We start from the raw sequence: 461373 nt of genomic DNA on the forward strand, positions 1-461373 counted from the left end.
ACGTAGTTCAATGCACGTGAACTAAATACATACCTATCCACCTTGGCATACCGCTGCGTTAACAGGAGAGCACTCCGCTGGTAAATCGGGAATGTGATTTTTTTTATTCATTTTATTTTTAAACCAATTAAAAGATAAAACTTTATCTTTTTTTCTTTATTAAAAGCTAAATTTTTTTTCGGTTTACTTGATTGAGTTATCTGCTTTGTGTTAATTATTGACTTTAGATTAGGTCCTTCATCAAAAGGACTTACAACAGATGACGTTATTTTTGCTATTATTTTTTGTTCAATGATTGGCTTTAAGTCACCTTCCTCATCAAAAGGATTTATACCTGCTGACAGTGTAAGCTTTTCTTTTATTTTTCTATCCTGATTTTCTTGTTGAGATGAGTGTTCTTTATTCTTATCAAATAAAGCGTTTTCAACACTTACTCTAAACGAATTTGACCTATCCCAATCACTCGGTTCTGATGAATGATTTACATTGAAACTTAGCTCAAATTGTTCTTCTTCTTTGGGTTTACACTCACAGAATAATCGTTTTTTATTTTTAGACGGTGTCTTATCAGTAGATAACTGTTTGCTTGGTTTATCATTACTGAAAATATGCTTACTTAAGTTAGAAAGTTTTTTTGAGAAAAGAGCTGAAAAGTGGCTTGACTCTAACTTCGTTAACGTCACCTCTCCAAATTCTTTGGTGGGTTTGGTTTCTTTTATAAGTTGATTCATCGCTTTACAAGAATAGTAAGCCAACATAGCTAATCCAGCGACAAAAGCAAGAGAGCCCCATGCAAATAACATCGAAAAAGGAAAAAAAATACTGAAAATGAAAATAACTCCTGAAATGATAAATAAGGGGAGCGCACGCAAAAAATTAAAAAGAGAATTTTTAAACAGTCCAATAATAAGTCTTTTTAAATGGTAGTTAGTCGATACTTTTGTTTCAACCAACAGCTCGGTCATTTCTTCGCTCGCCAATAAAGCCACGTCAATTGGATCACAAGTGTTTCTTTTCGCTGTATAATTAATAACAGTATCTTCTTGTTCATCAATAAGGTAAAAATGACAGGAGAGAAGATCTGGCGTTTTATTTACGATTTCTTGGAGTTTATATATTGCACTTCCCAAGTTAATTTTTACGGGTACATTACTAATAGAATTACGGTTTATTTTTTAGTTTCTTGTATTAACTCATTTAATGCCGCATAAATATTTTGCCCGACAGACGAACCCTCTTTTTTTTCATAAACAACTAACACTCCTTTTCGATCGCCCCAAATAATTTTATTTTCTTTAATATCGATAAGACGCGGTGCACGTAATTGCTTTGAACTTGAGAAAATATTTTTAAGAGAGTGAGTTACAGTATAAATAAATCTACCGTTTTTCTTAAATTGATTCTCAGCACCAATAATCCGAATGTTTTCATTAACTTTTGCATTAAGCCCATTGGAGTTTAGGTTAGGTTTTAATGCACGTACAAATTGACCCTCCTTATAAAAAACTAACGTAGAGGATCCTTGATATAATAAGTCGTGTCCTTTTGCATACAACTCTACGATACAATCATCGACAAATCGTTCATAAAAAGAATCTGGCCATACTCTCTTACCCTTATTGAACCGCTTAAGCGTATTATTAAAAAAGCGTCGTGAAGTATTCAATGATTCAAACTGAGCAACCTCCCGTGTAAAACACGTTTCGACTATTTGCTTAGCTTGATCATTAAAATATTCCGGTAATTTTGTTTGCAAAAAATTTTTATCTATGCCGTTAACTGGCTGCGGAGCAAGGCTCTGTTGAACACTTTCTTGCTGTTTTTCTGGTTTGTTTTGTTTTACCCAGTCGATGAGTACTTTCTTCAAGTGAGTTTTTAATGAGCACGTAACCGCTAACCGCGCAGAAACTTCATCCTCATAAACTTTCATAGAGACCACCGAGGTCCCTGCAATAAATTGGCACGGCGGGTTAAATTTAGGCATAAAATTATTTTTATTATTTTCGAAAATAAAAACCTTATAGAAAAATAATCAACAAATCAATTTATAATTCATATAAATTTATTATTCAGATAACCCTTAGATCAAAAATATATTTAATAATAATAATTAACGATCGATGTGAATCTATTTATGTTTTATAGGATATATTGACCATCAACATTATCTAAAAAAATAAATTAAAAGTACTTTATTACTCTTTTTCAAATCGAATATTGCCCAATTTATAGGTGAGTAAATAAAATAGCTCTATCGTCACTTAGGTTAAATTTATTTTTTTTAAAAGAATTTTTTTTGCTAAAAAGGCGAGGTAATCTGCTAGTTTTTAGTTTGACCGATAAACTAAAACTAGCAGAAGAAAAGTGATACCTGCATTTTTTACAGGTCAATCGTTATACTTATGAAAAATATTCGCTATCTGATTCAAAATTAACTCATATTACAGGACTGAAATTCAGTCTGCGATTCAATCTCCAGCATCTGCTACCCACTCGTCCAATCAAGCTCTTGGGTAGCATTTACATAACTCTTAGTGTGATGTGTTTGTTTCCACTTCACTCATCAACGCATACCTATCGCAGATTTTTCAATCTTTGCTTTGCTTATAATATTTTTCTTGTCTTATCGATAAAAAAATTATTTATGGTGGGATAAAGATGGGCCATATGAACAATCATGCTCATTATTCACAGTCACAGAGCGTTGATCTTTATCAGAAACCTCAGATTGGACATGACCCATTTCTTTAAATGGTTTTACAATTCGTTTTATCACATCTAACCCTGTAGAGCCTTCCTTAAACAAACTAGAGAAAATGTTTTTTATTCTAAATGAGTGTAGCCTTTTTAACGTTGGATCACTATATTCTTCAGTATTTTTTGTTAAACGTTCAAGCTGGTCTATTTTTTTCCATGCATAAAATGATGGAACAGTTAACGCCACACAAAAAGCAGGGATTGCTACCCAAAGTGGCGCACAAGATAACAGTACGCCAGCAATCAAGAACAAGATAGCTGCCAAACAAAGTGTTTTCACAAAAATACTGATATAACCTTTGCACTTCTCCCAATAATGATGATTTATACTCACCTTAGCATTGACTTTAATCGGCTGCAGCAACTTGTTTTTTATCTCGTAATCTGTTATCGCCGCATCGACTGGATCGAGTGTATTTTTTTTGACTGTATAACGGTATACCTTAATTATTTCTTCTTCATTCTCTCCCGGCGTTTTTTCAATATCATAAAGATCGCACGATAATAGTCCATGCAACTTACACACCGCTTTGTAAAGATCATCCATGAGCATCTTTATATTCACTTTAGTTTCTGGACTATTAGCCTGAGCCACTTTTCTTTTTTCGAGCATATCGGCGATGGCTTTGTCTAACATAGAATAAAATTCTGCACCGATTTTTGCTCCAGGCTCTTTTTCATAAACAATTAAGATACCTTGACGATCATCAAACATAATCTGATCCTCAACGATATCGGTTAGGTGCGGCGCCTTGATTTTATTATCGCTAGAAAGCCAACGAATTAAGGAAAAACCATGTTTCTTAATTTTATTTGTCGAACCGATAAGTCGCAGATTTTCATTATTTTTATGACGTAAGCCGGATTGATTTATTTTGGGTTTTAATGCTCGCACAAAATGACCGTCGTTATAAAAAACAAGACTAGAGGATCCTTGATATAATAAAATTTTGTTTTTTCTGTGAGCTTCTTTATGCATTCATCTGCAAAAATAGTTAGAGATTGTGATAAACATAGATCCTTATCATTGTATTGTATATTAAATAAACCCTTTATAATTTTTAAGACATCAGAATCAAAATAAGATCGCGAAAGTTTAATAAAATTGTCGCTATTTAATTCATTGGCTGACTGTTTACGAAAATCGACTTGTTGCTTTGCCCAATCAATTAATTCTTTTTTCATCCATCCTTGCAACGCTTGATCAACTGCTTCCCATGCCTTTTGCTCATTTTCATAGATAGGAAGCTGATCAACTTCATCATTAGGGATACAGTAATTAAGTGGTTCAGAATTTGGCATTATATTTCTTATTTTTATTTTTACGATTAGAAAGTTTTATTATAAATATAAAATACTCTTTAGTTTAAAAAAAATAAACTAATATTTTTTAATGATTATTTCGATTCCAATGTAATTTACTACGTAATGTTTCAAAATAATTATAATCAAGCGGGTGAATTAAACGCAGTGTTTTCGCATATTTCTGAATATGAATATCCGCGCCCATCGGAACAATCATTCGATCTTTCCCATCGCAGCTTAATGAGGGGGGAGACTGATTATCAGCGTGAATATGAATCCGAATCCGACTGGCCGAATTAATCACAATCGGCCGAGCACTGAGCGTATGCGGAAACATCGGCACGAGTACGACTGCATCCAGTTGCGGATGCAAAATAGGTCCTCCCCCAGAAAGTGCATAAGCCGTTGATCCAGTGGGTGTGGCCACAATTAAGCCATCGGCTTGTTGGACACAGACAAACTGTTCATCCACACTGATAGCAAATTCAATCATTCGTGCCACATTACCGGGCATCAAAACCACTTCATTGAGTGCAATCCCTGCATTAATGTGCGCAGGAGGATGCGTGTCAGTGATGGTTGCACTTAATAAAAATCGTTGTTCTTCTTGATAAAAGCCAGCTAATACCTTAGCTATTTTTGTTCAAGATCTTGTGGCCGAATATCCGTTAAAAAACCTAAGCGGCCACGGTTAATTCCTAACACAGCGATATCATCCTCTACCGCATACGGGGCGGCATTCAGCAGGCTCCCGTCACCTCCAACGACAATTAACAGATCTACTTTTTTACCCAACTGATCATTGGTAAAACAAGGGAACTTACGCTGTGATAAAACTTTTGCCGTTTCTTGTTCGACCCATACTTCAAAACCGGCAGCTTGTAAGTAATCCACTACCGCGATTAACGTATCGCTGACGTCTTTCATTCCTGGTCGACCAACCAAGCCAATACGTGTAAATTTTTTAGCCATGCTGACCCCACCCTCTTTGCGTTGCGCTGGTTACCGTTTAGGTTATAACTGTTAACACAGAGTACCAAATTAAACCCTTGATTGCGCTCCTTACTTGAATTAGGGCGAAATCGACCTCACTATTGAGTCAACCACTGAACATAATAGGCCTTTGGGTCATTAAGCGCGGAAGGTTATTTATTACCTAAATAAAAAATAACCAAGCGGTTTCACCGCAGCGTACACGACTCGGATTGACTTTGCGAAGTCGGTCACACTCCTTTACAATTCGATCCGAGGTAAATGAGACAATTTGATTTTCACTGGCAATGGGAGTACCAATAAATGAGCGAGAAAAAAAATACGAAAAAGGATACCTGGAAAAAAATGCATGAAAGCGTAAAAAAAGAAGAAGCGGTGATACAAAGCACCGTGACTCAAGAAAAATCAGCGTCTGCCCCCTTGCATGAGGATACGTTTGAACCTTCTTATCAAAGCTTAAAAGAGCAATTAGCGGCCACTCAAGATCAACTTGAAAAATGCCTCGCTGAGTCACGTCGTTATCAAGAGCAAATTACCTATTTGAAAAAGAAAATGCCTATAAATTCTCACTTGAGAAACTCATAAAAGAACTTTTACCGATTAAGGACTGTCTCGAATCTGCGCTTAGCAGTTTATTGGAAGAGAATCAAGGCAAACAAGAAACTCAGGCGATCCTCAAGGGGATTCAGCTGACCGATCAAGCCCTGCACAAAGTCCTTGAAAAACAAGGCGTCAAAGTCATCGCACCCCTCCCCGGTGAAAACTTTGATGCACATTATCATCAGGCAATGCTCACCGAACCCCATGCTCAATATACCGCCAATACAATCGTTAAAATCTTACAAAAAGGCTATCTACTCCAAGAACGTCTGATCCGTCCGGCGCTCGTGGTCGTCGCACAGGCCGACAATAAACAAACACCTTAAATGTGGAGCCTACCTTGAAAACTGAAAAAACTAACCCAACTTTAGGGGTAGTTAGCTATGAAGCTGATTAATGCGTTTTAATGAGCATTATACAACAACAGATCATCGTGATAGCAGTGTACTCAAGGTTTTTTAGCGCGTGGTGGCTGCACGCTTGTCTGAGACTTAAACCTTAGACGGTATTTTGTACATTGTTTATTGAAAAAGAAACAAGCTATTTATTGCGGAGAACACTATGGCAAGTGCAAAAATTATTGGTATTGATTTGGGTACCACCAACTCTTGTGTCGCAATCATGGAAGGAGGTAAACCTAAAGTGATTGAAAATAAAGAGGGTCGTAGAACCACCCCTTCTGTGGTGAGCTATGATAGTAGTGAAATCAAAGTCGGTGAAGTGGCCAAACGTCAATCGGTCACAAAACCCAATGACACCCTCTATGCGGTTAAACGTCTTATTGGGCGGCGCTTTAAAGATGAAGCGGTTCAAAAAGACATCAAAATGGTTCCCTACAAAATTATTGAAGCGGAAAATGGCGACGCTTGGTTGGAAGTGGGGGGTAAAAAATTTCTCGCCGCAACAAGTTTCGCAGATCTTAATGAAATTAAAAGCGGATGCCGAAGCCTATTTAGGGCATGAAGTAACTGAAGCCGTTATCACCGTTCCGGCCTATTTCAATGACTCACAACGTCAAGCGACGAAAGATGCAGGACGTATTGCCGGTCTTGATGTAAAACGAATTATCAATGAACCCACTGCAGCAGCGCTTGCGTATGGTTTAGATAAAAAACGAGGTGACTCGGTCGTTGCCGTCTATGACTTAGGGGGGGGTACTTTTGATATTTCCATCATTGAGATCGCTGAAGTGGATGGCGAACATCAATTTGAAGTGTTAGCAACCAACGGTGATACCTTTTTAGGGGGTGAAGATTTCGATTTACGCGTCATCAACTATCTAGCAGATGAATTTAAAAAAGATCAAGCCATTGATTTGCACAAAGACCCATTGGCCTTACAACGTCTAAAAGAAGCGGCAGAGAAAGCGAAAATTGAATTATCTTCTGCGCAAGAAACCGAAATTAACTTGCCCTATATTACTGCTGATAGCAGCGGGCCAAAACATTTACACATTAAATTAACTCGTGCCAAACTCGAATCGTTGGTTGAAGATTTAATCGAGAAAACCTTGGCGCCGTGTAAAATTGCGCTTAAAGACGCCGCGATTACGGCGGATAAAGTTTCTCAAGTAATTCTGGTCGGTGGGCAAACACGGATGCCTAAAGTACAAGAGCAAGTGAAAGCCTTTTTTGGAAAAGATGCCCGTCACGACGTCAATCCCGATGAAGCGGTTGCAATCGGTGCGGCGATTCAAGGCGGTGTGCTTTCGGGTGATGTAAAAGATGTCTTATTATTAGACGTAACGCCTCTTTCTTTAGGGATTGAAACCTTAGGCGGCGTCATGACGCGTTTAATTGAGAAGAACACTACGATTCCAACAAAAGCCAGTCAAACTTTTTCTACGGCTGAGGATAATCAAACGGCTGTGACAATTCATGTCCTCCAAGGTGAACGTGAAATGGCTTCGGCAAATAAATCTTTAGGTCGTTTTGACTTATCGGATATTCCTCCTGCACGACGCGGGATGCCGCAAATTGAAGTGACCTTTGACATTGATGCCAATGGTATCTTAAATGTTTCTGCAAAAGACAAAGCCACAGGGAAAGAACAAAAGATTAAAATCAAAGCTGCCAGTGGTTTATCGGAAGCAGAAATTCAAGAAATGATTAAAAATGCGGAGTTACACAAAAATGAGGATCAAAAGTTCCGTGAACTGATTCAAGTCCGAAACCAAGCAGACAGTTTGATTCATGGCGTCACGAAAGCACTGAAAGAAGCCGGGGATAAAATTGGCCAAGATGAAAAAACCAGTTTAGAGGAAGCGATCGAATCTCTCAAAAGCGTGCTTAAAGAGAATGATAAAGAGGCGATTGACGCTAAACTTAAAGCGCTCAACGATCTTTCTGAAAAAATGGCGGAACGTCTTTATGCGCCCTCTAGCAGTAATGAAGATACGACATCTGGCGGTACGGAAAGTACCGATGCGGCTTCAGCGGACAAAGAAAAAAGCGATATTGAAGATGCTGTTTTTGAAGAAGTGAAAGATAAGGATAAAAAGGACGGCGATAAAAACTAAACGAAAAGTTTGGCTAACTCCCTTTTAACAGAGATAAGCTGATTTCTCAGTCACTTATGGCAAATAAGTCACTGAGAAGTTAGCGCCCTCAGTTAAACCGTTACTTTTCAAAAAAGAATTGTTTTTAAAGCTCACTCACTTCATTATCCATACGGAGTGTAACGATTGCAGTATGCGGCTCGGTTACTCCGTATTCAATAAAAAAGGGCTTTTACTCATATTTACTTTATCTTTGGTCGCATAAATTATGGCAAAAAAAGACTGTTATGACGTGCTGGGCATTTCTAAAAATGCTAGCGAGGATGAAATCAAAAAAGCCTATCGTAAACTGGCGATGAAATACCATCCTGATCGTAATCAATCCGACAAGATGGCGGCAGAAAAATTTAAAGAAGCGAAAGAAGCTTACGAAATTTTATCCGACCAGAAAAAGCGGAGCGCTTACGATAAATTTGGTCATGCCGGAGTCGATCCAAATCTAGGCGGTGCGGGCGGTGCGCATGGTGGCTTTAATTTCAGTGATGTATTTGGCGATATTGGCGATGTATTCGGTGATATTTTTGGTCGGGGTAGTGGTGGTTCTCGCCAGCAACGCGGTTCCGATCTGGGTTACGCTTTAGAAATTGACCTAGAAACCGCTTCGCAAAGGAACAAAACCGGTCAAGTGTGATACTTGTCGTGGTGAAGGTCAAGTTCGCACCCAACAAGGATACTTTACCATTCAACAAACCTGCCCAGATTGTCATGGTTCTGGGAAAAAAATTAAGGATCCCTGTCCAGATTGCCGTGGTCAAGGTCAAGTTCAAGAAACCAAAACCTTAGCTGTTAAAATTCCAGCAGGCATTGATGATGGCAATCGTATTCGTTTAACTGGCGAAGGTGAAGCAGGCGCGCACGGGGCTTCACCCGGCGATTTGTATGTGGAAATTCATCTAAAACCTCACCCTTTGTTTAAACGAGAAGGAAAGAATCTTTATTGTGATGTGCCAATTAGTTTATCTCAAGCTATTTTAGGCGGGGAAGTTGAAATCCCAACTTTATCAGGTACCGTAAAATTGCATATTCCAACGGAAACACAGAGTGGAAAAATCTTGCGCTTACGTGGAAAAGGCGTCCCTGGCCGTCCTGGTGCGGGAGGTGATTTACTCTGTCGCGTTTTTGTGGAAACGCCAGTAAATTTGAATGCGCAACAAAAGCAAGTCGTGTTAGAGCTAGAAAAAGCATTACAAAATGAGGATCATTATCCTAAAGCACGTCAGTGGTTTGAACATGTTAAACGTTTTTTCAGTAAACAACACTGATTTTTTGTGTTAAAACAAATGTCTGCGCGTCCTTCTGTGGCGCGTATGAAAAAATAGCAGTAGACACATACGTACGGTAGTTTTTAAAAACATAAATTACTTATTTCGCTCGTACTGGTTGCAAAATAAGTGGATGATAATCGCTCGAAAAAATGATTCAAAGCAGGTATGATTTGTTAAACAAGCCACATCGATAACTTAATAGAAATTTGAGATCTGTCGTAGAGAAAATATATCATGAAAAAAGTCCCCATGACCCTAGTTGGCGCACAAGCTCTAGAAAAAGAACTCAATGAGCTCAAAATGATAAAACGTCCACAAATTATTGAAGCGATTTCAGAAGCACGCGCACACGGTGATCTTAAAGAGAATGCGGAATATCATGCGGACAAAAGAAACCCAAAGTTTTATCGAAGGACGCATCGCCGAAATTGAAAACAAACTGGCGACTGCACAAATTATTGATATCCGTAAAATGCCAAATAATGGAAAAGTAATTTTTGGCGCGACCGTTCACTTACTCAATACAGAAACAGAAAAAAAGGATGTTTATTCAAATTAGTCGGTGAAGATGAAGCCGACATTAAAAGTAGTAAAATTTCAGTCGCTTCACCGATTGCGCGCGCTTTAATTGGCAAAGAAGAAGGCGATACAGTGGATGTAAAAACCCCATCTGGTTTATTAACCTTAGAAATTGATAAAGTAGAATACCTTTAAATAGGGAATAAAATAGCGGAATCAATACTGTCTCGAAAATTACAGTGCTGTCTCTAAACCACAGTACGCTTAGTTTACTGATTTCGCCTAATAAAGAACAATGAAACATATTGCCTTATTATTGTTTTATCTAAAAATCGCTTATTTTTTTTCAGGTAAAGGCGCTTCTGTTAAAAAATAAGTCCAACCATTTTTAATGGAACTGCAGATAATATCTAGTTTAGATCGGCATTGTAGTTTTATTTTTAAGCTTTTAATAATCGAACGAATACTTGTCACTGAAATATTTAAATAACTTGCCATTTGTGGATCAGTAAAGCCATGTAAAATAAATTTAAAAATTTGCAGTTCTCTTCTACTAAGTCTTTTTATGCCCAGTGTATCCAAATAAAGTTTTTGTTCTTTCGTACTAAAATAACCTTTTTTTGAATCACTACATAATCATCGATATACATGGCTGATCCAACAATACCAATTAATTCATCTTGACTATTTCTAAGCGCCGTTTTTGTGATAAGCATTGAATGAACGCCATCTCTTAGCTTTACTTTTTCTAAATAATTTATTTTTGACTGTCCCAAAAGGATTTTAATATCCGTTTCACGAAAAATATTTGCGCTACAATCTTTCCAAATGAGATCGTAATCACTTTTCCCAATCATTTCTTGAGGTGAATTTAATCCTGCTCCTTTTGCATTACATTCATTGACATTTACATATTTAAAATTTTTATTTTTTTCAAAATAAACTAAATTAACATCGCTTAATTTACTTAAAATATCCTTTTTATTATCACTCATTATTTTTACTCTCTGTGATATGGCAATTAAATTGCTGGATTATGGACAAGAAAAACATCTATATTTCTAGAAAATGTTTAGGTAGTTTACGTGTAAAAAACTCTAATGATAAGCCCCTCTTATATAAAAAAAATAATATAAGAAAATCATATATAAGTTACGCTTTTTTAATAAAATAAAATTAATAAGAAAATATTTTTTTATTAATTGTTTATGTTTGTTTTACTTTTAATTAAATTTCATTAACTAACTTAGTTAACTTATTTTTTATTTTCAGTTTTAAGCTAAAAATTAATCTAAATGAGATGATTATTTAAAAAACGTCTCTGTGAGATCATAATAAATATCTAAAATTCCTATGAAAAGTAAAAATATTCATTTATGATGCGTGTAATAAATTTTATTTTATCCTAAAATTTTTATGGGATTGCTTAAATTTAACTAAGAATTAATAATTTTAATAAGATATCTATCTTGTTTTTTGCCTTAACACAAAATATTTCTCTGCTTAAAAAATATCTCTTTCTACCTTTTTTAAATAACTTTCATTTAGTATGAATTACTTTCACTTTACTTAAGGTAAATGACTATTTTTACTTTGTTTTATCGGTGGAATACTGAATAAAAAATAATTAAAACCTAATTTGTTTTAGATAGCTTGTCAGCAAATAACAATACAGGGGGTAAAAAATAACTGAACTCATCTTTTTTATTTTAAAAACAGTCTTTTCTTTTAACAAATTTCTTTTTTATGAGCACATTCTCTTTTTTAAGTTAACTTTGTTTTTACAATTATTCCTCCTTCATTTTCTATTTATAGCTTCTATCTTTTGGAGATTAAGCTGTGTATTCTTTATCGAACAATTTCAGCGGAATATATTTGCTTCACTTCCTATGAAGTTAACAGGTTTATAAAAATTGTGTCCATAAAAGGAACGAAAAATGGGAAATTTTAAGAATGATAAAAACGAGTTTATGAATCTATTTCTCACTTCTTCTTTATTTCGATATAGACTAAGGCAATCTACCTCCTCTCCTCTACTTTACTCATCAAGAAATGATACACCCTGACGCTAAATGACTGCAATACAAACCAAAGTACTCATTTACATCAAGCAGTGCAAAATAATGAATACTCTTTGGCTCAGTCACTTTTAATAAAAAAATTATACGTCGATACAACAGATAAAGAAGGAAAAACACCCCTGCATCTTGCCGCTCGATTTGGGTATTACTCATTATCTAAATTATTGCTTGCGTATCATGCGAACATATATCATGTCGATAAAGCGGGTCGAACCGTATTGCATGAAGCTTTTTTTGATTTTGGTAAAAAAAATCCTGTGGTGCCACTTCTTATCGCTCACGGAGCACCTATTAATCGAATTGATTATTATGAGAAAGCCTCTGTCCTGCACCACGCCGCTTGGTTCGGCGATGAAGAAGCGGTCACAGCCTTACTCGCACATCAAGATGCAGTAAATCTAATCGATCTTCCTAGTGTTTATGGCGAGACGCCTTTACATCGCGCAGCACGCTCAGGTAATCCTAACGTTGTCGCACTTCTATTAAAAGCTGGTAGTCACTACACGGCTATTAACTTGAAAGGTGAAACGCCTTTACAGTCGGCACTATTTCTTGGCAAGCGCGTGATACCTTCTCTTATACCCTTATTAAAAATCCTATTTTTAGAAAATCCCGCCGTACCCAAACCACACTTTATAATAGAACATTCTATGTTTTCATCATTATGGGATCGTTGGTTAGAGAGTTATCATAATTTTCATAAACAATTAAATTTATCAACTGAATTAATCTATCCTTTTAATAAGACAGATTTAACAATGATTCAGGAAAGAACATCCTCCACCAGTGTTCTGTTTTCTTTAGAATCGTCAACAAAACAATTAACAAATACTGAAACAGTGAGTAATTCATCTACTGAAAAATAAGCATTTTGTTTAGTGAGCAAATAAATTCTTTTTTATTCAACCCGGTTGATTCTAATTACTTTTGGATAATAAGCCGGGTAACTCAAAGGGGATTCTATTATTGCGGGGCTAATCGGTTTAAAAAATAATTGTGGCGTATTCTGGGGATTATTGATATGAAAAAGTACAGGTACTTTAGCTAACTGACACAGTACCTGTGCCGCAATCCTTTTTTCTTTTTCTGTTACGTTCCAACTTTTATTTTCCTTGTGCTTAAATGAATCGAATGTGGTAAGTCTTTTCAACATCGCGGTTTAAACATCCCTCTTAATAACAAAAAAAGATTCAGCCCACCCTTAGCTATTAAAGGTTTATGCTAATTTTAATAATTTTTAATTTAAGCGTAGCTAAAAAACATAGTTTCAGACCGTGATTGCATACCACGTCTTAAATCACTCACCTGATATGATTCAAATAAATCCGTCCATTGCTGATATTCATCTATCATAAATAAAAGTTTCTCGATCACTTCATAAACGGGCTGAGAGTGAGACATCAAATCAACTTCATTATTTTGGATAGGATTCTCTGGCTGAATCACTTGCGTTAACTGTTTTTTTATTTCTTTAATCTGATAATAAAATTTTCGCCGATAAGCGGGCCGAATCGCACATTTATAAATCGCTTCCTCAAGTATTTTTTTAGAGTACGGTTTTGATAATACAACATCCGCACCTAAAGCAAGATACTCTGCATAATCTTCCTGTGAAAGCACCGTACTGGCTAGAATCAATGGCGTTCCTTGATTTAACTCACAGTGCCGAATAGCTTGAACGACTGCGCGCCCAGACTGGTCAGGCAAGTATAAATCCGTAACGATAAAATGATAACTTTTTTTATTTATTTTACAGATGGCGGTCTGTGCATCTTCTGCGGTATCTAATTGATAACCTAAACTCGATAGTTGCGCACATAAAATTTTTCGACAAATCATCTGATCTTCAACAACAAGCACCTCTGGATATTGATTTTTATTAGTCATTACCCCTTTTTTTTTCATTATCCTCTCCTTTTTTAAAATTACGAATATTTTAGGTATTTTTTAATGTCAAAAAAACCTACATTTGTATCAAAATATCAAATTTTGTTATTTGATATTCAATAAAAAAGGATGACTAAATAGAAAGTTTATTAGGAATAAAGCTACTTTTTATTTTAATAATCAATTAAAAGTTTTAATGAGTTATTAAAAATCATTAAACACTCATTATTTAGATTGAAAAGTCATTCGATACCCACCCAAGCTAAGAATAACGTGCTCAAAATACCCAGTATTAAGGTCACAGGTTGCCAGGTATGAGGAATCATCGTCCAAAAGGCGGATTGCCCAGTGATAGAAATGGGGATAGCCAGAAAAACATCCATTAAAGTCGCTCCAGCAACTAAACCACAGGCCAGCAACAAAGCGCGCTGTTGTATTTTTTCAATGACTAGCGGGGCAGATGCCGTTTCTCCTTTTCTTGGAAGAGCGCGGTTTGCCGCCTGTTTTGTAATAAAATAGGCGAAAAGACTGCCCAGGAATAATGGAACGGATGTGCTCAGTGGCAGATAAATGCCCATAGCCAGACCTAAAAGAGAACTTTTTCTAAAGAAAAAATAACGTATTCCTTGCAAAACCACTATCAGGCCGGCGCCCACCCCCATAAACAGCCAAGGCAAATTATGATTAAAAAATCCCTGCACTAAAGCCGCCATCATCGCAGCAGGAGGCGCAGGCAGTGTTTCCGCGCTACTCATCTGTGGATGGGGCACAATCGTTGTCAAACCATAAACGTTAAATAAAACTTCCATTACAAAGGGAATCACGAATGAAGCAATGATTACCCCAAACGCTAACATCAGCTCCAAGGTGGCGTGCCAATCAGTGCGCCCACTTTTAAATCTTGAATATTATCATTGGCTATACAGGACGCGCCGGCAATAATTCCACCTAAAATCAAGGTCATGCCTCCGATATCTAAAAAAAAGGTCGTTGATTCTTTGAAAAGATCGGACACGAAAACCAGACGCAGCAATAACGCGGTAAGTAACATCCCGGTGATGATAATCGCGGAACCTGGACTGGCCGTGACGCCCACTAATCCAGAAAAATAACCACAGATAGCGGCAAAAATAAAGCTCAGCGCTGTCAACCCTAAAATAATTCCACCCAGAAAAGAAAAAGAAGTACTTTTAGGTAAAGATTGGCTCGGAAATAAGCTAACAAACAAAAAATAAAGAATCACCCACAATATAAATAAGGTGATGAATAAGTAGAATGTTGGAATATCACGCTCAGTTTTGACGTATTGCGTTACAGGCATCTTTATCAAAGGGTTTTTTGTCTTCACTAACCCTCTGATAGACAGGAGGAGGCTTTGATAAAAAGGTTTTAATAACTGCGCTAATGTAAACAATCCCGCTGTTAACATCGCCCCTAAACCGATGTAATGGATACTGTTTTTCAACACACTCACCTGAGTGGTCAGATCATAAACAGAAGAGTCAATCACCCATGGGGTTAACAAAGGAGGGAGCCCCCCCCACGCAATGAGCGCGCCTAAGAATAAACTTAGACCAAGATCCAAATAAGGTCGTAGAATGACCGATCCAAATCCATTTTTCGGCGGCGCTCGCTATCAGTTTAATTCCCGTTTGTAAAAACTCAAACAAAGCACCTAATCCCGCCCCCGTGAGCATTTCACGAATAGGAAACGACTGCTGATGAGAAGCCTGTAATACGGCGGTAATCGCTCTGGCTTCTGGAAAACGCAGTTGCGGTGTAGTAAGCAAAATTTTACGAAGCGGGATCGAAAATAAAATACCTAACACACCACTGCTTAATGCGATCACAACATTTATCCAGTAAGGAAAGTGATGCCAATAACCAATAATCACAAGTGCCGGAATAGTAAAGACAATCCCTCCGGCCACTGCTTCTCCGGCAGAAGCCGCTGTTTGAATGAGATTGGTTTCATGGATACTTTTAGAGTGAAAAAGACGAAGTAAGGCCATCGCTAAAATCGCCGCTGGAATCGAAGCGGAAGGCAAAATACCAATTTTTAATGCCAAGTAAGTACTCGAGGCAGCTAATAAAATGGTTAAAAAAATAGACAGCGCTAAAATACGAAATAACACAAAAAATAGTTTTTGTTTAGCGTGTGAAGACATTCGTTACTCACATTCGATAAAATCTTGCCGCATATACGATTTGAGCGCTTCAGGAATACGAATTCGTCCATCGGCCATTTGATAGTTTTCCATGATGGCAACCAAAGTACGTCCTACGGCTAAACCCGATCCATTGAGCGTATGAATGAATTCAATCGTATTATTCTTATCTGGATTACGCCAACGCGCTTGGAGACGACGTGCTTGAAAATCTTCAAAATTACTGCATGAAGAAATCTCACGATAGGTTTGCTGACTCGGTAACCATACTTCGAGATCATAAGTCTTCGCCGCACTAAAACCGAGATCACCGCTACATAACGACATGACACGATAGGGTAAATCTAATTTTTGCAGAATCGATTCGGCTTCTTGGGTCAATTCTTCTAACGCTGAATAACTCTCTTCTGGTTTAACGAAGCGAATCAATTCTACTTTCTCAAATTGATGCTGCCGAATCATCCCACGGGTATCTTTACCATAAGAACCGGCCTCACTACGAAAACAAGGCGTATGGGTGACGTATTTTTTTGGTAATTCTTGTGCTGAAAAAATAACATCGCGTGCTAAATTGGTCACTGGAACTTCTGCGGTCGGAATCAAATAAAAATTTTGTTCCCCGCGGAGGGCAAATTGCTCTTCAGCAAATTTAGGGAGCTGCCCGGTACCCTGCAAGCTCTTAGCGTTGACGATATATGGAACATAGAGCTCTTGATAGTGATGCGTTTGGACATGCACAAAATTGAGTCAAGGCGCGCTGTAATTTTGCTAATTGTCCATAAAGGACAACAAAACGCGCACCGGAAATTTTACTCGCCATTTCAAAATCAAGAACATGGTCTTTTGGCGTAAAATCAAAGCTCGGTGGAGTTCCCCACTGCCGAATCACTTGATTTTGGCTTTCATTTTGCCCTTCGGGGACACTGGCATGAGGTAAATTGGGTATCGCAAGATAAAGCGCTTCGAGCTGTTGTTGAATCGCTTTGAGCTGAATTTCCGCCTGCTCACACTCGATTTTGACTCGTTTCGCCTCCTCTGCAAACTGCGTTCCCTCCTCACCCTTGGCCTTCGCAAGACCCATTGCTTTAGCCAGTTGATTACGCTGCGCCTGTAATTGCTGCGCACTGACTTGCTCTAATTTACGTTGCGCTTCTAAGCTTTGTAAGCGTTCACTATCTAGGACGTAACCACGGGTTTGCAGCTTTTTAGCAATTTCTTGAAGATGGTTACGTAAATATTTCGAATCTAACATATACTATGGCCTGTATTTTTTTCTTAAAGCAGTACGCTAACGAATAATTATGACCGCAAAAATCATTGATGGCAAAACTCTCGCACAAAAAATCCGTGCCGAGCTCAAAGAAACCGTACAACATTTTATGAAAAAAGCCCATTTTGTACCCAGCTTGGCGGTCATACTAATTGGAGAAGATCCCGCTTCACAAGTGTATGTCAAAAATAAACGACGTGCCTGTGCGGCGTGTGGCATTCGGTCGGTTGCCTACGATTTACCTCTATCTACCTCACAAACGCAGTTACTCGAATTGATTGATCAACTGAATGCTGATCCAACCATTCACGGTACTTTAGTACAACTACCATTACCCAAATCGATTGATACGGCCTTAATTTTAGAAAAAATTGATCCTAAAAAAGATGTCGATGGCTTTCATCCTCTAAATTTGGGTTTATTAGCACAAGGTCGACCCTTTTTACGACCTTGTACACCGTATGGAGTGATTCGTCTCCTTGCACAAGAAGGAATTGCCTTACGCGGTCTTGAAGCAGTGGTCGTCGGAACGTCAACGATTGTCGGTAAGCCGATGGCGTTAGAATTATTGAATGTAAAAAGTACCGTCACCTTGTGTCACAGTGCAACACGTTCTTTAGCCGAAGCCATTCAGCGTGCTGATTTACTGGTCAGTGCTATGGGTCAACCAGGTATCATCCAAAGCGCGTGGATCAAAAAAGGTGCGATCGTGATTGATGTCGGCATTACTCGATCAGCACAAGGCACCTTACAAGGTGATATTGAATTTGCCACAGCACAACAGCGCGCGGCTTACCTCACTCCCGTTCCAGGTGGTGTTGGGCCGATGACTGTCACCATGTTATTAGAAAATACACTCCTTGCCGCACAACACTGCGCTGGGTTGACTTCCTCAGGTTGACAGTCAATCACTCTACCCTCTTGACTGTGTTCTTTGGGTAAACTGGTGTTTTGTGGCTCGTTTTTTTATCGAGATATGACCGGTGTCTTATTCTTTTAGAGAATGCACTGAGCGCGAGTACTTACTAGTTCTTCTGAAAACGCTTCTTGATTTGCTACCGTATTCGGTTTGACCAACGTACTCCTTTGGCTGGTTAATTGATCAGCGCTTGTTGCATGATAATCAATCAGCACACTTTCTTTAGGTATTAATGCTTTTCTTTCATCAGGGGTACTGATATAGATACCGCTCGCTTGGAAAAACTTTTTTTTAGAACCAAATTTTTTAGAAGTTTTACTATCCGTCTTTTTTAGCTTAGGAAGTGTCAATCCTTGCAGGATAAGCGCTGATTTTGCTTTAAGTAGCTGTCGTTGAGATGAAGGCAAGAAAAATGATTCCAACGAGAGTGCTTTCTCCGTCGACTGTAAACTCGACGAGAGTTTAGTTAATCCTGATTGTGGAACATAAAACGCAGGTGACGATTTTATAGATAATGTTGAATCCGCTGAAGATATTGAGGATTTCGAAGACGAAGAGGATGACCCAATTGATAACGAATTTTCCGCATCCGGTTCGAGTACATTTGAAGGTCCTGGAACGGCTGTTGACAAATTAACTTCGCCAGACATTCGCTCATCTCTTGGCTCTGCGGAAGGGGTCAACAAATTGGATTCTTCGGATCCCATGATATTTTCAATTTTTTTTAACCAATTTACTACATGAGCCTCGAAGGTAGTAATCCATTCTTTTAGGTGAGATTCAACATGAGAAGAATGATAAATATGTATAATGATACAAGTCACACTGGCCACTTCAAGAAAAAAATGGACGGCATCGAAGACGAGATTTGCATAATGAAAGTTTCTTAAACTAATGTATTCGGGGAAAGGGTTCTCCTCTTCGATAAGCTTCCTCATAACACGCATTTCGGCCAAGACTTGCTTACAGTAACCTTCAGCAGGCAACGGATCCACCTTAGGGTAGAGTATGGTGGGCAACTCTCGTTTATAACGCGATAATGAGTTAAGAGTCCCTTGTCTATTTTGAGACAAAGAAGTTTTCATTTCTGTAGGCTGATCGCCTAAATCCAGTTGTTTATGCAACACTTCTGCTAAACTCAGTTTTGTACTTTCCTTCCAATCTACAATTGAAGCCGCCATTTCTTGAAGCCAATCAAAACGTTGATTATGCGGAAGACCCACCGCAATAAATTCGCTAATTTGATTGATATTTTTTTCTAATTCACGAATATGTGTCAGTACAATTTTACTGAATTTTTTTGCAGAAAAATCAATAATATGTGCGTCATTTTCTAAATAAGAATCAATTATTTTCTCTTGTTGTAATTTTTTAAAAATCGCCAGCTGATTTTTTAAAGGTTTTGTAATATAAATAAAACTTGGATCGTCGATATATGTTTTCAACTCAGCTAAAAGATTCAAATTTAAAAAATATGGCGCATTAAATGCTTGCAAAACATGAATATCTACAGCAATAATTTTCTTCATGTTATTTTACCCCGTTTGAAAACTATGTTAAAGTTTTATGAAGTGTAAAGTACCCGGCTATCGATAACAATCTATTTTTTTATCTAAATAACATTTAATTTTTATATATTAGCAGTTAAAAAATTATTAAATTAATTTAATAATTTTTATTTTCAATGGAAAATGCGCTAAACTCACCTCATTAAAAAAGTAACTAAGTTTTATTTTAAAATCATTTAGTATTTTGGTATTTTAAATACTCCATTTTCTAAGAAATAGGCTGCCAAATAATCTATTTTTCATGAAAAGCAGAATAAATAAACACCTTCTTTTCTACTTACCATGACCTTTAACGTTAGCTGAATGAAAAATAAATCCACTTGAGCGCGGCTTAAATTTTTTATCCCTAACCGTCTTGAGTTGATTTGGATAAGTTTCTCGTCGATCCGATCGACGGAAAAATTAACGCTGATGTATTTTATACGGCCCTATCTAGTCAAATAAAAGCTTTGGCTTTACTTACTTTGTTTAAACAGAGTAAGTAAAGCGGCTCCTTAGCGGAAGAAAAGGGCAAAAACTTGACTTTGATTTGATTGTTTATCAATAGATTGTCCTTTTTTATAAAACCTGTTAAGTTACCCCACATTTAATGAGGATGAAGTTTTTTATGGCAGAACGCGGCATCATTATTGGTATCGCCGGTGCGTCGGCCTCGGGAAAGAGCTTACTAGCAAACACAATTGTCAAAGAATTAGGCTCGAAGCAGGTCGCTGTGATTTCTGAAGATTCCTATTATCGAGACAATAGCGCACTCCCTGCCGCCGCACGCTCACAAATTAACTATGATCATCCGGATGCGTTTGATCACGCATTACTCATTGAGCATCTCCGTCAATTGCAGGCTGGCGAAGGCGTCAACATTCCAATTTACAATCACACGTTACATATTCGGGAAACGCAAACCCGTTATGTCGGTCCGCATTCGATTATTGTCCTGGAGGGGATTCTCCTCTTTGCTGAATTGCTCCTGCGTGAATGCATGGATATCCGGATTTATATGGATACCCCGTTAGATATCTGCTTGATTCGCCGGATAAGACGCGATGTCATTGAGCGAGGACGTGAAATGGAATCGGTGCTGATACAATATCAAGAAACGGTGCGCCCTATGTATTCACAATTCATCGAGCCTTCTAAGCATTATGCTGATATCATTGTACCGCGTGGCGGTGAAAACCGAATTGCAATCGATATGATTAAAGCAAAAATACGCGAATTATTAACTAATTTCAGTCCTAACGAATGATAGGAGAACGTCATGGGGTTTTTAAAAAATAAACGGGCTTTAATTGTCGGCTTAGCCAGTGATCGCTCAATCGCTTACGGAATTGCCGAAGCGATGCATCGTGAAGGTGCTGAATTAGCCTTTGCTTATCAAGGTGAAAAATTGCGTGAGCGCGTCACCCGGATGGCTAAAGAAAAATTTTCTTCCGATTTAGTTTTCCCCTGTGACGTCACCCATGATAACGAAATCGAGCAACTTTTTGTACAGCTTGGCAAGCATTGGGACAGCCTAGATGCATTCATTCATTCGATTGCCTATGCGCCGGCCGATCAATTACAAGGCGATTACTTTAGTAGTGTTCATCGCGAAGGTTTTCGGATTGCGCATGATATCAGTAGTTACAGTCTCGCAGGTTTAGCAAAAGCGGCGTACCCACTTATGGAGAAGGCAACACATGGTGCGGCGATCGTTTCATTGAGTTACTTGGGTGCGGAAAAAGCGCTCCAAAACTACAATGTGATGGGTTTAGCGAAAGCCAGTTTAGAAGCGAATGTTCGTTATCTTGCGCAAAGCCTAGGTCCTAAAAAAATTCGGGTCAATGCGATTTCAGCGGGTCCGATTCGAACCTTAGCGGCATCGGGAATTGCTGGCTTTCGCAAAATTTTATCTTATCATGCCTCTATGGCGCCGTTACGTGAGAATACAGGTATCGAACAAGTGGGTAATACGGCCGCTTTTCTTTGCTCAGAGTTAGCCTCGGGTATTACAGGCGAAGTGATTCATGTCGATGGTGGATTTCATTCCATCGTCTCGATGGGTGAAATGCCTACGGGTTAATTGATTGAGTTTCCCTCTTCATCGGGATGGTTAAACGTGTTTCGTCCTTTTTCTTTGTATATTGGCCTGCGTTATACGCGGGCTAAAAAACGAAATCATTTTATTTCGTTTATTTCATTAACGTCCATGATCGGCATTGCGTTAGGCGTAATGGTACTGATCACGGTGTTATCTGTTATGAATGGGTTCGATGAGGTCATTCGACAACGTATTTTTAGTGTCGCCACGCAAGTGGCGATTACAGGGCCAAAAGGGCCGCTTAACGAAACGCAGGTCAAACAAATCCAACAAAGCGTTTTACAGCAACCCGGTGTCCTAGCCATGGCGCCTTATGTCGCTGGGCAAGGCTTACTCCTTTACGCGGGACAAACTCACCCTATTATGCTGACGGGCGTTCTTCCGAGTGCTGAAAAAATCGTTTCAGAAATTCCACATAAATTGATTGAAGGTCATTTTAATTTAATTCCCGGACACTATGGGATTGTCTTAGGAGAAGAACTCGCCGATCATTTAAATGTCACGCTAGGCGATAAAATCAATGTCCTCACGCCTGCTGTAGCGATTACACCCGCTGGATTCATGCCAAGATTTAAAACCTTTACTGTTGATGGAATTTTTCAAGTAGGCCATAGTTTTGGCTTTGAAAGCGCTATGGCGTATATCGCATTGCAAGATGCCCAAACTCTCTTTCAATTGGGTCATTCCATTTCAGGTCTACGCCTTAAGTTGGCAGATCTTTATCAAGCACCTGCAATTAGCCAACAACTCACTGAAAAATTATCGGGCAAGTATCAATTAACCAATTGGACGCAAACGTATGGCAGCTTAATGTATGCAATTGCTTTAGAAAAAAATATGATGTTTTTTATTCTATTGTTACTGATTGCCATTTCTGCTTTTAATTTAGTTTCTTCTTTAATGATGGTGGTCACTGATAAACAAGCCGACATTGCCATTTTACGCACCTTAGGTGCGACCCCGCGCACTATTTTAGGTATTTTTATGGTTCAGGGTTGCATCATTGGTTTCATTGGCACATTATTTGGTTTGATCCGGGCTACTTTTAGCCCATTATGCCAGTGATGTCGTCAGCTTTTTGGAACATTCTGTTCTGCACACTGATATTTTAGCTTCGAACGTTTATTTTTTTGTAGATAAGCTTCCCTCGAAAAATTATGGCCAGTGATGTTCTGCGCATTACCCTCGCGGCACTTGGAATGAGTCTCATTGCAACGTTATACCCCGCATTCAAAGCGGCACGCACCCAACCTGCAGAGGCACTGCGTTATGAGTAACTTAGCCGAAAACAATCCACCCATTTTAGCCTGTCAAAATTTATCGAAGACCTTCCACGAAGGATCGCTGTATGTTGAAGTATTAAAGTCGATTTCTTTTTCGGTTCAAACCCGTGAACGAATTGCCATTGTCGGCCCTTCCGGGACAGGTAAAAGCACGCTGCTTCATCTATTAGGTGGCCTCGATCATCCCACCCGTGGTCAAGTTTTCTTGGCCGGTCAAGATATTGCACAAGTGAATGAAACCCAACGTTGTGCACTGCGTAATCGTTATTTAGGTTTTGTATATCAATTTCACCATTTGTTACCTGAATTTACCGTTCTTGAAAATACCTGTATTCCACTCTTGTTAGCCGGCGTCCATGTAAAAGAAGCGAAAGCACGTGCGTTAACATTAATAAAAAAAGTGGGTCTTCTGGCCAGCCACTTTGTTTGCTCGCAGATGAACCAACCGGTAATTTAGATACCGTTACAGCCGAACAAGTTTATCAAACCTTACTAGAACTCAATGATTCATTGAACACAAGTCTAGTCATCGTTACACATGACCCTCATTTTGCACAACGGATGGATAAAGTGTTTACGTTGGAAAATAAGGGCTTAGTTTTGTCTTCGCAATCCACACCCACTACTAATGAATAAAAGCAATGAGTCGACTTATTTTTAGCGCGTGCAATATGATTTTTCGGATGCACAAATTGAAAGCCCGAACTGAAGAGTGCTTGGAAACCTTCAACAGCTTTTATGGGTCTAATTATAATAGATTAAAAACTATATTTTTCTTCACGTAGGGTGTTTCGGAAAACATTTTTTCATTTAAATGCCGTATAAATTCCGCTTTTTTACTTTTTCTTTGGTCACTTTGTTGTACAAAGCGGTATTAATAAAGAATTATCCGTTTTTCAGATTTAATTCTATCTTCGAAGATGTTATTTGTCAAATTTGGTAAAAGTGATGACTAAAAAATTAATGAGCGTTAGGAACGACGCTACGCCTTCTCGTCTCAAAAAGTCCTTGGAAATTGAAGACCGTCGACAACGACTGAAATTTTTACGTACCCTGACTGGATTGTCCATGAAGGAATTTGCACAACATTGTCATTTAGGATTAACCACAGTCAATTACTGGGAACAAGGTTATAGCAGTATTACTGAACGCGGAGCAAAATTAATTAGTAATGCGATGCAACAAGAAGGCATTGCTTGCACACCTATCTGGTTACTCTATGTGATCCACCCAAAATTGTTGAGCCGAATAAGCTCTCCAAATTACATTTTATTCCTATTCAGAAAACAGTACAGTCTCTTCAAGAAGAAATGCTTTTTTTATGGCTGTGAGAAAACAAAAAGTGAGTTAGAGTTTTTTCAAAGTCACTACCCGGATCATTGGGTTTATTTCTTACAAGATGAAAGCATGAGTCCACTTTACCATAGCGGTGATATCGTGGCCGGTAAAAAAATCACCGGTAAAAATATGGAACTGGCCCATCGAGCGGATTGTATTGTAGAAATGCCTAACAACCAACTTCTTATTCGTCGGATTCAAATTGCTTCGATCAAGGATCGATTTAATTTATATGTGATTAATCCTGAGTACTCGGTTGAGCTTCCCCCTTTGCGGCACGTCGAAATTCGTTCATTGGCGCCGATTATCCGCATCTTCAAACCGGCTAAGTTTTAGTGCTTAGCCGTTCTACTTTTCTCTTTTTCCACAATAAAATAAAAAAGCTCATCTGGCTTGATCATATTAAGATCTTGGCGAGCATGATTTTCCAACGCGGCGCACCCAACTTTTAGATCCTGGATTTCTTTACTCAGTTGTTCATTTTGCAAACTTAAGTGTTCATTCTCCATTTGTTGTTGCGTAATATCTTGCTTAAGGTGCCGTAAACGCCATAGCCCTTCCGGAGCTAACCAGAGTTTATATTGGAGTATAAAAAAAGTGCGGCCAGAATGGTAATTAAAAATTTCATTTGTGTGACAAAAATCGACTAAAAACAGCCCGACCATCATACAGGGAACCTTGCTCTTTCAGATCATGTTCAATCCGCAGTAAACGATTATATTTTGCTATCCTATCTGTTCGACACGCCGAACCGGTTTTAATTTGGCCAACACCCGTCCCAACCGCTAAATCGGCAATGGTTGTGTCTTCCGTTTCACCGGATCGATGAGAGATAATCGCTCCATACCCGGCTTGCTTGGCAAGCGTGATCGCTAAAAGTGCCGTTAACGTGCCAATTTGATTAAATTTAATTAAAATAGCATTCGCTTGTTGCTCATTAATCCCGTGCTGTAAACGTTGAGAGTTGGTCACAAATAAATCATCACCCACTAATTGAAGTTTATCTCCCAAGCGAGCAGTCAATTGCCGCCAACCTAAGTCATCATTTTCGGCCATACCATCTTCAATACTCAGAAGAGGATAGTCCTTCGTCCAACTCTCTAGGCGCGCAACCCAATCCTGTGAAGATAAGGCTTGATTTTCGAGCGTATAAGTCCCATTTGCATAAAATTCAGTACTGGCTGCATCTAAACCTAAATAAATCTCTTTGCCTGGCTGATAACCGGCTTTAAGAATCGCTTCGGTAAATTCGGTGCGAATCCTCCTTCATCCCCGACATTGGTATTCAATCCTTTCTGTTTTAATAACCGTTTGAGTGTATGAAACACTTCCACCCCGCTACGCAGTGCTTCACTAAATGAAGGTGCCGTCACAGGCAGAATCATAAATTCTTGCACATCCAGGTTATTATCCGCATGGGTCCCGCCATTAATCACATTCATCATGGGCACGGGCATTAAGAAGCGCTGATTCACGGGTTGATAGTCAATCAAGTCTGCCAAATAGCGGAAAAGAGGTTGTTGTTTATCCGCCGCAGCGGCCTTTGCTATCGCTAAAGATACCGACAAAATGGCGTTCGCACCCAAATGAGATTTATTTAGTGTCCCATCTTTTGCAATCATTAAGGCATCCCATTCGGCTTGATGGGTAACTTCTTTACCCACCAGTGCTTGACGTAAAACGTCATTGACATTCTGAACCGCCTGCAAAACACCACGACCTTGATAACGATCGGCTTGCTTGTCGACTAACTCTAGCGCTTCAAATGAACCGGTCGAGGCCCCCGAAGGGACACAAGCCATGGCAGAAACCCCGGACTCTAACGTAACCTCAGTGGCTAAGGTTGGATTACCTCGTGAATCTAAGATTTCATACGCTTCGATGGTCGTAATGTTTGACATAAATGGTGATACCTATTCAGTGGTTATCGATAAAGTTGTTTCCAGTAACTCGTTTTGTTTGGTGATCGCGTCCAATTGTTTAAGCGTGATCAATAATTGGGCCATTTTATCTAATGGCCAAGCATTCGGGCCATCACTTAACGCTTGATCTGGATTCGGGTGTGTTTCCATAAAAAGTCCGGCAATCCCCACCGCGACGGCGGCCCTGGCTAAAACCGGGACAAACTCACGCTGACCGCCTGAACAGTCGCCTTGTTTTCCCGGTAATTGCACCGAGTGTGTCGCATCGAATACCACAGGACATCGTGTCGCACGCATCACCGCTAACGCACGCATATCTGAAACAAGGTTATTATACCCAAAAGAAACGCCTCGTTCACAAACCATAATCTGCTGATTACCCACTTGTCGTGCTTTCTCAACCACTTGGTCCATTTCCCATGGGGATAAGAACTGTCCTTTTTTTATATTGATTGGCAAGCCTTGTTGCGCGACACGCTGAATAAAATTCGTTTGTCGACATAAAAAAGCCGGCGTCTGCAGCACATCGACGACTTTGGCCACTTCGTCCAAGGGTGTATCTTCGTGTACATCGGTTAAAATAGGCACTGAAAATGTTTTTTTGACTTTCTCTAAAATACGCAAACCTTTTTCAAGGCCTAACCCCCTAAAGCCTTTTGATGAAGAGCGATTTGCCTTATCAAAGGACGATTTATAAATAAAAGAAATCTCTAAATCGGTGGTGATGATTTTCAGTCTTTCAGCCGTGTCCATTGCCAGGGCCCGCAATTAAAAATAACGGTTGCGTTAAACCCACTTCAAAATCCAATAATTTCATAAACTTTCATTTTTGATCAGATCAAAAGCCATTGTACCGAGAATCTTTGCACACGCCTACTACTAGTAAAATAAGAAGAAATAATTTATGATTATTTATATAATAAAATGAAGTTATTTTTAAAATTTTAATAAAAAAATGAATATACTTTTTAAAAAAAAAATCAGTTCTGAAAAATTTCATCCGGCTACCCTGAACGAAGTTACTAAAACACTACGGGCGATTTTTAGCCACGAATCTTACTATGACACCGAACATAAAAGAGAAAAACTTTTAAACATTCATCTTTCTGATGAATTTTCTAATGACCAATTAGATGAAATAAAAAAGGCTCATATTTTTGTAACCGACTATTTTAAAACTAAAAGTATGATTTATCATATTGTCCAAATTGATCGCGGAAAAAATTTTGAATTAGCCGCAGATTCTAAAACAGCTATCCTCTCTCCTCTTGCTAATACAGCAATACTGATACCTGTTCCTATCGTTGGTCACGCCGTCGCCGGGGGCATAAAAAAAGCGTTGAAACGCAATAGCGATAAAAAAAGGATCAAACGAGCAAAAAAAAATCAGGTTACATGCCCCCTCATAATGGAATGATTGCTCTTATAACGCTTCTTTTTGTAAAAGTTCATCTTGCTAAAATTAAATATGACACAATCACCACATTCTATGAAAACTTAAATGAAGAATTAGATATCTTTTTTTCTGTAGCAAAAAAACAGATGGAAAATAACCCTGACTCTAAAAATTTAAAAGATTTTTGGGCCGATGTTTTTTCAACTTACTTACAAAACACCGTCTTGAATCACGCTTCCTCAGAGGAGTTCTTTTCAATTAATGTTTCTTTAACCGACATTCTTAATAAAGATTTAAAACCCCTATTCAATACAATCGAAAATAGCTGTGCCACTCTTTATCCAGAAAATAAAAAGAAAATCTCTTCGGACCCTCTCTGCTCTACGGCAAACAATGCTCAAAACGTAGCAGTTGCGTCCGATGATCCGCGGCCACCTACCCTTGATCCGCAACCGGGACCTGAAATAACTTGTACACTCAATCCCACCTTATCGCCACAGTACCTCCCCACAAACAATAATCACCCCAACTCTTTAATCATGAATCTCGTTATTCCTGATCATCAAGGGAATAATCCAATTACTCTCTACATACCGAGCTCAAATCAACCTATGTTGATCAATCTTTTACCTGCCACGAAGCCAGCGGTGTATACGCCTCACGCTTCCGCTTCTATCACCTATCCCTCTGTTTTATCGAATCCCTCTCCACAGGCAACGACCCCTTCTCTGAGTCCATATACAAACATAACTATCTCGGATCGCGCAGAAGAAAACCTAATCACCATACCGGTTCCTATGGTTTCCTCCTCGATGAATAAGACCGAAACGCCGCAGCTTTTCTCTAAAGAATCCATCCACCCACCGGTTTATTTGAATCAATTACGAGCCCTTGTTGAAATCATGGCCTATATTGGTTCTGTACTGTTAGCAAAAAAAGATCAAGTGTTGTACACAAAGCAAGATTTATTGGATAAAAAAATACCCCAAAATATCAGCGTAAAGTCAAACTATTCTTCTTTTTTTTCTTGTGGTGCTGTAACACAACAAATAAATACTGGCGTTTCTCCTTACTTAAGTCCAGCCGCAACTTAGCCTATTATTATGTTATTGAATCAAACGCACACGTAAGGTGAGAAAAATAGTTAGAAGATAATATAAAATAAAAACCAAAATCATCGTCAACAAAGGATATAACATCGGTCGGGCAATCAATGGCGGCTTTAAAAAACGTAACGTAGTACCTTGATGTAAGGTGTGCCACCAATAAACAGAATAGTGAATAATCGGTAAATTCACTAAACCTAGCAAAAGGAGTAATGAACTGGTTTGCAAAGCAACCTGTGGTTCTCGAATCGTTTTATCGTTTTTTTGAGCGCCATCACTCCCAAATAAAGAAAAAGCAAGATGAGCTCCGAAGTCAAGCGTGCATCCCATACCCACCATGTTCTCCACATCGGCTTCCCCCAAATCGCACCGGTTAACAGTGCAAGCACGGTAAACCAAGCACCTAATCTTAAACTGACTTCCACCCATAGCTCACACAACTTGATACGAAAAATTAAACTCAGACCCGCCATCATCGCGGCAATCAAATAAACGAGCAGGGATAAAAAAGCACTCGGGACATGAATATAAATAATACGAAACGCTTCTCCTTGTTGATAATCACTCGGGGCAAGATAAAGTGCGCCAATCACACTGTAGATCAATAAAGGGATAAGCAATAAAAACAGATAAGGGATTATTTTATTTATCCAAGGCACAAAATATTTTGCCGTAAATAAACGAGGCAATTTCATGTGAATCCCTTCTTTTTTTCAGCACATTGATACAAAAGCGTCTTATTCCAGCAAGCCGCTTAAATGATCATCTATTTTAGATTTATTTTTTTATAGGTATTGATTGTAGACCAAATTTACACTGAATAAAATGGGGATGATTGGTCAGCCTCGTCACTGGTTTCTAAACAAACCATCTGATATTCAAACTACAACAAGTATTGAAAAATTTTACAAATGACTCACGGAGAAAAACTGATACTGAGAATCAACAATAACCCTAACCAAGCAACAGGATCTTTTACTGAAAGACTCTGTGCGGCCAAGATCACGGTAGTACTTGCAAAAATAAGCACGGGAACGTAAAACGGAAATAAAATCAGCATGACTAAAAAATACTTTGTGGCAAGGCAATGGTCAACGCACGGCCAATCACACGTTGAGGATCATTACCCCCCAGATACTGGCCGGTAAATACAGCGCAAACATTAAACATGACATCATAAGTGTCGTCAAAATCAAAATTTGTAAACAAAATAAAATTACTGTATATAAATAACGGTAATAAAAAAATCAGGTGTCAATAAGTATTGACACTAAACCGGCCTGCCATGCTTCTTGAAAGAGTTCTTCAAAACTTAAGGTCACTAAAAACAACTGTAATATCCAGAAAACAGGTACTGCGATCTGCCCTATCTGTACAGCATCGGCACCTAAACTGATCGGAAATAAGCTTACTGCCAGCATTAAAAAACAAAAAGGATACAAACTTTTCAAGGGTGCTTGACAAAGCAACGACCATTCGGCACGAAACTGTAAAGCGATGAATGAACATAACGAGGAATACCACATCCGGTTAAGATAAAAAAAATTTTTTGAAAAAAATGATAAATCATCAATAAGTTGATGACTACTCATCAATAAATAACCTTGCCGCTGAAGATGGATCCTCATTAAACGTATTATCAATTGCATACCCGATTGATCAAGTGCTGTAAATGGCTCGTCTAACAACCAAAATGGTGCGGGCGTCAACAAAAGTGTTGATAAAACCAGCCGGCGCTGCTGACCAGCGGAAAGCGTTCCGGTTATCGTGTCACATTGATTGATTAGAGAAAAAGTAGTGAGTGCTTGCTGTATCCGTTGGCGCCACATTGATTTCCGCCGTTTCATTGTTATCTTCTTTGCAGAAAATAAATCACGTCGCGCCAAGAATAGCTGCAGATTGTCAAAGACCGTCAAATGCAGTTGCATGGCTAAAAAATGGCCTAAATACAAAATGTGGGTTTTAAAATGCGGTATTTGCGTCATACAATGGCCTTCCCACTGGATTTGGCCACCTTGATGAGGCAGCAAATCCGCTCAAGTTCGCAATAAACTTGTTTTTCCAGAACCATTTTTACCGACAATATGGAGTGCTTCGCCACGCTGCAGAACAAAAGAACAGGAAGGTGTAATCCTGTTTGTAGATCGGAAGCAATCAATTCCTTTTACAGCTAAAGTCATCGCTTAGGATATCTTAATCCTTAATAAAATATCGAACGTGGCAAACTGTTTTTAAAAAGCTACGCCTAAATCGAACCATCCGGTTAATCAGAATAACATGACAAAAAAGACTTTTCATTAGATAATCATCGTCTTCTTTTTCAACCGACGGGCCTTATTTTATGTCTCCTTGGGTTCAGTATCTCATTTTTTTATTAAAATCGGTTACGGCTGCCGTAGTGATTTTATTCGTTGTAGCCGGATTTTTCACCTTACTGCGTAAAGCAAAAGAACATCCTAAACAAAAACTAAACATCCGCCCACTCAACAAAACCTACGATGCATTTTCCGAAGTATTAAATAAAGAATTAATGAATCAGGCAGAATACAAAAAATATCGAAAGTCTGAAAAAAAACGTCGGAAAGAAGCGCCTAGCCAATCAACAAAACGATTGTTTGTCATTGATTTTCAAGGGGATATACGTTGTTCTGCTGTCAACAATCTACGCGAAATCATCACCGCCCTCCTTCAAGTGGCACAGCCACAAGACGAAGTCTTACTCAAGCTAGAAAGTGGTGGCGGAATGATTGCCCCTTATGGTTTGGCGGCTTCACAGCTAGAACGTCTGAAACAACAATCTAAAGGTCGCCGCCAGCGGTGGTTATCTGATGGCGTGCGTCGCCGATCAAATCTTAGCAGCACCGTTTGCGATTATTGGCTCGATTGGTGTCGTCGCGCAATTACCGAACTTTCATCGCTTTCTCAAAAAACGTGATATTGACTTTGAACTGGTCACAGCCGGGCCCTATAAACGAACACTGACTCTTTTTGGTGAAAATACAGCAAAAGCCCGAGAAAAGATGCAAGCCGATCTTGAAGAAGTACATTGTATCTTTAAAACATTTATTACTAAACACCGCCAACAAGTCGATATTGAACAGGTTGCAACGGGAGAGCATTGGCTGGCAAGCGAAGCGTTAGCCAAGCAATTAGTCGATAAATTGATAACCAGTGATGATTATCTACTAAGCTGTGCCAAAGAATCGGTTGCTATTTATGAAGTCAGTTATATCAGTAAAAAATCATTGGGCGATCAGTGAAAAACTCAGTCATTTATCGAGTCATGCGCAGAATCTTTATTAAGTTATTTGAAAGGCCGTCGACTGTTCACTGAAAAAAAGGATAGATTTATGAAACATGGGTTCGTGATTGCTTCCCCACGACGACTTGGGCAAGCCGTGCTTGCCCTACTCTCTGGCAGTTTGCTCGCTTTAGCTTTTGCACCGGTCGCCTTTTCTTGGTTGGCGATTCTTAGCCCCGCTTGCTTACTCTTTTTGTGGCGTGATACCTCTCCCAAACAAGCTTTCGTACTGGGAACCTTATTTGGTGTTGGCTTTTTTCGGTCGGGATGTCTTGGGTTTTTATTAGTATTCATGTTTTTGGTCAAGCTTCTCTTTTATTATCGTTGGCCATCACCATACTTTTTGTGATCTGCCTTGCTTTATTTATTGCGCTTGCCGGCTATTTGTTAAACCGATTATTTCCTAAGCCGACTGCACTCAAATCGTATCTATTGTTTCCTAGTTTTTGGGCATTCAGCGAATGGTTACGAAGTTGGGCGTTTACAGGATGTCCTTGGCTATTACTTGGAACCAGTCAAGTCGATGCACCGCTTCGTGGCTATGCACCGATTGTGGGTATATTTGGTCTCGCTTTTTTGATTCCCGTCTGCAGCGCACTTTTACTCGATGTTTTGGACCCACTTTTAAGACGTTACGTTCCGTCAGCGAATCCACTGCCGCCGCTTCTTAAGCCAAAACGAAGATTCATTTCGTTGCTAACTCTGTTATTCATCTATTTGCTAGGTCAAGGATTGAGTGTCATTCACTGGACAAAACCCCTTGGCCCACCGGTATCCGTGAGTCTTATCCAAGCGAATATTCCGCAAGCAATAAAATGGGATCCACACTCGTTAATGGTTTCATTAGATAGTTACCAACAATTAACTGAGCCCCACTGGAAGAGTCGATTAATTATTTGGCCAGAAGCAGCAGTCCCTTTATTACAAGAGCAAGCACAATCTTGGTTGTTGTCGTTCGATAAAAAAGCAAAACGTGCAAATAATACCCTCATTTTAGGGATTCCCATAAAAAAAGAGACCCATTATTATAATGGGATGATCGCGCTTGGCGTGGATCACGGGACTTATTATAAAAGGCGACTGGTTATTTTTGGAGAATATCTTCCTTGGTGGATTCAATGGGCGCGAGGATTACTGACTTTCCTGGATATTCCGATGTCGAGTTTTAGCGCCGGCCCAGTTCAGCCAACACCTTTTCGCGTCGCCGGTTTTGATTTAGGAACATTCATTTGTTATGAAATTGCTTATCCTTCTTTAGTCCGACGTGCTTTACCACAGGCTGAATTATTATTGACGATTAATGATGATGCGTGGTTTGGCCACTCGTTCGCTTCGGGGCAACATTTGCAAATCGGTCGCTTTCAAGCGTTAGCCACCGGTCGCTCGCTTCTTTTTTTAAGCAACACGGGATTAACCGCGATGGTAACTCCACAAGGCGTCATACAATCAGAACTACCCCCTTTTGAAGTCGCTGTCCTGACCGATCACGTTCATCGGTTTGTCGGCTCAACCCCTTGGGTTCGATGGGGCGATTGTCCCATCCTGCTCTTTTTAGTAGGATTAGTGCTCTTGTGTTACGCTTACCTTCAGTACAATGAGAAAACACGTGACGTATCACGCTAAAATACGCCCCTTAGAGGCGACGTTTATCACGCTCCGAGGAAGCTACCCACGCACCACGATGATGAGTTTGTTTCAATGAGCAAATCAACTACCAAGACGCTAAAAACAAATTATGCTCGAACGTCAGTATGTTTAACGCCACTGTGTTGTCCGCGGTCAAGGATAACGAAAACGACTTTCTCTATTTTTTGTCTTCATTACGATCTCATTCCCAATCATGGATGGGTCGTCTCCCTAAATGATAAGGTAACTTAATTACATGCAAGAAGAATATCAACCCAAACTCATTGAACCAGAAATCCAAAAATTTTGGCAAGAGCATACTTCCTTTAAAGTGACAGAAGACTTAAACAAGGAGAAATTTTATTGTCTTTCGATGTTTCCCTACCCAAGTGGCTCCCTACACGTTGGCCATGTTCGAAATTATGTTTTAGGGGATGTGATTGCACGTTATCAACGGATGTTAGGTAAAAATGTGCTGCACCCGATTGGTTGGGATGCCTTTGGTTTACCCGCTGAGAATGCAGCAATTAAACAGGGCATTGCACCAGCAAAGTGGACTTATGCCAACATTGATCACATGCGTGCGCAACTTAAAAAACTGGGATTAAGTTTTGATTGGAGCCGTGAAATCGCGACCTGTCAACCGGAATATTATCGTTGGGAACAATGGTTATTTGTACAACTTTATAAAAAAGGGCTGGTTTATAAAAAAAATGCGTTGGTCAACTGGGATCCGGTCGATCAAACTGTTCTTGCAAATGAACAAGTGATTCAAGGTCGCGGTTGGCGTTCGGGTGCCCTGATTGAACGAAAAGAAATTCCACAGTGGTTTTTCAAAATAACCGCTTATGCAGAAGAATTACTGACTGATTTAGGAAATTTAGTCCATTGGCCAGACGAAGTAAAAACGATGCAACGCAATTGGATCGGCCGTTCTTCCGGTTGCACTATCCAATTTTCACTCGATCATCCACACTTCCCCTCACTAGAAGTGTTTACAACCCGCCCGGACACCTTGTATGGGGTCAGCTTTCTCGCTGTTTCACCACAGCATCCGCTGGCTCAAACAGCCGCAAATCAACACCTAGCCATTGCACAATTTATTGAATCGTTCCAAGCCACACCGGTTGCCGAGGCGGCGACTGCAACCCTGGAAAAACAAGGTGTCGCCAGTGGTTTCACCGCGCGACATCCGCTCACCGAGCAACCCATTCCGATCTGGATTGCAAATTATGTCCGCAGTGATTATGGTTGTGGTGCGGTCATGGGTGTCCCCGCCCACGATGAACGAGACTTTGAATTTGCCCAGCAATATCAACTGCCCATCCAGCCGGTGCTTGAACCGCTTACCGATCAAACTTCGGAACACCCTACTTATCCCTTTACCGAATCAGGACGTTTAATTCATTCTGGGCCCTTTACCGGTTTAACTTCGGCGCAAGCGCATTCCGCCATTGAAGCCGCGCTGGTTGAAAAAGGTTTGGGGGAACCGAAGATACAATATCGTCTCCGCGATTGGGGGGTCTCTCGACAACGTTATTGGGGAACGCCGATCCCCATGATTTACTGCGAAGACTGTGGTGCGGTACCCGTACCTGAAAAAGACTTACCCGTGGTGTTGCCGGAAGAAATGATTATCACCGGCCAGGGTTCTCCACTGAAAAACTGCCCTGAATTTTATACTGTGGCGTGTCCACAGTGTCAAAAAAGTGCGCGGCGTGAAACCGATACATTCGATACGTTTGTTGAATCTTCTTGGTACTACGCGCGTTTTGCTTGTCCGTCGCAACAAAATAGTATGTTAGATGATCGTGCAAAATACTGGACGCCGGTCGATCAATACATTGGTGGCATTGAACATGCCGTTTTACATTTGTTATATGCCCGGTTTTTCCATAAAGTATTACGTGATCTGGGCTTGGTTAATTCGAATGAGCCGTTTACGCGCGGTGCTAAAATGTCTAAATCCAAAGGCAACACCGTTGATCCGGAAGCACTGATTCAAACTTACGGGAGTGATACGTTACGTTTATTTGTTTTATTTGCCGCGCCACCTGAACAATCTTTGGAGTGGTCAGAAAGTGGTGTAGAAGGTGCTCATCGCTTTTTAAAGCGACTTTGGAGTTTTGCTTATCATCATCCTTGGTTACGAGAACTCAATGAAACGGGTACCAAAAACTTAAATCCGATTGATTGGTCTCAACTTTCGACCACACAACGTCAATTACGCCGTCAAGTCTACGAAATATTACAATCGGCGAAAAACGATTATGAACGACAACAATTTAATACCGTCGTCGCCAGCTGCATGAAGCTGCTTAATTTATTACAAAGTGCCTCGCAAACGCTCGCTACAGAACCCGAGTCCGATAAAATCTCCTTAAAATGGATTATGCAACAAGGTTTGAGTATTTTGCTGCGCTTATTAGCTCCGATCGTGCCGCATATCACCCAAGTTTTATGGCAAGAATTGGGATTTGCCGGTTTGATTTTGAAAGCCACTTGGCCTAAAGTGGCAGCGGATGCATTAACTGTGGAAAAAATTGACTGGGTCATTCAAGTAAACGGCAAACTTCGTGGGCATTTATCGCTTGATCCCGATCTGGAAGACGCCGTGATCAAATCATCGGTACTCAATCATGTCCAAGTTAAACGTTATACGGAAAACCAGTCTATAAAAAAAGTCATTATTGTGCCAAAAAAACTGGTTAATGTTGTTATCTAAAACGAGTGACTATGTCTCTTCGCGGTATTACATTTCTTTGCCTAACTTTAGGATTGTTCCTCTTAAATGGCTGTGGCTTTGCCTTGCGCGGGACAACCGCCGATACACAATTGCCATTGCCTTTTAAATGCTTGACGGTTGTTTCGCTTGCGAGTTGGAATGCCAATCATGTTTATCGTCGCTTACAACGAGCGTTAACGCGCCAAGGCGTTAACATTGATTACACCCCCCACTGCACCTTTGACACTCCGCCTCCTCAATCAAACATTCAACCAAATGGCGACGAGCCTTGGCAACTCTGGACAAACCACCACGTATTTATTAACGTTGACAGTTTCCTTTGATTTAGTGAACACACATTCTGGAACCGTAATCCCGGCACAACAAGTTCGGATTACACGTAATTTTTCGATCAGTACGACACAATTAGTCGGTGATTTAAATACCCAAATAATGTTACGCCAAGTCATGGAAGAAGAGGCGGCTCAACAAATCATTACACGGTTACGTGCACCTTGGGTGCAACAACGTTTACAGTCTATTCAAAGCAAGGCTTAGGCGGCGATGCAATTACGTTATGAACAACTCACTGCCCATCTCACTCGATCGTTGGCGCCGATTTATTGGGTGCATGGAGACGATGCATTCTTCGTACAAAAAATAAGTGCAACGGTTCGTCAACAAGCGCAAGTACGTGGTTTTACCGAACGAGAAATTTTTTATGTTGAATCGGGTTTTGATTGGCAAACGCTCCAGATTCATAGTCAAAACTATGGCCTGTTTGCTGAAAAACGGTTAATTGAACTGCGCCTTGAAGCAACGCTCTCTGAGGCCGCGACACAATGGCTAAAAAATTATGCGCAAACTCCTCCCCCAGAAAATCTCCTCCTGATTACGAGTGGCAAACTGGATCGCCGAAATCAACAAAGTGCTTGGTTTAAAATACTTGATAAAATCGGTGTTTTCATTCCATTATGGCCACTGGTGGGTGGAAAACTCACGGCTTGGGCCAAACAAGAACTGCATCACTGCGGACTCACCGCAGAAGATGAGGCGCTACAATGTCTGATCCTCGCCACAGAAGGCCATCTTTGTGCCACCCAACAAGCGATTGAAAAAGTCGCTTTGTATTTAGGCACTCCCACTCAGGGGATCGTCACCCGTGCGACGATGTTACAAGCGCTCGCGGACAATGCACGCTTTGATCCCTTTAAATTAACCGATGCTGCGTTACAAGGTGAAACAGAACGTTGTCTGCGGATTTTATTACGCCTGAAGGAAGAAGGCATTGAACCTTTATTTATTTTATGGGCGCTCAGTCGTGAGTGTCGGTTATTAGCCACCCTCGCCTTTAAATTAGCACGCGGTGAATCGCTCACAACGCTGTTTCAGCAATATGCGATTTGGGAACCGCGGCAATCCGCTATCCAACGTGCCCTAAAACGCGCTACGCTGCCCGATTGGTACCGGTTACTTCACTACGCAGCAGAAGTAGATAAACAGATCAAAGGCGTAACACCCGGCCCCTTTTGGCATGGTTTGCAACGCTTGAGCCTCGGTCTCGCTGGAGATATGAACGAATGATTGGTTTATTGGGAGGCAGTTTTGATCCGATCCACTATGGACATCTGCATATTGCACAATCACTTTTACAACAACTGAATCTTCAACAAGTCCGGTTTATCCCTTGTAAAGACCCGCTCCTCAAGAAAAAAACAGTGGCCAATGTCACACAGCGGTTGGCCATGCTTTCTCGTGCCTTACAGCCTTACCCGTCGTTTTGTATCGATACGCGCGAACTGGATCGCGCTTCGCCTTCTTATACTTTAGAAACGCTGAGCGGACTGCGCCGTGAACTGGGTCAACAAATACCGTTAATCTTAATTTTAGGCAATGATCAATTTGCCCAACTCAACCATTGGTATGAATGGACTTCATTGGTTGACTATGCACATTTGGTCGTGGTCCCACGCTTAGAGACCCCGCAAACGTATCCGCAAGCGCTTGAAGACTTCATTTTACGCTTTAAAACGGACCGCGTAAAAAATTTATCGCAACAGGCCTCTGGACTTTTATTGTTCGCTAAGATAAAACCTTTAGCAATTTCAATTTCATCGACGCTGATTCGAGCACAACTCAAAGCCGGTGTATCACCGGTGGGTCTGTTGCCCGCCTCCGTCTTAGACTATATTTCGGAACATCATTTATATTTATGACAACAAACGCTTCAGTCTCTTTTCCACTGCATCAAGCGCTGACGACACTTTTAGAGGACCACAAAGCTAAAAACGTGATCCTGCTCGATGTCCGTCAATTAACCAGCTTAACGGATACGTTAGTTATTTGTACGGGGAATTCGCATCGTCACACAAAAACACTATTAAAACATGTTCTAGCTTTTGCCAAAGAACACCGTCTTGAAGTCTTAGGCTACGAGGGTGAACAAGATGGTGAATGGATCTTAGTGGATTGTATTGATGTGGTCATACACATCATGCTGCCACCAATTCGTGAGTTTTATAACCTTGAAAAACTCTGGGGATCGTTTTCTTAACATGAAAAATCGCGATCATTGCGGTCGGAACCCATATGCCCAGCTGGGTTGAAACCGGTTTTGCGGTGTATCAAAAGCGTTTGCTGTCTACATGTACGTTGCAGTTAATTGAAGTTCGAGCCGGTCAGCGCTATAAAAATCAGCCTAAAAGCACATGGATTACCCAAGAAGAAGAAAACTTATTGGCTGCGCTCCCTAAACATACGCGTCTGGTTGCCTTGGATGAACGTGGTCAAAGTTGGACAACGGCACAACTTGCACAACAGCTCCAAGATTGGCGATTAGAGGGTCGCCCCGTTAGTTTCTTGATAGGCGGTGCAGACGGTTTGGGCACACAATGTTTAAAACAAGCCGAGCACATCTGGTCACTTTCGGCGTTGACCCTTCCTCATCCTCTAGTACGTGTCGTATTGATTGAACAAATTTATCGCGCTTTTAGCTTGTTAAACGGTCATCCTTACCACCGTGAATAATCGAAGTTTGAATCTTAAAAGAAAAAATGGCCTAAGAGATGGAGCGCTATCCAAGCATAGACTGCAGCCATTAAATCATCGACCATCACCCCGAACCCTCTCGGTAAATGACGATCCATCCAAGCAATGGGCCAAGGTTTGACGATATCAAAAAAACGAAATAGAAAAAACCCACACACCACCCACCCAACGCCGCTGGGGGCCGCCCACATCGTTAAACCAAACCCACAAATCTCGTCCCACACAATACCCGAATAATCATGGACGCCTAAATCACGCTCGGTGAAATCACAGATCCAAATGCCAAGTAATATCGCGGCAATCAGAATTAAACTATAATTTAGTAACGAAAATGATTGTAAAAGATAATATAAAGGGACAGCGACCAATGTACCGCAAGTCCCTGGCGCAAAAGGAGATAATCCTGAACCAAAACCAAATGCTAAAAAAATAAACGGGATGGGTAAATACTTTACGCACGAGATCATCTGGTCATTGCTTTTTTCTCTTTACAAAAAGATTTCCGGAAGTATAGCGTTTTCCTTTTCACTTATAAACTGATTCACCCACTGGATATACCTTACTATAAAACAATGCATATCTTCTTCTAAACGCGCGCGCCTAAGAATATATAACAGTCGACTCATCCAATAAAGTGCATCATGCTAAACGATGTCTCAGCAATCGTTTGATTAATTGGATGATAAAACATATTGGCAGGAAGAGAAAATAGCCTATGACTTTTTATATTAGGCTTTAAGCGATAAACATCCATTCCTTTTTTAAGCGAAGGTAGAGAAGATTTTTTATCCCAAAAAAATAATCGTGAATTGGCTGAGAAAGTACGTAACAATGATCTTTTTTTCGGCAACTTGGCAAACATCCACTTTTTTCACCAATTAAAGAATGAATTAAGCGATCTTCTAAATTCATTGCACGATTGGCCTCGAGCTGATACGTTAACAAACGTTTTGTCGCAGTGGACTTTTTTCTGTTGCCAACGCATAAACCAATTGCCTTTCATAGACAAATTGGGCCTCCTGTAAAACTTTATCTGTGAAGAATACGACTGCACCGCGATTGCGTAATGCGACATCAGAAGCTGGCTCAGGCAATCCAGTTAACAGTTGTATCATTTCAAGAGTTAACTGTCGTATTTTATCCACAGGAGTCAACCCTTTCGGTGATAAATACTCTGTTCCATCATCAAAAATGTATATTGTTTTTGTCAAATCATTAAGACAATGTACTTTTTTTTCTTGTGGTAATTCAGCCAATGCACTTGTTATTCAACTCAAATTCCAGGAACTTTTGCATCGCTTAGATAAAGAAACCAATGATTAAAGAGTGCTGCAAAAGAGAAACTCTTTGTATAAAGTTTTTCGTAAAACTTCATAATTTCTAAATATTCACTCGGTTGGTTTACTTTAAAAAATCGTTCAAATTTCTGGTAAAAATTGAGAGGAATTGCATCGAGACCGATGATATCTTCAGTTAGTTTTTTGTTTAACATCAAAGTTTCACCAACAGTAAATCGATCGGTTAAACTTTCACCAAAAACACTCTGATACTGTGAAAGGGGAACAAGTGCATCAATAAAATGGTCTAAGTAGTCATTCTCCTGTAACGCTAAGTAACGTGCCTGTTTACGATGTTGATTCCAATGTAGACGCTCTGCAAACGCTTTATGTGCAAAACTATCTAAGAAACGCCGATACATAATACGTTGCTGGAAAAGATAACCGGCTTCACTTAAAATCTTATCTCCTAAATAAACAATCGGACCACGATGCCGTAAACTATGGCTTTTAATGGGATCATTTTCTCCAGTGATTGCGTGTAATAACTCGTGTAAATACACTTGCTCTGGATGAGACGCAACGAGATCATTCTCCTCACTCACATAATAGTGTTTAGAAATTTCAGGATTAGACGACAAGTAAATGATCTTTGTCACAAAATCAGTTCGAGGCACGACTTCATTTCGAATAATAATCGTCCATTTCGCTACAGCCTGATAAGAAACTTCTTGAAAATACTCATTAAATAAACGTCTAAATGTGGGACTTTTCTGGTAAACATTTTCATAAAAGGGGGGGGCATTAGTCCATTGCACGACGTCTTTATCAACCTTAAAAGTAAATTCATCAAAAAAATGTTTAGAAAAATCTTTAATTCGATAATCATTGGCTGAACGAAATACCTTTTCAACAGTTTTCACGGTCAAACGTTCCTTTATTTCGATAAAGCTCAGTTTTTCTAATTCATCTCCTCCACCTTTTAAAAAACCACCTGCATAATATTTTTTTGATTGAATATCTTTAAAAATAAGATGTTTTTTAGGGTCCGCCTCGCCGGTATGCCAACTCACTTCACGATAATAACTCCCTTGTGACTGAATCGGTACTACCCGACCCTCATCGGCCAAATGAATTAAAGGGTAATTTTGCCAGTTCAGTTCTTCACCCTCCAGAATACGTTCTACCAGTCTAGGATAATCCTTAGGTAAATAAATAGGATCGCTAATGAGAAACGGGTCATCATGAGCCTGAATCTCCGCGTTAGAAAAAAACCGTTCGCTTGAGCAACACGCTTTTTGTACAGAATAATGAATAGTTTTAACCGTTACTCGCTCTCTTAATGATAATCCGGTTTGTGATAGCGTTTCTTCAAATTCAACCGGGTTCTTCTGTTCACCTATTGATAATAAATCCAAAGCATCCAATGAAAGAGAAACTGTTCCAATCGCAATCTCGGTGAAACTTTTATCTTCTATCCCTTCACGCAGCATATTTAATGATCCAATGACCGGAATAGTACTAATCCAGGTTTCAATACCATGCATCCAGACACGATGTTGTTCTGTTTCAACCTTGTAATTTTGTACAATACGTTGAGCTTCTTGTACAATCGACTGAGTTGATACTGTTTTTCTTTGTTCGTACAAATTATCGCGTGCTTTTTTTAAAACCCATGATGAAGTAAGTAAATTCTGATTAAACATTTCTTCAGCAGCTTGTAAGGCTTGGCGCGGATAAATTTTTTTTCTTTGATAAGACATAAATTGACCGGTTGCACCGATCCAGTCAACTAATTTTAAAAACTCTTCAATCGGCGTACCAAAATAGGTAGGCGATAAGTTCATAATATTTGCATTAATCACATAGTAACGTTTTTGATAAATTTTATTAATAGGCATACCCAGCTGTTCATGAAGTATCGAAACCACTGTCTGTGTTCGATTAAAATACGGAGGATCAACCAAAATTTTTTTCCAGCATTCATCAAGATAACTAAATATTTTTTGTAGTTTCAAATGATTATCTTCAGGAAAAACTAAATTATTTGATTCAGCTAAGTGCAAAGCCAGTAAAAAACGCGGATTGAGTGGATAGTCTTTTTTACGAAGCCATTGCAACTCGATTGCTCGAAATTGATCAATAAGCTCTTTTTCAGAGTAATGATGATTCGTAACCGTTGCAATCTGATAATAGAAAATACGCTGTAAAACGGATGCAAGCGAATGTCCTAACGAACCAATCGCATAATCTGTACTCTCACCTAAAAGAAAAAATTTTTTACGCATTAATTCTTTTTTTTTGCAAAACTTAAAACATGATATTCTGAAATAGATTCAACCTCTGTACGATTAAGTAGATCCGAAAAATAAAAATCTTTAGCATTCTTAAAACTGATTCCATTAAAATAAACCGATGTACTTATCTGACTCACTGGAAAAACGGGTTTAAATAATTTATCAAGTAATTGCTTTTGATAAATCGCCTCTGATAAATGAACAAAGTAGGTGTGTTCAAATTTGGCCTGTACAAACGTATCATTACCGTTTGCATTATACAATGCACTACCTTGTGTGAGCTTGCGATCAATCAATGCGGCTTCATGGATATGCGTCATCGGTAAAAATCTTCCAATATCAAATACATCCTGTAGTAAACGAAAAGGAAAAGATTGTTGGTAGCGATTTAAGATAGCCTTAAATATTTCTAACGCATCATAAAGCTGTGCGTCGGCCCTTGGCCAATTTATCCAGCGGTTGAGTGTGGTCATTAAACGATCAAGTCGTATTTTAGCAATTACTTCTGGATTGATCTCAATTTCTTGTTCTTCATCTAAATGAAGTAAACAGGCATTGGCCAGCATAAGGTAAGATATGTTTTTTTGTTCATTGAGTGTTTTCGATATAAAAGTACGTGTTAATAATCGCCTTTGTCGACTTTTAAAAAGTCCTTGCCAAGCTACTTGCAACGGTTTTTCACCATAAATGCTTAATAACCGATTCAATGTTTTTTTGTCGGTCACCATCTGACTAAGTATATTTTTAAGGGGAACTTCCTCTTTAAGCTGCAAGCAAGTCATTATGACCGTATCCACTTGAATATCGGGTGTTAAACTCGCCCAATCTTTTGGGCTTAAGTCAATAAATATAGGAGGATGATAAAGCGTCTGAGGCTCAAAACTATGAGTTCCATTCCATGGAGTAGCTAATGTAACGTTTTCGGAAAAAACGGATGGGGTCGTCATTTTAAGTAAGTTGGCTTCCTGCATAACTGTACCTGTATTAAAAAAGAAATGTTTAACTAAAATTAACTTATAATTTAAAATAGATAATATAATCTATTATAGATTATTTTTAAATTAATTACTTCTTTTTAAAATGCTCAAAACCCCTTGAAGGGAAAGAAAAACTATTTTTTTCTGGCGTCAAAACTTGCAGTGAATCACCTTGCGTTATTTCACCAATAAGATGATAAGAACAACCACTATCTTCCAATGCTTCTGCTAAGAAGGATTGTTTCTCTCGAGGCACAGTAAAACACAATTCATAATCATCCCCCGCACTTAATGCCCAAGACCAAGCGCTCGCAGCAGGAAACGTTTTTAAAATAGGGGATAATGGTAATTGCGCCGTTTGGATGATTGCGCCCACTTGACTGGCTTGTAACAAATGCGTTAAATCTGCAGCAAGTCCATCTGAAATATCAATTGCCGCACTGGCCAGGCCGCTTAGAGCAAGCCCACTGGCAACCCGTGGTTCTGGGCGGTTTAATCTTTGCAAAAGAGTCTGTTGTTGTCCGGACGTCAAAGAAAACAAATGGGGATTCTCTAAGCAGGCTAAGGCTAAACCGGCATCACCTAAATGGCCCGTGACATAAATTAAATCACCGGGTTGCGCACCTTGACGCCGTAACACGTTTTGTGGACTGACAAAACCAATGGCTTGAATCGTAATGCTTAAAGGACCTTGCGTTAAATCACCACCGACGAGTTGACAAGCAAAGCGATCCATTAACTGAAAAAAACTTTTGGTAAATCCATCCAGCCAAATGTCTGATAATTCTGGTAAGGTTAATGCCAATAAAATCCAGGCGGGTGTTGCGCCCATCGCCGCCAAATCACTCAAGTTTACCGCAAGCGCTTTGTGAGCGATGTCGGCTGCGCACGTTTGTTCTGGAAAATGTCGCCCACTCACCAACGTATCGGTTGTCATCGCCAAAAGTTGGCCGGGAGGTGGTTGGAGTAAGGCGGCGTCATCCCCTATTCCAAGCTTCACATCCGAGCGTAAGGAATGGGAAGATCGTGTAAAAAAGTGTTGAATCGCTGAAAATTCATTCATGGATTGATTTGGTCGGAATTAGGACCCATTCACTTCTAACGGACGCAATTTTTTTGCTAATGCATGTAAAGTACCATTGACATACTTATAACCTTCTATTGCACCAAACTCTTTGGCAAGTTCAATGGCTTCATTTAAAACGATTTTATAAGGGAGTTCTGGGCACTGTAACAGTTCATACACCGCTAAACGGAGAATGGCACATTCTACTAAGTTCAATTCTTTTAAAGGCCGATCTAAGGCGCTAACTAACTGTTGATCCAAAACAGATTGTTGCGTAATGACTCCTTGAACTAACGCTTCAAAATAAGCCGTATCGACACTCACCATTTCTTCTTGTGCAAGAAACTGTTTTCTTAACTCCACAAAAGAATGCGCGGTTAATTGCCACTGATACAAGGCTTGCATCGCAAAGCGCCGTGCCCGTTGACGTGATTTGAAGGATTTACTTTTTATTTTCGGTTTCATGCGTCGATTTCTTATCAGAAAAATGATGTTGTTTGAGTTGTTCTACCGTTTGGTTAAACGCCTGAATATCTTCAAAGCTTCGATAAACCGATGCAAAGCGTACATAAGCAACCGGATCTAACTCACTGAGCTCCTCCATGACCCACTCGCCCAATTGTCGCGAACTGATCTCACGCTCACCCGAAGAACGTAATCTCTTCACTAGGCGGAGCATGACGCTATCCACCTGCTCGCTACTGATCGGTCGTTTTTCGAGTGCTTTGAGCATCCCAGCACGCAGTTTTTCTTGATCAAACGTACTGCGTGTATTATCGCGTTTAATTACCCGCGGCAACCCTAAATCAGCGGTTTCAAAGCTACTAAATCGTTCATTACAACGTGGGCATTCGCGACGGCGACGGACTTGATGACCATCACTGCTTAGGCGTGAATCAATCACCCGCGTGTCTGCTTCATTACAAAAAGGACAATACATACGGCGGCTATCCTAAAAAAGCGAAACCCAATATCCAACATGACTCGTTTATTTTTGGTTCCACGAACTGAACGCTTTTTGCTAAATAATATCCTTGACTAACATACACGGTTTTTACGCTACGGTGCTTCATGCAGTCAAGAGTATAGAACGCTCCCTCAGTCTAAAAAATGGCTTACGTTCAGGAGTATACTGGAAACTGTCGGCATAAGGCTATGACTTGTTGACGAATTTCCTCAATTTTTTGAGCGATTCTCGATATCATCCAAAATATCGGCGATCCAAGTGGCGACCTGTTTGGCTTCTTTTTCTTGAAGTCCACGTGTCGTCAATGCCGGCGTGCCGACACGCAAGCCGCTGGTGACAAAAGGCGATCGCGGGTCATTCGGTAACATATTTTTATTTAACGTAATGTGGGCTTGTTCTAAGACCTGTTCCGCCTGTTTACCCGTGAACGTTTTTTCCCTTAAATCAACTAAAAACAGATGATTTTGTGTCCCACCGGCCACAATGTTATAACTACGGCCAATTAATACTTCCACCATCGCTTGGGCATTTAGCAACACTTGTTCCTGATAAGAACGAAACTCAGGCGCTAACGCTTCTTGAAAGGCGACGGCTTTCGCGGCAATCACCTGCATCAAAGGTCCCCCTTGTAGCCCGGGGAAAATAGCTGAATTTAATCTTTTCTCAATTTCCGGATTGGCTCTGGCTAAAATCAATCCCCCCCGAGGACCACGGAGCGTTTTATGTGTGGTCGACGTGACAACATCCGCTATCGCAATCGGTGAAGGGTATAAACCCACCGCGACTAACCCTGCAACATGCGCCATATCTACCATTAAATACGCACCTACTTCATCGGCAATCTCGCGAAAACGTGACCAATCGACAAAATGGGAATAGGCCGAAAATCCAGCAATAATCAGCTTCGGGCGATGCGTTCTGGCCAAAGCCGCCACCTGTTCATAATCGATCTGTTGTGTGCACGAATCCACGCCATAGTGAACCGCTTGATAATTTTTGCCGGAAAAACTCACTTTTGATCCATGAGTTAAGTGACCACCGTGTGCTAAATCCATACCTAATAAGGTATCACCGGGATTCAATAACGCCATAAACGCCGCAGCATTGGCTTGCGATCCAGAATGCGGTTGCACGTTGGCATAGTCTGCCTTAAATAATTGTTTAGCGCGGGCGATCGCTAATTGTTCTATCTGATCGACATATTGACAGCCCCCATAGTAACGTTTTCCAGGATAACCTTCTGCATATTTGTTTGTTAATACCGAGCCTTGTGCTTGTAATACACGTGGGCTTGCATAATTCTCTGAAGCAATCAGCTCCAGATGGATTTCTTGACGTTCCACTTCGGCTTGCAGTGCTTGCCAAAGTTCTGGGTCAAATTCTGCAATAGTTTGTGATAATGAATAGGACATAGAAAAACTCTCGCTTAAAATCGAGTCACTGCTTTGAACAGCGCTGAGAGGGTTCAAAATGGAAGTATCCATTTGCATAGCGAAACCTTAACATTCTAAGAGAACGTAGTGTACTGTTTTTAAGAGTCTCGCGCAAAAAAGCCAATTTTATCTAATCATTCATTTAAATCGAATCGAAAGTAAATTAAATTTTTTATTTGGTCACTTACTTTTTTACGATTAAATGCATTTTACTCTATTATCCCTGATTGTTCGCGTATAAAAAATAGCGCTCAATTTGCTTGAGACTATGTCAACAACTTATCCTTTTTCTCTCCTCTCAAAATACCTAAAATCAGGTAGTGAATTGAAAAGAAGTTCAGACAAATTATTACGGATCTCTAACTTTTATTGAGCGATCGCATAAAAAATAAAGCGTTGCAACGCTTGATAGAGCGAAGTAGTTTTCACCTGAACTAAACCAATTTACTAAAAATAAATCACTGATTTTTTAATAGAATTTATTTTTTTCTCTACCTATCGATGCTAAAAGTACACTGCTTGACTGTTTTGGTCTAGAAAAGGGTGTGTAAAAGAGAGATAAAATCTAGTCAGCATCCTGAATTATTGGTAGTATGCGGCCTCAAGTCACTTCATTCGATCAAACTTTTTCATGTCACAACAATATATTTATACCATGCAAGCCGTCAGCAAGATTGTCCCACCACAACGACAAATCTTGAAAGACATTTGGCTTTCTTTCTTTCCTGGCGCCAAAATTGGCGTCTTAGGACTCAATGGTTCAGGAAAGTCGAGCTTATTACGCATTATGGCGGGAATCGACTCTGAATTTACCGGGGAAGCCCGGCCCATGAGCGGTATCAAAATTGGTTATCTACCACAAGAACCGCAATTAGATCCCTCTAAAGATGTGCGTGGCAATGTCGAAGAAGCGATTGCACAAACCAAACAATTATTAGATCAGTACAACGCAATCAGTATGCGGTTTGCAGAACCCTTAAGTGATGCGGAAATGAACCGTTTGATTGAAGAACAAGGCGAATTGCAAACGCAAATTGAAACGCAAGGGGCTTGGGATATTGAGCGCAAACTGGCGATTGCCGCCGATGCCTTGCGTTTACCCCCATGGGAAGCCGATGTCACGCAACTCTCGGGGGGAGAACGTCGACGTGTCGCTTTATGCCGTCTACTTTTGTCTAACCCGGATATGTTGCTTTTAGATGAACCCACCAACCATTTGGATGCAGAAAGGGTACGGTTGTGGCCGTCACCCACGATCGCTACTTTTTAGACAATGTTGCTGGTTGGATTTTAGAGGGATCCCTTACCAAGGCAATTATACCGCTTGGTTAGAACAAAAAGAAAAACGTTTAGCGCTTGAAGAAAAACAACAAGCGGCCCATGAGAAAGCCTTAAAAACTGAACTTGAGTGGGTACGCAGTAACCCGAAAGGCCGCCAAGCGAAAAGCAAAGCGCGTTTGGCACGTTATGAAGAATTAAGCTCACACGATTTCCAAAAACGTGCCGAAACTCAATCCTTGTATATTCCTCCCGGACCTCGTTTAGGTGAAGTTGTATTGGAAGTCACACAGTTAAGCAAAGGCTTTGGATCGCGCAAAATACTTGACCAACTGAGCTTTAGTGTTCCTAAAGGGGCGATTGTCGGAATTATTGGCCCCAATGGAGCCGGAAAATCGACTTTATTTAAGTTTGTTGATGGGTACGGAACAACCGGATACGGGAACAATTCGTCTTGGTGACACCGTAAAAATCGCTTATATTGATCAAAGTCGAGATACCTTGAATCCTGAAAACACGATCTGGCAAGAAATTTCCGAAGGACAAGATATTCTCGCGATTAATCAATTTCAAATTCCTTCCCGCGTTTATGTCGGTCGTTTTAACTTCAAAGGTAGCGAACAACAAAAATTTATTAAAGATCTTTCCGGTGGGGAGCGAAATCGTGTCCACCTAGCAAAACTATTACGCGCCGGTGCGAATGTGTTGCTTTTAGATGAACCGACCAATGATTTAGACGTTGAAACTTTACGCGCACTAGAAGAAGCTTTATTGAGTTTTGCTGGTTGTGCATTGGTGATTTCACATGATCGTTGGTTTTTAGACCGTATTGCGACGCATATTTTAGCGTTTGAAGAAGACGATCAGATACGCCCGGGAAAAGAAGGCACCTCTAAAGAAAAACGCGTAAAATACAAGAAGTTAGAGCAATAATGCGTTGAAGCCGTGGGTATCTTTAACACGCGGCACGCACGAGGTTACTTTTGGAAAGATGAAGGTTTTATATGTCGATCCAGATACTCAAAACGGAAGAAGAAACAAAAAAGCTCGCGCAAACATTAGCGGACTGTTGCTTACTGACAGACAAAATCGTTATTTTTCTGTGTGGTCCGTTGGGCGCGGGGAAAACCACGTTTGCACGTCATTTTATTCAGCATTTAGGTTATAGCGGTGTTGTTCGCAGCCCCACTTACACACTGGTTGAAGAATACCCGCTATCGAAACGACCTCTGTATCATCTTGATCTCTATCGACTGGAACATCCTGGTTAATTGAATGGCCTGAGCGGGCCTCTTCAGTACTGCTCCCACCGGATATACAACTCACTTTCCTAAGTATTGACGAGCAACAACGCCACGTCCAACTCGACGCTTATACGCCATCCGGACAACAAGTACTCGCTCTCCGCACTGCTTGATAACGAATCGGCTCTTCAATGTTTAGATTAACCCGATATTGATGACAAGAAGCTAGCCTCTTGTCATCGTTTTCCTTATACTCAGGAGATTATGTTAATGGATGACACACTCCCCACCCTCTTGATTCCCGCTTACCAGCCGGATGAAAAATTGCTTAGTTTATTGCATGCACTTCGCCAAACCTCTTCTCAACAACGGATTATTGTTGTCGATGATGGTTCGGATCACGATTATGCACCGATCTTTGCAAAAGCACAGAACTATCAGATAGAGCTGTTAAGACATACGTCTAACCAAGGAAAAGGTGAAGCATTAAAAACCGGCTTTAGGCACTGGCTACGTATTGCCACCCCAGATGAACCAGGAATCATCACCGCCGATGCCGATGGGCAACATGCGCCTGAAGATATTCAACATCTGAGTGCAAAATTTTCAAATAATCCACAATCCCTTTATCTTGGAGTGAGGCAGTTTGATCAACAACCGGTACCGTGGCGCAGTCGTTTCGGCAATCAAATCACTCGCTGGACACTTCGTCTTCTGACTAAAACGACTTGGCAAGACACCCAAACGGGTTTAAGAGCAATTCCACGTCATTTAATCCCTGATTTATTAAGCTCTAAAACATCCGCTTATGGAAATGCTCTTAATTGCGAAAAAAAAGAGTACCTCTATTCAACAAATTCCGATCCAGACCATTTACTTAGAAAATAATCGTACCTCGCATTTCAATCCTTTGATTGATTCGATAAAAATCTATTTTGTATTTATTCGTTTTGCGGCGATTTCATTTTTTTCCGCGCTCGTTGATTTTACGCTTTTCTCGTTGATGTACACCCTAAAAAAGAATATTTTTCTCGCGGTATTACTTGGTCGAGCGTTATCCGCCACATTAAACTTTAAATTAAATCAACAATTAGCCTTTCGTAGTCAAAATGCATTATTTCCAGCGATGCTGAAATATACCGGTTTAGCCAGTGTACTTGGACTAATTGCCTATAGCTTCATTCGAATAATCCACGGAATGGGGATGAATATCTATAACAGTAAAATTATTGCTGAGATTGCGTTATTTCTTCTTTCTTTCACGATTCAACGTTTATTTATCTTTAATAAAATGTAAACCACCTTATTTTTTCAGATTTTTTATTGTTACTTGGCTCATTTACCCCAAAACCATCCTCCTCTCTTCTAATGGTTAAGCATTCACATCGATCCTCTCACCCTCTCCCTTTAAAAGAAATAGCGAATATCCAGCAGATGACTGTTATTTTGCCCAGCGGTACCCGTATTAGCAAATAAAAATAGACTCAGTCTAACAAAAATAACTTATAAACTCCGTGAATATTGATGTTTTCCACGAATAGGGTAAAAAACGGTGCGGAGTGATGATTCTTTCTACGGTAAAATTTTGTTAGAATTAAATGCCAATTGAAGTTCACCCATGCCTTCACGTATCCAGCGTTTAGCCCCCCAGCTTGCTAATCAAATTGCAGCCGGAGAAGTTGTGGAACGACCAGCGTCTATCGTTAAAGAATTGATTGAAAACAGTCTTGACGCACAGTGTACAAAAATTAGAGTCGAAGTTGATAAAGGGGGCGTACAACGCATCCGCGTGCGCGACGATGGCCAGGGAATCTATAAAGAAGCGCCATACAACCAGTAAAATTCACTGTTTAACCGACTTAGAAGCGATTCAAACCTTAGGTTTTCGTGGGGAAGCCTTAGCCAGTATCAGCTCTGTCGCGCGACTATACCTGCGTTCGTCGATCGATGATAGTCAACAAGGCTGGCAACTGGCGGCAGATTATCAGCAAAATACGGCGTTAACCCCAATCTCTCATCCCAAAGGCACAACGGTTGAAGTCTGTGATCTCTTTTTTAATACCCCTGCGCGGCGTAAATTTTTACGTAAAGAACAAACCGAGTTTTCGCATATTGAGGAATGGGTCCGTCGTTTAGCTTTAAGCCATTTTTCGACGGCGTTTACCTTACAACATAATAAACGCTCAATTTTTACACTTCCTGTCGCGCACAGCCAAACAGAAAAAGAAAGCCGTATTTCAGTGGTCTGTCACCGTCCTTTTATTGAAAATGCACTCTATTTTGAAGAAGAAAGCCAAACCATGCGCCTATGCGGCTGGATTTCGTTACCGACCTTTTCTCGTTCACAAATGGATCTCCAATACTTTTATGTGAACAATCGGATTGTCAAAGATCGTTTAGTCAACCTATGCAGTAAAACAAGCGTATCAAGATGTCCTGTATCAGGGACGACACCCGGCGTTCATTTTATTTTTAACCTTAAATCCTGAATTAGTCGATGTTAACGCTCATCCCGCTAAGCATGAGGTACGCTTTCGTGAAAATCGCATCGTATATGAGTTTATTAAACAATGCTTACAACGATCCCTGGCTCAAACAAAACCACAAGGGAGTGAACCCTCCTTTCATTCATCGCAATCACCGACGCAAAAGATCGCATTGCACTCTGAACCTGAAACAAAACCCAGCCCTGAATTCACACCCACTCAGTGTTCAGCGCCAGAACCGACTTCTTTTGAGGTAGAGACCACTTCTCATCACGAACCACACGCTTACCCCCTCCCGAGCAAGACAAACGAACACAGTCGATTTTTAGCGCAACCCACACAAACGACGCGTATCGCAAGTCCACAGCGGGCCAGTTATACGTTTGATTTAGCGACCCCACACAATGTACCCACTGAAACGGTTCCACCTTTAGGCTTTGCGTTAGCGCAACTCCATGGGCTGTATATTCTGGCACAAAATCGTTCTGGTCTAGTGTTAGTCGATATCCATGCCGCCCACGAACGGATTGTCTATGAACAACTGAAAAAGGCACTCAAACAAAATCAACTCAAGGCACAACTATTACTGCTCCCAATGACATTAACGCTCACTGAGCACGAAATGAAACTGGTTGAAGAAAATCAAGCTTTATTTGAACAATGTGCGTTTGGTCTCGAATTACTCGGTCCACAAACCATCCGTGTCCGTCGTATTCCGGCCCTGTTATCGACAACAGAGATTGAATCATTAATTCGCGAAGTCATTCATGATTTAAGCGAATATGAAACCAGTGATCGCCTAACCGCTAAAATAGAAGCGTTGTTGGCCAGCCTGGCTTGTCGGAATGCGGTCCGTGCTAACCGAACACTCACTTTATTAGAAATGAATCAGTTACTCCGTGATATGGAAAGCACTGAACGCAGTAATCAATGTAATCACGGTCGTCCAACCTGGAAGCAATTTTCACTCCAAGAATTAGATCGGTTTTTTTACGTGGACGCTAAACCGCTTGTTTTTTGTTTGTTAGGGCCGACGGCCACTGGGAAAACGGATCTCGCTATTGAGTTAACGCAACATTTTCCTTTGGAAATTATCAGCGTTGATTCGGCTATGATTTACCGTGGACTCGATATCGGTACTGCCAAACCGCCCTTGAATCTACGTCAAAAAATCCCTCACCATTTAATTGATATTCGTGACCCTAACGAACCCTACTCCGCCGGTGATTTTAGAGAGGACGCTTTAAACCAGATTCACACGATCGTCGCACAAAAACGTGTCCCGCTGTTAGTCGGTGGCACGATGCTCTATTTTCACGTCCTCCAACATGGCTTAGCCTCGCTCCCCAAAGCCAATGCGCCATTACGCCAACAGTTACAGCACGCTTTACTCGAACAGGGTGCGCTCGCATTACATCAACAATTAGCGATCTTAGATCCAGAAGCAGCGCAACGGATTCATCCCAATGATCCTCAACGCTTACTCCGTGCTTTAGAAGTCATACAACTCACCGGTAAAACGCTTTCCGAACTGCAACAACACACTGTTTCTAAGCCACTTCCTTACCAGTTTGTTAATCTCCTCTTACTGCCGATGGATCGAGCACGCCATCAACAGCAAATTGCGCAGCGTTTTTTAACGATGTTAACGCAAGGTTTTATGGAAGAAGTCGAACAACTCTGGCAACGAGGTGATTTAAATGAAAAACTTACCGTCTATACGCAGCGTTGGCTATCGGCAAGCGTGGCAGTACCGACAAGGAAAATTAACTTACGCCGCTATGCAAGAACACACCATCATCGCCACACGGCAATTAGCCAAACGGCAAATGACTTGGCTGCGCGCTTGGAAAACACCCGATCATCTAATTCCACTGGAAACGACCGAGCCATACCCAGTGCTACAAAGCATTATAGCATCGTACTTAAACTAACTTTACGCACTTTTTTCACAGTCAATTTAAATAAGCTAAACGTTGCAATCATCGCCCCGAACGCTAAATAAGCACCCGGAATTGCTTTATTACCGGTTTTATTAATCAAGGATAATGCCAAAATGGGCGCGGTCCCGCCAAAAAAGGAATAGGCTAAATTATAAGATAATGAACCGAGAGTATAGCGCACAGACACCGGGACCAAATCAATAGTCAATGCTAAAAGTGGGCCTTGAAATGCGCCCGCTAAGCCAGTATTTGATCCGAGTAACAATAAATAATACAGTGGATACGCCAGGACACTCAAACTGATCGCCGACGTAAACATCAAACCTTTTCGACCGATTTTATCGGACAACGTACCAAAGAAAATATCCATAACAATAAGCAGCAACAACATCACGGTGTTAATCGTATGCGCTTGAGTTCGCGAATAATTGAGAATATCCGTTAAGTAAATCGGCATAAAAATAAAGGCTAAATAGGTCACCAGCGCGGAGAATAGATAGAGTCCAATCAGCTGGATCATTAATAACTTATGTGACGCAACAATCAGTTTCAATGGATACTGTTCAACGGCACATTGCTCATGCAAACTCTGAAAGTCACTAGTTTCCATGGTTTTTGCACGAATATAAAACCCAATAAACCCACTGAATGCTGCAAATAAGAAAGCAATACGCCAGCCCCACTGATATAAGCTTTCCCCTTGAAACCACCAAAAAATAAGACTCACCATCAAGGAAGCACAAAGCATACCAATGACAGAGCTCGCCCAAATTAAAGAAGAAAATAAGCCTCGCCGATGCGAGGAAATCGACTCAATAATAAAACAAGCTGAACCAAACGATTCGCCCCTGTAAGAGGCGTAAACTAATTAATAAAATCGGGGCGATAATCCCTATCGACTGGTAAGTCGGTTGAGCAGTAACGCCAAAGAAGGTGCGGCTTGAAAAAATAGTTTTGCCAAAATAGCCGCTAAATAAGCATAAATACTAAAATCGTACCATTCCAAAATCGTGCCACAACACGCTGAAAGAATCGTGCGACGTAACAATCCATTGTCACTTTTTGCTTTTAACATTTTTCCATTGTGTACCAAGTTATAAATTTTTGAAGCGCTTGCTGACGAAAAGAATACTGACTAAATTCCGGAGTATAACGTAATTGAGCCAGGGTTTTATCGGACCCATTGGGCTTGAAAATAGCGGTAAACGGTAATTGTGGATGGCCTGGCTCCGTTTGCGGAGGATGCACCAATGTACCCTGGCAAATCCCTTCAAATAATTGAATTTGTGTGGCATCGATGTAAGCAAGCTGTAAAATAAACTCTGCTTTTGCGTTTTCTTCGACTAACTTAAAAATTCCCTTAAACCCCAAACTACGAAAAATAAATTTGGTTAAGGTGCCTGGGAAATACGGATACGCTTCAAAGAAAATACCGCCATCATCCAACAGAAGCGGTTGTTTAATTTGCGCAAATGCTTTTTTTACTTTATCGGTAACGACGACTTTTTGATCTAAACTTTGTATTTCTTCGATATCCAACGCACAATGCTTAACCTGAAAATTAAGATGTTGCTTCGTAAAAAAATCATCGACCTCTTCAAATTTACCTTGATTCCCGGTGACGTAATATAATTCTTTTACCATTGAATCAGCCTAGTTTTGACAAAAAAGAATAAACTTATTTTTTAATAATAAAAAATTTATCTTGATCCTCAATCATCGCCATTTATATCCTAAAGGATCATGCTTGATTTTAAATAAAATAACAATAGCAAAAAATAACTATTTTTTGCTAATTAAGTAGGCATTTATTTTTTTAATGTTAACGATTCTACAACATAATTGGCTTGTTTTGCGATAAAATCAGTAAAATATGCAGACCACAGCAAGGATTTATCTTCATTGTTTTTTTTAGGATAACGCCATACAAATTCAATAAAACGATCGGCTAATTGACTGGGGCCATCGGCTAAGCGGACATTTTTTTTGATTGCGGCCGTAGAGCTTTGTGCAATCTCTTGCTGTGCACCGCCTTTTATCAGCCCACCCTCTTGATTCAATGGAATCGCCAACGTCGCTTGAATCCATTCATTAAAGACCTGTAGCGACGAAAAATGTTCGATCAGATGAATCGCTAACCCAAAGTGATTGACTTGTCGCCCCATCACTAAGACCCAGGCTAATAATTCATTGTGTTGTTTCACGAATGTAAATTCTTCGACCGTAGGGAGCGGCCAATCCCGTCCTTTAAGATAATCAATCATAAATGTGACCCATTCTTCTGCACACTCTTTATTTTCTAAGGCACGTTTTTTTAAGGCATAGAGTTTTTGTCGATCAAGCGGTCGTGCAAACGCCGCATAATAATCAACGATAGCACGTACTTTGGGAGCTAGCGCCGCACGATAAAAATCCGCAACAACCACTTGTGGCCAAGCTTGTTTCGCCAGTCGTTGTGCTTGGTTTTTTTCGGCTAACCAAACAAACGGATTTTGTTTTTCAGCGAGATAACCTTGTCCACGCACTTCATAATCTATGCTTTGCCAGAGTTCGATTAAAGGTATTCTGCCGGTGTGTGGCCCAGGTAAATCGATAAACGCCACGTGATCCCAAGGGATTACTGTATTATATTGCGTCTGTATGGTTTCATAAATTAAAGAAGCCAAAGGATAATCCAGACAATAATTCTGCCACAGTGCAGAAAACACGCGATCCGCAAATAGATTTGACATAACGCAAACTTACTCAACTAAAAAAATTTGTTATACTGCCAACATGTATAAAATTATGGTTTATATCCCTGTCGAACATCTTGAACCTGTCAAACAGGCGATGTTTGCCCAAGGTGCTGGACAAATAGGGAATTATAAATGCTGTTGTTGGCAAGTTCTAGGACAAGGGCAGTTTTTGCCATTAGCAAACAGCCAACCTACCTTAGGTCAACCCGGCACGTTAGAAACGGTGGCTGAGTATTTAGTGGAAATGGTCTGCGAGGATTTCTGTCTTAAAGCCGTCATACGCGCCTTAATTGAAGCGCATCCTTATGAAGAACCGGCGTATAGTGTTTACCGCTTAGAAACCGTCCCCCTCGCAGATTAATTTCGTTTGTTCAGTTTTCTTTTCTATGAACCGGTTATTTTGATTTTAATGCGTAGCAATTTTAACTCGTTACGATTCAAATAAAACAAGCAAGCAATGTGTTCGCTACGCGAGCCAAAGGAACATAATTTATGAGAAGACTCATCCGTATTGTATTTACTTTGATCCTGGCTGGAGTGACCGGTCGAGAATTACAAATTAAACAAGGGATTTCTTGGTCGATATTTCCTTGGCTCGGCTTGCAGATCCATGACGCAAAATTAGGTAATTTACCTGGTTTTGGCTCAGAACCGTTTGCTGAAGTAAAAAAATTAGCGATTCAAGTCCGCCTACTACCTCTATTACACAAACAACTTGAAATCGGTCGTCTACAAATACAAGACTTCACTGTTCATTTAGTCCGTAATCGGCAAGGCCAAGTGAATTGGCAATGGAATGAAAAATCTCATTCTACACCTCACCAAGTGCAATCATCATCTACCGAAACTCGTGCTACACAGAAACTGAAACCGTTAGGATTTGTTATCGCGGGCGTTGATATGGATGAGGGGCATGTGTTTTTTAATGATCAAATCAAACAACAACATTATGAATTTTCTAATCTATCGCTTAAAAGTGCTAACTTAGCAGCAAACAAAAACACATTTTTTGCCTTACAGTTTGCTTTGCGAATGAATCAAGCGCCGCGCGCTACGAATGTTAAATTAACCAGCCAAATCAACGTCGCCGCCGATGGACAAACTGTCGATTTGCATCCCTTTCGTTTAGAAATTCGCTTGCCGAGCACCGAAAAAGGACCCAAATCACCGCCTATTGTGGTTGCAGCCAACGCTCGGGTCAACTTAGCACAGGCACAACTCAATGCGCCAGAATTAAGTTTAGCTATGGGCCAAAATCAGTTTACTGGCAACTTAACCGGCGAAAATTTATTAAAGAATCCTTCCTGGTCCGGAGTTTTACATACTCAACAGCTACACTGGAATACCCTGACCATACAAAATATTCAGCTTCCTTTTTCCTTTCAAAATAAAACGTTAAGCATCAATCCAATGCAAGCAGATTTCTGTCAAGGGCATTACCAAGGTGATCTCACTCTTTATCTCAATACACAACCCGAACGCTTTATTTCGCATCACCAATTAATGGGCCTGAATCTAGGGCTAGTGTACCAAACCCTGGGTGATGGACGAGCCGTCTATCTGAGCGGCAATGTCAATACGGCCTTTAATTTAGCGAGTCAAGGTAATAACACGCAAACGTTATTAAAAAATTTACAAGGGCAAGGTCAATTTGATTTACAAAATGGAACCTTGCACGGCATTAACTTCTCCTATTGGCTTGCTGTAGGAAAATCGCTTTTACAAAAAAAACCTTTGCCTCCTGCGCAAGGTAACGATACACCTTTTGATGAGTTCAGTGGGCATTTCATCATACGGGATAGTGTTTTCAGTAATAACGATTTGCTCATTCGTAGCGGGCGTTTGCATATTCTTGGAAAAGGCATCATCCATCTTACACAACAACAAGTTAATTATCGACTGCGTGTCCAAACGGTACACAGTGACGGGAGCCCCGATGGTTTGGCCATTCCGCTCAAACTCACCGGTTCATTTGATACGCTGCGTGTTGCACCCACACTCGATGAAAGCGGTGTTGACTTTATTAAAGATCAAATAAAAAATAAGTTGCAAAAACAATTAAAAGAATGGAATCTTAAGAAATTATTTGAATAGAAGAATCGGCTCTGTTCGCTCAGTGCAGGAAAGTAAATTACTTGCGGATAGTTAAATGTAACGCACCAAGACGGTGCGTTACGATTTCTCTTTGTCTAGGCTAACGAGACCATGAATATTACTCCACTTTCTCCTGCTGCCTTTCAACACAGTCTTTTACGCTGGTTTAAGCAACACGGTCGTAAACAATTGCCCTGGAAAACTGATCGCTCACCTTATCGAATCTGGCTTTCAGAAATTATGTTACAACAAACTCAAGTCAAAACGGTGATTCCTTATTTCGGCCGTTTTGTTGAGCGATTCCCGACGATTTGTGCCTTAGCTGCGGCGCCCATCGATGACGTGTTACAGTATTGGGCCGGTTTAGGCTATTATGCACGCGCACGCCATTTACATACGTGCGCACAGCGTATCGTTGCAGACTATCAGGGTGAGTTCCCACGGACACTCGAAGCACTGCAAACGTTACCTGGCATTGGTCGTTCCACCGCGGGTGCGATTTTAGCGTTTGCTTTTGGTGAATCTGCGCCCATTTTAGATGGTAATGTCAAACGCGTCTTGTGTCGTGTCCATGCGCAGACGGGTTGGCCGGGTTTACGTCCGATTGAAGAGGCTTTATGGAAAATCGCCGCGCAATATACCCCACGCCACCAAGTCGCTGAATATACGCAAGCGATCATGGATTTAGGCGCATTAATTTGTAAACGATCCAAACCCGACTGTCTGATTTGTCCGATACAGAAACACTGTTTGGCCTATCAACAATTTGATCCACAGCAATTTCCCACACCCAAACCCAAAACAAGCAAACCGACTCGTTCTATCCGGATGTTATTGTTAATCAATGATCGAAAAGAAATTTTACTCGAAAAACGCCCTGCCTCGGGGATTTGGGGCGGTTTATGGAGCTTACCCGAGTGTAGTTTAACGGAAGATATTCCATACTTCGCCCAAACACACTATGGCTGTCAGCCGAACACCAAACCTTTGCTTTCTTATCCTGTAATTGCACATTCATTTTCTCATTTTCAATTGAAAATTCATCCCATCCAGTTATGGATCAAAAAATGGTCTACCCCAGCCGTGGATTCTCGCGCACTAATCTGGTATAACACTGAGCAACTGACGCCGATTGCCCTGGCTGCTCCGGTTAAAAAGTTATTATCAACCTTACCGTTGCAAAAGATGTAGGCTTAAACGATATTATTTTATCAATACGAAAAAATAGCGCTTTAAAATGCGTCGAATTTTCTATTCTTTTTAGCTTGATTGGTTTTCCTATGAGTCGAATGATTTATTGTGTGAAGTCTAAACAATCTGCAGTGGGCCTGGATGCTCCGCCTTATCCAGGCGAAGTTGGGCAACGTATCTATGATTCGATTAGCCAAACGGTCTGGCAACAATGGATTCAACGACAAACTATGTTACTCAATGAGTATCGTTTAAGTACGCTCGATGACCAAGCACGTCATTTTTTGAAAAAAGAAATGGAGCAATTTCTATTTAGCGATACGAACGCAACCGTTCCAGATGACTTTACTCCACTTCCCAACTCAAATGATATGCACGAGGAGAACAAATCATGACCCACTCCCCCGAAAAAGTCCGTGACTATATCCGTGCACAACGACCTCATTTTTTACCTAAAATAGCGCTTGTTTTAGGCTCTGGTTTAGCAAACTTCGCAAAACAGCTCACCGATCCACTTTCCATTGAGTATAGTGATGTTCCTGGATTTCCAGTGAGTCAAGTATCCGGGCATCCGGGTCGTTGGATTTTAGGTTATTTATGTAATATGCCCGTCCTCTGTTGTCAGGGTCGTGTTCATTCGTATGAAGGCATGCAAGCCCAAGACTTCAAATTATTTGTACGCACCCTCAAAGCATTGGGTTGTGAAACAGTCGTCATGACCAATGCGGTCGGTTCGTTACGTCCTGAATGGTTACCCGGTCAGTTGGTTTTAATTTCTGATCATATTCATTTGCAACCCGGTAACCCTCTCGCTGGCCGAAATGATGATGAATGGGGACCACGTTTTTTTCCGATGGATAATGCCTATGACGCCACACTACGCCGTCTTTTTCAACAAACCGCACAAGAAATTGGCATAACTTTACCAGAAGGTGTTTATATTAGTGTTTTAGGCCCCAGCTTTGAAACCCCCGCAGAAATTCGCGCTTTTCGCCAACTTGGCGCGGATGTCGTTGGCATGTCGACAGTTCCTGAAGTAATCGTTGCGCAACATTGCGGCTTAAAAGTAGCGGTATTATCCGTAGTCACCAATTTAGCGTCGGGCTTAAGCTCAGAACAAAATCACACACGAAGGAACGCTTCACTTTGCAGCAAAAGCCAGTGACGGGTTAGCGGCTCTACTCTGCGGCACATTACCTAAGTTGGCTTCAGAAACCGGATCATTTTCTACAGAAGAAAAATAATCCATTCGATAAACGTCTTTTGATGCCTGATGATATGGCTCAACCATAGCTAAGATCCTTGTTCATTTCTCAGGATTGGCGAGTAAGCTCAACGGTGCGGGTAAAAAATCTCGCGCCAAGGGTGTATTATCATCTAAGTCTATCGCCAACAATAAATGCTGATCGATTTCAGAGAGTGAATTAAAAATAGTTTGTATTATAAAATGCTGGGTTTGATAAAAAAGATTGGCCTTTGAATGACAAGATGATCGATTTTTTGAAGCATATTTCTCAGTGAATAATCTTCTAAGTTACATAAACTGTTTAAGTAGTAAGATTTGTTTGTTACTCGAAAGTCGTTCAGGAAGCTTTTGCCAATAGTGTTGAATACGCGCTAAACCTTCTGGTTGTTTTTCGCCAAAAACAATAAAACGACTCCGAGCTTTCTGAAAAGCCCCGTACTCTGTGCTACCCGACGAATCTCAAATAAGCATCCATGTAACTTAACCAAGGCATCCTGCGTTGCACGACACTGACTTAGCCAATGACCATTTAATCTCACTAATTACGAATTCAATTGCCCTTCCTGCACCCAAATAGAAAGGGGTTCTAAATCTCTTGTTAAATAACGGAGTTTGATACGCCCTTCTATCATCGTTTTAACCTGTACTAAGATTTCGAGCAACTGTGCTTCGTTCGCTACGGGCAGACGATCTAAAGAACGAGCCAACATTTGAATCCCGGTCGGAACTGGCCAGGCATTTTTTCGTGCAATATAGTCAACAGCATACCGCAGACTCAAGAGCCTATCCCTGAGTAATGAGGGCGCAAAAGTGGTCGTGTTATCGACGGTGTTCGTGAGCGCTCGGTTTGCCCAGCGGGTTGATTTTTTTGCGGTCTCAATACACTTCTTGTGAGCAGCGAAAGCCTTTCCTCCGAATTAAAATCGAAACAACATTTCTGCAGTAATTGAATCAATATTGGCATTGTCATGTCCTTTTATTTATTATATTTACGTATTCATGTCTTTTGGAGATTGGCTCCTTCCCTGTTCACACGACCCTACTAACGGATACAACAAAATTTTATCTTTTTTGTAAAAGGGAGTGATCCAGTTGCTGGTGAGCGGAAATAAAAAAGAGGATAAAAAAGGCGTATTATGTAATACCGTTTTAAGTGCGAGTAATCCTCTCAATAGTGATTCGTTTTTTAGGGTTAATTTCAATCATCCCTGTCAGTAAATGGATCAACTGTTCTTTTATTTTTGGATCAAGATCATCCAACCTTATTTTATCGATACCTAGCGTAGATTTCCAAATCAAATCTTCTCGTTGAACGACTCTATCATTTATTATTTTATCAAATAATTGTCTTCCTTTCGATTGAGCGCACTTTTTTCGGCAAATATGCGTATTAAAATACAGCCTAATGAATAGATATCACTTGCTATTTGACTGCCTTGACCCGCCAATACCTCAGGAGCCATATAATCAAAAGAACCGACGCATTTTTTCGTATCAGAATCTTTTTGCTGCTTAGCTAACCCAAAATCAATAATATTCACCTCTGGCGGGTTATTCTGATGAGAAAGATCAACCATTATATTTTCAGGCTTTAAATTGTTGTTGATAGGCTTGTACTATTTGTATACTCAGCTGTATTTTTGATCGATCGTCAGTTTATTCTTTTTTAAGATCGTCTGGAGATTCTCACCCGGCATTTTTTTGAAAACGAGAAAAGACTCTTGTTTTTCATCATCGATAACCATTGGCTTCATGTGCAAATGAGGGACCTGTCGACTCAAATAGGCTTCATCTTGTCCCGGCGTTTTTTCTTGTATTTTTATAACACGCGATTTTCCATTAGTAATAGAAAATAGTTTCCCTTGCTCAAAACCGAGTGTCGCTATACTCGGATAAACGCTACCAAAATTACCTGATCCTAAAGGATAATGATTCATTACCTCATAGCGATATCCTGCTTTTTGTGGACTATGTTCAATCCTCGGTCGACAAATTAAGGTATGAGTTAATTTAAAGGATACTTTTTTTCCATCTAGATTCACTTTCCATTTCTTATTACGAATCACAAAATGCGGTGATTTATTCAAAAACTGACCTAAAATTTTGGATTTTTGCTCAGTTAGGTTACAAGGATTAATTTTTATAGTCATTAAATAAACCTATAAATACATTTAAAAAACATAAATAAAAAATTGATTTATATTTAAATTTACTTTTAATAGAATTAAATGAATAATAGAAGAAATTCAGTAAAATTTTATATTGTACAACAATACAACTATTAAAAAAAGTTAATCATATGTCTCAAAAAATAGCTCTGGTCACAGGGGGCAGCTCCGGGATTGGCAGAGCAACGGCTATTGAACTCGTTAATCAAGGATATCAGGTATTTATTACAGCACGAAAAGAAGTTGAACTTTTAAATACTAAAAATAGCGCTAAAAATCCTGAAAATATCATCTCGATTGTTGTTGATTTTAATAAATCTGGATTTGAAAAAGAAATACCTTCATTTATAAAAAAATCCGTCGGAGAATATGTAAAAATTGATAGGCTAATTCATTGTGCAGCAATCATAGGACCTATCGATAAGCTCAAGAACTTAGAATCAAGACTTGCAGAAAGCATGCACGTTAATGCCTACGCACCATTGATACTCACTCATGAATTACTACCCTTATGCAATCCGAATACAAGGGGATCATTTATGAGCTCTAATTTTATGAAACCAGCTAAAATTACTCCATTTATAGATATATTTGGCGCCTATATTTCATCAAAAATTGTTTTATTAACTTGTATTATTTTGTCATATCCTTTTTTTAAAGGAAAAATATCAATTGAAATCCCTACCCTCGCCCCAGTAAAAGATACAATAATTTATAATTATTTTTTGATAAAAAGATTACAAATTCTTGTTAACAATAGCCAGAAAATAAAATCTTCGCTCGATCAAGAGAAATCAACTAAATTAAAAGATGAAACTTTAAAGCAAGCTCCTGTAAACAAAAAATCTACAGAAGTTGTAACATTTATAAAAAATTAGTTAAAACCTGATGATAATTTATCTCAACTCATCAATGCTAAAGTAGAAAAAATTCTAAAACTAGCTATCGTTCCTAAAGGTTACACTCAAGATTATTTACTCAACAGACAATATCCGATAGAAAATCTATTCGAGCAAATGAACCAAGAAAAAGAATTTAAAATTTTATCTGACTTCTTGAAAGAAAATGATTCTTATTCGGGTGAACCACTACAAATAAAATGAAATTATCTGAATTCGTTGCAGATGGGATTGAAGAAGTATCGAAAGAATTATCAGGAATCTTACCAGCAGAAATAGTGGCGATGTTAACAAAAAACTCTACATGCGAGTCTCTTTTCAATAAAATTAACAGTATTCTTGAAAAAGAAACACAAACAAAAAATACACCTATCTCAAAAATTACGGGTAACCCCCATGCTACTTTTCAACTGCAAACCCATTCCGACAGATCTATAGCGCCACCTGCCTCTAATTTAAACCATTTTTCACTAAACTAATTACCATTAGCTATATACTTTTCTACCTAAACTCGTTTACTTGAGCTTAGGTAGAATATTTATGCAGTAATTGAATACTCATATGTTGTACTATTTTAAGTGCCATGCACAAAACTACTGAATCGTATAGCCACCATCTACATTGACTAACGCACCGGTCATAAAAGAAGCGGCGTCACTACACAGAAAGCGAACAACCTGCGCAACTTCTTCTGCCTTTCCGAGACACCGGCTTTTTTTCGAATTGTTGAATCACGCGCTGGTACATTGGCGTATCAATTGTACCCGGACAAACACAATTGACGCGAATCCCGTAAGCCGCATAATCCAATGCCGTACTTTTAGCTAATTGGGCAATGGCGGCTTTACTCGCACCATAAACCGCACACTGTTCCTTAGCAATAAAAGCTTGATCAGACGCCATTAAGACAATTGAGCCGGCGTGTTGTTGCTTCATATAAGGTAATACTTGCTGCAAACAGTAGATCGTCCCTAACAAATTGGTTGACAACACCTGCTGAATCGCCATGACACTACTTTCCTCAATATTTGCAAATAAGTGCACGCCGGCATTACAAAATAGATAATCGATAACAGGATGTTGTGCATGGACTTGCGCAACCGCTTGTTGCACTTGCTCCGCATTCGAAACATCGGTTTGCAAGTAATGAATGGTCGCGGGTAATGTCGATGGCGCTTGCTTTTTATCCAGAATATACACGTGCGCACCTTCTTGGCTAAAAAGCTGCGCCGTTGCGGCACCAATCCCGGAGGCGCCACCGGTAATTATTATTATTTTATTTTTAAATTTCATTTAATACTCACGGTAATAGCTGAAAAAGGTGTTTCTTGCCAAAGTTCAATCGCAGATTGGCGCGATAATTCTAAAAGTGCAATAAATGTGACGACAACACCCTTTTTTCCTTCATGCGCCTGAAATAAAGTCGTAAATTCCACTTGGCGTGCTGTCGCCAGTTTTTGTAAAATTTGCGTCATCCGTTCACGAATCGAAAGCGGCTCGGGTGTAATCGCATGATGGGTTCTCAATGCTGCTCGTTGTAGAACCGATTGTAACGCCGCAAGCAAGGACGATAAGTCCAACGTCGGCGCAATCGTATGACTGAGCGCTATGGCTTCACGATCAACCGGGATCATCGCTAAAAATAAATCTCGCTCTTGACGTGGTAATTGGTCTACGGTCTGCGCGGCTTGTTTTATTTGTTCATATTCTTGGAGCCGGCGAATTAATTCAACGCGTGGATCCGCTTCATCGGGCGTTGCCGCTCCGACGGGCCTGGGCAATAACCCTCGTGATTTAATTTCTGTTAGTAGTGCTGCCATCACTAAATATTCCGCCGCAAGCTCGATCTCCAACACTTGCATCAGCTCGATATATTGCATGTATTGGCGTGTCACTTCCGCGACGGGAATCGCTAAAATATCAAAATTTTGTTTCTTAATAAGATAAAGCAAAAGATCCAGCGGCCCGGTAAAACTTTCTAACAATATTTCTAAGGCTTGTGGCGGAATATAGAGATCAGCGGGTATTTGGACAAAGGGTTGGCCACGCACCATCGCAATGGGTCGGTTCAAAACGGCTTCTTCGGTCGTTACAGGTTTTACAGTCATGTAGAGTAGTGTACTGCCTATAAGCCAAAAATACTAAGAAAAAGGCTCTGTAATTGAGATAGGACGGGGCCAATTAAGCGACTGAACGCACCCGAAGCTAAGAAAAGCACCAAAATGAAGAAGCCATAGATTTCCATCTGATTTAAACGATAGGCCATCACTGGAGAAAGTAAGCTAGCAAGAATACGACTGCCATCCAGTGGGGGAATGGGCAATAAGTTAAGCAGCATCAGCACTAAATTAATCGACACTCCGATTTGAGCCATATAAGCAAACGGTGCATTGTGGACACTCACCGCTAGTTTTAGTATAGCCACCCAAAAAAAAGCCATCACAAAATTAGAAAAAGGCCCAGCCGCCGCCACCAGCGCCATATCACGGCGTGGATTACGCAAGTTACGCCAAGTCACCGGTACAGGCTTTGCCCAACCAAAAACAAAACCACCTAACCAGAGCAATAACCCAGGAACCACCAACGTGCCCAATGGATCAATATGTTTGATCGGATTCAGCGTTAATCTGCCTAGCAATTTGGCCGTCGGATCACCACAACGGTAAGCGACCCACCCATGGGCCGTTTCATGGACGGTAATCGCAAAAATGAGCGGTACCAACCATAAAATAATTTTTTGCCCCAGGGAAAAGTCAATCATCTGCTTATCTCATCAATCTTAACTATCCTGCATTCTACAAAAATGCAGGTAAATTGTACAATCAAATACTGGTTAATGGATTGTTTTTTAACTATTTTTAGCTAATCTTATCTGTCTGAGCGCGCCCTAGTGCTTAGTCACACGAGCCTTAATCTTTGAGCTTCGTGTTTAATCTTTAGAATCTGATTATGCTTTTTATAGATAGATTAGACTAATTCTTAGCTAAGTCGCACCCAGAAAATCAATGTAAATTAAATTTTACAATAAAAAAAATATTATTAAAAATAATAATAATTTAATTACGAAAAATTATCGAAGCTCGCTTTCTTGAAAAAATCTTGCAGAATGCAAAACTTCTTGATACATCGTTTAAAAATAAAGTATTTTACTAAGGTTTTACATGGGGCGCTGCTTATCGCGTTTTAACGTTCAGATTTCTGTTCTTTTTTATCTATATTCAACGGAGAAATTAATTTGCCTAAAGAAATTAAGGTAGCAGATGAATCGTGTCAATCTGCTCAAACCATATCATGTGTTTCTAAAAAAAATATTATTTTTTTCAATTCATTCTCTTCTCTGACGAGAACGGAGAACACTTACCTCGATCGACAGGGTTTAGACAGACCAAACAAAACATTAAATCTGATTTTCCCAACAAAATACCTCACCGATGTATTGGTAAAACAAAAGCATCCTCTGAATTTAAGCACTCAACAAATACAAATACTACAAAAATTATTTGATTCTACGCTGTTTAACACTATTTTACGACAACACAATTTATTAGAATTTTTAACTCAGCTCATCCTGATTGATTTATTATCTCATCCTGATCCATTTAGTTTCATTTGGATACTGCATGAACTTAAAAAAAATAATCTTTTAACTGAAACAAATGTAGCTCATTTTTTAATCGCGTCTAAATTACCGATGTACGCAACCCGACTTTACTTACTAGGGCAGCAAACAACGATCTCACAAACACAAATCGATCAACTATTAAATATAGCACCTTCCCATTTCACAGAAATTTTACAAAAAAATACAATCGAATTTACGTTACTTGAAATGAAACTGCCCGCCGAAAAATTTGATGCATTGGGTGTTATCTTGGTTTATGGCTTTGAAGAGGCACGGGACTTAACTGCTGAAAAGGGTATTGCAAAATTTACCCTCAATCAAATCAATGATGCGTTAGGCATTGATTATGGGACAATTAACCATACATTAATTACTTCCATTGCACAAGGTATCGTGATTGATAAAACCAAAATTGATTTCTTTTCTCAAGCCGCGAATCTTGATAAATGGACTGCAGAAAAACTGCTGATTTCTTATGCGCATTTTTTACGTGATCATTATGATTATCTTTCGGTATCGGCTTGTCTTAAACGTAAAGTACAAAAATATCTTGAATCTTTTTTCATCTATACATTAATCAAAAAATAATCATAGTCACTCGGCAAGAACCTCGCCCGAATATCCTAATAATGTTTTCAAACTATTTTTAGCTTTCTTATATGGCGGCGATCAACAAGGATATTCACAAAAAGAAGCCTTCTATTGTGATCAAGACAAAACAGAAGATCAGGGCTGTGTAGCCAAAGCCTTAGATAACTTAATGTTTAGAAGACTTTCCAAATTAGGCTTAATATGGAGTGCTCACGCTCATCTTCCCGTTAATTTTTATAGAACCTTTACCCCAGAGGACGCCAAAAATAAAACTTCCATTGAGTCTTATGAACCCATTACTTTCTCGGAATACCGATTACTGTCCCGACACCGAACCTTCTTTACTCACATTAAAGAAATTGATCGAACTTCTGCTCAAGATCAAGACGTAACACTTACACCCTCTGTTTAGCCACTTCATAATCAAACAAGGATGTTTTCAATCCGCTATCTGCATTGAGATTGTGTCGATTACTCACTATCTTTGATTAAAAATACTGATGTTTTTTTCTGTGTATTGCCTGAAAAATGAAGCCTCATTACTTGGGACTTGCGTAAAATCTCTAAAAAAATTAGTTGAATCTATTTTTTTATCTTGTAATGAACTTGCATTACTTTTTCGAAGGTAATACAAAATTATTTGTGTCCAAGGTATTAAGCCCTGAATATCTAGGAAGTGATTCGTCGGAAAAAAAGAGAGATTCGCTGACTTTGGCGTAAAATGTGTGTCAATCATCCTAATATTTAAATCAATTGGCTTTAAATAGTTTCTTTGATTTTCTAGCCTAAAATGGGATTGATTTGAAAGCAAGTATGTATTGATATCGGCTGTAAAAGGTATCGCGTCTATCTTCAGTACAAACGCTTCGTTTTGTGAAAGAACCCGTTGTCTTAAATAACGAAACGAATACATACCGTATTGTAAATAGCCATACAATTTCTGTATCAGTCCTTTTGGCTTGCTTGCCTCCGGGGTAGGCGATGAAAAAAATATATTCGTTTCTTCATCAAACTGTCTAGTCTGTTGAGTAAAGTTTAACGATTGCTGTGGTTTTGGTAACATAATGGGCCTTTCTTTCCTTGATTTAAGTGAATAAGGTAATGGTCGGTTAACAGCCAGAAATATCCTGTGCGTCATACAACCCTGTTTCCAAGTCTGTTATACATAAAGAAAAAATTAATTAAACAGACGATAGTTTGGTAACAAGGTTTTGCAAAAAATATTCTAGGTTATTAACTAAATATTCATGGTGCTCAGCAAAATCAGCACACAGTAATTCTAAAACAAGCCGCTTATTTTTTAAGGTAAAATAATTTTTAAGAAAAATTTTTTTCTTATTTTTTAACTTGTCATTATTAAGGATTTAAAAATAATTATTTATTATAAATTACTTTATCATTAAAGCAAAACAAAAAATTCTAAAAAATACGGTATAATTTATCGGTTTTACATATCGAGTGGATAGCTATAAAACGTTTACTCTTTTCTGTACAATCACACATTAATTTACTTTTATGAATCCGTCCTATTCAGTTTACTTATAGTTAAAATCAGTCCTTGCAACGATCAAATTCTCTAGCCAGCGACAGGGTCGGAACCATACCTTTTCCTCCATTTATTACGAAACAGCGCCGATTATTTTAGGCATCCAGGCGGATGAAGTCGCACCTAGTTATAAAATCCTGTAAAATGCTGCGCAACTGATTTTAGCGCGCCCACACATCGAATAATGAGGAACCTCTTATGCCCTATCAAAAAATTAAAATACCATCCCAAGGTGGGAAAATTACTCTGCAGGCAGATCAAACATTGCAAGTACCTAATCAACCGATTATTCCCTTTATTGAAGGCGATGGTATTGGTGTAGACGTCACCCCCGTTATGCAACAAGTTGTCGATGCGGCGGTTCAAAAAGCATATGGGTCCACTCGCAGTATTGCCTGGATGGAAGTGTATGCAGGCGAAAAAGCCACCCAAGTCTATGGAAAAGACGCTTGGCTGCCGGCAGAAACATTAACTGCTTTACGTGAGTACGTTGTTTCGATTAAAGGACCTTTGACCACTCCGGTTGGTGGCGGTATCCGCTCGTTAAATGTAGCCTTACGTCAAGAACTGGATTTATACGTCTGTTTGCGACCGATACGCTATTTTTCTGGCGTTCCTAGCCCGGTACGTGAGCCAGAAAAAACCAATATGGTTATTTTTCGTGAAAACTCAGAAGATATCTATGCGGGAATTGAATGGGCGGCCGGCAGTGCAGAAGCGGATAAAGTGATTGCGTTTCTCCAAAACGAAATGGGCGTCAAAAAAATTCGTTTTCCCTCGCATTGTGGAATTGGTATCAAACCGGTCTCTCAAGCGGGTTCAGAACGTTTGGTGCGACGCGCCATTCAATATGCGATTGACCAAGATTTACCTTCGGTGACACTCGTGCATAAAGGTAACATTATGAAGTTTACAGAAGGTGCCTTCAAAGAATGGGGTTATGCCGTAGCCAAAAACGAATTTGGTGGGAAAATCATCGGTGAAGGTCCCTGGATATCGTTGATCAACCCTAAAACTCAAAAAGAAATCGTGATTAAAGACGTTATCGCCGATGCATTTTTACAGCAAATTTTATTACGTCCGGCTGAATACAGTGTCGTCGCAACATTGAATCTGAACGGGGATTATTTATCTGATGCCTTGGCGGCGCAAGTAGGAGGAATTGGTATCGCGCCGGGTGCTAATTTGAGTGATGAAGTGGCTTTGTTTGAAGCGACCCACGGCACAGCACCCAAATATGCCGGTCAAAATAAAGTCAATCCCGGTTCGATCATTCTTTCAGCAGAAATGATGCTCCGTCATCTTGGTTGGAATGAAGCCGCTGATCGACTCCTGGCCGGGATAGCCGGTGCCATTCGCGCCAAAACCGTTACCTACGATTTTGCCCGACTCATGACGGGCGCTCAAGAAGTGAGCTGTTCTGATTTTGGCCAAGCCATTATTGATCACATGGATTAATTTTGGTGTACTCGGCAACACGTGGTCAAATCGCTTGGGCTGATTATCCAACTCCCTCAATAATCGTTCTCACCACTCTAAAATAAGCACTTGCTTGTTTTTCTCGTTTTGTTGTAATCCAATGATCAACTTTAAAATTGATTTAAAAAATACCTTAAAATTCGCAAATCTTTAAAATTCGGCTAGGCTGAAAAGGAAGGGGACAATTATTTTTTTAACATGGAAACCTAGCTTAAGAAAAACAGTGGTACCCGTTTTTTATACCGGAAAACACGGAGTTAACACTAATGACGGAGGTCTGACCATGTTTAGTAAAGAACTTGAGTTAAGTTTAAATGCGATTTTTAAACAAGCTCGTGAAAAACGTTATGAATATTTAACTGTTGAACATTTATTATTAGCGCTTTTGGATGAAAACTCATCTGTCACTGCGCTAAAAACCTGCGGTGCAAATATTGAGCGACTTAAAAATGAGCTCAATAACTTTATTGCCGCTACGACTCCCCTGTTTCCAGAGACCGATCCAAATCTAGACATTCAACCGACTTTAGGTTTTCAGCGAGTATTACAGCGCGCAATTTTTCAAGTTCAATCCAGTGGCAAAGCAGAAGTCAATGGCGTGAATATCTTGGCCGCTATTTTTGGAGAACAGGATAGTCAAGCGATTTACTTTTTACGCCGTGAAAATATTACGCGCCTCAGATTTACTCAATTATATAGCGCAAGATTTTCCAAGGTTAAACAACACAGCGGCCACGCCACCCCCCCCGACGCAAAACTCAGTCAATTCATCTTAGAAGAAGAAGTCCCGGTTGAAGGTCCAGGCAATACTCCACTTGAACTCTATGCGATCAACTTAAATAGTAAGGCGCACGCTGAAAAAATTGATCCGCTGATTGGCCGTCAAGAAGAGTTAGCCCGGATGATTCAAATCTTATGCCGCCGTCGAAAAAATAATCCGCTTTTAGTCGGAGAAGCCGGAGTTGGAAAAACCGCAATTGTAGAAGGACTCGCACAAGCGATTGTTAACAAACAAGTGCCCGCTTCTTTACGAAAAAGTACCGTCTATTCTTTAGATTTGGGAAGCTTATTGGCTGGAACGAAATATCGAGGTGATTTTGAGAAACGTTTTAAAGCCTTGTTAGCACAATTAAAACAAGAACCACAATCGATTTTGTTTATTGATGAAATTCACATTGTGATCGGTGCCGGCGCCGCCTCCGGGGGGGTGATGGATGCATCGAACTTGATTAAACCCTTACTCACCACGGGTGAACTCAAGTGTATTGGGGCAACCACTTATCAAGAATATCGCAGTATTTTTGAAAAAGATCGGGCTTTAGCACGACGTTTCCAAAAGATTGATGTCCCGGAACCGAATGTCGAAGAAACCATTGAAATTTTACAAGGCTTACCCATCAAGTAAAGTATCGACTCAATGCATTACGTGCCAGCGTCGAGTTAGCCGCGCGTTATCTGCCTGATCGTTTTCTTCCCGATAAAGCAATTGATATTGTCGATGAAGCAGGTGCTTACCAAGCGCTTAGACCCTTTCATAAACGTAAAACAATCATTGGTGCTCGAGAAATTGAAGCCATTGTTGCACGGATGGTTCGTATTCCCACACGCAATATTTCTAACTCGGATAAAAATCGCCTGCGTCATCTTGAGCGTAAACTTAAAGATCGCGTTTTTGGCCAAGACTTAGCGATTGAAAATCTTTGTACCGCCATGAAACTCACGCGATCCGGTTATTGGTTCCTTTTTATTCTCTGGACCCACTGGTGTCGGTAAAACTGAAGTCACTCGTCAATTAGCAGAATTAATGGGCATCGAACTGTTACGCTTTGACATGTCAGAATACATGGAGCGACATAGTGTCTCGCGTTTAATCGGTGCCCCACCCGGCTATGTTGGCTATGATCAAGGCGGGCTGCTTACTGAAGCGGTCAAAAAACATCCGCATGCCGTTTTATTATTAGACGAAATTGAAAAAGCACATCCGGATATTTTTAATCTTCTTCTCCAAGTCATGGATCACGGAAGTTTAACCGATACCAATGGCCGTAAAACGGATTTTAGCCATATTATTTTAATTATGACGAGTAACATTGGCGCCGAACAATGGAGCCGACAAAGTATTGGCTTTACCCAAAATGCCGCACACAGCCACAACGCCGAAGCTATTCAACGGGTCTTTTCACCGGAATTTCGTAACCGCTTAGACGCTACGATTTATTTTAATTATCTCAATCCACAAATTGTCGCCCAAGTGGTCGACAAATATTTAAACGAGTTAGCGAAACAACTTGAGAAAAAACACGTTCAGTTAAATGTAGAAGCCTCTGCACGCCAATGGCTCACCGAACACGGTTATGATAAAGCAATGGGCGCACGACCGATGGCACGCTTGATCCAAGAACATATCAAAAAACCCATTGCCGATGAACTGTTATTTGGCCGTTTAGTCCACGGCGGTAAGCTGACCTTAACAAGCACAAGTTGCGATCTACAGTTGCTTATTCAAGAGAAAAAACCCCTTATACCTAACGCTCGCCGTTCTCAATATTCACAAGCATCGATTAGCCAGACTTAGCTTTATCTTTATCCAGGTCCGCCCCTTTTCCTCGGAAAACAATGCGCCCCTTGCTGAGATCGTAAGGGGTCATTTCCACTTTAACGCGATCCCCGGTTAACACCCGAATATAACTTTTTCGCATCCGTCCTGAAATATGTGCATTAATCATATGCCCATTATCTAAACGGACTCGAAATAAAGTATTGGGTAAGGTCTCGGTGACCGTCCCTTCCATAATAATCTGATCTTCTTTCGCCATAAGGTACCTAATCTTTATTCACTTGAGTATAAGATGGGGCTATGTTGCCGTAAATAAGGTTAGTTTACAATCATCTGTTTATCCAAAATGTCTCATTGTTTGTCAAAATGGCGTTGTTGCCTACGCTGCAACACGTGATTTTGCTAAGAAAACGATATTCGCGTATCGTTAACAAAAAAAACCTTTTGCATTTTTACCTAGATAAAAAAGGACTATGTATCCAACACTCTATCGTTTAGCAGACCAATTAGGCCGTTTAGTTAAATCACGGCATCAATATTTAGCCACTGCAGAATCTTGCACGGGCGGACAACTCGCGACTTTACTGACAAGCGTTCCCGGTGCTTCACAGTGGTTTACAGGTGGTGTCATATTAGCACTCTCCCCCTCACAACTGACGCATGATGGTGTGGCTAGTCAAGAAACGGCGCTGGCCATGGCGGAAGGTGTTTTAACAAAACTGGAGGCAAACATCGCCATGGCTATTACAGGCATTGCCGGACCAAGCGGTGCGACCGTAACACCTGGGTTCAACCACCTATTTTTCGTCAAGTAAAACGTTGTCTTTTTCCGGGTGATCGGGCAACCGTTCGTACCGCAGCGGTGCGATTTGCCCTCACCAAATTGCTCGCTTTTCTGGATACTTCTTCAAGTAAAAAATAATGCGCCCTCATAAACGATACGCTATTTACACCAAAAACTAAAAAAATACTTTTACTATTTTTCTAAATATTGATTGTTGTGATTTAAACTAGGTGGCTGGAGCGCGTAATCAATTAATAAGGGGGCATGATCAGAAAAACGCTGTGCTTTATAAATCGATACGTCTTTAATTTTTGATGCAAGCCCCGGCGTGACAATCTGATAATCGATGCGCCAACCCACATTATTTGCCCAAGCACGGCCTCGATTGGACCACCATGTATATTGATCAGGCGCTGAATTGACTTGGCGAAAGGCATCAACATACCCCAGTTCATCGAATACATAATCTAACCATGCACGCTCTTCTGGCAAAAAACCGGAATGTTTTTGATTGGCCCGCCAATTTTTTTAAATCAATCGGTCGATGCGCAATATTCCAATCTCCACAAAGAATAAACTCACGTGCTTGTTGACGTTGCATTTTAAGAACGTTGCCATAGTATTCTAAAAACTGAAACTTACATTGCTGACGTGCATGGCCCGATGTTCCAGAGGGCAAATAGAGCGACACCACACTCCAATTCGGAAAATCGAGCTGAATATAGCGTCCTTCTTGATCGGCCACCGCCCAATCTAAGCGATTCACAATCCGCTCAGGCGTGTATCGACTATAAATCGCCACACCACTGTACCCTTTTTTTTCTGCCTCACTAAAATAAGCCTGATAACCAGTTAATTGTTGAAAAGGAGCTAACTGTGCCGATTGCGCGCGCACTTCTTGTAAACACAAGATATCAATGTGCTGTGTGTGCACCCAATCAAAAAACCCTTTTCTCGCGGCAGCACGAATCCCATTTAAATTAAGCGTTAAAATTCGCATTTTTGTTTTTTAAACTGAAAAAGGTAGTGAAAAATCTGGTTTTATCGCCAATAAAACTTCCGCAAAACGACGTTGAATACGGATCAATGCCGTTTGTGTTTCGGCTTCAAAACGCAAAATAAGATAAGGGCTCGTATTCGAAGCACGGATCAAACCCCACCCTTCTTTATATTCAACACGCAAACCATCTAAAGTATGCAATTGCTCGGCATCCGGAAAACAATTCAGTTTGAGTAAGTTCTCCATGAAAGAAAATTTTTCTTCTTCAGCAATCTACTGGTCTGCGTGGTCTGCGCCAGAATTTCCAGTAAACGCGCCGCCGTATACAAACCATCATCAAAACCGTACCAACGTTCTTTGAAAAAAACATGGCCGCTCATTTCTCCAGCCAATAAAGCGCCGCTTTCTTCGAGTTTAGATTTCATAATGGAGTGTCCGGTTTTCCACATTAACGATCGACCACCTTGTTGAGTAATCACCGCTTCTAAATAACGTGAAGATTTGACATCATAAATAATCAACGCGCCGGGATTACGGGAAACAACGTCCATCGTGTATAACATCAGTTGCCGGTCCGGCCAAATAATTTCACCCTGATTGGTGACGACGCCGAGTCGATCGCCATCACCATCGAGCGCTAACCCTACATCCGCATGATGATGGCGAACAGCTTGAATTAAATCTTGTAAATTTTCGGGAATACTGGGATCTGGATGATGATTTGGAAAACGACCATCTACTTCACAAAATAATTCACAATCTAAAACAATACGAAGCGGCCTGGCGAGCTGGATATCTCCGCAAATTCGTTGAAGATACGCTTCGTTCACATCCATGGTTTGCAGTGATCCATTCCCTGACCGAAAAGAACCGCTTTGTATCCGCGTATATAAAGCAGTAATCGTTGCTTCAGATAAGCTCTTGCCCCCTAACATAATTTTTAAACCATTATAATCGGCTGGATTATGGCTCGCCGTTAACACAACTCCGGCCGGAATCTGGAGGTGATGCGTGGCAAAATACAGCACCGGACTTGGGACTTGACCAATATTAATAATCGAGCAACCACTTTCACGCAAACCTTGTTGCAGGGCTTCCAACAAAATAGGCCCGGATACACGACCATCACGTCCCACAAGAATTCGTTCATCACCTTGCTCTTGCGCCACGCTGCCAATCGCTCGCCCCAACCAATAAATGATTTCTGGTGTAATCGTTTCCCCGACCACGCCGCGAATATCATAAGCACGAAAAATTGTTTTTGGGAGATGTGGAATTACCGTATGTGTCATTAGGAATACACTCCTCTTTGGCTTAATCGTTAAAATAGGTCTATTAATGTAGTAGGTGCCTCGTCACCGGCATGGTGGCCGAAGAACAACATACCGCGCTTTTGTAAAATAGCAATCCTTTGCAAGCAGTTTTCAGACTTTTCTGTCTACAAGTTAATCTCGCCTTATCCACTATATATAGATACATGATATTGTGTTTTAGTTTGTCTTGGCGTATCCTTAGCAAATCGTTGCGGTTACTATAATGACTGATAACTTAGGCGATCAACAACGAGCCTTTTCCAATCTAAACAATCGCAAAATCCGTATACTTTTTTATTTTTACAGAGGAGCACTCATGAGCGGACCTTCCTCCGAATCAATGACCCCAATCGACTCGTCAACTCAACCGGCTCGCGAATCTTTGTCAAAGACAAGTCGCCCGCTGAAGGATAAGGGTCGTCGGACGAATATCACCTTACAAGTGATTAAGCGTAATGGCAAAGCGGTCAGTTATGATCCCAATAAAATTCGGGTTGCGATTATGAAAGCGTTCATCGCCGTTGAGGGTGGACACGCAGCAGCTTCCACACGTATTCATGAACAGGTCACCCAATTAACGGAACAAGTGACTCACGTGCTGCAAGAACGCTTTACAAAAAACGGTGCTTTACCGATTGAAACCATTCAAGACCAGGTTGAATTAGCGCTGATGCGTGCGGAAGCACACCGCGTGGCCCGTTCTTATGTCGTGAAGAACGACGCAAAATGCGTGCGCAAACCCAAGCGGCGGCAGGTCCATTACTCCACGTTTCCCATCCGGATGGAACACAAACGCCGCTGGAGATTGAGCATCTCAGTAAATTAATTATGGAAATCTGCCAAGATTTAGCCGCCGTTGATCCCACACAAATTTTACAAGCGACCTTACGCAATTTATACGATGGTATTCCCAGCGCAGACATTGATAAAGCATTGATTATCAGTACACGTGCTTTGGTTGAACATGATCCCGATTACAGTTATGCGACCGCCCGTTTTCTATTAAGCACATTATATAAAGAAACTGCCGCGTTTCTTACCTTACCGGAAGCAACACATCCTCTCTCGTTGCATGAACTCTATCCCCTGTATTTTGAACACTATTTAAAAAAGGTATCGCCCTCGAATTATTGGATCCCGCGCTCCGTACGTTTGATCTCAGTAAAATCACCGCGGCTTTACGACCGGAACGTGATCGCCAATTCACTTATTTAGGCCTACAAACGTTATATGATCGCTATTTACTTCATAGTCAGGAAGTGCGTTTCGAATTACCACAAGCCTTTTTTATGCGTGTGGCGATGGGGTTAGCGGTAGGTGAAGAACAAAAAGAAGCACGTGCGATTGAATTTTATCAACTGCTTTCTTCTTTTGATTATATGGCTTCAACCCCAACTCTCAACTATCGAGTTGTTTTTTAACAACCATTGCGGATGATTTAGATCAAATCTATAGTGCAATCAAAGATAATGCCTTACTTTCCAAATTTGCGGGGGGGTTAGGTAATGACTGGACCTCTGTCCGGGCATTAGGTGCGCGCATTAAAGGAACAAATGGTAAATCGTTAGGTGTCGTGCCATTTTTGAACGTTGCGAATGCGTCAGCGGTCGCGGTGAATCAGGGCGGCAAACGAAAAGGCGCTGTATGCGCTTATTTAGAAACGTGGCATTTAGATATTGAAGAATTTTTAGAACTTCGTAAAAACACGGGAGATGACCGTCGCCGTACCCATGATATGAATACCGCGAACTGGATCCCCGATTTATTTATGAAGCGATTAATGCAAGGAGAGTACTGGACACTCTTCTCCCCCGATGAAACACCCGATTTACACGACGCATACGGCACAGAATTCCGCACGCGGTGAAATTCAAAACTTTAAAACCTTACCGGCGCTCAATTTATGGCGCAAAATGTTAGGGTTGTTATTTGAAACGGGTCACCCATGGATTACCTTTAAAGATCCTTGTAACTTACGCTCACCCCAACAACATGTTGGCGTGATCCATAGCTCAAATCTTTGTACAGAAATTACTTTAAATACTTCGCAAGATGAAATTGCGGTTTGCAATTTAGGTAGTATTAATTTACCACAGCACTTAACCGAAATTGGAGAAATTGATCAAGTCAAATTGCAGGCTACGGTCCGTACTGCGATTCGGATGTTAGACAATGTGATTGATATTAATTACTACACGGTTCCGCAAGCGCGACAATCTAATCTCCAGCATCGTCCGATTGGTTTAGGGTTAATGGGTTTTTCAGGATGCACTCTATCAATTACGGATTCCGTATGCTTCAGAAAAAGCCATGACGTTTGCCGATCGGTCGATGGAGCTGATCAGCTACTATGCCATCGAAGCGTCGAGTGATTTAGCTCAAGAGCGCGGCGCTTACGCAAGTTTTCCGGGTTCATTGTGGAGCCAAGGTATATTACCGAACTCGATTGCACGTTTGCGCGCGACCCGCGGCCAATGGTTAGAACAAGATCAAACGACGACTTTAGATTGGGCGCCGTTACGGGAAAAGGTCCAACGTCAAGGCATGCGTAACTCGAACTGTTTAGCGATTGCACCAACGGCAACGATATCCAATATTTGTGGAGTTTCCCAATCGATTGAACCGACCTATCAAAATATTTTTGTCAAATCAAATATGTCGGGCGAATTTACCGTCATCAACCCTTATTTAATTCGTGAACTCAAAGCCTTGAAGCGCTGGGATCCGGTGATGCTCAATGATTTAAAATACTACGATGGCAGTCTACAAAAAATCGATAGTATTCCTGAGGAGCTCAAACAGCTTTACGCCACCGCCTTTGAAGTCCCCGCTCATTGGCTGGTAGAAGCGGGATCACGACGTCAAAAATGGATTGATCAAAGTCAGTCTTTAAATCTGTATATGGCGCAGGCTTCAGGCAAAAAACTGGATGAACTGTATAAACTGGTTTGGCTCAAAGGATTAAAAACCAGTTACTATCTGCGAACATTGGGCGTCACCCATGCGGAAAAAGCGACGTTAGAAAAAGGTCGTTTAAATGCGGTCGCGTCCGGTCCAACGCCGACGGCCGTGTGCTCAATCTTGGATCCAGGTTGTGAGTCCTGTCAGTAACTTATGAACAATCTATTTTGATGTGGAGAACTATTTGAATGAATTTAAGTGATATTCAACACGCTGCAGACACCACCGCCGTGGTGCCTGAGACAGCCGGTTATACCGGCCTTGAAACCATAGAGCTCGGCGCAGCACGTATTCAAGTTGACGATAAAAAAATTATCAATTGTCGTGCAGACTTGAATCAACTCGTTCCGTTTAAATATCGTTGGGCTTGGGAAAAATATTTAGCTGCTTGTGCTAATCATTGGATGCCCCAAGAAATCAATATGTCGGCCGATGTTGCCTTATGGCGCGATCCCAAAGGATTGACTGAGGATGAACGCTTAATCATTGAACGCAGCCTTCGGTTTTTTTTCGACTGCCGATTCCTTGGTGGCAAATAATTTAGTGTTAGCGGTGTATCGACACATTACTAACCCAGAGTGTCGTCAATACTTATTACGCCAAGCATTCGAGGAAGCATTACATGCCTATCAATATGTGATTGAAAGTTTAGGGATGGATGAAGCACGACTCTTTAACATGTACCGCGAATTACCCGCTGTGGCGAAAAAAGCCGAGTGGGCAATTCCTTTTACAAAAAGTTTAGGTGATCCCAATTTTCGAACTGGCACATCGGAAAATGATCAACGTTTACTACGTGATTTAATTGCATTTTATGTCGTGTTTGAAGGGATTTTCTTTTACGTTGGGTTTTCGCAAATTTTAAGCATGGGGCGGCGCAATAAAATGACGGGAACCGCTGAGCAGTTTCAGTATATTTTACGCGATGAATCGATGCATTTGAATTTTGGAATCGATGTCATCAATCAAATTAAACAGGAAAATCCACATCTTTGGACGCCTGAATTTCAACAAACGATTATTACATTGATTCGCGAAGGAGTTGAACTTGAATATCAATATGCGCAAGATACCATGCCACGCGGTATTCTGGGCCTCAATGCCAATATGATGTGGGATTATCTGCGTTTTATTGGTAATCGTCGTCTCGCGCAAATCGGTTTAAGTGAACAATATCCAAACATCAGTAATCCACTGCCCTGGATGAGTGAAATGATCGATTTAAAAAGGAAAAGAATTTCTTTGAAACGCGGGTCACGGAATATCAAACCGGTGGCACATTAAACTGGGACGATTAATCTATCGTCCTCTTAGTTGATGGCGTCAAGACTGAGTCCTTTACGCCATCTATTTTCTTGATATAAAATACATTGTCCTTTTTCATGAGACTGTACTGTTTCACACAATAAAAAATCCATGCTTGAAGATTTTTTTTGGCGTGATTCAACGCATGATAGTTATGTGTTTTTTAATTTAGTGAGGACACTTAAAAAATAAACTATCGCGACCAAGAAACTGATCCAAAAAGGAATCGGCCAGTCGGTGATAAACGCCATTAAAATACCGCTCCAAACAATGAAAAGGCTCAATAGAACCGTGATCACAAGACCACTGAGTAAGTAACGCGACCAATTCAACGCGGCCGCGGCGGGCCCAATTAATAAAGTAAACACCAATAAAACACCAATTACTTGACTGACTACACTCACCGCGACGGCAACACTGACCATAAATAAAGTGTTCACTAAAGGAATACAGACCCCTTTCGCTTCGGCTAACTCAGGCTCTAAACTTGCAAAAAATAAAGGTCGTGCGATAAACGCGATCAACACTAAGCTGAGTCCGCCCATCCATAACATATTATTAAACGCCCGCTGCGAAACCCCAAGTAAATTACCAAATAAAACGGACATTGCCTGAGAGGCGTAATACGTATAAAAATGTAAAAATAACACGCCAAAACCTAAGGCTAACGCTAAGATAATACCGATAGCGAGATCACTTTTGTTAACACGATGCCCTAACACACCCATGCCGATCCCCGCCAATACAGTTAAGCCGAGTTGACCGGTAAACGGCGTAAGATTCAATAAACCGGCACCCGTTGCGCCTGCAAAACCAATATGGCCGAGCGCATGTCCGGCAAACGCTAAGCGACGTAGCACCATAAAATAACCGACAGTCCCAGCGACCAGCGCAGCAAAGGTTCCGGTAATTAATGCTTGGCGAAGCAAATCCCATTCAATAAAATTAATCATAATCTGTCGATTTACAGTGATGCATTGCGAGTGAGATACCTGTTTCTTTATTCACAACAAAACGTTTTTTTCGTGCTCGATGACTTGAATGTCGCGATTATACAATTCACTGAGTTTCTGACTCGTAATCACCTCCGCAACCGAACCTAATGCCGCGTTGCCTTTGGCTAAATAGAGGACACGACTCACACTACTGAGTAAGGGATTGATGTCATGCGAAGTCAATAAAATTGTGATTCCTAATTCTAAACGAATCCGATTCACTAACGTCACTAAGGTTTCTTGATAATACGGATCCAAATTCATCAAAGGTTCATCGAGTAATAATAATTGGGGTCGATTTAATAAGGCTTGTGCCAACAGTAAGCGTTGACGTTCCCCTCCGGATAATAACGCATACGCCTTATGCAGAATCGGCTCAGCATTCACTAACGCCACGACCCGATCGATTTCTTGTTTTTGTGCGCGATCAAGCCAAGGAATACCCCACTTAAACCCATTGAGTTGTGCACTCAACCAGGCGTAGGCACTCAACGCACTGTCCATCCAAGGCTGACGGGTTTGTGGCATATAACCGACCAGTGATGAACCTTTGCGCACCGGTTTTTTTCCGAACACCCGAATTTGACCGGACTGACTCGGGACCAAGCCAAGAATTGCGCGCAATAACGTACTCTTCCCGGCACCGTTGGCGCCTAAAATCGCAATAAATTCACCTTGGCAAATGGTTGCATTAAAATTAGAAAAAATAACTCGTGAGCCATACGCTAAGCTCAGCGCAACAAAACGCAATGCCTCGCCGTTCTTTATCGGGGCAGTTTGACTATCCGTCATCTTTTTTTGACTCACTTGAATTTCCTAATGAAAGAGATTTACTTCGTCAAGTCACACGATACGTTATTGAAAAAAAAACCAATCTACTTAGTAGAAGAATGCGCCGCAGAAAGTAACTTGTCTTTTTCAGAAAAATTTAGTAGTTGCTCAAGGATACTACGCATCCAGGTTTGATAAGTCTGATTTTGAGGCTGCGTTTCAGTGACGCCAATGATTTGGATAGAATGTTGCTTAGCCAAAGTTAACAACTGACTCACTAAAGGACTACTGACTTGCATATTGTAGAATAAAATAGCGATTTGCCCTTGACTGAGTTGTGTTCGAAAATCAGCGACCTGGCGCGGAGTAGGATCGATACCATTCATCACACTAATTTGAAAATCCTGGCCATGCATGATTAAACCCAATGCTTTGGCCATTTCACCAAAAACCGGCTCGGTTGCGATCACATTCACCCCAGACAAACGTTTTTTCAATTGCTGGATTTTTTCTTCGAGCTGCTGTTGTCCTTGCATAAACACACGGTAGTTAGCTTGATAACTCGATTGATGCACCGGATCCTGTTTACTTAGAACATCTTTCAACACGGTCGCATAAACGCTCATTGTGTTCACATCATACCAAATATGTGGATTATCCCCTTCTTTTTTCCCAAGTAACGTGCCCATACAAACTACCGTTGTCGATCGTCGATGATCACGGGCTTCTAACAGGCGTTTCATCCACGTATCATAACCCAAACCATTATAGACAATCAGATCCGCTTGGTTTAAACCTTGTACGGTTCGAGGCGTCACTTCAAATAAATGCGGATCTTGGTCTGGCCGACTTAGAATACTTTTGACTTCGACGTTATCTCCACCGATCGCTTTCGCTACGGCTCCATAGAAATTTTCAGCTGCGATAATTTGCACAGAGCGCGCAAAACTGGGCACGCTGAATACGAGACCCAAGAAAAGTACTAACATAGTACGTAGTTTTCGTGACGGAGTTTGTTGATTTAATCGCATATTATGAACTCAAAAAAAGATAACCAAGGAAATTGATCATCTAAGCTTAGCAAGTTGCTGTTAAATGATTATACTATACCAAACTTGTCAAGACAGAAAATGAGGGCTTATGGGCAAAGTGCTGGCGATCGTCAACCAAAAAGGGGGGGTAGGTAAAACCACCACAAGTATTAACCTCGCCGCTTCCATTGCTTCGTTTGGGCTCAAAACGCTTTTAGTGGATTTAGACCCGCAAGCCAATGCCACCACCGGCTGCCTAGTTAATAAAAATAGTTTACAAGGGACGATGGCGGAAGTGTTTCTCGGAGAGAAAACCGTATCACAAAACCTCCTATCGACCTCAGGCCATTTTGATTTGCTGCCCGGGTCAGGAGAATTGATTCAAGCTGAAATTCAACTCCTAAAAACACCACAACGCGAGTACACGCTAAAAAAACTGCTCGATCCCGTTCTAGCTCATTACGACTATATTTTTTTTGACTGCCCACCTTCACTCAATATTTTAACCGTCAATGCGTTAGTCGCCGCCCATGCCGTGATTATTCCTGTACAGTGTGAATACTTTGCTTTGGAAGGATTAAGTAATCTACTTAATACGATTCAAAGTTTACGCGCGAGTGTCAATTCGACATTAGCTATCCATGGGATTGTGCGAACGCTCTATGACGGACGTAATACGTTAACCAAGCAAGTATCTGAACAGTTATTAATCTATTTTAAAGATAAACTGTATCAAACCGTGATCCCACGAAATATTCGTTTAGCCGAAGCACCAAGTCATGGTCAACCGGCTTTGCTCTATGATCCTCATTCGACGGGGAGTCAAGCGTATGTTAATTTGGCAAAAGAAATATTAACCCGTGAAGGACTTCCTGGCTTTGGTGAGCCGCTTGCGACCGCCTTGCCACCGCGGCTCTGCTTAAAAAGCGTGACCAATCCGGCTTAGTTTCTTCTCCTGATGTGGCTATGGAACAGGTGTCTTAATGAAAAAGAAATTGCGTTTGGGTCGTAATTTGGATGTTCTTCTCAGTGGTCAATCTTTAGAAACGTTGGTCGCCGAAGCCCCTGAAAAGGAAACATTACGTTATTTACCAATCGAATATTTACAACCGGGTCGTTATCAACCGCGACGTAAATTTGATCAAGAAGCGTTAAGCGAGCTAGCCGACTCGATTCGAACACAAGGGATTATTACTCCATTAATTGTCCGTCCGCTAGAAAGCAATCGCTATGAACTGATTGCCGGTGAACGCCGTTGGCGTGCGGCACAGTTAGCTGAACTCAGTGAAGTCCCGGTGCTCATTAAAGCACTCACCGATGAAACCGCATTAGCCATTGCGTTAATTGAAAATATACAACGCCAAGATCTCAACTCGATTGAAGAAGCTGAAGCGATTCGCCGTCTTATCGATGAGTTTAATATGACTCACCAACAAGTGGCCGAAACATTAGGTCGCTCACGAACAACGATCACGAACTTACTCCGTTTGTTAGAGCTAGAACCTTCCGTAAAAACCTTATTACTTTGCGGGCAAATTGAAATGGGTCATGCTCGTGCTTTATTAAGCTTAGAGCCGCTTCTACAAAAACAATTAGCTGAGAAAATAGTTAGCGATCAATTATCTGTCCGCGCCACCGAACGCTCGGTACACACCTATCTGCAACCGACAAAAAAATAGCGCGCAACCCTCTCGATGCAGATGTCCAGCAATTACAAAAAACGTTATCTGAAAAACTCGGTGCCAAAGTCATTTTTCAACAACAGGGGTCGAGCAAGGGAAAAATGGTGATTTGTTATAATAATTTGGATGAATTAGAAGGCATTCTTAAACATATTCAATAAACCACAAACCACACTAAGAAAGAAGAAAGAGTCAAAAAATATCTTTTAACCCAACTCACTCACCACACATGTTTATCCTGGATAGGTGCAAATCCGCAGCGATAAAGAAAACGTACTGTTGATAGATGAAGAGATGACGTTTCAATCATTACGCCTTGAAACCGTCATTCTTTCTTTTTTTATTTTTAATTGTTTTTATTGAGTTGTCTAAATAAAAGACCTGGCGGAGAGAGAGGGATTCGAACCCTCGATGGGGTATCAAGCCCCATACTCCCTTAGCAGGGGAGCGCCTTCAGCCTCTCGGCCATCTCTCCGACGTTGAGGCAGGCGAGTATAGCATTACCTACTGTTTTATAAAATAGGTACGCGTTCGTTTCTTACTCATTTACGTCTGGTACAGAACTCGCATCCGGGCCTTGTTGTTTTTCTTGTTGGATACGCTGATAAATCTCTTCGCGGTGAACCGAAACTTCCTTCGGTGCATTAATTCCGAGTCGAACTTGATGGCCTTTTATACCGAGCACGGTAACGGTAACATCGTCTCCAATAATCAGTGTTTCGCCAATACGTCGTGTTAAAATAAGCATCGTTATGATTCTCCTTTGGTTGACCCATTTTATAGATCTATATGTATTACCTGATCTCCGTTATTTATCTCGCCAACAAAATAAGACACAAATCTACATATAGATATTTTCGGACTTAGTCTACCCACCCAACCTTAAGGAAAACTTAATGCATGGAAAAAAATTCCGTGCTTCTTCGATCGTTTCAGCTTATTTTTCTCCTCCACTTAACCGTCACTTAAACCAAATGCCTCGTGCAATACTTGAATCGCTCGTGCCACGTGTTCTTTATTCATAACCAGCGAAATTCTCAACGCAGAAGAAAAAAGAAGCTGAATAGGAATATCTTCTGCCTGCAACACTTGAAACAACGTATGAATAATCTCTGCGTGAGAATGTAATCCGGTTCCAATCACTGACAATTTCGCGATCGCTGTGTCACTGAGCACCGATTCTGCATCACCACGATGGACCAGGCTCTGAAAAATTTCTGTCGCTGGTTGCAACTCAGTTTTTGCTAAAGTGAACGTAATATCCATGTGTGTTTTTGAGGTGAGCTGTTGAGTCAGCATATCAATTTCTATACCTGTAGTTTTTAACAGCGCAAAAAACTCGGTTAATGTTTTTTTATCGCTCTTTAAACCTTGAATAGTGATTTTTGCTTCTTGTTGGCTCGCGCTAACACCCAATACTTTGGCGCATTCTAAACCAGATTGATTCGCTTGAATCAAAGTCCCAACGGCCTTGTTTTCAAAACTGGAAAGCACGCGCAACGGCATGGCAAACTTGCTTGCCAACTCAACGGCTCGATGTTGTACTACTTTCGCTCCCGCTCGTGCAAACTCAGTCATTTCGCTAAATCCAATTTCATTTAGACGCTTCGCTTGGGCAACGACCCGGGGATCGGCGGTGTAAATGCCATCCACATCAGTATAAATTTGGCATTCTTTAGCTTCTAGTATAGCGGCTAATGCGGCAGCAGTCGTATCGGACCCACCGCGGCCGAGTGTCGTCAAATGACCCTCTTCTGAAATTCCTTGAAATCCGGCAATAATCGGAATACGACCCGCTTCCAGATCTTGGCGAATCAGTGTGGTTTCGATGTTCAAAATACGTGCTTTTTTATGGCAACTGTCTGTATAAAAAGGGATATGCAAACTATCGTAGGAGCGTGCTGAATAATTTTTAGCCAGTAGGGCGATGGCTAACAACGCCGTAGCCACTTGTTCGCCGGTGGCCAACAACGCATCGTATTCTCTTGGATCGGGCTGATCAGTTAACGCCTTGGCGAGTGAAATGAGTCGATTCGTTTCACCACTCATCGCAGAAACCACGACCACTACGTCGTGCCCTTGACGCTTAGTTTCAATAATTTTATCCGCTATTTTCTGAATTCTCTCTGTGCTCCCAACGGAAGTCCCCCCATATTTTTGAACAATCAACGCCATAAACCACTCCTAAATTAAAAAAATAGTTGTTATATTTCCTCTCAAGCATAGTTGCGATTTAACTGGGTCTCTACCCACTGTTTCGCATTTTTTAAGGCTTGGTCTAATCCTTCTACGCCCATACAGCCAGCTTGTGCAAAATCAGGACGGCCACCCCCTTGCCCGCCTAAAGATTGCGCCAACATTTTTGCTAAATCATTTGCTTTCATTTTGGCAGTTAATTCTCGACTCACACCGACTAATAATTGGATACGTCCTTGATCGGTACTCGCCAAAACAATCACCGCTTGCGAAAGTTTATTTTTTAGTTGATCCAATAATTCACGCAAACCGGAGGCATTAATTCCATGGATTTCACTGACAAGAACCTGAATGCCTTTTATCTCGATGGCTTGAGCAATCAGTTCATCGCGCATCATTGTCACAATAGAGTGCTGTAGTTCATCCATCCGCTTCTGCAAATTGTGTTTTAAAGTCAATTCATTGTGTGCTTTTTCAAGTAGCCTCTCTGGCGCTACTTTAAAAAGCTTAGCTAACTGTTGAAATTGATCTTGCAAAGCCATGACCCAATCTAAAGCCGCCTGCCCGGTTACCGCCTGAATACGGCGGACTCCTGCAGCAACTCCCGCTTCTTCCGTAATTTTGAATAAACCAATCTCACCGGTTTGCTGAACATGTGTTCCACCACAGAGTTCTTTAGAAAAATCACCCATCGTTAACACACGAACGTTTTCCCCATATTTTTCACCAAAAATAGCGATAGCCCCGGTCTTTTTTGCTTCCTCAGCACTCATAATCGTGGTTTGCACGCAATAATTATCGCTTGATTGACCACCACTTCAATTTCACATAAATTTTCGGCACTTAATGGCTGAGCATGTGAGAAATCAAAGCGTAAACGGCTCGCTTCCACTAAAGAACCTTTTTGTTGGATATGCTCACCGAGTACCTGACGCAACGCAGCGTGAAGAAGATGGGTCGCTGAGTGATTCGCACGAATCGCCTGGCGTGACACCGGATCAACGTGGGCGTGTACCGAATCACCGCTATTCAACTGGCCTTTTGTGACTCGTCCACAATGAAAGATCACATCACCTTTTTTAAAGGTCTTTTCTACAGAAAAAACACCCGAAGGTCCTAGTAATTGCCCTACATCACCCACTTGCCCACCGCTTTCCGCGTAAAAAGGAGTTTTATTTAAGACAATCTGCCCTGACTCACCCGTAATCAGCTGCGTGACCAATGCACTGTCTTTAAATAAATGCATAATCGACAACTGTTTATCAATTAAGGTGTCATAACCTGTAAATTCTGTGGGTACGGTTTGGGTGAATGCGGGCATTGAATCGAGCCCCGTAAATTGGCTGGCTGCTTTCGATTTATTGCGTTGAATATGCATTTCCGATTCAAAGCCGGCACGATCAATTTGAAAACCACGTTCTCTGGCGACATCCGCCGTCAAATCCACGGGAAAACCATAGGTATCATATAAATGAAATAAAACCGAACCACTGAGCTGTTTTTCTTCCGCGGCTTGTATCAATTCCGCTTCAAGCAATTTCATCCCCTGTGTTAAGGTTTTCGCAAATTGTTGTTCTTCGCGCCGCAAAATATGTTCAATAAACCCTTGTTTCTTTATTAAGTCCGGATAAGGCGCTTGCATTTGTTCGGCCAACACCTTCACTAAACGATAGAAAAATGGGCGACCTAAGCCTAATTTATGACCATGTCGCAAGGCCCGCCGAATAATACGTCGTAACACATAAGCGCGGCCTTCATTGCCAGGTAATACGCCATCAAAAATGAGAAACGTCGCGGAACGAATATGATCAGCAATCACCCGTAACGAAGTATGTTGTGTATCACTTAATCCTGCTTCCTTCGCGGCGGCCTGAATCAGTGGTTGAAATAAATCGGTATCATAGTTATTGGTGACACCTTGCATCACCGCGGCTAAACGCTCTAAACCCATCCCCGTATCAATGGACGGCTTCGGCAAAGCCAGTAGTTCGCCTTCTGACGTCCGCTGGTATTGCATAAACACTAAATTCCAAATTTCGACGTAGCGATCACCCTCGGCGTCCGGGCTTCCGGGTGGGCCACCCGCTACGTGTAGGCCGTGATCATAAAAGATCTCTGAGCACGGTCCACACGGGCCCGTATCCCCCATCGACCAAAAATTATCTTTTTCACCACAGCGTGAAAAGCGCGCCGGATCGATTTTCAGTTCATTTAACCAAATCGCTGCCGCCTCATCATCGTCTTCAAACACGGTCACCCAGAGTTTCTCGGGCGAAAGACGAAGTTGTTCCGTTAAAAAGCGCCAAGCGTAGATGATCGCCTCGCGTTTAAAGTAATCCCCGAAACTAAAATTACCCAACATTTCAAAAAAGGTATGGTGCCGCGCCGTGTAGCCGACATTTTCAAGATCGTTGTGTTTACCGCCCGCGCGGATACAACGCTGCGCGCTGGCTGCACGTGTATAGGGTCGGTGCGCTGTCCCTAAAAAGACCTGTTTAAAGGGGACCATTCCCGCATTGGTAAATAGTAAACTCGGATCCGCTTCTGGAATCAATGAGGCAGAGGGCACTACCACATGTTGCTGGGTTGCGAAATAATCGAGAAAGAGTACACGTAACGTACTAGCATTCATAACCAACTCTGCAGACAAAACCCAAGAGTATCGCCTTAACGGTTTTTTCTGTCAATAATCGATCTTTTTTTACTTTTCTTATTTTAAAAAATAAGCCGCTTGGAAGCTTACTTTTATTCTTGGTAAAAATTTTAAATGATACTTCATTTTGTAACCCAAAAATAAGCTTGTCATCAAAGAAAACCACTCACTCTGGAAATCCAATTTGTATTATTTAGTGTGTGATTCAATGCGGGCATAGCGTACACTGGCCATGAGATGGGCTGTTTTTTAGATGCAAATGGGGGCAACACATTTGAAAAAAAGTATATACTGAAGAGAAAGAAGCGAATCATTCCCCGCTTCCTGCATGACCCAATCTATAAAAGGCGGTTGAGAAAATTCTTCATTGGGAGACGGTATATTATACAATACAATACAATACAGCACCGACCCATCCTTCTTGCTGAGCAGTTTCTTTTTTCGTTTTTTTTGCTTAAAATTATTCCCTGGTAAATAAAACCCAGCTGTATTATTCGAAATCTCGACCGTTTTAGGTATGTTGCGTTGCTCACTATTTGTAAAATAGGCGGGAGAAGACTTAGATTGAGGCAGTACATCCAAAACAACCTTTCGTTTTTGACGTCTTATAGCCAAGGCTTCTTGTTCTGCAAATTGTAAAGCCTGCGCTTCTAAACCCTGGCAATTACCACGTAAAAACTCATCACCTAAAACACACTGAATAAAATAAGCTTGTTTGAGCAAATTGATAATCGATTCCGGATTGGATGTGGTTGCTAATACCACATTGGTCCAAGGCTTGCCATAAATTATATACTAAGCCGGCTAATTCTTCTGCCGAAAAAGAGGGCTATCTAGATGCGGAGTCTATCCTAACTCAAAAAAACAAACTCAATTCTACGTATAATCTCAACAAGAATAGGATGTTCAGACCAATCATAAATTCTCCGTAATTCGTCCATATCAGAAGAAAAAGATGGCGTTGATCGTGAATAAGCTGAAAAATAATCAAACTCAATCGCTTTACGCAAACTTTGTTGGCGGTGAGATTTTGAATCACCACCTGACTATCAAAAGCTTCAAAAAAAATAGGCGCCTGGCGAGTTTAACAAAGGTTGAGAAGCCTGTGTTCTACGTAAAAAGTCAGGGTGAAATAAAGATGGCGCGGGTCGCCAGTTCAGCACAGTCAAACGATCTTCAGACATTGTCTCAACATTAAAAGGTTTAAGTTGTTTAAAGAAATTTTTTACTCTTTCAAACTGGGCACTGAAATACTTACCACTTTCTCTAAAAAAATTTTTTAATTTTTTCGACAATATCTCATTTCCTTGTACAATATCTGGCTTGAAATTACTTAATGTATCGATGATGTCAGCATGTAACAATTAGTCATTAAAACACTCACCCCGTTCAATACACTGCACCGCCACGGTTGTCGTAATTTGGCGTTGATAATCACTTACGCCTCGTTTATCTGCTTCCTGGTTAACCAACGTATAGGCTTGTTGTTTTAATCTTTCTTTACTTTGTTCGTCTAATACCCGAGGAGCCACACGGTTAACGTAAATAATCGCCGTATTTAAAAAATGCATAAAAGAAAACACTAAATCATAATGTGCGCTACGATTTATACCTGAATGTAGCCCATTTAACACTACTTTTCGAATATGAGTTGCCATTCGAAATGGTTTACCTTTATTTTTTTGAGGAGGAATTAAATACATAATTGAACTATCCAATTTTGGCTTAGGCATTTTTTTAAAATACTATGTTCTCGTATATAAGCAAATCGATTAATCACTCGTATAAATTGCATTAAATCATTATTCTGTGTGGAAAGCGCTACTAAGTTAGCTTTATCAAGACGTGAGGCAAAAGAAGGCGCTATGGATAAAAGTGTATTCAAATCCTCTATATGAGCAATAAACTTTGGATCAGTGATAATTTTTTCACATAATTCTTGTTTATCCTCTCGACTCAATGTATAAATATATTCTAGGCGAAGTAAACTCGTCAGAAGATAACGATCTATTACTTTTTCTTTTTCATTAAAAAACTCCACCCAAGATAATTGAAGGTTTCTCGGAAAATAATAATAAAAGTAAGAGTGCTTCGATACCTCGACATCGTCCCACCGAGTCGGTCGTTATAAGCCAATTTTTTGAATTAAACGTTCTGTTATCGTGATACGAAAAGATTTTTCTGCCTTCACTAAGGTTGTTTCATCTTGAAAATATAAAATTTTATGCCAATTAAAATTTTCATCTACCCCGAGCTCATCTAATGTAGCACTTAACTTACATTGGATTACCGGATAGGTATTTTGTGTATCTGCTGCAATTTGTAAAAATATTTTATGGTATTACTCACTTAAGTAGGTAACCCGATGGTCGGCCGTAAGACTTGTAGAGAGCTCATGAATATAACTACGCTGTAACCTGAAATCCGGGAAAACTTTTCCCATATTCTAGGACATTCACTGGAAAACGATAGTCTTTGGCATAGATTAAGAAGTAATTTCGCGCATGCAGTTCATGGGATAAAGTTGACACGCTATTTAAATCACAAAGAATTTCTTGGTAGGTTCTGGGCAAAGCAAAAGGACGACGAGCTGCGACTTCGTACGCGACATTGGTGATATAATCGCGTAATAAGTAATAAATTTTTGTTTTAGCGTTTTTTTAAAGACTTCAGACATAAATTGATTTCATTCACTAAGAAATAACAATTATCTATACACTGCTCAAGACCATCATTGACTAAAAATTCTTGCATAATTTTTTTCCGCTGTAAAATATCTAAATTTTTATCATTCAAAAGAACAGCAATCTCCTCTAATTTTTTTACCTACTTCTTTATAAAAAATAGTTACATAATCGGATTGAGGTTGCGTAATTCTTTCAAAAAATTTTAATAGACCTAAAGAAGGAATCTCAGGCTGGATTGTCACGCCTGAAAAAAACTTTGAATATGGTTACTAATAATATAGAGCTGGTTTTGTAATTCGCTATAGTTGGGATTGCCCTGCAATTGGGTTAAATTATTATTTAAACCTGTATAGTAAATCGGGTCTAATTCAGAAAGGTCATAAATTTGTTTTTTAATTGATCGTCTAATGCTTTTTTTCTTCCACTGTAATTATTTTTTCTGAGTCTGTATTGAGATAAGCAAGAAATGCTTCTGTAAACAAAGCATCTTCATCTATATCAGTTTCCTTTTATTTATTTAAAATAATCAAATATTAATAAAAAGCGACAGAAGCTATTTTCATTCTATTTACACTTTAATATTTATTCATTTTTAAATGAAAAAAACGACTTATTATTCAATATAATTGATTAAACAATAAATAAAAAATTAATTTTAATGAAAAATATTCTCATAAAAAAATAACTTTCTATAAATAAAATTGATCATATGTGAAAAAATATTTTTTACAACTCACTTATTCAGATTGATCATGTAAGCCATTCGATATTTTTCATCCATTGAGGTTAACCCTCCTCTGCCTTTTATCACAGAAAAGAAACTCATCATGGATGTGAGACAAATATCTGCATCACTCAAGCTGACTCTTTTTAACTTCCTGATTATTTTTTATTTAGCTCCCCAAGCTTATCTTTTTTAAGACTTTTATTAATCATTAAAGATAAAAATAAAAAAGAAACTCCCTTTTTACAAGTCCAAAGTAAATACCCCCATAGCCCCCCTTTTTTCATCCGCAACCGCTCTGAACTCATTTCTATACAAAATCTGCCAATAAGCTCCTTTAAAAAAGAAGAGGTTAAACCCTATTTTTAAGTTTTGAGTTACCACTTAAACAGGTTTTACCCGTCAACTTGTGGTATAATTGGCCTTTTTCAGCTTGCCGTGCGTATGTCGACTAAAAACCAAATCCGAGAAGATACTACTGATTTATCTACCGCCACACTTGAAACGGCGGCCAACACCGAATCGATTCTTGAGCCGATGGTTTATCCTGGAGAGGAGGAGAATTTGCGTCCAGACAACAATGCAAAAGAGGCCCCAGCCGATTATGACTCTTCAAGCATCAAAGTCCTCAAAGGCTTAGATGCGGTCCGAAAACGTCCCGGCATGTACATTGGTGATACAGATGATGGGACCGGATTACATCACATGGTCTTTGAAGTCGTTGATAACTCAATCGATGAGTCATTAGCTGGCTACTGTACGCAAATTGAAGTCATTTTGCATACTGACGACTCGGTCACGGTTAAGGATAATGGACGTGGGATCCCCGTCGATATCCACACTGAAGAAGGCCGTTCCGCCGCGGAGGTCATTATGACGGTCCTCCATGCCGGCGGGAAATTTGATAATAACTCCTACAAAGTCTCCGGCGGACTCCATGGCGTCGGGGTTTCTGTCGTCAACGCGTTATCTGAAAAGCTAAAACTGACGATTCGCCGAAATCAGCAGGTCTATGAACAAACCTATTTATTAGGTGTCCCCACCTCGCCTCTGCGCATTACCGGTGAAACGCAAGAGCGAGGCACGGAAATCCGTTTTTATCCAAGTAAAACGATTTTTCAACATAATAATACCTTTCATTATGATATTTTACTGAAACGTTTACGCGAGCTCTCGTTTCTCAACTCAGGCGTTGCCATTCATTTAATCGATGAACGCAGCAATGAAGAGATCATATTAAAATATGAAGGTGGTATTAAAGCCTTTGTTGAATATCTAAATCAAAATAAAACGTTGATTCATAAACAACCCTTTTATTTTACCGCTGAAAAAGACGATATTACGCTAGAAGTGGCTTTGCAATGGAATGACACGTTCCAAGAAACTATTTTGTGCTTTACGAATAATATTTCACAACGCGACGGGGAACCCACCTTGCCGGTTTTCGTGCAGCATTAACGCGAACCCTCAATACCTATATTGATCGTGAAGTCGCGAGCAAAAAATTAAAAGTTTCAACCAGTGGTGAGGATACCCGTGAAGGGTTAACCGCGGTGGTTTCGGTTAAAGTACCAGACCCCAAATTTTCCTCGCAAACAAAAGATAAACTGGTTTCATCGGAAGTAAAAGGAGTCGTCGAGGCGCTGACAGCCGAAAAATTAGAAGCGTTTCTTCTGGAAACTCCGCAGGATGCCAAAGCCATTGCAATGAAATTATCGATGCGGCGCGCGCTCGAGAAGCGGCACGAAAGCGCGTGAAATGACACGTCGCAAAACGGCATTGGATATTGCGGATTTACCAGGAAAACTCGCTGACTGTCAGGAAACGGATCCCGCTTTATGTGAATTGTTTATTGTGGAAGGTGACTCCGCCGGCGGTTCAGCCAAACAAGGACGTAATCGCCGTTATCAAGCTATTTTGCCGCTAAAAGGTAAAATCTTAAATGTCGAAAAAGCGCGGTTTGATAAAATGATTGCTTCAGAAGAAGTGGGTACACTCATTACCGCGTTAGGCTGTGGAATTGGCCGTGATGAATATAAACCGGATAAATTACGCTATCATCGCATCATCATCATGACCGACGCCGATGTCGATGGATCGCATATTCGTACATTACTGCTGACGCTATTTTATCGACAAATGCCTGAACTTTTGCAGCGCGGAAATGTTTATATTGCACAACCACCGCTTTATAAAATAAAAAAAGGGAAACAGGAGCAATATTTAAAAGATGATGATGCGCTGCAACATTATCTCACCCATACCGCACTCCACGAAGCGGCACTGTATCCTCATTCTGATGAGTTGCCGATTCATGGCATTCCCTTAGAGAAGCGCGTCATGGCTTATCGTAAAGCACAAACGGTCATTAATCATTTGTCGCGTCGTTATCCGAGTGAATTATTACAGGCGGTGCTTGATCTACCCCCACTTTTTAAAGACAGAAGAAGCCCATGTTGCCGAATGGGCGAAACAGTGGGAACAACAACTACGTCAACAAACCAATTGTGAAGCGGTTATTTATCGCGTGCATTATACGAAAAATACGGAACGTCATGTATTTTTGCCGTTTGTCACCGCGTTATCGCATGGCACCGAAACCACTTATAAATTTAGCTACGAGTTTTTCGACAGTCCCGAATACCAATGTTTATTCGCTCTGGCCAGTGAAATCCACGGTTTAATTCGTCCTGGCGCTTATATTCAGCGTGACGAGAAAAAACAATCCATTAAAAATTTTCAAGAAGCCTACGATTGGTTACTCACGGAAGCGCGCCGTGGGCAGGCTATCCAGCGTTATAAAGGTTTAGGTGAAATGAACCCGGATCAATTATGGGAAACCACAATGGACCCGAATACACGGCGTCTACTGCGCGTGACGATTGAAGATGCCATTACCGCCGATCAAATTTTTACCACGCTGATGGGCGATCAAGTCGAGCCACGTCGTGATTTTATTCAACAAAACGCTATCGACGCGAACTACTTGGATATTTAAACGTGGAAGTCGAACTTCCCATCAGTGCTTCCATTGTATATGAACAACGACTCGTTAAACGCGGTGAAATATCACCGCGTTTAACGAACAAGGTGAGCGAACCACGTTCTCGGAAAACCTGCCCTTTTTTAAAGTTTTGACAGAACTATGAAAGAAAGAAGCTACCAGGCTTGGAAACCACTTCAACCGGGCGCCATCATTGATTTGATTGCTCCAGCGGGACGTTGTCCGGCCGAAGCACTTCAAAAAGTCGATACATTACTCCATCATTGGCAATTAATTCCACGCCGTGATCCAAAACTATTAGGCGATGATTTACTGTGTGCGAACAGCGATGAAGAACGTTTCAGCCAATTAAAACAAGCCTTATACAATACGGATTCGAGTGCAGTGTGGTGTTTACGTGGTGGTTATGGGTGTACTCGCCTGATTCCTAACTTATTACCGGTTGCACCACCTACTTTAAATAAGCTATTTATTGGTTTTAGTGATATTACGACCCTCCATCTTTTTTACAACAACAATGGCATTGGCAAACCTTGCATGGGCCTTCCGCCCATCAAGTTGCGCAGGGTCATATTGATGATCAGAGTATTAATGAACTCAAGCAAATTATTTTTGGCCAACTGCCTCAACTGACGTTTACTCTAAACCCCTTAAACACAGTGATTCGTCGTTGCTCTCCTTCCAAACATGACGCAAACAAGCGATTTGAATCAACGCTAATAGGAGGAACGTTAACGTTAGTTCAGGCGAGTTTAGGGACTTCATGGCAAATTACCGCCAAAAATAAAATTCTTTTTCTTGAAGAGGTCAATGAAGCGCCTTATCGAGTTGATAGAATGCTCCAACATTTACAACAAGCGATTTGTCTAACAGAATTAACGGCTTTAGTATTTGGTGATTTCATCACCACACTGAACCAACGCGCGTTGATGGGCGCTGTGTTACAGCGCTTTGCCGAATCCCTGCCCATTCCTGTTTTTTCTTGCCCAGGAATTGGCCATGGAAAAACAAATCGTAGCTTAGTTTTTGGTGCACCGACCCACTTAGAATATGATAAACATCAACTAACAATTCAAATAACAGGTTAATATTATGTTCAATACGTTACATGACGGAAGTCTTTTTCTGATTCAACTGCTTTTTGATTTGGCTTTATTCCTTTTTTTAGCACGCATCATTTTACAATGGATCGATACGAACCGGTATAATCCTTTATTTTTATCGATTGCTAAATGGACGGATCCACTTCTCAAACCACTCTACCGCTTATTACCTCCTGTGCGAGGTATGGATTTTTCAGCGATTCTCTTATTAATTACATTAGCGACCGTCAAAATCGCATGCTTGTTTAAAGGGCAAACTGGGGTTTTACCTCATTTTCCAGGTTTATTGGTTCTCGCTTTTGCCGATTTACTCCATCAACTACTCAACCTATTTTTCTATGCCACGATGATCTTAACGCTGTTGAGCTGGATTAGCACGCCGGTTTCTCACACTCCATTGATTGAAGTTTTAGTGCGGATGACAGAACCGTTGTTAAGGCCCCTGCGTCGTTTTCTTCCCAGTGTATCCGGTTTAGATTTTTCACCACTTGCGTTAATGATTGGTCTGAAACTATTAACCCTCGTCATCGTACAACCTTTAATGCAAATTGGTCAGCAACTTAGCTAAAAGTTAGCGGTGAATTTGTCAGTCGTTTTTTCATTTCTTGTTTGTTGTCGGTCATGGCGGTTTCGTTACGCGTTTACGCATCGAAATCGCCGCCTATCCCTGAGAATGAAGTCACTTCTCGATGTGGCAACTTTAATTAATTCTTATTAGTGAGCCGATGGGCTGGAATTCTCTTTCCTTTGAAAATTAAAAAGTACAGCTATCTGTGATGATTTTCCAGATATCGGGCTCTCCCAATATATAAGTAAATCCATATTGAATCGCCTTTGCTCGGACTTCTTCGATAGAGTGACATTGAAATTTTATTTTCAACGCTTGCGTATACCACTGTACGGTTGCATGAGAAATTTGCAGAATAAATGCTATTTTTTTAAACGAGCAGCCATAGAGAAGATACCGGAAAATCTGTAATTGGCGGCGCGTTAAATACGCGTTATAAAACGCTTCACCCAAATAAAATCGTTGTTTTTCTGCATCAAACCGACCTCCCCGTTTAATACAAAGCGTATCAGTGATATCAAAACAAGAACCTAAAACACCAATACAGCGATTATTTTTATTCATTAATTGCGTTTTTGTCACTAAAATGTTGGCAACTTTATTCACTTGGGTTTGAATTTCAGGAATATTCACCCATGATTTGCCATTGATCACTAAAAAATCACCTTTATGATAGTAATCTGCATGCTCTTTCCAAGAAAGATCGTTATCTGTTTTCCCCACAATCTGACTCGGCGAATCAAGACCCGCCGATTCGGCATAATCTTCATTACAAAAAAGATATTTTAAATTTTTATATTTAGCAAAAATATAGAGCGGTTGCTTGGTTAATACATTTTCAAACATAATTTTACTCTTACACGTTTATTTGAAGGTTTTATATTATCTAAATAAAATAAGAATTAACCCCTACAAAATGAGGATCAGCTGTCGGTCAATGTTGATAAAACTCGTAAGAATTTAGCGAATCATTTTTTACTTAAAAACAAATAATAAAGCAAGTTGCTTTGATATGATCCGATAAATCATTTCGTTTAGATACAATATAAATTGCGTGACTTTCACACATCCTCAGGAAACCCTGTTATCAAGTGGCTCAAACTAATTCTGTTCAGTTTAGATACTTATATTACTTAAAAATATTAACCAGATACTTTCATTTTTTAAAAAATTTTTTATTTAAAATCAATTACAAGAAAAAAATTTCAATTTTTTTATCTAAGCACTTAATTTTAAAATAAAATAAAAAAACTGAATTCACTTAAAAATTTCTAAATGTTTATTTTGAGAGGCTGATCATTATTAAAAAGTTTAGGGGAACTTGATTTGCAAATTTTCAATAAAAAAATAAATATGCAAAAATATGTTTATTTTCATTACTTCATCAATTTATCTAAAAACAGAAAACATTTTGAATGGCATAACGTGTAGTAGTAAGATGAACGGATTTAACAAGCAGAAAATATAAAACAGAATCCTAACATTATCGTATCAGTTAAGGGTTAAATGAATGTCATGCAATCCCCATAAATTGCAAGTCACGAATTACATGACCTAAATTTAAAGCACGTTGTTCAAATTTAGTGAGATGACGCTGTGCCAAGCGTGGCGAGAAATGACCGGGTCCGGCAAGATTTTTGAATCCCGCGGTCGCTTCCAGGACACCAAGCATTTGTTGTGCGTAATCTTCCCAATCCGTAGCCAATTGTAAATGAGCACCTAACTTCAATTTTTTACGCAATAATTGACAAAATGCCGGTTGGATCAGCCTTCTTTTATGATGTCGGCGCTTCGGCCACGGATCAGGAAAAAAAATCTGAATTCGATCAATACTGTTATCTGGCAGAGAGGTCTTAAACACATCGACGGCATCGGCTACGATCAGTCGAATGTTGTGCAATTTTTTACGCTCAATTTCAAGCAAAACCGCTGCAATGCCTGGACGATGCACCTCTAAGCCGACAAAGTTTTCTTCCGGGAACGCTTGTGCTTGTTTAAGAAAATGATGGCCCATACCAAAACCAATTTCGAGAGTCAGTGGTGCAGACCGTTGAAAAATACGCGCCCAATTTAATTGCCCTTGATCAAGCGGTAATTGATACTGATCAAGCCAACGTGTTAATGCATCGCGCCGTGGCGGAGTTAAGCCGCTCTGCCGATGAACAAAGCTCCGAACCGGCTTATGCCTATAAACCGCTTGTGTTTCCATAGTGTATTTTCTTATTTGATTATAGTAATTGTATTAATTCTTCGACTAACCGCTCAATCCCTTTTGCAACCTCGTGAATCGACTTAGCTAACATATACGCAGGAGTCGTAATAATTTTATGTTGTTTATCGACCACACAATCCGTAGCAGAACACTCGATATGTTCGACACCCTGTTGCGCTAAACGCTGTGCAAGAGACGGATCACGGCCAATTGTTAGGCGAATACGCTGGTTATCATATAATTGGGTCGCCAAAACTGGGGCGATACAAATAAATCCCAGTGGTTTTTGCGCAATAACAAACGGCTGCGCAAAAGCCAGCACATCTGGGTAGAGGGTGTACGTTTCACTTTGCTCAGCAAAATTAGACAGATTCAATGCCGCACCGTAACCACCTGGAAAAATCAACGCCGAATAATTCTCGGGGTTCGCTTGAGCTAAGTCCAGAATCTGACCGCGGGCAATACGTGCGGACTCTTCCAGTATATTCCGTGCTTGTGTGACGGGAGTTCCGGTCAACATATTACAGACACGAGTTTGTGGACGGTTAGGCGCTAAACACTGATAAGGTTGCCCCGCTCTATCCAAAGCTAATAAAGTCAGCGTGGCCTCTTGTATTTCACTGCCATCGAGTGCCCCACAACCCGACAAGAGCACCGCGATCGGTTTTTGCATTGCTTTTCCCCTAGAAACCAGTTAACATTTTCCGCGATTATAACAGCAAACTCTTCTTATTTGCTTTTTTTACACGCGAAATTCTACTTTGCTTCCTTTTTTTAACAAACAATCACCGCGCAAAACTTGGGTAACGGATCTGTCGTTACTGAGTTTGCTTATTATCATTCTATTTGGCCTTTTTTTAGGATCACGTCCATTAAGTGTGCCCGATGAAGCACGGTATGCTGAAATCCCACGAGAAATGCTCGCCTCACAGGATTTTGTGACCCCTCATTTAAACGGGATCAAATACTTTGAAAAACCACCCTTATTTTATTGGTTACAAGCCACTTCGTTAAAGATTTTTTCACCGAATCTCACACAACCTACCCTACATGAAGATCAACGCCCGATTCCCTCTACGGCGACTTACTCACGCTTAGAATGGGCAACACGCATCCCCAACGCGCTCCTTGCGGTTTGGGGATGTGTAGTCATTTATATTGCTGGGCGCCTGTTATTTAATCGATCAACGGGTTGGTACAGTGCGCTGTGTCTTGCAAGCAGTCTCTTGTATTTTGGGCTCGCGCATATGGTGACCCTAGATATGGGTTTATCGGTATTCCTAGCGAGTAGTTTATTATCCTTTATTATTGGCATACGTTACCCCAAGGGCGAATGGCGGCGCAATTGGCTCTATGCCGCTTATGCTTTCTCTGCCTTAGCGGTGTTAACGAAAGGGTTAGTTGGCATTGTCTTTCCTACATTGATTATCGGAACTTGGATTTTAGCGACGCAACAGTGGCGACTAGTAAAAGAAATCTACCTTCCTTCCGGTCTTTTACTCTTTTTTGCAATTGTTTTACCTTGGCACATTCTGGTCCAAATGCGTAATCCAGAATTTTTCCATTTTTACTTTATCGAACAACAATTTTTACGTTATTCGACATTAATTGCCCATCGCTATCAACCGAATTGGTTTTTTATTCCGATTGTTCTCGTTGGGTTTTTACCGTGGACTCTTTTTTTAGGGCAAGCACTCTATGCCAGTTTGCCGAAAAAATCCCATCCCTTACCAGAACGTCACTTACTTCTTTTTTTATGGTTATGGATCGGCCTCATATTTGTTTTCTTTTCGCTGTCTCATTCTAAGTTGATTCCTTATATCTTACCTATTTTCCCAGCTTTAGCTTTATTAACGGGACGTTACTTCATATCGTACTCTGCGAGTCGCGGATTTCGCTATGCGCTGTTACTTCTTCCTTGGATTTGGCTAGGTATCGGTTTTATCACATTGTTCTGGATCTGGATGTATCCCACTAGTTTTTCTCACTCGAGCCTTCTATTTATTGTTTCGGGGTTTAGCCTTTTTTTGATTAGTAGTATTTATGCGCTATTTTATTGTCTTTGTCATCGCAAAAGAATGACTTTTCTCGTCTTAGTCGTTGGCAGTTCTATGAGCTTTCTTCTTTTTTTAATGGCTTTCCCGCGCATCGATACGCGCTCAGTCAAACCTCTGGTTGAAATACTCCATCCTTTATTACAACCGGGTGATAAAATTGTTGCTTATGAAACTTATTATCAAGATTTACCTTTCTATTTGAATCATCGTATCTTGTTAGTCGGTTTTCGTGGCGAACTTGATTTTGGTCTACGACATCAGGCCTCTAAAAATTGGGTTCTCAATGAAGCCCAATTCTGGAAGCTATGGCACAGCGGAGAACCTATGTTTATGATTACTCCACAGTCTATTTATCAGCGCCTTAAATTACAAGGAGAACCCGTACATTGTATCGCTGCAACGTCGCGAAATGTATTACTCAGTAATTTTGTCTCGGCCTGTGCACGCAGAACGTTACCATTAAAAGAAGAGATCGGTTGCTCGCCAGAACGCGTCGCTCCCAATAAGAGGATATTTTAATGTCAAACCCTTATTTAAGTTTAGTGATTCCGGTTTACAATGAAGCGGAAAATCTAGAAACACTTTACCAACGCTTAACCACAACTTTAAATACCTTTGGTCAGAGTTATGAAATTTTACTCGTTAACGACGGTAGTCAAGATGATTCATATCGTCTATTAAACGCGTTACAAAAAAAGTGTCCAGAACACCTACGTATTATTCATTTTAACGGTAACTTTGGTCAACACATGGCCATCATGGCTGGGTTTGAACGAGTTCGTGGCGAGATTATTATTACGCTAGATGCCGATTTACAAAACCCGCCCGAAGAAATTCCGAAGTTGGTTGCGTTAATTGAATCCGGTTACGACTATGTTGGCGGGATTCGTAAAGATCGCCAAGATACATTCTTTCGTCGTTACGCCTCAAAGTTAAATAATTGGCTACGCTATAAAATGACGAAGATTCATTTGAGTGATCAAGGTTGTATGCTCCGTGCGTACCGTCGTTCGTTGATTGATTTAGTCGTGACCAGTAAAGAAAGTACGCTGTATATTCCAATTCAAGCCTATAATCTGGCCACAAACCCAACCGAATTGGTTGTTCGACACGAAGAACGAGAAGCTGGTAAATCAAAGTATAATTTATATCGTTTACTTCGTCTTAACTTCGATTTGATGACGGGCTTTTCACTTTTACCGCTCCAAATTTTTACGATGTTCGGTATCGTGATTTCGTTATTCAGTGGTTTTTTTGTGGTCTTTATGTTAGTGCGTCGTGTGCTGGTAGGGCCCGAGGCAGAAGGTTTATTTACCCTCTTTGCACTCCTATTTTTCCTAATTGGTATGGTATTGATGGGCTTAGGGATTATGGGAGAATATATCGGCCGTATTTATCAAGAAGTACGCAAACGTCCTCGTTACGTCATCAAAGAAATTGTAGAACAAAACCCGCCGGCTTAAGTGATACAGTAGATATAATCAAAACGAACCGGTGATATGCCTAAAAATTCACCGGTTCGTTTTATTTAACTCAATACTACATCGAGCTCCCGGGCAGCTTTCACATCATCTAAGCGTTGTACGGAAAGATGATGGGGCGCATTTTGTAATAAATCCGGGTTCGCTTCACATTCCTGACGGATGGTTTCCATGACAGCAATAAAGTGATCAAGCGTTTGTTTGGTTTCCGTTTCTGTCGGCTCAATTAACAAATATGTTGTCGGAGCATGGATCGCATCGTCAAGCAGACGTTTCGCCACATGCATCGCATTGACACCGTACTGTTTGACTAAGTCCGCTAACGTTAAAATAAATTCATGACTCGCACGACGTTGCGGAAAAGCGGCTGTATAACCGATGGCTTGAAAACGTGCAAAAAGATAATTCGCATTGAGCGTGGCAAATTCAGCGACACGACGCAACCCTTCGCGACCCAATAACCGAGCATAAAAATAAGCGCGCAACAAGATGCCCTGATTACCCATAAACGTCGATAAGCGTCCAATACTGTCGGGATAATCGGCTTGAGCCGCCACCGCCACCGGGCCAGCGCCGGGTCCACCTCCGCCATGGGGTGTCGCAAAGGTTTTATGCAGATTCAAATGCATCACATCAAATCCCATATCTCCAGGCCGTACTTTCCCTAAAATCGCATTTAAATTGGCGCCATCGTAATACAGTAACCCACCCGCCTCATGAATTGTTTGGGCAATCATTTCAATTTGACGCTCAAAAATACCTAAGGTTGAAGGATTCGTGAGCATGATCCCCGCTGTTTGAAGACCCACAGCGATTTTCAGTGCCTCTAAATCGATATCACCAGTTTTTTTATTCGTTGGAATTTCGCGTAACGTATAACCACACATGGCGGCCGACGCTGGATTCGTGCCATGCGCCGCATCCGGTACTAAAAATTCAGTTCGTTGTTGATCGCCACGTGCTTGATGATAGGCTTTAATCATCGCAACGCCGGCAAATTCACCTTGCGCGCCCGCCATGGGTGTCAAAGACACACCCACCATCCCCGTCACCGTTTTTAATAACTCCTGAAATTCAAACAGCGACTGTAATGTTCCTTGATTCGTTTCAGCCGTGGCCAACGGATGTTGGTTAAGAAAACCCGGTAAAGACGCTAAACGATGCATCCCACGGGGGTTATATTTCATCGTACAGGAACCTAAAGGATAAAAATGGGTATCAATTGAAAAATTTTTTTGTGAAAGGCGCGTAAAATGACGCACCACTTGTAACTCAGACAACTCAGGCAAAGCTGGCTTTTGAGTACGCAAAAGATTTTCCGGTAAATCAAGCGCATCCACCGTGATTGGGGATTGAGGAATCTGCGCCGAAGCGGTCCGGCCAGGTTGGCTTAAATCAAAAATCAGCATAGTGAGTTAGGTTGCGAGTAAAGAAAAAAGTTGTTGTTGATAATCATCCAAATCTGCCTGTGTTTTAGTTTCTGTAGTACAGACCAATAAAGCGTGTCCCAATACCGGATAGTAAGGCGCCAAATCAAAGCCGCCTTGTATCCCGCGCTCTGCTAAGGCAGGCAGTATTTCCGCCGCAGGCCGCGGGAGACGAATCACAAATTCATGAAAGAACGGCTGAAATAAACAATCCACACCAGAAATGGTACTCAGTTGTTTAGCCAATTGTTGTGCGTGATGATACGAAGCCAACGCGACATTTTGTAATCCAGTTGGGCCAAGCAAACTTAGATAAAGCGTCGCCGCCGTCACTAACCACCCTTGATTCGTACAAATATTCGAAGTAGCTTTTCCACGTCGAATGTGTTGTTCACGCGCTTGTAACGTTAAGGTAAAACCGGTTTTTCCATTTTTATCTAACGTTCGCCCAACAATTCGACCCCCTCTTTTTTACACGCCATAAAACCAAAGTAAGGCCCCCCTCCCGCCAGAGGAATACCGAGAGGTTGTCCTTCCCCACACGTAATATCCGCGCCACGTGTTCCCCATTGTCCTGGTTCTTTAAGCACTCCCAACGTCGTTGGATTAACCACCGCAATCACAAAACTCGCTTGCGCATGTGCCCAATCGGTCAGCGCATCAATTGACTCCAGTCCGCCAAAGAAATTCGGTTGCTGAATAATCAGCCCACAAATATCGATATTCTCCCAAGAAGCGAGTGCTGCCGTCGCCATCACACCGTGTTCATTAAAAGGCACTTCAATTAATTCAATCCCTTGCTGAGTCACGATCGTCTGTAGGGTTTGACGATAAAAGGATGCAAAGTTTGTGGAATTAAAAAACGCTTTGATTGACTTTTCTTATTTGCGCGAACCGCCATCAAGAGCGCTTCAGCCAGCGCGGAAGCGCCATCATACAAAGACGCATTGGCACAATCCATACCGGTTAAGCGGCACATCATGGTTTGATATTCGTAAATAAGTTGGAGCGTTCCTTGACTAGCTTCTGCTTGATAGGGGGTATACGCCGTCATAAATTCACCGCGACTCGCAATCTCCCATACCGCTGCCGGAATATGGTGTTCATAGGCACCGGCACCAATAAAACAACACCCAAGTTGATTTTGTTGGGCGCGTGTTTGGATGAGACGATTCAATTCCATCTCGTTCAAACCAGACGGTATCGCCGACCAATCCACATTTTTAAGGGTTTGCGGAATTTCAGCAAAGAGTTCCTCGATCGTCGCAACACCGGTGGTGGCGAGCATCGTTTGTATTTCAACTTCGGTGTGTGGAATAAACGGCATATCCTTATTCCGCCTCAACAGTCATTTGTTGTTGATATTCGGCTGGACTTAACAAACTTTCCAACTGACTGGGATCACTGAGTTGGATACGAACCAGCCAACCCTGGTGATAAGCCTCTTGATTGATCGATTCGGGTGCTTGTTCAAGTTGTGTATTCACTTCAATAATCTCTCCCGAAACCGGAGCATACACATCGGCCGCGGCTTTGACCGACTCCAGAACAGCGATCTCTTCTTTTTGGGCCACGGTTCGATTCAACGTGGGCAACTCCACAAAAACAATATCACCCAATAACGCTTGGGCATGATCGGTAATTCCCACACGAACAATCTGGTCAGTCTCACATTCTACCCATTCATGCGAAGGGGTATATTTTAGATGCGTTAAAATGGTGCTCATAAAATCAATTTCTCTTAAAAATACGTTAGCTAAAAGCCTTTTTTCCTTTACGAATAAAAGGTAATTGAATAATTCGGGTGCGTAATGTTTTATTTCTCATCAATACTTCGCAATAAGGATCGTGATAGTCCATGGGGATCCGTGCAAAAGCGACTGAGCGCTCCAGCGTCGGAGAATAGCTACCGCTCGTAATCGTCCCATATGTGGTTTCGGAAAGCCGTACTTTTTGTCCGCCGCGGAGAATACGTCCCTTTTCCTCCAACAATAAACCAACAAGTTTTTGTTGAGGTACAGCTTGCGCTAACGCTTGGCGACCAATAAAATCACGCTCTGATGGTGCCCAGGCAACCGTCCACGCTAAATTTGATTCCAATGGGGTGGTCGTTGTATCCATATCCGTGCCATACAGATTGAAACCCGCCTCTAAGCGCAGTGTATCCCGCGCACCCAACCCACACGGAGTCACTCCTTGCGCAAGCAGTGATTTCCACATGGCACCGGCTTGAGCAAGAGGTAACATCATTTCTACGCCGTCTTCGCCTGTATAACCGGTTCGAGCAATAAAAAGATCATCATATTCCAAACAATGAAACGGTTTGAGTGCGAGTACTTGAGCTTGTTGATGTTCACTTAACCGTAGCCGCTGCGTTCGTGCAGTCGGTCCTTGCAAAGCTAAAATTGCTAAGTCTTCACGTGGCATCACTTCGACTTCGTTAAACGCTTGCGCATGTTGATAAAACCAGGGCACATCGATCTCACGATTACCTGCGTTCACTACGACACGATACCGTTGTTCATCCAGTTGATAAACGATTAAATCATCGATAATGCCGCCCTGTTCATTGAGCAAACAACTGTATAATGCCTTCCCAGGCGTCAGTTTTTGCGGATTATTCGCTAAAATCCGGCTTAAAAACGCCAAAGTCTCTTTTCCTAATAAATCAACCGCCAGCATATGTGAAACATCGAACAAACCCGCTGCTTGTCTAACCGCGTGATGTTCATGCAGCTGCGATTGATAATATAAAGGCATGTCCCAGCCAGAAAATGGAACGAATTTTGCGCCGGCAGATTGATGCTCAGAATAAAGAACAGTTCGCTGACTCATCTTTTTCTCAATCATATTATATGGTACCGATCATTATACTGTGCTCTCTTGGCTTGCAACAGAGTAAATCTCACTAACTATTATCAACATGTTAAATATTTAACATGGATGCCAGGCTGAAACGCTTATTTACGAGACTGGGCCCATGACCATGGGTTTAAGACTTCAATAATCTGCTGACGCACGTGATCCACTGACGCACTCCCATCGACTTGTACATACGCGGGCGCATGGGCATCCCCAGTACGTTGCCAATCACGATAATAAGCAATCAAGGGTTTAGTTTGTTGATGATAAACGCGTAAACGTTCACGAATCGTGACTTCTTGATCATCCTCACGCTGAACTAATACTTCGCCTGTTTGATCATCTCGATTAGGAATACGTGGTGGATGATAATGCAGATGATAAACACGACCCGATGCCGGATGAATGCGCCGCCCACTTAAACGACGAACAATCTCTTCATCTTCGGTGGCGATTTCGATCACTAAATCGATGGGCACTTTCTGACGACGTAACGCCTCAGCCTGCGGCAAAGTTCGTGGAAAACCATCCAATAAGAACCCTGCCTCACAATCAGGTGCACGAATACGTTCTTCTACTAATTGGATCATCAGCTCATCAGGCAGTAATTGTCCGCTTTCCATTAATGTTTTGGCATGCTGTCCAAGTGGCGTACCTTGACTGACGGCGGCACGCAACATATCTCCGGTTGAAATAATCGGTAACGCATAATGCTCGGCAATAAATTTTGCTTGTGTCCCTTTCCCCGCACCCGGGCTACCTAACAAAATAATTCTCATGGGATGGCCTTTGTTCTTGACGATAAAAGGGATGATTCTACGTTAATCTAGCCCCACACAGGTAGATTTTACCCACAGATCGACCTGAGATGACGGACCCGGGTTACACGCATAGTAAATTGATTTATTATTTTTTTAAAGTGATTTCTTGAAAACAAACGCATCGATAGTCTAAAAATGAATGGGGTTGGCGCTAGCCAAGTCTATGAAAGTATGTTTTTATACTAAGCTTGTGTCACGTTATCTTTAGGGAACCAATCTTCTTTTGTTGAGAGAGTGATCACAAGACGGAATCAATTAAGTAGTCGATTGGTATGTTGAACCCTTCTCAGGGTGAGAAAAGCGTTTATTTATGGGTTACACCCGCATCACTATGAATATTCTTGTGTTTGATATTGAGACCGTTCCTGATGTGGAAAGTGGTCGTCGCCTTTATCAATTAGAACATGAAAGCGATCAAGTCATTGCCGACATCATGCGCCAAAAACGCCTAGAAAAAGGTCATAGTGATTTCTTACCGCCTCACTTACAACGTGTTGGCGTTACGGACCCCCGATGGGTTTAAAATTGCCTCGCTAGGAAATGTGCACTCCCGTGAAAAAAATCTCATCGATGCGTTTTTTAAATGTTTAGAAAAATATTTGCCTAGCTTAGTCTCGTGGAATGGCAGTGGTTTTGATTTACCGGTTTTACACTATCGCGCGCTATTACATGGTATTAGTAGCCCAAGTTATTGGAATACCGGTGAACAAGGCGATACCCGTTTTCGCTGGAATAACTATTTAAACCGTTATCACACTCGACATACCGATTTAATGGATATATTGGTCCGCTTATCAAGGACGTGCCAATGCACCGCTTACCGAAATTGCAGTCATGCTCGGCTTTCCAGGAAAACTTGGGATGGATGGCGCTCAAGTTTGGGAAACTTTTCTCGAAGGTCATCCAGACAGAATTCGTCATTACTGTGAAACCGATGTTTTGAATACCTATCTTATTTATCTACGTTTTGAATTAATGAGAGGGAATTTAACCGAATCAGATTATGAGCAAGAATGTGATAAAGTACGGCAAACGCTCATTCAGGAAAATAAACCTCATTTTAGCGAGTTTTTAAACGCATGGTCTCATTAACCGATTCTTCAACCCAAACCCCACCTCGCCTGACCATTGATCAACTATCTCATGAAGGTCGCGGTATTGGTGCACAACAAGGTAAAAAAGTATTTGTTGAAAACGCCCTGCCGGGTGAGGAAGTACTGATTCGTTATACGAAACGACATCGCCAATACGATGAAGCACAAACCATTGAAATCTTGACACTGGCCCCCCAGCGAACGGTCCCACACTGTGAACATTTTTCGATTTGTGGGGGATGTAGCTTACAACATCTCCACTCTGACGCACAATTACGTTATAAGGAAGAAATCCTCCGCGAACAACTGACCCACTTTGCTGGCCGACAAGCCGAGCAATGGCTTGCTCCACTCAGCGGACCGGTTTGGGGCTCGTCGTCGTGCTCGTTTGGGGGTGAAATATGTCGCGAAAAAGCAACGAGTGTTAGTCGGCTTTCGTGAAAAAAATGGTCGTTACCTGGCACAACTGAATCACTGTGCGACACTGGAAGCAGCGATTGCGCGACTCATTACCCCTTTACAAACATTAATCGCTTCATTAGAGGCCTATCAACAGATTCCACAAATTGAAGCGGCATTAGGTGATGACACCTTAGCGTTGGTTATTCGCCATCTTGTGGCCTTATCGAAGACCGATCAATTAACCTTGCAACAATTTGCGCAAGATTATAACGTACAACTATATCTCCAACCTGGAAATGAACAAACCACACATTGCATTTGGCCAGAGCAGAACCCAATGCCGTTAAGTTATCGCTTAAAAGGTCTGGGCTTACGTGCACAAGACTTAGTCTTAACCTTTGAGCCACAGGATTTTATCCAGATTAATGCCGTAATAAATCAAAAAATGATCAAGCAAGCGATTGCATTACTTGATTTAACTTCCCAAGATCAGGTATTAGATTTATTTTGTGGTCTCGGTAATTTTAGTTTGCCGATGGCGGTACGTGCCCAGACAGTGGTCGGTGTAGAAGGCTGTGCAAACTTAGTCACTCGTGCGCAACACAATGCACTCGCAAACCAGCTATCTAACGTGACATTTTATACTGCTGATTTATTCCAGCCCGTTCGTCAGAGCGCTTGGTGGTCAACGCCTTTTAATAAATTATTACTCGATCCACCGCGTTCGGGTGCCTGCGAAATTATTCAACAACTTAAAACGCAGCCAACATTAGAACGAATTGTGTATGTTTCTTGTAATTCAGCCAGTCTTGCACGCGATGCCGGTCTATTGGCCAAACAAGGGTACCGTTTACGTCAAGCTGGCATTATGGATATGTTCCCACATACACCACATAGTGAAGCCATTTGTTTATTTACGCGATAGGTTTTATGACTTTATTAAAAACTTGGGTTCGAATGATCACTCGCTTTGTTTTGTACGCGGGGGGAATCCTTGGTGCATTATGTGCCACCTCATCAATCACCGCGGCGTATGCGGATACTTCATATCGCACTTTGTCCCGAGTCCAAACGAATTTAGATTATATTGTCCGACAGTTTAAAGGAGTTTCCGTCGGAATTATGGTGGAGTCATTGTCCACCGGGAAAATACTTTACCAATATCATCCCGATCGACAATTAATTCCGGCGAGCACCTTAAAGTTATTTACTGGTATCGCTGCCTTGGACTACCTTGGACCCAACTTTCAATTTAAAACGCGTTTACTGAAAGAGAGTCAGGCAAAAATTATCCATGGCACCCTACAGGGAGATCTTTACATTCAATTTAGTGGTGATCCAAACCTAACGTTAACGGATCTAAAAGAAATGTTAGCCACTTTGCGTGAACAAAAAATTCATTCCATCCAAGGAAATGTCGTGATTGATGATACTGCGCTCGATCGCAGTACTTGGCCACCCGGGCGCGTGGTAGACGATAAGATCTTCTGCTATGCGGCACCGGTCACCGCGACGATTCATCGAAACACCCGACGGTCGTAAAAAGTAACCGTCATCTTGGGATCAAGATTGATAATCAGGCCACCACACAACGTTTAAAAAAGAAAGCGCATTATTTTTTAGATTTTAAACCGAATCCACAAAACAAAGATAATCATTACACTCTGCGTGGTTATCTCTCGCCAAAAGTTGGACCCCTTTCTTTTGCGGTGGCACTGCAAAATCCCAATTTAGCGACGTATAATATTTTATCGGGTTTATTACGTAGTCAATCGATTCATTACAATAAGATGGTTTATGGTCGTACGACACCGACCGCAAAAACCTTAGCAGAAAATAGTTCACCTGAGCTGGCTTTTTTAGTCAAAAATATGCTTAAAAAGTCAGATAATTTAATCGCCGATAGCTTATTGAAAAAGTTAGGTGGACTTTATTTTTCAACGCAAGGTAGCTGGAAAACAGGAAGAAATGCGATTCAAGCCATTCTTGCGACGCGTGCGCACGTGAATTTTAACGATGTCGTGATGGTCGATGGTTCTGGGCTATCTCGAAATAACTTAGTCTCTGCCCGGGTGTTCATTCAGTTACTTAAATATGCTTATCACCAATTACCAGAAAGTGATTTATTCTTTGAATCCTTACCCAACTCAGGCCAAGATGGGACGTTGAAGAATCGCTTAGGGGGCCCGGTGCTCGGACGTATTCACGCAAAAACAGGCAGCATGCATGGTATTAGTAGTTTGGCGGGGTATATTCGAACGGTGAATCATCAAACACTTGCTTTTGCCATTTTAGTCAACGATGTCATCCCTGGGAGAAATAATCAGGGTGGATATCGTTTATTAGAAAATCGGATTTGTGAATTTTTAGCAAAAAATACACTTTAATCAAGATTTGTGAATATGCATCAACAATAAGGGTCAAACGAGATGGTTAAAATAAAAGACTCGCTTTATTTAAATGCTGACGGCAGTGTTAATCTGGAAAGTTGGTTACATTATGCCGCCATGCAGCGGAGTCCAGAAGATTTTGCTTTTATCCGTAAAGCCTGCGTTTTAAGTCAAATTATTGGCGAAAATCGACCGACACCGACTGAAACTTCGTGTCTTGTTGGACTTACATCTTGATAAAGAAACGATTGCTGCGGCACTTATTTACAGTGCAGTCAATTATGCGGAACTCTGCCCAGAAACGATTAATGAGCATTTAGGCATTCAAGTCACCCGGTTAATTGAAGGTACCAAACAAATGGACGCAATCCGGATTGTCCCGATGTCCAATCCAATTTATCAGACCCAATTGGAAAACGTCCGGAAAATGTTATTAGCGATGGTCAAGGATATGCGCGTCGTCTTAGTCAAACTCGCCGAACGGGTCGCCATGATGCGTACTCTGCATACTTTAGATGAAACGATTCAGCGATCTTATGCACGCGAAACACTCGATATTTATGCGCCGCTCGCCAATCGGCTCGGTGTTGGGCAATTACAATGGGAACTCGAAGATTTATCGCTACACTACTTAGACCCAGAGGTCTACAACAAAATTGCACGGTTACTCCAATCTCGTTTAGTGGATAGAGAAGCCTATGTCGAAACATTAATTAATCAATTGCATGTTGTCCTCCAAAAATCACGGGTCAATGATTTTCAATTATATGGTCGTGTCAAACATATCCATAGCATTTACCGAAAAATGCAACAGAAAAAATTACAGTTTGAAGAACTCTATGATTTAAATGCGATTCGTATTTTGGTGAACAATATTGATGACTGCTACGCCGTGTTAAGTATTATTCATGAGTTATGGACACCGATTAGTGGACAATTTGACGATTATATTGCCACCCCCAAAGCCAATGGTTATCGCTCCATTCATACAGCGGTGCTGACACCGGATAAAAAAATTCTGGAAATTCAAATCCGTACTCAAAAAATGCATCATGAATCAGAACATGGTTTAGCCGCGCATTGGCAATATAAAGAAACCGCACAACAAAAAGCCGATTATCAAATTAAAATTGCCTGGTTACGTCAGGTATTAGCGTGGCAAAAAGAATTGGTGAAGCAAGGGAAAAGTGCTGTCCCGGGATTAACAACGGTTTTAGATGATCGCATCTATGTGTTTACACCCAATGGCGATATTTTAGATTTACCAAAAGGCGCCACTCCTTTAGATTTTGCCTATCATATTCATAGTTCTATCGGTCATCGTTGCCGAGGGGCGAAAGTCAATAATGGCATTGTGCCACTGGTTTACCAATTAAAAATCGGCGATGTCAAAGAAGGCGGTCCGAGTCGTGATTGGTTAAATCCAAATTTAGGTTACCTGACATCATTGGTTTAAGAGCCAAGGTTATGATAAACATGTGGCCGACGGTCAAATTTTGTTAGAAAAAGAATGTCAACGTCTGGGTTTAAATTCGATTGATCAGGAAAAAATCGCGCAAAGATTACATTTCAAAAATAAGAAAGACTTATTAGCCGCATTAGGCAGTGGGGATCTACGAATCACTCAACTGTTAAATGCCCTGCAAAAACCGGATCCAATCCCTGAAACGCAAACAGAAGAAACCACGGCTATCTTACTTTCCAAACCCAGCCGAACGATTGCCGAAGGAATCACCGTTGAGGGGTTAACCCATCTGCTCACACAAACCGCCGGCTGTTGTAAACCCGTTCCGGGGGATTCGATTCGTGGCTTTGTCACGCAAGGCCGTGGAATTGTGTTACATCGTGAAGATTGTCTACAATTATTAAATTTAGAAGACGGAAAACACGATCGTCTTGTCGGTGCAGACTGGGCTAAAGTCGAAAAACAACAATATCCAGTCGATATTTGTGTGGAAGCTTACGAACGCTCTGGCTTAACACGGGATATTTCGACATTAATCACCAATGAAAAACTCAATTTATTAGCGCTGACATGCTCGAATAATAAAATCGATAATAAAATCTATATTAAATTAACAATTGAAATACCGAGCCTGAGCGCCTTAAGTAAACTATTTGATCGAATTAAACAGATAGAAAATGTCGTTGAGGTGGGCCGTCAAAAAGCGGTCAGTTAAATTCCAGGACTTTACCTGAGCATAGGGCTCTTAATCTAACGATGAGTAAAAATACGCTTCCCATGTCGTCTGTAACCGCTGAAAAACAACCGTGATTTATACGGTTTCTGCACTCAATCACATGGTCCAAGATTTACTAGATGATGTCTTTTTGCCACTCTGGATTGAAGGTGAAATATCAAATTTTGCTTGCCCGAGCTCAGGACATTGGTACTTTTCGTTAAAAGACAAACAAGCTCAAGTCCGCTGTGCCCTGTTTAATGGAAAACAGCGTTTTAAAGGTATCCTGCAACCTAAAGAAGGTTTACAAGTTTTAGTACGTGCTAAAGTCAGCTTGTATCCAATACGCGGTGAATTTCAACTGATTGTTGAGCATCTCGAATTAGCAGGTGAAGGTGCTTTACGCCAAGCATTTGAACAACTTAAACAACGTCTTGCTCAAGAAGGCTTATTTTCGGAGCAATCTAAAAAAGCATTACCCACTTTTCCAAAAACAGTGGGCGTGATTACTTCAGCAACGGGTGCGGTCCTCCGTGATATTAGCGTGATCATGAAAAAACGTTTTGCCGTTTGATTATTTATCCTTGCCGCGTTCAAGGAAACAGCGCTGCAGCGAAATTGCTGCGCAAATTAAACAAGCGAATGAACGCCGAGAATGCGAGGTATTAATTTTAGCGCGCGGAGGCGGCTCACTCGAAGACCTGTGGCCTTTTAATGAAGAAATCGTAGCACGAGCTATTTTTGCCAGTGAATTACCGTTAATTAGTGCGATAGGCCATGAAACGGATTTTACCATTGCCGATTTTGTTGCAGATTGTCGTGCAGCAACGCCTTCTATGGCGGCACAGTTGGCGACACCCAATGGCGAAGAATATGCTATGATGCTTAACAAACTCCCACAACGTTTACGCCAAGCAATCCGCAATCAAACTCAGCATTACCAGCAAACTTTGGCACATCTGAGTCGACGCCTCCGTCATCCTCAGCAACGTCTCCACGATCAAGCACAACGTTGTGATGAATTAACCCAACGCTTAACCCGAGCGATCAACACACAACTCAACACCCATCAACAAACGCTGACTGGACTTGCACGGATGATTCAGGCAATCAGCCCCTTAGCCAGCTTAGATCGTGGTTATGCCTTACTCAAACGCGTCACTACGGATGAATTAATTCGGCATAGCCAAGAAGTCGCTATCGGGGAGCAGGTATTTGTGCAATTAGCGCAAGGCCATCTCATCTGCCGTGTTGAAACGAAGCAACCGTAGCTCAATAACGATTGACTGAAACACTCGCCTCCTTCTGATTTAATGCAGTCGCTGTTCGCGTCTCCTCAAGAAAAATTTTACCCTTTTCTGATTCATCTGTTTTATAAAAAAGGCGGCCTAAGATCGTCTCCCCAAGATTCATCGACTGTTTTATTAAAAAGACGGCTCAATATCGTATCCCCAAGAAAAAACTTCGTCATTCCCAGATTCATCGACGGTATTAAAAAAACAACCGGAGGTAGCGTGCCTAACTTTTCCAGCGCTGCTATAAACAGCTTGTTTTGGAACTTGGTTGGTTTTTTGGAAAAGTGAATCCGTCATAACTATCGTCGTCTCTACCCCTTTCATTAAGTATGGTATACCAAGAAAAGTTAAAAATAACGGAATCATCAGCTCAATATAAATAAACGCTGAATTCTGTGCTACATCCGGATTACAACTAAAAAAAGTAAGTAATAATCCAAACATAATCAGTGGATAGATTCGTTTTTTTCTTATCGCCTGATTTAAAGTGTCTCCAGAGAAATAAACCACTCCAAAGTCGAATCACAAGCCGGTTTTTTGATTAAAAATTCCTGATATTGCCTATCGTATTGGTTACGGGGCTGTTTTTGCAAACTCAAAAAAGAGACTGGCGCTAATTCTTCTGCATGCATGGAAAAAATTCGCATCGCTGGAGAACAAGGAATCAAAATACTACCTAACACTGGCCACATCATCATAGCGGAATAATATCCATCTAACTCAGAAAACGAGTCCATCATACTCTGTAAAAAAATGGCTGCTTTACTTTTTTGAGATTCATACGCTTATTGTGACTTTATTTTCTCTTCTATCCACTCAAGCCTAAGAAAAAAATCTCTTAACGAACACGTAGGCAAATGTCTTTTATTTTTTATTACTTGCCAATACTGCCAAAAAAGCAAGTTAAACACGCGTAGCCGCTCAACTGTTTTATGCTTTGTTTTCCAAAACTCCCAAGAGAGATAAACTAACAACGCTCTTAGTTGACCTACCCATAAAGAAGGAAGCGATTTTTGATGTTGGGAAATCCACTCACTCAGTATTGAGGAGTCGACACTCCCGAAAGCATAATCTTTTTGCGGATGGACTTCTAAATAAATAGCACACCTCTTCGCTTCAGAGAATGGCTGTTGAGTGGTTAACGAGAATGGACTGTCTGAATAATGAATACGTGCTTGTGTTGCACTGGAGGTGATCACTATTTCACGATTGAGTTCCATCGCTAAGGCTTTGATATCTCCTTCATTAGGAAAACGTCCCGAAATTGAAATACTTTTTAAAAAGCGCGCGTAACGATCTGAAAAAAAATTAGAAAAAAACACTGGATTTTCCTGAAAGTAATCTTCTGCCTTTTTACGGAGAAAACTCATCCCCTGTTGAAAAATTTGATTACGGACAATAAAAGTTAACTCACTCGATCAATTTTTTTATTTGTTGCTCTTCTAAAGCACTCATGTGCGCAAAACATTTTTTACAAACTTCTGTAAAAGCACGATCTCTAAAGACTTGATCTTGATTAAATAAATCAAAGGGTACCGAAGAATATAGTTCAGGTTGAGTCAATAGCGCTAACATCACGGCCCAGAAAAAACTATTATGCTTATCGAGTACTTCAACACAACAATATTTTTTTACCGGAGAAAAAAGAGCAGATTCATTTATTTTTATACTATTTTGCGGCATAGGGAATCCTTTTCATTGTTTAAAACGATCTTATTTCAAGAAGAATGATTTTTTTAAAAAAATTATTCATTTTTTCTAAAAAATCTGCAAAAAGATAACTTACTTTTTTATTATTTTCAATCGACAATAGCCTCTGTGTATGTAATCATTCTTCCTGAATTGGCGCAGGTTCCGCATAAGCGCATTCTTTACGAGGACAAACCCGTTCTGTCCCACGACGTTTTGTTGTTTTGATTGTCATTAAAGGTCCAAGCACAACGTGGGCAAGGTTCCGCAATCGGTTCGTTCCAAACGGCATAATTACAGGTGGGATACGTCGCACAAGAATAGAAAATTTTTCCAAAACGTGATTTACGCTTCAACAAATGTCCTTTATGACACTCTGGACATTCTATTCCTGTATCTGCAGGTTTTTCTAATGGTTCAATGTGTTTACATTTGGGATAATGACTACAACCAATAAATTTGCCATAACGCCCCAATTTAATATGCAACGCATGACCACAGTCGGGACAAAGACGTCCTTGTACCACTTCGGGTTCACTTGCCGTCGTGACTTCACCTTCCATGTTGCGAGTATAATCGCAATCAGGATATCCGGAACATCCCACAAAACGGCCTCGTTTCCCTAAACGAATAGACAGTGTTTTGCCACACTTCGGACAACTTTCATCAAGCGCCTCTTGCGTAACATCTTTACGCTGAACCGTTTCTTCTGTGGTATCAATTAAGGCCTTAAAGGGTCGCCAAAAATCATCTAGTAAGGGTGTCCATTCTTGTTCGCCACGTGAAACTTGATCCAATTGATCTTCCAATCGTGCGGTAAAGTCGTAATCGACATATTGTGCAAAGTGGCTAGTTAAAAATTTATTGACAATGCGACCGACATCGGTCGGTTTAAATCGTTTTTGATCGAGTATCACATATTCACGTTGCTGCAAAGTCGAAATAATGGGGACATAGGTCGAAGGCCGGCCAATATCCCTTTCTTCCAACGCTTTCACTAAATTAGCTTCACTATACCGTGGTGGTGGCTCTGTGAAATGCTGCTCGGCTTTAATTTCATGCAGCTTAACGTTATCCCCTACTTTAAGCGGTGGTAAATATCCGACGCCTTCTTCTTCATTTTTTTCATTTTTCGCTTTACTATCATCCTGACTTTCCAAATACACACTCATAAAGCCAGGATGAACAATCGTCGAACCATTGGCTCGAAAACAATGATCCGCGGCCTGATGTGCTTTTAAATCGACCGCAACCGTATCAATCGTCGCGTGAATCATTTGTGAAGCCACTGCACGCTTCCAAATCAATTCGTAAAGTTTTAATTGTTCAGGTGTCAGATACGTTTTGAGTTGTTCGGGAACGTAATCCGCATGCGTTGGACGAATCGCTTCGTGGGCTTCTTGTGCGTTCCGACTCTTCGTTTTAAATTGGCGCGGTGTTTCCGGGATTTCCGTTTCTCCATAACGCTGAACGATCAACGCTCGAATTGCTTCAATTGCCTCGGCGGCTAAATTCACCGAGTCAGTACGCATATAGCTGATCAAACCCACCGGACCTTCCCCAACATCAATCCCTTCATACAGTTGTTGTGCCAAACGCATCGTCCGCTGCGCAGTGAATCCTAATTTACGACCCGCTTCTTGTTGCAATGTTGAAGTGGTAAAAGGCGCTGCGGGATTACGTTTGCGTTGTTTTCTTTCAACATGACTCACAATAAGCTGGCCTTGTGTTGCCTGTAACAACGCTTGCTTAATTTGTTCAGCCTGCTCTTGATGGGTGATACTAAACTGGGTTAATTTTTCACGATCATACTCAATCAGACGCGCCGTAAACGGTTGCTGTTTAATTTCATTCTCTGCGGTAATCGTCCAATATTCCTGGGGTTTAAATACTTCAATTTCTTGTTCACGCTCGACAATCAAACGTAACGCGGGGCTTTGTACTCGTCCGGCCGATAAACCGCGACTTCCAAAGTAATGGCGAGAGGGTAAAACCGACGAGATAATCCAAAGCACGGCGTGCTTGCTGTGCATTGACCAAATCCATCGAGACTTCACGAGGATACGCGATGGCCGCTTGCACGGCTTGTTTAGTAATTTCATGAAACACGACACGGTAAACCGATTTTCCTTTAAGCGCTTTTTTTGCTTTTAAAATTTCATAAATGTGCCACGCAATCGCTTCTCCTTCTCGATCCGGGTCGGTGGCCAGATAAAGTTGATCCGCGGCTTTGAGTGCATTAACGATGTTATCGACATGCTTTTTATTTTTTTCGATCACCGCATATTTCATTTGAAAATCATGCTCTGGATCGACCGCACCTTCTTTCGGAAGCAAATCACGAACGTGCCCATAAGAAGCCAGCACCTCAAAGTCTTTGCCTAAGTATTTTTTAATCGTTTTTGCTTTCGCTGGAGATTCAACGATTAATAAATTTTTTGCCATCGTTATTTCCTCACATAGCCGCCCGGGACTACGTTAATATGACCTTGTAACTCAAGTAAGGCCAGTCGAGCCAATATTCGATCCGTCGGCCAGCCCAGTTGCTGAATCAACGAATCAACCGTTGTCGTTTCAAATCCAAGGCACTCTACAAGCTTTTTATCCTCCGAATCAAGTTTATATTCTTGTATCTCTTCGTGCACCGATTGCCCCGTACTTCCGATCACCGAGGAATAGGGTTGATAAAAAGAGAGTTCCAATAAAATATCTTTGCACGCTTCCACTAAAATAGCACCTTGTTTGATTAATGCATGACAGCCCTGACTTAATAAATTACGAATTGAACCGGGCATTGCAAACACATCGCGCCCTTGCTCGAGTGCATACTGGGCAGTAATTAACGAACCACTCTGTCGTGCGGCTTCGATGACCACAACACCACGTGCCAATCCACTAATAATACGATTCCGTTGTGGAAAATGCGCTGCTCGAGGCGGCGTATCTGGAAAAAACTCAGAAAGCAACGCGCCACCATGCTGAACAATTTTTTGTGCCAGCGACGTATGACACTTTGGATAAATTCGATTCAAACCCGAACCCAGTACAGATCGTTTGACCCACTCCATTGAGACAGCCTTGGTGACTCGCGCCATCGATGCCCTGTGCTAAGCCGCTGGTCACGACCCATTGCTGTTGCGCAAGCTCACCACTCCATTGATAAGCGACCTCTAAACCGGAATGTGTCGGTTTACGTGCCCCCACCATCGCCAATTGTCGTTGTTGCAGTAATAGTGGATCACCACAGACAAATAACACTAACGGTGGCGCATAAATTTGGCGTAGTAATTGTGGGTAACGCCAATCATGCCAATGCAAAATATGCCGTTGCGTTGCCGCCGCTTGCCACACTAAACAACGCTCAACCACCGACCAATCCGGTGTTTTTAATCTTCGAATGCAAGATTGACTGGCTCCTGCAGCGCACAATGCGGTTTCTGAAGCCATCAATAACGCTTCGGGGGTTAAAAACACGTTAAGTAACTTAAGTAAAGTCATCGATCCACAACCAGGCAACGTACTCAACGCCAACCAGTGGCGTACGGTTTCATCCATGCTTTTATTCCTTTTTTATTCTTATTTTGCTTGTTTTTTAGGGACTACGCTTGATTACGGTACCGTTGAAGACTGGACTGCAATTCTGCTTTTGCGGCTTCAACACCTTGCCAGGCTTTGACTTTCACCCACTTTCCTTTTTCCAAATCTTTATAGTGCTCAAAGAAATGGCGAATGGTTTGAGTGAGTGTTTCCGGTAAGTCTTGCCAAGTGGCCACCTGATGATAAAGTGGCGACAATTTATCCACTGGGACCGCTAAAATTTTTGAATCAATGCCCGATTCATCTTCCATCTGCAACATACCACATCCACTGGATCGCCATCCTCAGAGAGCGTTTGCGGTACATAACCGTAGTTACACGGATAATACATCGCCGTTCCTAAAAAGCGATCGACACGTAATGCACCGGTTTCTTTATCGACTTCGTATTTGATTGGATCACTATGACTGGGAATTTCAATCACGACATTGACTTCATCGGGTAATTTTTCGCCAGGACCGATCTTAATTAATGCACTCATTATTACTTTTTCCTACTGATTTAATTCATAAAAGACTCATGATAAACAAACTCGCTCCTTTAGGCTACCTTCCCCGAATATTTAACAAAAAGACCTGTTTATCGTGAATCTATTGAATTATAAACCACTTAAGCCTAGGATAGTCAGGGCACCTATATAAATCATTTTTTTCAGTTTCACATGGTTTGGCAGTCAATTTAAAATTCACCCTATTTGTGCTCGTGAGACCGGCGCACTTTCAATAAAATACATATTTTATTGCATACATTAAGGAATAAAATCATGACTTGTATTTTCTGTGACATTATTAAAAATAAACCGACAGAGACGGTGATTCGCTATGAAACCGATGAGTTAATCGCCATTGCGGATCGTTACCCGCAAGCGCCGGTTCATCAACTGATTATTCCTAAAAAACATATCACCACGCTCAATGACTTAACCGAAGCCGATATCCCCTTAATCGGTACACTGCTTAAAACAGCTACTTTTTTAGCTGAAGAAGCAGGCATTGCTCAAACTGGCTATCGAACTCTTTTTTAACTGTAATCAAGATGGCGGGCAAGCCGTTTTTCATATTCATCTTCATTTGCTCGGTGGACGCTCACTACTCTGGCCACCGGGTTAAGTGATTTATTGATCTCTTATACACATTGCACTGTGCGGCAAAAAATTGCACTCCTTATGTTTTCAAAATCAGTTCGAATAATACGACTCACGTGATTCGTTTAACGTCCAGCACGGGCTCGACCCCACTGGAGATGGATGTCCGTGCCTTCTTCATGACTGGATCACAGGCATAATATGCCTTTTTGCGTTCTTCGCCCATCGATCAATATACGTCTTTCTTAGATGCTGCGACTCGGTATTGCTTTCGGACTACCTCCTTATTTCCTCGAAGAATTTTGGTTTTGTCGTTGTTCTGTATCAAACTTATCCAGCGAGTCTTTTAGCATTTTTTCAGACACTCTTAATTTTTCTTCTAACAAGCGTTTCTCAGGAGAAAATTCAGCAAAAAACTGATGTTTTACTTTGGAAAAACTTCTAACTAGCAAATCAGCAAAAACCATCGTCTGATTTACAAAATCATGATGTATTGTCAAATTAGGCGCTCGATGCTGATTTTTAGCTTGATTATCTATCATAGGGATAGAACGGTCGGCTATTAAACTTTTTGAAAAAAAAACTAGAGTTAAGGGGGGATGGTAAGTGAGATCTTCCTAGAAAAGCTTCGGAACCAATACTACGATGAAAACGCTGACTCGACCTGGTGAAATCAGCAGCTACTATTTCTCTATCTTTTTCCTGTAACTGTCTAACGACTGCCAAATCGCTGTTTTCAGCTGCCGAATGGAGTGGTGTTCTACCATACATATCAACAATCGATGGATGATCTATATCTTCTGTTATGCTAGCACCTGTATCATAACCATTCCCGGCAAGCAACGGATCAATTATCGAGCTTTTAAGAGAGTCGCCTGTTCTCAATAAACTTTCCGAACGAATATTACGGCGATGGCGATTACTAATTGATTGAAGATATCTAACTATTCCTAGGCGGCCATTATCAATGGCTCTTTGCAACGGTGTTCTACCAAAATGATCTTGGGTATCAATTTTTGCACCTTTTCCAGTAACTTTTTAACGACGGTCAAATGACCATTTTCAGCGGCCAAATGTAGTGATGTTTGATCGTCTTTATCTCTATTATTAACATCTAATACCCTTCTGCTAATAAGACAATCAAGCATTTCTAAATAACCAGGTTCTGCTGCTAAATATAAAAGGATTTTGTAGTCACGGCATTGCGTAGTAAAGTCAATTTTATTGATATCTATTAAATACTTGAGTATATCTAGTCGTTTATTACAAACCAAAAAATGAAGCGTGTCTTGTGTAATGTTAGCGTTTTTTTCAGTGAAAAATTTAACTATATCGAGATAATCCATACGCGCTGCGATGTCTATGGGATATAAATTCGTGTCATCCTTAAGATTGATACTCGCTTCTTCTTGCACAAGAGAAATCACTATCTTTAAGCTGCCTGTTTTAACAGCAAGAAGCAGAGGTGTTAACTTATCTACATTTTCAACATTAATAACGAGCGTTGACATTTATTTCTTGCTTTTCTAAAAGCCGCTCAGTAATTGCTTTATTCCCTGTGATAGCAGCTAAATGAAGAGCGGTTAAATTTCCTTGCGCAGCTAAATTAATATCTATTTCAGGATTATTAAGTAGTTCTATCACAGTCGGAACATGTTCACTGAATAACGCCAAATGTAATGGAGTCAGTCCTTCGGTAGATTATATATTTATATTAACTGTCGAGTTAGAAGAAACCGCTAAATGCAGTGGTGTAAAACCACCTACCGTTTCCTCCAATGACCCTAACTTTAAATGATCACACATTGCTTTTTTATCTTGATTCGCATCCCTTTTTTGACGAATAGGTATTGCAATACTATTATTTCCTAACCTATCACTAAAAAATTTTAGTGCAGTCGTTTTACTCACCCCTCGATTCTGAACTTCATGTTTTTGCTGTTTCGCTGAATATACGCTGTTTTCAGATGGATTTATTTTCACAAAAATATCCTTATATTTTATAAAAAAATAAATAGTTATGTTCTTAACTTTTCAGAAGGGCTGTTCATATCATTTAAAATGATTCTAAACAAACATGAATCTCCTATTTTTGATTTCTAAATACACGTGATTTATCTTATTTGTTATCAATAAGAATATTGTTTGTTTAAATTAAAACAAAAAAATAGCGCGCCATAAATATCAATATAATTGATATTTATGGCGCTAATTAACAAGATATAGATACATACTAATTAAAAATAGATAAAATTATTTTTATCTTATATTATAAATACTAAGCTTATTTTTATGAAAATAGCTGCGCAAACAAAAGCGCATCATCCTTTCTAAAAGAGTATCCTCTCCTGTCGACTCAAATGAGTCAGCCTGCTCATAAAAAGAGAGGTATTGTATTTCCTATGTTTTCGCATCCTACACCTTGCGCTAGGTGTTTCGTTGACCCAACATCGCTGATGTAATACTTTTTAATGTTACGCTCAAACATGATGCGCTCACTAAAAGACTTGCCAAGGCGAGAAAGCCCTGGGTATAGTCTCTGTGAACTACGATTTATTGAGGAATGGTTACGCTGATTCTGGCTTGCAGCCTTTATCCAAATAATGCACTGCCTTACGCGATGATCCAAACGGGTAGCGCCGGAAATCCTTTGACGGTCCGGACCCTACACGCTCAAAAATCCTTTAAACAGGTCAGTGAAGCCATTACTTATACGCAGCACGCTCTCGATCGTGGCGAACCGGTTTGGGTGGGGGTCATGCAATTATCGAGCCGTTGGTTTACCCAGCAACAACCCAAAGTGGGCTTAGCTGAGTTATTTGAACCTTGCAAAAATGTGGTGATCGCCACCTCAGTACTCAACCAACTTACCCTACGCTGCCAAACCGAAATCAAAAAAACACCCCAATTAAATCTAACTGAATGTCTCTTATCCCAATATGAAACGGGTCATTCCGCCGTGGGGACCGCTTACGCCGCACGGGTTGTAGCTTATACAGAAAGTCATTCTTTTACACAATTGGTTAAAAAAGCGCGTGATCCAGGCATGGTTGCCGCGGTTGCCTACATCAAGCCTGAGGCGATTGCTCCAGAAACACGCGTCGCAACGGCGGCTCAGAAAAATATACGGAAATCGGCTGTGAGTTAATAAATAGGTTAAAGGTATGCGCCCTACCATTGATTTTTATGTCTTAAACACCATACAACGCGATACAATGTATCGTTTTTTATGTCGACTCGTTGACAAAGCCTGGCAACAACCGCATTCCGTGCACATTCATGTGTCCTCGAATGAAGAAGCTCAGCGCTTAGATGATCTCTTGTGGACATTCCGCGATATTAGTTTTATTCCTCATCAATGGATGCAAACCACCGACAGACTCGAGCATTGGGTTCCGGGCAGTTTAATCTTCATCCAGAGATCCCCTGATTTTTTTACGCTTTGTTCACGGGTCATTGAAATCGTTTCCGACGAACCTACGGAAAAAGCACAAGGCCGTGAAAAATATAAATACTATAAAACACAAGATTATCCTATTACCACTCATACCATAGCGACACCATGATTCATAAAAACTATAACTCACACGATATCGAAGCCACTTGGCGACAACGCTGGGAACAAAATGGCGACTTCAAACCCCGTCAACAAGGCGAACCCTACTGTATCGTTTTGCCACCCCCCAATGTAACAGGCAGTTTACATATGGGGCATGGTTTTCAAGTCACCTTGATGGATGCCTTGATTCGCTATCAACGCATGTGCGGTAAAAATGTATTATGGCAAGGCGGGACCGATCACGCCGGAATTGCGACACAAATGGTTGTAGAACGACAATTAAAGCGACTTCAGGACAGACGATTACACAACAATTACGCCGTTTGGGCGCCTCGATCGACTGGTCACGAGAACGCTTTACCTGTGATACGGAATTATCGATTTATATGAAAAAGGATTGATTTATCGCGGTCAACGCCTCGTTAATTGGGATCCACAATTATTAACAGCCGTTTCAGATCTGGAAGTGATCAATCAAGAAGAACAAGGTCATTTTATCCACTTATCGGTCATTCTGAAACATTTTTACAGGTGGCAACGACTCGCCCAGAAACACTTTTTGGTGATGTGGCCATCGCGGTCCATCCGGAAGACACGCGTTACCAACACTTAATCGATACACAGGTTCAAATTCCGTTGACCGATCGTTGTATCCCAATTATTGCGGATGAAAGTGTTGATCCGAACTTTGGGAGTGGTTGCGTCAAAATCACTCCTGCACATGATTTTAATGATTATACGGTTGCACAACGCCATCAATTACCTTGTTTAACGATTTTTACGCCCGCTGCACACCTCAATGAGCAGGTACCCAGCACTTATCAAGGATTAGAACGCTTCACGGCCCGAAAAAAAGTCCTTGAGGACTTAGAACGCCTCCATCTTATTGAAAAAACCGAAGCACATACCTTAAATATTCCACGTGGTGATCGTTCTGGTGTCGTGATTGAGCCCTACTTAACGGATCAATGGTTTATGTCGATGAAACCGTTAGCGGCACCGGCATTACAGGCGATCGCTGAAGGAAAATTAGATTTTATTCCTGAGACCTGGCGTAAAGTGTGTGTCCAGTGGTTAGAAAATATTGAAGACTGGTGTGTCAGTCGGCAACTCTGGTGGGGACATCGTATTCCAGCTTGGCACGATCACCAAGGTCACGTTTATGTCGGGGAAACGGAAGCGGCGGTACGAACACGCTATGCACTGCAACCGTCTATCGTCTTAACCCAAGATGAAGATGTCCTCGATACTTGGTTTTCTTCGGCGTTATGGCCGTTTGCCAGTTTAGGTTGGCCAGAATCTACCTATGAATTCACCACCTTCTACCCGACGAATGTATTGGTTACGGGTTTTGATATTATCTTTTTCTGGGTCGCACGAATGTTGATGCTCGGTTTGCATTACACCGGTCAAGTTCCGTTTTCACAAGTGTATGTCACCGGATTAATTCGTGATCACGAAGGCCAGAAAATGTCAAAATCTAAAGGCAATGTGCTCGATCCTCTAGATGTAATTCAAGGTATTTCGCTTGACGCGTTGACGGAAAAACGTTGCCAAGGATTAATGCAACCACAGATGGCGAAAAAAATTGCGCAGGCGACTCGTAAACAATTCCCGAAAGGCATTCAGGCGCTCGGCACTGATGCGTTACGTTTTACCTATTGCGCACTGGCTTCACCTACCCGGGATATTCGCTTTGATTTAAGTCGTACAGAAGGTTACCGTAATTTCTGCAATAAGCTGTGGAATGCGGCCCGCTTTGTTCTTATGCAAGTTACAGAACAACCGATCCCCCTTCCTGAAGTCACTTCCCTCACCTTAACGATCAATCGTGCATTTCGCTCACGTTTGGCCGCCACCATCAACGCCATGCATCAACACTTTGCACAATATCGTTTTGATTGGCTGGCGCAAACGATTTATGAATTCATTTGGAATGAATACTGCGATTGGTATTTAGAACTCGCCAAACCGATGTTAAATGAAACCACACCGGCCAGCGAACGTGCCGAAACACGTTACCACTTAGTCTTGGTGTTAGAATGTTGTTTACGTCTGTTACATCCACCGATGCCGTTTATTACCGAAGAAATTTGGCAATCGATCGCACCGCTTCTTGGCAAACAAGGCCAGTCTATCTTATCGCAAGCTTATCCCACCGTTAGCACGTGCGATCACGATACCGAAGCGGAAACGGCGCTCGCTTGGATTAAAGCCGTGGTCGGAAACGTACGAACCCTGCGTAGTGAAATGAATTTAGCGCCAGGTCGACCAATTCCACTCCGACTCGCCAAAGGAACGGCTTTGGATCGCCAGCGATTCACACAATTTACCGAAATACTCAAACCGGTTGCGCGGCTCAGTACGTTTGATTATGTCGACCAAACTGACGCAGAACCTTGTACCATCAGTTTAGTCGGTGAACTAGAACTACGTGTCCCGATGGCCGGCTTAATCGACACAACCTTAGAAATTCCCCGTCTTCAAAAAGAAATTGCGCAGCTTGACCATGAAATCGCGCGCGCCACCCAACAACTGGCCAACACCGACTTTGTGCAAAAAGCACCGCCCGCTGTCGTCGCACAACTGGAACAGCGGCTGGCCGAACGATCTAGCAGTTAAGTGGGCGGTACTGAAATACTCTGTATCCAATAACCCAATTCGTCTGCTTGGGCAGCGAATTGGGTGTCGATGCCGTAATTCGGTACCGCAACCAATGTTTCTTTATGAAAAATCAGCGGAACCCGATCACGCTCCCAGGGTGGGACACCCCACTCTTGAAATAATTTTTTTAAAGGATGTGAACCCACCCGCCCCTGCGGATGAAAACGCTCACCACCACGGCGCAAACGAACCGTAATCGCCGAAGTATCGATCCGTTGACACACCAAACCTTGCCCCATTCTGCGTTCAACGTTCAATTGACCGTGTGGCAACGTCAGCACGCGTTGTAAATTCCACTGAATAGGCGAAGAAAACACAATCGGCTCAAAAGAGCGCGCAAAACAATAGAGCCTATCACGATAACGACGGACATGTGCCGATCCCCAACTCACGTACGGCCTTGCGTCAGATTTGCTGTGTAATAATGCTAAGATCTGTTGTAACTGCGGTTGACTCGGCAATAACAGGGCTTGCTGCGTAAACCAGTAGCGTAAACAATTGCGTTGACGTGCTGGACTTAACTTCAGGAGTGCCGAAATACGCAATTGATGTATCCACTCGCTGTTTGATAATCCTCTTGGCCACGTTCATCAAGCAACTGTTGGGCTTCAGCACTATGTGCAGCAACGCGAGCTAAGGTTTTATGAAGCGCAGGCCAACGTTGTTTTAATAAGGGCATGACTTGATGACGAATAAAGTTGCGATTAAAACGCAAATCAAAATTGCTATGATCCTCAATCCAAGACAAAGAATGCTGTTGCGCATAAACAAGCAAATCCGCACGCGTTAAATTTAAAAAAGGACGCAATAACAACCCTTCTGCAAAAGGCATCACTTCCGACATCGCGGCTAAGCCTTTTAATCCTGAGCCACGCAGCAATTGTAATAACACCGTCTCAGCTTGATCATCTTGATGGTGCGCCATAATCAAGCCATCACCTAGAGGCAAGCGCGTCGCGAAGGCGTGATAACGTGATTGACGAGCAGCCGCTTCCGGACTTTCGCCGGGTTGAGGTTGGGCATTGACCGCAATGACTTCGCAGGCAATAGCTTGTTTGACACAATAGTCCTGACAGGCTTTTGCCCAAACTTTTGCTTCTTCATGCCACCCATGGTCAATATGCAACGCACGTAACCGTGTCCGCGGCACGACCTGAGATAAAGCATGTAAAAGCACTTGCGAATCGAGCCCACCACTAAAAGCCACCCAGAAAGAAGTGGTTTGTGGAAACGCGGCGAGGAAAGTCCGAAGTTTTTGTTGATTCACCATTTTTGCACAATACAAAAATTAGTAGGACTTTGTAAAGTGCTGAGTTCAAACACGGTTTTTCAAAAATCAACGGTGTCAAGCCCCGTCACGGCGACTAGGTCCATCCTTGAACTTTGTTTTAACCTTCACTTTTTTCTTTAAACGACTCTTCTTCTACAATGTGCCCACTTATGAAAAGATACTTTAGGCAAATCACTCTCACAAAAATTGAGTGTCTCTACACTCTGTTATATTTCTTGATTGTCAGAAACCGTCTACGAGTACTCATATTCCAAGAATCAACTTTCAATTTCGTCTAAGATTTAAGTTAAGGCAACAACTCTTTCTGATGGTTAACTCAAGCCAGAATTATTATAAAATTTATTTTTGAGAATTCAGATCAATTCCTTTGATCAAAAAAATATGTAATTATTCGACAAGCTATTTTTTGATAAAGTAAGCAAAAAATAGCTTTTTGGAAATAAGCATTTAAGAATTCTTCATGAAAAAAACTACGCATTCTCTTCCTAGACAATGCGTAGCTCATTTTAGGCCAAACAAAAAGAAGAATCAGAAACAATCATTTCGATCATCAAACATTAAAATTACTTCTTTCTCTTCACTTTTCTTTTATTCATTACAGACATCGTTCATCCTGCGATGTAACTGAATTAAAGTTAATCATTTCATTGTGTCAATGTTTGCACTTTACTTTGTGTAGGTGTATCACTTTTATGATGCCCTGATTCTACAGGAAACATTCCACTCAGTAAGTTATAAGATTTTTTACCACTCAACTGTTTAGATACAAATTTAGAATCATATACCTCTTGGACAATACGCTGCACATATCCTGGAATCGTTGCATCCCGTTCCTTTTTTATTATTTCGTTATTCTGATTTTTGTTTGGTACCTCTCGAAATAGTTCCAATACAAATTCACTCTTTCTATCTATATTTACTGCCTTTTTCATCGTTCGATCAAATTTGGAAGTTAGAATAGAAGACTCATTTTGTTGTCCATTAACCGAAGAATGGGTAGTGGAATTTTCTACAAAGTCATTACTCTTATTTAATAATGCATGACTCTGAATTTTTTTTGAGTCACCTAAGCTATCTACAGATTTTAATCTATCGTCATCCTTATTAAATACTTTTTTAGCCATACCACATACATAGCCATCTGTTCCCAAGCTACGTGCAGGGACTTTCAATCCAAGTCTATCTTCATTTAATTCTTTATCCCGCTCTTGATGTTGTTTCTCTCCCTGTTTATAGCATATATAACCTTGCGCTTCATTCTGACAACAAGTATCTAGAACTTCTTCTTCATTAATTTTTAATAGCCTGGCAGGCGCGATGATTTCTATTCCGATCTTTACTTCTTCTGCCGATTTCATCTCTTCTTCCTGCTCTATAGTAGCTGAAGAATCTAGATAAAAAGACTTAATTGATTGTTCGCTCTGAACAGAATTCGTAGTAGGATTTTCTACACGGTTATTTTCCTTTTCAGAGGTAACCTTGATTTCAGTGATAGATTTTTCTTGTTTGCGACTCTTAGTGTTTTTATTTATTAATTTTTTAAATTTTTAAATTTTTTAGTATAGATGAGATTACACGGTTAGGCATAAAATAATAACCTTATATTTATAAAATAAATGAAATCTTTTTTACAACAAAATAGATTGAAACAAATTTTAATTCTATTTTATTAAGATAATATTAAATCTTTTATATGTTTTATAAATTAAAGATTTACTCAATATCTCTCTTAATAAATAAAAGATAAAATAAAGAAAATTTATATGAAGTTTATATTTTTACTGATTAACTCCACTCATTATTGGAATAGCAATTCTCTTAATCAAGAAACATCATTCCTCATTTAATCATTTATTTTTTTGATTAAGCAAACGAAAAAATAGAATTATAGAAATAGGTTTGTTAAGTTTTTTTATAAGAAATGCCACGTACTCTCTTCCTAGACAATGCGTGATCTATTATTCAAAATAATAAAAAAGTAAATGAAAAACAAAGTCTCTATATCAAAAGATTAGCATTATTTCTGCTTGCTTGTTCTTCTGTTACTCATTATAGAAACCTATCTTATTTACAGGAAAAACTAGATTGTTTAACAGATGAACAGGTATTACTTTCGGCATCATTAGTTAATTGCGCTGGTTCTGCACGAAATATTCCATTTCTATCATTAGATCGTTGTTTTGATATCGACAAATAACGCCTACCAAATTTACTTAAACGTGATTTTACCTCTCCAAATAGATTTACTTTATCAGAAAAACTTTTTACTGATTTCTCTACAATTTTAAGCTCATTCTGATCGTTTTTTGAAGCGTTATCCTTCATTCTTTCTCTAGTTTCCTGTTTAATTACTGAATCAGAATTTTTAGGAGATAAATTAATTTGATATTTTTTCTGATTGATTATGAATATTTTTTTGCGCATTCGCATTTAACAAAAATTTAGCGGTCGTGTTCGCGGGCTTAAAAAAACTTTGATTTTAGATATTTTCTCTTTCGATGTTGCTAAATTTATCAATATTATATTTTACAATAACAGCACTGGATTTGTTATTTTTAACCTTAACTTTAGAATCATTTTCAATATTGCTAAATGTCTTAGCACGATTTTTTACATTAACACCACTCAATTTTTTATCATTAAAATTAGTTTTAGGTTTACAATTTTCTCCCTTCGCTAACCTCTCAAATAGATTGGCTTTTTTAACCACGTCTTTTAATTGATGTACCTTATAACCTGTTGAATCTTTACAAATGAAAAAACACCTTATCTTTATAAAATAAATTAAATAAAATCTTGTTGTTCAACAAGATAAATCGAGGATAAGATTAATAATATTTTTTTAATAAAAAATTTAACGATAAGATTAACTAATCAGTTGGGAGGAATAAAAATAAATAATTATTTGATATTCGCCATTAAAAATAATGGATAAATTTATCAGATAAAAAAATCACCCTCCAAAATTTATTTTTCTATTGATTAACAACGACACACCACCTTCGCATAGGATATACAATATGGAGTCAAAAAATAAAAAGGCGCTGTTTTGATTTGATCTCGAGACAGCGCCTTAAAAACAACATACTATTTAAGTTAAATTATCTGTATTTATGTAGATAAAAAACTTATCGGTTTGGCTTACCAGAAAATGGTAGTCTGATGTATTGTTTACATTACAAAAATGTTTCCTTACCTTTTCATTTTACAAGAAACACCCTCTAAATTCTCTTGACCTTTTGAATCTTTAGGTTTTTTCGATCTTAGCGAAACTCCCCATTTTTTAAAAATACCTTTTTGACACTGTATGCCCTCTAAAGAATTGCCAGATGTGTTAACTTTTTCCTGAGATAGATGAGATGAGGTTTCATTCATTTTCTTAGGTTTAGGTAAAAGTTTGGGGACAGGGTTCTCACCTTTAACCTCGCTCACTACTGAGACTGAACTTCTTATCCTAGCAGGTAATGTGTTCCGACCACTCCCACCCCTACTGAAAAATATTTCTTCAGGAGTTGCAATTGCCTGGTTATTATTTGCGAATATTCTGTTTGATCGGCTTGGATTAGAAAGTATAGGCGATGATATTTCCTGCTGAGGAGATATATCATTTTTTCGAATTGAATCTTGTTTTTTATTCTTCATTTCTTGACAATGAATAATAATTTCTTCAGCACGTGAAAAATTAACTTCCTGCAAGTGTTTGATAAAACATTTCGTGATTTCTAATAATGTAAGATCCCAAAGATTTTTATTCTGTTTTTCTTTTATTTCACTTAATAGTGCTTGAACGTTTGTTTGGATATCTTCTGAAATTTTTATCAGTTTTTCATTTTTATTTTCTGTGTTTCTCTGCTTATTGATTAAATCTCCTAATGAACTAATTATACTTTCAAAATAAACAATAATAAATTTATCTTTTTCTTTAAGTTGTTCGCTAAATATACCGGAGTTAATGTCATGTTTTAATTGTAGCTCCATAGAAAGTTGTTTTGAGAAAATAGTATATAATTCTTTTAATATTTCTTCTTCCCGACTCTCTAAATCAATCTTTTTTATATCTGCTAAACTATCTACCAAATCAGTCAAAATACTTTCTAATTTTTTATAATTTTCTTCCTCTATGCAAGGTTCTATTTTTCCTTTAAGAAAAATCTTAAAATTAACTATTTTATCGATATAATTTTCCATCTTCTTTCGAAAAGGAATCGGTTTTCCATTATTTTTCATTTTTTTAAGTAAAGCTAATGGATCTGGTAGTAATTTGCCTAATAGTGATGGCGGTGGTGGCGGCGGTGGTGGCGGTGGCGGCAGTGTTTGCTCTTCTAGCGTTTGTTTTTTCGGTGATGAAAGCGATTGTATTGATTGTTGAGGTGTATTTAATGCTTCTAATTCTTTCTTAAGAATTTCATTTTTTTCCAATAACTGCTTCCTAAAATCATCAAAGAGTAATCTATTCGCCTTTATATAAGGAGAATCTTCATTTTTAAAGGAAGAAATTTGAGTCTCTAATGAATTGATCAGCTCTTGATTTTTTTCTATGCATAATTTTATCTCTTCTTGTTTCGAGATAGAAAGTGGAAAACTTGAAAGGGATCCACAGCCAGAATCAGAATCAGATTGTTCTTCTATAGCCATATAATTAAACCTTATTATTATTATTATAAATTAAAAGAATATTTAATTAACATTAAAAGCTAATGATATCCTTAAGAGGATATCATATTAATAAATATTATATTAATAAATATAAGATTAATAGTCTATACTTTTATCTTAATGATATACTCTTGTTCTGAGTTAAATATTCAGTATAATTTTTTTAAGATATTCGTTTAAGAATAAAATATCTTGTCTCACTCTGTAATTATAAATACAAAAAATCGAATTAAAATCTGAGATCAAACCCTTTGCTACGGTTCTATATGTATTGACAATGATTTAGGATCTTTTGAACCTAGTATTACATTTTTGTTAAAAATATCCTTATTGATAAAGGAAGATTTTTATCTTCTCTTTTTTGCTAAAGAGTTTCTTTTTATTTTTTGTCCAGCAATTCCGTGTTGGGATGATTTTTTTTGTATCGCTTCCTGTATCGTTTAGACCTTTAAATGACTTTAGTTTTTGTTTGGGTTATGAACCGCACCTTTAATCACTAAATAAATTGTTAAATAAATTTAAAATAAGAATTAATTATATCTTAATAATCAACAGATAGAATATCTAAAAATAATAATAAAGGTTTTAAATCACCATGCCCAAATCTACATTGATTCAATCCGCTTTACGTAAAAGTATTAATCAATCCTTAAATAAGATTAAAAGTCAAAAATCCTTCTTTAAGGATGCCAAAAAAATTCTTGGTATCTTTAATTTAGAAAAATTCAATGCCCAATATTTTTCGATAATAAATTCCAATGAACTCGGTTCGAATCAAGAAAAGAAACTAGTCGATATATTCAAAGAGAATACTCAAGACAACTTCCAATTAGAAGAAATCGCTAAATGGCTCATAAAAAAAATGGGTGGAGTCTTTCAATTTCAAAACCATTACACGATTGATGATGAATCAATTTTTGTTAAAATGTTAACTAGAGATTTCATGACTGTTTTGAAAAAAAGCCATGAAACCTCACAACAATATGAAAACTTATATAAGCGGTTAGAAAACCAAAATAAGCCGATCACACACCAGGATTATTATCATTTAATTTTAATAGGCCTCTCCCTCTATATTTTTGAAAATAAAGCCCTTTTTATCAAGCAAGAACAAGATCGATTCGATAATGCACGGGTCGTCACAAACGCTACCTCATCTGATCACGTAGCGTTACCTATAAAACTGATGTTACAAAGTTATCAACTATAAATGAAGAACCAGAGACCGAAAAATCCAATTCTTTAGAATTTTCTGATTCAGAATGGGAGGAGATAGAATTAGGTTATGCGAATCATCTAAAGTCCTCTCTCTGTGAAAATGAAGAATCAGAGACCAAACAAGCCATAGATTCTGCTGACTTAGAATGGGATCATATGGAATTGCTTTATGCGAATAATATAAATTCCCACCCTAATTCAGAATTTGATCAGAAAGCAACTCTTACTTGGATCAAGCAACCTGACTTTAAAACAAATAATTGCGTATTGATTTTACCAAAATCCTCTAACTCCGAAAATGAAGAACTAGAGACTAAACAATCCGTAGAATCTTCAGAATTCGTCGAAGATTCTATGGATTTAGAATGGCATCCTATAAAATTAGATCTTGCGACACCTCTAGAGGCCCCTACTTCTCAAAACAAAATAAGCGGTGATTTAAATCAAAAAAATAAATATACTTTTTTTCCACCTGCTCATGTTCATAAAGACGAAGGCGGTCATGGCGAGTCATTACAGAAGGTTATGCAAGCTACAATCAAAACGATGGCCTAGATAGATGTCATCGATGGAATAACGATAGAAATAGTTACTAGGCAAAATTGATACAGAATGAGCATTCCATGGATGGGAGCCACCTCTGCGCTCATCACATGTAAAAGGCTTCCAATTTATACACCGATATGAATGGAAATCTGATCAATTTTGAAATCACTGGAGCTGAACTTCATAACAGTCCCGCTGCGGCAGAGCGAATTGAAAGAATTGCAGAAGCGGATTGTTGGCTGGCGGGGAAAGAATATGACTTCGGAGAAATTTGTGAGTACGCGAGAAAAAATCCTCAAACCCATCATTTCTCGATATTTCAATCGTCATCGCTCTCATCCAGCATTCGATAAATATCGACAAGACCGGATGTTACGTTGAAAATTGATTGGTAAAGATTTTAAAAACCAGCTCGAAGTTAACTTTTATCGTGGCATTTTTATTGGGCTTAAATTAAAATTAGGGCACACGCTATGATTAAATTTCTTGTCTTCTAGACAAAAAACTTTATATATTCTGTTGAGAAGTATAACCGTACCAAAGTCACCCCGCTGACTCCTCTCTCGTGATGACACGGTTTGCATAACAAAGCGCTCAATCACATATTACCTAGACCTAAAAATTTACACAGCGACGACGGCTTTAATCGGCGAATGCGATTGATAATTGCGTAAACCTACATCTTCAAACTGATAATCAAATAAAGAATCTGGTTTGCGATGCAAAATAAGTTGTGGCAAAGGATACGGTTGTCGTGTTAATTGCAAGCGCACCTGTTCAAGATGATTACTATAAATATGACAATCACCATTGCTGCGCAATCATATGAGTTAATAACGCATAAGAAGCAATGTTAAACGGGACCCCTAAAAATGCATCCGCACTGCGTTGATAAAGTTGACAAGAAAGTTGGTTGTTACGAACATAAAATTGAAACAAAAGATGGCAAGGGGGTAATGCCATTTTCGGCAAATCTCCCACGTTCCAGGCACTGACAATTAAACGTCGTGAATCTGGGTTACGTTTAATTTGCGCCACCACTTCACTCATCTGATCAATCACCTGTCCTTCGGCGGCAGTCCAAGCGCGCCACTGCTTGCCATAAATCGGGCCTAAATGACCATCACGATCGGCCCACTCATTCCAAATCGTCACGCCCTGCTGATTGAGCGACTGAATCGATGTCTCGCCCCGCAGAAACCAAAGTAATTCGTGAACAATACTTTTTAGATGCAATTTTTTGGTCGTCACCACAGGAAACCCTTGATTTAAATCAAAACGCATTTGATGACCAAAGTAACTGATTGTCCCCGTTTGGGTACGATCGGCTTTGGCTTGGCCATGAGTGAGAATCGTTTCTAAAAAATGAAGATAAGTTTGCATAATCAAGCTAGGAAAACAGGGACAATCAATTGAAGGCTAGCATTTTATAGGTTACCATTCCACCCTTTATTTCGTCTTGTATAAAAGTATTCATCATGCGCATTACTCTTTTTGGTGCCGGTTATGTTGGGCTCGTCACCGCCGCTTGCTTAGCCGAACATGGCAATCAAGTACTCTGTGTGGATGTCGACTCGGAAAAAATTAAGCGCCTTAACCAAGGTGAATCGCCTATTTATGAGCCCGGACTTCCGAATTTATTAAAAAAACATCTTTCCTCCGAACGCTTACAATTTAGTGATGAAGCCGAAGCAGGGGTCGCTCATGGTTTTTATCAATTCATCGCCGTGGGGACACCTCAAGACAAAGATGGTTCAGCGGATTTACGTTATGTTTTAGCGGTGGGTGAATTAATTGGTCGCTTAATGACCGAATCTCGCTTAATCATTACCAAATCCACAGTCCCCGTTGGCACGGCGGACCAGCTCAAAACGGTCATTGCCAAAGCCCTTGCGCAACGCGGCTTGAACTTACCGTTTGAGATAGCCGCCAATCCGGAGTTTTTACGCGAAGGCAGTGCAATTAATGATTTTATGCATTCTGATCGGATCATTATTGGTACCGAAACGACCGAGGCTGAAAATCATTTACGGCAATTATATCGTCCGTTTAGCCGAAATGATAATCGCTTAGTATCGATGTGCATTCGTTCCGCCGAATTGACGAAATATGCTGCCAATGCCCTGTTAGCGACCAAGATCAGTTTTATGAATGAAATGAGTCGCTTAGCAGAACGCTTAGGTGCCGATATCGAAGAAGTCCGTCTCGGCGTAGGCTCGGATCCCCGGATTGGCTATCAGTTTATTAATCCAGGCTGTGGTTATGGGGGTTCGTGTTTTCCCAAAGATATTTTAGCCCTGGTCGCGACAGCGAAAAGTGTCGATTATCAGCCGACTTTTATCCAAGCGATTCATCAAGTGAATGAACAGCAAAAACAAGTGCTTTTTACAAAAATCACGGCACATTTTCAAGGCCAACTTTCTGGAAAAACCATGGCGCTCTGGGGTTTAGCATTTAAACCCAATACCGATGATATGCGTGAAGCACCGAGCCAGACACTGATTCAGTCTGCCCTAAAAGCCGGAATGCGTATTCAAGCCTACGATCCAGCTGCGATGCAAGAAGCGCAACGTATTTATCAGAATGTAGACGGGTTTTCCTGTGTAGACAGTCCGGAAGCCGCACTCAATGGTGCCGATATGCTGGTCGTCGTCACAGAATGGAGTTTATTTTTTAATCCTGATTTTGATCTAATTAAAAATTTTTGATGGACGGAACTTGTATGACCCACATTATTTAAAACAACTCGGTTTTATTTATTACGCCATCGGACGTGGAGAAAAAAACGTTTCATGAAAAACATTACTAAGGCTATTTTCCCCGTCGCCGGATTAGGGACTCGTTTTTTACCGGCGACCAAAGCCAGTCCAAAAGAAATGCTACCGATCGTTGATAAACCGTTAATTCAATATGCGGTTGAAGAAGCGATTGCCGCGGGCATCCAAGAATTAATTTTTATCACCAGCAGTAATAAACGTGCCATCGAAGATCATTTTGATTCTAATTATGAATTAGAATCAAAGCTGGCCGCCGCAGAAAAAAAAGAATTATTAGCGATTGTCAAAAATATTTTACCGAAAGGAATCACCTGTTTATATTTACGTCAACCCGATACGTTAGGACTTGGTCATGCAATTTTATGTGCGCAACCGCTGATTAACCAGGAAGCCTTCGCTGTCTTACTCGCGGATGATCTCATTGATGCGCATCGACCTTGTTTAAAACAAATGATTGAGATCTACGAACAAACCAACTATTCGGTGATTGCCGTGCAATCGATTGCCCCGCAACAAAGCCATCAGTATGGGATCATTGGTTACCAAACCCAAGAAGGACGACTCAGCCAAGTAAATCGAATCGTTGAAAAGCCGGCAATGGCCGACGCACCTTCCCAATTAGCCGTCGTCGGCCGCTATGTGTTAACTCCGGCGATATTCCCTTACTTAGAAAAAACGTTACCTGGGAAAGGCGGTGAAATTCAGTTAACCGACGCCATTGCCCTTTTACTGAAAACTGAACCAGTTTATGCGTGGGAGTTTATGGGTCATCGCTATGATTGTGGCGATAAATTTGGCTATCTACAAGCGATGTTGGCTTATGGATTAAAACATCCCGAGATTGGGGCGTCTTTAAAAGACTACTTAAAACAGTGGGCAGAAACATCACTTTAAATAAACCGGTTGTTACCTGAAACTTTAGTTTACTTTTTAAAGATAAGGATAATTTAGTTTACAACTACTCGCCAAATTAACGATTACTCGCTACTTTTCTACTAAAAATATCGATTTTTGTTGTATTCTTTCACTTAGTTTGATTTTCAGAAAGAAAACTTTTCCCCTCACTTATCTGAAAAAACTTTATTAAGTATGCTTATTTCACACAAGATGCTTTGTTCATGACAAATGATTCAGAATTCATGGTGTTTATCGCTGCTTGTTGGGTCTGCGCAACCACTTGCAATAACTATTGATAATGCGCACAACCCACTATCCCCGTTAACGGGGTTCGAATATCATGGCGCATATTTTCCAGAAACGCGGTCTTAGCTCGACTGGCAACCTCTGCTTTTTCTTTGGCGTCCCTTATTATTACTTGTATTTAATTTATCCATGTAGCGAATACAATTCCTTATCCTAAGCTAATTTTTATTTTTAATAAAAACCAGAGTGAACAGTCCCTCAAAGCTATCAACTCATCTTTTATAAAGAAACTTTTGTTGTACGCAATAATTAACATTTTTAGTTAAAAAAAATTATACATTTTGTTTTTAATCCTTGAGGCAGATAAAAAAATAAAAAGAAAGTTAAATTTTTTTATATTTAACGATGGATTCAATAAGCGGACAAATACTCACTGCTCCTGCTTCTCATTGTTAATGTAGCTGTCCCTCTTTTTAAAGTACTCATAATCTATTTACTTAGTTTATCGCTAAAAAATCTAGAAAAGCTCATAAACATTTTTATTGTTTTTATAAAAATGCCACACATTAATATATATTTCAAATATTAGCTATAAAAGATAAATAAAAATAGTACAATTCTTGTCAGTTTAATGTATGTAACGATTTGCTTACGCATTATTAATTTATTATTTAAGCTACTTTACAGTGATTTATGAAACATTTCATCTATGTCGACGAAGCGTGCGCGCATTGGGATAATTTTTTTTAGAAAAAGAAGAGAAGATTCTTAAAATTGAGCCTTTTACGAATCTAGCTAAGGAAAAAATAGAAGCACTTTTTCAAAGTTATCAAACACAATTAAATACACATATTATTTTTGCTCAAGACGCTAACGGTTATATGCAAAAATATTAAAACAACGTTTACAGAGCATGCAACAGTATGTCGATGTTTTAAAAAATTATTTTTTGAACACTAATCTAATCCATTCTGAGGAAAAAAAAGAGCACGCATTCAATGTATTGGTCCAGCAGGCACTGACTGAATTATATCAAAGTCCATTAGAAAAAAGTGTTTATAGTAAGTTAGCTCAGCTCCTTTGTCTTTGTATCGATCCTAATCAATATCCAAGAACGAGCATAAGATTAAAAAAAGAAATTGAAGCTGTTTTATCCGATCCTCATCTACAAACTAAACAAGCTTTGGAACAATTCGCGCAGATTATTTCTATGATAGATCAACAAATGAAGCGGGTAGAACATTTCGTTGAACCGACTTTCAAAAATAAATTATCTTTTATTTGGCGAGAACTGGCTACTGCTGAAGTTGAATACCAGTTGCTTCAGCGTAACATTAGCATACTTGAACAAATCTATGAGGGGTTTGTTCAACAAGAAAACGAGCTACAAGAAAAAATGGTCGGGATTCAACATTTTAAACACCCTTTTCTTTCTCTAATTGGTGAAGCACAACGACGCTTAGCAATTACTCGTTGGAATAATATGATCAGCCAAGTAGAGAATATTTTTCTAGCGTTGAATTTAAAAGAAAATACAGGATCCTTAGATTACCAACACTGGCCAAACCCGACAAAATATCTCTTGATTTCTGCAATCATACCGATTTTAAGTAATTATCGGGAGAGTTTTAACCGCATTGAAAGCCTTATTGAATTAAGCCCCAAGGAAAAACCTCGCTCTTTATTACAAGAATCGATAAATCAGCGCCTGAAAGAAAGTCTCTCAGAAATAGAAAGTACGGTTCGTGTTTTACAATCACTTGTGCCCTTTATTAAACAGACCCGACCTCAAAATCAACAGATTGAGTTATTAATTAAAAAGTTTGAGTTATGGATAGAGAAAAAACAACTTGTTACCAGTCGTTACTCACATTTACCCCCAGCAAAACAACCATTTGATCAAAATACTTTTAATCTTGAAGTATTTTTATTCAAAAATGATTTTTTTGACCCAGAAATTCTTGCTTTAGAAAAAGAAATCTTGAATCGACAAAAACCTTTATTAGAAGTCAAATATCGATTGATTCGTTATCAAGAACAGATGCATAAACATATTGCGTTTGTAGAGGATCCCAACTTAGTCAGTGGCTGCTTATTAAAAACGATTTTAATACAACGCCTTAATAAAGTGGAAGTATATGTTAAATTACTTGAGGCCCTAACTTGCGAACAATCGAGTGATCCCATACGCTCTCTTAGTGATCAAGCATGGAATGAAATTCAGTCTATTCTCGCCAGGGATGTACAGACTAAAACACCCTCTGCCTTAGAAGAAGGAAAATTTGTCCTGATAAAAATTAGAAAAATTGACAAGTGGGGACTTGATATCAAAGAAGGCTTATCTGCTTTACAGGCTGTAAAAGCATTAAGTTTAAGCCAAGGGATTGATTGTGTAGCCATCGCACAATTTATCGACGTTTTCGAGAAAATCATGGTCGATGCGAAACCATTTGAGTTAAAAACACTCTCGGCGATGGATAAGCATGCCGTACAAAAGAAATATCTTCAGCTTCATATTCAACAAAAACAATTATTTGATCTCTGCCAGACGATTGACCCTTCTAACCAAAATGAAAACGACCCAATAAAACACAGAAGCGAACAACTTTTTGGTCAAACCCTCGCTCTATCTTTCAATGAATTGCGCAAACAGGCTCATGAAAAGGAAAACGAATTAAGATCACAATTTATCATCGATTTTTCAAAAATCTTGTTAGACCAAGCACTCAATGCCAAAACCTTAAGGACAACACCATTTCTATCAAAACTAGAGGAAAAGACACAAATAGTCAGGAGCTCTTCAGGGCCGGATCATTATTTGCACCTGTGCATCCTCATCGAGCAACTAGCTCATTTAAAACCGATTGTACACAACGAACTATTTAAAACACTCGACATCGCTTTAAACAATTTATGCGTCGCTTATACGGATGATCCGTTGTATTCCAATCACTTTTTCATTCAGGCGAACACGTCACCTAAAAAATTCAGCAACAAAAGATACGAATAAACGAACTCCTTGCCAAGTTAGCACCCAATATGGCAAATGATCGCTACTTTGTTGCTCCTCACCAAACCATTCAGCAGTTAAGCCGCGGACTGTTTAACGCTACCCTTGCTTCTAAAAAACGAAAACAGGCCGAAAAAGAGGTTCAATCTCCGTCTAAAGAAGTGCTTTTTAATACTAAAAAGCTAAAGCTAAATTATTAATCCACATATTTTTCAGAGATCCCACGGAAAAAAGTAAACGCTGCGGACACGCTCTAAAATAACGTTTTAGGCGTGTCTATCGCGATTAAACTAGCGGACATATTGAAATATCATTCATTTTCCGCTAGTTCAATGCCCTGCCCGACTTTTTTTTCACGGAAACCGGAATGGCCAAAACCACCATCTCCACGTTGGGTCTGCGTAAACTCCGCAACAACTTTGAACTGAGGATGCATCACCGGCACAAAAATTAATTGCGCCAAGCGATCACCCGGTTCAATCATAAAGGGATGAGCCCCTCGGTTCCAACAAGAGATCAAAATTTGGCCTTGATAGTCGGAGTCGATCAAGCCCACTAAATTACCGAGCACAATGCCATGTTTATGGCCCAGCCCAGGAACGCGGTAAAAGCAATCCTGCCCAATCCGTGCGTTCAATATAAACAGCCAAACCCGTAGGAATAAGCTCAGCCTGTCCGGGCAATAATTGAATACTTTCCTGCGTACAGGCTCGTAAATCAAGCCCTGCCGAACCCAGTGTTGCCGGCTCAGGCATCGGGAACAAGGTACCGATGCGTGCATCTAAAATCTTCAGTTGTACTGTTTGCATACAGATTTCCTTTTAATAAAAAATTGAGTTCATTTTAAGTACAGGTTGTTTGTTTTTTGATCATTTTTTCTATTTTTGACATGAGACCCACCTCAGTGATTCGGCGATTAAAACAAAGAAGCGTGCAAAGTACTAGAAAAAACCTCTAATCTGCATAAAAAATGCACAATTTTAGCCTATCTGGTAATTAAGTAACACGCTACCTATACTTTATTTATAAAGAAAATGAATAAAAATACCGCAAAACTTTTCCTTCATGGAGACGTATCATGAAAAAATTTAATTCTTTGCTTTTAATCAGCACGGTATTAATGGGGTTAACCGCATGTGATTCAATGTCACCGGATACACAACGTGTCGCCGGTGGTTTAGGGGGCGCTGCCGTCGGTGGCATACTCGGCAACACTATCGGTGGTGGATCAGGTCGTACCGTCGCGACGATTGCCGGAGCGGGACTCGGTGCCGTCGCAGGCAGTCAATTGGCTGGCCGTAATGCTAATAATAATAATGTACAACGCTATCATCGTGCGAACGATGGCCGCGTCTATCGTGTCCGCTAATCCCACTTTCTTTTTCTATTATTTTCGCTATCATCTAGCTTATTTTCCGCACGGATTGGTTATGCAAAAGCTTGTTATCTCCGACTCCTCGACCCCTTTGAGTGGCCTGTTTAACGTTTTTTACAACCCCTGCTTCATGGAACCCCTAAGCAAGCCGAGTTGCTTATTCTAAGCAAGCGTCTATAGTTTTACATTCATCCTTTTAGAGTTGTGTATGCGTCTTGATAGTATTCGATTGATTGGGTTTAAATCGTTTGTTGATCCAACCACTTTAGCGTTCCCTAGTAATCTAACCGCCGTCGTAGGTCCCAATGGTTGTGGGAAGTCGAATATTATTGATGCCATTCGTTGGGTAATGGGTGAGAGCTCTGCGAAACAATTACGCGGTCAATCCTTAGATGACGTCATTTTCAACGGATGCAGTACACGTAAATCACTCGGTCAAGCGGCGATTGAACTTAATTTTGATAATTCAGATGCGAGCCTCGGCGGACAATATAGTAGCTATGCACAACTCTCGATTCGTCGTGAAATCACCCGTGATGGTCAATCTACTTACTTTCTTAATGGCACACGTTGTCGAAGACGTGATATCCGTGACATCTTTTTAGGGACCGGCCTTGGCCCGAGAAGCTATGCTATTATTGAACAAGGAATGATTTCACGACTCATTGAAGCGAAACCAGATGAATTACGCGCCTATATCGAAGAGGCGGCTGGAATTTCTAAATATAAAGAACGTCGTCGGGAAACCGAAAATCGTCTGACACACACTGAAGAAAACCTCAATCGCCTCAATGATGTGCGCGAGGAATTAGAGAAACAAGGACGCCACTTACAACGCCAAGCCAAAGCGGCGGAAGATTACAAGCGCTACAAACAAGAAGAACGTCAGTGCAAAGCCCAATTACATGCCTTACGCTATCGCGATTTACATAAACAAATCGCCGTTGACACCGCAGCGATCGTCGACATCCAAGCTCATCTCGATACATTACAACAAGAACAGGCGGCTCTCACGCAAGCCCGCAATGAATCGCTGGCCCAACAGGAGCAATCTCGAGCCGCCTATGAGGGTTTACAAAATCGTTATTATGCGCTGGGTACAGAATTAAGCCGCTTAGAAGAAAAGGTCCAACACCAAAGGAACGCTTTTTACAACAACAAATCGCTGAAAATCAAACGTTACAAACCCAGTTACAAGCGTCTCTTGCGCAACTCAAAAACGAATCTGACACTCTTGAAGCCGAACAAAAGTACTCCAAGCAAAAGTCGAAGCCTGCACTCTTGCGTTAAATACGTGGCAAGCGGGATGGGATACCTTTCAAGAGAAATTTGCACACAGTTCCCAACAAGTGCATGTTGCGCAAACGCAAGTACAACATTATCAGCAGCAGCAACAGCGCCTGGCACAACAGCTTGCACGCCTGACTCAAGAACAAACCACACAAGAAACCTTAATTGCGCAAGAAAGTGATGTGGCCTCTTTGGAGGCAGAGCTGCAAACCATGCACCATCATCAGCAACAAGCCGAAGCCGTACAAACCCAATTACGTCAACAGATTAATGAACAGCATGCTTTAGCACAACAACTTACCCAGGAATTGGATACCCAAAAAAGTCAGTTGCAAACCACGCAAGGCCAACTTGCTTCTAGGATAGCGCTCCAAGAAGAAGCCTTAGGCAAACACAATAAAACGTTAAATCAATGGCTTAAACAACACGAATTACTTGATAATCCACGCCTTGCGCAACAAATTCAAGTCGAAACCGGCTGGGAACGTGCCGTTGAAGTGGCTTTAGGTTCGCAATTGCAAGCGATTTGCTTTAATAATCCGAATGCGTTGTGGTCTTTTCTCCAACAAGAACGGCCTCAACAAGCCTTATGGTTAATGGCTCCTCGCCCACAAGTCTCCAGCACCGTCAAAACTGCACATCAGGCTGAACGGGTTCCTTTAACCGATAAACTCACCGCGCCTTGGTCCATTGATTCATTATTGACCGGTATTTACGTAGTCAATCGTTTAGAGGAAGCATATCAACAACTTGATACCTTAGCGGATCATGAATCGATCTTAACCCAAGACGGAGTGCAGATCGGAAAATATTGGATTCGTTTCAGTGATACGTCTACTCAAAAAAGCGGTCTATTACAACGTGAACGTGAAATTCAGGCTCTCCAAAAAACGGAGCAATCTCTACGCCAAGCGATTGAAACACAACAAGCCCGCCTCACTGAAATACGAGCGCATAGCCAACAACTCGAAGAACAGTACTCCTTTCAGCAGAAGCAACTCAATGAAGGGATCACCCGACAAGCTGAACTAAAAACGCGTTATCAGGTCAAAACCGTACGCTTAACCCAGGCTCAACAACGTTTACGCACGATTACTCAAGAATGTACCGAACATCAGCAACAGCAAGCAAAGCTTGCCGTACAACAACAATTGGTGGAACAAACTCAGCAAACAGCCCAGGCCGAATTAGCACAATTGGAAGTACAACGACAAGGCTTACTTGAAGATAAAACACGCGTACAAACCGAATATCAGCAAGCCACCCAAGCGTTGAATACCTGCGCACAACAAAAACACCAACTTGAATTACGTGATCAATCTACGCAACACCAATCGAAAACTGCGCAAGAAACAGCAGAACGACTGAAACAACAACAAGAACAAACCGAAAAGCGACGCCAAACAGTGGAAACCTCCCTCCAAGCCAATCAAGACCCCTTACACGCCTTGGAACAACAACTCACTTTACAACGAGCTGAGCGTGAAGAACTGGATACACAATTAGCGGCGAGCCAAGCCCATCGCCAAACGATCGAACAACAATTAAAAGATCAAGAAAAACGGCTTGAGCACTGTGTCCAACAACATCAGAAGCAACAGGAAATATTGCAACAAAAACGTTTAACTTGCCAAGAATGGCAAGTCCGTGCGCAAACGCAGACTGAGCAATTGCGCGAACAAGAGCAAGATCTCGACTCGCTATTACAGGCCTTGCCCGAGGAAGCGGAAATCAATCATTACGAGGCACAATTGGAGATCCTCACTCGACGGATTGAAAAATTAGGTGCGGTGAATTTAGCGGCACTCGAAGAACACCAAACGCTTTTAGAGCGTAAAAGTTATTTAGATACCCAACTTCAAGACTTAAATGAAGCCCTAGAAATACTCCGTACGGCCATTCAGAAAATGGATAAAGAAACACGTCACTGTTTTAAAGAAACCTTTGATCACATCAATGAAAATTTTAAAGCGCTATTCCCGCGTTTATTTTCTGGAGGAGAAGCTTATCTTGAGCTTCAAGAAGCTGACCTATTAAATAGTGGTGTCTGTGTGATGGCTCGCCCTCCGGGTAAACGCAATAGTAGTATTCATTTGCTCTCAGGGGGTGAAAAAGCATTAACGGCCACGGCATTGGTTTTTTCGTTTTTCCAACTCAATCCTGCTCCTTTTTGCATCCTCGATGAAGTCGATGCCCCGTTAGACGATAGTAATGTGTTACGCTTTTGTCACCTCGTTAAAGAAATGTCAAAAGAAGTCCAATTCATTTTCATCAGCCATAATAAAGTGGCGATTGAAATGGCCCAACACTTAGCGGGGGTCACGATGCACGAACCGGGTGTTTCGCGTCTGGTTGCAGTCGATGTTGAAAAAGCCATAGCGATTGCACAAGCTTAAGTTTACAATAGGGCGAATTCTCCCCTTTTATCAGTTTTTATGAGCTAAATTTGATTAACGTTGAGACTTTTTTACGATGGATATCGATTATTTACTGATTATTTTACCGATTATTGTCTGTCTTGGTCTTTTTGGACTGATCTTATTTATTTGGCAATATCGTGGTGACCACACAAAAAAAACCGCGAAAAAGCCGCCGCCAGCGTAAAGGTTGAACCACTTACCGAAAGTTTACCGGAAAAAACTGAGGAACTTGATCGTCGCGAACCGATACTCAATACGCTCGAAACCGAGAAATATCGATGGAGCCGGAAGTCCCCCTGCTGACAGATTTAAATGAACATACTACCGAATCCACGCGACAAACCATTGAAAACCAGAAAGAGTTGACCAATGAAACGTTGTTTGTCTTTCATTTACTGGCTCATCCGGATAGACCGTATACAGGCTATGAATTATTACAGTCGATCAGCAGTGCCGGCTTTCACTACGGGGCCATGAATATTTTTTCACTATCATGTCGATAACGATAAAGAGAAACCTCGTCTGTTTAGCCTCGCTCAGTCGGTCGAACCCGGTACTTTTGATTTAGACCATGTTGCAGAAATGCAGTGTCCCGGCCTCTGTTTATTTATGTCGGTCAATACTGCTGAGCAACACACTGCTGAGCGCTTTGAACAACTTCTCGATACGGCACAAACGCTTTTACAAGAGTTAGGTGGCACACTTTGTGATCAACAACGTCGCCCTTTCACTTCCCAACAACTGGAAACGTATCGTTCTCAATTTGCAAGTTATGCCTAATTCCGTACCGGCCTCGATAAAACGCCGTTTGACGCAACTTAAACAAGAAATTTCGGCACACCGAGATCGCTATTATCTCCTAGATGATCCGATTCTCAGCGATACGGAATTTGATCAACTTTTTGCCGAACTCTTACGTTTGGAAAACCAATACCCACAACTGGTCACCGCGGACTCTCCTTCACAGCGCGTCGGCGCGACCCCGTTAAGTCAATTTCAATTGTTGACGCATGTATCGCCAATGCTTTCTTTAGACAATGCGTTTACTAAAGAAGAGGTCCTGGCCTTTAATCGGCGTATTCAAGAGCGCCTAAAAAGCCAAGAAACCATTGAATACGCTTGTGAGCCAAAGTTAGATGGCGTTGCGGTGAATTTAAGTTATGTCCAAGGAACACTGCAACGCGCCGCCACTCGAGGAGATGGCCAAGTGGGTGAAGATATCACTCTAAATATTCGGACTATTCAACAGATTCCGTTACAACTCCACGGGAAAAATATCCCGAAATATCTTGAAGTTCGTGGCGAAGTCTATCTCCCGAAAAAAGCCTTCCAACGATTGAACCGACGTCTCAGTGCAGCGGGTGAAAAGCCTTTTGTCAATCCGCGGAATGCCGCGGCCGGAAGTTTACGTCAACTCGACCCCAAAATTACGGCGCAGCGCCCCCTCGCTTTTTTTGCACATAGTCTCGGCGCCATAAAAGAAGAAAATTTGCCACCGCAACATACTTTAATTTTGCAGCAATTTGCGAAGTGGGGGCTCCCTGTCTGCCCCCAAACTCAAGTCGCACACACGATTGAAGCGTGCTTACACTATTACCAAGCCTTAGCGCAAGAACGTCCCAACCTACCTTATGAAATCGATGGAGTAGTGTATAAAGTTAACTCTCTGGCACAACAACAGCGCTTAGGTTTTATCTCGCGTGCGCCGCGCTGGGCAATTGCCCATAAGTTTCCTGCCGAAGAAGCAACGACTCGATTGTTGGCGATTCACTTCCAAGTGGGACGAACGGGTGCACTCACCCCTGTTGCACGCTTAGAACCCGTTTTGTGGGGGGGGTTACCGTCAGTAATTCCGCCGTGCGGGGGATGTCATTCCTGAGCTGGTCCGTATCATTCCTGAAAAACGTATTCCGGGATCACCACCCTTAAAATTACCTAAGCATTGCCCCGTTTGTGGTGCACATATTGTCAAACCCGAAGGCGAATCGGTTGCACGCCGCCCAACTTAAAGAAGCGGTTAAACATTTTTGTTCCCGTAAGGCAATGAATATTCAAGGCTTAGGCGACAAACTGGTTGAACAATTCGTCGAACAAGCCCATATACGTGACGTGGCCGATCTCTATACGCTTCAAGTCAAGGACCTCATTTCATTAGACCGCTTTGGTGAAAAATCGGCGCAAAAAATCATCGCTGCGATCGAAGCCAGTAAAAAAACAACCCTCGCCCGCTTTCTTTATGCGTTGGGAATTCGTGATGTAGGGTTAACCACGGCTCAACAATTAGCTACGCATTTTCAGGACTTAGCACCGTTAATGGCGGCTGATGAGGCTTACCTACAAACGCTTAATGAAGTCGGCCCAATTGTCGCTCGCCATATTTATCAGTTTTTTGCTCAAAAAAATCATCAAAAAATGATCTACCGGCTTTTAGATCTTGGTGTCCATTGGACAAAACCAAAGAAAGCCGCCGCACAAGCACCGGGGCCTTTACGAGGTCAAACCTTTGTCCTGACCGGCACACTTACCGCACTTACGCGAGACACTGCGACGGCCTTATTAGAAGAACAAGGCGCAACGGTTACCGCAACACTCTCTAAAAAAACCGATTATTTAGTTGTCGGACAAAATCCAGGGTCCAAACTGGTTAAGGCGCAAAAACAAGGCACGCCGTGTTTAAATGAAAAACAATTCTTAATGTTATTAAAAAAGGTCTCTTGAGCCAAAAAATCACTTTTTCGCTTCCGATCCATCAATGCTCAATATTTAGTATTAATAGAATAAAATTTGATCAAGTTTGGCGATTAATGTTATACTTTTGGGCAAACCAAATCAGTCAACTCTACGTGGATTATAAACCCTGTTTTGATCAGCGTTTTATATTAAAAGCTCCCTAAACCATTTTTTGGGGGTCCTGTGTAATAATAATAATGAGTCCATATCATGCGTATTCTTTTAGTAGAAGATGATGAATCATTAGGCGAAGGCATTTGCAAAGGCCTAAAACATTATGGCTATACGGTTGATTGGCTCACTGAGGGTAAAACGGCGCTGAGTTTTATCAAGCTTGAATCCTTTGACGTCATTTTACTTGATCTCAATTTACCGGGATTACCCGGGCTAACCGTGCTCAATGAAATGCGTGCGGCGGGCGTTTTAATACCTGTCTTAATTTTAACTGCGCGCCATACCGTCGAAGATAAAATCAAAGGGTTAGATAGCGGCGCAGATGACTATCTGGCGAAACCATTTGACTTAGCTGAACTCTCAGCACGAATCCGTGCATTACAACGTCGTTTTTCCAGTAATCGTGCAGTTTCTGTTTTAACTTATCGAGATATTGAACTTGATTCGAGCGCCTTTACTGTCACTGTGCAAGGCCGACTGGTTAATTTATCACGGCGTGAATTTAGTTTGCTACAAAAACTACTTGAAAATCCAGGCCATGTGATTTCTCGTGACTCACTCAACCAATGTCTTTATGGTTGGGATGATGAAATCGATAGTAATACTTTAGAAGTGCATGTTCATAATCTACGCAAGAAATTAGCCGGTACGAATTTTATTCGAACTATTCGTGGCGTCGGATATATGGCTGAAAAAGAAACGTTGTAAGGCGATTGTCTGTGTATACTATTTTATCCATTCGACGTTTTTTATTATTTAACTTACTGACTACCGTGATCGCCACGGTTATTTTTACAGCGATTGGCAATTATTATTTAGATAAAAAAACTTTTCAGACGGTTTTTGACGACTCGCTAATTGAAACCGCGCTACTTATTAAAAAACTGGCTAAAGCTTGTGATCGTTCTAATCAATTACCCAGCCGACGCCTACAATCAATATTTAATACGTCTAAAGTCGATCGAACCTATTTTGATATTGGTTCAGAAGCAAGTAATAAAGCACTTGAGAGAAAAGAAAGTCGTTATGAGTTTCAATTATGGAACGGCAACGGACAACTTTTACTGCATTCTCACAATGCGCCAATGACCCCTTTCATTGGCAAAGCCGGTTTTAGTAATCGGGAAATTAATGGGAAGCTGTGGCGTATTTTTACTTTATATGATTTAAAACAAGGAACTATTTTAGCGGTTGTTGAACCTTATATGACACGCAATCTGATAACTCGTTATATGGTGATCGATGATCTGTATTTAACCCTGCTAATTTACCCACTCTCAGGCTTATTCATTTGGATGATCATCGGTAGTGGACTAAAAAGTATTCGTTTTTTTGCGAATGAAGTCGCTAACCGTGCCGCACACAATCTTTGACCCGGTTGACCTAAATAAGGTTCCTGTTTGAAATTGGTCCGTTAGTCGATGAACTCAATAAACTTTTTTTACGTTTACAACAAGCCTTTGAACGAGAACAACGCTTTGCCGCCGATGCAGCGCATGAACTCCATACCCCCTTAGCAGCTTTGAAAACACAAACACAAATCGCGTTGCTCAATACAACCAATCCGCAACTTTGTTCTGAACACCCTACAGAAAGTCATTTACTGGTTGTAGATCGGTCGTTCGCCGAACACTTTACACACGTGAATTTAGAACAAATTAGTGCTGAGGTGATTGCCGATTTAGTACCTCAAGCCCTCGCTAAACAGATTGATATTGAATTAATCGCTAAAGAGAAAGATTATACCCTAGAAGGCAATACCACCGGACTTCATGTATTAATTCGCAATCTCGTCGAAGGTTAATTTTGGACAGTCAAGCTGATTTTACGCGTCATCGATACTGGGCCAGGAATCCCTCCTGTTTTAGCCGCTCGTGTTTTTGAACGTTTTTTCCGCGTATTAGGCAATACGGCACAAGGTAGTGGTTTAGGTCTTGCGATTGTTGAGCAAATTACTAAACTGCACCAAGGGGCTATTTATCTAAATCAGCCTAAAAATAAAAAAGGGCTTGAAGTCGAAGTTCATCTTCCTAAAAAAAGAATACTCATGTGAACCCATTCGTCTATTTTTATAAAAAAACTCAATCAATTCACTAAGTTAGTGCGTTGATTGATATTGATTGTCTACTCTCCAATTTTTGCTCTGCACGCCTTAATTTTTCTGTTCTGTCAAATTCCTCAAAAAAAGAAGCAAGGCGTCACCTTCGATATCAACCCTCGGATATGCTATTTCAAAACAATTTCCTTCAAACATAAAAAAACATGATAAATTAATATTTACATTGGATTCATTTTCATCGATCAAGCTGTCTAAAGAAACAATGCAATTTGCCTGGCTTCAATAGCTCCAAAAGACAAAGGTAAGCCATATAAAAATTTTTCATAATTGGTTTATTCCCAACATATTTTACAATGACTAAAGTATTTTCAAGCTGATGAGTACCTGCTTCTAAAACACTGTTTAGCTAATATTCCTTTACGCCAATGTCAGGAGATATTTTCAGTAAGGCTGCGGTCACTTTTTTGATGAGAAGAAACGCTTTCCGTTGCTTTTCTTTGATAACCCTTTCTTTAAAAGATTCATTTTTTCTTGCAGAAAATGCTAAATTCACTTGTCCTTTGTTTAGTTCCCTCTGTTTCTTTTCATTACTACTCCATCACGATAAAGCTTTAGATAATATCTAGGTTTCGACTGGTTATACCACAGATCCATAAAATCTCCACGATACAGAGATAGAAAAAATAATTTTTATCGTATTTAGTAAGTATTATTTAAACTATAAAGGTAAATTACAAGTCTACTCTAATGGGGTTAGTGTTAACTTTTCACTAAATCGAAAAAAATAAAAATTAGAATAGAAATAAAGACTCGCTGAATGCACATAAAATCAGCGAGCCCAGGAGATCGTGAGTATTTTATTTACGTACTGTGAAAAGAGATGCTGGATTAACGTTTGACTGCGTTGTACTTTCTTGCAAAGAAACTTCAGCAACTTTAGAAACTTCATCTTTTAGCTGAGCTATTTGCTTTTTAAGGCAAGCATTTTCTTGAATAAGATGCTTGTGTTTATCAGAAACTTTAGAAACTTCATCTTTTAGCTGAGCTACTTGCTTTTTAAAGCAAACATTTTCTTGGATAAGAAGCCTGTGTTTATTAGCAAGCTCTAGAACTACAGCCACCAGATCGTTATTAACATCTGAAGATAAAGTTTCGCCAAATGGTAAACCAGCAATCTCGGCTAAATAATGATGACTCTCTTTTAAACCCGCTTTTTGTGTCAAAATAAATAAATCTTTAACCAAACACCAATATTCAGTTTTATCACTACCATTCAACTGATTTAAACGAAATAAAGTTAACTCAAACAGAAGAATACACGTTTTTTTTGCTCAGTACTTTGCAAATGAACCTTGTTGACGCAATCCTTACGAAATTTTTCTATAATTTCGAGCATATTTTCCTGAGCTTCGCCTCGTAAAGTGTTGACAGCATGATCGTGCAAACTCATAAGTAACGCAGTATAATCTACCTTCACTTCTGGATTCAAATTAACTAAAAGTCTTAGTTCTGTATTTAGCTTATCCCACATTTGATGATTAGTATAATAAGTTAATTGATGCAATCTTTCCTCTAAACATGGGGACCCTTCGATTTCTTTTAGTGCAAGTAATACTCGTATATAATTTTCCTTGTTATAAATGTAATAATGACTTCGTTCAGCTCCCACCGTGGGTATATAGGAAGATAATTCTTTTATGCCGTATTTTTTCTCTAAAATATCTATGATATTAGGGTGATATCCTAAATCGATTTCATAATTATATTCACTATTAATAATAAAATTACGGTTATTTTTTCTTTAACAAAGTTTCTTATTCCAGCTGGAAGAATAAATTCTTGTTCTTTAGTTTTCATATCTAATAAATTATTATTAAAACTAAGGTTTTCTAGTGTGGCAACTATTTTATCACGAGTAAAGCTTATCTCCTTTTCTTCTCCATTTTCTTCATAAATTAAATTAATTTTTGGAAAATTATTAATATCAGTCAATACTTGTTTTTTCAAAAACTTTATTTTTCCACTTTCTTGGATAATAAAACTCCACACATCCTTATAGTCTAAGCAAAGATATTGTAATAATCTTTTACGGATTAAATTTTCGATTCGGACAATAGTTAAATCAGCACCATGATGTTTTTTTGCGTAGATATCCCAATAGCAATAAAAATTTAGTTTATCTGGATCCTTTAATATTATATCAATAATACTGAATATTTTTTTAATATTTTCTTCTATTAGTGAATAAGGAACAATTAAATGAACACAAAACTTACCCGAATTCAAATCGGGATTGATTTCATAAACGCTAATACCTGAAAACTCGCCTGTAGTACAAATTTGTAAATCATCAAGAAATTTTCTAATACTTACCTCATAAGGAGGTCTTAAATAAATAGATAAGTTGTCCTCGGCTCGAGATTGATCATCAAATTGACATTTTTCAGGAACAAATTGATAACCTAACATACGAAGAAAAGCATGTTCAAAAATATCTGTAGCAAGAGTAATACCAGGATATTTTTCATTCAGAAAAATTTTAATTGTTTAATTAAAGTTTCATAATTAGATGACATAGTATAATACCTTATTAAAGTTGATATATTATAGGTGAATTTCATTAAAAATTAATTAAAAATAAAACCTTCGATGAAATAAAGAGAACCTTAGGAAAGCAATGCGCAGTCGAACAAAAAGAAAAGCCATTTCCACAAGATTCAAAAAATAAAAAGGATCTTCAAAAGATTATCGGGCTGATATAGTGAATTATAAAGTTATTTATCGTGTCGATTTAAAAAAAGATGTTTTAATTATTTCTCTTATCGAAAAACGTAATGATAACAAAGTGTATAAAACGAAGAAAAAATTAATAAGGACTCTCTCAGTACACTAACGTTTAGAGATATTTAACAAAGCAACTACTCAGAAGTTGATTCTGACCGCGTCTCTTGGCTTAGCTCAGTCTAAGCAGTTGAATCAATTATTAAGTGATCAATCACTTAACAAGTTTACTACTTCCAGGCATGTTAACATTTTGGATAATCGTGGCAAAACGTATAGGCAACCTGAAACTACACTATTTCTAACGAAGCGAATCATTAAAGAGCAGGGATTAGCCACCGTGTTTTATGAGCGCTGAAGCGCTCACCTTACTACGACACATAAAAGTATAAAAGCTTGATTAGATCCCTAAAGCCCCGACCCCTACTCAAATTTTGACTCATGCGTGACATACAGTCACTTTAGAGCCTGGGAGTTTTGGAGAACCGTTCAGTTTTTTAACTAAAATAGATCAATAAATCAAAGCTAGGGCTGAAAAATATAAATATATGATTGTTTTCTTTAAAAAGAGGATAATTTTATGGAGCGATGTTTTGATCGAATAAAAAAACGTTCGCTGTCTTGTCACTAAATAAGATCAAACTACCATAATATTTATGGACGCACTGATTTTAATTGGTATTTTAACTGAGTTAAAACTTTAGGAATAAGACTTAGGCAAAGTTGGTAGCAAGGGAAATACTATTTAATCTAGCCGCGTCTTGCACTTTGAGAAAATAATCAACACTTATTAATCAAAACAACCCGTTACAGATTCATCGAACTCTTAGCGGAAACTCGCTAAATTATAATGACATGAGAATTTTTTTAAAAAAAGATATTAATACCCTAACAATAAAAATACTATAGTATCCTTTAACTATGTACTTTTATGAAAAAAAACATACTACTAATAGTCACTTTGATTAATTTTACTATATCTTGAGATTGTAAATTCAATCGTTTTCAACAAAAATTAGACTATACAAAATAAAAAGAAATTATTATCTTAAACTAATAATTTTTCATAAACACTAAATATTTAAAAAAAAATAATTTATCGGTAACGCTTAGTAATTTTTTAAAATCTAAATACACATTTCATAAAATCACCTCTCACTTATGCCAAAAGACCCTACTTTATCAGAACTTTTTTTTTCCTCTTCTTATTATATCAATGATGATAAAAGGGTTGACCTACAAAAAACAATAGATTTATTAATAAAAAAGCGTCTGTATCCATATTTGGATCCTGATATCGAACCAAGCTATGGAAACAATTTAGCTTTAATTAAAGATCAAGAAAAATTACAAACTGAACTTCGTATTATTATAGGAAAAATAAAACAATGGGGAGAAATACATCACTTACCTGATACCGCAACTTTAATAGATTTTCATGAAAAATTATCTATACCGAATGATAGTATCGTGATCATGTATGGTCCTGGAAAAAAACATCTAGAAACCGTAGCAACATTCCTAGAAGAACCAGCAATTAAATTAGAACAGCGTAAAGTCATTTATATTAATTTATTAGCGGATAAAGAGTTAACAAAATGTATTGCCGGATGTTATTCACGTATTTCTAGTGCCGCCGAACAATTAATAGAAAGTTTTGAAGGACCGCATCAAGTTCGTCGCTGGATACAATCTTATATCAATACAGAAGCACGCAAAGTGGCCACACAACGTCCTTTTCCAATGCCTGCTTCGTATCAAAAGTTGATATGTAAAGCTTCAGATAATTGTTCTGAAACACAAAATATGTTACATGCAAACAATTATTTGTTGACTCAGGCTAAAGAAAAAGGGTTTCCGATTACCTTAGCGCGGGACACAGGCGCTTTGGCCTTAAATGGAAGAATGAGTGCCAATGATAAACATATTATTGTCAACGCCTATTTAAAACATTTAGAAAAAACTATATCAGCTGAAAGTTTAATTAATTCATTGAGTGAAAAGTTTTATGAAGATATCCAGTCTATATTGGGTCGAGATATCAATTTTTCAGACCAAATAGATCTGATCAAAAATAAACTTAATTTATTAGGAGATGATGATTTTTTCTATTTATGAAATTTTAAATGAAAATTCTCAGTTAAAAAGTGTTAATGATCTAAAAATAACGATAACAGAACGATTAGTAAATAGTGGAATATTGAAAAATTCCCAAATGCAGATCATACAAAGCTCAGTAGATAATAAACGCTTAGAGTGTCATTTATTTCCAGGTATAACACTCAGCTGGATCCGCATCAATGAGGAACGCAAACCCTTGCTTTTATTTATAAAAGAACATGGATTAGCCCCTTTTATGCATTGGAAAACCGATGAACTTGATGAAAATAGAGATTGGATTTTACATGATTTTTTAATAAAAAACCCAGAAAATTTATTACATGTTGTCAATCAATTCTCTAAAGATAGGAATAAGTTTTTTTTAGAATGGCCACAAAGCGATATCAATTATAAAAGAAAATGCTTCACCCAATCAGTTTCTGTCATTATTAAAAATGATTCCTGATGAAAATATAGAAAAAAATTTTTTTCAATCTTTTAATAGCGCATTCAATTCGAAATCTACTAAGAGAAGGTATTTATCAATCCGGAATTGATACGCAATTTCCTGGCCTATCTCTTCGTTTTCAAGCTGCCGATTATGATGCAAATGCAAAAAAATTAAGCTTAAACATAACTCAAGAATTACTGAAGCGTATATTAAAAAACAAATTTATAAATTTTGAAAACTTTATTTTTTATAAAGTTGATTATATCGATTATCTTAAAGATATTTATTTTTTAAATGTTAATTTAAGAGACGCACAGTTTTTTCAGCCAATCATTAATTGTAGATTTGATTCCTCAGATCTACGCGGCACACAATTTAAAAACCATTTATCTATGATTTCATTTCAAAATACTGATTTGAGAACTGTATCATTTCAGTTGTTAAATACGCAAATTTCAGAAATCGATTTCTATGATGCTAAATTATCTACTTTTATCTTTGCGCAGCTTAGAGATTTAGCGATCACTAATTTTTCTGGCGCGGATCTATCTCAAGTCAACTTTCAAGATACTCTGGTTAAATCCAACTTACGATATTTAAATTTTCATGAAGCCAAGTTAGAATCAGTTAATTTAAATGAACTCAATTTAGAAGGAACATGGTTTACTAAATCTAATTTGAATAAAGCAACATTAATAAATAGCCAGTTTAATCTTGACAACAAGTTTGATCACGAAACTAAGTTAGAAAATAGTGAATTTACTTTATCAACTATACGTTATTTACACCAAAAATTAGGTGTTCATTACTTCAAAGGCTGCAGAATATCAGTAGATTGGGGAATTGAAAATGCACCCGATAATATCTATTTTGAAGAAGTCAGCTTTAATGGGGCTAAGTTTACTGGAAAGATACTAAGAGGAACTTTTATCAATTCGGATCTTACAGATACTCAGTTTCATGGTACTCCTGAGACTTCTCAAAACCACTATTCTACTTTTCATTTACGACTCAATCTTAAGGATTCTCGATTCGACGGGGCCTCCTTTAATTATGTTTCTTTTATAAGAGGAAGCAAATTTTCTGATTCGTCATTGAAGGATATTGTTTTCAATAATGTAGAAATGGATCCTGATCTATTATTTAAATTTTATGAGCAAGGGCATCGTAATTTTTTAGGTGTCACCGAGTTACGAGGGAATTTAGTCAATAAATTATTTCCTTTACCAACATTAGATGCCATTCTCAATAAAAAAATTTTCTTACACCTCTATCAACAAGGATTACGAGATTTTAGAGGCAGTAATTTAAATAGCTTTTATTTAGGGGAATTACTCGAAGAAAAAAATATAGCTGAAATTAATTTAAAATTAGATGGTGCCCACTATAAACCTTTTTCATTACCCTGCCTCAGTCGTTCGCAGCGATCGACTCAAGATATGTCTACAACAGTAAGCCCTGGTTGTACAGCACATATTTTATTTCAAAGTCAGTCAAAAAAAAATTTACCATTAACCTCAATAGAAAAAATTAATCAGCACTTTACATTACCCCAAAAACCACACCTAGTGAAAACACTTACACTCCGCACAAAACCAATTTTTACTTTGGAATATGTGAATGAATTAATTATTCATTGGGACTATCAACCTCAAGATATTGATTTTAGTAAATTACTAAAGTTTATAAATAATGCCTTGCCTTCCACTACCCGTTCTACCTTAAAACTACAATCTTATATTTATCAACCTGAAGTCAATTCGCATGTATTAAAAGAATTTATTCAAAGTTTTGAGTACCTAGGAATAAAACAGGTCAGTATCGAATACCTTGACGGACATAAACGACTTTCTATCATACAACTGGAAGGTAGCGTTTTGGTTACATCGACAGTTGAAAAAAATGTACCCACTACGCTATACGCAAAAATACACGCGCAATATAGAACGGTCACATCAATCGGCACGATTCCGAAGAGTTTACCAGTGCCCAGTTTAGCGCCGAAAGAAAAAAATTCACGAGAACGTCTACAGCGTATGATGTTACGAGTTAAAACAAACTTAAAAAGCACCCTGCGTACCGCAGGTCGCCAAGGTGCGCTTTATACTATTGCTGCCGCTATCATGCAGATATTACATCAATGGTACATTAATAGAGCGCCAGAAGCTAAAGTCATTGATGCGAAGACCAAGGCGGATTTAAAAATATTAGCCCGAGATATCGCACGTGAAATCGGTCAACAACGGTCAGCAAATGAACGTCAAATAGAGCTTGCCGAAAGAGTAACTTGCCAATGTATTGATCGTGGAGAATGTTCCAGTGAAGAAAAGGTTATTAACGATGTGGTGGATTCTTTATACCAAATGCGTCCCGATCTCGTGGTTGGAAATGAAGTTTTATTTAATAAAATAAAAGATTTTTTAATTACCATTGGCTCTTTTTTATCAACCCAATTTGATAAGATTGGGCAATTTTTTGACAAGAATGAATATAAAAAACAAAAAAGAGCGATTATTAATTGGGATGAATCACCTTTTTTAATGGAGTTTATCAAAGCTATTGAAGGTGGCTTTGATGTGCTGGGCCTCGATTTGCAACAAGAGGATGTCTTTTCTTCGGAAGATCTGGTTAGCTTTTTAGTTAGTCTTTGGCAAGCATTAGAAAAACAAGGGATCACAAAAAATTCAACAACAGAGTTTATCTTAGAGAGATTAGAAAATAAAACGTTTATTGAGCAATATTTACAACTACCTAGCCAAAAATCTATTTTTACGGAATTGCAATCACTTTCTTCACGCCCAAAACGTGCTGTTTATTCATCTGAATCCAACTCATCTAACTTGAATGAGAAAATATTGGAAAAAAGCGAGGCTTACCTAGCTAAGTATGATCGACAAACATTAAAAAACGACGTTAAGATCTCTCGAATAAAACCTAAAATAAATCTACTATTTCAAATCCATCCAAACCTAAATCACTCAAAATTTTATCTCTCCATTAGAAAAAAAGATCGTTCTCAAAAAAATAAAGTCGCTTTATCTTTTCTCCAAAAAGAAACTAAAAAACCAAAAACGTTTACTCCATGCAACCATTTATCAAATAAACAAAAAAGAGATATTCCTACAAATCATTTTTTCAAACCCAGTCCATCTATTAACAAAACGGTGTTGTTATCGCATACAAAAGAAACGATACTCTCACAGCCAAGTATCACAGCGACAACAAAATTAATAGGTAGAAAAAACGCTTACTCTTATAATAAAACTACTAGCGCAGACATTTCGCGCGTAACGACTAAAAGCGATGTCATTGGCACACTTTTTTTACTGGATACCGCTGTGCGCTATTGGACAAGAAATCCACATTGCCCAACCAATCAAACATTTCAATCTTTTGATAAACAGGCAGAAAGACAAATTCAACGATTGATGGAGAGAAAACCATTTAACCGCCCTCACCCTTAAAAAACTCTAGCGCAATGGAGCACACCCTTATATTCAGTAAATGCGTTTAAACAAAATCAGTAGTTTATAAATTATAAAAAAATAGTAATAAATCCTCCCTAATTCAACTGACCTCGTAAAGCCATAACCAAAAACCTTTAAGCTAAAGGCTTCTCTCCTCAAACGGCCTAAAAGTTAAGCATTTTATCTAAAAAAAATTAAGAGGCTCACTTGAAACTTTTATTTATAAAATAACAAACTGCTTCGACATGTGATTCCCTATCTACTTTTCTCGATACACTGAGTAAAGTAAATTTCAGTTAATTCAATAGAATTAATATTTACTTAATTTATTATAAGTTTAATATAAAAATATAAAATAAATTGATTATATTTTTATATAAAAAAAATAGAGGAACTCTATGTTCAAACTCGTAAAAACGCATGTCAATGTGCCTGGTTTGTGGGGAGAAATTACTCTACATCAAGCGACTGAAGGAAACTACATTAACACGGTCGAGCGGCATTTAAAAAACGGAGCGGGGGTTAATTCCCGTAATCAGTGGGGAGAAACCCCTCTTCATCTAGCCGCTACAGAGGGCCGCACAAAAATAGTCGAACTGCTTTTAAAAAAAGAGGCTGAAGTTGATTTTCGTTGTTATCACAATAAAGACACCGCCCTCCATCGAGCGGCTGCAAATGGCCACACGGAGACGGTTAAGCTTCTTTTAGAAAACGGAGCGGGAGTTAATTCGTGTAATAAATGGCGAGAAACGGCCCTAGACTTAGCTGTTAAGCGTCTTTTTTCACCCCACCGCTGACTCCATCCAGCGCATCTACAGGAAAATCATCAAGTTCACCTGAACGCCCACAAGTAAGTAATTGATCATTGTTTGGTTCGGCAACAGGGACGTTTGCTTTCTTTTTCGTCCTCCGCTTTAGCCTTTTCTTTAGAAGTGCTAATATCGACTTGATTCTGTAATGAAACTATTTAATAGACTCATTCAAATGAAACCCTCCTTTTAAAAACTTCCTTCATTTTTTTGAATTGTATAAAAGACGATTTTGCAAGCTGCAAAGACTACGAGATTAGAAATAATTAAAATATAACTGACACAACGTAATAAACATGCCTGGATGTCCATAATCAAAAAAATTTAAAAGAAGAAAGATAAAAAGTTTATCAAATAAATCCATGTGTCAAAAAAAATATATTTCTACAGATTATTTTTTCAAATCCAGTCTATCTATTAACACAATCGATTTATTATCACATAGAAAAAAAACGATACTCTCCGCACAGCAACCAAGTATCGCAACTAACATAAAATAAATAGTTCAAAAATAATTACGTTTATAATAAGTAACAAACCATAGTACATTTCGCTCGTAATGGCTAAAGGCGATGTAATTGGTATATTTTTTACTTGATACCGCTGTACGCTATTGAACACGAAATTCACATCGTCCAACCAATCAAACATTTCGATCTTTCGATAAACAGAAAAAAATAAATTCAACGATTGCCTATTTTATTTGTCTCAACACACTTAGCGAAATAGATTGAGAATGAATATTCAAATGATTTACTATCATAATAATAAATTAAAATAAAATAAATTTATTATAATTTTATATAAAATAACAATGGAGAAACTCTATGTTCAATTTTGAAAAAACTCATGTCAATGAGTCTAGTTTGTGGGGAGAGGTTACCCTGCATCAAGCAGCTGCAAATGGCGACACGGAGACGGTCCAGCGACGTTTAGAACACGGAGCGGACGTTAATTTGCGTAATCGGTGGGGAGAAACCCCTCTCCATCTAGCTGCTACATCGGGCCATACTAAAACCGTCCAGCTGCTTTTAAAAAATGGAGCTAAAGTTAATGTTTTTAACCTGAAGCGAGAAACTGCCCTCTATAACGCGGCTATACATGGCCACACGGAGACGGTCGAGCGGCTTTTAAAAAACGGAGCGGCAGTTAATTTTCGTAATCAGTGGGGAGAAACCGTGCTCCATCAAGTAGCTAAATGGGATTACACGGATATCGTGGAGCGGCTTTTAGAAAAGGGGGCTAAAGTTAATTTGCGTGATCAGAATGGAGAAACCGCTCTCCATCGAGCCGCTGAAGAGGGCTACACGGAGACGGTTCAGCGGCTTTTAGAAAAGGGGGCTAAAGTTAATTTGCGTGATCAGAATGGAGAAACCGCCCTCCATCGAGCCGCTGCATCCGCTCACAATCAAACTGCATGGAATCATACGGAGACGATCCAGCTGCTTTTAGAAAACAAAGCGGGGGTTAATTTGTGTAATTGGAAAGGAGAAACGTCTCTGCATCAAGCGGCTGCCAATGGTCACACAAAGACGATCGAGCGGCTTTTAAAAAATGGAGCGGAGGTTAATTTGTATAACCAGCGTGGGTATACCCCACTGTATTTAGCGACGGTATGGAATCATACGAAGGCGGTCCAGCGGCTTTTAGAACACGGAGCAGAGGTTAATTTTTTTTACCCGAATCGAGAAACCGTCCTCCATCGAGCCGCTGCATCGGGCACTACTAAGATAGTGCAGCGGCTTTTAAAACACGGAGCGGACGTTAATTTAGTTGACGAGAATCACAATACGGCCCTGTATTTAGCAGTTACATGGGGTTACACGGAAACAGTCGAGCGACTTTTAGAACACGGGGCAGAGGTTAATTTTCGTAATCAGTGGGGAGAAACCGCCCTCCATGCAGCGGCGGGATTGGGTCACACTGAAATAGTCCAGCGGCTTTTAGAAAACAAAACGAAGGTTAATGTTTGTAATCTGTGGGGGCAAACCGCCCTCCATCGAGCCGCGGAAGAGGGCCACACTGGGGCGGTCTTGTTTCTTTTAAAAAATGGCGCGGAGGTTAATTTAGTTGACCAGGATAACAATACGGCCCTGTATTTTATGGCTACATGGGGCCACACGAAGACCGTCCAGTGGCTTTTAGAACACGGAGCAGAAGTTAATTTTCGTAACCAGATGAAAAAAACCGCCCTCCATCAAGCAGCAGCAGAGGGCCACACTGAGACAGTCCAGCGGCTTTTAGAAAAAGGGGCTAAAGTTAATTTTCGTAACCAGATGAAAGAAACCGCCCTCCATAAAGCGGCTACAGCGGGTCACACAAAGATAGTCCAGCTTCTTTTAGAACACGGCGCGGGAGTTAATTCGTGTAATAAATGGCGAGAAACGGCCCTGGACTTAGCTGTTCAACGCAACCATTTTGAGGTAGCAAAAGAATTAATTAACGCTCATTTATTGAAAAATCCACAAACAGCAATACCCAACTCGATTCAAACTCATCGGGATTTATTATCTTATTGGAACCAATTTTCAGAAGAAATTAACCGCTGGGTATTGCTGTTTGTAGATTTTTCAATAAATGAGCGTCAATCAATTCTTTTGCTACATCAAAATGATTGAATTGAGCGGCTAAATCGAGGGCCGTATTGTTATCCTCGTTAACTAAATTAACTTCCGCTCCGTGTTCTAAAAGAAGCTTAACCGTCTCCGTGTGGTCCATTACTGCCGCTGCATGGAGAGCGGTTTCTCCACACTGATTACGAAAATTAACCTCTGCTCCGTGTTCTAAAAGTCGCTCGACCGTTTCCGTGTAACCCCATGTAACTGCTAAATTCAGGGCTGTATTGTGATTCTCGTCAACTAAATTAACGTCCGCTCCGTGTTCTAACAGAAGCTTAACCGTCTCCGTGTGACCCGCTGTAGCCGCTTGATGGAGGGCCGTTTCTCGCAATTTATTACACGAATTAACCTCCGCTCCGTGTTCTAAAAGAAGCTTAACCGTCTCCGTGTAACCCAATGCAGCCGCTTGATGCAGGGCGGATCTCTTGTTTTGATTACATAAATTAACTTCAGCTCTGTTTTTTAAAAGAAGCTGGACCGTTTCAGTATGATCCCAGGAAGCGGCTCGATGGAGAGGGGTTTCTTCCCACTGATTACGCGAATTAACCTCCGCTCCGTGTTCTAAAAGAAGCTTAACCGTCTCCGTGTGGCCATTTGCAGCCGCTCGATGGAGGGCGGTGTCCTTATTGTGATGACAACGAAAATCAACTTCAGCCTGCTTTTTTAAAAGCAGTTCGACTATTTTTGTGCAGCCCTCTGTAGCGGCTAGATGAAGAGGGGTTTCTCCCCACTGATTACGCGAATTAACCTCCGCTCCGTTTTTTAAACGTCGCTCGACTATTTTAGTATCGCCTTTTTCAGCGGCTCGATGGAGGTCCGTTTCTTCCCATAAATCACACATATTGATCTTATTTTTTTTGGAATCCAACATATCGTTTCTTTATTATTTTTATATAAAAAACTAATAATACTATATTATTAATATTAATTAATTATATAATAAATAAATTAAATAAATATTAACTCTTTTGAAAAAGATAAAATTTACTTTGCAAAACATATCGAGGAAATAAGATAAGAAAACTTTATAAATATAAAACAACAAAGTATTGGCTGGTAAATAAAGATAAATTGAGTGTTAAAGAAATAGATTAAACACTTAGGTAAACTTACTGGGTATTTACCATTAAAATCTATAAACATAAGTATTTTACAAATCTCACTGCTAATCGTGAAGCGAATGGTGTTAATAAAGAAAACGATCCATCCAAAATTAGAAGGAAGTTCTAAAATTTTAAACCATGCAGTAATTAATAGGTGAATGAGCGTGAGATGATATAGCTTGCAGCAGCACCTAAAATTAAATTACTCTCGGAAAACCTAAACCTAGGCCTTCCCAATCACACGAATTCCTAATTTAACTTGGAATAAAGTACAAGTACGTACAGAAATCACCTCATATGAGAGCGCATGATCTGAAGTAAACCCTTGCATCTGATTTAACTGGGACGCCAGAGAAATTCAAACTTATGGTCACTCCATTCGTGGCTAAGTACTTACATGGTAAGTCATTGAAAAAAAATTATTAATGGTGACAGTCATTATCCGACACACGAAGATATTCAGTGCCGACCCAGTAGATTGTGCTGAGCTTCGATCGTATCTGTGATACGTTAGCCGCATTTTGGTATTGTAAAGTCACTTCAGTATCAAATAATTGACAGACGGCCGCTGAACGATTCACTTCAAAAATAATAAAATCTGATAAATAACAGTTACATCAATTTAGCTATTATTTATCAGGTTACCTATATTTTAGAGCTAATAATACGATCAGTTAATCTAAAAAGGTAACCAAACGGAATTTTTAAATTGATCGCCTTATTCTATTTTCTACTAAAAAATCAAAAAGTATTTCTTATGTTATAATTATGCTAATCTAGAATTAGAAAAATTAATTAAACTATTAAAAATAATAAAAAATAAATTTCAAATTTGTTAATAATCATGTTTAAAAAAAAATATCGCACTGAAAGTTTTTATGATCTAAGATTTTTAGCCTCTACTCTAAGACTAGGGAAGGATGAAAATTTAAAAAAACTATGCGAGGAATTAGAAGATCTAAAGCAAGATTCCTCTCTTAATAGTAAGGATACTTTACTGTGCAAAACTAAATTTGAAAACTATATTATTCCTAAAACAAAAGAATTTTTAGCAAAAAATTTAATTTTACCTAATCAAACAGGTGATAAGTTTCTTGAAATTGTGCAAAAAAATCACTTCTTTAAAATAAGAAAACTACTTGAAGTGTATAAAATTTATTCAAAAGAAAAAACTTTTAGTACTCATCAATCTTTCTTTTCGAACTCTCAAAAAAATACAAATGAACTATTAACGCAGATCATTAAAAAAGGGAATTTAAATGAAATTAAAGATTTTATGGAAACGAGAATTGAGACGAATGATAAATGGGTCAACGCATTCCATGCAGCGGTTCTTTATGAGCAGATAAGCACTATAAAATGGCTTTTAAAACGAGGAGCGATTGGCGTAACAAAAAGTGCTGAAACAACATTATTAAATATGGCGACCCGTTTAGAAAATATAAAAATTATAGCATTACTTTTAATGTATGGATTTGATGTTAATGGGATGAGTAAAAATAGAATTACGCCATTAGAGATCGCTATCGAGCAAAAAAACATCAAAATCATTAAATTACTTTTAGCTTACGACGCAAAAGTTAACCTATTAGGAAAAGAAACACTCAAAGTACTCTATCTAGACTCAGAAAATAATATCAAGGAATTAATTAAAAATGCTAGAACTTATTATATAAAAGAGGATGAAGATATACGGAATCTAAATGAAGTTAAACCGTCAAATCAATATAGATGTATAAAATATAGAAGTTAATTTTTTATTTTTTTGACCTTCGTTTTGTAATTTCATTAATAATGATACTAGTATAAAGTTTTCTTCTATTTAGTCGTTCTATTGCTGCGCTTGAATTTTAGAAAACTGTCTTTGTAAACTGACCGGTTTGGCAGTAGTAACTCAACCTTATCTTTGCGCTCGGATAATGAAATAGATTTAGGTACTTGATCATTTTCTGGCCCGAAAAAGATTGTTAGTTTTTCTTGTAAAATTTTATTTTTATTAAATAACGTTGATCTCTTTTTATAGACTTTTTCTAACGCTTACACGAGTTTATATATTTACCGGCATAGAATTTGGATGGTGTATCCGTTGCTTAGGCCAATAATTTTGTTCCCTTTCCTTTTGAGGGTGTGTTTGAATCAGGATTTAGAGAAAACGACGCATTATTCTAATACTGAACTAATGAATTTAACTGAAGCAGGGAATAAGGTACGTAACATCAATCAAAAATATCATTTAACCCTGTTAAGGAGGCCTTTTACTAGGATGAAGATCAAAGCCCCACAGCCCCACATACAGATAATTTTAGGAAAATTTAATTGAAGTTAACTTATTCTAATTATATTAATATGTAGATTCTACCTTAGACTTTTTTCGCTTTGTTTCAATGATTTCAATATATTTTAATCATAATTCTATTGTCTGCTCCCCTCCTCAACACCGACTATGAAGAACTCTTCTTTGACGTCGCATGAATTTTATCTCATCGTTTAGGCGAGCAGGTTGATTTCAAATGAAGATCGTTTTTCGGTTTTAATGAATTTAAAAAAAACCAAAATTTTTTCATGATAGCGCTAACGTGAATTGTTTCTCGCTGTAGTTTTAAAGCAAGGGAGTAAGCATTATATACGTGTTCATATTGCCGAATGTGATATAGTTGTTCACCAATATCCACGACTATTTTTTTAGCGCCTACGGCGCTAATCAAAGATTTATGGCAATTTGGATGTAAATCATTAAAAACTACCCTAAAGCTATAATCAGAGAATTGAACCTTAGATAACTCTGGAGACAGTTTAGTGATTAAAAATTAATAAAATCGTCTGGGTGATTTTTAGAAAAGTGAGTTAAAGGAAGATCGTTACTGCCAATAATAATTTTGGCTAGAGTTTCATGTAGTTCACTCTTATCTAATAACTCAACTAAATTAATAACACCCACAGAGGATAGTTTACTCAAAATTCGAGGATTTATTATTTCTTTTTTAAGTATCTTCTCTAATCCACCAAATAAATCAATAGACGCCTGATAATAGACTTCAGGTAAGCAATCTATTAAGGTATTAAAAAGCCTTTTTTCGCCAACAGAAGTTTTAAGCACTTCTATAATTTCTTTTTCTTTTAAGAGCGCCACTAATTGTGGCAAAGCATTGTAACCTGAAAAAAATTCAAATAGTTTAGTTAAACTATAGTCACTTTTAATTAACTCTATAAACGTTTTTTCCTTTAATAAGAAATTTATAAAGCGATCACGATAGGAGTTATCTTCAATTAAACTTAAGAATGTTTCAAAAGAGTCAAAATAGGTGAATTGTTCAGAAATCTTTACATTTGAGTTAATCATATATTGACTAAGAAGATCTACTACGCTAGGTAAGTAATTCATTAAATATTTGATATTATACTTACATAAACTCAATACTTTTTTGCAACTAAACTTATTAAAAAAAGTGATACGATCTTCAGTATTCAAATCGGATAATATCTCTATAATATCTTCATCGTTCAATGCTTCTAATTGTTGGTCACTTTTATAGATAAAGGTCAAAATAAATTTAAGTCGCAATGTGTGAGGAATACAGTACAATATATTTCTAAATTCAAAATAATTTTTTTGTTCTAACTTATCGATTAGTTTGTCAGATAAGTCATTTATAAAACTCCATTGCACTTCTTCTGAAAAAAGCTTAGCTATAGACTTTATTACATACAAGTTATCCTTTATCACGTCGATAATTTGACTTTTATATTTACAATAAAATTCCAAGCGTTTATCGCTCGGAAGGAATACATAAAAATTTCTATTAGTTTACTATCACATTCTGGAAATTTTAAATTCATTAAAAAATCATAACGTTCTTTTTCGGGTAAAAGAATAAGCAGCACCGCTAATTGATAACTATTGCTCAGTTTATGATACGCTTTTTCTATAATTGGCTTTCGTTTGTCTTCGGGCACGTATAAAAGCTTATAAGCAAACTGATAAAAAGAAAACTTCTCCTCCTTTAATTGAGAATAAAAAACGTCTTGGTCAAAAATTTGGTTTGGGTTATTTTCAACTATGACTATTTTCTTAAAGAAAAGTAATAAATAGAAATCTAATTTTATATTAAAATCTAAATACTTAGCTAAATAAGTCTTAATGTTTTTCCATGTGAACTTCATGGAGTGCGTTAAAAACGCTTCCAGGTTTTTGGGGTCGATGTTAGGCTCAAACTTTACACTAAAGGGGTATCTTTTATAACTAGGAGAAGCACGTAGTAGCCAGGATATATATGATCTTATGCTCTCTATTGTCTCCTTCCCTTCAAATATATTGGGTACGATATAACGATTGAAGGCCTCAAACGTTAGAACCTTCGAATATTGAACCTCAACAATAGGAATGATATTGGGATTTGACACCATTAACTCCAGTGTTTTATCCCCTCGACCCACAGCTACTTCCTGTGCGATCCAAAATAAGCTTTCATAGTCACTGGAAGGTAACGGATAATTTAAAGCTACTTTTATCTTTTTATACTTCGCATGAGTTGAAAATTTATCTTCAGTAACCGTACCCTCGTTGTCAAGGAACTGAAGCTCGGAACAATAATTTTTAAGTAGCGCAATCAATGCTTTTTTTTCAGAGAGTTCAAGGTTAGTATGAAAAATAATATTTTGATACTTATCAGCCAGCTCACTAACTAGAATAGATGTTATTATATATGGGAACGATCAAAGTTTCTTGAAGAAATTGTGAATATTTTTCTCTTGAGTTTGTTGCTAACAAAAAATTATGATACTTAATGTCTTCCAGTGAAGCTAATAATGCTTCAGACGAAACGGAACGAGGAGACTTCAAAAGAAAACCGTGACTGGCCTCGTGTAACCCCATACTAAAGATTAATTTATTAAAATCTATAGAGCTTATTTCTCGATAATCTTTAAAAAATGATGCGGCTTCATGCTCCGGAAAATGTAAAATTGGCAATGAGTTGATAAATTGATTATCAGTAACATAAAAAGGAGTGGATACAACAATAATTCCCATTATATCTTTAAAAGAAAGTAGGCAATCGTCTATATCTTTAAAAGATATTAAACGAGCGTCTTCTTTTTCTTTAGTTGGGTTATCTAAGAGTCTCCAACTAAAATGAGGCAAGGAATTATATCCCTGTAGATCTTGTTTTAAGAGTTCACAATTATGTACACTCGAATCATAAATCACTACACCAAAGAGTTTGATTGAAGAACCGTAGCTTTCTAACAATCGATTGACTACATCTTTAAAATGGCCAAAATCGCCTAACCCATCCTGCCATATATTACAATAGACTACAATATTCAATTAATTCACTCTTTTTTTATCAAAAAAAAATATAATTAATGAATTATATTTAACAAATATTAAATAAGCCTTAAGATCGGCATTGGCTCATGGAGAAAGGGTATCAGGTAGGTTTTTATATAGAATAAACTTGGGGCTGATGAAGAAAAAATTGTAGCCAACTTAGCTAAGTTATTGAAAAATAATTTTAATTTGACACGCCCAGAGAAACTCAAACTCTCGACCCCCAGTTGGGGGTGGCGAATTTTAATAGAAAAAACAATTAATAATGAATATCTTAATTTTATTGCGGGAAAAGTCTAAACAGTACCGATTATCCCGGGCTCAATGAAGAAAAGTACGCCTTAGCGATTGCTTCTCTCGAAAACCAAGACATGGATGTGCATAATCTTGAAGTATGGACTTGAACACTGCCCATTGTTAAAACTTTCATTGTATAATGACCAACAGATTTCTAATTTTTTCTACAATGAGGTTAAACCGTTAATGAATCATAAAGTCCAGGTCTATTTGGATATTGGTTTTCGTTTTTTAGGTGAAAATGGCATTAAAAATATTCCACCATACACTAGGATGCCTGGGTACAATGGCTGTAACCGCATATTACACCAGCATTACTTGCCCTTCATAACCAATAACCGCTGGAATTGTTAATCACCCGAACAACGGGTGTCAAAATCATTCAATCCCATGGTACGGCCTTGATCACCGTCAATTAAAAATTGGCAAAGAACTCTTTTAAGAGAACCCTATGCCAAGTAAACCCAACATCTCTCATTTTATTATCTTAACACCTGTAACTGAAAGTCTTCTGGTACAGCAACCGCTTTATTTTTAGCCAACACAAAAGATAAAGAAAAGGTTATTCCCTAAGCGATTAGGTCAATGATCTGTATATCCGAAAAAAAATTAAAGACTTCGATGTCATGATCATTAAGTATAAGTCTGGCAAACACGATCGCTGAGAAGCTTTTTTCTCTCTTCTATTTACGTATAGCCAGCAATTGCAAGAAGCTGCTGAACGTATAGCATTGATCTTAATGAAATCGTTCACGCGCGCAGCGGATTTGGCATGGGTTTTAGAGTGATCGAGAATGTTATCAAAGTGATACAGCGTTTTTTCACCACCACCCATCACGGTTTTAAGATGGTAATTATAGGTTGGTACTTGCACATTGGTTTCGTTCAGCGGGGTAACACGAATATCGGTCGGTGCAAAACCACTGTGACTCATTTCGAGTAAATCAGACACCGGCACATTTAAATGTGTACCGCGTAAACCATGGCGTGCTTCGATCGTAGCTTTGAGTTTAGATAAATTTTGATATTGTTGCGTGACTTCCGTATTAAATAGCTGACACGCGGCTTCGTAACTGATTTCGGACATAAATAACCTGATAAATAAAAATTAATTCATTAATTTCATTTATCAGGTTACCTAACAGAACGTAGGGCTGATAATGCGTTCGACCTCTCTAAAAAGGTGACCGAATGGGCTTTTTAGATGGATAGGTTTATTATAGTTCCTGCCTATAGAACTTACAGGTACTTTATCTAGGCTGTTTTACTATCGTAGTGGGTTGGTAAACTGCTGAAGGGTCTATAGGTTTTTCTTCTGGGTTATTCCAAAAACACATCCAATTACTGAATCTAGCCAAACAATTTGGGTATTTATTTTCAACAAGAGGTAAATCTACTATTTCGCTTGAAAGTACTTCAATCTCATCTTTTGAGACTGTTTTGTTAGGTGCTTTTGTAATTACGTTGGTTTCATTTTGATTGAGTTTAAAGTAATTTGGTTCTTTATCTTTCTTTTTTGGAGTATTCATTAGCATCATTTCTGATTACTTATAGTGGAACCAATATCATACCTTAGTTTTACAAGTTAATAATACCTTAAGCGTTGATTAATATACTTAATAAAAATTTAGGCTACTATGAGATTATTTATGAAATATAATAATAAACCTAACAAGCTAATCCCTGCTGAGGAAGTTGAAATAGAAATCGATCCCTCTTTTGTTGAAGGAGTTAAAAATTTTGCTTTTAAATAAAGCAAAAAATTATTTTTTCCTCGCCTCAGCCACTTCATTAGCGAAGTTAATATACCATTTCCGATTTTTCTCCGTTGAATTTTGGTGATACTCGTTTGAGATTTTAGCTAAGGCTTCTTTGGCATCTTCCGGGGCAGAAAAGCTAGCCCGTTGGTTAATTGAGACCAGGCACTTGCTGATCGTTATACAATAAGGGTTTTAACAGCGCTGGTGTCCAGCTCGATACTTCTAGATTATGCACATCCATACCCTGACTTTTATTTCTCTTCATTCAATCCGGTGTTAATACCTACATTCACCGGTACGGTATAGATTTTTCCAGCAATAAAGTCAGGATCACTGAAGATCGCATTGATCTTAATGAAATCGTTCAATCGCGCGGCAGCTTTAGCATGGGTTTTAGAGTGATCAAGGATCTTGTCAAAGTTATACAGTGTTTTTTCACTACCGCCGATCACAGTTTTAAGATGGTAATTATAGGTCGGTACTTGCACATTGGTTTCGTTAAGTGGGGTAACACGAATATCGGTCGGTGCAAAACCACTTTGACTCATTTCGAGTAAATCAGACACTGGCACATTTAAATGTGTACCACGTAAACCATGGCGTTCTTCGATGGTATCTTTGAGTTTAGATAAATTTTGGTATTGCTGCGTAACTTCGGTGTTAAACATCTGACACGCGGCTTCATAACTAATTTCGGACATAAAGAAACCTGATAAATAAATTAATTCAATAATTTTATCTATCAGGTTGCCTAACAGAACTCAGGGCTGATAATGTACTCGACCTCTCTAAAAAGGTAGCCTTACGGGCTTTTTAGATTGATAGCTCCAGTTTATTATGGGTACTAAAAAAGACAAGTACTTTACTTAGTATTTTTTATTTATAAAAAAACTTATAGCTATCCTAGTTTGTATACACTAGTGCTTGTTTTTTCTACTTGGTCATTTGTAACTTCAGGTTTAATTTCATGCCAGCTATGTTCATATTGTATATCAACATTTCCACCATTAGTTTGAAAGCCAAATGTTTTAATTTGAAGTTGTTCATTTAGTTTCATTCTATCTTCGAACGATAATCTGAAAAACTGAGAACGGCCACCTTCTTTGCTTTGTAATGGTGTGTTTGTGATTACATCGCATATTATTGTATAAATATAATGTGGTGCCTTTTTAAGCAAAGGGTAGGAGCCTTCAAACCGGTCTTTTGAAAGCGTATGAATTTCTAGTAATTTATTTATTCCTGCTTGACTAACCGCCATAATAGCATTTTCAAACGGTACTATACCGGAGTAATCATAAGATTTTTTATCATTTTCTCCAAGTAAAAAACCTTGTTCCGCACTGACTTTCCCCAGTTTTCTTCCATTTTTAGGAAAGACGTCAAGATCAAGATAAATTAAAGCCTCGTTTAAGCTTAATAAAGCTAATAAGAAAGCATTACGCATGCTATCTATTTCTACCGCAAAAGATACTCTTTCTTCAATAGGGATTGAATATAACGTTCTAAAATAATTAGAAAAAGTATATTTATTTAATGGAGTTTTCCAATCTAGTCGTGAATCAAAAGAAAAATCATAATCAGATAGATTTAATTCATTAAAATCTATAATTTGGATATTTTGGTTAGGATTAAATTTTTTGTCAGATATTTTTTTGTCTAATTCTTCGCGTTGCGTAGACTTAAACCCACTTCCATTAATTACAAGGGTAGATTAATCTGGTATCTTCGAGCTTTGCCCAGGTAAATATTCTATTCAGCTTTTCTTCGGGTATCATATCCCCACGATTTCTGGGAAGCCATTGAAAAACCAAAGGTGTCGTTTCGGTAAAGGTGTGTTGAGAACCAGGTTTTATCTTTACCCCATTATAATTATTATAGTTATTCATAAGATACCCATTTTAAAATCGATATCTTAAATGAATAAAATTAAGGTTTTATTAAAGTAGAAACTATTTTTTACGTTACTTTTTAACCCTCGCTTCCGCCACTTCATTCGCAAACTTAATATACCGCTGTCGATTTTTCTCAGTCGGATTTTGGTGATATTCATCTGAGATTTTAGCTAATGCTTCTTTGGCCTCTTCGGGGTCAGAGAAACTGGCTCGTTGGTTATTGAGACCGGGCACTTGTGCATTGAGTAACTGGTTTCAATGTTTTAAAGCGTCATTCATCGCGTTTTCGTCTCCTAAAAGTGTAGTTAGCACGGGGTGACGTAAAGTAAAGGGATAGTTTTTTCTAAAATAATCTGTTATAGATAATTTTATAGGGGATTTGCCTTTAGATAATGCCCATATAGGCACATTACAAATGTATATTGATTCGCGGAAGAAAGATAAAGTAAAAAAGAAAACTATTAACCAGGAATTGGAAATATTACACCGCATTTTAAATCGTGCAGCGAGTGAATGGCTAGATAAGAAGGGTATGACATGGCTTGCGACAGGACCTAAAATTAAGCTTTTGCCTGAAACGGACAAACATAAACCTTTTCCAATTAATTTGCTGAGTTGCCTCTTCATTTGCGAAGAATGGCACTTTTTGCGGTTAATACGGATTGTCGGGATAAAGAAATTTGTCGACGCCAAGGGGATTAGGAAATAAAAATACCGGAGTTAAATACCAGTGTTTTTATTATTCCTGGAGAGAAAGTGAAAAATGGACAAGACCGGCTCGTGGTGTTAAATCACATAGCTGCCCAAGTAGTCCAAGAAGTGAGGGGATTGCACCCTATCTACGTGTTTACGTATCAAGGAAATTGTCTCACTCGGATGTTAAATTCTGCTTGGGTCAAAGCACGCAAAAGAGCAGGATTGTCTCAAGTACGAGTACATGATTTAAAGCACACATTTGGGAGGCGGTTACGTTCGGCGGGTGTAGGCTTTGAGGATCGGCAGGATTTGTTATGCCATAAAAGTGGACGCATCACAACCCACTATTCACAAGTTGAATTGGTTAACTTTTGATCCAAGCAGCAAATAAAGTGTTCGATATGAAACAAGAACCGCACTTGACGTTGCTTAGAATGAACCCAAACAATGAATGTCGCGTAAAAGTCGCGCCCAAAATTTTATTGGTTTAAAAAAAGAATTGAAGATAAGTCATAGAAGAAAATACTTTTCTCTTTTATAAAGAATTAGCATCTTCAAGTTCAGTTAAAACTAGATCAGGCAATTTAGTAACTTTTTTTACTAGCTCTAAAGATACACCTTCCGCTAGAAGATTTTTAGCCATTTCATACCGCTCCTCTTGGCGACCTTGTTGTTTCAGTTGTTGTGGTGCTGTATTCATGGCCTCAAGATTCTTCGAGCTCAAGTAATTCTTGTTCAGAAATACCACTTGCTGATTTAATAGTTACCAAGGGAACATTCCGTTTTAATAAATTTCTTACAAACGCTAAAACCTCTTGACGGCCTAGGCTCTAGGCCTTGCTGGAGACCTTCTTGTTTTAGCTGATATGCCAAAGTCACAATATCCTCTCTGAAGTTAGGTAGCGCTTCTGCTAAGTTTGAATAAAATTTTTTAAAATTCTTAGATTCGCTCTCTTGACTAATATAATATAGCAAACTTTTAAATTGTTCATATATTATGAATTGCTTAGCCACCTGTAAAGCTATATCTTGTATAAATTCTAATGCATCCCTATTATAGATATTCTTTTGAGTTAGCTCTAATATGACCATTCCCCTGTGGGTACGTAATTCTTCATCAGGAATCACGGTAATATCAATGAGTGGATATGGTTTTAAGAATGTTTCTTGAGCTAGCTCTTTATTTTTAAAGCAAGCCAGGATATTTTTGTATTGTAAGGATAAGGACTTTTTTTGCCTCTATAAAAATAACTATGGGTAAGGTTTTGTTCCTTGGTCTAAATCCTGCTTCATGATGGCTATTTTATATCACAACAGTTTAAATGGCGTGAGCTTATTGGGAATGGTTTCATGCTCAATGAGAGTATAAATGTAGCTTTCCGATTCTGTTTCTCGGATAATAATTAGTTTACTTTGTATTCAATTGTTCTATTTCAGCTGAATTTTAGTGGTATATTTAAGAATTATTTAATATTTCTGTGTTATCTTCGCCCTACGATATTCAAAATACTAATAAATGATATGGGCACCATGCGCGCGGATAAAGATATTATATATATTTGGGTAAATAAAACAGAGTTTATCTATAACACAAAAGACTTTCCTTTTTTACAAAACATTATTTCTCATGCTGTTTCTGGGAGAAACATCCATATTATTATTTATCAATCATCTAATTTAGATCAACTTGATAAAAACATTCAAGGGCTGCAAACAAACTTATTGTCTGCCAACTTGAAAAACATTTATATATATAAATTAGAAGCATTATTTTCTAATCAACCTGAGCTCGTACAACTTGTTTCTAATTTATTAGAAAATTGTAAATCATTAGCTAACCCAATTGATTTGGTTAAAGTAATGATAGGGGCAAATTTGGAAAAACTTAAACTAAATCAAGGTTTGTTAGCGGATATGGATTGTATCATTCCAGAGAACATAATATTAGACACCCCCTCTTTAAGTATTTTTCCTTTAATTGATGAGAAGCTAGAATTTGAGAGAGATTATGCTGGTATTATAAATTGCTATATAGAAAATGGTTTTTCATTAGTTTTTCATAGAAAAAATAAAGTATTTAATGAAATATTAAACGAAATTATCGCTAAAAATTTAGATTATTTTTATGAAAAACCTAACGATGCAGTCTATTCTATTTATGTTGAAAAATTGATCCAATACTTTACGAAAAGTGAAGAAATCAACGACCAATTAATGAAAAAATATAGACAATTTTCTGATTTACCAGAATCAGTTAAAATCGAATTGGCTAATCCATTACAAGATATAATCTACATGAGAGGAGGCAGCTGGGGTGAAAAGACAAAAAATGCTGCAAAACAAAATATACCACTAGTCTTCATGGCAGGATCTCAACCAGTTTATCCTTTTGAATTAGATAATTTAAGTACAAATGTACTTTTTCATAGATTAGATAATGCACTCCTGTTATTAAAAAAATTGGTAAAAAAAGGATGGGATGTTAATGAAAAATTAGAATGGATTAATGATCTACAAGAAAAAGAAAGTATTGTATATCATTTACTAGAGCGTAATTCAAAAGTGCAAGGAGACAAACTAAAAACCGCATGCAATATTGTTATGTTTCTTATGCAAAACGGATTAAAAGCGGATGATAAACTTTTAAGCTTTTTTAAGAAAATTTATGAGCCAAAAGAACTAAGTAAATCTAAGGAATTAAGAGAAGCCTTTAAAGAATATGCTCGAGTATTTGCTAATACATACAGATTAAATTACGGCCAGATGTTGTTTAATACTAATATTGATAAAGCTACGAATGATGACAAAAGTCAGTCTCTCTTTGTTGCTCCAAAATGCTCATTTTTTAAGCAAGATGGTCAAGAAAGTAGTAAATTATCTGCAACAGTCAGTATCCCTGCCAACTATCAAATGTAATAGAATCTTGCATATTAGTTAGATATTTTAACGAACAATAACTCTAAAGGTTGGCTCATAAGAATATGAAAAGTAAGCAATTACTTTATCCAGTAAAAGAAGTAAATTTTTAAGGTGCTTTTACGAGTGAAAACGCCTTACTTAAATTAATTTACTGTGCCGGTCAAAAAATACTATAAAAATAATGGTATCAACCTATTCATAATTGCTCTTTAATCGCCTCTCAGCTACAAATATTTTTTGATGGCCAATTAAAGTTACAGCTACGCTAATTTATGCCTGACACAGTTTAATGAATGCTCTCTTAAATTTCAGATAATTCGAATCTATTTCTTATTGAACTTGATGTTTAGTTGAAAACAAAGAGAGTTACACATGTGAAACCCTCTTTGTCATTTTGAATAATTTAGTGTTTTTTTGACCAAATCCATTACTTCATTTTCAGGTAGGCCGGTTAGCTTTTGGATAGCTTTCATAGAGTGCTAGAATACCCTACCACTTTCTGGCCACAATCAAACCTGGAGCTTTGATCATGGTTGCTCAAAGAATAAATCGATCTGACTTTGAATACAAATTAAGAGAAGAAGACATTCAACACTATCTTAGCTTAGGGGCAGATGCAGTTTTAATTAAGCCCTATTATTATGAAAAAATCATAAATAAATATTACTCACCAAAGAGCGAGGAATTAATTTTTAAAAAAAAGTAAATTATATTTAGGATAACAAGGGCTATTTTAAATATAAGAGCTATCGTTAATCAATGGCTGATCATTTCTAACTCATTCAACTAAATACTTTATTTGGTATAAAAACTAACAACTAATAAGATACTTTTGGTGTTCCTTTAGGTCTATTGTCGTCGATCTAGCCAATTATTAAAGTTTTTCAAAATATATTTATTATATATTCTTCAAAAAGGCGTATATATTAGTTTTCTAGATTAACTAAATCTTGGTCAGATAAGCCAGTCATTTCTTTAATAAATTCATGGTCAAGTCTTTTAGCTAGCATATTTTTAGCAATTTCTAGAGCTTCTTCATGTCGACCCTGCTGTTTTAATTGTTCTGAAAAAGTCCCCATAAATTCTTGCTTGTACTCTTCTTTTAGCTGTTGGGCAAAAGTCATAATCGTTCTCCTAGCTGGCTCTTCTGGGAAAGCCTGTATTAATTCTTTAATCAGATGTTGAGCGGCCTGTGGCTCGTTCTCATCCTGAGTAGTATTTACTATATAGTTTAACATATCCGTAAGATAGGAAATATTAAGCTGTTTAACTACAGTTTGAACAAGCTGGTTTTGCAGCATTTTTCTCATAATCGACATGAAGTTCTTAGCTCGATGGTGTTTAAACAGCATTTCCATTAAAGCTGCTAAGCCATGACGGGCAATATCCTTATCTAAAAGGACTGTAAGGTCTATAAGCTTAAAGGGTTTAAAAGCTACCGTACGGGCAAATTCCGGGTCCTCAAAGTTATTGTAAATGTCAGTCGAATGGGGATAGGGTGATATTTCTCCATGATAAATACAAAGCGGCAAAATAATAGGCAATTTTTTATTGCCTTGTTGGAGATGTTCATAACTAAGGGAAACAATGTAGTGCAGCAGTAGTGCAGCAAGCGAAAGGCCATTAATTCATCTTTAGCCGTTGATTCATGCTCCACTAAGAAAAATAGATAGCCTGGTTTTTGATTGATTTGGCATTTATAAATGATGTCACTATGAATTTCACGAAGTTCAGGAACAATAAAGCTTTTCTCAGTTAGCTGGAGAGTATTGATATTTAAGGCTTTATAAATCTCTTTTTCTAAGTGTGCTTTTAGAAAATCTATAGCTACTTTTTTTCTTTTAGGTTTCGTTTGAAAAATTTGTCATGAGGTTGATGAATAGTAATAGTCACTTTGTTTTCCTTGTTATTAGTCTGGGGAAAGTGAAGTTTAGTTAAGATTGCAAATAAAAAATGTCCTTCATTATTAGGATAATTATAACTGGAAAAGAACGATATTATTTAAGCTTAAATTTTCCATCTACATATCCTTGTATTAACTCATGTAGAGCTTCTTTCATTTCCTTATCATCGTGAGCTGCTTTTAACTTCAAAGCTTTTCTAAGAGATACTGGTGTATCAAAACATAGTCTAACAATTTTATCTTCAGCATCATTACCTTTAAAAGCCTGCTTGTTCATAAATGGTGTCCACAAGAGTCTAAAAGAGCATTATAACGTGTATTTAAAGTATTGACTATACGAGCAATTAGAGCTATATTGCTCGTATGAGTTAAGAAGAACAGTAAGCGTCCCCCAAGGTCTCGAACACCTTAGGGACAAACACAACCAACTACGTAGGAGTTAGCTATGACCGCAAACGTCAGTCTAGATCAATTTGTCTATCTAAAACAACCTGCTTGTGACTATCTGTCGCAAGGTTACCAAATTTCTTACCATTTAACCGACAAGAGTTGCGCTCATCTAATAAAGTATAATTTAGATAAATAGGACCTATAAGTAGTATCTGCAATAACTTTAATTAAACTAACTTTTACTGTAGATTAGAAACCCCTCGGATTAATAATTTTTATTAGATCAAAATAAATATAATAATTATTTCTTCTTCACAAGATATATTATTGTGTTTTTTATGAGAGCGGGTTTCTTTTCTGGCTATAAAAACATTAGAAATGGGTTTTGAGTTTTTTTGAAAAAACAACCTAAAAATAGGAGTTAAGTATGTTAACTGCAGTTTTAAAGAAGTTTTCTTTAACCGATGAGCAAATAAGTGCTTTTGAAGAATTACTAGAAATGACAAATTGTTCTGAAAAATTACCACAAAATCCAGAAAGCACTTTGGTTACGCTAGAGGGCTTAATGGAAATAATACGCACGTTTTGGATGCGAAAAGATGGGGTTGAGCGGTGGGAGTTAGTAGATAGTGACAAAATGCTTTCGGATCGTGACCATTTTTTAGCATTGTTTGATAAACTTGGTTTTCTTTCTGAAAAATCACCTAAACTTAAAAAGTATGACTTACTTTTTGTTTTTGGGTGCATTACAAGAACGGGTTGAAAATCGGCTGGATTATTTAACTTCTTTATGGGAAAAAGGAATTCGTTTTAATCAGATAATTTTGTTGGGAGGAGAGCGCCTGTTAGTAAAAGATAAAGAATCTTTTGCTAATACTTTAAAAGAAGGAGCTACAGAACTTGATATGATGGAGGCTGCTTTTAAAGCACGTCGTTTAAAATGGCCACTTGAATTAGCAGAAATGGAATTAATTTCTGTCAATACGCCAAAGATAGCTGGGAAAAGACCGAATACTGGTGATACAATTAATGCTTGGTTAGCAAAGCGTCCGCATTCCGGCAGTGTATTGGCCATTTCAAATCAGCCTTATGTTAATTATCAAAATAACGTTATAAGAAGTTTTTTACCCTCAGATTTCAAACTAGATACAGTCGGTTCTTCAGCTAACCAAGAAGAAAAAATTAGTGTCTTATTAGATGCAGTAGGTGATTTTATTTCTGCGGATTATTCCCGTGTTAAAGCATTATTGCAAGAACCTGATCTCCAGCCGTTCTATCGAATGCAGCCCTAATAACCTGTTTCCAGTAGGCCTCCTGAAACAACTATTTAAAGAAGGTTAATTTTATCAAAATAGTTACTTTTTAAAAAGCTCTGTTTTTTAGGAGGTTTAGGGTTACAGGCTCAAAAAACTGTAGAATTTAGCTTCAAACATTAACATAAATTAAACCTTGCCTTAGCAACTTCATTGGCGAGGTTAATATAGCGTTTTCTATTTTTATCAGAAGGGTCACGTTCATATTCTTTGGCCACTTTAAGTAACTCATTTTTCCCTTCATAGGGATCGGATAAATTGGCCCGTTGACTACTTAAACCAGGGACTTGGCTATTTAATAATTGATCACGGTGTTTTAAGGCATTTGACATGGCACTTTCATCTCCAATAAGGGTATTCAAAATAGAGGTATGCAAAGAAGAGGGATAGGTTTTAGTTATATAATCTTCAACAATAGCAAGCTTATCGCCGAGAATCTTTTTTCTTTCCTCTAGCTGATTTTGATAGTGCTGTTGCTGTTCCGCCATCGCAATAAGTGTTTTGTTAAATTGATCTTGATTTAAACCTACTGTTTTGGCTATGTTTTGCAGTCCTTGTATCTCTTGCTCAGGCAAACAGATTGATTCAGGTAAGCTATAGTTTTCGGGAGCTTCAAAGCTTTTTAGTTTTTCTTTGAGCGCTTTATTTTCATTGAATACAAATGATTTCAGCTTGTTTTTCTCCAGGAGTGAGACTAAATCTAAGATGTGACGTTCTCAAAATATTTGCTGCCTTCTTTACAGTTCCACAGCGTGGAATCAATCTCTCAAAAGTATTTTTCGCCATAGTTATCTACTCCATTTTTTTTCTTATAAAGAGAAACCAATCCAGTCTATCTAGATTTCTCGCAACACGTGTTGCGAATATGTTTAGTAATATAAAAAATAAAGTCTTATAAGAAGAAGGAGTGAGAACATGCAGCCAAGACGGATACGTTTGCGTGACACACCGAATTATTTAGGGATGGATAAAAATCGATTTAATAGAGAAGTCAAACCTCTTTTATCTATCATTCAAATCATTAATAAAGTTTTTACATAATTTAATCTATTAATAATTACTTAATAATATTTTGATATATTATATCAAAAATTGATATTCTTTAACCTTAATATATAAAATTAAATTATGCCACATTCTATGATTTTTGATTGTAATATTGACGATATATTAGAAATAATTAAAAGAAATAACTTTTTAACTCAAGAAGTTGAAGACTTAATCAGAAAACATAATGATTTTAATCTAATAAATCAAATATTTAATAGATTTATTGATAAAAATATCTTCGATCTAGAAAATATAAAATGGTTTCTAGAGTATCCTGATATTAATCAGATCGCAGAGACAATCAATATTCTATATGAAAACCAACTTTTAACCAAAGAAAATATAGAATGGATAAAAGAAAAATCTGGTCATTACTCCAAACACCCTACAGGAAAACTTGAAAAATTTATTAAGGATTTATCTAATAGTATTTGTCATTCATTCAATATAACCAATCCTTTTGCCTCAGAAGATTATGATCGTTCGTCGATACACTTTTTACTCAAAATACTCAATAACGATAAGATATTAAATGAAGAAATTATAAAATTGGTCAAAGAACGCGATGATCAATACATCCATCTCATCAGCAATCATCCTTACTCTAAAGGTGGTATGGCCTCAGCACTTCTGTTACTCAAAGATGCCAAGTTATTAGTTACTCAAAAATGCTAATTTATTAGATGATCAATACATCCATCTCATCAGAAATCACCATTACCCTAAGGACATGGCCTCAGCACTTCTGTTACTCAAAGAGGCTAATTTATTAGATGATCAATACATCCATCTCATCAGAAATCATCCTTACGCTAAGGATCGTATGGCCTCAGCACTTCTATTACTCAAAAATGCCAATTCATTAGATGATCAATACATCCATCTCATCAGAAATCACCATTACCCTAAGGACATGGTCTCAGCACTTCTGTTACTCAAAGAGGCCAATTTATTAAATGATCAATACATCACCCTCATCAGCAATCACTATTCCCATAAGTACATGGCCTCAGCACTTCTATTACTCAAAGAGGCCAATTTATTAGATGATCAATACATCCATCTCATCAGAAATCACAATTACCCTAAGGACATGGCCTCAGCACTTCTGTTACTCAAAGATGCCAATTTATTAGATAATCAATACGTCAATCTCATCAGAAAGCATCCTCATCCTAAGATAATGGCCCGAACACTTGTGTTACTTAAAAATAATGGAATATCAAATCAAAAAAACATAAACTTGATCAAAAATAGTTTTCATAAAAATATGATACATATTCTTATATGTCTTAATAATTCTAATCTTTTAAACAAAGATAATTTTGAAAAGTTATTTAATCCAAGATATGAATTTTTATTCAGAATGAAAAAATATGTAAATTGCTTTATCAATTATCTAATTTTTATTTACACAAGACGTTTTTAATGAACTTATTGAATATTCGACACGTCCAAACGCAGAGCAAATAATTATACGATATATTTCTAGACTGCAAAGAAGAGAGCCTATTAATCACCCTCAAAGTACCCATACAGCAAGTATTAATTATTCTGCATCAGCCTCAGCAAGAAAACTTTATGAACGTTATGGGAAAGCAATATCAGATGATAAATTAGATTCAATTATTCTTAAAATTCAAAAATATATTTCTTCATTACCTGACAAGTCTCAAATTAATTTAGCTGCAAAAAGATGTATTAATCGCGTTACGCAAGTAGATTATTCTTTTGAAGACCCAACTTCTAAAATATCAATACAACAGTTATTGGCACTCACTTATCTTGCGCTAATAGATTCTGACCTATGTACAGCAACTCTAGAAGATGCTTTGCAACTGTTCGTCCAAGGATTATATGAAACTCAGCGCGACGGGAATCTATCGGAGGACGGGTTTGATAATTCAGATAAAATAGATAAAGTCATTTGTCCCGCTGGTACCTTTAATAAATTATTAGAAAAAGTAAATGGAGTTCATCCAGACGTTGAATTAACTTTTATTAATCGATCAGTTGCTTCACATAAACTACCTGTAGTTGTATGTGAAGAAGTCGATAAATACCTTCAGGAGCGATCTTCTCCTTACGTGTTTCTAATAGAATCTCTAAAAATTGAAGGTGTTGAAGTGATCTGGAGTGAAATTGAATCTAAAATAAACAAGCGTTTATTTGATGAGTTTGGAGTACTCTTCAAAGGTGAAAACGATCCAGATTTTAAGATGTTCATTGACGCTGGAAAATATACACCAATAGATGATCTATTAAGTAGTTATGAAAAAGACTTGGTTCATCCATCCAGCAGTAGCCAAACGGTTCGAGCTTCATTTTTTACTCCTAAAGACAAAGATCAGAAAGTGGAGCGCAGAACAGAAAACAGTAACAGTATGGCTACAGAAAATAATATAACACTTAACTAAAAATAATTTTTGGCAGTAGTCATCATATTAACTGTGAATGTTATCCTAAGATTGATAACAATTAGAGTATATCAATTCTAGTCATGACACTCACAGTTAAATTAATATTCTCGAGTATATTTAATAGTCAATTCACGTGCCCTTGCTTCTTGGATATCATCCATATCCAAGTTAAGATTAAATTCCTTCTCAGGGACATAATGACCTTTGATTTTATTGATTTCAGTCAACGCACGTAAAGCATCTTTAACAGCTTTTGCCTTAATCGTCCCATCGTCAGCAACCCCGGCACAGACTACACGTACCAGCTTTTCCATCACCCAATCTATGGTCGCTCTAGCAGAATGAGTAGAATGTTCTTGGATAGACGTTAAATACGCTTGGCCTTCTGGTTTCTTCAAAAGACGAGTTGCTTTCGATATCTTATCGACACTTCCAAAATAATGAATGATTTCTAAGACAGCTTTTTCTTGATTTACGTACATAAATAAAATCCTTATTTTTTAAAACCGTCAAAAAATTTTATGCAAGAAATTTGTTCACAGATGAACATTTTGATCCGGTAATCTAGATATAGACTTAGTAAATATTTAATCCAATATTTTATATAAAAAATAGATATATGAAGAGAATGCAGGGGGCTTTAGATTTAAGGAGCAGTGATAGTGAAAACCTTCAATCTTGAAGAGGCCCGCTCAGTTTTTGAAAATGAACCCTCAAGGATTGAGAAGACTTGTGGCAAGCAGAAAAATACCTAGAACAAAACCAGGTAAATGTTGGTGTTTCTTGGAAGAAGACCTTGTTAACTATTTACATTCGCTTTACGATACCCCCTGCAAAGTATCGCAGGGTGTCTCTAACAATAGGAGAGAACAATTATGGCACTCTGTAAACGAAACAATATCTGGTGGATCAGACTTTCTCACAACGGAAAGAGAATACAACAATCTACTGGGACTTCAAACAATGTAGCGGCGCAGGAATTACATGATCGCTTAAAAGCGGATTTGTGGCGCCAAGGTAAGTTAGGGGAAAAACCAGAACGATTATGGCAAGAAGCGGTAGTCAAATGGTTCGATGTTTGTAAACGTAAAAGCAAACGTAGCTTAGAAGAAGCAGGTTTTCATTTAAAATGGGCCGATCCTTTCTTGAGAAATAAAAAACTAACTGAAATAGATGTTGATCTAATAGATGAGCTTATTGAAGCAAGGAGAAAAGATAAAGTATCGTATGCAACTATTAATCGTATGTTAGAAGTAATAAGAGCTATTTTAAATAATGCTTTTAAAAAAGGATGGCTAGAAAAAATGCCTATTATTTCATTGTTTGATGAGATAGAACGTGATCGTTGGCTCACCAAAGAGGTAGTAAAGCGCTTATATGGCGGCTTTTTCTTCGTTAACGGGATTACGAAAAGCCAATGTGCTTGGATTAAGATGGAAACTAATTGATTTAGTGAGGTCAGCGCTTGTCAATCTAAAACGAGAAAAGCCATCCCAGTCCCTTTAAATGAAGAAGCAGTTGAAATTATCCGTAAGCAAATAGGGAAGCATTTTGAGTTTGTTTTCACTTATCAAGGAAGTCCTGTTAAGCAGTGTACAACAAAAGCATGGAGAAGTGCTTTAAAACGAGCAGGCATCAAGGATTTTCATTGGCATTTACGCCATACCTGGACTTCATAGCAGGTTCAAAATGGAACGTCATTATATGAACTGCAAAGGTTGGGTGGTTGGTCTTCTTACAATACGGTACAACGTTACGCACATCTAAATAGTCAGCAACTGCAAGAAGCAGCTGAACGTGTAGCATGTACAAATTTGGTACACGCTACATTTAAGTGATAGTTCGGATTGTAACTAAACTAGCTAACGTATTGAAAAATAATGTGAATTTGGCGCGCCCGGACAGATTCGAACTCCGATAGGTACTTATATTCTAAGTTATTGAAAAAAAACATTATTATAAACCGGACGATCCTTACAACTCTATAATAATGACTATGAGCATCATGTTCAGTCGCGCATGGATTTTTAAAGATAAATCAGAAAGAAAGGATGACTGCTGATTAAATTTTAACTGATATAATGTACCGTTTTATTTATATAAAACATTAATACTTATTAGAATAAAGGATTTGTACATTATGCCTAATATTGGTGAATCATTTTTGGTATCTCAATCAGAAAAAGGGCTCCCCGCCCATTGTAAATTAGCACTTGTTGGCGACGCACTATCTATCTTAGCGAAAGATCAAACTAATTTGGATTTGAAATTTTCACTAGAAAAATATTGCGAATTTTCTCCTTCAGAAATAGAAGCACGTCAAAAAGCAATCGATATGGCGGTTTCTATTTTTGCTGGTTCATTTTTTATGATTACTCTTAGTTTCGGAACAGCCGGCCTTTTAATTGAACAGAGTATTCCTCAATGTAGTACAGGATGTAAAGAATGTGATGTTAAAAGTAAAACTGATAGCGAACATAACAAATGTCTTGAAGATAATAAGTGTGATGAATGTCATAGTCCTATCATATGGATACCCATTCTTCTTGGCATGCTTATAACAACTTATATTGTTTATTTAGATGCTGATATTAGGTTTACTGCTTTGATTTGGTTAAAAAATAAAGTTCATGCATTACAACGAAAACTAGAAGATCGACTTAATAGTGCTCCCAGATCAGAAGAAGAAATTCAACAATTAGAAAGGAATCTTTGTGAAGCAATAAGGCAGGGGCAAGAGCAATCATTAGATAATCAACAGGATACTCGGAGCAATGAAGAATTGGATGAATTTACCCCGATACTTCAACAACGACCATCCTTCTTTAATTGGCAACGTTTGCCCTTACAGCAAAACGAAAGCAGTGAAAATCAACAACCAGGATGTTCGTATTACTAGACCATTAAAATCAAATATAACACTTCTTGAAAGTTACTTCATCGAGTAAGAGGCATAACTTCTTACCATAGAAATGTTGAAGAAGTTCTTTTATAGATAGGAAAATTCAGTGCTTTTTAGCGAAGTCTACTATTTCTTTTCCGATAAGACGGTTAGCGTTTGTACAACTTTTGGGAAACATGCCCTCGGGTAGAATGTTTTTGGCAACAGTTATAGCTTCTTATGCCGCCCTTCTTCTCGGCCTGGCATCTAGAGTTGCTGTACTGCGTTCACAACATCTTCTTCATAATTTTCGAGGTATATCAGTCTTCAAGGCTGAGTAAATCTTGATCAGATAAGCCAGTTATTTCCTTAATGAGTTCAGGATCTAGTCTTTTAGATAACATCTTTTTAGCAATAATGAAGTCTTCTTCTCTTCGGCCCTGCTGTAGACCTTGCTGTAGGCCTTCTTCACGGCTTAATCGTTCAAAACTTGTTACATAACTCATATTTTTCTCCTTCTCCAATTTATGGAGTTTCTCTTTATATTCTAGCTCGAGTTTTTCAGGAATAATTAAGGCCCAGTCTATCACTTTGAGCAAATTTATTACATCATCACGTCTCCACCCTCTATCATATAACCGTCGGGTCAACTGGAGCTTCATGTAAAATCGGGCTTGCGGGTCTTTCTTAGTTTCTAAAAAAGTTATATGAACTAAAGTCGTTATAGAAAAAATTAGATACTTGCTGATCGTTATATAGTGAGGGTTTTAACAAAGCCGGTACCCAGGTCGACACCTCCAGGTTATGCACATCCATGCCTTGGCTTTCAAGATAGGCAATCGCTAGAGCATACTTTTCTTCATTGAGTCCAGTGTTAACACCGACATCAACCGGCACGGTATAAATTTTCCCCGCAATAAAATCTGGATCACTAAAGATCGCATTGATCTTAATGAAATCATTCAACCGTGCTGCGGCTTTGGCATGGGTTTTGGAGTGATCGATAATCTTATCAAAGTTATAAAGTGTTTTTTCACCACCACCAATCACAGTTTTAAGGTGATAATTATAGGTCGGTACTTGCACATTGGTTTCATTAAGTGGGGTAACGCGAATATCGGTGGCTGCAAAACCACTGTGACTCATTTCAAGTAAATCAGAAACGGGAACATTTAAATGCGTACCACGTAAACCATGACGTTCTTCAATCGTACCTTTGAGTTTGGATAAATTTTGGTATTGCTGCGTGACTTCCGTGTTAAACATCTGACACGTAGCTTCGTAACTAATTTCGGACATAAATAACCTGATAAATAAAAATTAATTCATTAATTTCATCTATCAGGTTGCCTAAACATCGCTCAGGGCTGATAATGATTCTGCTTGCGGGCTTTTTAGATTGATCTATAAGTTTTATGAATAAATCAACAAGTACTAGATACAGTATTTTTAATTTACAAAAAGAAAAAAGTATTATGAAAATAGAAGAGTCAATACAAAAAATAGAAAGCTTAATAGTTCTTATTCCAACGTCAGAAGAAAAGGAAAAGCTAAAACAAAAACTATCTAACTTAAAATTAATTTCTATTCTAATGGATGATATAAAAGAAGTAAAAAAATATCTAAAAAATGAAGATTTTTATTGTTATTTTAAAGATTTCCAGGATTTACGGACTTTGCTTTTTTACTCTGAAAAAATCTATCCAAAAAATGTAGAATGGTTTTTGAATTCAGATTTGTTTTACTTTATGTTATTGGCTCCAGAAAAGTTTAAAATAAATTTAAAAGACGTTTACCAAAAATTAATAAATAGCGTTAAATTTACTAAAAAAATATTCTTGAATATAAACTTATGTTAGTTAAAAAAGCAAATAAATATATTCAATATACGGACATGGGAGCTTTTGCTCTAAGTGAACTTTTTTTGTTTTAGAAAAAACAATACATGATTTTAAATTGCTTCATTCTAATCCAAATGCTTTTTATCAAATTAGTAAATCTCCAATTGTATCTTCTTTATCACTAGAATCTAACAACCATGGCTTAAAAGTTTAATTTCTAGATCTTTCTTTAGTCACTTCACTAGCCAGATTAATATAGCGTTTCCGATTTTTCTCAGTCGGATTTTGGTGATATTCGTCTGAAATTTTAGCTAAGGCTTCTTTAGCATCTTCCGGGTCAGAATAACTGGCCCGTTGATTGTTAAGACCTGGTACTTGTGAATTGAGTAATTGGTCTCGATGTTTTAAAGCGTCTTTCATCGCGTTTTCATCTCCTAAGAGTGTAGCTAATACGGTGTGATGTAAAGCGGAGGGATAGGTTTTTGCTACATAATCTTCCACCACTTTAAATTGTTCACCGAGTTGTTTTTTGCGTTCAGCTAATTGCGTTTGGTAGCTCTGTTGCTGTTCTTGCATGGTAGAGAGGATCTTTTCAAACTGAGCTTGATTTAACCCCCCCTGTTTGGCGGCATTAGCCAGACCTTGTAGTTCTTGCTCGGATAATGAAACTGATTCCGGTAATTGATAATTCTCAGGCACGGCAAAACTTTTTAGTTTTTCTTGCAAGGCTTTATTCTCGTTAAACACCGTCGAGGTGTTTTTATAGGCCTTTTCTAATTCTTCTACCGATTTATATTTGCCCGCATAGAGCTTAGTAGCTTCTGTTATAGCGGGTGTTTCATTGGATTCTGAAATAATAATATCTACTTCTTATCCATCTTGTTTATGTTTGATTTCTGTCATTGTTCAAATACCTCGCTAAAAATTGTCTTTTAGGACATCGTGCACTCGATCGATATGTGTTTGAATCATTCTCCAAACGGAGCGACGACCATCTTGCCAAGCAAAAGCAGCACCCGTAAAGTCACGTGCTTGTTCCATAATGCAAATAAGGTTTGTGAAGAGAGAAATCGAAAGCCAGTGTTAACCGTATTGCGGAGAGTTGCGTAGCTAGCTTCCGCAAAAGTCCCGCAAGGGATTTTTTAAGTTTGTTTGAAAATGATGTAAGTCCTTGATTTTATTGGCGCGCCCGGAGAGATTCGAACTCCCGACCACCAAGTTCGTAGCCAGATATATAATATAAAAAATCATTAATAATCAACAACTTGCGATACTTTGCCAACTTAATAAGCTATCTAAAACTACGGAGATTTTAGTACATTCTATTTCAGCCTGGTACAATTTTGGTACAGTCATTAAAGTAATTTTCTAGAGCGGTAGGCATCATAGGTTTTATTAATTAAAAGTTTCCTAGCTGCCGATAAAATTCTTATCGTTAGTTATCTGTTAATGGTAGAAGGCCGATCCAAATCATAAGTGCAACGTCTTTTCCTAATTATCTATTGGTATGAGTTAGCATAAAATACCTTCTTTGGTGTAGCAAAATCCAATAATTTTCTTAGGCGGTTATTCAATCGATCCATAATAGCCCCAAGTTCATTTTCTGTTAAGCTGGGTGTTACGTTTAAATTCCCGACTAATTGTTGATTTATGGACCCCTATTTCTTTGGCTATTTCTGTTTGATTGTAACCTGCTTTCCATAAGCCATAAATTTGACATCGTTTTCTAAAGTCAAGTTGTTTATACTTCTTCATGCTGCAATCTTTTATTATTTAAATAAACAATATTTATTATATAATTTTATTGTGTATTATTTGTGCAAAAATTGCTCTTATAAGTTGAATTCAAGTCAATAGGTTATAGTCATGGATGACAAAGAAATAGAACTATTAGAACGGCCTAAACTTCAAGAAGCTAAAGAAACAAAACAATCAAAATGGTCTATACTTCAACAACCAGTCGATACACCAGTAGATGTATCTGGTTGGGATGGCCCTACTAATCCAGTTGGAACACGGGTAAATAGAAATTTATTTAGCCCTGAAGATTTACAAGGCTCAAGTTTTTTACAAAAAAATCATTATTACTGTTTTAAACAATCTATTAAACGCTACCCAGAAGAATTTTGGATGGAAATATTCGCTTATCTTTTAGGAAAAGATATAGGAATTAAAGTTCCTCCTACATTTGTTGCCTTTAATAGGCTATCTGGAAAATGTGGCGCTCTTAGTGAATTTTTTTATAAAGAAGGTTCTGAAGATTTTCACAAAGGCGGCGATTACTTTAATAATCACTTAGAAAAATTTGATAGAAAGAAAGGAACTCAACATAACATTAATACACTTTTTGAAATATTTGATAATCTTGTAAAAAATGAAAAGTTAGAAGATAGAAACTGGAAAGAATATTGGTCTGAGGTTTTCTTATTTGATGCTTTAATTGGAAATACAGATCGCCACCAAGATAATTGGGGAATTATCGAAAATAAAGAAAGTTTTAAAAAAACTATAGCCCCTGTTTTTGATAATGGAACCAGTATGGGTAGAGAAATTTATAAAAAAAAATTTCAGACTTGGAAGCAACAAGATTATGATAAATATATATCTAAGGGCTTTCACCATATTCGAGTAGATATTGAAAGCAAGAATCCTGGACACTATGAATTACTTCATGAAATGATGAGAAAATACAATGTAAAAAAAACAATGCTAAATTTATTAAACAAAGTTAATATAAAAAATATTACAAAAATTTTAGAATACCTTACTAAATTTGACATACCTGTAAAGTTGACGACTGAAAGAGCAAACTTTATGCTAAAATTAATAGAAAACAGGTACGATAAATTGAAAAAAGGAGTTACATCTAATGAATTTAATTGAACACGTTATAGAGCCACAAAAATTATTATTAGCTTGGCAGTCTTTAGAACCAGAATATCGTGATCGACATATTGTAGCTGAACTCATTCGTACTAGTAGTGAAGATGCAAACCTCATTTATTTAGTTAACACAACTAGTTTTGAAAAAGCGAAGAATAGAGGTTTTAAAGGTTATCCAGCATTTTCATATTTGAAGAACATTTATTATGATAATGTCCTTGATACTTTTAGAGTTCGTTTAATTAGTAAGAATAGAGATGATTATAAGAATTATTTAGATGAATTACGTTTAAAGCCTGATGTTCCAATAAGTGATTTCGGCTTGTTAGGATATTCAAATGGTAGATTATTGTCCGATGGATTTTCATTTATACATCCTTTTGAAAACGTCAGTGGACCGTGTGAATTATTTATAGAGGCCGCTGGGTTTAGACACATTTATGAAGGAACAAATCCTGTTAATATCCAAATAGGTGATAAGGTTTATTTTAAAATTACAAAATATGAAAACGAAGATGCAATTGAAATTTTAGACCAATCTAATAAACTTTTAGGGTACATAAATAGAGGTTTGATAAATACATTTATTGATTGGATTAATAACAAAAGAATAGTAACTGCCTCAATTGAAAAAATTAATTTATCTTTTGAAAATAGACGTTCTCTTTATATTTTTGTAAAAATAAAGAGTAAGACTATTTCTTAAAATAAATTATTAATAAACTGCTACTTAATCTAATGCCTAGTTAGATTTTTTCCTTTTATAATAAAGCTATCACGCCTCATACTAGCCCTATTCGCATTATCGAGTATTTTCAATACTTGCTTTTCTATAAGTCTAATTTTAGTTATTAACATTTTTTTCTAATAGCCGATAGTCAAATTCTTGTTTAATTATTAAATTCTCTCCCTTATAGTTAATCTTCAAGACTGCGCAAATCTTTATTAGATAAACCTGTAACGTCCTTAATAAATTCACAATCAGCCTCTCTAGCGAGCATTCTTTTAGCAATAACAAAGTCGTCTTCTCTTTTGCCTTGTTCTAGGCCCTGCTGTAGGCCTTTTTGTAGCCCTTTTTGTTCAAGTTGTTGTGCAAATGTCATGATGGTTTGCTTATGATATTAATCCTCTAGGCTTAGTAAATCTTGATCAGAAAGCTGGGTTGCTTTTTTAATAATCTCATGATCGATGCCCATATTCAGCATTCTCTTTGCAATAACAAAGTCTTCTTCTCTTTTGCCTTGCTGTAGGCCTTGTTGTAATCCTTCTTGTTTTAGTTGTTGTGCAAATGTCATGATAACCTCGCGGTAGTTGCGAGAATATTAGTCTTCGAGGTTAAGTAAATCTTGATCAGATAAGCCTGTTACTTCCTTGATAAGTTCAGAATCTAACCTTTTAGCTAACATTCTTTTGGCAATAACAAAGTCCTCTTCTCTTCGGCCCTGCTGTAGACCTTGCTGTAGGCCTTGCTGTAGGCCTTGCTGCTTTAATTGTTCTGCAAATGTCATGATAATATCTTTATCCTCTGGTAGATGGTGAGAATGTGAATAAGTTCATCAACTGCTTCTGGTTTACTCTCATCCTGGGTCTCGTTTATTACAAATTTTACCATATAACGGCGCGGTTCTCTGCTTAATTGCTTAAATAGGGCTTTGATAGACTCTCGCCTTTCTTTAAGAATAGCTAAAAAGTTCTTGGCCCGAGCATGTTTGAGAAGCATCTCCATCAGAAAAGCTGGCCCTTCTGCAAGCTCATCATCTGATAAAACTGTTAAATCTATTAAGGTAAAAGGCTTAAACACAATTTGTTTAGCTAAATCAGGGTTATCAAAGCATTGATAAACATCAACAGGATGTGGGTATGGAGATTCCAAGCCGTGATACAAGCAAATTGGTAAAACAATCGGCAATTTTTTATGGCCTTGTCGGATATGCTGATCCATGGCAGCAATACTATATTGTAATTGCCGAAAGGCCATCAGTTCTTCATTGGCTGTCGATTCTGCCTCTAGGATGAAGAAAATATAGCCGTCTTGATTATCAAACTGGCAACGGTAGACAATATCCGAATGAATTTCTCGGAATTTGGGTAGAATAAAACTTTTATCAGTTAATTCTAAGGTATCAAGGTTAATCCGTTGAAAAATTTCAGCAGGTAGATGTGTTTTTAGGTAAGATATAGCTACTTTTTTCTCAGAAAGGGATACCTTAAAAAGTTTGTCAAAAGGCTGATGAATAGTAATTGTCACTTTTATTGTCCTTATTTATAACTAACTAAGCGATTTCAACTCCAAGATAGGTTGAAAATTAATTATAGGTAATGTAATGAGCACTAAAAAGCAGATAAGGAAGAGAGATCAACAATAATTGTAAGAGTACCTAAAGAAATGGCAGAACAATTGAAATGGCTTTCTTTTAAGATGAAGGTAAGTATAGCAGAGCTTTGCCGTCGAGGTGCAGAAAAAATAATAAAGGAAAACTATAAAAAATTTCCTCCTCCTTGACTTTAATCTTTATCATGATATCATGATAAAGATTATCAGAAAATAATATGCAGCGTGACACGTAGATGCTACCAACATCTACATGCCACTAACCACAATCTACTTTGGAGGAGTAAACTATGGCTAACGTCAGTTTAAATCAATTCGTTTGTCTAAGACAACCTGCCAGCGACTATCTATCGCAGTGCTACCAAACATCCTCTCTCTTAAAGAGTTTAATTGAAGAATTAAAGGCCTTTCTAAATTCTAAACCAGGTCTTCTGTTTGATGATTTAACTAAAAGCTTAGAGATGCTTTTAGAATCATTCCAAATAGGTGTTGAAGAAGCGCATAGTGCTATAGACGTTGATGTTAATCCTTATCCTAGCTTCCTCTCACTGAATGTAAGTCAAACACAAGGACAAAACTTACTTAGAGAAGTAGCTGATGACCTTACGCAATTAAAGCACATGCTACTGGAAGCTGCTGATGAGCTTGATACCTATAACGGCTTTGAACCTTATGCCAAGGAATTTACGAAAATACTGAGCAATAAAAATCAAGGAGGAAGCTATGCGTAAACTCCACCGATTATTTAAAAAGATCAAAAAATGTTTCTTAGCTTTCATCGGATTAAAGGAGGTGGCTCATGGCTAATCCCATACCATATATAGAACTTGGCAAACCTGGAGATTCTAGTCATGTTAAATGGGTTATGCCGGACCCTAAAAAAGAACCCGTCTTTGATGATTTTGGTGGCCTTATTCAACAAGCCGTATCTGATCAAGGTGTCTCTTGTTACGACGAACTCAATGAATCCATGCGTTGGGCATTAGGTATTGCTGCACTTCGTGAAAATAAAACCTTAGCAATTGATGCAGACTATAACGGATTCAATCAAGTATTAGCCAATGTCTTTGAGAAGAGAGGATCGCTCGATAGTTTACAAAATCTTTATCAATACCTTGTTCGGATTGTGATTGAAGGAAGTAGACAATATGACGCACAAGTTGCCTATTGCATCGATAACGCCTTAGAAAAAGAAGAAGACAAGCAGGCGTTTAATGCGAAGTATTTTTCTCATGAGGAAGAAGCCGACTATTGGCACGACGAGGTGGACCATGGTTAATATATTACCGTCTCCACTCGTTTCTATTGATCAAACTACAATTAAACCTGGAATTTACGACATTTCCAATGAAATTTACCACCAAGGATCGGGTATCAGCCGCAGTGCATTAATGGAGTTTAAAAAATCTCCTTATCACTATTGGTACAAGTATCTAAATCCTTATTATGTTCCAGAATCTGCTACACCGGCTCAAATCTTTGGTAATGCTTTGCATACCTTTATTTTAGAGCCAAAGGAATTTGAAAAACAGTTTTTTACGCTAGACAAATTCGATAAGCGAACTAAAGCCGGTGCGGAACGCTGGAAACAAATCCAAGCAGAACAAGGTATTAAAACCTTTCTAAAGGAAGCGCAATACCAAGAGTTGCAACAAATGGCAGATAGTTTGCAAAAGAATAAGCTGGCTTTGCAATTGATTGAGAGCGCACAAATAGAGCAATCTCTTTACTGGAATGATCCTGAAACTGGCATTTTATGTAAATGTCGGCCTGATATTTTGCAGCGCAACTTTGTTTGTGATCTCAAAAGCGCACAAGATGGTAGTGCATGGGCCTTTTCAAAGGCCGTGTTGGACTATGGCTACCATATTCAAGCGGCGATGATTCGAGAGGCCTTGCTTCATATTCAAAAAATCAAAATAGATGATTTTTTCTTTATTGTTGTTGAGAAAGCAGAACCTTTCGTTACCGTTGTTTATCAATTGGATAAGAAATCCATTGATAAAGGTCGTGATGAATTTAAAAGTCTATTACAAGCCTACAAACAATGTTTAGAAACAGATAACTGGCCCAGCTATCGAGCCCAAGAAATTTCACTACCCCGCTATGCATTTAATTAAATTGGAGAATAATGATGTCAAATGAATTAATTTGTGATCAAGGTAAATTAGTCCGTGCTGAATTAGATATGCAAATTACCACCGCTAAAGCTTATCCACGAAACCCCAATGAATTTATTAATTTAGCAACACAACTTGCTACACAAGACGAAGAAACCGCACAAGCTTGCTTTTATTGTCTACCTCCCCGTAAAGATAGTTATGGAAAACTTACAGAAATAAAAGGTCCTTCGATTCGTTTAGCTGAAATTGCTGCGGCAAGTTGGGGAAATCTCCATGCTGGCAGTCGAATTGTTGAGAACGATGGCCAATCGATTACTGCAGAAGGTGTCGCTTGGGATTTGGAAAGAAACGTTAAGATCAGCAGCCAAGTTAAACGTAGTATTACAAAGAGCAATGGTGCTCGCTATAGCCACGATATGCAAACACTCACAGGCAATGCGGCTAGTGCTATCGCGCTTAGAAATGCGATATTTAAAGTGATCCCCAAAGCATTGATCGACAGAGTGTATGAAAAAGCAATGCAATTTGCAGTAGGCGATCAAAAGGATTTAAGCGCACGTAGAAAAGCAATTTTTGATCGATTTGCACAATGGAATATTGACCCTAAACAAATTCTACAATTTTTCAAAAAGAATACAATCGATGAATTAACTCAAACCGATTTAGTAAAACTCATCGGTATAGGAACCGCGATCAAGGAAGAACATATTACACCCGACAAAGCCTTTGTCTTAGAGGAGGAAGAATCAACAACCTCTCCCAATATTGAGGAGCGTGTTAAAAATTTACTTAATCCAAATAAATAACTAAATACTAAACCGCCAACCCCCCGTAAGGGGGACAGCGACAAAGGTGCTATCAACACCCTGCCACTGTCTGGCCACAATACAATTCTCGGGAGAATTGAATCATGGTTACGCCAAGCTTACCGCTATCGTTTGAGCGAAGCAAATACTATGCACCATTTGGTGCATCACCTCATGGTTATTCACGTATTGATGAGTTACTCTGCGCTGAATTTCTTTATATTTATTATCTTTTTAAAATACCTCTACTACTAATAAAAAAGGGTACGTTAAAAAACGTACCCCCACGCTATCAAAGTACTGAAGATACTTTAGTAGCGCTAACCAACATCAACCTAAGGAGTTGATATGGCTATTAATAGAGTAGCCTTAGAGGGCGCGTGGTGCAAATTAATTGCACAAGAAAATCAATATTTTCGTGCAACAGCGGAATATCTTTTACTTGAAAATGGAGTCGATCGTCCAAGTGAAAGTCAAATTCAAGAGAAAATAAGCCATTTATTTCATATTTATCTTAGTTTTTCTCTTAGATTTGGAAAACGTTTATCAAATCGTGAAATTGAAAGTCTTTTTCAAGCTTCTTGTGGAGAAGAATTAAAAGAATCTGCAGTTTCCTTAAAAAGAACACCGGATGTTATCAAAAGACATCGAATGTCAGCTTTTAAAAAGCTTCAGTCTTCTAATATTGGCCAAGCTATTTATCGTGCCACACAACTCGGTTATCTCCCTTTAAAAGCTAAGCACCCACAATCGCTTATAGACGTTGAGGAAACTGAAAATGCCTCTGCTTAACTTCATTTGCTTTCATTTTCATAACAATAAAAAAAGAGGGGTTTAACGATGCCAACTAAAGAAACTAAAAATAATCTTTTAGAGAAGCAACTGTCGCATATTTTGAAAGGGTTACATGAGGCTAAACGAAAGGGAGCTTTATCATTTACTTCTTCATTCGAATGTATAGAAATGCTGAATGATGGGATTAAAGCACTGGAAAATACTCAATTTGCTTCGGTAGATGATTTTGATTCAGTGAAAGAATTACTTGAGCTGGAACAATTTTTCTCAGTGAGATTACGATTAAGAGACTTTTCTTTTCCAGAGTATCAATCTTGCATTTCTCCAACACTGCTATTTTACGCTGGAATTGAAGTTCAGTTAGATACGTTAGAGATGAAAGCCTATGATTTAGATTATCGAGGTCATCATTGCGCAGCAATTGAAGCAAAAGGCCTGGTTTTTAATCTACATAATTTAAATCGTTGGTATTTCAGCGAAGGAAAAATTGATTACGTTGATTATAAAACCAGAGCATTACAAGCCATTAATGAAAGCCGGCCTATTTTAGAACAACATCGTGGTTATAAACAAATTCTTGGTAATTTAGTTTTATTTATTTTTATTTATTTTAACAGCAGGAACAGCTTTTCTTATTCATAAGGCTTGTACTGGACATTTTCTATTTTTCAAGCAAACCGAGAGTGCAAAACAGCTTGATGCACTAACTCAAACGTTTAACACACTTTCCCTATCTCAAAAATCATACTAAAGGAGTTTTTGTGAATTATTAATAAAAAACAACCAACAAGTAATTATAACAATAACAAGAGGAAAAAAATGCTACCCACTATAAAATTATGTGGCCATTTGCATCGCTCGAATGGTCAAAGCGCCTCTGCGGTGACAATCATTAGTATCGACCAAAGTCACCAACAAGGTATTGAGTTTGAGGCTTTTTGTCTAAAAATCAATGAAGAATATGCCGAGAAAAACATAACACAGTTCACCATTATTGAAACAGGTTATTTAAAACGCCATTATCAACGTTTAGATCCCGCTTTCTCATCGATTGAAGCAGCTGATTTGTCCGCTATTCAATTAGGGGAAGACTGGATCAAACAGCAACAAGCTTCTATCGATAAGCTTAAATTAACGCCTAAAATCATCTCTTGGAAAGAAATACTTGAAACACAACAAGACATAGAAGATAAACCATTTTCTGAATATTTATCCAAAATTGAAGAGGATTATAAAAACAGATAAAGTTTTTAGAAATCATGTTAATACGATTTCACAAAAATATGCTGAAAAATTAGCTATTAAATACAATCCTACTGAAGAAAAACACTTAAATGAAGCCTGTTTAAAAGCAGCACGAGAGTATTTGTTAGAAGAATCCAGCATTATTTTTAAATTAGTGCATCACGGATTTACAAGCTTACTCTATCCAGGAAATGGCAATGCGGCATTACGCTATGTTCATCGTAAATACTTTGGTGAAACGAATCCCATGCCTTGGTTACGGTATGACATTCAATATCCTAAACAAGAAAAAAGAGTAGCTTTGAAAGAATCAGAAAGTAGTTTTTTTCAAGCTTCTTCTGCGAGTAATACAACAAAAACAAAGAGACATATTAAAAAATTATTGACTGAACTACCCGAGCTTGAACGATTAAGTCTTCTACAAGAATTAAACCAAGAAATAACAAAAACAAAGGAGTTAGGCTATGAAAAGGCTTAAAAAGGAACGTTTACTTGAATTATCGTTTCCTATTATCAATCGAAGTCTTCATTCTGATTTACCCGTCAATATTTTTGTAGCAGATTATGAAGGCTATCTAGCCTGGGTAAATACGCGCATGTTGAAAGCCATTAAGGAAACTGAAAAGAGTTTTTTTGGCAAACATCTTAGAACATGGGGAGAAGAAAAATGGGAAGCCTGCCAGCGTGTGATTGAAAGCAATTGTGAAGAGGGTATGGAGGAAAAAGGGCCTGATAACCGCTACTATTTTACTAACCGTATACCTGTTTGGCGTAGAGATAGGAGTAGCATCGCCGGCATTATTGGTGTTTCGCTTGATATAACCGAACAAAAACAAGCTGAAATCGCCAAGCGAGAATTTATCCTAAATATGGAGCATGATCTACGAACGCCATTTACTGGTGTTTATAGCTGTGCTGAACTAGCGCATAGCATTGCAAAGGAAGAAAAGGTAAAAGAATATCTTGGTTATATTATTACTAGCGCAAAACAATGGATAGAGGTTGTAAACAATATTTTTTCAATATTTGATTCTAAAACTATTGAGGATAAATCAAACTATTTTCATATCCAAGACTTAATAGATGAAATTCAATTACTCTATAGAGCGGCTGTACAAGCTAAAAACATAACGTTACATATTGTCTGTGACAATTATTTGGTTTGGGTACAACGCTTATGTTTAAAGCAAATACTGATTTCGCTTGTGAGTAATGCTATAAAATTTACTGACCAAGGTAGTGTAATTATTTCCGCTTATGTTATAGAAGGATTGTTAACTATACAGGTAAAAGATACGGGTATAGGAATTGCCAAAGATAAACAAGATTATGTATTTGAAAAATACACTAAAATAAAACCTTCAAATCAAAGTGGTGACTTTGTAGGTAGTGGTTTGGGCTTATATATTACTAAACAATGTGTTGAAAAACTTAATGGTAAAATAGAATTGATAAGTGAACCCGGGAAAGGTTCTAGCTTTCAGGTAGAAATTCCTTTAAAAAATAAACCACAGCTGTAATAACTTCTAAATATGAAAGATATCAATGAGCTTCTTTATGATGCAAAATTAGAGAAGCTCAAGTGGGAATTGAAAAATTATTTTAGTGGGTGGTTACTCGCTATTTTGATTGGAGAAAATCTAATTATAGCTATCCTGCTTTTAAAGGCAGTGCTAACACATTCATCATGATAAATTAAATTTATTTAGGTTTTTGCTTAATAAGTAAAAATAATGTTTTCTTTATTAAAGATAGCTTTATGGATGGACATAAATATACTAAAAAAATAATAAAAGATAACAATTATTATAAATTGATAGAGGAATTAGGTTTTTAATGGAGATGCCTGTTATATAGGAGAGAATTATACTGCTTTTTATTGTATTATAAATAAGTTGGCTTTTCCTCAAACTTTACTTTTTTCAACTAGCTCACCCAATGAGATTAAACTAGAAGGCACTTCCTCACTAGGAAAACAGGAGGAAAGAAGGTTGCAAATACAGTTTAATCCGACAAGCTTAGGAAAAAAGCAATTCCAGCTTGATATAAAACCTCCTCGTATTGGAAAGCAGCGCTTATTAGGTAAAAAGTTTATGTGTTCAGGAGCGGCCTATTATAAAGGTAGAAGGCTACATTAAAAATCAGTTACCAGAAACAATGAAATTAGGAAAAAAAGGTGAAGTGGTGTTTGTATTTAAAAATACGGGTAACCGTCCCATCACAGGGATAACTATACACGTAGAAAAAATCAAGACTTAGACTTTCCTTTCTTTTTTGTTTTCCTTGCTTGCGTATAGGCTATTGCCACGGCTTGCTTTTGGGGCTTGCCCGTTTTGATCTCACGTTTGATGTTTTCTGAAGCCTTTTTTAGTTTGGGCTTTCTTTCCTTTGATAAGTGGCATATTTTCTCCCTTATTTAGGACCGTAAACAAATTTAAAATAGGTTATAATGAGACTGAAAGCCAGTCACTGCGTAGCGGGAAAAATCTCATTAAAATATAAGTAAATAAAACTGAGGATAAGTACGAATGTCACTTACATGGCCTGGAACAGAAGAAGAATTAGAAAATAAGTTAAAGATGAATTTTAAACGAGGGAATATACAAAAAAATAAAGGAAACATATCCTTGTGCTACACTACCGAAGATGGTATAAAAATAAACTATTTTGGTCCAAAAACAAAAACAGTATCTATCCAACCGAATAATAGTAAAGTTCAAGCCATATTGGAGGCACTGCTAACAAGCGAAACTTATATAGATGAAATTGGTAATAAAATTTTCATAGTACATGGACATGATATGAAAGTGAAAGAATCGCTTGAGAATATTCTTTACAAATGGGGTTTAAAACCATATACAATCATAGACGACAGTGGAAATGGACAAACTATTATAGAAAAACTGGAAGAAGAGACAAAATCTTGTGCTTTCGGCATTGTTATTTTGACACCTGATGACGCTGGATACGCTATAAAAGATGGTGAGGGGGCAATTCACAAAAGAGCTAGACAAAACGTTATTCTTGAAATGGGTATGTTATTAGCTTTTATGGGAAGAGAAAAAGTTAGCATTTTAAGACACGAAGATGTAGAAATGCCATCTGATATTTCTGGTGTTATTTACATTCCTTTTCGCAATTCTTTAGATGAAGCAAAAGAAAAACTAAGAAAAAATCTTAAAAATGCTAATGTAAAAATAGACGACTAAACAATATGTGGCCAACCTATAGGTGTAATTACGTTTAATTATAATAAATAATCTCCGGCATAACATCCCGAATCATTTGATGTTCAATGGCTAGGGTAAGTGTTTGATAGGCATCAACAGCATGCGAAGTCCAATCGTGTAAGGGTGAGTCTTTGTAGATGTTATTTTTTTCATCAAAGACCTTGGAATAGTTGGATAAGCAATCAATGAGTCTTTCCGTGTTTTCCTTATTAAATTTGGTGCGATAGAGCATTCTGCGCATAAGATTAATGGCATCGATTTTGCGTTGCGGTTTGGGTACACAAAAGGCAGCTTCGCCGAGTTCTTGTAGAATATCTTGCGTACTTTTGGTTGTCGCTTTATCTCGATTTTTACCATCATGCGGTAAAAAATGACTGTGTAATCTGAGATGACGTTTATTGCAGAAGCGGTGTACTTCGTTCACGTAATACTGTATCGGATGGTTATTGGCTTCCATGAAGTGAATGATATTCGGGTTATTGAGGTGATCAAATTGCGCTAAGATAACGGCAGTGGAATCGTTAACGCCCAGATCATAGAAAGCATAGACAGGAACATTGGGTAGCACTAATTCAGGAATGAGGCGCTTATTTTCTTCAAGATGTTGTATCTCTTTGGAGAAATAGAGTCGTTCATGCTGAACGGTAATAACGGAATAATACTCTTGCTGAATCAGAAATTCCGGCATACCGGCTTTGCGGTCTTCGTCGATGAGTTCATCGGTAATGTAACGGTTGCCGGCTTCATCCCTTAAGCTCTCTACGCTGTCTACGCGCCAAATCCAAGCCGGATTGGTTTTGATCGATTGCCAGTAACGATAGGCATGATTCATCCCGTTAAAGGTGGTTTGTAGAATAAACCAGCCGTTGTTCTGTCTAAACCTCTTAGCTTATCGGGGTCGATATCCGACCCTAGTCGACACGAATGACTGATCTGTTAATGAGTTGTAGGGTCATATCTTGGTTGTTGATGTGCTTGAGACAACGTTTGGGGATCATATCTAAGAAACGCAGACTTTTTCCTTCGTTATTATCGTTCAATAATACCGCACCTTCCCAAAGGACAAGACGTGCCCGTACATTGGTCGGGTAAATCATCAAATATAAACCAGGCTGAGTGAGTGCGCCTTGGATTAACAGATTCCACGATTCGATCTCTTTGCCAGAACGTCTGGGTCTCACTAAAAAGAAACGTTTATAATTTTCATTAAATAATTTGTGTTGTATTTCTTGTTGGTAGGGTCTTAGTCTCAAAAAAGGTAAGGTGATGGTTTCACTTTTTCCAAAAAATAAGACTAAGTTATTTTCATTATCCCGTCCCCAAGTAAATTGATCCTGCGTTCGTTTTTGCAAGCTTATTTTTAAGTGATTGATTTCTTTTTTAAGACTCGCGAGTTGCATAACTTAAGTTTTAATAAATCCATTGACGACTAAAGAAGGCTGCATGACATTAAAGGGTTGACTACCCCCTGTAGAGCCCGTTTGAACCGTATCGGGATGTTCGCCAGACCAATCGTTAGGTCCATTTTGAAATTGATGCTGTACCACAAAAGCGCTCATGCTGTGTGTATGCGCAATGAGTTCATCAATCGTCATTTTTATGGGTTTCTTCGCCACCGGCACTACCGACCGTGTTATTCAAAATAGGGGTAGCTGTTCCACCAGAACCGACCAATGCGCGTCGACAAAAGTTAGGAATATTAAAGGTGGTCTTACTATCGCCTGCACCAAATTGCGTGCCAATCGCTGCAAAAAGCGCCGCATAGTCTGTTCGGCTAATGGCACTTCCATTCATGAGTAAAAATCCTTTACGTTCAGTGATGTGCACGCCGGTTAAGATAAAATCACCGGTTTGTATGGAAGCTTCAGAAAGCGTAGCTATTTTTTGTTCGAGCTGATTTAAATACGCATGTAGGGTGCTTCCTTGTTTTTCTAAAGTCTTGTAATAACCAATTAATGCGGTGCCATCACCACCATTGGGTGCTTGACTGGCCAATTCGGAACGTAAGGTACTGACATCAGTATTTTCAATTTGTGCCGCGATAATATTGCCACCTTGACTGACCCAAACTTGATTATCTTGTGCTGTTAAAATAGGTAATTTATTGGCTAAATTAGAGGTTAAATAACTATTAATAATATATTGCAGATTATTTTTGTTTATCTGCGTATTGAACTCCTGCATGATCAACAATATGCGTTCAAAGGCCGCATCGAGGGTATGACCATTAAAGGATTGGGCATTGCCAAATTCGGTTTCAATGCCGACTTGCATGCTGCGAACTAAAGTAACAATACTACCGGCAATAGGAACTTTCCCTTTAACGAAAGTAATCGTGCCACCCGTCATGGTTCCTGCGTTCTGTACGGTGTAATCTTGATTCAATACTTGTAAGTCTTTATCAGGATTGGCTTCATCACCAGGATTTGTTACGTAGACAGCCATATCATTATCAACGAGAATCAAATAAGTATAGTTAAAAATAGCTGTCTTTCCGTCAGCGATATATTGGTCAATCGTATTTTGTTGGGGTAAATTGCTTTTTGGCATATTATTTTCCGTAAATCATTTTTTGTCCGGGTGCTAAATAAGATTTATCGCCGAGGAGCTGATTGAGGTAAGGGCCGATAACGGGCATGGTGTCGATGGGTAGGATATTTTTAGCAATATTTTTTATTTCTTTTCCCGATTTTTTTGGATTAGCTGTCACAATAGCCCCGCCTAATGAAATAGTATCAAGCAGTAGCTTGAAGCTAGGCGACGTAAATAATTTCATTAATTCACCAGAGCCCTTATAGGTAGGGTCAAGGATTTGCATGAAAACCCCAAAATTAGGATTCACTAAATCCGCTAAATAATTTATTTTTTCAGGGACATTCATTTTGGAAAACAACGGCATGCTTTTGCCATGCGATAAATTATTGAATAGATTTGACATATAACTTAAGGGCAGTGTGGCAGCAAACATGGCTAATCCCCACCGTAAGCGCATTTGGGTATTCATTGCATCTTGAAAGCCTTGCCAGAGCACTTTATCGGCATAGGTGAAGGCAAAGCCTTTGAACTGCATGACCATGCGAAAGAGTTCGCCTTTAACCGTGCCAGGGCGTGTACCGAAGTACATAAAGGCTTTCATAAAGCTATCAGGGGCTAATACGGCGTTATCAGAAGCGACGGAAAATATTGTGTAGACCTTACGGTACAAATCATTACGCATTTCATAGCGAGGTTTGGTATCGCCATATAACGTTTTTAACTCGTCGTCAGTTACCACATCCACATTAGCTGTTGTAAATAGGCCTTCTTGATTTTTCGTTCTCAATAAATCCCATTCTTTTTCACCTAAATCATATTTTTGTAACTGCCAGCGAGTTTCTGGCAATAATTGATTCCAGGATTTATTTCTTTGTTTATACAAGCCTTTCGAAATAAGGTGCATTAAAGAATGGCGATTGCCTTTATCGAAAGCCTCCAGCAAATTGGCCCGAAAAAATCCAGTGGTTACTTTCTGAATGAGTTCCGTGCCATTGGTTAAATCCGCAAAGCGAGCGATATAACCCAAATGGCTATCGGCTAGAAGCTTAAATTGCTTGGCGATAAATTTTCGCTCATCGTCGGCAAATGAATCGAAAGTATGGCTTATCGTCGAAGCAAAACTTTGGAAATACTGATTTCCCCAGCGCTGCGCAAAGGAAGCGATATAGACAGAATCAGGTAAACTCTGTAATACGATAGTCGATAATCTTGCTGCTGCGCTTAAAGCCCGTGTATTAGAACCAAACGCCGCGATGCTGGGGCTTACCACCGCCTTGTTTTGCTGCATCACTTCCTTATATAACATGTCAGTATTATCGTTCCAAGCTTGACTCTTAGGTGATTTTTTTCGTTGAATTTTTTTTAGATCAAGATAAACGGATGCTGGGTTATCACCCATGAGTTCCGCCGTTCCAATACGATTCCCCGAACTGTTGAGATCACCATTGATGGCTTTAAACAAATTCCCTTGACCATATTCTCGGCTATAATTCAAAAAAGACTCATGGTCCTTCCAGTAAAAGAATAGATGAGCTTTTCTTTTAACGGCTTCTCTGTCATTGACAATTGTTGAACGCGTGAAGATTTCACTTTTACCTGTCGTGATATTGTCATAAATCGTCTGTAATCGTTTATCCACTTCCGATTCAATAAGATTACCTTCCGTATCAATGGCTTTACTACCAGCAAAGGTTTTCTCTAAGTTGAGATGCGTTTTTATGAATGAAACCCATCGTTTTTCTGCATTTTTAATGGATTCAGAACGCATTTCGGCCGATAAATTATGGAGGCTTAACCGCTTTGCCATACTGCGCCCACCTTGCATCACTAATCGTTGATCATGGACGGCTCGAATAAAGCGATCGGTATTGACTTCACGTAGACGTAAGGCATTAGAAATAATTAATTCGGGATTACGGACATCAATATAATTTTCTATTTTTTTAGCCAGTTGTTTTGCCAATTCCGGTGCAGTCTTCCCATCTAAGGCACGGGCAACGGAAATATCATTATCTTTATTTTGTAAATAACTTAATTCCTCATCAGACATGCCTTGATATAATGCTTTAAATAAACGTTGCTGTGCGGCTTTCTGATAAGCCTCAACATTCGACGATAAATTTGTATAGCGTTGCACCAGTAAGGAGCGCAAATTAATCGGTTTTTCTTTTAATGTTTTCGCTAAATTGTCAAACTTTCTCACATTATTAGCGGTAACTTGGATATCTTCAAGGTGATTTTGTAAATTTTCTTGGTTAACTTCATCAATCGCTTTGTTAATAGCACCTCTATTTCCTAATTTGTCATACTCTCTGGCTTTGGATAACACATTATTGACATACTCATGCAAATCATTTTCGGTAAATTGCGATAAATTAGCGAGGGCATTCGCAAGACAGTTCTTTTTTCGTTCGGCTTCGTCTAGCTTAGCTTGTTTCTTAGCGGCTATCCGTGCTTTTCTGCGTGCTTCTTTGTCTTGGTATTTTTTAGTGACCCTGCCAACCGCTTCGCGCCTTTCTTGGGTTAAACGTTTCTGTTGTTCAACACGTTTGGCTATTTCTTTTCCTTCTGTTTCTTGTTTCTCTTTTTTTAAGCGTTTTGTCTGCTCAAGCCGTTTGACAATTTCCTTCCCCACCGCCTTTTCTTGTCGGGCGGAAGCATTGATTTTTTGGCTAGCTAAACTTGCTTTTGTTTTTTCTAATGCTTTCCCTTTTTGAGCGGCCTCGGTTGAGAGTGACCTTAATTTTTTGTTGACGCCTTTTTGCTTTATTTTTGAAATAGCTTTATCTAAAACCGTGCCAGCCTCAGGCAAGGTTCTTTTTTGTCGAGATTCCTTTTTAGCTTTATTAATTACTTTTTTTTAGCAATTTATCGTCTGACATCAGATTTTCCCTAAAATACAATGTATCGCATTACGAAATACCTGGTTTTTTTCTTTAAATTCTTGAAATTTTTTGACCGCAGGTGATACTTCTTTTTCGATTGCACTGTCCTCTAAATGTTTTGAAGGGAGTTCGATAGGCGTTGACTCCTCTTTAACGCCGGCTTTTAGATTATCCTCGTACTGTTTTAAGCGTTCTTTCGCTTCAAAAGCTTGTTTTTCAGACAGTTTTGCATCAGGAATATTATTTTATATGGTCAATGACATTGGATAAAAAATGGCTTCCAATCTTCTGCTCCTTTATTTTCTAGTTCCGTGAGAATGCCTTTTAAGCCGTCACTTAATGCAGGATTTTGCTTGAGACGATCTAAGGCATTTTTTTGGATAAAATCAGATAGTACATTGGGGTTATCGATACCTTCACGAGCTAATAATTCTTCCGGTAATAACCCACTGTAAGGCTTTAATATCATTCGGTGTTAATAACGATACATTCACTTTCTTATCGATACGGTTAACCGCGATATCAGGATGATTTTTTGTAGTAGTTCAGCTGCACGTTGTTCGAGTTCTGGGTTATCTGGATTTTTTTATAATCCTGGAACCAAACTTTTCTTCAGGTGTAATGGTCTTGTTCTTTTTTTTTCTGTTAGATCGCTTACTCCGGAACGGTTAAAAAGTTTAGAGCGAATTATACTTCCGACAAAAGGAACAGCACCTAAGGCTAATCCAATCCCACCAGCAATAGCAGTCGTTTTAATAAAATGTGAAACATCTACTTTATTATCAGGCGTTATAGATTCCGCTAGAGTTTGAGGAATCAATGGCGCCGTACCAATACCAGAAACAGTTAACGCTTTTTCACCCAGTGATCCTACGGTTTCCGTCGATAATTTTGTGATTGTTTTACCCGCAAGATTGCTTAAGAACTCAGGTGCTAAGGCCGAAACACCTTTAACCGCTCCTTTAGCTAATAAACCGCCGGCGCCCCCTAAGGCAATATTGATCGGGTTTAATCCAAAACCTAATACAGCAGCAATTCCATCGCCCACTTTTTGTGTTAATGGTAAGACAGGTACTTCCGTTACATTTTGTATGGAATGATAAAGAGCATTCAGTGATGAAAAATGGGGATGTAATCCTGCTAACGATCCTATTTTATCTAAAGCCATCTCAGGTGCTATCAACTGTTCTAAGAAATTACCTGATAGTGCACTATAACTGGGTGGACTAAATTCAGCTTGCTGTTGGTATTGTTCTTTAAAATCTGGTTTTACTATCGCATTACTGAGTAACATTTATTTCTTCCTATGCGCATAATGTAATAAGCTATCGGTATAGGGCTGCGAATAAACCACTGTTCCGGCTTGATCAACGGCTATGATTAAACCATCCGGTGTATTGGTGATAGTTAACGGATTGCGATCTAAATTAAAAAACTCAGCTAGAGGATTTTTGATGTGTTGCCAGACTTCTTTAGCGATAACAGTTCCTGTCGATGTCATGGGAAAAAGTCCCTGACTTTCTTCAACCACTGTTTTAAATGGTTTGATCGGACTGATGTTAAATCCTAGAGCTTCATACGCTTCCTCTTTCACATGCTGAGCTAAGTAAGCGGCTTCACTATCGGTAATGCCTAGCGCTTTGGTGTTAAAGGTATAACCGTCACCTTTTGAAATTTGATAGGCTCTAGTGAAATTGTCGTTAAACGTTTGCATGTATTTATTAATGTCTTTGAGTGCTAAATCGTTATGGATTAAACCTTGATACTTCACATAGTTCATCGCCATGTTGACCACGCTTAAAGTACGGGAAGGATCACCCGATTGACCTAAATAATCTAAAACATCTGAACTATCGTGTTTAGGATTATCTCGCAACGCATTCCAATGGCTGCTAAACCAGCCTGATTGACTGTATAACTGCGCAATGAGATTATTTTTTAATGATTTATCATCGACACCAGAATCGCTTTTATTAATAACCCCAACTTTAGAAAAATCCTGTCCCGTTTGATTCGCTAAAATCAATTGTCGTAAAAAAGCGGGATCAGTATTGCCCTGTAATAATCCCGCGGTATAAGCGACTTCTTGTTGCAAGGGCTTTTGTAAACTGGCAGCCAGATAAACTTTATTGTTGGGATCGTGATGGGAAAGCACTTGCAGTAAGGTATCGGGGTCGGCGCCTTGGATAAAAGCGGATTGTGCTTGTAGTTTCAGGTCATTTGGAATCGGTTGAATAAAATGATTATCGATCTGCATCGCATGACCGAGTTGCACGGATCGCGAAATGTAGTCGTTATAGGCTGCACGCGGATCCACACTATTATAATTTTGTGCATAACCCTTTAGAATAGCTTGTCCTTGCGGTGTTTGTTGAATGACTTGAGCATATTCTCCCGAGGTAAAACCATTCAGCAGATGCTGCAAGGCGGCTCGTTCGCCTTTTTCGGCTTGGGTTAGTAAACCATTTTTGGTATCGAGTTCACTTAAGCGCTGTTTGAGTAACTGCCAATTCTCACCGTTATTGAAAAGACCTTGTGCTTTTTGTACACCTTGACCAAATAAAACCACCTCGTTTAAATGATCCGGCGTAAGCTTCATCCAGGCTAAAGGATTAATCGGCTGACCTTTCACTAAATCGGACTTAACACCCTGCATCGTTAAATCCATATCGTAATGATTTTGCAGATGTAAGATGTCTTGTGAAATCGGTGTATTGGCTTTATCGATGTTTTGGGCAAACGGTGAGGCTAAAACTTTCTGCAAGTCGGCCGAGCGCGCGTTGGGGTTTTGATAAAGCTGGTGTAGCGCCTGCACTCTATCGAGGCTATGGGACAGCGTTTTAAATAATACGCCGCCCTGTTTCGGCGTAATAAGTCGCCCCAACATCGCCTTTTCTACTGTCTGATGTGCTAAATCTAATTTTTGCTGAAAGAGTTTGTCATCATTAACAGAGCTATAGAGGTCTTTTAAGACATTCGGCCATTCGGTATAAAACTGACTGGTTAATTTCAGTTGGTTGGTTTGAAAATCAGTGAGTTGCGCTTGGCTATTAACTTGATTACGACTGGATTGTAATAAAACGTCTAATTGCCCTTTGGTTTTATTATTAACAGGTGTGGTATTTTTAATATTATCCAGTTGCTGCTGCGTATCTTGTGCAATTTGATTGGTTTGAGTTTAACCAAGGCGTCAGATTTAATTTGATCCGCACTGCTGGTGGCTTGGAGTAATAGCGCATTACTTTTTTCTTGCTCTAAACGCAAATCGGTTTGTATCAACCCTTGAGACACATTGCCAAGGGCCTGTCCTATTGATTCAAAACCTTTAGCGCCACTGGCTATTTTGGTATCGCGCAAAATGGGCACTTCATCTTTAAATTGTGCAAAAGATTCAGCCATTACTTTGGACTCATACTTTTTAATTGCGCAAAGGACATCAGTGTGTTGGCCAATGTTTTCGGTATTACGCTGTGTTGCATTAAAGCTGGGTGAAGAGAAGGCAACACCCCGTGTGGTCATCTGTGCCGCTTGGCGTTGAATAACCTTATCTAAACTGTCTAAGTTACTTAACGTGGATTGCTGGTACTGCAATTCATTTTGTTTGGCTTGTAAGTCAAGTTGATTTTCTTGTGCTTTGGCTGCTTGTACTTCCATAACACCTTTGCCGACTTCCATTGCCGCGGCTGTCGCTAAAATAAGTAAACTGGCTTGTGGCATAATTCTCCTAGATCATTGATGCCGTCACTTGATAGGCAATGGCGGTTATTTGTAAATCGAACGGTGCATTTTGGGTAATCGTAAAGGTTTTATCGCGATTCCAGCCTGATACGGGGCCAACAATCGCTGTTCCACTAGGAGGAAATAAAAAGGTCGTTTTATCCGCAATTTTATTAAAAAATTGATAATTGACTAACTTATCATCAATGTAAAAGTTTAACGATTCAAAATATTCGACATAAATCTTAGTCGTTTGTTTCATTAAGTCAGCGTGCGAAGGGCCTGTATAAAAATACATGGGTATGATTTCAACCGGATAAAGCAAACCGACAATTGCTGTTCCACTAAATCTTTGCGGATTGGCAACATGAATAACACCATTTTTTACGCGATAGATACCCATGTCATCAACAACAAGTACAACTTGTACATCTAAGCCTTCAAAACGTTCTAGGCCTTCAATGGTGCCGTCGGAGGACATTTCTTTTTCTTCGTAGCCATCGATTTTGATGTGTTCAGCTAGCATTTTTTCTAAAACGACCTGATCACTGTTGACATACTTTTTTAACAAATAAATGAGGTTGTTGATAGAGACTATATTGAGTATTTCCATAAGGTGGGTTAAACGTCATGGGTGTTAAGGCGGCTAAATTGACTTCGTGTGCAAATTGAAAGGTGGTAATGGTATGATCAGGATTTAAAAAATAAATAAAATTATCTTGTGAAGTATCAGTACCACGCAATAGCACGGCTTTAACGGGATTTTTGACTAAGTGGCTCGCGGCCTGGCTAATATTACTGGCTAAATAACTCTGGCCTAGTCCTTGAAACCGAAAGTTAATGATCGCATTACCAGTTTTATTGAGATAATAACTGTCATTGAGATAGCTAATGGGTTTTAACTTTTCTGAGACACCGTAGGCCGCTTGTTGACGTACTGAGAATGTGCCAGGGGTTAAGCCCGTGTTTTGTTCTTGCGGGGCTACAAACTCGTAATTGGCCGTATAAATTTCTAATTGCTTACCGCCATTCATCCAAACAATACCGCCAGAGTCACTTTGCCCTAAGGTATAAATAATCGCATCGGTATCTTGTCCTACACCGACATCAAAATTGACCGGTGCATTTATTTTTGAGCCAAAGATCGTATTATTAAGTGTTTTAGTATTCGCAAACCACAATCGATTTTGAAAAAAGATAACTTTACTGGGATAACCCATATTTTGAGAAAAAGCGGCTTTTCTTACAGAGTATTGCGTCGCTGATGTTGATGCGCCGTTAATTAAAAAAGGAATTTGTACTTTTCCTGTAAAAATGACCTTATCGGCTTGATAAGCAACTTTTGTAATGATCGCATAACCTAATGGCGAAACCTCAGTCGTTCCACCACCAATAATTTGTCCGCCAATCCAATCATCCGTAAACCCAGGTGCATTGGTTAATGTCAGGGTAATGGTATGCGCGTCACCTGAAATAGAAGCATCGCCTTTGTTATAAATGACATCCCCAAAATCATAGGCTGGTAAAGGATAGAGATTTAATACTTCATAGATAAACAACGATTTATCGTAATCTTTGATTGTAATTCGCGCCGGTGGATACTCTTTATGAACGAGAATCAGCGAATCGTTGTCATTGGTATAATCTAAGTCAGCCAAATCGACAGAAAGATACGGTGTTATTAAGGTTTGTAAGAAAGTAATGTGATCTTCATCATCACTTATTTGGTAAATATCAAAGGATTTATCTAAACTGACGAGAATATAAAATTGACCATTTTTATCCTGAAAAACTATACAATTTCGCGTTAGGATCGCTATTTTTAGTTTGAGTGAGAAATTTCGTCCCTTTTCTTTTTTTAGCTAGACCTGTGGTTCCAACTTCAATATTTAACAATGACTGTGCAGCGGTGAGATAATCTTTAAAGTCTGTTCGATGGTAATTAATCGAATCCACTTCGCCACTACTGAACATGGTTTGCCGGATAAGCTCGGTTGCCATTCTATATCCACATCACCCGATCAAAATCGTTAAATGGCGCTGCTTTAATATCGCGCTCCATGTTATTGAGTAATAACGCATTCATTTTTTCTTTTTCGTATTTAGCTTCCAGGTAATTCGCTAAGTTGACGTTCTGCGTCAATGAAACGGCTGAATCAGAAGCCGCATATAATGCTAAAGTTCGAGCAAAGATCGGTGGTAAGATGCTGTAATCCATCGTATTGACGAGATAATAATAGATGAATGGGTTCGTGTTAGTGAGGATGTACCCGTCTACAAGCTCAAAATCTAAAATAAAACGGTTAGCGCCCAACTTAATAAAACGCCCATAATCAAACGGTAATTGATAGGTATAACGATAATCCGGCGAGAAATTTTGTGTAATGGGTGTATTATCTTCACGATACTTCACTGCAAAGCGCCAGGTTTCGCTCAATAATAAGATGGGTAATAAGCTATCTAGTTTCTCTGAAATAAATTGTGCGGCCTCACTTTCTTTTTCATTGGCAATCGGTGACAAACCTAAGGCTAATAAGGCTTGATTGATCACCGTTAGTTTGGAAAAAGGTAAGGCCATACACGCCAGTCTTATTTGGGAGGTGGTGGTGGAGTCGGTGCGGCCACTTTAATGAGTTGTGCTTGCGGCGGATCACCGCTTTTTGCGGTATTTTTAACAGAGAATAAGCCACTGTTTTTGCTAGACTCATAGTTGATGATCATTACGTCGAAATCTTTAACTTGTTTTCGGATATACAGATCATTAATATAACCGGCTTTGGTAATAACATCTTCTTTATCTGGCGTACTAGCTGAAAATAAAGCGGCCGCTGTACCAGGAAGACCTCCGGTTACGGGAGTTAGGGTAATAAAATTGGAGGTGTTAGGTATACTTGGCATAGGATCCTCTTAAGGGTTCTTGGCAAATTTTTGATTAGCCGTGATTAAGGCAACACCACGGGATTGAATGATCTTGGCACCCGTTGTTAGGGTGGTTAATAATTCCCAACGGTCTTGATGAGGTAACCAGGTAATGCTGGTCGTGATATCGCGGTTATAGCCTTGTATAATCGCATCGCGATGTACTACAGGCACCGTATATTTAAACAAACCTTTATCATCGGGTACGCGTGGAATACTGTTAATGCCGTTTTCACCTAAGAATCTAAAGTCAATATCTAAGTAGACTTTGACTTTGTTATTGGTTAAGGGTTTGACATCATTATAGAAAAAATTAGAAACCTGTTGATCGTTATACAAAGAAGGCTTTAATAATGCAGGTGCCCAGGTTGATACTTCGAGATCATGTACATCCATACCTTGGCTTTCGAGATAGGCAATTGCTAAAGCATATTTCTCTTCATTAAGTCCCGTATTAACACCCACATCGATAGGCACAGTATAGATTTTTCCAGCAATAAAATCCGGATCACTAAAGATCGCATTGATCTTAATATAATCAGTCAAACGCGCTGCCGCCAAACCATGCAATTTCGAATGGTCAACGATCTTATCAAAGTTATAGAGTGTTTTTTCACCACCACCAATAACTGTTTTTAGATGATAATCGTTAGTGGGAACTTGGACGTTCGTTTCATTAACGGGTGTCACAAAAATATCGGTCGGTGCAAAATTAGTTTGTGCCATTTCTACCAAATCAGACACAGGTACATTTAGTGCTGTACCTCGTAGGCCCTCTTCAATGGTATCTTGCAGCTTTAAACGATTTTGATATTGCAGCGTGACTTGCGTATCAAAGAGCTGACACGCCGCATCATAATTAATTTCGGACATAAACAACCTAATAAATAAAAAATAAATTTCCATCTATCAGGTTACCCAAAAGAAGGGGCTGATAATGCCGTGATTGACTTAAAAAGGGGACCGAATGGGCTTTTCAAATCAATTATAATTCCTCAATAAAAAGGTACAAGCTACTTTATCTAGTCTACTTTATAGACGTAGTGGTCGGTTGATATACTTCTGAAGGATGAACAAATTTATCTGCTAATGGACTACTCCAAAAGCACATCCAATTATTGAATCTAGAAAAACAATTTGCATATCTATTTTCAACAAGTGGCAAATTCACTATTTCGCTTGAAAGTACTTCTATCTTATCCATTGAAACTGTTCTATTAGGTTCCTTTGTAACTACGTTGCTTGCTTCCTCTTGATTAAGTTTAGAGTAACTTGGTTCTTTTACTTCAGTTTTCATAATGAATTCTTGTTGTTTAGTTAGAGATGTTTATCATAGCAAATCTTTTAAACATTTTTAGCAGATAGATATCAAAACAATACTTTTAGATATCTTAATAGCGTATTTAATTTTTAACAGTTAAAATAAAGTTAAATTTACTATTTAAGGCTATTATGTATCACGATTTGGACCACAAAAAATTAATTTCGTATATATTACTTGGAAATACATTAGCAGCAAAAGAATTTATAAAAAGATCTCAAGAAAGAGGCTATAAGCTAAACCCAATTGTTGGGAATGCAAATAACCCGCTATTTCAACTTGTTGTTCGATATCGTCAAACGGCTATTGCGCTCGATTTTATAGCGCAAGGAGTTGAAGTAAATACACAAGACAAATGGGGTATAACTCCATTACATGAAGCTGCTGAAACTGGAAATATAATCTTAGTAGAAAAATTATTAGCAAAAGGGGCTAATCCTTTTACTTGCAATGTGCATGGAATTACGGCTGGAATTTTAGCAGCAAGGAATGGTCATGCAGAATTAGCATATCGTTTGTCCCCTAGTTTTCTTTCAAACTATCCAAATTTAATTTATTTATCTAATGCTCCATCTCAAAGCAGTGAAAACCAAGATGAGCCTCTTGACTTGAGTAAAACGGGTCCTAATGCAATAAATGTTAAACTTTCCTTTTTTAAGCCTAATAAACCTAGTAGATTAGTTCCTGTTGAAAAGGTCATGGTCGAAATAGATCCTGAATATGTTTTTGAAGTTAAAAGACTCACTTTTTAAATCGTGCTTCAGCCACTTCGCTAGCTAGATTAATATAACGTTTTCTATTTTTGTCGGAAGGATCGCGTTCATACTCTTTGGCTACTTTAAGTAACTCATTTTTTCCTTCATAGGGATCGGATAAATTAGCCCGTTGACTACTTAAACCAGGTACTTGGCTATTTAATAATTGATCACGGTGTTTTAAGGCGTCTGACATGGCGTTTTCATCTCCAATAAGGGTATTTAAAATAGTGGACTGTAAAGAAGCGGGATATGTTTTAGTCACATAATCTTCAATAATAGTGAGCTTATCGCCGAGAAACTTTTTTCTATCCTCTCGCTGACTTTGATAGTGTTGCTGCTGTTCTGTCATAGAGTTAAGTGTTTTATTGAATTGTTCTTGATTTAAACCAGCCATTTTTGGCTATCTTTTGTAACCCTTGTATCTCTTGTTCAGGCAAACAGATTGATTCAGGTAAGTTATAATTTTCAGGAGCTTCAAAGTTTTTTAGTTTTCTTTGAGAATTTTATTTTCATTGAATACACCGGCACTGTTTTTATAAGCCTTTTCTAATTCTTCTACAGACTTGTATTTGCCAGCATAGAGTTTAGTAGATTCCGTTATAGTTGCTTCATTGGATTCTGAAATAATAGCATCTAATTCTTGTCCATCCTGTGTATTTTTTATTTCTGTCATTATTCAAATACCTCGCTAAAAATTGTCTCTCAGGAGATCGTGCACTTGGTCAATATGTGTTTGAATCATTCGCCAAACGGAGCGACGACCATCTTGCCAAGCAAAAGCAGCGCCAGTAAAGGCACGTGCTTGCTCCATAAAACTGTTAGCTATCATGTCGTTTAAATAAGCTTTGCCCTTTGGATCAAGCTCAAATAACACATACGTGTCATACAAAAATTTATCGATGATTTGATCTTCAGTTAATTGATTTTAGTTTATTTAACATTAAAACTGCACCTGTGAAGGAGGAGGAATCGAAATCGGACTCGCACTCGTGGCTGGTATGGGTAATTGAGGCGTAGGTGTTTGCAATTGCTGAATCTGCTGTGCCATATGTTGCAAGAAGCTAGCAAACTCTTCTTTGGATTTCATCAGTTTACTGGGAAGATTCAATTTATCTGCTAGGAAGGGTAAAACTTCTTCCATCTTAGTGGCCGTTAACACTGCACCTTCACCACCAAACTGCTGAAGAATCTGTGCCATCATCGTAAAATGACTAAGATCATCTTGTTTTTGTAGATCGTATAGCGGACTTTGAAAATCAAAACGTAGTAAATGCGTATTTAGTTTACTAACACTGCGATCTTGCGAAAGTAAACGTCGTTTCGCTAAAATCTGGGCACTGATAGTAAAAATTTGTTTAGGCAATTCGTTAATTAAGCGTGAAATATCCGTCGCACTGGTACGCTGTGCTCTGTTTTCTCTGATCGATACTTCCGTAGCAGATTGATTTAACTGGTGTATTCACTTCACCAATCGGATCCACTTGAAAACCATCTCGAATAATTTGTCTTAAATCTTTAATGTGTTCTAAGACTTCGGGATATTCAGGTAACTGCAACGCTTCTAAAGGATTTCTGCCTTGTGGGTTTCTCGCAATTAACGCGCCTGACCACTGTCTTACCATATGCGGATTAAAATATTTATCAGCATCGTAGAACAAAGGAGGATTGGCTTTATAAGCGAGGTTTTTACGACTGTATTCGATTACACGATTCAGATCACGAATGGTTGGTAGGAGATCAATACCAATACCTCGGCCTTCACACTCGCCAGGTCTAACTCTGTCACGATAAATAATGATTTGGTTATGATCGCGTTCCGTTTCCCATAATGGAACAAAAGGATCATCCTCTAAAATCGCATAAAGATAAAATTTATTTTCTTTTAATTTAATTTGTCCATAAATAACCACAAATAAATCATTCGGTTGCTCAAGTAGTCTTCTTTTATTGTTATATTTCGGAAAATCTTCAACAATCTTCCGTCCGCTCATACGACACTGATACCAGCAGGTGTTTAACACATCGTCAGTGCTATACTCAATTGTTAACGCAATTGCAGGAATCGATCGAAAATATAACGGTGTTACATCATCGATAGATTCAACCCATAAAGCGGCTGTACCACCGACTAGATCTAAATTACTCGATGCGACCATACGGGCTAAATTCGATTGATTTAAATAAAAGAATAAACGATCATTAACTTCATCTAATAAAGGTTGTTGTTCACTGATCTGATTGGGATTAATGAGATGCGGATCCAGGCTTAATTTGCCCCACACACGGTCTTGCGGAAGTAGCAGACCATGTAAGATCATTGGCACGTTGATAGGCGCTGAGAAGCGCTGTATTGTCCCACATCTGCAACCCTGTGGGTTTACCTTCATCACGAGAATTGAATTTAATATTAAACGCATCACGATCAGGGATAACGTAAGTATATAAATCTTTGTATAAGGCTAACCAACGATCCTTGTAACGTTTGCTTTCTTCATAGCGGGCATAGAGATCAGTAAAACTCATTGGAGGATCTGCGCCGGTGGATTAGGATTATCAGGATTAGTAAACTGCTGTGCGCCTTGCCCCTTAATGATAGCCATGCGCTGTTGTGCGACGGCCAAGCGCTTTTGCTCTACTTCTTCCTTCTGTTGACGTATTTGTTCTTCTAACATTCGATTAGCTTCATCGTCACCGCCACCACTCATGCACGTCTCCAGCAAGCTAACAGTTCGTAATTACGTTTATCCTTAAATTTGAGTAGTTTTTTAAACAAATGTTTAGGATTAAACGTCCAACCGATATCAATCCCGCTAAAATAACGACACACCTCGTTACAGGTATACCATTTTAGGAAAAACTCTTTAATCCTTTTAGGTTCTTTAATCTTCACAGCAATAAAGGCACTTAAAGCGGACAATTTCTTCACAGCATTTAAATTTTTATTCACATCGTTTGATCTCAAAATACGGTAAATAAATCCAAAGGGTGCTATCTCAAATAAAATACAATGATCCCCTTGATAACAAAGCAATGCACAGTGCACGAATTTTTTGCTAAAGCTAAAACAGTTATATTTACCTATGCCACGGTTATAAAATAAAAAAACTGCAATCAAACTACTTTTTATTTCGTAATTTAGATAAGGTTTCAGCTAATTGGGCTCGTTTGGCTAATAACGGATTTTTTGAATGCACCGCTTTTTCTAATTTCTTCTTAGGAATCTTTTTGCCTTTTTTTATTTTTAAGGCCTTGCGTAAAGCACCGCCATGTTTAATTGCTTTTTGAATAAAATCTTTAGCCATCTTTTAATGCCTTTTTGATATCTTCTAACTCTTGCTTTAATTGCGCTAATTCCTGTGAACCTATTGCAAACTCCATTGGAAAACGTCTTTCTAATAGCCACGCACGGGATTGCCAGCTTTTGACACCGAGTTTAATATCATCTAATAAACTTGTGATGGCTTCACATTCACGCTTTTTCAAGGTGTAGGAAAACTTAGCAAAAGCGGTTCTATGTCCGTTTTTAAGATCGTCAAAACCTTTGTTAATCCAATCGTATAAGGTACTACGATCAATTTGATTGGCTTCCGCTACGACAGAATAAGGAACTAAATTGCCAATGGCTTCAATAATATTATCAGATCGTTTTTTATTGAATTTCGTAGGGCGACCGCCAGCCATTACGAACCTCGATCAACGTAAATAGGTTTCCCATCTCCGGTATAGCGTTGCTGTACGACGGCATGTGACGTTTTAGCAAAACTATGCGCCAATTGCACACAAAGAGGTACCGAGTCCGAAGACTCGGTATTAGGGCAAGGAGAGTTATTTAAAGGGAGTTTGTTTTTATCCATACTTAACAAGGAAAGAAAAATAGAATGAACTTCGCTAGTATGGAATATATTTTTTCAAAATAATAGTTACTTTATACGGTAATTTTTATAAATTAACGCTTTTTAACTTTCTTTTACGACAGAATAAAATTAAACTCAATCTTCTTTATTTTTCGGGATTTTTTATGGCACGTGGCATTAACAAAGTTATTTTAATTGGCCATTTAGGAGCGGATCCTGAAGTATGCTCGATGCCTAATGGTACGGCTGTAGCAACGATTAACGTTGCAACTGGCGAAACCTGGAAAGATAAGCAAACAGGCGAAAAGCAAGAACGTACAGAATGGCATCGTGTCGTTTTCTTTCAACGACTCGCTGAAATTGTCCGTGACTTTCTAAAAAAAGGTTCTCAAGTTTATATTGAAGGCCGTCTTCAAACGCGAAAATGGCAAGATAAAAATGGCCAAGATCGATTTACTACCGAGATCATTGCTAATGATCTGCAAATGTTAGGTGGCAATAATAACACGACACAGTCTGTACCTACATACAATCCCTCTGAAGGAATAGCGAAACAAGAAGCAATGGATGAGTGTGATATCCCTTTTTAAGGTTTGTTTTCTTCTGCTGAATTAAACCAATGTAACAGGTTATCTTCTTCATCCTCTAAAATCGTTTCATAGGTTCTGTAGGATGTTCCGCATTTATGACAGGTATGTTTACGGCGACGCGCTTTGCCCTCATAGGCAACACGCGAATCCGTAATATAGGTTTTAAAGTAGTTACAGCTTGGATTCTTACATCTCATGGCTTCTCCGGTATTACTGTAAAGCCTCGATACTCAAAATGACCCTTTTTTTCTGCTTGTAGCCTCTGAAAATACGATAATGACTTGACGGCTAATTTATAATCGTCTGATCTTAATCGAATGTATTTATTTTGACGGCCTCGTTGATAATTTTTTATAAATCGATCCATGGCCTCAAAAATCTGTTTTAGGTGTTGTTTCATTGTTATTGAATAGTTTGGTTTGATTTAAATAATGCCGCTAACTTCTTCATTTTTTCTTTTTCTACTTTTGAGTAAATCGCTTTTTTCTTTCGTTGTACTTTTAGTTTTAATCGATTTTCTCGCCATTGAATGGGATAGCGTATGATCTTGTAAAATACACGTGTCATAAACATACTGTTTTTCTCCTTAGTTATTAGATATTAAACGCTCAATGCACTCGGGACAGCCTAAAAATTTCTTCAGGATAGACAAATTTAGCCATGTGATGACAATGTGCTGTTAAATTAAGTTCATTAAAAATGATTTCTGACACATCGACTACTTTACGGCCTGCTGAATTTTTATAATTATTTTCCATTAACATTTTTGTACTTCCTTTGTATGGACTGAGAAGAGGATCGCTTTTGGAATATATTTTTCATAGCCATTTACCTTGCGCTATACGGCCTGTTAATTGATGAGGCATTACCTTGGGTCGTTTTCGGCAATACACTTGATAACGGCGCTCAAAATCGCGTTGTGCAAATGTCAGTTCTTTTTCCGTGCATTGGCACAAATGAATCCAACCACCCATATCACGAATGACGGCATGAATTAATTCATCAGGAAAAATGACACTGTCATAATGGCCAATTTCACTGATGGCTTTTTTTACTTCAGTCCATGCGAATAAGCTTTTTTCCTCCACGTTACCTTGAATAATCGCAATGACATCGGTGGGTGCAGGAAAATAAGGATGTTTTTTGACATCCGGATTTTTTAATAACTCACTCAGTGCGTGTTGTACGTCCGAAAAATCGTAATTCTTCAAACAGGCCCAATACGTTTTCATCAATGCCGGCGATATTTTTTTATTCACGGTTTCGGCTATCACAAGAAGGCTGGCCGTAAAGGTTTTTTTTTCATTCGCTTTCATCATCTTCCTCCAAGAAAGCTTTCATCACAGCTATGTTATGATCCCAAGTGCTAAGCGATTGATGAGGACTATCACGTCCCTTGCTTTGATTCTGTTGCGTGTGTGCTAGCCAGCCCTGAATATGGCGGTTAATTCCACGTTCGGTTTTTTGTCGATCGGGATTGGCTTGATTCCAAGCCACAAGATGGCGAATTTCTTGTCGGACATCGATGGCAGGATAGTTTTTTTGCCAATCAGTTAATTCATCCTCAGTGATAGAACGTGTTTTGCCTTGTCGTAACGGGACTGTGAAAACAACTGGATCAGTTTTTTTAACAACAAGAGAACTTGCATTGTTTTCTTCGTCGTCTTTGCTAATTTGAATGGCTACAGCTGTACTTTTTTGTGCTCCCCACCTAAGATAATAGGGATCTTCCTTTTCTCTAATCTCTCATTTCTAATATCTAATCTCCTATCTCTAATCTCTAATGCTTCAAAGGGGGTTACTAAGACGCTTGCCTTTGCAGTGGAAAAATCGCGTGGAACTAAGTGTAATAAATCACAATATTTCTCGTAAAAAACCGATAAAAAGGGGAGATTCGGCAAATCTTTGAAAACGCGGTTAACGTGTTTGACACGATTATCATTTTTATTAAGCGTACCCAGTTGTGATGCCGCTGTTCCATGAACCCAAACGTATTCGCTGTCTTCGTCATACGAGCAGAAACCAACTTTGATTAGGACTTCAATACTCCTTCTAACACCCTCTAAATCTATTCCAGTTTCATGCGATGCCAATGCTAAGGGTAAATAATAAATACCCAGCATATTGGTATGACGGCAAGTCAATAAATAAAAAACTAAAACCTTAGATTCGGCTTCATAGCCCCTCATTTGTTTACCTAAGGGGCTTGTCCAAAATTCAACAGATATTTTGGCAAACTCACGCATTGTTATTGCCTCCACATTGGCAGCATTGAGGTGCTGTTTTTTGTTTATGAGCTCTATTTTTCTTGGACAGGATCATAGGCATCAACTTCTTTTTCTAATGTTTTTTTCCAGCAACTAATTAAACGTTGACGGAAAATCTTATCTAAATAAGAAATTTGTAATAGATGACCGACTACTATTTTAAAGATAATGGCTGTTTCGGGTATTTCCTCAAAAACGTGTTCAATGTATTTGCCTTGGTAACTATTTTTAATCGGAAACCAATTTAAAAAATCGGTTAAATAACTCCATTCAGTTATTGGATCCCAGATTAAAAAATTGAAACGAATCAGTTTGTTAAAACAAGCCGTTGTATATTGTTCAGACCATTCCAAATCGTAAGCCATGTAACGCAGTGGTAGGCGGAAACATCCCAAACGATTAGTAACAGGATGGCTGATTAAATAAATAAGTAACAATTTTTCATGTGTCTCTAAATAACCCGTTTTACTTTCTGCCCAGAAACAGGCTGGGATTTCTTTTAGTACTTTCATTTGATTTCTCCTTGTTATTAGTATGTGGATTAGTTATTTTTTGCCTGTAGATTTTTTAATTGTTCTTCATAGGTAAGTTTGGCTAGGCTAGCGCCTTTGGATATGGATATTCTTTCTTGATCAACGGCTTTGATTAATTCAGAACAGCCTTGTTGAACTTTTATTGCCTGCTCGTATGTTTTTGAATTTCTAAAACCTAAGCGGTTGGATATGAAATCTCTCGTTTTGAGTCCGATTCCTTTTTGACTCGTTTCGTTGAAGGTCATTTCTTTGTCCTTGGCGATTTCCAATAAAAATCCCAAGTGCCATGCCAGTAGCTACTCGTTCACTGATTAGAAAGGCTTTCGTCAAATCCTCTGTTACATATTTACCTTCATATAAGCTTGCAAGAGAAATTTTCCAGCAGGGAATCGTCCTTTTGTTATTATTTTGATATTTATAGAAAGTCTCATAACCAAAAATAAGCGTATAATTTTCATCTATACAAGGTGGTCTGTGTAGGTAAACAGGTTGATTCTGCTGGTTTTTTAAGGTATCAGGAGAGATAATACGATTCATAAGCACATGTGTTAGTTCGCATGGATAACTACCTGCCTCCTTAAGTGATAAACAGAAATTTCTTAGACGATATACAACTTCAAAAGGAACTAAATCCTTCCAAGTCACTTCACCGCACATTAACAATTCGATGTGTAAAGCAATTTCTAGCGGCACATTACTGCGGCCATAACACCAACCACTGACACTTTGTTGTTTAATCCCTAAAACTTTGGCTACTTGCGTCGTTGAGCCAAAGTAATTGATTACTTTTTCCAGTGCATTGACTTCCATGCTTAGCTTTCCTTTTGAATTATTTTTGGGTAAAGAAAGTCTATAAAAATTACTTACAACATTTGTGGTAGAGAAATTCGGTAAGCTAATTAACGATCGAAGGAATAAAAAAACTTCTTCAGATAAAAATTTAATAAAAAGATAAAAAATGGAGTTGCTATTAAGGACTAAAAATGAAAACTTTTAATCTTGAAGAGGCTGCGAAGTTTTTGAAGATGAACCCTGAGGGCCTAAGAAGGTTAGCGGCTACTAGAAAGATACCTGCTGCCAAACCTGGGCGTTGTTGGTGCTTCCTAGAGGAGGATCTTGTTAATTATGTTCGTTCGCTTTACGATAATCCCTGCAAAGTATCGCAGGGTGTCTCTAACACGAGGAGAGAAAAAATATGGCACTCTGTAAACGAAACAAGATCTGGTGGATTAGACTATCTCACAATGGAAAGAGAGTACAAAAATCGACTGAAACAACTAACAAAGCAGCCGCGCAAGAACTGCATGATCGACTAAAAGCCGATTTATGGCGACTCGGCAAGTTAAACGAAAAGCCAGAAAAACTGTGGCAAGAAGCTGTCGTTAAATGGCTGGATGTGTGTAAACGTAAAAGTAAACGTAGCCTAGAGGAGGTTGGGTTTCATCTGATGTGGGTTGAGCCTTATTTGAGAAATAAAAAATTAGTAGAAATAGATATTGACCTTATCGATGAAATCGTTGAGGCCAGAAAAAGGAAAAAACAGTGTCGAATGCTACTATCAACCGTTTACTAGAAGTGATCAGAGCCATACTCAATAATGCTGTTCGCAAAGGATGGCTAGATAAGCTTCCCTTGATCTCGCTATTTGATGAAATTGAACGTGATCGCTGGTTAAGCAAAGAAGAAGCGGAGCGCTTACTTAAAGAGTTACCGCCCCATTTATCGGATATGGCTGCTTTTTCGTTATTGACGGGATTACGTAAAGCCAATGTAACAGGATTGAAATGGAGAAATGTTGACTTAGTTAGGCGACATGCTTTTGTGAGTGCATCTCAATCTAAAACGAATAGAGCAATACCAGTACCACTCAGTACAGAGGCAGTTGCTATCATTCGAAAACAGATGGGTAAACACATTGAATTTGTTTTTACCTATCAAGGAAAGCCGATTAAGCAATGTAGTACAAGAGCGTGGCGTAATGCTTTGAAACGAGCAAGGATAGAAGATTTCCGTTGGCATGATTTGCGCCATACGTGGGCATCGTGGCATGTACAAAATGGAACGTCATTATATGAGCTGCAACGACTAGGCGGTTGGTCTTCTTATAATACGGTACAACGCTACGCACATTTAAATAGCCAGCAACTTCAAGAAGCCGCTGAGCGTGTCGTGTGTACAAATTTGGTACACGGTACGTTTAAGTGATATTTCAGGTTGTAACTAGACCAGCTAAAGTATTGAAAAATAAGGGGATTCTGGCGCGCCCGGAGAGATTCGAACTCCCGACCACCAAGTTCGTAGCCTGGTACTCTATCCAACTGAGCTACGGGCGCCTACACTGGAAAGGCCGCAATTGTAACAGGTTCATACCTATTCAGCTAGCCCTCAAAGTCATATCTTGTATCAAAAGTCCCCCAAAGCTTAGCCCCCCTTTTTTTACTTTTCTCTTCAACAAATATTGATTTACACGAAGATACACAGGTCTCAATCACTGATAGATAAGACTAATTTCTTTCACAAAGCACAAGAGAGGAATGAAATCACTTTCGATACTTATGTTTTACTTATATAAAAATGACTCGCTCATCAACGGCACATTGATATCGATTAGCGAATGAATTTATGATAGATTCAACTCAATTCATATAATCAGAAAATCTGATATCTAATCAAAAATTTATTACTAAATCACTTTTCTAAAAAAATAGCCTTTCATTACTTGATTCGTAGTCATTTTATAAAATTAATTAAAAATTTATTTTTTGATAACGATTGACTAATTCTCTTTGAAAATAATCTAATGCAATCGGTTCATTTACCGCGACAGATTCGAAAAAACCATCATAATTCCAAGACTCAGGAAGAAACACTAAAACTGGATAACCATAAATAATTCTATATTCGGTTACCCAATGCGATGGAATTTTCTGACAAATAAACTCAAAACCTTCTGCATGAGTAAAAAAACCTTTCTCATGGTTCGCTTCAGTTAAATACAGTTGAGTTCCTTTTTCTAAATTCAAAGCTAAGGTTAGAATAAAATATTCTTGACCTAGTTTAAAACTAGAACCTAAAGGACCTAAATTTTTTTCAGCACAACGTACAATACGGTTACATTTTACTTTCATTGCATGTCCTAACTATTATAGATGTATAATGTTAATTATTGGTTATTTGTGACTGAGTTCTCGTTCGGCCAGCACCATTCTTTCCATTTTATCGTAACCTAACTCTTGATAAATCAATTCGACTTCTTTATAAAAAAGGATACTCGCTTTAGACTCTCCCTCAGCTAAGGCTTCTTCAAAATCAGGATAATCCCAACTCCGTGGTAATAACATCATTACTTTCCGATTTGCTAATTCACGAATAGTTGCTATCCACGTAGAAGGTATTTTTTGTTCAACAAATTCAAATCCTTCTATTCCAGGATAAGTTATTCCCGCTTGATCATCGCCTTGTATACAAATACTCAGTCCATAACGTGGCCCAAGAATAACTGAAAAAACAGTATATTCTTTTCCAATTGTCAACCAAAAAGAAGAATCCATTTCTTCTCCTGTTGCATAGTGAATAAATTTTCTACAAACAACTCTCATTCAATACTCCTTGATTAGTTAATAACTATTTTATTAATTCATCTTACTTAAGATACATTTTTTACGTTTATTCAAAAATAAAAAACACTTACAGTTCTAATAATTAGGTGATTTTATGATGAATTACTACACTCTAAAAACTTCAATTTTATTTTTGAATAAATAAATAGGATTACAAAAAATTTTTCAAAAAAGACTAAATATTTTTTATTTAATTTTGCAGCGTGCTTTTATATTTAAATTAAATATAGGTCTGCTCTCATATCAAAAAATATACTTTTTATTCTCGACAACTTAAGAGATTACGGTGACTTAAATTATTAGAATAGACTAAGAACATATGACGCTTATTACTCAGTCAACATCAATTGACTAAATTAAGCGGTTAAGCTAGATCAAATAGGTACGGACTCTATTTTTAACTAAGCTATCCGAGGAAAAATAAGAATTGATAGAACATGTCGATTACGTTAGAAAAAGCGTTAATTGACTTGATTTACTACTGATTTTATCTCTTGTCAAATTAAGGTCTTTTTTGTTTGTTCAAAACGAGAACCTGATTTTTCTATATCCATTCCCGAAATAAAATGTACACGTAAAGATCGTGTAGGTGAAACTATATTTATAAGAGAATCCACCACTAACTCGCACCCAACCTATCTACTTCTTTGCGTTGTAGCTTGAGCTTCACGAATGCGTTAACCCAAAGTGCCGCAGTGACAATACACCCTAAAAAAGTAACCTGTGACAAACTGACTACTCCTAATAAAATCGGTAAATGTATAGGACAAAGAAACATTACAGCAAGAAAAAATAACAAAAACAGAGTGAAACTCACTCCTAAACCTTGAGATCGTAGACAAAGCCGATCCACTAGTTTTTGCGCTTTGTCGATTAATTTATTTTTATTTAACCATTGAATGAGAAGTGGAAAATTTTTTTGAACGTTTCTTCATCTTGAACAATAATTGTTAAGACCTTATCTATTAATTTTTTATCACATGCAGGTGGCAACCTTTCAAATTGAACCGCGATTGCGGCCTGCATCGTATCTTCTCCAGGTTCACAATCAAACTGTAGCCCAGGTACACAAGCTTGCTCACTGTAAAATCTTATAAAACACTCGAAATCAAAAGTAATGAAATTGAGTTATAGATATAAATAGGCTTCAACACATCAAACACTACTTAGTTGAGCCGCACAACTCGATCCCGAATAGGATCGCTCAGAGAGTAAATAAAATGGCTTAAAATAAAGCTTCACTCACATTCAAATCTCTTTTTTGGAAAATGAATAATCTATCTATTTTATTTTTCTCTAAACTCAATCCGAACAGGACTACCCACAATTCGTAAGGCGTCACGATAAAAATTTTCTAAATAACGTCGATAAGATTTCGCTAAATAGTGCGTATGCTGCCCATGAATCAAAATAAGCGGTGGATTATAACCCCCAGGATGGGCGTAACGTAATTTAACCGTACGTCCACGACTCAGTGGCGGTTGATGCGCACGCACGGCTTGTTCAAGTAAGCGGGTTAAGCGAGGCGTAGACATGGGGCGCGTCGCTGAGCGATAGGCTTGTTGTATCAATGCAAATAAATTACCGACGCCGGTTCCATGACGCGCCGAAATAAAAATCGGTTTAGCGTAGTCAATAAATTGTAATCGACGATCCAATCCCTTCTTTACTTGACTGCGTTGTGCTTCCTCAAGACCATCCCATTTATTGACAGCGATAACCAGTGCTTTACCCGACTCAATAATAAAACCTAACAAATGCAGATCTTGTTCACTCACTCCCTCTTGCGCATCCAACAGAAAAAGTACTACATTAGATTGTTCAATCGCCTGTAAACTTTTAATGACTGAAAATTTTTCAATCATTTCCTGGGTTATCCCTGCGGTATCTATCAACGTATAGTCTTTACCACGATAGGTGAAATCATGTGCGGCCGCTCTTTACCTAACATTCGATTAATTAACGTTGATTTACCGACATTCGGCTTACCAATTAACGCCACACGAATACGAGCTGACGCCTGGGGATCGGTTGTGGGCTCAAGAACCGCTTCCGAAGACGTCTCTGGAAAATGATGCCATACCTGTTGCATGAGTCCTGCGGTTCCTTCTCCATGGACCACAGAAATGAATGCGATATTGGAAAAGCCAAGCGAAGAAAACTCACTGATAAGCGTTTCGGGTGCCAACCCTTCACTTTTATTCACCACTAAACTCATCGGTTTATTGAGTTTACGTAAATTCTGAGCCAAGGTTTGATCTAACGATGTTACTCCAGCTTGGGCATCGACCATAAATAAAATATAGTCTGCTTCGCTTATCGCTTGTTGCGTTTGCTGGGCCATCAAGGCATCAATACCTTCTTGCTTGCCATCGGTCAGTCCTCCGGTATCAATAATGAGGAATGATCGATGACCGAATATCCCATGACCATACAGTCGATCGCGGGTTAATCCCGGCCAATCCGCCACTAAAGCTTGCCGTGTTTGCGTCAAACGATTAAATAAACTGGACTTACCGACATTCGGTCGGCCAACCAATACAATACTGGGCTGCGCAGAACTCATAACGGTTTCACCGTAGCATGTAATAGCCAAGCAGATAGTTTTCCTTGTTGTGTCACCACATAGGTGAGCGGATAAGCCACTTCAGGCGACGAAAAAATAGCACCCCGCTTTTGTACTAACACACGCGCTAAAGGACGACCATCCTGTTGTGCAAACCAATGTAAGTAACCTTCGCGATCACCGACGATCACACTGTCACCACATGGAACCGGTGCCGTTAAGCCACGATCATGTAACAGGGATTGTTGCCACAGAACAGCGCCCGTCAAGCAATTGAATGCCCAAATAACACCACGACTATCGGTGGCATATAAACGACTTTTACTGACTGCGAGGCCAGAATCACTCGAAAAAGGGCGTTGCCATTGAATACGACCATTCGTTAAGGACACGGCGGCTAAATGTCCGCGGTAGGTTGTGATATAAGCGGTTCGAGCATCAATGACTGGGTTGGCCGCAATATCAATCAGTTGTTCGCTTGCTGTCAAACCTTGTGGAAACGTTAAATGGCGCTGCCAAAGCAACTTACCCGTTTGGGCATTTAATGCAACTAAAACCCCATCCGAAAAACCAACCAACAACTGGCGCACTGCTTGGCCGCAGGACCAAGAGCGGCGCACCGTGATGATAGGTCCACAAAAGTTGTCCTGTTTTTAATAAAAATGCTTGCACTTGACCGTCTACGGTCTTCACAAAAACCCGTCCTTGATAGATAGTCGGTGGGGCAAACACTTGATTGGCCAACGGCGTTTGCCATACCTCCTTACCATTTGCGGCATTTAACGCCACAAGTTGTGGTGCCAGACTGGGAAGCACTAATAAACCCTCACTGACCGCCGGCGGGCTACTTAATATTTTTTTTAGGTGCACTTGCCAAATTTTACGTCCGTTTTCTCGGTGAACCGCCGTCACATAACCGGCTTTATTACTCACAAAAATACGTTGTCCGGCAATAACTGGATGCAAACGTAAACTCTCTTGATGATCCATCGAAGACCCGGTTGACGTCGACCAGAGCTGATTCACCTGGCGAGTCAACGGCACATCACTGAGCTTCGCCGGAGGGGGGGTGTTATCATCCCCTAAGCCTGAACAAGCCGTTAAAAATACGCTGGAAGCCACAGAAGAAGTAGACGAATTTTGGCATGACTATAATCTCATTAGCATTATTGAATTCAATTCAATGCGTTCATTTTTATGAGTGTTGGTGAACGAATCGCTTGCGCCATGAATTGTCTTTGAGCACTTAAATAGCGCGCGCGCGCTTGTTCTGGTTTTCCTAATTGGGTAAACACATCCCCCTTTGTTTCATCCACTAACGCTTGGTAAGCCTTATTTTTATTATTATTGAGTGCTAACAACGCTTCTTGTGGTGCGTGTAACGCACAGAGTACTCGCGCCAATCGAATACGCGCTATCGCGGCTAATTGTGGATGTTCCGTTGCCCAAAACAAATGATCTTCGTCAATTGTCCTGTATCAACCGCCTGTTTAGCCAGTTGTAACGCCGCAAGCTGCGCATAAGGTCCCTTCCCTGGCCGCTGGAAAAGGGGTTCTGCCAAAGCATTTACTTCCGACATGGTGACAGTCGGTGATTGTAATGCGATCGTTATTTTTTGATAATAGGTTGCGTTTTCGATGAGTTTTGCCGCTTGCTTCTGATAAAAAAAGTAAACGATAGCACTGATAAATAAGACGACCCCTAAACCTATCAGCACAGGTAACCCGTACTGCCGAAATCGGGCTTTAATGCGTTCAACTTGTTCGAAGTCGTTTAATTCATGCATCGTGAAAAACCTCAGCAATCGTTTTTAATAACGCAGATTGTGCAATCACCGATTGTTCTTTCTTTTCCTGTAAATTTTTTAACGCGATCGTCTGTGACTCTATTTCACTCTCCCCTAAAATTAAAGCATAGCGTGCCTGACGTTTATCCGCTTGTTTAAATTGTGACTTGATTGACGCACCACTCAAATCTAATAGTAAACTTCTGCGCGGATACGCGTGACGAATTTGCTCGGCTAAAAGGAGCGCCTTGGCTCGGGCTTGTTCACCTAACACAATAAAATACAAATCGGGTCCATTTTGGGTCGGGAAAGATAATAAATCGATTAAACGCTCAAGCGCTAACCCAACAGCGGGCGTCGATTGCCCACCGAGTTGTTCGACTAACTTATCATAACGCCCACCGGCACAAACCGTGTTTTGTGCGCTGTGCGTGGTCCGAATCACCCATTCAAAGACGGTATCGTTATTTAAGGGTAAACGAAACGCCCGCTTTTTTTAAGATATTCTTGCACAGTGTTAAAATGCTGTTGCGCGGTTTCATCTAAGTAATCCGTCAAACGCGGGGCCTGCTGAATAAGCTCATGTAATGCCGGATTCTTACTATCTAAAATTCGCAAGGGATTGGTGTGTAATCGTCGCTGTGAATCCGCATCGAGTTGCCTAAAATGTGCTTGAAAATAGGTAATCAGCGCCTGTTTATACACAGCTCGTGTTTCTGCCGAGCCCAAAGAATTTATTTCGAGTTGGAGTGCATCTTGCAAACCCAGCTCTTGCCAAAGACGAGCACTCATCAGAATGAGTTCGGCATCACTCGCCGGATGGGCCAGCCCAAACGCTTCTAAACCAAATTGATGAAATTGACGATAACGTCCTTTTTGCGGACGTTCTCGACGAAACATCGGACCGACATACCACCAGCGTTGAGTTTGATTATAAAACAAACCGTGACATTTCTTTTTCAACAATATCCGTTACATCACCAATACAGCGTTTGAAGAGTTCGGTTTTTTCAAGAATCGGCAAGCGAATCTCTTGATAACCATAACGACGCGCTAATTCGCGAAGTATCGCTTCAATACGTTGCCAAACCGCGGTTTGTTCTGGCAATTGATCATTCATCCCACGAATCGCTTGGATTTTATTCACTTTCATCTTTAATAATACAGTTGTTTATTTGGGTTATTCGTTTTGGTTTCGGCATCCGAATCAGTGATTTGTAAGCGCTTGAATTGGGGAACCGGGTTTGCAGCATCAACGTATAGCGACCAGCCGCCATTTCATCGCCGAGGGCACGCGCCAACATCGCCGCAAGCCATAAAGCATTAGCAGAAGGTTCACGTGTCAACTGAAAATATTGTTGTAAATAGCGTTGTGCTTCCGTGTAATTTTTTTGTTCGTAACGGATGCGTCCTAACTCCAACCACGATAATGCCCGATTTGCGTCTTCTGTGACTGCTTTCGTAAAATAATCCGCTGCTTTTTGGGTGTTAGGTATTTGCATCGCGCATAAGCCGGCATTTTCATACACCTGCGCTGCATTTAAGTAAGTCGGATCGTCTAAAGCCAATAAAAAATGTTGATTCAGCTTCCATGTAACGGCCACGGCGACAAAGAAACGTTCCATAGTTATTTTGCGCAATACCTGATTTTGGATTTTGATGAACCGCTGCGCGATAGTAAGCTTCCGCTTGCGCAATATTACCGGCCATTGCCCCACGACTTTCCAGTGAGTTGGGTGCTTGCTGCTGTGCAAGCAACAGTTTTTCTTTAGCACGTTGGACATCGCCTGCCTGTAAATACGCTAACCCAAGCTGAACATTGGTTTCAGCTGGATCAGGCAAAGCATCAGATTTTTTTGTTGTTGAGATCCAACTGCAAGCACTTAACTGAACAAGCAATAAAGAAACTAATGTCGGCCGCAGCCAAACTGAGGATAGATGATAGCGCCTGTTTTGACTAAAAAACCTTAAAACACGCGCCGCTAAACCAAAAATTTTGTTAGTTTGCATCGTGATTTATTTTCGCTCCTTTTATTTTGTAGCTAAACAGAAAAAAGTATCCTTAACCAGTATTGACATCACTTTGTTCAGCCAGTTCTTGTTTGACACGCCCCACTAGCTGCCCACACGCCGCATCAATGTCTTGACCACGTGTTTTTCGAACAATCGTATTTAACCCCGCTTTAAGCAAATAATCACGAAAACGTTCAATTTGATGTTGCGGTGAACGCCGGTAGGTGGTTCGTGGAAAAGGATTAAAAGGAATGAGATTCACTTTTACAGAGATTCCTTGCAAAATTTGAATCAGTTGCTGGGCATGGTGTAACTGATCATTGATTCCATCTAACAACACATATTCCATCGTAATCCGCCGTCGGCTGTCTTGGCTAAAATAATGACGACACGCCTCGAGTAATTCGCGCAAAGGGTATTTTTTATTAATCGGAACCAATTCATTCCGTAATTCATCGTTCGGTGCATGCAATGAAATGGCTAAAGCGACATCACTCACTTGCGAGAGTTTTTTCAGCATTGGGACGATGCCCGACGTACTTAAGGTCACGCGACGCTTAGAAAAACCATACGCAAAGTCATCCATCATCAGATTCATCGCCGGAACCACAGCTTCAAAATTAAGTAATGGCTCGCCCATCCCCATCATCACCACATTCGTTACCCGCGAAGAAAAAAATTCAATGTGTTTAGAAACAAAGTGTACGGCAATCCAAACTTGCGCAATAATTTCATCGATACGTAGATTGCGGCTAAAACCCTGCTTTCCTGTCGAACAAAAACTACAGTTCAACGCACAACCCACTTGTGAGGAAACACATAACGTTCCTCGATTACGCTCTGGAATAAACACGGTTTCAACACAATTCCCGTCTTCCAAACGCAATAACCACTTTCGAGTTCCATCCGCGGATTGTTGATCAAAAACAATTTCTGGAAACGTGATGCAGGCAACTTGCTGGAGTTGTTCACGCAACGCCAAACTGAGATTGGTCATCTCCGAAATACTACTCACACCACGTTGATGAATCCACTGAAAGAATTTGTTGCGCACGATACGGCTTTTCACCGAGTGTTTCTAAAAATATAATCAGTGACGATCGATCCAGTCCTAATAAATTTTGACGAGGCGCATTCATCGCTTAAATGACTCGACTAAAACAATCTTCTTCAGTGAAGAAAAAATTAATTTCTTGTTTGGCGGTTTCAGGGCTATCTGAACCATGGACTGCATTCTGATCAATATTTTCAGCATAATCCGCACGAATCGTACCCGGATCAGCCTGTCGAGGATCGGTAGCACCCATGATATTACGATTACGAGCAATCGCGTCAACCCCCTCTAACACTTGAATCATAACTGGCCCTGAAGACATAAAATCGACTAAGGCATCAAAAAAACGGTTTACCTTGATGAATTTGATAAAAAGCACCGGCTTCTTCTTTGGTTAGCTGTTTGAATTTAGCGGCGATCACTTGTAAGCCTGCTTCTTCGAAGCGTGACGTAATGGCACCAATTTTATTTTTACGGACCGCATCGGGCTTAATAATAGAAAGCGTTCTTTGAATAGTCATACTCTTTATACTCAGTTATTTTAGCAGGAAGAATCCCTAAAAATCTTTCCTGCATTATACAGATTTCAGCGACGGACACCTAGCGTGTTTTATGTGAATGGGGTTTAGAAAAAAGCTTCGCTTTAGCGTACAGAAAATCGAATACGTCGCTCAACCGTTTAAGATTGTACAGGAGGGTCCGCGTGACGTAATTTAAGTAGGCGATCGGGGAAATCGGTTAAGATACCATCTACCCCCCAATCTATTAGACTTTGCATCACTTTTGTTTCATTGACTGTCCAAACATCAATCCGTTTCCCCAGTTTATGGGCCGCATGAATGAGACGGGTTTTTACAATAGAATAAGGGACTTCTAAGCGATCGGCTTTCAAATTCAGAAAATTTTCTAAGCAAAATCGACTCATTTTAGCCAATTGGCGAATTTCATCATCATGAGCGGCGGTCGCCACACGGGGGCATAGACGACGAAATACTTTCATTACTCGCGGGTTAAAGGCAGAAACCAGGATACGCTGTGTTTTCGCGTATTTATGGATGACATCTCGTAACGCGGCTAAGAGCGGCGGAGTACTTTGTTTAATCTCGATATTAAAAGGCTTTTCGGGTAACGCATCAAACACTTCAACCAAAGACGGGATGGTGAGTCCTTGACCCCGAAATGGGAATGTATGCCCCCCGTCTTGCGTCCAATGATACCCCGCATCAAACTTTTTCAGCGCTGCAAACGTAAAATCTTGAACGCGCCCTTGACCATTGGTTGTACGCTCGAGAGTCTCGTCATGAATCACGACTAATACCCCATCACGACTCACAATCTCACTCAGATCAGCTCCAAGCTCGGCCGCTTGTTGCAACGCATAAAGGGTATTTTCTGGCCATAAACCGGCCCCACCCCGATGGGCAATGATCAAAAAGGGCTTGGATAGTAAACTACTAGAAAACATTAGGTTTCCTATACTTAAAAGATAGAATCATCTATCGATAGAATTACCTATCAGTATAGTATATAATGAGATGTCAATCTTATACCATGTTGTCACAATAAATACTACTTATTTTCAGCAGTAACTGAAAAAAACAATTAACTCATCGCGAATAGGTATGTTTGTTTATGCGTAATTATCGTTATGTTCCTATTAAAACGGCGTCAACTCGTATCACTTTTTTTGACTACGTTAATGCGATTAAATTGTTTCCGATCGATTATTTTGCGGTGGGGTTAGGAAGTCCTAGCAAAGAAGAATTCACTTCACTTATTTCACGGCCAGAGTGGCAACAACATATCGAAGAAAAACAAATTGCTGGAAAAGACCCATTGATTAAAGTACTTTTCAACTCATCTCGAAAAATTATTCCTTTTTCGGAAGTCGATCATATCGACTCCTTTGGCAAAGAAGTGATGCGTCAACGCCATCGTCATGGAATAAAAGGTGGGATCATTTTACGTCATCAAACAAAAAATATTGAGTATATGGTCATGCTTGCAACGGGATTTTCGAGATTTGATTACTACGCTTTTCTAAAAAAACATCACACAAAACTTTACCGTCTCAAGCACGACCTTACAAAAATTATAGAACGAGACACCGAACGGTTTTTATCCGCCTAATCTTGTTTATTCATCCTTCTTACGAATCCAACATACCGGTGCAACGGATTCGATCTCGGCATTAAATAAAACAGGCTCTGAAGTCGTCCCAGCTGGATTTAAACAAGCGAGATTATAGCGCCCAAAGTTATCTCGGAAAACACGTCTAAAATATTGAGTGCCATCCTTTAAGTAAATAATACAATCTCTATCGACCACGGAGTCCAACTCATTGACTGAGCGCATTCTGCCTCCGACGTAATCGCCTGGAACATAATAAGGGCTCATTTCATCGTTAGAGACAATCAATACCACCGCATTGGGGTAATGTGAACGGAAAACATTCGCATCACGCATCATTGCAACTTCATCGTCTTCTTCAATCGGTAACGTGGCATCGCTGGGTGTCGAAAAATAGTGCCCAACCGAAAGCCGAATCGTTGGGTCTAAACCTTTGCCCTCAGCTATCCAGCCTTCATCGACAATCAACCCCTCACTTCGATAAACATTCACACATCGTTTCACTCCATTTTTAGAAAGCCTAATCGTACCGTTTTCCCATGATTTTAACGTGATTTCAGGCAGTTTATACTGCTTTTCAATATAAGCCCGAGTCAAATGAAGAATCGCACGAAGGTATTTAAGCCGAGCCCCTGGCGTTTCCAACCGATTTTTCAGCGATGTGGTCATACAGATAAATCTCCTTGCAAACAGATATTTATTAAATATAGAAAATACATTTTAACTCAAGTGCTTAACTAAAAATAGATAATAATTTATTTCAGTAAGTCACTGACGAGTAAAGAAGTCGTTCCTTATATAAAGAAGTCGTTCCTTATATTTGGACGCAATTTGACTAGACTTTAGGGCCCGCTATAAGGTACCTTTTACAAAATTTTTCTAGGCTTTGTTTATGAGATCGATTGAAGAAGGTTTAACGTTTGACGATATTTTGTTACTCCCTGGTTATTCTTCAGTGCTTCCCCAAGAGGTTTCACTGGCCACACAATTGACTCCCTCTCTTTGCCTGGAAACACCTCTCATCTCAGCAGCCATGGATACGGTCACCGAAGCACGCTTAGCCATTGCTTTAGCTCAAGAAGGAGGACTCGGTGTCCTTCATAACACAAGTTCGCGAAGTAAAAAAGTTAAAAACTTTGAAAGTGGTGTGGTGCGCAACCCAATTACGATTACACCCCAAACTACATTACGTGAATTGAATGCGTTAATGGCAACTCATTTTATCTCCGGGGTCCCTGTGACGGAAGATCAAAAGTTAGTGGGGATTGTGACCCACCGAGATTGTCGTTTTGAAGACGATCTCGATCAACCGATTCAGGCGATTATGACCCCCAAAGAACGGTTGATCACCGCCAATGAACACGCAAGCCTCGAAGAAATTATGGAGTTATTACATCGACATCGGCTTGAAAAGATTTTACTGGTCGATGAACAATTCCATTGTCGAGGTCTTGTGACCGCTAAAGATCTCAAAAAATCGCAAGAAAAACCCTTCGCCAGCAAAGATGTGCACGGTCAACTTCGTGTCGGTGCCGCGATTGGTGTTGGCCCAGACACCGAAGCACGCGTTCTGGCATTAATTGCGGCCGGTGCCGATATACTTTGTGTTGACACCGCTCATGGTCATTCAAAAGCCGTTTTAGATCGTGTGCAATGGATCAAAAAACAATTCCCCCTGATCGCAGGGAACATTGCGACAGCCGCGGCGGCGGCCGCGCTAGCCAAAGCCGGGGTGGATGTGGTAAAAGTGGGCGTCGGTCCAGGATCCATCTGCACGACCCGGATTGTAACGGGCGTCGGCGCGCCGCAAATAACCGCGATTATGAATGTTGCGCATGCGTTAAAAGACAAGCCTGTCTCAATTATTGCCGATGGCGGGATTCGCTATTCGGGTGATTTATGTAAAGCCTTAGCAGCAGGCGCACATGCAGTGATGGTGGGTGGACTGCTCGCGGGCACAGAAGAAGCACCTGGGCAAATTGAGCTGTATCAAGGTCAACCTTATAAAGCCTATCGTGGAATGGGTTCTTTGGGCGCAATGCAACAAGGATCGGCCGATCGTTATTTTCAAATGAATACCCAAGCCAGCAAATTAGTCCCTGAAGGAATTGAAGGACGAATCCCGTACAAAGGACCTTTGTCGAGCGTACTGCACCACTTATTGGGTGGCGTTCGCGCCGGAATGGGGTATACGGGAAGCCGCTCTCTCAAAGAGCTCCATGAACACGCACAGTTCATTAAGCTTACCGCCGCTGGCATGCGTGAAAGCCATGTCCACAGCGTCAGTATTACGAAGGAAGCACCCAACTACTTTAGAGAAAGCTGAAGTCTGAATGTGAGTTGGTTTTCTTTGGATAGGTTTTTAGACATACCCTCTCAACTGATATAAACAGAAAAAACAGCACCGATTCACTCACGTTGCGTGGGAATCCAGTACTTTAACTTTAACAAAAAATGGAGAACAAAATGACCATGAATAGTTTTGCAGAACGTATTCTTATCCTTGATTTTGGTTCACAATATACTCCACTGATTGCTCGACGTATTCGAGAACAACACGTTTACTGTGAAGTACACCCTTATGATATTCCCGAAGCCGAAATCCAGGCGTTTGCACCGAAAGGCATTATTTTATCGGGTGGGCCCGAAACAGTAACCTGCAAGACCACACCGCGTGCTCCAGCGATTGTGTTTAGTTTAGGTTGCCCCGTTTTAGGTATCTGTTATGGCATGCAAACAATGGCGGAACAATTAGGCGGTAAAGTCGCTTCGTGCTCAAATCGCGAATTTGGTTATGCACAAGCACGTATTATTGAACCCACGCCTTTATTGTCAGGTATTTTAGATCAGGAAGACGCCTCGCATCTCGATGTATGGATGAGTCACGGCGATCACGTTGAACAAGTTCCCTGTGGATTTTCGGTACTCCTTAATACCCCGAATACACCGATTGCCGGCATGGCAGATGAACAACGTCAATTCTATGGTTTACAATTTCATCCTGAAGTCACCCATACCCATCATGGACAAACTATTTTAGCTCGCTTTATTAGCGAGATCTGTCATTGTCGTCCCAACTGGACCGCCCATAAAATATTAGAGCATGAAATAACAGAAATTAAAGAAAAAGTCGGCTCGGAAAAAGTCCTCTTGGCCTTATCAGGCGGTGTCGATTCCACTGTCTTAGCGACACTATTACATCGTGCAATTGGTAAACAATTGTTGTGTATGTTTGTCAATACAGGCTTATTACGGACCAGTGACAAGGATGCAGTGATTCAAGAGCTAGCAGATAAAATAGGGATTGATGTGGTCAAAATTGATGCCTCTGAACGCTTTTTACAGGTCTTAGCTGGCGTCACCGATCCAGAAGAAAAACGAAAAGCGATTGGTAATTTATTTGTCGAAATTTTTGAAGCCGAAGCCAGTCAACATCCCGATATTAAATGGCTGGCACAAGGCACGATTTATTCTGATGTCATTGAATCGGCGGGAATCGGGGCACAAAAAGCACATGCGATTAATCGCATCATAACGTGGGAGGACTGCCTGATACCCTGAAACTCAGACTCCTTGAGCCACTACGTGAGTTATTTAAAGATGAAGTCTGCCAATTAGGTTTAGAACTTGGCTTACACCCTGACGTCGTTTATAAGCATCCTTTTCCCGGTCCAGGTTTAGCAATTCGTATTTTAGGTGCGGTCAATCGTCAGAATATTGAACTCCTTCGTAAAGCCGATGCAATCCTCCAAGAAGTACTCCACCAACAAGGTTATTACCGCAAGGTGAACCAAGCGTTTTGTGTTTTTCTCCCCGTGAATTCAGTCGGCGTCATTGGTGATGCGCGTCAGTACGCGCCAATTATTGCGATTCGCGCGATTGAAACGACTGACTTTATGACCGCGCGCTGGGCACATCTTCCTTACACACTTTTAGAAACGATTTCCAATCGTATTATTAATGAAGTTCCGGGTATTTCACGAGTGGTTTACGATATATCAGGCAAACCGCCTGCAACCATTGAGTGGGAATAACTCCTTCCTTTAGCTTTAGGGTATGTTATGCGGTCCCGCCGACATAACGTACCCTATTTACTGTTTAGTGACACTTTTTCTGTTTAGCGCGTCTAACCTAATTCATTTTACCGACACGTTTTGACTTTCTGTAAACCGTTCAATAGACTGCAAACTAGCTTCCTTGTTCTACTGAACTGAAATCCGATGCAACAACTTCTGAAAAATTGGTTAGATCGCTATATTCTTGATCCAGAACTTGCCATGTTATGGTTATTTCTTGCCTTCATTCTCGTTCTGTTTGCAACGCTCGGTGGTATTTTAGCGCCCGTATTAGTGAGTATTGTCCTGGCCTATTTATTACAATGGCCTATCCACTCCTTAGAAAAGCTTGGATTACCACAAATGCTATCTGTACTCGGCGTTTATATCAGCTTTTTTGCGCTATTGATCATTGGAATTATTGGTTTACTCCCTTTATTGTTTCGCCAATTCAGTAATCTTGTCTCAGAGCTACCGAATATGGCCGCTAAGGGCCAAGAAATTCTTTCTTACTTGCCGGCGCGCTACCCAGATTATGTCTCAGCAAATGAAATTCAAGATTGGATTTTGCAATTTAAAAGTGGCCTGACGCATTTTGGACAAAAAATACTGTCTACTTCGCTATTATATATCCCGAATGTCATTGCCTTTGCGATTTATTTTGTCTTAGTTCCGCTGCTCGTTTATTTTTTCTTACTTGATGAAAAAAAGATTACTTCCTGGATTAGCCAATATTTACCAAAAAAACGACGTCTGATTTCACAGGTTTAAACGGGGAACTATGTCCGAGGGAAAGCGGTTGAAATGCTGATTGTTTGGTTAGTGAGCCTCGCAGCGTTTGACCTTACTTAAGCTTGACTATGCGATGTTACTCAGCGTTTTAGTCGGTATTTCGGTTGTTATTCCTTACATCGGCGCCGTGATGGTCACCCTTCCAATTATCATTATCGCATTTACCCAGTGGGGATGGAGTGCACACTTTGCTTATCTGTTAACGGTCTATGCGATCATTATCACGTTAGATGCGAATGTACTCGTCCCTTTACTTTTCTCGGAAGCGGTTGATTTACATCCGGTGACCATTATTCTAGCGGTGCTGATTTTTGGGGGGGCTACTTGGCTTTTGGGGTGTATTTTTTGCAATTCCGTTAGCGAGTGTGAGTAAAGCAATACTGAATGCGGTGACCCATCAAAAAAAAACGACCGTTCATGAGAACACTTAGCCTGAGTTAGCCAACGCTTTAACGGCTTGTAACACTGTTTGCGCATGCCCGGGGACACGGACGTTTCGCCACTCATCGCGAAGGATTCCTTCTTTATCGATTAAAAAGGTACTCCGTTCTATACCACATGTTTTTTTACCATAGCGAATTTTTTCCTTCAAAACATCATAGTCATGACAGGCTTTTTGTTCTGTATCGGCAAAGAAGTTCAAATGGAAACTGTTGTTCTGTTTTAAATTTTTGATGCAAGCGCAGTGTATCTCGTGAAACACCCAACACAACGGTATTTAATGCAACAAATTGAGTACAATCTTTCGGGTAAAAATACAGCACAACATTTTTTCCACGTAAATCAGCAAGTCGAATCACCTCACCATCCGTGGCGGGTAAACTAAAGTCTGGCGCAAGCTTATTTACAATAACCATAATGATAGAATCTAATTTTTATCAATAAATCGTTAATTAATTTTTTTGCGGCTCCATCGCCACATCGAAATTATTTTCATCACAAAAAACAATAAATTGTTCTCGGAAATCCGCAACCAATTCATGGGCTGGAAAACCGAAAGACAAAGAAATTCCTAACATCGGTGCTTCCGTGATCGGTGCTTTGTAGGATTCAACATTCATATTGTAAAGTGTTAATTCATACTCAGATAAAAATTGGATTAATTTTACCACTGCATCCGATGAGTTTGGCGCAACAATATAAGACGAGTAAGGGAAACTCTCAGGTTGGGGATTATGAAACTGCGTCCGTGATAACAGAACCTGCCCTGTATATTTTTTAAGCGCTACGGTGTTCCACGCGCCGCCTATCAACAACGTCGACACATGTGTCGACGTAGTATTAAGACGCGCATCCATTACTTTGCACCCACACTGCGCAACTAAGGTAAAAATTTCATCGATAAGTTTTGATTCACTCAGGCCTAGGATAACAACAACCAGGTTTTCCATAAATATCAATCATATTTTTCTAACGATCCGGTAGTCTATTCTTTTTTAACGATATTGTCACTAGGGCTATGTCGAGATAAGCCATGCAAAACCCAATATTATAAGAAAAATCAAAGTATTCTGTTTAAACTTTGACTTTTAATACTGGGTTACAAAGTGAATGTTTCTTTTCCTGTTAAAAACATTATCTTTTTTAGGTTTTAAACATATAAATTTACCGATAAGGATATATTTTGGCAAAATAGCCGCAGAGCGAGTAACAAAGACTCAATATTGACAACGCGCATTTACTAACAATATATTCGAATGACTGTAACCAGATAAAAAATAAATCTAATTAACAATAACGTTAGTGATTGAGCTACTCTTATAAAGCTTATCTTATCTCTATTGATTTTTTATCTTTATGTATATTATAAAAAATAATAAAGAGACATCAACATTCCCTGAATGTTTGATTCACTTGCGGCCAATCAACTCAACGCTTAAATTGATTAAACCTTCTTTAACTAGCAAGCATCTAATATTGCCCATGTAGATTCGATCACTAAGAAACAGAATACGAACTAAATAGAGCGACGCTTCCCTTCTCTTTTATCAAATCCTGTTGCAAAGAGAGATATCATTTTGCTTTTTCTTGAGAAAGTCTTATAACCATCAATTGCTTGGAAAAAACTAAAGGTTTAAATACTTTAAATCCTCGGAAGTTTATTGATAATTAACCATTTCACCTAACCAAACACACTATTATTTTTCTAACTGAGTAAAATTTAATTAAAATCGCCTCCGTATCGCACTCTCACTTAGTTTTTATTAATCTTTTTTCAACTAAAATTTTATTAAGTATTTATCCCACTTATATGACCTCTAAACTGGTGCTTTATATTATTTACTTAAAAAAATATTGATGATTGATGTCTGTTTAACTGAAAAATTCTGTAACCTTCTTTCATCTTATTTCATAATCATTTTTTTATTTAATATTTTTACAAAAAAAATTACCTTTTCATAAATGAAGTGAAACGATTTAACTATACAGTTTTTTATTATTTCAAATTAATTATTGAGTTTATGTTATTTGAATCAAATTTAAAAATCTATTTACATAGATAGGGTTTAAGTCCCTTCTTATATCGAGCAATTTTTTCAAGATAATGAAGAGAGTATTTTTTTAAATTTTCTACTTGATCCTGAGTGAGCGTTGACTTCACTTTTCCTACGCCAATTACGAGTGAATTATCTGCGCACCAATCATACAATTTTTACCAATAATCGCATTGGCTAGGACAGTCGCTCCGATACCTATCACCGAATAATCAATACCTTGTCCATGGAATACCGCGTTGTGTCCAATAGTCACGTTTTTCCCTATTTTCATCGGACATCCCGAGTCTGTATGGATAATCACCCCATCCTGGATATTCGTATTTTCACCGATTTCAATCATATCATTGTCTCCCCGCACGACCGCATTGGACAGGATAATAACGTTATTATGAATAATTACCGAGCCAATTACTTCCGCGCTGGCGGCAATAAAATAATTATCGCCCAGGCACTTTGGAACTCGATCCTCAAAAGAATACAACATTTGAAAAATTTCCTTACTGAGTCATTTTATAGAACAAACAATTTTCGTTAATTATGGACATAAAACGCGATTTTATTACTCACTCATAGAGGAAGTAATACATTGTTAACCAATATATTAGCTTATTGCCGCTAAATATTTTTTATTAAAAATAATAAGAAAAATCTTGTAAATAAAATATTAACAAGAGATCTCTTTTATTATTAATAACCAATATCAAATAATATCATCGAGTTACTATCTAGTCAGTATAGCTGAGATAATTTATACTTTTTGAAGTTTTTTGGTAAAAAAAATTAGATATTAAATCATATAAAATGGAATAAGGATAAAAAATATGCCAAAAAATAGATTGCAAACTCGTTATTTATATTTGTTTGGGTATAGAGATAAGCTGAGTTTAGGAAAATCTTTTCATTATGGACAGCATGTTAAAAAAATTTAGCCCTGGCGTGCACCTATTATTTAGAAGCCGTGCAACAAAAGGACATAGAAGCCTTCGATCAACTGCATAGTTTATGTAATGAAACCGGTTGTTCGAGTGAAGCAAATTATTATCTCGGTAGAAAGTATGAATGCTTAGCATGCTGGTAAGATGCGCTAACATTCTACAAACAAGCGGGTGAAAGCGGTTATGTCTTTGCTTTTTATCGCGCTGAGTTGCTTTTTAAGCAAGATAGGTTCCCCCCCCCTTCACAAACCATAAAAAAGGATTTAAGTACCGAGTTATCTTGGTATAGAACAGAAAAAAAATAACAGAACATCCTTCACTTGGTAATTACCATTGGGACACAAGAGTGGGTTCTTTAGTTCCTAAAGAACACCCAGCTCGACAAAAGGATGATTTTTGTGTACAGAGTGGGTGACAAATAGTGGGACTATGATGATACCACCGATGTTGAAGAACTATTTTAAGAGATTTCCGCGTTAATATTAACTTATGGAATCCCAGCAATTGATAAACATCTTAGTGATCAACAATTAATCGATAAGTGGCTTGCTTCCGTAGAAAGAATGAAGAAAGAAGAGGAAATAGAAGTTGGCGAATTCCGTGATGGAATAGAACGTGTGAGAATGCAAATATTGATAAAGCTTTCAGCCTTATTATCCGCCCATGCTGAAAAAGAAAATTCAAACTGATGATACCTGAACTTCATGAATATCTACAACATTGTCCACAACTGACTGGACTAAAAGAAGACTACGATAAACTCATGAAAGAATCTCTTCAAAAATACGAAGTTAGTTGAAGCATATAAGCAATTACTTAAAAATATTTATCACACACTTAGAGAACACGGCTATTCACGCAGAGCAGACATTTTTTATAAAAAAAATGAAGATAATGGGGGTGTTATTGGCTTTCAAAAGAGTTGAAGCAGTAGTAACGAGTTTGGCATAAAATTCACCCTTAATCTCGGCGTTTATTCAAAAGCTATTGCTGAGCTTTTAGATCCAACATGTATCAAACTTAGGCCTTTAGTTTGGGATTTGCATTGGGGACAGCGTATAGGACTTCTACTGCCAGAAAAAAATGATAAGTGGTGGGTTATTGATGAAGAAACATTGATGGAATTTTTAGAGCAGGAAATCCAAGACTGCCTATTGCATAAAGTTATAACTGAAATAGATGAATGTATTTATAATAATCATTTAATAGATTTATGGGTATCTAATCAATTGCATGGAACTGGGATGTTATATAGAGAAAGTATTTCATTAATTTAATATCCAAAGACTGAAATTAAGGATCGTTGCAAAACTTATCCAAATAAAGTAAGGCAATAGCCAATAAAAAACGATTTTAAATCGTTGCCATGCCAGGTATAAGGTGATGCATAACGTGCTCCAAAGTAACACAATATTGACTAATGCCCAACCAATCGCTTGCGCGCCAAAAAAAATAAAAGACCACAAAAAATTTAAAAGTAGTTGCACCAAAAAACAAGTAAACAACGCAGTATTCTTCTTGCGCACTGACCAAATTAAGCCACCGACAATACCCAGCATGATATAAAGAACAGACCAAACCGGTGCGAAAATCCAAGCAGGTGGATTAAAAAAAGGCTTATTTAGCGAGTAATACCAGGTGTTGACGCCGGCTGCGGTTATCCTCGCTTCAATACCGGCAATGAGCAAACAAATGGCTATACCGATAACACAAGGCAAAATGATATGATTAAGTTTCATATCATTGATTATAAAACTTCTTAGGGAAAGTAGCTATGGATTTTGCCAAAGAAATCTGGGTAATCGGCGGCGGTGGAATCGGTTCAGCCTTGGCAGAGAAAGCCAGACTCGAAAAAATTAAGGTAACGCATTTTTCCCGACCCGATACGGATATGACGCGGCCTGAAAGTGTTCAGCACATTTTTAATACTACTGACCAACTACCCTCCGTTATTGTTAACACCATTGGTATGCTTTACGATAACCAGCATGCACCTGAAAAATCGTTGGCTCATTTTCAAGCAGAGTGGTTTTATGAAAGTTTGCGAGTCAACACACTGCCGGTCATTTGGATAGCGCAGTGTTTGACGAAAAAACTGGGTCAATCTGATGAACTTATCTTTATTAACCTCTCGGCTCGCGTTTCTAGTCTTTCAAATAATCGCTTAGGAGGGTGGTATAGTTATCGGGCAAGTAAATGTGTGCTCAATATGTTTATAAAAAATATTAGTATCGAATGGTCGCGACGTTTTCCTAACGCAGCGATTTGTGGTTATCATCCGGGTACCGTTGCTACCCATTTAAGTGAACCGTTTCAAAAAAATGTTCAACCGGGTAAACTATTCTCACCTAAACAAGCTGCCGATTACTTATTTAGTCAAATCCAAAAAACCACGCCAGCAATGAGTGGTCATTTATTTGATTGGCAAGGTAAACGTATCGCGTTCTAATCTCGATTTTTTTATATTCCTGAACAATGGTGGTTGATAAAGTGGGGTAAAGGAAAGAAAAAATAGCCTTTGACTGTTCTAGAATAGATCGTCTTATATACTGTCTTGAATTTTATAAAAAGTGATGGGGATATTAATCTTTTAGATCAAGTAAATCTTGGTCTGATAAGCTTGTAACATTCTTAATAAACTCACGATTAGTCCCTCTAGCAAGCATTCTTTTGGCAATAATTAAGTCTTCTTCTCTACGACCTTGCTCTAGGCTCTGTTGTTGAAGTTGACGTGCAATGGTGTTCATAAACTCTTGTTTATATTCTTCTTTAAGTTGTTGTGCAAAAGTCATGATACTTTTCCTCGTCAGCTCTTCTAGGAAGGCGCTGATAAGCTCCTGAATTAAATATTGAGCGGCCTTGGGTTCTATTTCATCCTGAGTGGTTGATAATACGTAGATTAGCATATCATTCAGGTAGGATATATTGAGCTGTTTGACTACATTTTGAATCAGTTGGCTTTGCAACATTTTCCTCATAATAGATAGAAAACTCTTAGCTCGATAGTGTTTAAACAGCATTTCCATCAGGGGAGCCAGGCCATGCTGGCTAATTTCTTCATCGGATAGAATAGTGAGATCAATCAGCGTAAAGGGTTTGAAAGCCACTTCTCGCGCAAACTCCGGGTCTGCAAAATGATCGTATAAGTCGGTTGAATGCGGGTACGGAGAAATTTCTCCATGGTAAATCATAATGGTAAAATAATAGGTAGTTTTTTATGTCCTTGCTGAAGATGCTCGGAGCATAAAGAAACCATATAGTGTAATAAGTGAAAAGCCATTAATTCATTTTTAGCGGTTGATTCATGTTCTACTAAAAAGAAAAAGTAGCCTGGTTTTTGATTAATTTGGCATTGATAAATGATATCGCTGTGAATTTCTTTTAATTCTGGAACAATAAAGCTTTTTTCAGTTAATAGCTAGCAATCACCCAACGTTTCATAGAATGAGTGATTGCGTAACAAAAACGGTCTTTTTCAAATTTAAATGACCTTAAACGTTTATTCTCTTCTTCTGAAAGAATAGTTAATCGGCCTTTATTTTTTTTGAAACCAGTACTTAAAAACTCTTTCCAAACATGTATTTCTGAACGAGAAATACATAATTTCGAAGGCGGTTTTTTCCATAAAAACTTATTCATGATAATAGTTTTATTATTTAGCAGTAATTGAATTAACTGTTATCCCCTTTTTTATTATAAAATAAAATTAATAAGTTAACTTGAATTCTTGCATATCTAATTTAGGATAGCGTAGACCTTTTCCCACCCCTATAGGTAAAAGCTGATTTATATCAGATAACAAATTAATATCCAGTTTCATCGTCAAAGCTACAATATTTTCAATTAAGTGCTCCGGATCTGCTGTACCAAAAACAGGATAAGCCAAAATATTAAAGCTTTTGGTTTGCGTGATAAGCCAAGCAATTGCTAACTGCGCTAACGAATAGCCATTGTGTTGCGCTAATTTACGCACATTTTTCATTACCATTTGATTATGTGCTAAATGTTTACCTTGAAAACGTTCTAATCCCTTTCGACAATCATTCTCAGAAAATATCATTGTCATATCTGTTGCCAAACCTCGACATAAAGGGCTATAAGCGAAGAAACTCATATTCTGTTCTTGGCATAAGCGGAATACACCATCGTTTTCTGGACCTCGATGTAAAAAATTATATTCTGTTTGAATGGCACTAATGCCATGCTTTCCCGAAGTTAAACGCCGTAATTGACTATCAGCACGTAAAATGACATCTACATTAGCCTCGGATAGACCTACATAGCGAATCTTCCCATTAAGTAACAAAACCGACATGGCTTGCATACTCTCTTCAATCGTATTGTTTTCTTCGCTGATACGATGTAAGTAAAATAAATCAAGATAAGGCGTTTGTAGCCGAGCAAGGCTAGCTTCACACGCTGTCGTAATATATTGTGGACTAATATCCACTTCTCTATACCAAGCCTGCGTAGAATTAAGTTTAATACCACATTTACTGGCAATAAAAACCTCTTCTCTCGTCATTGTAGTATCTAAAAATTTTTTATTTAGCACTGTTCCAATAAACGTTTCACCATCTAAATTTCCATTTGAACCCAAATAACAATCAGCCGTATCAATATGAAAAAAACCCTGCTGTAACGCTTTATCTAACGTTTTGATTGACCTTTGTATATTCACAACACCATATAAAGGTTCGATGTCCACTTCATTCCTCCAATCGCTGCCGTAGGTATGGGTTGACCAGATTGTGTCATTAACATGTGCTATCTCTCCCTTTATTGTGCTTTCGGTGTAATAACATAGTACTGAACTACAGCCACTTCGTCTTCAACGTAGTGATTGCAGGATTTCACCTGAAACCCCAAACTTTCTATGAACGATAAAGCAAGTAAAACAGGTGTATGACCAAATAAAATTGCCTGACCATTCGGCTTTAAACAGCAAATAATTTGTTTAAATAATTGCTTGGCTAATTGCGTTGACACAACCTCCGCATTTAAAAAACGAAAAAATATATAGTCACAGGAGGCTGTTGCAATACCTGGCTTCATTGAATTACCACAAATAACTTGATCTAGTTTAGGTGCGGCCCATTCACACATTTTTGGACTGATATCCTGTCCAATAACAATAGCTTCAGGAACAGCTTGTTTGATAACACTTAAAAATTCGCCAGTTGAACAAGCTGGATCGTAAACAATGGGTTGTTTATTCTCACCTGATTTGACTAAATCTGCGCTAATTTGACGTAAATAACGTTCACCCAAACTAAACAAATGTGCTCTCTCTTTCGTAATAAACCAACCTTGCTCTGGCGTATTAATCTCACGTCGCTCTACTTTAGACAAATGAACAAAAGGATGGTAAATATCAATCTCACGATGGCTCTTCAGCTGTTCAAATACCTGGCAACGCTTTGTAAAAGACAGCGGTTTATAAAATAATTCAACTCCCTCCTGAGATACTTGTGAGCGGATCAATTCACCTAATAACATTTCTATCTTTACTAATGAACAAAAAAAGCCAGGCGATCCATGGCAAGTTACTATGTCAGAAAGTAGTTTACGACCACAATAAAGCTGGCTACCAATCACAAAGAAAAAAAAACGTATCGGTTGATCTTCCCAAGCCTCAAAAACGGATGCTATTGTTTCACTATGCAAAGCATTTAGCTGCATTTGCTGTAGATGAAACGCTTGAATTGCTTTTTCTCTCACGTAAACTTCAGGTTTTATTTGGCTCGCTTCATACCATATATCAATATTCTTAGCAACTTGCAAAATCTCTTCCATGTTTTTATCTTATCCATTTAATGGAAGTAAGAGAGTAGAAAGCCGGCTCAATACTTCTTTAGAGTTCAATGTACATATTCCCAATGAATTTAAAAATGATTCTAATTTGGTTTCATTCTCTTTTAAGGAGAATGAAGTAGGAAACATCACATGATGAAATGGCGCATTTGCTTGGTAAAGCGGTAAAAAAGCAGTTAATGGCATTTCTTCAGACGTTATTTGCAATAATTGTTCGCGCCAATGTGCATAAGACGTTTTAAGTAGCTGGCAATGACACAACGCTTTTAAGCATTCTTGCCACGATATACCTTCGTCTGCCAATACCAATTCGTTCGGTAAATGCTGTGTGGTTAACGTCAATGCCGATACTACCTTAGCACAATCTTCAGCAGCAAGTATCGCAAGATGATCGGATAAATCGGGCATTAACTGCATCTTAATACATTGTAATAATCTGCAAATAAAATGGTCTTTTTTAAGTATCTGTGGCGAATCATGGTTTAAGTCATAAACTAAAGGCAATTTAAGAATACACGTATTTAAACCCTTTTGCGCAGCATAGTTTAGCAATTCTTCACTCGCTCCTTTGCTTAGATCATAGCCAGTATGCCGCCCACCCTTCTTCAATAAAGGAGATATTGCCGAAGTACTGCTGATGTAAATAAATTTATGAATGGCTTTCGAATGAACCCATTCAAGCAAATGATAAGTCGCTGTCACATTAGGCTTATAAAGACTTGATAAATCATATAAATGATTAACTTGAGCAGCACAATGTATCACTGCATCAATCGTCTCATAGTTCAAGTGTGTATTGAGTTGATACTTCAACGCGGTACTATCACTGAGGTCACAAGTAATCCAACACAAGCGATTGTCTACTTTTAAGCGTGGACAACGAAGGAGCATCTGTTTAAAAATTCGATGTGCAGAACCACGACCTAAACAAATAAGTTTTAAATCCGTATGTATGAGAAAATGGTACAAAATGGCTGCACCTACTCGACCACTAGCACCTGTCATCAATACGGTTTTGACAGCCTTGTTTTCAGCGCAAGGTGCCATTGTCTTATTTCATCGCATTGTCGATGTAATAACTTGACTGGATCTAAAGTTTTCGCTTCAATAGTAAGTAAGGTATTGAAATACCTTAACGTAGGCTCATTAAGAAATACAGATAAATTCAGTTTTTTTCCTGATATTTCATAAAAACCACTCATTAATTCTACAATTTTTAAAGAATCACCACCGATATCAAAAAAATTATCATTATCTGAAAAATCATTATGCTCTAGTATAGCTTCCCAAATTCTTCGGCCAGCATTCTGCTCAACAGCCTCATGGAATTTAATTCGTCTATGCTCTGCAATTAGCTTTTTTAAAACCAATAAATCCAATTTACCGTTTTCATTCAATGGTAAATGACAGTTAATAATTAGTTCGGGTATAGCTACTTTAGGTAAATAACTAGCTAATTGTTTTCTCATTTCTAATTCATTACTTTCACCTTGATAGACAAGTACAAGCTTATCCTTATTTTCTAATAGAAAAACATGAGCACTTTCAACACCTTTGCATAGCAAAGCTGTTAACTTTACTTCATTTAAATTGACCTTTTGCCCACGTAGTTTAATGTGTTGATCACGACGTCCTAAATAAAAAAATCGATTATGCGCATCAACTTTAACAATATCATTAGTTTTAAATCCCCTCATCTGGCGTTGACTATCATAAAAAAAAGTATCTTCCTGAAGTTTTTTTTCTAAATAGCCATAACCTACGAGATCACCGTACAACCATAACTCGCCACAATCCTCCCTTTGGCACTGTTTTTCCACATTCATCCACCACACGGGCATCAACAGGAGATAATGGCATGCCGATACAAGTTGCCATTTCACTATCGTTGATTTCATACATATGGCTACAGACAGTCGCTTCACAGAGACCAAAAGCATTAATCAGTCGAACTTTTCCAACAAATACCTTTATCCATGCGGGATCAATCATTTCACCTACTAATACTAATGTTTTAACATCAAACAATAATTCAGGTTTTATCTTTCGCGCAACAGAAGGTGTCAATGTAATTAAATCAACAGACTCAATTTCAAGTAACATCGACAATGTTGGAACTACTAAGTTATCTTCTACCGAAACAATTCTAAGTTTTGCACCTGACCAAATAGTTACAAATATTTCAGAAATAATCGCGTCAAAAGCTGGATTAGCGACTTGTAAAACTTTATTTCCTGGAACCAATCCAAAATAATTGCCTTGATTGCGCATTAATAAAAATAATCCTTTCGCCCCGATCAATGCGCACTTTATTTCTCCCGAACTCCCCGATGAACAAGCAAAATAGGCAATGAAATCCTCTTGCCCAAGTAAAGGAATTGCATTTTCTTTGTATTCAAATTTTATATTTTTACTGGTAAAAAAAATAAATCGGTATCAGAGAAAGCAAAATCACCTTTGTCTAAGCTAATTTTTATAAACGGATTAGTTAATGCAATGAGTTTTTCTTTTTTTAATGTGGGCCATGTCCTATTGATCAATAGGAAAGGAATTTTCGCGAATAAACAGGCAACAACAAGAACCGCTAACTCTGCACAACGTGGCAACTCAATCGCAACAGGGTGATTTATATCAACACCACATTGCTTTAAAAAAGCAGCAATCTTAATTGCCAACCTGACCAGTGTATTATAAGTATATACACGCACATCATCCTGTATAGCCACTTCATCAGAAAAGGAATTCAACCTAGTTTTTAATATATCTACTAATGATTTTTGCATCATCGCTGTTTTCCATGTCAAGAGCGAGTGGGAGCGCTAACTAAACTGTTTTCTATGTTATCTTTAGTGGTTACCGAAACTCGGTACACTTTAACTATTTCTTCACAAACTGCTTTAACTTTATCGTAGGTTTCATCTTTAATAAAAAAACGTCCCGCGTGTGGAAAAGGACCCACACTCTGATTTAACCACTGCCCCACCACTACTTTATCTGACGCGACAATACTCGCTTCCGGAAGCTGATCGATACCAAAACGGCAGTAACTTGACAAACCTGTTTTAACGGTACTGGGATATAAAGCCACGCTGAAGAAAAATTACAATCTAAAGTAGTTATGGGCCGTGTTATTTCGGAGGGCTCTAACATATCCGCTAAAATAGTTTCTTTAACTAAATCGACACCATAAACTTTTTTCATGAGGGGGACCACACCGGCACCACCAAAACGATTAGCAATCTCTAAAAATATCCATTCATCCTGGGGAACAAGAAAAGCTTCTAAATGAAAAGTTCCATCACATAAACCCACTTGACGTAAAATAATCTCTGTAAAACACTTAGCTTGGCTAAATAATTTAGCATTATCGATGGTAATCGATGCCATAGGAACATTATTATTTACATAGTCATAACAAGTCGTAGTATATTTCGATGCACTAAAAAAAATCAGCGTGCCATTACGCACAATTCCATCAAAATGACACAACTCACCGCTAATGAACTCTTCAAGTTGGTAACGATCAGCTAAGCCGTTTTGGACAATATGAGTTATTAATTGGGCATGACTTTTAAAAACAAAAACACCCTCGCTCGCAGCTTGTGCCCTTGGCTTTAATACTAGTTTTTCTTTTAGTGGATGAATAAATTCTTTAACTTCATCCAGTGTTGTTCTGCTATCGACTGCTTTAAATTGAGGATAACGAATAGCCGTACCCTGCAAACATTGTTTCATTTTCACTTTATCCCGGCATAACATAGCCGTATCTACCGAAGTACCTGGCACTGAAAACTTTTTTCGCAATAAAGCGGCGGGTAAAGTGACATGTTCATATAAGGCAATAAATGCTTTAGGGCGGCCATGTTGCTCAATTAATGTAGCCGCTAATGCTTCAATCTCAGGCATCGCATCAATATATTCTTCCAAATTCATATTATGCGGCACTTTGAGCACACCTAAACCTGTCAATCGATCACGAATCGACACATCTAAGGTATCGACAACATATTCATGCACAATAATACTGATACGATAATTAACAAAATCAATGGCATCTACAGCAGATGGATGAAACCCTACAAATATAAGATGTGGTTTATTATTTACCATTATTCAATAGCCTCCTGCTATTTAATAGCTTCTTGTAAGAATTAGATCAAAATTCCTGATAAAGATAATCTTTCCATTTTCCGAGTTGCCGGCCAATAATCTGAAACGGCATAATGCTGTGTCGCTAAGTTATCCCACAAAGCAATATCATTGACTTCCCAACGGTAACGTGCATGATACTCTGGTTTATTAGCGGTATTAAATAAAATTTGTAACAGCGCACGACTCTCTTCTGCAGCCATCTGCAAAATTTTAGTGGTTGAAACGCGATTGACAAATATAGATTTTTTACCGGATAAGGGATGAGTTAGTATCACTGGGTGTGCTTGTGCAGGATAATAGTCCTGCATTTTCCTTAATTCATCTGGTTTTTCTATGAACATAGCCTGATAAATTGGTGTAAAATCATGGTACGCTTTTAAATGTTCACATTGTATTTTTAATTCGGGAGAAAGATCCTCATAAGCAGCAGTCATGCTGCAAAAAATAGTATCTCCACCAACTGTAGGTACTTCTTTAGCACGCAATACCGAACCATAAGAAGGCTGCTCTAGCCAGTTGAGATCACTATGCCATTCATTTAGATTACCCTTATTATCACGACTGTGATAAATCCCTGTAATTTCTGGATATTCAGGATAAGGTTGAAAGGGAGAAATTCCTGGCACTAAGGGTTTTTCTGTTGAAATAAAAGGATGGCACATAGGCTGATGAATTTTTCTAACTAACCGAATATATTCCTCAGCAGTTAAAGCTGACTGTTTTTTAAAAAATATCACCTGATAATCTATTAATAGTTGCTTAATCTCTTTTGCTAATGATTCATCTAAAGCTACTTTTAAGTCAATGCCATGTCTTATATTCATATTGTTTCCTCACAAGCTTTAGCAAATGATGATGTAGTTTCTTGATTTAAATATTCAGTCGCGTATATAAAGAGAGTCTCAACTACAATACCTTGTTGTTTACACTGCTCTGAAAAATAATTGATTTCTTTTTGATTAGGTGCATTTTCATCACAATCTACTTTCATCAAATGTGATAACCAAGGTTCTCGACCTAATGCATAAATATTAACTTTTTTAGGCTTGAACTCTTGAACCAGTTTTAAGCCTAAATCTGCATTGGAACCGTTGAGGCGACGACTTTGATCCCATTTACGATCAATCGGTTCATCTAATAATGGGCCATAAATCCAAGAAAGTGGTGCACCTTCTGATTCCATGCCCATATATAAATAATCCACTGGACCACAAAGCTTTGCAATATGGCGCAACAGTGCAGTATCAGCCGTTCTAACATCAGCAGCAAAAATGAGATTTGTTTGATCATTACTAACTTTAAAAATAGATTTACTCGTAATATCTAAACAACCATGTTCACCACAAAAGGGAAAACTTGTGATGGCCATATCTCCAACCCTATAACACTCCGTACTATCGAGTTCAACAATAGTTTTGAAACCAAGTTGATGCAAAATCCACTTTGGTGAGGGATCAATCGGTGTACCTCCCTTCGCTTTTGCAATAATCACTACACTTACTCGACTACGCAATTGAAGTAAAGTCTCAATGCAAAAATGATCTAAGTGCAAATGAGTAATCACTATTGCATCTATCGATTCTGGTAAATCAAATAAAGTTAAACGTCTATCGGTTAAACCAGGAAACTCGTAAGCTACGAGTGGATCCAGCAAAATAGTGGTACTTTCTGTTGTTATCTCAACACAGGCATGTCCCCAATAACGTGTTTTCATTACCCCATTTCCAGATGGTCGATCATCTTTTCGTCTACGTGTAGGCTCTGTAGCGCACTCAAAAAAAGAGCTAAACAACACACAATCTTTCTCAACTAAACCTAATGCATTAGCCAATGGATAAATATCTGGAACAGGATCAAACCTTGCCTGCACCAATTTATTCAAAATTTCTGAATCATGCTGAATTTTAATAAAAAGATGATTATCTTTTTCTAAGCGTGGTGTAGTTAGTACAAAATCTCGCTTATCGTTGAGCAACGGATAAAGCAATATTTCTTGTAATGCAACTGAATAAGCTTTCGTGTGATAAAAAAGTGCTTCATCTATTCGATAACTAGCACGACCTGAACGCTCATAAAAAAGTTCCGTTACCCCTTGTAAGGGCACAGGAATTTTATCAATCCAAGTCTCCAAGTTTTCACCTTGTGCTGTAGCAAGCAGCTGCCAAAGCATTTGTTGCGCATCTGCAACTGCAAAAAGATCTTGCAAATCTTCCTGTAACTCAGCCAGTAAATTTTTTACTTCAAGAAGACACTTACTTGGCAGTGAAACAAAAGGCCCTCCTTGCATCCGGCTATTTTGTAAAATAAGCTCATGTTGTTCAGGCGCACGAGAAAAAGAAAATAACAGCTTTTTAACTAAGTAACTAAAAAAACGTGGCGCGCTACATGGGCTAACTAAATAAGGAGAAGCATAATAACGTGCAATTAAAGGCTCAATAACAATGTTGCGCTTTAAATAATAGAATCTAAACATTGGTAAGTTAATATCCTTATTTAATAAAAATGAATTTATTTATTTATTTAACCAATCGAACACTACTGTCTTAAACCATGACTGCAAATATTCTTTTTCTGTATAAAGCATCAACACTAATTGTACAAAAGCAATACTTGCAATGACTAAAAAAAACTGAAAAATAGTTATGTGAATCACATAACTTAATAACACAATAGCTATGACCGTTAATACAACCGATGCCATAGTTGCCAACAAAATAGTTGAATTAATCGCACTCGTCTCTATGGCCTGTAAAAAAGCAGCTCGGACGATGACGCGTAAAAACGTAAAACTACTGCCAAATAGCATCGAAAAAACAAATAAGGTTGGTAACGTGAATGAATAATATAAGCCGATAATAGCGATTAAAAGAAATAAGGGGGAAAACTTAAGTCCTATTGAGTTTCTAAATCGGGTATAAAAAATCATCATAGCTGAAGCAGAACAGCCACCCAGTGCAACCCCACAAACAAGCCAACCTAACATTTGACCCAAATCATGAAACCGTATGGCAGCCCAGGGCCCCGTAATTAAATTAAATAATTGCTGAAGAGGTAGTAATAACACAAATATCATAAAAATTAATAACCTACCCGCAGACTGGAAAATAGTGCGGATAAATTTAGTAAAGCTTACTGGTTCTCTATCTAAGACAATTGTAGATAGAGGAACAACCTGCTCTTGATAGCTATAAACTGCTAAGATGCCCAAAGCTTCTAGGAAAAATGCGAAAAAAAATAACTCAGCTAAAGACCAAATATTTAATAAAAAACTTGCTATCATTGCACCTAAAGCCATACCAAGTTGTGTTCCCAATAAACTAACGCTTTCAGTCTGTTTCAAACACACTTTTTGAGCTATAGCTTTAGAAATTCTCGCCGACGTACTTTGATAAATAAAAAAACCCAAATCATAGAAAATAATGACAAAATAAATAATATAAGATGGATTTTCATAGTTTAGTGCACCTACACTCAATAGTAGTAAAAATACTATGCGTAGCCATTTTATTGCCAAAAGCTGGTAATGAGTTGAAATTTTATCCATCTTTGGCGCCAAAAAAAATGCTGAAATAACAAAAGGAACCATGGCCAAGAGAAACACATTACCTACGGGGATAAGTGGATTTTTAAAATTGGAAAAATAACCTGCAGTCCCTACAAAAAAGATACCTTGAGGTAAATAGATAGACAGCGTTATGAGGAAAAAACTAATAATATTTTTCATTTTATAAAAATAAACTTACCTAATTAACAGTTATCAAAAAATTACCCATAAATAATGCATCAAGTTTTGCCAAAATTAGAGTTCTAATTGCTTCTTCTGGCGTACACACAATGGGTTGTCCTCTCATATTAAAAGAAGTATTAAGTACTAAAGGAATACCCGATAATTGCTCAACTGCATCGAGTAAAAGCCAATATTTTTCAGCGTAACGTCTATTGACTGTTTGAATACGTGCAGTACCATCGACATGTGTAATCGCTGGTAAAATGGATTTGTATTCATCTTTAACTGGTACTGTATAAAGCATATGTGGAAACTCACGTCCACAAGGTATATCAAAATAATGATGGGCCGTTTCAAATTTAACTGAAGGAGCAAAAGGACGAAAAGATTCTCGCTGTTTAATCAATAAATTAATACGATCACGCATGCTAGGATCAGTAGGGTCCGCCAATATACTACGATTACCTAAAGCCCTAGGCCCAAACTCCATACGGTCTTGTACCCAAGCAATTATCTTGCGACTTGTTATCCATTTTGCTGCTTCTTTAATAACTTCGGAAAGAGAAAACTCTTTATATGTAATTTGGCCAGTAAACTTTACAATTGCTTTTTTATAATCATCTTCATGAAAATCTGGGCCAAAATAAGGTAAATCAAAAGGCGACATACAGGGAAGACCTCTTCCCTTTTGATAAGCTTGGATCATAGCCGCCCCTATAGCGGTCCCTGGATATCTTTAAACAAAGCTTTACGTAAAAGATTGCCATTAGCCGTACAATTTAAAGCAACGCCCCCAGCCATACAAAGCTTTTCTAAACCAGTTTTTTCTTGCCAAAAACTAAGAATATGTGAGAGTGCTTCTTCTAGTGTATTCTGTAAGGCTGCTGCCAGATCTTTATGTTCTTGCGTAATAGCAGATTCAGGTGCACGCGGTGCAAAAAAATTCTCTGATTAACCATTTCCGAAAACCACGGCCAGTCTGTCTATCAGTTTCTGTTGTATTTAATTTAAACTTTTTAATAAAAATATGACCTTGATCACGATATTCAATAATTTCATTAAATAACTGTTGATATCTTTTCTTATCTCCATAAGGTGCTAAACCCATGACTTTATATTCATCAGAGTTAATATAAAAACCTAAATGTGCTGTAATTTGAGAATACAATACACCCAGCGAACTAAATAAATTATAATTTTTCAGCAAATTGATTTTTCCATTTTCAGCAGAAAATAATGAAAGACTATGTATTTCACCGATACCATCAGCAATTAAAATCAATGCCGAGTCAAATTGGCTTGGATAATACGCTGTTGCTGCATGTGCCAAATGGTGATCAACCGAAACAAACTTGTCACTAATAAATGAACTAGGAAAATGGCTTTGCCATAAATCGATTTGTAGGTGATTATCGAGAACTTGCTGGTAATATAAGCGACTATCCTGTGTCGTTAAAAATAATGAATGATAAGGCTGGTAATTAAATCCATGGCAAATATAATCTAAATCACTTAAAGTTAACCCTGCTTTCTGTAAACAATAATTAACTGCATTGATAGGAAAATTACAAGTATATTTTTCTCCATTAAAACGCTCCTCTTCAACAGCGGCTACTAACTGATTATCAACCATAATACAAGCAGCTGAATCCAATCCTTGACACATGCGATATTCCTGCTCCGTAAAATCGCTATAGAAGCTCTTACGAAAGTTTATAGCACCATGCAATCCACTATATCCTAATATATTCAATGTACATTCCTTTTTTCAAAAAACTAAAACGGGTGCTGTTTAAATAAAAAATAAATTCAAAACAAAAACTATAGCATACAGAACTTTCTTTCCATGAATACTTTTCTACAATAATTTTTAGTTATACCCATTTACTTTAAAAAGTATTAGCGCCTCTATCCGCGACAACACAAAAATCTTTATTCCATACAGAATAACCCTGTCTTCTATCTACAACAAACTATCTTTGTCTCTCATAGAACCATTTAAAAGTTTGTCATTATTAACTTGTCGCGCTTAAAATTCCTTCCTGAGAACACGACGAAAGATAACGAGAAAAAAGTCTCATAAAAATTTTAAGTTCTATTCAATGGCGGTATTCTCATATCTTTACTATGAATGCTAATTTCTTTAACTGACTTGCCAGTTGCCTAGCAGTTAAAGGTTTTCCCTGGCTATAAGTCACCCAAGGTGCTTCTGTATCTGCATAGAGTGCCTCTAATAACTCATATATATAAACGATCTAGATTTTTGATAGCAAAAATATTCTTTATATCCTGCAATAACTCAACTCCAACACTGATAGGTTCTCGCTTAATATCAGACAATTGAACTGCAGCTTCTGTTGCTACCTCTAGCCATTCATGTCCGGCTAGCTTAGCAATAGCAACTAAAGGGCTCCAATTATCAACCGCTCGATCATTTAAGGTTTCAGATATAACAGGTTTAATTTTTCCTAGAACTTCCATATTATACGCTACAAAACGCATGCATTTTTGAACCAGCTGTTGAAATACTAATTTTGAAATATCTCGTAGCTTAACTTTTTTTTCATTGCTAAGCTTCCGACGTAACTGGATAACAATAGATCGATCCTCAATTGTTTCTGGCAAACGCCCAATGCCTGCAATCACCTTAGGACACCAGGTATTAAAGCGAACTGCTTCATGTTTATCGCCAACACACCGTATAACATAAGCTGATTCGCGCTCATGACCTGAATTTATAACTCCACGCATTTCTTCATTATCTAGTAAAAAAGTATCTGCTTCATCAAGTTCCATTTATCGATTGAGCGAAAAATTGCTGCCGGAGAACAAACGTTAAGAATAGGCGAATAATCAAAAACATTGGTGCAATAAGTAAAAAGAATATGCAATATTATTGCTTTAGCTTCATAGCTGGATGGGAATGTAATAAAACGATTAATAGTCTTTTCTAATTCATCTAATAAAGCTTTACCATTCACCTCTTCATGCCAAGCTTCAATGACTGGAAATATTTCACTAGCACAAGCATCATGTGCACTGCGTTCTTTTTTTACAAGTTTATCAAGCAGGGCAAGTGGAATACCTAGCTGTTTACCAACTTAACAACTCCTTCAATATTACAATCTACACTATTATTTATCGTTATTTTTACCTTCCGCTCGGCTTTTTTAATACACGCTTCTATCCATGCGTCAACGTCCGATTCAAGCCAACCCACTGAACGTTTTCCAAGCTTAATAGGTTTAGGGAATTCACCTTTGGCTACCATAAGATAAAGTGATGATCTGGGTTTTCCAGTTTTTTCTTTACTGCGGGAAGTCTTAGAATTTTAGACATGTTAATACCTCTCTGTGTGTTATTAAACGTAGAGAGATTAAGCAAAGTAGAATAAGAGTTGGCCGAATTTGGCTAGCCAATTAACCGATTCGGTTAAGAATCTAAGTATCACGTGACTTAGTAGTAGAAAATAAATCCGCTGCTTCGGTTAAGTATTTACATATTGTATCTTCAGTAACATCTAACCCGACAGATTGTAACCCAGCTCTTATGCTAGCTTTGTTACTCCCAGTAGCAGGATTTCGCATTACTGATGAATCATAACCATAAGCATTTTTTTGCCATGCCTAGTATAATTTTTAACATCGTATTCCTTTATGACTCAGGAAGCATAACTTTAGGTAGCTTTTTGTCGACCGACTCTAATTCTGATATTGATAACTTAAGCTTTTTTGCTAGATAAGGATGCTATCTAATAAATATTTTTTGGTCATCTATTGTGTAATTTATAAACACTCCTCTAATTATCTCAAGAAGATCAGAAATTACATCGATGCAATTTTTAATGCATCTACATGCTGAAAGATGCTTCGATCTTTATAATTCCACCAACACCCACTATTACCACAAAGTGCCTCGCAAAGTTCCTCCACTTCTTTAATATAAAAATAAAGTTCTCCCCACTCAAACGGCGAGCCTTCTCTAAAAGCAACATCAGTGCTAATACCCAAAATAAGGCTAGCGGCAATTTGCGGCTACAACTTCCTAGAACAACCCATTTTTTATAATCCGACACTAATTTTTTTTGTATATCCATAAAAACATTCCTTTTTACTTAAGCTAAATCAAATAGCTTTTATATCTGTGCTAACTTATCCAAATAATCCGCCCAGTGCTGCATCATCTTTCTACGCTCAGAAAGGTATTCAGCATAGTTGTAGGCTGCACGCACATTGTTACGTTCTGCATGCGCAAGCTGTCGTTCAATCGCATCACGATTCCAGCCTTGTTCATTTAATAGTGTCGCCTCCATACTGCGAAAACCATACCCCGTCATTTCGGCTTTGTCGTAACCGAGACGGCGTAACGCTGCAAGCACTGTGTTTTCAGGCATAGAGCGTTTTAGACTGCGAATGCTTGGAAAAACATATTTTCCGTCACTCGTTAATGGCCGTAACTCTTCTTAATATAAAAATAGCCTGTGTAGACAATGGAACGATATGCGTAACACGCATTTTCATTTTCTCGGCGGGAATACGCCATTCAGAAGCTTCAAAATTAAATTCAGTCCATTCGGCTTTACGCAATTCACCTGGACGAACAAAAACCAATGGCGCTAAACGCAATGCGCATTTTGTTACAAAATATCCTTGGTAATCACTGATGGCGCGTAAAAGTTCGCCTATTGCCTGTGGTTTGATAATCGATGCGTGATGTCTTTATGTCTTTTCTTGGCAGGTGGCAGTGCGGCACGCAAGCCAAGCAAAACATCTCGCTCTGCTCGGCCTGTGGCAATAGCATAGCGAAATACTTGTCCACAGTTTTGATGTGCTCTATGTGCAGTTTCTATTGCACCTCGGCTTTCAACCCGACGTAACGTATTCAGTAATTCTACTGTGGTAATTTCTATGATAGGACGTCGACCAAGCCGAGCGAAAATATCTTTTTCTAAACGTCGGATAATCCGTTCACCATGACTCGGCGTCCATTTAGAAGAATGTTTGATATACCATTCTCGCGCTATGGATTCAAAGCTATTTTCGGCGGTTAGTTTTGCCGCCCGTTTAGACGCCTGTTTAGTAAGTACTGGGTCTATCTTCTCAATAAGTAATTTTCTAGCTTTATTCCGAGAGTCTCGGGCATAAGCCAAACTAATTTCAGGGTAGAGAGCAATTGATAACAGCTTTTCTTTACCTGCAAAACGATATTTAAACCGCCAAGACTTAGAACCATTTGGCTTAACAAATAAAAATAATCCTTTTTCATCAGCAAGCTTATAAGCTCTTTCCTTAGGCTTCGCACTGCGTATTGTTACATTTTTAAGTGACATTTTGGGGTATCTTATTATGGGATATATAAATCCCCCCATTTATATCCCCACTTACGCTTAGATATTGGGGGTATTTCTTAAACTTTACTGGAAGAACTATAAATAAAAACCCCCTTGTAAATAATGGGTTTTAGACAATTTGGGAAGTTTTCGGATTAGAAATTGGTGGAGGCGGTGGGAATTGAACCCACGTCCGCCAATCCGCTGCCCTTGGTACTACATGTTTAGTCCAATCTTCAAATTTAATCACTTGACCTCCGATTGACAGGAAGCCCAGCAACGAGTTTACTAAAATTTAGTAGTTTTTGCCGTAAACAAACTCAACCACGAGCTTGTCATATATGACCAATCCCCTCCCATACAAGCCTGGAAAGTTCATGGCGCCTGCCGTGGTTTAGACGGCGCAAGCGTTGCGTTTTACCGATTATTAGGCGGCAATTGCAACGTTTTCAGCGTGGATATAGTCGTCGTTTGCAACTATAAGTTTGCAACATGATTAACGAGGCCAAGTTGCGTCCTCGACATGCACCTTGGGATTTGTAACCGACGTCGAAGCCGATCGCCCCCAAAGCCTTATTATACCCTATTTTGTCTCCCTACTGTTAAGTGATTTCTACCGTGCGTAGCGCTCTAGACGCATTTTCTCACGTTGCCAGTCCTTTTCTTTGAGGCTTGATCGTTTGTCATGCTCTTTTTTACCCTTGGCTAAACCGACCTCTAACTTGACACGATTGGCCTTCCAATAAAGCTTGAGGGCAACCAGCGTATAACCTTGTCGGGCAATACTTCCAGCGAAGCGATGGATTTCTCGTGCCTTAAGCAGCAGTTTACGGGTTCGAGTGGGGTCCGGTCGACTGTGCGCGGTGGATGCAGTCGGCAAAGGGGTAATATGGCAACCTAACAGCCATGCCTCCCCGTTTCTTAAAACGACATAACTTTCACTAAGTTGCGCACGACCTTCGCGTAGACTTTTCACTTCCCAACCCTGTAAAACTAAGCCCGCTTCAAAACTCTGTTCAATAAAATAATCGTGTCGTGCGCGCCGGTTTAAGGCAATGGTTGACTCCTGCGATGATTTCTTCGAATTCATACGATATACTCTCGCCTATTTACACTTTTGTTGTCAGACTCACTAAACTAGCAAATCTTAGGAAGTGGGTCTATGAAGTAACTATGCCAACGATTCAAGAAACCCTAGAAGTGCCCTACAATGTGGCAGAGATGTACGAGCTCGTCAATCGTATTGAAGCGTATGCCGAATTTCTTCCTTGGTGTACCGAAAGCCGTGTGGTCTGTCGCGAAGAAGATCGCGTCGAGGCCTGTTTAACGCTCCGTGGCGGAGGCCTTTCCAAATCCTTTACCACCTCGAATCGTTTACAAAAAGATAAAATGATTATGATTAGCCTCGTCAATGGTCCTTTTCGGCATTTGGAGGGTTTTTGGTCCTTTTCACCGACCCATAAAGGTTGTCGGGTACGTTTAAATTTAGACTTTGAATTTACCAGTCATTTACTTGCCTTCGCTTTTTCGCCTATTTTTGAGCAAATTGCGCAGTCTTTGGTCCGTGCATTTTCAGAGCGCGCCCAACAAGTTTATGGCAAACGCTTAAAATCGGCAGAATGAGTATGCAAGTTGAAGTCGTCTTTGCACAATCCAACCAAGCTTGGGTGATTCCCGTTACGGTACCGTACCCTTGCTCAATTGAAACCGTCATTCAAAGTTCCGGAATATTACAACACTGTCCAGAAATTGATTTATCGCGTAATAAAGTTGGTATTTTTGGAAAAATTCGACCATTAAATTACCCGGTTCAACCTAAGGATCGTATCGAGATCTATCGTCCACTTCGTCTGGACCCCAAACATAATCGCGCATTACGTGCCAAAAAACAGCAAAAAAATCGCTCGCCGACGTAATTGCGCACCCTCCCCCCACGCAACCACACTTGTATCGCAAGACCAAACTCGTTCCGTACCCGACTTTATTCAGGATACCCGCTTAGAGATTACTTAGACAAAACCTTGTTTTTTTATTCGCGCCAGGCGCCCATTTTCAAAAATTAAGGTGGCCGATTGTATTTTAGCGGTTCCATGACTAGGCTGTACAAAATAGACGTAGTCGCGGCGATTCGCCTGAAAAACGGGTCGTAACACGCAATCACCTAAAAGATAACGCACTTGTTCTTTCGTCATACCGACCCGTAAGCGGTCTATGGTAGACTGCTTGATGATATTCCCTTGTTGAATATCCGGTCGATAAACCAGCGCGCAAGCGGTTAAGGATAAAAATAAAAAGAAACTGGTGAGTAATTTTTTCATAAAAATAAAGATTACATAAATATTGGGTTTTGTTCCAGGCGTAAAAACGCTATCCTTCAAGCAGCAGTTAAAGAGAGGCCAGTTTAGCGATAAAACAATGAAAAACCAATCATCAGATGGAAAAGTGAAAAAATCGTTTCTAAGCAAACGACAACTGAGTGAAGTCGGTCTGAAAATTACCGGGCCTCGCACCAAGATTTTGCAAGTACTTAACCAAGCCAACACCCACCATTTAAGTGCAGAAGATATTTATAAAACCCTGTTAGACTCCGGTGAAGACATCGGACTGGCGACGGTGTATCGCGTACTGACTCAATTTGAAACGGCCGGTTTAGTTCAGCGCCAGAATTTTGAGGAAGGGTATTCCGTATTCGAACTCAACCAAGGAAGCCACCATGACCACTTAGTCTGTACAAAATGTGGCAAAGTCGATGAATTTATAGATAACATTATTGAACAACGACAACAAAGTGTTGCAGAAAAAGCGGGTTATCATATAACCGATCATAACCTAATTATTTATGGCGTATGCAAACCTTGCCATCAAAAAGACTCAGTACTTGATTGACAGAACAAAACTTAACTCACTTCTAACACTTTTAACGTATTGGTCGATCACGTTTTTTTAGAAGGCCGCGCTGCTTGAGTTCTGTTAACGCTAAATCACAAATCGGATTAATCGGATTGAGATCATCAATATTAAAATAAAGCGGGTAAACGCCCCGATAAAGCGCTAAACGGCGTGTGGTACGAATACTGTGTGCTAAGGCATAAATAGAGATACCAGAGCGAATACGCGACATCCAAAGCGGTGTTGCCCCAGAAACAATCGCCCGTACGTCAAAGTGATTCGCGGTGTACATCGCAGCCATCGCAATCGCTTCATCTGCTCGTTCAAATTGACATTCCACGCGATGCTTAGACACGCGTGTTTTCGCCTGTTTTTCAGCCCCTAAACAAATTCGGGTCATGGCCTCTACCACTTTTGCCGGGTGATCTCCTGTCGCCGTTTCAGCGGAAAGCATAACCGCATCGGTCCCATCGAGCACGGCATTCGCCACATCAAAGACTTCGGCACGCGTTGGAATCGCATTATGAATCATCGATTCCATCATTTGTGTCGCGGTAATAACTACTTTATCTAAAGAGCGGGCACGTTGAATAATTTGCTTTTGCACAGCAGGCAACTCCGCATCACCAATTTCAACACCTAAGTCGCCACGCGCTACCATTACCGCATCGGCCGCTTGAATGATTTCATCCAGTAGCGGGATCGCATCACTGCGCTCTATCTTGGCAATTAAACCCGCATGACTATTGGCTTTTTTTAATAAGTAGCGAGCTTTTTGCATATCCGAGGCATTACGGGGAAAAGAAATAGCAATATAATCGGCTTGCAGCGCAACGGCCACTTTTAAATCTTTTTTATCTTTTGCTGTCATTTTATCTTTTGCTGTCAATGCTTCTGCCGACAAGCCACCATTTTTGCGGTTAATTCCTTTATTATTTGATAAGGTGCCTCCGACTTCCACTTGGCATATAATTTTGTTTTTTTGAACTTTATTGACTTTTAAAACTAAACGACCGTCATCTAAAAGCAGGGTATCACCACGCCGTACATCTTTGGGTAAATTCTTGTAATCAATCCCAACAACACTCTCATCTCCCGCTTCTTTGGGTAAATCCGCATCGAGGATAAATTGTGCGCCTTCTTTTAAAAACACACTTCCTGATTTAAACCGAGCAATTCGAATTTTAGGTCCTTGCAAATCAGCCATAATTGCAATTTCTCGACCCACGGCTTTTGCACACTCACGCACTTGCTTGGCCCGCTGAATATGATCTTCGGCTTTACCATGTGAAAAATTTAAGCGTGCTACATCATCATCTTGACTAACACCCCGTCTTTATCGGTAGAAGGACCGAGTGTTGCCACAATTTTTGTTCGTTTAAATGTTTTCATCATCGGTTCTCAATTTGTCCTGGTAGTGAATATCAAAATGGGTGATACGACTCTAAGAATTTTTTATACATTTTTGCAAAGCTTGCAATCCCGGTAACGGTTTTCCTTCTACAAACTCTAAAAACGCGCCGCCGCCTGTCGAGATATAAGAAAGTTTATCACGGATACCATATTTTTCGATGGCGGCTAACGTATCACCACCACCCGCTATCGAAAACGCCTGACTAGTGGCAATCGTTTGACTGAGCACACGTGTTCCCATTTCAAAATTAGGTAATTCAAACACACCGACTGGACCATTCCAAAGTATTGTCGCCGCAGCTTTGATTAAACGCTGATAGCGTTGATTCGTCACAGGACCGGTATCTAATAGTTTATCGTCTTCGTCCATTTCAGTAATTTTTTTAATTTGCCCGATAGCCTTTGCCGATACTTCTTTCGCCATGACTCCATCTTCGGGCAAAGCAACCGTCACTTGTTTTTCCTCCGCTAAAGCAAGCAGTTGTTGTGCGGTGGGAATTAACTCTTTTTCAACTAACGACGTCCCTAAGGAAAAACCTTGCGCAGCGAGAAAAGTATTGGCGATACCCCCGCCGAGAATCAAGACATTCGACTTTTCGATCAAAGATCCCAGCAAAGGCAGTTTGGGGATCTTGTAACGCACGAGACAGTGCTTGTAATTCGGCATTTAGAAGTAATCCAGCACAACACTGCTTTGAAAAGTTGGCCACACCGACGGTAGAAGCTTCACAACGGTGCGCCGTTGCAAAGGCATCCATCACAAAAATATCACCGAGTTGAGCGATTTTTTTAGCGAGCAAAGGATCGTTTTCTTTTTCACCACGCTCAAAACGAACATTTTCACAAAGAACGATATCTCCAGGAGTCAAAGGAAATCCGTCAATCCAATGCTCAACAAAACGGACCGGTTGTCCTAACAATTGCTGCAAACGCTCAGCGACGGGCGCTAAAGAAAGTGCGGGGGTTAGTTTACCCTCTTCTGGACGACCCAAATGTGACAAAATCACCACGGCAGCACCGTGTTGCCAAGCGTAACGCAAAGTAGGCAGTGCCGCCCGAATCCGGGCATCATTCATGATGCGTCCTTGCTCAAGCGGGACATTTAAATCTTCACGAATTAACACCCGCTTCTGGTGTAAATCTAAATCGGTTAGCCGTAAAAAAGGAGCCATAAGCAAGAAAAATTAAATAAACGAACTTTAGTCTAACGTAAAAGCTAAGTCGAAGGTACCCTATGGACAAATCCTGACCGCCTTAAATTAAATTTTTTTATTTATTGATTAAAATCTATCACTACTAATTTTTGTCGACTCGAGACCGAGCGCTTTTTTGAATGCAAGTTCGTAGATAACATCATAATTAACATAAGGACCTTGTTCTGAATGAGCGGTTTGCAGCGCTTGGTTGACCGGCATAATTTCTTCATACAGCGGCTCGTTATTTATAGCGCCGCCACCTGGTCTGACATAAGTATTATGGAGAGCTTGCTCAGTTCGAATTTCTTGCCAAATTTCCTCTTGTATTGGTCTCGGGAAAGGCGCGCGCAGCAACGCATTGATTTCCTCTACTTGCAAAAACTCATCATTATAGATACGACACTTACTACGATTCAGTTCGCCTCTGAGCTCGGCTAATTGCTGTTGACGATTCGGATAGGCCGAATCCCACTCATAATTGGAAAATGACCTAAAAGAAGGGTCGGTCGAATCGGATAAGTGTGGCAGAGTATAACTTCCGCGGCGCTGAGAATTCCGTTTTTTTAATTGCGAAGAAAAACTTGGCATGATGACATTCCTTGTCTGAAATCTTCTGAATTTATTCTATAAAACTCTTAGAAAAAAGAATACAATTGTCCATATTATGTTTTTTTATCAGGCAAATGACTTGATTTGCTGTAAATAAAGCCAGCATCCTCAAATTAAATGAAAACATTAAACTTCGTGTCCTCATCACCCGCCCGGCTCATCAAGCGACCGATCTCTGCAAGCACATTGCACAGCATGGTGGAATACCGATTCGCTTCCCGACCGTTGAGATTAAAATAATCGATCCCGGAAATATAATTGAAAAAATAAAAACGGCCGATTTTATTATTTTTCTAAGTCCAAATGGTGTAACCACCGCGTTACCTTTTTGTACAGAGCTCCTCAACCAAGCACGTGCTCGTTTTAAACTGCTTGCCGTGGGACCCAGCACCGCACAAGCCCTTGCTGACCATCATTTCACAGTTGATCATCTTCCAAGGACAGAATTTAATAGTGAAGGACTCAGCGCATTACCTATTTTACAAGCCATTGAAAAAAAAAATGGATTAATATTCCAAGGAGAAAAAGGACGCTCACATCTTGCTGAAGTGCTCACCCAGCGGGGCGCCCACATTGAACGGATCACGACCTATCAACGTATTTGTCCATCTGTTTTAGATTCATCGCTTCCTCTAGTTGATCAAGTAGATATCCTCTTAGGCACGAGCACGACCGGAATAGAAAATCTTGTCACGCTCCTCTATCCTTACTGGAAATCGGCTTTATTTGAAAAACCACTCGTTGTGGTCAGTCCACGGGTAGCGCAGTTTTCTCAACAGATCGGCTTTGTAAAAAAACCACTGATAGCGGATAATGCAAGTGATCAAGCCATTTTGCATTGTTTGTTTTCCTATACGGAGAAATCACTATGGAACCTGAGTCCCAACAAGAAATAATCTCAATTCAAGAGAAGCCAACGCATCGCCCTCACCGGTTTTTTATGGTTGTTCGGTTTGGGACTATTGAGTGGCGTGATTTATTTCGGTTGGCAGATTCAACACACGTTACGTGCACAACAAACGAGTTTAATGCAACTTGAAGCTAAAAATCTTCAATTACAAACCGCACAGCAACATTTAAAACAAACATTTTCCCAAACTCAGCAACGTCTTGAGGAACAACTTTTTGCAAAACAAGAGAGTGTCCGTGTTCATTTAATTAAACCGCTTCTCTATTTAAGTTACTACAGCCTGTTTTATTTAAAAGATAATCCAAGTGCTATCACCGCACTTTAGCAAATCAGCAATTAAAAGAGATCGCAACCCATGGCACCGAAGTCGAAAGCTTAAGGCGTTTACTGGCGGAAACACTCGCCCAACTGCAAGCAACGCCTTCATTTGATCTCACATCCACTCTAGCACAGCTTAATACTCTGCAAACTCAAATCCTGGCGCTTCCGTTAAGAACACCACATCCTGAAATAAAAAATACAGCGCTGAATATTAGCCCTGAAAAAAGCAGTGAAATGCCTTCTTCTGCGACCTGGATTGAGAATTTACGTCATAGTTTACAAAGCTTTAAACAACTGGTCGTCATTCGTCATTTGGATCAACCGCTGGAACCATTATTACCCGAAGAGCAAACACAGCAAACACGGTTACTGCAACATCATCTTCAACTGTATTTACAACAAACACAGTGGGCGCTGTTACACGCTAATGGCGCTGTTTATCGTGTGAGCTTAACGACTCTCCAAAACTTGATTCAACGCTATTTTGATACAAACGCGCAAATCACCCAAAATACGCTCAATATCCTTGAAAAATTAACCAAAGTAACGATATCGCTACCTAAATTGGATTTTGATCCAATCTTATCGGCGATCGAGACTTTGGAAAACCACTTGCAAGCGGATCCAAACTCGGCTCAACCGGAATCGACACAATGAAAAAATTTTTATTTTTTCTCATTATCCTCGCTGCCGCTTTCTGGATAGGGATTGCTGCTGTATCCGACCCAGGCTATGTCCTGATTACTCGCCAAACACTCGCCATTGAAATCCCCCTTTGGCTGGTCCTTATTGGCTTGATACTCAGTTTTATTCTGATCTATTTTTTAGTTCGTGCGATGATCGTACTTTTTTCGCTTCCTAAACGATATCGCCTCTGGCAAGCACATCGGCAATTAAAAAAACAAGAAACGACAGCGATTCAAAATTTATTTTCACTGTTTTCACCGTCCGATTTACACGCAAGTGTTCCACTCGAATCCCTCGCCCCTTTTGAGAAAAAAAATTGGATTGCAAAACCACAACGCTACGCTTTAGAACGGCAACATTATCAAGAAACCTTACAACATGCGCTCGCAAATGGCATTGAACCATTTAACCAACAATGGAACCTATTGCCCACACGTTTAAAAAAAGAAACGGCTTTTCTTTATTACACCGTTCAAGCATTGATTCAACAAAATGAAAATGAACAAGCGGAGAAGCTTGCACGCACCCTCTTAAAAAAAGAATGGTTTCCCCCATTAGTTCAACTCTATGGTCAAATTGAAAGTATTCGTCCACATCATCAATTAGTCGCAGCAGAAAAATGGTTAAAGAAACATCCACATGACTCGACTCTTTTAATCAGCCTCGGCCGTATTTGTCAACGTTTACAACTTTGGGGTAAAGCACGAGATTATCTAGAAACTAGCTTAATCTATTCCCCTGAAACCGCAGAAAGTTATCAAGCGCTCGGTGAGTTATTCGAAACCTTAGGCCAACCTCTTGAGGCATTGAACTATTTTAAAAAAGCATTATCTGCGAAAAATACGCTCGGTTCGCCTGTAACCAAACAAACCGCTACTTATTTATTACACACAAAAGATCATTTATAGACAATAACCATTATTATGATAAAAAATAAAAAACGATAGAACGTTTTTGTATAGTAAGCAGACATCTTGGTTTTTTAATAAATCGTTTATTTTTTAGCTTTTTAATAAGGTATTTTCCTATATCCTAGACAAGCTCACCACTTTTTATAGCTTACGATAGAAAATAACCTTGATCATTTATTCCTGAGCAAGATAGAATATTAGAGGCATAAAATAATAATACAAGGGATTGGAGATGCAAAGAAAAAGTGACCAGTGGAATCCCACTATCTACCATCAGTGTTCACAAATGCAGTTTGCCGTAGCGAAACAATTCATCAATCAATCATTGTTTTCAGGTACAGAACAAGCGCTTGATATCGGTTGTGGGGACGGAAAAACTTCCTTGTATTTAGCTAAAAAAGTGGCGCAAGGTCGCTTGCTGGCGATTGACCGTTCAGCAAAGATGATTGAATTTTCCAAAAAACACTATCAACATAAAAATTTATCTTACCAACTTATGGACGCTCAATACTTAAGTCTTATCGATTGTTTTGACGTCATCACAAGTTTCTTCTGTTTACCGTGGATTCAAAACAAACAAGACACGTTTCATAATATGGCTCGTTGTTTACGGCCGAAAGGGAAAATTTTATTGATCACCACTTTTTTTTCTGAACAACAAAAAGCATTAATTTACCAAATTATAAAAAAACCCTATTGGCGACCTTATTTTCGTAATCACCCTGACCCATTCGATCGGCTCAATGATCTCAATTACGCTTACTATGCTTTTTGTTCTGGAATCCAACTGACTTCGTCAGTTAAAGAAGCCATCCAGTATACATTTCCCGACCCAGAAACCTTAAAAAAATTTTTTACGCTGCTTATTCCACATACTCATTATCTAGAAGAAACAGCCAAACAACAGGCGTTCGTTGAAGATATTTATAAAAGCTACCAACAAATTTGTACGTGTAATGGTAATACGATCGATTTTAAAATAATTAAAATGATTGGTTATAAAGACCATTAATTTTCTATAAGTTATTTACAGTGTTGCTAAATCATAAAGCCGATTTTTTAAAATCGTGTAAACAGGCCAGCCTTGTAATCGTCTTCCGGCAAAGGGCGACCAATGACATTTTGTTTTGAGATTTTTTTCTTCTACCGTACGACATGCTGTTAAGTCAACCAGCACCGCATCCTGATTCGGTACTAAACGAAAAATAGATTCTGCCCGTTTACAAGTCAGATTGACAATATTTTCTAAAGACAATAAATTTTGATGGGCCGCATTGAGTAATAAAGCCAATGTAGTTTCAATCCCGGGTACTCCCGAAGGACATTGTCCATAGGGTTGTGCTTTTTCTTCGGGGGTATGTGGGGCATGATCCGAGCCAATGGTATCAATCACTCCTTCTTTGATAGCTTGAAATAAGGCTTGTTGATGTTTTATCGCGCGTAACGGGGGATTCATCAGCGCTTTTCCTTGTAAGGTTTCATAATCGGTTAGCGTCAAAAAAAGATGATGTGGTGTCGTTTCTGCAAAAACAGGCAATCCTTCCGCTTTTGCCTGAGCGATCAGTTCAATCTCTTGCTGTGTACTGACATGTAAAATATAAAGACGCGTTCGATATTTTCGTACTAATTGAATGGCTTTTTTTACAGCTAACATCGCAGCCGTTTCATCACGACAAGCAGAATGTACCGCATAAGGTTGCGGCAACGGATACTTCTGCGCATTTTGTTGTAACCGCTGCTCATCTTCAGCATGCACCGCAACCAATAAATCCTGTTCTGCAGCGATTTTAAAAATCGCTGCTAAGCTCTCATCGTCATCAATCACCAAGCCACCCGTACTACAACCCATAAAAGACTTTAATGCCCACTACTTGGTTCTGAACACGCGCAATTTCCGTAAACTGTTGTTTGTCTGCACCAAAGAATAATTGATAACGTAAAGGAATACCCACGGTTTGCAACTGTTGATCGATAAGTGCTTTTTTTTCAGCTAAGGCTTGTGCTGTAACCGTAGGAGGAAGGGTATTGGGCATATCAAATACCGTGGTATATCCACCTTTAATGCTGGCTTGTGCCGCCGTCGTCCAATCTTCCTTATATTCAAGACCTGGGGTTCTAAAATGAACATGCGGATCGATTAAACCGGGCAGTTTGAGCAAATGACCAACGTCTAAAGAGAACGATTGCTCACTCAGAATTTCCCAATCTTCAGCTGGACCTGTTATTGTTCGCACATTATTCAGTTTTATCATAAATAATTTTTAACCAATTGATCGCGCTCAAAACGTCTTTCACAATAGACACAAGACAGCATCACCGTTTTTAATGCACTTTCTACTTGAAACGCAGTTTGACCTTCACCATGACTAATGCAATTGTTATTTGGACAAATAAAAATACCATGAATTCGCTTAGGCAACTGACAGCGAACTTTTTTACTAATCTTAAAATTTTCAATGTAGTTAAGCGTCGCTTCTGGCGCAAAAATACTGACCTGATGAAATTCTTCTTCAGTGAGGAGACGATTTTCAATTTTAATTAAATCTTTGAGCGTCAAACGTTGACTCGCCAAATTCAAACCTAGCGTAATACGTTGTTGATCACTGACCACGTGTAACAAGCGCATAATTTTTAGCGCTTGTCCGGCAGGAATATGGTCGAGAACCATTCCCTGGTTAATCGCTAAAACCAGTCGTTGTTGAATCATAAATACCTCAAGAAAGTAAAGTCGCACCAATTTCTGGTTTAAGAAGGAGGGTAAGCAATGCCTGACGCACATATAATGCGTTTTCTACCTGCTGAAAATAAGCAGCATAAGGCGTGCTATCAATCGCCTTATCGAGTTCACCGGCACGTGGCAAAGGATGCAGGATTTTTTAAATGAGGCGGCGCGGCTTCGAGCTGTCTTGCTTGCAAAATAAACTGTTTTTCCAACAGCTCTTGTTCATTATTATGAAAACGTTCTTGCTGCAACCGTGTCATATACAATATATCGATTTTTGGGAATCACTTCAGCGAGATCACGGTGATAAGAAAAACGAATCCCTTGATGTTTGAGTTCATCACTGAGATCCTCGGGCAAAGTTAATAAAGAGGGGGCAATAAAATAAAATCGACAATTAAACCGAGCACACGCTTGGATCAGTGAATGTACAGTACGTCCGTACTTTAAATCCCCGACAATGGCTATCGCCCGTTCAGTTAAGCGTGATTGTGTTTCTTCGATCGTCAACAAATCTGCTAACGCTTGGGTGGGATGTTGATTCGCGCCGTCGCCAGCATTAATCACAGGATGCTGCGCTACTTCTGCAGCGAGTCGCGCCGCGCCTTCTCGAGGATGGCGAACAATCAATAAATCCGCATACGTATCAATCGTTTTGATGGTATCACTGAACGTTTCGCCTTTGGTCATCGATAAACTTTCTGCATTAGCAAAGCCAATGACCTTGGCCTCTAAGCGCAGTGCGGCACTTTCGAACGATAAGCGCGTCCGGGTAGAAGGTTCAAAAAAACAATGGGCAATAATTTTATTCGCTAAGGAAACCTTAAGCGATTTCTTTTTAAATTGTGCCGCCAAATCGAGGATAGTCCGGATTTGAGAAAGAGAAAGATCGGCTATCGAAAGCATATCGCGCTGAAAGAGCGTTGTGGACATAACGATTTATTCACCCTAGTCGATGGAAAGAGAACTTAATACACGCCACATGGACGAGTATGAGCGTTGGCTTGACCTATTCCAATAGATAGTTGATTCGCTATCCTAAAAAAAACCAAAGTGGAATAAACACTTTATCCAGTGATAAAGCCGCGGCGCCCAATTATGCAACAATTCACTTTGCTTTTCTAGCCCGAGTATTGATAGTTCGCAATTTCAAATGTAGCCTACCGCGATAAAGAAACTCCACGACTAGAAGAAAAAACATCCCTTAGAGGCTGCTCCTTTTCATATTTATCTAGCAATTGATGAAGCACTTTATGATTGACAAGATACACCTCTCTATTTTCATCCCTGTCCGTAACTTCTTGATTCTCATAAATTTCTTCTATTGCGTGAGGAGCTATACGTAATAATTGATTAATTGCCCTCTCATCATCCTTCAACCAAGATTTAATCATCAGTGTTGAAATGTAAAATTGAAAATTTGTACAGCAATTTAAATAAGTAATCGCTGAGTCAGCAAGTAATTTTTTTTCCGCTAAGAAAGAAATTACCATTAACAAGGAATTTAGATCTTTAAAATCTATTTCTAGCATTTTTTTATGTATTACATTAAAGGCTCTAAAATTAAGCTGTCCTGCATCTTTCAAAATATAAGTAATTTGGTTAATGTAGTCTAGATAAGATTTTTTTTGCTTGGTAGATTGACCTTCCTCCTTAGATTTATCCTTCTTTTCAAGCTCTTCAAGTAAGGTAAAACATAAAGCGAGCTGTTGCCCGTTAAAGCACTTAACGCTTAAAATCTTGTCAAGTACAGATAAAAAAATTCGGCTCTTTTTATCTATTTCGTTGCTTCGATCTATCCCTGCGTTCGTAAAAGAAGATTTAATTATAATCTTAATGGCTATAAGTTCAATTTCTTTATATTTGTCATTCGGTTTAAAAAAACGAAATAACTTATGGAACCAAGGACTATAGCGAAGACTTAGATTAGGTTTTGGCATAAAAAACTCAAAAAAATTAGTGCAAGAAGTTTACAATTAGATATTACATATTGTAAATATCTAATTTAAATATTATTTATTACTTTGAAGCAGAATTACTTCTATTAAGAGTGGGTACGTTTCTAACGTGTTAACTCGTTATACTCTCCGTCAGGATGAGCACCGCCCTAAACATCGGAACCATTTTGTCCTATCTTGTGATAAGATAACGAAAATTTTTTATTTAATTAAAAATGTTTCAGTGAAATTTTTACCTTGTACTCTGTTCCACTTAATTAAGTCATAGCGCTTTCTGAACAAGATTTTACCCTTCTCAAAACGTGAGAAACACCACCTAGATACGAAATGAAATATAGTGTGACACTAATAAAAAAATTTATTTTTATGTAAAATTTATTTATAAAAATTTACTTTTTATTTTTTAAACCTGTGCTCGCTTAAGGATAGCGCTTAGGTTCAAAAAGATTTGGCGCGCAGCGGTTTTTACAGCTCACGCACTGCACTCAATGTCTACACAGATTATTGCTCAATTGAGTGGTGTTTTTTTAGTGACTTTAGCTAATATTGGCGCGAACGTAAGTTTAACCTTATTTTTGCAAACTCTTTACCCTCTCTATCCATCGCTTCGCTTGATCCAGTCACATTAATTACGGTCGCCGGTGGGCTTACATTCATCATTTCATTAGAACCGTTCGGGTTGATTTATCGGCATTTATTGCGGATAAATCAACCCGTAAAGTGCTTATCGGATCGATCAGTATCAAGAAGATCATTTTCTAAAATCGTATACATTTTCTGGCCATTTTCATAATCTGTTAGTCATTACGAAAACGTTCATTACTTTGGAAATCGCGATCGAGAAATAAATCGTTTTAATCGGGTAGTGAATCATTTTGGGCAGAGTGTCGCCGCTGCGTTGCAAAGTATTGAAAATTATTCACTCTTACAAACCTTGGTCATGGGCATCAGTTTGAGCACATTAATCATCGTATTTGGCAATGATTTATTGATTGAGAAAACACTGCCAATGGCTACGCTACCTTTTATTGGATTATATCTTTATCCATTACCGATTCTCTTTAATAAACTGCCGACGGCGATCGCCGATTTGCAAACCGCTGCAGTCAATATCGAAAAAGTCCGTGATTTTTTAAATCAAACATCTGAGATTGTCGAATTAAAATATGCTTTGCCGTTATTTGTCCCACAACACGCGGCAACCATTAAATTTAGGAATGTAAGTTTTTGCTATCAAGATACGGTCATTCTTGGTAATGTTTCTTTTGTTGTACCCGCGGAAACATTATTTGCGATTATCGGCGCGAGCGGGATCGGTAAATCAAGCTTAATTAAATTGCTGTTACGCTTTATCGAAGTCAATCAAGGCACAATTTTAATTAATATCACCAAGATATCCGCCAAGTTTCGCTCAAATCACTGCGCCACGCCTTCGCCATTGTGCCGCAAACACCGATATTGGAAAATAGTTCAGTCGAACAAAATGTAAGTTATGCTAATTTCCGCGCAACAAAACGAGAAGTACTGGCCGCGATGCATCTTGCTGGACTCGATGATCTTGATCCACAAAAACTCTGTGGGGAAGGGGGAAATAAACTTTCCGGGGGACAAAAACAGCGGGTAGCGATTGCGCGGGCGTTGATTCGCAATCAATCCTCCATCCTTTTTTATGACGAAGCCACTTCGGGATTAGATCCCGCTTTAGAGCGAGAAATACAAATTAAATTAGATGAAATCTCTATCGGACGAACCACGCTGATAATTACTGATCGTTTACATACTGTCGTCAATGCGGATCAAATTATTTATTTAGAAAACGGGCGGATTGCTGAACAAGGTAACTATCAAGAATTAATGGCGCGCCCGGCTGGGCGCTTTAAACAACAAATGCGCGCGCAATGCGCCAGTTTAGGGATTAACCTTGATCAAATACGTCCACAACCACGCGTCAAACAACCCGCTTTCGTTCCTGCTAACACCGATCAGAGAGCACTTCTTCTGCACAAAGAACCATTTATCGAAGCACCTATTTCTTGACACCGAACTCCTCAGTTGAACTCGCTGCGAATGATCCACCGTCAACAAGTTACGCCTGGCCAATCATCAATAGCGACATCGATCCGACGCAAGATACCGAGTATAGTACTGAAGATGATAAGCTCTCAAACACTTCACGCCCTACCGCTTCTTATCGCTAAATGCTAATTATGCGGGAGAGTTAACGTCTCCTTGAGTGGGACTATCGTCGTAGTACTCCGTGACCGAACGAGTTCATGCCAAGAATCCACAGAGAGCTTCTTATCCCAGAGATGAACCAAACCTTGTAAAAATACTTGTGCAATCTGTGCATTCGTCACCAAAGGAATATGATGATCAATCGCTAAACGGCGAATGAGAAATCCATCGGTTTGTTGTAACCCGGTTGTGGAGCTTGGAATGTTAATAATCACCGCTACTTCCTTGTGCGTAATCAATTCCCGAATATTTGGATGACGCGATTCACTAGTTTTATTGACAAAATAAGAAGCGACGCCGTGCTGACTTAAAAAATGATGTGTACCCGCAGTACTATAAATCCACCAGTTTTTTTCCTCTAACTGTTTTATCCACGGTAATAATTTTGCTTTACAGGGATCGGCGAGACTCAATAAAATTCTTTTTTCAGTAATTTTTTGATCGGTCGCTAACCACGCTTTATAAAACGCTTCGACTAAGTTATCGGCAATGCACGCCACTTCACCTGTCGAAGCCATTTCAACCTGTGCCACGGGATTCGCACCTTTTAAACGACTATAGGAAAATTGTGCCGCTTTTACACCGACATAATCTAATTCTAAGGTTTCATACGCGATGGCTTGATGACGATTAAGGAGCACTTCAGTCGCGATTTCAATTAAATTGTAGCCCGTCACTTTTGAAGCAAACGGAAACGAACGTGATGCACGAAGATTACATTCAATCACCTGAATATCATTATTTTTAGCAATAAATTGAATATTAAACGGGCCGGTAATCTGTAAAACGTTGACGATCTGACGCGCAATTTTCTTCGTACGACGAATCGTTTCCAAATACAATTTTTGTGGCGGTAAAACCACCGTGGCATCACCGGAGTGCACGCCAGCATTTTCAATATGCTCAGAAATTGCTTGAATGACGATACGACCCCGTTGGGCAATGCCATCGATTTCTAATTCCTTGGCTTCTTCGACAAATTTTGAAATCACCACCGGGTATTCTTGGGAAACACGCGCCGCGACTTGCAGATGTTTATCGAGCGATTGCGCATCATACACTACGTTCATAGCAGAACCGGAGAGAATATAAGAAGGACGAATCAGCACGGGGAAACCCACTTGTTGGGCAAATGCTTTCGCACTCGGTAAATCGGTAATCCGTTGCCAAGCCGGCTGATCAATCTGTAAGCGATTGAGCAGCGCAGAAAATTTTTCGCGATTCTCAGCCATATCAATGGATTGAGGATCCGTTCCCAATAACGGAACCGGCTTGTGCAAGCGGTACGGCCAGATTATTCGCGATTTGTCCACCAACAGAAACAATTAAACCTTTTGGCTGTTCAAATTCAGCGATATCACACACCCGTTCAAACGTCAGCGGCTCAAAATAAAGACGATCGGATTCGTCATAATCGGTCGAAACCGTTTCTGGATTGGAATTAATAATAATCGCCACTTCACCTAAACGACGCAGCGTACGGGCCGTATTCACTGCACACCAATCAAACTCCACAGAAGATCCAATCGCATACGGTCCAGAACCCAACACAACGATGGGTCGAGCCGCGGTTGGAACGCTATCATGCTCTGCCGCGTGATAAGTGAGATACAGATAATTCGTTTGTGCAGCAAACTCGCCCGCCAAGGTATCAATTTGTTTCACATATGGAATAATGCCATGTATTAAACGTTGTTGACGAATCGCTTGTTCGTCGGTTTGTTGTAATGCAGCGAGTCTCGTATCGGAAAAACCGCATTTTTTTGCTTGTCTGAGCAGATCAGGGGTTAATGGTTCTTGTTCTATTTTTTGTTCCAACTGCGCAATCGCTTGAATATGCGCTAAAAACCAGGGATTAATTTGCGAAAGCGCATGCGCTCGGGCCAAATCGCCCCCGTGTTTAAAAAACGTGTATAACGCAAAGAGACGTCGATCGGTGGCACAATGAATTTCTTTTTCAAAATCTGCGATCGTATCCGGGTAATCACTCAGACATGAAGCCCCAATATTGAGTATTCCTACCGCTTTTTGCAGCGCTTCCGGAAAAGAACGACCGATCGCCATCACTTCACCGACACTTTTCATTTCGGTGCCAATGGTGCGATCCGCCGCTTTGAATTTTTGGATATCCCAACGCGGTATTTTTACAACTAAGTAGTCAAGTGCCGGCTCAAAGTAAGCGCACGTCACTTGTGTCACACTATTTTTGATTTCGTGTAAACGATAACCGAGTGCTAACTTCGCAGCAATAAAGGCTAAGGGATACCCCGTCGCCTTCGAAGCTAAGGCACTGGATCGCGAAAGTCGCGCATTCATTTCAATGACACGGTAATCGCCATTCGCTGGATTCACTGCGAATTGAACATTACATTCACCGACAATCTGGAATTGCTCCGCTATCTTCAGTGCAATGCCCCGCAATAATTGATGCTGTTCGTTTGTCAAGGTTTGTGCAGGCGCGACCACAATACTTTCACCGGTATGAATGCCCATCGGATCCAAGTTTTCCATATTACAAATGGCCAAACTATTGCCTGATTGGTCACGCACAATTTCATACTCATATTCTTGCCAACCCAATAAGTATTCTTCAATTAACGCTTGTGGTACAGCCGTCAAACTCGCTTGGGCGCGCTGCTTTAACATTGCTTGATCAGTTATTTTCCCCGAACCGAGGCCACCTAACGAAAATCCAGAGCGCAGCATAATCGGATAACCGATCGTTTCCGCCGCAGTAATAGCTTGTTCTACCGTAGTCACCGCGACACTTCGTGGTGTTTTAATGGCAATTTGCTCAAGCTGCGCTTTAAATTGATCGCGATCTTCGGATTGACGAATCGAAGCAATGGTTGTCCCTAACACTTGCACACCGTGCTGTAGTAACACACCGGCTTCTTCTAACTGTAAGCCGAGATTTAAAGCAGTTTGCCCACCAAAACCCAGTAATAACGCATCGGGTTTTTCTTTTCTAATAATTTGTTCGACCGTCTCAAAATTGAGTGGCTGAAGATAAACTTCATCAGCAAGATGTTCATCCGTTTGTACCGTCGCAATATTAGGATTAATCAAAACCGTGCGAATATTCTCTTCTTTAAGCGCTTTTATCGCTTGTGAACCGGAATAATCAAATTCTCCAGCTTGTCCAATGCGTAATCCTCCAGACCCAAGAATGAGGACACAACATGGTCGATACCGTTCTGTGGTTTGTTGCATAAAGTGAGTGATCATAGTTTCGTTTGTTCGCGTCTAGCATTAGAAAAAAGTATTAAGTCGGTCACGTGATGTAATTTCTTCACAGTGATTCATAAAATTTTTGGAATAACCATTGTGTATCCACTGGCCCAGGAGCCGCTTCGGGATGAAATTGCACAGAAAAGAAAGGGTATTTTTGATGTTCAATCCCAGCTATGGAATGATCATTTAAATTACGAAAAAGAATATTCCAATCTTTCGGTAAAGTCTGCTCAGCAATCGCATAGCCGATGGTTTTGTGAAGTCAGATAACAACGCTGTGTCGACAAATGTAAACAAGGCTGATTTTGCGAACGATGACCAAAGGCCAACTTATAGGTTTGTGCCCCGGCCGCCAAAGCCATCAATTGAGTGCCTAAACAAATACCAAAACAAGGTTTTTTCAAAGCCAATACTTTACGTTCGTGCACCGCAGCGGATCACCCGGACCATTGGAAATAAAGACGCCATCAAAGGCTTCTTCACTATAATCATAATCGTACGGAACACGTTTTATTTGGATAGGAAATTGCTGTAAACAACGCAGAATATTCTCTTTAATTCCACAATCGACGACAATAATTTTTTTATTCCCTTGTCCAAAATACTCTGGGGTACGAATACTTACTTGCTCCACCCAGTTGATGGCATCAAACGCGACAAATTCACTTTGCGGTTGCGCATAAGGGGTGATTATCCCGGGTACTACGCCGTGACCACGCAGTGTGTGCGTCAGTGCCCGAGTATCGACTCCCAACAAATACGGAATGTCTTGTTGATCGAGCCATTGCTGTAAAGATTGTTCCGCTTGATAATGCGTAGGAAACATGGCTAATTCAGAAAGAATGACGCCTTTGACTTGTATTTTGCGTGATTCCCACGTTGTTTGTGCCGCAACACCGTAATTTCCAATCAATGGATACGTAAAACAAAGTATTTGTCCGGCGTAAGACGGATCGGTGAGTGATTCAACATAACCCACCATTCCGGTATTAAAAATGACTTCGCCATGACATTCTTGCTGCAGTCGTGCCGCCGAAGCCAAACCCGAGTAACGTTCGCCACTTTGTAAATAAAGCTGTGCTGGAATTAATGAAGACATAAAAATTTTCGTTGATGATAGTCTAAGGCTAAAAAAGGATTCCACATCATTCCTGTTGCCGATAAGGCTACGTCCGCGCCTGCATCGAGAAATTCAATAAAATGTTCGGGTGCAGTAATTCCACCCATGCCCACAATTGCTAATTGCAAGTGGTGGTGTTGATTATAGGCTTGTAAACGACGGATAAAAGATAATGCTAAGTCTTTAATTGGATAGCCACTCACACCACTGATTAAACGTTTTCCAAAAACAGGTTGTTGCACTGAATTTAAAACCCGCATCGGTAATGAGTTGACTGCACTCAGTCCTTGTGCACCGGCTCGTGCCACCGCCTGCAACAGCGTAGCCAATGAATAAGATTCAGGTAACCAACCAATTTTCACCAGCGATGATGTGTCATATGATTCGATTATCCTGCTTGTGCTTCGCTTTGCATTTCCACATCTTTCATCGTTAAGCGAACCCGCCCTTGTCTATCGACTTCCAGTACTTTCACTTTAACGATTTGTCCTTCTTTCACTTTATCGGTGACATTTTCAACGCGTTCATTCGAAATTTGCGAGATATGCACTAATCCATCCCGTCCGGGTAAGATATTAACAAACGCACCAAAATCCGTCAGCTTGACAACCGGCCCTTCATAAATACGACCGACTTCGACTTCTGCAGTGACTTTTTTAATTCGATCCAGGGCCGCTTCACACGCTTGTAAATTCGAAGTAGAAATACGCACCAACCCATCGTCACTAATATCGATTAACGTGCCGGTTTCTTCGGTAATGGATCGGATTGTCGCACCGCCCTTACCAATTAAATCACGAATTTTATCCGGATTAATCTTCAACGTGGTAATACGGGGGGCGTAGGGTGAAACCTCAATCCGCGGTAAAGGTAACACGTTGTTCATGACACCCAGAATATGATGGCGCCCTTCTTTTGCTTGTTCTAATGCCGCACGTAAAATCTCTTCCGTAATCCCATCAATTTTGATATCCATTTGTAATGCAGTAATCCCTTCCGCCGTGCCCGCTACTTTAAAGTCCATATCGCCTAAGTGATCTTCGTCACCCAGAATATCGGTCAGAACGGCAAAACGTTCCGCTTCTTTGACTAAGCCCATTGCGATACCCGCGACCGGTTTTTTCAAAGGCACCCCCGCATCCATCAAAGCAAGACTCGCACCACAGACGGTCGCCATCGAACTCGAACCATTGGATTCTGTAATCTCCGAAACGATACGTAACACATAAGGAAAATCGGATTCGCTGGGTAATACGGCCCGCAAAGCGCGTTTCGCTAAATTACCGTGACCAATCTCACGTCGTTTTGGACTGCCGACTTGACCCGTTTCTCCAACACTGTAAGGTGGGAAATTATAGTGCAGCATAAAGGTTTCACGCCCTTCACCATCCAGTGCTTCAACTATTTGTGCATCCCGATCAGTACCTAAAGTAGCCACCACAATTGCTTGAGTTTCGCCTCGTGTAAACAAAACGGAACCATGCGTACGGGGTAAAAATCCAGGAGAAATAGTGATAGGCCGGACCGTTTTTTGATCCCGTCCATCGATTCGTGGCAATCCATTTAAAATACGTTCACGCACACAACGTTCTTCAAGCGCCGCAAGGCAATCAAGAACCGCTTTTTCGGTAACTCCTTTTTCTTCATCCATCCATTTTTGACACGCTTTTTCTTGCAACGCATCCAATTGCGTTTTGCGACTGATTTTCTCAGCAACCTGATAGATGCTTTCTAATTCCGCCTGCGGCTGAGAGGCTTCTGGCGTAGACCATTCCCAAGAAGGATTTCCCGCTTCAGCAACCAATTCTTTAATGGCTTGAATAGCCGGTTGCATGGTTTGATGCCCAAACAGAATTGCGCCTAACATGGCGTCTTCTGAAAGTTCAGCGGCCTGTGATTCGACCATCAATACCGCACTTTCCGTTCCAGCCACCACTAAGTCAAGCTCAGAGTTTTCCAGTGCCTTGAACGTTGGATTCAGTTGATATCCACCTTTTATGTAACCCACTCTCACCGCAGCAATTGGCCCCTTAAAAGGTAAGCCTGACAAAGCTAATGCTGCCGAAGCGCCTAACATCGCTGGGATATCGGCATTGATTTCGGGATTAGAAGACAGTACTGTCGCGACAATTTGCACTTCATGACGGAAGGTTTCTGGGAAAAGAGGGCGAATCGGACGATCAATCAATCGCGAAGTCAAAATTTCTTTTTCCGTTGGGCGGCCTTCTCGCTTAAAATAGCCTCCCGGTACCCGGCCGGCGGCGTAACTACGCTCTTGATAATGGACCGTCAACGGGAAAAAATCGCTGGGTTTCTCATGGGGAGAGGGTTTACGCCCAACCACCGTGACTAACACGGTGGTACCCTCTAACGTCACGACCACGGCGGCCGTTGCTTGACGAGCCACTGTCCCTGTTTCGAGGGTGACTTGGTGTGTACCGAGTTCAAATACTTTCTTTAGGGGTTTCATTAACACGCTTACCTTCCTTCAACAAGAACAAAATGGGCTAAACAATTCAGCCGCTTAAGACAAAAAATAACATCAATCACAGAGTCGAGCGTTTTCACACTCGACTCTTCATGAGGTGACAAAAAATCACGCAGGGTGACTAAATGCACAAACAGAAAAAGGCCTCATAAAGACCTAAATTACGAAGAAAAATCCATCGATCGTTAACCACGCAAACCGAGTTGTTTAATAAGGTTAGAATAACGCTGAGTATCTACTTTTTTCAGATATTTTAACAATCTACGACGTAATGCGACTTTCTTCAGCAAGCCTTGTCGTGAATGATTATCTTTTTTTATGGGTTTGGAAGTGGCCATTGAGTAGTTCAATGGACTTAGATAACAAAGCGACCTGGACTTCGGCTGACCCGGTGTCTCCTGGTGCACGCTGATATTTTTCCACAATTTCACTTTTAACCAACATAAAACCTTCTACCTCTTCTTAATGAATGTCGCTATTGTATGCATAATTGCTGTGGCTGACAAGGTTTATTTATCATAAATTAAGATCATAAGATACCTTTTTTTCATGAGGAGTACGAATAAGACTGACAAAACTTTTTATCAGAAGTATCCTCTGTTTTCCACGACCACTTGTTAAAAAGTAGGTGTTAAGCCGACATAAAAATTTTCGAAGCGCTTCGAAACGGTTTTAGCCTTAAAATTGCTTATTATTCGTCTTTACTTCAGCTTCAATACCAGAAATAATAGGCCCTCGCTAACAAAATCATCACCGATCAAGAAAGTGAATAACGATATGAAAAATACTAGCATCAGTGTCATTCTGAAGGGGTTAATGGCGGAGCTGGGGATCAATGAATCGGAACTTGCGCGACGCACAGGGATTGGGCAGCCTGTAGTGATAACCCAAAGGTTGCGACATTAAGCCCAATTGCAAACTTCTTTGCAATTTCCATCAGCCAGTTGATCGGTGATGAACCCTTGCCCGCAGACCGAATCCCCGGAACCTTCAATCCGGATGCACAAGGCTGGCGTCAGTTACCGGTTTTATCTTGGAATCAAGCCATTACCTGGCCTAACCTGCCGATAAAATCGAATCCTTTACCGACGATATCCACTGACATTGAGCTGAGTCCGCATGCCTACGCCCTGGCTGTGCGCGATACCACCATGGAACCACGCTTTCCAGAAGGAACCGTCCTCCTGATTGAACCGAAATTACAGCCGAGTAATTTAGATTTTGCAATCGTTCATATCGAAGGGCATGAACTCCCCAATTTTAAACAAATCCTAATTGATGGTGATCATATCATTTTAAAACCATTGAATTCCGATTTTAAAACCTTCCTCTTGGACAGACCGCATCGTTTTTCATTTACAACAATTCATTTGAATTATTAATCGCGGTGATTCTTTCCGCACAGGCAACCGACAAAGCCGTCAACAAGGCCACTGAACGATTATTTTTGGTGGCCAATACTCCAGAAAAAATCCTAGCGTTCGAAAAATATTATTAAAACGTGCGCGATTTTGGTCAGCGATTACGCTTCTTGCGTTCCTGCACAACGTGAAGCCCTCGAAACGCTCCCGGGTGTCGGTCGAAAAACCGCAAACGTGGTCTTAAACGTTGCCTTTGGTCAACCCACACTTGCTGTCGATACACATATTTTTCGTGTCGCTAACCGCACTGGCTTAGCTAAAGAAAAAACACCGCTTGCGGTAGAAAAAAAACTTCTTGAACGCATCCCTCAAAATTACCTGATGTCGGCGCATCATTGGCTTATCCTTCATGGACGATACACCTGTTTAGCACGTCAGCCACGGTGTGGATCTTGCTGTCTTGCAGACTTATGTGCATTCTCTCGCACCGCACTCAAATCAGCGTAAATTAGCTAAGATTTGTGCGGCACCCTGCGCTAATAATCGTTGCGCCACGAAAACGCCCAGTTCCTCTGCCTCTTCAATCGAGCGAGCGGCCTGCGCTCTAATTTGTAATTTTCCATCAGGTGTGGCGACTAAACCTTGTAAATGGAGTGATTGATCGTCGATACACGTCGCATACGCTGCGATTGGAACTTGGCAACCCCCGTTTAAAGTACGGCTTAATGCGCGTTCTGCGGTGACACAACGCTGAGTGGGCGCATGATTAAGCAGCTCAATGAGTGCTCTAACTTGCTTATCGTCTTCACGACATTCGACGCCTAACGCACCTTGGCCTGGAGCCGATAAAAAATCTTCGATATTTAAGTATTGCTGAATAAAAGCGGTTTTCTGTAAGCGCAGGAGACCCGCCGCGGCCAGAACAATAGCATCGTACTCACCCTGCATCCACTTTGCTAAACGCGTTTCAACATTGCCACGCAGCAATTTCACCGCAATATCCGGGCGTAAAGAGTGAATTTGAGCTGGGCGTCTCAGACTCGAAGAACCTAAGCAAGCCCCTTGCGGTAAAGTGTTTAATGTCATCCCAGGCAATGCCACCAAAACATCTCGCGGATCATCACGTCGACAAATCGCACCCAAAAATAAACCCGGTTCCAAATGCATAGGAACATCTTTCATCGAATGCACCGCCAAATCGGCTTGCCCAGACAGTAAAGCTTTTTCTAATTCTTTGACAAACAGTCCTTTGCCACCAATTTTGTTTAAAGCAATTTGTTGACGTCTATCCCCTTCTGTCACGAAAGGGAGTAATTCAATACGTAATTGAGGAGCGCGTTGTTCGAGTTGTTGTTTGATAAAATTCGCTTGCCAATAGGCCAGAGGACTTTTTCGGGTCGCGATTCGCAGACAGGCTTTGGCTTTCAAGTGATGAATACCTTAAGAACGTTCGTGCAACATACGTTGCAATTCACTCATCCGTTGATCTTTTTCTTTCCATAATGCATCAAGTTTCCGTTGAAAACGAACACGAAAGGAACGATCGTGCTGATAATCGCCTCGATACTCCTGAGTAATGGCTATAGGCTGAACGTGGACCACAATCTTTTTTATTTTTCCTCTTAAAAACTCCCACAAACTCTTTTTTTCCGCCGGGTAGACAATGGTCACATCTAAAATTGTAGTAAAGACATCGCCTAACACCGTTAAACTAAATGCAATCCCAGCCGCTTTAGGATGTAACAAATGTTGATATGGCGATCGTTGTGTCACGCGCTTTTCTTCAGTAAAACGTGTCCCTTCAATAAAATTCGCTACGGTCGTGGGGATCGCGCGGAATCGCCGACAAGCGCGCTTCGTCTCTTCTATATCTTTATTTTTTCGTTCCGGATGCTTCGCTAACGTCGATTTACTCGGTCGATGCACGAAGGGAAATCCCAATAACCAACACGCCCAACTCGCAAAAGGTAAGGTCCAAAGCAGTTCTCTTTTTAAGAAAAACTTTAACGGCGGGATCTTGTGATTAAAAATACGCTGCAAAACCAAAATATCGGTCCAAGATTGGTGATTGGCCACAAGCAGATACCAATGATGTGGACTTAATTTTTCAAGACCGGTCACTTGCCACTCAATGGGGGTTGTCACTTGTTGTAAATAATAATTGGTTTGGATCCAATAAACTGGCAAACGCTCCATAATTTGTTTACACATCCGCTGCCAGCATTTAATCGGAATAAGATAACAAAACAAGCCAAATAATGCGAGCGGGATAAACCACAAGATAAGAATAACCAAGTAGAGTATCGCAACCACTGTGGCTCTTAAATGACTTAGTAATGACATGATGACTTAGAATAAAAAGGGGGACCCTAACTATCACCGTTGTTTAGAGTTTTATCCGCATAAAAATAAGGTAGTAGGCGTCCTCATGAATAAACGATAACTTCATTTCGCTGTTAAGCATTGGTTTTTTCAAACCAACGACTTGTATGATCGATCAATTTACGCCATACGCCCCCTTTACTTACCTCTTCTAAAGCAATCAAAGGCGCTTGCGCGATTGTCTTATCATTCAATACGACTTGGATTTCACCGACTTTTTCACCTTTTTTAATCGGTGCGGATAAGTTAGGAGTGAACGTTAATTTATTCTTCATTCCGCTGTTTCGCCCGACAGGAACCGTAGCATACAGGCCACGTGCCACGCCCACCGAAACCCGTGATCGATCACCAAACCAAATTCGTGCCGTCGTTAAGGGCGTATTTGCGTTATATAGTTTTACCGACTGAAAAAAACGGAAGCCATAGGTTAATAATTTCTGGCTATCTTGTGCACGCATTTCATCAGAAGGTGCGCCCATCACAATTGAAATGAGACGCATATTGTCTTTATGACCCGAAGCCGCTAAACAATAACCCGCTTCACTCGTATGACCGGTTTTAATGCCGTCGACATTCGGATCACGCCAGAGCAAACGATTGCGGTTAGCTTGTCGAATTCCATTATAGGTAAACCATTTTTGTGAGTACCATTTATAGTCTTCTGGAAAATCGAGAATTAAGGCACGTGCTAAAATCGCCATATCACGTGCTGAACTGTAATGGTTTGGATCCGGCAAACCATCGACATCGACAAAATGAGTTTGCGTCATACCTAAATGAGCTGCTTCTTGATTCATTAAACTCACAAAGGATTCTTGACTTCCCGCAATGTATTCAGCCATTGCCACACACGCATCATTTCCGGAGTCAACAATAATACCCTGCATTAAGTCACGGACAGGTACTTTATCCCCCACTTTCACAAACATCTTAGAACCACCGGTTTTCCAAGCCGATTCACTAATCATCACCGGATCATCTAGATGAATTCTTCCTTCTTTGAGCGCCTGTGAAATGACATAAGAAGTCATCATCTTCGTCAAACTGGCCGGAGCTAAACGCTCATCAATATTGTGACTCGCCAGAATATGGCCACTATACGTATCCATGAGCAAATACGCTTTCGCATCGACATTGGGCGCAACCGGCGTTAACGTCGGTGACGCGGCAGACGGTGCGGTAATGGGAATGATGGGATCAGCCTGGGTAAGCGGGCTCATCACAACAAACACCATTGCCAAAAAAGAGGAAAGAAATAAACGTGGCTTAGACATACTAGGGCCCTAGTTAACAAAGAATAAAAGTCAAATCATTATCACAATCTGCTTTATTGTAATGCCTGAGCAAGATACTGCAAGCGGGAAATTTAATAAGAAACTGGCTAATCTCTAAAAAAGATTGTGTTCAGATTTTCTTTTTCTCGTGTTACGATCCATTCAAACCAACGTTTAGGGTTGTTTTCACGGCAGTGATACATCGAAAGTATCACGTATCATCTTTAAATAGGGAATTGTTCGATGATCGTAAAAAAATATTCCATTCAGTGAGCCTGGCCAATACCTTCACTCAGCTAAGTCTATTTGCCACTATTTTTGCATTTAAGTCGAACTTAAATGGTATTGGTGTCTTCTTCGAGCGCTCTTTAGCTTTCATTTTGTTTCCTTTTTCCATTGCGCCCGATGCCATCGCAGCGGCTTTATCTTTTTTAAGTTATGCGCTCACTACACATCGCAACTTTGGTGCTTTCGTTGACTTATTTTACACGTCCGCCAAAACTTCATTCGTTTTTACAGCCGTTTTTGCCAATATTTCTCTGTTTGCGGTCAATAACCTGTTTATTGGGGCGGTCGGATTAGGCATATTGTACCACGCAAGTCTTGTTATCTATAAAGAATATCAATGGTTTAAACTTTCGAAAATGGCGCCTACCTTACAAACAGAGCTGCGTAGAGAAGTTTATAAACGAAATGTTATCGATAATACTTTAGGTGTTAATCGGCTTAATTGCACTGGCTGCCATTTTCGTAACTATCATTTTTGCTAAAATACTGAGCGTGCCTATGGTTGCCGCCATCGGAATCGGTGCGGCCATTAGCCTCCCCATTCTAGGGGGACTGCTCATTTATCGGAGCCTATTTTCATCCCAAAAAATCGAATTCTCTAATCGTTTTAATGACGATCCAATCAGTGAGAGCACCCAGGAAAAAATCCCGTTGTTGTCTAACTCGAACAAACATACAATAACCCCAGCAGCCGATATCTGTGAAGATAGGCCGGTACCCACTGATGCAAATAATAATTATTATTATCGAGCGTTTCGCAGTGCGCAATTCACAGGAGACTTCACCACGGATAAAGCTTTTTTAGAGAAAGAAATTTTTATTAAAAAAATCAATTGCAGGCACAAATCGAAACCAGCAAGCAAACAATCAAAGAAAAGATTTGGCCTCAAAGACACAAGCATTTAGCAAAAATGAATTTTTTCACCCAATTACAGAATCATTTGAAAAATGATTTTACTGAAGCTGAAACGGTAGCGATTGACCCGCATACTGTGGTGAATGATCGATCAAAAAGTGCGGCCAACGATCCATCTCATATTCTAGCTGTGGCACCTCAAGGGGCTTTTCAATCCTTTTTTCGGCAAGGTCAGTGATACCGAAGATCTTGCCGAGGCCGTCCGTTTATTTAGTGAAAATCGCCGATAAGATCAGAAGCGCTGGAAAGTGGACAAAAAGATGGGTTTTTGCCTAGTTCGATCTCAAATCACCTCCTCAATTTGCTATTTTTGGGTCTAAATTCAAGGGATAGCGTCTAAACAAACTAGTTTAGGCTTTTTTACAAAAACTCTCTTTACTTGTTGTCGCATATTCGGTATTTATTAACCGAATATGCTATTGAAAAAAATAACAACGATCGTTCTCGCCGGCCTAACAACGCTTGTATCGCTGGGAGGGCTTTTTTTGCCCAACGAAGGGCAAAGCGCATTAGCAACTACTTTGGCTAAGCCGTCCGCTCACCCAGTCAAAATTGAAATAAAAGGACTCAATCCTGATTTGACCGTGCAGGTGACCGCGCAACTGCAGTATCGTCTTGAGGCGCTCGCTCGTCCCCTGACAGTAAAGACTGTCCAGCATTGGCATAAACAAGCGACAGACGTCATCCAAAGAACGCTTGCCCCCTATGGTTATTTTACCCCGACTATCACTTCATCATTGGTTTATCGCCCCCCAGTCTGGTTAGCTACCTATCAAATTAAATTAGGCCAGCCTGTGCGTATTACCCGCTTACACCTTTCTTTACAAGGAAACGGTATAGATAATGCTGTTTTAAACAGACAAATCGAACAAATTTCTTTACATCAAGGCGATATTTTTGTTAGCGCTGATTATGAAGAGATGAAACAACAACTCTTGAATACCGCCGTTGCCCAAGGTTATCTTTCTGCTTATTTTGCAACACGTCAAGTTATCCTGAATCGCCAGACGCATCAGGCAGAAATCAATTTAATCTTAGAAACCGGACCACATTATTATTTTGGACCGATTCATTTTAAACAATCCATTCTTGATCAAGCATTTTTAATGCGTTATGTCCCCTTTAAGGTAGGCGATCCCTACTCCTCAGATCAAGTGCTCGCCTTACAAAATCAACTTAATCAAAGTGGTTACTTTCAGCGTATTTCTGTCAATGACCTTCAAATTGATAAGCAGTCCTCGCAAAGTATTCCTTTAGTTTTTAACTTAACACCGAACCGAGCTCAAAAGTACTCTGCGGGGATTGGATTCAGTACCGATGTGGGGATTAAAGGAAACTTAGGTTGGCAATCCCGTTATCTTAATCGATGGGGACACACCCTAAACATCATGAGCCAACTGTCAAAAGTACAAAATAGCCTGCAAGCTATTTATATGATACCTGGCTCTCAACCTAATACAGATAGTTACAATTTTAATTTCGCGATTGTTAAAAAAATACTGTCCCAATCAAAAAGTATCAAACAGCAAATTGGGTTTTCCAGCCGCAGCGAATGGCAACAATGGCAACGTAATCTTTTTATTAATTATCAAATCGAACGTTTTAATTATACTGATCAACCAGGCGCAATTTCCCACCTCCTGACACCCGGTATTAATTTTTCACGCACTGCCTTTGAAAATACTTCTTATCCTTTGAGCGGATATCGTATTAATTTTAGTACGCAAGGCGCTGTAAAAAACATATTATCGAATATCAGTTTTTTGCAAGCTCAAATTCAGGGTAAGAAAATTTTGAGTTGGAATGACCAAAGTCGTTGGCTTGTCCGTGGAGATTTCGGCTTTACCCTAACCTCCGATGGTAAATCCTCTTTCCCGCCTTCCCTACTCGTTTTATGCCGGGGGCAGTCAAAGTATCCGCGGCTATTCCTATCAACAGTTAAGCGGGCTCTATTTGGCGACGGCCAGCATTGAGTATCAACATCGTATTTTTGGTTCTTTCTACGGTACAACTTTTTTTGATACAGGCAACGCCTGTGATCAACTGCCCATGCATCTATATCACGGCGCAGGTATTGGTATTGTCTGGGCTTCTCCTTTTGGAGCGATTGAATTATCGGTTGCCAAAGCGCTTAATTACCCTGGCCATCCAGTCAGAATACAGTTTAGTATGGGAAGTGACTTATTATGAAAAGACACTTTATCGGCTTCTGGATTAGCACACTGTTTTTGCTTAGCTTCAGCGTGAGCACACTGTATTTTCTGACCAATACCCAGCAGGGTTTGATCTTACTGAGTCACTATGTGCAAAAAAAACTGCCTGGGCAATTAACGATTGGAAAACTAGAAGGCAAACTGCTCGGCCCCTTACATTTAACCTCGCTACATTATCAAAGTTCGGAGTTACAGCTCGATATTCCCTCGCTTACCCTAGATTGGGATCCGTCTGCACTTTTACACGGTCGGTTCGCTATCCAATCTTTGAAGATTGATCATCCTATTGTGACAATAACCCTCAAAAATAAATCTTTTTCTGCGCCAAATCATGCCAACATTGAATTCAAAAAACCCTGGCTACTACATTTTATTCAATTAGACGCCTTCTCAATCCAGCACGCGGTCATTCACTGGAATGAAAACACCTTAACGCTGAATGGTCTTTTAGATAAACAATGGCGTTTGACCGGAAAAGTGCATATTGCCAATCTAAAATCCTTTTTTACACAGAGTGCAGGCCAGCTTGATGTCTATGGTTCACTAACGGGTGAACGAGCTGATCCTGTCATCGAGATAACGATGCCGACCACCACCCTGCAATGCCAAGACCAATCTTTTCCAAGGAGTACAAGCAAAATTTTATTTAGATACGGCGCACACATCCAGCTGGACCGGGGAAATCAAATTAAACAAACTCAAAAAACAAGCTTTATCTTTCAATCACTTACAACTTAATTTAGAGGGACAGCTTCAACCTTTTTCTTTACGTGGAGCACTGCCTTCTTTTAAGCCACTTCGCTATCGATACAACGGCACAGGGTTGGAAAATCTCGCTTGATACCGATTCCAAGGTCACCGCACAACAACTCCATTTTTTAGCAGAATTGCCCCGAATTAAACAACATGTTTATTCACTTAAACACCAAACCGGACAAGGTCATCTTTCACTGAGTTTAAACACGTTAGATTATTTAAAATTCATACCACTGATCACTCACCCGCGAGGATCTGTCAACGCACGATTAGATTTTTCAGGTGCCTTGCTAGCCCCCACGTTTCGTTTTTCTGCTAGTTTGCAAAATGGACAAGTCCAAGTACCCGATTTAGGACTCGATCTGAAACAAATCAATTTTGCCTTCCAAACCCATGAAAATCAGCTCCAAGGATTTGGTTATTTGCAATCCGGTAAAGGATTATTGAATTTCAGTTCTACCACACAATTGAATCAAGCCGATCTAGTAAGCCAAATCACCATTCAGGGGAAACAAGTGATGATTTACAATACCCCTGAATATAAAATTATCGCTTCGCCCGAACTCAGTATTGACGCAAACACACAGTATTTACATACGTCCGGTGAAATTGTCTTCCCTGAAGCGCAAATACACATTGATAATCAAACCATGCACCTTGCTGAATTGCCGGACGATATTATTTTTGTCAACCCGCAAGATCAAACGGAAAATAAATTACCGTCCCTGCCTTTTCGCTACAATAATCAAGTTAATTTAGTATTAGGCGATGCCATTCATTTTAGCTATCGTGGTCTACAAGCCCATGTCACCGGTCGTTTAGCGGTTCAACAACGGACAGGCCATCCTACCCTTGCAACCGGTGAATTAGCGTTGACACAGGGGGATTATCATTACTATGGGCAAACCTTAACATTAGACGCCGACTCTTTACTCCGCTTTGTTAATAGCCCGATTGATGACCCCAATTTAAATATTTCAGCCAGCAAATCGGTAGCTGTTTTCCCCGATAATTCAAAAGAATCAAAAATTGGGTCATCCCAGTTTATTAACACAGCGTTGCAAACTCAAACACAAGCGATTCAAACCACGGTACGTGTGCATATTCAAGGACATTTAAAAAATCCTAAACTGGCTCTCTCGGCTGAGCCAGCCGATGCCATCAATTCTCAGCTAGATATGTTGTCTTATCTAATATTAGGGAGTTCAAGTACGCAACTCAGTCCGGGAAGAGGAACTGAGCGCGGCCACTCACTACAAAATAAAGTGGAGCAATTTCTTGATAGGGCACAAAAAAGCATAGGCATTGATCAATTAACGATTGGCAACAATCCAATTTTCAATCCAGAAAAAACACGTTACAGCAAAACACATCATTGATCATTCGAAAAAAATTCTCACCACGGTTAGATGTTTCTTATAGTGTGGGTTTATTAGAGCCAATTAACATTTTACAAATCAATTACCTACTGAATAAGCATTTTTCATTGCAAGCGACGAATAGTAGCTTTGCAAGCGGCATAGATTTAATTTATAACTTTGAAAAATAGATCGTCGTTTAATTGATTTCAACCCATTTTCTAAGCTGATCCATAATCAGTGACACACTGTCTGCAGACGATAAAGCATTGAATCGCTGTAAAGTGAGCGGTATTTTTTGGTAACTTTGTAAAATGGCATCAAATAATTCTTGATCGCTGGCTTGATCGAGATCGACTGTATCACTGAGACCTTGTTTGGAAAAATAATTGGCATTTTGCCACTGATCACCGCGGCTCGCTTTTCTCGATAACGGCAATAAAATATGCGGCTTCTTCAATGCGAAGAGTTCACAAATCGTCGTTGCGCCGGCACGACTGAGTACCAAATCGGCACACGCCAATACATCGGCCAAAGGCGCTTGCAAATAGGCAAATTGTTGGTAATTAACAATCGCTTGTAAACTCAGATCGAGTTTGCCTTCGCCACAAATATGAATAATTTGAAATATTTTTGTTAATTCTGCACGGAGTCGGCGGATCCGCTCGTTGATCTCCTGAGAACCTAAACTGCCCGCGATCACCAGTAATACCGGTTTTTGCGTCGTAAAACCACAGAAATTAAGACCTCGTTGACGATCCCCTTGATAAAGAAAAGGTCGAATCGGTAACCCAGTGATACATACTTTTTGTTGTTTATCTTTTTTGCAAACGGAAAACTTAAACGATTAGCCAATCCTGGACTTAAATCCGATTCATGCACCACGACAGGAATACGATTCAACCACGCACCGATGACAACCGGTAAGGCAACAAAACCACCTTTAGAGAAAATAACTTGTGGTTTTTGGCGATAACAATAATAAGCGCTTTGTGCAATCCCTTTAAATAATTGAAAAGGCATTAAAAAGTTTTGCCAAGACCAATATCGACGTAATTTCCCTGTGGAAATCGGATAATAAGGAATCTGTTGAGCCGTTACCAATCCACGCTCAATTCCTGTCTCCGAACCCAAATAGTGTACTTGAATGCCCCGGGCTTGCAGGGCTTGCATCAATGGGAAATTCGGTGTGACATGGCCGGCTGAGCCACCGCCTGTGAAAATGACCGTTGTTTTTTCTTTTTTCATGAGGAGGATTTTGTAGTTTCTACTGCTAATTGCCCTGTAATATTCACATCATGTGGCATTTCAGGAGGAGAAATGTTCTCTTCAGCAAACCGTGTCCAGAGATCAAATAGAAATTGCGAACGCACCCAAGAAATTGAGCTAATGTGATTTAAATCAACAAAATATTCGACTTTAAATTCAAGCAACGCTTGATCAATTTCTTTAAAATACACTTCTGGTTTCGGATTGGTTAACACTTTGGGAACGACGGCCAAAACTTCTAAAATAATCTCGCGGACACGATGTGGATTATCTTTACGATTCACACTGATTTTTACTAAACTACGGACGACACTATCACGATGGGTCCAGTTAATAAAATTTTTACTAAAAATATCGGCATTGGGGACCAATAAATCTTGTCGATCGTTCGTCGTAATGGTGATTGAACGCGCGCCGATATGCGAAACTTGCCCATCATAATTCCCGACTGTCACCCAATCACCGACTTTAACGGGTCGCTCCAAAAGAAGAAATAGTCCGGTAAAAAAGTTATTGAATAAATCACGTAACCCTAATCCCACACCTAAAGAAAATAAACCTAAAATCACTGAAATATTTGCCCAGGTTAAACCCAGAATATTGAGACCAATCGTAATCCCGATGGCGATCAGTGTATACTGTGTGAAAATGGCTAAACTATTACGCAAACCTAAATCTTTGGTATGGGCAAACAACCAACGATAAGCAAATTCACGCGACCAATGGGCAATCCAAATTAAGGCCATCGTCAGAAGCGCTAATTTAACGACGGTGTAACCGGTCACCATCACCATATTTGAAATAACAAATAATTTTTCTTCTAACAGTTTGGGCCAATTGAAATACACTGTTCCGAAGCCCAACGTGCTAATTCATCGAGTAACCCTCTCAGTAAAAGATACGCCGTCAACGCAACCAAAAATAAGCCTTGATAATGTGCAATCGCCCACGCTAACTCCACATACCCGACTAAACCAATTAATGCGTTCGTCAATAAACTAAATGGAATTAAAAAACTTAACCAACGAATGATTCGTTTTAAATACGCATGTTTGTTTTCAATATAAGGCTCTAACAGGGTCGGAACCACTTCCCAACCTTTCATCAAAACTAACGCAACGACTAAGAGAAAGAGCATGAAGAGCCGACCAAATAAATCTTGCACTTCATAATTAACCGGCAACTGATTCACTAAAATAGTGACTAAGGTGATAATACCGCCGAGTAACAAGGTGGTTCGCAGTCGATAAAATAATTTGACGTCATGACCACTTTCATCGGTTGTATTTTCTAACAATAAAATATGCGCAAGTTGAATCACAATACTAAACACTAAACAGACAACACTCATCATAATAATCAGTGCAAAATCTTTCAGCGGAATATTAAGCAGAAAGAGGAAACCAATCAGCCCTGCTAAGAGCATAATTCCCGTTAGATGGCGCTGTAATAACTGCAAAACGACAATGACCGTTTGCGCCGAAAAAAACCCACGGCTGCGTTGTTGTAAACGAACGCGGTCAATCGCTAAAAAACGTTGTAACTTGAGCCATAAGGCAAACCATAAACCAAAACTCAATATCACACTCAACCATTGCCAACCAGTCACCATGCTCAACTTATTTATCACCGGCCCATAGAGCGCGGTTATTTTCTCCAAGGTTAATGCCGGAATCTGAACGATCGTTTTTCCCAACATTAACCATTTGAGAGATTAATTTTTTTTGTAAATCTAATTGTTGTGCTAATTCTTTTATTTTGTCGAGAAGCTTTTGATAGCCTACAGCAATGGTATTTAAACGTGCTAATTTTCCAGAGCTCGCTTGAAGACTGACTTTGGTATTTTTAACTTGCTTACGAATCAGCTCAATATACGTTTTTAAAAAATTGGCTTTTTTCTGTAAAAGTTGTTTTGACAGCTCCACCTGCTCACTTAAACTTTCAATTTGATGCTGCAAATTACTCAACGTACTCAGCGAGAGCTTTTGATTAAATAAAAAAGATAAATCTTGTAATTTATTTGATATTTTGACGGTATTGAGTTCATTGCCTAACAGATTATTTTTTTCTTCGGCCTCGAAAATGTTAAATTCTAAATCGTTATGCGTTGCACTTTTAATCCCTGTTTCTTCTGCTTTAGCTAGCGATTCATTCCATTGACTCAGTAGCTGTAGCCATTTATTTTGTTCTTGTTCAAGACGAGCCGCCAAACTATTGAGTGCTTGCTGACGAGTCGCTTGTTGTTGCAATTGATATTTATGTTGTAGCTCACGCTTCCATTGCTCATAAAAGGCTAATGTATTCTGAATAGTCTCGCGCGATTGCTGTAAAATTCGAATCCGTTTTTGCTGTAAAGTAAACAGATATTGGCGTTCTTGTAAAACCGCTTTAAATTGATTTTGTTGCGCTAAATCTAAGTAAGGCGGCATCGCACTGGCACTAAGCTGCTGCCAAACGTCTGAGCTGCTATGTAATGTATCTTGAATGAGGGTCGTAAACTGCCGCGTTGTCTGCAGCGTAAGGTCAATCCCGGATCGGCTTTAGCAATCGTCATCATCAAATCCAACCGGTCAAGCATCGCTTGATCGACCGGTTGCGTCGCCAAATTTTGTTGTTCTTTCTGGAGACGTGCTAATTTTTTTCAAGTAAATCGTTACGCGTTTCTTCGGCAATCAACTGTTGACGAGAAGAAACTAATAAAGAAGCTTGACTGAGCTCTTCGGCGCAAACCAAAGAGCCGGATATCAATAAACTCCCTAATAAGGAAAATAAAGCAATCACTCTACGCAATGGATCGGCCTCAGGGTAAAGGTAACGGTTGATCTGCGGTCACCACCTGATTCAGATGGGGACAGCACGCCATTTCATCAATACATAAACCGGAACACTGCTTAAAAGCAAGAGCATTCCATAAAAAACGGTTTTTTCTCCTGCACCGATAATCGCCCAGAAGGAATAAGCCCCCGCCAGTAACGCAATCACCACGGAACCGATTAATTGCTTCCCTTTAAATAACTCTGGATATTTTTGAAATAAGACCAATTCAGCCATGGTCGTCAGGAAATAAGGGATCAGTGACGCCAAGGTGGCCAATAATAAAATAACGGTAAACTGATGAACTAACGATGCACTTAACGTCATCAACAATAATAAAGTAATGAGTAAGCTTGATATGATTAAACCGACAACAGGCGTGCCATTGGTGGAACGTTTTTCAAATACCCGTGGAAATAATTTATCTTGCGCGGCGGCTAAAGGAATTTGACCTTGCAGTAAAATCCAACCATTGAGCGCGCCTAAACAAGAAATCACCGCGCCCAGACCGACAATCACACTGCCTATCGGTCCAAAGAGCACGCGTGCCGCATCCGCATATGGTGCGCTCGAATGCGCTAATTGTGTTAAGGGCATACTCCCCATGATCGCGATACTGCTCAAAATATACACCGCTGTAGCAATCAACACACCGAGAATCGTTGCTCGTGGAATATTTCGTGTTGGATTATCGACTTGGTCTGCTGGGACCGATGCCGATTCCAGACCAATAAATGACCATAATGTTAAGGTCGCCGCGCCGCTGAATGCCGCCATATTCGAGTGATGACTCAAGTTAAAATCGGTGAGATAGTGTGGATGAATATAAAAAATACCGATAAAACCAATTAATAACAAGGGGACCAATTTTAACAGTGTGGTCAGTAATTGAAAAAAACCAGCATGCCGAACCCCGGCCAGATTGATCAACGTCGTGATCCAAACGGTCGCAATACTCACTGAGCAAGACAAGACAGCATTTTTCGCGAGCACAGGAAAAAAGAAACTTAAATAGCCTGTAAAAGCCACCGCAATCGCTGCATTTCCGACCCAAAGCGCAATCCAATAGTTATAAGCCATTTGAAATCCAACAAAGTCACCAAAAGCCTCTCGACAATACGCGTAAGGCCCTCCTGTTTTTGGCATGACTGTTCCTAGCTTAGCCCGTAGGCCGCCAAAGAAGCGGGTAATAAGAAAACACCGGAGCCAACCATATTGCCAGCGACCAGCGCCGTCAGCATCCAAAGCCCTAGGCGTTGTTTTTTTGGGTGTGTTGCCATGAAAAAGTAGAACCTCTTGATTTTACACGAAGTAAGGGGGTGTGCCATTATACCGACCTTAGAATTTATTGCGAAAAACTTTTATGTTAACGGATCCTTGTCTTTACATTGTCGCCACCCCGATTGGCCATTTAGGCGATATCAGCCTGCGTGCCTTGGAAATATTATCCCAAGTCGATTGTATTGCGGCCGAAGATACCCGCCATTCACGAACATTACTTACCCATTTTGCTATCAAGACACCGGTCATCGCTCTACATGCCCATAATGAGGCATCACGAGTCAACTTGCTCATGGCCCGTTTTCAACAAAAACAAAGTGTGGCATTGATTAGTGATGCGGGCACACCCCTTATCAGCGACCCGGGCCATCTGCTGGTGAACACGGCGCGCCAACACGGCATTCCGGTTGTGCCCATTCCAGGTGCCTGCGCATTCATCGCCGCGCTGAGCGCTTCGGGTTTACCGTGTCGGCAATTTATTTTTGAAGGATTTCTACCTGAAAAACGATTAGCGCGACAAAAAAATTACACACCCTCCGTCAGGAAACCCGTACTTTAATTTTTTATGAAGCACCGCATCGGATTCTTGATTTGATCGAAGACTTAAGTGAAGTCTTTGGACCCGAACGATTTGTTGTCATTGCTCGGGAATTAACAAAAACATTTGAAACGATTTACGGTCATTCATTAACCCAGGTCAAAGCATGGCTCCAAGTCGATAAGAATCAACAACGCGGAGAATTTGTCGTGTTAGTAGAAGGCAACCCGGCGCCCTTATCCACCTCAGACCTAGAAATAGAACGCATTTTAGGCTTATTATTAACCGAATTATCCATCAAGCAAGCCACCAGCTTGGCCGCTAAAATAACACAACAACCAAAAAATAAACTTTATCGCTTCGCTTTAGCACTTACAGGCAAATCATCATGAGTAAAACAGGATTAGAAATCATTCAACGCGGTTGCAGTGAACTGTTAGTCGTTGAAGAATTAGAAAAAAAATTAGCGCAAAACCGCCCGTTACGTATTAAAGCAGGATTTGATCCCACAGCCCCTGATTTGCATTTAGGTCATACCGTCTTGATTCATAAATTACGCCAATTACAGAACTTAGGCCATGAAGTCACCTTCTTGATCGGTGACTTTACTGGATTAATTGGCGACCCTTCTGGTAAAAATGTCACCCGTCCACCACTCACCCCCGAAGAAGTCGCGATTAATGCCCAAACCTATGCCCGGCAATTCGGGAAAATTCTTGATAAAGAACGTACCCAGGTACGTTTTAATTCGGAATGGTTAGCCCAACTCAGCGCACGGGATCTCATTCAGTTAGCCGGTGCCTCGACTGTCGCACGCATGTTGGAACGAGACGATTTTCATAAACGTTATCAGCAACAACAAGCCATTGCTTTACATGAATTTTTATATCCGTTACTCCAAGGCTATGATTCGGTTGTTCTCAAAACGGATATCGAACTCGGTGGAAATGATCAAAATTTAATTTATTAATGGGCCGTGAACTACAAAAAAATTTTCAACAAGCACCACAAATCGTTTTGATGATGCCGCTTCTTGAAGGTTTAGACGGTAAACAGAAAATGTCTAAATCCCTCAATAATTACATTGGTATCGATGAACCCCCGACTGAGATGTTTGGTAAACTGATGTCGATCTCGGATGAACTGATGTGGCGTTATTTTGAACTATTATCACTCAAGCGCAGTTGTGCCGATATCGCACACATGCAACAGCAAGTGCAAGAAGGTGCCAATCCTCGTACCTTTAAAGTTGAACTGGCTTTAGAGTTGGTGGCGCGCTTTCATGACCAGACGGCCGCACAACATGCATTGGCCGCCTTTGAACAACAATTCAAAAAAGGGGCCCTGCCGCCTGATGAGATTCAAACCTTCACCTTAACCATCCCCGGTTCAAGTTTAGCGTTGACACAGTTACTCAAACAAGCGGGATTAGTAGCAAGTACTTCTGAAGCCTTACGTTCCATTCGCGGTGGTGGCGTCAAAATTGATACGATTAAAGTGGAAGACGAGAAGCTTATGATCCATACAAAGACTACCCACATTTACCAAGTTGGCAAGCGCCGCTTTGCTAAAATCACAGTAGTTTCTTGTGATGAAAACAGATGATTTTGCCTATAAAACGATTCGCCTTAAAAAACAGAATATCCACGAAAGCAAAACAATTTTTTTTCAAAAATTATAGTAAATTTAATGACTCTGCTTAACTGAAAATTCAGTCAAGCAGAGTCATTCATTCAATGAAGAAAAAACTTCGCTATTTATTCATGAAATATGCAAAAAAAATATAAATATAATAAGAAATTCTTAAAACCACCTCGCACTCAGATTATGTTTCTATCAACATTTATTTTAATTTAACTCAGGCAGCGGTGATAAAACATTTTGACTACTGACTTCATTCGCTGTAGATTGACAAACGCACTTAAATATTGTTCCTAACCGACCATTACTTAAAGCGGGACAAGCGCCGCGCAGCGTCTGCAAATTATTTGCTTTATATTTTTGATCTAATACTTCTAAACAATCTTTTAATATTAAAGCCGCTTTTTCTTTTTCCTGTGAAGAAAAACCAAGACCGCGACCAAAGAATCGAGAAGTATATAATATATTTTTTTTATTTCTGTCTTTTATCTCATCCAGATAAGAAGTAATTAGATGATGAGCTATTAATACAGTTAAATCACTATTTGGAGAGACTGTTGATAAAATGGACTCTAGTATCTCTTTATTAAAGACACCATAACTTTTAAGTAAGCATTTTAATAAATTTACACCTATTTCTGGTTGATCCAATGTTTGCAACATTAAAACCCTCCAAAATGTTCTATCTTTTTGCAAAAAGAGATCTTTAAAAAAATCTGTATCAAACGACTTTGATTTCTCCAGCAAAAAACTTAATAATGGCCCTAATCTCTTTGGATGATAATCAAAGGCGAGCATCAACACATTTAATCCATCCTGATCAGTTTGCAAAAACATCTTTTGATAACTCGCTTGATCCATTCTCTCAGAATGCTTTGATAAGAAATTTAATAACGGCTCTAAACCCTCTGGATGATAATGAGCGGCACCCATCCACTCAGAATGCTTTGATAAGAAATTTAATAACGGCTCTAAACCCTCTGGATGATAACGAGCGGCGAGCATCAAAGCGTTACGCCCATGCTTATCTTTTTGCAATAAAATCTCTTTACAAGTCGCTTGGTCCATCCACTCAGAATGCTTTGATAAAAAACCTAATAATTGCTTTAATCCCCCTAATTGATCATGGATGACCCGCATCAATGGATTCCAACCATTCTCATCGGATTGTAAAAATAGTTTTTTACAACCCGCGTGATCAAACCATGAGGACTGACTCGATAAAGAAACGAATAATGAATCTAATTTCTCTGGGTGATAACAGACTAATAGCTTAAATATATTCCAACCATTCTGGTCAACTTGAAAAAATAGTTCTTTATAACTTGCTTGATCAAGCCATGTGAACTGCCTTAATAAAAAACTTAATAATCGTCCTAACTTTTCTGGTTGATGACGAGCGGCTAATTTCAACGTATTCCAACCATCTTGATCAGCTTGTAACAATAACTTTTGACAACTGACTTGATCCATCCACGCGGAATATCTCGATAAAAACATGAATAACGATTCCAATCCTTCGGGCTGATAACAAGCCGCCAACATCAGCACATTCCAGCCATTGTTATTCGTTTTGAATAATATATTTTTATAATTGGTTTGATTAAACCACGAGGCTTGCTTCGATAAAAAATCTAATAACGGCTCTAATCTCTCTGGATAATAATGGGCAGCTACCATTAGTACATTCGCACCACTCGGATTGGTTTGCAAAAAAATGCTTGGGTCGCTCGAGCAAGCCAAGGAGCGCGCCCAGGTAAAAAGCTTAATAATAGTTGTAATTTCTCAGGATGATACCAGACAGCCAGCTCCAGCACATTCCAACCCTTTTTATCTGTTTGTAAAAATAGCTTTTCATAAGTCGTTTGATAAAAACATGTGGTCTGCTTCGATAAAAAATTTAATAACGGCTCTAATCCCTTTGGCTGATAACGAGTAGCTAACATCAGCACATTCCAACCATCTCGATCTATTTTTGAAAACATCTCTTGACAAAGAACTGAGTCAAAACATGTGGAATTATCTGATAAAAAATTTAATAATGGCTCTAATCCCTCTGGATGAGAATAAGCCACTAGCATTAGAGCATTCCAGTCCTCTAACGTTCTTAACTTGAAAAGAAAATCATAAAAGGTGTTTTTTCAAAAATAGTATCTAAATTAACAGAAAATAATATTTTAATCTTTTCATAAATACCCGCTTTAAGAAATCGATTTTCAATCAATTCATCGACTAACATTTTTAATTTGCTAATTAAAATAGGATGCGACTTTAATTTAGCCCAAAAAAGAGGGAAGTCTGTCTTGATTTTTTGTAATTCAAAATAAGCTGTATTTTTATCAAAAAACTTTGGATTTATTTCTAATTTTGAATCAAAAATAGGATATAAATTAATAAAACACGCATAATCATATAGATTACAAATAGTATCTGGAGTGGCTTCTTTAAGAAAATATTTTTCATTAGATAACGTTAATAAAAAATATTCTTTTATTTTAGTCCAGTTTAGATCCTGAATAAAAAAATTCTCTTCGTCAATAAGAAAAAATTCTTGGTAAGGCGTATCTTTAAAATCTTCAGATAAATAAAGTTTAATTGTCTCTGTGATCATCTCTACTTCACCAAAGACATAACTTTTTTCTTTTCTTAAGCCATTGTAACCCACCTTTGCTAATAATCCACGCAACTGATCCACTAACAAATAAGATAAACAATAGGGTGTAAAGGTTCCCTCAAACTCTTGCTTTAAAACCTCCATTATTTGGATACCTGATAACTTTCCTGGATACTGATCTTCAGAACAGTTTGCAGGAACCCCGAGTCCTTGGAGCGCAGCTATTTTAGTGACTGAGTTCCAAGCATGAACTTCATTGGTTAGCCTTGCTGCTATTTTTTTTACTAATTCTATCCGGACTTGACAAAGTAGCTGAGATAAATTTTTAGGAAGTTGGAAAGTGGTAATAATGTCATTGATGCGATTATAAAAGCCCTCCGAACACGTCTCGATACCTTCTACTAACTTAGCCAGTATAACTGTACGCTCGGATTCAATAAGTGGACCTAATGCGTCATCAAAATTTCCTGTTAAACGATGATAAATAAATTTTAAAGCGTTTTCTATTTCAGGATAAATTCCTATATGTTTAGAAAAACAATTTTCTTTCTGACATAAAATTTCTAATTCTTTCAACCATTTATCAGGTAATAGAGGAAGGGAATCAATATCTATTTCTTTTGGAAGATCAAGATTAAAAATTTTTTCTAAATTAAAAATGCAGCTAAATTCATAGGGTTCATTTAATCTAGATAAAGGCATACAATATTTTTCTCAATTAGTTACTAAAAGTTTAGCGTAAATAAATTAAATGTTTATTAAGAAAATAAACGTTTAATATAAAACTAAATTAAATATATATAATCTATATTAATATGTGTATCTTTTTCTTTGACAAGAATCAGTTTATCCTCAATGCAATCTCAGTATATTCATCTATAAAATAAATATAAAAAATACATCTCTATAGAGATCGACTATTTTTATAGTTAGCTTTATATTTCTTAATGATAATAAAAAATAAACAAGTTGTCTTATCTTAATAAAACTTTTTATTCTCGAATCCTTACATCAAATTTTTATACAAAAAAAACAGTTTAAATTAAAAATTATGAATCACACATAACCACTTCTTATCTTTACAATTCATAAAATTTCTTATTAACAAGAAATTGACTATAAAATCTATAAAAATCTGAACTAAACCTACTAAATTGAATAGTACAATACGATTACTTAACTAAGCAAAATAAAGCGCAAGAACCTGTCTTTATAATTCAAAAAAAGATTTGACAAATAACTTTGTTTAGGATGAAAAACATAAATACAACAAAAGAAGACTGACTAATACCGTGTTTTATCTGATCAAAACAGGCTGTCGATGAAGATTCTTACCAAATACCATTGGAAAACGGTATACAGCTTTTATATGAGGGCGAACACGTCATAAGGAGTTTGTGCAGGTGTGGGTTATTGTAAAACAGATGAAGAATATGTTCAAAATATATTGAAAAGAACTATTGAAATTTCTATACGTATTACACCTGGATGGAAAATTTTAGCAAAAAAATGGTTCATTGAAAGAACTGTTTCCTGGCTCAATCATTTCAGAAGATTGGCTAAGGATTTTCAACTTGCAGTTTTTCTTCTGAAAATAACGTGATGATTGCTTATTCAATAATTTTGATTAATAGACTACATTAAGTGTGAAGACAAGCTCTAAAAAACGAATACGAAATATTAAAGTCTAAAAAAATAGATAAATAAAAAATGATGAATGACTGAGTTAATACAGTTTTATTAAAAATTTTCGTCACCCAAAATAGCCAATCATTACTCTCGTATAAAAATCAAATGATTTGAAATTTTATTTTATTATTAGATGTAGGCTTCTAAGATTAGCTCCACGAAACAAGAGATAAATTGAAATACAGAATAAAAAAGCAACTAAAAAGTTAATAATTTTTAGTTGCTTCCTGTGAAAATCAAGGACTGGGCTCACGCGTTGCGTGCGCTTTAGCGAGGCGCTGTAAATATAACGCCCAATTTTGGGCGTTATTGACGGCCAACTCATAAAGGGTTTCCCAACTATAAATTCCCGTGTTATGACCGTCATCGAAAACAAACTTCACGGCGTAATGTCCCACCGGAGTAATATCAACAATGTTCACTTCTTTTTTACCAAAAACCAACTGTCCCGGTTGCGACCCATAACCCTTCACTTCAATGGAAGGTGAAAAAACGCGTAAATACTCACAAGACAAACTAAACTTCTCATTATTATCAAAGTGAATTTCCACTACCTTTGTTTTTTGCAACAACTTGATATCCAGTGGGACCGGCACAGATAGATTAGGTTTTATCATAAAATAAAATGACTCAAATCACGATCGTCAGCCAAGCTCTCTAAATGTTTATTCACATAGTTGACATCAATACAAATCACCTGATTGGTTTGATTGGTTGCTGTAAAGGAAACTTCTTCCAATAAACGTTCCATCACCGTGTATAAACGACGTGCACCGATATTTTCAGTTTTTTCATTCACTTGATAAGCAATCTCTGCAATACGCTCAATTGCCGAATGATCAAATTCCAGATGAACACCTTCTGTCGCCAACAAAGCTTTATATTGAACAATTAATGAAGCGCGTGGCTCTTGTAAAATACGTTCAAAATCTTTCGCGGTCAGTGCTTTGAGCTCGACACGAATCGGCAAACGCCCTTGCAGTTCGGGCACCAAATCAGACGGTTTTGCGAGATGGAATGCGCCGGCTGCAATAAATAAAATATGATCAGTTCGAACCATTCCATACTTAGTTGAAACGGTACATCCTTCAATTAATGGTAACAAATCACGTTGCACCCCTTCACGAGACACATCAGACCCATTTGTTTCACCTCGACGACACACTTTATCAATTTCGTCAATAAAGACGATCCCATACTGTTCAACCCAGTTGATCGCTCTTAACTTGAGATCTTCTTCATTGAGTAATTTACCCGCTTCTTCTTTCTGAATCGCCGGCAAAGCGTCTTTCACCTTCATCCGTACGGTACGCAAACGTGAAGATCCGATATTTTGCAACATACTTTGCAATTGATTGGTCATTTCCTCCATTCCGGGAGGAGCCATAATCTCAACCCCCACTGGAACAGCGGTCAATTCAATTTCGATTTCTTTTTCATCCAGTAAACCTTCTCGTAACTGTTTACGGAAGACATTACGTGCCACAGAACCTTCTTTTTTATTGAGATCGGCTTCTTCCTGCTGAGTTTTATTGGTCCGCGCAGGGGGAACAAAATAATCTAAAATCCGATTTTCAGCGAGTTCCTGCACTTGGGATTGTAAGTTCAGAATTTCTTCTTCACGTAATTGTTTAAACGCGGCATCGACTAAATCTCGTGGAATCGAATCGACATCGCGACCAATATAACGTAGCTTCCACTTTTAAAAAAGGGCACGCCGTAATTTTCGCGGCTCACCGACTCCAGAAGGTCCGATCATTAAATGTTTTTGGCGTCACTTCCTCTCTTAATTCAGGATCAAGTAACATACGACGCCGACGGTTACGCAAAGCAATGGCAATAGCCCGTTTTGCTTCATTTTGACCAATAATATAACGGTCTAGTTCCTGAACAATTGTCTGAGGAGTCATATCTATTTTTAACAACTCAACCACTCCCACTTCCTGGGAAGTTTCCGCAAGTTTCGCGCGCTTCTTCGTTGATTTTTTTCTTCCTTGATTGGACGAATGTTCTTGTGAATCATCCGATTGCATTGAAGAAGGAAGATTATCCGTTAATTGTTGGCTTAAATTAATAGTCATTGTTCAGTAATATATTTAAAAAGATGAATTTTTATTATTAAAATATTAGAAAGCATTTATATTTCAGTACCGGTTGAGTTTAACTCAACAATCGTATGTTGATGATTAGTAAATACACAAACATCGGCAGCAATCGTCAAACTTTTTTTGACAATTTCCCGCGCACTTAACTGAGTATTATCGAGTAATGCCAGCGCCGCTGATTGCGCGTAAGGGCCGCCTGCACTCTCTTGCTAATTCAATCGAAGCACGTTCTAAATTCCCTTGATGTTTTTGGAGTTTTCCTTCAAAAAGATCAAGGAGTGTAAAAGCATCTGCTGTTGCGCCGGACAAACGCCAACGAGTACTCGATCTTCGTATAGTTTACGAACTTTTTTAGCATTACCTTTTAAAATAATGGAATTTCCTTGCGTGACTTGTCCATCGCCGCCAATGACGACTTGATTGTTTCTTCGTACTAATAATATCGTTGTACCGCGTAAATTTTGCACTGACTACCCTATTTTTGTTAGAAACCCTTTTTCATTCTTTTAAATGGTAATTTACCTTCTCTTTTTCAAGGCCAAGATAAAAAATAATTATTTTTGTAAGCATAAAGATTACTTTTTCTACGAAAAGAACGGCAAGAGTTAGCTCAATCAATGAAAGGCACAGTGTGTACAAAGTATTGGTTTTTTAGGCGATCTGTTTTGTAACTTGTGTGGAAATCCCTGCTTTGATCAACCGTTTTTTTTGCTCAGCTACGCTCACCAAATCCGGATAAGGACCGACAAACAGTTGATAAATTTCCTTACCTTGCTGTTGATAGTGAATACTTTTTACCGGAAAACCCTTGAGTAAGGCTTGCGCTTGTGATTGTTCGGCCTGCTGGGCTTCTGGATACTCGCCCAAAATGAGAATATAGCCGACGGCCTTGGCGTCAAACTGACTGACTTCGTGTTCTAATTGTTTTTTGGCCTCTGCAATGGCTAACTGTTCAGGGGAAATTAATAGAGGCACAGAGTCTTGCCCCACTTTTTTGTTAGGCAACCCATCTTTAACTTTAGGCACCACTAAACGTTGGTTTGTACGTGCTGGTATCGAATCAGATAAAGTCAGTTGTTGATTCGGTAATACGTTATAAAAATCAAATTTAGGTTCTGGAGATAAAGGCTTAGGAGGTTCAAGTAAAGCCGTCTTAGGCCGAACAAGCGGTTTTAGATGCTTTTTATCTTCTTGCACAGAGGCCGACCGATGCGTTAGAAGGAAAGGCACTATCGCTAAAATCAATAAGCTAATGGTCAATCCTAAAAGGGTCCAAAGCCGGTTCCGTTTTGAGCGCGATTTTCGATACAGGGTATATTTTGCATAATCTTTAGCCATCACATCACTTCCATTGTTTCGACACCCAATAAAGTTAATCCATTTTTTATCACACATTGTGTTGCGGCAATTAAGTTTAAACGCGCATTGCGTAAGTCACTCTCTTCGACAAGAAAGACATGTTGATTATAGTAAGTGTGGAAGTTTTGTGCCAAAGCAATCAGATAATGCGCCACAAGATGCGGCTCACGCACTTGGGCGGCTTGCTTAAGTACTTCCGGATAACGGGTCAACCATTTACATAATGTTATTTCTTGATCGGCTTGTAAACGACCTAAGGCAACACGACCTACGGCAGCGTCCCACACTTGATTTTTAGCAGTTAATTGCCGAAATACGCTGCAAATTCTTGCATAAGCATATTGTACGTAATAGACTGGATTTTCATTCGATTGTTTTTTAGCGAGCTGCAAATCAAAATCCATGTGTTGATCCGCGCGCCGTACGAAGTTGTCGCAATGTCACAAACTCACCGCTGACTTTTCCTTTCCACGATACAAATTCGCAAACTGCACGAGCAGAACCTCAAGACTCGCTCCTGAATACCCTAACGCTTCAATGACCGCACGAATTCTCGCCACATAACCATGATGATCGGCGCCAAGAATATTAATCATTTTTTTTAAAACCGCGTTTTTCTAGAATCGCCAGTCGATAGGCCGCATCCGCAGCAAAATAAGTCGCTTGTCCATTTTCACGCACTAAAACCCGATCTTTATCATCTCCAAATTCGGTCGATCGAAACCACAATGCGCCAGCAGAGGAGTACGTGACACCGCGTGATTTTAACCGGGCGATCGTTTCGTCGACAATTCCGTCTTGAAATAAACTTCTTTCCGAATACCAACAATCAAAAACGACTCGAAACTCGCGTAAATCGTTTTCAATATCGCCAAGAATTGCTTTTAGGGTCATCATCACGATCGTTTGATAGGCTTGTTCGCCCAGTAATTGCTGCGCACGGGCGATCAGCGCATCAATATGCGCTTCCTTATCACCGCCGTCCTGTTCATCGGGAGGAATCGCCTTAAAAACGTGTTCAGCAGAATGGCGAAACTGCGGATCATTCTGCTCACGCAAGGATTGCGCAATCTCGACGAATGTACGCACCTTGATAAGCATTACTGGGAAAGAGAATCGTTTCACCACAGATTTCTAGATAACGTAACCAAACACTGGTCGCTAAAATGGCGATTTGCCGGCCCGCATCATTGACATAGTATTCACTCTGAACGGTATAACCGGCTGCGTTGAGTAAACGAACTAAGGTGTCGCCATACGCAGCACCCCGTCCATGACCGACGTGTAACGGGCCAGTTGGATTGGATGAAACAAACTCAATGAGAATCGGTGTTTCTTGATGAGGGACCTGTCGACCAAACTCCTCTTTTTCGCTCAAAATCGTATCAATAATCGTCTGCCAAACGGTCTTTTTTAAAGAAAAATTGATAAATCCAGGGCCTGCAATTTCAATTTTTTCAATAGGAGAATTTGGGCGTGTTAAATCAATCTTCGCCCGAATATGCTCAGCAACTTGGCGTGGGGCTTGGTTAAAACGTTTCGCCAAAACCAAGGCCACGTTACTGGAATAGTCGCCATGCTGTTCATCTCGTGCATAATCCACTTGCACCGAAAAAGAGGCGGGAATCTCCCAAGTTGTTTGGGCGGCTAATGCCGATTGAATTTCTTGTTGGATAATTTGTTTCATGAAAGTTACTCTTTACCAAATGCCGGTCGCATTGAATTATAACCGAATACGCTTAAGGAAAAATATCACACATCTTGCCACGAACGAACCGCTTTGTTTTGGAAAATGTTACCCTCTGTACTCACTACTACCCTCTATAACCCAACAGCCCCCACAAAAACACCCTTTTACTTGGGTGCGTTAACTGAACTCGGCAAGCACACACGATTTGCTAGAAGCTTATTTTTCTGCTGCGAACCAAAAAATAGGTGTTCCTAATGATTTTTTAGAGAGATCCACGCTCGTTTTCCTCTCTGAGCGCTGGAAAAAATAGTGAAATAGCGATACTATCCAGGAAAAACAATGAGAGTGTCCCATGAAGTACTTATCTCGTCTTATTCCCTTGGTTCTATTCGCTTTTTCGTGGCCGACTATCGCCGCGACGTCGTCCAATTCATTCATTCAACGGACGGTGCCTCAAGTCGGTGCTTTCCAGAGATTAGCTGTCGAAGGGCGAATTAACGTTCTCATTCAAACCAAAAAAATGATCCCTTCGACCACTCAAAGAGTCACCCTCTTCGGTGATCCAAAAAGTGTCCGTGCGGTGGAACCTTCCTTTAAAGACGGTCGCTTGTTACTTAAAACACGCTGGGACTACCTTCCGCAAGCGGGTGAACGATTAAGTGTCCGTGTGATTGTGACACCGGACCAACTTAAAGAAATCGATTTTGCGAGTAATGGACGCTTGGTCGGCTGCGGACTGAGCGGGCAGCTCAAACTCATTGCTCGGGGATCGGGCACAATTGATTTGCATACCCAACATTTAAATTTAACTACCCTCACTTTAGATGGCAAAACCCACCTCCGTATTGATAACTTGCGGAGTCACTCTCTGACCATTTCTGGTCGCAACGATGGAAACGTTACACTCACCGGTATCGCACATCTCAATTCGGTGAACTTAACCGGTCAAGGTCAATTATCCTTGTATTGGGTGGATAGTCCGCGTTTAACCATTCGTTTAACAGGGCAGCAAAAACTCGCTCTCGCTGGCGTCGTCAATACACTCGATGTTCAATTAACACAAACGGCACGCTTAGACGCGCAATCCTTACGAAGCAAAAATGGGTTTATTGCCACAGCCGATCAATCTACGGCGAACGTATCGGTGAATAATCAACTCAGTACTTCAGCCAAAGATCAAAGTCATATTTATTACACACAAGCGGCTAAATTGATGAATACGTATACGTTTGAGCGAGGGACTGTCTTAGCGTTACGTTAATCTTTATTTACCTTGGTTAATCAAGCTTATTTGATGCCTTATTTTCTGCAAACGAGCTTGACTAGCCGGCAAACGACACTCCGCCTGGATAAGCTCACCGACCTTTTTCTTTACTTTGTTTATCCACAAACAAACGAGCGGAATCAACGCTATAAAATCAATTCAGCAAAATAACTCATTAAGGACTATGTGATCGAGAAATACGTTGTGACACATCCCTTAAGCACTGATTCGACAAGCGATGCGTGTCTTTTCTACACTATTTTTCACGGACGATTTCAACACGACGATTGGCCACACTGGCTTTGATATCACGATTACTCGCAACAAAATCCTGTCGCCCTTCCTCGCGACCATAAAAATGCAGTAGTAATCGCTGCTTGTCGTTGTGCGATTTTAAACGCAGTATTTGCATCATACATATCATCTGTATAAGCAAGCACTTGTATCGGTCCTGAACCATAGGATTGGAGCAAATCCAACGTCTTATCCAATTGTTTAACACAAAGAGGGCGCATATGACGATGGCCGCTGGGCTCAAAACATGCGTCACTATACAAAACAATCCGTAAACGATTGGGTGTTTGAATCACTTGAATCGTCTGCTGCGGGACAGGCGTTTGTTTCTGTTTTTTAGCGGCGTGTGCTTCCGCCTGTTTTTGACGATCAATTGCTTTTTGAATGGGGTCATCGGTCGTAGTACAGGCCGTTAACAAACCACTTATCATCAACATTAATAGTCCTGCAACCCGTTTATTTGTACGCTGTTTTTTCATCAGACTCGCCTCACCCTACTGTTTAATTAATCTTGCGTAATAAAACCCATCACTTCCCTGTTTTTGAGGAAATAACTGCCGACCCACAGAACAGGCCACTCCCCAATTTTCGGCGATGGGCAACACATTCGCTGTGGGGTGTTGCGCTAAAAACGTTTGTATCACCTCACTGTTTTCTTCCTTAAATACTGAACAGGTCGCATAAACCAGCACACCATTTGGCTTTAAAAGTGCCCAGAGTGCGGTTAATAACTCTACTTGTTGTTGTGCGAGTGTAGCAAGATCTTGTTCACGACGTAAACGCTTAATATCTGGATGGCGGCGGATGACACCACTTCCTGAACAAGGCGCGTCTAATAAAATCCGATCAAATCCCTCGCCTTGCCAATCCTGTGCAAACGCTTGTACCGAAGTATGAAGCAAACGAACTCGCTGTTTATCAAGATGCAAACGCTCGAGGTTTTCTTTCACTTTCTGCAAACGCGCGGCATCACTTTCGATCGCAACACACGTTTTTAATTGCATCTGACTTTCGAGAATATGGGCGAGCTTTCCTCCTGGTGCCGTACAAGCATCTAAAACGGTATGTTGCGGCGCTAATTCTAAAAGCGGTGCCGCCAATTGAGCAGCGGTATCTTGTACAGAAATCTTTCCTTCACAAAAACCTGGCAAATCAAATACCCGATGCGGCTTATCTAAGAGAATCCCGACCAGACTCAATGCACTGCGCTGTGCGGCAATTCCTTTTTCTTGAAATTGTGCCAAAACCGCCTCAACGGAGGTCGCTAACGTATTGACCCGCAAACTTAGGGGCGGTACTTCATTATTCGCATTTAAAATTGCCGACCAATGGGTAGGCCAATCGTGTTGTAGGCGATCAATCACCCAGCTTGGATGTGCATAACGCATTTCGTCGGTTGCTGAACATTTTTTTAGTAAGCTCGCCTGTTGTCGCTGGAAAGAACGTAATATCGCATTGATTAAAGGTGCCGCCCAGTTTTTTTGCAGCGTTTTTGCGGCTTGTACGGTCTCGTGAAGCGCCGCATAATCCGCTGTTTTAAGATAAATAAGTTGATAGAGCCCTAAAAGCAATAATGCTTGGATATCTTGATCTCGTGGCGGAAGTTTTTTACGTAATAAAGGGGATAGCACACATTGTAACGGTTCATACCAACGCAAAACACCGTAACAGAGCTCCTGAATAAACCCCTGATCCCGTGTATCGATTTTAATATTGCTGCGCACTGTGGCTAACGCTTCGGTTAAAGAAACACCTTGTTGCATCACCTTCGCCAGCGCTTGTGCCGCTAGCGCACGGGCATTTGACTGATTATTATTCGTCATGTGTCGATCCGAAAAAAGAAGTGCCGATAACAAATTGACTGGCCTTAGCGTGTAAGACCGTTTTTACAGGCAAACAACGCCCTCCTGGCCATTGCAACTGTAAAATACGGAGTATACCTTGCCCGGTCATCACATCTAGGCCTTGATCACTGACTTGGATTAACGTTCCCGGTGTTAAGTTTTCCTGGGCAACATCCGGTAAAACCTGTGCTTGCCAAATACGCACAGGCTGATTATTTAAAAATGTGTACGCAACCGGTTTTGGATTAAATGCGCGGATAGCCTGCTCAATTTCTACAGCGCTTTGCGCCCACTGTATTTCCGCTTCGTTTTTTTTATTTTTTTCGCGTAGGTACTTCCGCTCTCGGGCTGAGGCACGCGTGGGTAATTGCCGGTTTCAATCTGCTCTAAACTACTGAGCAAGGCGCGTGCGCCGAGTTCAGCTAAACGAACTTGCAACGTCCCGCCGGTTTCATCTGGACCGATCTCACAAGCCACTTGCTGAAGGATATCGCCGGTATCTAAACCGGCATCCATTTGCATAATGCTAATACCCGTCGTTGAATCACCGGCTAAAATCGCGCGCTGAATCGGTGCCGCACCACGCCAACGTGGTAATAACGAGGCATGCACATTGATACAGCCTTTTTTTGGGTAATGTCAGCACCGCTTTAGGAAGAATTAGTCCATAAGCCACCACAATCATTAAATCGGCTTGCCACGCCGCGAGTGTTTGTTGGGCTTCCAGTGACCGTAAACTTAACGGCTGCAAGATAGGCCAATCCTTTTCGAGCGCAAACTGCTTAATTGGACTCGGTGATAAACGTCTCCCGCGTCCCTGGGGTCGATCAGGTTGTGTATACACTGCACAAATCGTGTGTCGGGACTGAGCGAGCGCTTGCAAACTCGGTAACGCAAACTCTGGCGTTCCCGCAAAAATTAGCTTCAAGCGCCACCTTGTCTACGTTTCGTTTTTGAGACCTTTTTACGGGCTAACTCGCGTTTAAGTGGTGATAAATAATCGACAAATAAGCGGCCATTCAGATGATCGATTTCATGTTGAATGCAATGGGCCAGCAAGCCTTCTGCTTCCAGTTCATAGGGTTGGCCATCACGATCCTGTGCGGAAAGCTTGACCCATAAAGCGCGTGGGACTTCATCGTATACTCCTGGAATCGATAAACAGCCTTCTTTTAAAAGCGCTTCACCCTGTTTTTCCACTAAGGTCGGATTAATTAAACACAGGGTCGTTGAGCGATCATCCGAAACATCAATGATAGCGAGTTTTTTACTCACTGCAATTTGTGGTGCCGCCAACCCAATCCCTTTTACTGAATACATCGTCTCAAACATATCATCAATAAGCGCTTGTAACTCGGCATCAAAAACGGTCACCGATTCAGTCGGCTGACGTAAACGCGGATCGGGCAAATGGATGATTGTTCTTAGAGCCATACGTATGATACCTGTTCTGTCATGAACCCACACACCGTGTCATCACAATGGAAAAATAGGGCGTATGTTTGATGAAATATTTTTACAAACAGATTGTGCGATTTTTAAGGTAGATAGTCAATGATTTACGCTATAAAAGTTATTTTTTTATAAAAAAGACCACTACGAGACCGTACTTTTTGGACAACTTTTCAATACATCTTACTTGGCAAACGGGTTTTACTTACAAGTAATTCAGAAAAAACAATAGGGTTTTGCTTTACCTTTCGCTACGATACTCAACCTTTTTATCTAAATAACCGTCAATTTTTTGCAAAATGTCAAAAACAAATGATATTTTTCCTCATCTGGGTCAACCTGATCCAGACTGGACTCAAGCTCTAATTTATCGTCTAACATGCCTTTCTCACTCAAGTCCTTCCTACACGTATTTCAACATAGAATTAATTGTAAAAATCTTACGCCGCCATTTAATACAGCCGAATTACTTTATTGCGCTAACGGGTGGTTATTCAAACCAAACCTATCATGTCGGTCGGTTTGTAATTCGTCTACCAAAAAAGGAATGCCCCCTTAGCAGTGATTTAGCGATCGAAGTGCATCATTTACAGACGGTGCACGCGCTTGGCTTCTCGCCTTTAGAGTTGCAAGCTTATTCCATCCCGGATCGATTATTAATCACGCTCTATTTACCTGGCTTACAAACGCCAGTGGATCTCGATCAAACCGTTCATCTTGAGTCACTCGCTTATCTTGTCAAACGATTACATTACAGTCAGGCCCATTTCAAAAAAAATGAGTGGACACCCTTGGCTTTTTTTAAGGAAAATTCGACTCCATTTTTATCGATTCAAGTACTATTAACACAAAAAGAACAACAACTCTTGGCCAGAATTCAACACCAATGTATTGAGAAATTAGAATCTTTTTCTGTTGATGAGTGTCCTACCCATGGCGATTTACATCATGGGAATGTGGTCATCACGCAAAGCGGAAAGTTTCAACTGATTGATTGGGAGTTTGCAGGAAGCGCGGATCCAGCACACGATCTTGCTCGTTTATTTGCTATTTCAGAACTCAATACCACACAGCGAAATTTTTTCTTAACAAAATATACCGAATGTGACGCGCAAACACACAAAATAAACTTGGCTTCACTAAAACAGCGCATTGCATTAGCGATTCCCATTCATTATTTTTCAGTAGTTTTATGGGCAAAGTTTACCGCGCAATTTGTTTGTGCAGATTCATATCGAAGCACTTTACTGAATCAAACCATCTTGGCTTACAGACAAAAAACACTTGATGCGTTGGATGATTTGACGAAACAAAGCTTACAAAATACGCAACTGGCTTTTTTTAAAGCTCATTGCCCGACCTCTTTACCCACGTTTGTTCCGGTCAGTACTGCTTCGCCAACGCAGCCTTAAACGATTTCTTATCAAATTAACAAGACATAGCTTTGACAGGCGTCATTTTTCCTACTTTGTGCGTTCATCCTGAAGAAATAAATAAATCTAAGTAAACCTAGTTTTGCTCTTAAATAATTGAAAATAAGAAACTATTTATCAAAACTAGTTGTAAAGATTTTTAATAAAAAATACCTCCTACAAAATGGAACGTTTTTTATTAAAAAATATTTTGTAATTTCATTAAATACAGCATATCGCTTAACTCGCTTTAAATATAAATTATTTTTCAGAATCGATTTGAATAGTATCTAGCAATCACTCAAACATTGTGAACCAAGCCATCGCTGTTTATTTTTATCTTAAAATATACCCATAGCCCGATTATAAGAAACAGCTTGAGCTTATATTATTAAAAATAATAATCAAAACAATTCAATATAAACTAACTGGTAACTTTATGTTACAAAAAATATAAAGATTAGTCATAAATTATCTACAAAATCAGCAAGACAAATTTCAAATAAAAATAATTTTTATAAAGATTTCCCACAGGAAATCGAGTTTCTCTATTAAAAAATCAATTAGTTTCTTTCATCTTTTGAGAAAAAGAAACTAATTATTTTCTTAAGTAGCCCAAAGATAGATTCAAAAGCTATTTCTCGAAAAAGTAATCTTTGGAAATTTAGATTTTTATTATAAGAAAAACAAATTATTAAAGAGGACCTCATAAACGTATGCCAAAAAATTCACAGCTTAAGATAACCACTTATAAAGTGTCAACTAATGATGCGGAACATGAAATATCTAATCAAATAAAAGAAAAAACCACCATTTATTTTTCTGAAATTCAAGCGAAAATTCAAGCGCTACCCTTTCACTTTAAAGAAAAGTTACTTAGTACAACAAAAAATTGTTTTGATCAGCTGCTTACTTCTTTTGAACAAGAAAGCAAAATACAACACTGTATAACTGAGGTTGAAAATAAAAAGAAAATTAATTTAATGTTTGAAAAGTTATATGAAACATGGCAAAAGAATAAAACGTTTTACTCACAAAATATCACTTCCTATAAAGCTTGCCTCGCCGAGATCACTAAAGAACAAATTGGACTTATTCATTGCTTGCTCAGCAACATACAGTTTTACAACACTATCTTTATCTCATCTTTATACGGCGAAACCGACGACACAGCTATTGTTGATAAACTAAAAAACAACAAGTTGAATTTGCTAATGACTTATTCATCACAATTAAGCAAACTGCTCATTTTTTTGCTCCACTATCTTCTCAGAACGATCAAATTAAACTAGAAGAAACAACCTCTGAGTTTATCCATACCTTATTAAAAAAAATAAAAAACACGGTACTTGGCTGGTTAACTACCACAATACTCTAAAAAAAGAAATTAATCATGCTTCCCTAAAGACAGCAAATATCAAGCTGATTCGTAACTTAATTTCTAGCATACAAAAATACAATAACATTGTTCTTTCTATTCAACATAAAATCAAAAATAAAGACAAAGAAACTAGACAAGAAAAAAATAGTCTTGCTTCAGACGAGTCATTGACTCTCGAAAAAAATACCAGCAATACAAGCCAATCTCTTAACTTAGAAGCCTCCACCGCTACTAACTCTTTTTTATCCCCTCTGCCAGAAAGAGAATCCGTTGATATCAATATTCTACTCGAAATATTCGCTAAACTTATCCAACAAGGTCGTTTAGAAATATTAGAAAACTATCAACAAAATTGTCTGGATTATCTTGCAGAAAACCAAGTTCAATTAAAAAAAGTACCTTTATTTGATAAACTAATTGAAGATATTTTAGCCATCATTGATCGGGTGAAAGCTCTTTTTTCCTGTGCGTCTTCGATACCGAAAACACATCCACCACGCAATGGATTCTTTTTTAATGAGATACAAAAGGGGAGCACGTTTGTTTTAGATAAAATAAATAAAATAAGGGAACACATCTCTTCTCCATAAAGAGACGCTCAACTTAATAATATTCAAAAAAAATTGCGTGAGAACAGAGAAAAAATAACCGTACCTCAATGAGGAATGAGACAACGAAAAGAGTCGAAACCGTAACGACAGTAATCACTCCGGTAAGATAAAGACCAACAAACCAAAGCCACTGACGAACTCGCTTTTTTGTTGAGAACTTTTTCAAAAACATCATTTTGTGCAAAGACACACAGATCACCTATGATTTATAATACCCAATAACTGGGTAGAAAATACTCAATTCTTATACTTATTTTAGCAGGGCCCGTAAAAAATCACCGGCTCGCTAGATAGAAGTACCAAAAAAGGGGTAATCCACTTTACCCCTTTTTTCTGAGCCATCCTTAATAATGGATAGTTGCTTTTACTTTTCCACGGAAAACATGGTAAGAATAAGCCGTATAAGCCAGCAATACAGGCAATAAAATCCCAGCGCCGACTAAAATAAATTTTAGTGTCGAAGGCGCCGCCGCCGCATTCCAGACCGAGATAACATGCGGAACAATATACGGCCAAACACTCACACAGAATCCCACATAAGCCAGTATAAATAAGACGATACTCAGAAAAAATGGTGCGCGCTCTTTACGATGATGCAACATATAAAAATTCAAAACAATCGATAATATGGTAAAAAACGGCAACGGTGCAAAGTAAAAGAAATTAGGTAAAGAAAACCAACGATGTTTGACGGTTGCTTCAATAAATGGCGTCCAGATACTCACTGCAAAGAGGAAAAAAGAAACCACCGCGAGGAGTACTTTGGCCTTCTTAAAAAGTCGATCCTGAAGATCACCTTCTGTTTTCCCTATCAGCCAAGTGGCGCCGAGTAAGGCATACCCAAACACCACGGCAACCCCAGTAAAGATAGAAAATGGGGTTAACCATTGATAAGCAGTATGTTTTACAGGTAAGAAATGACCATAGCCTTGGACAAAGGTTCCTAAAATAACACCTTGCAGAAAAGCAGCGACAATAGAACCCGCTGAAAAAGCAAAATCCCAAACGAATTGGCTACGATGTGCTTTAAAACGAAATTCAAACGCCACACCACGAAAGATTAAAGAAACTAACAACAAGATAATCGGCATGTAAAGCGTGGGCAATAAAATGGCATACGCGACAGGGAAAGCAGCGTAAAGCGTCGCCGCACCGAGTACTAACCAAGTTTCATTTCCGTCCCATACCGGAACCACACTACTAATCATTAAATCACGATATTCCCCATGTTTAATCCACGGAAACAAAATACCGATCCCCAAATCAAATCCATCCAACAAAACATACATTAAAATGATAAAAGAAATCAGGATAGCCCATATAAAAATCAATGACATGTTATTTACCCTCAGGTGACATATACTTAAAAGGGGTTTCCGTGATCACATCCGTCGCCGATTCTGTCTCTTGAGGCAAGGCGTCTGGCCCTTTTCTAATTAACTTAAAAAGATAATAAAGATAAAAACTGAAGATAAATCCGTAAACAATAATAAATAAAGCTAAAGAAATTGCGACTTGATGCATAGGAACAACCGAAGCACCATGACGAGTACTAATCAAACCATAAACAATCCACGGTTGACGTCCTGATTCCGCGACAATCCAACCACCAATCGTGCTTAGAAAACCGAGCGGGCCGGTGATCACACATAACCGTTGGAACGATCTCGAATCATACAGTCGACCACGAAAACGTAGCCATAATCCAATTAAGGCGACCAACATGAATAAGAAGCCAATGCCCACCATCACTCTAAACATCCAAAACACCGCGCCGACCACTGGTCGATCTTTCGGAGCCACACTCTTTAGCCCGAGTAATTCACCGTCCCATTCATGAGTATTGATAAAACTCGCTAGCTTAGGAATGCTCACCACGTAATGATTGGTTTCTTGTTTACTATCTGGGATCGCAAAAAGAATTAATGGCGCACCACGTTGGGTTTCCCAGTTGGCTTCGATAGCCGCTGTTTTCAACGGTTGATATTCATGGATCTTTAAACCGACCATATCTCCCAACACAACTTGCATCGGGGCTAGAATAAGTGCTGCACCCAAAGCAAATGAAAAACAGGTTTTTGCTACATCCAAATATTTCTTTTTTAAGAGATGCCAAGCCGAAACCCCTGCCAAAACAAAACAGGTCGTCAGCATCGATGCCATCAACATATGAAGAAAGCGTGTCACAGCTGTAGGGTTGAAAATAATTGCCCACCAATCATCGGCCACATAGCGGCCCGCTTCAATATGAAAACCCGTTGGGGTTTGCATCCAAGAATTGGCTGAGAGAATACCTAAGGCCGAAATAATTGTACCTAAGGTCACTAGAAGTGTCGCCGAGTAATGCATTTTCGGCCCAACTCGTTCCCAACCAAATAGCATCACCCCCAAGAAACCAGCTTCTAAAAAGAAGGCGGCCAGCACTTCATAAACAAACAACGCACCGATAACACTGCCAGCAATGTGGATAAACGGCCCAAAATTGGTTCCCAATTCATAGGCTAGGACGATACCCGAGACTACGCCCATCCCGAAAGTTAACGCAAAAATCTTCGTCCAAAACCGTGTTATTTTCATATACACCGGATTGGCGGTTTTTAACCACAGCCCCTCCATAATAGACAAGAAAATCGCCAGGCCAATATTTAAAGTAGGGAATAGAATGTGGAACCCTACCGTAAAGCCAAACTGAATACGAGAAAGTAACGTGGCATCAATAGTCATAAGTTAAACCGATCGAAATCGTCTTAAAAATAGGATAATTTTTCTATTATACCCTATATTGCGCTAAATTTGTGTTTTTTTATACACTTCTTTACATCATTCTTACCTCTCAACGCATGGATGGACCTAAAAAAATGCGCTGACTCTACCCAAGCTTAAAACTATGGTATCCGTTAGATTCATTGATATTGGCACCCACTTTATCTCTGCAGCAAATTCGAATTGATTTATACAAAAATACACGAAACTGGCACATTTATTTTACGATTCTATTCAGCTTGTCTGCTTTGCTTGTTGTGCAAGACGATCTGGATGTTTCAAGTGATTGATCAAGTTCGGTTGTTTTTGAGTCTATTGTTACAGAAACAAAGGCAAATTACTTACATGTATAATTTGATCATTTCGTTTATAATGAATCGCTATGTAATCGCTACAGTAACGGTATTGCAATGTATTTCATGGAACGACCTGTCTTTGTTTGTAAAATACGGTTCCCATCATTGTTTTTTAAGTAAGGAAACTAAACTTGAGTACTCACGAGCCTCTACGTTTGTTTTTTGCCATCCAGTTGAATGGTGAATTACGTCAAGCCTTGTCTCAACTCATTAATGAACTCAAAAAAGAAACACGAGAAAATCGCGTCAAATGGGTTTGCCCTGAAAACCTGCATGTTACCCTGCGGTTTTTAGGAAATACCGACCCCAGCCTCAAACAAAAATTAGTTGATTTTGCGTATCAAGCGATAAGATCAATTAATCCTTTTGCGTTACAACTCCAGAATATTCGTTTTTTCCCCTCACCTACCGCGCCACGTGCGATTGCAACGGATATCTTGCCGACTTCAGAGCTTTTTGAGTTAGCGCATGCTCTAGAAGAAGTCGCGGCTCGTTTACATTTTACACCCGAGACAAAACCTTATCTGCCGCATTTAACTTTGGGTCGAATTTTACATCATAATACCCCGACGCTACGCGATGAACTCAAGCTCAATACTCACCCCATGTTAGTCGATCGAATTGTTTTATTTAATAGTGAAAAAACAGAAGACGGACAACAAATCTATACCCCGTTGGAACAGATTTTTTTAAAAACAGTGGAAGTGAATTCACCCGATACAGTTATTGTATAAAAGAAAAATAGACGCTATTTTGGCGGAGAGGGTGGGATTCGAACCCACGTAGGATTATTCATCCTCATCCGATTTCGAGTCGGCGCCATTATGGCCACTTTGGTACCTCTCCGGTGTTGGGTAAAGACTGATCGGCCCTGCTGGGCCCATCAGACCTTCCTCCGGAATCACATACGCCATAGAACCTGTTTTAAGGCCCGGCGGCATTTTCAAGACACCGAGATCTTGACTACGCTGGTAAGCTGTTCTTCTAGCCTCGATGTATTGATTGAATGATGTACACGCCGTTAAGCCAACAATCAAGGTTAATAGTAATAAAAAATACCGCTTCATAGCAATCTTTCTGTAAAGTTTGTGGATCGCAAACAATCGAGGACTGATTTAAGTTGCTCTTGTTGTGCCACAGATAAGGTCGTTAAAGGTAAACGTAAGGTTGGTGAAGCCATTAAACCGAGTTCGGAAGCCAACCATTTGACTGGAATTGGATTCGTCTCCACAAAAAGCTGTTTATAGATCGGTTGTAATTCACCATCTAAGACTTCGGCTTTTGCCCAAAGTGAGGCATCATCCCGTGATTCATAAGCTTTTTTAACCCACTGACAAAATACATGCATGGTTTTAGGCATTAAATTTGCCGCAACAGACACCACACCTTTGCCGCCTAAACGCATAATTTCTAACGCCGAACTATCGTCTCCACTGTACACATCCATTCGGTGACCACAACGCTGTATAATTTCTCGCGCTTGTTCTACGCGACCTTCTTTTATTCCAACAATATTAGCAAATTGTGCTAAACGTTCGACCGTCTCCGGTAAAATATCACAGCCGGTACGCTTAGGGACATTATATAAAATTTGCGGAATCGCCACATCCTCAGCAATCGAACAATAATGACGATATAACCCTTCTTGCGTCGGACAATTGTAGTAAGGTGTCACTAAAAGACACGCATTGACGCCAATTTTCATTGCTTTTTTCGTTCTCTCGATCGCATGACGCGTCGAATTTGAGCCCGTTCCAGCAATCACTGGAATTCGATGGTTTACCCGTTCTACGACGGCCTCAATAATACGATCTTGTTCATCAAGAGTGAGTGTCGCCGCTTCACCGGTCGTGCCCATCACAACGATGGTTTTTTGTTCCAAATGCCAATCGACTTGCTTGAGTAAACATAAATGATCGACATCGCCATTTTCTTTCATCGGCGTTAACAACGCCACCATACTACCGTGGAACATCGTTTTTATCTCCGTCGAACCGCTCGCATAAACTATTTTTCATTAACTTTTCTAAAATCGGATAGAGTCCAACACCTGTGAACCTTCACCTATGTTTTTAGGTACAAAAAACATAGCTAAATAAGATAGCTTATTACCTTATGGGTGAAGAAAACGGGTTATGCTTGAGGCTGTTGCCTTGATCTTTTGTTTTTTCTTGACACCCTATACTACTGGGTCTACTCATGAATAAGCAAGTGCATTCTCTTGATGAAACGCGACTTACCCATACAAACCACAACATGCGGGGATCTTCGCTGCGACGATTGAATTGAAATAAGACTGACTATTTTTAATCACCAGACAAAAGCAACTGTTCGACCTCAACCAGACCGTGTAAGATAGATGACCAGTTTGTTTAAAGAACACAACCCAAGGAAATGTGATTAGTCAACGAGCCTATTATTTATGTCCCAATTGAACCACGAACCACTTTCACTGCGGCAGTGGTTACAAACAAGCTGTTCATTGCCGGTTTTTGAGCTACAACCATTAGCCAATGATGCCAGCTTTCGTCGTTATTTTCGTATTCAACTAACCGATGCGCGTTATGTTGTGATGATGGCCCCCCCTGAAACTGAGGATCTGGAAACCTTTATCGTCCTTGCACGTTATTTTAAACAACACGGACTCCAAGTCCCTGAAATCATCGCTTATGATTTAAAACAAGGCTTCCTATTATTAAGTGATTTGGGCGATGCACTGTACCTCACGTTATTCAGCACACACCATGCCGATACACTTTATACCCAAGCGTTAAACGTGCTTCCTCGCTGGCAGCGCTGTCAACCACTCCTGCCGAACCACCAACCTTTAAAGCCATTTGACGAAGCTACATTGCGCTTTGAGTTTGCTCTCTTTGTCGATTGGTTTCTCAAACGACATTTAGGTTTTGTTTTAACGGTCTCCCAGGAGCAAGCCTTAGAAAGAATTTTTTCCTTACTCATTGTTTCTGCGTTAGAACAACCACAGGTTTGTGTGCATCGAGATTATCATTCCCGAAATTTATTACTGGTCAATGAGCAAACCGTCGGAATACTCGACTTTCAAGATGCGGTCTATGGTCCGATTACTTACGATGCGGTTTCTTTATTAAGAGATGCTTACATTGATTGGCCAGAAGAACGCGTAGAAAAATGGTTCAGTGAGTTCTATTTTGGATTATCGCCCGCCCCTATCGCTTCACTTACGCAATTTACCCAGTGGTTTGACTGGATGGGGTTACAACGCCATCTGAAGGTTTTAGGTATTTTTGCTCGGCTTTGTTATCGCGACCAAAAACCACAATACTTAAATAGCCTGGATCGGTTACTGACTTATATTCATAGGATGTGCGAACGCTATCCGACGTTTGCGCCACTCAAAACGCTTTTACCTTTAGAGTTAACTTATTCTTCCTTTATCGAGATCGAAAAAAATGAAAGCGATGATTCTTGCCGCCGGTCGTGGATCACGAATGCGCCCTTTAACGGATGAACTTCCGAACCCTTAGTCCCTATTGCGGGAAAACCTTTAGTTGCCCATCAGTTGCTTAAGTTAGCCGCTTGCGGGGTAACAGAAATTGTCATGAATCTTTCTTATCGTGCAGAACAAATAAAACAAGCTTTAGGGGATGGGCAATGCTATGGCGTACACCTTAACTATTCATTCGAACCGACTGTTCTCGAAACGGGCGGTGGTATTTGCCAAGCCTTGCCCTTGCTCGGCCCAGAACCCTTTATCGTCTTAAGCGCCGATATTTGGACCGATTACCCCTTAGAACGTTTAGTTAAAAAAAATCTAGGATCAGCCCAAGCACATCTTGTTTTGGTCGATAATCCGAACTTTCATCACTATGGCGACTTTCATTTGGCTGGCGACGGATTTTTAGCGGTTAACCCGCAACCTAAACTTACTTTTGCAAATTTAGGACTTTACCATCCACAACTTTTTGAGAATTATCGCGTAGAAACCTTCCCACTCTCCAAGGTTTTATATTCTGGGATTGAGCAGCAAAAAATAAGTGGTGAACATTACGTGGGACCTTGGTTCAATGTTGGAACCGTCAATGAATTACAACGTATTGAAACGTATCTGAAACAGAGCTCTGTTCCTTATTAAATTAATCTATTTTTTTCACTTTTAGGAAACAGCGTTATGCACTCCTCAACGATCGGTTTTATTGGTGCAGGTCACATGGCCTGCGGCTTAATTCACGGATTATTAGCGGCGGGTTATGCGCCAAAACGTATTTGGACCGTCCTGTTCTCGATAATCTTGAACAACACGGTGTCAACGTTCATCAGGATAACCGTCACGTTGCAGAACAAGTCGACGTCTTAATTTTTGCAGTCAAACCACAGGTTTTATACGCCGTGATGTCTGAAGTGGCTCTCATTTCCGTCGCCGCCGGTGTTTCCCTACACACATTACAAAGCAATCTGCAGATTGCTGACGCCGCGTTAATCCGCAGCATGCCCAATACACCTACTCAATTTGGCTGCGGAATGACCGGATTGATCGCCAATCCATTTTGTTCGGAGGGACAAAAAAATTAGCTACAGAAATTTTTCAAAGCGTCGGCCTGGTCACTTGGCTGAAAACCGAACAGGCAATGGATATTGTGACGGCGATTTCAGGGAGTGGTCCAGCATACTTTTTTTTACTGATACAGTCTTTAGAGGAAGCCGCCATTGAATTAGGACTTTCGCATGCAACAGCCACACAATTAAGCACACAAACCGCATTAGGTGCTGCACGGATGGCCATAGAAAGTACCGAGTCGGTTGAACAGCTCAAGCGAAATGTCACCTCGCCGGGCGGTACTACAGAACGCGCACTCGCTGTATTTGAAACCGGTCGCTTTCCTGAACTGGTGAAAAAAGCGGTAAAAAGCGCCGCGGAACGGGCTAAAGAACTTGCAGCTCAATTTTAAATTGAGAATACACCTCTTCAGTGTATTCTCAATACCGTCGATCACAAGTGGACTTAACGCTGCGGACCGGACTGACGAATTGTGGCGTCCACGTCAAACTTTTTAAAGTTATCAATAAACTTTTGCATTAATTCCTGTGCTTTTTTATCGTAAGCTTGGGGATCCACCCAGGTCTGTTTTGGATTTAATTGACGTGTCTCGACACCCGCTAACGTTTTAGGAATCGCAAAATTAAAACCAGGAAGTTGTTCACATTCGACGGTTTTGAGCTGGTGAGTTAAAATAGCGTGGATCACTGCCCGTGTAGCTGGAATAGAAAAGCGCTCTCCTTGACCATATGGGCCACCGGTCCAACCCGTGTTCACTAAATACACGGTCGCATCACTGCTATGGAGCCGCTTGAGAAGAAGATCCGCATAGACTTTTGGGAAACGCGGAAAAAACGGCGCGCCAAAACAGGTACTAAACGTGGTTTGGATCGGTTCTTTTTGACCGACCTCGGTACTGCCCACCAAAGCCGTATAACCGCTGAGAAAATAATACACCGCTTGCTCATGCGTTAACCGCGCAACGGGCGGTAACACCCCATATAAATCACAAGTTAATAAAATTACTGCGCTCGGTAAACGTTCAACACGACCTTCTGGCACACGCTCTTCAATAAATTCGAGTGGATAAGCGACACGTGTGTTTTGCGTTAAACTCGCATCGTGATAGTCAGGCACACCCGTTTTGGGATCAAGCACCACATTTTCTATCACTGCGCCGTGGCGAATCGCCTTCCAAATAAGTGGCTCACATTCCGGGGACAAGTCAATACACTTCGCATAGCACCCCCCTTCGAAATTAAAGACACTATTTTCACTCCAACCGTGTTCGTCATCGCCAATCAAATAACGTTCCGGATCCGCCGAGAGCGTCGTTTTCCCGGTACCGGATAATCCAAAAAATAACGCGACATCGCCTTCTTTGCCAACATTCGCTGAACAGTGCATTGGCAAAACTTCGTGTTCAGGTAATAAATAATTTAATACTGAAAACATCGCTTTTTTAATTTCACCAGCGTAACGATGGCCACACAACAATACTTTACGCTCACTTAAATGAATAATCAGTGTCGCATCACTGTGGACACCATCGCGTTGTGGATCAGTTTTGAAGTTAGGGAGACTCAAGATGGTCCATTTTGGTTTATTACCATGGCCATGAAAATGTGGCTCATCAATAAATAGCTGACGCGCAAACAGATTATGCCACGCATACTCGGTTAACACCGTTACCGGTAAATAATAGTGTGGATCGGCCCCGACCTGTAATTCCGAAACAAATAAATCAATGTGTTGAACATAATCCAGTGCTTTTTGCCAAAGTGCCTGAAAGCGCACCTCAGAAATGGGTTGATTAATGACGCCCCAATCAATAGTTTCTTCAGTGTTGCCGTCACGCACGATAAACTTATCTTTTGGTGAACGTCCAGTTCGCGTCCCGGTATTGACACATAACGCGCCATTAGCCGCTAACACGCCTTCATGTCGTTCAACCGCGGCTTGAATAAGTGCTTCGGTGGTTAAATGCCGAAAACTTTTCGCAGATAATGGCGTTACACAATGAATGGATGACATCACAGGACACTCCTCAACGGAAAAACAAGGGTGCTGCGTATGCTAACATAGATAAAACCAGGAAGATAAGGATTCGTTTAGGCATCGAGATAAGATTTTCTCCCACTCTGCTTGTTGCGTATTCCCGCTTCATTCGACATCACAGATCCGTTTTTCTTAGCAAAGAAACTTTTACGAGCAAGTCACTCTTCTCACACAAAATTTTGGCCCTCCTGCCCCAAAATTAGTTCGAATTATACGACTAGCCATTATCGTGATTCGTTTGAGATACACTCACCTTATCAGAAACGCGCTATTTAAAATTATTTTTGTTAAAGAATATATTTTCAATTCAATTGTCAATTTAGATTTTTTAAAAAGTCCTAAGGCTTTTAAGACTAGTTTTGATGAGAAAATAAAACACGATCAAGCAATGCATTACATTGGGCCTGATCATGAAAAGTATTCAAAGAATCTAAAATGTGTGTCTATGTTTTTTGCCGACAAAAAAATGGAACCAAAAGAGCAATCCGTAGACAAAGATAAAAATCCTACGCCAACAACAAAGACGTGTTAACGGGCGAAAAGCAGATCTAGCGAGTCGCTATGCTTACGAAAAATTTTGGCTCATCCTCACCCCAAGATGAGTTCGAATCATTTGACAGCCGTGCGTTGGTTACTGGTGAAGCAGGCAACACACGGCTATCTATCGAAAGTTATCCTTGTTTATTTTTTACTACGTTGGCGAGCAAATAACCGATTCAGCTGATTCGAATTCGTGATGAGATCCGCTAAGGTATAATCTTTTAAGGTTTGCAAAAAATTTTGCTTCGCTTTATTCAAGATCCTTTTTAAATGACACGCCGGTAAAATCAGGCAGGTTTTATTCTGCGTATCAAAACACTCAATAATATAAAAGTTTGGTTCTAGTGTTTGAATTAAATCCCCTAAATTAATTTTTTGGGGATCACCCTTGAGCGTCATCCCGCCTTTATTACCACGCGTCGTCTTCAATAAGCCTAACTGACTGAGACGATGCACCACTTTGACCAAATGATTTTTAGAAATTTGGTAGCTCTGCGCAATCTCAGCAATCGTACAAAGTTCCTGCTTACGTAGGGCCACATAGATTAAGGTACGAAGCGCATAATCCGTAAATTGAGTCAATTGCATAACTATTTTTTTAATGATCAATTCTTTGAATATATCTAAATAGATATACTTAAAATATGTATAATAAATACATTTTTAATAATTTTGTTTTCAAGGGGTTCATCTTACCATGAGTTCGTCCACATTATTTAATAAAATTGGCGGACAAAACACCGTCAACCAAGCCGTAGATATTTTTTACCGTAAAATTTTACTCGATAATCGGATTAATCATTTTTTTCTTGACATCGATATGAATAAACAGATCCAAAAACAAAAAGGATTTTTAACGCTGGCCTTGGGTGAACCCAATCACTATACCGGTAAAACACTACGTGAAGGTCATGCACACCTTGTGAAAAGAGGTCTCTCGGATCAACACGTCGATTACGTTCTTGAACATTTAACACAAAGCTTAATCGAGCTCGGGGTCACAGCAACGGATATTGCTGAAGTCATCGCCATTGCCAACCAGGTGCGTGATGAAGTGTTAAATAGGGGGCCGAATGACTGAGGTGAGTTATCAAACTAAAAAGTACACGTTGGAAGATTCAGAAACCGTTCTTGAAGGCTTATTACGTCAAAAAATTGCTTATCCTCATTCTTGCAAATCGGGTGTTTGTCAGTCTTGTTTATCTGAATTAGTCGCAGGGTCAATGGATCCGGTTTGGCAAAGTGGTTTAGATAGCCAGCTTATCGCTCAAAATTATTTCTTACCTTGTCTTTGTCGTCTTAAAGAAGCTATCACCGTGTGTTTAGCCACTCAGTATTACATTCAGAAATCGCGTAAATTATCCATTTGTCTTTTTTTAGTGCAGAGGTACTGTGTGTAAAACTCGCTGTAAAAAATGGGGCGTTATTTCGGCCCGGTCAATTCATTCATCTGATTCATCCTTCTTCGGTCCTACGCAGTTATTCGATCGCAAATTTACCACACCGTGATCGTTTTATTGAATTGCATATCAAATTATTGAACCATGGGTTTATGAGTCGCTGGCTGCATAAAAAAGCGATTGTGGGTACCACTCTCAAGATACAAGGTCCGCTTGGCCATTGTTTTTATCACAATCCCACTCAACAAGCGTTTCCGATTGTCTTGGCCGGGACCGGGACGGGATTAGCGCCATTAGTGGGCATTGCGCTCGATGCGCTTGCTCAGCAACATCCTGGCCCCATTTATTTATTACACGGCGGGGTCCGCGCTGAAGATCTCTATTTAGATCAATCACTCCAAACCCTCTCTTCTCGTTACACACATTTTTTTATCAGACCTGCACACTCAAACCCAGTAACCAGTACGCCAATTTAACCCTGGATGCTTTATTATTGGCGCAGTTAAACGGGATTGAATCGAACGCACGAGTATTTATTTGTGGTCCAGAAGAAACCACGCGCCGCCTTAAAATAAAAGCTTTTTTAGCAGGCGTTCTGTCCTCCTCGCTTTACAGTGATGCGTTTGTGTATGCAAACTAAACACCTGTTATTAAGTGATCCTCCTCCCTAGAGGAGGATCTCGATATACGCTATATGGTATAATGGAGAGCTTGTATTTTTATCTATATGCGCTGGAAATCACTTTATGACGACTCACACAAAAAAAACGACTCTTATCCGGTGATACACCGACCGGAAAACTCCATTTAGGTCATTGGGTGGGTTGTTTACAATCACGGGTCGCTCTCCAAGAAACCTATGATAGTTTTTTCTTAATTGCTAACGTACATGCTTTTACCACGTTAGCGAAACATCCGGAGCAAATCCGCCAAAATACGTTAGAACTAGCGTTTGATTATCTGGGTGCCGGGGTTGATCCACAAAAAAGCACCCTCTTTCTCCAGTCCGAAATTCCAGCGATTGCAGAGTTAACCTGGTTTTTTAGTATGTTGCTTTCTTTTCCACGGGTGATGCGTAATCCGACTTTAAAAGAAGAAATTGTCAATAAAAAACTCGGGGAAAATTATCCCTTTGGCTTTCTACTGTACCCTGTTGGTCAAATTGCAGACATTTTAGCATTTCGACCGGAATTGGTTCCTGTGGGGGAAGATCAAATCGCTCATCTTGAAATGGCACGTGAGTGCGCACGGCGTTTTAATCAACTTTATTGTGGCGTCGATCCACATACTGCGGATCACGAAGCACAACAACAAGGTGGCCTTTTTCCGATTATTGAGGCGCATCTAAGCCCAGTAAAACGGTTAGTCGGTTTAGGTGGGCCCAATGCGGAAGGTGTTTTCCCCAAAATGAGTAAATCATTGAACAATGCTATCTATCTAAGTGATGAAAATGAAGTGATTAAAAGTAAAGTCATGAGCATGTATACTGATCCAAAACGCCTTCGTGCGATCGATCCTGGCTCAACCGAAAATAATCCTTTATGGATTTTCCATGATGCGTTTAATGACGATCACGTTTGGGTAGAAGAAGCAAAAGAAAAATACCGTCATGGCCAAATTAAAGATGTGGAATGCAAACAGCGTTTAACTGAAATCCTTGTTTCACTCATCACACCGCTTCGTGAGCGTCGTAAGTTATTTGCAAACGATCCAGGCGCGGTGTTAACACTGTTAAAAGAAGGTTCCGAGCGCGCCAACATCGTTGCTGAAGAAACGTTGATCAAAGCAAAAGAGGTAATGCAGCAAGGCTATTTTACACGTCATCTGCACCTTGATTCGATCATCACTCCGCCATAAATTTAGACACTGCAGCGTTATCTTATTCTTTTGGATGATCAATGGATTCATCTTGAGGGGACGGCGATTTTTTATGTCCCACAGTACGTTTTGTGCGCAAGCGCCAAAGCGCTAAAATGGGTCCTGAAAGCCCATAACCAAAAAAAGAAAAATAAAACTTTAGGCGGGTCGAGTGCAATACCGATAAAGGCTAACACAACACATAAAATCGCAACAAAAGGCACACGTCCTTTCAAATCAATCTCTTTGAAAGAATGATAACGTAAATTACTCACCATCAACACCGCCGTACAAATCGCTAAAATAGCAGTTGCCAAACTGACGGTATTCGGTGAAATTTCAGAATCGACACACAACCAAACCAAAGCCGCTAAAACTCCGGCCCCCGCTGGAATAGGGAAACCCTGAAAATAGCGCTTATCCGCATTGATTTGCGTGTTAAAACGCGCCAAACGCAAAGCCCCCGCCGCCGCAAACGCAAACGCCGCTAACCAGCCCAGTTTCCCTAAACCTTCGAGTGCCCAACTATAAACAACTAAAGCCGGCGCAACACCAAACGATACCATATCAGAAAGACTATCTAATTCGGCACCAAACGCACTTTGCGTATTGGTCATCCGTGCCACACGGCCATCAAAAAAATCCATCACCATCGCCACAAAAATCGCGGCGGCAGCCGTACTAAAAAAACCTTCCATCGCCGCCACAATGGCATAAAATCCAGCAAACAAACCCGCAATGGTAAATAAATTAGGCAATAAATAAATTCCACGCCGACGCCGGTAAGCCGGATAGCTCCCTGCTTCTCCTAAGTGAGTGGGTATTTCTTCAGAGGCTTGCTCATGTTGAGTCGATGTTTCCTCTGTATCAAACCATTTTTTTTCATTCATACAGTCATCACTTTTTGTAAAGATTTTAAGTGGTAAAGCAATTCTAAGGCCGATTTGGGCGTCAATGTATCCAGATCCGTTTCCGCCAACAATTTAAGCACTGGATCGACTGGTTGAGAAGCAATATCTAACGATTGCGGTTCCAGGGTTGTCTTTTTATGAGCGCGTTTTTCCAAGCGACGCAATGCGTGTTTCGCCCGTTCAATCACAGGTTTGGGTACACCCGCTAATTGCGCCACTTCAATTCCATAGCTCTGACTCGCCGGTCCTTCGTGAACGGTATACAAAAACACAATTCTTTCATCGTGTTCTACTGCGGTCAAATGGCTATTGGCAATACCTTCCTCGGTATTAGCTAATTCAGTGAGTTCAAAATAGTGCGTCGCAAACAAAGTATACGCTTTAACAGTTCTCAGTAAATATTCCGCGCACGCAAACGCTAACGCCAAGCCATCAAAGGTACTCGTGCCACGCCCCACCTCATCCATAATCACTAAACTTTGTGCGGTCGCATTATGTAGAATAGCCGCTGTTTCCGTCATTTCCACCATGAAGGTCGAACGTCCACCCGCTAAATCATCCGCCGCACCAATTCGGGTGAAAATACGATCAATCGGACCAATCATTGCACGGCGCGCGGGTACAAAGCTCCCAACGTGCGCTAACAAACAAATCAGTGCCGTTTGCCGCATATACGTTGATTTTCCACCCATATTTGGTCCAGTGAGAATCAATAAACGTCGTTGCGGCGCCAAATGGGTATCATTCGCGACAAAAGGTGTGTCTAATACCTGCTCAACCACCAAATGTCGCCCGCCTTCAATGTGAATCCCTGGCTCGTTGCTTAATTCCGGACACACTAAATTCAAATTTGTCGCACGTTCTGCAAGGCATGCCAACACATCCAGCTGCGCTAAAGCGCGTGTCGTTTGTTGTAAGCCGGTCAAATACGTACGTAATTGACCCAATAATTCATCATATAATTTTTTTTCTAAGCTTAATGCTTTGGATCGTGCACTGAGTGCTTTATCTTCAAACGCTTTTAACTCGGGCGTAACAAATCGCTCTGCATTGGTCAGCGTTTGCCGGCGCACATAATCACTGGGCGCTTGTTTTGCTTGTCCACGACTGATTTCAATATGGTAACCGTGCACACGATTAAAACCGACTTTCAGTGTACTAATTCCTGTACGAGCTCGTTCACGCTGTTCAAGATCGAGCAAGTATTGACTCGCATCTTCACTCAAGGCCCTCAGTTCATCCAATTCAGGATGATATCCTTTGGCAATCACACCACCCTCTCGCAAAGCCAGCGGTGGATTATCCGCTAATGCACGGCGCAACAAAACATGTAGTTCCGGAAATAACTGAATCCCCTGGTAAATTTGTGATAATAAAGTATCCACTTGCGCTGTTTCGGCAACCAACCTCATTCGTTGTTGATGAATGTTTGGTAACTCGGCGACCGCGGTCCGCAACGCAAGTAAATCACGCGGTCGTGCTGTTTTTAACGCCACGCGTGTGACAATCCGTTCTAAATCACCAATTGGTTTTAAAGCATGATGTAACTCATTAAATAGCGGGACAGAATGTATTTGTTGAATCGCCTTCTGACGTGCCCGAATCAAAGCCGATGATCGTTAAAGGCTGATGAAGCCAACGTTGTAATAACCGCCCACCCATCGGAGTGGCGGTTTTATCCAACAAAGCGCCTAACGTATTGGCTTTTTCACCCTGTAAATTAACGGTTAACTCTAAGTTACGGCGGGTCATGGCATCGAGAATCACACTTTCTTCACGACGTTCCACTTGTAGCGGCTGAATATGGACTAAATCACTTTGCTGAGTTTCTTTGGCATAATTGAGTAGACAACCAGCCGCTCGAATCGCTAAAGGAACGTCTTGACAACCAAAACCACTCAAATCACGACATTTATTGCTGTGTTAAAATATGAGTCGCGACCGTTCGTTCAAATTCCCAGCTCGGGCGACGACGCAAAATTTTGTTTTCACTGAATAAGCTAGGATTCAGATTGAGCGTTTCATCGATCAGTAATTCGCTCGGAGTTAAACGGGCTAATTCACTGATGACGGCTTCTTCACCACTGACCTGCAAAAGACAAAGTCGGCCACTGCTCATTTCAAAATGAGCAATACCAAAGTGAAGCCCTTCTTGAACCAAAGCCGCCAATAAATTAGTCTGTTTCGCTTCTAAAAGCGCTTCGTCACTTAACGTTCCCGAGGTAATAATGCGCGTGACGCGACGTTCCATGGGTCCTTTACTTAAATTGGCTTCGCCTATCTGCTCACAAATGACAACTGATTCACCCTGTTTAACGAGTTTAGCGATATAACTTTCTGCACTATGAAAGGGCACCCCCGCCATCGGAATCGCTTGCCCACCGGATCGCCCGCGTTTGGTCAGCGTAATGTCGAGTAATTGCGCTGCTTTGATTGCATCATCAAAGAAAAGCTCATAGAAATCACCCATCCGATAAAACAAAAGTTTATCGACACATTTCCTTTTTATTTCGAGATACTGACGTATCATTGGGGTATGTTGTGAATCGTCCAGCGTTGTTGTATTCATAATCTTTTAGTGTACCGAATCCGAAAATGTAATCCTAGCTGCTTGATCAACAAAGCAGTTAAATGACTTAATCTACGCGTTCCATACTCATTTTTTCGGAGATAGGCCTCGGGAAACTGACCCATTCATCGTCTTGAATCGTAAAATACGCGCGCTGAAGATTTTTTAGAGGTGGATGTTTTGTCACACGCAAACTAATATTTATTTTCTGTTTACTCAAGTTAGATAATAAATCTGTTTTCAAATATTGATATAATTGGTAACTCAACGTTTCCAATAAACAAAAGGTTCTACTTTCGCAAAACGTTTGGAGCCGCTTGGTTAACGTCGCATAGCAAATTGTTTCTTCAATTTGATCCGAAAAACACGCTGCCGGTGGTTCAATAAACTGAAACTGAATGGCCACGAGAACGGTCTGCGGAACAGCACGTTCTGCTTCGGGGACACCTAACTTGACCTCAATTGCCAAGGCTTCAATTGCCAGTTCGTAGTTCATCAGAGTGATCGGCGCTCTATTTTTATGTTTAAATACATTACTTTAAACCACATCCAGGTTATTTTATGTCATACTCCTCAAAAATAAAATAACCTTTTCTAAGGAGCGTTTTTAATGAGTTATATCGACACTACTTTATTAGCTAATGAACGGGTGGTTTATCGTTGCCGGCATCACTGGATTCTATTTTTACAACCCATCTGGATGATGTTGGTCGGTCTGTTATTCGCCAGCTGGGGTCTCTCCTTGCTTTCGAAAGTGGTTTTATTTATTTCTGCGCTCCAGTGGCTCAATCAAGGCCTAATTTATTTTACATCGGAATTTGGCATCACCACACAGCGCGTCATCGTTAAGTATGGTTTTATTCGGAGACGTTCTTTTGAAAATGCATTAAGCCGTGTTGAGTCGGTACAAGTTGACCAAAGTGTTGTTGGCCGTCTACTTAATTATGGTTCAGTTGTCGTACGAGGAATAGGGGGATCTGCTGAAGTCTTTCATCCTATCCCCCAACCACTGTTACTTCGTCAAAAAGTACAAGAACAGATGGAAATCAAAAAATAATTTAGCGGACTCACTCTTCCTTATTTGTAGTTATTCTTCCATTGCCGCAAATAAGCAAAAATTTCTACAGGGGAAGTGAGTCGACGTCCGTGATGCTTTTCGATGCGATCGGCAATCCTGATTTGTTCACAACGCAAAAACGGATTAATTTTTCGTTCATTCTCTAAGGTATTGGGTAGACTGGGTAAATTACTTTGTCTGAATTCACGTACTTTTTCCAAACGTTCTTTTATTTGACTGTTTTCAGGCTCAATCATTTGCGCAAAATGTAAATTAGCAAGCGTATATTCATGACCACAATAAAGTTGGGTATCACCCGGTAAATGCGCCAGTTTATTCAAAGACGCTAACATTTGATCCGCTGTTCCCTCAAACAGTCGTCCACAACCGGCTGAAAATAAGGTATCTCCACAAAACAACATCCCTTCAGCGTAGTACGCAATATGTCCTAAGGTGTGCCCCGGTGTGGCCAGTACCTTAAAATTTAATGGCCAGCCTTCTATGTGAAACGTATCGCCTTCATCCACAGGTTGAGTAACGCCAAGCACAGTTTCTTTCGCTGGTCCATAAACAGGCACCGAATACGTTCGCAATAACGCTTTCACCCCATTTGTATGGTCCCAATGATGATGAGTAATCAAAATTGCATCCAATGTGTAATGGGTATTTTTCAAAAAAGCGAGCGCCGGCCGTGCCTCACCGGGGTCAACTAAAATACAATGTTTTGTCGCAGAATTAACCAAACACCAAATATAATTGTCTTTAAAAGCCAAAATGGGCTCAACGCTTACTTGTGTCGACATAGTTTCTCCACTAATTTAATTCTTTTATTCTTACTTGTATCCTTTTCCGATTTACTTGTCTATTTTAGCCTTAAAAGTACTTATTCACGCAAGCGTCTTTCTTCTGCTTCTTGGCAACGCCGTTCACGACGACGCCCGGCTTCAGCAAAACGTCGCTTTTCCGCATCGGTTTCTGGCATTACCGCCGGTACGGGGGTTTTACTCCCTGTTTGATCAATCGCCACAAACGTAAAATACGCCGAAACCATATGACGTTTCTCTCCGGTACGATAATCTTCGGCCAACACCCGGACGCCAACTTCCATCGACGTTTTCCAACTACGGTTCATTGAAGCTTGAAAAATTAAAATATCGCCGCGTTTTGCCGGCTGGAGAAAGTGCATCGCATCGACCGATGCGGTGACACACGCACGGCCAGAATGTCGCTCTGCGACCACTGAAGCGACACGATCTAATATGGCCATAATCAGTCCACCAAAAACAGTTTCCGTTGAATTTAAATCGTTTGGAAACACTTTATAAGTGTGATCATGGATTGCCGAAGCAGAAACTGTTTTCGCAGAGACCGTCATCATTGGTATTCAATTAAGTAAATGAACGGATGATTATAACCCTATTCGGCGCACTCTCCTATGCACTCACCAAATTGCACTTTTTTTTGTCGCTGCATGGATGCTACCCAATGTAGCGGCCAAGTGGGTGAAAATAAAAGAATCACGGTCGATCCCAGTTCAAAATGACCTAACTCCGCACCTTTGGCCAGCACAATATGTTGATTAGGATAAGTCCAATGCTGAATTTGGCGTTTACCTGCCGGCGTAATCTGCCCAGCCCAGACGGTAGTAATACTTGCGACCAGCATCGCTCCCACTAGGATAACCGCCAGTGGCCCCCATTGTGTTTCAAAAAGCGTAATCACCCGTTCATTCCGAACAAATAAATTGGGTAATGTTGCCGCCGTGTGCGTATTCACTGAAAAAAGCTCACCTGGCACATGCCACATCGCTTGTAGTGTCGCCGCACAAGGACTATGAACACGATGATAATCACGTGGCGCTAAATAAAACGTCGCAAACTTGCCATCACGAAAATGGGTCGCTAACTCTGCAGAACCACCCAGTAACGCGGGTAATTCATAGTGTTTATTTTTAGCCTGCAGCAAGATATTCTGCTTCAAATCACCAAATTCACTGACACAACCATCTACCGGTGAAACAATTGCCCCGGGCGCAGAAGCGATGGGTCTTTTTTCCGGTTTAAGCGCTCGTGTAAAAAACTCGTTAAAATTACGATAATCCGTCACGTTTTCTTTGACGGCTAAACGCATATCCACTTGATAACGTCGAATAAAATCACGAATCAGCCAATTTTTGAGCCATGGCTGTTGACAACGCGCCATAAATCCCGCAAATCGTGACAATGCATGCTGTGGAAGCCAAGATTGAAACGCAGTTCGCACATTTTCACCTTCATTGTTAATGGAATTGACTTTTTTCGATGAGCCATTCTGGGTACATGCTCACTTCTTGTGAGAGCATGGGTCGAAACACCTTCTCACAGAAAAGGCACAGCATACGCTATTTTTTTTGCAGATGCCTACTAACAACAAACGGTTCGTGGAAAATAAATCGTAACGAATCGCTCTATGGCAGGTTAAGACTGTAAATCTAAGATCAAGGCAGAAAGAAAGCGCGCCGCCTCACCTCCGGTAATCACGCGATGATCAACGGTTAGCGATAAAGGTAATTTACGATGTGCTTGAGGTTGGCCCTGAACAAGCACCACTTCTTCATAAATACGTCCCGCCGCCAAAATAGCGACCATTGGTGGCAAGATAATCGGCGTCGCATAACGACCTGCAAACATGCCAATATTCGATAAAATAAAGGTGGCACCTTTCAATTCTTCCGCTGCCAAACCCCGCATTTTAATATTCAGTTTAAACTGTTCAATTTGCTGACGTAATTGACTCGGTGTTTTTTGTTGAATATTTTTTAGGACCGGTACAAATAAACCCTCGGAACTATCCATCGCAATCCCTAAGTTAATTTGAGTATGTTGTTGTAACGTCTTTGTCTGACTATCTAGCCAGGCATTTAAACGCGGTTCCCGTTGACACGCCACACTAATTGCTCGAATTAAACGCAGGGTCACGTCGGTTTTTGATGGCCACACTTGTATATCGGCATCATCCATCAACGTAACCGGAGCAATACTCTGATGCGCTTGCTGCATGGCGTGCGCCATGGCGCGTCGTACTCCGTGTAAAGCGGTTCCTTGCACAACTTTTTTTTCGAGCGTTAAGGCATCCGCCGACGCTCCTTTTTTTGTCTTTAAGCATGCGGCGTTTTCAACGTCTTGCACCGTAATTTGTCCGGCCGGTCCAGTCCCCGGACAATTTTGTAAAGAAACCCCTAATTTTTTCGCTAAAGCATAAAGAGAAGGCGTCGCTTTCGTAAAAGGAGGGACAAGAAATGAAGGATCCGTTTGCACGCCCGCGGCGGCTTCTTCTAAAATTTGTGAATGACTCTTTAATTGTCCGACTAACGGCACCATAGAAGAAACGGGACTTGTTATTGGCGTAGAATCGTTACTTTCTTCAATGTCAAGCAGCGGTTGACCCGTTTTAATCCTCTCGCCGGGTTGAACTAAATGGCGCAGGAATGTCAACCACCGCTTTAGCCGTTTCAATTGCTACCATGGGTTGATCCCGTTCAATCCAGTCATTTTGTTGAACATGCCAGCTTTGAATTTCCGCTTCTGGCAAGCCTTCACCTAAATCGGGTAAACAAAATTGAGTCATACCAATTCCAAAATTTGATCAATTGCATTGAGAATACGAGGGACACTCGGAAGATAATCGTTTTCCAATTGTGCATACGGTACCGTCACATCGTAACCGGTGACACGTTGAATCGGTGCTTTCAATAAAGGAAACGCTTTTTCATAAATTTGCGCCGCCACTTCAGCACCGACTCCACAAAAACGGGCCGCTTCGTGGACGATGACGCAACGCCCAGTTTTACGTACCGAATGCACGATGGTTTGGATATCGAATGGTTTGAGTGTAGCGAGATCAATCACTTCGGCGCTTAAACCCTTTTGATGAAGCGATTCGGCTGCAGCGAGGGTTTCTTGAAGCATCGCTCACGTAACAAAAACGCTTTATCTAAGGGTAAAGCCTCTCCCTCATCGGCTACCCGTTGTTTATGAAGTCGATAAATACGCGTTGGCTCTAAAAAAATAACCGGATCGGGATCACGAATCGCCGCCAACAAGAGACCATAGGCACGTGCCGGTGAAGAAGGAATCACGACCCGTAATCCAGGAATATGACAAAAAAGCGCTTCGGTACTTTCAGAGTGATGTTCTGGGGCATGTATGCCGGCGCCATAAGGCATCCGAAAAACGAGCGGGCAATGCAAACGACCTCGTGTGCGATTCCGTAAACGTGCCGCGTGATTAATAATTTGATCCAATGCTGGATAACTAAATCCCATAAATTGAAATTCAGCCACGGGTTTAAGCCCTTGCGTCGCCATACCAATCGCCACGCCGGCGATCATCGATTCGGCAAGTGGCGTATCTAAGACGCGATCGGCACCAAATTGTTTATATAAACCGGCGGTTGCTCGAAAAACACCACCATTCATTCCAATATCTTCGCCTAATAACACCACTTGGTTATCTTTCTGCATTTCATAACGTAACGCTTGAGTAAGCGCTTCGATTAATGTCACTTCATTCATCTCACCTAACTTGTAAGCCGCTTCCGCCTCGATACGCTGTTCATGCAAATTAAACGGCCACTGTGCATAATGATAATCAAATAATTCGTGTATCGTTGGCGCAGGCAACGCCAAATATTCATCCACCCCTTGCTCGATGATGCGTTGACACGCTTTTTTAAACTCATCCTCTTGCGATTCAGACCAAACCTGTTGCGTAGATAAATAATGACGTAATCGGATAACAGGATCGTTTTGTTGTGCTTGCTGCAGTGCTTGGGCACAACGATAGCGTGTGGCATCATCAGCCGTCGTATGATCGGCCAAACGATAACTCAGTGCCTCAATCAAGCTTGGTCCGTGACCTTGGCGTGCTTTTTCTACGGCGGCACTGACTCGATCTTGGACTGCAATCACATCATTACCATCGATTTGCTCACCGGGAATACCGGCGGCAATGGCTTTTTGGGCTAAAGTTTGTGCATGACTTTGTTTATTCCGTGGTGTTGAAATGGCCCATTGATTATTATTAATCACAAACACGATCGGCAGCTGCCAAACACCCGCCAAATTAATCGCTTCGTAAAAATCGCCTTTTGATGTCGCCCCATCTCCACACGTCGTCACGACGACTTGCGCTTGTTTTTTAAGTTTAAACGCGGTCGCCACTCCCGCAGCGTGGAGCAGTTGCGTGGCAATCGGCACACAAATAGGAAAATCGTGTGCACACGCTGCAAAACAGTTTCCGCGTTCATTACCACGCCAAAAACTGAATAACTCGCTCATTTTTACGCCGCGCATCAGCTGGGTACCGTAATCACGATAAAAAGGACAGAAAACATCTTCTTGCTGCATACTCGCGGCAAGTCCAATGGCAATAGCTTCTTGGCCCAACGTTGAAGCATAGGTATTGAGTCGGCCAGTACGTTGCAACGCCACCGCACGACTATCAAATAAACGTGTACGCACCATAGCTTGGTAGTGGTTAAGCAAATATTCGGGAGTCGCAAAAGCCGGTAAAGCACGAAGCACTTGTCCCTGTGCATCTAAAAATGAGGTATACGCGATTGAAAAATTTTGTACCGTCTCCATACTAGAAGCCTTATGAAATGACGAGGTTTTTTACGCGCAACGTCGTAGCGAATTGCTTCTTCTTTTTATTTTTATCTTATTTGTATACGCGCTAGAGTCGTTCTGTTATTCACCTGTGCAGACGTTCTTCTGCCATGTTGTCGGCAATTTCCTCGGGTCTTTTCTTTTCTCGTGTTGCACGCTGTAATAGTTCAAGTACCGTATCATAAATCGTATTTACTTGCGCTGTAATCGCTTTGATATCAATCGTTTGACAATATTCAGCATAGGCATAAATTAACCCACCCACATTGATCACATAATCAGGCACATATAAAATTCCTTTCTCATCGAGCGTTTGTGCGTGTTGTGGTTCGGCGAGTTGATTATTGGCCGCGCCCGCTATCACCGCTACATTCAGCTGAGCGAGGGTGCTTTCATTTAAAATACCTCCCAACGCACACGGGGCAAAAATATCACCTTCTACCTGATAAATGGCTTCAGGAGGGACTACCGTGGCCTTAAAATCCTGGGCACAACGCGCGGCTCGGTGTGGATCACGATCACAAACTATCAACTGTAGCTTTTTTCCTAAAGATTCTTTTTTTAAGCCTTGCTTGATTAAAAACTGTGCTGATACCGATTGCGCGGCCACTAAAGCATCTAACAAACGTTTCTTTTGCGGATAAGCTGGGATCGTCAGCGTAGAACAAGCTCGAAATTCTGCCTCACACGCCTCTAAAAACTGCTTAAAGCGCTCAATTCGACGAAATGCATCGGTTTTTTCAAGTAAACTGAGTAACGTATTCGCATCCAGTTCCAACGCGCGATGACATAATAAATGGTAACGTGCCGTCATCACCGCTAACTCAATATACGTTTTCGGAATCGGATACAAATGCCCTAACTGTTGAATTTCAAGCACACCCGTTGCCGTCGTTTGTACGGAAGATGAGAGCCCTTGCCCAAAATAACAAGCTAACACCGCAAACCGTACTTGGGCATCCTCTGTAAACTGCGCCACACTTTCTAATAAAGTGAGCAAATGGATTGACCCTTTATTTTTTTTTATCTACCCAAACGATTTCGCTTCAATATAGGCTTTTTGTAAAGGCGGAAATAAAATAGCGAGCGCACCACATTGATAGAGCGTTTGAATAAATGCTTGTGGCGCCGGAGCCTGCAGAGCGAGAGAAAATTCTTGCCAAACACGTTCTGGAACCAACGCTTGGATCTCTCCCGATGCAACCATTGTTTTCATTAAAGTCATCGTCTCGGGTGCAATCGAAAATCCAAGCGGTGCAAAACGTGCCATAAAACGCGCCACTCTCAAAATACGTACCGGATCTTCCGCAAAAGCCGGTGAAATATGACGTAACACCCGATTATTGAGATCACGTTCTCCATGATAAGGATCAATCAGCTAATTGTCCTGTGCCAAAGCATTGATGGTTAAATCACGACGCCGCAAATCTTCTTCCAACGTCACATTCGGTCCAGCATAACAAGTAAAACCTTTGTAACCTGGACCCACCTTGCGTTCGGTTCGGGCTAAGGCATATTCTTCATAGGTTTTAGGATGAAGAAAGACAGGAAAGTCTTTACCAACCAAGCGAAATCCTTTTGCCAACATTTGCTGAGACGTTGCGCCAACTACGACATAATCACGCTCAGTGACAGGGAACCCTAATAATTGATCCCGTACGGCACCTCCTACTAAATAAACGTTCAATACACCCACCTTCCCTTATCATGACTCAAAACAGAAGGTAAGGTAGCAAACTATACTCAGCTGTCAAGTCACAAGGTCAATACCGGTAAAGCCTCAACTTCTTCACTGGTTTGTGGATCCGTCCTTTTTGAAAGCGCTTCATTCACAGTATTTTTATTTAATGACTGTTTAAAAAAACCTGTGAGCGGCCCCTCACAACGGATCGACTTGTCATCTTTTGTTAAAGGGTATTCTATAGTTTGCTCTGAAATTAGTTTTTTATCTTCTGGAATAGTTTTCTGGTTTGGCGTCTGTTGTTCTTTCAGCATCCCTAACGTCGTGGCGATACATAATAACGACGCCTTCCTATCCTCGAGTGAAGCTGATTTTGCATCTAAATGTTCAAGAAAAAATAATCGTTTTTCTTGTTTTTTTTGAAAATAATTAACCAGTAAATTAACAATCCCATTTACGATAATTAACGGTAAAAATAGAAGTAAAAGCACAGGTAGCGATACACATGGCACGAGGGATTTAAAGAAAAAATTACCTTTACACAACGAATACTGGACACTAAAACCATACGACCCACCTGTTAAAAAAACTACTGCAGATATATTCAAATAAACCTCTACTTGATCGAAACTCTTCAAAAGTTTTGTCACGGCGATGATATTCAAAAACACCTTCTCTATTTAAAAATTCATTGAGTTCTTTTTTATACTTTTCAGAAAGAAAATTCTCTTCACTCGTCGCCAAAGTATCCTTCACACACTTTTCAAGAAACTCAATTTCTTTACGTAAACATTCAAATTTTTCCCATTGTGTACTCTCACGAATAGAAAATGCTCCCTGATCATCAATACATAGGTATTCACATTTTTTCTCTAAATAGTATTTAACCTCCTGTTGATAAAGTTTTTTTCTTTTACGTGTATCACAATAATGAATGAGGGCGAGCATAGCAAAGATAATCAAAAATAGGGTAATGAAAACAATAGGTGAAGCAATACTGGCGGCCAGGCCAGCTGTCCAGGTACAACAAGACAAAGAAGAAAGTTGCACAAGTAAAAAAGAGGTACCCCAGATTAATAATGCGGCACAAAAAGCACTGTTGACTGCTTTTGTAAATAGAATCAAATAAAATTGTGTTTTTTCATTGACATCATAAACATAATGGTAAATAGCCGAATGATTGAGCGCATGAGTTCCTTTTCGTTCATCAAGCCGTTGAGTCTCTAAGACTGGATTATTTATAAGATAAACTTGGTGTGTCAATGAAGAAAAATAATGAGAAAATTTCGCCCAGTTCTTTTCATTATCTTGTTTTTTATTGGCGAACAAATCAATGACATGCTTTTCCTGTTCCAAAAACAACAGTTGTTGAGAATGAAATCGTCTGCTCACTATTTTTTGCAGAATCCTTTCTATGCGCGATGTTTCATTTGCTTCTACCAATAAAAGACGCTCCTTCGTAAAATCGGATTTTTGGTTGTTAAAATAACAATCAACACTAATTCGGATGATTAAAATCACAAGAAAAAATACTAAACTCCACCATCCAGGCAGGATCAATACAGGTAAACTTGCAATCAGAAAATTAGCGTATTTCAGTGCACTAAGGCAAGAAAGTAAGATATGCCAAGCAGAATGAATCTGCTCTTCATCAGCACAGGTCCATAAATTCTCTGCTATCATCTGCTGATTCGTTTTGATTAAATCACTTAATTTTTTTTCAGCCTCTTCCTTGCTAAAATGTTCTAGCGTGGCTTTTAAACGGTTAAGTGTTTCATCCACAGAATAATGTTCTGGATTATCTGAGTAAGACTCCTGTTTTTCCTTAATATGATGAACTATCATTAAGTTTTCTAAAAAAACTTTTTTTGCTCGTCGCTCATTTTTTCAGATGAAAAAAAAGCTATAGAGGTTCGCGTAATTGGCATTATTAATTATTTCATTAATAATTTTTTGTTTTTCTTTCTGTAAAGCCCCACAACAACTTCGTGTGATTTTAAGACGGCCTTTCTCTTGTTGATCAAGCACCCAACCTCTATCTTTTCCAATCTCTAGAGTTTTTAAATAATGATTAAAGGCTTTGCTAAACTCTTCTTGCGTTAATGGAGGCAAGAAAGGAGTTTGCTTATTAATTAACTTCAGAATTTCTTCGGGATTTTCTAATTTTAATCGCGTAAAATAATGATAAAAATTCCTTATAAATAGGAAAGGGGTAAGAACATAAGATTCATTCTTTAAGAAAAGATAGCCTTCTAAGTCTTCAAATAAATAGAAAAAATGACTCAGCGTTTTTCTCAACCGTGAAGTAGGTCGCTGATCAATCTCAACGGGCAGATTTTCTTCAGATTTTTTATGATCCGCATCATGATCAGAAACATTTATAGGTGAAAGATGATTTGAAGATGAAAAACTATTCTCTTGTTGGTCAGCAACAAAAGAGCAACTTTCTGGTGTTTGAGTTATTGAGTCAAATTCAATCGAACATTCAACTAAAAATTCATTTTCTTCATATTCAATAAGATTCATGAGTTATTTTTTAAATATTAATTAAAAAATAAAACCAGCATTTGAACGATAAGAAGTATGCTTAAGAATAAACTGTGGATAAAAAAACAGGGGGGGATACCATTTTTTGAATTTAAGACACTTTATTGTTTTTATGATCATTTTAATTCTCTTTGTTATTATAATCACAAACTGAATACTGAGTTTTAATTATGACTGAGTATAATTGTGTCAAACATTTTATATTATAAATGCTAACATAACTAATCATAAAATTAATTAACCTAATTAGATAATAACTGGCTACTTTTCTGTGGAATCAGCTCTTCTTTTGGTAACAAAAGAGAAATATTTTATCTTTTTTGACATTAATTTTTTATTGTTGGGCAAGTAAAAGTGATTCTTATTACTTTTCATCCTCTTCTTAAACCGTTATTCTTAAGCAGTTAAAAATTAACGAGCGTTCACTCCATCTAATAATAGGAGGCAAAATGGAAAAAACATTTAAGCAAATCCTTGAAGGTTATCGTTTATTTCAAGAAAAGTACGTGCAAGGCGACAACACGATCTTGCGATCGTTATCCAAACATGGCCAAAAACCACAAATCATGCTCATTGCCTGTTGCGACTCTCGTGTTGATCCGGCATTAATTCTACAGTGTGATCCAGGTGATTTATTTGTGGTACGGAATGTTGCAAACATCGTCCCTCCTTATCAAAAAGATGAAGCTTTACACGGTACCAGTGCCGCTTTAGAGTTTGGCGTTTGTCTCCTGCAAGTCCGCCACCTTATTTTATTGGGCCATAGCCAATGCTCAGGGGTCGCGGCCGCATTAACACAACAGTTAGAAAAAAATGATTTTATTAGTCATTGGGTTTCAACCATCCAACGAGAAAATAATGAGATCACCGATCCCGATGAGTATGCAAAAGCAGCACTCATGATTTCTTACGAAAATTGTTTAACCTTTCCATGGATAAAACAACGCATGGCTGAAAATAATTTATTGATCCACCGTTGGTTTTTTGATATCAAAAAAGGACAAATTTTCACTTATTCGGATGTTTACGAGCTCTATCAAGCACTGGAACTTTGAAAAAAACGCAATCACTTTAATTGAAAAGATTGCGTGTTAAGTTTTTTCGACTTAACACGCGCCACCGCGGCAGCGATATAGTCACGCTGTGGTTGCAACGAATCGATTGTGATTCGCTTTTCGTTGGTTTTATTCTGAGTACGAATCTGCTTGGCCTGATAACGGTGCTTCGCTTTTTGCGGATCATAACGCAACGCTGAAACAGCCACTTTCTGCGAGAACGGTATGACTTTGTTTGGCCGCACCTAAAATGGCGTCGATTGGGCAAGCTTGAATACACTTTGTACAGCCAATACACTCCATTTCGCGAATGTGCACGATGGTTGGGGCATTTGCTTGGGCTTGCATCGCGGCCAGCCAAGGAGTGATATCTTGTTGGAAGTATTCTCCCAAGGCTTTTAATGTTTTGCATCCCCCAGGCGGGCAACGATTTAACGCTTCACCCTGCTCAACCATCGCTTGTGCATACGGCAAACAACCACCATAGCCGCATTGACCACACTGTGTTTGCGGTAATAATTGATTGACCTGTTCAATGGCAGACAACGTGACGCTTGTCTGACCGATTATCACCGTTTTGTCATTCATGCTTCACTCGGAACCACTTGGAGCGCCGCAAGCGCTTCCAGAGAGATACGCTGCAACAAAGGTTCAAAGGTTTGAATGGTCTGATTACCTAATGGAATCGACCGATCCGCCCAAGTCAGCGCTGGGCTATTAAAAAAAGCTTCCACTTTTTGTGCCGTAACCGGTAAAACCGGTTTTAGGTAAAGTGTTAACAGACGAAATAAATTAAGACCCAAACTACACACCGCGTGTGCACGCACCACGTGCTCTGGATCCTTAATTAAGCTCCAGGGTTTTTCGGCATCAATCCGTTGATTGGCTTTATCTGCCAAATCCATGATAGCACGCAGTGCTTTGCCAAATTCACGCTGCTCATAATAGACCGCGATCGTATCGCCTTCATCAATAAACTGTTGAAACAACTCTGGATCAAGTAGCGTTGCCGTCAGTTGATTAGCAAATTTCTTATTAATAAAACTTGCACAACGGCTAGCAATGTTAACATACTTGCCGATCAAATCAGAATTAACTCGTTGTTGAAAATCCGTTAAACTTAATAGTAACGTAGATATTCGGGTTCAAGCTGCTGTAAATAATGCTGTGCTGTAATAAACGTACCACGGGATTTTGACATTTTCTGACCATTAATCGTCAAATAACCGTGGACAAATACTCCTAGATGGCGTAACGGAAATCCGCACCAACAAAATGATACAGTTTTGCAGTACTCGCTTGATTCCAGTAATCATTAAACACGACTTCAGAACGCCGCGTACTCAAATTTTGCAAGCTCGCCATATAACCAATCGGCGCATCGATCCAAACATAAAAATATTTATCATCTTGTCCCGGTATTTTAAAACCAAAATAAGGGGCATTCCGTGAAATATCGAGATCATGCAAACCTTCTTTAAACCATTCCAAGAGTTTATTACGCACTTCTTCACTGAGATGATTCCCTTCAGTGATCCACTGTCGTAAAAACTCCGTGTAATGACCCAACTTAAAAAAATCGTGTTCAGTCTCTTTCGCAATCGGTTTCGCTCCGGATAATACGGATCGCGGCTCGATTAAACCCAGCGCCGCATACGTCGAACCACAGGCTTCACAATTATCTCCATATTGATCGGGAGCCTTGCAACACGGACAACTACCTTTAACATAACGATCCGGTAAAAATAGATGGGCTTCCGGATCATAAGCTTGCGCAATCACTTTGGTTTCAATATCGCCCTTTGCTTTCATTTTTTGATAAATCATCTCAACCAATGCTTGGTTTTCAGGGCTATGGGTACTGTAATAATTATCAAAGTCGATATGAAATGCCTCTAAATCGGCTTTATGTTCTTGCGCCATCTGCGCGGATAAGGCTTCCGGTGTTATGCCGCGCTGCTGTGCCGCTAACATCACCGGCGTACCATGGGCATCGTCTCCTGAAATAAACAAACAATCGCGACCCTGCATTTTTTGGAAGCGCACCCAAATATCTGCTTGAATGTGTTCGAGCAGATGTCCTAAGTGAAGTGCGCCGTTGGCATAAGGTAATGCCGTCGTCACTAAAATTTGCGGTGAAGTTTGCTGCATGTTGGGCTTTTGCGTATGATTCATTATCAAAGTTTGCCTTCTTATACGGAGGATCGTCAAGCTACCATTTTGGGGTTGCCATGTTAAAAATGAAAGAACGGGTTAAGCATATTCTGGTTATCGCCTCAGGTAAAGGCGGCGTGGGCAAATCCACGACGGCGATCAACTTAGCGGTTGCCCTGGCCGAGGACAGAAAATACCGTGTCGGGTTATTACGATGCCGATATTTATGGTCCGAACCAACCCACATGCTGGGTGTTCATGAGAAACCGACGAGCAAGGACGGTCGTTTAGAGCCGGTTTACGCACATGGCTTGCAGTCGATGTCGATCGGCTATCTGATCGACGCCAATACCCCGATGGTCTGGCGAGGTCCGATGGTCACACGCGCGTTACAACAATTACTACAGGACACCCATTGGGATCAGTTAGATTATTTAATCATTGATTTACCCCCTGGGACAGGAGACATTCAATTAAGTTTGGCACAGAAATTTTCATTGTCCGGGGCTATCCTCGTCACGACGCCACAAGAAATCGCGTTATTGGATGTACGCAAAGCGATCGCCATGTTTAATAAAGTGAATGTCCCGTTGTTAGGTGTCGTGGAAAATATGGCTGCCTATATTTGTGAACATTGTGGTCACGAAGCCTCTATCTTCGGTGAAGATGGAGGACAACAGATGGCCAATGAATATCACATTCCCTTTTTAGGCTCTATTCCACTCCATGGCCGCATTCGTGAACAAGCGGATTCGGGAAAACCGATTTTCTTAGCGGAACCACAGGGAAGCATTGCCGAAAATTATCGTCAGATTGCGCTCAACGTGATAAAAGAAGTCGCAACCCATACAAAAAAAAACAAATCGCTTCCCCAATATTATTATTGAAAAAAAGTAACGGTTAGGAATCTTAACTATGTCAATTAAATCAGATGCTTGGATCAGTCGTATGTCAAAAGAAATGGGGATGATTGAACCGTTTGAGCCGCGACAAATTCGTGAAAATAGCGCCGGAAAAATTATTTCGTACGGTGTTTCAAGTTATGGATATGACGTACGTTGTGCAAATGAATTTCGAGTATTTACAAATATTAATTCGGCGATTGTTGATCCAAAACATTTTAGTTTTGTTTCCGTTAAGGGTGATGTGTGTATCATTCCCCCAAATTCTTTTGCTTTAGCGCATACGGTTGAATATTTTCGTATCCCCCGTAACATTTTAACGATTTGCTTAGGGAAATCGACCTATGCGCGTTGCGGGATCATTGTTAATGTCACACCACTAGAACCGGAATGGGAAGGACAAGTGACCTTAGAGTTTTCCAATACCACCCCCCTTCCTGCAAAAATTTATGCGCACGAAGGCGTCGCACAAATGTTATTTTTGGAATCCGATGAAGTATGCCTCACTTCTTATCGTGATCGTAAAGGGAAATATCAACGACAAACTGGCGTGACTCTTCCTGTCGCTTAAGTGATATAAAACGGGGTTAAGCGGACCGGATTGTGGTGAAATAATTACTGATTCGAACGTAATCCTCTACCGTCAACTGTTCCGGCCGTTCGGCCGGATCAATCCCTAAGTCTAAAAGTTGGGTGGCGCTTAAATAAGAACTCAACGTATTTCTGAGCATTTTGCGCCGCTGACTAAATGCCGTGCGAACAATCTCAGTGAATAGTTTTAAATCCTTGGCCACCACCGGTAGTGTTTGATAGGGGACCAAATCGAACGATCGCTGAATCAACCTTAGGTGGGGGTTGGAACGCACCGGGTTTAACGGTAAACAATTTTTTTACTTGGCAATGATATTGGATCATCACACTTAAGCGCCCCATAATCCGAATCACCGGGCCGGGCGGCGATACGATCGACCACTTCTTTTTGGAGCATAAAATGCATGTCTACAATACCTTGCCGATATTCGAGTAAACGAAATAAGAGTGGTGTCGAAATATTGTAAGGAAGATTACCGACAATCCGCCAGGTTTTTTCTGGCATACCCAACAAGTGGAAATCAAAACGTAACACATCGGCTGAGTAAATCGTCACTCGGCCCAGTGATGCACACTGTACTTCAAGGAGAGGAATTAAATCTTTATCTAATTCAATGACCGTCAGTTCCTGAAGATGAGCCAGTAACGGTTGCGTTAATGCACCCAAACCCGGTCCGATTTCAAGCATCTGATCCGTCGGTTGCGGGCAAATAGCCGCTACAATGCGGGAAATAACCGGTCCTTGATGCAAAAAATGCTGACCGAAGCGCTTTTTCGCTGGCAATACCGACGGAGGTGTTTTCATATAAAACAAGTTTTTAGCGCGAATGATTTGTTTTTTTATTTATACCGATGAAATACGGATGACAAGAAACGACTCGAAATGATTTTTATTTTCGATGGCGTCCCCAAGGGGAGTCGAACCCCTGTTACCGCCGTGAAAGGGCGGTGTCCTAGGCCACTAGACGATGGGGACTAGTGCGTAATCGAGGGCGCTATTTTGGCTGCGTGCACGCAAATTGTCAACGTCTAAAATCTAGGCGGTCTTTTTTCTCTAAATTTTGCTGACTTCTGGTAAACTCATCTTCATTCTTAATGTTTGAGGAAATGGTTATGTCAAACAAAACGCTCTCACTCACTCCATTACTCCATGACTATCTACTTTCCGTTTCACTTCGTGAAGCACCGATCCTAAAATCATTACGCGAAGAAACGGCCACGTTATCCTCACATGCCATGCAAATTGCGCCCGAACAAGGTCAATTTATGGCATTGTTAATCCAATTGATGGGCGCAAAACGCATTTTAGAAGTCGGTGTCTATACAGGCTATAGCTCATTAGTCATGGCCTTAGCCCTTCCCAAAGACGGCCTTTGCGTTGCGTGTGATATCAATCCTCAAACCAGCGCTATCGCGCAACGTTATTGGAAAGCCGCCGGTGTGGCCTCAAAAATTGATTTTCGATTAGGGCCCGCTTTGGCAACGTTGGATCAGTTACTTGCCGAAAACCAAGCAAATTCATTCGATTTTGTTTTTATTGATGCGGACAAAGCCAATTACCCTCATTATTACGAACGCGCTTTAGTACTTGTCCGCCAAGGTGGTTTGATTGTGATCGATAACGTTTTGTGGAGTGGTGAAGTGGCCAATCCACAGAACATCGAACCGTCAACGAAAACGATTCGTGCGTTTAATGCGCTGTTGGCCACCGATGACCGCATCCACATCAGTTTATTACCACTCGCCGATGGCTTAACGTTAGCCTACAAGTGCTGATCGTTTTGAGGATTAAATCGTTGCCCGATCACCTTTCTCTTCCAACCAGTTTTTACGATCGGGTGCGCGCTTTTTAGCAAGCAATAAATCCATCAAGGACAGCGTCTCGGCTTCACTGTCGATCGTCAGTTGTACCAAGCGTCGGGTATCCGGCGCCATGGTGGTTTCACGTAATTGCAATGGATTCATTTCACCCAAACCTTTAAAGCGTTGGACACTGATTTTCCCGGACTTTTTATTCGCTGCCAAACGCTCAAAAATCTGTTGCTTCTCTTCGTCATCGAGTGCGTAATGCACTTCTTTTCCTTTATCGATGCGATATAAAGGCGGCATCGCAATATAAATATGGCCTTCGATTAAAAGCGGCTTAAAATGTTTAAAAAATAAAACCACACAATAACGTGGCAATATGTAAGCCATCGGAATCGGCATCGGCTAATACACAAATTTTTCCATAAAATAAATCGCTGCTCGCGACTTCCCAACTATTTTAGAATCTTCGGCATAATCGCTTGAAATTCGCGATCGCGTGCTTGCTTCGCTGAACCTCCGGCCGAATCTCCCTCAACCAAAAATAGTTCGGTTCGACTGCGATCGCTTTGTGCGCAGTCCGCAAGTTTTCCGGGCAGCACCGCGCCACTTAAAATTTTCTTACGTACCACCTGCTTATTACTGCGTAATCGTTTTTGAGCATGGGCAATCATTAATTCTGCGAGGGCCTCTGCTTCTGCAACATGTTGATTCAACCATAAACTAAACGCATCTTTGACTACCCCAGAAACGAACGCAGCGGTCTGTCGTGAAGTAAGACGCTCTTTGGTTTGTCCTGAAAATTGGGGTTCTTGTAGTTTAACCGACAACACATATTGACAGCCCTCCCAGACATCTTCCGGCGCTAAATTTCAAATTACGGGGCAATAAATCACGTAATTCACAAAAGTCACGCATTGCTTCTAATAAACCGGCCCGTAATCCATTGACATGCGTACCGCCTTGTAACGTGGGAATTAAATTCACGTAACTTTCTGTCAACACTTCCGCACTGCCTTCGGCTAACCAACATAATGCCCAATCGACTTCTTCATTTGCCGCAGAAAAGCGGCCTTGAAAAGGTTCTTTTGGTAAATAATCATTCTGTTTGAGCTGCTCAGTCAAATAACTGACTACCCCCTCCTCATAAAACCAAGATTCTTTTTCACCGCTTTGTTCTTCAAGAAAAGTCACATGCAGTCCCGGACATAACACCGCCTTCGCACGCAAGCTATGTTTGAGACGATTCACCACAAATTTTTCAGAATCAAAATACGATTTATCTGGCCAAAAACGTAACGCCGTTCCGGTGACCATCTTATGTTCGGTACGCCCTATTTTTTTTAAAACGCTTTTACGTTCACCGTCTGCAAAATGCATTTGATAAATTATACCGTCTCGTTTAATGGTCACTTCTAAACGTTTTGACAACGCATTTACCACAGAAACACCGACCCCTTATTAAATTTTTGCCCCGGCATGCAAACGGGTGAGAATTAATTCCACACCGGTAATTTTTTCTTCCGGATGAATATCGACCGGCATGCCACGCCCATCGTCAATCACTTCCAATGAGTTATCTGGTGCCAAGTGATTGGGTCGTGCGGTATCGGTGTACATTCCTGGACGTCGCTTGACAGGATCCAGCCCGGTTAACAATAATTGACTCGCTTTTTAATTAGGACGACCAAGCTTCGCGAACTTTTTGTTCATTCTGCTGTAACCACAATAATGCGATCAAAGTTGAAGCATTATTCATTTCACCACGCTCTAATGCCTCATAGGCGGCTGTAAACGAATATCCTCACCCTCACTGGGTAAACCATGCAATCATCCATTCGTTGCTGCCACCGGGACTTAACCAATATTGAGTGATAGGATAGATGTTTTGTAATAGCAACCCGGTTTCTTCGCGGGTTTCACGTTGCGCAACCGTCTGTTTATCTTCTCCTGGCTCGGTCATCCCGGCGACAATCTCAACCAACCAAGGCTGTGAGCTTTGATTGACAATCCCTGCACGCAGCTGCTCAATTAAAACCAATTGATCCTGTTTTGGATCAAAAAGCAACACCCCCACCGCTTCACCACGCACAAAGACTTCACGAAACAAGGGTTGGCTCCATCCGCCAGCAAATAAGCGGTGTTGTAATTTTATACGCTGCATCTGGAAATAACCTTGATAAACTAGCTTACATTCCAACATTTTGACATCGGTTGCGGAAAAAAGAGGTTGAACCATACTGTACGTCGGCTTTCCTTTTTGACCCTTCTTCGGCTAAACTCTTTAGTCTAAACCGATAACCTGGCATAATACATAACAATTTGTTCAGATTTTAAACAAACTTAGCTTTTCACGGTCATTTGCTATGCATACTTTTTCTTTAAAATCGATTTTACGAAAAAAGACAGCGTTTATTTTCGTTGGGGTGGGTTTACTGATGGCTCGTTTTACACCGTGCTATGCCACCGATCTCATGGACGTCTATCACGCCGCATTAACGCATGATGCGGTGTATCAAGCCGCGGTGTCAACTCGTCTTGCTACGCATGAAGCCCTTCCTTTAAGCATCGCGGCTTTACTCCCCTCCGTCAATGCACAAGCCAATGTGACTTCCAATTATAATACACAAGCCAATGTGACTTCTAATTATCAAGCCACCGGCTTTAATCCACCTATCACCAATCAAGGTTATGGTGTTTCCTTGAGCCAACCTTTACTCAACGTGGGCAGTTGGTTACAGGTTCAACAAGCCACATGCATCAGTAAAAAAGCAGATGCGGTGTTAGGCGTGGCGGCACAATCCTTAATTTATCGGGTTGCTAATGCTTATTTTCAGGTCTTACTGGCACAAGATACCTTACGCTTTGCTCAAGCAGAAAAAGCAGCCAATGCGCAAAAATTGGATCAAGCCCAAAAACGCGTACGTGTTGGATTAGATGCAATTACTGCTGTTTATGAGGCTAAAGCAGCCTATGATAGCGCAGTGGCGGCTGAAATTAGCGCCCAAAATACGTTGCGAAATAACCAAGAAGCCATCCGCCAGCTCACCGGTCAAACGTATTCAGATTTGCAAGGTTTTCATAAAACGCTACCCTTATTTGCGCCACAACCGCAAAACGTTGGCCCATGGATCCAGAGCGCGATACAATACAATCTTGATCTGATGGCCAGCCGTTATGCCGTACAAATTGCTCGTAAGCAAATTCAAGTACAAGCATCTGATCATTTGCCTACTCTTAATTTAGTGGGCAGTTATGGGCGCAATAACGGAATCAATGCGGGAATCATCGATGGAAATAGCGCAACGGTTGGTGTTCAACTCGAATTACCCATTTTTGCAGGTGGTGCGATCTTATCTAACACCCGTAAAGCAGAATACGATTACCAAACTGCCGTCGCACAATTAGAAGATACCTATCGTAAAACGATTGTCACGACACGCCAAAAATATAACGATGTACTTGCAGATATCAGTAGCATTCAAGCAGAACGTCAAGCGATTCAGTCCGCACAAAAATCGTTACAAAGTACGGAAGAAAGCGTCAAAGCGGGCACACGGACGATGGTCGATGTGTTATTAGCGCAAAAAAATCTCTATGATGCCAAACGAAATGCCGCCAAGGATCAAACTCAATATTTACTCGATAGTTTATTACTCAAACAAACCGCCGGTCTTCTCCAACCGGCTGATTTACAACATATTAATCAATGGATGAAAAACTCAGATTTTGCAGAATCTCGACGGTAAACAAAAGAGAAAAAAGAGTACGTTTCGAGTTAAACACCTAACCAATGAAGACACCCTCGGTGCAGAAATTATCTCGAACCAACGAGCACGAAGATGGCGCCATACTTATAGCGCGACGCCAATCCCAAATTGCTTAAACGTGTGCGTTTAAGCAATGATCTTTGATCCTACCGCACATCGAAATGACGTTGAATCATAAGAGGATCCTTCACATAATTCTTGCATTTCATGCCATTTTTTCGCTGAAGTCGTTTTCTTGCAGGGCAAATGAAAGAACGAACGATGCCTCTCTAAACACAAACCTGAATCTCTCATCGCCTTGACTTTATCACTATCGTTTATCGTTTCATCCTCTATTACGGATAATTTAGCCCGTAAAAAATTTACTTTTTCCTTTGCACATTCACTTTTTTTCCACTCTAATCGCTTAATTTCTTTTTTTAAAGGTTGGCTCACCACCTGAAGGGGGAAGAAGAAAGCAACCCATTGATTGGGGATCGGATTACTTTCTCTATTAGCGATTGGGCACGCCTCCAAGAGAGGAACAGCAGGTGTAGGATTATTCACTGATTCAGGGATGACAGTAGGTGTAGAGCGAGAACGATTCACGGGTTCAGGCGCAGACTGTGTCATATTTTCTAATATTTTCTTGACATGCCGCCTTTCTTCTGCCTCTTCTTCCTTATGAGAATGCTTAACTTCAAACGCAATCAGTTCTTGATTGATCGCTTCTTTAAAAGACAAATACTCTTTTTTTGGATCAGGATTCAAACGATTAAGTTGACTAAATAAATAGTTAAAACAACCTAATACTAAGGCCGGAGTAATAAAAACTAGATTTCGAAGACTACCTAAAGGACCTCCACCATGATCATGCCCGTGTTCTGCCTCATCATCTTTATTACTAAACAACTGAGAGAAATCCGTTAAAAGCTCACTTAACCCAGAAATAATCATCACTATAAAAGGAGGCACAGAGGGTAATCGATCCGAGGAAACTGCCGTCACGCCAACGTGGAGCATAAATATGGCAAGTTTAAAAATCAACAAAACAAACTGTAAAGGAAGACGTATTAAATGGAGCGCCCATTGTAAAGGATTTTCACTTGCTATTTGTGTTTTTAGGTTCAGAAAAAATGTTTTTAATTCATTTCCAGCACCACATTCCCCCTTCAACATGCCTATCGACTCAATGGAATTTTTCATAATGAAAATAAATTCACTCAATACACAAGGCAACATAGCCAATACGGAGGCAATGGGCCCCAAAAATAGGTAAAAGTTGGGCATAAATAGTGTATCCGGTCGCAGCAATTGCCGCGAAGGAAATAGTAATCCCCACAATCGCCGCGATAATTCGAAAAACATATTTCCCTCTACTCTCATTTTCTCCACGAGAAAACCAATCCCGAATTGCATCTAAAGTGAGCCATTTATCCCTGATAATAATGTCGGCCAGTGTATTATAAACAAGATATGCTGTACCGATTGCCGTAAGACAGGCAAGTACAATTATAAGGTAAGGCAGCAATGGAATGAGTGGTCCCAAAAAATGCTAACGTGCTAAACACACTTAAAGAAACATAATACACCGCTACGCTACCGGTCACAGCTAACAAAATACTCGCTGCTAACGCTAAACGTAAGTAAAATACTTTACTCTGCCCCTCCTTAACAAGTGTAGTGAAGAGTTTTAGTTGTTCATTCGTTAGATGGTCGCCCTCCATTGGCTGCTCTTTTGCTTGCGCAATCCGTTCAAAATACTTCTCTTTTAGATACTCTTCTAACAAAATTAAACGCTGTTCCGCCATACACCGTTCTTTACCAAGCGCTTCCCTTTCTAACTTCTGCTTGCTATTTTCCAATTCAGACTTCTGTTTTTCTAAATTATACCTCTTCTTTTTAGCAAAAGATTTAGAGTGCTCTAGGGATTTTTGTTTCCTACTCCTGATCTTTTTTTGTAAATCAGCAATCTCCTCATTTAACGCTTCTGTGTTTAATTTCTTAGTTTCTAACTTCTGAATCTTCTCGTTAGCGAAAGATTCTAGGGCTTCTAGTGTAGCGATCCTCCCTTGCAAATGAGTAATCTTGTCATCTAATTTATCTTTTTTTAATTTCTGAGCTTCTAACTCCTGGATTTCACTTTCTAGTGCGCGAATCGTCTTATCTTGCCGTGATAAATTTTTCTGCGTCGTTTCATCTTGTTGTAAAGAAGCTTGCTGTGTCTTGTTACCCTGAACACGCTTTAACCTGTTTCTCTTTTGTTCAAGCACGCTTTCCAAAGTAAAGACTAACTCGGGGAAATTTAATATGCATTGATTGAGTCGATAATTGTCGAAAAGAGGCAGCTCATCGCTTGAAAAAATAGATGGTCTCTTTTCTTTTTCTAAACGCTTCGACTCAGGGCCAAGAATAATACCTTGCCCTACATTAGGAATCTGACAAGAGTTCTGCTGCGTTGCTGAAAAATCTACAACCAAATCCGGATCCTGGCCAACAGTTTGCCTTTCTGATTCCGACTCCTTTTTCACAGGAGAGGATTCTAAAAACGTTTGTTCTGCTTTTGGTGCTGGAGAAATAAGATTCTCACTTTTCCACTCACCTGCGTAAGGATCCTTCGCTAAATGAAAGTCAAATTCTTCCCTAAAATGATAAGATAGATAACCTTTTTCTGAGGTCAACTTGATAAAACCGGTTCCCCCCTCAATATTTTGATGACAAACGGTCGCCTCTGTAAAAATCCCTACCGGCACTAAATAATTTACAAATCTAAAAGCGGGGAAATTGTCGTTAATTTCCTTAATACTGCCTACGGCATCTGTCAAAATCTGACAAGCCGTTCTTACCGAATACTCAATAAAACTTACCAAACCAAAACGATGGTTTTGGAATTTTCTTATTTAAGAACGAGATGGTAACTGAGAAAAGGCAATTGTTCAACCAAAATGTGGTGATACTGGGCAAGAGAAAAGTAAAATTGATGTAGTTGCGCCACCATCTGTCGTAAGTGCGGGAGATCGGATTGATTACATAACACATCATCTGCTTTCTGAAGACTTTCTTCGTCCGCTAATTGTGTCGCCAGAATAGCGTGGATGTGTTGTTCATTCATCTCATCACGCTGTTGTGCACGGTGTATTTTTTGTGTTTTCGTCGCCGTCACCATTAAAATTCGCTGAAAAGTGAGATAATCTTGGTGCGACTGAGGCGATTTGCGAGTGATCACGGAAGTTTTTCCTTCCAATAGCAAAGGAATGACCACAATACAGTACGGAAAATCTACCTTAAGCAACGCTTGTTGAATTTGTTGATAGATTAAAGGATGCATCTGTGATTGAACTTGCGCACGTGCCCACGCATCGGAGAAAATCCGTTCACGTAACGCACGTCGATCAATCGATCCTTCTTCTGTCAGAATAGCCGCTCCCAAACAAGCGACTTATTTTTCCTTGCAAGACTTTATTTTCTGTCAGGAGCGTCCGCGCAATCGCATCGGCATCAATAACCGGAACACCGTATTCGGCGAAATAACCCGCGGCCGTCGATTTTCCGCTGGCGATATTTCCGGTTAACGCGACAACAAACATCGCTTGTCGTTTCCAACGCTTACCTTAAGATCCGACCCCAACCGTACTGTCGCCTTGTCCTTGCGCTTGCTCTTGCATTTTTTGGGCATACAAGGCTTCAAAATTAATCGGTGTTAAATAAAGCGGTGGGAATCCAGCACGACCAATCAGACTGGAAATCGCTTCATGCGCATAAGGAAATAAAATAGCTGGACACGTAATCCCCAAAATTTGGTGAATTTGCTCTTCCGTAAACCCGTTTAATAAAAACAAACCCGCCTGTTTAATTTCGACTAAAAATAAAGTTTTTCATCCGTCTTTGCGGTGACGGTAACATGTAACACTAATTCATACTGCTGCTCCGGCATCGTATTGGAATTCATCGCAAATTGTAAGTTAATTTGCGGCTCCGTAGGAATCTGGACAGCTTGTGGAGGCTGAGGACATTCCAGTGAAAGATCCTTAACATACACTTGTCGAATAACAAATTCGGGTTGGGGAGGAGTCGTTGGTTTATTAGTCATGTATCGTACCGCCTTTAAGTAAGTTATCGAGTTCACCGGAAGCATTCAGGGCAGATAAATCATCAAATCCACCGATCGATTGCCCATTAATAAAAATTTGTGGCACCGTGCGTCGCCCACTACGCGTCATCATTTCTTCCCGTTTTACAGGATTTTCATCCACCAAAATTTCTTCGTAGCTTAACCCTTTTTGGGTAAGCAGTTGTTTTGCATAAAAACCTCTTTTGCGAAGGGTGTAACACTATTCTCGACTCAAAGGTAAGGACGCATTTTTCCAACTAAGCAGCCCACCTTTGAGATAGTATAACTTTTCAAAGCCTGCCTTTTTTCAACACACGGGCAACTTGGTAATGAGATGGCGTCACGTCACAGACAATAATAATTGATTGAGCGGCATCGAAAGGCAGTGACACTGTACTAGACTTCAGTTCAGACCAGGCCACGTGACGAGAAGAAGCAATATGTTCTTTTGAAAATTGAGCGGGATCACGCACATCTAAAAAAAGTGCATTCTGTTGATTGAACAAGAACACAGCTTGTTGAGGAGAGAGTGGTGCAGCACTACTGAACTTGATGTGCAGTTCAGAAGCAAGCAAAAGCGCCAAAATAGCAAAGAAAGCAAGCCAAAGCTCCCAGTTTCGGAGACTAAATTCAAGAAACGATTGCATCATAGTGTACTTTGCCCTAACTGCGGTGTATTGGTTTGCATTAATGAGAGCTAGTCTAGCGAAAATTTGTGTCGCTCGCTATACTCAGATAGATTTTAACTTTAAAAAGAGATTTTTACGGAATGCCTACGCCGATCCCGACTTCAACCACCTTCCCTACAAAAAAAGCGGACTATGAATCATTATTAACCGAAATTATTGCACGCGCCAAGAAAAAAGGCGCTACACAAGTGGAAGCCGGGATCACTCACAATCTGGGCTATACGGTTACCGTTCGCGGAAAGGAAGTTGAAACCATCGAGCATCACCGTAGCAAAGCATTAGGCATGACTGTTTATTTTGATCAACGTAAAGGATCCGCGACAAGTGTCGATTTCAGTCAATCGGCGATTGAAAATCTTATTGCCAACGCATGCCATATGGCGCGTTTTACTGCGCTGGATCCTTTTTCAGGTTTAGCTGACCCCGCTTTGTTGGCAAAGCCACCCTATGCTTCATTAGACTTATATCATCCCTGGTCACTCACTCCACAACAAGCGATTGAGCTCGGGGTTGAGTGTGAAGCCAAAGCTTTGGCTCTGGACCCACGTATTCTTCATTCAGAAGGGGTGACCATTGCGACGGATGAGAGTTTTTATTTTTATGCCAATAGCCACAATTTTTTAGGCAGTTATCCCACTTCACGACACAGCATTTCGTGTAGCCTGGTGGCTAAAGATAAAGGGGGCATGCAACGTGATGGCGATTATACCGTCACCCGCGTCCCCTCTGCGCTCAGTTCAACAACTCAATTAGCGGCACACGCCGCCCAAGCAACCGTAAGACGGTTAAACGCGCGTCGTTTAGCAACCTGTCAAGTCCCAGTCCTATTTCGGTCTGACGTGGCTCACAGTCTAGTTAGTCATTTTTTAGGCGCTATTTCTGGGGGGAATCTTTACCGGAACGCTTCTTTCTTAGTTAATCAACTTGGTAAACCTATCTTTGCTCCATCCATCACCCTGCATGAACAACCCCATCTGCAACAAGGATTAGGCAGCGCTCCTTTTGATAGCGAAGGTGTGATGACTCAAAATCGAACGTTAGTTGCTAAGGGTGTCTTACAAGGTTATCTCTTAAGCAGCTACTCGGCACGCAAACTGGGTTTACAATCGACAGGGAATGCCGGTGGCGCACATAACATTATTGTCGAAACAAGTGACCTGGACTTAACGAGTCTAATCAAAAAAATGCACCGCGGTCTTTTCGTCACCGAACTGCTTGGACAAGGTACCAATTTAGTCACTGGCGATTATTCACGTGGCGCCGCAGGATTTTGGGTGGAAAATGGTGAGATTCAATATCCGGTTGAAGAAATTACCATCGCTGGCAATTTAAAAGAAATGTACCAACAGATTGTCGCGGTAGGAAATGATATTGATCCACGCAGCTCCATTTTAACTGGCTCCATTTTAGTGGAAAACATGACCGTCGCTGGTGGTGCTTAGCACTGGACTGATTGACATTCTTCATTTCAGTCCAGTGCATCGCTCAAATAAACTAAGTATATGACTTTTTAATTTTTGTGTGTGGCCGGTTCCTTAATTTGCCAAATACTCAAACCTCTCATCGTCGAGGAGTCACGATTTTGAAAAGGAATATCGGCTGTCCGACCAAGCCGTGAAGAGGCCATACGTAAATAAAGTGTCCCGTTTTTCCAAATCGCCAAGCTCATATGTGAAACATTCAACTTGGTACCGATGTGCTGAATAATGTCTGGGCCATAGTGCCGCACAAACAAAATCAGACTACCCGTCGGAATTTTTTTACTGATCTCTGGATGATTTAAAAGGACTTGAGTCGGAATATAAGCGATACGAGCGGTTTCACTTTGCGCGCGGCGCACGCTTTTTTCTTTAAGTTGTTTTAAATAAACTGTTTTTTCGGCTACCGAAGCATTGGGACGTTGTATCTCGTCCGCAGTAAAATGTTGAAGCCACGCACGTCGATTGATAAACGCCGAAGTCTGCTTAACGTACTCGCCACCTATTTTATAAGTCAACTCGTGGATATAACCTTTTTGCCGATTATGTGGGACCCAATCCGCACTGGTGAAATGATTACGTTCAAAAAAATCCACTCGTCCGTGCCGATAACGAATCGCATTCATCTGCTGTTTAAAACTGGGCAGCGTATTAGACAACGCTAAAGCCATGACGGTATCAACATACGTTTCACAATCAAACGCATTAAAACGATAGAGTGGATCTTGATCATACAGACCCGCCGGTCCTTCACCTAAAGCGCCCAGTAGATAGGGCTGACCCAACAAAGCACCACTCTGTTTGATGATCCGTGTCGTTAAACTATCTGAAGCGCTATTTTGCTTGAGCAAGGATAACGCTTGATCGTCTACAGGAGAAGCCTGTACGAAAGGGCTCATGATGGAGGCAAATAAACATAAGCTTACAAAAAGCCCTCGTCGTAACGTGTAAATCATTTTTACTCCAAAGAACTTATTTTTCTTCCCCAAAGCGATCAGTCACTAATTTTTCGAGCACATTCAGTGCCGCAGCTTCATCCTCGCCTTTGACAATGACTTCAACAGGGCTTCCTTGACAAGCGGTTAAACCCATCACTTCAAGAATACTTTTGCCATCCACCTGCTTACCATTACAGCGCAGGGTAATATCACTAATAAAACAGCGGGCCATTTTTACCCACTTCATGGAAGCACGGGCATGAAGCCCTAATCTATTATTGATTGTAATAACTTTACGTAACATACGGTGAGGAGACTAACCCTCTATTTTTCCTCTATGCTAAAACTTTCACCACACCCACAGCTAGCTGTTTGATTGGGATTAAGAAACTGTAAAGTACCGTTTAATCCATTATAGATATAATCAATGCGGGTCCCTTGCAAATAGGGAATACTCGCTGGATCGACAAAAAGGGTCAACCCTTCTGTACAGTAGTGAATATCGCCCTCATATTGCTTTTCATTATAATCTAGATCATAGGACAAGCCCGCGCAACCGGCGTGCTTAATAGACAAACGAAGTGTTTCTTTATTTCAGCTGAAGGTCTAGTCTGACCTCTTCTTGCCCGCTCACCCAGGATGTGACCATTGTATTCATTGCCCTATGCTACCACCAATTATAACTCGCACAAAGCACACTCTAAACGGGCGAAATTTTTAACACAGAAAAGTAGTTATTATGCTTACATAATTAGCGAATTTGCCGCATTCTTAATCGTTGTTAGCCCCAAAAAAGCCTCTTTAATACCTTATCTAGAACCATCTGCAAAAGAATAAATTCTGATTCTTCACTTTATTTTGTTTTACTCAACTCGTAAAACTTAACTATCTGATTTTAAAATCAACTTACAACTTGTTTCCTATAAGTCTTTACGGTACGTTAATCTACAAGGAAAAAAATCAAGTTTACAGGGCGGAGGAATGCTCGCTTTACCCACAATGCGAAAGCCGGGTTTCTCAATGCTTCACTACTGATGATACTTTGTTGGTTCATCATGACAGTTTGTGCTTTTCTGGTTCTAGAAGTTAACCTTCGCCTGCCCGCTAATACCAATTTAATATCGATGGCGACACTTTTTTTAGGTCGTTGGGGAACCATCATCGCCTGGGTGAGCTATTTGCTTTTATTTTATTCGGTATTAGCCGCTTATATGGCGGGCGGGGGTGACTTTTTAAGTGGCTTACTCGCAAGTTTTGGGTTAAGGTTGACCACTCTCCTGCACTCAGTTACGTCGTCTATCAAGGGATTCATTATGTAGATTGTGTCAACCGAGGATTGATGCTCAGCAAGCTTGGCATTTATTTTTTACTGATTCTCTTATTAATGCCATTTATTTCAATAAGTAAGTTACAAGCCGGTGAGCTCCATTATTTTACAAGTGGTTTAAGTGTTATCATTACCTCTTTTACCTTCGCAAATATTATTCCCAGTTTACGTACTTACTTTCAAGAAGATATCGCTAAATTAAGACGTGTTATTTTGGTAGGTAGCCTTATTCCACTTATTTGTTATCTTCTTTGCGATGGTCTGATTGCCTTGCAACAATCTGGTCGCTCGACAAGCGGGTTTGTCGCACAATTAAGTCAAGTCCTTAATAATGTCTACATTACACTCCTAGCAAAAATATTTACTTCAATTTGCCTTGCGACCTCCTTTCTGGCCAGTATGCTCAGCTTATCCGATTTTTTGGCCGATGGTTTTCGCGTCAAGAAAAAAGGGGCTGGCGGCATTTTAGTCTATGCGGCCACTTTAATCCCACCTATCACGATTGTCCTATTTTCTCCAGGCATTTTTATTAAAGCGCTCGGTTATGCTGGAGTTTTCTGTGCCATCTTATTCATCCTCTTACCCACACTCATGGCTTGGCGTGGACGATATCACACCACTTCTTCGAGTATAGTTCCCCTCCTTGTTAAAGGGGGTAAGCCACTGCTTATTTTTTTAGGGTTTACTGGTCTTTTTTTTACAGGTTATGGAATAAAAATGGCGCTATTTTAACCCTTAAAACGCCAGGTAACGCTTATAACACTTATAACGACAATAGCTTGCAAATTGCATCATTCATGTCTAACGACTTACAACCCTTTCCTCTCCCCCTACTACCGTTTTTTTGGAGAAAAAGCCACTATTAGTAGGGATCCAATAACAAAGAATAACTGCATATTGTGAAGGTTATTCTTTCTTAGCGGATTGAACAAATGAACCTTTTTACTGGCTAAAAGCGAATGAAAAAGGATTGAATTTTAATAAATGAATGGGGGTAAATTATGATTATTGATGGTGTTTTAGTCGGCGTTGCTTTGGCAGCCCTTGAGTTAGGGGTGGCTTGGATACTAGCTTGTGTGCTTAACCACGAAAAAGTTTGCGACTAGCTTTGCAGAGCTAGTTAATTTTAAATAAGGCCGATTTAACCTTTCCTTAGAGCGGCCATTACGCAAAATCCCTGATAGATCCAGCATCTTGACAGGGATTTTTCATATAGATTGGACAAAAATTTTGTATAGACTCCTGATGTGTTTAAAACTGAAGCAAGTCAATCTATTTTAGTTAAAAGAAGCATTTCTCCTATTCAAATCCTAACCTACCAAAAATCAACCTATATAACCGAAGCAATATACTCCAATATTTTTCATTAAAATGAATTAAATGATCTCTAGCACCTTAACAAAATATCGTTTACTTAGATAAAAAACAGCTAACCTAAAAAGAGAAATTGAAATAAGATAAACTAAATCAATAAACAATAAAAAAATAAAGTTTGATTTAGCTGTTAACAAATGGCATAGTTTGTCCACTATTTTAACGTTTAATCTTATTAAAAATTAAATATTTTTATTACTTGTCTTATACTTTGCAAGATATCTATTTGAAGTAATTTTACAAAGCTTCTTAGTTTTTAAAAACAATTGATAAAGCTTCACTGTAGATAAATAACTTAGAAGTAGACTTACATCAATAAAATAAATTTACTGATCCATTAAACTTTAAATTATTTAACTTTTTATAGACTAAACCATATTAACATGATGCGTTCTCATTACTTGATAAAAATGAGACTTGTTCTTATTGAGTCAATTAAGCCGTTGAATCATTAAAAATTTTGAGAATTTTGTGTGAAGAAAGTCACTGTTCAGCAAACTCCATTCAACAAAATGCCTAAGAGATATAAGTCTTAACATCGGGTACAAAAAAGGACTAAAGTTTTTAAATAACAAGCCCATGTATTAAAAAATAATTTAATACTAAAACAAAAAAGTTTCATTATGTCAAAAATAAAAGAGAAAAAGGAAATTGGCACGTCAAAAAATATTAGTTTTTATGTTCTTATTTTAGGCATGATCAACCTTACCGTTAGTTTAGCCGCTGATGTCGTTGCCTATAAACTCGTTCACTTAGGACCCGCTTTACTGCCCGGCGCACCCCTGATTTTTTCCATTAACCTATGTTGTCGGCGATATTGTTACTGAAGTGTATGGCTACGCTGTAGCGAAAAAAATTATTTGGGTCACGCTTATCTGTGAATTATTTTTCGCCATAGCAATTAAAGTCATTATTCACCTGCCTTCCCCTATTTTTTGGCATCAACAAGCCTCTTATAATGAAGTCGTTGACCCAATTTTACGATTTGTTTTGGCGGGTATTGTTGCCGTGATTAGTAGTAGTTTTGCTAATGTTTATTTATTATCGAAATGGAAAGTTTGGACAAAAGGTCGTTATTTTTGGCTAAGAAGTATTGGCTCTTCCGCGGTAGGGTGTTTGATTTTAGTGATCGTCACAATTTTCCTTGGTTTCAGTGGAGCAAGACCCTTAACAGAACTGGCTTATATGATTTTATCCGTTTATTCTGTTGAGTTCTTATACGCACTTGTCAGTGCATGGCCCGCTTCAATAGTCGTTGGCTACTTAAAGTTAGAAGAACAACTCGATTTTTATGATATTGATACAAAGTTCAATCCATTTAAATCATAAAACTAATCTTAAAGGAGATCGATAATGCCTATATTTGATTTAATAGTAATTAAGAAATTTACAGAAATAATTGAAAAAATTAAAAATGACATCGAAATAATTTTTCCAGATCTAAAAAATGATTCTTTTCTAGGATGGCAAGATAATTTTGATAAATTAGAAACTGTCTTAACAGAATTAAAAAATAAACAGAAAAGAGAAGTTCTTTCAACTGAGAAATTACAAGAAAATATCAGTGATATCGTAGATCGTTTACAAACAGTTATTTATGAACTTGAAATACTTTTCCCAAATAAAAAAATTAGATCAAATGATGAAGAAGATAATAAAAATGAATTTCTAAGAGTCACTGGAAAGCAAACTCTTGATAAGGATCAATTTATTTTAAATCAAACCAGTAAGCAAATTATTGATAATTTAAAACTCGTTGAAATCAATAGTATCACTAAAGAGGATGGTCATTTTAAAGAATTTATACGAAGCATTAATGAAAATGAAAAAGGAGATAGCTTTACAAAAATTTTCTATCTATTACAAAGTGGCGAAAAATCTTTTTTTCATCGCTTAGATACAAAAGAAACTTGGACCTGGTTAGGTGGGGAACCGCTTTCTTTATTCACATTACAAAATAATGAACTGATCGAACATATACTTAATGAACAGAATAAAAATGTTACTCTTTCAAAACAAGTTTGGTTTGGTGCCATGTTAAAAAAGGATCTAGATAATTCGAGTACAGATAAACCTGAAAGCACAGCGGACAATATTCCTTTTACTCTTGTTTCTTGCACCTGTACGCCTGCTTTTATCCCTCAACATTTTCATAACGAGATTAATGAAGCAATGGTAGATGTTTATCAGCAAGCTTCTAAAGAAAACCAAGATCGGATGTACTTATTATTGACTTCTGAACAACAAAATGACCTTAAGGAACAGATAGCTTTAAAAGAAAAGGAAAAAAAAACACCTAATTCATTTGCTGAAAACAAATATCTCTTTTTAAAACCAGACAGAGACAATACATCTGAATCTACTGAAAACTCTTCTAATACCTCTTTAAAAGCCCTCAGTAACTGTATTACTAGAGGGTTTTTCTATATCGTATCTAAAAACAGGATATCCCCGATTCACAAAACCAAGATAGCTATTTTTTTGATATTTATAGCGGTTATAAAGCACATAACGATTGTGTTAATAATCGTCCCTAACCCTCATAACGTCTCATTGCAAAAGCAATAAGCCTCGTAATACCGCTGCTGGTCCTAATAACAAAATAGGGAAAAAGTCACGCTATAAAATCAAGTTTGGCGCAGACAAGCCAGTCTAATCGAGACAAAGCGATCTCTGACCCAACTGAAGGATTATCGTCTATTTTCAAATACTTTTGATAAAAATCATTTTATGAGCACACAAGGTGGTCACCTGTTCTGGGATAGAGCGACACACATTTGCCTGAATAACCCTCTTGAAATAAGCGATTTTAGCCTCATATTGCTAGAGAGTTACCGGGTCGACCGGCTAAAAAAATCTGTAGTCTCGTCTTGATTGGAGTATCCCTTTATGAGCGTTACCGAAAAACAAACGTGCGGCTTCCAAGCGGAAGTCAAACAACTATTACAGTTAATGATTCACTCTCTTTATAGTAACAAAGAGATTTTCATCCGTGAATTGATTTCTAATGCCTCTGATGCGGTGGACCGGCTCCGTTTCCAAGCGTTGGAACAACCTGAACTCTATGAAGGGGACAGTGAATTAAAACTTCGAATTACCATTGATAAACCGAATCGTCGGCTGATTTTTACGGATAATGGGATTGGCATGCGTCGCGAAGAGTGTATTGCGCATCTTGGAACCATTGCTAAATCGGGAACAAAAGAATTTTTGTCGCAGTTAACCGGTGATAAAGCAAAAGATAGTCAATTAATCGGTCAATTTGGTGTGGGTTTCTATTCCTCATTTATGGTTGCCCAAAAAGTAACGGTCAATACCCGTGCGGCAGGTGTACCGGCACAAGAAGGGGTATGCTGGGAATCGATGGGTGATGGTGAGTATACAATTAGCCCCCTAGAAAAAGCCGAACGCGGAACTGAGATTATTTTAGAACTTAAAGAAGGAGAAGAAACGTTTCTTGAAGATTGGCAACTCCGCAACATTATCCTCAAATACTCTGAATCACATTTCTTTACCCATTTACATGCAAAAAAGGAAAAAAAAGAAGGTTCCGACTCCGATACAGAAATAACTCCGTCACTGCGTTGGGAAGTAATTAATAAAGCCACCGCACTTTGGACGTTACCTAAAAACCAGATTAAAGACGAAGAGTATCAAACTTTCTACCAGCATATTGCCCATGATTTTAAAAATCCACTGGTTTGGACGCATAATAAAGTCGAAGGTAAACAAGAATACACGACACTCTTATATATTCCTGAAGAGGCCCCGTTTGATCTGTGGAATTATGATAAACCACGTGGATTGAAGCTTTATGTACGACGTGTGTTTATTATGGATGATGCTGAACAATTTTTACCGCGCTACTTGCGTTTTGTAAAAGGAATTGTCGATAGCAATGATTTACCACTCAATGTTTCTCGAGAAATCCTGCAAGATAATAAATTAGTTGACAATATCCGCACTGCTGTCATAAAGCGTGTTTTGGATCTGTTAGCGAACCTGGCACAAGAAAAACCAGAAACGTATCAAAAGTTCTGGAAAGCCTTTGGTAACGTGCTTAAAGACGCACCGTGAAGCGCTCGCTAAACTCCTGCGTTTTGCTTCCACTCACTCAAATTCTCCCGAACCGACCGTCAGTTTAGCCGCTTATGTGGAACGGATGAAACCGGAACAAGACAAAATTTATTATATTACTGCGGAAAATTATGCAGCGGCTAGCCATAGTCCACATTTAGAAATTTTCCGAAAAAATAATATCGAGGTCCTCCTCCTCCATGACCGCATCGATGAGTGGCTTGTGAGTTATTTAACTGAGTTTGAGGGGAAAACACTACAATCTGTTGCGAAAGATGCAGATATTAGCGGCCTCGCTCAAGAAGACGAAGCTCAGCAAAAAGAGGAAATCGCTAACCTTGAGCCACTTTTAAGACAAATAAAAGAAATTTTAGGGGATAAAGTAAAAGAAGTACGGATTTCAAAACGTCTGACGGATTCGCCGGCTTGTATTGTAAATGAAGAAAATGCGTTAAGTAGTCATATGCAACGTATTTTACAAGCCACAGGACAAACTGTACCGATTTCTAAACCGATATTAGAGCTCAATGCACAACATCGTTTAGTCCAGGCTCTGAAGCACGAACAAGATGACGTGCGCTTAGCCGAGTGGGCCAATTTATTCCTAGAACAATCTATTTTAGCAGAAGGCGGTCACCTGGAAGATCCCGCAGCGTTTGTTAAACGACTGAATCATTTATTAAGTTAAATACTTCTGAACAGAAGACGAACGGCATCAAGTCGTTCGTCTTTTTTTAAAATATCTATACAATCTAAGTGCCGTACGCTGCAGAAGCAATTCGATCAAATCAAATAGCATATAAAATTTCCTGGCTTTTTAGAACAAAGCATCGACTAAACAAATAAAAAACAAATATTTTTCTCTTCAACTATCAGTGAATCAATCAATAAGACAAGTTAACTTTTTCTTAAAAAGATCTGTTATATTATTGGATAATAATATATAAATAAGATTTTTATGAAAATTAAAAGCATAGAACAAACTATAAATACTATTCAGTCAACTTATTCACCAGCAGAGAATCAATCTCCGACTCCGATAAAACAACAATTGATTCTAAACTATATCCACAGAGTAACAGAAAAATTAACTAATATTATCAATCAAAATAAAGAAAATCGCTCAGCGCTCGCTGACCATTTTTCATTATTTCTCACTGAAAACTGGAGTTTAGTCAAAGGAAACCTATTATCTTATACCGCTTTACCAACACACGAAATAACACTCCTTTTATGCTCTATAGCAGAAGAGGTTGCTAAGATAAAAAACACTTCAGTGATTGCTATTTTAATGCCTAATATCAATTTAGATAGCTTAGATCCATCTAAATATCCAAACCTAGATGAATTAGATATACGTCAAATCATTAAAACATATGTTCTAAATCAAGATGCTACTTTTCTGATACCTATTTCATTTCTTTTTAAAGAAGAAATACTTCAACCTAATAATATATTTAATAATTTTTATTACGACGTGGACAAGGATGAAGAGGAAAAAATTAATCTAAAAGAAGAAGATCTAACTATTCTTGCGAATCATTCTTCAGAAACTAAGCATATTTTCTATTTAAAAACTCAATATCAAACTTTTGTAAATGATCAAGATACATTACTTGGACAACTTAATAAACTCAATCAAGAACTACTCTTTAATAGCAAGCTAGGAATAGGTCAAGAAATGCATGCAGGGGAAGGCATCTATGGGGCTATCATAAATTTCAATCATTACTGGTCACAATTATCTATTGAAATTCGTAAAAACTTACCTTCTGAAGTATTAAACGAAATTAATGAACTACTAAAGTTAGCAAGCCCTGATTCCAGCGTTAATCAAAATAGAAATAGAAATCATCAAAATATAATAAATACTTGTTTAGCAACGCGTAGATCTGTACTTGAGAATACGATAAAAAACATTATGATCAATTAATCAACATTAATATAACAGAAAATCAAAAAGAAATTTGTATTCAAGAAACTATAAAAGAGTATGAAAAATCAAAAAATAATATTGAATATTTGGTAAATAAAGGTAAATATTATGGAGAAGAAAAGAGAGGGATTACTAAAAAAATAGTACATAATCTAAATGTCGATTTAAAATTTAATAATACTTCAGAATTAATAGAGTTATTACAAGGTATTAATGCTGAAGAAGTAGATGTTATTTTATCTTTAGATCAAACTCCAGAAAAGTTCCTAAAGGTACTTAAGAGTGTCGACGATCTTTTCATTCTTTCAATAAACGTTAATAACGACGTACTTCGCACGATATTATATAAAATTAAAAATATTATTTGTCAAAAATTACTTAATTCATCAGAAAAAATTAAATCTTTTTTTATTTTTATTTCCATTGAACAGCGTGCAGTTATATACGAATTATTAAAAGAAAATTTACCCGCTATCATTAAAAATGCCGACGATCTTAATAAAGTTCTTTACTCTCTTGATTTAGACCAATGTCAGAGCATTTTACAGAATGTAAAAGAAAAGTTACCTGCTATCATTCAAAATGCTGACGGCTTTATAAAAGCTCTTCAATTTCTTGATTTAGACCAATGTCAGCTCGTTTTACAGAGTTTAAAAGAAAAGTTACCCGCTATCATTCAAAATGCTCGCGGCTTTATAAAAGTTCTTCAATTTCTTGATTTAGACCAATGTCAGCTCGTTTTACAGAGTTTAAAAGAAAAGTTACCCGCTATCATTCAAAATGCTGACGATTTTAATAAAGTTCTTTACTCTCTTGATTTAGAAAAACGTCAGATGGTTTTCGATAGTAAAAAAGAAAATTTACTCGCTATCATTAAAAATGCTGACGATTTTAATAAAGTTATTTACCCTCTTAATTTAGACAAACGTCAGAGCGTTTTCTATAGTGTAAAAGAAAAGTTACCCGCTATCATTCAAAATGCTGACGATTTTAATAAAGTTCTTCAATTTCTTGATTTAGACAAACGTCAGAGCGTTTTCGATAGTATAAAAGAAAAGTTACCCGCTATCATTCAAAATGCTGACGATTTTAATAAAGTTCTTTACTTTCTTGATTTAGACAAACGTCAGATGGTTTTTGATAGTAAAAAAGAAAATTTACCCGCTATCATTAAAAATGCCGGCGATCTTAATAAAGTTCTTTACTCTCTTGATTTAGACCAATGTCAGAGCGTTTTACAGAATGTAAAAGAAAAGTTACCCACTATCATTCAAAATGCTGACGATTTTAATAAAGTTCTTCAATTTCTTGATTTAGACAAACGTCAGAGCGTTTTCGATAGTGTAAAAGAAAATTTACCCGCTATCATTCAAAATGCTAGCGACCTTATAAAAGTTCTTCAATTTCTTGATTTAGACCAATGTCAGCTCGTTTTACAGAGTTTAAAAGAAAAGTTACCCGCTATCATTCAAAATGCTGACAGCTTTATAAAAGTTCTTAAATTTCTTGATTTAGATAAATGTCAGCTCGTTTTACAGAGTGTAAAAGAAAAGTTATCCGCTATCATTCAAAATACTGACCGCTTTATAAAAGTTCTTCAATTTCTTGATTTAGACCAATGTCAGCTCGTTTTACAGAGTATAAAAGAAAATTTATCCGCTATCATTCAAAATGCTGACGATTTTAATAAAGTTTTTCAATTTCTTGATTTAGAACAATGTCAGCTCGTTTTACAGAGTATAAAAGAAAATTCACCCGCTATCATTAAAAGTGCCGATGATTTAGGGAAGACTCTTTCCTGTCTTGATATAGATCAATGTAATATTATTTTAGATAATGTAAAAAAACAGTTACCAATACTCATTCAAAGCCCATATAATTTAAACACTGTTTTTTCTAATCTTAATAAAAATAAGTGTCAAATTGTTTTAAATTATCTAGAAAAACAGTTATCAACACTCATTGAAAATGACAACGATTTGAAAGTTTTTCTTTACTCTCTTAATTTAGAGCAATGTCAGACCATTTTAAATCATCTAGAAAAAAAGCTGCATAGACTCGTTGAAAATATTGATAATTTAGAAAAAATTCTTCCGCTCGGTAAACAAGAATTTTCTTATATTAGAGCAGCGCTTGAAAAAAGAGAGTTGTACAAGATCAATGATCTGATGTCTAGTCAAATAAGTGAATGGACTTTATCTGATAATTCTAATATTAAAAATTTACTAAACTCAGAAATAAATGATTCTTTATTAAATAAAACCTTATCAAATATAAAAAAATTTATTAATCATAATGATTGGGATAGACAAGGAGTATCTTTTTTATCAAAAAAAATCCCTGCAGGTATCCAAGAAATGAGAAAATTGTTAGTTTCTGATTTAACTGATGAGAAAAAACTTAATCAACTATATGACATAGTTTATCGAAAAACTAATAGTTCTTCATGGTTTAGATCTGAGCGTACTAAAGATTTTTATACAAAACTTTCCAATATTTTTAATGATTATAGTTACCTGCACCAGAAAAATACCCAACAGTCAACGATAAGTCGTCTTTCAAGGTAAGAAATGTAGCATTATCATAAATAAATATAAAAAATACTATACGTGTTGATTTAAAAGGATATGTGATCAACACACTAGATGAGAAGATGAACAAATAAAGATCTGTGAAATTTTTAATCTTTATCGAATAATTTGCTTTAGTTAGGAAAAATTAAAGCCAGTCAAAATAATAAATAGCAATAAAATAAATAATTTATTATCAATATCATAAATTTATATTTAAATACATAGCATATTTAATAAAAAATACTAAAAAAATATTGAATGACTCAATTACAGTAGATAAAAATTAAAAAAATAGATTCATATGTTGATATCTAATTCAAATAAATAGTATTTTCTATTAACCTTGGCTATTTTTTCAAAATTAAAATTCGATCTAAATCGATTAGATTAATTTTTTTTATCCGCCTCTTTATTCGCTGATTTTGATTGTATTGAGCATTATTAAAATAAAACTGAAGTAATACTTAATAATCAAAATTTACGAATAATCAAGGAATCTAAATAATATTATTATGCGTTGATTCAAACAATACAAAATATTGTTATTATCAATTTTACTGATAATAGTGTGCTAATTTAAAAGGATTAGTGACAATTAGCTAAAGAGAAGGAATTTAATTAATATGGCTACGCCTCTTTTCAAAGATAAACCCATTCTCACAGAAGACATCACAACCTGGCCAAAATCCCCTGATAGAGATCAAGCTGGTCTAGGAAGAGAAAAATATGCTCAAGTTAATATACAAAAAGCATTACATAGCAACCCATCCAAAAAGATAAACTTATCAGAATACAATGACATTTTACAAAATTATGAACCCGATAAGAATGGACTTTATAAGAAAGACCCCATCATTGCCTTAATGAATCAAGCGATAGAAAAGGATCTTTTTATTGAGGATGATACGTTTCCACCCTCTATCTGGGAAGACGGAAAAACAGGTGTAAAAATCCCCGAAAATGCATATCGTTGATATAGAAAATTCGACTTTATTTTCAATGCGCTCAGATGATACAAATCGTATTCATCCAGGTAATCCGCTAAATAGTCCAACTATTACAGATATGGGGCAAAAACAGCTCGCAAACTGCGGTTTTGTTGCCGTAATCGGTTCACTTACTTTACATCCTCAGGCCCATAATCTTTTGTTTTCGATGATTTATCCGGCTGTCTATAACCCGCTAGGTATTTATTCAATTCGCTTAATCGTTGACCCAGAAGTCCGTTATCTTTTAATTGACGATCAAATTCCCCATGAAAATTATTCCGCTATGCAAAATACTACAGAATTTTGGTATTTTTTAATTGAAAAAGCCTTTGCTAAGCTAGCAGGTGGTTATCTAAAGTTAAGTGGCGGAATAGAAGATTACTTAGGAATAGAATCAAGTTCGAATCTTAATATAAATGAAAAGAATAAAAATTGTGTATGGAAGGATTATTTTCTCTATATTTTTCAAAACAGAAAATCAACGACGTATCAAGGAACGGGACCTATCACCCATTTACTCGTAAAATCACATGCTTATAGCCTAATTGATGCCGCAGAATGGTCTGGATTTAAATTAGTTCGCCTCCATAATCCATGGAATGTAGCCAATTATACGGGCCCTTTTTCTCCAGAATCTTCTAAAGATTGGGAGATCATTCCTAATGCAATACAAAAAGAGTTGTTTGAAGTCGATAGATTTAAAAAAACAACCTTCTGGATGCCTTATGAATTCTATATTCGTGATATACCTAAAATAAGTACTCTTTATTTAAATGAAAAAGTACCTGTTTACTTAAAAGAGATTGCGAATCTAAATCCCATACAAAATTAATAAGAGTCAGTTGTCTATTTAGTTTATAGCCACTTACCTAAAATAAATAATTTACTGGTTAACACAAGGAATAAAAAAATGTCTGATAGCAAAATAGAAGCAGATATACCTGATACTCTGCTCAAAGCAATCGAAAAAGGAAACTTAGGAAAGGTAAAGCAACTGATTGAACTTGGCGCTGATCTCAATACTAAAAATGAAAACCAACAAACTGCCCTTTATATTGCTGCAAAAAATAATCAATTTGCCATCTTAAAATATTTAATTGAACAAGGTGCTGATATTCAAGCAAAAGAAAAAGATAATTTGTCTATCTTACATCGTGCAGTGGAAAGTAATCACTTAAGTATGGCTCGTTATTTAATAGAAAAAGGAGCGGATAGTTTTGCTAAAAATAATGATAAAAAGACTCCGTTTGATAGAGCTAAAAATAAAAACTATATAGAACTCGTCAATTATTTTCTAGATGAAAAAAGCCTACTGGAAGCGGTTGAAAAAGGTGATTTAAAAAAAATAAAATTACTCACTGAATTAAAGTATGCCTATATTGAAACAAAAAACATCCAACAACAAACTGCTCTTTATACTGCGGTAAAAAAAAATCATTTTTCAGTAGTGAAATATTTAGTTGAGCAAGGGGGCGAATATCAATGCTCGAGAGAAAGACGGTTGGTCTATTTTACATCGCGCGGTTGAAACAAATAAGTTATCCATCGTTCAATATTTAGTCGAAAATGGCGCCGACCTTCATGCCAGAACCAATTATAATAAAGAAACACCGTTAGAGATGGCAAAAAATGATAAAAAAGATCAAGAAATTATTGCCTATTTAGAGAATGCGGTTTTGCAATTACAAGTGCAGCGTGATAATCGACTCTTAGAAAATGCTGAGAAGGGTAACTTAGAAAAAGTAAAACAACCCATGCTAAAAATAATGCGCAGCAAACTGCCCTTTATGTTGCGGTGAGGGGAAATCAATTTTCAGTTATGAATTATTTAGTTGAGCAAGGAGCGAATATCAATGCTCGAGAAAAAGACGGCTGGTCTATCTTACATCGTGCGGTTGCAACGAATAATTTAGCTATTGTTGAATATTTAGTTGAAAACGGCGCTGATCTTGATGCTAAAACTAATTATAATAAAGAAACACCGTTAGAAATGGCAAAAAACGATAAAAAGATCAAGAAATTATTCAATATCTTATCAATACCCACTTTTTAAATGCCGCTGAGCAAAAAAATATTGATGAAATACAGAAGTGCTTAAATCAAGGTGCCCAACTCGAAGCAAAAACAGAATGCCAATGGACCGCATTGCATTATGCAGCGCGCGGAAACGATTCAAACGTGATTACGTTTCTTATTAAACAGGGTGCAAACGTAAAAGCAAAGAATTGGGAGGGGAAGACACCTTTAGATATAGCCATAAACTTTTCGAGGAAAGAAATTATTGACCTGTTAAGTATAAAATAACGCATATACCACAGCGCATAATCAGATATAAAATTGAATAAAATAAACTTTTGACGAGAAAATAAAACTACTTTCTTATCTAATATGCACAGAAATGGCTTTTTATCTTTAATTAAAATTTTTTAAAGAAATTTTCCATGTTATAAATATAAAAAAGACGCCATTAAATGGCGTCTTTTTCGATGAATATTTTACGAAATACAAATTACCAATTAAATAAAGTACCATCTAGCTTACGATTAATCGGTAAATAGGCACGTTCATAAGGATATTTTGCAGCGTGCTTTTCATCAAAATCAATACCCAAGCCTGGTTTTTCACTCGGATACAGATAACCTTTTTCAAAATAGTAATCATGCGGGAACACTTCATTGGTTTTTTCCGTATGACGCATGTACTCTTGAACCCCAAAGTTATTCACGGCAATATCAAAATGCAACGCCGCAGCCATCGTAATTGGTGAAACATCGGTTGGACCATGGCAACCGGTTTTGACATGATATAACTCGGCAAAAGAAGCTATTTTTTTAAGATGGGTTAAGCCTCCCCCATGGACAACAGACATCCGAATATAATCGATGAGTTGTTCCGTAAATAAAATATGCGTATCCCAAATCGTATTAAATACTTCGCCTACAGCTAAAGGCGTCGTGGTATGCTGTCGGATAATACGAAACCCTTCTTGAAGTTCAGCAGGCACGGTGTCTTCTAACCAGAATAAGTGATAAGGCTCCAGTTCCTTACCTAAACGTGCAGCTTCAATCGGGGTTAAACGATGATGCGCATCATGTAGAAAATGTGGCTCGTCTCCGTAGGTTTCGCGTAAGGTTTTAAACAATTTCGGGACATAATTGAGATATTTTTCAGTCGACCATTGACATTCGTGTGGTAAGCCCTTTGTCGCCGGCTCATAATAAAGTTTATCTTTTGCTGAAATTCCATACGCATCGGGCAATCCCGGAACACCCGGCTAAATAGCCCCAATCAATGTATTTGCCGACTTGCTCAACCGTATCGGCAATATCTTTCCCATTTGCATGGCCATACACCATCACTCCGCGACGACTTTTACCGCCTAAAAGATTGTATACCGGTGTATTTAAGACTTTACCTTTAATATCCCACAAAGCCATATCAATCGCTGCGATAGCAGCCATCGTCACTGGTCCGCGCCGCCAATAAGCACCACGATAAAAATACTGCCAAATATCTTCAATTTGTGCCGGATCTCGACCAATTAAACAAGGAATTAAATCTTCAAGATAAGCTTTAACGGCTAATTCTCGTCCATTTAATGTTCCATCACCCACTCCATAGACACCTCCATCCGTTATAATTTTGAGTGTGACAAAGTTTCGATCTGGACAACTTACAAAAACTTTGGCCTCTTGAATCTTCATAAACACCTCATATATTTCTTTATACTGTTTTATCGTTCGACTCTGCATTTAAGGAACACCCGCCCGCGTGGTCACGCAACATATGAAACCGCAAACTTACTCATTAATCACGAGATCGTTTAAGCGATTTCGCCCAATAATCGGATATTGCTCCACTTCGTATACCGCTCCACTGACTGGAGCAGAACGATCTGATAACCAAAAGACAATGTGCTCAGCCACATTCTCTGGAGAAAGTAAGCGGCCACTCGGCGCGTACACTTTTGGAATTTTTTCCTGCCAATTATCCGGTAATCCTTCGCTACGTTTGAGCGCCATTTCATTTTCAGTAGCGGTCCAACCGACATTAAGTTGATTCACCCGTACTTGTTCAGGCCCCAAACTATCCGCCAAATTGCGAGTCATGGTCATTAATGCGCCTTTTGAGCAAGAATAAATTAATAAATCGGTTTGCCCACAATACGCATTCATAGAACCAATATTAACAATTGCCCCACGACCCTGTTGCCGAAAAGGTTTCATTGCGGCCTTACAAATCAACAAGGGTACATGAAAATTGACCTGCATAATTTTTTGGTATAATTCAACATCAACACTATCTATGGTATTACGCGGATAAATACCCGCATTATTCACTAAACCATCCAATCGACCCCACTTACTGACGGTCGCTGCAACTAATGCATTCGGTGCTTCCTGATCATTTTCCAGATCTGCAATAACATAATGCGCCGATTGTTCGCCCAATTCGGCGACCAGTGCTTGCGCTCGATCCTCCTGACGGCCATGAACCATCACTCGTGCACCTTGTTCGACACACCGTTTTGCTGCCGCACGACCAATTCCATTGGTTGAACCGGTAATTAAAATAACTTTATTTTTAAGCATCAGGGATTCCTTACTTCTATTTCAAACCAAAAATGTTTTATTGCACGCCGTCGTTTTTAAGCGATTCAATCTAAGATGGATTACCCAGCTCACGACTCGGCCGACCCGCACGAAGATTTTGTTCGATATGCTCCAAGGAGCAGTTTTTCGTTTCAGGCACCAGAAAATAAACGAAAAACCCACCTAAAATACATAAAGAGGCATAAAGCCAAAAAGTATGGCCTGGTCCAATCGCTTGAATTAAGCTGAGAAAAGTCAGCGCCACAAACATATTAAATGCCCAACTCACCGCAATCGCCAAACTGGCGCCTACACCACGTATATTTAAAGGAAAAATTTCTGAAATAATCAGCCACATAATTGGGCCCAAACTCATCGCAAAACTAGCAATATAAACAACCATGCTCGCCACAGCGACCCAACGTAATACCACAAGATGAGGGATAGGTGGAAAGCAAAGCCTAATGCAGTTAAAGCAATAATCGTAAACAGAACATTGACCACACCAATTCCAATGGTGGCTAAAATCGCCCCGCCAGCTTGCTGAAAACCGGCCAATTGCAAAATAGTGGGTGCATAATAAATAATAGTATTAATCCCTGTGACTTGTTGAAAAAAGCTTAAGCCTAAGCTAATAATCAAAATAGGACGAACCCATTTTGCAAAAAGTAAACGATGTGTTCCTTTTTCCATCTCTACCGTTTGTTTAATCTCATTGAATTCTTCTTCGATATTATTTCCGACCCGAATTCGTTGTAACACGTGGCGTGCTTTTTCTTCCCAACCTTTGAGCAATATCCAACGAGGACTCTCTGGGAGAAAAAAAGTACCGACTAATAAAATCGTTGCCGGAACAACGCCTAAACCGAGCATCCATGACCATCGACCCTGCGCTGCAAAATAGTAATTGACCAAATAAGAGGAAAGAATTCCGACCGTAATGGCTAATTGGTTGAGCGAAACCAACATTCCACGAATTTTTTGCGGGGCAATTTCAGCCAAATATAAAGGTGCGGTAAAAGAACCCACACCAATGGCGACACCTAATATAATTCGGCCAATAATTAATATGTACACGTTCGCTGCATAAGCCGTGGCCAACGACCCAATAATAAACGTCACTGCTGTAAATTGGAGCACTTTACGCCGTCCAAATAGATCAATCACCCGACCACTGAGTGCGGAACCAATCAATGCCCCAAACAAGACCGCACTAATAACGAGCTCTTCTTGAAAAGGCGATAAAGAAAAATCTTTTTTTATGAATAAAATTGCACCAGAAATAATACCTGTATCATAACCAAACAATAATCCAGCTAAAGCAGCAAATACGGAAATGGTATAAACTAACCAACGCGAATGCCATCGCTTAACCATAATAAAGACTCTTTTTTGAATAGCATAAGTGTCTACTTTACCTTGATCCACTTGAAAAGCAAAACAAAAGTGTACAAGACAACCTAAATCCTTGACTCATAAAATCGGTTGTGAGTATACCTGCTTACTTCATTTAATCTTCATTTTTGAACAAACATGCTTTATATCGTCCTGATCGATCACATGATTTAATTTATCTTTAGTTTAGTCAATAAAATAAGTTTTGCTTTATTTTACAATCAATTTACAGCCTATCCCTGATAGGCGGGTTCGGGGATACCCTGAACATTTTCCAACGACAAAGCAAATGTTTGACCAGAAAGTGGCGCATCTTCCAATACCGCACGACTCAACCCTAACGAAGCAGACGTGACATAGAGTGTTTTCAAATCGGGTCCACCAAAACAACAACTGGTCGGTCGTGGGACTGGCATCGATAAAACACTATCAATTTCGCCCGAGGGTTTGTAGCGTGTCATTCGCCAACCATCCCAATGACAATTCCATAAGTAACCGTCACGATCGACCGTCAGTCCATCCGGATAACCTTCTGAAGCCGCCACGCGCGCAAAAAGACGACAAGCACCGATTTGTCCGTGTAGGGGATCAAAATCGTACTGATAAATTGCACCTTGCGGCGAATCACAAATATAGAGTGTCCGGTTGTCTAAAGACCAGGCAAGACCATTACTCACCGTAAAACCGGATAATTTCTTTTGTACCGTCTGTTTTGCATCGAGACAATAAATTGAAGCAATTGATGAGACTTCTTCTTGATCTTTTGTCCCGGCCCAAAAACGACCTTGACGATCACATTTTCCATCATTAAACATGACATCGCCATCCTGTGCTGTCAAAGGAGAGACGATATTCGTTATCTGGCCTGAGGACGTATTAATAAACACAAACCGATCACGCAGTGCCGCGACGAGCCCACCTTGTTCACGCCAAGCGATGCACCCAATTTCGCTAGGCATTTTAAATTGTGTGACTTCATTTTTTTCTGGATCAAACCGGTACAACCGTGCGCTGACGATATCCACCCAATATAAACACTGTTCCTGAGGATGCCAAAGCGGGCCCTCACCTAATTTCATAACCTGATTACAAGCAACTTTTATTTTCATCATTTCACCAAATTAAACGGTATAATGTTTCATGAACGTATTGATTTTCGGGCAACAAAAACGGTGAGGGAAAATGCGCATAATGAACCGCTCCGGGTAAATTTTGAGTTTCCATACAAAAGGCACCGTAGCGTTGTGCGACGCGGCCTTCGCTCAGCAGTATATCCTGCTCTAAATTGTTTGTTGTATAAAATTGTAAGCCCGGTTGAGTTGTATAGACCTCCATGGCACGACCACTGCGTGGATCTTTAATTTGAGCCGCTAAACGTGGTGGTGCACCTAACGTTTGATCCGGAAGGACAAAACAAAGATCATAACCCTGCAAAGGTGTTTCGACTAAACGTTCTTGAAGAGAATGCGGCTGTCTAAAATCAAAAGGCGTCTCAGTCACTTCCGCCAGTTGTCCGGTCGGTAATAACTCAGCATCGGTGACCACGTATTGATCCGCAAAAACCTGTAAAATATGATCAAATACAGGACCAGACCCCGCTCCAGCTAAATTCCAATAAGTATGATTCGTTAAGTCGATCGGTGTTGGCTGATCCGTTGTCGCTTCAAAACGGATTTTTAGTTCATTATGAATACTCAAACTGTAACTGACTTTTACTTTGAGATTTCCAGGATAACCTTGATCCCCATCGGGACTAAAATGAGTTAATTCAACCTTCGCGGTTTCGTTTTGCATCACTACTTCGGCTTGCCATAACGCTTTATCAAACCCACGACATCCACCATGTAAATGATGTGGCCCTAAATTCTGACTTAATGGAAACCAGCGATTGGCATAATAAAAACGTGCCTGTGCGATTCGGTTGGCTACTCGACCAATCGTTGCCCCAAAGTAGGCATCGTGCGCAAGATACGCTTCAAGGTGATCAAAACCAAAGGTCAATTCATTCGCTATCCCCTTCGCATCGGGCACTTTGACAGAGGTTAACGTCGCTCCATAATTTAAAATACTGACCGCTAAGCCGCTCGAGTTACGTAAGGTATATAACGTCACCCGTTGTCCATCTGACAACGTTCCCCAAACACGCGGTTGACAAAACACTTCAGGCATAACCTTTTGCCGAGAGCGGGATAATCGCACCCGGATACCTAATCACGGTCGCCGCTAACTGGTGGCCACAGCGTGCAGCATTGACAGGATCGACCCCTCGTAACCGAGCGGCAAGATACGCGGCGTTAAAGGAATCTCCGGCACCGGTTGTATCGATCACTTCAAGGGCTAAACAAGCAGGAACAATAGACCGGTCTTCCATTGTAGCAACGAGTGCAGATTCGGCTCCACATTTAACACACACCTCAGTTATTCCTTTTTCGAATAATCGTTGGATACACGCTTGCGGATTCACATCAGAAAAAAGACGTTGCTCATCGTTGAACGTAGGAAAAGCGATATCAACATACGTTAATGTTTTGTTGATCACTGCGCGCGCGGTTTTCTCATTAGGCCAAAGTGCCGCACGATAATTGGTATCAAATACAATTTGAATTTGCTTTTTTTGGCTAAAGTTAATAAATTCCACAAGCGTTCGCGACTCATTTCATCTAAGATAGCTAACGTAATACCGGATAAATAAAGATAATCTCTCGTCAATAATGCCTGAATCAACGCCTCGTCTGTCGAAGATTTAAATAACTCTCGCGCCGCTGAGTTTTGTCGATAAAAATAAAAAGAGCGCTCGCCATTTGGATCGGTACGAATCAGATACAAACCAGGCAATTTATTCGGTAACCGTATAATCAGTTCGGTATTAATGCCTTCATGGCGCCAATTCGTAAGCATTAAATCGCTATAGACATCCATGCCCAGTGCCGTCACATAATCAATTGAAAAGCATTCTGAACTCAATAACCGTCGTAAGTAGGTGGCAAAATTGAGCGTGTCGCCAGCAAATGAAAGAGCTAATACAGCTTGGCTTTGGTGAGACAATTCAAGCATCGCCTCTCCGAGGACGGCGATTTTTTTAACGTGCGTATTCAAAAACAGTTACCTTCGCATCTTTAGCTAAAAAAGGATTTATGAATGGTTTGCTTTGGAAAAGCGAAGAACGTATCATCGTCTTGTATGTAGAGGATCTAACCCCGTGATGCATTTCGTTCAAACTTTCCGACAAAATCCAATCGTTCCTGTCATTGTAATTGATCAATCAAAACATGCAATTCCTTTGGCAAAAACACTTCTTGATGCCGGTTTCTCAACGATAGAAATTACGTTACGCACCCCATGTGCCTTAGAAGCGATTCACGCCATTCGTACGGCATTGCCAACGATGACAGTCGGTGCAGGAACTATTCTGACCACTGAGCAGCTTTCTTTAGCCAAAGCCGCTGGTGCGCAATTTGCAGTTAGCCCAGGATTACTGACATCGCTCGTGAAACAGGCCCATTTCCGGGTGTAATGACACTTTCAGAAATTTTGTCTGCTTATACACAAGGACTGCGTCACTTAAAATTTTTCCCCGCGGCACTTGCTGGAGGGATTCCCTTTCTTAAATCGGTGGCGGCTGTATTTCCAGAGGTACTTTTTTTTCCAACGGGCGGCATTCATCTAGAAAACTGTACCGAGTACTTAAAACTTGCTTCGGTGCTTTGTATCGGCGGTACCTGGATCACGCCACGCACACTTCTTGTACAAGAAGATTTTCAAGCGATTCGGCGTTTAGCCGAACAAGCACAACAATTAGCCCGTACAGTACGTTGATTGGTCATGATGAAGACGAGCGTAAACCACTCCTGCGTGTGTTTAATTTCCTTAAAACTGATAAACCTAAAAAATAAGCGTTGGTTTACACATAAATAAAACTTATTTTTCCAGGAAAATAAATTCTAGATCGTTACTAGATTCGGTACAATAGTCTCCGCTAAATCAATAAAGGAGAAAGCTATGACAATCGAGCACACTCAAACTGCGACGCCAAATCAAAATGTACAAGAATATGCCATGCAGCAAATTGATAGACAACTTAATGATAAACATCTTTTAAAACATCCCCTCTATCAAGCTTGGTCTGCGGGAAAACTTTCTATAGAAGATCTACAAACCTATGCTTCAATATTATCATCATGTTGAAGCGTTTCCACGTTACTTGAGTGCCACGCACAGTAATTGTCTCTCCGCGGCAGCGCGTGAAGTGTTACTCGATAATTTAAATGATGAAGAAGGCAGCAATGGTCGTGAAAGTCATCCCGATTTATGGTTACAATTTGCAAAAGGGTTAGGATTGAGTGAAAAACGGTAAAAAAAGTAAACCTTTCCCAGAAACTCAAGCCTTGATTGATGATTTTCTGACTTTATCGCGCTCTTCGTATGAAGAAGGCCTGGGCGCTTTGTATGCCTATGAACGTCAAATTCCAAAAACAGCAGCCAGTAAAATTTTAGGGCTCAAAGAATTTTATGGCATTGACGATTCCGAGACGTTAAAATTTTTCTTAGTTCATTTGGAAGCCGATGTCGCCCATGCACAAGCCACTCGTTTATTGTTTCAGGAGTTACCTCCCGAGAAAAGAGGATGCGCTGAACAGGCCGCAAAAAAAATAGCGCAATCTGTCTGGACAATGTTAAGTGGAATTCAATCGCAAACGATAGGCCCTTACTTCAATGATTGTTCATTAGCTATCGAAGAATAATTTATTTCCATTTTTTAATTGAAAAACTTGTTTTGCGTAGGAGTGCATGTCCTACGCAATCGTTTTTTATTATTATTCCTTATTCCGAAACCCGACTAATTTTACCGCCCAATTGCGATATTTTTTCTTCAATACATTCATAACCACGATCGATATGATAAATACGATTCACAATCGTAACCCCTCGTGCGGCTAACCCAGCTAATACCAAACTCGCCGAAGCACGTAGATCCGTTGCCATTACCTCAGCACCGGTTAAAGAATCGACACCGCGACAAATCGCCGTATTTCCCTGTAAAGCAATATCGGCGCCCATCCGGCGCATTTCTTGGACATGCATAAAACGATTTTCAAAAACATTTTCTTGAATAATTCCGGTACCCTCTGCAACAATATTCAAAACCATCATTTGTGCTTGAACGGTAGTCACATCGACCGCTTTAGGTCTTTGGTGCCGCATATCTAATTCAATCCAGTGATCACCCAAGGTAATCTGCGCACCCGTCTGTCGCAATACCGTCAATACGGCTTCTAAATGCAACGCTTGCGCTTCTTTAACCCGCACAAAACCACGTGTACAAGCGGCTGCGATCAAATACGTCGCCGCTTCAATTCGATCGGGTATAATTCGATAATAACCACCGGAAAGCTGCTCAACGCCATCAACAATAATGGTATCCGTACCCGCCTGACGCACTTGAGCACCGATACTATTTAGAAAATTAGCTAAATCGATCACTTCCGGCTCACGCGCAGCATTTTTAATCACCGTAGTTCCCTTCGCCAAGGTCGCGGCCATCATAAGATTTTCGGTCCCCGTGACAGTTATTCGATCCAGTTCAATCGTTGCACCGTGCAAACGTCCCTTTGTTTTTGCATAACCATTTTCCACCTCGCCTGGCCACAACGCGCCAATAATGAGCCTAATACTAAAATCGAAGCACGCATTTTCCGAACCAAAAGCATAAGGTGCGTAAGAATCGATCAGATCACGCGCACTGACTTCTAAGCTCATTCGTTCACCGATAGTAAATTGCGCACCCATTCCACTGAGTAACTCCACCATCGTCGTGACATCTTGCAAATACGGGACATTAAATAAAGTAATGGACTCCTCAGAAAGCAAGCAAGCCGCTAAAATTGGTAGTGTCGCATTTTTTGCTCCGGAGATGCGTACTTCTCCACTTAACGGCTTACCGCCATGAATAATTAGCTTATCAACCATTGAATTTTCTATCTCATTTTATGGGTATTACGGAGGTCAATCGGGTAAGCCGAATCATGGCTAACATTTGATTGGGTATATTTATAAAGGAAACGGCTTTCGCTTGTTGCCGAAAAAAATGCGTCCAAACAAGCAATAACGCGACACCACTGCTATCACTTTGCGTGACTTCTCCTAAATCAAAGGTCAAAGATGTCATGTTTTTCAACAAATCCTCCGTTTTGCTGATAAAGCCTTGGTACCGTTTCCACGGTCAAAGCGCCGGAAAGATAACCTACACCAGCACGTAAGGTTATCTCAGCCAAACAACGCGTTTGTGGCGACGTTTTGTTATCGTTCTTTATTGTCATTAACTACGCTGTCCGTTATGAATGGCTAACTTACGAATTAAACCGTTTAAACCACCTTGTTGTAACTCCTGAACAAATTGTGCACGAAAACTCTCGACCATACTAATTCCATCTATTGACTTGGACAGCGCGCGCGTTCATAAAATCAGCACGTAAAGGAAAAAAAACAACGCGTTCATTATTATATTGGGCCAGGGCACTTGAGTAAGTTCGAACCAGTAACGTCGTAAACTGCTGTATAAAAGCGCTTCTTTGATAAGGTGTCGCTTGCATCCACGCATCACGACCTAAGGCACGGCTCGACATATAAGCTAAATTAACGTGCGGAAGTAATATTTGGTTTACAATCGAGTAAACGGCGCGCGGATTATTACGTAAAGTCGCTTGATTGCGTTGCAGCTGAGCAATTAAGTGATTCGATGTAGATTATAATAATTCAACGGGTGAGTTCACCGCGCCGACAATTGTTATCCAAAAACAAAGCGAAAGCAAAGCGAACGCTAATTTTTTCATGATTTACCCCCTGAGCTTTTTAAATTAAAAATGAATTGGCCAATCAAATCCTCGAGAATTAGCGCTGGATGCGTATCTCGAATCACACTTTTATTTGTGAGGACTTGCAAGTCAAATCCAGGTTTCAAGCTAACATAACTTGCACCGAGCAATCCTTGCGTAAGAATACTGGCGGTCGTATCAACGGGCAGATCGCGCTGACTCCCATCAATTTGCAAAGTGACCACCGCTTTGAACTGTTTATTATCTAAATGAATATCACTGACTTGACCGACCCGAACACCCGCCAACGTTACCGGTGATCGAACTTTCAGTCCGCCGATGTTATCGAAAACCGCCGTAACCGTATAGTCATGACTAAAAAGCAGCGTATTACTTAATCCACTGACTTTCAATGCTAAAAAAAGCAATGCCACAAGACCCAAGACTATCCACACACCGACCCAAATTTCTAAACTTTTACGCACTTACCATTCCCCCATCATCACAGCCGTCAAAATAAAATCAAACGCAAGGATGGCTAACGAAGCATAAACAACGGTTCGCGTTGTCGCACGTCCAATCCCCTCTGCGGTAGGGAGCGTATCATACCCTTGAAAACGGCAATCCAACTAATGAGCCCACCAAAGACAAAGGCTTTGATCAAGCCATTGACGACATCTTCATAAAAATTAACGGAACTTTGCATTGCACTCCAGAAAATACCACTGTCTAATCCTAACCAGCTGACTCCGACTAAATAACCACCTAGAATGGCCAAAGCGCTAAAAATCATCGCTAAAGAAGGCATCGCTAGCACCCCTGCCCAAAACCGTGGCGCGATAACGTAGCGGACTGGATTCACGCCCATCATTTCCATACTCGAAAGTTGTTCTGTCGATTTCATCAGACCAATTTCGGCGGTTAAAGCCGAGCCAGCACGACCTGCAAACAATAAAGCCGTCACAACCGGGCCTAATTCACGGACAACACTCAATGCCACTAATTGTCCTAATTGTTGACTCGCTCCAAATTGATCGAGGGTATGGTAGCCTTGTAAACCAATTACCATCCCAATAAACAGTCCAGATAAAAGAATAATCGGTAAAGAAAGAACAGCGACAAAATAAAGCTGTTCAATTAAGCGTCGAAACCCTTTTTTAAAGGAAGGCTTATAGAAAAGAATTTGTGCTAAAAACAAGCCCGCACGCCCCAATTCTGCGAGCAAAATAAGACCCAATTTTCCTAATAGACTAAATTTATCGGCTAACCACGTCATAATTAATTAAATAAATCTTCTTCGTAAGCAGGTGCCGGGTAGTGGAAAGGAACCACCCCATCAGGCAAGCCCTTTAAAAACTGTTGGACTTGCGAATCGTTACATGTTTGTAATGCTTCAGGAATCCCCTGTGCAATCACATTTCCCCCGGCGATAAGGTAAACATAGTCCGCAATTCGCATAACTTCCTCTACATCATGCGAAACCAAAATAGTGGTCATAGAAAGTACATCTTTCAGATCCTGAATCAATTTTAGAATGACACCCAAGGCTATCGGGTCTAAACCTGTAAACGGTTCATCATACATAATTAACTCAGGATCCAGAGCAATCGCTCTCGCTAAAGCAACACGGCGGGCCATCCCCCCTGACAACTGCCCAGGCATGAGCCGCACTGCACCCCGTAACCCCACTAACTCCAGTTTCATTAATACCATATCACGGATAATCGGCTCGGGGAGCGTCGTCAGTTCACGTAATGGGAAAGCGATATTGTCAAAAACGGTCAAATTGGTAAACAATCCCCCGCTTTGAAACAAAATCCCTATTCTCCGACGCAATCGATACAACTGTGTAGAGTTTAGACGGTTTACTTCCTGACCGGCGACACGAATTTGACCGCATGTCGGTTTAAGCTGGCCACCAATCAACCGCAATAAGGTTGTCTTCCCACTGCCACTTGGCCCCATGATCGCCGTAATCTTGCCACGGGCAACCTGTAAATTAAGATTCGAAAAAATCGTCTGTTCTTTGCGATCGAAGGATAAATTTTCGATACTCACGCAATGGGTCAATTAATTTTCTCCTTTTCGAACCTTCTCAATCAGATAATCCACAACCTGCAGAAAACGTTTTTGATCACCATTGACCAAACTCGGATCGACTTTAAAGCGATTATCAATCACCAAGGTAGGTGCTGCATCAATTTTATCTTTGTCCATCAGTGTATCACTGCGTAATAACTGGGCATCGATTCCAGGAGAAAAAACTAGCGATACTTTCATAATCACTCGGCTTAACGCCCTGTTCAATAAAAAAGTCTTTCTGTTGTTGGGGGTCCGATAAATCTCTCTTCTCTTCATGAATAGCTTTGAATAACTGCGGCGTCAATTTTTTTTCCACACCAAGCATTTTCGCTATGTAAAAGGCACGTGCTAAACTTCGCCAACTTTCATTAAAAATGATAGGAATGCGTTCAAATTGAACATAGACGGGTTTATTGGCTAACCACTTTTCTAAACTTGGTTCAAAATGATAGCAAGCCGGACAAGCATAATTAAAAAAATTCTTTGACATTGACCACCGATTTAGGACCAAACTCTGGAACAATCGAAGAATCGCTAATCATCTGATAATCTTTCCCTACCACAAATTGATCGGACGATTGCGCTGGGGGTGCTTGATGGACTTTCCCACAAGCAACCAATGTCGTCAAAACTAAAATCCATCCCAGGACACGCATTAGTTGATACATACCCATCCCCTAAGTTAACAAAACTACCGTTAAAATTGGCCAAGCATAGCACAGACCACCCAAAAAAGTTATATCGCCTCGCCTCTTTATACGCTGACTTTCTTTTTCATCGTCATGGCTGTTCATCAAAAAATCTTCAAGATTAAGATCCAACATCGGACCGCGCGGCCCGATCAACACTCACTCAAGCGAAAAAAATCTCTCCACTTATATCAACGTGAGTAAATTAAGTGGCGTCCTTGAGCCTAATAACGATGACGTCGCAGCGTTACATGAATCGCTTGCTGGAAGGAAGATAGAAATAGAAAACGTTTAAATTGAATTTGCGTTTTTAAAAAGAATAAAGAATTTTTTAATTCAGTAAGCGTCGGTTGTGAAGCTTGATTTTTTGGGACACTCACAAGAACCGGTTTAAATGATTTGGGTGCATGCAGTGAATAGCACTTATCTCTCTTGACATACATCAATTTTATTTTGATTTGCGGACAGCTCGGAAATGGAATGATATTTCCTTGTTGAAACTGTGAATTGATTTTATCCATTCATTATTCTCCTTTCATTTTTAATTGCAGCGACCTTGTCCTTTTTATCTTTCCTAAAGAATCTACCTTGTTGGTAAAAAAAACTTTAGCAAAATTATAAAAATATCATTTTTGTAGACATTCGCGCATTGTAATTGTCTTTAACAGATAATACTATATTTATTGTGATAAGCGAATTTTATTCGCTATAAAATCGACATGTCATTCTTGAATGTCAGTTTTTATTTATGTTTTTTTAAAAAGCAATAAGGAAATTAAAATGCAAAATTATAGACTCTTGTAGCTCAATATCGAGATAGTAAATTGGTTATTAGTGTTTTAGGGAAAGGAATTTATTTTATAAAAAGTGCCCACCAAATTTTTAGTAATCCTGCGCTGCTCTCTGGCTTCTCACAAGAAGAAGCGGCGTTGATTGGCTATATTGTCGGCACTGAAAGTGGTGAATGGTCTCATGGAAACAAAACGATTCATCCAATGCTCACACCTGCGACCTGTGAGTGTGAAATTTAATTTATCGATGTATAATTTAATAGTACGTCTGATTCGTTATCGAACAATAAGACGTCGAAGGGTTTTCTGTTTTACATTCCTCGCGACGTACCCTACCTCCAATCAATGGATAAGTTATGTATTGTTCTGTTTATTATTTTCCGTTATTTCAAATTAATACGTTATTAAACTTAATTACAGGTTGTATACCTTTATTGTTATTTCTTGTTTTTATTCTATTTTCTTCTTAAATAAGGTCAATCATTTTAGCTTGCCTAATCATCGATGAGCACTCAATCTGTATTTGCTATTCATGCGAGTTTTTTCATCATATAATCTATCGAGTATTTGCGGCTTATATTGACGAAGCTTGTCGTTCTGACAATAAAAAAGGAGTATAGTTAATGAATAAACTATCATTTAAAAAGGCATTAGAATATGCAGATTATAAAAAAAACAAACCGACTCTGTTATTAGGAAACGGTTTTAGCATTGCCTTTGAAAAATCTATTTTTAGCTATACGAGTTTATTTGAGAATGCAAGAAAAAATCATTTATTTAATGGTGCACAAAGAGTGCTTAAACTGTTTGATCGAACAAAAATTTATAATTTTGAAAGTAGTATGAAATTACTTAAAACATTAATGCTCATTTTTAACCTTTATGTCACTGAACAACAAAGCGAAAAAATAAAAATACAAATTACAAAAGATATTGAGCACCTAAAAAACATAATTATTAAATCTATTTTAATGAGTCACCCTAATGATGCCGATGCTCTGAGCGAGCAACAATATGATTACTGTGCCCATTTCCTTCATTTTTTTGGCTTTATCTATACGCTTAATTATGATTTACTTCTTTATTGGGTGGTCGTCAGACGATTACGTAATGAGTTTAAAGATGGCTTTCAAGATCCAGTTGGTCTAAAACTAGGCAAAGAAAAAAACTATGTGTGCTGGTTACCGACTTATCAATCGTTCACTAATCTTTTTTATCTCCATGGTGGCTTGCACTTATATGATGCAGGATATGAAATTAGAAAATGCTGCTGGTCAAAACAAAGTATCTCTTTAAAAGATCAAATTATCGATAATTTTTTACACAATAAACTTCCTCTTTTTGTTGCAGAAGGCACGGCACTCGAAAAATTAGAAGTAATCAACCATAATGCCTATTTATCAGCCGCCTTTAATAGCTTAAGCGCTTGTTCTGGATCACTTTTCTTACACGGACTGAGCTTTAATGAAGCGGATCACCATATTTTAGCAGCGATTGCACAAAGTAAAGTGGAAAAAATTTTTGTAAGTCTCTACTCTGAGCAACCGGAAACAATTGAAAAGAAGGATTGTGCCTTAAAACAGCTTGTTCATTTACGACAAACGAAACAAGCTTATTCTTCGGAAACTATTCCGAGTTTACAGATTTTTTATTATGACGCAGCAAGTGCCAATATTTGGGGAAATACTGTACAAAAAACAGAAACCTATGCTTAAATTAAGATATCGGTTTGATTAACTGAATCTGATATTTAACGGGGTCATCTGGACAAGGTTTCCATCCACATTCCAGATACGTTGAAATAATATTTAAAATCGTCAGTAAAAATACAGCAGCAAACGCAAGCTGTTTTAAAAATGAGAGCGATTTTCCTTGAATTTCTTCTGTTTCTAGATTCGTATATTGCGGCGATATACTTAAAATAATGGCAATATAAATAGTTACTGCAAAACAAAATAGAAAAACCCAAGTATAAAGATGTAATCCTAAAAACGGTAATCCATATCCTGGATCACCTGGTAATAGATGTAAAAATATTTGGCGAACCGAAATCATTCCGGTGAGTAACGCGGCAATGAGTGACAAAGTATAATGACCTGGATGAATTTTAAATTGGACATTCAACAAAAAACCAAACGCAATACCTAATATTCCAACTCGTTGTAAAAGACATAAAGGACAAGGTAATTCATGCAAGGTAAACTGTAAAATAAAAGCAACAATTAATAAACAGCTTAATCCTAAGGCATCAATTGCATTCAATTTTTTAATAAACTTAGTGACTTGTTTCGTATCCATAAGTAAACGCTCTAAAATTGTAGATTGAGATTCGTATTGACATGATGTAAAAAAAACAAGGTAGTCCCGATTAAAAATAGGATAAAAAAAAGTGATTGCGAGCTTTCTATGTTTAAACCAGGCCAATAAGATACATAAACTATAAAGAAAAAATAGAAATAACATACTACCTATTCCACACAAATTTAAAAACAATTTAGTCTAATTTCATCAAAAAATCGAATATCTGACCTAAATAGTTCTCCGTAGAGAATACATACCTTAAGCTTTATCGATTAAAAAAGAATGAACTCAAATTGATCAATATTTTAACAATTTATAAAAAAAGGTGGATCTAAGATCTTTTTAGAGAGGACTATCAAGTTTTACAAAATTTATCTATCCTTTTGCAGATAAAAATATCGGCGCCCCCACTGAGATTAAATAAGAAGCATTTAGAATATAAATTTATCTTTATGTCCTTTATAAGAAACCCATAGCACTATACTTTTAGATAAAAAAATATTTACTAAGAATTAGGAAAGTGAGTCATTTTTTCGAAACTGACTCAAACCCTTTATAAATTCTTTTATAATAAAGTATTTTATATTTTATAAAGTCGAAAAAAATATACTCTGCTACTCCAAGTGATTTTTCTATTTTTTTATCCAATCAACCAACCTTATTCTACTAACCGATATCAATAATAGCGTTAATTAATTTCCACAAATTTACACTTGCATTATTACATTTTTCGTTAGCTGTTGTGAGGAGAGACTTATTATGATCGTTTTTAAACGTATTCGCTACTACTATACAAAATTTGTTTAAACAAATGATATTATCAACGATATCAAATAGAAGACTATTTACACTTCTATATTTAGCAAGCGCATTTATTTTTTTCGTCTATCATTTATCTTTCTTATTGGGTTTGATTTGAACCACTATTATTCTTCAAATCATTGAGCTCTCTATATAAATTTTTCTTTTTTTGTTCACTTCCTCCGTCAACGTCTCGATCGGGTTACGCAATTGCGTTGCCTTTTCTGTTACTTTATTGTCTAAATTACCAATCATTTTCTCTAGTTTATTATCAAATGCCGTCTTTTCTTTATTAAAGTTAGTAACTTCATGTGCTAATTTTTTATCTGTAGCTAAAATCTTTGCGTTGAGTTTATTCTCGACTTTAGTGATTTCCTACGCAATAAAAGGTTTTGTTATTGGGTTGGCGTGCTGCATAGATAGGTCAATTAATTGTTCTTTTTCCATAAATAAGATCTCTTTTTAAATTTATAACGAATTGTTGAATATGAATATTCAACTACTAAACCACAAGTAGTAGTCAAATATTATTTCATCATAGGCATCCCATCTTTTTATCTATACTATGAATCTATAAATTAATACTGATACCAATAAGGATAGAGTATTGAGAAGGGAAATTCTCAATATAGCCTTCTCTTTGTCTTCATTTACCTGAAAATTAGTATTTGCACCGAAAACTCGTTGGTAAGATAAATAAATATTAGTATGAGGATTAACCCAGTAACCTAAACCAACCTGTCCTTAAAATGAAACCTTTTCTTTATCTGGGGCACTATCACGATCAATAAAACTTAAACGTTGATAAGCTGGCCCCGCTTTAAATAAGATAAATAATGGGATAGCATTCATTAAAGGAATCAATTTTTAAAGTAAACAACAAATCTAAAAGCGGCTTAGTATTCAGTTCAGCAAACTCTAGAGTGTGATCAGGATGAAGAGGAAGCCTCATGACATTCCTGTTCTGAACATCCGCCTCCAAAGAAAGATCAAACGCATCAATTTTAATAAGATTCCGGCCGATAGAAAATCTTACTAAAGACGTTTGCCCATCTTTTAGATACATATCTAAATAATTTGTATATCCTAAGGATCCTGTTACAAACCAAGGATGAGAATCAACACAATGATATGCTTTATGCGAAGACTGAGCCCAAATAGAGGGGGTAATTAAAAGCAAACTGATCCATAGAATTTGGCATCGAATTATTTTGATAATAAAAAATCCATTTATTCATATAAGAAATTCTATTTAAAGTTGACGATACACAAAATTAATTATAAGTAATTTAGATGAATGAATAGTATTTTACAAATCAAGATATAGCACGAGATCACAATGTAATTAATTTAATAAATAGGTCGAGCTAGAAAATATTTTTTAAAACTAAATAAGTCAAATGACTCACGTTAAGCTAATTTCTTTATCTACTTTTAACAGAGTATCTTATATAAAATAGATTAATTAATAAAAATAAATAGTTTTCTTATATTTTGATATAACGATAAAATTAAAATTTCCTATAAAATTATTTAAATTAATATGTTTTCTGATTATCAAAACTAATATTAAAGCTAAATAATTAGTTAACCATTAATTTACAGAAAAAAACACTAGTATTTTATAAAAGAAGTGAACCCTGCAAAGAAAATAGATTTACTTTTCTTTCATCATATAAGGATTACTGACTTAAAGATTAAGAGATACATAAAAAATCATCCTGGCTCAATCTAAGCTTGAACCAGGATAATATTACTCTCACTTCACAAAACAGCTGACTGTGTCTTATTGTACTAAAATTCGAGTTTTGCAACGTGTTCTTAAATAATTAAGCCACTTCTTCAAGATTAATCGTATTTTGACCAGGTTGCCAGTTACAAGGACAAAGCTCGCCATTCTGTAACGCTTTTAAAATACGTAAAACTTCATCTGAATTACGTCCAATACTTAAATCGGTCACCATACTAAAACGAATCGTTCCTTCCGGGTCGACAATAAACGTCGCACGCTGCGCAACACCTGCTTCACGGTCAAGAATACCCAGCGCAGAACAAAGCTCATGCTTAATATCGCTGAGCATCGGGAAACTTAAGTGTTTCAGTTGCGGATGATGAACACGCCACGCACGATGGACAAACTCATTATCGGTACTTCCACCTAATAATATCGCGTTATTTGCTTTAAATTCGCTATTGAGTGAATCAAACGCAGTGATTTCAGTTGGACAAACAAACGTAAAATCTTTAGGCCAGAAAAAAGAACGAGCCATTTTCCAGGAAACGAATCGTGTCGAATTTCTTGAAAGTCATTTTTAACATCTTTAATATCAACGGTAGCCGTTAATTTGAATGCGGGTAACTTATCCCGACGGTTAACATGGGCATGATGGTATATTCCTCTTTGAATAGGTATAAATAAAAGGGGCTACGTGCTTAACACGATAAAAACTCTTCAGCCGTTTCGATGGCGCGTTGCGCCGGTTTAAGTGCTTAAAAGTGCTTGCATTATAGCACTTTTAAGCACTTAACGAAATGCATTTTTTGTTAAGAAGCGTGCGGCAATGCCTTTTTAGCCTCTGGAAACAAGCGAAAAAGCAGTGCATGGATCGATAACCAGTCCATGTCCGAAAAAAGCTGACGTAAATACGTTTCTGCTTGGGAAACACCTTGTTGCAAGCGTTGTTGCAGGAAGATAAATTTCTGTGGATCAGTCACCTCATCACACAGATCGTCTTGTAGTTGATACAACTCACCTAAGCGACTACCGAGCTGTGCGAGCTTCATCCGAATCCCAGGCGCGATTTCTGCAATAATGGCCACCCATTCGAGTGCGACTTGGAATAAAGTACCCGTTTTTAAGCGATTGATCGTCGTTTGCCAGGATTCCTCCTTTGATGGAAGGGTTTGATCAAATTCTAAGGCCTGACCACCAACCATCCCTTGGCCACCGATTGCCTTTGCCAGCACCTCCAGCATCACTAAAACTTGTGCAGCTGAAATCGGTGTTTTCAGCAAATATTCAAAGGCCAGCGCCTGCAAAGCATCACCCGCTAATAAGGCGATCGCCTCGCCATACATTTTATGACAACTCGGCTTTCCACGCCGCCAATCATCATTATCCATCACTGGCAAATCATCGTGAATCAACGAATAAGTGTGTATTAATTCTAAGGCACAGGCCGGTGCATCAAGCTTGGTCAGCGGTATCGCTAAAATTTCACCGAAGTGGTATATCAACAACGGTCGCAGCCGTTTCCCTGAGCTAAACACACTGTAATACATCGCTTCTTGCAGCATCGGCGAAGCACTCCCGGAAGATAAACACACTTTTAATGCTTCCTCCGTTCGTTGCTGATACTGTCGCTCATTCTTCACGAGACACCTGATTCAAATCAAAAGGTTTAAGATACGAGGATTGATTTTTTTGGACAAGCATCTCGATACGTTGTTCAGCTTGCTTGAGTGTCGTTTGACACTGTTGAATTAACTCAATCGCATGTGCAAACTGCGCAAGTGAAACTTCTAGAGTGGTATTCCCTTGTTCAAGTTGAACCACAATTTTTTCTAGATCGGCTAAACCTTTTTCAAAATCAAACGGCTCCGTTTTTTTACGTTTAGACATGGTTGTGTGGCGATAGCTAATAGACTGATCATGATTATGAGAGCCCATTCTGTGGATGTCAAACACTGGAAATCTTGCTAGTATAAGAACACTATTCTTTGGTACATGATTGTGCGCCAAACTAAATTGGGGAAACGGTGAATCGCTTGTCACTTATTTTTTGGAGAAAATTGTGCCATGTTTTTAAAAAAATGGGACTGGGTTTGTTTTTTTTATGCCTCTCACCACTCATCCAGGCTGAAAATCTCCATACGTATCGTCTGCAAAATGGCTTGCAAATCCTCGTTAAGCCCGACCATCGAGCACCCGTTGTCGTTTCTCAAGTTTGGTATAAAGTCGGGGGAAGTGATGAGCCGAATGGGCTGACCGGCATTTCACACGCACTCGAACATATGATGTTTCGTGGCACACCTCGTTTCGGACCGAATGTTTTAGAACAACGTGTTGCCGCGAATGGCGGCATTCAGAATGCGTTCACGGACAGTGACTTTACCGCTTATTATCAATTATTCCCGGCTGAAAAACTGCCTATTAGTTTTGAACTCGAAGCCGATCGCATGCGCCATTTATTATTGCGTGCGGAAGACTTTGAAAAAGAAATTCAAGTAGTTCGTGAAGAACGGCGGATGCGTGTTGAAGACACCACGCGTGGACCTTTCTTAGAGCGTGTTTATGCCACAGCATTCATCAGCAATCCCTACCATAACCCCGTTGTCGGTTGGGAACCTGACCTCGAACAAATGACGGTTGAAGATTTACGTCATTGGTACAATCAATGGTATTACCCAAATAATGCCGTGTTAGTCGTTGTCGGTGATGTTGATCCCGATCAAGTCTATCGCTTAGCGAAACAGTATTTTGGCCCACTCAAACCCGGAAAACTACCCGTTATCAAGCGTCATACTGATCCGGACTATCTCGGACAACATATCCTCCATTTTCAAGGAAAAAGTAATGTTCCTTGGTTATTACTTGCCTATCCTGCGCCTTCCCTCAAGCTTCATCCGCAAAGCAACGATCCTTATGCCCTAGTACTCTTACGAACGATCTTATCGGTAGGAGAGAATGCTCGGTTAAACCGTCGCTTGGTTCGTAATTCCGCGATCGTTACTGAGGTCGATGCCGATTATAGCGGTTGGACGCGTTTTGATTCCTTATTTATGCTCTCAGCCACCCCGGCCCCGGGTCACACAGCAGAAGAAGTAAAACAAGCAATGCTTGATGAAATCGCGGATATTCAAAAAAAGGGGGTCAGTACTGAGGAACTCACCCGTGCAAAAACACAGCTTACGGCCAGTGAAACGTATCGTCAGGATTCTATAGAACAACAAGCTTATGAATTAGGTCAAACCGCGGCGATCAACTTACCATTAAGTGTTCGAACCGATTACCTATCCCGAATTCAGGCGGTGACCGCCAAGCAAATTAAAGACGTCACTACCCGTTATTTCCATCTGGATAATGCGGTAATCGCTTATTTACATCCTCATGTTACCCATCACGATACACCTCGTGTGTAAGGATTAAGTCTATGCTTTGGTTGCGTTCTTTTTTAACAAAAATTTTGTGTTTGGTTTTTCTCAGCTTGATCTTAAGTCCTAACGCACAAGCCAAACCTACAATTGAACGTTGGACTACCCAGGCTGGGGTTCCAGTCTATTTTGTATACAGACCCGAGCTCCCGATTGTGGATATCTGCCTACTCTTTCGCGCCGGATCTGCTTATGGAAAACACCCTGACATCGCTACTTTAACTGCCATGCTACTCGATCAAGGGACTGCTTCACTGACTGCTGAACAAATTGCCGAACGTTTTGAATCGGTTGGCGCACTGTATCAAACCGCAGTCGATGCTGACAAAGTCAGTCTCACCCTGCGTTCTTTAAATCAGACGAAACAACTCGATTCTGCTTTAGATACGTTTCGTGCGCTGACGTTTCAAGCCAATTTTCCAGAAAAAGCGGTCGAACGAATCAAAAAACAACAGCAAACGACGCGGCTAGAACAACAACAAAATCCAGCCTATTTAGCAAACCAACGCTTTATTCAGAGCTTATATCACAATCATCCTTACGTGTTAGCTGCTTCAAGCACTCCACAAACGATTGCTCAGGTCTCGCGCGCAGACTTAATTAATTTTTATCGTCATTACTATGTCGCAAGCAATGCCGGCATTGCCATTGTCGGAGCAATCGACAAACGTACAGCACAAACCCTTGCCGAGAAAATAACCGCTCAGTTACCAAAAGGAGCACCGGCCGCCGTATTACCGACACCAACGCCTTACCCCAACACAAAGACTTTGTTTGTTAATTATCCTTCACAACAAACTACGGTTATTTTAGGTCAATTGGGTGTTTTACTCACTGACCCATATTACCCAGCCCTAAATTTAGGGAATCAGATTCTCGGTGGTGGAATTCTTACCTCGCGCCTTTTCGAAGAAGTGAGAAACAAACGGGGCCTGGCATATGGAATTCGCAGTCACTTCTCAATCCGCGAGCAAACGGGTCCTTTTACCCTCTGGTTACAAACACGTAATGATCAAGCAAACACCGCGCTGACCGTAGCCAAAGCGACATTGCGTGACTTTATTACAAACGGCCCAACAGAAAAAGAACTAAACGCTGCAAAACAAGCAATTATTGGTGCCGATCCTTTATCCGTAGCAAGTAATGATGGCATCCTCTCACGTTTAGCCGGTTTGGTTTTTTATCATCTCCCGACGGACTATACCGAGCAGTATCTAAATAAAATTCAAGAACTGACGTTAGCCGAGGTTCAACAAGCTTTTAATAAGGTGATTAACTGAAAAACTGTTAACGGTTGAGGTCGGCCCTCAGCGTCCGCCACACAACCTTGACTCACCTCGTTGACACTTATCGTGGCGGGAGACCCAAAAAATGTTGGGTAAGTTAACACAGCCTGATGGATTGTGGGTTGAACACAATCAAATGATGTAGCAGGTACAAAACAGGAAGCTTCTCTTGGATCCACTCGGCTCGCATACAAAACAAACCCGTCCCAACCAATCCTTTCAATCAACTCATGTTTAAGCTGTATTTTATTTTGATACGCTTGCCAATAACGATCTTTTAACTGATTGAGCTGATCTATTTCCTCAAAAAAAAGACGATAAGTTTCGCTTTCTGCTCGATCAGTCTCTTGATAAAAAAACGAAGATTTCATTATTTCTGAAATACGATGCGTTAATCTTTGAGACTCCTTTTCGACGTTTATTTTATATTTCTCTAAACAAATCACACTTTTCAAGTAATCACTTAATAAATGATGGAACTCAGGCGCCGCCAATGAAGTGAATGCGGTCGTTAGTTGGACGTACTTATATAACGCTGGCGGTGCGACAACCCATCCTGACTGTTCACACTGACGTAAACAACCCGTATATATACCGATCAACTCTATCTTATTTTGCAACCAATTTTTCTGCTCATCCAAACGACGATGAATCGGTCGGGCTGAATCCAGCTGACTTAACCATGTGCTATCTTGTTGCAATCTAGATAAAAATGTTTTTTGTTTTTCGTGCAAACACAGAGAATGACGTCGTAAAATCTCTAGGAAAACAACTTTCATTTGGATTACGATAGAAAAAAAACATTGGTCAATGCATGAAAAAAGACGAAACAGATCCTGCGAATAATTAAGACGCCATTGTTCAAATTCAATTTGCCACAAAGTGAAATTCGTTTTCTCTTCTTTGTGAAGGGTCGATTCGACTACGTTTGGCGATAGACAAGCCATCTCTTCATTTGAAGATTGTAACTTTGTATTCTTTGTATTCTTTGTATTCTTTGTATTCTTTGTATTCTTTGTATTCTGGCTTATTGTCTCACTTCTCTCCGCCGAGAGCGCATAAACATGCTTTTTTTTATTGGAAATTACATCTACTTTTTTATCGGTTTTCTCTTGAGTCAGACGGGAACATTCTTGATGAAGTAACCGAGCCAACTCTTGATATTCATGATACTTTTGAATTTCTTGATAAAAATCAGTCAATATTTCTTGGTTGGGACTCACTATTTTTATTAATTTTTCTAACCAACAAGCTTGTACATTATCTTGGTACTCTAATTGAAAAAGCGTTGTCATTTTTTCGAATACCGCAGCATCTGTCAACATTTGATCGGGATGAGCTAACGTTTCTTCGAGCTTTTAAGAGTGGCCTCCATTCTTTGGTTTATTGCACGATAATTTTCAGTTACGTTTTTAACGAGTGAAGAGAGTTGATTGGCGCGTTCAATACTTTTATTCAATAGTTCGATGAGTTCTTTCATTTTCTTTTTTTGAGATTGATCAGCAGAGTCCTTTAAGAAACGCTCAGTAAAGCGCTTAAGACGTTCTAAACGTAATACAGGCGTTATCATTTCATCATTGAGCTCATTGGATAAATCCAGCGTCTGCAGTTGTTTCAATAATCGTTTAGGATGGGCAGCTAATTGTCCCAGTGCCGATGAAAATTGAGCGAATAATTGATCTTTCTCTCGCTGCCCACCCTTCCAACCACCAATACTCTTAATACACGAAATAGTTTTTTCTATATTTTGATAAAGGATCCGGCATAAACCCAAAAGATCCGTATAGGCATCCGATGATGGGATACCCTTTTTTTGCCAATTGAGTTCAGATGCGATCGATTTTGATAAAACTTCTTTTTCTTTAAAAATAAAAACACGTTGCTTAATAAGCGCTTGCTGTTTGATCCAATAATCATGCTCGTTTTTTAAATGATCCTGTAACGCAGAAAAATCTCTTACTGTTTCATTCCAATGCGGGGAAAAGATGGTTTCTTCTGTATTCAGCACACAACCATTGCGTATTATCTGCCATATCAGCGAAGAAGTTAAGTTAGACTCTTTGTGAAGGATCTCTATAGCCTTATCGATTACATCAAAAAGTAAAGTGACCTCATCTAACGCAGCATGTTTTGCTTCTAAGAAATGCTGGCAACTTGCATAATTGTCTCTTAAAAATTTATCTTTTATTGCCTCTACTTTCTGTTTTTTATGATGAATATCTCTTAATCCTTGCAATAAAATGATATTCGTAACATAGCCTTTGGAATACGCCAAACTCTCTTTTAATTCACAGGCCACAGACTGACTATCATGATAAACAGCAGTAATCAAAACCAAATACCCAAAAGAAATAAAATCCTTAAGACTTAACTCTGTGATAGTGGGTTCTTCTAACTCATTCTTATCTTGTTCAACCTTAAACTCAATCATGAACTCGTTTAGTTGATCAAATAACTTTTCTTTTTGCACTGCATTGGCAACAGTAGCAAAATAAAAAATAAGCACATTGGTGATACTTTTTATATTATATACATTTGGAAAATAATAGTTTTCTATTCCCACTCCTATTCCAGTTGTTTTTTTAAACTTCTCTAAAAAATCTTCTGAACTATTTTTTGATAAAAGTATTTTAAAACCAAGCCATTGTTTACCGGACACATAAGATTCAATCACTTTTCTAATTTTTTCTTGAATAAAACTGATTTTACTGTAGATACTATCAATAAAAATAAATTGTCGTCGAATATTTTTCTCTAGAAAAATCAAGGTCTCGCTGAGAAAAAAATATAGAATCCTTTCTCACTTCGTTTAATTTGCCTTTTAAAGTATATAGTTCAGTTGTTAATCTTTCTTCGGCTAAAAAATAATCCGTTAACTCAGTATACTTAATGAGTTTATCTATCTGTGAATGGATTGGTTTGTGCTTAAAAAACTCGCCGGTCACTTTACAAACAACCAGCAATAACAGCCCAACAAGCAGATAATCTTCTTTCACCTCAAGGTTTTTTAACCACCACTTCTGCAGCCAACACCGAGTCCTATCTAAATCGTATTGATCATAAATAAGAGAATTACGGAAAGATTCTAATGACGGATAGATATCGCACAAGAAAAATAGTTGTAATGAAAAAGAAAGATGTTTCGCAAACGAAGAATCCCTAAAATTTTTATGTATATTTTCCGTTATTTCAGGAATAAATTTTAAGTAACACTCAAGTTCTTCTATTTTATCGAGGATACCTGATTCAAAAGACTCAATGAGTTCGCTTTCTTTTTTACTGAACTCATAAATTTGTCTAGTACTAAAATTACCCACCCCTAGAGACTTTTGAGGAAATCTTTCCAAAAAAGAATAATACTCTCCGAGAAGAACTAAACCTTCTTTACTTTTTTCTTTTAATTCAAGTAACTGATCAAGATGAATGATTTGCTTGGATATGTCATCTATTTGTTGTTGATATTTTTTCTGTTCATCCAAGAATCTCGGTTGTTTTTTATTTGAAGGAGCGTTTAGGATCTTTTCTATAATTTTTAGTTTATTCTTGCAATCAGAATCAACTCGTTTTTTTTCCTCTTTTGCTTGTGCTAATGAGTAAGTGGCTACGGCGATCGTTTGTTTTTCAACAACCCGTGAAACGGCTCTCTCTAAACTAGAAACAGCTTCTTGTCTTTCCTGTTTTTTTAGTGGCTTTTACCATAATCAATTTATCGAGAAAAAACATCGCTCAGCCAGCACATACAAATTATTTTTGAAATAAATGCAGTGGTACGAATCGATGCTGAAATAGTTAATAAGAACTGAGTATATATAATTCTATTGATATTAGAGCGATTGATATAAAAATAAGATTAATTTTGATTAAGTTATTCTATTTTTATGTCAGATAAGTCAAGAGAAAAAAGAGAATAGCGGACTATCTGGACTTATTCTCTGGTTGGAAAAAGAAAATACTCTATTCAGGTTAATCAATAAATAACTATTAAATTTTTCTCATCTATAAAGAATATTGATCCTAAACCATTGCTACACAGGACGTTAGCTGTAGTTGTGCAAATACTTTATCAGCTCGTTGCAGAGTTTGTTCAATCTCTTGATCGCTGTGCGCACTGGAAACAAAACCTGACTCAAAGGGCGATGGTGCCAAATAAATTCCTTCTGCCAGCATAGCATGAAAAAAACGTTGAAATAGTGTGTGGTTACTTTGCCGCACTTGCTGATAATGATAAATATCTTTTTCTTGGGTGAAAAATAATCCAAATAATCCGCCTATTGCATGACCCTGCAAAGCAATACCTTTTTCGGCTGCTCGCTCAAGCAATCCTTGAACAAGCTTTTGAGTTTGATTCGATAAGTCTTCATAATAATGCGGGGTTGAACTTAATTTATCGAGCGTAACCAGTCCTGCAGCAACAGAAATTGGATTACCAGACAAAGTACCGGCTTGATAAACCGGCCCAAGCGGGGCAAGGAAATCCATGATATCTCTTCGCCCGCCTAACGCACCAATCGGTAACCCACCACCAATAATTTTACCTAAGGTCGTTAAATCTGGTTTCACTTGACTTAAGGCTTGCATACCCCCTAACGCAACACGAAATCCGGTTATCACTTCATCAAAAATTAATAAGCTTCCATAATAATCACACAATTCACGTAAACCGGGCAAAAAGCCAGAAAGCGGCGGCACACAACTCATGTTACCCGCCACCGGCTCAACAATAATCGCCGCAATGTCTTTACCGTGTTGTATAAACGCTTGCGTGACTTGCTCAAGGTTATTGTAGTCTACGATTAACGTTTGTTGCGCTACTTCCTGAGGAATCCCGGCTGAGTCAGGAATGCCGCCACTCGCTAATCCCGAGCCCGCTTTAACGAGTAACGCATCGACATGGCCATGATAACCACCATTAAATTTCAAAATTTTAGAACGTCCCGTAAACCCTCTAGCCAACCGAATCGCCGTCATCGTTGCTTCGGTTCCAGAATTGACTAGACGAATTTTTTCTAGGTTTGGCATCAGCGTCGTTATTTTTTCAGCCAGATCGGCTTCAGCGGAAATGGAAGCACCAAAACTTAACCCTCGCTCTGCAGTGAGACGGATTGCCTCGAGAACCGCTTCAGGCGCATGCCCGAGAATTAACGCTCCCCAAGAGCCAACGTAATCAATATAAGATTGGCCCGCAACGTCCCATAAATACGCTCCTTTCCCGTGAGAGAAAAAAATGGGGTTCCCTCCCACCGCATTAAATGCACGGACCGGCGAATTCACCCCTCCTGGAATCCACTGTTGTGCACGTAAAAAAAGCTCTTCAGAGGAATGCATAAATAAATTAACCCTTTTTATGTTTATAACTTATTCTTATATACACATTGAGTGAAAAAACCAAGCGCTGTGTTATTTCATACACATTCCATCGCATTATTAGGAATACGCCACAAAAATATCGCCTTTGGAAAGCCGTCTATTTTTTTATATACTCAAAAATCATTACACATTATCCAGCTTGAACGAATTATTTAGGGAGCGTATGAACACTCCGTCAACGTGTACGATTATTATGCCGCAGGTGATATCGCCCAGTATGTCAGTTAATTACTTACATGGTACCTTTTAATGTTTTCTAAGATTGCTTGGCGACGCTCCGGATGCTAAAACCTATCCACACCTTTAAAAATTCTCGTCAGGAATATGGTCTATTTAGAAAGCGACTCTTTCTTCTTTTTTTAATCTTATTACTCCTTTCTGGCTTTTTGCTCGGTCGACTCATTTATTTACAGATTTTTCAACAAACGCTCTATACTACGCTGGCACGCCAAAACCAACTCGGCTTAGTTCCCATTGAACCGAATCGCGGTTTAATCTACGATCGCAAAGGCGTTATACTTGCTGAGAATAAACCGATTTTTAATTTAATGGTCACTCCGGATCGGGTCCCCCACCTCGACGAAACGATTGAAGCGCTCTCACAAATCATTAAAATCGATGCCGAAGATCTTAAGCAATTCCAAAAACAACGTCGCCTACATCACCGTTTTGAGCCGATCCCGTTACGAGTCAAACTGTCGGAAAGTGAAGTGGCACACTTCGCGACTGAACGCTATCGTTTTCCGGGCGTTCATATCCAAGCACAGATGATCCGTTTTTATCCAAAAGGAGATGAATTCGCCGCAACGGTTGGTTATATGGGACGTATCAATGAAAAGGAGTTACAAACAGTTGACCCAGTGAACTACAGCGCCAGCAATTTTATTGGTAAAACGGGAGTTGAGAAATCCTATGAATTACAGTTACACGGTACGGTCGGATACCAACAAATCGAAACCAATGTCCATGGCCAAATTGTTCGAACGCTCAAACAAACCCAACCGATCCCTGGTAAAGATCTCACCCTCACTTTAGACAGTGGTTTACAACAACTCGCGCAACAAGCATTAGGCGAACAAAAAGGTGCGATTGTTGCCTTGGATCCAACCAATGGCGAAGTGTTAGCCTTTGTGAGTAACCCCAGTTTTGATCCCAATCTTTTTGTCAGCGGGATCAATCAAAAAAATTATGACGTGCTACGTACCGCGCCCGGAGATCCCCTTTATAACCGCGCATTACGTGGTTTTTATCATCCCGGGTCGACGATTAAACCTTTTCTGAGTATCGGAGCACTACTCGATGGAGTGATTACCCCCTCTTTTGTCGTGCACGATACCGGAGAATTTCAACTGAACGAAAAAGGTCGGATTTATCATAATTTTCAACATCACGCCTATGGAAATGTCGACTTACTCAAAGCATTAACCGTGTCTTCAGACATTTACTTTTATAATTTAAGTTTACGAATGGGAATTGATCGGATTTATACCACATTAAAAAAATTTGGATTCGGTACCCCCGTCGGAATCGATCTCCCCGATGAAGGTGGGGGCGTGGCACCTAGTCCAGAATGGAAAGAAAAAACGTATGGTGAATCGTGGTATCCGGGGGATACATTGAATACCGGTATCGGGCAAGGTTTTTTACTGGCTACGCCGTTGCAACTGGCTTTTGCCGTCGGCACAATTGCGACAGGTGGCGAAGGGTGGGTTCCGCATGTGGTTTTGAATTGGCGCGCAAAGGACGGAAAAGTCACCTTTAAACAACCCCGCCGCTCGGCTCATCTAGAAACTCCCGAACCGGTACTGAGCTTTATTCGCAATGCCTTGCAACACGTAGTTAGCGTACCCGGAGGGACAGCGACCCGTTTTTTTTATGGCGTACCCTATACCGTGGCGGGAAAAACCGGAACCGCGCAAGTATTTAGTATGAAAAAAAATGAGCGCTATAATAAAAATAGCATTGCGGTGAAGCTCCGTGATAACTCACTTTTTATTGCGTTTGCCCCCATTGATCATCCCAAAATCGCGCTTGCAATCGTCATTCAAAATAGCTTCACGCCGGCCGCTTCGGTCGCACGTAAATTATTAGATTATTATCTCATTCCTCGTTCACCGATCGTCCCAGCTCGTTTACCGACCTTACCTGATACCCTACCACTGCCGTCTTTGAATACTGAGACCACTCCAGATTCTGTGCCTGGTGATCAAGAGAAAAAGAAGGCTCAATCGACCCAACCCAATCCCACAACGCTGGATACTAAAAAGCTCACGGTACGCCCTCAACCACAAACGGAAGAGGAGTTTGATGAAGACGAAGATGAGGATGAAGATGAAGACGATTAAGTCGACAAAAGACCCGATGACGGTAATTGACAAATCAAGGGGATAACGGCATGATTAGCCGTGAAATTTTAACCGCGTGCGCGTTAAACTCGTGTCAATAGTAGGCGATTGTCTCTGTTTGACCAAAATACATAAATTTGGCGTCAGTAAGGTATCGTACCCTCTACCCAGTTTTTAGAATCGTAATTTTTTGGAACTTGATGATTTATCAGGGGGATTTTTAAGTTGGCTAATACAAAACAAGCAAAAAAACGTGTTCGGCAAGCCGAAAAGCACCGTCAGCATAATGCGAGTCATCGTTCGATGATGCGTACTTATATCAAAAATGTCATCATTGCCATTGAAAAAGGGGCTGCGAATGAAGCGGAAGCCGCTTATCAAGTGGCAGTACCGATTATTGATCGCATGGCAACCAAAGGGTTTATTCATAAAAACAAAGCAGCTCGCCATAAAAGCCGACTGTTTGCACGAATCCGCAAGCTCAATACCCCACAAAACGCTCACGCGGCTTAATCTTAATTACCTTCAAGACCAATAAAGTGTTAATTTTTTAGATTTATTGGTCTTGTATCGTTTACTCTTTTTGGTGTTCATGTAGATAAATCTCGCTCGCTGGGAAGGCCCATTTTGCCCCAGAGCGCTCAATACAAGCTAATATCTCTAAATACAACCGTTGTTGTTCCGCAAAAAATTCACTGAGCATTGTTAAGCGACTGGTCGCACTGACCAATAACGTTAATGACGTATCGGTTAATTCCGTCAAGTTCACTAAAACTGTCCGATCGGTATCGATCGATTCTTTTTTTAAAAGCAACTCACGAAGTTGGGTAGTAATTGTTTCGACTCGGTGTCTATCTTGATAACGCAACTTAAATATTAAAATAATGACGGCGACGATTGATACGAGATCGATTTTCGACAACCAAACTTGAAAAAAGCGCATTAGGAACATAAATAGGCCGGCAAGTCGGCGCTAAAATTTCACATACTCGCCAACCAATCGCCCTGACCTCACCTTCTACTTTCAAACTGGGTAAAGCAATATAATCACCGATCGCAAAAGGCCGATCGAGAAAAAGTAATAAACTACCAAAAATATTGGCGAACAAATCCTTCGATGCAAACCCAATAATCAGCCCCCCCATTCCACCAAACGCTAACACCCCAGCCAAACTAAAACCAAAAACTTGTAGTAACGAAAGTAAGCTGGCAATGATGATCACAATACGTGTCATTTGGCTCACTGCACAAATAAATGTCTTATCGACACTTTTGGAAGTACTGCCTTCTCGCAACATAAAATGTGCTTTTCCTTGAGCGATCAGATTCAGTAAAAACCAAGCAAACAGTGCAATAAAACCAATTCGACGAATCAAATCAAATAAATCGGTTTCTCGTGCGCTCCAGGCAAAACAAAACCACTCAATGGAATAAGTCATGCCTAACAATACTAAGAAGCACATTGCCGGTTTATAAACCGCATAACTCAATGCACTTAATATGGGCTGTTTCTCTGAAGAAAAATAAGCGCGCAGTTTTCGATAAACCACAGATAAAATAGCACAACAAACCGCCATTGCTAATAAAACGGCTCCCGCTTTGATGACATGGGGTTGTGCGAAGAAGTTTTGAAGTTTTTGCAAAAAAGAAACATCTATCATGAATCGTCCAATATGTCTGAGTGTTACAGAGCAAACAATAGGGGCTCATCGTGTCGCTCATTTTAATCAATTTTTGGACACGCTAAAAGGCATAATGCGGCCCGGTACCTATCCACAATTTAGAAACGATATGCCCACCATTTCATGAATTGAGCCAGGAAATGCATACTACGGCGTACAAAAATAGGTAATTCCACAGCGCCCGCTTGTTCGGCCGTGTGCGCATGTTGCAATTCTTCTAAACGCATTTGCGCAACAATCGCCCGACTTTTTTTATCCTGAAGAGGCAATTTTTCTAAATTGGCCAAGTGAGCAGCGACTTGTTGTTCGGTTTCAGCTAAAAATCCGAGGCTGGTGCGATCACTAATCATTCCTGCACACATACCCATCAACCACGCCCCAAGATACCAAAACGGATTTAAATAACTCGGGCGAGCATTCAGCTCAGTCAACCGTTGTTGACACCAGGCTAAATGATCAATTTCTTCTCTTGCCGCGTGTTGAAGTTTTTCTTCGATTTCAATCGCACGCGCAGTCAAGGCTTGTCCTTGATAAAGCGCTTGCGCACACACCTCTCCCACATGATTAATTCGCATCAACCCCGCCGCATGACGACGTTCCTGTGGAGTTAAATCCGCTTCGTGCATTGAGTCCGCCGGATTCGGTCGACACGCGTGCGGTGGTCCTTGTGTTAAGTGCAACGCTTTATCGAGACAAATAATTAATTTATCAAGAAGAGAATATTGTTGCATAAAATACGCTATTTATTTTGTAAAGACGGATATTCGATTGCCATACAGCCGATAAATACGCTAAGCTTAGCGCGGCCTGTTCATCAAAGCGTAACGCGTGGAGCGCTAAAAGACAATGAAAAAACCAATGATTCAACAATTTTCAAGTTTCCTATTTGCCATCGCGCTGGCTTTTTCTTGCCCGACTGCATGGTCCTTGGGCGCCCCGCTGTTTACTAAAACAGTGAGCGACTTATCTCAATATGCCTGCGGTGGTCAATGTCTCTGCGCAGGGGGATGTTCCAGTCAATCAATTACCACCGATGGTTCCAGGCCGACCTTACCCTCGCCATTTTGAAAGTATGGGTTCTGGGGTCGTTGTCGATGTCAATCAAGGTTATATTTTAACAAATGCCCACGTGATCCGTAATGCAAAAACTATTACAGTGACGTTAAGTGATGGCCGTGTCTTTAAAGCAAAACTCAAAGGCGTCGATCCCGACTCGGACATCGCATTACTGACCATCACTCCGGATCATTTAACTGCGATTCCGCTTGGAAATTCAGATGAATTAAAAGTAGGTGAATTTGTTGCCGCCATCGGAAATCCGTTTGGCTTAAACCAAACAGTCACTTCAGGCATTGTCAGTGCCTTACAACGTACTGGATTAGGTATTGAAGGTTATGAGAATTTTATCCAAACCGATGCGCCAATTAATCCGGGTAATTCCGGTGGCGCCTTAATTAATGCGGCCGGGCAATTAATTGGAATTAATACCGCTATTTTGGCTTCCAGTGCAAACGCCGGAAGCATCGGTATTGGTTTTGCCATTCCGATTAATATGGCTTATGGAGTGATGAAACAGTTAGCGCAATATGGATCAGTACGTCGTGGCACGCTGGGTGTCTTGGTTCAAGATTTGACACCGATGCTCGCCAACATCTTTCACCCAATAGTGGTGGAGCCCTCGTGGACTTAAACCCGGTGATATCATCCAAGCACTCGCAGGTCAAGTTAAAAATAGAGTGGGCATGCTGCGCGTCGGAGATGAAGTGTCGGTTCAGTTTTTACGTGATCACAAAGTGATGCGTGCTCAATTACGCTTAGGTGACCCGGCTGAAACCAAACAAGCAGCTGAACATGAAAATCCATTTTTGTATGGTTTAGCATTACAAAATTTTGATCGTTATATCGCCAATGGTCGTGGACATCTTAAAGGCGTCCAAGTGGTCGATATCGATGAAGACAGTCTGGCTTGGCACTCGGGTATCCGTCTTGGAGATATTATTACTTCAGCTAATTTAAGTCCGGTCACGGATATTGAACAACTCAAAACATTAGCAAGTCAAAGTAAAGGAGAATTATTAGTGAATGTACTCTCTCCACAGTTTGGCGCGCGTTTTGTTGCAATCAAGTAATGCGATAAGATTTAAAAAACAAAAAGCGGTTCTAATGACATAACCGCTTTTTTAAAGAGAGGCCAATTGTTTACGTTCCAAATGTTCAGCAATTAATTCAATTAACTGCTGAGCCAATTCATCTTTTGACGTTTTAGGAATTAATCTTGCCGGTTGATTCGCTGACAGCACCGTAACGGCATTTTGTTCGCTCTCAAAACCAATATCATTTTGGCTCACATCATTGACGATCATTAAATCCACACCTTTTCGTATTCGTTTTTCTTCTGCAAAACGAATAATATTGTGGGTTTCCGCTGCAAAGCCGACTATTAAAGTCTGACTCGTTGCAGCGCGTTGACTCAATGTACCCAATATATCAAGCGTTGGCGCTAACGTGAGCGTCAACGGCTCGCCTGATTTTTTCATTTTCTGAGTAAAAGGCTGTGTAATTCGGTAATCGGCCACCGCAGCGGCGCTGATAAAAATATCCTGGTGTTTGAATTCAACTTCGGCCGCGGTAAACATTTCGGCCGCGGTTTTAACCTGGATAAATCGACATCCTGCAGGAGCGGAAAGTGCAACGGGCCCACTGATTAAAGTCACCTCAGCGCCCGCCTCAATCGCTGCTTTGGCTAAAGCAAAACCCTTTTCCCTGAACTACGATTGGATAGATAACGAACCGGATCCAATGCTTCTTGGGTGGGTCCAGCAGTGATTAACACTCGACGATTTTTTAATACTGGTTTAGTCAAAAGCTGTGCTATTTTTTTGACAATCTGTAAGGGATCTAGAAAACGCCCGACGCCCCAATCACCACAAGCCTGTGCTCCGTAGTCTGGTCCTAAAAATAAATAGCCACGTGCTTTAAGACGCTGAACGTTATCTTGTGTCGCTGGATTTTCCCACATCACTCGATTCATGGCCGGAGCAATGATGAGTTTAGATTGAGTCGCAAGACAAAGCGTACTGAGTAAATCATCCGCAAAACCCTGCGCACATTTAGCAATAAAATGTGCCGTCGCCGGAGCAATTAAAATGGCTTCAGGCCAACGAGCCAATTCGATATGATTCATCGCTGTTTCAGATTCTGCATCCAGCCATTGCTCATATACTGGATTTTGCGAAACAGCTTGGAGTGTCAAGGGGGTGACAAACTGTTTACCTACGGTGGTAAGCACAACTTTGACATCGTAGTGTTGTTCTTTAAACTTACGAATCAGTTCAGGGGTTTTATAGGCTGCAATACTGCCTGTAATGCCTAATAAAAGGCGATGGCTTAGCGTTTTCATGGCCGTACGATAACAAAAACGAGGTTAAAAGTCATCCAGCTAGCAAAAAAATAGGCCTTTAACAAAATTTGCAAAGGCCTATTTTCACACGTTCAAAAGAGAAATTAATCTAAAAATATAAACCAAACTGGAGCATGATTGTATTCGCTGTGTTTCCTGTTCCAGTAATCGAAGTAAACGTGTCGCTGTCTCCCTGAGCGACATCGGTTGCTGCATAATCGACATCATGACGAAACTCAATACTTTGAATCGTATTGCGCCAAATTGAAGTACTTAACGTTGCACTATAGCGTTGCTTAGGCAACAACAACGCTAACGCTTCATGTGATTGACTATAGCCGATCGCAAAAGTACTCCGTTTATTACAGAGATTAAAGTCATAACCTAACTCCGGTACTTAAAGCGTTTGGCTGAGCGTCCGTGTTGATGTTCCTTTAGGGCCAAAGCTCAGCGTGTCAACAGAGAAAGCCGTTAAAGCGGTCACATATTCTACATTCAGTCGAACCGGTCCGACACCAAGCGTACCGCGAACATCCCAACCGGCAACCGGCTGTAAAATCTCCGTATTATTATTTGTTGCAAAACCAGCAAAACCAGTCGAATCAACGTTTCCATTATGCTGCATTCCCGTTGAATCGGCTATATTACGTATATAACTGGTCCCTAAAGATAAGTTCCAGCGAGGTTGGGTGAAAGTATAAGCGATATCCGCCCCATAATTACGCAAATTATGATTACCCTCATCTGTTTGCGTAGGACCTCTGAAAGCAAAAACCGCCATGTTGATTTTATTTTCGGGATTCAGATCCTTCATCAAGCCCACGGAAAGCGCTCTAGCTTTTGTTCTGCCAAGCAGTTTGGTCAGTGGGTCACTAATCATGGCAGAGGAATATCGCCCAAAAGGGACGTACAATTGACCGACACTGGCATAAAACGGAGAAGTATTCAAATCACCAAACGTTAAAAAAGCACGGTCGACAAACACATTCGAATTTTCAATAAAATTGAAAGAATTAGCAGGTGTTGGTCCATTATCGTAAACAAACGCAATCAAGCCAGTAATCCATTTGTTAACTAACACTTCCGTGTCTAATTCAGCGGCCGATAAGTCGATACCCGCCGAGTTTGGCAAATGATGAAAGGTATTCGCATTCAAAAATTGGGCTTCGATTTTACCACTGAAATTAACAATCGGCGTATCCGATGGCCAAATATGTTCCGGCCATTGCATCGAGTTAAGAATATGCTGTCTTTGCTTAAGTAAAAAGAGGCCTTCATTAATATAAGGTTGATTGACCACTAAATCGGATCCATCATAAGCGGTGGTCATTCCGATACTCGGCGAACTGACAACCGGTGTCCCGATCAAGAACACAGGATGAGAGATACTCGCCACAATTTTTGGCTCGACGGAAGTGGGCTGCGGACGAGAAGGCGGCGCAGCGGCGGAAACACGTGATTTCTTTTTAAGTGTAGTAATTTGGTGCTGTAAGGCCGTTAATTCCGTTTCTAATTTTTTAGTTCGCGCTTCTAAGTTTTTCGTATAATTCCCAGGACTATCCATTGTTTTTAGCGAGGGTGTTGCCCAAGCGGCACTCCCTTGCAATCCCAAGAAACAGCAGCTGGCCACATAGGGGATCATTCTTTTTCCTAACATAAAGCACCTTGTTTTTGTGAGTCCGCAGGAGTAATTGATCTATTTAACAAATAATAGCTGGCAAATCAATAAGAATTTGTTTTTTTATGAAAAAAACACCTTTAAATCACCGATCCAGTGCAAAGGCACTTATAACGGTGGTTTTTTAGCTTTTCGCCAACGTTTCGCCAGCAGATTAAGCCATTCAACGAAAATAGAAAAAGTAATCGCAAAATAGAGATATCCTCGAGGAATATGCAAGCCAAACCCCTCGGCAATTAAAACGAGCCCAACAAGCAATAAAAACTTAACCCCAGGATCTTTAAACTCGGGTAAGTATGGATGAAATGACTCAGTGGCGCACTGGCCCACAACATTAAACCAATAGAAATAATAATCGCCAAAGCCATGACGATATATTCTTGCGCCAAACCAAGCGCTGTAATCACGCTATCAAGAGAAAAAATAATATCTAGGACCATAATTTGTAAAATTACGGTCAAAAAAGTCTGCTGACGAGAGGATTTTTTTTGCTTATTTTCTTCTTCAGGCGGATTAACACTTACGTGCAATTCACTCGTTCCCTTCGCAAGCAGGAATAATCCTCCAAAAATCAAAATCAAATCCCGGATTGAGAACCCATGATCAAATAAAGTAAAGAGTGTTTGTGTCCATTGTGTTAACCAGGCCAGACTGGCTAACAGCAAAAGGCGGGTCACACAAGCCAGAATTAAACCAAACTGGCGCGCCAAATGTTGCTGTGCAACCGGTAATTTAGCGGTAATAATCGCAATAAAAATCAGATTATCAATTCCTAAAACAATCTCTAATGCAGTGAGAGTGAATAAACTGAGCCAGGTTTGCGGCAGAAGAAATAAATCAAGCATCGCTTATACTCGTGAATCATTTATCTTCTAGGATAAACCCGATAAACTTTTGATTGCAATCTCCTTGACCTCAGCCTCTTCATTTTTTTATTTCTAATCGTTTTTTATTGACTTTTATCTCTGTTTATTCAACATAAAATTCATTTTCAGAAAAATAAAATAATAAAAAGTTGTATAATCTGTAAATACTATTGATAAATAAAATAAAAAAATAAGCATGGATTTGCTATATTCAGAGAAAATATAGTGTTAGGGAAGTTAAACCTCTCTGCAATGACAACCTATTTTTAGATCATCATTCGAAAACTTAAGAACCTATAATTAGAATTTTTTATGAAAAATAAGTCTTTGCTTGTTTTTTATTGTTTAACAATAAAAAGCCCGCATTCGCGGGCTTTAAGCAATCGGTTATACCGAAGATTATGTAAATTTAATACTCGCACGGATTTAGCCAAATGTCGACTTATGGCCCGAAGCACCCTGATGGACAAGCACGCCTTGATTAAAGTCATTTGGAGTAGAACGACCATCGCTGCAAATCGCACCTTCACCTTCGTAATAGTCTCGATCTTGAATGAGTGCAAAACCCATATCAAACCACTTCGCAAAATTAACGAGATAATCAATGTAGAATCGTTTTGTCGGTAAAAAAGTCGCTAAATGGGTGGTTTGTTGCCAACCTAATGCTACGCGTGACTGGTGCGCCACCACGGGGAACGTCCACCCCGCTTCAACACCCCAAGCATGGGGCTTCTCAAGCCCTTGTGCAGGCTCAATCTGTATTGACCTATATCTGGAAGTTGTGTAAGAAAATACCGCCAAGAATAGACTGGGTTCAATAAGTCTCGTGTCGTTGCAATATAGTGCGCATTAATATCAAATGGCCCCATCGTCAAATCTGCATTGACATCCCAGGCCGGTGTTTTCTGATTAGGCACTCCGGGAGCAAGTGTACCCGTAGAAAGCGTACCGGCTACAAGGTAATTGAGGTAGTAGGAGGATAAAAAGTTTGAGTTAGCAATATTAGCTAACCAACCTGCATCCATATTTAAATTTCCTTCGCAAAATTGCCAGTTATATCTTAAATCAACCCCTCCATTTTGAATACGTCGCGTTGAACCCCCATCATCCAATTTCACAAAACCAAATTCCACCAAAGGTTCATTAATTTTTGTTAAAAATTGGGTCCGATTTTCACTTTGAACAAAAGCATAAGACTTATATTGTCCAAATGGCGCATAAGCTTTACCCACTCGCAAATAGACCGGTGATATTTGATTATTCCCGATCATCGCATAAGCGGTGTCTAGCATCGCTCTTTGCACCGGTGTATACACAAATTGTGAATTAGCGATATGGTAAGCACCGGTTGAACCAATAACACCTGTTAAAGAAGAATAAACTAAACTCATCGTTGCTTTCAGCCAGCTATTCGCCCGTGCATTGACAAATAAGTTTGCATTATTGAGCACTAAATCGCTCGCTCGATTGTCAGTTGGAATCAAAATAGATTGTTGGCGCAGTTGACTGACCGTATTGTCTGAAATAAATTGAGCAAATACTGGAGGATGATTAGCGAAATAAACATCGGCATTCATCCAGCCACTAATATTGATACGGCACGTCCAGCCACAAGGCTGATCAAAACCACCCGGTTGATTTTGATTAAAGATGACGTCGAGTTTGCTCATCTGATCACGCATCACATCCAGCTGGTACGAAGTATCCATATAGTATGGCTGTATAGCCGCCATCAAAGGACCGCTGAGCCCTAATGTCACCCGCGAAACAACCATTGTCTTGAGTTTCATACTCATCTCTCTCCTTGTATAGGTTATTAATTCAGATTTCTCATGCGCCTCACCGATAAATGAGAATAAGTCGCGCTCAAAAAAAATTAAGCCACTGTTTCAAGTTTCATTGTTTATTACCTTACCAAGGCTGTTCAATTTCCCTTCCCACCTTATTAAAAAAATCATCAGCGAAAATTAAGCAACCCTAGTTTTTTACATCTCTGTTATTTGAATGAATCGACTCTAAAATCTGTGTATTACACACAACAATTTACTTTTGATCAATTTTAAAACAATTATTTTTAATTATTTATTATTAGGGAAGAACTCTTAGCGCTTTAGGAAAGATTTAGAATTATTTTGTTAGCTAAAAGTAATGTCTCGCAATAAAGAGACACTCACCGAAACTTATACCGAAGCCCAAGATTGATGTCAATCTTTTTTTGATATTTTTAACTTAAATTTATCTTCTAGATAACGGTTAAAAATGAAGCAGGTACCTCTGGAAAACACTTTTTTGCAAACGCTAAGCCGTTTATAAGCATTTACCTGATTGAGCTGCTTCACCAAGCAATTAAATATCTTAATAAAGATATTTTTTATCTATCTAATCCGAATAAAGCAGGAAGGAATTAACTAAAAATCAAGTCTAGGTTAATTTTTCTTTTAATTTACCTGTTTTATATAACTCTTCAACGATATCACAACCACCGATCAGCTCTCCTCGGTAATACAATTGCGGAAAAGTCGGCCATTGTGAATAAAGCGGTAGTGCTTGGCGAATTTCCGGATGGGTTAAGACATCCACATACGCAAAATTGAATTGGCAGGCATTCAGAACCTGTGCAACTCGCGCTGAAAAACCACAGCGTGGTTGTTCGGGCGTCCCTTTCATATATAAAATCAAGGTATTTTCAGCAAGCTGTTGTTCGATCAAAGTGATGGTATCCTGAGTGGATGGATGCATAATAGAGTCCTCGCAACGTTGTATTGTAATAAAGCGAAATGAATGCCTGAAAAGCTTGCCTTATGATTACTCGAATTTTAAACTGTCGCAAGCCAATTTCGCATTTTTAATCTAAAGAGGATTTCGTCATGAAGCATGTACTCCCTGATTTAGCCTACGATCGCCACGCCTTAGCTCCCACGCTTTCTGAAGAAACCTTAGATTATCACTATGGAAAACATCATAAAGCCTACGTAGACAAACTCAATGAATTGATCGTCGGTACTGAATTTGCAACGCTTTCATTAGATGCCATTGGCAAAGCTTAACCCCTGAACGACTTTATCCGGCTCATTAGCCACCGCAATTGAACAAGCATTTGGCTCGATTTCTGCTTTTAAAACAGCTTTCAACCAAGCGGCTGTCGGGCAATTTGGTTCGGGTTGGGCTTGGTTGGTCCGCAAAACAGATGGCGCATTGCATATTGAAACCACCGGTAACGCGAATACACCTTTTCAAACCGGCCAGCACTGTTTATTAACCTGCGATGTTTGGGAACATGCCTACTACATTGACTATCGGAACGCTCGTCCTCAATATCTTGAAAAGTTCTGGGAGATTGTCAATTGGGAATTTGTTGCGCAAAATTTTAATAAATAACCTTTATTTTAAGGAAACAACATGACCGCGTTAATGCCTATTTATCCGAATCGCCTCCCTATTTCCTTTACACGCGGTGATGGGGTTTGGTTATTTGATGAAAAAAACACGGCTTATTTGGATGCTTTATCCGGCATCGCAGTCTGTGGGTTAGGTCATGCACATCCCGCTGTCACGAAAACGTTATGTGACCAAGCCGAGAAACTCCTCCATACCTCAAACACCTATCATGTCCCAGAGCAAGTTCCTTTAGCGGATACCTTAGCCCGACTCTCAGGAATGGATGAAGTGTTTTATGCCAACTCCGGTGCCGAAGCCAATGAAGCGGCTTTAAAATTAGCACGACTTTATGCCCATCAGCGTGGCATTGATCGTCCATTACTCATTACCATGGAAAAAAGTTTTCATGGACGAACAATGGGCACATTAAGTGCCTCGGGAAGTGCGCGCTTACAACAGGGCTTCGAACCGTTGTTAGAGGGGTTTGTCCATATTCCTTTCAATGATTTGAGCGCACTAAAACGAGTCATTGCCACACAAAGCGATCGTATTATTGGCATTATGTTAGAGCCGATTCAAGGTGATGGTGGGATTCGTGAAGTCAACGCTGATTTTTTTGAGGCGATTCGTTACTATTGTGATGAACACGATTGGCTCCTCATCGCCGATGAAATTCAAACCGGGCTGGGTCGAACCGGGGCGTGGTTTGCTTATCAACATTATGGAATTTTACCGGATATTGTCACCGTTGCGAAAACCTTAGGGAATGGGTTCCCAATCGGTGCTTACCTAACCCGTGGAAAAGCAAATGGTTTATTTACAGTCGGTAAACATGGCTCAACGTTTGCGGGCAGCCCGTTAGGCTGCGCCGTCGCTCTAACTGTCCTTGAAACCCTAGAAAAGCAATCTCTTGTCGCGCATGCCCAACAAATGGGCACACAACTCATGCAAACACTACAAGAAAAGCTCGGCCAACATCCGAGAATCGTCGCACTCCGTGGAAAAGGACTGATGATCGGCATTGAACTCGACCGACCTTGCCGTGAATTACCCAAGATTGGCTTGCAACATCGCCTATTATTTAATGTGGTCTCTGATCGCACCATACGCCTTTTGCCGGCATTAATTCTCCAAGAAGAACATTTAGATTTAATTGTCAGCCGCTTAACTGCGGCGATTAACGAACTAGAATAACTTATGAAAACACCTTCATCCCTCAAACAACAATTTGCAACACGTACAATTCATGCCGGACAAACACCTGATCCGAGTACCGGTGCGGTGATGACGCCAATTTATGCCACATCGACCTATACGCAGAAAAGCCCAGGGGAACATCAGGGGTTTGAATATTCACGATCACATAATCCGACACGTTTTGCTTATGAACGCTGCATCGCCGATTTAGAAAGTGGGCAAGCGGGTTTTGCGTTTGCCTCCGGTTTAGCAGCGATCAATACCATCATGGAGCTGTTAAGTCCGGGCGACCACGTCATTGCCATGGATGATTTATACGGAGGAACCTTTCGTCTATTTAATCAAGTGAAACGACGTTCCGCCGGCTTACATTTTTCTTTTGTTGATTTTACACAACCCGAATTGTTACGCGCACACATTCGCCCTGAAACAAAATTAGTTTGGATTGAATCGCCGACCAACCCGTTACTTAAATTAGTGGATATTCAGCAAGTCGCGCAGATTGCAAAACAACACAATTTATGGACGGTTGTGGACAATACGTTTGCCACGCCGTGGATACAGCGTCCATTAGAGTTAGGATGCGATTTAGTGGTGCATTCGGCCACAAAATATTTAAACGGTCATTCAGACATGGTCGGCGGTATCGTCGTGGTCGGTGAACATCCTGAACTCATCGAGCAAATACGTTACTTACAAAATGCGACCGGTGCAATTCAAGGTCCATTTGATAGCTTTTTAGCGCTCCGTGGTTTAAAAACACTGGCTTTACGGATGGAACGACATTGTGCTAATGCGGCGCAAATTGCTGTTTTTTGGAACAACATCCGCAAGTACAACGTGTCTATTATCCCGGCCTCCCCTCACATCCCCAATATGAGCTTGCTCAAAAACAAATGGCCGCCGGGACCAGCGGCATGGTCAGCTTCTTGTTAAAAGGTGGTTTAGCTGAGGCACGTCTATTCTTATCACGTTGTCAGTTGTTCACGCTCGCTGAAAGTTTAGGCGGCGTTGAAAGTTTAGTCGATCACCCAGCTATCATGACACACGCTTCGGTTCCACTTGAAACCCGATTACAATTAGGAATTAGTGATGGCCTGATTCGCTTGTCGGTCGGTATTGAAGCGTGCGCCGATTTACTAGCAGATTTAACACAGGCTCTTAATTTCTAAATAATAAATAAAGGTTCATCTCATGAAAAAAGCCGTCGCGCTCATTTCAGGTGGTTTAGATTCCATGTTAGCGGCGCGCTTAATCCAAGAGCAAGGGATTTATGTCGAAGGCCTCAATTTCTATACTGGATTTTGTGTCGAAAATCATACCCAAGCGATGCGTAATCCTACGGGTACCCGTAAACACCACAGTGCATTATGGGTCGCCGAACAACTTGGAATTAAACTCCATTTCATCGATATTGTTGAAGAATATAAACAAATCGTCCTCAATCCAAAATACGGTTATGGCGCGCATCTCAATCCGTGTTTAGATTGTAAAATTTTCATGGTCGGCCAAGCCAAACATTGGATGGAAAAACACGGCTTTGATTTCATTATTACTGGTGAAGTCATCGGTCAACGTCCTAAATCACAACTCAAAAAGAATATGCCTATCGTGGCGAAAGCGTCGCATGCTGAAGATTTACTGGCGTTATGTGCGCGCTACTTAGCACCGACTCGTCCAGAACAAGAAGGCTGGATTGATCGTGAAAAATTATGTGCTTTATCTGGACGAAGTCGCGCCCCACAAATGGCGTTAGCCAAACGTTTTGGCTTTAGTGACTATTCACAACCGGCCGGAGGATGTTGCTTTTTAACGAATCGGCATTATACCCAAAAGCTACGTGATCTGTGGACACATCGAGGTGAACGCGATTATGACTTCGATGACATTATTTTACTCAAGGCAGGACGTCATCTTCGTCCTGCTCCACATTTCAAACTGATTATCGGTCGTGATGAAAGTGAAAATACTTTTTTGGAACGTTATCAATATCAGATTCCTTCACTCACTCCGCTTAGCCATTCCGGTTCCCTGACCTTAATCGAGGGTACGTTTAAAAACGAGGAATTACCTTGGATCGGGCGGATTGCGGCGCGTTTCACACAAGCTAAGGTGGAAGAGCTGGTGACGTTCCGCGTCCAATTTGGATCCAAACACACCTCCACGTTAGAAGTTTACCCCTTTTCTACCAATGAAATTTGTAAAGAATGGTATATTGCTGATAATGATTAACTTATAGCAACTGCGGTCGATTTTTGATAACGTATCTTCAGGAATGCTTAGCGGGTTAATTTAACAATGAATGACGCCTCCAAAACCGTGTTGCCTGCCTGTTTATCGACAAAAAAAATGAATTCGATGGCACCTTCTCGGATAACTAAACCTAACTTATGGTTAGATGCGCGGCGGTTACTTTGTCCCTTGCCGGTGATTCGTGTCCAAGAACGTGTCCAACAATTAACGCCGGGTGATTGTTTAAAGGTCGTATTCTCTGATAAGGGTAGCTTGGCCGACATTGCTGCGTGGTGCCGACTACACGGCCATCAAATTCTAGCGCGTCATAGTGAACCCCCTGATATTTTCATTACCGTCCAAATAGGTGAAGCTTAGACATGAATAAACGTTATCGTCGTGCCCGCACAGTTGGGCTTTGGGGCGGAATCAAAAATGCTTTACTGACTGGATTTAAAATTATCTTTGGGCTCAGTGGACACTCGCATGCTTTACTGGCGGATGGCCTGCATTCGCTCAGTGATCTCTTGGTCGATGGGGTGGTGATTGTCGCCTCAAAATTTGGTAGTAAAGCGGCGGATGATGATCACCCTTATGGTCACGGTCGTATCGAAACCGCCGCGACAGTGATGTTGGCGTTTGTCCTTGTTGCGGCAGCACTCGCTATTTTTGTCGATGCCGGCAAAACTTTCTTCTCCAAGGAAGTGGTCGCCGTCCCCGCGCACTATGTGCTCATCGTTGCTCTGTTATCGATTCTTTGTAATGAAATACTGTATTTTTGGACCAAACACGTTGCCCAGCAGATTCACTCTAAATTACTGTTAAGTAATGCCTGGCATCATCGCAGTGATTCGGCGGCTTCATTTGCCGTAGCCATCGGAGTTATCGGGGCATGGATCGGCTTTCCCAAACTCGATGCCCTTGCAGCACTGTTTGGTTGGCAAAGCATGCAAGAGCTCGTCGACACGGCACTCACAGCAGAAGAAAGTGAGCGGTTACAACAATTTATTTTATCGCTACCTGGCGTCAAAGCCCTTCATCAGTTTCGAACCCGGTCCGTAGCGGGTAATATTTTTTGTGATGTCCATGTGTTAGTTGACCCAACCTTAAGCGTTTCCGAAGGACATCATATTAGTCAATCGGTTGAGGCGCAGTTGATGACGCATTTCCCTCAGGTACACGACGTCACGGTACACATTGACACCGAAGACGATCAAGTGAGTCATTTGAATCAAAACCTACCCAGTCGCACGACCTTACAACCCTTACTTGAACAGGCCTGGAAAGGTTTGATTCCTGAAACCGCCATTCAGCAAGCCTTGATCCATTACCGAGAAGGCCATATTCTCATAGAATTACGTTTACCTCTCCATTTTTGTATTCAAACTGATTTGCAAACAAAACTTGATCAAATTAAAGAACGTTGTCCTTTTATCCAAACCATTCAACTTTTTTACTATACGCCTCATGAATAATACGGTGACCATCGCCACGTGGAATGTGAATTCACTTCGTGTCCGGCTACAACATGTTCTTAAATGGCTGGTCACCCATCAACCGGATGTTTTAGCTTTACAGGAAACCAAAGTCACCGATCAAGATTTTCCGATCGCCGCACTGCGTGACGCCGGTTATGAAGTGTGCTTTAGCGGTCAAAAAAGTTATAACGGTGTCGCTATTTTAAGTCGATTTCCTATCCAGCAAGTCGAAACTTCATTTCCTGGATTTACCGATACGCAACGTCGTCTTTTAATCGCGACCCTCGGCCCACTCCGTGTGTTGAATCTTTATGTCCCTAATGGAGCGAGCCTGGATTCAGAAAAATACGAATATAAACTCGCTTGGTTAGCACAATTACAAGACTATCTTGCTAAAGAATTAGCAACTCAACGTTCTGTTATTGTCGTCGGTGATTTTAATATTGCTCCCGAAGATCGAGATGTTTATGATCCCAGCCGTTGGGCAGGGCATGTCTTGGTTAGCCAACCGGAACGTCAGGCTTTTCAACAACTCATTGATCTTGGGTTAGTGGATACATTTCGTTTATTTCATCCCGAAGCCAATCATTATAGCTGGTGGGATTATCGCGCCGCCGCCTTTCGCCGTAATCATGGGTTAAGAATTGACCATATTTTAAGCACTCTTCATTTAAGTTCACGTTGTATACGCTGTGAAATCGACAAAGCGCCGCGTTCATGGGAACAACCTTCCGATCATGTTCCGGTCATAGCAACTTATGAAAATATCAACTAGGCTTTTAACTATGGCAGAAACTATTAAAGCACGTTTTGGAATTGGCGATATTGTCCAACATAATCTGTTTGGCTATCGCGGTGTGATCGTCGATGCGGATGCCGACTTCCGCGGTGACGAAGCCTGGTATCAACAAAATGCACCGGGTAGCCCCCCGAAAAATCAACCGTTACCACCTTCTTGTGCATGGCTCGGTCCATCACGCGTACGCGGCTGAAATCAATTTGGTGAAAGATAATACAGTGGATCCGATTGAACATCCGGAGTTAGAATATTTCTTCGATGAGTTTAAGGATGGAACTTACCACTCTCGTCACTCGAGTAATTAAAAGTAAGTTATGAAAACCTTAACATTAATTCGTCACGCCACCGCTTGTGAAAAAATGAACGGTCAGTCTGATCAAGAACGCGATCTAAGTGCCTTTGGTCGTGCACAAGCCAGTGATGTCGCTCGGCAACTCAAAACTCAACAAGTGACTCCCCCTGATGTTATTTTGTGTAGTCCCGCGCAACGCACCCAGCAAACCGCAGCGATTCTTTGTGATATCTTAGAACTTGACCCAAAAATCATTACGTTAGAACCTGTACTGTATTCGGGGGATGAAGAAATGATTTTACAGCGCTTTAGCCGCTGATTATTGGACATAATCCCAATTTAAGCTGGCTCACACAGCATTTTTGTCAGGAGTTAGCGCAAGCTGTTTTAGCACCTGCCAATATTGTAAAACTGGCCTTCGCATTAACAGATTGGCGTCAACTCGCAAACATACCGGGTAAATTGCTTTTCTTACTCACACCCTATGCCGAATCCGATTGAAATACTGTTTGCCAAAGCCTTTACTGCCCACCGAGAACATCGTCTCGCAGAGGCTGAATATCTTTACCAACAAATATTAAAACACGATCCTCAGTCGCTCCCTGCGTTACAAGGTCTCGCTCGCCTGGCTGCGCATCCAGATCCTAACAATCCAGAAATTTATAATAGTTACGCCGTCCTGCTTTTAGCTCAAAATGAAACAGAACGTGCAAAACAGCTCTTACAAACGGCACTGGCTCACAAAGAAAATTACCCGGAGGCGCTTTTTAATTTAGGATTAACCTACTTAGCAGAGCACAATCTGCACGCTTTCTTGAGCACATTGACCGTTGACTCACAGTTTATTCCTGCGCATTGGCAATGTGCGGCCTTGTATTGGAAAACTGAAAATTACTCCAAAATTCATCCTCATTACCAACAGCTGTTGCAACTTGATCCCGATTCGGTCGAATTACATAACAATTATGGCGTTTTATGGCTTCGCGAAAATCAACCAGATAAAGCCGCACACTGTTTTCAACAAGCATTAGAACGCGATCCCAAACACAGTGAAGCACGAAACAACCTAGCGGCCTTATTTTTAAAATCCGGTCAATATAAAGAAGCGATTTGGCATTATTCGTTATTATTAAATTTAACACCAACGGATCACGAAGCGCTGTACCATCGGGCGTACGCACAAATGTTAAGTGGACAATTAATAGCCGCCCAGAAAGATCTACAAACTATTTTAAATGCCAATCCCGCGCATCGCGATGCGCGCTGTAACTTAGCCGCGATTTATCTTAAACTTGAAGATCGTGATGCGGCGCGGCAACAGTATCAAATCTTGCTTGAGGCGGAACCTAATCACCCGATTGCACGTTATCTGTTTGAGGCACTGAATCAAAAAACCGCCCCTCAACAAGCCCCTCTTGAATATATTCAACATCTGTTTGATGGCTACGCGGGTCACTTTGATCACCATTTACAAACGGTACTGTGTTATCAACTACCGGAACAACTCTACGCACAACTCAATCCCTATCTCACCCGACAAGATTATACGATTTTAGATCTCGGCTGTGGCACGGGATTGAGTGGGTTACCGTTTCGTTCCATCGCAAAAACCCTTACCGGGATCGATGCTTCAGAAGCCATGTTAGCGCAAGCGCGTCTGAAAAAATGTTACGATCAGCTGATTCAACAAGACATTTGCCTGGCTTTAGATTCGTTGCCCGACCTATTCGATATTATTTTATGTGTAGATACCTTCGTTTATTTCGGTCAATTACAACCCCTTTTTCAATCGATCCATCAACACTTAACCGAAGATGGTCTTTTTACTTTTTCAACCGAAACCGCGGACGATCCCAATACTGATTTTTATTTGCAGAGGAATGGACGCTATCAACATGGCGATCACGCACTGGAACGTATCATTGAACAATGTGGGTTAACCTGTCTCGCCAAAATAGCACTCCATGGCCGTTATCAAAAAGAAACATTAGTGAACCACACCGTATTTATTACGCGTAAAAAGGCTTAAAAATAAAGCCCGGATATATATATTGCGCCACGGCATTGATTTATTCATCCGTCATTGTTTGAGTCAGCAGCGTCATCATTTGCCAACCATCCTTGTGTTCCCCTGAACGAAATGCCTTTAATTGTGCGGCAACGTACGCCGCATACTGGCCGCTTAAACGGGGGAACCCCGCCGACGGATTACCTAAACCCGCTGGACCATGACAAGCTAAACATGCCGGTATGCCTTTACGGAGATCACCGCCTCGATAAAGACGTTCTCCTAAAGGAACCGGATCAGCTTGTGCGCGTTCAATCGAAGTCGGTAATGCCGCATAGTAAGCGGCTAATTGCACACACTCGACAGGTGAAAGTTGTTGCACAATGGCTTGCATCACTGGGTTTTGCCGAGAAAAGCGTGCCTAAGGGCGAAATGCAGCTAAGGAACGTAAAAATACACTGAGTTCTGACCGGCTAATTTTGAATAGTTTGGCAGCGCTTGGGCATTCCCATCTACACCATGGCATTGTGCGCAACGCGCTAAGACGGCATTGCAGATCGGGGCAGCGTACGCAGAATGGATTAAATACAGACTAACTAAACAAGCAAATACCCAAAGTTTATAGTCGATTTTCATCGAGTCCCCTCTCTTAAAAACGTTCAACCTCATGATTTTAGCGACCCAGAAGAACAAAGTCTCATTTGCATTTTCTAAAATTGAAAGATTGCAAAAAAATAGGGATTGTTTTATATTCGCTCCAGGCTTTGACCTAAAAAAATAATAGTCAGTTTTTTCTAGTTTGATACAAAGTAAATTAAAATAATAATAATAAATTTTGTGTTTTAAATTCTAAAATAAGGCCAGGGAATTTCTTATTTCTCTTTTTAAGAGCACGGTTTTATTGTGCGAACTATTTCATTCCCTCCAACCACTTTTTTAAAAAGTGCTGCTAAATTAAATCAATTACCTCCAGATAATGGCTCAGAAGTCGCATTTATTGGTCGTTCAAACTCAGGTAAATCTTCAGCAATTAATGCCATCACCGGAATTAAAGGTCTCGCAAAAACGAGTAAAACACCGGGTCGAACTCAGCTTTTGAATTTCTTTACGCTCGATAATCCACAACAGCGTTTAGTTGATCTGCCCGGCTATGGTTTTGCACGTGTTGATGAACAACAAAAACAAGATTGGGAAGCGGTCATTGCAGACTATTTGCAAACCCGACAATCCCTAAAAGGTTTAGTCATTACAATGGATAGCCGCCACCCCTTGAAGACCCGTGATCAAGCGATGCTTTTTTGGGCAAAACATTATGCCATCCCTCTTTATATTCTACTGACTAAAATGGACAAGCTATCGAATCAAGAACGTCTTTTATCGCATAAAACGACAAAGAAAACGTTAAATGAGTTAAGTATTCAAGCAGAGATACAACCCTTTTCTGTCACAAAACCGATCGGTATCCATGAAGCACGGCGTATGATTTTACAGTGGTTAAATAACAAACCGACAGCCAATTAAAAATTAAGCCTCACAAAGGAAGTGAAGTCACTCTGCTATTTTCAATTAAATTTATGTAAGCAATTAAGTTTAAGCAGAGGTTCCATCTAATTCTAATGAACAAAACAAACCGTCTATTCTTTTCTTATTTTTATATGAAAAGTGAACTTTAACCAATAAGAGAATTACACACTGATGCAAAGCAAAATAAAACAGATTATTGAATAAAATTACGTCTCATCCACTCATTTATTTGCACTCTTTTCTCTTCTAAACTTGATCTTAACCAAAACAACTATCTCGAAAATTGTGAATCATACAGATTAGACATCATCCGTCTTTGTTACTTTGTCCACAGACGACACTTAGCAAGAAAGTCAGTGATCTTAGAGAAAAAATATTCGCTCATTCGATTTACGCCTAACAACCCAAGGAATTAATTCAATAACCGCGCACTATTACTAGTTTGCAATCTTTCTTCTAAATCAAGGTCTGTATTCTCCTGATGATGAACATCTGTGGTAACTCTACTAAATAAAAGTGAACCTGAATGAGGCACTGCAGAAACAAGGGCTTCTGGCCTCTTTTGTTCAGAGTGTTGCTCTTCCATCTGCTGCTTGAGCTTTAAATCTAAACTCTTTATCTGTACTTCAATAAGCCATATTTTTGCAATTAAGCCCCTAGCTGATTTTTGGAACTTATCCAAACTTTCCTGCGCAAGATTAACCGACTCTTCATTCTTAATGAAAGTCTGTATATTGCTTTCTATTTCGTCAGCTTTTTCTTTAATCGGCTTGACCTCTGATCTAATCTCTTCAATCGCTTTTAAAAAATTAATCTCTGTTTGGCCTTTTTCCTCAATTCGCTCAATTCGCTCAATTCGCTTAGCTAATTTTTCAATAGTCAGGTCCACTTTTGTTTTTACCTCATCCAGTATCTTTTCAAGTAAATCTTTTTTACTTGCTATTATTTTATTCAGAAAAGAGTGTTCTTGGATTTCTAATTGTCGTCTATGTATAAAAGCACTCGTGGCAATCCCCAATAAAAAAACAGTTGTTAACGTTAAAATAATCCAGGCCGGTGAAAGAAAAGGGATAAAACTCGCTATGAACCCTAAAAATAATAAACCAGAAGGCAATGCAAAAAAATAAACTGCGGTACTTAGAATAAGGAGTAAGTTAAAAACGAGCGCTAAAAAAAATAAACTTCGATAATAATAACGTAATTTACGGTAAGTAGCTCGCATAGTATAGTAATTTCTTCGATAGGACTTTATTTAAATGATTATTTTTATAATACAAATTATTTTTTTTAAAACCTAAAATCAAGTATCCTACTACGAATTATTCAAACCCATTTTCTCTTGTTAGGCTTTATTTATTATCTATAATAGATAGATTTATAGAGTATTGCAAATAGTATTTGTTAGCGAAGTGAAACATAACTGCTAGCTCATCCCATAATTTTTCTCAAAATTTTTATTTCTTTTTATTTAATTCAAGTCCGTTATTTACGTGATTCGTACCCAATCTTTCAATAAACTAAAAATTTGGATTACAGTCATCGAGTAAAATATTATGAATAAAATATAAGTTATTCAAAAATAACTATTTAGCTTTTGATAAATTTCGCTGAGAGGATTATCTAATTGAATACTCTTGATGGGTCAATGATGCTTTTGTGAAAGATAAAGGGTTTCTATTTATTCATGTATAGAAGAAAAATTGATAATAGTCTGTAAGACTAAAACATGCGGTACACACACCGCACTATCATGCTTAGATAATCAAATAGCAAAATTCTACTTTTAAAGCGTATGTATCATAGAAATATTGTTTGAAGATTCCTGGGTAGAATTTTTCTTAATCCTTTGTGGAACCTCTAACATAGAGGATGAAGCTTTTTTCAAAAAGCCTGTAAAGCAAGAAGAGGAAGTAAAAAAAGTTTTAGCCGTTGTAACCTCTTGTAACCAATCGGCAATCATAATTCCCTCTTCTTTTTTGGTTTGCTCTGTGAATCTACGCACTGCAGAAACAGTCAATACGGTTTAGGTTGATACTTTGTCTGCAAATACTTTTCAAAACACGTTCCTGTAAAAAGTATCGCTTTGCAAAAAATAACTCTTAATTAAATAGAATAATTTAAGGGGACGAGTAAAAAATTAGATGATTAGAACCTCAATCCATCTTTATTAATTCTTTTAGAGATTGACTCCATGTGTATTAGGCACTCGGTTTATCGTTAACATGAGAATGACTTATTTTTTTACCGATCAATCATGCCCAGTATTGACTAAATTAAAAAAAGCATCTATTAAGAAATAGATCGTATATAAAAAGTCGGTTTAAACAGCGAAGATTCCCTTCTTCTCTATGGCATTGATATGGTTAACTTTCTCTACCGGCACGCTTGCGCTCGTGTTCTTTTAAATACTTTTTCCGCAATCGTAAATGATGCGGCGTGACTTCGAGCAACTCATCATCTTCCAAGAATTCAAGCGACTGTTCTAATGAAAATAAAATCGGGGGTGTCAGAATCACATTCTCATCTGAACCCGCCGCACGGATATTAGTCAGTTGTTTTCCTTTTACCACATTCACAACCAAATCGTTATCCCGGGCATGAATCCCAACAATCATTCCCTCATACACTTCCGTTTGTGGTCCAATCAATAATTTGCCACGTTCTTGAAGATTAAATAAAGAAAAGGCCGTCGCTTTGCCCGCCTGATTTGAAATCAACACACCGTTACTGCGTTTCGCTAGCGCTCCTTTTTTAGCGGGTCCATAGTGATCAAACACATGATGCATTAAGCCCAACCCAGACGTGGCGGTTAAAAATTCAGTCCGAAAACCAATTAACGCGCGGGTTGGAATTTTATAATCCAAACGAACCCGTCCTTTGCCATCGGAAACCATATCCACTAGTTCACCACGACGACTTCCCATTTTCTCCATAATACTACCTTGATGGACTTCTTCGACATCAATCGTCAACATTTCGTACGGTTCGTGTAATTCGCCATTGACTTCTTTTAGAATCACTTCTGGACGAGAAACCCCGAGTTCAAATCCTTCACGGCGCATCGTCTCAATTAAAATAGAAAGATGAAGTTCACCACGACCGGATACTCGAAAGCGATTTGGATCTTCCGTCGGCTCCACACGCAACGCAACGTTATGTAGTAATTCTTTGTCCAAGCGCTCTTTGATTTGTCGACTAGTAATAAATTTACCATCGAGTCCAGCAAAAGGTGAGTTATTCACTTGAAACGTCATACTCATGGTCGGTTCATCGACCGTCAAACCAGGTAAGGCTTCAACTTGTTCTGGATCACACAGGGTGTCCGAAATATTCAGTTTATCAATTCCCGTAATCGCGACAATATCACCGGCTTCGGCCTGGGGCACTTCAACTCGCTCTAAACCACGATACCCAAGCACCTGTAGAACCCTTTCACGACGCGTTTTACCCTCTTTATCAATTAACACGACCGGCATATTAGTCCGTGCCGTGCCGCGTTGAATACGGCCAATCCCAATGGTCCCAACATAACTCGAGTAATCCAAAGTCGTAATTTGCATTTGGAACGGTCCGTGACAATCGACCGCGGGTGGAGACACTTGACCAATAATCGTTGCAAACAGCGGGGTTAAATCCTCGCTGAGTTGGCTCAAATCCAAGGTAGCGTACCCTTGCAGAGCAGAAGCATAAACAACCGGAAAATCGAGTTGTTCTTCAGTCGCCCCGAGTCGATCAAACAAATCAAACACTTGATTGATCACCCAGTCTGGTCGCGCACTCGGTCGATCGATTTTATTGATCACCACAATCGGCTTGAGATTTTTAGCGAACGCTTTTTGCGTAACAAAACGGGTTTGTGGCATAGGACCATCCACCGCATCCACTAGCAACAAAACGGAATCAACCATCGATAAAATCCGTTCGACTTCGCCTCCAAAATCAGCATGGCCTGGGGTATCGACGATATTAATACGATGCCCTTGCCATTCAATGGAGGTATTTTTCGCTAAAATGGTAATCCCACGCTCTTGTTCTAACGCATTACTATCCATGATGCGCTCTACCGGTGCGGCACGCGTGGATAAGGTACCCGACTGTTGTAAAAGTTTATCGACCAGGGTGGTTTTTCCATGGTCAACGTGGGCAATGATAGCAATGTTACGGATATTTTCGATCATGATGGTAATACGGTCAAATAATGGCCTTCTGCGAGGTTTTGGCCTCAGTGCAGAGAGCGCTGTTCAAAAAGGGGGCATGATAACGCAAAATCAGGCATTTCCGCTAGCGTGTTCTACACTCAAGATAAGGAAGCTTTTCCCGGAGACGACCGATGAGTACACGTTCATCACACTTAACGACCATCGCACAATGGCAAGCTCTGGTCAAGGAGGCCGAAGTAAGCCGTTGCTTAACCTTAAATGAAGAACTCGAAAGTTATCTTGTTTTTCTATTAGCGCAATTTAATCACCGCCCAGATATCGCTAGCCGGCCTTTAGCCACTGAATTCTTAGCCAGCCTTGAAGAAAGTCCTGGGAAACAACGAGAATGTTGGCGGGATGTCGGTGATCAATGTTTGCTCCTCGCCGGTTTATTTCCTGGCCGTGTTGAGAAAAAATGTATCCAGTTGCGTTATTTCATCGATTTAGGCCAACGTGCTTATGTTCAGGTTGCCGATTTATGCCGAACACAGTCTGGGACATTATATCGTGCTTTGAGCGGTGGCTTTGTGAAACTTATGGAAGTATTACAAGCGATTCGTGGGCTCGCCCATCCTGATTCGGGGTTAAGCCCTTTACAAGCCGCTGAACTGTGGACGCAAACACAAAGCAAGCAAGCCTTAGCTATTTTACGACAACACACGCCCTACCCACTGATTATTGGGTCGTCTATAAAACACTAAAGTAAAAATAAATTACAATTTACTCTAAAATAAACACGCTATTAGCTTTTTTCAAAAAATTTAGGTGTTGTCTCCAGCAATCGGTTTTCCAACAGTGTGTCCATTCACTCAAAACAATCTCGTGCAGTGGGTCATCTTTAAAAAAACACGTCATTTTGTCTGTAAATTGCCCTCGCCTGCTCATTTGCACGTTGTAATGACTTGCTCTCATAACAAGAGCTGGTAAGATGACTTCTTATCTCACACGCTGTTTTTTTTACACATTACTTTATGTCTGATTTTACTTCTTCACCCAATACATCGTCTTCGACCACCGATTTTGGGTACGAAACGATCCCGACGGACCAAAAAACAGAACGTGTTGCGGCGGTATTTCGTTCTGTTGCCAAAAAATATGATGTCATGAATGATTTGATGTCCTTAGGCTGGCATCGGGCATGGAAAAAATTCACGTTAGAACTCAGTCATGTTCATACCGGTCAACACGTTCTGGATGTAGCCGGGGGGACCGGTGATTTAACTAAAGCGTTTTCGCGGCGTGTCGGAGCGGAAGGCCAAGTCATTTTACTGGACATTAATGAAGCGATGTTAAATGTTGGACGGGATCGGCTCATTGATGATGGCTGTATTGAAAATGTGCAACTCGTCCAGGCCGATGCGGAGGCATTGCCCTTTGACGATGATCAATTTGATTGCATTACGATTGCCTTTGGTCTACGTAACGTGACTTGCAAAGAAAACGCTTTAAATGCCTTTTATCGAGTGTTAAAACCGGGCGGACAATTATTAATTTTAGAATTTTCTCAACCCATCTTGAAACCGCTGCGCGTACTCTATGATCGCTACTCGTTTTCTGTCTTACCGAAATTAGGGGAATGGATCGCGCGCGATGCAGCCAGCTACCAATATTTAGTTGAATCGATTCGTCGACACCCCAATCAAGACGCATTAAAAGTGCTCATCCAAGATGCGGGATTTGAACAATGTGCTTATCATAATTTAAGCGGTGGGATTGTTGCATTACACCGTGCTTGGAAATTCTAATGATTTTAGATACGCTGTTAACCACACAAGAAATCCTACTCAACCGTTTGTTGCGTATGGATCCCGAAGCATTGGATCGTCTGCCCGCTTTAGCCGGAAAAGTCGTTAAAATCGAATTAAATCGCTGGACTTACTATTGGCAATTCCGTCCCCATGCGATTTGTTTACTCAAAGACTATTCCGGCCCCATCGATCTAGTGCTACGCGGCTCAATCATGGAATTTATGCAATTGGCTTTTCTAAAACCTACCCGAGCATTGACCGCCATTCCGATTGCAGTCACAGGAGATATGGTGTTTGCACAAGCTTTTAAACAGTTTTTTGCTGATTTATCGATTGATTGGGAAGAATTTTTAGCACAGCGCCTCGGCGATACATTGGCTTATCCACTCGCCCAATTTCTAAAAAGCGTTTCCGCCTGGGCGAAACAGAGCGTACAACGTTTCGGTGAAAACATCACCGACTATTTACAAATAGAATCTAATCTACTTGTCTATCCGGAGGAGCTAGAAGATTTTTATGAAGAAATTACGCAATTAAACCACGCCACAGAACATTTACAACGGCGAATACAACATCTACAAGGCGCGCTACGAAAACGATCACCCGTTTAATGCGCTTGACCCAAATTAGCGTTATTTTACTTCGTCATGGTTTGGATGAGTGGCTTTTTTCTTTACGTGTCTTTCATCCTCTTCGTTTTTTATCCTATGCGAATCCTTATCGATTGGGCAATAAAAAATGCGCGCAAGGGGAACGTATTCGCTTAGCCTTAGAAGAACTGGGTCCGATTTTTGTGAAGTTTGGGCAAGCACTCTCGACACGACGTGATCTGATTCCCGAAGCAATTGCCGACGAATTGGCCAAATTACAAGATCGAGTTCCGCCTTTTCCAGGAGAACAAGTCCAAATTAATTATAGAAAAGGCATTCAAACAACCGCTTGATGCGATATTTAGCCATTTTAATTTGACCCCCCTTGCCTCCGCTTCCGTTGCCCAAGTGCATACCGCACAACTCTTAACCGGCGATCCCGTTGTTGTAAAAGTGATTCGGCCACATATTAATAAACGTATTCAACAAGATATCGATCTTCTCTATGCGTTGGCTGAATTAGTCACTCGTTATTGGCCAGGAAGTCATCGGTTTAAGCCTCGAGAAGTGATTGCAGAGTTTAAGCAGCCAGTGCCTCACAATTACGTCGTAATTTCCTGACATCCGATTTACTGTATGTACCAAAAATTTACTGGTCTTATGCAGAAACTCAAGTACTGGTGATGGAACGTATTCACGGGATTCCTATTTCGAATATCCGTGTGCTTAAGGAAAAAGGAATTAATCTAAAAAAATTAGCTGAGCGTGGCGTCGAAATCTTTTTTACGCAGGTGTTTCGTGATTGTTTTTTTCATGCCGATATGCATCCGGGTAACATTTTTGTCTCACCTGAACATAAAGAAAATCCACAATATTTGGGTGTTGATTTTGGCATCATGGGGAGTCTCGATCCCAAAGATCAACGTTACTTAGCTGAAAACTTAATGGCTTTTTTTAAACGCGATTATCGCCGGGTTGCCCAACTCCACGTTGAATCCGGTTGGATAGCGGCCGATACACGAATTAATGAATTTGAAGCGGCGATTCGTACCGTTTGTGAACCTATTTTTGAAAGACCACTCAAAGAAATTTCATTTGGTCAATTATTGTTGCGTTTATTCCAAACTGCCCGCCGTTTTAATATGGAAGTGCAGCCGCAATTGGTTTTATTACAAAAAACCCTCTTTAATGTTGAAGGACTGGGTCGCCAACTTTATCCAGATCTCGATTTATGGAGTACAGCCAAACCTTATCTTGAACAGTGGCTCAAAAAACAACTGGGTCCTCGTGCTTTTTTACGCAAAGTCCGTAACTATGCTCCGTATTGGGCTGAAAAACTTCCAGAAATTCCGGATTTATTTTTTGAAACGTTAGTTCAAGTACAACAAAACAATCGCCTGAGTGCGCAGAAGCAGTTATCAAAAAAAACCGACGCTCACAACGAAACGTCAATCGCTCTGTTCTTCTTTTCTATTACGCCTTGGCCTACTCTGCAGCGTAGGGGCTGGATTCGGTTTTTTAGCAAAGTATTTTTCTTATTTATTAACGGATAAAAATCTATTATTATTAGGCGGTGCCGGACTCAGTTTACTTCTTATTTCGTTATTTTCTGTACGAAAATCTGAGTAAATGCGTACCACAACGTAACAATAAAGGCCTTAAAAAGAAATTAAATTATGGGGCTACAAGCGGATCCTTACTGGTCATCGCTTTGATGACGCTGCTAGTACTCGGTCCAGCACGATTACAAATGCTTGTTAAAACCTTAACAACGGTACTGCAACAACTTCATAAAACGTTTTCGCACTCAGAAAAAAACCAGTCAAACGATAAACCGTCGACCGATCGGTAATGCCTGCAAGCGCTGAGAGAAAAACGATTCACACTCGTTCATTTCTCTATTTTATTACTGAATTACGTAAGCGACTGATTTACTGCCTCCTATTTTTTATTTACCTCTTTTTCAGTTTATTTCCTTTTGCCAATCACCTTTACACCCAATTTACTCAACCACTTTGTCAACAACTGCCCGCAAACAACGCACTGATTGCGACGACCTTGTTGATGCCATTATGGATTCCTTGTCAATTAATTTTTTTTTGCGCTTTTACTCAGCTTACCTTTTTTCTTTTATCAACTTTGGTCATTTGTAAAACCAGCACTATATCCGAATGAAAAATCGATTTTAGCCTGGTTTTTATTACTGAATGGTGGTTTATTTTATAGTGGCATTGGCTTGGGCTATCAATTTATTTTACCTCTGTTTTTTAATCTTTTTATTCACGCAACGCCGGTTCCTGCTCTTTTTTACCGACGATTGAGTCTTATCTTAACTTTACCATATCATTTCTTTTCTTGCTTCGCTTGCTTTTTGACATTCCTTTATGGATGGCCTTACTCGTCAAATTTAAGGGTATGCGTTTACACAGGTTACGGAGTATTCGCCGTTACTATATTATTTTCTCGTTTATTTTAGCAATGTTATTGACACCCCCGGATGTCTTGTGCCAAATTCTTCTTGCAGTTCCACTTTGTTTATTTTTTGAAATAGGATTAATCCTGTGTCGATATCTCGCCACTCCACAGAATACCCTTCAAACTCCAAAAAGAAATGGGTATTAATTGCTGAAGATGAAGTCATTAGTACGCATATTCTCGCTTCCTATTTAGATGAAATGGGCTATCCTTATCGTGTTGCGTCCGACGGACAAGCGGCATTCACTTATTTGCAGCATTATCCCAATCAATTTTTTGTCGTACTCGCCGATAGAATCATGCCTAAAATGCATGGCTTAACCCTTTTACAAAAAATGAGAGCAACAAAAACTTTGGCGCAGATTCCATTGATTTTATTAACTGGAGAGGCCAACCAAGAAGAACATTATGCTGCACTACGCCAAGGAGTCTACGAGTTTATTTATAAACCGATTAGCAAAGAGTTACTCATGGCCTTATTAAAAAAGATACAAAAAAGTGTTAAATAAAAAATGTATTCTTTTCTCACTATTTTTTATGATTTTCAATAAAACTAAAAAAGACTTCTGCTTTCAAGCAAATAAATAACGTAATGAAATTTCAAGATTATGCGTCGTTAAGTTTCCAAAATGAACGGCTTTAATGACTTGATTAACTCTATTTGTATCTTCTGGTTGTATTTGATTTTTATTATATAGAAAAAATTGTGGCTTTGTACTCTGTAGCGGACCAAGATAAGTATAAGTATAGCCAAAATTAACTATCAGATTTTCATTTACTAGAAAATCTAAACCTAAACCTAAACCCATTTGAAACGCTAAAGAAACTTGTCTGGATATGGGCATCCAAAATTCAACTATTTCATTATCTATTGATCCCGACTCGACTGTTGCAGGACTCATTGTATTCCAAGAGAGGCCTACTCCTGTTTTAAGAAATGCATTAAATTGATTTAATATTAGCAAACAAGGTATCCTGATAAAAAATAGGTTTAAATTTTAAGCTAAGGATATTCATTACATCAACATGCATCGCTGTCGATTCTTTTTTAAAGTTGGTCTTCTGATAACTTAACCCGATACTTATACCGGGGAAAAAATTAGCGCTGTTGCAAGTGGGTAGCCAAGAATAACCAAAACCTATTGCAAAATTTTGCGGTAAAAATTTTTCTTTATCTGCCGACTTAATATTAAAAAAAATCTGCTTTGTTGGATCGGCTGGGAGGGGAATAATAGCTTTTTCCGAACCAAAATGAGATGAAAATGCGGCGCCGAGGCTCAAGTCAGTATAAAAACTAGCGCGCATACAACAAGAATAAGCAGGCATTCGCCCGGGGCAATCCTATCCTGACTTCAAATTAGATTGAGAAAAAGCAGTATCAATATAAAATAAGCAGAGAAATAACAGCATTATTTTCTTGATTTGTTTTTTCATTTCATCCTCCTTAATGATATTACTACTTTACTATCATAGCTTTTGCTTAATTTTTTAGAGTATGTGAAGCGATATCACTCTCTATAAAATAATATGTATATTATAAAATCCAAAATTTCTATTAAATTAAAAAAACAATTCTAATCAATATTTTTTAATATTTTATAAAAAAATATATTTAAATAAGATAATCAAAAAGGTGGTGAGAAACAAGAATCAGGAAATAAATTTTAGTGAGTTACTTGATCCGATTTCCTGAGAGAGAATAAATTTAAAAGCTATTTTTAATAATTCCACAAACAAGCATTTAGATAGATAACAATGATCATTACTCTACGGTAACGGATTTTGCTAAATTACGCGGTTGATCGACATCGGTTCCTTTAAGAACCGCGACATGGTAAGCGAGTAATTGCAACGGGATTGTAAACAAAATGGGGCTTAGGTGATCACTCGTTTTCGGTAAATTCAACAACGTAATATTTTCAGTCGGTTTGATTGCCAAATTTTCTTCTTGCGTAAAAATAATGAGTTCTCCACCCCGCGCACGGACTTCTTCAATATTAGAAAGTAACTTGTTTAACAGCGCATTCGCTGGAACCAAAACAATAACGGGCATCGTTTTATCAATCAATGCTAAAGGACCATGTTTTAATTCCCCGGCTGGATACGCTTCCGCATGAATATAAGAGATCTCCTTGAGTTTCAGTGCACCTTCTAAGGCAATCGGGTAATGTATTCCGCGCGCGATAAACAAAGCATTCGTTTTCTCAGCAAAACGCTTCGCTATCAATTTGACTGGTTTATCTAACGCTAAAACCATTTCAAGCCAACTTGGCAACGTTCGCAGTTCACGTGCCCACTGCTCATTATCTTGCGCCGCCCAACCTTGATGACGTCCTAAAAAAGCAGTGAGCAAAAGTAATGCGGTTAATTGGGTCGTAAATGCTTTCGTCGAAGCCACTCCAATTTCAGGTCCAGCGCGAGTTAATAAGACATAATCGGATTCACGAACCAACGTACTTTCAGGAACATTACAAATCGCTAACGTCGCCGCATACTTTTTTAACTTTGCTTGACGCAGCGCCTCGAGCGTATCCGCTGTTTCACCCGATTGTGATAACGTCACAATACGTATTGGGTTCCACTAAAATAGTTTGATAACGAAATTCGCTTGCAACTTCTACACGGCAGGGAATACCCACTTCACTCTCTAACCAATGACGCGCAACCAGCCCCGCATGATAACTTGTCCCACACGCGACAATATGGACACGTCGGATGGTATGGAGTCGTTCATTCGCTTGAAAACCACAGAGTGTATCGATCACCTGATTATCGAGAATCCGACCTTCTAACGAGGCGTGAATCGCTTCAGACTGCTCAAAAATCTCTTTTTGCATGAAATGCCGATAACCACCTTTACTGATCAGTTCACTGGCCAGTGTTGAGTAATGTGCCGAACGCTCGATTCGCTGACGTTTTGCATTATAGAAATGCACTGCTTCGGCAAAGATCTCCGCGACCTCACCTTCATTTAAATAAATAAACTGTTGTGTCACAGGGAGGAGTGCTAGATGATCCGAGGCAACAAAATTTTCGCCCAAGCCTAAACCGACTACGAGCGGACTCCCTCGACGCACAGCGATCAGGCGCGGCGTTTCTCCTTGGCAACGATATAAAAACACCAAAGCAAAGGCCCCACGGAGTTGTTCAATCGTTGCAAAAACGGCTGCTAAAAAATCTTGGCCTTGCTTCAATTGTTGATCAAGAAGATGAGCGATAATTTCAGTATCGGTTTCTGACTCGAACGTGTAGCCAGCGCTTAAGAGTGTCTGACGAAGGGTCGTGTAATTCTCAATAATACCATTATGCACCAACGCCACATCACGGCCTGACATATGCGGATGAGCGTTCTGTTCACTCGGCTTGCCATGCGTCGCCCAACGCGTGTGTGCGATACCAATTAATCCGGAGAGATCTTTCGGTAAGCTTTTTTCCAGAACGGCCACTTTCCCCACCCGACGATAACGGCGAATATGCTGTTGATCGTCGAGAAGCGCCACTCCGGCTGAATCATAGCCACGGTATTCCAGCCGTTTTAATCCTTCAATCAAAATCGGAATCACGTTACGTTGCGCAATAGCGGCGACAATTCCACACATAATAAACCTCTTGTTTCAAAGCGTGTACGATCTTAATATACCTCGTTTATTGTGGTTTATATAGGGAAATAACCGTGTTTTTATTCAGCTTTGCCGTTATGTTTGAAGCGGGTCAACGAAAATTTTTTATCTTCTACGCGCTTAGAGAGCGGGTCAATCAAACTCAAATGGATGCGATGACATGTCGATAAATCTAAAAAAGGACAGCATAAAAAAAGGAATTCACTCAGTTTTACAATCCATTAAACAAACCATACAGTGTATTGGCTTGCCTTTTATTTGTACCGATCGTGCTTTGGATTTATGTCAAGACTGCGCACAATATCTCCCTTGGCTCAAGCATGGATGCCGCTCTTGTGCCATACCTCTACTCAATTCAACCGCTACGGTTTGCGGCCGCTGCTTAAAACAGCCTTTTCCTTTTTATAAGGTTTGTGTCCTTTTTTCGTATACGACGGTAATACAACGCTTAATTGTCGGATTAAAATTTCATGGTCACTTGTTGTATGCCGAAATTTTAGGTCAATTACTCGCAGAAAGTATAAAAATGGATTATCAAGGGCAAGACTGGCCACAAATCCTCATTCCCGTACCACTACACACGCAGCGTCTTCGTGAACGCGGCTTTAATCAAGCGATGGAATTGGCAAGACCGCTACAGAGAATTTTAAATATAAAAATAGATTATAAAAGCTGTACCCGCATTCGATCTACTTTAGCGCAAAGCACATTGTCCGCGCCGCAACGCATTGCGAATCTAAAGAATGCTTTTCAAGTAAAATTAGCTAGGAAATATGAACATGTCGCGTTACTCGATGACGTCATGACAACGGGTCAAACCGTCATCGAGCTTGGTCGCTTACTTTATCAGCTTGGGGTTAAAAGAGTTGATGTATGGTGTTGTGCACGCACTCATTTAGGCTCTCTTACCCAAATCTAGATTTTTTTGAACGGGAGCTGTTTAATATTGCTCTTCGCGTTCACGATGACGATGTCCACCGCCATTTGAACCGCCGCCCATTCCACCGCCAGAACGTCGACGATGTCCGCCACCGCCCATTCCACCGCCCATTCCACCGCCAGAACCACCTCGGCTACCGCCCCGGCTGCCGCCACCATTTGAATCAGGTGGGTTTGCTTCAGAAACGGTGATTGTTCTTCTTTCATGGATACTACCATGCAAACGCTCAATCGCTTCTTTTGCCTCTTCAGGAGTTTCCATCTCAACAAAACCAAAACCTTTGCTACGGCCACTATGGAAGTCTCGAATGACTTTAACAAATTTCACTTCACCGTAGGGTGTAAAAAGTTCTCTTAAGCCGTCATCATCGACGCTATAGCTTAAGCCACCTACATACAATCTTTTATTCACGCAAAACCTCCAAAAGGCTAAAAAAGGCCACCTTCTAAGTGTACATTACACGCACATCTCACTGAACTGTGGCAAAGATAAACTGAACGCCCCCATAGTAACACAGGAGCTGCCATGAGGATATATGGAATATAAAGTGGGAGGGGACTTGCCAAGCCTAGGTTGGCAAGCCCTAAGAAGCCGTTTAAAACTACTCAGAAAATTAAGGCCTAACCCGAATTTTCTAAAAAACTACGTAGCATCCAAGCATTTTTCTCATGCACTTCCATCCTTTCAGAAAGCAAATCGACCGTCACTTGGTCTTCTGTTTCCTCAATTTTCGGCAAAAGCTTACGCGCCAAACGGATAATCACCTCATGATCACTGAATAACTGACTGATCATTTCTTTTGCTTTTGGCGGCTCAACACCGACCGCCTCTTGGATCTGGCTGCGTGTACTAAAATCTTGCTGGTGTTTCAAATAAACTAATGTAATGGCTGAAACATAGCACCGACGACATTCCAGTGAAAATTATGTGTTTTTAAATAAAGAACATAGTTATTGGCAAGCAAAGTAATCAACCCCTCTGCGGCCATTTTTCTTTTTGCTTCAGTTAATCCAGTATCAAGTATTTCTTTCATTGGGTTACTCCTCTTTTTATGAGACATGCTTTGCTTGATTCGCTATCTTCTTTTTATTCAGATCCGGATTCGGTTTATCCGCTAAGCTATTTTTTGCATCTATATCTAGATTTTTATCCAGATCCTTCTCTAAATCTTCATCTAAGTCTTCGTCCACATCTCCGTCTAGATCGTCATCCAATACATCCTGAGCATTTAATTGGTTCTTCTTCTCATTCTGCACAATCAAATAGTTTCGTCGCTGCAAATACGCATTACGTTGAAACGTATAATCATCAAAAGAAACCTGTTTCAAGGGTTTGCTCAAAATCCAATAATTGGACGCGTGTAACCCGTTGCGCCAACCCAAATCATGCACATAAGGGTAGACCGAAAGAATACCGTAGTTAATCGGCCAAGAGACGGCATCTCTTACTGTACGTGGCCCAAGAATTGGGAGAACCAAATAAGAAGAAGACTTATAACCCCACTTTGCCAGAGTTAAACCAAAGTCTTGTGAACGCATGGGTAAATTCGCTTTACTCGCCACATCAATGAAACCACCTATCCCCAACGTGGTATTGATCACAAAGCGACAGGTATCGGTTACCGCATGATGCAAATCGCCTTGTAATAAATCATTGAGCACCGTGGGAATTTGCTCTAAATTCATAAAAAAATTATTAATACCATGCGTAATCGGCCAAGGAACTAAGGTTTTATAAATTTTTGCCACCGGCTTAAAGAAAATTTTATCCAACGTTTGGTTAAAACGAAACATATGCCGGTTATAGGATTCATAAGGGTCCTCTTGAATTGACTGTGCAAAACCTGGACTCATCCCTGTTAATAGAAACAATAAACCAGCGACCCGACCCAACATAAAATCCCCTATGGCGTTAATATTAATGTTTTAGCTTATCGCTTCCAAATATTTTTCAGCATCCAACGCCGCCATACAACCCGTTCCCGCAGAAGTAATGGCTTGGCGATACACTGAATCGGCGACATCTCCCGCTGCAAAAACCCCAGCAACGCTGGTCGCCGTCGCATTACCGCAATGTCCTCCTTTGACACGAATGTAGCCTTTTTCCATCGCCAATTGTCCTTCAAAAAGCTGTGTATTGGGGGTATGCCCAATAGCAATAAACACGCCATGAACTTATGACTTTGCCCCGTTTTCAATCCGCTAAACCGTTAACACCTTGATCATCCCCTAAAATCGTTTCCACCACACTGTCGAGGATCAACGAAATTTTTCCTGTCGCTTGCCGTGCTTTAAGCTTATCAATTTGTATTTTTTCAGCACGAAAAGAATCACGGCGATGAATCAACGTAACATGTTCAGCAATATTTGCCAAATAAAGCGCTTCTTCGACAGCGGTATTTCCACCACCGACCACAGCAACGCGTTGCCCACGATAAAAAAAACCATCGCACGTCGCGCACGCAGAAACCCCTCTGCCCATAAAAGCCTTTTCGGATTCTAAGCCCAAGTATTTAGCAGAGGCCCCCGTCGCAATAATCAAAGCCTGACTATGATACGTTCCTTGATCCCCTTTTAAAAGAAAGGGCCTGTGCGATAAATCAACCTGATGAATATGATCCAAAATAACATTCGTTTGAAAACGCGCGGCATGATTAAGCATACGTTCCATTAATATCGGCCCTTGTAAACCCTCCACATCACCTGGCCAGTTATCAACTTCGGTTGTGGTTATTAATTGGCCGCCTTGTTGCATCCCGGTAATCAATACCGGTTTAAGATTCGCGCGCGCAGCATAAATAGCCGCGGAGTATCCGGCGGGACCTGAACCTAAAATCATTACACGATGTATTTGCGTTTTATTCATACTGATTCACTTTAGAGTAAAAACCTGGATAATAAAAATGTTATTATAATAAAAAGAGAGCAAATATGGGTTTGCTATTTTTAAACAAGAAAACACACCTTAACGGCTGATACGTAACATACATTATATGCAACGCATGCTTAACTGTTTTTTTGTCACTTCCACTCGTTTATATAAAAACAGAATTGTCCGTTGGATGGACTCTAGTATAACAATAGAATACTGAACATGGCACGTTAAAACATAAAATGATGACTCAATCTGAGAGAGACACCTGAATGAAACGACAGACTAAACTTGACGAAACCGCCTCCTTAACCCTAAAACAACGATTACGAGAAGGGTTACTGATCACCAGTTCGGCATTTGCCCTTTTTTACTGCTCGCGTTCTGGACATACGATCCCCATGACACCGTCACTCATTCAGCTAATATCGCGGGTCATTTTGGGGATACCTTAGCGCATCGTTTTTTCACCGCGATCGGTTCTTTAGCGTATTTATTTCCTGTGCTGTTATTTTACGGTGGCTGGCAAGGATTTAAAGGTCGTCCCTTGCAACCACAAGGAAGCTATACGTTTATTTTACTGCGCTTATTTGCCTTTTTGATCGTCTTTGTCGCCGCCTGTGGTTTAGCGAATTTATACAGTACACAGGTCATTCATGGTTATACACCGGGTGGGCAATTAGGCAGTCTAGTAACTAATAATTTTGTTACACAATTCAATCGTATTGGCAGTACACTCTTTTTATGTGCGCTGTTATTAGCTAGCATTACTCTGGCTACTGGGTTTTCCTGGGTGAATAGCTTAAATCGTATTGGTCAGTATTTGCGGTCAGTTATTAGCAGAACCAAAGCGCATATCCATTCATTTCTAGAGCAACTTAAGAAAAAAAGAGCGGAACAAAAACAAAAAATAGCGCCGATTATTATGGCCAATAAAACAAATCGGGCCACCTCTGAAGTGGTGCGCAAAACAACACCGACTTTTTGCCCCTCCCCCGATGGCGCCTATCCCGAAAAAAGTATCGCGTGCCGAGTTACCCGAACTGAATTTACTTGAAAGACCAGAAGCCTCTGGCAAAGAAGGTTATTCTCGTGAAGAGCTCGAGCAATTATCACGCGAAGTCGAACTACGTCTAAAAGATTTTGGTATTCAAGTTGAAGTCGTGGCCGTTCATCCCGGCCCGGTGGTGACTCGTTTTGAAATGCAACCGGCTGCAGGAATTAAAGTCAGTCGTATTACTGGATTAGCAAAAGATTTAGCACGTTCTTTATCCGTAATCAGTGTACGAATTGTCGAAGTGATCCCTGGAAAATCAGTCGTAGGATTAGAAGTCCCCAATAAACATCGTGAAATCGTTCGTTTAAGTGAAATTTTATCTTCTTCTGTCTATCAACAAGCTCGTTCTCCGCTTTCGTTAGGTCTGGGGAAAGATATCGCAGGACATCCCGTAGTCGTTGATCTTGGAAAAAATGCCCCACTTACTGGTTGCCGGAACCACTGGTTCAGGGAAATCCGTGGGCTTAAATGCCATGCTTTTGAGTATTCTTTATAAAGCCTTACCGCAGGAAGTTCGCTTATCATGATTGATCCAAAAATGTTGAACTGGCTATTTATGAGGAATTCCAATCTTCTTGCCCCAGTGGTCACGATATGAAAGAAGCGGCAACGCTTTACGTTGGTGTGTGCGGAAATGGAACGTCGTTATAAGTTAATGGCTCATTTAGGTGTACGTAACTTAGGTGGTTATAATCAAAAAATCCAGGAAGCGCTTGATCAAAATTCACCGATCTGTGATCCTTTTTGGAATCCAGAACAAGGTGGTGCACCCGAGAACTTAGCTAAACTTCCTTATATTATTGTCTTAATTGATGAGTTTGCCGATATGATGATGGTCGTCGGTAAAAAAGTAGAAGAGTTAATTGCACGGATTGCGCAAAAAGCACGGGCAGCCGGTATTCATTTAATTTTAGCGACTCAGCGACCGTCTGTCGATGTCATTACAGGCTTAATTAAAGCGAATATTCCCACTCGGATTGCTTTCCAAGTTTCTTCGAAAATTGATTCGCGCACCATTCTTGATCAACAAGGAGCGGATCAATTATTAGGGCATGGGGATATGCTGTATTTAGCGCCGGGAACCGGGGTGCCGATTCGTGTACATGGCGCATTTGTTGCCGATCAGGAAGTTCACGATGTGGTCAGTGCGTTGAAAAAATTAGGGGCTCCCGATTATAAATTAGATCTCAGTCAAGCAAGTTTAGAAAGTTCAGAATTAGGCAGCGAATTAATGGAAGGGGAAGGCGGCGAAAAAGATGTGCTTTATGATCAAGCCGTACAAATTGTCCTAGAAACGCGCCGTGCTTCGATTTCAAACGTCCAAAGACGACTCAAAATCGGTTATAACCGTGCCGCCCGCTTAATGGAAGATATGGAAAAAGCGGGTTTAGTCAGCGCAATGGAAAGCAATGGTAACCGTGAAGTGCTTGTGCCGGATAGAATCAATGAATAAAAATCACTTTTTCTTCGAGGAAAAAGCTTTATTTTCTGACACCATAGCGAGTGAATTATTTAGCTTTAAGCATGTTCTTTTTTATATAAAAGAAACAGGGAAGTTATATTTGATTCTCGTCACGGTTCTAAACAAGCTAGCCGCACAAAGCGTTGTTAAAAAAATAAAAATTGATTGGCCTTGTTCCTTATTTTTAATCTAATCACCTTTTAAAAACATAACAAAATTTATTTTGAGAATGACATTGTCCCATTATCTGCCACGCTAAAAGTTATTTCATCTTGATTGTTTTTTTTAATTAACATGATGCTTTGGTACTTGGATTGGATCAGCTTTTCAACTGATTTTATTTCTGGATTGCCAATGACTCGATCGCTAGCATAATAAGTAGTTATTCTCGTTGAGAAAAAAGCTTGCCAACCTTGCTCAGAAAGATAAGTGATTGCTTGTGTCGGTAATTGTTCTGCAAAAAAAGAAAGTTTTCTAACTTCATTTGGGATATCTGCTATTGTGTCACCTTTATAAACTTCAACGAATGGCCCTGGTATTCATATCGTTTCAGTAAGCTGAATAAACTTCAATTTGATACGATCAAAACTAATTTTTGTTCAGCCCATATTACTAAAGTTAGTTACTTGTAAATCACAATTTGGAAAATAAGAATGATTTAAATTTGAATAAAATTTCTTATATCCTATCGAGAAATTAACTTCTCTTAGAATATCCCCTCTAAAAAAGATCGCTACATTATTTACTTGGCTTTCTTTTGATTTTTTATAAGGCTGATAAAAATCATTCATTGAAAAATAGGCGTCTGTCAAATCTAATGGTCCGATAAATTAGCATAGGCAACCTCTGTTATGAGTGTTCACGAAAGGTGGCAACGAGATGAGCAATTGCATTCATAATAGAACGATGGCTCTGCGTCAAACTTGATAGCGATGCATTCAAATGGTCAATCACTGTTTCAATAAGATTACGTTGGGGAAGCAATTGTTTTTCACATGAGCACTAAAAAACGCACATAACTAGGCATTTGAGAAAATAGTGACGCCAGTATTCAACCATCGCCACAGTAAACGCTTTTAAAATTTTCAAACTGAACCCGTTGAAACATCACTAAAATTGTTATTATTTCGCCCAGAGATAAAGAACAGTCTGGACCACGCTACCGATATGAAGTCTCTCATAATCGTTGATGTTTCATATATTTATCTAGCTCCTTGCAAAAATCATCGCTATAGATACCCTAGAAAACAATTTAGCTTGTTTTTTAGTGTTCTATTCTTATACCGAATTATAAAATCACCATAGATCTTGCGCATAAAAAAGAGCCATTCAAAATAGAATGCGTGCAGAAATTAATCTTGGTCAGGAACCTTTGGAGAAGGATGCGCTGAAATTAACCATCGAGAGCCATCCCACTTATACGTAAACGTATAACGCGCATGGATCACTTCACCATCTTTGCTAAAAAAGGAATACAGCCCTGTATCTACAGCAGAATTACAACCTAAAATCACGGTACTCGAATCAATTTTAGCCAATACTCGAGGATACTCAGCTGAAAAATGAACAAAATAGTTTATCCGCTGTACACTTGTGGAACGTGGCCGAGATGCGGTTGGTAAGAGGACCGCGGTACTTATATAATTTTCATCTACCTTTTCTGGGCTATTTGTTTGTAAAGCCTTTGCCCAGCGATTAAATAAACCTTATATCTCTTGAACACTGACTTTTCGACAACACATTAAATCGTCGGCCAGAACAGTATTTGTCAAAAAATAGGTGGCTAATATGCAAACTGTCCCTTTAATAATTTTTATAACAAAATGACTCTTTGTCTCTTTAAATTAAATAGGCTCCCTTCTAATATATTTTAAAAAGAAAAAATATCTATTAATGATTTGTATTTTACGTGGGCATATAAAAAATACTGTTAATGGACTGGACGGTAGTTAGCCATCTACACACACTATCGACCCTTATATATTGGGTCGTAAATTAGAAGGTGTTAAATAAAGTGGTATTTCTCAACCACACAGCTAACATAGTACCGATTTTAAAAGAGTTTATTCGTCAAGACTGGATCGTTTAATAAAATAATAATGAAACATTAAAGTACAAATTGTGGACTATCTAATCAAAATCCTATTTCTTTTGTTTGTTATAACTTTAAATGTTTTACATCTAAAATTAAAATGCTGCTTTATTTTACTTAAAGTTAATTTAAATATAATGGTTATTATTTTTTAATCACTACAGAGTAGCTGTACCTTTGTATAAGGTGACTTTGATTAAAAAAGAGAGACTGATAAAGAGAGTTTTTTATCGCGCAGCTTGCCTGAACTCAGCACAAAATGAAATAGCAAACTCATTCAATTAACAGAGGCCTTAATAAGAGGAAGATGAAATCGCAATTATGTTTCGTTCCTAAGCCATTGACTCTTATCATTGTTTAATTCATTAAAAAAATTCTTAGATACACTTTAGCACTTCCCCTCAGAGAAAATAAAAAATATAAAAAAGACTAAAGTCTATTAAATCATAAAAAACTATCGCTAAGATGAGTACTATTTTTTTAATCTGTTAAAAAACAATGTTTATAAAGTACGCAATTAATTTTTTTAAGTGAGCGAGGAGAGAAAAAAATTAATATTTATTTTTTATTAATAGCTATTTTCAATAAATAGTTCAACATTTTTAGATGTTAGCAAACTAAAAGTACCTCTAAATAGAGTATAAAAAAATAAAAATCACTCATTATGTAGATTACTATTTAAAAATAAATTAAAAATTATTACACTATGAAAGCTTAGAAGAAAAAATAACAGTAATAAGAAAATGAATACACAAAGAACAAAAATAAATGCCTCGACGCGTTGTGCCGACCACTAACGCTCTCCTAGCTGTCGGCACAACGTTTCTTTTTTAAAGAACGCTCGTCTTTACGAAATCGTTCTTTCGAGACATTGCTCATCAGTTTTAGTCGATTAATCCCATTTGTTTTATTTCATCACGCTCATCACGTAACTCCTGAAGCGTCGCCGCTATTTTTTCTTGTGCAAAGGCATTATGTTCAATATTTGTAATGATTTTAAGCTGACCCTGCTCGACACGAGAAGGAAAAGAAAAAATCAATCCAGAATCAACGGCATATTCTCCTGAAGCACAACCTGCGACAGAAAAACAAGCGCCTAAGGGGGTTTCATGTGTCAAGTGATAAACACTACCCACTACCGCATTCGCAGCAGAAGCTGCAGAAGAAGCCCCCCGCGCTTGAATAACCGCCGCGCCTCGCTTTTGAACCGTCGTAATAAAATCATTTTTTAACCAATTGTGATCCGTAATCACTTCCGTTGCGGGTTGACCACTGATCTGAGCATGATAAAAATCTGGGTATTGCGTACTCGAGTGGTTCCCCCATATAATCATTTGACTGATTTCACGAACCGATACACCCGCTTTTTGAGCAAGCTGGGCACGTGCTCGATTTTCGTCTAATAGCGTCATTGCAAAAAATCGATCTTTTGGTACATCGTGCGCGTGGTGCATCGCAATTAAGCAATTACTATTGCAAGGATTGCCCACAACAAAGACACGTACATCATTGGCTGCGTGATCATTGATTGCTTTACCTTGTTCGGAAAAAATGCGCCCATTGATTTTTAACAAGTCTGCGCGCTCCATACCCGCTTTACGAGGCATCGATCCCACCAAAATAACCCACTGCGCACCTTGCAT

General features: G+C 39.6%; 512 protein-coding genes, 4 tRNA genes, 1 other RNA gene and 73 pseudogenes (1 of these 590 cut by a window edge). 242 read left to right on the plus strand and 348 right to left on the minus strand.

Annotation, left to right across the window (positions count from 1 at the left end; all coding sequences use genetic code 11):
* Positions 1–107: 107 nt before the first annotated feature.
* From S3O_RS0101980 to S3O_RS20015, 5 genes and pseudogenes are all read right to left on the minus strand, one after another.
* Positions 108–1130, minus strand: a complete 1023-nt coding sequence (locus S3O_RS0101980) for a hypothetical protein (RefSeq protein ID WP_010597374.1) — start codon at positions 1128–1130, stop codon at positions 108–110.
* Between the two features lie 38 nt (positions 1131–1168).
* Positions 1169–1930 (minus strand): hypothetical protein, encoded by a 762-nt coding sequence (locus S3O_RS0101985; protein ID WP_192805853.1) that lies wholly within the window; start codon positions 1928–1930, stop codon positions 1169–1171.
* Between the two features lie 708 nt (positions 1931–2638).
* Entirely contained in the window at positions 2639–3472 is an 834-nt protein-coding gene (locus tag S3O_RS0101990; RefSeq protein WP_156792690.1) for a hypothetical protein, read from the minus strand.
* 167 nt (positions 3473–3639) lie between these two features.
* Entirely contained in the window at positions 3640–4059 is a 420-nt protein-coding gene (locus S3O_RS0101995; protein ID WP_010597377.1) for a hypothetical protein, read from the minus strand.
* Positions 4060–4147: 88 nt separating this feature from the next.
* Positions 4148–5034, minus strand: a pseudogene (locus S3O_RS20015) (NAD(+) kinase).
* 366 nt (positions 5035–5400) lie between these two features.
* On the opposite strand from S3O_RS20015, the gene S3O_RS0102005 reads away from it, so the two are divergent.
* The 7 genes and pseudogenes from S3O_RS0102005 to S3O_RS19380 all read left to right on the plus strand — a co-directional run.
* Complete coding sequence (locus tag S3O_RS0102005) at positions 5401–5640, plus strand: hypothetical protein (protein ID WP_156792691.1); 240 nt, start codon at positions 5401–5403, stop codon at positions 5638–5640.
* Between the two features lie 14 nt (positions 5641–5654).
* The gene (locus S3O_RS10660) at positions 5655–5981 is read left to right on the plus strand and encodes a nucleotide exchange factor GrpE (protein WP_328264320.1); all 327 of its coding nucleotides are present in this window, start codon (positions 5655–5657) and stop codon (positions 5979–5981) included.
* Between the two features lie 295 nt (positions 5982–6276).
* A pseudogene (locus tag S3O_RS19370) lies at positions 6277–6363 on the plus strand (Hsp70 family protein); the annotation flags it as partial.
* Positions 6364–6454: 91 nt separating this feature from the next.
* The gene (dnaK, locus tag S3O_RS13255) at positions 6455–8173 is read left to right on the plus strand and encodes a molecular chaperone DnaK (RefSeq protein WP_268869400.1); all 1719 of its coding nucleotides are present in this window, start codon (positions 6455–6457) and stop codon (positions 8171–8173) included.
* A 247-nt stretch (positions 8174–8420) separates the two neighbouring features.
* A pseudogene (locus tag S3O_RS18540) lies at positions 8421–9474 on the plus strand (molecular chaperone DnaJ).
* A gap of 237 nt (positions 9475–9711) precedes the next feature.
* On the plus strand, positions 9712–9909 hold the full coding sequence (locus tag S3O_RS19375; protein WP_268869401.1) for a GreA/GreB family elongation factor: 198 nt from the start codon (positions 9712–9714) through the stop codon (positions 9907–9909).
* Positions 9910–10032: 123 nt separating this feature from the next.
* Positions 10033–10191 (plus strand): annotated as a pseudogene (locus S3O_RS19380) (GreA/GreB family elongation factor); the annotation flags it as partial.
* A 141-nt stretch (positions 10192–10332) separates the two neighbouring features.
* Here S3O_RS19380 and S3O_RS0102030 read toward each other — a convergent pair.
* The gene (locus tag S3O_RS0102030) at positions 10333–10578 is read right to left on the minus strand and encodes a response regulator transcription factor (protein ID WP_010597386.1); all 246 of its coding nucleotides are present in this window, start codon (positions 10576–10578) and stop codon (positions 10333–10335) included.
* Complete coding sequence (locus S3O_RS0102035) at positions 10560–10991, minus strand: PAS domain-containing protein (RefSeq protein ID WP_010597387.1); 432 nt, start codon at positions 10989–10991, stop codon at positions 10560–10562. The genes S3O_RS0102030 and S3O_RS0102035 overlap by 19 nt, the downstream gene beginning before the upstream one ends.
* Positions 10992–12109: 1118 nt before the next feature.
* Here S3O_RS0102035 and S3O_RS0102040 point away from each other — a divergent pair.
* Positions 12110–12943: an ankyrin repeat domain-containing protein gene (locus S3O_RS0102040; protein WP_010597388.1), complete on the plus strand. Its 834-nt coding sequence runs from the start codon at positions 12110–12112 to the stop codon at positions 12941–12943.
* Between the two features lie 32 nt (positions 12944–12975).
* On the opposite strand, the gene S3O_RS0102045 is transcribed toward S3O_RS0102040, so the two are convergent.
* From S3O_RS0102045 to serS, 5 genes and pseudogenes are all read right to left on the minus strand, one after another.
* Positions 12976–13230: a hypothetical protein gene (locus S3O_RS0102045; protein ID WP_010597389.1), complete on the minus strand. Its 255-nt coding sequence runs from the start codon at positions 13228–13230 to the stop codon at positions 12976–12978.
* Between the two features lie 89 nt (positions 13231–13319).
* Positions 13320–13982 (minus strand): response regulator, encoded by a 663-nt coding sequence (locus S3O_RS0102050; protein WP_010597390.1) that lies wholly within the window; start codon positions 13980–13982, stop codon positions 13320–13322.
* 224 nt (positions 13983–14206) lie between these two features.
* Positions 14207–15549 (minus strand): annotated as a pseudogene (locus S3O_RS18545) (OPT/YSL family transporter).
* Entirely contained in the window at positions 15467–16132 is a 666-nt protein-coding gene (locus S3O_RS15080; RefSeq protein ID WP_029463602.1) for an OPT/YSL family transporter, read from the minus strand. The pseudogene S3O_RS18545 and the gene S3O_RS15080 overlap by 83 nt, the downstream one beginning before the upstream one ends.
* A 3-nt stretch (positions 16133–16135) precedes the next feature.
* Positions 16136–17384 (minus strand): annotated as a pseudogene (gene serS, locus S3O_RS13270) (serine--tRNA ligase).
* A 49-nt stretch (positions 17385–17433) separates the two neighbouring features.
* Between serS and folD the strand changes: the two are divergent.
* A complete protein-coding gene (gene folD / locus S3O_RS0102075) occupies positions 17434–18303 on the plus strand; it encodes a bifunctional methylenetetrahydrofolate dehydrogenase/methenyltetrahydrofolate cyclohydrolase FolD (protein ID WP_010597392.1) in 870 nt (289 codons plus the stop codon).
* A gap of 95 nt (positions 18304–18398) precedes the next feature.
* On the opposite strand, the gene S3O_RS0102080 is transcribed toward folD, so the two are convergent.
* Positions 18399–19850, minus strand: coding sequence for a hypothetical protein (locus S3O_RS0102080; RefSeq protein ID WP_010597393.1), 1452 nt, complete (start codon positions 19848–19850; stop codon positions 18399–18401).
* Between the two features lie 646 nt (positions 19851–20496).
* On the opposite strand from S3O_RS0102080, the gene udk reads away from it, so the two are divergent.
* From udk to S3O_RS0102110, 5 genes and pseudogenes are all read left to right on the plus strand, one after another.
* Positions 20497–21135 carry a uridine kinase gene (udk, locus tag S3O_RS0102090; protein WP_010597394.1) on the plus strand — a complete coding sequence of 213 codons (639 nt, stop codon included), beginning with the start codon at positions 20497–20499 and terminating at the stop codon, positions 21133–21135.
* 12 nt (positions 21136–21147) lie between these two features.
* A complete protein-coding gene (locus tag S3O_RS0102095) occupies positions 21148–21951 on the plus strand; it encodes an enoyl-ACP reductase FabI (protein WP_010597395.1) in 804 nt (267 codons plus the stop codon).
* Positions 21952–23034: a lipoprotein-releasing ABC transporter permease subunit gene (locus S3O_RS13275; protein WP_010597396.1), complete on the plus strand. Its 1083-nt coding sequence runs from the start codon at positions 21952–21954 to the stop codon at positions 23032–23034.
* 204 nt (positions 23035–23238) lie between these two features.
* Positions 23239–23888: pseudogene (locus tag S3O_RS13280) on the plus strand (ABC transporter ATP-binding protein).
* A gap of 312 nt (positions 23889–24200) precedes the next feature.
* Positions 24201–24926: a hypothetical protein gene (locus S3O_RS0102110; RefSeq protein WP_156792692.1), complete on the plus strand. Its 726-nt coding sequence runs from the start codon at positions 24201–24203 to the stop codon at positions 24924–24926.
* Here S3O_RS0102110 and S3O_RS13285 read toward each other — a convergent pair.
* The 3 genes and pseudogenes from S3O_RS13285 to kdsA form a co-directional block, all read right to left on the minus strand.
* The gene (locus tag S3O_RS13285) at positions 24923–25258 is read right to left on the minus strand and encodes a septum formation initiator family protein (RefSeq protein WP_083827604.1); all 336 of its coding nucleotides are present in this window, start codon (positions 25256–25258) and stop codon (positions 24923–24925) included. The genes S3O_RS0102110 and S3O_RS13285 overlap by 4 nt on opposite strands.
* Positions 25215–26491 (minus strand): annotated as a pseudogene (gene eno, locus S3O_RS13290) (phosphopyruvate hydratase). Before eno ends, S3O_RS13285 begins: the two are co-directional and overlap by 44 nt.
* Positions 26492–26503: 12 nt before the next feature.
* A pseudogene (gene kdsA, locus S3O_RS13295) lies at positions 26504–27329 on the minus strand (3-deoxy-8-phosphooctulonate synthase).
* Positions 27330–27467: 138 nt separating this feature from the next.
* Here kdsA and S3O_RS0102130 point away from each other — a divergent pair.
* Positions 27468–27929: a hypothetical protein gene (locus S3O_RS0102130; RefSeq protein ID WP_010597406.1), complete on the plus strand. Its 462-nt coding sequence runs from the start codon at positions 27468–27470 to the stop codon at positions 27927–27929.
* Complete coding sequence (locus tag S3O_RS0102135; RefSeq protein WP_010597407.1) at positions 27908–29002, plus strand: hypothetical protein; 1095 nt, start codon at positions 27908–27910, stop codon at positions 29000–29002. The genes S3O_RS0102130 and S3O_RS0102135 overlap by 22 nt, the downstream gene beginning before the upstream one ends.
* A gap of 12 nt (positions 29003–29014) precedes the next feature.
* On the opposite strand, the gene S3O_RS16985 is transcribed toward S3O_RS0102135, so the two are convergent.
* The 4 genes and pseudogenes from S3O_RS16985 to ccmA all read right to left on the minus strand — a co-directional run bounded on the left by S3O_RS16985 (position 29015) and on the right by ccmA (position 31194).
* Positions 29015–29242 carry a cytochrome C assembly family protein gene (locus tag S3O_RS16985; RefSeq protein WP_156792693.1) on the minus strand — a complete coding sequence of 76 codons (228 nt, stop codon included), beginning with the start codon at positions 29240–29242 and terminating at the stop codon, positions 29015–29017.
* Positions 29212–29709, minus strand: a complete 498-nt coding sequence (gene ccsA / locus S3O_RS13300) for a cytochrome c biogenesis protein CcsA (protein ID WP_010597409.1) — start codon at positions 29707–29709, stop codon at positions 29212–29214. The genes S3O_RS16985 and ccsA overlap by 31 nt, the downstream gene beginning before the upstream one ends.
* Positions 29710–29930: 221 nt before the next feature.
* Positions 29931–30074 (minus strand): hypothetical protein, encoded by a 144-nt coding sequence (locus tag S3O_RS16990; RefSeq protein WP_010597410.1) that lies wholly within the window; start codon positions 30072–30074, stop codon positions 29931–29933.
* Between the two features lie 187 nt (positions 30075–30261).
* Positions 30262–31194 (minus strand): annotated as a pseudogene (ccmA, locus tag S3O_RS0102155) (heme ABC exporter ATP-binding protein CcmA).
* A gap of 161 nt (positions 31195–31355) precedes the next feature.
* Between ccmA and S3O_RS18550 the strand changes: the two are divergent.
* From S3O_RS18550 to rlmH, 9 genes and pseudogenes are all read left to right on the plus strand, one after another.
* Positions 31356–31949 (plus strand): inner membrane peptidase, encoded by a 594-nt coding sequence (locus S3O_RS18550; protein WP_010597412.1) that lies wholly within the window; start codon positions 31356–31358, stop codon positions 31947–31949.
* A complete protein-coding gene (locus tag S3O_RS18555) occupies positions 31843–32274 on the plus strand; it encodes a S49 family peptidase (protein WP_235776152.1) in 432 nt (143 codons plus the stop codon). Before S3O_RS18550 ends, S3O_RS18555 begins: the two co-directional genes overlap by 107 nt.
* 90 nt (positions 32275–32364) lie before the next feature.
* Positions 32365–33938, plus strand: a pseudogene (lnt, locus tag S3O_RS10735) (apolipoprotein N-acyltransferase).
* A 259-nt stretch (positions 33939–34197) separates the two neighbouring features.
* The gene (gene leuS / locus S3O_RS0102170; protein ID WP_010597416.1) at positions 34198–36666 is read left to right on the plus strand and encodes a leucine--tRNA ligase; all 2469 of its coding nucleotides are present in this window, start codon (positions 34198–34200) and stop codon (positions 36664–36666) included.
* A gap of 216 nt (positions 36667–36882) precedes the next feature.
* Positions 36883–37224 carry an LPS assembly lipoprotein LptE gene (lptE, locus tag S3O_RS0102175; RefSeq protein ID WP_010597417.1) on the plus strand — a complete coding sequence of 114 codons (342 nt, stop codon included), beginning with the start codon at positions 36883–36885 and terminating at the stop codon, positions 37222–37224.
* 6 nt (positions 37225–37230) lie between these two features.
* Positions 37231–38250, plus strand: a complete 1020-nt coding sequence (gene holA, locus S3O_RS0102180; protein ID WP_010597418.1) for a DNA polymerase III subunit delta — start codon at positions 37231–37233, stop codon at positions 38248–38250.
* Positions 38247–38882, plus strand: coding sequence for a nicotinate-nucleotide adenylyltransferase (gene nadD, locus S3O_RS0102185; RefSeq protein WP_010597419.1), 636 nt, complete (start codon positions 38247–38249; stop codon positions 38880–38882). Before holA ends, nadD begins: the two co-directional genes overlap by 4 nt.
* A complete protein-coding gene (gene rsfS, locus S3O_RS0102190) occupies positions 38879–39220 on the plus strand; it encodes a ribosome silencing factor (protein WP_010597420.1) in 342 nt (113 codons plus the stop codon). Before nadD ends, rsfS begins: the two co-directional genes overlap by 4 nt.
* 17 nt (positions 39221–39237) lie before the next feature.
* The gene (gene rlmH, locus S3O_RS0102195) at positions 39238–39693 is read left to right on the plus strand and encodes a 23S rRNA (pseudouridine(1915)-N(3))-methyltransferase RlmH (protein ID WP_268869431.1); all 456 of its coding nucleotides are present in this window, start codon (positions 39238–39240) and stop codon (positions 39691–39693) included.
* Positions 39694–39707: 14 nt separating this feature from the next.
* On the opposite strand, the gene S3O_RS0102200 is transcribed toward rlmH, so the two are convergent.
* From S3O_RS0102200 to glyA, 9 genes and pseudogenes are all read right to left on the minus strand, one after another.
* Positions 39708–40181 carry a phosphatidylglycerophosphatase A family protein gene (locus S3O_RS0102200; RefSeq protein ID WP_010597422.1) on the minus strand — a complete coding sequence of 158 codons (474 nt, stop codon included), beginning with the start codon at positions 40179–40181 and terminating at the stop codon, positions 39708–39710.
* A 268-nt stretch (positions 40182–40449) separates the two neighbouring features.
* Positions 40450–40659 carry a hypothetical protein gene (locus S3O_RS0102205; RefSeq protein WP_010597423.1) on the minus strand — a complete coding sequence of 70 codons (210 nt, stop codon included), beginning with the start codon at positions 40657–40659 and terminating at the stop codon, positions 40450–40452.
* Positions 40653–40970 carry a hypothetical protein gene (locus S3O_RS0102210; protein ID WP_010597424.1) on the minus strand — a complete coding sequence of 106 codons (318 nt, stop codon included), beginning with the start codon at positions 40968–40970 and terminating at the stop codon, positions 40653–40655. Before S3O_RS0102210 ends, S3O_RS0102205 begins: the two co-directional genes overlap by 7 nt.
* A 17-nt stretch (positions 40971–40987) precedes the next feature.
* Positions 40988–43279: a hypothetical protein gene (locus S3O_RS0102215; RefSeq protein ID WP_010597425.1), complete on the minus strand. Its 2292-nt coding sequence runs from the start codon at positions 43277–43279 to the stop codon at positions 40988–40990.
* Complete coding sequence (locus S3O_RS0102220; RefSeq protein ID WP_192805856.1) at positions 43279–44235, minus strand: hypothetical protein; 957 nt, start codon at positions 44233–44235, stop codon at positions 43279–43281. Before S3O_RS0102220 ends, S3O_RS0102215 begins: the two co-directional genes overlap by 1 nt.
* 118 nt (positions 44236–44353) lie before the next feature.
* Positions 44354–45328, minus strand: a complete 975-nt coding sequence (gene thiL, locus S3O_RS0102225; protein ID WP_010597427.1) for a thiamine-phosphate kinase — start codon at positions 45326–45328, stop codon at positions 44354–44356.
* An 18-nt stretch (positions 45329–45346) separates the two neighbouring features.
* Positions 45347–45796, minus strand: a complete 450-nt coding sequence (nusB, locus tag S3O_RS0102230) for a transcription antitermination factor NusB (protein WP_010597428.1) — start codon at positions 45794–45796, stop codon at positions 45347–45349.
* Positions 45774–46271 carry a transcriptional regulator NrdR gene (gene nrdR / locus S3O_RS0102235; protein WP_010597429.1) on the minus strand — a complete coding sequence of 166 codons (498 nt, stop codon included), beginning with the start codon at positions 46269–46271 and terminating at the stop codon, positions 45774–45776. Before nrdR ends, nusB begins: the two co-directional genes overlap by 23 nt.
* Before the next feature lie 181 nt (positions 46272–46452).
* Positions 46453–47710: pseudogene (gene glyA / locus S3O_RS13310) on the minus strand (serine hydroxymethyltransferase).
* A gap of 652 nt (positions 47711–48362) precedes the next feature.
* Between glyA and ettA the strand changes: the two are divergent.
* The 8 genes and pseudogenes from ettA to S3O_RS20265 all read left to right on the plus strand — a co-directional run bounded on the left by ettA (position 48363) and on the right by S3O_RS20265 (position 54673).
* Positions 48363–49942: pseudogene (gene ettA / locus S3O_RS17935) on the plus strand (energy-dependent translational throttle protein EttA).
* A gap of 71 nt (positions 49943–50013) precedes the next feature.
* Positions 50014–50280, plus strand: a complete 267-nt coding sequence (gene tsaE, locus S3O_RS15085) for a tRNA (adenosine(37)-N6)-threonylcarbamoyltransferase complex ATPase subunit type 1 TsaE (RefSeq protein WP_010597434.1) — start codon at positions 50014–50016, stop codon at positions 50278–50280.
* Positions 50281–50523: 243 nt separating this feature from the next.
* Entirely contained in the window at positions 50524–51141 is a 618-nt protein-coding gene (locus S3O_RS15090) for a glycosyltransferase family 2 protein (RefSeq protein ID WP_010597435.1), read from the plus strand.
* 22 nt (positions 51142–51163) lie between these two features.
* Complete coding sequence (locus S3O_RS15095) at positions 51164–51550, plus strand: GtrA family protein (RefSeq protein ID WP_192805857.1); 387 nt, start codon at positions 51164–51166, stop codon at positions 51548–51550.
* A 384-nt stretch (positions 51551–51934) separates the two neighbouring features.
* The gene (locus tag S3O_RS17700) at positions 51935–52093 is read left to right on the plus strand and encodes an ATP-binding protein (RefSeq protein WP_192805895.1); all 159 of its coding nucleotides are present in this window, start codon (positions 51935–51937) and stop codon (positions 52091–52093) included.
* Positions 52053–52742 carry a DNA mismatch repair endonuclease MutL gene (gene mutL / locus S3O_RS19385; RefSeq protein ID WP_010597438.1) on the plus strand — a complete coding sequence of 230 codons (690 nt, stop codon included), beginning with the start codon at positions 52053–52055 and terminating at the stop codon, positions 52740–52742. Before S3O_RS17700 ends, mutL begins: the two co-directional genes overlap by 41 nt.
* Positions 52717–54384 (plus strand): annotated as a pseudogene (gene miaA / locus S3O_RS18560) (tRNA (adenosine(37)-N6)-dimethylallyltransferase MiaA); the annotation flags it as partial. The gene mutL and the pseudogene miaA, both read left to right, overlap by 26 nt.
* 55 nt (positions 54385–54439) lie before the next feature.
* Positions 54440–54673, plus strand: coding sequence for a hypothetical protein (locus S3O_RS20265; RefSeq protein WP_408005653.1), 234 nt, complete (start codon positions 54440–54442; stop codon positions 54671–54673).
* Here the strand turns inward: S3O_RS20265 and S3O_RS0102280 are convergent.
* The 4 genes from S3O_RS0102280 to S3O_RS0102295 form a co-directional block, all read right to left on the minus strand.
* The gene (locus tag S3O_RS0102280) at positions 54651–55430 is read right to left on the minus strand and encodes an MFS transporter (protein ID WP_010597440.1); all 780 of its coding nucleotides are present in this window, start codon (positions 55428–55430) and stop codon (positions 54651–54653) included. The genes S3O_RS20265 and S3O_RS0102280 overlap by 23 nt on opposite strands.
* A 144-nt stretch (positions 55431–55574) precedes the next feature.
* Complete coding sequence (locus S3O_RS0102285; protein WP_010597441.1) at positions 55575–55757, minus strand: hypothetical protein; 183 nt, start codon at positions 55755–55757, stop codon at positions 55575–55577.
* Positions 55751–56326, minus strand: a complete 576-nt coding sequence (locus S3O_RS0102290) for a non-canonical purine NTP pyrophosphatase (protein WP_010597442.1) — start codon at positions 56324–56326, stop codon at positions 55751–55753. Before S3O_RS0102290 ends, S3O_RS0102285 begins: the two co-directional genes overlap by 7 nt.
* A gap of 164 nt (positions 56327–56490) precedes the next feature.
* A complete protein-coding gene (locus tag S3O_RS0102295; RefSeq protein ID WP_010597443.1) occupies positions 56491–57414 on the minus strand; it encodes a DUF1338 domain-containing protein in 924 nt (307 codons plus the stop codon).
* Positions 57415–57457: 43 nt separating this feature from the next.
* Here S3O_RS0102295 and S3O_RS0102300 point away from each other — a divergent pair, with 43 nt between their 5' ends.
* The 5 genes from S3O_RS0102300 to S3O_RS13340 all read left to right on the plus strand — a co-directional run bounded on the left by S3O_RS0102300 (position 57458) and on the right by S3O_RS13340 (position 61870).
* The gene (locus tag S3O_RS0102300; RefSeq protein WP_010597444.1) at positions 57458–57781 is read left to right on the plus strand and encodes an NIF3 1; all 324 of its coding nucleotides are present in this window, start codon (positions 57458–57460) and stop codon (positions 57779–57781) included.
* Positions 57782–57912: 131 nt separating this feature from the next.
* Positions 57913–59514, plus strand: coding sequence for an AsmA family protein (locus S3O_RS0102305; protein ID WP_010597445.1), 1602 nt, complete (start codon positions 57913–57915; stop codon positions 59512–59514).
* Positions 59515–59625: 111 nt separating this feature from the next.
* Positions 59626–60705, plus strand: coding sequence for an A/G-specific adenine glycosylase (mutY, locus tag S3O_RS0102310; RefSeq protein WP_010597446.1), 1080 nt, complete (start codon positions 59626–59628; stop codon positions 60703–60705).
* Positions 60706–60794: 89 nt separating this feature from the next.
* Positions 60795–61100: an oxidative damage protection protein gene (locus S3O_RS0102315; protein ID WP_033227321.1), complete on the plus strand. Its 306-nt coding sequence runs from the start codon at positions 60795–60797 to the stop codon at positions 61098–61100.
* Positions 61097–61870, plus strand: a complete 774-nt coding sequence (locus S3O_RS13340) for a purine-nucleoside phosphorylase (RefSeq protein WP_010597448.1) — start codon at positions 61097–61099, stop codon at positions 61868–61870. Before S3O_RS0102315 ends, S3O_RS13340 begins: the two co-directional genes overlap by 4 nt.
* Here the strand turns inward: S3O_RS13340 and S3O_RS18565 are convergent.
* The 5 genes from S3O_RS18565 to S3O_RS0102340 form a co-directional block, all read right to left on the minus strand.
* Positions 61847–61996: a hypothetical protein gene (locus S3O_RS18565; protein ID WP_235776153.1), complete on the minus strand. Its 150-nt coding sequence runs from the start codon at positions 61994–61996 to the stop codon at positions 61847–61849. The two genes, S3O_RS13340 and S3O_RS18565, sit on opposite strands and share 24 nt — an antisense overlap.
* 497 nt (positions 61997–62493) lie before the next feature.
* Entirely contained in the window at positions 62494–62730 is a 237-nt protein-coding gene (locus S3O_RS0102330; RefSeq protein WP_010597449.1) for a hypothetical protein, read from the minus strand.
* Between the two features lie 370 nt (positions 62731–63100).
* A complete protein-coding gene (locus S3O_RS17010) occupies positions 63101–63250 on the minus strand; it encodes a hypothetical protein (protein ID WP_010597450.1) in 150 nt (49 codons plus the stop codon).
* A gap of 29 nt (positions 63251–63279) precedes the next feature.
* Positions 63280–63558, minus strand: coding sequence for a protein kinase domain-containing protein (locus S3O_RS0102335; protein WP_268869433.1), 279 nt, complete (start codon positions 63556–63558; stop codon positions 63280–63282).
* Between the two features lie 21 nt (positions 63559–63579).
* Positions 63580–64101 (minus strand): protein kinase family protein, encoded by a 522-nt coding sequence (locus S3O_RS0102340; RefSeq protein ID WP_010597452.1) that lies wholly within the window; start codon positions 64099–64101, stop codon positions 63580–63582.
* A gap of 149 nt (positions 64102–64250) precedes the next feature.
* Between S3O_RS0102340 and S3O_RS0102345 the strand changes: the two genes are divergently transcribed.
* Together S3O_RS0102345 and S3O_RS0102355 are read left to right on the plus strand one after the other, a co-directional pair.
* Complete coding sequence (locus tag S3O_RS0102345) at positions 64251–64997, plus strand: SDR family oxidoreductase (protein WP_010597453.1); 747 nt, start codon at positions 64251–64253, stop codon at positions 64995–64997.
* A gap of 221 nt (positions 64998–65218) precedes the next feature.
* The gene (locus tag S3O_RS0102355) at positions 65219–65497 is read left to right on the plus strand and encodes a hypothetical protein (protein WP_010597454.1); all 279 of its coding nucleotides are present in this window, start codon (positions 65219–65221) and stop codon (positions 65495–65497) included.
* Between the two features lie 114 nt (positions 65498–65611).
* Here S3O_RS0102355 and S3O_RS20270 read toward each other — a convergent pair whose 3' ends face one another.
* From S3O_RS20270 to S3O_RS0102370, 4 genes are read right to left on the minus strand one after another with little or no spacing between them, the layout of a single operon-like run.
* Positions 65612–65683 carry a hypothetical protein gene (locus tag S3O_RS20270; RefSeq protein ID WP_083827667.1) on the minus strand — a complete coding sequence of 24 codons (72 nt, stop codon included), beginning with the start codon at positions 65681–65683 and terminating at the stop codon, positions 65612–65614.
* Positions 65676–66311 (minus strand): SDR family oxidoreductase, encoded by a 636-nt coding sequence (locus S3O_RS13345; protein WP_010597455.1) that lies wholly within the window; start codon positions 66309–66311, stop codon positions 65676–65678. Before S3O_RS13345 ends, S3O_RS20270 begins: the two co-directional genes overlap by 8 nt.
* The gene (locus S3O_RS0102365; RefSeq protein ID WP_010597456.1) at positions 66308–67126 is read right to left on the minus strand and encodes a segregation and condensation protein A; all 819 of its coding nucleotides are present in this window, start codon (positions 67124–67126) and stop codon (positions 66308–66310) included. The genes S3O_RS13345 and S3O_RS0102365 overlap by 4 nt, the downstream gene beginning before the upstream one ends.
* Before the next feature lie 17 nt (positions 67127–67143).
* Entirely contained in the window at positions 67144–67779 is a 636-nt protein-coding gene (locus tag S3O_RS0102370; RefSeq protein ID WP_010597457.1) for a site-2 protease family protein, read from the minus strand.
* Positions 67780–68253: 474 nt separating this feature from the next.
* Between S3O_RS0102370 and S3O_RS0102375 the strand changes: the two genes are divergently transcribed.
* Positions 68254–69228: a hypothetical protein gene (locus S3O_RS0102375; protein WP_010597458.1), complete on the plus strand. Its 975-nt coding sequence runs from the start codon at positions 68254–68256 to the stop codon at positions 69226–69228.
* A 481-nt stretch (positions 69229–69709) separates the two neighbouring features.
* Here the strand turns inward: S3O_RS0102375 and S3O_RS0102380 are convergent, their stop codons facing one another.
* A complete protein-coding gene (locus S3O_RS0102380) occupies positions 69710–70294 on the minus strand; it encodes a hypothetical protein (RefSeq protein ID WP_010597459.1) in 585 nt (194 codons plus the stop codon).
* Positions 70295–70975: 681 nt separating this feature from the next.
* Here S3O_RS0102380 and icd point away from each other — a divergent pair.
* Together icd and clpA are read left to right on the plus strand one after the other, a co-directional pair.
* The gene (gene icd / locus S3O_RS0102385) at positions 70976–72235 is read left to right on the plus strand and encodes an NADP-dependent isocitrate dehydrogenase (protein WP_010597460.1); all 1260 of its coding nucleotides are present in this window, start codon (positions 70976–70978) and stop codon (positions 72233–72235) included.
* 304 nt (positions 72236–72539) lie between these two features.
* Positions 72540–74831, plus strand: a pseudogene (clpA, locus tag S3O_RS13350) (ATP-dependent Clp protease ATP-binding subunit ClpA).
* Here the strand turns inward: clpA and infA are convergent.
* Positions 74818–75072: a translation initiation factor IF-1 gene (infA, locus tag S3O_RS0102395; protein WP_010597464.1), complete on the minus strand. Its 255-nt coding sequence runs from the start codon at positions 75070–75072 to the stop codon at positions 74818–74820. The pseudogene clpA and the gene infA sit on opposite strands and share 14 nt — an antisense overlap.
* Positions 75073–75286: 214 nt before the next feature.
* On the opposite strand from infA, the gene S3O_RS10785 reads away from it, so the two are divergent.
* Complete coding sequence (locus S3O_RS10785) at positions 75287–75628, plus strand: CinA family protein (protein ID WP_010597465.1); 342 nt, start codon at positions 75287–75289, stop codon at positions 75626–75628.
* 161 nt (positions 75629–75789) lie between these two features.
* Here the strand turns inward: S3O_RS10785 and S3O_RS13355 are convergent.
* The 3 genes and pseudogenes from S3O_RS13355 to S3O_RS13360 form a co-directional block, all read right to left on the minus strand.
* Positions 75790–76597, minus strand: a pseudogene (locus S3O_RS13355) (exodeoxyribonuclease III).
* Between the two features lie 9 nt (positions 76598–76606).
* Positions 76607–76843, minus strand: a complete 237-nt coding sequence (locus S3O_RS20275) for a phosphomannomutase (RefSeq protein ID WP_010597468.1) — start codon at positions 76841–76843, stop codon at positions 76607–76609.
* Entirely contained in the window at positions 76822–77889 is a 1068-nt protein-coding gene (locus S3O_RS13360; RefSeq protein WP_010597469.1) for a phosphomannomutase/phosphoglucomutase, read from the minus strand. Before S3O_RS13360 ends, S3O_RS20275 begins: the two co-directional genes overlap by 22 nt.
* A 403-nt stretch (positions 77890–78292) precedes the next feature.
* Here S3O_RS13360 and S3O_RS13365 point away from each other — a divergent pair.
* A pseudogene (locus S3O_RS13365) lies at positions 78293–81021 on the plus strand (ribonucleoside-diphosphate reductase subunit alpha).
* Positions 81022–81059: 38 nt separating this feature from the next.
* Positions 81060–82169 (plus strand): annotated as a pseudogene (locus S3O_RS13370) (ribonucleotide-diphosphate reductase subunit beta).
* 159 nt (positions 82170–82328) lie between these two features.
* On the opposite strand, the gene S3O_RS0102460 reads toward S3O_RS13370, so the two are convergent.
* From S3O_RS0102460 to S3O_RS0102470, 3 genes are all read right to left on the minus strand, one after another.
* Positions 82329–83129, minus strand: a complete 801-nt coding sequence (locus tag S3O_RS0102460) for a metal ABC transporter permease (protein WP_010597476.1) — start codon at positions 83127–83129, stop codon at positions 82329–82331.
* A gap of 51 nt (positions 83130–83180) precedes the next feature.
* A complete protein-coding gene (locus S3O_RS10810; RefSeq protein ID WP_010597477.1) occupies positions 83181–83978 on the minus strand; it encodes a metal ABC transporter ATP-binding protein in 798 nt (265 codons plus the stop codon).
* Between the two features lie 68 nt (positions 83979–84046).
* Positions 84047–84973, minus strand: coding sequence for a metal ABC transporter solute-binding protein, Zn/Mn family (locus S3O_RS0102470; RefSeq protein ID WP_235776154.1), 927 nt, complete (start codon positions 84971–84973; stop codon positions 84047–84049).
* Positions 84974–85082: 109 nt separating this feature from the next.
* Between S3O_RS0102470 and S3O_RS0102475 the strand changes: the two genes are divergently transcribed.
* The 3 genes from S3O_RS0102475 to S3O_RS20620 all read left to right on the plus strand — a co-directional run bounded on the left by S3O_RS0102475 (position 85083) and on the right by S3O_RS20620 (position 86816).
* The gene (locus tag S3O_RS0102475) at positions 85083–85919 is read left to right on the plus strand and encodes a ParA family protein (protein ID WP_010597479.1); all 837 of its coding nucleotides are present in this window, start codon (positions 85083–85085) and stop codon (positions 85917–85919) included.
* Positions 85920–85956: 37 nt separating this feature from the next.
* Positions 85957–86652, plus strand: a complete 696-nt coding sequence (locus S3O_RS0102480) for a ParB/RepB/Spo0J family partition protein (RefSeq protein WP_010597480.1) — start codon at positions 85957–85959, stop codon at positions 86650–86652.
* A 71-nt stretch (positions 86653–86723) separates the two neighbouring features.
* Complete coding sequence (locus tag S3O_RS20620; RefSeq protein WP_456238849.1) at positions 86724–86816, plus strand: hypothetical protein; 93 nt, start codon at positions 86724–86726, stop codon at positions 86814–86816.
* A gap of 221 nt (positions 86817–87037) precedes the next feature.
* Here S3O_RS20620 and S3O_RS0102485 read toward each other — a convergent pair.
* The 5 genes and pseudogenes from S3O_RS0102485 to S3O_RS0102510 all read right to left on the minus strand — a co-directional run bounded on the left by S3O_RS0102485 (position 87038) and on the right by S3O_RS0102510 (position 92269).
* Positions 87038–87130 (minus strand) — tRNA-Ser (locus tag S3O_RS0102485).
* Between the two features lie 63 nt (positions 87131–87193).
* Positions 87194–87403, minus strand: coding sequence for a carbon storage regulator CsrA (gene csrA / locus S3O_RS0102490; protein WP_010597481.1), 210 nt, complete (start codon positions 87401–87403; stop codon positions 87194–87196).
* 206 nt (positions 87404–87609) lie between these two features.
* Entirely contained in the window at positions 87610–88830 is a 1221-nt protein-coding gene (locus S3O_RS0102495; RefSeq protein WP_010597482.1) for an aspartate kinase, read from the minus strand.
* 41 nt (positions 88831–88871) lie between these two features.
* Positions 88872–91483, minus strand: a pseudogene (alaS, locus tag S3O_RS13375) (alanine--tRNA ligase).
* 270 nt (positions 91484–91753) lie between these two features.
* The gene (locus S3O_RS0102510; RefSeq protein ID WP_010597486.1) at positions 91754–92269 is read right to left on the minus strand and encodes a hypothetical protein; all 516 of its coding nucleotides are present in this window, start codon (positions 92267–92269) and stop codon (positions 91754–91756) included.
* 202 nt (positions 92270–92471) lie between these two features.
* Here S3O_RS0102510 and S3O_RS17015 point away from each other — a divergent pair, with 202 nt between their 5' ends.
* The gene (locus S3O_RS17015) at positions 92472–92702 is read left to right on the plus strand and encodes a hypothetical protein (protein WP_156792694.1); all 231 of its coding nucleotides are present in this window, start codon (positions 92472–92474) and stop codon (positions 92700–92702) included.
* A gap of 166 nt (positions 92703–92868) precedes the next feature.
* Here the strand turns inward: S3O_RS17015 and S3O_RS0102525 are convergent, their stop codons facing one another.
* The 5 genes from S3O_RS0102525 to S3O_RS19390 form a co-directional block, all read right to left on the minus strand.
* On the minus strand, positions 92869–93207 hold the full coding sequence (locus S3O_RS0102525; RefSeq protein ID WP_010597488.1) for a hypothetical protein: 339 nt from the start codon (positions 93205–93207) through the stop codon (positions 92869–92871).
* Positions 93198–93545, minus strand: a complete 348-nt coding sequence (locus S3O_RS0102530) for a hypothetical protein (RefSeq protein ID WP_010597489.1) — start codon at positions 93543–93545, stop codon at positions 93198–93200. Before S3O_RS0102530 ends, S3O_RS0102525 begins: the two co-directional genes overlap by 10 nt.
* A 364-nt stretch (positions 93546–93909) precedes the next feature.
* The gene (locus S3O_RS17020) at positions 93910–94077 is read right to left on the minus strand and encodes a hypothetical protein (protein WP_156792695.1); all 168 of its coding nucleotides are present in this window, start codon (positions 94075–94077) and stop codon (positions 93910–93912) included.
* 76 nt (positions 94078–94153) lie between these two features.
* On the minus strand, positions 94154–94300 hold the full coding sequence (locus S3O_RS17025) for a hypothetical protein (RefSeq protein ID WP_156792696.1): 147 nt from the start codon (positions 94298–94300) through the stop codon (positions 94154–94156).
* A 773-nt stretch (positions 94301–95073) separates the two neighbouring features.
* Positions 95074–95202, minus strand: coding sequence for a hypothetical protein (locus tag S3O_RS19390; protein ID WP_268869404.1), 129 nt, complete (start codon positions 95200–95202; stop codon positions 95074–95076).
* A 250-nt stretch (positions 95203–95452) separates the two neighbouring features.
* On the opposite strand from S3O_RS19390, the pseudogene gyrB reads away from it, so the two are divergent.
* The 4 genes and pseudogenes from gyrB to S3O_RS0102560 all read left to right on the plus strand — a co-directional run bounded on the left by gyrB (position 95453) and on the right by S3O_RS0102560 (position 99590).
* Positions 95453–97913, plus strand: a pseudogene (gyrB, locus tag S3O_RS20020) (DNA topoisomerase (ATP-hydrolyzing) subunit B).
* Between the two features lie 147 nt (positions 97914–98060).
* Entirely contained in the window at positions 98061–98552 is a 492-nt protein-coding gene (locus S3O_RS15110; protein WP_010597494.1) for an LD-carboxypeptidase, read from the plus strand.
* Entirely contained in the window at positions 98453–99007 is a 555-nt protein-coding gene (locus S3O_RS15115) for a S66 peptidase family protein (protein WP_083827610.1), read from the plus strand. The genes S3O_RS15110 and S3O_RS15115 overlap by 100 nt, the downstream gene beginning before the upstream one ends.
* A 4-nt stretch (positions 99008–99011) precedes the next feature.
* Positions 99012–99590, plus strand: a complete 579-nt coding sequence (locus S3O_RS0102560) for a YggT family protein (RefSeq protein WP_010597496.1) — start codon at positions 99012–99014, stop codon at positions 99588–99590.
* Between the two features lie 186 nt (positions 99591–99776).
* Here S3O_RS0102560 and S3O_RS0102565 read toward each other — a convergent pair whose 3' ends face one another.
* The 3 genes from S3O_RS0102565 to elbB form a co-directional block, all read right to left on the minus strand.
* Positions 99777–100436, minus strand: a complete 660-nt coding sequence (locus S3O_RS0102565; RefSeq protein WP_010597497.1) for a LuxR C-terminal-related transcriptional regulator — start codon at positions 100434–100436, stop codon at positions 99777–99779.
* A gap of 667 nt (positions 100437–101103) precedes the next feature.
* Positions 101104–101799, minus strand: coding sequence for a tRNA (guanosine(46)-N7)-methyltransferase TrmB (gene trmB, locus S3O_RS0102570; RefSeq protein WP_010597498.1), 696 nt, complete (start codon positions 101797–101799; stop codon positions 101104–101106).
* Positions 101800–101818: 19 nt separating this feature from the next.
* On the minus strand, positions 101819–102475 hold the full coding sequence (gene elbB / locus S3O_RS0102575; protein WP_010597499.1) for an isoprenoid biosynthesis glyoxalase ElbB: 657 nt from the start codon (positions 102473–102475) through the stop codon (positions 101819–101821).
* Between the two features lie 88 nt (positions 102476–102563).
* Between elbB and S3O_RS0102580 the strand changes: the two genes are divergently transcribed.
* Positions 102564–104378 carry a glycosyltransferase family 39 protein gene (locus S3O_RS0102580; protein ID WP_010597500.1) on the plus strand — a complete coding sequence of 605 codons (1815 nt, stop codon included), beginning with the start codon at positions 102564–102566 and terminating at the stop codon, positions 104376–104378.
* Positions 104378–105322, plus strand: coding sequence for a glycosyltransferase (locus S3O_RS0102585; protein ID WP_010597501.1), 945 nt, complete (start codon positions 104378–104380; stop codon positions 105320–105322). The genes S3O_RS0102580 and S3O_RS0102585 overlap by 1 nt, the downstream gene beginning before the upstream one ends.
* A 65-nt stretch (positions 105323–105387) precedes the next feature.
* Here S3O_RS0102585 and gcvPB read toward each other — a convergent pair whose 3' ends face one another.
* The 5 genes and pseudogenes from gcvPB to adk all read right to left on the minus strand — a co-directional run bounded on the left by gcvPB (position 105388) and on the right by adk (position 110408).
* Positions 105388–106749 (minus strand): aminomethyl-transferring glycine dehydrogenase subunit GcvPB, encoded by a 1362-nt coding sequence (gene gcvPB, locus S3O_RS0102590; protein WP_010597502.1) that lies wholly within the window; start codon positions 106747–106749, stop codon positions 105388–105390.
* Positions 106750–106755: 6 nt separating this feature from the next.
* A pseudogene (gene gcvPA / locus S3O_RS13385) lies at positions 106756–108094 on the minus strand (aminomethyl-transferring glycine dehydrogenase subunit GcvPA).
* Between the two features lie 4 nt (positions 108095–108098).
* A complete protein-coding gene (gcvH, locus tag S3O_RS0102600; RefSeq protein WP_010597506.1) occupies positions 108099–108494 on the minus strand; it encodes a glycine cleavage system protein GcvH in 396 nt (131 codons plus the stop codon).
* 25 nt (positions 108495–108519) lie between these two features.
* Positions 108520–109602 (minus strand): glycine cleavage system aminomethyltransferase GcvT, encoded by a 1083-nt coding sequence (gene gcvT, locus S3O_RS0102605; RefSeq protein ID WP_010597507.1) that lies wholly within the window; start codon positions 109600–109602, stop codon positions 108520–108522.
* A 125-nt stretch (positions 109603–109727) separates the two neighbouring features.
* Positions 109728–110408 (minus strand): adenylate kinase, encoded by a 681-nt coding sequence (adk, locus tag S3O_RS0102610; RefSeq protein WP_010597508.1) that lies wholly within the window; start codon positions 110406–110408, stop codon positions 109728–109730.
* Between the two features lie 412 nt (positions 110409–110820).
* Here adk and S3O_RS18585 point away from each other — a divergent pair, with 412 nt between their 5' ends.
* From S3O_RS18585 to xseA (S3O_RS19420), 12 genes are all read left to right on the plus strand, one after another.
* Positions 110821–110973, plus strand: a complete 153-nt coding sequence (locus S3O_RS18585) for a hypothetical protein (protein ID WP_235776155.1) — start codon at positions 110821–110823, stop codon at positions 110971–110973.
* Positions 110942–111379: a 3'-5' exonuclease gene (locus S3O_RS19395; RefSeq protein ID WP_268869405.1), complete on the plus strand. Its 438-nt coding sequence runs from the start codon at positions 110942–110944 to the stop codon at positions 111377–111379. Before S3O_RS18585 ends, S3O_RS19395 begins: the two co-directional genes overlap by 32 nt.
* The gene (locus S3O_RS19400) at positions 111285–111542 is read left to right on the plus strand and encodes a hypothetical protein (RefSeq protein WP_268869406.1); all 258 of its coding nucleotides are present in this window, start codon (positions 111285–111287) and stop codon (positions 111540–111542) included. Before S3O_RS19395 ends, S3O_RS19400 begins: the two co-directional genes overlap by 95 nt.
* The gene (locus S3O_RS17955; protein ID WP_010597510.1) at positions 111530–111985 is read left to right on the plus strand and encodes a TRAM domain-containing protein; all 456 of its coding nucleotides are present in this window, start codon (positions 111530–111532) and stop codon (positions 111983–111985) included. The genes S3O_RS19400 and S3O_RS17955 overlap by 13 nt, the downstream gene beginning before the upstream one ends.
* A complete protein-coding gene (gene rlmD / locus S3O_RS13395) occupies positions 111888–112871 on the plus strand; it encodes a 23S rRNA (uracil(1939)-C(5))-methyltransferase RlmD (protein ID WP_202797995.1) in 984 nt (327 codons plus the stop codon). Before S3O_RS17955 ends, rlmD begins: the two co-directional genes overlap by 98 nt.
* A gap of 5 nt (positions 112872–112876) precedes the next feature.
* Entirely contained in the window at positions 112877–113488 is a 612-nt protein-coding gene (gene dacB / locus S3O_RS19405; protein ID WP_156792697.1) for a D-alanyl-D-alanine carboxypeptidase/D-alanyl-D-alanine endopeptidase, read from the plus strand.
* A gap of 26 nt (positions 113489–113514) precedes the next feature.
* Positions 113515–114333: a D-alanyl-D-alanine carboxypeptidase/D-alanyl-D-alanine endopeptidase gene (gene dacB / locus S3O_RS19410; RefSeq protein WP_268869434.1), complete on the plus strand. Its 819-nt coding sequence runs from the start codon at positions 113515–113517 to the stop codon at positions 114331–114333.
* Positions 114334–114375: 42 nt separating this feature from the next.
* Positions 114376–114573 (plus strand): hypothetical protein, encoded by a 198-nt coding sequence (locus tag S3O_RS17045; protein WP_050816824.1) that lies wholly within the window; start codon positions 114376–114378, stop codon positions 114571–114573.
* On the plus strand, positions 114554–115792 hold the full coding sequence (locus tag S3O_RS15125; RefSeq protein WP_192805858.1) for a RelA/SpoT family protein: 1239 nt from the start codon (positions 114554–114556) through the stop codon (positions 115790–115792). The genes S3O_RS17045 and S3O_RS15125 overlap by 20 nt, the downstream gene beginning before the upstream one ends.
* A gap of 22 nt (positions 115793–115814) precedes the next feature.
* The gene (locus S3O_RS15130) at positions 115815–116516 is read left to right on the plus strand and encodes an ACT domain-containing protein (protein ID WP_010597512.1); all 702 of its coding nucleotides are present in this window, start codon (positions 115815–115817) and stop codon (positions 116514–116516) included.
* A gap of 91 nt (positions 116517–116607) precedes the next feature.
* On the plus strand, positions 116608–117090 hold the full coding sequence (gene xseA / locus S3O_RS19415) for an exodeoxyribonuclease VII large subunit (RefSeq protein WP_010597513.1): 483 nt from the start codon (positions 116608–116610) through the stop codon (positions 117088–117090).
* Complete coding sequence (gene xseA / locus S3O_RS19420; RefSeq protein WP_010597514.1) at positions 117080–117787, plus strand: exodeoxyribonuclease VII large subunit; 708 nt, start codon at positions 117080–117082, stop codon at positions 117785–117787. The genes xseA (S3O_RS19415) and xseA (S3O_RS19420) overlap by 11 nt, the downstream gene beginning before the upstream one ends.
* A gap of 153 nt (positions 117788–117940) precedes the next feature.
* Here the strand turns inward: xseA (S3O_RS19420) and S3O_RS0102655 are convergent, their stop codons facing one another.
* From S3O_RS0102655 to S3O_RS13420, 8 genes and pseudogenes are all read right to left on the minus strand, one after another.
* The gene (locus S3O_RS0102655; protein WP_010597515.1) at positions 117941–118255 is read right to left on the minus strand and encodes a hypothetical protein; all 315 of its coding nucleotides are present in this window, start codon (positions 118253–118255) and stop codon (positions 117941–117943) included.
* A gap of 38 nt (positions 118256–118293) precedes the next feature.
* Positions 118294–118551: a hypothetical protein gene (locus tag S3O_RS0102660; RefSeq protein WP_156792699.1), complete on the minus strand. Its 258-nt coding sequence runs from the start codon at positions 118549–118551 to the stop codon at positions 118294–118296.
* Between the two features lie 45 nt (positions 118552–118596).
* Complete coding sequence (locus S3O_RS0102665) at positions 118597–119181, minus strand: OTU family ubiquitin thioesterase (RefSeq protein ID WP_010597517.1); 585 nt, start codon at positions 119179–119181, stop codon at positions 118597–118599.
* 40 nt (positions 119182–119221) lie between these two features.
* A complete protein-coding gene (locus S3O_RS0102670; RefSeq protein ID WP_010597518.1) occupies positions 119222–119494 on the minus strand; it encodes a hypothetical protein in 273 nt (90 codons plus the stop codon).
* 145 nt (positions 119495–119639) lie between these two features.
* Positions 119640–121945, minus strand: a pseudogene (gene topA, locus S3O_RS13410) (type I DNA topoisomerase).
* A gap of 2 nt (positions 121946–121947) precedes the next feature.
* Entirely contained in the window at positions 121948–122295 is a 348-nt protein-coding gene (locus tag S3O_RS20280; RefSeq protein WP_408005655.1) for a DprA-like winged helix domain-containing protein, read from the minus strand.
* Positions 122284–123055 (minus strand): annotated as a pseudogene (gene dprA, locus S3O_RS16245) (DNA-processing protein DprA); the annotation flags it as partial. The gene S3O_RS20280 and the pseudogene dprA, both read right to left, overlap by 12 nt.
* Before the next feature lie 44 nt (positions 123056–123099).
* A pseudogene (locus tag S3O_RS13420) lies at positions 123100–123578 on the minus strand (inorganic diphosphatase).
* 282 nt (positions 123579–123860) lie between these two features.
* Between S3O_RS13420 and S3O_RS13425 the strand changes: the two are divergent.
* Positions 123861–124206: pseudogene (locus S3O_RS13425) on the plus strand (histidine triad nucleotide-binding protein).
* 259 nt (positions 124207–124465) lie between these two features.
* Here the strand turns inward: S3O_RS13425 and S3O_RS0102700 are convergent.
* The 5 genes from S3O_RS0102700 to S3O_RS0102720 are packed head-to-tail and all read right to left on the minus strand — an operon-like array spanning position 124466 to position 126164.
* Positions 124466–124723: a hypothetical protein gene (locus S3O_RS0102700; RefSeq protein ID WP_010597524.1), complete on the minus strand. Its 258-nt coding sequence runs from the start codon at positions 124721–124723 to the stop codon at positions 124466–124468.
* The gene (locus S3O_RS0102705; RefSeq protein ID WP_156792700.1) at positions 124713–125162 is read right to left on the minus strand and encodes an ankyrin repeat domain-containing protein; all 450 of its coding nucleotides are present in this window, start codon (positions 125160–125162) and stop codon (positions 124713–124715) included. Before S3O_RS0102705 ends, S3O_RS0102700 begins: the two co-directional genes overlap by 11 nt.
* Positions 125132–125692 carry an ankyrin repeat domain-containing protein gene (locus S3O_RS0102710; protein WP_010597526.1) on the minus strand — a complete coding sequence of 187 codons (561 nt, stop codon included), beginning with the start codon at positions 125690–125692 and terminating at the stop codon, positions 125132–125134. Before S3O_RS0102710 ends, S3O_RS0102705 begins: the two co-directional genes overlap by 31 nt.
* Complete coding sequence (locus S3O_RS0102715) at positions 125673–125870, minus strand: ankyrin repeat domain-containing protein (protein ID WP_083827614.1); 198 nt, start codon at positions 125868–125870, stop codon at positions 125673–125675. The genes S3O_RS0102710 and S3O_RS0102715 overlap by 20 nt, the downstream gene beginning before the upstream one ends.
* 12 nt (positions 125871–125882) lie before the next feature.
* Positions 125883–126164 carry a hypothetical protein gene (locus S3O_RS0102720; protein ID WP_010597528.1) on the minus strand — a complete coding sequence of 94 codons (282 nt, stop codon included), beginning with the start codon at positions 126162–126164 and terminating at the stop codon, positions 125883–125885.
* A 580-nt stretch (positions 126165–126744) separates the two neighbouring features.
* Between S3O_RS0102720 and S3O_RS0102725 the strand changes: the two genes are divergently transcribed.
* The 5 genes and pseudogenes from S3O_RS0102725 (at position 126745) to S3O_RS13430 (ending at position 130362) form a co-directional block, all read left to right on the plus strand.
* A complete protein-coding gene (locus S3O_RS0102725) occupies positions 126745–127329 on the plus strand; it encodes a transglycosylase SLT domain-containing protein (protein WP_010597529.1) in 585 nt (194 codons plus the stop codon).
* Positions 127330–127345: 16 nt separating this feature from the next.
* A complete protein-coding gene (locus S3O_RS0102730) occupies positions 127346–127747 on the plus strand; it encodes a DNA polymerase III subunit chi (protein ID WP_010597530.1) in 402 nt (133 codons plus the stop codon).
* Positions 127744–128001, plus strand: a pseudogene (locus tag S3O_RS18590) (class I tRNA ligase family protein); the annotation flags it as partial. The gene S3O_RS0102730 and the pseudogene S3O_RS18590, both read left to right, overlap by 4 nt.
* Positions 127962–128173: pseudogene (locus tag S3O_RS20285) on the plus strand (class I tRNA ligase family protein); the annotation flags it as partial. The pseudogenes S3O_RS18590 and S3O_RS20285, both read left to right, overlap by 40 nt.
* Positions 128167–130362 carry a valine--tRNA ligase gene (locus S3O_RS13430; RefSeq protein ID WP_235776157.1) on the plus strand — a complete coding sequence of 732 codons (2196 nt, stop codon included), beginning with the start codon at positions 128167–128169 and terminating at the stop codon, positions 130360–130362. The pseudogene S3O_RS20285 and the gene S3O_RS13430, both read left to right, overlap by 7 nt.
* Here S3O_RS13430 and tilS (S3O_RS15145) read toward each other — a convergent pair.
* The 6 genes from tilS (S3O_RS15145) to S3O_RS0102760 form a co-directional block, all read right to left on the minus strand.
* Complete coding sequence (tilS, locus tag S3O_RS15145) at positions 130359–130949, minus strand: tRNA lysidine(34) synthetase TilS (RefSeq protein ID WP_050816826.1); 591 nt, start codon at positions 130947–130949, stop codon at positions 130359–130361. The two genes, S3O_RS13430 and tilS (S3O_RS15145), sit on opposite strands and share 4 nt — an antisense overlap.
* Positions 130928–131689, minus strand: coding sequence for a tRNA lysidine(34) synthetase TilS (gene tilS, locus S3O_RS15150; RefSeq protein ID WP_156792701.1), 762 nt, complete (start codon positions 131687–131689; stop codon positions 130928–130930). The genes tilS (S3O_RS15145) and tilS (S3O_RS15150) overlap by 22 nt, the downstream gene beginning before the upstream one ends.
* A gap of 650 nt (positions 131690–132339) precedes the next feature.
* Positions 132340–133053: a hypothetical protein gene (locus tag S3O_RS0102745; RefSeq protein WP_010597533.1), complete on the minus strand. Its 714-nt coding sequence runs from the start codon at positions 133051–133053 to the stop codon at positions 132340–132342.
* A gap of 706 nt (positions 133054–133759) precedes the next feature.
* Positions 133760–134119, minus strand: a complete 360-nt coding sequence (locus tag S3O_RS0102750; protein ID WP_029463613.1) for a hypothetical protein — start codon at positions 134117–134119, stop codon at positions 133760–133762.
* 55 nt (positions 134120–134174) lie between these two features.
* Entirely contained in the window at positions 134175–134405 is a 231-nt protein-coding gene (locus S3O_RS0102755; RefSeq protein WP_010597535.1) for a hypothetical protein, read from the minus strand.
* Positions 134406–134887: 482 nt separating this feature from the next.
* Complete coding sequence (locus S3O_RS0102760; RefSeq protein ID WP_029463614.1) at positions 134888–136330, minus strand: hypothetical protein; 1443 nt, start codon at positions 136328–136330, stop codon at positions 134888–134890.
* A 616-nt stretch (positions 136331–136946) separates the two neighbouring features.
* On the opposite strand from S3O_RS0102760, the gene S3O_RS0102765 reads away from it, so the two are divergent.
* The 3 genes from S3O_RS0102765 (at position 136947) to S3O_RS19425 (ending at position 138496) form a co-directional block, all read left to right on the plus strand.
* Positions 136947–137561, plus strand: coding sequence for a hypothetical protein (locus S3O_RS0102765; RefSeq protein ID WP_010597536.1), 615 nt, complete (start codon positions 136947–136949; stop codon positions 137559–137561).
* A 164-nt stretch (positions 137562–137725) separates the two neighbouring features.
* Entirely contained in the window at positions 137726–138124 is a 399-nt protein-coding gene (locus S3O_RS0102770) for a hypothetical protein (protein ID WP_010597537.1), read from the plus strand.
* A 246-nt stretch (positions 138125–138370) separates the two neighbouring features.
* Complete coding sequence (locus S3O_RS19425) at positions 138371–138496, plus strand: hypothetical protein (RefSeq protein WP_268869407.1); 126 nt, start codon at positions 138371–138373, stop codon at positions 138494–138496.
* A gap of 242 nt (positions 138497–138738) precedes the next feature.
* On the opposite strand, the pseudogene S3O_RS13440 reads toward S3O_RS19425, so the two are convergent.
* Positions 138739–139498 (minus strand): annotated as a pseudogene (locus tag S3O_RS13440) (thymidylate synthase).
* 95 nt (positions 139499–139593) lie between these two features.
* On the opposite strand from S3O_RS13440, the gene S3O_RS13445 reads away from it, so the two are divergent.
* Together S3O_RS13445 and galU are read left to right on the plus strand one after the other, a co-directional pair.
* Complete coding sequence (locus S3O_RS13445) at positions 139594–140823, plus strand: UDP-glucose dehydrogenase family protein (protein ID WP_010597541.1); 1230 nt, start codon at positions 139594–139596, stop codon at positions 140821–140823.
* A gap of 84 nt (positions 140824–140907) precedes the next feature.
* Entirely contained in the window at positions 140908–141786 is an 879-nt protein-coding gene (galU, locus tag S3O_RS0102790) for a UTP--glucose-1-phosphate uridylyltransferase GalU (RefSeq protein WP_010597542.1), read from the plus strand.
* Between the two features lie 304 nt (positions 141787–142090).
* Here the strand turns inward: galU and S3O_RS20030 are convergent.
* Positions 142091–142195 (minus strand): annotated as a pseudogene (locus tag S3O_RS20030) (histidine kinase dimerization/phospho-acceptor domain-containing protein); the annotation flags it as partial.
* 789 nt (positions 142196–142984) lie between these two features.
* Between S3O_RS20030 and S3O_RS0102795 the strand changes: the two are divergent.
* Both S3O_RS0102795 and S3O_RS17065 read left to right on the plus strand, forming a co-directional pair.
* Complete coding sequence (locus S3O_RS0102795) at positions 142985–145045, plus strand: hypothetical protein (RefSeq protein WP_156792702.1); 2061 nt, start codon at positions 142985–142987, stop codon at positions 145043–145045.
* Positions 145046–145074: 29 nt separating this feature from the next.
* On the plus strand, positions 145075–145245 hold the full coding sequence (locus tag S3O_RS17065; protein ID WP_156792703.1) for a hypothetical protein: 171 nt from the start codon (positions 145075–145077) through the stop codon (positions 145243–145245).
* Positions 145246–145355: 110 nt separating this feature from the next.
* On the opposite strand, the pseudogene dut reads toward S3O_RS17065, so the two are convergent.
* Positions 145356–145854, minus strand: a pseudogene (gene dut, locus S3O_RS13450) (dUTP diphosphatase).
* A 269-nt stretch (positions 145855–146123) separates the two neighbouring features.
* Here dut and S3O_RS20035 point away from each other — a divergent pair.
* The 13 genes from S3O_RS20035 (at position 146124) to S3O_RS20305 (ending at position 155087) form a co-directional block, all read left to right on the plus strand.
* A complete protein-coding gene (locus S3O_RS20035) occupies positions 146124–146414 on the plus strand; it encodes a glycine zipper 2TM domain-containing protein (RefSeq protein ID WP_010597546.1) in 291 nt (96 codons plus the stop codon).
* Between the two features lie 214 nt (positions 146415–146628).
* Positions 146629–147891 (plus strand): chromosome segregation SMC family protein, encoded by a 1263-nt coding sequence (locus S3O_RS18600; protein ID WP_010597547.1) that lies wholly within the window; start codon positions 146629–146631, stop codon positions 147889–147891.
* Positions 147892–147922: 31 nt separating this feature from the next.
* The gene (locus S3O_RS10925) at positions 147923–150106 is read left to right on the plus strand and encodes a coiled-coil domain-containing protein (protein WP_235776186.1); all 2184 of its coding nucleotides are present in this window, start codon (positions 147923–147925) and stop codon (positions 150104–150106) included.
* Between the two features lie 76 nt (positions 150107–150182).
* Positions 150183–150314 carry a DUF1201 domain-containing protein gene (locus S3O_RS17070; RefSeq protein ID WP_156792704.1) on the plus strand — a complete coding sequence of 44 codons (132 nt, stop codon included), beginning with the start codon at positions 150183–150185 and terminating at the stop codon, positions 150312–150314.
* Between the two features lie 94 nt (positions 150315–150408).
* On the plus strand, positions 150409–150633 hold the full coding sequence (locus S3O_RS19430) for a cell division protein ZipA C-terminal FtsZ-binding domain-containing protein (protein WP_010597549.1): 225 nt from the start codon (positions 150409–150411) through the stop codon (positions 150631–150633).
* 19 nt (positions 150634–150652) lie between these two features.
* On the plus strand, positions 150653–150910 hold the full coding sequence (locus tag S3O_RS19435) for a cell division protein ZipA C-terminal FtsZ-binding domain-containing protein (protein ID WP_268869435.1): 258 nt from the start codon (positions 150653–150655) through the stop codon (positions 150908–150910).
* Entirely contained in the window at positions 150903–152009 is a 1107-nt protein-coding gene (gene ligA, locus S3O_RS20290; protein ID WP_010597551.1) for an NAD-dependent DNA ligase LigA, read from the plus strand. The genes S3O_RS19435 and ligA overlap by 8 nt, the downstream gene beginning before the upstream one ends.
* 28 nt (positions 152010–152037) lie before the next feature.
* On the plus strand, positions 152038–152139 hold the full coding sequence (locus S3O_RS20295; RefSeq protein ID WP_408005656.1) for a hypothetical protein: 102 nt from the start codon (positions 152038–152040) through the stop codon (positions 152137–152139).
* Complete coding sequence (locus S3O_RS20300) at positions 152096–152848, plus strand: helix-hairpin-helix domain-containing protein (protein ID WP_408005635.1); 753 nt, start codon at positions 152096–152098, stop codon at positions 152846–152848. The genes S3O_RS20295 and S3O_RS20300 overlap by 44 nt, the downstream gene beginning before the upstream one ends.
* Before the next feature lie 222 nt (positions 152849–153070).
* Positions 153071–153742 (plus strand): response regulator, encoded by a 672-nt coding sequence (locus S3O_RS0102845; protein ID WP_010597553.1) that lies wholly within the window; start codon positions 153071–153073, stop codon positions 153740–153742.
* An 11-nt stretch (positions 153743–153753) separates the two neighbouring features.
* Positions 153754–154407, plus strand: a complete 654-nt coding sequence (locus tag S3O_RS15160; protein ID WP_010597554.1) for a sensor histidine kinase N-terminal domain-containing protein — start codon at positions 153754–153756, stop codon at positions 154405–154407.
* Between the two features lie 149 nt (positions 154408–154556).
* A complete protein-coding gene (locus S3O_RS15165; protein WP_010597555.1) occupies positions 154557–154838 on the plus strand; it encodes a hypothetical protein in 282 nt (93 codons plus the stop codon).
* An 18-nt stretch (positions 154839–154856) separates the two neighbouring features.
* Positions 154857–155087 carry a sensor histidine kinase gene (locus tag S3O_RS20305; protein WP_408005657.1) on the plus strand — a complete coding sequence of 77 codons (231 nt, stop codon included), beginning with the start codon at positions 154857–154859 and terminating at the stop codon, positions 155085–155087.
* Positions 155088–155499: 412 nt separating this feature from the next.
* Here S3O_RS20305 and S3O_RS17075 read toward each other — a convergent pair whose 3' ends face one another.
* From S3O_RS17075 to S3O_RS0102870, 4 genes are all read right to left on the minus strand, one after another.
* Positions 155500–155646: a hypothetical protein gene (locus tag S3O_RS17075; protein WP_156792705.1), complete on the minus strand. Its 147-nt coding sequence runs from the start codon at positions 155644–155646 to the stop codon at positions 155500–155502.
* 304 nt (positions 155647–155950) lie between these two features.
* Complete coding sequence (locus S3O_RS0102860; RefSeq protein WP_010597556.1) at positions 155951–156370, minus strand: hypothetical protein; 420 nt, start codon at positions 156368–156370, stop codon at positions 155951–155953.
* 20 nt (positions 156371–156390) lie between these two features.
* Complete coding sequence (locus tag S3O_RS0102865; protein WP_010597557.1) at positions 156391–156762, minus strand: hypothetical protein; 372 nt, start codon at positions 156760–156762, stop codon at positions 156391–156393.
* Between the two features lie 74 nt (positions 156763–156836).
* Positions 156837–157562: a hypothetical protein gene (locus S3O_RS0102870; protein WP_010597558.1), complete on the minus strand. Its 726-nt coding sequence runs from the start codon at positions 157560–157562 to the stop codon at positions 156837–156839.
* 460 nt (positions 157563–158022) lie between these two features.
* Between S3O_RS0102870 and S3O_RS17080 the strand changes: the two genes are divergently transcribed.
* The 6 genes from S3O_RS17080 to S3O_RS10945 all read left to right on the plus strand — a co-directional run bounded on the left by S3O_RS17080 (position 158023) and on the right by S3O_RS10945 (position 167319).
* On the plus strand, positions 158023–158232 hold the full coding sequence (locus tag S3O_RS17080) for a hypothetical protein (protein WP_156792706.1): 210 nt from the start codon (positions 158023–158025) through the stop codon (positions 158230–158232).
* Between the two features lie 803 nt (positions 158233–159035).
* Positions 159036–159992 (plus strand): hypothetical protein, encoded by a 957-nt coding sequence (locus S3O_RS0102875; protein WP_010597559.1) that lies wholly within the window; start codon positions 159036–159038, stop codon positions 159990–159992.
* Positions 159973–160440, plus strand: coding sequence for a hypothetical protein (locus tag S3O_RS0102880; RefSeq protein ID WP_010597560.1), 468 nt, complete (start codon positions 159973–159975; stop codon positions 160438–160440). Before S3O_RS0102875 ends, S3O_RS0102880 begins: the two co-directional genes overlap by 20 nt.
* Positions 160441–160862: 422 nt before the next feature.
* Complete coding sequence (locus tag S3O_RS0102885; RefSeq protein ID WP_192805860.1) at positions 160863–163889, plus strand: pentapeptide repeat-containing protein; 3027 nt, start codon at positions 160863–160865, stop codon at positions 163887–163889.
* 401 nt (positions 163890–164290) lie between these two features.
* A complete protein-coding gene (locus S3O_RS10940) occupies positions 164291–164689 on the plus strand; it encodes an ankyrin repeat domain-containing protein (RefSeq protein ID WP_010597562.1) in 399 nt (132 codons plus the stop codon).
* A gap of 839 nt (positions 164690–165528) precedes the next feature.
* Complete coding sequence (locus S3O_RS10945) at positions 165529–167319, plus strand: ankyrin repeat domain-containing protein (protein WP_010597563.1); 1791 nt, start codon at positions 165529–165531, stop codon at positions 167317–167319.
* Here S3O_RS10945 and S3O_RS0102900 read toward each other — a convergent pair.
* On the minus strand, positions 167240–168190 hold the full coding sequence (locus S3O_RS0102900; RefSeq protein WP_029463617.1) for an ankyrin repeat domain-containing protein: 951 nt from the start codon (positions 168188–168190) through the stop codon (positions 167240–167242). The genes S3O_RS10945 and S3O_RS0102900 overlap by 80 nt on opposite strands.
* 1076 nt (positions 168191–169266) lie before the next feature.
* Here S3O_RS0102900 and S3O_RS0102905 point away from each other — a divergent pair.
* Positions 169267–170175 carry an ankyrin repeat domain-containing protein gene (locus S3O_RS0102905; RefSeq protein WP_029463618.1) on the plus strand — a complete coding sequence of 303 codons (909 nt, stop codon included), beginning with the start codon at positions 169267–169269 and terminating at the stop codon, positions 170173–170175.
* A 1047-nt stretch (positions 170176–171222) separates the two neighbouring features.
* Here the strand turns inward: S3O_RS0102905 and S3O_RS0102915 are convergent.
* The 8 genes from S3O_RS0102915 to S3O_RS16265 form a co-directional block, all read right to left on the minus strand.
* Positions 171223–172185: a hypothetical protein gene (locus S3O_RS0102915; RefSeq protein ID WP_010597566.1), complete on the minus strand. Its 963-nt coding sequence runs from the start codon at positions 172183–172185 to the stop codon at positions 171223–171225.
* Entirely contained in the window at positions 172143–172823 is a 681-nt protein-coding gene (locus tag S3O_RS0102920) for a hypothetical protein (RefSeq protein ID WP_192805861.1), read from the minus strand. The genes S3O_RS0102915 and S3O_RS0102920 overlap by 43 nt, the downstream gene beginning before the upstream one ends.
* A gap of 277 nt (positions 172824–173100) precedes the next feature.
* Positions 173101–173748, minus strand: a complete 648-nt coding sequence (locus S3O_RS0102925; protein WP_010597568.1) for a hypothetical protein — start codon at positions 173746–173748, stop codon at positions 173101–173103.
* Positions 173749–174625: 877 nt separating this feature from the next.
* Entirely contained in the window at positions 174626–175135 is a 510-nt protein-coding gene (locus tag S3O_RS0102935) for a hypothetical protein (protein WP_010597569.1), read from the minus strand.
* 163 nt (positions 175136–175298) lie between these two features.
* A complete protein-coding gene (locus S3O_RS0102940) occupies positions 175299–175577 on the minus strand; it encodes a hypothetical protein (protein WP_156792708.1) in 279 nt (92 codons plus the stop codon).
* A 482-nt stretch (positions 175578–176059) separates the two neighbouring features.
* On the minus strand, positions 176060–176509 hold the full coding sequence (locus tag S3O_RS0102950) for a phage capsid protein (protein WP_010597571.1): 450 nt from the start codon (positions 176507–176509) through the stop codon (positions 176060–176062).
* Positions 176510–176706: 197 nt separating this feature from the next.
* Positions 176707–177252, minus strand: a complete 546-nt coding sequence (locus S3O_RS17085) for a hypothetical protein (protein ID WP_010597572.1) — start codon at positions 177250–177252, stop codon at positions 176707–176709.
* Positions 177253–177769: 517 nt separating this feature from the next.
* A complete protein-coding gene (locus S3O_RS16265; RefSeq protein WP_192805862.1) occupies positions 177770–177934 on the minus strand; it encodes a hypothetical protein in 165 nt (54 codons plus the stop codon).
* Between the two features lie 145 nt (positions 177935–178079).
* Between S3O_RS16265 and S3O_RS18610 the strand changes: the two genes are divergently transcribed.
* Both S3O_RS18610 and S3O_RS18615 read left to right on the plus strand, forming a co-directional pair.
* Positions 178080–178409: a hypothetical protein gene (locus S3O_RS18610; RefSeq protein WP_029463621.1), complete on the plus strand. Its 330-nt coding sequence runs from the start codon at positions 178080–178082 to the stop codon at positions 178407–178409.
* Between the two features lie 47 nt (positions 178410–178456).
* Positions 178457–178771 carry a tyrosine-type recombinase/integrase gene (locus S3O_RS18615; protein WP_029463622.1) on the plus strand — a complete coding sequence of 105 codons (315 nt, stop codon included), beginning with the start codon at positions 178457–178459 and terminating at the stop codon, positions 178769–178771.
* Positions 178772–178931: 160 nt separating this feature from the next.
* Here the strand turns inward: S3O_RS18615 and S3O_RS17090 are convergent, their stop codons facing one another.
* Positions 178932–179120 carry a hypothetical protein gene (locus tag S3O_RS17090; RefSeq protein ID WP_192805863.1) on the minus strand — a complete coding sequence of 63 codons (189 nt, stop codon included), beginning with the start codon at positions 179118–179120 and terminating at the stop codon, positions 178932–178934.
* A gap of 32 nt (positions 179121–179152) precedes the next feature.
* Positions 179153–179599 (minus strand): Rpn family recombination-promoting nuclease/putative transposase, encoded by a 447-nt coding sequence (locus tag S3O_RS15180; RefSeq protein WP_083827617.1) that lies wholly within the window; start codon positions 179597–179599, stop codon positions 179153–179155.
* A gap of 318 nt (positions 179600–179917) precedes the next feature.
* On the opposite strand from S3O_RS15180, the gene S3O_RS0102985 reads away from it, so the two are divergent.
* The 3 genes and pseudogenes from S3O_RS0102985 (at position 179918) to S3O_RS17095 (ending at position 182021) form a co-directional block, all read left to right on the plus strand.
* Positions 179918–181312 carry a hypothetical protein gene (locus S3O_RS0102985; protein ID WP_033227238.1) on the plus strand — a complete coding sequence of 465 codons (1395 nt, stop codon included), beginning with the start codon at positions 179918–179920 and terminating at the stop codon, positions 181310–181312.
* 113 nt (positions 181313–181425) lie between these two features.
* A pseudogene (locus S3O_RS20625) lies at positions 181426–181584 on the plus strand (IS256 family transposase); the annotation flags it as partial.
* Positions 181585–181844: 260 nt separating this feature from the next.
* Positions 181845–182021, plus strand: coding sequence for a hypothetical protein (locus tag S3O_RS17095; RefSeq protein ID WP_156792711.1), 177 nt, complete (start codon positions 181845–181847; stop codon positions 182019–182021).
* A gap of 220 nt (positions 182022–182241) precedes the next feature.
* Here S3O_RS17095 and S3O_RS17100 read toward each other — a convergent pair whose 3' ends face one another.
* The 3 genes from S3O_RS17100 to S3O_RS0103000 form a co-directional block, all read right to left on the minus strand.
* The gene (locus tag S3O_RS17100; protein WP_010597575.1) at positions 182242–182859 is read right to left on the minus strand and encodes an Rpn family recombination-promoting nuclease/putative transposase; all 618 of its coding nucleotides are present in this window, start codon (positions 182857–182859) and stop codon (positions 182242–182244) included.
* Complete coding sequence (locus S3O_RS20310) at positions 182751–183176, minus strand: Rpn family recombination-promoting nuclease/putative transposase (RefSeq protein WP_408005658.1); 426 nt, start codon at positions 183174–183176, stop codon at positions 182751–182753. Before S3O_RS20310 ends, S3O_RS17100 begins: the two co-directional genes overlap by 109 nt.
* A 136-nt stretch (positions 183177–183312) precedes the next feature.
* On the minus strand, positions 183313–183495 hold the full coding sequence (locus S3O_RS0103000) for a hypothetical protein (protein WP_010597576.1): 183 nt from the start codon (positions 183493–183495) through the stop codon (positions 183313–183315).
* Between the two features lie 540 nt (positions 183496–184035).
* Between S3O_RS0103000 and S3O_RS0103005 the strand changes: the two genes are divergently transcribed.
* Together S3O_RS0103005 and S3O_RS0103010 are read left to right on the plus strand one after the other, a co-directional pair.
* Positions 184036–184371, plus strand: coding sequence for a hypothetical protein (locus S3O_RS0103005; RefSeq protein ID WP_010597577.1), 336 nt, complete (start codon positions 184036–184038; stop codon positions 184369–184371).
* On the plus strand, positions 184346–184900 hold the full coding sequence (locus S3O_RS0103010; protein ID WP_156792712.1) for a hypothetical protein: 555 nt from the start codon (positions 184346–184348) through the stop codon (positions 184898–184900). Before S3O_RS0103005 ends, S3O_RS0103010 begins: the two co-directional genes overlap by 26 nt.
* 140 nt (positions 184901–185040) lie before the next feature.
* Here the strand turns inward: S3O_RS0103010 and S3O_RS0103015 are convergent, their stop codons facing one another.
* Complete coding sequence (locus tag S3O_RS0103015; RefSeq protein WP_010597579.1) at positions 185041–185496, minus strand: hypothetical protein; 456 nt, start codon at positions 185494–185496, stop codon at positions 185041–185043.
* Between the two features lie 340 nt (positions 185497–185836).
* Between S3O_RS0103015 and S3O_RS19440 the strand changes: the two genes are divergently transcribed.
* The 4 genes from S3O_RS19440 (at position 185837) to S3O_RS0103030 (ending at position 188388) form a co-directional block, all read left to right on the plus strand.
* Positions 185837–185962 (plus strand): hypothetical protein, encoded by a 126-nt coding sequence (locus tag S3O_RS19440; RefSeq protein ID WP_268869409.1) that lies wholly within the window; start codon positions 185837–185839, stop codon positions 185960–185962.
* Positions 185963–186049: 87 nt separating this feature from the next.
* On the plus strand, positions 186050–186646 hold the full coding sequence (locus S3O_RS0103020; RefSeq protein WP_010597580.1) for a hypothetical protein: 597 nt from the start codon (positions 186050–186052) through the stop codon (positions 186644–186646).
* Between the two features lie 55 nt (positions 186647–186701).
* Complete coding sequence (locus S3O_RS0103025) at positions 186702–187400, plus strand: hypothetical protein (RefSeq protein ID WP_010597581.1); 699 nt, start codon at positions 186702–186704, stop codon at positions 187398–187400.
* A gap of 340 nt (positions 187401–187740) precedes the next feature.
* Positions 187741–188388 (plus strand): hypothetical protein, encoded by a 648-nt coding sequence (locus S3O_RS0103030; protein WP_010597582.1) that lies wholly within the window; start codon positions 187741–187743, stop codon positions 188386–188388.
* Positions 188389–188489: 101 nt separating this feature from the next.
* Here S3O_RS0103030 and S3O_RS0103035 read toward each other — a convergent pair whose 3' ends face one another.
* Positions 188490–188873, minus strand: a complete 384-nt coding sequence (locus tag S3O_RS0103035) for a terminase small subunit (RefSeq protein WP_010597583.1) — start codon at positions 188871–188873, stop codon at positions 188490–188492.
* Between the two features lie 223 nt (positions 188874–189096).
* Between S3O_RS0103035 and S3O_RS20315 the strand changes: the two genes are divergently transcribed.
* The 3 genes and pseudogenes from S3O_RS20315 to S3O_RS0103045 all read left to right on the plus strand — a co-directional run bounded on the left by S3O_RS20315 (position 189097) and on the right by S3O_RS0103045 (position 191290).
* On the plus strand, positions 189097–189360 hold the full coding sequence (locus S3O_RS20315) for a multidrug DMT transporter permease (protein WP_408005636.1): 264 nt from the start codon (positions 189097–189099) through the stop codon (positions 189358–189360).
* Positions 189267–190229 (plus strand): annotated as a pseudogene (locus tag S3O_RS13475) (tyrosine-type recombinase/integrase). The gene S3O_RS20315 and the pseudogene S3O_RS13475 overlap by 94 nt, the downstream one beginning before the upstream one ends.
* A 302-nt stretch (positions 190230–190531) precedes the next feature.
* Positions 190532–191290: a hypothetical protein gene (locus S3O_RS0103045; RefSeq protein ID WP_010597586.1), complete on the plus strand. Its 759-nt coding sequence runs from the start codon at positions 190532–190534 to the stop codon at positions 191288–191290.
* A 302-nt stretch (positions 191291–191592) separates the two neighbouring features.
* Here S3O_RS0103045 and S3O_RS18625 read toward each other — a convergent pair whose 3' ends face one another.
* Positions 191593–191934: an RpnC/YadD family protein gene (locus S3O_RS18625; RefSeq protein ID WP_010597587.1), complete on the minus strand. Its 342-nt coding sequence runs from the start codon at positions 191932–191934 to the stop codon at positions 191593–191595.
* A gap of 25 nt (positions 191935–191959) precedes the next feature.
* Positions 191960–192571, minus strand: coding sequence for a phage capsid protein (locus tag S3O_RS0103055; RefSeq protein WP_010597588.1), 612 nt, complete (start codon positions 192569–192571; stop codon positions 191960–191962).
* Between the two features lie 116 nt (positions 192572–192687).
* Between S3O_RS0103055 and S3O_RS0103060 the strand changes: the two genes are divergently transcribed.
* A complete protein-coding gene (locus S3O_RS0103060; protein ID WP_192805864.1) occupies positions 192688–193131 on the plus strand; it encodes a hypothetical protein in 444 nt (147 codons plus the stop codon).
* A 192-nt stretch (positions 193132–193323) separates the two neighbouring features.
* On the opposite strand, the gene S3O_RS0103070 is transcribed toward S3O_RS0103060, so the two are convergent.
* The 3 genes and pseudogenes from S3O_RS0103070 to S3O_RS20320 form a co-directional block, all read right to left on the minus strand.
* Complete coding sequence (locus tag S3O_RS0103070; protein WP_010597590.1) at positions 193324–193860, minus strand: hypothetical protein; 537 nt, start codon at positions 193858–193860, stop codon at positions 193324–193326.
* A gap of 171 nt (positions 193861–194031) precedes the next feature.
* The gene (locus S3O_RS19445) at positions 194032–194154 is read right to left on the minus strand and encodes a hypothetical protein (protein WP_268869410.1); all 123 of its coding nucleotides are present in this window, start codon (positions 194152–194154) and stop codon (positions 194032–194034) included.
* Between the two features lie 576 nt (positions 194155–194730).
* Positions 194731–194868, minus strand: a pseudogene (locus S3O_RS20320) (helix-turn-helix domain-containing protein); the annotation flags it as partial.
* A 111-nt stretch (positions 194869–194979) separates the two neighbouring features.
* Here S3O_RS20320 and S3O_RS0103080 point away from each other — a divergent pair.
* Complete coding sequence (locus S3O_RS0103080) at positions 194980–195996, plus strand: HipA domain-containing protein (RefSeq protein WP_010597592.1); 1017 nt, start codon at positions 194980–194982, stop codon at positions 195994–195996.
* Positions 195983–196702, plus strand: a complete 720-nt coding sequence (locus S3O_RS10975) for a hypothetical protein (RefSeq protein WP_010597593.1) — start codon at positions 195983–195985, stop codon at positions 196700–196702. The genes S3O_RS0103080 and S3O_RS10975 overlap by 14 nt, the downstream gene beginning before the upstream one ends.
* 211 nt (positions 196703–196913) lie before the next feature.
* On the opposite strand, the gene S3O_RS0103095 is transcribed toward S3O_RS10975, so the two are convergent.
* Genes S3O_RS0103095 through S3O_RS15185 form a run of 4 tightly spaced genes read right to left on the minus strand, consistent with a single transcriptional unit; the run spans position 196914 to position 198244 of the window.
* On the minus strand, positions 196914–197099 hold the full coding sequence (locus S3O_RS0103095) for an RpnC/YadD family protein (protein WP_010597594.1): 186 nt from the start codon (positions 197097–197099) through the stop codon (positions 196914–196916).
* An 18-nt stretch (positions 197100–197117) separates the two neighbouring features.
* Positions 197118–197291, minus strand: a complete 174-nt coding sequence (locus tag S3O_RS16290) for a hypothetical protein (protein ID WP_010597595.1) — start codon at positions 197289–197291, stop codon at positions 197118–197120.
* Positions 197292–197318: 27 nt separating this feature from the next.
* A complete protein-coding gene (locus S3O_RS18630; RefSeq protein WP_010597596.1) occupies positions 197319–197504 on the minus strand; it encodes a hypothetical protein in 186 nt (61 codons plus the stop codon).
* Positions 197501–198244, minus strand: coding sequence for an Rpn family recombination-promoting nuclease/putative transposase (locus S3O_RS15185; protein ID WP_010597597.1), 744 nt, complete (start codon positions 198242–198244; stop codon positions 197501–197503). Before S3O_RS15185 ends, S3O_RS18630 begins: the two co-directional genes overlap by 4 nt.
* 374 nt (positions 198245–198618) lie before the next feature.
* Between S3O_RS15185 and S3O_RS0103120 the strand changes: the two genes are divergently transcribed.
* The 13 genes from S3O_RS0103120 to S3O_RS0103180 all read left to right on the plus strand — a co-directional run bounded on the left by S3O_RS0103120 (position 198619) and on the right by S3O_RS0103180 (position 206506).
* Complete coding sequence (locus S3O_RS0103120) at positions 198619–199059, plus strand: hypothetical protein (protein WP_010597598.1); 441 nt, start codon at positions 198619–198621, stop codon at positions 199057–199059.
* 68 nt (positions 199060–199127) lie between these two features.
* The gene (locus S3O_RS0103125) at positions 199128–199607 is read left to right on the plus strand and encodes a hypothetical protein (protein ID WP_010597599.1); all 480 of its coding nucleotides are present in this window, start codon (positions 199128–199130) and stop codon (positions 199605–199607) included.
* Entirely contained in the window at positions 199600–200448 is an 849-nt protein-coding gene (locus S3O_RS0103130; protein WP_010597600.1) for a PD-(D/E)XK nuclease-like domain-containing protein, read from the plus strand. Before S3O_RS0103125 ends, S3O_RS0103130 begins: the two co-directional genes overlap by 8 nt.
* A gap of 14 nt (positions 200449–200462) precedes the next feature.
* Complete coding sequence (locus tag S3O_RS10985; RefSeq protein WP_010597601.1) at positions 200463–201257, plus strand: hypothetical protein; 795 nt, start codon at positions 200463–200465, stop codon at positions 201255–201257.
* A gap of 104 nt (positions 201258–201361) precedes the next feature.
* Positions 201362–201604, plus strand: a complete 243-nt coding sequence (locus tag S3O_RS10990; protein ID WP_033227243.1) for a hypothetical protein — start codon at positions 201362–201364, stop codon at positions 201602–201604.
* Position 201605: 1 nt separating this feature from the next.
* On the plus strand, positions 201606–202049 hold the full coding sequence (locus S3O_RS0103140) for a helix-turn-helix domain-containing protein (RefSeq protein WP_010597602.1): 444 nt from the start codon (positions 201606–201608) through the stop codon (positions 202047–202049).
* Between the two features lie 48 nt (positions 202050–202097).
* On the plus strand, positions 202098–202694 hold the full coding sequence (locus S3O_RS0103145; RefSeq protein WP_010597603.1) for a hypothetical protein: 597 nt from the start codon (positions 202098–202100) through the stop codon (positions 202692–202694).
* 177 nt (positions 202695–202871) lie between these two features.
* The gene (locus S3O_RS0103150) at positions 202872–203297 is read left to right on the plus strand and encodes a hypothetical protein (protein WP_010597604.1); all 426 of its coding nucleotides are present in this window, start codon (positions 202872–202874) and stop codon (positions 203295–203297) included.
* Positions 203272–203775, plus strand: a complete 504-nt coding sequence (locus S3O_RS0103155; protein ID WP_010597605.1) for a hypothetical protein — start codon at positions 203272–203274, stop codon at positions 203773–203775. Before S3O_RS0103150 ends, S3O_RS0103155 begins: the two co-directional genes overlap by 26 nt.
* The gene (locus S3O_RS0103160) at positions 203762–204817 is read left to right on the plus strand and encodes a PAS domain-containing sensor histidine kinase (RefSeq protein ID WP_010597606.1); all 1056 of its coding nucleotides are present in this window, start codon (positions 203762–203764) and stop codon (positions 204815–204817) included. The genes S3O_RS0103155 and S3O_RS0103160 overlap by 14 nt, the downstream gene beginning before the upstream one ends.
* A gap of 12 nt (positions 204818–204829) precedes the next feature.
* On the plus strand, positions 204830–204988 hold the full coding sequence (locus tag S3O_RS17105) for a hypothetical protein (RefSeq protein ID WP_156792714.1): 159 nt from the start codon (positions 204830–204832) through the stop codon (positions 204986–204988).
* 204 nt (positions 204989–205192) lie between these two features.
* Positions 205193–205435 (plus strand): hypothetical protein, encoded by a 243-nt coding sequence (locus tag S3O_RS0103170; protein ID WP_010597607.1) that lies wholly within the window; start codon positions 205193–205195, stop codon positions 205433–205435.
* Between the two features lie 390 nt (positions 205436–205825).
* Positions 205826–206506: a TIR domain-containing protein gene (locus S3O_RS0103180; protein ID WP_010597608.1), complete on the plus strand. Its 681-nt coding sequence runs from the start codon at positions 205826–205828 to the stop codon at positions 206504–206506.
* A gap of 34 nt (positions 206507–206540) precedes the next feature.
* Here S3O_RS0103180 and S3O_RS0103185 read toward each other — a convergent pair whose 3' ends face one another.
* From S3O_RS0103185 to S3O_RS0103260, 16 genes are all read right to left on the minus strand, one after another.
* Positions 206541–207359 (minus strand): hypothetical protein, encoded by an 819-nt coding sequence (locus S3O_RS0103185; RefSeq protein ID WP_010597609.1) that lies wholly within the window; start codon positions 207357–207359, stop codon positions 206541–206543.
* 79 nt (positions 207360–207438) lie between these two features.
* A complete protein-coding gene (locus S3O_RS0103190; RefSeq protein ID WP_010597610.1) occupies positions 207439–207927 on the minus strand; it encodes a hypothetical protein in 489 nt (162 codons plus the stop codon).
* 3 nt (positions 207928–207930) lie between these two features.
* Positions 207931–208122, minus strand: a complete 192-nt coding sequence (locus tag S3O_RS0103195; protein ID WP_010597611.1) for a hypothetical protein — start codon at positions 208120–208122, stop codon at positions 207931–207933.
* Positions 208112–209077: a phage tail protein gene (locus tag S3O_RS0103200; protein ID WP_010597612.1), complete on the minus strand. Its 966-nt coding sequence runs from the start codon at positions 209075–209077 to the stop codon at positions 208112–208114. Before S3O_RS0103200 ends, S3O_RS0103195 begins: the two co-directional genes overlap by 11 nt.
* 1 nt (position 209078) lies before the next feature.
* A complete protein-coding gene (locus tag S3O_RS0103205) occupies positions 209079–211874 on the minus strand; it encodes a hypothetical protein (RefSeq protein ID WP_010597613.1) in 2796 nt (931 codons plus the stop codon).
* A gap of 326 nt (positions 211875–212200) precedes the next feature.
* The gene (locus tag S3O_RS0103210; protein WP_010597614.1) at positions 212201–212416 is read right to left on the minus strand and encodes a hypothetical protein; all 216 of its coding nucleotides are present in this window, start codon (positions 212414–212416) and stop codon (positions 212201–212203) included.
* A gap of 117 nt (positions 212417–212533) precedes the next feature.
* A complete protein-coding gene (locus S3O_RS0103215) occupies positions 212534–213241 on the minus strand; it encodes a hypothetical protein (protein ID WP_010597615.1) in 708 nt (235 codons plus the stop codon).
* Positions 213242–214834: a hypothetical protein gene (locus S3O_RS0103220; RefSeq protein WP_010597616.1), complete on the minus strand. Its 1593-nt coding sequence runs from the start codon at positions 214832–214834 to the stop codon at positions 213242–213244.
* Positions 214835–215031: 197 nt separating this feature from the next.
* Positions 215032–215664 (minus strand): hypothetical protein, encoded by a 633-nt coding sequence (locus S3O_RS0103225; protein WP_010597617.1) that lies wholly within the window; start codon positions 215662–215664, stop codon positions 215032–215034.
* A 7-nt stretch (positions 215665–215671) separates the two neighbouring features.
* Positions 215672–216235 (minus strand): hypothetical protein, encoded by a 564-nt coding sequence (locus tag S3O_RS0103230; RefSeq protein ID WP_010597618.1) that lies wholly within the window; start codon positions 216233–216235, stop codon positions 215672–215674.
* Complete coding sequence (locus S3O_RS0103235) at positions 216210–217322, minus strand: hypothetical protein (RefSeq protein ID WP_010597619.1); 1113 nt, start codon at positions 217320–217322, stop codon at positions 216210–216212. The genes S3O_RS0103230 and S3O_RS0103235 overlap by 26 nt, the downstream gene beginning before the upstream one ends.
* Before the next feature lie 121 nt (positions 217323–217443).
* Positions 217444–217665, minus strand: coding sequence for a hypothetical protein (locus S3O_RS0103240; protein ID WP_010597620.1), 222 nt, complete (start codon positions 217663–217665; stop codon positions 217444–217446).
* A gap of 1 nt (position 217666) precedes the next feature.
* Positions 217667–218242, minus strand: coding sequence for a hypothetical protein (locus S3O_RS0103245; RefSeq protein WP_010597621.1), 576 nt, complete (start codon positions 218240–218242; stop codon positions 217667–217669).
* Positions 218243–218253: 11 nt separating this feature from the next.
* On the minus strand, positions 218254–218562 hold the full coding sequence (locus S3O_RS0103250; protein ID WP_010597622.1) for a hypothetical protein: 309 nt from the start codon (positions 218560–218562) through the stop codon (positions 218254–218256).
* Positions 218563–218571: 9 nt separating this feature from the next.
* Positions 218572–219456 carry a phage capsid protein gene (locus tag S3O_RS16295; RefSeq protein WP_235776158.1) on the minus strand — a complete coding sequence of 295 codons (885 nt, stop codon included), beginning with the start codon at positions 219454–219456 and terminating at the stop codon, positions 218572–218574.
* Between the two features lie 154 nt (positions 219457–219610).
* A complete protein-coding gene (locus S3O_RS0103260; RefSeq protein WP_010597624.1) occupies positions 219611–219880 on the minus strand; it encodes a hypothetical protein in 270 nt (89 codons plus the stop codon).
* A gap of 167 nt (positions 219881–220047) precedes the next feature.
* Here S3O_RS0103260 and S3O_RS15190 point away from each other — a divergent pair, with 167 nt between their 5' ends.
* The gene (locus S3O_RS15190) at positions 220048–220656 is read left to right on the plus strand and encodes an ankyrin repeat domain-containing protein (protein WP_192805865.1); all 609 of its coding nucleotides are present in this window, start codon (positions 220048–220050) and stop codon (positions 220654–220656) included.
* Here the strand turns inward: S3O_RS15190 and S3O_RS0103270 are convergent.
* From S3O_RS0103270 to S3O_RS17110, 11 genes are all read right to left on the minus strand, one after another.
* Complete coding sequence (locus tag S3O_RS0103270) at positions 220646–221056, minus strand: hypothetical protein (protein ID WP_010597626.1); 411 nt, start codon at positions 221054–221056, stop codon at positions 220646–220648. The genes S3O_RS15190 and S3O_RS0103270 overlap by 11 nt on opposite strands.
* Before the next feature lie 90 nt (positions 221057–221146).
* Positions 221147–221335, minus strand: a complete 189-nt coding sequence (locus tag S3O_RS0103275) for a hypothetical protein (protein WP_010597627.1) — start codon at positions 221333–221335, stop codon at positions 221147–221149.
* Between the two features lie 15 nt (positions 221336–221350).
* Positions 221351–221491, minus strand: coding sequence for a hypothetical protein (locus S3O_RS0103280; protein WP_235776159.1), 141 nt, complete (start codon positions 221489–221491; stop codon positions 221351–221353).
* 111 nt (positions 221492–221602) lie between these two features.
* A complete protein-coding gene (locus S3O_RS19450) occupies positions 221603–222025 on the minus strand; it encodes a hypothetical protein (RefSeq protein WP_010597629.1) in 423 nt (140 codons plus the stop codon).
* Between the two features lie 4 nt (positions 222026–222029).
* Complete coding sequence (locus tag S3O_RS19455) at positions 222030–222944, minus strand: portal protein (protein ID WP_010597630.1); 915 nt, start codon at positions 222942–222944, stop codon at positions 222030–222032.
* Entirely contained in the window at positions 222907–223185 is a 279-nt protein-coding gene (locus S3O_RS17720; protein WP_010597631.1) for a hypothetical protein, read from the minus strand. Before S3O_RS17720 ends, S3O_RS19455 begins: the two co-directional genes overlap by 38 nt.
* Positions 223182–223367, minus strand: coding sequence for a hypothetical protein (locus S3O_RS0103300; protein WP_010597632.1), 186 nt, complete (start codon positions 223365–223367; stop codon positions 223182–223184). Before S3O_RS0103300 ends, S3O_RS17720 begins: the two co-directional genes overlap by 4 nt.
* Positions 223364–223705, minus strand: a complete 342-nt coding sequence (locus S3O_RS0103305; protein ID WP_010597633.1) for a hypothetical protein — start codon at positions 223703–223705, stop codon at positions 223364–223366. Before S3O_RS0103305 ends, S3O_RS0103300 begins: the two co-directional genes overlap by 4 nt.
* Positions 223706–223778: 73 nt before the next feature.
* Complete coding sequence (locus tag S3O_RS0103310; RefSeq protein ID WP_010597634.1) at positions 223779–223964, minus strand: hypothetical protein; 186 nt, start codon at positions 223962–223964, stop codon at positions 223779–223781.
* Positions 223957–224343, minus strand: a complete 387-nt coding sequence (locus S3O_RS0103315) for a helix-turn-helix domain-containing protein (protein ID WP_010597635.1) — start codon at positions 224341–224343, stop codon at positions 223957–223959. The genes S3O_RS0103310 and S3O_RS0103315 overlap by 8 nt, the downstream gene beginning before the upstream one ends.
* Positions 224343–224516 carry a hypothetical protein gene (locus S3O_RS17110; RefSeq protein ID WP_156792716.1) on the minus strand — a complete coding sequence of 58 codons (174 nt, stop codon included), beginning with the start codon at positions 224514–224516 and terminating at the stop codon, positions 224343–224345. Before S3O_RS17110 ends, S3O_RS0103315 begins: the two co-directional genes overlap by 1 nt.
* Before the next feature lie 164 nt (positions 224517–224680).
* Between S3O_RS17110 and ssb the strand changes: the two genes are divergently transcribed.
* Positions 224681–225106 (plus strand): single-stranded DNA-binding protein, encoded by a 426-nt coding sequence (gene ssb, locus S3O_RS0103325; RefSeq protein WP_010597637.1) that lies wholly within the window; start codon positions 224681–224683, stop codon positions 225104–225106.
* Here the strand turns inward: ssb and S3O_RS0103330 are convergent.
* The 8 genes from S3O_RS0103330 to S3O_RS11010 all read right to left on the minus strand — a co-directional run bounded on the left by S3O_RS0103330 (position 225103) and on the right by S3O_RS11010 (position 228716).
* Positions 225103–225303, minus strand: coding sequence for an NrdR family transcriptional regulator (locus S3O_RS0103330; protein ID WP_010597638.1), 201 nt, complete (start codon positions 225301–225303; stop codon positions 225103–225105). The genes ssb and S3O_RS0103330 overlap by 4 nt on opposite strands.
* A gap of 205 nt (positions 225304–225508) precedes the next feature.
* Entirely contained in the window at positions 225509–225673 is a 165-nt protein-coding gene (locus tag S3O_RS17115) for a hypothetical protein (RefSeq protein WP_192805866.1), read from the minus strand.
* A 41-nt stretch (positions 225674–225714) separates the two neighbouring features.
* On the minus strand, positions 225715–225864 hold the full coding sequence (locus tag S3O_RS17120; protein ID WP_156792718.1) for a hypothetical protein: 150 nt from the start codon (positions 225862–225864) through the stop codon (positions 225715–225717).
* Positions 225865–225924: 60 nt separating this feature from the next.
* Positions 225925–226422 (minus strand): DUF6475 domain-containing protein, encoded by a 498-nt coding sequence (locus S3O_RS11000; protein ID WP_010597640.1) that lies wholly within the window; start codon positions 226420–226422, stop codon positions 225925–225927.
* Complete coding sequence (locus S3O_RS0103355) at positions 226409–226603, minus strand: hypothetical protein (RefSeq protein WP_010597641.1); 195 nt, start codon at positions 226601–226603, stop codon at positions 226409–226411. Before S3O_RS0103355 ends, S3O_RS11000 begins: the two co-directional genes overlap by 14 nt.
* A gap of 185 nt (positions 226604–226788) precedes the next feature.
* Positions 226789–227352, minus strand: coding sequence for a hypothetical protein (locus tag S3O_RS11005; RefSeq protein ID WP_010597642.1), 564 nt, complete (start codon positions 227350–227352; stop codon positions 226789–226791).
* Positions 227353–227405: 53 nt separating this feature from the next.
* Positions 227406–227885, minus strand: coding sequence for a hypothetical protein (locus S3O_RS0103365; RefSeq protein WP_010597643.1), 480 nt, complete (start codon positions 227883–227885; stop codon positions 227406–227408).
* Between the two features lie 189 nt (positions 227886–228074).
* A complete protein-coding gene (locus S3O_RS11010) occupies positions 228075–228716 on the minus strand; it encodes a transcriptional regulator (RefSeq protein WP_010597644.1) in 642 nt (213 codons plus the stop codon).
* Between the two features lie 173 nt (positions 228717–228889).
* On the opposite strand from S3O_RS11010, the gene S3O_RS16300 reads away from it, so the two are divergent.
* Together S3O_RS16300 and S3O_RS13480 are read left to right on the plus strand one after the other, a co-directional pair.
* Positions 228890–229222, plus strand: a complete 333-nt coding sequence (locus tag S3O_RS16300) for a helix-turn-helix domain-containing protein (protein WP_010597645.1) — start codon at positions 228890–228892, stop codon at positions 229220–229222.
* Positions 229135–230111: pseudogene (locus tag S3O_RS13480) on the plus strand (tyrosine-type recombinase/integrase). The gene S3O_RS16300 and the pseudogene S3O_RS13480 overlap by 88 nt, the downstream one beginning before the upstream one ends.
* A 51-nt stretch (positions 230112–230162) precedes the next feature.
* Here S3O_RS13480 and S3O_RS0103380 read toward each other — a convergent pair.
* From S3O_RS0103380 to S3O_RS0103440, 16 genes and pseudogenes are all read right to left on the minus strand, one after another.
* Positions 230163–230239, minus strand: a tRNA-Arg gene (locus S3O_RS0103380).
* A gap of 414 nt (positions 230240–230653) precedes the next feature.
* Entirely contained in the window at positions 230654–231034 is a 381-nt protein-coding gene (locus S3O_RS0103385) for a hypothetical protein (RefSeq protein WP_010597647.1), read from the minus strand.
* A gap of 42 nt (positions 231035–231076) precedes the next feature.
* On the minus strand, positions 231077–231505 hold the full coding sequence (locus S3O_RS0103390; protein WP_156792720.1) for a hypothetical protein: 429 nt from the start codon (positions 231503–231505) through the stop codon (positions 231077–231079).
* A gap of 909 nt (positions 231506–232414) precedes the next feature.
* Positions 232415–232552, minus strand: a complete 138-nt coding sequence (locus S3O_RS17725; RefSeq protein ID WP_192805867.1) for a hypothetical protein — start codon at positions 232550–232552, stop codon at positions 232415–232417.
* A 260-nt stretch (positions 232553–232812) separates the two neighbouring features.
* On the minus strand, positions 232813–233061 hold the full coding sequence (locus S3O_RS18640) for a hypothetical protein (protein WP_235776190.1): 249 nt from the start codon (positions 233059–233061) through the stop codon (positions 232813–232815).
* A 35-nt stretch (positions 233062–233096) separates the two neighbouring features.
* A pseudogene (locus S3O_RS17970) lies at positions 233097–234092 on the minus strand (GTPase); the annotation flags it as partial.
* Positions 234089–234283, minus strand: coding sequence for a hypothetical protein (locus tag S3O_RS20325; RefSeq protein WP_408005659.1), 195 nt, complete (start codon positions 234281–234283; stop codon positions 234089–234091). The gene S3O_RS20325 and the pseudogene S3O_RS17970, both read right to left, overlap by 4 nt.
* Positions 234284–234394: 111 nt before the next feature.
* Positions 234395–235082 (minus strand): annotated as a pseudogene (locus tag S3O_RS15210) (outer membrane protein assembly factor BamB family protein); the annotation flags it as partial.
* A 185-nt stretch (positions 235083–235267) separates the two neighbouring features.
* Positions 235268–235546, minus strand: a complete 279-nt coding sequence (locus S3O_RS19460; RefSeq protein ID WP_010597652.1) for a tetratricopeptide repeat protein — start codon at positions 235544–235546, stop codon at positions 235268–235270.
* The gene (locus S3O_RS19465; protein WP_010597653.1) at positions 235516–235878 is read right to left on the minus strand and encodes a tetratricopeptide repeat protein; all 363 of its coding nucleotides are present in this window, start codon (positions 235876–235878) and stop codon (positions 235516–235518) included. The genes S3O_RS19460 and S3O_RS19465 overlap by 31 nt, the downstream gene beginning before the upstream one ends.
* A pseudogene (gene hisS, locus S3O_RS13500) lies at positions 235871–237031 on the minus strand (histidine--tRNA ligase). The gene S3O_RS19465 and the pseudogene hisS overlap by 8 nt, the downstream one beginning before the upstream one ends.
* Complete coding sequence (locus S3O_RS15220) at positions 237018–237446, minus strand: tetratricopeptide repeat protein (RefSeq protein ID WP_192805869.1); 429 nt, start codon at positions 237444–237446, stop codon at positions 237018–237020. The pseudogene hisS and the gene S3O_RS15220 overlap by 14 nt, the downstream one beginning before the upstream one ends.
* Entirely contained in the window at positions 237400–237888 is a 489-nt protein-coding gene (locus S3O_RS15225) for a tetratricopeptide repeat protein (RefSeq protein WP_010597658.1), read from the minus strand. Before S3O_RS15225 ends, S3O_RS15220 begins: the two co-directional genes overlap by 47 nt.
* 52 nt (positions 237889–237940) lie before the next feature.
* Positions 237941–239030, minus strand: a pseudogene (gene rlmN / locus S3O_RS13510) (23S rRNA (adenine(2503)-C(2))-methyltransferase RlmN).
* A gap of 3 nt (positions 239031–239033) precedes the next feature.
* Positions 239034–239466, minus strand: a pseudogene (gene ndk / locus S3O_RS13515) (nucleoside-diphosphate kinase).
* A 158-nt stretch (positions 239467–239624) separates the two neighbouring features.
* Positions 239625–240410 carry a glycerophosphodiester phosphodiesterase gene (locus tag S3O_RS0103440; protein ID WP_010597663.1) on the minus strand — a complete coding sequence of 262 codons (786 nt, stop codon included), beginning with the start codon at positions 240408–240410 and terminating at the stop codon, positions 239625–239627.
* A 167-nt stretch (positions 240411–240577) separates the two neighbouring features.
* Between S3O_RS0103440 and S3O_RS0103445 the strand changes: the two genes are divergently transcribed.
* A complete protein-coding gene (locus tag S3O_RS0103445; RefSeq protein WP_010597664.1) occupies positions 240578–241075 on the plus strand; it encodes an autoinducer binding domain-containing protein in 498 nt (165 codons plus the stop codon).
* 6 nt (positions 241076–241081) lie between these two features.
* Here S3O_RS0103445 and S3O_RS0103450 read toward each other — a convergent pair whose 3' ends face one another.
* Positions 241082–241744 (minus strand): hypothetical protein, encoded by a 663-nt coding sequence (locus S3O_RS0103450; RefSeq protein ID WP_010597665.1) that lies wholly within the window; start codon positions 241742–241744, stop codon positions 241082–241084.
* Positions 241745–241967: 223 nt separating this feature from the next.
* Here S3O_RS0103450 and guaB point away from each other — a divergent pair, with 223 nt between their 5' ends.
* From guaB to S3O_RS19475, 4 genes and pseudogenes are all read left to right on the plus strand, one after another.
* Complete coding sequence (gene guaB / locus S3O_RS0103455; RefSeq protein ID WP_010597666.1) at positions 241968–243401, plus strand: IMP dehydrogenase; 1434 nt, start codon at positions 241968–241970, stop codon at positions 243399–243401.
* Between the two features lie 146 nt (positions 243402–243547).
* Positions 243548–245109 (plus strand): annotated as a pseudogene (guaA, locus tag S3O_RS13520) (glutamine-hydrolyzing GMP synthase).
* A gap of 186 nt (positions 245110–245295) precedes the next feature.
* Positions 245296–245901, plus strand: coding sequence for an AI-2E family transporter (locus S3O_RS19470; RefSeq protein WP_202797997.1), 606 nt, complete (start codon positions 245296–245298; stop codon positions 245899–245901).
* A gap of 67 nt (positions 245902–245968) precedes the next feature.
* On the plus strand, positions 245969–246295 hold the full coding sequence (locus S3O_RS19475) for an AI-2E family transporter (protein WP_202797998.1): 327 nt from the start codon (positions 245969–245971) through the stop codon (positions 246293–246295).
* A gap of 54 nt (positions 246296–246349) precedes the next feature.
* On the opposite strand, the gene S3O_RS20040 is transcribed toward S3O_RS19475, so the two are convergent.
* The 4 genes from S3O_RS20040 to S3O_RS13535 form a co-directional block, all read right to left on the minus strand.
* Positions 246350–246565 (minus strand): redoxin domain-containing protein, encoded by a 216-nt coding sequence (locus S3O_RS20040; RefSeq protein WP_328264116.1) that lies wholly within the window; start codon positions 246563–246565, stop codon positions 246350–246352.
* Entirely contained in the window at positions 246525–246779 is a 255-nt protein-coding gene (locus tag S3O_RS20045; RefSeq protein ID WP_010597670.1) for a peroxiredoxin, read from the minus strand. Before S3O_RS20045 ends, S3O_RS20040 begins: the two co-directional genes overlap by 41 nt.
* A gap of 36 nt (positions 246780–246815) precedes the next feature.
* Positions 246816–247313, minus strand: a complete 498-nt coding sequence (locus tag S3O_RS0103475; RefSeq protein ID WP_010597671.1) for a glycine cleavage system protein R — start codon at positions 247311–247313, stop codon at positions 246816–246818.
* A gap of 1225 nt (positions 247314–248538) precedes the next feature.
* Entirely contained in the window at positions 248539–248904 is a 366-nt protein-coding gene (locus S3O_RS13535; protein WP_010597672.1) for a gamma carbonic anhydrase family protein, read from the minus strand.
* Positions 248905–249918: 1014 nt separating this feature from the next.
* Here S3O_RS13535 and S3O_RS19480 point away from each other — a divergent pair.
* Positions 249919–250044 (plus strand): hypothetical protein, encoded by a 126-nt coding sequence (locus S3O_RS19480; protein ID WP_268869411.1) that lies wholly within the window; start codon positions 249919–249921, stop codon positions 250042–250044.
* A gap of 351 nt (positions 250045–250395) precedes the next feature.
* Entirely contained in the window at positions 250396–250632 is a 237-nt protein-coding gene (locus tag S3O_RS0103500) for a hypothetical protein (protein ID WP_010597673.1), read from the plus strand.
* On the opposite strand, the gene S3O_RS0103505 is transcribed toward S3O_RS0103500, so the two are convergent.
* Positions 250624–251094, minus strand: coding sequence for a TspO/MBR family protein (locus tag S3O_RS0103505; protein ID WP_010597674.1), 471 nt, complete (start codon positions 251092–251094; stop codon positions 250624–250626). The two genes, S3O_RS0103500 and S3O_RS0103505, sit on opposite strands and share 9 nt — an antisense overlap.
* A gap of 35 nt (positions 251095–251129) precedes the next feature.
* Here S3O_RS0103505 and S3O_RS0103510 point away from each other — a divergent pair, with 35 nt between their 5' ends.
* Positions 251130–251804 (plus strand): SDR family NAD(P)-dependent oxidoreductase, encoded by a 675-nt coding sequence (locus tag S3O_RS0103510; protein WP_010597675.1) that lies wholly within the window; start codon positions 251130–251132, stop codon positions 251802–251804.
* Between the two features lie 133 nt (positions 251805–251937).
* On the opposite strand, the pseudogene S3O_RS13540 reads toward S3O_RS0103510, so the two are convergent.
* The 26 genes and pseudogenes from S3O_RS13540 to smpB form a co-directional block, all read right to left on the minus strand.
* A pseudogene (locus tag S3O_RS13540) lies at positions 251938–252752 on the minus strand (Rpn family recombination-promoting nuclease/putative transposase).
* A 14-nt stretch (positions 252753–252766) separates the two neighbouring features.
* Entirely contained in the window at positions 252767–252994 is a 228-nt protein-coding gene (locus S3O_RS0103520; RefSeq protein WP_010597677.1) for a hypothetical protein, read from the minus strand.
* A 67-nt stretch (positions 252995–253061) separates the two neighbouring features.
* Positions 253062–254063 (minus strand): aldo/keto reductase, encoded by a 1002-nt coding sequence (locus S3O_RS0103525; RefSeq protein ID WP_010597678.1) that lies wholly within the window; start codon positions 254061–254063, stop codon positions 253062–253064.
* A gap of 71 nt (positions 254064–254134) precedes the next feature.
* Positions 254135–255151 carry a class I SAM-dependent methyltransferase gene (locus tag S3O_RS0103530; RefSeq protein ID WP_010597679.1) on the minus strand — a complete coding sequence of 339 codons (1017 nt, stop codon included), beginning with the start codon at positions 255149–255151 and terminating at the stop codon, positions 254135–254137.
* A 9-nt stretch (positions 255152–255160) separates the two neighbouring features.
* Entirely contained in the window at positions 255161–256216 is a 1056-nt protein-coding gene (locus S3O_RS0103535; protein WP_083827625.1) for an SDR family oxidoreductase, read from the minus strand.
* Positions 256174–256995, minus strand: coding sequence for a non-ribosomal peptide synthetase (locus S3O_RS0103540; RefSeq protein ID WP_192805870.1), 822 nt, complete (start codon positions 256993–256995; stop codon positions 256174–256176). Before S3O_RS0103540 ends, S3O_RS0103535 begins: the two co-directional genes overlap by 43 nt.
* The gene (locus tag S3O_RS0103545; protein WP_083827627.1) at positions 256937–257596 is read right to left on the minus strand and encodes an AMP-binding protein; all 660 of its coding nucleotides are present in this window, start codon (positions 257594–257596) and stop codon (positions 256937–256939) included. Before S3O_RS0103545 ends, S3O_RS0103540 begins: the two co-directional genes overlap by 59 nt.
* Positions 257572–257916, minus strand: a complete 345-nt coding sequence (locus tag S3O_RS0103550; protein WP_192805871.1) for an AMP-binding protein — start codon at positions 257914–257916, stop codon at positions 257572–257574. Before S3O_RS0103550 ends, S3O_RS0103545 begins: the two co-directional genes overlap by 25 nt.
* A gap of 53 nt (positions 257917–257969) precedes the next feature.
* Positions 257970–258224, minus strand: coding sequence for a hypothetical protein (locus S3O_RS0103555; protein WP_156792723.1), 255 nt, complete (start codon positions 258222–258224; stop codon positions 257970–257972).
* A complete protein-coding gene (locus tag S3O_RS0103560; protein WP_010597685.1) occupies positions 258155–259279 on the minus strand; it encodes an ATP-grasp domain-containing protein in 1125 nt (374 codons plus the stop codon). Before S3O_RS0103560 ends, S3O_RS0103555 begins: the two co-directional genes overlap by 70 nt.
* Positions 259280–259320: 41 nt before the next feature.
* On the minus strand, positions 259321–260145 hold the full coding sequence (locus S3O_RS11085) for a TauD/TfdA dioxygenase family protein (RefSeq protein ID WP_010597686.1): 825 nt from the start codon (positions 260143–260145) through the stop codon (positions 259321–259323).
* The gene (locus S3O_RS11090; protein WP_010597687.1) at positions 260142–261794 is read right to left on the minus strand and encodes an MBL fold metallo-hydrolase; all 1653 of its coding nucleotides are present in this window, start codon (positions 261792–261794) and stop codon (positions 260142–260144) included. The genes S3O_RS11085 and S3O_RS11090 overlap by 4 nt, the downstream gene beginning before the upstream one ends.
* Before the next feature lie 39 nt (positions 261795–261833).
* Positions 261834–263045, minus strand: a complete 1212-nt coding sequence (locus tag S3O_RS0103575) for a hypothetical protein (protein ID WP_010597688.1) — start codon at positions 263043–263045, stop codon at positions 261834–261836.
* A gap of 19 nt (positions 263046–263064) precedes the next feature.
* On the minus strand, positions 263065–263715 hold the full coding sequence (locus S3O_RS15230) for a carbamoyltransferase C-terminal domain-containing protein (protein WP_010597689.1): 651 nt from the start codon (positions 263713–263715) through the stop codon (positions 263065–263067).
* A 47-nt stretch (positions 263716–263762) separates the two neighbouring features.
* On the minus strand, positions 263763–263960 hold the full coding sequence (locus S3O_RS20330) for a carbamoyltransferase N-terminal domain-containing protein (RefSeq protein ID WP_083827629.1): 198 nt from the start codon (positions 263958–263960) through the stop codon (positions 263763–263765).
* Positions 263961–263967: 7 nt separating this feature from the next.
* Entirely contained in the window at positions 263968–264714 is a 747-nt protein-coding gene (locus tag S3O_RS15235) for a carbamoyltransferase N-terminal domain-containing protein (protein ID WP_010597691.1), read from the minus strand.
* A gap of 448 nt (positions 264715–265162) precedes the next feature.
* A complete protein-coding gene (locus S3O_RS20335) occupies positions 265163–265303 on the minus strand; it encodes a DUF3631 domain-containing protein (protein WP_083827630.1) in 141 nt (46 codons plus the stop codon).
* Entirely contained in the window at positions 265287–265844 is a 558-nt protein-coding gene (locus tag S3O_RS0103585; protein ID WP_010597692.1) for a DUF3631 domain-containing protein, read from the minus strand. The genes S3O_RS20335 and S3O_RS0103585 overlap by 17 nt, the downstream gene beginning before the upstream one ends.
* Positions 265811–266029, minus strand: a complete 219-nt coding sequence (locus S3O_RS17730) for a hypothetical protein (RefSeq protein WP_192805872.1) — start codon at positions 266027–266029, stop codon at positions 265811–265813. Before S3O_RS17730 ends, S3O_RS0103585 begins: the two co-directional genes overlap by 34 nt.
* 104 nt (positions 266030–266133) lie before the next feature.
* A pseudogene (locus S3O_RS16320) lies at positions 266134–266346 on the minus strand (helix-turn-helix transcriptional regulator); the annotation flags it as partial.
* Positions 266347–266898: 552 nt separating this feature from the next.
* A complete protein-coding gene (locus S3O_RS0103595; protein WP_010597694.1) occupies positions 266899–267144 on the minus strand; it encodes a hypothetical protein in 246 nt (81 codons plus the stop codon).
* Between the two features lie 39 nt (positions 267145–267183).
* A pseudogene (locus tag S3O_RS18655) lies at positions 267184–267474 on the minus strand (tyrosine-type recombinase/integrase); the annotation flags it as partial.
* Between the two features lie 10 nt (positions 267475–267484).
* Positions 267485–267751 carry a tyrosine-type recombinase/integrase gene (locus S3O_RS18660; RefSeq protein ID WP_328264332.1) on the minus strand — a complete coding sequence of 89 codons (267 nt, stop codon included), beginning with the start codon at positions 267749–267751 and terminating at the stop codon, positions 267485–267487.
* Positions 267730–268377, minus strand: coding sequence for a tyrosine-type recombinase/integrase (locus S3O_RS18665; protein ID WP_010597697.1), 648 nt, complete (start codon positions 268375–268377; stop codon positions 267730–267732). Before S3O_RS18665 ends, S3O_RS18660 begins: the two co-directional genes overlap by 22 nt.
* A 163-nt stretch (positions 268378–268540) precedes the next feature.
* Positions 268541–268944: a transfer-messenger RNA gene (ssrA, locus tag S3O_RS16325) on the minus strand.
* 46 nt (positions 268945–268990) lie between these two features.
* Entirely contained in the window at positions 268991–269467 is a 477-nt protein-coding gene (gene smpB / locus S3O_RS0103605) for an SsrA-binding protein SmpB (RefSeq protein WP_010597698.1), read from the minus strand.
* A gap of 83 nt (positions 269468–269550) precedes the next feature.
* On the opposite strand from smpB, the gene S3O_RS0103610 reads away from it, so the two are divergent.
* Complete coding sequence (locus S3O_RS0103610) at positions 269551–270000, plus strand: type II toxin-antitoxin system RatA family toxin (RefSeq protein ID WP_010597699.1); 450 nt, start codon at positions 269551–269553, stop codon at positions 269998–270000.
* Between the two features lie 2 nt (positions 270001–270002).
* Entirely contained in the window at positions 270003–270293 is a 291-nt protein-coding gene (locus tag S3O_RS0103615; RefSeq protein WP_192805873.1) for an RnfH family protein, read from the plus strand.
* Positions 270294–270386: 93 nt separating this feature from the next.
* Here S3O_RS0103615 and S3O_RS0103620 read toward each other — a convergent pair whose 3' ends face one another.
* On the minus strand, positions 270387–270695 hold the full coding sequence (locus tag S3O_RS0103620) for an outer membrane protein assembly factor BamE (RefSeq protein ID WP_156792724.1): 309 nt from the start codon (positions 270693–270695) through the stop codon (positions 270387–270389).
* A 97-nt stretch (positions 270696–270792) separates the two neighbouring features.
* Here S3O_RS0103620 and fur point away from each other — a divergent pair, with 97 nt between their 5' ends.
* Positions 270793–271263 carry a ferric iron uptake transcriptional regulator gene (gene fur / locus S3O_RS0103625; protein WP_010597702.1) on the plus strand — a complete coding sequence of 157 codons (471 nt, stop codon included), beginning with the start codon at positions 270793–270795 and terminating at the stop codon, positions 271261–271263.
* Between the two features lie 31 nt (positions 271264–271294).
* On the opposite strand, the gene pyk is transcribed toward fur, so the two are convergent.
* From pyk to S3O_RS0103640, 3 genes and pseudogenes are all read right to left on the minus strand, one after another.
* The gene (pyk, locus tag S3O_RS13560) at positions 271295–272533 is read right to left on the minus strand and encodes a pyruvate kinase (protein ID WP_202798016.1); all 1239 of its coding nucleotides are present in this window, start codon (positions 272531–272533) and stop codon (positions 271295–271297) included.
* A 177-nt stretch (positions 272534–272710) separates the two neighbouring features.
* Positions 272711–273851 (minus strand): annotated as a pseudogene (locus S3O_RS13565) (phosphoglycerate kinase).
* A gap of 108 nt (positions 273852–273959) precedes the next feature.
* Complete coding sequence (locus tag S3O_RS0103640) at positions 273960–274463, minus strand: hypothetical protein (protein ID WP_010597706.1); 504 nt, start codon at positions 274461–274463, stop codon at positions 273960–273962.
* 206 nt (positions 274464–274669) lie between these two features.
* On the opposite strand from S3O_RS0103640, the gene S3O_RS0103645 reads away from it, so the two are divergent.
* The 5 genes from S3O_RS0103645 (at position 274670) to S3O_RS15240 (ending at position 278325) form a co-directional block, all read left to right on the plus strand.
* On the plus strand, positions 274670–275380 hold the full coding sequence (locus tag S3O_RS0103645) for a uroporphyrinogen-III synthase (protein ID WP_268869437.1): 711 nt from the start codon (positions 274670–274672) through the stop codon (positions 275378–275380).
* Positions 275381–275428: 48 nt separating this feature from the next.
* Positions 275429–275719 (plus strand): hypothetical protein, encoded by a 291-nt coding sequence (locus tag S3O_RS0103650; RefSeq protein WP_029463629.1) that lies wholly within the window; start codon positions 275429–275431, stop codon positions 275717–275719.
* 20 nt (positions 275720–275739) lie between these two features.
* Entirely contained in the window at positions 275740–276372 is a 633-nt protein-coding gene (locus S3O_RS0103655; RefSeq protein ID WP_083827632.1) for a uroporphyrinogen-III C-methyltransferase, read from the plus strand.
* A complete protein-coding gene (locus S3O_RS0103660; RefSeq protein ID WP_010597710.1) occupies positions 276369–277310 on the plus strand; it encodes a tetratricopeptide repeat protein in 942 nt (313 codons plus the stop codon). Before S3O_RS0103655 ends, S3O_RS0103660 begins: the two co-directional genes overlap by 4 nt.
* Before the next feature lie 235 nt (positions 277311–277545).
* A complete protein-coding gene (locus S3O_RS15240) occupies positions 277546–278325 on the plus strand; it encodes a class I SAM-dependent methyltransferase (protein ID WP_010597711.1) in 780 nt (259 codons plus the stop codon).
* 15 nt (positions 278326–278340) lie between these two features.
* On the opposite strand, the gene S3O_RS13570 is transcribed toward S3O_RS15240, so the two are convergent.
* The 7 genes from S3O_RS13570 to S3O_RS0103685 all read right to left on the minus strand — a co-directional run bounded on the left by S3O_RS13570 (position 278341) and on the right by S3O_RS0103685 (position 281975).
* A complete protein-coding gene (locus tag S3O_RS13570) occupies positions 278341–279162 on the minus strand; it encodes a dihydroorotase (protein WP_010597712.1) in 822 nt (273 codons plus the stop codon).
* Positions 279152–279547, minus strand: coding sequence for an amidohydrolase family protein (locus tag S3O_RS19485; RefSeq protein WP_202797999.1), 396 nt, complete (start codon positions 279545–279547; stop codon positions 279152–279154). Before S3O_RS19485 ends, S3O_RS13570 begins: the two co-directional genes overlap by 11 nt.
* A gap of 14 nt (positions 279548–279561) precedes the next feature.
* Positions 279562–280020, minus strand: coding sequence for an aspartate carbamoyltransferase regulatory subunit (gene pyrI / locus S3O_RS0103675; RefSeq protein ID WP_010597714.1), 459 nt, complete (start codon positions 280018–280020; stop codon positions 279562–279564).
* A 7-nt stretch (positions 280021–280027) separates the two neighbouring features.
* Entirely contained in the window at positions 280028–280174 is a 147-nt protein-coding gene (locus S3O_RS19490; RefSeq protein WP_202798000.1) for a hypothetical protein, read from the minus strand.
* Entirely contained in the window at positions 280158–280295 is a 138-nt protein-coding gene (locus tag S3O_RS19495; RefSeq protein ID WP_202798001.1) for a hypothetical protein, read from the minus strand. Before S3O_RS19495 ends, S3O_RS19490 begins: the two co-directional genes overlap by 17 nt.
* A complete protein-coding gene (gene pyrB / locus S3O_RS13575; protein WP_202798002.1) occupies positions 280264–280968 on the minus strand; it encodes an aspartate carbamoyltransferase in 705 nt (234 codons plus the stop codon). The genes S3O_RS19495 and pyrB overlap by 32 nt, the downstream gene beginning before the upstream one ends.
* A gap of 227 nt (positions 280969–281195) precedes the next feature.
* On the minus strand, positions 281196–281975 hold the full coding sequence (locus S3O_RS0103685; protein WP_010597715.1) for a hypothetical protein: 780 nt from the start codon (positions 281973–281975) through the stop codon (positions 281196–281198).
* An 883-nt stretch (positions 281976–282858) separates the two neighbouring features.
* On the opposite strand from S3O_RS0103685, the gene S3O_RS19500 reads away from it, so the two are divergent.
* From S3O_RS19500 to S3O_RS17140, 3 genes are read left to right on the plus strand one after another with little or no spacing between them, the layout of a single operon-like run.
* Positions 282859–283482, plus strand: a complete 624-nt coding sequence (locus tag S3O_RS19500) for an ATP-binding cassette domain-containing protein (protein ID WP_010597716.1) — start codon at positions 282859–282861, stop codon at positions 283480–283482.
* On the plus strand, positions 283434–284030 hold the full coding sequence (locus tag S3O_RS20050; RefSeq protein ID WP_328264131.1) for an ATP-binding cassette domain-containing protein: 597 nt from the start codon (positions 283434–283436) through the stop codon (positions 284028–284030). Before S3O_RS19500 ends, S3O_RS20050 begins: the two co-directional genes overlap by 49 nt.
* Positions 284027–284191, plus strand: a complete 165-nt coding sequence (locus S3O_RS17140) for a hypothetical protein (protein ID WP_156792725.1) — start codon at positions 284027–284029, stop codon at positions 284189–284191. The genes S3O_RS20050 and S3O_RS17140 overlap by 4 nt, the downstream gene beginning before the upstream one ends.
* Positions 284192–284194: 3 nt before the next feature.
* Here the strand turns inward: S3O_RS17140 and S3O_RS18000 are convergent, their stop codons facing one another.
* The 9 genes from S3O_RS18000 to S3O_RS20635 all read right to left on the minus strand — a co-directional run bounded on the left by S3O_RS18000 (position 284195) and on the right by S3O_RS20635 (position 291514).
* On the minus strand, positions 284195–285508 hold the full coding sequence (locus tag S3O_RS18000; protein WP_202798003.1) for an ATP-binding protein: 1314 nt from the start codon (positions 285506–285508) through the stop codon (positions 284195–284197).
* Complete coding sequence (carB, locus tag S3O_RS18005; protein WP_010597719.1) at positions 285462–287441, minus strand: carbamoyl-phosphate synthase large subunit; 1980 nt, start codon at positions 287439–287441, stop codon at positions 285462–285464. Before carB ends, S3O_RS18000 begins: the two co-directional genes overlap by 47 nt.
* 79 nt (positions 287442–287520) lie before the next feature.
* Positions 287521–287712, minus strand: coding sequence for a glutamine amidotransferase-related protein (locus S3O_RS20340; protein WP_202798017.1), 192 nt, complete (start codon positions 287710–287712; stop codon positions 287521–287523).
* Complete coding sequence (locus tag S3O_RS19510) at positions 287693–287890, minus strand: glutamine amidotransferase-related protein (RefSeq protein WP_202798004.1); 198 nt, start codon at positions 287888–287890, stop codon at positions 287693–287695. The genes S3O_RS20340 and S3O_RS19510 overlap by 20 nt, the downstream gene beginning before the upstream one ends.
* Positions 287863–288561, minus strand: a complete 699-nt coding sequence (locus S3O_RS13585) for a carbamoyl-phosphate synthase domain-containing protein (RefSeq protein WP_202798005.1) — start codon at positions 288559–288561, stop codon at positions 287863–287865. Before S3O_RS13585 ends, S3O_RS19510 begins: the two co-directional genes overlap by 28 nt.
* Positions 288549–288944, minus strand: a complete 396-nt coding sequence (locus tag S3O_RS0103715; RefSeq protein ID WP_010597720.1) for a beta/alpha barrel domain-containing protein — start codon at positions 288942–288944, stop codon at positions 288549–288551. Before S3O_RS0103715 ends, S3O_RS13585 begins: the two co-directional genes overlap by 13 nt.
* A gap of 26 nt (positions 288945–288970) precedes the next feature.
* Entirely contained in the window at positions 288971–291052 is a 2082-nt protein-coding gene (gene pnp / locus S3O_RS0103720; protein ID WP_010597721.1) for a polyribonucleotide nucleotidyltransferase, read from the minus strand.
* 203 nt (positions 291053–291255) lie between these two features.
* Complete coding sequence (locus tag S3O_RS20630) at positions 291256–291408, minus strand: 30S ribosomal protein S15 (protein ID WP_456238846.1); 153 nt, start codon at positions 291406–291408, stop codon at positions 291256–291258.
* Positions 291377–291514, minus strand: coding sequence for a 30S ribosomal protein S15 (locus tag S3O_RS20635; RefSeq protein ID WP_010597723.1), 138 nt, complete (start codon positions 291512–291514; stop codon positions 291377–291379). The genes S3O_RS20630 and S3O_RS20635 overlap by 32 nt, the downstream gene beginning before the upstream one ends.
* Before the next feature lie 518 nt (positions 291515–292032).
* Between S3O_RS20635 and S3O_RS19515 the strand changes: the two genes are divergently transcribed.
* Positions 292033–292452, plus strand: a complete 420-nt coding sequence (locus tag S3O_RS19515) for a S24 family peptidase (RefSeq protein ID WP_083827635.1) — start codon at positions 292033–292035, stop codon at positions 292450–292452.
* Positions 292425–292938, plus strand: a pseudogene (locus S3O_RS13595) (endonuclease III domain-containing protein); the annotation flags it as partial. The gene S3O_RS19515 and the pseudogene S3O_RS13595, both read left to right, overlap by 28 nt.
* Here S3O_RS13595 and hemC read toward each other — a convergent pair.
* From hemC to S3O_RS0103750, 3 genes are all read right to left on the minus strand, one after another.
* Positions 292930–293859: a hydroxymethylbilane synthase gene (gene hemC / locus S3O_RS0103740; RefSeq protein WP_010597727.1), complete on the minus strand. Its 930-nt coding sequence runs from the start codon at positions 293857–293859 to the stop codon at positions 292930–292932. The pseudogene S3O_RS13595 and the gene hemC overlap by 9 nt on opposite strands.
* 12 nt (positions 293860–293871) lie before the next feature.
* A complete protein-coding gene (locus S3O_RS0103745) occupies positions 293872–294774 on the minus strand; it encodes an acyltransferase (protein ID WP_033227259.1) in 903 nt (300 codons plus the stop codon).
* 113 nt (positions 294775–294887) lie between these two features.
* The gene (locus S3O_RS0103750) at positions 294888–296087 is read right to left on the minus strand and encodes a D-alanyl-D-alanine carboxypeptidase family protein (RefSeq protein ID WP_010597729.1); all 1200 of its coding nucleotides are present in this window, start codon (positions 296085–296087) and stop codon (positions 294888–294890) included.
* Between the two features lie 236 nt (positions 296088–296323).
* Here S3O_RS0103750 and S3O_RS0103755 point away from each other — a divergent pair, with 236 nt between their 5' ends.
* The 8 genes from S3O_RS0103755 (at position 296324) to S3O_RS20350 (ending at position 301809) form a co-directional block, all read left to right on the plus strand.
* Positions 296324–296857 carry a hypothetical protein gene (locus S3O_RS0103755; protein WP_156792727.1) on the plus strand — a complete coding sequence of 178 codons (534 nt, stop codon included), beginning with the start codon at positions 296324–296326 and terminating at the stop codon, positions 296855–296857.
* A gap of 16 nt (positions 296858–296873) precedes the next feature.
* Positions 296874–297281 (plus strand): hypothetical protein, encoded by a 408-nt coding sequence (locus S3O_RS0103760; protein ID WP_010597731.1) that lies wholly within the window; start codon positions 296874–296876, stop codon positions 297279–297281.
* Between the two features lie 5 nt (positions 297282–297286).
* Positions 297287–297469 (plus strand): hypothetical protein, encoded by a 183-nt coding sequence (locus S3O_RS0103765; RefSeq protein WP_010597732.1) that lies wholly within the window; start codon positions 297287–297289, stop codon positions 297467–297469.
* A gap of 307 nt (positions 297470–297776) precedes the next feature.
* Positions 297777–299264, plus strand: a complete 1488-nt coding sequence (locus S3O_RS0103770) for an autotransporter assembly complex protein TamA (protein ID WP_192805874.1) — start codon at positions 297777–297779, stop codon at positions 299262–299264.
* The gene (locus tag S3O_RS0103775; RefSeq protein WP_083827637.1) at positions 299149–299481 is read left to right on the plus strand and encodes a BamA/TamA family outer membrane protein; all 333 of its coding nucleotides are present in this window, start codon (positions 299149–299151) and stop codon (positions 299479–299481) included. The genes S3O_RS0103770 and S3O_RS0103775 overlap by 116 nt, the downstream gene beginning before the upstream one ends.
* Before the next feature lie 38 nt (positions 299482–299519).
* Positions 299520–300242, plus strand: a complete 723-nt coding sequence (locus tag S3O_RS0103780) for a hypothetical protein (RefSeq protein ID WP_156792728.1) — start codon at positions 299520–299522, stop codon at positions 300240–300242.
* A 32-nt stretch (positions 300243–300274) separates the two neighbouring features.
* Positions 300275–301639 carry a translocation/assembly module TamB domain-containing protein gene (locus S3O_RS0103785; RefSeq protein ID WP_010597736.1) on the plus strand — a complete coding sequence of 455 codons (1365 nt, stop codon included), beginning with the start codon at positions 300275–300277 and terminating at the stop codon, positions 301637–301639.
* Positions 301636–301809, plus strand: a complete 174-nt coding sequence (locus S3O_RS20350) for a translocation/assembly module TamB domain-containing protein (RefSeq protein ID WP_010597737.1) — start codon at positions 301636–301638, stop codon at positions 301807–301809. The genes S3O_RS0103785 and S3O_RS20350 overlap by 4 nt, the downstream gene beginning before the upstream one ends.
* A gap of 8 nt (positions 301810–301817) precedes the next feature.
* Here the strand turns inward: S3O_RS20350 and S3O_RS15245 are convergent, their stop codons facing one another.
* From S3O_RS15245 to S3O_RS19520, 8 genes are all read right to left on the minus strand, one after another.
* A complete protein-coding gene (locus S3O_RS15245) occupies positions 301818–302321 on the minus strand; it encodes a glycosyltransferase (RefSeq protein ID WP_010597738.1) in 504 nt (167 codons plus the stop codon).
* Positions 302318–302866 (minus strand): glycosyltransferase, encoded by a 549-nt coding sequence (locus S3O_RS15250; RefSeq protein WP_010597739.1) that lies wholly within the window; start codon positions 302864–302866, stop codon positions 302318–302320. The genes S3O_RS15245 and S3O_RS15250 overlap by 4 nt, the downstream gene beginning before the upstream one ends.
* The gene (locus S3O_RS0103800; protein WP_029463633.1) at positions 302863–303735 is read right to left on the minus strand and encodes a mechanosensitive ion channel family protein; all 873 of its coding nucleotides are present in this window, start codon (positions 303733–303735) and stop codon (positions 302863–302865) included. Before S3O_RS0103800 ends, S3O_RS15250 begins: the two co-directional genes overlap by 4 nt.
* On the minus strand, positions 303708–304586 hold the full coding sequence (locus tag S3O_RS0103805; protein WP_192805875.1) for a hypothetical protein: 879 nt from the start codon (positions 304584–304586) through the stop codon (positions 303708–303710). Before S3O_RS0103805 ends, S3O_RS0103800 begins: the two co-directional genes overlap by 28 nt.
* Positions 304507–305316 carry a hypothetical protein gene (locus tag S3O_RS0103810; protein ID WP_010597740.1) on the minus strand — a complete coding sequence of 270 codons (810 nt, stop codon included), beginning with the start codon at positions 305314–305316 and terminating at the stop codon, positions 304507–304509. The genes S3O_RS0103805 and S3O_RS0103810 overlap by 80 nt, the downstream gene beginning before the upstream one ends.
* Positions 305317–305518: 202 nt before the next feature.
* Positions 305519–305677, minus strand: a complete 159-nt coding sequence (locus S3O_RS17155; RefSeq protein WP_156792730.1) for a hypothetical protein — start codon at positions 305675–305677, stop codon at positions 305519–305521.
* A 51-nt stretch (positions 305678–305728) separates the two neighbouring features.
* A complete protein-coding gene (locus S3O_RS13605) occupies positions 305729–306892 on the minus strand; it encodes an amino acid permease (protein ID WP_235776197.1) in 1164 nt (387 codons plus the stop codon).
* Complete coding sequence (locus S3O_RS19520) at positions 306856–306981, minus strand: hypothetical protein (protein WP_010597743.1); 126 nt, start codon at positions 306979–306981, stop codon at positions 306856–306858. The genes S3O_RS13605 and S3O_RS19520 overlap by 37 nt, the downstream gene beginning before the upstream one ends.
* Before the next feature lie 83 nt (positions 306982–307064).
* Here S3O_RS19520 and rsmI point away from each other — a divergent pair.
* Positions 307065–307912: pseudogene (gene rsmI / locus S3O_RS13610) on the plus strand (16S rRNA (cytidine(1402)-2'-O)-methyltransferase).
* Positions 307903–309125: pseudogene (gene tyrS, locus S3O_RS13615) on the plus strand (tyrosine--tRNA ligase). Before rsmI ends, tyrS begins: the two co-directional pseudogenes overlap by 10 nt.
* Positions 309126–309368: 243 nt before the next feature.
* Here the strand turns inward: tyrS and S3O_RS0103845 are convergent.
* The 3 genes from S3O_RS0103845 to S3O_RS0103855 are packed head-to-tail and all read right to left on the minus strand — an operon-like array spanning position 309369 to position 312351.
* Positions 309369–310874, minus strand: a complete 1506-nt coding sequence (locus S3O_RS0103845) for a hypothetical protein (RefSeq protein WP_156792731.1) — start codon at positions 310872–310874, stop codon at positions 309369–309371.
* Positions 310841–311242: a hypothetical protein gene (locus S3O_RS0103850; RefSeq protein WP_010597749.1), complete on the minus strand. Its 402-nt coding sequence runs from the start codon at positions 311240–311242 to the stop codon at positions 310841–310843. Before S3O_RS0103850 ends, S3O_RS0103845 begins: the two co-directional genes overlap by 34 nt.
* Positions 311243–311268: 26 nt before the next feature.
* Positions 311269–312351, minus strand: coding sequence for a hypothetical protein (locus S3O_RS0103855; protein ID WP_156792732.1), 1083 nt, complete (start codon positions 312349–312351; stop codon positions 311269–311271).
* An 829-nt stretch (positions 312352–313180) separates the two neighbouring features.
* On the opposite strand from S3O_RS0103855, the gene S3O_RS13620 reads away from it, so the two are divergent.
* Positions 313181–313378: a transposase gene (locus S3O_RS13620; protein WP_010597751.1), complete on the plus strand. Its 198-nt coding sequence runs from the start codon at positions 313181–313183 to the stop codon at positions 313376–313378.
* 322 nt (positions 313379–313700) lie between these two features.
* On the opposite strand, the gene S3O_RS0103865 is transcribed toward S3O_RS13620, so the two are convergent.
* The 5 genes and pseudogenes from S3O_RS0103865 to argS form a co-directional block, all read right to left on the minus strand.
* The gene (locus S3O_RS0103865) at positions 313701–314081 is read right to left on the minus strand and encodes a gamma-butyrobetaine hydroxylase-like domain-containing protein (protein WP_010597752.1); all 381 of its coding nucleotides are present in this window, start codon (positions 314079–314081) and stop codon (positions 313701–313703) included.
* Positions 314078–315380: pseudogene (gene hslU, locus S3O_RS13625) on the minus strand (ATP-dependent protease ATPase subunit HslU). Before hslU ends, S3O_RS0103865 begins: the two are co-directional and overlap by 4 nt.
* A 221-nt stretch (positions 315381–315601) precedes the next feature.
* Positions 315602–316036 (minus strand): annotated as a pseudogene (locus S3O_RS16335) (HslU--HslV peptidase proteolytic subunit).
* Between the two features lie 184 nt (positions 316037–316220).
* Positions 316221–316907: an SPOR domain-containing protein gene (locus S3O_RS0103885; RefSeq protein WP_010597756.1), complete on the minus strand. Its 687-nt coding sequence runs from the start codon at positions 316905–316907 to the stop codon at positions 316221–316223.
* Positions 316907–318615, minus strand: a pseudogene (gene argS / locus S3O_RS20065) (arginine--tRNA ligase). Before argS ends, S3O_RS0103885 begins: the two are co-directional and overlap by 1 nt.
* A gap of 355 nt (positions 318616–318970) precedes the next feature.
* Between argS and S3O_RS0103910 the strand changes: the two are divergent.
* Positions 318971–319879 (plus strand): GIN domain-containing protein, encoded by a 909-nt coding sequence (locus tag S3O_RS0103910; protein WP_010597761.1) that lies wholly within the window; start codon positions 318971–318973, stop codon positions 319877–319879.
* Positions 319880–320196: 317 nt separating this feature from the next.
* On the opposite strand, the gene S3O_RS0103920 is transcribed toward S3O_RS0103910, so the two are convergent.
* From S3O_RS0103920 to def, 6 genes are read right to left on the minus strand one after another with little or no spacing between them, the layout of a single operon-like run.
* Complete coding sequence (locus tag S3O_RS0103920; protein ID WP_010597762.1) at positions 320197–320655, minus strand: hypothetical protein; 459 nt, start codon at positions 320653–320655, stop codon at positions 320197–320199.
* A 15-nt stretch (positions 320656–320670) separates the two neighbouring features.
* Complete coding sequence (gene rsmB, locus S3O_RS0103925; protein ID WP_010597763.1) at positions 320671–321999, minus strand: 16S rRNA (cytosine(967)-C(5))-methyltransferase RsmB; 1329 nt, start codon at positions 321997–321999, stop codon at positions 320671–320673.
* The gene (locus S3O_RS18700; protein WP_328264337.1) at positions 321989–322318 is read right to left on the minus strand and encodes a hypothetical protein; all 330 of its coding nucleotides are present in this window, start codon (positions 322316–322318) and stop codon (positions 321989–321991) included. The genes rsmB and S3O_RS18700 overlap by 11 nt, the downstream gene beginning before the upstream one ends.
* On the minus strand, positions 322294–322632 hold the full coding sequence (locus S3O_RS18705) for a methionyl-tRNA formyltransferase (protein ID WP_235776160.1): 339 nt from the start codon (positions 322630–322632) through the stop codon (positions 322294–322296). Before S3O_RS18705 ends, S3O_RS18700 begins: the two co-directional genes overlap by 25 nt.
* Positions 322565–322948, minus strand: coding sequence for a methionyl-tRNA formyltransferase (locus S3O_RS18710; protein ID WP_010597766.1), 384 nt, complete (start codon positions 322946–322948; stop codon positions 322565–322567). The genes S3O_RS18705 and S3O_RS18710 overlap by 68 nt, the downstream gene beginning before the upstream one ends.
* Positions 322945–323454, minus strand: coding sequence for a peptide deformylase (gene def, locus S3O_RS0103945; protein ID WP_010597767.1), 510 nt, complete (start codon positions 323452–323454; stop codon positions 322945–322947). Before def ends, S3O_RS18710 begins: the two co-directional genes overlap by 4 nt.
* 317 nt (positions 323455–323771) lie before the next feature.
* Here def and S3O_RS0103950 point away from each other — a divergent pair, with 317 nt between their 5' ends.
* From S3O_RS0103950 to S3O_RS0103965, 3 genes are all read left to right on the plus strand, one after another.
* Positions 323772–324884: an aminoglycoside phosphotransferase family protein gene (locus tag S3O_RS0103950; RefSeq protein WP_010597768.1), complete on the plus strand. Its 1113-nt coding sequence runs from the start codon at positions 323772–323774 to the stop codon at positions 324882–324884.
* A gap of 716 nt (positions 324885–325600) precedes the next feature.
* The gene (locus S3O_RS0103955) at positions 325601–326176 is read left to right on the plus strand and encodes a hypothetical protein (protein WP_010597769.1); all 576 of its coding nucleotides are present in this window, start codon (positions 325601–325603) and stop codon (positions 326174–326176) included.
* A gap of 256 nt (positions 326177–326432) precedes the next feature.
* Positions 326433–326855 carry a hypothetical protein gene (locus tag S3O_RS0103965; protein WP_010597770.1) on the plus strand — a complete coding sequence of 141 codons (423 nt, stop codon included), beginning with the start codon at positions 326433–326435 and terminating at the stop codon, positions 326853–326855.
* Positions 326856–327220: 365 nt separating this feature from the next.
* Here S3O_RS0103965 and cydB read toward each other — a convergent pair whose 3' ends face one another.
* Together cydB and S3O_RS0103975 are read right to left on the minus strand one after the other, a co-directional pair.
* A complete protein-coding gene (gene cydB, locus S3O_RS0103970) occupies positions 327221–328213 on the minus strand; it encodes a cytochrome d ubiquinol oxidase subunit II (RefSeq protein ID WP_010597771.1) in 993 nt (330 codons plus the stop codon).
* Position 328214: 1 nt separating this feature from the next.
* A complete protein-coding gene (locus tag S3O_RS0103975; RefSeq protein ID WP_010597772.1) occupies positions 328215–329600 on the minus strand; it encodes a cytochrome ubiquinol oxidase subunit I in 1386 nt (461 codons plus the stop codon).
* A gap of 526 nt (positions 329601–330126) precedes the next feature.
* Here S3O_RS0103975 and thpR point away from each other — a divergent pair.
* Positions 330127–330729 (plus strand): RNA 2',3'-cyclic phosphodiesterase, encoded by a 603-nt coding sequence (thpR, locus tag S3O_RS0103980; RefSeq protein WP_010597773.1) that lies wholly within the window; start codon positions 330127–330129, stop codon positions 330727–330729.
* A 20-nt stretch (positions 330730–330749) separates the two neighbouring features.
* On the opposite strand, the gene S3O_RS0103985 is transcribed toward thpR, so the two are convergent.
* Positions 330750–330841: transfer RNA gene (locus S3O_RS0103985), tRNA-Ser, on the minus strand.
* 217 nt (positions 330842–331058) lie between these two features.
* Entirely contained in the window at positions 331059–331970 is a 912-nt protein-coding gene (dapA, locus tag S3O_RS0103990) for a 4-hydroxy-tetrahydrodipicolinate synthase (protein WP_029463636.1), read from the minus strand.
* A 447-nt stretch (positions 331971–332417) separates the two neighbouring features.
* Here dapA and S3O_RS0103995 point away from each other — a divergent pair, with 447 nt between their 5' ends.
* From S3O_RS0103995 to S3O_RS18030, 4 genes and pseudogenes are all read left to right on the plus strand, one after another.
* Positions 332418–333485 carry an aminoglycoside phosphotransferase family protein gene (locus S3O_RS0103995; RefSeq protein WP_010597775.1) on the plus strand — a complete coding sequence of 356 codons (1068 nt, stop codon included), beginning with the start codon at positions 332418–332420 and terminating at the stop codon, positions 333483–333485.
* Between the two features lie 4 nt (positions 333486–333489).
* A pseudogene (locus S3O_RS13645) lies at positions 333490–334109 on the plus strand (nucleotidyltransferase family protein); the annotation flags it as partial.
* 131 nt (positions 334110–334240) lie between these two features.
* Positions 334241–334546: a pyrroline-5-carboxylate reductase family protein gene (locus S3O_RS18025; protein ID WP_010597777.1), complete on the plus strand. Its 306-nt coding sequence runs from the start codon at positions 334241–334243 to the stop codon at positions 334544–334546.
* Entirely contained in the window at positions 334522–334923 is a 402-nt protein-coding gene (locus tag S3O_RS18030; RefSeq protein ID WP_010597778.1) for a pyrroline-5-carboxylate reductase family protein, read from the plus strand. The genes S3O_RS18025 and S3O_RS18030 overlap by 25 nt, the downstream gene beginning before the upstream one ends.
* A 53-nt stretch (positions 334924–334976) precedes the next feature.
* On the opposite strand, the gene S3O_RS0104010 is transcribed toward S3O_RS18030, so the two are convergent.
* Complete coding sequence (locus tag S3O_RS0104010) at positions 334977–336545, minus strand: phosphoenolpyruvate carboxykinase (RefSeq protein WP_010597779.1); 1569 nt, start codon at positions 336543–336545, stop codon at positions 334977–334979.
* A 253-nt stretch (positions 336546–336798) separates the two neighbouring features.
* On the opposite strand from S3O_RS0104010, the gene S3O_RS0104015 reads away from it, so the two are divergent.
* The gene (locus tag S3O_RS0104015) at positions 336799–337101 is read left to right on the plus strand and encodes a hypothetical protein (RefSeq protein ID WP_010597780.1); all 303 of its coding nucleotides are present in this window, start codon (positions 336799–336801) and stop codon (positions 337099–337101) included.
* Positions 337102–337250: 149 nt separating this feature from the next.
* Here S3O_RS0104015 and S3O_RS0104020 read toward each other — a convergent pair whose 3' ends face one another.
* Positions 337251–337697 (minus strand): Rrf2 family transcriptional regulator, encoded by a 447-nt coding sequence (locus tag S3O_RS0104020; protein ID WP_010597781.1) that lies wholly within the window; start codon positions 337695–337697, stop codon positions 337251–337253.
* Between the two features lie 109 nt (positions 337698–337806).
* Here S3O_RS0104020 and S3O_RS0104025 point away from each other — a divergent pair, with 109 nt between their 5' ends.
* From S3O_RS0104025 to trpS, 5 genes and pseudogenes are all read left to right on the plus strand, one after another.
* Positions 337807–338190 (plus strand): group I truncated hemoglobin, encoded by a 384-nt coding sequence (locus tag S3O_RS0104025; protein WP_010597782.1) that lies wholly within the window; start codon positions 337807–337809, stop codon positions 338188–338190.
* Positions 338183–338509: a 2Fe-2S iron-sulfur cluster-binding protein gene (locus S3O_RS15270; protein ID WP_050816831.1), complete on the plus strand. Its 327-nt coding sequence runs from the start codon at positions 338183–338185 to the stop codon at positions 338507–338509. Before S3O_RS0104025 ends, S3O_RS15270 begins: the two co-directional genes overlap by 8 nt.
* The gene (locus S3O_RS15275) at positions 338476–338985 is read left to right on the plus strand and encodes an FAD-binding oxidoreductase (protein WP_050816832.1); all 510 of its coding nucleotides are present in this window, start codon (positions 338476–338478) and stop codon (positions 338983–338985) included. The genes S3O_RS15270 and S3O_RS15275 overlap by 34 nt, the downstream gene beginning before the upstream one ends.
* A gap of 17 nt (positions 338986–339002) precedes the next feature.
* Complete coding sequence (locus tag S3O_RS17160; RefSeq protein WP_156792733.1) at positions 339003–339149, plus strand: hypothetical protein; 147 nt, start codon at positions 339003–339005, stop codon at positions 339147–339149.
* 134 nt (positions 339150–339283) lie between these two features.
* Positions 339284–340366: pseudogene (trpS, locus tag S3O_RS13660) on the plus strand (tryptophan--tRNA ligase); the annotation flags it as partial.
* 71 nt (positions 340367–340437) lie between these two features.
* Here trpS and pssA read toward each other — a convergent pair.
* The 3 genes and pseudogenes from pssA to S3O_RS0104050 all read right to left on the minus strand — a co-directional run bounded on the left by pssA (position 340438) and on the right by S3O_RS0104050 (position 344342).
* Positions 340438–341256, minus strand: coding sequence for a CDP-diacylglycerol--serine O-phosphatidyltransferase (gene pssA, locus S3O_RS13665; RefSeq protein ID WP_010597784.1), 819 nt, complete (start codon positions 341254–341256; stop codon positions 340438–340440).
* A pseudogene (gene mutS / locus S3O_RS13670) lies at positions 341253–343846 on the minus strand (DNA mismatch repair protein MutS). The gene pssA and the pseudogene mutS overlap by 4 nt, the downstream one beginning before the upstream one ends.
* 67 nt (positions 343847–343913) lie before the next feature.
* Positions 343914–344342 carry a dihydroneopterin aldolase gene (locus tag S3O_RS0104050; RefSeq protein WP_010597788.1) on the minus strand — a complete coding sequence of 143 codons (429 nt, stop codon included), beginning with the start codon at positions 344340–344342 and terminating at the stop codon, positions 343914–343916.
* Positions 344343–344456: 114 nt separating this feature from the next.
* Here S3O_RS0104050 and S3O_RS0104055 point away from each other — a divergent pair, with 114 nt between their 5' ends.
* Positions 344457–344903 carry a PH domain-containing protein gene (locus S3O_RS0104055; RefSeq protein WP_010597789.1) on the plus strand — a complete coding sequence of 149 codons (447 nt, stop codon included), beginning with the start codon at positions 344457–344459 and terminating at the stop codon, positions 344901–344903.
* A 20-nt stretch (positions 344904–344923) separates the two neighbouring features.
* On the opposite strand, the gene gloB is transcribed toward S3O_RS0104055, so the two are convergent.
* The 13 genes and pseudogenes from gloB to S3O_RS0104110 form a co-directional block, all read right to left on the minus strand.
* Positions 344924–345706, minus strand: coding sequence for a hydroxyacylglutathione hydrolase (gloB, locus tag S3O_RS0104060; protein ID WP_010597790.1), 783 nt, complete (start codon positions 345704–345706; stop codon positions 344924–344926).
* An 80-nt stretch (positions 345707–345786) separates the two neighbouring features.
* On the minus strand, positions 345787–346278 hold the full coding sequence (locus S3O_RS0104065) for an acyl-CoA thioesterase (protein WP_010597791.1): 492 nt from the start codon (positions 346276–346278) through the stop codon (positions 345787–345789).
* Positions 346279–346319: 41 nt separating this feature from the next.
* A complete protein-coding gene (gene asd / locus S3O_RS0104070) occupies positions 346320–347165 on the minus strand; it encodes an archaetidylserine decarboxylase (protein ID WP_010597792.1) in 846 nt (281 codons plus the stop codon).
* Between the two features lie 194 nt (positions 347166–347359).
* Positions 347360–348376 carry a dihydrolipoamide acetyltransferase family protein gene (locus tag S3O_RS13675; protein WP_192805876.1) on the minus strand — a complete coding sequence of 339 codons (1017 nt, stop codon included), beginning with the start codon at positions 348374–348376 and terminating at the stop codon, positions 347360–347362.
* Positions 348333–348509 (minus strand): biotin/lipoyl-containing protein, encoded by a 177-nt coding sequence (locus S3O_RS18715; RefSeq protein ID WP_083827641.1) that lies wholly within the window; start codon positions 348507–348509, stop codon positions 348333–348335. The genes S3O_RS13675 and S3O_RS18715 overlap by 44 nt, the downstream gene beginning before the upstream one ends.
* Positions 348506–349455, minus strand: a pseudogene (locus S3O_RS18035) (alpha-ketoacid dehydrogenase subunit beta). Before S3O_RS18035 ends, S3O_RS18715 begins: the two are co-directional and overlap by 4 nt.
* Before the next feature lie 27 nt (positions 349456–349482).
* A pseudogene (gene pdhA, locus S3O_RS18040) lies at positions 349483–350526 on the minus strand (pyruvate dehydrogenase (acetyl-transferring) E1 component subunit alpha); the annotation flags it as partial.
* Positions 350527–350635: 109 nt separating this feature from the next.
* Complete coding sequence (locus S3O_RS18045; RefSeq protein WP_010597795.1) at positions 350636–351550, minus strand: Glu/Leu/Phe/Val dehydrogenase; 915 nt, start codon at positions 351548–351550, stop codon at positions 350636–350638.
* Between the two features lie 27 nt (positions 351551–351577).
* Positions 351578–351886, minus strand: a complete 309-nt coding sequence (locus S3O_RS18050) for a multifunctional tRNA nucleotidyltransferase/2'-nucleotidase/2',3'-cyclic phosphodiesterase (protein WP_010597796.1) — start codon at positions 351884–351886, stop codon at positions 351578–351580.
* Between the two features lie 42 nt (positions 351887–351928).
* Entirely contained in the window at positions 351929–352237 is a 309-nt protein-coding gene (locus S3O_RS18055) for a hypothetical protein (RefSeq protein ID WP_202798007.1), read from the minus strand.
* A 68-nt stretch (positions 352238–352305) separates the two neighbouring features.
* Positions 352306–352839, minus strand: a complete 534-nt coding sequence (locus S3O_RS0104100; RefSeq protein WP_156792734.1) for a hypothetical protein — start codon at positions 352837–352839, stop codon at positions 352306–352308.
* Positions 352790–354076, minus strand: a complete 1287-nt coding sequence (locus S3O_RS0104105; RefSeq protein ID WP_010597799.1) for a hypothetical protein — start codon at positions 354074–354076, stop codon at positions 352790–352792. The genes S3O_RS0104100 and S3O_RS0104105 overlap by 50 nt, the downstream gene beginning before the upstream one ends.
* A gap of 42 nt (positions 354077–354118) precedes the next feature.
* The gene (locus tag S3O_RS0104110) at positions 354119–354757 is read right to left on the minus strand and encodes a hypothetical protein (RefSeq protein ID WP_010597800.1); all 639 of its coding nucleotides are present in this window, start codon (positions 354755–354757) and stop codon (positions 354119–354121) included.
* A 470-nt stretch (positions 354758–355227) separates the two neighbouring features.
* On the opposite strand from S3O_RS0104110, the gene S3O_RS0104115 reads away from it, so the two are divergent.
* Positions 355228–355833: a carbonic anhydrase gene (locus S3O_RS0104115; RefSeq protein ID WP_010597801.1), complete on the plus strand. Its 606-nt coding sequence runs from the start codon at positions 355228–355230 to the stop codon at positions 355831–355833.
* An 11-nt stretch (positions 355834–355844) separates the two neighbouring features.
* On the opposite strand, the gene S3O_RS15280 is transcribed toward S3O_RS0104115, so the two are convergent.
* From S3O_RS15280 to metG, 3 genes and pseudogenes are all read right to left on the minus strand, one after another.
* The gene (locus S3O_RS15280; RefSeq protein WP_010597802.1) at positions 355845–356027 is read right to left on the minus strand and encodes a hypothetical protein; all 183 of its coding nucleotides are present in this window, start codon (positions 356025–356027) and stop codon (positions 355845–355847) included.
* The gene (locus S3O_RS13690) at positions 356017–356421 is read right to left on the minus strand and encodes an RnfABCDGE type electron transport complex subunit B (RefSeq protein ID WP_010597803.1); all 405 of its coding nucleotides are present in this window, start codon (positions 356419–356421) and stop codon (positions 356017–356019) included. Before S3O_RS13690 ends, S3O_RS15280 begins: the two co-directional genes overlap by 11 nt.
* Positions 356418–357984, minus strand: a pseudogene (gene metG / locus S3O_RS13695) (methionine--tRNA ligase). The gene S3O_RS13690 and the pseudogene metG overlap by 4 nt, the downstream one beginning before the upstream one ends.
* Before the next feature lie 80 nt (positions 357985–358064).
* Here metG and S3O_RS13700 point away from each other — a divergent pair.
* Together S3O_RS13700 and dcd are read left to right on the plus strand one after the other, a co-directional pair.
* A complete protein-coding gene (locus S3O_RS13700) occupies positions 358065–358874 on the plus strand; it encodes an Mrp/NBP35 family ATP-binding protein (RefSeq protein ID WP_010597804.1) in 810 nt (269 codons plus the stop codon).
* A gap of 28 nt (positions 358875–358902) precedes the next feature.
* Positions 358903–359460, plus strand: coding sequence for a dCTP deaminase (dcd, locus tag S3O_RS0104140; RefSeq protein ID WP_010597805.1), 558 nt, complete (start codon positions 358903–358905; stop codon positions 359458–359460).
* A gap of 16 nt (positions 359461–359476) precedes the next feature.
* Here dcd and rsmA read toward each other — a convergent pair.
* Positions 359477–360285, minus strand: a pseudogene (gene rsmA / locus S3O_RS20070) (16S rRNA (adenine(1518)-N(6)/adenine(1519)-N(6))-dimethyltransferase RsmA).
* 95 nt (positions 360286–360380) lie between these two features.
* Positions 360381–360456, minus strand: a tRNA-Glu gene (locus S3O_RS0104150).
* A 137-nt stretch (positions 360457–360593) separates the two neighbouring features.
* Here S3O_RS0104150 and S3O_RS0104155 point away from each other — a divergent pair.
* On the plus strand, positions 360594–361256 hold the full coding sequence (locus S3O_RS0104155; protein ID WP_010597808.1) for a class I SAM-dependent methyltransferase: 663 nt from the start codon (positions 360594–360596) through the stop codon (positions 361254–361256).
* 12 nt (positions 361257–361268) lie between these two features.
* Here the strand turns inward: S3O_RS0104155 and S3O_RS20075 are convergent, their stop codons facing one another.
* From S3O_RS20075 to S3O_RS13715, 5 genes are all read right to left on the minus strand, one after another.
* Entirely contained in the window at positions 361269–361676 is a 408-nt protein-coding gene (locus S3O_RS20075; protein ID WP_328264188.1) for a DNA gyrase, read from the minus strand.
* Positions 361677–361741: 65 nt separating this feature from the next.
* Positions 361742–362116, minus strand: a complete 375-nt coding sequence (locus S3O_RS20080) for a hypothetical protein (RefSeq protein ID WP_029463638.1) — start codon at positions 362114–362116, stop codon at positions 361742–361744.
* Positions 362106–362729 (minus strand): DNA topoisomerase IV subunit B family protein, encoded by a 624-nt coding sequence (locus S3O_RS20085; protein WP_029463639.1) that lies wholly within the window; start codon positions 362727–362729, stop codon positions 362106–362108. Before S3O_RS20085 ends, S3O_RS20080 begins: the two co-directional genes overlap by 11 nt.
* Before the next feature lie 18 nt (positions 362730–362747).
* On the minus strand, positions 362748–362945 hold the full coding sequence (locus S3O_RS20090; protein WP_010597810.1) for a hypothetical protein: 198 nt from the start codon (positions 362943–362945) through the stop codon (positions 362748–362750).
* A 151-nt stretch (positions 362946–363096) separates the two neighbouring features.
* Positions 363097–363525 (minus strand): NUDIX domain-containing protein, encoded by a 429-nt coding sequence (locus S3O_RS13715; RefSeq protein WP_010597811.1) that lies wholly within the window; start codon positions 363523–363525, stop codon positions 363097–363099.
* Positions 363526–363652: 127 nt separating this feature from the next.
* Here S3O_RS13715 and S3O_RS0104185 point away from each other — a divergent pair, with 127 nt between their 5' ends.
* A complete protein-coding gene (locus S3O_RS0104185; protein WP_010597812.1) occupies positions 363653–365035 on the plus strand; it encodes a TolC family outer membrane protein in 1383 nt (460 codons plus the stop codon).
* Positions 365036–365182: 147 nt separating this feature from the next.
* Here the strand turns inward: S3O_RS0104185 and S3O_RS0104190 are convergent, their stop codons facing one another.
* The 8 genes and pseudogenes from S3O_RS0104190 to S3O_RS15290 all read right to left on the minus strand — a co-directional run bounded on the left by S3O_RS0104190 (position 365183) and on the right by S3O_RS15290 (position 369796).
* A complete protein-coding gene (locus S3O_RS0104190) occupies positions 365183–366325 on the minus strand; it encodes a hypothetical protein (RefSeq protein WP_192805877.1) in 1143 nt (380 codons plus the stop codon).
* The gene (locus S3O_RS17165) at positions 366255–366566 is read right to left on the minus strand and encodes a hypothetical protein (protein WP_156792737.1); all 312 of its coding nucleotides are present in this window, start codon (positions 366564–366566) and stop codon (positions 366255–366257) included. Before S3O_RS17165 ends, S3O_RS0104190 begins: the two co-directional genes overlap by 71 nt.
* A complete protein-coding gene (locus S3O_RS0104195; RefSeq protein WP_156792738.1) occupies positions 366499–367860 on the minus strand; it encodes a coiled-coil domain-containing protein in 1362 nt (453 codons plus the stop codon). The genes S3O_RS17165 and S3O_RS0104195 overlap by 68 nt, the downstream gene beginning before the upstream one ends.
* 71 nt (positions 367861–367931) lie before the next feature.
* The gene (gene coaE / locus S3O_RS13720; RefSeq protein ID WP_010597814.1) at positions 367932–368465 is read right to left on the minus strand and encodes a dephospho-CoA kinase; all 534 of its coding nucleotides are present in this window, start codon (positions 368463–368465) and stop codon (positions 367932–367934) included.
* Positions 368428–368622 (minus strand): dephospho-CoA kinase, encoded by a 195-nt coding sequence (locus S3O_RS15285; RefSeq protein WP_010597815.1) that lies wholly within the window; start codon positions 368620–368622, stop codon positions 368428–368430. The genes coaE and S3O_RS15285 overlap by 38 nt, the downstream gene beginning before the upstream one ends.
* A gap of 24 nt (positions 368623–368646) precedes the next feature.
* Positions 368647–369170 (minus strand): annotated as a pseudogene (secB, locus tag S3O_RS20355) (protein-export chaperone SecB).
* The gene (locus S3O_RS11295) at positions 369118–369327 is read right to left on the minus strand and encodes a glutaredoxin domain-containing protein (protein WP_050816835.1); all 210 of its coding nucleotides are present in this window, start codon (positions 369325–369327) and stop codon (positions 369118–369120) included. The pseudogene secB and the gene S3O_RS11295 overlap by 53 nt, the downstream one beginning before the upstream one ends.
* A gap of 109 nt (positions 369328–369436) precedes the next feature.
* Complete coding sequence (locus S3O_RS15290; RefSeq protein WP_010597819.1) at positions 369437–369796, minus strand: rhodanese-like domain-containing protein; 360 nt, start codon at positions 369794–369796, stop codon at positions 369437–369439.
* Positions 369797–369915: 119 nt separating this feature from the next.
* Between S3O_RS15290 and pmbA the strand changes: the two genes are divergently transcribed.
* Positions 369916–371277 carry a metalloprotease PmbA gene (gene pmbA / locus S3O_RS0104220; RefSeq protein ID WP_010597820.1) on the plus strand — a complete coding sequence of 454 codons (1362 nt, stop codon included), beginning with the start codon at positions 369916–369918 and terminating at the stop codon, positions 371275–371277.
* Positions 371278–371345: 68 nt separating this feature from the next.
* Here pmbA and S3O_RS0104225 read toward each other — a convergent pair whose 3' ends face one another.
* From S3O_RS0104225 to S3O_RS11305, 3 genes and pseudogenes are all read right to left on the minus strand, one after another.
* On the minus strand, positions 371346–372212 hold the full coding sequence (locus S3O_RS0104225) for an N-acetylmuramoyl-L-alanine amidase-like domain-containing protein (RefSeq protein ID WP_192805878.1): 867 nt from the start codon (positions 372210–372212) through the stop codon (positions 371346–371348).
* A gap of 73 nt (positions 372213–372285) precedes the next feature.
* Entirely contained in the window at positions 372286–372555 is a 270-nt protein-coding gene (locus tag S3O_RS0104230; protein WP_010597822.1) for an HPr family phosphocarrier protein, read from the minus strand.
* A 20-nt stretch (positions 372556–372575) separates the two neighbouring features.
* A pseudogene (locus tag S3O_RS11305) lies at positions 372576–372830 on the minus strand (HesB/IscA family protein); the annotation flags it as partial.
* A gap of 476 nt (positions 372831–373306) precedes the next feature.
* Here S3O_RS11305 and S3O_RS19535 point away from each other — a divergent pair.
* The 14 genes and pseudogenes from S3O_RS19535 (at position 373307) to S3O_RS20360 (ending at position 386831) form a co-directional block, all read left to right on the plus strand.
* Positions 373307–373570 carry an aromatic amino acid transport family protein gene (locus tag S3O_RS19535; RefSeq protein WP_010597824.1) on the plus strand — a complete coding sequence of 88 codons (264 nt, stop codon included), beginning with the start codon at positions 373307–373309 and terminating at the stop codon, positions 373568–373570.
* 20 nt (positions 373571–373590) lie between these two features.
* On the plus strand, positions 373591–374310 hold the full coding sequence (locus S3O_RS15300) for an aromatic amino acid transport family protein (RefSeq protein ID WP_010597825.1): 720 nt from the start codon (positions 373591–373593) through the stop codon (positions 374308–374310).
* A gap of 1265 nt (positions 374311–375575) precedes the next feature.
* Entirely contained in the window at positions 375576–375779 is a 204-nt protein-coding gene (locus S3O_RS15305; protein ID WP_010597826.1) for a hypothetical protein, read from the plus strand.
* 1 nt (position 375780) lies between these two features.
* A complete protein-coding gene (locus S3O_RS13735) occupies positions 375781–376281 on the plus strand; it encodes a queuosine precursor transporter (protein ID WP_010597827.1) in 501 nt (166 codons plus the stop codon).
* A gap of 24 nt (positions 376282–376305) precedes the next feature.
* Complete coding sequence (locus tag S3O_RS0104255) at positions 376306–377520, plus strand: cupin domain-containing protein (RefSeq protein WP_010597828.1); 1215 nt, start codon at positions 376306–376308, stop codon at positions 377518–377520.
* 321 nt (positions 377521–377841) lie between these two features.
* A pseudogene (gene htpG, locus S3O_RS13740) lies at positions 377842–379717 on the plus strand (molecular chaperone HtpG).
* A 270-nt stretch (positions 379718–379987) separates the two neighbouring features.
* Positions 379988–380962 carry a hypothetical protein gene (locus S3O_RS0104265; protein WP_029463641.1) on the plus strand — a complete coding sequence of 325 codons (975 nt, stop codon included), beginning with the start codon at positions 379988–379990 and terminating at the stop codon, positions 380960–380962.
* An 89-nt stretch (positions 380963–381051) separates the two neighbouring features.
* Positions 381052–383532 carry a hypothetical protein gene (locus tag S3O_RS0104270; RefSeq protein WP_029463642.1) on the plus strand — a complete coding sequence of 827 codons (2481 nt, stop codon included), beginning with the start codon at positions 381052–381054 and terminating at the stop codon, positions 383530–383532.
* Positions 383533–384161: 629 nt separating this feature from the next.
* Positions 384162–384512: a hypothetical protein gene (locus S3O_RS0104275; RefSeq protein WP_010597831.1), complete on the plus strand. Its 351-nt coding sequence runs from the start codon at positions 384162–384164 to the stop codon at positions 384510–384512.
* Positions 384499–385359, plus strand: coding sequence for a C2 family cysteine protease (locus S3O_RS0104280; protein ID WP_010597832.1), 861 nt, complete (start codon positions 384499–384501; stop codon positions 385357–385359). Before S3O_RS0104275 ends, S3O_RS0104280 begins: the two co-directional genes overlap by 14 nt.
* 78 nt (positions 385360–385437) lie before the next feature.
* The gene (locus S3O_RS0104285) at positions 385438–386055 is read left to right on the plus strand and encodes an ankyrin repeat domain-containing protein (RefSeq protein WP_010597833.1); all 618 of its coding nucleotides are present in this window, start codon (positions 385438–385440) and stop codon (positions 386053–386055) included.
* Positions 385988–386326: an ankyrin repeat domain-containing protein gene (locus S3O_RS16350; protein WP_083827643.1), complete on the plus strand. Its 339-nt coding sequence runs from the start codon at positions 385988–385990 to the stop codon at positions 386324–386326. Before S3O_RS0104285 ends, S3O_RS16350 begins: the two co-directional genes overlap by 68 nt.
* Positions 386323–386580, plus strand: coding sequence for an ankyrin repeat domain-containing protein (locus tag S3O_RS11325; RefSeq protein ID WP_083827644.1), 258 nt, complete (start codon positions 386323–386325; stop codon positions 386578–386580). The genes S3O_RS16350 and S3O_RS11325 overlap by 4 nt, the downstream gene beginning before the upstream one ends.
* On the plus strand, positions 386562–386831 hold the full coding sequence (locus tag S3O_RS20360) for an ankyrin repeat domain-containing protein (protein ID WP_408005661.1): 270 nt from the start codon (positions 386562–386564) through the stop codon (positions 386829–386831). Before S3O_RS11325 ends, S3O_RS20360 begins: the two co-directional genes overlap by 19 nt.
* Positions 386832–387036: 205 nt before the next feature.
* Here S3O_RS20360 and manD read toward each other — a convergent pair.
* The 7 genes and pseudogenes from manD to S3O_RS20365 form a co-directional block, all read right to left on the minus strand.
* A pseudogene (manD, locus tag S3O_RS13745) lies at positions 387037–388231 on the minus strand (D-mannonate dehydratase ManD).
* Positions 388232–388327: 96 nt separating this feature from the next.
* Positions 388328–389119, minus strand: a complete 792-nt coding sequence (locus S3O_RS0104310) for an SDR family NAD(P)-dependent oxidoreductase (protein WP_010597836.1) — start codon at positions 389117–389119, stop codon at positions 388328–388330.
* A gap of 70 nt (positions 389120–389189) precedes the next feature.
* Positions 389190–389522 (minus strand): MFS transporter, encoded by a 333-nt coding sequence (locus S3O_RS19540; RefSeq protein ID WP_010597837.1) that lies wholly within the window; start codon positions 389520–389522, stop codon positions 389190–389192.
* Positions 389492–390496 (minus strand): sugar porter family MFS transporter, encoded by a 1005-nt coding sequence (locus S3O_RS13750; RefSeq protein ID WP_010597838.1) that lies wholly within the window; start codon positions 390494–390496, stop codon positions 389492–389494. The genes S3O_RS19540 and S3O_RS13750 overlap by 31 nt, the downstream gene beginning before the upstream one ends.
* 251 nt (positions 390497–390747) lie before the next feature.
* Complete coding sequence (locus S3O_RS0104320; RefSeq protein WP_010597839.1) at positions 390748–391623, minus strand: SMP-30/gluconolactonase/LRE family protein; 876 nt, start codon at positions 391621–391623, stop codon at positions 390748–390750.
* Positions 391624–391627: 4 nt separating this feature from the next.
* Complete coding sequence (locus tag S3O_RS0104325; RefSeq protein ID WP_010597840.1) at positions 391628–392683, minus strand: aldose epimerase family protein; 1056 nt, start codon at positions 392681–392683, stop codon at positions 391628–391630.
* Positions 392676–393568 (minus strand): annotated as a pseudogene (locus S3O_RS20365) (sugar kinase). Before S3O_RS20365 ends, S3O_RS0104325 begins: the two are co-directional and overlap by 8 nt.
* A gap of 148 nt (positions 393569–393716) precedes the next feature.
* Here S3O_RS20365 and eda point away from each other — a divergent pair.
* The 4 genes and pseudogenes from eda to S3O_RS15340 all read left to right on the plus strand — a co-directional run bounded on the left by eda (position 393717) and on the right by S3O_RS15340 (position 395256).
* A pseudogene (eda, locus tag S3O_RS18720) lies at positions 393717–394330 on the plus strand (bifunctional 4-hydroxy-2-oxoglutarate aldolase/2-dehydro-3-deoxy-phosphogluconate aldolase).
* Positions 394331–394513: 183 nt separating this feature from the next.
* Positions 394514–394699: a coenzyme PQQ synthesis C gene (locus S3O_RS15330; protein WP_010597845.1), complete on the plus strand. Its 186-nt coding sequence runs from the start codon at positions 394514–394516 to the stop codon at positions 394697–394699.
* The gene (locus tag S3O_RS19545) at positions 394674–394868 is read left to right on the plus strand and encodes an iron-containing redox enzyme family protein (RefSeq protein WP_010597846.1); all 195 of its coding nucleotides are present in this window, start codon (positions 394674–394676) and stop codon (positions 394866–394868) included. The genes S3O_RS15330 and S3O_RS19545 overlap by 26 nt, the downstream gene beginning before the upstream one ends.
* Complete coding sequence (locus tag S3O_RS15340; protein WP_010597847.1) at positions 394855–395256, plus strand: iron-containing redox enzyme family protein; 402 nt, start codon at positions 394855–394857, stop codon at positions 395254–395256. Before S3O_RS19545 ends, S3O_RS15340 begins: the two co-directional genes overlap by 14 nt.
* 79 nt (positions 395257–395335) lie before the next feature.
* Here the strand turns inward: S3O_RS15340 and S3O_RS11355 are convergent.
* The 12 genes and pseudogenes from S3O_RS11355 to S3O_RS0104410 all read right to left on the minus strand — a co-directional run bounded on the left by S3O_RS11355 (position 395336) and on the right by S3O_RS0104410 (position 400618).
* A pseudogene (locus S3O_RS11355) lies at positions 395336–396481 on the minus strand (UDP-N-acetylglucosamine 1-carboxyvinyltransferase).
* Positions 396482–396494: 13 nt separating this feature from the next.
* Complete coding sequence (locus S3O_RS16365; protein WP_010597849.1) at positions 396495–396680, minus strand: STAS domain-containing protein; 186 nt, start codon at positions 396678–396680, stop codon at positions 396495–396497.
* A complete protein-coding gene (locus S3O_RS17170; protein ID WP_156792739.1) occupies positions 396661–396831 on the minus strand; it encodes a hypothetical protein in 171 nt (56 codons plus the stop codon). Before S3O_RS17170 ends, S3O_RS16365 begins: the two co-directional genes overlap by 20 nt.
* Positions 396831–397239 (minus strand): annotated as a pseudogene (locus S3O_RS0104365) (MlaC/ttg2D family ABC transporter substrate-binding protein). Before S3O_RS0104365 ends, S3O_RS17170 begins: the two are co-directional and overlap by 1 nt.
* A 101-nt stretch (positions 397240–397340) precedes the next feature.
* Positions 397341–397811: an outer membrane lipid asymmetry maintenance protein MlaD gene (mlaD, locus tag S3O_RS0104375; RefSeq protein WP_010597852.1), complete on the minus strand. Its 471-nt coding sequence runs from the start codon at positions 397809–397811 to the stop codon at positions 397341–397343.
* Positions 397812–398602 (minus strand): annotated as a pseudogene (mlaE, locus tag S3O_RS13770) (lipid asymmetry maintenance ABC transporter permease subunit MlaE).
* Positions 398603–398604: 2 nt separating this feature from the next.
* On the minus strand, positions 398605–399396 hold the full coding sequence (locus S3O_RS0104385; protein WP_010597854.1) for an ABC transporter ATP-binding protein: 792 nt from the start codon (positions 399394–399396) through the stop codon (positions 398605–398607).
* Positions 399397–399606, minus strand: a complete 210-nt coding sequence (locus tag S3O_RS17180; RefSeq protein WP_156792740.1) for a thioredoxin domain-containing protein — start codon at positions 399604–399606, stop codon at positions 399397–399399. It abuts the gene before it with no gap.
* Entirely contained in the window at positions 399551–399898 is a 348-nt protein-coding gene (locus S3O_RS0104395) for a thiol:disulfide interchange protein DsbA/DsbL (protein ID WP_010597856.1), read from the minus strand. The genes S3O_RS17180 and S3O_RS0104395 overlap by 56 nt, the downstream gene beginning before the upstream one ends.
* A complete protein-coding gene (locus S3O_RS0104400; RefSeq protein WP_029463646.1) occupies positions 399879–400076 on the minus strand; it encodes a hypothetical protein in 198 nt (65 codons plus the stop codon). The genes S3O_RS0104395 and S3O_RS0104400 overlap by 20 nt, the downstream gene beginning before the upstream one ends.
* A gap of 9 nt (positions 400077–400085) precedes the next feature.
* Entirely contained in the window at positions 400086–400232 is a 147-nt protein-coding gene (locus S3O_RS17745) for a hypothetical protein (protein WP_192805879.1), read from the minus strand.
* A gap of 89 nt (positions 400233–400321) precedes the next feature.
* The gene (locus tag S3O_RS0104410; protein ID WP_010597858.1) at positions 400322–400618 is read right to left on the minus strand and encodes a hypothetical protein; all 297 of its coding nucleotides are present in this window, start codon (positions 400616–400618) and stop codon (positions 400322–400324) included.
* Positions 400619–400921: 303 nt separating this feature from the next.
* Between S3O_RS0104410 and S3O_RS0104415 the strand changes: the two genes are divergently transcribed.
* Complete coding sequence (locus S3O_RS0104415; RefSeq protein WP_010597859.1) at positions 400922–401128, plus strand: hypothetical protein; 207 nt, start codon at positions 400922–400924, stop codon at positions 401126–401128.
* Positions 401129–401511: 383 nt separating this feature from the next.
* On the plus strand, positions 401512–402603 hold the full coding sequence (locus S3O_RS0104420) for a DUF4917 family protein (protein ID WP_010597860.1): 1092 nt from the start codon (positions 401512–401514) through the stop codon (positions 402601–402603).
* A gap of 1 nt (position 402604) precedes the next feature.
* Here the strand turns inward: S3O_RS0104420 and S3O_RS0104425 are convergent, their stop codons facing one another.
* The 5 genes from S3O_RS0104425 to S3O_RS0104455 form a co-directional block, all read right to left on the minus strand.
* On the minus strand, positions 402605–403186 hold the full coding sequence (locus S3O_RS0104425) for a disulfide bond formation protein B (protein WP_029463647.1): 582 nt from the start codon (positions 403184–403186) through the stop codon (positions 402605–402607).
* A 1624-nt stretch (positions 403187–404810) separates the two neighbouring features.
* Complete coding sequence (locus S3O_RS17185; protein WP_029463648.1) at positions 404811–405170, minus strand: hypothetical protein; 360 nt, start codon at positions 405168–405170, stop codon at positions 404811–404813.
* Positions 405171–405819: 649 nt separating this feature from the next.
* Positions 405820–406260, minus strand: coding sequence for a redoxin domain-containing protein (locus tag S3O_RS13775; RefSeq protein WP_010597862.1), 441 nt, complete (start codon positions 406258–406260; stop codon positions 405820–405822).
* Between the two features lie 274 nt (positions 406261–406534).
* Entirely contained in the window at positions 406535–407365 is an 831-nt protein-coding gene (locus tag S3O_RS11370; protein WP_010597863.1) for a polyprenyl synthetase family protein, read from the minus strand.
* Positions 407355–407612 (minus strand): exodeoxyribonuclease VII small subunit, encoded by a 258-nt coding sequence (locus tag S3O_RS0104455; RefSeq protein ID WP_010597864.1) that lies wholly within the window; start codon positions 407610–407612, stop codon positions 407355–407357. The genes S3O_RS11370 and S3O_RS0104455 overlap by 11 nt, the downstream gene beginning before the upstream one ends.
* Positions 407613–407749: 137 nt before the next feature.
* Here S3O_RS0104455 and S3O_RS0104460 point away from each other — a divergent pair, with 137 nt between their 5' ends.
* Both S3O_RS0104460 and S3O_RS13780 read left to right on the plus strand, forming a co-directional pair.
* Complete coding sequence (locus tag S3O_RS0104460; RefSeq protein WP_010597865.1) at positions 407750–409132, plus strand: M16 family metallopeptidase; 1383 nt, start codon at positions 407750–407752, stop codon at positions 409130–409132.
* An 11-nt stretch (positions 409133–409143) separates the two neighbouring features.
* The gene (locus tag S3O_RS13780; protein WP_010597866.1) at positions 409144–410424 is read left to right on the plus strand and encodes a M16 family metallopeptidase; all 1281 of its coding nucleotides are present in this window, start codon (positions 409144–409146) and stop codon (positions 410422–410424) included.
* Here the strand turns inward: S3O_RS13780 and S3O_RS15345 are convergent.
* The 4 genes from S3O_RS15345 to hemL all read right to left on the minus strand — a co-directional run bounded on the left by S3O_RS15345 (position 410394) and on the right by hemL (position 415755).
* The gene (locus tag S3O_RS15345; RefSeq protein ID WP_010597867.1) at positions 410394–411755 is read right to left on the minus strand and encodes a hypothetical protein; all 1362 of its coding nucleotides are present in this window, start codon (positions 411753–411755) and stop codon (positions 410394–410396) included. The two genes, S3O_RS13780 and S3O_RS15345, sit on opposite strands and share 31 nt — an antisense overlap.
* A gap of 14 nt (positions 411756–411769) precedes the next feature.
* A complete protein-coding gene (locus S3O_RS0104470; protein WP_010597868.1) occupies positions 411770–413197 on the minus strand; it encodes a hypothetical protein in 1428 nt (475 codons plus the stop codon).
* Entirely contained in the window at positions 413151–413909 is a 759-nt protein-coding gene (locus S3O_RS0104475; protein ID WP_010597869.1) for a hypothetical protein, read from the minus strand. The genes S3O_RS0104470 and S3O_RS0104475 overlap by 47 nt, the downstream gene beginning before the upstream one ends.
* Before the next feature lie 535 nt (positions 413910–414444).
* Positions 414445–415755 carry a glutamate-1-semialdehyde 2,1-aminomutase gene (gene hemL, locus S3O_RS0104480; protein ID WP_010597870.1) on the minus strand — a complete coding sequence of 437 codons (1311 nt, stop codon included), beginning with the start codon at positions 415753–415755 and terminating at the stop codon, positions 414445–414447.
* A gap of 323 nt (positions 415756–416078) precedes the next feature.
* Between hemL and mrdA the strand changes: the two genes are divergently transcribed.
* Complete coding sequence (gene mrdA, locus S3O_RS0104485; protein ID WP_010597871.1) at positions 416079–418142, plus strand: penicillin-binding protein 2; 2064 nt, start codon at positions 416079–416081, stop codon at positions 418140–418142.
* Positions 418143–418367: 225 nt separating this feature from the next.
* The gene (rpsT, locus tag S3O_RS0104490; RefSeq protein ID WP_010597872.1) at positions 418368–418655 is read left to right on the plus strand and encodes a 30S ribosomal protein S20; all 288 of its coding nucleotides are present in this window, start codon (positions 418368–418370) and stop codon (positions 418653–418655) included.
* Positions 418656–418716: 61 nt separating this feature from the next.
* On the opposite strand, the gene S3O_RS19550 is transcribed toward rpsT, so the two are convergent.
* The 4 genes from S3O_RS19550 to S3O_RS17750 all read right to left on the minus strand — a co-directional run bounded on the left by S3O_RS19550 (position 418717) and on the right by S3O_RS17750 (position 420694).
* The gene (locus S3O_RS19550; RefSeq protein ID WP_268869413.1) at positions 418717–419064 is read right to left on the minus strand and encodes a mechanosensitive ion channel; all 348 of its coding nucleotides are present in this window, start codon (positions 419062–419064) and stop codon (positions 418717–418719) included.
* On the minus strand, positions 419012–419785 hold the full coding sequence (locus tag S3O_RS19555) for a mechanosensitive ion channel family protein (protein WP_192805880.1): 774 nt from the start codon (positions 419783–419785) through the stop codon (positions 419012–419014). The genes S3O_RS19550 and S3O_RS19555 overlap by 53 nt, the downstream gene beginning before the upstream one ends.
* 137 nt (positions 419786–419922) lie before the next feature.
* On the minus strand, positions 419923–420555 hold the full coding sequence (gene coq7 / locus S3O_RS0104505; RefSeq protein ID WP_010597875.1) for a 2-polyprenyl-3-methyl-6-methoxy-1,4-benzoquinone monooxygenase: 633 nt from the start codon (positions 420553–420555) through the stop codon (positions 419923–419925).
* The gene (locus S3O_RS17750; protein ID WP_192805881.1) at positions 420533–420694 is read right to left on the minus strand and encodes a hypothetical protein; all 162 of its coding nucleotides are present in this window, start codon (positions 420692–420694) and stop codon (positions 420533–420535) included. Before S3O_RS17750 ends, coq7 begins: the two co-directional genes overlap by 23 nt.
* Before the next feature lie 103 nt (positions 420695–420797).
* Here S3O_RS17750 and S3O_RS18730 point away from each other — a divergent pair, with 103 nt between their 5' ends.
* Positions 420798–421514: a trypsin-like peptidase domain-containing protein gene (locus tag S3O_RS18730; protein WP_010597877.1), complete on the plus strand. Its 717-nt coding sequence runs from the start codon at positions 420798–420800 to the stop codon at positions 421512–421514.
* A gap of 52 nt (positions 421515–421566) precedes the next feature.
* Positions 421567–421953 carry a PDZ domain-containing protein gene (locus S3O_RS18735; protein WP_010597878.1) on the plus strand — a complete coding sequence of 129 codons (387 nt, stop codon included), beginning with the start codon at positions 421567–421569 and terminating at the stop codon, positions 421951–421953.
* Between the two features lie 51 nt (positions 421954–422004).
* Here S3O_RS18735 and coaBC read toward each other — a convergent pair.
* From coaBC to grxD, 8 genes and pseudogenes are all read right to left on the minus strand, one after another.
* Positions 422005–423224 (minus strand): annotated as a pseudogene (gene coaBC / locus S3O_RS13790) (bifunctional phosphopantothenoylcysteine decarboxylase/phosphopantothenate--cysteine ligase CoaBC).
* Between the two features lie 109 nt (positions 423225–423333).
* The gene (locus S3O_RS0104520; protein WP_156792744.1) at positions 423334–423534 is read right to left on the minus strand and encodes a hypothetical protein; all 201 of its coding nucleotides are present in this window, start codon (positions 423532–423534) and stop codon (positions 423334–423336) included.
* An 87-nt stretch (positions 423535–423621) separates the two neighbouring features.
* A complete protein-coding gene (locus S3O_RS0104525; protein WP_010597882.1) occupies positions 423622–424881 on the minus strand; it encodes an LbtU family siderophore porin in 1260 nt (419 codons plus the stop codon).
* Positions 424882–425010: 129 nt separating this feature from the next.
* Positions 425011–425160 carry a molecular chaperone DnaJ gene (locus S3O_RS18740; protein ID WP_235776163.1) on the minus strand — a complete coding sequence of 50 codons (150 nt, stop codon included), beginning with the start codon at positions 425158–425160 and terminating at the stop codon, positions 425011–425013.
* Positions 425139–425747: a TerC family protein gene (locus S3O_RS13795; protein ID WP_010597885.1), complete on the minus strand. Its 609-nt coding sequence runs from the start codon at positions 425745–425747 to the stop codon at positions 425139–425141. The genes S3O_RS18740 and S3O_RS13795 overlap by 22 nt, the downstream gene beginning before the upstream one ends.
* A gap of 447 nt (positions 425748–426194) precedes the next feature.
* Positions 426195–426455: a hypothetical protein gene (locus tag S3O_RS0104535; protein WP_156792745.1), complete on the minus strand. Its 261-nt coding sequence runs from the start codon at positions 426453–426455 to the stop codon at positions 426195–426197.
* On the minus strand, positions 426434–427558 hold the full coding sequence (locus tag S3O_RS0104540) for an LbtU family siderophore porin (protein ID WP_010597887.1): 1125 nt from the start codon (positions 427556–427558) through the stop codon (positions 426434–426436). The genes S3O_RS0104535 and S3O_RS0104540 overlap by 22 nt, the downstream gene beginning before the upstream one ends.
* Positions 427559–428189: 631 nt before the next feature.
* Positions 428190–428507: a Grx4 family monothiol glutaredoxin gene (gene grxD / locus S3O_RS0104545; RefSeq protein ID WP_010597888.1), complete on the minus strand. Its 318-nt coding sequence runs from the start codon at positions 428505–428507 to the stop codon at positions 428190–428192.
* 128 nt (positions 428508–428635) lie between these two features.
* On the opposite strand from grxD, the gene S3O_RS20640 reads away from it, so the two are divergent.
* On the plus strand, positions 428636–428815 hold the full coding sequence (locus S3O_RS20640; protein WP_010597889.1) for a superoxide dismutase: 180 nt from the start codon (positions 428636–428638) through the stop codon (positions 428813–428815).
* On the opposite strand, the gene S3O_RS20645 is transcribed toward S3O_RS20640, so the two are convergent.
* On the minus strand, positions 428792–428950 hold the full coding sequence (locus S3O_RS20645) for a hypothetical protein (protein WP_456238847.1): 159 nt from the start codon (positions 428948–428950) through the stop codon (positions 428792–428794). The genes S3O_RS20640 and S3O_RS20645 overlap by 24 nt on opposite strands.
* On the opposite strand from S3O_RS20645, the gene S3O_RS20650 reads away from it, so the two are divergent.
* From S3O_RS20650 to S3O_RS0104605, 11 genes and pseudogenes are all read left to right on the plus strand, one after another.
* Positions 428874–429146 carry a superoxide dismutase gene (locus S3O_RS20650; protein WP_456238850.1) on the plus strand — a complete coding sequence of 91 codons (273 nt, stop codon included), beginning with the start codon at positions 428874–428876 and terminating at the stop codon, positions 429144–429146. The two genes, S3O_RS20645 and S3O_RS20650, sit on opposite strands and share 77 nt — an antisense overlap.
* A 21-nt stretch (positions 429147–429167) precedes the next feature.
* Positions 429168–430340 (plus strand): aspartate aminotransferase family protein, encoded by a 1173-nt coding sequence (locus S3O_RS0104565; protein WP_010597891.1) that lies wholly within the window; start codon positions 429168–429170, stop codon positions 430338–430340.
* 3 nt (positions 430341–430343) lie between these two features.
* Positions 430344–431515 (plus strand): annotated as a pseudogene (locus S3O_RS13805) (trans-sulfuration enzyme family protein).
* A 22-nt stretch (positions 431516–431537) separates the two neighbouring features.
* Positions 431538–432575, plus strand: a complete 1038-nt coding sequence (locus S3O_RS0104575) for a tRNA (5-methylaminomethyl-2-thiouridylate)-methyltransferase (protein ID WP_010597894.1) — start codon at positions 431538–431540, stop codon at positions 432573–432575.
* A gap of 66 nt (positions 432576–432641) precedes the next feature.
* Positions 432642–432953, plus strand: a complete 312-nt coding sequence (locus tag S3O_RS0104580; RefSeq protein ID WP_010597895.1) for a sulfurtransferase TusA family protein — start codon at positions 432642–432644, stop codon at positions 432951–432953.
* Between the two features lie 2 nt (positions 432954–432955).
* The gene (locus S3O_RS0104585) at positions 432956–434050 is read left to right on the plus strand and encodes a cation diffusion facilitator family transporter (RefSeq protein WP_010597896.1); all 1095 of its coding nucleotides are present in this window, start codon (positions 432956–432958) and stop codon (positions 434048–434050) included.
* The gene (xth, locus tag S3O_RS0104590; RefSeq protein ID WP_010597897.1) at positions 434043–434828 is read left to right on the plus strand and encodes an exodeoxyribonuclease III; all 786 of its coding nucleotides are present in this window, start codon (positions 434043–434045) and stop codon (positions 434826–434828) included. Before S3O_RS0104585 ends, xth begins: the two co-directional genes overlap by 8 nt.
* Before the next feature lie 10 nt (positions 434829–434838).
* On the plus strand, positions 434839–435045 hold the full coding sequence (gene hspQ / locus S3O_RS19560) for a heat shock protein HspQ (protein WP_010597898.1): 207 nt from the start codon (positions 434839–434841) through the stop codon (positions 435043–435045).
* Positions 434966–435157, plus strand: coding sequence for a hemimethylated DNA-binding YccV-like domain-containing protein (locus S3O_RS19565; RefSeq protein ID WP_268869414.1), 192 nt, complete (start codon positions 434966–434968; stop codon positions 435155–435157). The genes hspQ and S3O_RS19565 overlap by 80 nt, the downstream gene beginning before the upstream one ends.
* Before the next feature lie 9 nt (positions 435158–435166).
* Positions 435167–435463, plus strand: a complete 297-nt coding sequence (locus S3O_RS11415; RefSeq protein ID WP_010597900.1) for a SixA phosphatase family protein — start codon at positions 435167–435169, stop codon at positions 435461–435463.
* 165 nt (positions 435464–435628) lie between these two features.
* Positions 435629–437173 (plus strand): tetratricopeptide repeat protein, encoded by a 1545-nt coding sequence (locus tag S3O_RS0104605; protein WP_010597901.1) that lies wholly within the window; start codon positions 435629–435631, stop codon positions 437171–437173.
* A gap of 40 nt (positions 437174–437213) precedes the next feature.
* Here the strand turns inward: S3O_RS0104605 and S3O_RS15360 are convergent, their stop codons facing one another.
* Both S3O_RS15360 and S3O_RS15365 read right to left on the minus strand, forming a co-directional pair.
* Positions 437214–437546, minus strand: coding sequence for a c-type cytochrome (locus S3O_RS15360; protein WP_010597902.1), 333 nt, complete (start codon positions 437544–437546; stop codon positions 437214–437216).
* Positions 437547–437590: 44 nt separating this feature from the next.
* Complete coding sequence (locus tag S3O_RS15365) at positions 437591–437788, minus strand: c-type cytochrome (RefSeq protein ID WP_010597903.1); 198 nt, start codon at positions 437786–437788, stop codon at positions 437591–437593.
* 267 nt (positions 437789–438055) lie between these two features.
* On the opposite strand from S3O_RS15365, the gene yihA reads away from it, so the two are divergent.
* A complete protein-coding gene (yihA, locus tag S3O_RS0104615) occupies positions 438056–438673 on the plus strand; it encodes a ribosome biogenesis GTP-binding protein YihA/YsxC (RefSeq protein ID WP_010597904.1) in 618 nt (205 codons plus the stop codon).
* 415 nt (positions 438674–439088) lie between these two features.
* On the opposite strand, the gene S3O_RS0104620 is transcribed toward yihA, so the two are convergent.
* The 3 genes from S3O_RS0104620 to typA all read right to left on the minus strand — a co-directional run bounded on the left by S3O_RS0104620 (position 439089) and on the right by typA (position 442854).
* Positions 439089–439790: a hypothetical protein gene (locus tag S3O_RS0104620; RefSeq protein ID WP_156792747.1), complete on the minus strand. Its 702-nt coding sequence runs from the start codon at positions 439788–439790 to the stop codon at positions 439089–439091.
* 669 nt (positions 439791–440459) lie between these two features.
* A complete protein-coding gene (locus S3O_RS0104625) occupies positions 440460–440678 on the minus strand; it encodes a hypothetical protein (protein WP_029463655.1) in 219 nt (72 codons plus the stop codon).
* Between the two features lie 361 nt (positions 440679–441039).
* Positions 441040–442854, minus strand: a complete 1815-nt coding sequence (typA, locus tag S3O_RS0104630) for a translational GTPase TypA (protein ID WP_010597907.1) — start codon at positions 442852–442854, stop codon at positions 441040–441042.
* Between the two features lie 152 nt (positions 442855–443006).
* Here typA and S3O_RS0104635 point away from each other — a divergent pair, with 152 nt between their 5' ends.
* From S3O_RS0104635 to S3O_RS0104665, 8 genes and pseudogenes are all read left to right on the plus strand, one after another.
* Positions 443007–443576 carry a hypothetical protein gene (locus S3O_RS0104635; protein ID WP_010597908.1) on the plus strand — a complete coding sequence of 190 codons (570 nt, stop codon included), beginning with the start codon at positions 443007–443009 and terminating at the stop codon, positions 443574–443576.
* A gap of 270 nt (positions 443577–443846) precedes the next feature.
* Positions 443847–444620 (plus strand): bifunctional demethylmenaquinone methyltransferase/2-methoxy-6-polyprenyl-1,4-benzoquinol methylase UbiE, encoded by a 774-nt coding sequence (gene ubiE / locus S3O_RS0104640; protein WP_010597909.1) that lies wholly within the window; start codon positions 443847–443849, stop codon positions 444618–444620.
* Positions 444620–445234, plus strand: a complete 615-nt coding sequence (locus tag S3O_RS0104645; protein ID WP_010597910.1) for a ubiquinone biosynthesis accessory factor UbiJ — start codon at positions 444620–444622, stop codon at positions 445232–445234. The genes ubiE and S3O_RS0104645 overlap by 1 nt, the downstream gene beginning before the upstream one ends.
* Positions 445234–446766 (plus strand): annotated as a pseudogene (gene ubiB, locus S3O_RS16380) (ubiquinone biosynthesis regulatory protein kinase UbiB). The gene S3O_RS0104645 and the pseudogene ubiB overlap by 1 nt, the downstream one beginning before the upstream one ends.
* 20 nt (positions 446767–446786) lie before the next feature.
* A complete protein-coding gene (locus S3O_RS0104655; protein ID WP_010597914.1) occupies positions 446787–447065 on the plus strand; it encodes a Sec-independent protein translocase family protein in 279 nt (92 codons plus the stop codon).
* A pseudogene (locus S3O_RS0104660) lies at positions 447065–447446 on the plus strand (twin-arginine translocase subunit TatC); the annotation flags it as partial. The gene S3O_RS0104655 and the pseudogene S3O_RS0104660, both read left to right, overlap by 1 nt.
* 77 nt (positions 447447–447523) lie before the next feature.
* Positions 447524–447835: pseudogene (locus S3O_RS20370) on the plus strand (twin-arginine translocase subunit TatC); the annotation flags it as partial.
* Positions 447775–448197: a response regulator gene (locus tag S3O_RS0104665; protein ID WP_010597916.1), complete on the plus strand. Its 423-nt coding sequence runs from the start codon at positions 447775–447777 to the stop codon at positions 448195–448197. The pseudogene S3O_RS20370 and the gene S3O_RS0104665, both read left to right, overlap by 61 nt.
* A 63-nt stretch (positions 448198–448260) precedes the next feature.
* Here S3O_RS0104665 and S3O_RS0104670 read toward each other — a convergent pair whose 3' ends face one another.
* The 4 genes from S3O_RS0104670 to glmS form a co-directional block, all read right to left on the minus strand.
* Positions 448261–448590, minus strand: coding sequence for a hypothetical protein (locus S3O_RS0104670; protein ID WP_029463656.1), 330 nt, complete (start codon positions 448588–448590; stop codon positions 448261–448263).
* A gap of 40 nt (positions 448591–448630) precedes the next feature.
* A complete protein-coding gene (locus tag S3O_RS0104675; protein WP_029463657.1) occupies positions 448631–449014 on the minus strand; it encodes a hypothetical protein in 384 nt (127 codons plus the stop codon).
* Positions 449015–449450: 436 nt separating this feature from the next.
* The gene (locus tag S3O_RS20655; RefSeq protein ID WP_010597919.1) at positions 449451–450251 is read right to left on the minus strand and encodes an SIS domain-containing protein; all 801 of its coding nucleotides are present in this window, start codon (positions 450249–450251) and stop codon (positions 449451–449453) included.
* On the minus strand, positions 450229–451287 hold the full coding sequence (gene glmS, locus S3O_RS20660; RefSeq protein ID WP_010597920.1) for a glutamine--fructose-6-phosphate transaminase (isomerizing): 1059 nt from the start codon (positions 451285–451287) through the stop codon (positions 450229–450231). Before glmS ends, S3O_RS20655 begins: the two co-directional genes overlap by 23 nt.
* Before the next feature lie 181 nt (positions 451288–451468).
* Between glmS and S3O_RS0104685 the strand changes: the two genes are divergently transcribed.
* Positions 451469–452227: a ComF family protein gene (locus S3O_RS0104685; protein WP_010597921.1), complete on the plus strand. Its 759-nt coding sequence runs from the start codon at positions 451469–451471 to the stop codon at positions 452225–452227.
* A gap of 21 nt (positions 452228–452248) precedes the next feature.
* Here the strand turns inward: S3O_RS0104685 and S3O_RS0104690 are convergent, their stop codons facing one another.
* The 5 genes and pseudogenes from S3O_RS0104690 to trxB all read right to left on the minus strand — a co-directional run bounded on the left by S3O_RS0104690 (position 452249) and on the right by trxB (position 455113).
* Positions 452249–452659, minus strand: a complete 411-nt coding sequence (locus tag S3O_RS0104690; RefSeq protein WP_029463658.1) for an RNA recognition motif domain-containing protein — start codon at positions 452657–452659, stop codon at positions 452249–452251.
* A gap of 209 nt (positions 452660–452868) precedes the next feature.
* On the minus strand, positions 452869–453120 hold the full coding sequence (locus tag S3O_RS18755) for a Dps family protein (RefSeq protein WP_010597923.1): 252 nt from the start codon (positions 453118–453120) through the stop codon (positions 452869–452871).
* Positions 453121–453125: 5 nt separating this feature from the next.
* Positions 453126–453281 carry a DNA-binding ferritin-like protein gene (locus tag S3O_RS18760; RefSeq protein WP_010597924.1) on the minus strand — a complete coding sequence of 52 codons (156 nt, stop codon included), beginning with the start codon at positions 453279–453281 and terminating at the stop codon, positions 453126–453128.
* A gap of 16 nt (positions 453282–453297) precedes the next feature.
* Positions 453298–454143, minus strand: a complete 846-nt coding sequence (locus tag S3O_RS11440) for an MlaA family lipoprotein (protein WP_010597925.1) — start codon at positions 454141–454143, stop codon at positions 453298–453300.
* Between the two features lie 30 nt (positions 454144–454173).
* Positions 454174–455113, minus strand: a pseudogene (trxB, locus tag S3O_RS13835) (thioredoxin-disulfide reductase).
* 278 nt (positions 455114–455391) lie between these two features.
* On the opposite strand from trxB, the gene S3O_RS18765 reads away from it, so the two are divergent.
* The 5 genes and pseudogenes from S3O_RS18765 (at position 455392) to S3O_RS20110 (ending at position 457629) form a co-directional block, all read left to right on the plus strand.
* Positions 455392–455574: a hypothetical protein gene (locus tag S3O_RS18765; RefSeq protein ID WP_010597928.1), complete on the plus strand. Its 183-nt coding sequence runs from the start codon at positions 455392–455394 to the stop codon at positions 455572–455574.
* A complete protein-coding gene (locus S3O_RS16395) occupies positions 455547–456176 on the plus strand; it encodes a DNA translocase FtsK 4TM domain-containing protein (protein ID WP_328264341.1) in 630 nt (209 codons plus the stop codon). The genes S3O_RS18765 and S3O_RS16395 overlap by 28 nt, the downstream gene beginning before the upstream one ends.
* Positions 456118–456399, plus strand: a pseudogene (locus S3O_RS20100) (DNA translocase FtsK); the annotation flags it as partial. The gene S3O_RS16395 and the pseudogene S3O_RS20100, both read left to right, overlap by 59 nt.
* A gap of 190 nt (positions 456400–456589) precedes the next feature.
* On the plus strand, positions 456590–456703 hold the full coding sequence (locus tag S3O_RS20105; RefSeq protein WP_328264260.1) for an FtsK/SpoIIIE domain-containing protein: 114 nt from the start codon (positions 456590–456592) through the stop codon (positions 456701–456703).
* A gap of 95 nt (positions 456704–456798) precedes the next feature.
* A complete protein-coding gene (locus S3O_RS20110; RefSeq protein ID WP_010597931.1) occupies positions 456799–457629 on the plus strand; it encodes an FtsK/SpoIIIE domain-containing protein in 831 nt (276 codons plus the stop codon).
* An 858-nt stretch (positions 457630–458487) separates the two neighbouring features.
* Here the strand turns inward: S3O_RS20110 and S3O_RS19580 are convergent.
* From S3O_RS19580 to S3O_RS0104735, 3 genes are all read right to left on the minus strand, one after another.
* Positions 458488–458622, minus strand: a complete 135-nt coding sequence (locus S3O_RS19580; RefSeq protein WP_268869416.1) for a hypothetical protein — start codon at positions 458620–458622, stop codon at positions 458488–458490.
* Between the two features lie 368 nt (positions 458623–458990).
* Complete coding sequence (locus S3O_RS17220; protein WP_010597933.1) at positions 458991–459176, minus strand: hypothetical protein; 186 nt, start codon at positions 459174–459176, stop codon at positions 458991–458993.
* 1438 nt (positions 459177–460614) lie between these two features.
* Positions 460615–461373, minus strand: partial view of a malate dehydrogenase gene (locus S3O_RS0104735; RefSeq protein ID WP_010597934.1) — the 3' portion only. It continues 234 nt past the right edge of the window; only the last 759 of its 993 coding nucleotides appear in the window; its start codon lies off the right edge, out of view; its stop codon occupies positions 460615–460617.

Origin of the sequence: Rickettsiella massiliensis 20B (assembly GCF_000257395.1) — a bacterium.
Lineage (GTDB): Bacteria > Pseudomonadota > Gammaproteobacteria > Diplorickettsiales > Diplorickettsiaceae > Diplorickettsia > Diplorickettsia massiliensis.

What these genes read in the sequence shown, in the direction of transcription:
- S3O_RS0101985 (WP_192805853.1), bottom strand. Translation starts at nt 1,930, where the DNA reads ATGAAAGTTTATGAGGATGAAGTTTCTGCGCGGTTAGCGGTTACGTGC.
- S3O_RS0101990 (WP_156792690.1), bottom strand. Translation starts at nt 3,472, where the DNA reads ATGTTTGATGATCGTCAAGGTATCTTAATTGTTTATGAAAAAGAGCCT.
- S3O_RS0101995 (WP_010597377.1), bottom strand. Translation starts at nt 4,059, where the DNA reads ATGCCAAATTCTGAACCACTTAATTACTGTATCCCTAATGATGAAGTT.
- S3O_RS0102005 (WP_156792691.1), top strand. Translation starts at nt 5,401, where the DNA reads ATGCATGAAAGCGTAAAAAAAGAAGAAGCGGTGATACAAAGCACCGTG.
- dnaK (WP_268869400.1), top strand. Translation starts at nt 6,455, where the DNA reads ATGAAGCGGTTCAAAAAGACATCAAAATGGTTCCCTACAAAATTATTG.
- S3O_RS19375 (WP_268869401.1), top strand. Translation starts at nt 9,712, where the DNA reads ATGAAAAAAGTCCCCATGACCCTAGTTGGCGCACAAGCTCTAGAAAAA.
- S3O_RS0102035 (WP_010597387.1), bottom strand. Translation starts at nt 10,991, where the DNA reads ATGAGTGATAATAAAAAGGATATTTTAAGTAAATTAAGCGATGTTAAT.
- S3O_RS0102045 (WP_010597389.1), bottom strand. Translation starts at nt 13,230, where the DNA reads ATGTTGAAAAGACTTACCACATTCGATTCATTTAAGCACAAGGAAAAT.
- S3O_RS0102050 (WP_010597390.1), bottom strand. Translation starts at nt 13,982, where the DNA reads ATGAAAAAAAAAGGGGTAATGACTAATAAAAATCAATATCCAGAGGTG.
- S3O_RS15080 (WP_029463602.1), bottom strand. Translation starts at nt 16,132, where the DNA reads ATGTCTTCACACGCTAAACAAAAACTATTTTTTGTGTTATTTCGTATT.
- folD (WP_010597392.1), top strand. Translation starts at nt 17,434, where the DNA reads ATGACCGCAAAAATCATTGATGGCAAAACTCTCGCACAAAAAATCCGT.
- S3O_RS0102080 (WP_010597393.1), bottom strand. Translation starts at nt 19,850, where the DNA reads ATGAAGAAAATTATTGCTGTAGATATTCATGTTTTGCAAGCATTTAAT.
- udk (WP_010597394.1), top strand. Translation starts at nt 20,497, where the DNA reads ATGGCAGAACGCGGCATCATTATTGGTATCGCCGGTGCGTCGGCCTCG.
- S3O_RS0102095 (WP_010597395.1), top strand. Translation starts at nt 21,148, where the DNA reads ATGGGGTTTTTAAAAAATAAACGGGCTTTAATTGTCGGCTTAGCCAGT.
- S3O_RS0102110 (WP_156792692.1), top strand. Translation starts at nt 24,201, where the DNA reads ATGACTAAAAAATTAATGAGCGTTAGGAACGACGCTACGCCTTCTCGT.
- S3O_RS13285 (WP_083827604.1), bottom strand. Translation starts at nt 25,258, where the DNA reads ATGATGGTCGGGCTGTTTTTAGTCGATTTTTGTCACACAAATGAAATT.
- S3O_RS0102130 (WP_010597406.1), top strand. Translation starts at nt 27,468, where the DNA reads ATGAATATACTTTTTAAAAAAAAAATCAGTTCTGAAAAATTTCATCCG.
- S3O_RS0102135 (WP_010597407.1), top strand. Translation starts at nt 27,908, where the DNA reads ATGCCCCCTCATAATGGAATGATTGCTCTTATAACGCTTCTTTTTGTA.
- ccsA (WP_010597409.1), bottom strand. Translation starts at nt 29,709, where the DNA reads ATGAAATTGCCTCGTTTATTTACGGCAAAATATTTTGTGCCTTGGATA.
- S3O_RS16990 (WP_010597410.1), bottom strand. Translation starts at nt 30,074, where the DNA reads ATGCTGATTTTATTTCCGTTTTACGTTCCCGTGCTTATTTTTGCAAGT.
- S3O_RS18550 (WP_010597412.1), top strand. Translation starts at nt 31,356, where the DNA reads ATGTCTCCTTGGGTTCAGTATCTCATTTTTTTATTAAAATCGGTTACG.
- S3O_RS18555 (WP_235776152.1), top strand. Translation starts at nt 31,843, where the DNA reads ATGGCGTGCGTCGCCGATCAAATCTTAGCAGCACCGTTTGCGATTATT.
- leuS (WP_010597416.1), top strand. Translation starts at nt 34,198, where the DNA reads ATGCAAGAAGAATATCAACCCAAACTCATTGAACCAGAAATCCAAAAA.
- holA (WP_010597418.1), top strand. Translation starts at nt 37,231, where the DNA reads ATGCAATTACGTTATGAACAACTCACTGCCCATCTCACTCGATCGTTG.
- nadD (WP_010597419.1), top strand. Translation starts at nt 38,247, where the DNA reads ATGATTGGTTTATTGGGAGGCAGTTTTGATCCGATCCACTATGGACAT.
- rsfS (WP_010597420.1), top strand. Translation starts at nt 38,879, where the DNA reads ATGACAACAAACGCTTCAGTCTCTTTTCCACTGCATCAAGCGCTGACG.
- S3O_RS0102200 (WP_010597422.1), bottom strand. Translation starts at nt 40,181, where the DNA reads ATGATCTCGTGCGTAAAGTATTTACCCATCCCGTTTATTTTTTTAGCA.
- S3O_RS0102215 (WP_010597425.1), bottom strand. Translation starts at nt 43,279, where the DNA reads ATGCGTAAAAAATTTTTTCTTTTAGGTGAGAGTACAGATTATGCGATT.
- S3O_RS0102220 (WP_192805856.1), bottom strand. Translation starts at nt 44,235, where the DNA reads ATGACGACCCCATCCGTTTTTTCCGAAAACGTTACATTAGCTACTCCA.
- thiL (WP_010597427.1), bottom strand. Translation starts at nt 45,328, where the DNA reads ATGAATGAATTTTCAGCGATTCAACACTTTTTTACACGATCTTCCCAT.
- nusB (WP_010597428.1), bottom strand. Translation starts at nt 45,796, where the DNA reads ATGAAACCGAAAATAAAAAGTAAATCCTTCAAATCACGTCAACGGGCA.
- nrdR (WP_010597429.1), bottom strand. Translation starts at nt 46,271, where the DNA reads ATGTATTGTCCTTTTTGTAATGAAGCAGACACGCGGGTGATTGATTCA.
- tsaE (WP_010597434.1), top strand. Translation starts at nt 50,014, where the DNA reads ATGTCGATCCAGATACTCAAAACGGAAGAAGAAACAAAAAAGCTCGCG.
- S3O_RS15090 (WP_010597435.1), top strand. Translation starts at nt 50,524, where the DNA reads ATGGATGACACACTCCCCACCCTCTTGATTCCCGCTTACCAGCCGGAT.
- mutL (WP_010597438.1), top strand. Translation starts at nt 52,053, where the DNA reads ATGGCCAGGGAATCTATAAAGAAGCGCCATACAACCAGTAAAATTCAC.
- S3O_RS20265 (WP_408005653.1), top strand. Translation starts at nt 54,440, where the DNA reads ATGAAAAACTTACCGTCTATACGCAGCGTTGGCTATCGGCAAGCGTGG.
- S3O_RS0102280 (WP_010597440.1), bottom strand. Translation starts at nt 55,430, where the DNA reads ATGCTTTGTGCTTCCTTGATGGTGAGTCTTATTTTTTGGTGGTTTCAA.
- S3O_RS0102285 (WP_010597441.1), bottom strand. Translation starts at nt 55,757, where the DNA reads ATGTTAAAAGCAAAAAGTGACAATGGATTGTTACGTCGCACGATTCTT.
- S3O_RS0102290 (WP_010597442.1), bottom strand. Translation starts at nt 56,326, where the DNA reads ATGGTAAAAGAATTATATTACGTCACCGGGAATCAAGGTAAATTTGAA.
- S3O_RS0102295 (WP_010597443.1), bottom strand. Translation starts at nt 57,414, where the DNA reads ATGTCAAATCTATTTGCGGATCGCGTGTTTTCTGCACTGTGGCAGAAT.
- S3O_RS0102300 (WP_010597444.1), top strand. Translation starts at nt 57,458, where the DNA reads ATGTATAAAATTATGGTTTATATCCCTGTCGAACATCTTGAACCTGTC.
- S3O_RS0102305 (WP_010597445.1), top strand. Translation starts at nt 57,913, where the DNA reads ATGAGAAGACTCATCCGTATTGTATTTACTTTGATCCTGGCTGGAGTG.
- mutY (WP_010597446.1), top strand. Translation starts at nt 59,626, where the DNA reads ATGAATATTACTCCACTTTCTCCTGCTGCCTTTCAACACAGTCTTTTA.
- S3O_RS0102315 (WP_033227321.1), top strand. Translation starts at nt 60,795, where the DNA reads ATGAGTCGAATGATTTATTGTGTGAAGTCTAAACAATCTGCAGTGGGC.
- S3O_RS13340 (WP_010597448.1), top strand. Translation starts at nt 61,097, where the DNA reads ATGACCCACTCCCCCGAAAAAGTCCGTGACTATATCCGTGCACAACGA.
- S3O_RS18565 (WP_235776153.1), bottom strand. Translation starts at nt 61,996, where the DNA reads ATGGTTGAGCCATATCATCAGGCATCAAAAGACGTTTATCGAATGGAT.
- S3O_RS0102340 (WP_010597452.1), bottom strand. Translation starts at nt 64,101, where the DNA reads ATGACTATAAAAATTAATCCTTGTAACCTAACTGAGCAAAAATCCAAA.
- S3O_RS0102345 (WP_010597453.1), top strand. Translation starts at nt 64,251, where the DNA reads ATGTCTCAAAAAATAGCTCTGGTCACAGGGGGCAGCTCCGGGATTGGC.
- S3O_RS0102355 (WP_010597454.1), top strand. Translation starts at nt 65,219, where the DNA reads ATGAAATTATCTGAATTCGTTGCAGATGGGATTGAAGAAGTATCGAAA.
- S3O_RS13345 (WP_010597455.1), bottom strand. Translation starts at nt 66,311, where the DNA reads ATGAAATTTAAAAATAAAATAATAATAATTACCGGTGGCGCCTCCGGG.
- S3O_RS0102365 (WP_010597456.1), bottom strand. Translation starts at nt 67,126, where the DNA reads ATGACTGTAAAACCTGTAACGACCGAAGAAGCCGTTTTGAACCGACCC.
- S3O_RS0102370 (WP_010597457.1), bottom strand. Translation starts at nt 67,779, where the DNA reads ATGATTGACTTTTCCCTGGGGCAAAAAATTATTTTATGGTTGGTACCG.
- S3O_RS0102380 (WP_010597459.1), bottom strand. Translation starts at nt 70,294, where the DNA reads ATGTTACCAAAACCACAGCAATCGTTAAACTTTACTCAACAGACTAGA.
- icd (WP_010597460.1), top strand. Translation starts at nt 70,976, where the DNA reads ATGCCCTATCAAAAAATTAAAATACCATCCCAAGGTGGGAAAATTACT.
- infA (WP_010597464.1), bottom strand. Translation starts at nt 75,072, where the DNA reads ATGGCGAAAGAAGATCAGATTATTATGGAAGGGACGGTCACCGAGACC.
- S3O_RS10785 (WP_010597465.1), top strand. Translation starts at nt 75,287, where the DNA reads ATGTATCCAACACTCTATCGTTTAGCAGACCAATTAGGCCGTTTAGTT.
- S3O_RS20275 (WP_010597468.1), bottom strand. Translation starts at nt 76,843, where the DNA reads ATGGAGAACTTACTCAAACTGAATTGTTTTCCGGATGCCGAGCAATTG.
- S3O_RS13360 (WP_010597469.1), bottom strand. Translation starts at nt 77,889, where the DNA reads ATGACACATACGGTAATTCCACATCTCCCAAAAACAATTTTTCGTGCT.
- S3O_RS0102460 (WP_010597476.1), bottom strand. Translation starts at nt 83,129, where the DNA reads ATGATTAATTTTATTGAATGGGATTTGCTTCGCCAAGCATTAATTACC.
- S3O_RS0102470 (WP_235776154.1), bottom strand. Translation starts at nt 84,973, where the DNA reads ATGCGATTAAATCAACAAACTCCGTCACGAAAACTACGTACTATGTTA.
- S3O_RS0102475 (WP_010597479.1), top strand. Translation starts at nt 85,083, where the DNA reads ATGGGCAAAGTGCTGGCGATCGTCAACCAAAAAGGGGGGGTAGGTAAA.
- S3O_RS0102480 (WP_010597480.1), top strand. Translation starts at nt 85,957, where the DNA reads ATGAAAAAGAAATTGCGTTTGGGTCGTAATTTGGATGTTCTTCTCAGT.
- csrA (WP_010597481.1), bottom strand. Translation starts at nt 87,403, where the DNA reads ATGCTTATTTTAACACGACGTATTGGCGAAACACTGATTATTGGAGAC.
- S3O_RS0102495 (WP_010597482.1), bottom strand. Translation starts at nt 88,830, where the DNA reads ATGGCGTTGATTGTTCAAAAATATGGGGGGACTTCCGTTGGGAGCACA.
- S3O_RS0102525 (WP_010597488.1), bottom strand. Translation starts at nt 93,207, where the DNA reads ATGTATTTAATTCCTCCTCAAAAAAATAAAGGTAAACCATTTCGAATG.
- S3O_RS19390 (WP_268869404.1), bottom strand. Translation starts at nt 95,202, where the DNA reads ATGAAAAAAGGGGGGCTATGGGGGTATTTACTTTGGACTTGTAAAAAG.
- S3O_RS15110 (WP_010597494.1), top strand. Translation starts at nt 98,061, where the DNA reads ATGAAAGAAAGAAGCTACCAGGCTTGGAAACCACTTCAACCGGGCGCC.
- S3O_RS0102560 (WP_010597496.1), top strand. Translation starts at nt 99,012, where the DNA reads ATGTTCAATACGTTACATGACGGAAGTCTTTTTCTGATTCAACTGCTT.
- S3O_RS0102565 (WP_010597497.1), bottom strand. Translation starts at nt 100,436, where the DNA reads ATGTTTGAAAATGTATTAACCAAGCAACCGCTCTATATTTTTGCTAAA.
- trmB (WP_010597498.1), bottom strand. Translation starts at nt 101,799, where the DNA reads ATGGAAACACAAGCGGTTTATAGGCATAAGCCGGTTCGGAGCTTTGTT.
- elbB (WP_010597499.1), bottom strand. Translation starts at nt 102,475, where the DNA reads ATGCAAAAACCGATCGCGGTGCTCTTGTCGGGTTGTGGGGCACTCGAT.
- S3O_RS0102585 (WP_010597501.1), top strand. Translation starts at nt 104,378, where the DNA reads ATGTCAAACCCTTATTTAAGTTTAGTGATTCCGGTTTACAATGAAGCG.
- gcvPB (WP_010597502.1), bottom strand. Translation starts at nt 106,749, where the DNA reads ATGCTGATTTTTGATTTAAGCCAACCTGGCCGGACCGCTTCGGCGCAG.
- gcvH (WP_010597506.1), bottom strand. Translation starts at nt 108,494, where the DNA reads ATGAGCACCATTTTAACGCATCTAAAATATACCCCTTCGCATGAATGG.
- gcvT (WP_010597507.1), bottom strand. Translation starts at nt 109,602, where the DNA reads ATGAGTCAGCGAACTGTTCTTTATTCTGAGCATCAATCTGCCGGCGCA.
- adk (WP_010597508.1), bottom strand. Translation starts at nt 110,408, where the DNA reads ATGAGAATTATTTTGTTAGGTAGCCCGGGTGCGGGGAAAGGGACACAA.
- S3O_RS19400 (WP_268869406.1), top strand. Translation starts at nt 111,285, where the DNA reads ATGCTCGGCTTTCCAGGAAAACTTGGGATGGATGGCGCTCAAGTTTGG.
- S3O_RS17955 (WP_010597510.1), top strand. Translation starts at nt 111,530, where the DNA reads ATGGTCTCATTAACCGATTCTTCAACCCAAACCCCACCTCGCCTGACC.
- dacB (WP_156792697.1), top strand. Translation starts at nt 112,877, where the DNA reads ATGACTTTATTAAAAACTTGGGTTCGAATGATCACTCGCTTTGTTTTG.
- S3O_RS17045 (WP_050816824.1), top strand. Translation starts at nt 114,376, where the DNA reads ATGGTTAAAATAAAAGACTCGCTTTATTTAAATGCTGACGGCAGTGTT.
- S3O_RS0102655 (WP_010597515.1), bottom strand. Translation starts at nt 118,255, where the DNA reads ATGTTTGGATTATTACTTACTTTTTTTAGTTGTAATCCGGATGTAGCA.
- S3O_RS0102660 (WP_156792699.1), bottom strand. Translation starts at nt 118,551, where the DNA reads ATGATGGACTCGTTTTCTGAGTTAGATGGATATTATTCCGCTATGATG.
- S3O_RS0102665 (WP_010597517.1), bottom strand. Translation starts at nt 119,181, where the DNA reads ATGAGTTTTCTCCGTAAAAAGGCAGAAGATTACTTTCAGGAAAATCCA.
- S3O_RS0102670 (WP_010597518.1), bottom strand. Translation starts at nt 119,494, where the DNA reads ATGCCGCAAAATAGTATAAAAATAAATGAATCTGCTCTTTTTTCTCCG.
- S3O_RS20280 (WP_408005655.1), bottom strand. Translation starts at nt 122,295, where the DNA reads ATGCCCGGTTCAATTCGTAATTTATTAAGTCAGGGCTGTCATGCATTA.
- S3O_RS0102700 (WP_010597524.1), bottom strand. Translation starts at nt 124,723, where the DNA reads ATGATAGATAATCAAGCTAAAAATCAGCATCGAGCGCCTAATTTGACA.
- S3O_RS0102710 (WP_010597526.1), bottom strand. Translation starts at nt 125,692, where the DNA reads ATGTCAACGCTCGTTATTAATGTTGAAAATGTAGATAAGTTAACACCT.
- S3O_RS0102725 (WP_010597529.1), top strand. Translation starts at nt 126,745, where the DNA reads ATGGTTACGCTGATTCTGGCTTGCAGCCTTTATCCAAATAATGCACTG.
- S3O_RS0102730 (WP_010597530.1), top strand. Translation starts at nt 127,346, where the DNA reads ATGCGCCCTACCATTGATTTTTATGTCTTAAACACCATACAACGCGAT.
- S3O_RS0102745 (WP_010597533.1), bottom strand. Translation starts at nt 133,053, where the DNA reads ATGAAATCGGCAGAAGAAGTAAAGATCGGAATAGAAATCATCGCGCCT.
- S3O_RS0102750 (WP_029463613.1), bottom strand. Translation starts at nt 134,119, where the DNA reads ATGCGCAAAAAAATATTCATAATCAATCAGAAAAAATATCAAATTAAT.
- S3O_RS0102760 (WP_029463614.1), bottom strand. Translation starts at nt 136,330, where the DNA reads ATGGCTATAGAAGAACAATCTGATTCTGATTCTGGCTGTGGATCCCTT.
- S3O_RS0102765 (WP_010597536.1), top strand. Translation starts at nt 136,947, where the DNA reads ATGCCCAAATCTACATTGATTCAATCCGCTTTACGTAAAAGTATTAAT.
- S3O_RS0102770 (WP_010597537.1), top strand. Translation starts at nt 137,726, where the DNA reads ATGGAATTGCTTTATGCGAATAATATAAATTCCCACCCTAATTCAGAA.
- S3O_RS19425 (WP_268869407.1), top strand. Translation starts at nt 138,371, where the DNA reads ATGACTTCGGAGAAATTTGTGAGTACGCGAGAAAAAATCCTCAAACCC.
- S3O_RS13445 (WP_010597541.1), top strand. Translation starts at nt 139,594, where the DNA reads ATGCGCATTACTCTTTTTGGTGCCGGTTATGTTGGGCTCGTCACCGCC.
- galU (WP_010597542.1), top strand. Translation starts at nt 140,908, where the DNA reads ATGAAAAACATTACTAAGGCTATTTTCCCCGTCGCCGGATTAGGGACT.
- S3O_RS17065 (WP_156792703.1), top strand. Translation starts at nt 145,075, where the DNA reads ATGGCAAATGATCGCTACTTTGTTGCTCCTCACCAAACCATTCAGCAG.
- S3O_RS20035 (WP_010597546.1), top strand. Translation starts at nt 146,124, where the DNA reads ATGAAAAAATTTAATTCTTTGCTTTTAATCAGCACGGTATTAATGGGG.
- S3O_RS18600 (WP_010597547.1), top strand. Translation starts at nt 146,629, where the DNA reads ATGCGTCTTGATAGTATTCGATTGATTGGGTTTAAATCGTTTGTTGAT.
- S3O_RS10925 (WP_235776186.1), top strand. Translation starts at nt 147,923, where the DNA reads ATGCACCATCATCAGCAACAAGCCGAAGCCGTACAAACCCAATTACGT.
- S3O_RS17070 (WP_156792704.1), top strand. Translation starts at nt 150,183, where the DNA reads ATGGATATCGATTATTTACTGATTATTTTACCGATTATTGTCTGTCTT.
- S3O_RS19430 (WP_010597549.1), top strand. Translation starts at nt 150,409, where the DNA reads ATGGAGCCGGAAGTCCCCCTGCTGACAGATTTAAATGAACATACTACC.
- ligA (WP_010597551.1), top strand. Translation starts at nt 150,903, where the DNA reads ATGCCTAATTCCGTACCGGCCTCGATAAAACGCCGTTTGACGCAACTT.
- S3O_RS0102845 (WP_010597553.1), top strand. Translation starts at nt 153,071, where the DNA reads ATGCGTATTCTTTTAGTAGAAGATGATGAATCATTAGGCGAAGGCATT.
- S3O_RS0102870 (WP_010597558.1), bottom strand. Translation starts at nt 157,562, where the DNA reads ATGTTAGGTTATCAATTTGTTCCTGAAAAATGTCAATTTGATGATCAA.
- S3O_RS0102875 (WP_010597559.1), top strand. Translation starts at nt 159,036, where the DNA reads ATGCCAAAAGACCCTACTTTATCAGAACTTTTTTTTTCCTCTTCTTAT.
- S3O_RS0102880 (WP_010597560.1), top strand. Translation starts at nt 159,973, where the DNA reads ATGATTTTTTCTATTTATGAAATTTTAAATGAAAATTCTCAGTTAAAA.
- S3O_RS10940 (WP_010597562.1), top strand. Translation starts at nt 164,291, where the DNA reads ATGTTCAAACTCGTAAAAACGCATGTCAATGTGCCTGGTTTGTGGGGA.
- S3O_RS10945 (WP_010597563.1), top strand. Translation starts at nt 165,529, where the DNA reads ATGTTCAATTTTGAAAAAACTCATGTCAATGAGTCTAGTTTGTGGGGA.
- S3O_RS0102900 (WP_029463617.1), bottom strand. Translation starts at nt 168,190, where the DNA reads ATGTTGGATTCCAAAAAAAATAAGATCAATATGTGTGATTTATGGGAA.
- S3O_RS0102905 (WP_029463618.1), top strand. Translation starts at nt 169,267, where the DNA reads ATGTTTAAAAAAAAATATCGCACTGAAAGTTTTTATGATCTAAGATTT.
- S3O_RS0102935 (WP_010597569.1), bottom strand. Translation starts at nt 175,135, where the DNA reads ATGTCCGAAATCAGTTACGAAGCCGCGTGTCAGCTATTTAATACGGAA.
- S3O_RS0102940 (WP_156792708.1), bottom strand. Translation starts at nt 175,577, where the DNA reads ATGAATACTCCAAAAAAGAAAGATAAAGAACCAAATTACTTTAAACTC.
- S3O_RS0102950 (WP_010597571.1), bottom strand. Translation starts at nt 176,509, where the DNA reads ATGTCCGAAATTAGTTATGAAGCCGCGTGTCAGATGTTTAACACCGAA.
- S3O_RS17085 (WP_010597572.1), bottom strand. Translation starts at nt 177,252, where the DNA reads ATGCGTAATGCTTTCTTATTAGCTTTATTAAGCTTAAACGAGGCTTTA.
- S3O_RS0102985 (WP_033227238.1), top strand. Translation starts at nt 179,918, where the DNA reads ATGGGCACCATGCGCGCGGATAAAGATATTATATATATTTGGGTAAAT.
- S3O_RS17095 (WP_156792711.1), top strand. Translation starts at nt 181,845, where the DNA reads ATGGTTGCTCAAAGAATAAATCGATCTGACTTTGAATACAAATTAAGA.
- S3O_RS0103000 (WP_010597576.1), bottom strand. Translation starts at nt 183,495, where the DNA reads ATGAACAAGCAGGCTTTTAAAGGTAATGATGCTGAAGATAAAATTGTT.
- S3O_RS0103005 (WP_010597577.1), top strand. Translation starts at nt 184,036, where the DNA reads ATGTTAACTGCAGTTTTAAAGAAGTTTTCTTTAACCGATGAGCAAATA.
- S3O_RS19440 (WP_268869409.1), top strand. Translation starts at nt 185,837, where the DNA reads ATGCAGCCAAGACGGATACGTTTGCGTGACACACCGAATTATTTAGGG.
- S3O_RS0103020 (WP_010597580.1), top strand. Translation starts at nt 186,050, where the DNA reads ATGCCACATTCTATGATTTTTGATTGTAATATTGACGATATATTAGAA.
- S3O_RS0103025 (WP_010597581.1), top strand. Translation starts at nt 186,702, where the DNA reads ATGGCCTCAGCACTTCTGTTACTCAAAGAGGCTAATTTATTAGATGAT.
- S3O_RS0103035 (WP_010597583.1), bottom strand. Translation starts at nt 188,873, where the DNA reads ATGTACGTAAATCAAGAAAAAGCTGTCTTAGAAATCATTCATTATTTT.
- S3O_RS20315 (WP_408005636.1), top strand. Translation starts at nt 189,097, where the DNA reads ATGAACCCTCAAGGATTGAGAAGACTTGTGGCAAGCAGAAAAATACCT.
- S3O_RS0103045 (WP_010597586.1), top strand. Translation starts at nt 190,532, where the DNA reads ATGCCTAATATTGGTGAATCATTTTTGGTATCTCAATCAGAAAAAGGG.
- S3O_RS18625 (WP_010597587.1), bottom strand. Translation starts at nt 191,934, where the DNA reads ATGAAGCTCCAGTTGACCCGACGGTTATATGATAGAGGGTGGAGACGT.
- S3O_RS0103055 (WP_010597588.1), bottom strand. Translation starts at nt 192,571, where the DNA reads ATGTCCGAAATTAGTTACGAAGCTACGTGTCAGATGTTTAACACGGAA.
- S3O_RS0103060 (WP_192805864.1), top strand. Translation starts at nt 192,688, where the DNA reads ATGAATAAATCAACAAGTACTAGATACAGTATTTTTAATTTACAAAAA.
- S3O_RS19445 (WP_268869410.1), bottom strand. Translation starts at nt 194,154, where the DNA reads ATGGAACAAGCACGTGACTTTACGGGTGCTGCTTTTGCTTGGCAAGAT.
- S3O_RS0103080 (WP_010597592.1), top strand. Translation starts at nt 194,980, where the DNA reads ATGGATGACAAAGAAATAGAACTATTAGAACGGCCTAAACTTCAAGAA.
- S3O_RS10975 (WP_010597593.1), top strand. Translation starts at nt 195,983, where the DNA reads ATGAATTTAATTGAACACGTTATAGAGCCACAAAAATTATTATTAGCT.
- S3O_RS0103095 (WP_010597594.1), bottom strand. Translation starts at nt 197,099, where the DNA reads ATGACATTTGCACAACAACTTGAACAAAAAGGGCTACAAAAAGGCCTA.
- S3O_RS16290 (WP_010597595.1), bottom strand. Translation starts at nt 197,291, where the DNA reads ATGACATTTGCACAACAACTAAAACAAGAAGGATTACAACAAGGCCTA.
- S3O_RS18630 (WP_010597596.1), bottom strand. Translation starts at nt 197,504, where the DNA reads ATGACATTTGCAGAACAATTAAAGCAGCAAGGCCTACAGCAAGGCCTA.
- S3O_RS0103120 (WP_010597598.1), top strand. Translation starts at nt 198,619, where the DNA reads ATGGCTAACGTCAGTTTAAATCAATTCGTTTGTCTAAGACAACCTGCC.
- S3O_RS0103125 (WP_010597599.1), top strand. Translation starts at nt 199,128, where the DNA reads ATGGCTAATCCCATACCATATATAGAACTTGGCAAACCTGGAGATTCT.
- S3O_RS0103130 (WP_010597600.1), top strand. Translation starts at nt 199,600, where the DNA reads ATGGTTAATATATTACCGTCTCCACTCGTTTCTATTGATCAAACTACA.
- S3O_RS10985 (WP_010597601.1), top strand. Translation starts at nt 200,463, where the DNA reads ATGTCAAATGAATTAATTTGTGATCAAGGTAAATTAGTCCGTGCTGAA.
- S3O_RS10990 (WP_033227243.1), top strand. Translation starts at nt 201,362, where the DNA reads ATGGTTACGCCAAGCTTACCGCTATCGTTTGAGCGAAGCAAATACTAT.
- S3O_RS0103140 (WP_010597602.1), top strand. Translation starts at nt 201,606, where the DNA reads ATGGCTATTAATAGAGTAGCCTTAGAGGGCGCGTGGTGCAAATTAATT.
- S3O_RS0103145 (WP_010597603.1), top strand. Translation starts at nt 202,098, where the DNA reads ATGCCAACTAAAGAAACTAAAAATAATCTTTTAGAGAAGCAACTGTCG.
- S3O_RS0103150 (WP_010597604.1), top strand. Translation starts at nt 202,872, where the DNA reads ATGCTACCCACTATAAAATTATGTGGCCATTTGCATCGCTCGAATGGT.
- S3O_RS0103160 (WP_010597606.1), top strand. Translation starts at nt 203,762, where the DNA reads ATGAAAAGGCTTAAAAAGGAACGTTTACTTGAATTATCGTTTCCTATT.
- S3O_RS17105 (WP_156792714.1), top strand. Translation starts at nt 204,830, where the DNA reads ATGAAAGATATCAATGAGCTTCTTTATGATGCAAAATTAGAGAAGCTC.
- S3O_RS0103180 (WP_010597608.1), top strand. Translation starts at nt 205,826, where the DNA reads ATGTCACTTACATGGCCTGGAACAGAAGAAGAATTAGAAAATAAGTTA.
- S3O_RS0103185 (WP_010597609.1), bottom strand. Translation starts at nt 207,359, where the DNA reads ATGAATCATGCCTATCGTTACTGGCAATCGATCAAAACCAATCCGGCT.
- S3O_RS0103190 (WP_010597610.1), bottom strand. Translation starts at nt 207,927, where the DNA reads ATGCAACTCGCGAGTCTTAAAAAAGAAATCAATCACTTAAAAATAAGC.
- S3O_RS0103195 (WP_010597611.1), bottom strand. Translation starts at nt 208,122, where the DNA reads ATGACGATTGATGAACTCATTGCGCATACACACAGCATGAGCGCTTTT.
- S3O_RS0103200 (WP_010597612.1), bottom strand. Translation starts at nt 209,077, where the DNA reads ATGCCAAAAAGCAATTTACCCCAACAAAATACGATTGACCAATATATC.
- S3O_RS0103210 (WP_010597614.1), bottom strand. Translation starts at nt 212,416, where the DNA reads ATGATATTAAAGCCTTACAGTGGGTTATTACCGGAAGAATTATTAGCT.
- S3O_RS0103215 (WP_010597615.1), bottom strand. Translation starts at nt 213,241, where the DNA reads ATGTTACTCAGTAATGCGATAGTAAAACCAGATTTTAAAGAACAATAC.
- S3O_RS0103220 (WP_010597616.1), bottom strand. Translation starts at nt 214,834, where the DNA reads ATGTTGGGGCGACTTATTACGCCGAAACAGGGCGGCGTATTATTTAAA.
- S3O_RS0103225 (WP_010597617.1), bottom strand. Translation starts at nt 215,664, where the DNA reads ATGCCACAAGCCAGTTTACTTATTTTAGCGACAGCCGCGGCAATGGAA.
- S3O_RS0103240 (WP_010597620.1), bottom strand. Translation starts at nt 217,665, where the DNA reads ATGGCAACCGAGCTTATCCGGCAAACCATGTTCAGTAGTGGCGAAGTG.
- S3O_RS0103245 (WP_010597621.1), bottom strand. Translation starts at nt 218,242, where the DNA reads ATGGCCTTACCTTTTTCCAAACTAACGGTGATCAATCAAGCCTTATTA.
- S3O_RS0103250 (WP_010597622.1), bottom strand. Translation starts at nt 218,562, where the DNA reads ATGCCAAGTATACCTAACACCTCCAATTTTATTACCCTAACTCCCGTA.
- S3O_RS16295 (WP_235776158.1), bottom strand. Translation starts at nt 219,456, where the DNA reads ATGTCCGAAATTAATTATGATGCGGCGTGTCAGCTCTTTGATACGCAA.
- S3O_RS0103260 (WP_010597624.1), bottom strand. Translation starts at nt 219,880, where the DNA reads ATGAAAACTGAAGTAAAAGAACCAAGTTACTCTAAACTTAATCAAGAG.
- S3O_RS0103270 (WP_010597626.1), bottom strand. Translation starts at nt 221,056, where the DNA reads ATGGCTGGTTTAAATCAAGAACAATTCAATAAAACACTTAACTCTATG.
- S3O_RS0103275 (WP_010597627.1), bottom strand. Translation starts at nt 221,335, where the DNA reads ATGACAGAAATAAAAAATACACAGGATGGACAAGAATTAGATGCTATT.
- S3O_RS0103280 (WP_235776159.1), bottom strand. Translation starts at nt 221,491, where the DNA reads ATGATAGCTAACAGTTTTATGGAGCAAGCACGTGCCTTTACTGGCGCT.
- S3O_RS17720 (WP_010597631.1), bottom strand. Translation starts at nt 223,185, where the DNA reads ATGAGTTTTACTGATCTCTATGCCCGCTATGAAGAAAGCAAACGTTAC.
- S3O_RS0103300 (WP_010597632.1), bottom strand. Translation starts at nt 223,367, where the DNA reads ATGAGTGGTGGCGGTGACGATGAAGCTAATCGAATGTTAGAAGAACAA.
- S3O_RS0103310 (WP_010597634.1), bottom strand. Translation starts at nt 223,964, where the DNA reads ATGGCTAAAGATTTTATTCAAAAAGCAATTAAACATGGCGGTGCTTTA.
- S3O_RS0103315 (WP_010597635.1), bottom strand. Translation starts at nt 224,343, where the DNA reads ATGGCTGGCGGTCGCCCTACGAAATTCAATAAAAAACGATCTGATAAT.
- S3O_RS17110 (WP_156792716.1), bottom strand. Translation starts at nt 224,516, where the DNA reads ATGGATAAAAACAAACTCCCTTTAAATAACTCTCCTTGCCCTAATACC.
- ssb (WP_010597637.1), top strand. Translation starts at nt 224,681, where the DNA reads ATGGCACGTGGCATTAACAAAGTTATTTTAATTGGCCATTTAGGAGCG.
- S3O_RS0103330 (WP_010597638.1), bottom strand. Translation starts at nt 225,303, where the DNA reads ATGAGATGTAAGAATCCAAGCTGTAACTACTTTAAAACCTATATTACG.
- S3O_RS17115 (WP_192805866.1), bottom strand. Translation starts at nt 225,673, where the DNA reads ATGACACGTGTATTTTACAAGATCATACGCTATCCCATTCAATGGCGA.
- S3O_RS17120 (WP_156792718.1), bottom strand. Translation starts at nt 225,864, where the DNA reads ATGGAAAATAATTATAAAAATTCAGCAGGCCGTAAAGTAGTCGATGTG.
- S3O_RS11000 (WP_010597640.1), bottom strand. Translation starts at nt 226,422, where the DNA reads ATGAAAGCGAATGAAAAAAAAACCTTTACGGCCAGCCTTCTTGTGATA.
- S3O_RS11005 (WP_010597642.1), bottom strand. Translation starts at nt 227,352, where the DNA reads ATGCGTGAGTTTGCCAAAATATCTGTTGAATTTTGGACAAGCCCCTTA.
- S3O_RS0103365 (WP_010597643.1), bottom strand. Translation starts at nt 227,885, where the DNA reads ATGAAAGTACTAAAAGAAATCCCAGCCTGTTTCTGGGCAGAAAGTAAA.
- S3O_RS11010 (WP_010597644.1), bottom strand. Translation starts at nt 228,716, where the DNA reads ATGGAAGTCAATGCACTGGAAAAAGTAATCAATTACTTTGGCTCAACG.
- S3O_RS16300 (WP_010597645.1), top strand. Translation starts at nt 228,890, where the DNA reads ATGAAAACTTTTAATCTTGAAGAGGCTGCGAAGTTTTTGAAGATGAAC.
- S3O_RS0103385 (WP_010597647.1), bottom strand. Translation starts at nt 231,034, where the DNA reads ATGAAAGTAAAATGTAACCGTATTGTACGTTGTGCTGAAAAAAATTTA.
- S3O_RS0103390 (WP_156792720.1), bottom strand. Translation starts at nt 231,505, where the DNA reads ATGAGAGTTGTTTGTAGAAAATTTATTCACTATGCAACAGGAGAAGAA.
- S3O_RS17725 (WP_192805867.1), bottom strand. Translation starts at nt 232,552, where the DNA reads ATGCAGGCCGCAATCGCGGTTCAATTTGAAAGGTTGCCACCTGCATGT.
- S3O_RS18640 (WP_235776190.1), bottom strand. Translation starts at nt 233,061, where the DNA reads ATGTCTACGCCTCGCTTAACCCGCTTACTTGAACAAGCCGTGCGTGCG.
- S3O_RS19465 (WP_010597653.1), bottom strand. Translation starts at nt 235,878, where the DNA reads ATGCATGAATTAAACGACTTCGAACAAGTTGAACGCATTAAAGCCCGA.
- S3O_RS15225 (WP_010597658.1), bottom strand. Translation starts at nt 237,888, where the DNA reads ATGCAAACTAACAAAATTTTTGGTTTAGCGGCGCGTGTTTTAAGGTTT.
- S3O_RS0103440 (WP_010597663.1), bottom strand. Translation starts at nt 240,410, where the DNA reads ATGTTTTCTAGTAGTTTACTATCCAAGCCCTTTTTGATCATTGCCCAT.
- S3O_RS0103445 (WP_010597664.1), top strand. Translation starts at nt 240,578, where the DNA reads ATGCGTAATTATCGTTATGTTCCTATTAAAACGGCGTCAACTCGTATC.
- S3O_RS0103450 (WP_010597665.1), bottom strand. Translation starts at nt 241,744, where the DNA reads ATGACCACATCGCTGAAAAATCGGTTGGAAACGCCAGGGGCTCGGCTT.
- guaB (WP_010597666.1), top strand. Translation starts at nt 241,968, where the DNA reads ATGAGATCGATTGAAGAAGGTTTAACGTTTGACGATATTTTGTTACTC.
- S3O_RS19470 (WP_202797997.1), top strand. Translation starts at nt 245,296, where the DNA reads ATGCAACAACTTCTGAAAAATTGGTTAGATCGCTATATTCTTGATCCA.
- S3O_RS20045 (WP_010597670.1), bottom strand. Translation starts at nt 246,779, where the DNA reads ATGGTTATTGTAAATAAGCTTGCGCCAGACTTTAGTTTACCCGCCACG.
- S3O_RS0103475 (WP_010597671.1), bottom strand. Translation starts at nt 247,313, where the DNA reads ATGGAAAACCTGGTTGTTGTTATCCTAGGCCTGAGTGAATCAAAACTT.
- S3O_RS13535 (WP_010597672.1), bottom strand. Translation starts at nt 248,904, where the DNA reads ATGTTGTATTCTTTTGAGGATCGAGTTCCAAAGTGCCTGGGCGATAAT.
- S3O_RS19480 (WP_268869411.1), top strand. Translation starts at nt 249,919, where the DNA reads ATGAAGAAAGAAGAGGAAATAGAAGTTGGCGAATTCCGTGATGGAATA.
- S3O_RS0103505 (WP_010597674.1), bottom strand. Translation starts at nt 251,094, where the DNA reads ATGAAACTTAATCATATCATTTTGCCTTGTGTTATCGGTATAGCCATT.
- S3O_RS0103510 (WP_010597675.1), top strand. Translation starts at nt 251,130, where the DNA reads ATGGATTTTGCCAAAGAAATCTGGGTAATCGGCGGCGGTGGAATCGGT.
- S3O_RS0103520 (WP_010597677.1), bottom strand. Translation starts at nt 252,994, where the DNA reads ATGAATAAGTTTTTATGGAAAAAACCGCCTTCGAAATTATGTATTTCT.
- S3O_RS0103530 (WP_010597679.1), bottom strand. Translation starts at nt 255,151, where the DNA reads ATGGAAGAGATTTTGCAAGTTGCTAAGAATATTGATATATGGTATGAA.
- S3O_RS0103535 (WP_083827625.1), bottom strand. Translation starts at nt 256,216, where the DNA reads ATGGCACCTTGCGCTGAAAACAAGGCTGTCAAAACCGTATTGATGACA.
- S3O_RS0103540 (WP_192805870.1), bottom strand. Translation starts at nt 256,995, where the DNA reads ATGAATGTGGAAAAACAGTGCCAAAGGGAGGATTGTGGCGAGTTATGG.
- S3O_RS0103560 (WP_010597685.1), bottom strand. Translation starts at nt 259,279, where the DNA reads ATGGTAAATAATAAACCACATCTTATATTTGTAGGGTTTCATCCATCT.
- S3O_RS11085 (WP_010597686.1), bottom strand. Translation starts at nt 260,145, where the DNA reads ATGAATATAAGACATGGCATTGACTTAAAAGTAGCTTTAGATGAATCA.
- S3O_RS11090 (WP_010597687.1), bottom strand. Translation starts at nt 261,794, where the DNA reads ATGTTTAGATTCTATTATTTAAAGCGCAACATTGTTATTGAGCCTTTA.
- S3O_RS0103575 (WP_010597688.1), bottom strand. Translation starts at nt 263,045, where the DNA reads ATGAAAAATATTATTAGTTTTTTCCTCATAACGCTGTCTATCTATTTA.
- S3O_RS15230 (WP_010597689.1), bottom strand. Translation starts at nt 263,715, where the DNA reads ATGTCGCCTTTTGATTTACCTTATTTTGGCCCAGATTTTCATGAAGAT.
- S3O_RS15235 (WP_010597691.1), bottom strand. Translation starts at nt 264,714, where the DNA reads ATGTGTCAAGGATTGGATTCAGCTGCTTGTATTATGGTTGATAATCAG.
- S3O_RS0103585 (WP_010597692.1), bottom strand. Translation starts at nt 265,844, where the DNA reads ATGGAACTTGATGAAGCAGATACTTTTTTACTAGATAATGAAGAAATG.
- S3O_RS0103595 (WP_010597694.1), bottom strand. Translation starts at nt 267,144, where the DNA reads ATGGATATACAAAAAAAATTAGTGTCGGATTATAAAAAATGGGTTGTT.
- S3O_RS18665 (WP_010597697.1), bottom strand. Translation starts at nt 268,377, where the DNA reads ATGTCACTTAAAAATGTAACAATACGCAGTGCGAAGCCTAAGGAAAGA.
- smpB (WP_010597698.1), bottom strand. Translation starts at nt 269,467, where the DNA reads ATGAATTCGAAGAAATCATCGCAGGAGTCAACCATTGCCTTAAACCGG.
- S3O_RS0103610 (WP_010597699.1), top strand. Translation starts at nt 269,551, where the DNA reads ATGCCAACGATTCAAGAAACCCTAGAAGTGCCCTACAATGTGGCAGAG.
- S3O_RS0103615 (WP_192805873.1), top strand. Translation starts at nt 270,003, where the DNA reads ATGCAAGTTGAAGTCGTCTTTGCACAATCCAACCAAGCTTGGGTGATT.
- S3O_RS0103620 (WP_156792724.1), bottom strand. Translation starts at nt 270,695, where the DNA reads ATGAAAAAATTACTCACCAGTTTCTTTTTATTTTTATCCTTAACCGCT.
- fur (WP_010597702.1), top strand. Translation starts at nt 270,793, where the DNA reads ATGAAAAACCAATCATCAGATGGAAAAGTGAAAAAATCGTTTCTAAGC.
- S3O_RS0103640 (WP_010597706.1), bottom strand. Translation starts at nt 274,463, where the DNA reads ATGCCAAGTTTTTCTTCGCAATTAAAAAAACGGAATTCTCAGCGCCGC.
- S3O_RS0103660 (WP_010597710.1), top strand. Translation starts at nt 276,369, where the DNA reads ATGAAAAAATTTTTATTTTTTCTCATTATCCTCGCTGCCGCTTTCTGG.
- S3O_RS15240 (WP_010597711.1), top strand. Translation starts at nt 277,546, where the DNA reads ATGCAAAGAAAAAGTGACCAGTGGAATCCCACTATCTACCATCAGTGT.
- S3O_RS13570 (WP_010597712.1), bottom strand. Translation starts at nt 279,162, where the DNA reads ATGGGTTGTAGTACGGGTGGCTTGGTGATTGATGACGATGAGAGCTTA.
- pyrI (WP_010597714.1), bottom strand. Translation starts at nt 280,020, where the DNA reads ATGATTCAACAACGACTGGTTTTAGCGATTAACCAGGGAATGGTTCTC.
- S3O_RS19495 (WP_202798001.1), bottom strand. Translation starts at nt 280,295, where the DNA reads ATGACACGGTTGCAGCAAGAACGTTTTCATAATAATGAACAAGAGCTG.
- pyrB (WP_202798002.1), bottom strand. Translation starts at nt 280,968, where the DNA reads ATGTCCACAACGCTCTTTCAGCGCGATATGCTTTCGATAGCCGATCTT.
- S3O_RS0103685 (WP_010597715.1), bottom strand. Translation starts at nt 281,975, where the DNA reads ATGCCAAAACCTAATCTAAGTCTTCGCTATAGTCCTTGGTTCCATAAG.
- carB (WP_010597719.1), bottom strand. Translation starts at nt 287,441, where the DNA reads ATGCAACAAACCACAGAACGGTATCGACCATGTTGTGTCCTCATTCTT.
- S3O_RS13585 (WP_202798005.1), bottom strand. Translation starts at nt 288,561, where the DNA reads ATGTCTTCATTAATTCCAGCACAGCTTTATTTACAAAGTGGCGAACGT.
- pnp (WP_010597721.1), bottom strand. Translation starts at nt 291,052, where the DNA reads ATGAAACCCCTAAAGAAAGTATTTGAACTCGGTACACACCAAGTCACC.
- S3O_RS20630 (WP_456238846.1), bottom strand. Translation starts at nt 291,408, where the DNA reads ATGGCCACTTCCAAACCCATAAAAAAAGATAATCATTCACGACAAGGC.
- S3O_RS20635 (WP_010597723.1), bottom strand. Translation starts at nt 291,514, where the DNA reads ATGTTGGTTAAAAGTGAAATTGTGGAAAAATATCAGCGTGCACCAGGA.
- S3O_RS0103745 (WP_033227259.1), bottom strand. Translation starts at nt 294,774, where the DNA reads ATGTCATTACTAAGTCATTTAAGAGCCACAGTGGTTGCGATACTCTAC.
- S3O_RS0103750 (WP_010597729.1), bottom strand. Translation starts at nt 296,087, where the DNA reads ATGTCTAAGCCACGTTTATTTCTTTCCTCTTTTTTGGCAATGGTGTTT.
- S3O_RS0103760 (WP_010597731.1), top strand. Translation starts at nt 296,874, where the DNA reads ATGGTTGCCGCCATCGGAATCGGTGCGGCCATTAGCCTCCCCATTCTA.
- S3O_RS0103765 (WP_010597732.1), top strand. Translation starts at nt 297,287, where the DNA reads ATGAATTTTTTCACCCAATTACAGAATCATTTGAAAAATGATTTTACT.
- S3O_RS0103775 (WP_083827637.1), top strand. Translation starts at nt 299,149, where the DNA reads ATGGTAAATCCTCTTTCCCGCCTTCCCTACTCGTTTTATGCCGGGGGC.
- S3O_RS15250 (WP_010597739.1), bottom strand. Translation starts at nt 302,866, where the DNA reads ATGAAAAAAGAAAAAACAACGGTCATTTTCACAGGCGGTGGCTCAGCC.
- S3O_RS0103805 (WP_192805875.1), bottom strand. Translation starts at nt 304,586, where the DNA reads ATGTTGGGAAAAACGATCGTTCAGATTCCGGCATTAACCTTGGAGAAA.
- S3O_RS0103810 (WP_010597740.1), bottom strand. Translation starts at nt 305,316, where the DNA reads ATGCCGCCTTACTTAGATTTAGCGCAACAAAATCAATTTAAAGCGGTT.
- S3O_RS19520 (WP_010597743.1), bottom strand. Translation starts at nt 306,981, where the DNA reads ATGGCAACACACCCAAAAAAACAACGCCTAGGGCTTTGGATGCTGACG.
- S3O_RS0103850 (WP_010597749.1), bottom strand. Translation starts at nt 311,242, where the DNA reads ATGCTAGTGGCTTATTCTCATCCAGAGGGATTAGAGCCATTATTAAAT.
- S3O_RS0103865 (WP_010597752.1), bottom strand. Translation starts at nt 314,081, where the DNA reads ATGATAAAACCTAATCTATCTGTGCCGGTCCCACTGGATATCAAGTTG.
- S3O_RS0103885 (WP_010597756.1), bottom strand. Translation starts at nt 316,907, where the DNA reads ATGGCTAAAGATTATGCAAAATATACCCTGTATCGAAAATCGCGCTCA.
- S3O_RS0103910 (WP_010597761.1), top strand. Translation starts at nt 318,971, where the DNA reads ATGAAGTACTTATCTCGTCTTATTCCCTTGGTTCTATTCGCTTTTTCG.
- S3O_RS0103920 (WP_010597762.1), bottom strand. Translation starts at nt 320,655, where the DNA reads ATGAAAAAACAGCGTACAAATAAACGGGTTGCAGGACTATTAATGTTG.
- rsmB (WP_010597763.1), bottom strand. Translation starts at nt 321,999, where the DNA reads ATGACGAATAATAATCAGTCAAATGCCCGTGCGCTAGCGGCACAAGCG.
- def (WP_010597767.1), bottom strand. Translation starts at nt 323,454, where the DNA reads ATGGCTCTAAGAACAATCATCCATTTGCCCGATCCGCGTTTACGTCAG.
- S3O_RS0103950 (WP_010597768.1), top strand. Translation starts at nt 323,772, where the DNA reads ATGTCAAAAACAAATGATATTTTTCCTCATCTGGGTCAACCTGATCCA.
- S3O_RS0103955 (WP_010597769.1), top strand. Translation starts at nt 325,601, where the DNA reads ATGCCAAAAAATTCACAGCTTAAGATAACCACTTATAAAGTGTCAACT.
- cydB (WP_010597771.1), bottom strand. Translation starts at nt 328,213, where the DNA reads ATGTCATTGATTTTTATATGGGCTATCCTGATTTCTTTTATCATTTTA.
- S3O_RS0103975 (WP_010597772.1), bottom strand. Translation starts at nt 329,600, where the DNA reads ATGACTATTGATGCCACGTTACTTTCTCGTATTCAGTTTGGCTTTACG.
- dapA (WP_029463636.1), bottom strand. Translation starts at nt 331,970, where the DNA reads ATGTTCCACGGTAGTATGGTGGCGTTGTTAACGCCGATGAAAGAAAAT.
- S3O_RS0103995 (WP_010597775.1), top strand. Translation starts at nt 332,418, where the DNA reads ATGTCCCAATTGAACCACGAACCACTTTCACTGCGGCAGTGGTTACAA.
- S3O_RS0104010 (WP_010597779.1), bottom strand. Translation starts at nt 336,545, where the DNA reads ATGTCATCCATTCATTGTGTAACGCCATTATCTGCGAAAAGTTTTCGG.
- S3O_RS0104020 (WP_010597781.1), bottom strand. Translation starts at nt 337,697, where the DNA reads ATGCAATTGACTCAATTTACGGATTATGCGCTTCGTACCTTAATCTAT.
- S3O_RS0104025 (WP_010597782.1), top strand. Translation starts at nt 337,807, where the DNA reads ATGAGTTCGTCCACATTATTTAATAAAATTGGCGGACAAAACACCGTC.
- S3O_RS15270 (WP_050816831.1), top strand. Translation starts at nt 338,183, where the DNA reads ATGACTGAGGTGAGTTATCAAACTAAAAAGTACACGTTGGAAGATTCA.
- pssA (WP_010597784.1), bottom strand. Translation starts at nt 341,256, where the DNA reads ATGAATGAAAAAAAATGGTTTGATACAGAGGAAACATCGACTCAACAT.
- S3O_RS0104050 (WP_010597788.1), bottom strand. Translation starts at nt 344,342, where the DNA reads ATGAACTACGAACTGGCAATTGAAGCCTTGGCAATTGAGGTCAAGTTA.
- S3O_RS0104055 (WP_010597789.1), top strand. Translation starts at nt 344,457, where the DNA reads ATGAGTTATATCGACACTACTTTATTAGCTAATGAACGGGTGGTTTAT.
- gloB (WP_010597790.1), bottom strand. Translation starts at nt 345,706, where the DNA reads ATGTCGACACAAGTAAGCGTTGAGCCCATTTTGGCTTTTAAAGACAAT.
- S3O_RS0104065 (WP_010597791.1), bottom strand. Translation starts at nt 346,278, where the DNA reads ATGACGGTCTCTGCGAAAACAGTTTCTGCTTCGGCAATCCATGATCAC.
- S3O_RS18715 (WP_083827641.1), bottom strand. Translation starts at nt 348,509, where the DNA reads ATGACTCAATTTTGTTTACCCGATTTAGGTGAAGGCTTGCCAGAAGCG.
- S3O_RS0104105 (WP_010597799.1), bottom strand. Translation starts at nt 354,076, where the DNA reads ATGATAGTTCATCATATTAAGGAAAAACAGGAGTCTTACTCAGATAAT.
- S3O_RS0104110 (WP_010597800.1), bottom strand. Translation starts at nt 354,757, where the DNA reads ATGAATCTTATTGAATATGAAGAAAATGAATTTTTAGTTGAATGTTCG.
- S3O_RS0104115 (WP_010597801.1), top strand. Translation starts at nt 355,228, where the DNA reads ATGGAAAAAACATTTAAGCAAATCCTTGAAGGTTATCGTTTATTTCAA.
- S3O_RS13690 (WP_010597803.1), bottom strand. Translation starts at nt 356,421, where the DNA reads ATGAATGACAAAACGGTGATAATCGGTCAGACAAGCGTCACGTTGTCT.
- S3O_RS13700 (WP_010597804.1), top strand. Translation starts at nt 358,065, where the DNA reads ATGTTAAAAATGAAAGAACGGGTTAAGCATATTCTGGTTATCGCCTCA.
- dcd (WP_010597805.1), top strand. Translation starts at nt 358,903, where the DNA reads ATGTCAATTAAATCAGATGCTTGGATCAGTCGTATGTCAAAAGAAATG.
- S3O_RS0104155 (WP_010597808.1), top strand. Translation starts at nt 360,594, where the DNA reads ATGTCAAACAAAACGCTCTCACTCACTCCATTACTCCATGACTATCTA.
- S3O_RS20075 (WP_328264188.1), bottom strand. Translation starts at nt 361,676, where the DNA reads ATGGCTTACATATTGCCACGTTATTGTGTGGTTTTATTTTTTAAACAT.
- S3O_RS13715 (WP_010597811.1), bottom strand. Translation starts at nt 363,525, where the DNA reads ATGGTTCAACCTCTTTTTTCCGCAACCGATGTCAAAATGTTGGAATGT.
- S3O_RS0104185 (WP_010597812.1), top strand. Translation starts at nt 363,653, where the DNA reads ATGCATACTTTTTCTTTAAAATCGATTTTACGAAAAAAGACAGCGTTT.
- S3O_RS0104190 (WP_192805877.1), bottom strand. Translation starts at nt 366,325, where the DNA reads ATGCCCAACTTTTACCTATTTTTGGGGCCCATTGCCTCCGTATTGGCT.
- S3O_RS15285 (WP_010597815.1), bottom strand. Translation starts at nt 368,622, where the DNA reads ATGTTTGTTGTCGCGTTAACCGGAAATATCGCCAGCGGAAAATCGACG.
- S3O_RS15290 (WP_010597819.1), bottom strand. Translation starts at nt 369,796, where the DNA reads ATGATGCAATCGTTTCTTGAATTTAGTCTCCGAAACTGGGAGCTTTGG.
- pmbA (WP_010597820.1), top strand. Translation starts at nt 369,916, where the DNA reads ATGCCTACGCCGATCCCGACTTCAACCACCTTCCCTACAAAAAAAGCG.
- S3O_RS0104225 (WP_192805878.1), bottom strand. Translation starts at nt 372,212, where the DNA reads ATGAGCCCTTTCGTACAGGCTTCTCCTGTAGACGATCAAGCGTTATCC.
- S3O_RS0104230 (WP_010597822.1), bottom strand. Translation starts at nt 372,555, where the DNA reads ATGTTACGTAAAGTTATTACAATCAATAATAGATTAGGGCTTCATGCC.
- S3O_RS19535 (WP_010597824.1), top strand. Translation starts at nt 373,307, where the DNA reads ATGACAGTTTGTGCTTTTCTGGTTCTAGAAGTTAACCTTCGCCTGCCC.
- S3O_RS15300 (WP_010597825.1), top strand. Translation starts at nt 373,591, where the DNA reads ATGCTCAGCAAGCTTGGCATTTATTTTTTACTGATTCTCTTATTAATG.
- S3O_RS15305 (WP_010597826.1), top strand. Translation starts at nt 375,576, where the DNA reads ATGTCAAAAATAAAAGAGAAAAAGGAAATTGGCACGTCAAAAAATATT.
- S3O_RS0104255 (WP_010597828.1), top strand. Translation starts at nt 376,306, where the DNA reads ATGCCTATATTTGATTTAATAGTAATTAAGAAATTTACAGAAATAATT.
- S3O_RS0104265 (WP_029463641.1), top strand. Translation starts at nt 379,988, where the DNA reads ATGAAAATTAAAAGCATAGAACAAACTATAAATACTATTCAGTCAACT.
- S3O_RS0104275 (WP_010597831.1), top strand. Translation starts at nt 384,162, where the DNA reads ATGGCTACGCCTCTTTTCAAAGATAAACCCATTCTCACAGAAGACATC.
- S3O_RS0104280 (WP_010597832.1), top strand. Translation starts at nt 384,499, where the DNA reads ATGCATATCGTTGATATAGAAAATTCGACTTTATTTTCAATGCGCTCA.
- S3O_RS0104285 (WP_010597833.1), top strand. Translation starts at nt 385,438, where the DNA reads ATGTCTGATAGCAAAATAGAAGCAGATATACCTGATACTCTGCTCAAA.
- S3O_RS0104310 (WP_010597836.1), bottom strand. Translation starts at nt 389,119, where the DNA reads ATGCTTAAAAATAAAGTTATTTTAATTACCGGTTCAACCAATGGAATT.
- S3O_RS19540 (WP_010597837.1), bottom strand. Translation starts at nt 389,522, where the DNA reads ATGGTTGTTTATATTGCTAGTTTTGCGATGAGTTTGGGCCCAATTATG.
- S3O_RS13750 (WP_010597838.1), bottom strand. Translation starts at nt 390,496, where the DNA reads ATGGTTAAGCGATGGCATTCGCGTTGGTTAGTTTATACCATTTCCGTA.
- S3O_RS0104320 (WP_010597839.1), bottom strand. Translation starts at nt 391,623, where the DNA reads ATGAAAATAAAAGTTGCTTGTAATCAGGTTATGAAATTAGGTGAGGGC.
- S3O_RS0104325 (WP_010597840.1), bottom strand. Translation starts at nt 392,683, where the DNA reads ATGCCTGAAGTGTTTTGTCAACCGCGTGTTTGGGGAACGTTGTCAGAT.
- S3O_RS15330 (WP_010597845.1), top strand. Translation starts at nt 394,514, where the DNA reads ATGACAATCGAGCACACTCAAACTGCGACGCCAAATCAAAATGTACAA.
- S3O_RS19545 (WP_010597846.1), top strand. Translation starts at nt 394,674, where the DNA reads ATGCTTCAATATTATCATCATGTTGAAGCGTTTCCACGTTACTTGAGT.
- S3O_RS16365 (WP_010597849.1), bottom strand. Translation starts at nt 396,680, where the DNA reads ATGACATCTTTGACCTTTGATTTAGGAGAAGTCACGCAAAGTGATAGC.
- S3O_RS17170 (WP_156792739.1), bottom strand. Translation starts at nt 396,831, where the DNA reads ATGACAATAAAGAACGATAACAAAACGTCGCCACAAACGCGTTGTTTG.
- S3O_RS17180 (WP_156792740.1), bottom strand. Translation starts at nt 399,606, where the DNA reads ATGAAAGTATCGCTAGTTTTTTCTCCTGGAATCGATGCCCAGTTATTA.
- S3O_RS0104395 (WP_010597856.1), bottom strand. Translation starts at nt 399,898, where the DNA reads ATGTCAAAGAATTTTTTTAATTATGCTTGTCCGGCTTGCTATCATTTT.
- S3O_RS0104400 (WP_029463646.1), bottom strand. Translation starts at nt 400,076, where the DNA reads ATGTATCAACTAATGCGTGTCCTGGGATGGATTTTAGTTTTGACGACA.
- S3O_RS17745 (WP_192805879.1), bottom strand. Translation starts at nt 400,232, where the DNA reads ATGTTGGATCTTAATCTTGAAGATTTTTTGATGAACAGCCATGACGAT.
- S3O_RS0104410 (WP_010597858.1), bottom strand. Translation starts at nt 400,618, where the DNA reads ATGGATAAAATCAATTCACAGTTTCAACAAGGAAATATCATTCCATTT.
- S3O_RS0104420 (WP_010597860.1), top strand. Translation starts at nt 401,512, where the DNA reads ATGAATAAACTATCATTTAAAAAGGCATTAGAATATGCAGATTATAAA.
- S3O_RS0104425 (WP_029463647.1), bottom strand. Translation starts at nt 403,186, where the DNA reads ATGGATACGAAACAAGTCACTAAGTTTATTAAAAAATTGAATGCAATT.
- S3O_RS13775 (WP_010597862.1), bottom strand. Translation starts at nt 406,260, where the DNA reads ATGGCTCGTTCTTTTTTCTGGCCTAAAGATTTTACGTTTGTTTGTCCA.
- S3O_RS0104455 (WP_010597864.1), bottom strand. Translation starts at nt 407,612, where the DNA reads ATGTCTAAACGTAAAAAAACGGAGCCGTTTGATTTTGAAAAAGGTTTA.
- S3O_RS13780 (WP_010597866.1), top strand. Translation starts at nt 409,144, where the DNA reads ATGCTTTGGTTGCGTTCTTTTTTAACAAAAATTTTGTGTTTGGTTTTT.
- S3O_RS15345 (WP_010597867.1), bottom strand. Translation starts at nt 411,755, where the DNA reads ATGTTGACAGATGCTGCGGTATTCGAAAAAATGACAACGCTTTTTCAA.
- hemL (WP_010597870.1), bottom strand. Translation starts at nt 415,755, where the DNA reads ATGCATTCCTCTGAAGAGCTTTTTTTACGTGCACAACAGTGGATTCCA.
- mrdA (WP_010597871.1), top strand. Translation starts at nt 416,079, where the DNA reads ATGCTAAAACCTATCCACACCTTTAAAAATTCTCGTCAGGAATATGGT.
- coq7 (WP_010597875.1), bottom strand. Translation starts at nt 420,555, where the DNA reads ATGCAACAATATTCTCTTCTTGATAAATTAATTATTTGTCTCGATAAA.
- S3O_RS18730 (WP_010597877.1), top strand. Translation starts at nt 420,798, where the DNA reads ATGCCTGCGGTGGTCAATGTCTCTGCGCAGGGGGATGTTCCAGTCAAT.
- S3O_RS18735 (WP_010597878.1), top strand. Translation starts at nt 421,567, where the DNA reads ATGCTGCGCGTCGGAGATGAAGTGTCGGTTCAGTTTTTACGTGATCAC.
- S3O_RS0104525 (WP_010597882.1), bottom strand. Translation starts at nt 424,881, where the DNA reads ATGTTAGGAAAAAGAATGATCCCCTATGTGGCCAGCTGCTGTTTCTTG.
- S3O_RS13795 (WP_010597885.1), bottom strand. Translation starts at nt 425,747, where the DNA reads ATGCTTGATTTATTTCTTCTGCCGCAAACCTGGCTCAGTTTATTCACT.
- S3O_RS0104540 (WP_010597887.1), bottom strand. Translation starts at nt 427,558, where the DNA reads ATGAAACTCAAGACAATGGTTGTTTCGCGGGTGACATTAGGGCTCAGC.
- grxD (WP_010597888.1), bottom strand. Translation starts at nt 428,507, where the DNA reads ATGCATCCATCCACTCAGGATACCATCACTTTGATCGAACAACAGCTT.
- S3O_RS20640 (WP_010597889.1), top strand. Translation starts at nt 428,636, where the DNA reads ATGAAGCATGTACTCCCTGATTTAGCCTACGATCGCCACGCCTTAGCT.
- S3O_RS0104565 (WP_010597891.1), top strand. Translation starts at nt 429,168, where the DNA reads ATGACCGCGTTAATGCCTATTTATCCGAATCGCCTCCCTATTTCCTTT.
- S3O_RS0104575 (WP_010597894.1), top strand. Translation starts at nt 431,538, where the DNA reads ATGAAAAAAGCCGTCGCGCTCATTTCAGGTGGTTTAGATTCCATGTTA.
- S3O_RS0104580 (WP_010597895.1), top strand. Translation starts at nt 432,642, where the DNA reads ATGAATGACGCCTCCAAAACCGTGTTGCCTGCCTGTTTATCGACAAAA.
- S3O_RS0104585 (WP_010597896.1), top strand. Translation starts at nt 432,956, where the DNA reads ATGAATAAACGTTATCGTCGTGCCCGCACAGTTGGGCTTTGGGGCGGA.
- xth (WP_010597897.1), top strand. Translation starts at nt 434,043, where the DNA reads ATGAATAATACGGTGACCATCGCCACGTGGAATGTGAATTCACTTCGT.
- hspQ (WP_010597898.1), top strand. Translation starts at nt 434,839, where the DNA reads ATGGCAGAAACTATTAAAGCACGTTTTGGAATTGGCGATATTGTCCAA.
- S3O_RS19565 (WP_268869414.1), top strand. Translation starts at nt 434,966, where the DNA reads ATGCACCGGGTAGCCCCCCGAAAAATCAACCGTTACCACCTTCTTGTG.
- S3O_RS11415 (WP_010597900.1), top strand. Translation starts at nt 435,167, where the DNA reads ATGAAAACCTTAACATTAATTCGTCACGCCACCGCTTGTGAAAAAATG.
- S3O_RS0104605 (WP_010597901.1), top strand. Translation starts at nt 435,629, where the DNA reads ATGCCGAATCCGATTGAAATACTGTTTGCCAAAGCCTTTACTGCCCAC.
- S3O_RS15360 (WP_010597902.1), bottom strand. Translation starts at nt 437,546, where the DNA reads ATGCAAGCCATTGTGCAACAACTTTCACCTGTCGAGTGTGTGCAATTA.
- S3O_RS15365 (WP_010597903.1), bottom strand. Translation starts at nt 437,788, where the DNA reads ATGAAAATCGACTATAAACTTTGGGTATTTGCTTGTTTAGTTAGTCTG.
- typA (WP_010597907.1), bottom strand. Translation starts at nt 442,854, where the DNA reads ATGATCGAAAATATCCGTAACATTGCTATCATTGCCCACGTTGACCAT.
- S3O_RS0104635 (WP_010597908.1), top strand. Translation starts at nt 443,007, where the DNA reads ATGAGTACACGTTCATCACACTTAACGACCATCGCACAATGGCAAGCT.
- ubiE (WP_010597909.1), top strand. Translation starts at nt 443,847, where the DNA reads ATGTCTGATTTTACTTCTTCACCCAATACATCGTCTTCGACCACCGAT.
- S3O_RS0104645 (WP_010597910.1), top strand. Translation starts at nt 444,620, where the DNA reads ATGATTTTAGATACGCTGTTAACCACACAAGAAATCCTACTCAACCGT.
- S3O_RS0104670 (WP_029463656.1), bottom strand. Translation starts at nt 448,590, where the DNA reads ATGAGTCCTGCAACAGTCGAGTCGGGATCAATAGATAATGAAATAGTT.
- S3O_RS0104675 (WP_029463657.1), bottom strand. Translation starts at nt 449,014, where the DNA reads ATGCCTGCTTATTCTTGTTGTATGCGCGCTAGTTTTTATACTGACTTG.
- glmS (WP_010597920.1), bottom strand. Translation starts at nt 451,287, where the DNA reads ATGTGTGGAATTGTCGCCGCTATTGCGCAACGTAACGTGATTCCGATT.
- S3O_RS0104685 (WP_010597921.1), top strand. Translation starts at nt 451,469, where the DNA reads ATGTCGATAAATCTAAAAAAGGACAGCATAAAAAAAGGAATTCACTCA.
- S3O_RS18760 (WP_010597924.1), bottom strand. Translation starts at nt 453,281, where the DNA reads ATGAAAGAAATACTTGATACTGGATTAACTGAAGCAAAAAGAAAAATG.
- S3O_RS11440 (WP_010597925.1), bottom strand. Translation starts at nt 454,143, where the DNA reads ATGTTGGGTCGGGTCGCTGGTTTATTGTTTCTATTAACAGGGATGAGT.
- S3O_RS18765 (WP_010597928.1), top strand. Translation starts at nt 455,392, where the DNA reads ATGAAACGACAGACTAAACTTGACGAAACCGCCTCCTTAACCCTAAAA.
- S3O_RS20105 (WP_328264260.1), top strand. Translation starts at nt 456,590, where the DNA reads ATGCCCCACTTACTGGTTGCCGGAACCACTGGTTCAGGGAAATCCGTG.